At 57.8% G+C, this 461,373-nt stretch carries 408 protein-coding genes, 2 tRNA genes, 2 other RNA genes, 1 pseudogene and 1 riboswitch (2 of these 414 running past the window's edge); of the genes and pseudogenes, 133 read left to right on the top strand and 280 right to left on the bottom strand.

What is annotated here, in order from left to right; all coding sequences use genetic code 11:
• Positions 1 to 625: the 3' portion of a hypothetical protein gene (locus tag NH398_RS02275; RefSeq protein ID WP_159343757.1), read on the top strand. It extends 5 nt beyond the left edge of the window; only the last 625 of its 630 coding nucleotides appear in the window; its start codon lies off the left edge, out of view; its stop codon occupies positions 623 to 625.
• Between the two features lie 35 nt (positions 626 to 660).
• Positions 661 to 1,653: a hypothetical protein gene (locus tag NH398_RS02270; RefSeq protein ID WP_159342382.1), complete on the top strand. Its 993-nt coding sequence runs from the start codon at positions 661 to 663 to the stop codon at positions 1,651 to 1,653.
• A gap of 28 nt (positions 1,654 to 1,681) precedes the next feature.
• Here the strand turns inward: NH398_RS02270 and NH398_RS02265 are convergent, their stop codons facing one another.
• On the bottom strand, positions 1,682 to 2,443 hold the full coding sequence (locus tag NH398_RS02265) for an SDR family oxidoreductase (protein WP_253016245.1): 762 nt from the start codon (positions 2,441 to 2,443) through the stop codon (positions 1,682 to 1,684).
• Between the two features lie 194 nt (positions 2,444 to 2,637).
• On the opposite strand from NH398_RS02265, the gene NH398_RS02260 reads away from it, so the two are divergent.
• The 4 genes from NH398_RS02260 (at position 2,638) to NH398_RS02245 (ending at position 6,237) form a co-directional block, all read left to right on the top strand.
• Complete coding sequence (locus NH398_RS02260) at positions 2,638 to 3,126, top strand: FxsA family protein (RefSeq protein ID WP_253016243.1); 489 nt, start codon at positions 2,638 to 2,640, stop codon at positions 3,124 to 3,126.
• Positions 3,127 to 3,353: 227 nt separating this feature from the next.
• On the top strand, positions 3,354 to 3,647 hold the full coding sequence (locus NH398_RS02255) for a co-chaperone GroES (RefSeq protein WP_253016241.1): 294 nt from the start codon (positions 3,354 to 3,356) through the stop codon (positions 3,645 to 3,647).
• A gap of 56 nt (positions 3,648 to 3,703) precedes the next feature.
• On the top strand, positions 3,704 to 5,356 hold the full coding sequence (gene groL / locus NH398_RS02250; protein WP_253016239.1) for a chaperonin GroEL: 1,653 nt from the start codon (positions 3,704 to 3,706) through the stop codon (positions 5,354 to 5,356).
• 146 nt (positions 5,357 to 5,502) lie between these two features.
• Entirely contained in the window at positions 5,503 to 6,237 is a 735-nt protein-coding gene (locus NH398_RS02245) for an RNA methyltransferase (protein ID WP_253016237.1), read from the top strand.
• 80 nt (positions 6,238 to 6,317) lie between these two features.
• Here the strand turns inward: NH398_RS02245 and NH398_RS02240 are convergent, their stop codons facing one another.
• Positions 6,318 to 7,661: a Na+/H+ antiporter NhaC family protein gene (locus NH398_RS02240; protein ID WP_253016235.1), complete on the bottom strand. Its 1,344-nt coding sequence runs from the start codon at positions 7,659 to 7,661 to the stop codon at positions 6,318 to 6,320.
• A 207-nt stretch (positions 7,662 to 7,868) separates the two neighbouring features.
• Here NH398_RS02240 and NH398_RS02235 point away from each other — a divergent pair, with 207 nt between their 5' ends.
• The 5 genes from NH398_RS02235 to NH398_RS02220 all read left to right on the top strand — a co-directional run bounded on the left by NH398_RS02235 (position 7,869) and on the right by NH398_RS02220 (position 12,719).
• A complete protein-coding gene (locus tag NH398_RS02235; RefSeq protein WP_253016233.1) occupies positions 7,869 to 9,263 on the top strand; it encodes a GntP family permease in 1,395 nt (464 codons plus the stop codon).
• A gap of 62 nt (positions 9,264 to 9,325) precedes the next feature.
• Positions 9,326 to 10,534 (top strand): MFS transporter, encoded by a 1,209-nt coding sequence (locus NH398_RS02230; protein WP_253016231.1) that lies wholly within the window; start codon positions 9,326 to 9,328, stop codon positions 10,532 to 10,534.
• Positions 10,531 to 10,659 (top strand): hypothetical protein, encoded by a 129-nt coding sequence (locus NH398_RS16700; RefSeq protein WP_285263245.1) that lies wholly within the window; start codon positions 10,531 to 10,533, stop codon positions 10,657 to 10,659. Before NH398_RS02230 ends, NH398_RS16700 begins: the two co-directional genes overlap by 4 nt.
• 38 nt (positions 10,660 to 10,697) lie before the next feature.
• Positions 10,698 to 11,147, top strand: coding sequence for an ion channel (locus tag NH398_RS02225; RefSeq protein ID WP_159342389.1), 450 nt, complete (start codon positions 10,698 to 10,700; stop codon positions 11,145 to 11,147).
• Between the two features lie 30 nt (positions 11,148 to 11,177).
• Positions 11,178 to 12,719 (top strand): cation:proton antiporter, encoded by a 1,542-nt coding sequence (locus NH398_RS02220; protein WP_253016229.1) that lies wholly within the window; start codon positions 11,178 to 11,180, stop codon positions 12,717 to 12,719.
• 15 nt (positions 12,720 to 12,734) lie between these two features.
• On the opposite strand, the gene NH398_RS02215 is transcribed toward NH398_RS02220, so the two are convergent.
• From NH398_RS02215 to NH398_RS02205, 3 genes are read right to left on the bottom strand one after another with little or no spacing between them, the layout of a single operon-like run.
• Positions 12,735 to 13,667, bottom strand: coding sequence for a metal ABC transporter permease (locus NH398_RS02215; protein ID WP_290441364.1), 933 nt, complete (start codon positions 13,665 to 13,667; stop codon positions 12,735 to 12,737).
• 9 nt (positions 13,668 to 13,676) lie between these two features.
• Positions 13,677 to 14,501, bottom strand: coding sequence for a metal ABC transporter ATP-binding protein (locus tag NH398_RS02210; RefSeq protein ID WP_253016227.1), 825 nt, complete (start codon positions 14,499 to 14,501; stop codon positions 13,677 to 13,679).
• Positions 14,502 to 14,507: 6 nt separating this feature from the next.
• Complete coding sequence (locus NH398_RS02205) at positions 14,508 to 15,428, bottom strand: metal ABC transporter substrate-binding protein (protein WP_253016225.1); 921 nt, start codon at positions 15,426 to 15,428, stop codon at positions 14,508 to 14,510.
• Between the two features lie 153 nt (positions 15,429 to 15,581).
• On the opposite strand from NH398_RS02205, the gene mntR reads away from it, so the two are divergent.
• Positions 15,582 to 16,061, top strand: a complete 480-nt coding sequence (gene mntR / locus NH398_RS02200) for a manganese-binding transcriptional regulator MntR (RefSeq protein WP_159342394.1) — start codon at positions 15,582 to 15,584, stop codon at positions 16,059 to 16,061.
• A 19-nt stretch (positions 16,062 to 16,080) separates the two neighbouring features.
• On the opposite strand, the gene NH398_RS02195 is transcribed toward mntR, so the two are convergent.
• The 4 genes from NH398_RS02195 to NH398_RS02180 all read right to left on the bottom strand — a co-directional run bounded on the left by NH398_RS02195 (position 16,081) and on the right by NH398_RS02180 (position 18,992).
• Complete coding sequence (locus tag NH398_RS02195; protein WP_253016223.1) at positions 16,081 to 16,758, bottom strand: RES family NAD+ phosphorylase; 678 nt, start codon at positions 16,756 to 16,758, stop codon at positions 16,081 to 16,083.
• Between the two features lie 11 nt (positions 16,759 to 16,769).
• The gene (locus NH398_RS02190; RefSeq protein ID WP_253016222.1) at positions 16,770 to 17,168 is read right to left on the bottom strand and encodes an MbcA/ParS/Xre antitoxin family protein; all 399 of its coding nucleotides are present in this window, start codon (positions 17,166 to 17,168) and stop codon (positions 16,770 to 16,772) included.
• A gap of 92 nt (positions 17,169 to 17,260) precedes the next feature.
• Complete coding sequence (locus NH398_RS02185; RefSeq protein ID WP_253016220.1) at positions 17,261 to 18,043, bottom strand: DUF3750 domain-containing protein; 783 nt, start codon at positions 18,041 to 18,043, stop codon at positions 17,261 to 17,263.
• Between the two features lie 55 nt (positions 18,044 to 18,098).
• The gene (locus NH398_RS02180; RefSeq protein WP_253016209.1) at positions 18,099 to 18,992 is read right to left on the bottom strand and encodes a LysR family transcriptional regulator; all 894 of its coding nucleotides are present in this window, start codon (positions 18,990 to 18,992) and stop codon (positions 18,099 to 18,101) included.
• Between the two features lie 144 nt (positions 18,993 to 19,136).
• Between NH398_RS02180 and NH398_RS02175 the strand changes: the two genes are divergently transcribed.
• Positions 19,137 to 20,318, top strand: coding sequence for an MFS transporter (locus NH398_RS02175; RefSeq protein WP_253016207.1), 1,182 nt, complete (start codon positions 19,137 to 19,139; stop codon positions 20,316 to 20,318).
• A 292-nt stretch (positions 20,319 to 20,610) separates the two neighbouring features.
• Here the strand turns inward: NH398_RS02175 and ffs are convergent.
• From ffs to NH398_RS02160, 3 genes are all read right to left on the bottom strand, one after another.
• An RNA gene (gene ffs / locus NH398_RS02170) (signal recognition particle sRNA small type) lies at positions 20,611 to 20,707 on the bottom strand.
• A 45-nt stretch (positions 20,708 to 20,752) separates the two neighbouring features.
• Positions 20,753 to 20,829: transfer RNA gene (locus NH398_RS02165), tRNA-Met, on the bottom strand.
• A gap of 103 nt (positions 20,830 to 20,932) precedes the next feature.
• Positions 20,933 to 21,865 (bottom strand): choline ABC transporter substrate-binding protein, encoded by a 933-nt coding sequence (locus NH398_RS02160; protein WP_253016205.1) that lies wholly within the window; start codon positions 21,863 to 21,865, stop codon positions 20,933 to 20,935.
• Between the two features lie 194 nt (positions 21,866 to 22,059).
• Between NH398_RS02160 and betI the strand changes: the two genes are divergently transcribed.
• From betI to NH398_RS02105, 11 genes are all read left to right on the top strand, one after another.
• Positions 22,060 to 22,683: a transcriptional regulator BetI gene (gene betI, locus NH398_RS02155; RefSeq protein WP_217352957.1), complete on the top strand. Its 624-nt coding sequence runs from the start codon at positions 22,060 to 22,062 to the stop codon at positions 22,681 to 22,683.
• Positions 22,684 to 22,693: 10 nt separating this feature from the next.
• A complete protein-coding gene (betB, locus tag NH398_RS02150; protein ID WP_159342402.1) occupies positions 22,694 to 24,163 on the top strand; it encodes a betaine-aldehyde dehydrogenase in 1,470 nt (489 codons plus the stop codon).
• A gap of 56 nt (positions 24,164 to 24,219) precedes the next feature.
• Positions 24,220 to 25,896 (top strand): choline dehydrogenase, encoded by a 1,677-nt coding sequence (gene betA, locus NH398_RS02145; RefSeq protein WP_159342403.1) that lies wholly within the window; start codon positions 24,220 to 24,222, stop codon positions 25,894 to 25,896.
• 207 nt (positions 25,897 to 26,103) lie between these two features.
• A complete protein-coding gene (locus tag NH398_RS02140) occupies positions 26,104 to 28,590 on the top strand; it encodes an acyl-CoA dehydrogenase (RefSeq protein WP_253016203.1) in 2,487 nt (828 codons plus the stop codon).
• A 374-nt stretch (positions 28,591 to 28,964) separates the two neighbouring features.
• Positions 28,965 to 30,065 carry an ABC transporter ATP-binding protein gene (locus tag NH398_RS02135; protein WP_253016201.1) on the top strand — a complete coding sequence of 367 codons (1,101 nt, stop codon included), beginning with the start codon at positions 28,965 to 28,967 and terminating at the stop codon, positions 30,063 to 30,065.
• The gene (locus tag NH398_RS02130; protein ID WP_253016199.1) at positions 30,058 to 31,158 is read left to right on the top strand and encodes an ABC transporter ATP-binding protein; all 1,101 of its coding nucleotides are present in this window, start codon (positions 30,058 to 30,060) and stop codon (positions 31,156 to 31,158) included. The genes NH398_RS02135 and NH398_RS02130 overlap by 8 nt, the downstream gene beginning before the upstream one ends.
• Positions 31,151 to 32,038 (top strand): sugar ABC transporter permease, encoded by an 888-nt coding sequence (locus tag NH398_RS02125; protein ID WP_159342407.1) that lies wholly within the window; start codon positions 31,151 to 31,153, stop codon positions 32,036 to 32,038. The genes NH398_RS02130 and NH398_RS02125 overlap by 8 nt, the downstream gene beginning before the upstream one ends.
• A gap of 1 nt (position 32,039) precedes the next feature.
• Entirely contained in the window at positions 32,040 to 32,933 is an 894-nt protein-coding gene (locus NH398_RS02120) for a carbohydrate ABC transporter permease (RefSeq protein ID WP_159342408.1), read from the top strand.
• A gap of 11 nt (positions 32,934 to 32,944) precedes the next feature.
• Positions 32,945 to 33,217, top strand: coding sequence for a DUF2160 domain-containing protein (locus NH398_RS02115; protein ID WP_083023748.1), 273 nt, complete (start codon positions 32,945 to 32,947; stop codon positions 33,215 to 33,217).
• An 82-nt stretch (positions 33,218 to 33,299) separates the two neighbouring features.
• The gene (locus NH398_RS02110; RefSeq protein WP_159342409.1) at positions 33,300 to 35,039 is read left to right on the top strand and encodes an ABC transporter substrate-binding protein; all 1,740 of its coding nucleotides are present in this window, start codon (positions 33,300 to 33,302) and stop codon (positions 35,037 to 35,039) included.
• Between the two features lie 124 nt (positions 35,040 to 35,163).
• Positions 35,164 to 36,813: an FAD-dependent oxidoreductase gene (locus NH398_RS02105; RefSeq protein WP_253016197.1), complete on the top strand. Its 1,650-nt coding sequence runs from the start codon at positions 35,164 to 35,166 to the stop codon at positions 36,811 to 36,813.
• Positions 36,814 to 36,915: 102 nt separating this feature from the next.
• On the opposite strand, the gene NH398_RS02100 is transcribed toward NH398_RS02105, so the two are convergent.
• The 7 genes from NH398_RS02100 to NH398_RS02070 form a co-directional block, all read right to left on the bottom strand.
• The gene (locus NH398_RS02100; protein WP_159342411.1) at positions 36,916 to 37,140 is read right to left on the bottom strand and encodes a hypothetical protein; all 225 of its coding nucleotides are present in this window, start codon (positions 37,138 to 37,140) and stop codon (positions 36,916 to 36,918) included.
• A gap of 604 nt (positions 37,141 to 37,744) precedes the next feature.
• Positions 37,745 to 39,229 carry a glycerol kinase GlpK gene (glpK, locus tag NH398_RS02095; protein ID WP_253016186.1) on the bottom strand — a complete coding sequence of 495 codons (1,485 nt, stop codon included), beginning with the start codon at positions 39,227 to 39,229 and terminating at the stop codon, positions 37,745 to 37,747.
• A 149-nt stretch (positions 39,230 to 39,378) separates the two neighbouring features.
• Positions 39,379 to 40,137, bottom strand: a complete 759-nt coding sequence (locus NH398_RS02090; protein WP_054645152.1) for a DeoR/GlpR family transcriptional regulator — start codon at positions 40,135 to 40,137, stop codon at positions 39,379 to 39,381.
• A 117-nt stretch (positions 40,138 to 40,254) separates the two neighbouring features.
• Positions 40,255 to 42,093, bottom strand: coding sequence for an SLC13 family permease (locus NH398_RS02085; protein WP_253016184.1), 1,839 nt, complete (start codon positions 42,091 to 42,093; stop codon positions 40,255 to 40,257).
• Positions 42,094 to 42,222: 129 nt separating this feature from the next.
• A complete protein-coding gene (locus NH398_RS02080; protein ID WP_253016182.1) occupies positions 42,223 to 43,026 on the bottom strand; it encodes an enoyl-CoA hydratase-related protein in 804 nt (267 codons plus the stop codon).
• Complete coding sequence (locus NH398_RS02075) at positions 43,023 to 45,203, bottom strand: acetate--CoA ligase (RefSeq protein ID WP_253016180.1); 2,181 nt, start codon at positions 45,201 to 45,203, stop codon at positions 43,023 to 43,025. The genes NH398_RS02080 and NH398_RS02075 overlap by 4 nt, the downstream gene beginning before the upstream one ends.
• Positions 45,204 to 45,275: 72 nt before the next feature.
• Entirely contained in the window at positions 45,276 to 46,085 is an 810-nt protein-coding gene (locus NH398_RS02070; RefSeq protein ID WP_253016178.1) for an enoyl-CoA hydratase/isomerase family protein, read from the bottom strand.
• A 187-nt stretch (positions 46,086 to 46,272) separates the two neighbouring features.
• On the opposite strand from NH398_RS02070, the gene NH398_RS02065 reads away from it, so the two are divergent.
• Positions 46,273 to 47,166, top strand: coding sequence for a MurR/RpiR family transcriptional regulator (locus NH398_RS02065; RefSeq protein WP_253016176.1), 894 nt, complete (start codon positions 46,273 to 46,275; stop codon positions 47,164 to 47,166).
• 20 nt (positions 47,167 to 47,186) lie between these two features.
• Here NH398_RS02065 and NH398_RS02060 read toward each other — a convergent pair whose 3' ends face one another.
• On the bottom strand, positions 47,187 to 48,164 hold the full coding sequence (locus tag NH398_RS02060; RefSeq protein ID WP_253016174.1) for an NADPH:quinone reductase: 978 nt from the start codon (positions 48,162 to 48,164) through the stop codon (positions 47,187 to 47,189).
• A gap of 177 nt (positions 48,165 to 48,341) precedes the next feature.
• Between NH398_RS02060 and NH398_RS02055 the strand changes: the two genes are divergently transcribed.
• Positions 48,342 to 49,118, top strand: a complete 777-nt coding sequence (locus tag NH398_RS02055) for a glycerophosphodiester phosphodiesterase family protein (protein ID WP_253016172.1) — start codon at positions 48,342 to 48,344, stop codon at positions 49,116 to 49,118.
• Positions 49,119 to 49,204: 86 nt separating this feature from the next.
• A complete protein-coding gene (nfo, locus tag NH398_RS02050; RefSeq protein WP_253016170.1) occupies positions 49,205 to 50,065 on the top strand; it encodes a deoxyribonuclease IV in 861 nt (286 codons plus the stop codon).
• On the opposite strand, the gene NH398_RS02045 is transcribed toward nfo, so the two are convergent.
• The gene (locus NH398_RS02045) at positions 50,035 to 50,622 is read right to left on the bottom strand and encodes an XRE family transcriptional regulator (RefSeq protein WP_253016168.1); all 588 of its coding nucleotides are present in this window, start codon (positions 50,620 to 50,622) and stop codon (positions 50,035 to 50,037) included. The genes nfo and NH398_RS02045 overlap by 31 nt on opposite strands.
• A 136-nt stretch (positions 50,623 to 50,758) precedes the next feature.
• Here NH398_RS02045 and NH398_RS02040 point away from each other — a divergent pair, with 136 nt between their 5' ends.
• On the top strand, positions 50,759 to 51,964 hold the full coding sequence (locus NH398_RS02040; protein WP_253016166.1) for a benzoate/H(+) symporter BenE family transporter: 1,206 nt from the start codon (positions 50,759 to 50,761) through the stop codon (positions 51,962 to 51,964).
• Between the two features lie 88 nt (positions 51,965 to 52,052).
• On the opposite strand, the gene NH398_RS02035 is transcribed toward NH398_RS02040, so the two are convergent.
• Positions 52,053 to 52,487, bottom strand: a complete 435-nt coding sequence (locus NH398_RS02035) for a hypothetical protein (protein ID WP_159342424.1) — start codon at positions 52,485 to 52,487, stop codon at positions 52,053 to 52,055.
• A gap of 252 nt (positions 52,488 to 52,739) precedes the next feature.
• Between NH398_RS02035 and NH398_RS02030 the strand changes: the two genes are divergently transcribed.
• Positions 52,740 to 54,473, top strand: coding sequence for a proline--tRNA ligase (locus NH398_RS02030; protein WP_253016164.1), 1,734 nt, complete (start codon positions 52,740 to 52,742; stop codon positions 54,471 to 54,473).
• A 9-nt stretch (positions 54,474 to 54,482) separates the two neighbouring features.
• Positions 54,483 to 55,064: a lytic transglycosylase domain-containing protein gene (locus tag NH398_RS02025; protein ID WP_253016162.1), complete on the top strand. Its 582-nt coding sequence runs from the start codon at positions 54,483 to 54,485 to the stop codon at positions 55,062 to 55,064.
• Here NH398_RS02025 and NH398_RS02020 read toward each other — a convergent pair.
• Positions 55,061 to 56,263, bottom strand: a complete 1,203-nt coding sequence (locus tag NH398_RS02020; protein ID WP_253016161.1) for a PqqD family protein — start codon at positions 56,261 to 56,263, stop codon at positions 55,061 to 55,063. The genes NH398_RS02025 and NH398_RS02020 overlap by 4 nt on opposite strands.
• A 33-nt stretch (positions 56,264 to 56,296) precedes the next feature.
• Positions 56,297 to 56,524, bottom strand: a complete 228-nt coding sequence (locus tag NH398_RS02015; protein WP_253016159.1) for a hypothetical protein — start codon at positions 56,522 to 56,524, stop codon at positions 56,297 to 56,299.
• Positions 56,525 to 56,945: 421 nt separating this feature from the next.
• On the opposite strand from NH398_RS02015, the gene NH398_RS02010 reads away from it, so the two are divergent.
• The 4 genes from NH398_RS02010 to NH398_RS01995 are packed head-to-tail and all read left to right on the top strand — an operon-like array spanning position 56,946 to position 61,300.
• Positions 56,946 to 57,557 (top strand): Cupredoxin, encoded by a 612-nt coding sequence (locus NH398_RS02010; RefSeq protein WP_253016158.1) that lies wholly within the window; start codon positions 56,946 to 56,948, stop codon positions 57,555 to 57,557.
• An 11-nt stretch (positions 57,558 to 57,568) separates the two neighbouring features.
• Positions 57,569 to 59,911, top strand: coding sequence for an EAL domain-containing protein (locus NH398_RS02005; RefSeq protein ID WP_253016156.1), 2,343 nt, complete (start codon positions 57,569 to 57,571; stop codon positions 59,909 to 59,911).
• Positions 59,912 to 59,928: 17 nt separating this feature from the next.
• Entirely contained in the window at positions 59,929 to 60,786 is an 858-nt protein-coding gene (locus NH398_RS02000; RefSeq protein ID WP_253016154.1) for a DUF3034 family protein, read from the top strand.
• A gap of 52 nt (positions 60,787 to 60,838) precedes the next feature.
• Complete coding sequence (locus NH398_RS01995; protein ID WP_159342431.1) at positions 60,839 to 61,300, top strand: group 1 truncated hemoglobin; 462 nt, start codon at positions 60,839 to 60,841, stop codon at positions 61,298 to 61,300.
• Here the strand turns inward: NH398_RS01995 and NH398_RS01990 are convergent.
• The 4 genes from NH398_RS01990 to NH398_RS01980 all read right to left on the bottom strand — a co-directional run bounded on the left by NH398_RS01990 (position 61,284) and on the right by NH398_RS01980 (position 64,001).
• Positions 61,284 to 62,417 carry a GGDEF domain-containing protein gene (locus tag NH398_RS01990; protein WP_253016153.1) on the bottom strand — a complete coding sequence of 378 codons (1,134 nt, stop codon included), beginning with the start codon at positions 62,415 to 62,417 and terminating at the stop codon, positions 61,284 to 61,286. The two genes, NH398_RS01995 and NH398_RS01990, sit on opposite strands and share 17 nt — an antisense overlap.
• Positions 62,417 to 62,833 carry a hypothetical protein gene (locus NH398_RS01985; protein ID WP_253016151.1) on the bottom strand — a complete coding sequence of 139 codons (417 nt, stop codon included), beginning with the start codon at positions 62,831 to 62,833 and terminating at the stop codon, positions 62,417 to 62,419. Before NH398_RS01985 ends, NH398_RS01990 begins: the two co-directional genes overlap by 1 nt.
• Before the next feature lie 388 nt (positions 62,834 to 63,221).
• Positions 63,222 to 63,347 carry a cytochrome c oxidase subunit CcoM gene (gene ccoM / locus NH398_RS16695; RefSeq protein ID WP_290441362.1) on the bottom strand — a complete coding sequence of 42 codons (126 nt, stop codon included), beginning with the start codon at positions 63,345 to 63,347 and terminating at the stop codon, positions 63,222 to 63,224.
• A gap of 135 nt (positions 63,348 to 63,482) precedes the next feature.
• Positions 63,483 to 64,001 (bottom strand): peptidylprolyl isomerase, encoded by a 519-nt coding sequence (locus NH398_RS01980; RefSeq protein ID WP_159342432.1) that lies wholly within the window; start codon positions 63,999 to 64,001, stop codon positions 63,483 to 63,485.
• 132 nt (positions 64,002 to 64,133) lie between these two features.
• On the opposite strand from NH398_RS01980, the gene NH398_RS01975 reads away from it, so the two are divergent.
• Entirely contained in the window at positions 64,134 to 65,504 is a 1,371-nt protein-coding gene (locus NH398_RS01975) for an MFS transporter (RefSeq protein ID WP_253016149.1), read from the top strand.
• Between the two features lie 15 nt (positions 65,505 to 65,519).
• Here the strand turns inward: NH398_RS01975 and NH398_RS01970 are convergent, their stop codons facing one another.
• Both NH398_RS01970 and NH398_RS01965 read right to left on the bottom strand, forming a co-directional pair.
• On the bottom strand, positions 65,520 to 67,340 hold the full coding sequence (locus tag NH398_RS01970) for an SEC-C domain-containing protein (RefSeq protein ID WP_159342434.1): 1,821 nt from the start codon (positions 67,338 to 67,340) through the stop codon (positions 65,520 to 65,522).
• A gap of 122 nt (positions 67,341 to 67,462) precedes the next feature.
• Entirely contained in the window at positions 67,463 to 68,710 is a 1,248-nt protein-coding gene (locus NH398_RS01965; protein ID WP_253016147.1) for an AarF/ABC1/UbiB kinase family protein, read from the bottom strand.
• 187 nt (positions 68,711 to 68,897) lie between these two features.
• Here NH398_RS01965 and NH398_RS01960 point away from each other — a divergent pair, with 187 nt between their 5' ends.
• Entirely contained in the window at positions 68,898 to 70,862 is a 1,965-nt protein-coding gene (locus NH398_RS01960) for a DNA topoisomerase III (RefSeq protein WP_253016145.1), read from the top strand.
• Here the strand turns inward: NH398_RS01960 and NH398_RS01955 are convergent.
• The 8 genes from NH398_RS01955 to NH398_RS01920 form a co-directional block, all read right to left on the bottom strand.
• Complete coding sequence (locus NH398_RS01955; protein WP_253016143.1) at positions 70,859 to 71,422, bottom strand: histidine phosphatase family protein; 564 nt, start codon at positions 71,420 to 71,422, stop codon at positions 70,859 to 70,861. The two genes, NH398_RS01960 and NH398_RS01955, sit on opposite strands and share 4 nt — an antisense overlap.
• A gap of 30 nt (positions 71,423 to 71,452) precedes the next feature.
• Positions 71,453 to 71,842, bottom strand: coding sequence for a hypothetical protein (locus NH398_RS01950; protein WP_159342437.1), 390 nt, complete (start codon positions 71,840 to 71,842; stop codon positions 71,453 to 71,455).
• Positions 71,843 to 71,968: 126 nt separating this feature from the next.
• Positions 71,969 to 72,208 (bottom strand): hypothetical protein, encoded by a 240-nt coding sequence (locus NH398_RS01945; RefSeq protein ID WP_253016141.1) that lies wholly within the window; start codon positions 72,206 to 72,208, stop codon positions 71,969 to 71,971.
• 64 nt (positions 72,209 to 72,272) lie between these two features.
• Complete coding sequence (locus NH398_RS01940; protein WP_253016139.1) at positions 72,273 to 73,577, bottom strand: S8 family serine peptidase; 1,305 nt, start codon at positions 73,575 to 73,577, stop codon at positions 72,273 to 72,275.
• A gap of 111 nt (positions 73,578 to 73,688) precedes the next feature.
• Positions 73,689 to 74,477 (bottom strand): type I methionyl aminopeptidase, encoded by a 789-nt coding sequence (gene map, locus NH398_RS01935; RefSeq protein WP_253016137.1) that lies wholly within the window; start codon positions 74,475 to 74,477, stop codon positions 73,689 to 73,691.
• Positions 74,470 to 74,676, bottom strand: coding sequence for a ParD-like family protein (locus tag NH398_RS01930; protein WP_159342440.1), 207 nt, complete (start codon positions 74,674 to 74,676; stop codon positions 74,470 to 74,472). Before NH398_RS01930 ends, map begins: the two co-directional genes overlap by 8 nt.
• An 87-nt stretch (positions 74,677 to 74,763) precedes the next feature.
• On the bottom strand, positions 74,764 to 76,128 hold the full coding sequence (locus NH398_RS01925; protein ID WP_253016135.1) for a CHAD domain-containing protein: 1,365 nt from the start codon (positions 76,126 to 76,128) through the stop codon (positions 74,764 to 74,766).
• A gap of 78 nt (positions 76,129 to 76,206) precedes the next feature.
• Entirely contained in the window at positions 76,207 to 77,004 is a 798-nt protein-coding gene (locus NH398_RS01920) for a M48 family metallopeptidase (protein ID WP_253016133.1), read from the bottom strand.
• A 169-nt stretch (positions 77,005 to 77,173) separates the two neighbouring features.
• Here NH398_RS01920 and NH398_RS01915 point away from each other — a divergent pair, with 169 nt between their 5' ends.
• Positions 77,174 to 77,701, top strand: a complete 528-nt coding sequence (locus NH398_RS01915) for an invasion associated locus B family protein (RefSeq protein WP_253016131.1) — start codon at positions 77,174 to 77,176, stop codon at positions 77,699 to 77,701.
• A gap of 123 nt (positions 77,702 to 77,824) precedes the next feature.
• On the opposite strand, the gene NH398_RS01910 is transcribed toward NH398_RS01915, so the two are convergent.
• Positions 77,825 to 78,616: a 2OG-Fe dioxygenase family protein gene (locus NH398_RS01910; protein ID WP_253016129.1), complete on the bottom strand. Its 792-nt coding sequence runs from the start codon at positions 78,614 to 78,616 to the stop codon at positions 77,825 to 77,827.
• Between the two features lie 345 nt (positions 78,617 to 78,961).
• Between NH398_RS01910 and NH398_RS01905 the strand changes: the two genes are divergently transcribed.
• Positions 78,962 to 80,752 (top strand): GGDEF domain-containing phosphodiesterase, encoded by a 1,791-nt coding sequence (locus NH398_RS01905; protein WP_253016127.1) that lies wholly within the window; start codon positions 78,962 to 78,964, stop codon positions 80,750 to 80,752.
• A gap of 761 nt (positions 80,753 to 81,513) precedes the next feature.
• On the opposite strand, the gene NH398_RS16785 is transcribed toward NH398_RS01905, so the two are convergent.
• The 4 genes from NH398_RS16785 to NH398_RS01890 form a co-directional block, all read right to left on the bottom strand.
• Positions 81,514 to 81,915, bottom strand: coding sequence for a Mov34/MPN/PAD-1 family protein (locus NH398_RS16785; RefSeq protein ID WP_366070033.1), 402 nt, complete (start codon positions 81,913 to 81,915; stop codon positions 81,514 to 81,516).
• 65 nt (positions 81,916 to 81,980) lie between these two features.
• The gene (locus NH398_RS01900; RefSeq protein WP_253016125.1) at positions 81,981 to 83,678 is read right to left on the bottom strand and encodes a ThiF family adenylyltransferase; all 1,698 of its coding nucleotides are present in this window, start codon (positions 83,676 to 83,678) and stop codon (positions 81,981 to 81,983) included.
• Between the two features lie 6 nt (positions 83,679 to 83,684).
• A complete protein-coding gene (locus tag NH398_RS01895) occupies positions 83,685 to 84,839 on the bottom strand; it encodes a cyclic GMP-AMP synthase DncV-like nucleotidyltransferase (protein WP_253016123.1) in 1,155 nt (384 codons plus the stop codon).
• A 1-nt stretch (position 84,840) separates the two neighbouring features.
• Positions 84,841 to 85,872: a CBASS cGAMP-activated phospholipase gene (locus NH398_RS01890; RefSeq protein ID WP_253016121.1), complete on the bottom strand. Its 1,032-nt coding sequence runs from the start codon at positions 85,870 to 85,872 to the stop codon at positions 84,841 to 84,843.
• A 449-nt stretch (positions 85,873 to 86,321) separates the two neighbouring features.
• Between NH398_RS01890 and NH398_RS01885 the strand changes: the two genes are divergently transcribed.
• The gene (locus NH398_RS01885) at positions 86,322 to 87,368 is read left to right on the top strand and encodes a 2-dehydropantoate 2-reductase (RefSeq protein WP_253016119.1); all 1,047 of its coding nucleotides are present in this window, start codon (positions 86,322 to 86,324) and stop codon (positions 87,366 to 87,368) included.
• Here NH398_RS01885 and NH398_RS01880 read toward each other — a convergent pair.
• The 9 genes from NH398_RS01880 to NH398_RS01840 all read right to left on the bottom strand — a co-directional run bounded on the left by NH398_RS01880 (position 87,365) and on the right by NH398_RS01840 (position 96,576).
• Positions 87,365 to 87,991 (bottom strand): glutathione S-transferase family protein, encoded by a 627-nt coding sequence (locus NH398_RS01880; RefSeq protein WP_253016117.1) that lies wholly within the window; start codon positions 87,989 to 87,991, stop codon positions 87,365 to 87,367. The genes NH398_RS01885 and NH398_RS01880 overlap by 4 nt on opposite strands.
• 133 nt (positions 87,992 to 88,124) lie before the next feature.
• Positions 88,125 to 89,021, bottom strand: a complete 897-nt coding sequence (mmsB, locus tag NH398_RS01875) for a 3-hydroxyisobutyrate dehydrogenase (RefSeq protein WP_253016115.1) — start codon at positions 89,019 to 89,021, stop codon at positions 88,125 to 88,127.
• 35 nt (positions 89,022 to 89,056) lie between these two features.
• The gene (locus NH398_RS01870; RefSeq protein WP_253016114.1) at positions 89,057 to 90,172 is read right to left on the bottom strand and encodes an enoyl-CoA hydratase/isomerase family protein; all 1,116 of its coding nucleotides are present in this window, start codon (positions 90,170 to 90,172) and stop codon (positions 89,057 to 89,059) included.
• A 55-nt stretch (positions 90,173 to 90,227) separates the two neighbouring features.
• Positions 90,228 to 91,382, bottom strand: coding sequence for an acyl-CoA dehydrogenase family protein (locus NH398_RS01865; RefSeq protein WP_253016112.1), 1,155 nt, complete (start codon positions 91,380 to 91,382; stop codon positions 90,228 to 90,230).
• Positions 91,383 to 91,625: 243 nt separating this feature from the next.
• Positions 91,626 to 92,627 (bottom strand): branched-chain amino acid ABC transporter permease, encoded by a 1,002-nt coding sequence (locus NH398_RS01860; protein ID WP_253016110.1) that lies wholly within the window; start codon positions 92,625 to 92,627, stop codon positions 91,626 to 91,628.
• Between the two features lie 2 nt (positions 92,628 to 92,629).
• The gene (locus tag NH398_RS01855; RefSeq protein WP_159342457.1) at positions 92,630 to 93,517 is read right to left on the bottom strand and encodes a branched-chain amino acid ABC transporter permease; all 888 of its coding nucleotides are present in this window, start codon (positions 93,515 to 93,517) and stop codon (positions 92,630 to 92,632) included.
• Positions 93,518 to 93,663: 146 nt separating this feature from the next.
• Positions 93,664 to 94,887: an ABC transporter substrate-binding protein gene (locus NH398_RS01850; protein WP_159342458.1), complete on the bottom strand. Its 1,224-nt coding sequence runs from the start codon at positions 94,885 to 94,887 to the stop codon at positions 93,664 to 93,666.
• A gap of 157 nt (positions 94,888 to 95,044) precedes the next feature.
• Positions 95,045 to 95,794 carry an ABC transporter ATP-binding protein gene (locus NH398_RS01845; RefSeq protein WP_253016108.1) on the bottom strand — a complete coding sequence of 250 codons (750 nt, stop codon included), beginning with the start codon at positions 95,792 to 95,794 and terminating at the stop codon, positions 95,045 to 95,047.
• Positions 95,791 to 96,576, bottom strand: coding sequence for an ABC transporter ATP-binding protein (locus NH398_RS01840; RefSeq protein ID WP_253016106.1), 786 nt, complete (start codon positions 96,574 to 96,576; stop codon positions 95,791 to 95,793). Before NH398_RS01840 ends, NH398_RS01845 begins: the two co-directional genes overlap by 4 nt.
• A gap of 311 nt (positions 96,577 to 96,887) precedes the next feature.
• Here NH398_RS01840 and NH398_RS01835 point away from each other — a divergent pair, with 311 nt between their 5' ends.
• The 9 genes from NH398_RS01835 to NH398_RS01795 all read left to right on the top strand — a co-directional run bounded on the left by NH398_RS01835 (position 96,888) and on the right by NH398_RS01795 (position 107,280).
• Positions 96,888 to 97,292, top strand: a complete 405-nt coding sequence (locus NH398_RS01835) for a MerR family DNA-binding transcriptional regulator (protein WP_139527310.1) — start codon at positions 96,888 to 96,890, stop codon at positions 97,290 to 97,292.
• Positions 97,293 to 97,348: 56 nt separating this feature from the next.
• On the top strand, positions 97,349 to 98,518 hold the full coding sequence (locus NH398_RS01830; protein WP_253016104.1) for an isovaleryl-CoA dehydrogenase: 1,170 nt from the start codon (positions 97,349 to 97,351) through the stop codon (positions 98,516 to 98,518).
• Between the two features lie 22 nt (positions 98,519 to 98,540).
• Entirely contained in the window at positions 98,541 to 100,148 is a 1,608-nt protein-coding gene (locus tag NH398_RS01825; protein ID WP_159342462.1) for a carboxyl transferase domain-containing protein, read from the top strand.
• A 12-nt stretch (positions 100,149 to 100,160) separates the two neighbouring features.
• Positions 100,161 to 100,985 (top strand): enoyl-CoA hydratase/isomerase family protein, encoded by an 825-nt coding sequence (locus NH398_RS01820; RefSeq protein WP_253016102.1) that lies wholly within the window; start codon positions 100,161 to 100,163, stop codon positions 100,983 to 100,985.
• Positions 100,982 to 103,021: an acetyl/propionyl/methylcrotonyl-CoA carboxylase subunit alpha gene (locus tag NH398_RS01815; RefSeq protein ID WP_253016100.1), complete on the top strand. Its 2,040-nt coding sequence runs from the start codon at positions 100,982 to 100,984 to the stop codon at positions 103,019 to 103,021. Before NH398_RS01820 ends, NH398_RS01815 begins: the two co-directional genes overlap by 4 nt.
• A 10-nt stretch (positions 103,022 to 103,031) precedes the next feature.
• The gene (locus tag NH398_RS01810) at positions 103,032 to 103,949 is read left to right on the top strand and encodes a hydroxymethylglutaryl-CoA lyase (RefSeq protein ID WP_253016098.1); all 918 of its coding nucleotides are present in this window, start codon (positions 103,032 to 103,034) and stop codon (positions 103,947 to 103,949) included.
• A 75-nt stretch (positions 103,950 to 104,024) separates the two neighbouring features.
• The gene (locus NH398_RS01805) at positions 104,025 to 105,725 is read left to right on the top strand and encodes an AMP-binding protein (protein WP_253016096.1); all 1,701 of its coding nucleotides are present in this window, start codon (positions 104,025 to 104,027) and stop codon (positions 105,723 to 105,725) included.
• A gap of 110 nt (positions 105,726 to 105,835) precedes the next feature.
• Positions 105,836 to 106,666, top strand: a complete 831-nt coding sequence (locus NH398_RS01800; protein ID WP_253016094.1) for a class I SAM-dependent methyltransferase — start codon at positions 105,836 to 105,838, stop codon at positions 106,664 to 106,666.
• 44 nt (positions 106,667 to 106,710) lie between these two features.
• A complete protein-coding gene (locus tag NH398_RS01795; protein ID WP_159342468.1) occupies positions 106,711 to 107,280 on the top strand; it encodes a hypothetical protein in 570 nt (189 codons plus the stop codon).
• Position 107,281: 1 nt separating this feature from the next.
• On the opposite strand, the gene NH398_RS01790 is transcribed toward NH398_RS01795, so the two are convergent.
• Complete coding sequence (locus tag NH398_RS01790; protein ID WP_253016092.1) at positions 107,282 to 109,210, bottom strand: monovalent cation:proton antiporter-2 (CPA2) family protein; 1,929 nt, start codon at positions 109,208 to 109,210, stop codon at positions 107,282 to 107,284.
• A 93-nt stretch (positions 109,211 to 109,303) separates the two neighbouring features.
• On the opposite strand from NH398_RS01790, the gene NH398_RS01785 reads away from it, so the two are divergent.
• Genes NH398_RS01785 through NH398_RS01775 form a run of 3 tightly spaced genes read left to right on the top strand, consistent with a single transcriptional unit; the run spans position 109,304 to position 111,653 of the window.
• Positions 109,304 to 109,570 carry a Trp family transcriptional regulator gene (locus tag NH398_RS01785; protein WP_139527300.1) on the top strand — a complete coding sequence of 89 codons (267 nt, stop codon included), beginning with the start codon at positions 109,304 to 109,306 and terminating at the stop codon, positions 109,568 to 109,570.
• Complete coding sequence (locus NH398_RS01780; protein WP_253016090.1) at positions 109,567 to 110,988, top strand: anthranilate synthase component I family protein; 1,422 nt, start codon at positions 109,567 to 109,569, stop codon at positions 110,986 to 110,988. Before NH398_RS01785 ends, NH398_RS01780 begins: the two co-directional genes overlap by 4 nt.
• Complete coding sequence (locus NH398_RS01775; protein ID WP_253016088.1) at positions 110,985 to 111,653, top strand: aminodeoxychorismate/anthranilate synthase component II; 669 nt, start codon at positions 110,985 to 110,987, stop codon at positions 111,651 to 111,653. The genes NH398_RS01780 and NH398_RS01775 overlap by 4 nt, the downstream gene beginning before the upstream one ends.
• A 41-nt stretch (positions 111,654 to 111,694) precedes the next feature.
• Here NH398_RS01775 and NH398_RS01770 read toward each other — a convergent pair whose 3' ends face one another.
• The 8 genes from NH398_RS01770 to cysM form a co-directional block, all read right to left on the bottom strand.
• A complete protein-coding gene (locus NH398_RS01770; RefSeq protein WP_253016086.1) occupies positions 111,695 to 112,006 on the bottom strand; it encodes a hypothetical protein in 312 nt (103 codons plus the stop codon).
• A gap of 108 nt (positions 112,007 to 112,114) precedes the next feature.
• The gene (gene rluF / locus NH398_RS01765) at positions 112,115 to 113,176 is read right to left on the bottom strand and encodes a 23S rRNA pseudouridine(2604) synthase RluF (protein ID WP_253016084.1); all 1,062 of its coding nucleotides are present in this window, start codon (positions 113,174 to 113,176) and stop codon (positions 112,115 to 112,117) included.
• Between the two features lie 26 nt (positions 113,177 to 113,202).
• Positions 113,203 to 113,748, bottom strand: coding sequence for a DUF924 family protein (locus NH398_RS01760; protein ID WP_253016083.1), 546 nt, complete (start codon positions 113,746 to 113,748; stop codon positions 113,203 to 113,205).
• Positions 113,749 to 113,823: 75 nt separating this feature from the next.
• On the bottom strand, positions 113,824 to 116,472 hold the full coding sequence (gene ppc / locus NH398_RS01755) for a phosphoenolpyruvate carboxylase (RefSeq protein WP_253016081.1): 2,649 nt from the start codon (positions 116,470 to 116,472) through the stop codon (positions 113,824 to 113,826).
• 41 nt (positions 116,473 to 116,513) lie between these two features.
• The gene (gene mazG / locus NH398_RS01750; protein WP_253016079.1) at positions 116,514 to 117,341 is read right to left on the bottom strand and encodes a nucleoside triphosphate pyrophosphohydrolase; all 828 of its coding nucleotides are present in this window, start codon (positions 117,339 to 117,341) and stop codon (positions 116,514 to 116,516) included.
• Positions 117,341 to 119,617, bottom strand: a complete 2,277-nt coding sequence (relA, locus tag NH398_RS01745) for a GTP diphosphokinase (protein ID WP_253016077.1) — start codon at positions 119,615 to 119,617, stop codon at positions 117,341 to 117,343. The genes mazG and relA overlap by 1 nt, the downstream gene beginning before the upstream one ends.
• A gap of 70 nt (positions 119,618 to 119,687) precedes the next feature.
• Positions 119,688 to 121,118, bottom strand: coding sequence for a 23S rRNA (uracil(1939)-C(5))-methyltransferase RlmD (gene rlmD, locus NH398_RS01740; protein ID WP_253016075.1), 1,431 nt, complete (start codon positions 121,116 to 121,118; stop codon positions 119,688 to 119,690).
• Positions 121,119 to 122,015 (bottom strand): cysteine synthase CysM, encoded by an 897-nt coding sequence (gene cysM, locus NH398_RS01735; RefSeq protein WP_253016073.1) that lies wholly within the window; start codon positions 122,013 to 122,015, stop codon positions 121,119 to 121,121. It abuts the gene before it with no gap.
• Positions 122,016 to 122,106: 91 nt separating this feature from the next.
• Here cysM and NH398_RS01730 point away from each other — a divergent pair, with 91 nt between their 5' ends.
• On the top strand, positions 122,107 to 124,812 hold the full coding sequence (locus NH398_RS01730; protein WP_253016071.1) for an ATP-binding protein: 2,706 nt from the start codon (positions 122,107 to 122,109) through the stop codon (positions 124,810 to 124,812).
• Positions 124,813 to 124,819: 7 nt separating this feature from the next.
• Here NH398_RS01730 and acpS read toward each other — a convergent pair whose 3' ends face one another.
• The 12 genes from acpS to rpoE form a co-directional block, all read right to left on the bottom strand.
• Positions 124,820 to 125,197 (bottom strand): holo-ACP synthase, encoded by a 378-nt coding sequence (gene acpS, locus NH398_RS01725; RefSeq protein WP_159343764.1) that lies wholly within the window; start codon positions 125,195 to 125,197, stop codon positions 124,820 to 124,822.
• A gap of 1 nt (position 125,198) precedes the next feature.
• Positions 125,199 to 126,020 carry a pyridoxine 5'-phosphate synthase gene (gene pdxJ / locus NH398_RS01720; RefSeq protein WP_253016069.1) on the bottom strand — a complete coding sequence of 274 codons (822 nt, stop codon included), beginning with the start codon at positions 126,018 to 126,020 and terminating at the stop codon, positions 125,199 to 125,201.
• 59 nt (positions 126,021 to 126,079) lie between these two features.
• Positions 126,080 to 126,775 carry a DNA repair protein RecO gene (gene recO, locus NH398_RS01715; RefSeq protein WP_253016067.1) on the bottom strand — a complete coding sequence of 232 codons (696 nt, stop codon included), beginning with the start codon at positions 126,773 to 126,775 and terminating at the stop codon, positions 126,080 to 126,082.
• Between the two features lie 8 nt (positions 126,776 to 126,783).
• Entirely contained in the window at positions 126,784 to 127,683 is a 900-nt protein-coding gene (gene era / locus NH398_RS01710; protein WP_159342481.1) for a GTPase Era, read from the bottom strand.
• A complete protein-coding gene (rnc, locus tag NH398_RS01705; RefSeq protein WP_044628375.1) occupies positions 127,680 to 128,372 on the bottom strand; it encodes a ribonuclease III in 693 nt (230 codons plus the stop codon). Before rnc ends, era begins: the two co-directional genes overlap by 4 nt.
• A 64-nt stretch (positions 128,373 to 128,436) precedes the next feature.
• Positions 128,437 to 129,240, bottom strand: coding sequence for a signal peptidase I (lepB, locus tag NH398_RS01700; protein ID WP_159342482.1), 804 nt, complete (start codon positions 129,238 to 129,240; stop codon positions 128,437 to 128,439).
• Between the two features lie 15 nt (positions 129,241 to 129,255).
• A complete protein-coding gene (lepA, locus tag NH398_RS01695) occupies positions 129,256 to 131,073 on the bottom strand; it encodes a translation elongation factor 4 (RefSeq protein WP_153843674.1) in 1,818 nt (605 codons plus the stop codon).
• 187 nt (positions 131,074 to 131,260) lie between these two features.
• Positions 131,261 to 132,673: a DegQ family serine endoprotease gene (locus NH398_RS01690; RefSeq protein ID WP_253016065.1), complete on the bottom strand. Its 1,413-nt coding sequence runs from the start codon at positions 132,671 to 132,673 to the stop codon at positions 131,261 to 131,263.
• A gap of 66 nt (positions 132,674 to 132,739) precedes the next feature.
• The gene (locus NH398_RS01685; RefSeq protein WP_253016063.1) at positions 132,740 to 133,195 is read right to left on the bottom strand and encodes a SoxR reducing system RseC family protein; all 456 of its coding nucleotides are present in this window, start codon (positions 133,193 to 133,195) and stop codon (positions 132,740 to 132,742) included.
• Positions 133,196 to 133,197: 2 nt separating this feature from the next.
• Complete coding sequence (locus tag NH398_RS01680; RefSeq protein ID WP_253016061.1) at positions 133,198 to 134,157, bottom strand: MucB/RseB C-terminal domain-containing protein; 960 nt, start codon at positions 134,155 to 134,157, stop codon at positions 133,198 to 133,200.
• Positions 134,158 to 134,209: 52 nt separating this feature from the next.
• Complete coding sequence (locus NH398_RS01675; protein WP_253016059.1) at positions 134,210 to 134,944, bottom strand: sigma-E factor negative regulatory protein; 735 nt, start codon at positions 134,942 to 134,944, stop codon at positions 134,210 to 134,212.
• 240 nt (positions 134,945 to 135,184) lie between these two features.
• On the bottom strand, positions 135,185 to 135,784 hold the full coding sequence (gene rpoE, locus NH398_RS01670; RefSeq protein WP_159342487.1) for an RNA polymerase sigma factor RpoE: 600 nt from the start codon (positions 135,782 to 135,784) through the stop codon (positions 135,185 to 135,187).
• 354 nt (positions 135,785 to 136,138) lie between these two features.
• On the opposite strand from rpoE, the gene NH398_RS01665 reads away from it, so the two are divergent.
• On the top strand, positions 136,139 to 137,215 hold the full coding sequence (locus NH398_RS01665; RefSeq protein ID WP_253016057.1) for a 3-deoxy-7-phosphoheptulonate synthase: 1,077 nt from the start codon (positions 136,139 to 136,141) through the stop codon (positions 137,213 to 137,215).
• Between the two features lie 83 nt (positions 137,216 to 137,298).
• Here the strand turns inward: NH398_RS01665 and dinG are convergent, their stop codons facing one another.
• Both dinG and rhlB read right to left on the bottom strand, forming a co-directional pair.
• Positions 137,299 to 139,428 carry an ATP-dependent DNA helicase DinG gene (gene dinG / locus NH398_RS01660; RefSeq protein ID WP_253016055.1) on the bottom strand — a complete coding sequence of 710 codons (2,130 nt, stop codon included), beginning with the start codon at positions 139,426 to 139,428 and terminating at the stop codon, positions 137,299 to 137,301.
• Positions 139,429 to 139,433: 5 nt separating this feature from the next.
• The gene (rhlB, locus tag NH398_RS01655) at positions 139,434 to 140,708 is read right to left on the bottom strand and encodes an ATP-dependent RNA helicase RhlB (RefSeq protein ID WP_159342490.1); all 1,275 of its coding nucleotides are present in this window, start codon (positions 140,706 to 140,708) and stop codon (positions 139,434 to 139,436) included.
• A gap of 145 nt (positions 140,709 to 140,853) precedes the next feature.
• Between rhlB and NH398_RS01650 the strand changes: the two genes are divergently transcribed.
• Positions 140,854 to 141,102: a hypothetical protein gene (locus NH398_RS01650; protein WP_159342491.1), complete on the top strand. Its 249-nt coding sequence runs from the start codon at positions 140,854 to 140,856 to the stop codon at positions 141,100 to 141,102.
• A complete protein-coding gene (gene xthA / locus NH398_RS01645; RefSeq protein ID WP_253016552.1) occupies positions 141,102 to 141,929 on the top strand; it encodes an exodeoxyribonuclease III in 828 nt (275 codons plus the stop codon). The genes NH398_RS01650 and xthA overlap by 1 nt, the downstream gene beginning before the upstream one ends.
• Before the next feature lie 123 nt (positions 141,930 to 142,052).
• Here the strand turns inward: xthA and NH398_RS01640 are convergent, their stop codons facing one another.
• The 13 genes from NH398_RS01640 to NH398_RS01580 all read right to left on the bottom strand — a co-directional run bounded on the left by NH398_RS01640 (position 142,053) and on the right by NH398_RS01580 (position 153,891).
• Positions 142,053 to 143,210, bottom strand: coding sequence for a hypothetical protein (locus NH398_RS01640; RefSeq protein ID WP_366069913.1), 1,158 nt, complete (start codon positions 143,208 to 143,210; stop codon positions 142,053 to 142,055).
• A 7-nt stretch (positions 143,211 to 143,217) separates the two neighbouring features.
• The gene (locus NH398_RS01635) at positions 143,218 to 143,970 is read right to left on the bottom strand and encodes an energy transducer TonB (protein ID WP_253016053.1); all 753 of its coding nucleotides are present in this window, start codon (positions 143,968 to 143,970) and stop codon (positions 143,218 to 143,220) included.
• Entirely contained in the window at positions 143,967 to 144,374 is a 408-nt protein-coding gene (locus tag NH398_RS01630) for a biopolymer transporter ExbD (RefSeq protein ID WP_253016051.1), read from the bottom strand. Before NH398_RS01630 ends, NH398_RS01635 begins: the two co-directional genes overlap by 4 nt.
• Positions 144,367 to 144,909, bottom strand: a complete 543-nt coding sequence (locus NH398_RS01625; RefSeq protein ID WP_159342494.1) for a MotA/TolQ/ExbB proton channel family protein — start codon at positions 144,907 to 144,909, stop codon at positions 144,367 to 144,369. The genes NH398_RS01630 and NH398_RS01625 overlap by 8 nt, the downstream gene beginning before the upstream one ends.
• Position 144,910: 1 nt before the next feature.
• Positions 144,911 to 146,272: a MotA/TolQ/ExbB proton channel family protein gene (locus NH398_RS01620; protein ID WP_253016049.1), complete on the bottom strand. Its 1,362-nt coding sequence runs from the start codon at positions 146,270 to 146,272 to the stop codon at positions 144,911 to 144,913.
• Complete coding sequence (locus tag NH398_RS01615) at positions 146,269 to 147,000, bottom strand: DUF3450 domain-containing protein (protein ID WP_350338764.1); 732 nt, start codon at positions 146,998 to 147,000, stop codon at positions 146,269 to 146,271. The genes NH398_RS01620 and NH398_RS01615 overlap by 4 nt, the downstream gene beginning before the upstream one ends.
• Before the next feature lie 264 nt (positions 147,001 to 147,264).
• On the bottom strand, positions 147,265 to 148,236 hold the full coding sequence (gene nrdF / locus NH398_RS01610; protein ID WP_159342496.1) for a class 1b ribonucleoside-diphosphate reductase subunit beta: 972 nt from the start codon (positions 148,234 to 148,236) through the stop codon (positions 147,265 to 147,267).
• A 41-nt stretch (positions 148,237 to 148,277) separates the two neighbouring features.
• Positions 148,278 to 150,383, bottom strand: a complete 2,106-nt coding sequence (nrdE, locus tag NH398_RS01605; RefSeq protein WP_159343767.1) for a class 1b ribonucleoside-diphosphate reductase subunit alpha — start codon at positions 150,381 to 150,383, stop codon at positions 148,278 to 148,280.
• A 56-nt stretch (positions 150,384 to 150,439) separates the two neighbouring features.
• Complete coding sequence (nrdI, locus tag NH398_RS01600; protein ID WP_159342497.1) at positions 150,440 to 150,889, bottom strand: class Ib ribonucleoside-diphosphate reductase assembly flavoprotein NrdI; 450 nt, start codon at positions 150,887 to 150,889, stop codon at positions 150,440 to 150,442.
• Positions 150,890 to 150,898: 9 nt separating this feature from the next.
• Positions 150,899 to 151,120, bottom strand: a complete 222-nt coding sequence (gene nrdH, locus NH398_RS01595) for a glutaredoxin-like protein NrdH (RefSeq protein WP_058577666.1) — start codon at positions 151,118 to 151,120, stop codon at positions 150,899 to 150,901.
• 253 nt (positions 151,121 to 151,373) lie between these two features.
• Entirely contained in the window at positions 151,374 to 151,985 is a 612-nt protein-coding gene (locus NH398_RS01590) for a superoxide dismutase (protein WP_159342498.1), read from the bottom strand.
• Between the two features lie 215 nt (positions 151,986 to 152,200).
• On the bottom strand, positions 152,201 to 153,127 hold the full coding sequence (locus NH398_RS01585; protein WP_253016047.1) for an FAD-binding protein: 927 nt from the start codon (positions 153,125 to 153,127) through the stop codon (positions 152,201 to 152,203).
• A gap of 14 nt (positions 153,128 to 153,141) precedes the next feature.
• Positions 153,142 to 153,891, bottom strand: coding sequence for an electron transfer flavoprotein subunit beta/FixA family protein (locus NH398_RS01580; protein ID WP_058577900.1), 750 nt, complete (start codon positions 153,889 to 153,891; stop codon positions 153,142 to 153,144).
• 374 nt (positions 153,892 to 154,265) lie between these two features.
• Here NH398_RS01580 and NH398_RS01575 point away from each other — a divergent pair, with 374 nt between their 5' ends.
• Positions 154,266 to 155,930, top strand: a complete 1,665-nt coding sequence (locus NH398_RS01575; protein ID WP_253016045.1) for an electron transfer flavoprotein-ubiquinone oxidoreductase — start codon at positions 154,266 to 154,268, stop codon at positions 155,928 to 155,930.
• Positions 155,931 to 155,995: 65 nt separating this feature from the next.
• Here NH398_RS01575 and NH398_RS01570 read toward each other — a convergent pair whose 3' ends face one another.
• From NH398_RS01570 to NH398_RS01485, 18 genes are all read right to left on the bottom strand, one after another.
• On the bottom strand, positions 155,996 to 157,504 hold the full coding sequence (locus NH398_RS01570) for a diguanylate cyclase (protein ID WP_253016043.1): 1,509 nt from the start codon (positions 157,502 to 157,504) through the stop codon (positions 155,996 to 155,998).
• A complete protein-coding gene (locus NH398_RS01565; protein WP_253016041.1) occupies positions 157,497 to 157,922 on the bottom strand; it encodes a phosphate ABC transporter substrate-binding protein in 426 nt (141 codons plus the stop codon). The genes NH398_RS01570 and NH398_RS01565 overlap by 8 nt, the downstream gene beginning before the upstream one ends.
• 11 nt (positions 157,923 to 157,933) lie before the next feature.
• Positions 157,934 to 159,103, bottom strand: coding sequence for a porin (locus tag NH398_RS01560; RefSeq protein WP_253016039.1), 1,170 nt, complete (start codon positions 159,101 to 159,103; stop codon positions 157,934 to 157,936).
• A 153-nt stretch (positions 159,104 to 159,256) separates the two neighbouring features.
• Positions 159,257 to 161,467, bottom strand: a complete 2,211-nt coding sequence (locus NH398_RS01555; RefSeq protein WP_253016038.1) for an ATP-dependent helicase — start codon at positions 161,465 to 161,467, stop codon at positions 159,257 to 159,259.
• Complete coding sequence (locus tag NH398_RS01550) at positions 161,464 to 162,024, bottom strand: DUF1285 domain-containing protein (RefSeq protein WP_253016036.1); 561 nt, start codon at positions 162,022 to 162,024, stop codon at positions 161,464 to 161,466. The genes NH398_RS01555 and NH398_RS01550 overlap by 4 nt, the downstream gene beginning before the upstream one ends.
• Positions 162,025 to 162,050: 26 nt before the next feature.
• A complete protein-coding gene (locus tag NH398_RS01545) occupies positions 162,051 to 162,884 on the bottom strand; it encodes a TatD family hydrolase (protein ID WP_253016034.1) in 834 nt (277 codons plus the stop codon).
• A gap of 36 nt (positions 162,885 to 162,920) precedes the next feature.
• Entirely contained in the window at positions 162,921 to 163,256 is a 336-nt protein-coding gene (locus NH398_RS01540) for a PilZ domain-containing protein (protein ID WP_159342507.1), read from the bottom strand.
• Positions 163,257 to 163,279: 23 nt separating this feature from the next.
• Positions 163,280 to 164,263 (bottom strand): DNA polymerase III subunit delta', encoded by a 984-nt coding sequence (locus tag NH398_RS01535; protein ID WP_253016032.1) that lies wholly within the window; start codon positions 164,261 to 164,263, stop codon positions 163,280 to 163,282.
• Positions 164,254 to 164,907, bottom strand: coding sequence for a dTMP kinase (gene tmk / locus NH398_RS01530; protein WP_253016030.1), 654 nt, complete (start codon positions 164,905 to 164,907; stop codon positions 164,254 to 164,256). Before tmk ends, NH398_RS01535 begins: the two co-directional genes overlap by 10 nt.
• Before the next feature lie 49 nt (positions 164,908 to 164,956).
• Positions 164,957 to 165,961, bottom strand: coding sequence for an endolytic transglycosylase MltG (gene mltG / locus NH398_RS01525; RefSeq protein WP_366069908.1), 1,005 nt, complete (start codon positions 165,959 to 165,961; stop codon positions 164,957 to 164,959).
• 18 nt (positions 165,962 to 165,979) lie between these two features.
• Complete coding sequence (gene pabC, locus NH398_RS01520; RefSeq protein ID WP_253016028.1) at positions 165,980 to 166,786, bottom strand: aminodeoxychorismate lyase; 807 nt, start codon at positions 166,784 to 166,786, stop codon at positions 165,980 to 165,982.
• A gap of 6 nt (positions 166,787 to 166,792) precedes the next feature.
• Complete coding sequence (gene fabF, locus NH398_RS01515) at positions 166,793 to 168,031, bottom strand: beta-ketoacyl-ACP synthase II (RefSeq protein WP_253016026.1); 1,239 nt, start codon at positions 168,029 to 168,031, stop codon at positions 166,793 to 166,795.
• 194 nt (positions 168,032 to 168,225) lie between these two features.
• Positions 168,226 to 168,459, bottom strand: a complete 234-nt coding sequence (acpP, locus tag NH398_RS01510; RefSeq protein ID WP_008956801.1) for an acyl carrier protein — start codon at positions 168,457 to 168,459, stop codon at positions 168,226 to 168,228.
• 124 nt (positions 168,460 to 168,583) lie between these two features.
• Positions 168,584 to 169,327 carry a 3-oxoacyl-ACP reductase FabG gene (fabG, locus tag NH398_RS01505; RefSeq protein WP_159342513.1) on the bottom strand — a complete coding sequence of 248 codons (744 nt, stop codon included), beginning with the start codon at positions 169,325 to 169,327 and terminating at the stop codon, positions 168,584 to 168,586.
• A gap of 52 nt (positions 169,328 to 169,379) precedes the next feature.
• Positions 169,380 to 170,339 carry an ACP S-malonyltransferase gene (gene fabD, locus NH398_RS01500; protein ID WP_159342514.1) on the bottom strand — a complete coding sequence of 320 codons (960 nt, stop codon included), beginning with the start codon at positions 170,337 to 170,339 and terminating at the stop codon, positions 169,380 to 169,382.
• A gap of 154 nt (positions 170,340 to 170,493) precedes the next feature.
• The gene (plsX, locus tag NH398_RS01495) at positions 170,494 to 171,507 is read right to left on the bottom strand and encodes a phosphate acyltransferase PlsX (protein WP_253016024.1); all 1,014 of its coding nucleotides are present in this window, start codon (positions 171,505 to 171,507) and stop codon (positions 170,494 to 170,496) included.
• Positions 171,508 to 171,547: 40 nt separating this feature from the next.
• Complete coding sequence (gene rpmF / locus NH398_RS01490; RefSeq protein ID WP_009099300.1) at positions 171,548 to 171,718, bottom strand: 50S ribosomal protein L32; 171 nt, start codon at positions 171,716 to 171,718, stop codon at positions 171,548 to 171,550.
• 36 nt (positions 171,719 to 171,754) lie between these two features.
• Positions 171,755 to 172,303: a YceD family protein gene (locus NH398_RS01485; protein WP_159342516.1), complete on the bottom strand. Its 549-nt coding sequence runs from the start codon at positions 172,301 to 172,303 to the stop codon at positions 171,755 to 171,757.
• Between the two features lie 159 nt (positions 172,304 to 172,462).
• Here NH398_RS01485 and NH398_RS01480 point away from each other — a divergent pair, with 159 nt between their 5' ends.
• Complete coding sequence (locus NH398_RS01480; protein ID WP_253016022.1) at positions 172,463 to 173,065, top strand: nucleoside triphosphate pyrophosphatase; 603 nt, start codon at positions 172,463 to 172,465, stop codon at positions 173,063 to 173,065.
• A 2-nt stretch (positions 173,066 to 173,067) separates the two neighbouring features.
• Here the strand turns inward: NH398_RS01480 and sppA are convergent, their stop codons facing one another.
• Genes sppA through NH398_RS01465 form a run of 3 tightly spaced genes read right to left on the bottom strand, consistent with a single transcriptional unit; the run spans position 173,068 to position 175,839 of the window.
• Entirely contained in the window at positions 173,068 to 174,183 is a 1,116-nt protein-coding gene (sppA, locus tag NH398_RS01475; protein ID WP_253016020.1) for a signal peptide peptidase SppA, read from the bottom strand.
• Positions 174,184 to 174,192: 9 nt separating this feature from the next.
• The gene (locus tag NH398_RS01470; RefSeq protein ID WP_253016018.1) at positions 174,193 to 174,885 is read right to left on the bottom strand and encodes an HAD-IA family hydrolase; all 693 of its coding nucleotides are present in this window, start codon (positions 174,883 to 174,885) and stop codon (positions 174,193 to 174,195) included.
• Positions 174,886 to 174,897: 12 nt separating this feature from the next.
• A complete protein-coding gene (locus NH398_RS01465; RefSeq protein ID WP_159342519.1) occupies positions 174,898 to 175,839 on the bottom strand; it encodes an RluA family pseudouridine synthase in 942 nt (313 codons plus the stop codon).
• 688 nt (positions 175,840 to 176,527) lie between these two features.
• Here NH398_RS01465 and rne point away from each other — a divergent pair.
• A complete protein-coding gene (gene rne / locus NH398_RS01460; protein WP_253016016.1) occupies positions 176,528 to 179,887 on the top strand; it encodes a ribonuclease E in 3,360 nt (1,119 codons plus the stop codon).
• Between the two features lie 60 nt (positions 179,888 to 179,947).
• Here rne and murB read toward each other — a convergent pair whose 3' ends face one another.
• From murB to NH398_RS01425, 7 genes are read right to left on the bottom strand one after another with little or no spacing between them, the layout of a single operon-like run.
• Complete coding sequence (murB, locus tag NH398_RS01455; RefSeq protein ID WP_253016014.1) at positions 179,948 to 180,967, bottom strand: UDP-N-acetylmuramate dehydrogenase; 1,020 nt, start codon at positions 180,965 to 180,967, stop codon at positions 179,948 to 179,950.
• The gene (locus tag NH398_RS01450) at positions 180,957 to 181,424 is read right to left on the bottom strand and encodes a low molecular weight protein-tyrosine-phosphatase (RefSeq protein ID WP_253016012.1); all 468 of its coding nucleotides are present in this window, start codon (positions 181,422 to 181,424) and stop codon (positions 180,957 to 180,959) included. Before NH398_RS01450 ends, murB begins: the two co-directional genes overlap by 11 nt.
• Positions 181,421 to 182,206 carry a 3-deoxy-manno-octulosonate cytidylyltransferase gene (gene kdsB / locus NH398_RS01445; protein WP_253016010.1) on the bottom strand — a complete coding sequence of 262 codons (786 nt, stop codon included), beginning with the start codon at positions 182,204 to 182,206 and terminating at the stop codon, positions 181,421 to 181,423. Before kdsB ends, NH398_RS01450 begins: the two co-directional genes overlap by 4 nt.
• On the bottom strand, positions 182,206 to 182,415 hold the full coding sequence (locus NH398_RS01440) for a Trm112 family protein (RefSeq protein WP_159342523.1): 210 nt from the start codon (positions 182,413 to 182,415) through the stop codon (positions 182,206 to 182,208). The genes kdsB and NH398_RS01440 overlap by 1 nt, the downstream gene beginning before the upstream one ends.
• The gene (gene lpxK, locus NH398_RS01435) at positions 182,408 to 183,424 is read right to left on the bottom strand and encodes a tetraacyldisaccharide 4'-kinase (protein WP_253016008.1); all 1,017 of its coding nucleotides are present in this window, start codon (positions 183,422 to 183,424) and stop codon (positions 182,408 to 182,410) included. The genes NH398_RS01440 and lpxK overlap by 8 nt, the downstream gene beginning before the upstream one ends.
• On the bottom strand, positions 183,421 to 185,157 hold the full coding sequence (gene msbA, locus NH398_RS01430) for a lipid A export permease/ATP-binding protein MsbA (protein ID WP_253016006.1): 1,737 nt from the start codon (positions 185,155 to 185,157) through the stop codon (positions 183,421 to 183,423). The genes lpxK and msbA overlap by 4 nt, the downstream gene beginning before the upstream one ends.
• Before the next feature lie 55 nt (positions 185,158 to 185,212).
• A complete protein-coding gene (locus NH398_RS01425) occupies positions 185,213 to 187,477 on the bottom strand; it encodes a DNA internalization-related competence protein ComEC/Rec2 (protein WP_253016004.1) in 2,265 nt (754 codons plus the stop codon).
• 97 nt (positions 187,478 to 187,574) lie between these two features.
• On the opposite strand from NH398_RS01425, the gene NH398_RS01420 reads away from it, so the two are divergent.
• On the top strand, positions 187,575 to 188,126 hold the full coding sequence (locus NH398_RS01420; RefSeq protein ID WP_159342527.1) for a DUF2062 domain-containing protein: 552 nt from the start codon (positions 187,575 to 187,577) through the stop codon (positions 188,124 to 188,126).
• Between the two features lies 1 nt (position 188,127).
• Here the strand turns inward: NH398_RS01420 and NH398_RS01415 are convergent, their stop codons facing one another.
• Both NH398_RS01415 and NH398_RS01410 read right to left on the bottom strand, forming a co-directional pair.
• Positions 188,128 to 188,829: an ATP-binding cassette domain-containing protein gene (locus NH398_RS01415; RefSeq protein ID WP_253016002.1), complete on the bottom strand. Its 702-nt coding sequence runs from the start codon at positions 188,827 to 188,829 to the stop codon at positions 188,128 to 188,130.
• Positions 188,830 to 188,839: 10 nt separating this feature from the next.
• Positions 188,840 to 190,081: a lipoprotein-releasing ABC transporter permease subunit gene (locus NH398_RS01410; protein ID WP_253016000.1), complete on the bottom strand. Its 1,242-nt coding sequence runs from the start codon at positions 190,079 to 190,081 to the stop codon at positions 188,840 to 188,842.
• A gap of 198 nt (positions 190,082 to 190,279) precedes the next feature.
• Between NH398_RS01410 and NH398_RS01405 the strand changes: the two genes are divergently transcribed.
• Positions 190,280 to 191,350 (top strand): agmatine deiminase family protein, encoded by a 1,071-nt coding sequence (locus NH398_RS01405; protein ID WP_253015998.1) that lies wholly within the window; start codon positions 190,280 to 190,282, stop codon positions 191,348 to 191,350.
• Between the two features lie 10 nt (positions 191,351 to 191,360).
• Entirely contained in the window at positions 191,361 to 192,263 is a 903-nt protein-coding gene (locus tag NH398_RS01400; protein ID WP_159342531.1) for a carbon-nitrogen hydrolase, read from the top strand.
• 84 nt (positions 192,264 to 192,347) lie between these two features.
• Here the strand turns inward: NH398_RS01400 and NH398_RS01395 are convergent, their stop codons facing one another.
• The 3 genes from NH398_RS01395 to secA form a co-directional block, all read right to left on the bottom strand.
• Positions 192,348 to 193,304, bottom strand: a complete 957-nt coding sequence (locus NH398_RS01395) for a Nudix family hydrolase (protein WP_253015997.1) — start codon at positions 193,302 to 193,304, stop codon at positions 192,348 to 192,350.
• A 75-nt stretch (positions 193,305 to 193,379) separates the two neighbouring features.
• Complete coding sequence (argJ, locus tag NH398_RS01390; protein ID WP_253015996.1) at positions 193,380 to 194,609, bottom strand: bifunctional glutamate N-acetyltransferase/amino-acid acetyltransferase ArgJ; 1,230 nt, start codon at positions 194,607 to 194,609, stop codon at positions 193,380 to 193,382.
• A gap of 37 nt (positions 194,610 to 194,646) precedes the next feature.
• Positions 194,647 to 197,370, bottom strand: coding sequence for a preprotein translocase subunit SecA (gene secA, locus NH398_RS01385; RefSeq protein WP_253015995.1), 2,724 nt, complete (start codon positions 197,368 to 197,370; stop codon positions 194,647 to 194,649).
• A gap of 546 nt (positions 197,371 to 197,916) precedes the next feature.
• On the opposite strand from secA, the gene NH398_RS01380 reads away from it, so the two are divergent.
• Positions 197,917 to 198,393 (top strand): DciA family protein, encoded by a 477-nt coding sequence (locus tag NH398_RS01380; protein WP_159342534.1) that lies wholly within the window; start codon positions 197,917 to 197,919, stop codon positions 198,391 to 198,393.
• Between the two features lie 104 nt (positions 198,394 to 198,497).
• Here the strand turns inward: NH398_RS01380 and lpxC are convergent, their stop codons facing one another.
• The 17 genes from lpxC to rsmI form a co-directional block, all read right to left on the bottom strand.
• Positions 198,498 to 199,409, bottom strand: coding sequence for a UDP-3-O-acyl-N-acetylglucosamine deacetylase (gene lpxC, locus NH398_RS01375; RefSeq protein ID WP_159342535.1), 912 nt, complete (start codon positions 199,407 to 199,409; stop codon positions 198,498 to 198,500).
• 156 nt (positions 199,410 to 199,565) lie between these two features.
• Positions 199,566 to 200,750 carry a cell division protein FtsZ gene (ftsZ, locus tag NH398_RS01370; protein ID WP_253015994.1) on the bottom strand — a complete coding sequence of 395 codons (1,185 nt, stop codon included), beginning with the start codon at positions 200,748 to 200,750 and terminating at the stop codon, positions 199,566 to 199,568.
• A gap of 34 nt (positions 200,751 to 200,784) precedes the next feature.
• A complete protein-coding gene (gene ftsA / locus NH398_RS01365; protein ID WP_159342536.1) occupies positions 200,785 to 202,074 on the bottom strand; it encodes a cell division protein FtsA in 1,290 nt (429 codons plus the stop codon).
• A gap of 313 nt (positions 202,075 to 202,387) precedes the next feature.
• Complete coding sequence (locus NH398_RS01360; protein WP_253015993.1) at positions 202,388 to 203,116, bottom strand: cell division protein FtsQ/DivIB; 729 nt, start codon at positions 203,114 to 203,116, stop codon at positions 202,388 to 202,390.
• Positions 203,117 to 203,138: 22 nt separating this feature from the next.
• On the bottom strand, positions 203,139 to 204,077 hold the full coding sequence (locus NH398_RS01355) for a D-alanine--D-alanine ligase (RefSeq protein WP_253015992.1): 939 nt from the start codon (positions 204,075 to 204,077) through the stop codon (positions 203,139 to 203,141).
• A complete protein-coding gene (gene murC, locus NH398_RS01350; protein ID WP_253016546.1) occupies positions 204,074 to 205,486 on the bottom strand; it encodes a UDP-N-acetylmuramate--L-alanine ligase in 1,413 nt (470 codons plus the stop codon). Before murC ends, NH398_RS01355 begins: the two co-directional genes overlap by 4 nt.
• A gap of 53 nt (positions 205,487 to 205,539) precedes the next feature.
• Positions 205,540 to 206,637 carry an undecaprenyldiphospho-muramoylpentapeptide beta-N-acetylglucosaminyltransferase gene (gene murG, locus NH398_RS01345; protein WP_366069897.1) on the bottom strand — a complete coding sequence of 366 codons (1,098 nt, stop codon included), beginning with the start codon at positions 206,635 to 206,637 and terminating at the stop codon, positions 205,540 to 205,542.
• 18 nt (positions 206,638 to 206,655) lie between these two features.
• Positions 206,656 to 207,852 (bottom strand): putative lipid II flippase FtsW, encoded by a 1,197-nt coding sequence (gene ftsW, locus NH398_RS01340; RefSeq protein WP_159342540.1) that lies wholly within the window; start codon positions 207,850 to 207,852, stop codon positions 206,656 to 206,658.
• Positions 207,849 to 209,228, bottom strand: a complete 1,380-nt coding sequence (gene murD, locus NH398_RS01335; RefSeq protein ID WP_253015991.1) for a UDP-N-acetylmuramoyl-L-alanine--D-glutamate ligase — start codon at positions 209,226 to 209,228, stop codon at positions 207,849 to 207,851. Before murD ends, ftsW begins: the two co-directional genes overlap by 4 nt.
• A gap of 54 nt (positions 209,229 to 209,282) precedes the next feature.
• Entirely contained in the window at positions 209,283 to 210,365 is a 1,083-nt protein-coding gene (gene mraY / locus NH398_RS01330) for a phospho-N-acetylmuramoyl-pentapeptide-transferase (RefSeq protein WP_159342542.1), read from the bottom strand.
• Positions 210,366 to 210,374: 9 nt separating this feature from the next.
• Positions 210,375 to 211,733 carry a UDP-N-acetylmuramoyl-tripeptide--D-alanyl-D-alanine ligase gene (murF, locus tag NH398_RS01325; protein ID WP_253015990.1) on the bottom strand — a complete coding sequence of 453 codons (1,359 nt, stop codon included), beginning with the start codon at positions 211,731 to 211,733 and terminating at the stop codon, positions 210,375 to 210,377.
• Positions 211,730 to 213,220, bottom strand: a complete 1,491-nt coding sequence (locus NH398_RS01320; RefSeq protein WP_253015989.1) for a UDP-N-acetylmuramoyl-L-alanyl-D-glutamate--2,6-diaminopimelate ligase — start codon at positions 213,218 to 213,220, stop codon at positions 211,730 to 211,732. The genes murF and NH398_RS01320 overlap by 4 nt, the downstream gene beginning before the upstream one ends.
• A gap of 16 nt (positions 213,221 to 213,236) precedes the next feature.
• Positions 213,237 to 214,943: a penicillin-binding transpeptidase domain-containing protein gene (locus NH398_RS01315; protein WP_253015988.1), complete on the bottom strand. Its 1,707-nt coding sequence runs from the start codon at positions 214,941 to 214,943 to the stop codon at positions 213,237 to 213,239.
• Positions 214,940 to 215,275, bottom strand: coding sequence for a cell division protein FtsL (gene ftsL, locus NH398_RS01310; RefSeq protein ID WP_253015986.1), 336 nt, complete (start codon positions 215,273 to 215,275; stop codon positions 214,940 to 214,942). Before ftsL ends, NH398_RS01315 begins: the two co-directional genes overlap by 4 nt.
• 2 nt (positions 215,276 to 215,277) lie before the next feature.
• Positions 215,278 to 216,231 (bottom strand): 16S rRNA (cytosine(1402)-N(4))-methyltransferase RsmH, encoded by a 954-nt coding sequence (gene rsmH, locus NH398_RS01305; protein WP_253015984.1) that lies wholly within the window; start codon positions 216,229 to 216,231, stop codon positions 215,278 to 215,280.
• Positions 216,232 to 216,283: 52 nt separating this feature from the next.
• Positions 216,284 to 216,643, bottom strand: an RNA gene (gene rnpB, locus NH398_RS01300) — RNase P RNA component class A.
• A gap of 32 nt (positions 216,644 to 216,675) precedes the next feature.
• Positions 216,676 to 217,533 carry a 16S rRNA (cytidine(1402)-2'-O)-methyltransferase gene (gene rsmI / locus NH398_RS01295; protein ID WP_253015982.1) on the bottom strand — a complete coding sequence of 286 codons (858 nt, stop codon included), beginning with the start codon at positions 217,531 to 217,533 and terminating at the stop codon, positions 216,676 to 216,678.
• 112 nt (positions 217,534 to 217,645) lie between these two features.
• On the opposite strand from rsmI, the gene NH398_RS01290 reads away from it, so the two are divergent.
• The 4 genes from NH398_RS01290 to NH398_RS01275 are packed head-to-tail and all read left to right on the top strand — an operon-like array spanning position 217,646 to position 220,748.
• Positions 217,646 to 219,154: a penicillin-binding protein activator gene (locus NH398_RS01290; protein WP_159342549.1), complete on the top strand. Its 1,509-nt coding sequence runs from the start codon at positions 217,646 to 217,648 to the stop codon at positions 219,152 to 219,154.
• Positions 219,141 to 219,515 carry a YraN family protein gene (locus NH398_RS01285; protein ID WP_159342550.1) on the top strand — a complete coding sequence of 125 codons (375 nt, stop codon included), beginning with the start codon at positions 219,141 to 219,143 and terminating at the stop codon, positions 219,513 to 219,515. Before NH398_RS01290 ends, NH398_RS01285 begins: the two co-directional genes overlap by 14 nt.
• A 22-nt stretch (positions 219,516 to 219,537) precedes the next feature.
• The gene (locus tag NH398_RS01280) at positions 219,538 to 220,131 is read left to right on the top strand and encodes a phosphoheptose isomerase (protein ID WP_139527185.1); all 594 of its coding nucleotides are present in this window, start codon (positions 219,538 to 219,540) and stop codon (positions 220,129 to 220,131) included.
• Positions 220,132 to 220,175: 44 nt separating this feature from the next.
• The gene (locus NH398_RS01275; protein WP_253015980.1) at positions 220,176 to 220,748 is read left to right on the top strand and encodes a BON domain-containing protein; all 573 of its coding nucleotides are present in this window, start codon (positions 220,176 to 220,178) and stop codon (positions 220,746 to 220,748) included.
• A 69-nt stretch (positions 220,749 to 220,817) separates the two neighbouring features.
• On the opposite strand, the gene NH398_RS01270 is transcribed toward NH398_RS01275, so the two are convergent.
• The 8 genes from NH398_RS01270 to zapE all read right to left on the bottom strand — a co-directional run bounded on the left by NH398_RS01270 (position 220,818) and on the right by zapE (position 227,175).
• Positions 220,818 to 221,318, bottom strand: a complete 501-nt coding sequence (locus NH398_RS01270) for a ClpXP protease specificity-enhancing factor (RefSeq protein ID WP_253015978.1) — start codon at positions 221,316 to 221,318, stop codon at positions 220,818 to 220,820.
• Between the two features lie 60 nt (positions 221,319 to 221,378).
• Positions 221,379 to 222,005 (bottom strand): stringent starvation protein SspA, encoded by a 627-nt coding sequence (gene sspA, locus NH398_RS01265; protein WP_159342553.1) that lies wholly within the window; start codon positions 222,003 to 222,005, stop codon positions 221,379 to 221,381.
• Between the two features lie 149 nt (positions 222,006 to 222,154).
• Positions 222,155 to 222,922, bottom strand: a complete 768-nt coding sequence (locus NH398_RS01260) for a cytochrome c1 (protein ID WP_159342554.1) — start codon at positions 222,920 to 222,922, stop codon at positions 222,155 to 222,157.
• Entirely contained in the window at positions 222,922 to 224,181 is a 1,260-nt protein-coding gene (locus tag NH398_RS01255; RefSeq protein ID WP_159342555.1) for a cytochrome bc complex cytochrome b subunit, read from the bottom strand. Before NH398_RS01255 ends, NH398_RS01260 begins: the two co-directional genes overlap by 1 nt.
• The gene (gene petA, locus NH398_RS01250) at positions 224,181 to 224,780 is read right to left on the bottom strand and encodes a ubiquinol-cytochrome c reductase iron-sulfur subunit (RefSeq protein WP_159342556.1); all 600 of its coding nucleotides are present in this window, start codon (positions 224,778 to 224,780) and stop codon (positions 224,181 to 224,183) included. The genes NH398_RS01255 and petA overlap by 1 nt, the downstream gene beginning before the upstream one ends.
• A gap of 208 nt (positions 224,781 to 224,988) precedes the next feature.
• Positions 224,989 to 225,378: a 30S ribosomal protein S9 gene (gene rpsI / locus NH398_RS01245; RefSeq protein WP_044629966.1), complete on the bottom strand. Its 390-nt coding sequence runs from the start codon at positions 225,376 to 225,378 to the stop codon at positions 224,989 to 224,991.
• Positions 225,379 to 225,391: 13 nt separating this feature from the next.
• A complete protein-coding gene (gene rplM / locus NH398_RS01240; RefSeq protein WP_159342557.1) occupies positions 225,392 to 225,820 on the bottom strand; it encodes a 50S ribosomal protein L13 in 429 nt (142 codons plus the stop codon).
• Between the two features lie 173 nt (positions 225,821 to 225,993).
• The gene (gene zapE, locus NH398_RS01235) at positions 225,994 to 227,175 is read right to left on the bottom strand and encodes a cell division protein ZapE (RefSeq protein WP_253015976.1); all 1,182 of its coding nucleotides are present in this window, start codon (positions 227,173 to 227,175) and stop codon (positions 225,994 to 225,996) included.
• 217 nt (positions 227,176 to 227,392) lie between these two features.
• Between zapE and NH398_RS01230 the strand changes: the two genes are divergently transcribed.
• Positions 227,393 to 227,830, top strand: a complete 438-nt coding sequence (locus tag NH398_RS01230; RefSeq protein ID WP_159342559.1) for a DUF1043 family protein — start codon at positions 227,393 to 227,395, stop codon at positions 227,828 to 227,830.
• Positions 227,831 to 227,905: 75 nt separating this feature from the next.
• On the opposite strand, the gene NH398_RS01225 is transcribed toward NH398_RS01230, so the two are convergent.
• The gene (locus tag NH398_RS01225) at positions 227,906 to 228,667 is read right to left on the bottom strand and encodes a Nif3-like dinuclear metal center hexameric protein (RefSeq protein ID WP_253015974.1); all 762 of its coding nucleotides are present in this window, start codon (positions 228,665 to 228,667) and stop codon (positions 227,906 to 227,908) included.
• A gap of 140 nt (positions 228,668 to 228,807) precedes the next feature.
• Here NH398_RS01225 and NH398_RS01220 point away from each other — a divergent pair, with 140 nt between their 5' ends.
• Positions 228,808 to 230,073, top strand: coding sequence for a Do family serine endopeptidase (locus tag NH398_RS01220; protein ID WP_253015972.1), 1,266 nt, complete (start codon positions 228,808 to 228,810; stop codon positions 230,071 to 230,073).
• Between the two features lie 30 nt (positions 230,074 to 230,103).
• Here NH398_RS01220 and hisD read toward each other — a convergent pair whose 3' ends face one another.
• From hisD to NH398_RS01175, 9 genes are all read right to left on the bottom strand, one after another.
• Positions 230,104 to 231,420 (bottom strand): histidinol dehydrogenase, encoded by a 1,317-nt coding sequence (gene hisD / locus NH398_RS01215; protein WP_253015970.1) that lies wholly within the window; start codon positions 231,418 to 231,420, stop codon positions 230,104 to 230,106.
• A 13-nt stretch (positions 231,421 to 231,433) separates the two neighbouring features.
• Positions 231,434 to 232,087: an ATP phosphoribosyltransferase gene (hisG, locus tag NH398_RS01210; RefSeq protein WP_159342563.1), complete on the bottom strand. Its 654-nt coding sequence runs from the start codon at positions 232,085 to 232,087 to the stop codon at positions 231,434 to 231,436.
• A 28-nt stretch (positions 232,088 to 232,115) separates the two neighbouring features.
• A complete protein-coding gene (gene murA / locus NH398_RS01205) occupies positions 232,116 to 233,378 on the bottom strand; it encodes a UDP-N-acetylglucosamine 1-carboxyvinyltransferase (protein ID WP_159342564.1) in 1,263 nt (420 codons plus the stop codon).
• Between the two features lie 10 nt (positions 233,379 to 233,388).
• Positions 233,389 to 233,640 (bottom strand): BolA family protein, encoded by a 252-nt coding sequence (locus NH398_RS01200; RefSeq protein WP_044629957.1) that lies wholly within the window; start codon positions 233,638 to 233,640, stop codon positions 233,389 to 233,391.
• 154 nt (positions 233,641 to 233,794) lie between these two features.
• Positions 233,795 to 234,109 (bottom strand): STAS domain-containing protein, encoded by a 315-nt coding sequence (locus tag NH398_RS01195; RefSeq protein ID WP_253015968.1) that lies wholly within the window; start codon positions 234,107 to 234,109, stop codon positions 233,795 to 233,797.
• Positions 234,106 to 234,762, bottom strand: coding sequence for an ABC transporter substrate-binding protein (locus NH398_RS01190; RefSeq protein ID WP_253015966.1), 657 nt, complete (start codon positions 234,760 to 234,762; stop codon positions 234,106 to 234,108). The genes NH398_RS01195 and NH398_RS01190 overlap by 4 nt, the downstream gene beginning before the upstream one ends.
• 33 nt (positions 234,763 to 234,795) lie before the next feature.
• On the bottom strand, positions 234,796 to 235,260 hold the full coding sequence (gene mlaD / locus NH398_RS01185) for an outer membrane lipid asymmetry maintenance protein MlaD (RefSeq protein WP_159342566.1): 465 nt from the start codon (positions 235,258 to 235,260) through the stop codon (positions 234,796 to 234,798).
• A gap of 15 nt (positions 235,261 to 235,275) precedes the next feature.
• Positions 235,276 to 236,076: a lipid asymmetry maintenance ABC transporter permease subunit MlaE gene (gene mlaE, locus NH398_RS01180; RefSeq protein WP_159342567.1), complete on the bottom strand. Its 801-nt coding sequence runs from the start codon at positions 236,074 to 236,076 to the stop codon at positions 235,276 to 235,278.
• Complete coding sequence (locus NH398_RS01175; RefSeq protein ID WP_253015964.1) at positions 236,077 to 236,898, bottom strand: ATP-binding cassette domain-containing protein; 822 nt, start codon at positions 236,896 to 236,898, stop codon at positions 236,077 to 236,079.
• A 271-nt stretch (positions 236,899 to 237,169) separates the two neighbouring features.
• Between NH398_RS01175 and NH398_RS01170 the strand changes: the two genes are divergently transcribed.
• The 10 genes from NH398_RS01170 to NH398_RS01125 all read left to right on the top strand — a co-directional run bounded on the left by NH398_RS01170 (position 237,170) and on the right by NH398_RS01125 (position 244,274).
• Positions 237,170 to 238,156: a KpsF/GutQ family sugar-phosphate isomerase gene (locus NH398_RS01170; RefSeq protein ID WP_159342569.1), complete on the top strand. Its 987-nt coding sequence runs from the start codon at positions 237,170 to 237,172 to the stop codon at positions 238,154 to 238,156.
• 42 nt (positions 238,157 to 238,198) lie between these two features.
• A complete protein-coding gene (locus NH398_RS01165) occupies positions 238,199 to 238,741 on the top strand; it encodes an HAD hydrolase family protein (protein ID WP_159342570.1) in 543 nt (180 codons plus the stop codon).
• The gene (gene lptC, locus NH398_RS01160) at positions 238,741 to 239,325 is read left to right on the top strand and encodes an LPS export ABC transporter periplasmic protein LptC (protein WP_159342571.1); all 585 of its coding nucleotides are present in this window, start codon (positions 238,741 to 238,743) and stop codon (positions 239,323 to 239,325) included. The genes NH398_RS01165 and lptC overlap by 1 nt, the downstream gene beginning before the upstream one ends.
• Positions 239,322 to 239,816, top strand: a complete 495-nt coding sequence (gene lptA / locus NH398_RS01155) for a lipopolysaccharide transport periplasmic protein LptA (protein WP_253015962.1) — start codon at positions 239,322 to 239,324, stop codon at positions 239,814 to 239,816. Before lptC ends, lptA begins: the two co-directional genes overlap by 4 nt.
• 11 nt (positions 239,817 to 239,827) lie before the next feature.
• Entirely contained in the window at positions 239,828 to 240,586 is a 759-nt protein-coding gene (gene lptB, locus NH398_RS01150; RefSeq protein ID WP_159342573.1) for an LPS export ABC transporter ATP-binding protein, read from the top strand.
• A 105-nt stretch (positions 240,587 to 240,691) separates the two neighbouring features.
• Positions 240,692 to 242,107 (top strand): RNA polymerase factor sigma-54, encoded by a 1,416-nt coding sequence (locus NH398_RS01145; protein WP_253015960.1) that lies wholly within the window; start codon positions 240,692 to 240,694, stop codon positions 242,105 to 242,107.
• 97 nt (positions 242,108 to 242,204) lie between these two features.
• Positions 242,205 to 242,513, top strand: a complete 309-nt coding sequence (gene raiA, locus NH398_RS01140; protein WP_027335376.1) for a ribosome-associated translation inhibitor RaiA — start codon at positions 242,205 to 242,207, stop codon at positions 242,511 to 242,513.
• A 4-nt stretch (positions 242,514 to 242,517) separates the two neighbouring features.
• Complete coding sequence (gene ptsN, locus NH398_RS01135) at positions 242,518 to 242,985, top strand: PTS IIA-like nitrogen regulatory protein PtsN (protein ID WP_253015958.1); 468 nt, start codon at positions 242,518 to 242,520, stop codon at positions 242,983 to 242,985.
• 57 nt (positions 242,986 to 243,042) lie between these two features.
• A complete protein-coding gene (rapZ, locus tag NH398_RS01130) occupies positions 243,043 to 243,963 on the top strand; it encodes an RNase adapter RapZ (RefSeq protein ID WP_159342575.1) in 921 nt (306 codons plus the stop codon).
• Positions 243,964 to 244,004: 41 nt separating this feature from the next.
• The gene (locus tag NH398_RS01125; protein WP_159342576.1) at positions 244,005 to 244,274 is read left to right on the top strand and encodes an HPr family phosphocarrier protein; all 270 of its coding nucleotides are present in this window, start codon (positions 244,005 to 244,007) and stop codon (positions 244,272 to 244,274) included.
• 18 nt (positions 244,275 to 244,292) lie between these two features.
• On the opposite strand, the gene pmbA is transcribed toward NH398_RS01125, so the two are convergent.
• Positions 244,293 to 245,633 (bottom strand): metalloprotease PmbA, encoded by a 1,341-nt coding sequence (gene pmbA / locus NH398_RS01120; RefSeq protein WP_159342577.1) that lies wholly within the window; start codon positions 245,631 to 245,633, stop codon positions 244,293 to 244,295.
• 95 nt (positions 245,634 to 245,728) lie between these two features.
• On the opposite strand from pmbA, the gene yjgA reads away from it, so the two are divergent.
• Complete coding sequence (gene yjgA / locus NH398_RS01115; RefSeq protein ID WP_159342578.1) at positions 245,729 to 246,250, top strand: ribosome biogenesis factor YjgA; 522 nt, start codon at positions 245,729 to 245,731, stop codon at positions 246,248 to 246,250.
• A gap of 8 nt (positions 246,251 to 246,258) precedes the next feature.
• On the opposite strand, the gene tldD is transcribed toward yjgA, so the two are convergent.
• Genes tldD through NH398_RS01080 form a run of 7 tightly spaced genes read right to left on the bottom strand, consistent with a single transcriptional unit; the run spans position 246,259 to position 256,166 of the window.
• Entirely contained in the window at positions 246,259 to 247,713 is a 1,455-nt protein-coding gene (tldD, locus tag NH398_RS01110) for a metalloprotease TldD (protein WP_159342579.1), read from the bottom strand.
• Positions 247,710 to 251,558, bottom strand: coding sequence for an AsmA-like C-terminal region-containing protein (locus NH398_RS01105; RefSeq protein WP_366069886.1), 3,849 nt, complete (start codon positions 251,556 to 251,558; stop codon positions 247,710 to 247,712). Before NH398_RS01105 ends, tldD begins: the two co-directional genes overlap by 4 nt.
• Complete coding sequence (gene rng / locus NH398_RS01100; RefSeq protein ID WP_159342580.1) at positions 251,558 to 253,021, bottom strand: ribonuclease G; 1,464 nt, start codon at positions 253,019 to 253,021, stop codon at positions 251,558 to 251,560. Before rng ends, NH398_RS01105 begins: the two co-directional genes overlap by 1 nt.
• 59 nt (positions 253,022 to 253,080) lie before the next feature.
• Complete coding sequence (locus NH398_RS01095; RefSeq protein ID WP_253015956.1) at positions 253,081 to 253,683, bottom strand: Maf family protein; 603 nt, start codon at positions 253,681 to 253,683, stop codon at positions 253,081 to 253,083.
• Positions 253,676 to 254,164 carry a rod shape-determining protein MreD gene (gene mreD, locus NH398_RS01090; protein ID WP_159342582.1) on the bottom strand — a complete coding sequence of 163 codons (489 nt, stop codon included), beginning with the start codon at positions 254,162 to 254,164 and terminating at the stop codon, positions 253,676 to 253,678. The genes NH398_RS01095 and mreD overlap by 8 nt, the downstream gene beginning before the upstream one ends.
• A complete protein-coding gene (gene mreC / locus NH398_RS01085; RefSeq protein WP_253015954.1) occupies positions 254,164 to 255,105 on the bottom strand; it encodes a rod shape-determining protein MreC in 942 nt (313 codons plus the stop codon). Before mreC ends, mreD begins: the two co-directional genes overlap by 1 nt.
• A gap of 23 nt (positions 255,106 to 255,128) precedes the next feature.
• Complete coding sequence (locus NH398_RS01080) at positions 255,129 to 256,166, bottom strand: rod shape-determining protein (RefSeq protein WP_018915723.1); 1,038 nt, start codon at positions 256,164 to 256,166, stop codon at positions 255,129 to 255,131.
• A 229-nt stretch (positions 256,167 to 256,395) separates the two neighbouring features.
• Between NH398_RS01080 and gatC the strand changes: the two genes are divergently transcribed.
• The 3 genes from gatC to gatB are packed head-to-tail and all read left to right on the top strand — an operon-like array spanning position 256,396 to position 259,657.
• Positions 256,396 to 256,683 (top strand): Asp-tRNA(Asn)/Glu-tRNA(Gln) amidotransferase subunit GatC, encoded by a 288-nt coding sequence (gatC, locus tag NH398_RS01075; protein ID WP_054641298.1) that lies wholly within the window; start codon positions 256,396 to 256,398, stop codon positions 256,681 to 256,683.
• A 59-nt stretch (positions 256,684 to 256,742) separates the two neighbouring features.
• Positions 256,743 to 258,203: an Asp-tRNA(Asn)/Glu-tRNA(Gln) amidotransferase subunit GatA gene (gatA, locus tag NH398_RS01070; RefSeq protein WP_159342584.1), complete on the top strand. Its 1,461-nt coding sequence runs from the start codon at positions 256,743 to 256,745 to the stop codon at positions 258,201 to 258,203.
• Positions 258,203 to 259,657, top strand: a complete 1,455-nt coding sequence (gene gatB, locus NH398_RS01065; RefSeq protein WP_159342585.1) for an Asp-tRNA(Asn)/Glu-tRNA(Gln) amidotransferase subunit GatB — start codon at positions 258,203 to 258,205, stop codon at positions 259,655 to 259,657. The genes gatA and gatB overlap by 1 nt, the downstream gene beginning before the upstream one ends.
• 58 nt (positions 259,658 to 259,715) lie before the next feature.
• On the opposite strand, the gene sixA is transcribed toward gatB, so the two are convergent.
• The 4 genes from sixA to NH398_RS01045 all read right to left on the bottom strand — a co-directional run bounded on the left by sixA (position 259,716) and on the right by NH398_RS01045 (position 263,785).
• Positions 259,716 to 260,210: a phosphohistidine phosphatase SixA gene (gene sixA, locus NH398_RS01060; RefSeq protein WP_159343774.1), complete on the bottom strand. Its 495-nt coding sequence runs from the start codon at positions 260,208 to 260,210 to the stop codon at positions 259,716 to 259,718.
• Between the two features lie 4 nt (positions 260,211 to 260,214).
• Positions 260,215 to 261,306, bottom strand: coding sequence for an NAD(P)H-dependent glycerol-3-phosphate dehydrogenase (locus NH398_RS01055; RefSeq protein WP_253015952.1), 1,092 nt, complete (start codon positions 261,304 to 261,306; stop codon positions 260,215 to 260,217).
• 128 nt (positions 261,307 to 261,434) lie between these two features.
• Positions 261,435 to 263,339, bottom strand: a complete 1,905-nt coding sequence (gene htpG, locus NH398_RS01050) for a molecular chaperone HtpG (RefSeq protein WP_159342587.1) — start codon at positions 263,337 to 263,339, stop codon at positions 261,435 to 261,437.
• A 98-nt stretch (positions 263,340 to 263,437) separates the two neighbouring features.
• Entirely contained in the window at positions 263,438 to 263,785 is a 348-nt protein-coding gene (locus NH398_RS01045; RefSeq protein ID WP_253015950.1) for a DUF1232 domain-containing protein, read from the bottom strand.
• Between the two features lie 116 nt (positions 263,786 to 263,901).
• Between NH398_RS01045 and NH398_RS01040 the strand changes: the two genes are divergently transcribed.
• A complete protein-coding gene (locus NH398_RS01040) occupies positions 263,902 to 265,851 on the top strand; it encodes a transglycosylase SLT domain-containing protein (RefSeq protein ID WP_253015948.1) in 1,950 nt (649 codons plus the stop codon).
• Between the two features lie 39 nt (positions 265,852 to 265,890).
• Here the strand turns inward: NH398_RS01040 and NH398_RS01035 are convergent, their stop codons facing one another.
• Entirely contained in the window at positions 265,891 to 266,547 is a 657-nt protein-coding gene (locus NH398_RS01035; RefSeq protein ID WP_253015947.1) for a LysE family translocator, read from the bottom strand.
• A 133-nt stretch (positions 266,548 to 266,680) separates the two neighbouring features.
• Here NH398_RS01035 and NH398_RS01030 point away from each other — a divergent pair, with 133 nt between their 5' ends.
• Positions 266,681 to 266,884, top strand: coding sequence for a cold-shock protein (locus NH398_RS01030; RefSeq protein WP_044630763.1), 204 nt, complete (start codon positions 266,681 to 266,683; stop codon positions 266,882 to 266,884).
• Between the two features lie 62 nt (positions 266,885 to 266,946).
• On the opposite strand, the gene NH398_RS01025 is transcribed toward NH398_RS01030, so the two are convergent.
• The 4 genes from NH398_RS01025 to NH398_RS01010 all read right to left on the bottom strand — a co-directional run bounded on the left by NH398_RS01025 (position 266,947) and on the right by NH398_RS01010 (position 271,963).
• Positions 266,947 to 267,738 carry a hypothetical protein gene (locus NH398_RS01025; RefSeq protein ID WP_253015946.1) on the bottom strand — a complete coding sequence of 264 codons (792 nt, stop codon included), beginning with the start codon at positions 267,736 to 267,738 and terminating at the stop codon, positions 266,947 to 266,949.
• A gap of 30 nt (positions 267,739 to 267,768) precedes the next feature.
• Entirely contained in the window at positions 267,769 to 268,728 is a 960-nt protein-coding gene (gene yegS, locus NH398_RS01020; protein WP_253015945.1) for a lipid kinase YegS, read from the bottom strand.
• Positions 268,729 to 268,768: 40 nt separating this feature from the next.
• Positions 268,769 to 271,399, bottom strand: a complete 2,631-nt coding sequence (gene pepN, locus NH398_RS01015) for an aminopeptidase N (protein WP_253015944.1) — start codon at positions 271,397 to 271,399, stop codon at positions 268,769 to 268,771.
• A 78-nt stretch (positions 271,400 to 271,477) separates the two neighbouring features.
• Positions 271,478 to 271,963 (bottom strand): YajQ family cyclic di-GMP-binding protein, encoded by a 486-nt coding sequence (locus tag NH398_RS01010; protein ID WP_253015943.1) that lies wholly within the window; start codon positions 271,961 to 271,963, stop codon positions 271,478 to 271,480.
• Positions 271,964 to 272,173: 210 nt separating this feature from the next.
• Between NH398_RS01010 and cobO the strand changes: the two genes are divergently transcribed.
• On the top strand, positions 272,174 to 272,773 hold the full coding sequence (gene cobO, locus NH398_RS01005; protein WP_159342592.1) for a cob(I)yrinic acid a,c-diamide adenosyltransferase: 600 nt from the start codon (positions 272,174 to 272,176) through the stop codon (positions 272,771 to 272,773).
• Between the two features lie 52 nt (positions 272,774 to 272,825).
• Here the strand turns inward: cobO and NH398_RS01000 are convergent, their stop codons facing one another.
• From NH398_RS01000 to NH398_RS00950, 11 genes are all read right to left on the bottom strand, one after another.
• Positions 272,826 to 274,121: an adenylosuccinate synthase gene (locus NH398_RS01000; RefSeq protein ID WP_159342593.1), complete on the bottom strand. Its 1,296-nt coding sequence runs from the start codon at positions 274,119 to 274,121 to the stop codon at positions 272,826 to 272,828.
• Positions 274,121 to 275,314: an ATP phosphoribosyltransferase regulatory subunit gene (locus NH398_RS00995; protein WP_159342594.1), complete on the bottom strand. Its 1,194-nt coding sequence runs from the start codon at positions 275,312 to 275,314 to the stop codon at positions 274,121 to 274,123. Before NH398_RS00995 ends, NH398_RS01000 begins: the two co-directional genes overlap by 1 nt.
• Positions 275,315 to 275,501: 187 nt before the next feature.
• Complete coding sequence (gene hflC / locus NH398_RS00990; RefSeq protein ID WP_159342595.1) at positions 275,502 to 276,386, bottom strand: protease modulator HflC; 885 nt, start codon at positions 276,384 to 276,386, stop codon at positions 275,502 to 275,504.
• On the bottom strand, positions 276,387 to 277,661 hold the full coding sequence (gene hflK / locus NH398_RS00985) for an FtsH protease activity modulator HflK (RefSeq protein WP_159342596.1): 1,275 nt from the start codon (positions 277,659 to 277,661) through the stop codon (positions 276,387 to 276,389). It lies immediately after the preceding gene.
• A gap of 136 nt (positions 277,662 to 277,797) precedes the next feature.
• A complete protein-coding gene (gene hflX, locus NH398_RS00980) occupies positions 277,798 to 279,108 on the bottom strand; it encodes a ribosome rescue GTPase HflX (protein ID WP_253015942.1) in 1,311 nt (436 codons plus the stop codon).
• A 36-nt stretch (positions 279,109 to 279,144) separates the two neighbouring features.
• The gene (hfq, locus tag NH398_RS00975; protein ID WP_159342598.1) at positions 279,145 to 279,393 is read right to left on the bottom strand and encodes an RNA chaperone Hfq; all 249 of its coding nucleotides are present in this window, start codon (positions 279,391 to 279,393) and stop codon (positions 279,145 to 279,147) included.
• 151 nt (positions 279,394 to 279,544) lie between these two features.
• Positions 279,545 to 280,483, bottom strand: coding sequence for a tRNA (adenosine(37)-N6)-dimethylallyltransferase MiaA (gene miaA / locus NH398_RS00970; RefSeq protein WP_253015941.1), 939 nt, complete (start codon positions 280,481 to 280,483; stop codon positions 279,545 to 279,547).
• Between the two features lie 33 nt (positions 280,484 to 280,516).
• A complete protein-coding gene (mutL, locus tag NH398_RS00965; protein ID WP_253015940.1) occupies positions 280,517 to 282,433 on the bottom strand; it encodes a DNA mismatch repair endonuclease MutL in 1,917 nt (638 codons plus the stop codon).
• 56 nt (positions 282,434 to 282,489) lie between these two features.
• On the bottom strand, positions 282,490 to 283,911 hold the full coding sequence (locus NH398_RS00960) for an N-acetylmuramoyl-L-alanine amidase (RefSeq protein WP_253016540.1): 1,422 nt from the start codon (positions 283,909 to 283,911) through the stop codon (positions 282,490 to 282,492).
• A gap of 47 nt (positions 283,912 to 283,958) precedes the next feature.
• Complete coding sequence (gene tsaE, locus NH398_RS00955) at positions 283,959 to 284,456, bottom strand: tRNA (adenosine(37)-N6)-threonylcarbamoyltransferase complex ATPase subunit type 1 TsaE (protein ID WP_253015939.1); 498 nt, start codon at positions 284,454 to 284,456, stop codon at positions 283,959 to 283,961.
• Between the two features lie 11 nt (positions 284,457 to 284,467).
• Positions 284,468 to 285,961 (bottom strand): NAD(P)H-hydrate dehydratase, encoded by a 1,494-nt coding sequence (locus NH398_RS00950; protein WP_253015938.1) that lies wholly within the window; start codon positions 285,959 to 285,961, stop codon positions 284,468 to 284,470.
• A 129-nt stretch (positions 285,962 to 286,090) separates the two neighbouring features.
• Here NH398_RS00950 and queG point away from each other — a divergent pair, with 129 nt between their 5' ends.
• The gene (queG, locus tag NH398_RS00945) at positions 286,091 to 287,215 is read left to right on the top strand and encodes a tRNA epoxyqueuosine(34) reductase QueG (RefSeq protein ID WP_253015937.1); all 1,125 of its coding nucleotides are present in this window, start codon (positions 286,091 to 286,093) and stop codon (positions 287,213 to 287,215) included.
• A gap of 3 nt (positions 287,216 to 287,218) precedes the next feature.
• On the opposite strand, the gene orn is transcribed toward queG, so the two are convergent.
• A complete protein-coding gene (gene orn, locus NH398_RS00940) occupies positions 287,219 to 287,803 on the bottom strand; it encodes an oligoribonuclease (RefSeq protein WP_159342603.1) in 585 nt (194 codons plus the stop codon).
• A gap of 146 nt (positions 287,804 to 287,949) precedes the next feature.
• Here orn and rsgA point away from each other — a divergent pair, with 146 nt between their 5' ends.
• From rsgA to asd, 3 genes are all read left to right on the top strand, one after another.
• Positions 287,950 to 288,972: a small ribosomal subunit biogenesis GTPase RsgA gene (gene rsgA / locus NH398_RS00935; protein WP_253015936.1), complete on the top strand. Its 1,023-nt coding sequence runs from the start codon at positions 287,950 to 287,952 to the stop codon at positions 288,970 to 288,972.
• 76 nt (positions 288,973 to 289,048) lie between these two features.
• On the top strand, positions 289,049 to 289,891 hold the full coding sequence (locus NH398_RS00930) for a sulfurtransferase (RefSeq protein WP_253015934.1): 843 nt from the start codon (positions 289,049 to 289,051) through the stop codon (positions 289,889 to 289,891).
• Positions 289,892 to 289,901: 10 nt separating this feature from the next.
• Positions 289,902 to 290,744, top strand: a complete 843-nt coding sequence (gene asd / locus NH398_RS00925; RefSeq protein WP_253015932.1) for an archaetidylserine decarboxylase — start codon at positions 289,902 to 289,904, stop codon at positions 290,742 to 290,744.
• Positions 290,745 to 290,763: 19 nt separating this feature from the next.
• Here asd and epmA read toward each other — a convergent pair whose 3' ends face one another.
• Together epmA and efp are read right to left on the bottom strand one after the other, a co-directional pair.
• The gene (gene epmA / locus NH398_RS00920) at positions 290,764 to 291,744 is read right to left on the bottom strand and encodes an EF-P lysine aminoacylase EpmA (protein WP_253015930.1); all 981 of its coding nucleotides are present in this window, start codon (positions 291,742 to 291,744) and stop codon (positions 290,764 to 290,766) included.
• A gap of 99 nt (positions 291,745 to 291,843) precedes the next feature.
• Positions 291,844 to 292,410 (bottom strand): elongation factor P, encoded by a 567-nt coding sequence (gene efp / locus NH398_RS00915; protein WP_139527117.1) that lies wholly within the window; start codon positions 292,408 to 292,410, stop codon positions 291,844 to 291,846.
• A gap of 128 nt (positions 292,411 to 292,538) precedes the next feature.
• Between efp and epmB the strand changes: the two genes are divergently transcribed.
• From epmB to atzF, 10 genes are all read left to right on the top strand, one after another.
• Positions 292,539 to 293,561, top strand: a complete 1,023-nt coding sequence (epmB, locus tag NH398_RS00910) for an EF-P beta-lysylation protein EpmB (RefSeq protein ID WP_253015928.1) — start codon at positions 292,539 to 292,541, stop codon at positions 293,559 to 293,561.
• 214 nt (positions 293,562 to 293,775) lie between these two features.
• A riboswitch (guanidine-I (ykkC/yxkD leader) is annotated at positions 293,776 to 293,894 on the top strand.
• Positions 293,895 to 293,951: 57 nt separating this feature from the next.
• Entirely contained in the window at positions 293,952 to 295,028 is a 1,077-nt protein-coding gene (locus NH398_RS00905; RefSeq protein ID WP_253015927.1) for a putative urea ABC transporter substrate-binding protein, read from the top strand.
• Positions 295,029 to 295,089: 61 nt separating this feature from the next.
• Entirely contained in the window at positions 295,090 to 295,917 is an 828-nt protein-coding gene (locus NH398_RS00900; protein ID WP_253015925.1) for an ABC transporter permease subunit, read from the top strand.
• Positions 295,914 to 296,708, top strand: coding sequence for an ABC transporter ATP-binding protein (locus tag NH398_RS00895; protein WP_253015923.1), 795 nt, complete (start codon positions 295,914 to 295,916; stop codon positions 296,706 to 296,708). The genes NH398_RS00900 and NH398_RS00895 overlap by 4 nt, the downstream gene beginning before the upstream one ends.
• Positions 296,705 to 297,442 carry an urea amidolyase associated protein UAAP1 gene (locus NH398_RS00890; RefSeq protein WP_253015921.1) on the top strand — a complete coding sequence of 246 codons (738 nt, stop codon included), beginning with the start codon at positions 296,705 to 296,707 and terminating at the stop codon, positions 297,440 to 297,442. The genes NH398_RS00895 and NH398_RS00890 overlap by 4 nt, the downstream gene beginning before the upstream one ends.
• Before the next feature lie 10 nt (positions 297,443 to 297,452).
• Entirely contained in the window at positions 297,453 to 298,091 is a 639-nt protein-coding gene (locus NH398_RS00885; RefSeq protein WP_253015919.1) for an urea amidolyase associated protein UAAP2, read from the top strand.
• A gap of 75 nt (positions 298,092 to 298,166) precedes the next feature.
• The gene (gene uca / locus NH398_RS00880; protein WP_253015917.1) at positions 298,167 to 301,793 is read left to right on the top strand and encodes an urea carboxylase; all 3,627 of its coding nucleotides are present in this window, start codon (positions 298,167 to 298,169) and stop codon (positions 301,791 to 301,793) included.
• Positions 301,790 to 302,854: a 2-oxoglutarate and iron-dependent oxygenase domain-containing protein gene (locus tag NH398_RS00875; protein ID WP_253015915.1), complete on the top strand. Its 1,065-nt coding sequence runs from the start codon at positions 301,790 to 301,792 to the stop codon at positions 302,852 to 302,854. Before uca ends, NH398_RS00875 begins: the two co-directional genes overlap by 4 nt.
• Positions 302,851 to 303,567 (top strand): hypothetical protein, encoded by a 717-nt coding sequence (locus NH398_RS00870; RefSeq protein ID WP_253015914.1) that lies wholly within the window; start codon positions 302,851 to 302,853, stop codon positions 303,565 to 303,567. Before NH398_RS00875 ends, NH398_RS00870 begins: the two co-directional genes overlap by 4 nt.
• Before the next feature lie 14 nt (positions 303,568 to 303,581).
• Positions 303,582 to 305,402 carry an allophanate hydrolase gene (atzF, locus tag NH398_RS00865; protein WP_253015912.1) on the top strand — a complete coding sequence of 607 codons (1,821 nt, stop codon included), beginning with the start codon at positions 303,582 to 303,584 and terminating at the stop codon, positions 305,400 to 305,402.
• Between the two features lie 50 nt (positions 305,403 to 305,452).
• Here atzF and NH398_RS00860 read toward each other — a convergent pair whose 3' ends face one another.
• From NH398_RS00860 to NH398_RS00850, 3 genes are read right to left on the bottom strand one after another with little or no spacing between them, the layout of a single operon-like run.
• A complete protein-coding gene (locus NH398_RS00860; RefSeq protein ID WP_253015910.1) occupies positions 305,453 to 306,610 on the bottom strand; it encodes a hypothetical protein in 1,158 nt (385 codons plus the stop codon).
• Positions 306,611 to 308,317 (bottom strand): 2-isopropylmalate synthase, encoded by a 1,707-nt coding sequence (gene leuA, locus NH398_RS00855; RefSeq protein WP_253015908.1) that lies wholly within the window; start codon positions 308,315 to 308,317, stop codon positions 306,611 to 306,613.
• Between the two features lie 16 nt (positions 308,318 to 308,333).
• The gene (locus NH398_RS00850; protein ID WP_253015906.1) at positions 308,334 to 309,206 is read right to left on the bottom strand and encodes an ion transporter; all 873 of its coding nucleotides are present in this window, start codon (positions 309,204 to 309,206) and stop codon (positions 308,334 to 308,336) included.
• 160 nt (positions 309,207 to 309,366) lie between these two features.
• On the opposite strand from NH398_RS00850, the gene NH398_RS00845 reads away from it, so the two are divergent.
• The 7 genes from NH398_RS00845 (at position 309,367) to NH398_RS00815 (ending at position 316,240) form a co-directional block, all read left to right on the top strand.
• Positions 309,367 to 312,198: a monovalent cation/H+ antiporter subunit A gene (locus NH398_RS00845; protein WP_253015904.1), complete on the top strand. Its 2,832-nt coding sequence runs from the start codon at positions 309,367 to 309,369 to the stop codon at positions 312,196 to 312,198.
• Positions 312,198 to 312,530: a Na+/H+ antiporter subunit C gene (locus tag NH398_RS00840; RefSeq protein WP_253015902.1), complete on the top strand. Its 333-nt coding sequence runs from the start codon at positions 312,198 to 312,200 to the stop codon at positions 312,528 to 312,530. The genes NH398_RS00845 and NH398_RS00840 overlap by 1 nt, the downstream gene beginning before the upstream one ends.
• The gene (locus NH398_RS00835) at positions 312,527 to 314,038 is read left to right on the top strand and encodes a monovalent cation/H+ antiporter subunit D (protein ID WP_253015900.1); all 1,512 of its coding nucleotides are present in this window, start codon (positions 312,527 to 312,529) and stop codon (positions 314,036 to 314,038) included. The genes NH398_RS00840 and NH398_RS00835 overlap by 4 nt, the downstream gene beginning before the upstream one ends.
• Entirely contained in the window at positions 314,035 to 314,532 is a 498-nt protein-coding gene (locus tag NH398_RS00830; protein WP_159342614.1) for a Na+/H+ antiporter subunit E, read from the top strand. Before NH398_RS00835 ends, NH398_RS00830 begins: the two co-directional genes overlap by 4 nt.
• Entirely contained in the window at positions 314,526 to 314,795 is a 270-nt protein-coding gene (locus tag NH398_RS00825; RefSeq protein ID WP_066317677.1) for a K+/H+ antiporter subunit F, read from the top strand. Before NH398_RS00830 ends, NH398_RS00825 begins: the two co-directional genes overlap by 7 nt.
• A 22-nt stretch (positions 314,796 to 314,817) precedes the next feature.
• On the top strand, positions 314,818 to 315,204 hold the full coding sequence (locus NH398_RS00820) for a Na+/H+ antiporter subunit G (RefSeq protein ID WP_159342615.1): 387 nt from the start codon (positions 314,818 to 314,820) through the stop codon (positions 315,202 to 315,204).
• Between the two features lie 184 nt (positions 315,205 to 315,388).
• Positions 315,389 to 316,240: a DUF6694 family lipoprotein gene (locus NH398_RS00815; RefSeq protein WP_366069871.1), complete on the top strand. Its 852-nt coding sequence runs from the start codon at positions 315,389 to 315,391 to the stop codon at positions 316,238 to 316,240.
• A gap of 80 nt (positions 316,241 to 316,320) precedes the next feature.
• On the opposite strand, the gene serB is transcribed toward NH398_RS00815, so the two are convergent.
• From serB to pgi, 5 genes are all read right to left on the bottom strand, one after another.
• Positions 316,321 to 317,238, bottom strand: coding sequence for a phosphoserine phosphatase SerB (gene serB / locus NH398_RS00810; RefSeq protein ID WP_253015898.1), 918 nt, complete (start codon positions 317,236 to 317,238; stop codon positions 316,321 to 316,323).
• 3 nt (positions 317,239 to 317,241) lie between these two features.
• A complete protein-coding gene (gene parC, locus NH398_RS00805; protein ID WP_253015896.1) occupies positions 317,242 to 319,497 on the bottom strand; it encodes a DNA topoisomerase IV subunit A in 2,256 nt (751 codons plus the stop codon).
• Positions 319,498 to 319,572: 75 nt separating this feature from the next.
• A complete protein-coding gene (locus NH398_RS00800) occupies positions 319,573 to 321,540 on the bottom strand; it encodes a methyl-accepting chemotaxis protein (RefSeq protein ID WP_253015894.1) in 1,968 nt (655 codons plus the stop codon).
• Between the two features lie 120 nt (positions 321,541 to 321,660).
• Positions 321,661 to 323,556, bottom strand: coding sequence for a DNA topoisomerase IV subunit B (gene parE, locus NH398_RS00795; protein WP_253015892.1), 1,896 nt, complete (start codon positions 323,554 to 323,556; stop codon positions 321,661 to 321,663).
• A 183-nt stretch (positions 323,557 to 323,739) separates the two neighbouring features.
• On the bottom strand, positions 323,740 to 325,443 hold the full coding sequence (pgi, locus tag NH398_RS00790; RefSeq protein WP_253015890.1) for a glucose-6-phosphate isomerase: 1,704 nt from the start codon (positions 325,441 to 325,443) through the stop codon (positions 323,740 to 323,742).
• A gap of 114 nt (positions 325,444 to 325,557) precedes the next feature.
• On the opposite strand from pgi, the gene cmoA reads away from it, so the two are divergent.
• Both cmoA and cmoB read left to right on the top strand, forming a co-directional pair.
• The gene (gene cmoA, locus NH398_RS00785; RefSeq protein ID WP_253015888.1) at positions 325,558 to 326,301 is read left to right on the top strand and encodes a carboxy-S-adenosyl-L-methionine synthase CmoA; all 744 of its coding nucleotides are present in this window, start codon (positions 325,558 to 325,560) and stop codon (positions 326,299 to 326,301) included.
• A gap of 1 nt (position 326,302) precedes the next feature.
• Complete coding sequence (cmoB, locus tag NH398_RS00780; RefSeq protein WP_253015886.1) at positions 326,303 to 327,313, top strand: tRNA 5-methoxyuridine(34)/uridine 5-oxyacetic acid(34) synthase CmoB; 1,011 nt, start codon at positions 326,303 to 326,305, stop codon at positions 327,311 to 327,313.
• Positions 327,314 to 327,355: 42 nt separating this feature from the next.
• Here cmoB and NH398_RS00775 read toward each other — a convergent pair whose 3' ends face one another.
• The 4 genes from NH398_RS00775 to NH398_RS00760 all read right to left on the bottom strand — a co-directional run bounded on the left by NH398_RS00775 (position 327,356) and on the right by NH398_RS00760 (position 330,775).
• Positions 327,356 to 328,030, bottom strand: coding sequence for a zinc metallopeptidase (locus NH398_RS00775; RefSeq protein ID WP_159342621.1), 675 nt, complete (start codon positions 328,028 to 328,030; stop codon positions 327,356 to 327,358).
• A 73-nt stretch (positions 328,031 to 328,103) separates the two neighbouring features.
• Entirely contained in the window at positions 328,104 to 329,222 is a 1,119-nt protein-coding gene (locus NH398_RS00770; protein WP_253015884.1) for a phosphatase domain-containing protein, read from the bottom strand.
• Positions 329,222 to 329,785: a type 1 glutamine amidotransferase domain-containing protein gene (locus tag NH398_RS00765; protein WP_253015882.1), complete on the bottom strand. Its 564-nt coding sequence runs from the start codon at positions 329,783 to 329,785 to the stop codon at positions 329,222 to 329,224. The genes NH398_RS00770 and NH398_RS00765 overlap by 1 nt, the downstream gene beginning before the upstream one ends.
• A gap of 108 nt (positions 329,786 to 329,893) precedes the next feature.
• Positions 329,894 to 330,775 (bottom strand): helix-turn-helix transcriptional regulator, encoded by an 882-nt coding sequence (locus tag NH398_RS00760; protein ID WP_253015880.1) that lies wholly within the window; start codon positions 330,773 to 330,775, stop codon positions 329,894 to 329,896.
• Between the two features lie 168 nt (positions 330,776 to 330,943).
• Here NH398_RS00760 and NH398_RS00755 point away from each other — a divergent pair, with 168 nt between their 5' ends.
• The 3 genes from NH398_RS00755 to NH398_RS00745 are packed head-to-tail and all read left to right on the top strand — an operon-like array spanning position 330,944 to position 333,234.
• Positions 330,944 to 331,648, top strand: a complete 705-nt coding sequence (locus NH398_RS00755; protein ID WP_253015878.1) for an ABC transporter permease — start codon at positions 330,944 to 330,946, stop codon at positions 331,646 to 331,648.
• The gene (locus tag NH398_RS00750; RefSeq protein WP_253015876.1) at positions 331,645 to 332,379 is read left to right on the top strand and encodes an ATP-binding cassette domain-containing protein; all 735 of its coding nucleotides are present in this window, start codon (positions 331,645 to 331,647) and stop codon (positions 332,377 to 332,379) included. Before NH398_RS00755 ends, NH398_RS00750 begins: the two co-directional genes overlap by 4 nt.
• Positions 332,380 to 332,418: 39 nt before the next feature.
• Positions 332,419 to 333,234: a substrate-binding domain-containing protein gene (locus tag NH398_RS00745; protein WP_253015874.1), complete on the top strand. Its 816-nt coding sequence runs from the start codon at positions 332,419 to 332,421 to the stop codon at positions 333,232 to 333,234.
• Between the two features lie 63 nt (positions 333,235 to 333,297).
• On the opposite strand, the gene NH398_RS00740 is transcribed toward NH398_RS00745, so the two are convergent.
• From NH398_RS00740 to NH398_RS00705, 8 genes are all read right to left on the bottom strand, one after another.
• Positions 333,298 to 334,884, bottom strand: coding sequence for an ABC transporter substrate-binding protein (locus NH398_RS00740; RefSeq protein ID WP_253015872.1), 1,587 nt, complete (start codon positions 334,882 to 334,884; stop codon positions 333,298 to 333,300).
• A 38-nt stretch (positions 334,885 to 334,922) separates the two neighbouring features.
• Entirely contained in the window at positions 334,923 to 335,813 is an 891-nt protein-coding gene (locus NH398_RS00735; protein WP_253015870.1) for a homocysteine S-methyltransferase family protein, read from the bottom strand.
• 89 nt (positions 335,814 to 335,902) lie between these two features.
• Complete coding sequence (gene cysN, locus NH398_RS00730; protein WP_253015868.1) at positions 335,903 to 337,348, bottom strand: sulfate adenylyltransferase subunit CysN; 1,446 nt, start codon at positions 337,346 to 337,348, stop codon at positions 335,903 to 335,905.
• Positions 337,348 to 338,307: a sulfate adenylyltransferase subunit CysD gene (gene cysD / locus NH398_RS00725; RefSeq protein ID WP_253015866.1), complete on the bottom strand. Its 960-nt coding sequence runs from the start codon at positions 338,305 to 338,307 to the stop codon at positions 337,348 to 337,350. Before cysD (NH398_RS00725) ends, cysN (NH398_RS00730) begins: the two co-directional genes overlap by 1 nt.
• Positions 338,308 to 338,497: 190 nt before the next feature.
• Positions 338,498 to 339,232: a phosphodiesterase gene (locus NH398_RS00720; protein WP_253015864.1), complete on the bottom strand. Its 735-nt coding sequence runs from the start codon at positions 339,230 to 339,232 to the stop codon at positions 338,498 to 338,500.
• Between the two features lie 39 nt (positions 339,233 to 339,271).
• Positions 339,272 to 339,718, bottom strand: coding sequence for a DUF1249 domain-containing protein (locus NH398_RS00715; RefSeq protein WP_159342630.1), 447 nt, complete (start codon positions 339,716 to 339,718; stop codon positions 339,272 to 339,274).
• A 9-nt stretch (positions 339,719 to 339,727) separates the two neighbouring features.
• Positions 339,728 to 340,378, bottom strand: a complete 651-nt coding sequence (locus tag NH398_RS00710) for an NUDIX domain-containing protein (RefSeq protein ID WP_253015862.1) — start codon at positions 340,376 to 340,378, stop codon at positions 339,728 to 339,730.
• Positions 340,379 to 340,485: 107 nt separating this feature from the next.
• Entirely contained in the window at positions 340,486 to 341,130 is a 645-nt protein-coding gene (locus NH398_RS00705) for a TRAP transporter TatT component family protein (protein ID WP_159342632.1), read from the bottom strand.
• Between the two features lie 163 nt (positions 341,131 to 341,293).
• Between NH398_RS00705 and greB the strand changes: the two genes are divergently transcribed.
• Positions 341,294 to 341,827 (top strand): transcription elongation factor GreB, encoded by a 534-nt coding sequence (gene greB / locus NH398_RS00700; RefSeq protein ID WP_253015860.1) that lies wholly within the window; start codon positions 341,294 to 341,296, stop codon positions 341,825 to 341,827.
• A gap of 3 nt (positions 341,828 to 341,830) precedes the next feature.
• Here greB and NH398_RS00695 read toward each other — a convergent pair whose 3' ends face one another.
• The 3 genes from NH398_RS00695 to NH398_RS00685 form a co-directional block, all read right to left on the bottom strand.
• Positions 341,831 to 342,820: a class I SAM-dependent methyltransferase gene (locus NH398_RS00695; protein WP_253015858.1), complete on the bottom strand. Its 990-nt coding sequence runs from the start codon at positions 342,818 to 342,820 to the stop codon at positions 341,831 to 341,833.
• Positions 342,817 to 343,635 carry a methyltransferase domain-containing protein gene (locus NH398_RS00690; RefSeq protein WP_253015856.1) on the bottom strand — a complete coding sequence of 273 codons (819 nt, stop codon included), beginning with the start codon at positions 343,633 to 343,635 and terminating at the stop codon, positions 342,817 to 342,819. Before NH398_RS00690 ends, NH398_RS00695 begins: the two co-directional genes overlap by 4 nt.
• Before the next feature lie 135 nt (positions 343,636 to 343,770).
• Complete coding sequence (locus tag NH398_RS00685) at positions 343,771 to 345,444, bottom strand: PAS domain-containing methyl-accepting chemotaxis protein (protein ID WP_159342636.1); 1,674 nt, start codon at positions 345,442 to 345,444, stop codon at positions 343,771 to 343,773.
• A 279-nt stretch (positions 345,445 to 345,723) separates the two neighbouring features.
• Between NH398_RS00685 and NH398_RS00680 the strand changes: the two genes are divergently transcribed.
• The 4 genes from NH398_RS00680 to NH398_RS00665 all read left to right on the top strand — a co-directional run bounded on the left by NH398_RS00680 (position 345,724) and on the right by NH398_RS00665 (position 348,910).
• Positions 345,724 to 346,053: a four-helix bundle copper-binding protein gene (locus tag NH398_RS00680; protein WP_253015854.1), complete on the top strand. Its 330-nt coding sequence runs from the start codon at positions 345,724 to 345,726 to the stop codon at positions 346,051 to 346,053.
• A 260-nt stretch (positions 346,054 to 346,313) separates the two neighbouring features.
• Positions 346,314 to 346,943: a transporter substrate-binding domain-containing protein gene (locus NH398_RS00675; RefSeq protein WP_253015852.1), complete on the top strand. Its 630-nt coding sequence runs from the start codon at positions 346,314 to 346,316 to the stop codon at positions 346,941 to 346,943.
• Positions 346,940 to 347,890, top strand: coding sequence for a cation transporter (locus tag NH398_RS00670; protein ID WP_253015850.1), 951 nt, complete (start codon positions 346,940 to 346,942; stop codon positions 347,888 to 347,890). The genes NH398_RS00675 and NH398_RS00670 overlap by 4 nt, the downstream gene beginning before the upstream one ends.
• Positions 347,891 to 347,899: 9 nt before the next feature.
• Positions 347,900 to 348,910 (top strand): potassium channel family protein, encoded by a 1,011-nt coding sequence (locus tag NH398_RS00665; RefSeq protein ID WP_253015848.1) that lies wholly within the window; start codon positions 347,900 to 347,902, stop codon positions 348,908 to 348,910.
• A gap of 9 nt (positions 348,911 to 348,919) precedes the next feature.
• Here the strand turns inward: NH398_RS00665 and NH398_RS00660 are convergent, their stop codons facing one another.
• On the bottom strand, positions 348,920 to 350,653 hold the full coding sequence (locus NH398_RS00660; protein ID WP_253015846.1) for a GGDEF domain-containing protein: 1,734 nt from the start codon (positions 350,651 to 350,653) through the stop codon (positions 348,920 to 348,922).
• 117 nt (positions 350,654 to 350,770) lie between these two features.
• Positions 350,771 to 350,992, bottom strand: a complete 222-nt coding sequence (locus tag NH398_RS00655; RefSeq protein ID WP_253015844.1) for a DUF333 domain-containing protein — start codon at positions 350,990 to 350,992, stop codon at positions 350,771 to 350,773.
• A gap of 227 nt (positions 350,993 to 351,219) precedes the next feature.
• Here NH398_RS00655 and NH398_RS00650 point away from each other — a divergent pair, with 227 nt between their 5' ends.
• From NH398_RS00650 to NH398_RS00640, 3 genes are all read left to right on the top strand, one after another.
• Entirely contained in the window at positions 351,220 to 354,468 is a 3,249-nt protein-coding gene (locus NH398_RS00650; RefSeq protein WP_253015842.1) for a PAS domain-containing protein, read from the top strand.
• A 123-nt stretch (positions 354,469 to 354,591) separates the two neighbouring features.
• A complete protein-coding gene (locus NH398_RS00645; protein WP_253015840.1) occupies positions 354,592 to 355,080 on the top strand; it encodes a pyridoxamine 5'-phosphate oxidase family protein in 489 nt (162 codons plus the stop codon).
• Positions 355,073 to 355,627, top strand: coding sequence for a CAP domain-containing protein (locus tag NH398_RS00640; RefSeq protein ID WP_253015838.1), 555 nt, complete (start codon positions 355,073 to 355,075; stop codon positions 355,625 to 355,627). The genes NH398_RS00645 and NH398_RS00640 overlap by 8 nt, the downstream gene beginning before the upstream one ends.
• A gap of 464 nt (positions 355,628 to 356,091) precedes the next feature.
• On the opposite strand, the gene NH398_RS00635 is transcribed toward NH398_RS00640, so the two are convergent.
• From NH398_RS00635 to NH398_RS00565, 16 genes and pseudogenes are all read right to left on the bottom strand, one after another.
• Entirely contained in the window at positions 356,092 to 356,553 is a 462-nt protein-coding gene (locus NH398_RS00635) for a hypothetical protein (protein WP_253015836.1), read from the bottom strand.
• 2 nt (positions 356,554 to 356,555) lie between these two features.
• A complete protein-coding gene (locus NH398_RS00630; protein ID WP_253015834.1) occupies positions 356,556 to 356,969 on the bottom strand; it encodes a hypothetical protein in 414 nt (137 codons plus the stop codon).
• A gap of 98 nt (positions 356,970 to 357,067) precedes the next feature.
• On the bottom strand, positions 357,068 to 358,066 hold the full coding sequence (locus NH398_RS00625; protein ID WP_253015833.1) for a DUF4917 family protein: 999 nt from the start codon (positions 358,064 to 358,066) through the stop codon (positions 357,068 to 357,070).
• Between the two features lie 68 nt (positions 358,067 to 358,134).
• Positions 358,135 to 359,046: a hypothetical protein gene (locus tag NH398_RS00620; protein WP_253015831.1), complete on the bottom strand. Its 912-nt coding sequence runs from the start codon at positions 359,044 to 359,046 to the stop codon at positions 358,135 to 358,137.
• Between the two features lie 719 nt (positions 359,047 to 359,765).
• A complete protein-coding gene (locus NH398_RS00615; RefSeq protein WP_253015829.1) occupies positions 359,766 to 360,605 on the bottom strand; it encodes a hypothetical protein in 840 nt (279 codons plus the stop codon).
• Between the two features lie 693 nt (positions 360,606 to 361,298).
• Positions 361,299 to 363,092 (bottom strand): DUF927 domain-containing protein, encoded by a 1,794-nt coding sequence (locus tag NH398_RS00610; RefSeq protein ID WP_253015827.1) that lies wholly within the window; start codon positions 363,090 to 363,092, stop codon positions 361,299 to 361,301.
• Positions 363,089 to 364,081 (bottom strand): toprim domain-containing protein, encoded by a 993-nt coding sequence (locus tag NH398_RS00605; protein ID WP_253015825.1) that lies wholly within the window; start codon positions 364,079 to 364,081, stop codon positions 363,089 to 363,091. Before NH398_RS00605 ends, NH398_RS00610 begins: the two co-directional genes overlap by 4 nt.
• Entirely contained in the window at positions 364,074 to 364,391 is a 318-nt protein-coding gene (locus tag NH398_RS00600) for a hypothetical protein (protein WP_253015823.1), read from the bottom strand. Before NH398_RS00600 ends, NH398_RS00605 begins: the two co-directional genes overlap by 8 nt.
• Positions 364,384 to 364,623: a hypothetical protein gene (locus tag NH398_RS00595; protein WP_253015821.1), complete on the bottom strand. Its 240-nt coding sequence runs from the start codon at positions 364,621 to 364,623 to the stop codon at positions 364,384 to 364,386. The genes NH398_RS00600 and NH398_RS00595 overlap by 8 nt, the downstream gene beginning before the upstream one ends.
• A 453-nt stretch (positions 364,624 to 365,076) precedes the next feature.
• Positions 365,077 to 365,307, bottom strand: a complete 231-nt coding sequence (locus NH398_RS00590) for a hypothetical protein (RefSeq protein WP_253015819.1) — start codon at positions 365,305 to 365,307, stop codon at positions 365,077 to 365,079.
• A complete protein-coding gene (locus NH398_RS00585; RefSeq protein ID WP_253015817.1) occupies positions 365,304 to 365,609 on the bottom strand; it encodes an AlpA family transcriptional regulator in 306 nt (101 codons plus the stop codon). The genes NH398_RS00590 and NH398_RS00585 overlap by 4 nt, the downstream gene beginning before the upstream one ends.
• A 483-nt stretch (positions 365,610 to 366,092) precedes the next feature.
• Positions 366,093 to 366,674 (bottom strand): isochorismatase family protein, encoded by a 582-nt coding sequence (locus NH398_RS00580; RefSeq protein WP_253015807.1) that lies wholly within the window; start codon positions 366,672 to 366,674, stop codon positions 366,093 to 366,095.
• 75 nt (positions 366,675 to 366,749) lie between these two features.
• Positions 366,750 to 366,896, bottom strand: a pseudogene (locus tag NH398_RS16780) (ogr/Delta-like zinc finger family protein); the annotation flags it as partial.
• Positions 366,897 to 368,090: an integrase arm-type DNA-binding domain-containing protein gene (locus NH398_RS00575; protein ID WP_253015805.1), complete on the bottom strand. Its 1,194-nt coding sequence runs from the start codon at positions 368,088 to 368,090 to the stop codon at positions 366,897 to 366,899. It abuts the pseudogene before it with no gap.
• 166 nt (positions 368,091 to 368,256) lie between these two features.
• Positions 368,257 to 368,333: transfer RNA gene (locus NH398_RS00570), tRNA-Arg, on the bottom strand.
• A 69-nt stretch (positions 368,334 to 368,402) separates the two neighbouring features.
• Positions 368,403 to 369,350, bottom strand: a complete 948-nt coding sequence (locus NH398_RS00565; protein ID WP_253015803.1) for an AEC family transporter — start codon at positions 369,348 to 369,350, stop codon at positions 368,403 to 368,405.
• A 130-nt stretch (positions 369,351 to 369,480) separates the two neighbouring features.
• On the opposite strand from NH398_RS00565, the gene NH398_RS00560 reads away from it, so the two are divergent.
• On the top strand, positions 369,481 to 372,558 hold the full coding sequence (locus tag NH398_RS00560) for an EAL domain-containing protein (RefSeq protein ID WP_253015801.1): 3,078 nt from the start codon (positions 369,481 to 369,483) through the stop codon (positions 372,556 to 372,558).
• A gap of 12 nt (positions 372,559 to 372,570) precedes the next feature.
• On the opposite strand, the gene NH398_RS00555 is transcribed toward NH398_RS00560, so the two are convergent.
• Positions 372,571 to 374,586, bottom strand: coding sequence for a diguanylate cyclase (locus NH398_RS00555; protein ID WP_253015800.1), 2,016 nt, complete (start codon positions 374,584 to 374,586; stop codon positions 372,571 to 372,573).
• A 265-nt stretch (positions 374,587 to 374,851) separates the two neighbouring features.
• On the opposite strand from NH398_RS00555, the gene NH398_RS00550 reads away from it, so the two are divergent.
• The 7 genes from NH398_RS00550 to rfaH all read left to right on the top strand — a co-directional run bounded on the left by NH398_RS00550 (position 374,852) and on the right by rfaH (position 389,950).
• Positions 374,852 to 376,870, top strand: a complete 2,019-nt coding sequence (locus NH398_RS00550; protein WP_253015798.1) for a capsular polysaccharide biosynthesis protein — start codon at positions 374,852 to 374,854, stop codon at positions 376,868 to 376,870.
• Position 376,871: 1 nt separating this feature from the next.
• Positions 376,872 to 378,107: a capsular biosynthesis protein gene (locus tag NH398_RS00545; protein ID WP_253015796.1), complete on the top strand. Its 1,236-nt coding sequence runs from the start codon at positions 376,872 to 376,874 to the stop codon at positions 378,105 to 378,107.
• Between the two features lie 92 nt (positions 378,108 to 378,199).
• Positions 378,200 to 378,961, top strand: coding sequence for an SDR family NAD(P)-dependent oxidoreductase (locus NH398_RS00540; RefSeq protein ID WP_253015794.1), 762 nt, complete (start codon positions 378,200 to 378,202; stop codon positions 378,959 to 378,961).
• Position 378,962: 1 nt separating this feature from the next.
• Complete coding sequence (locus NH398_RS00535) at positions 378,963 to 380,582, top strand: LTA synthase family protein (protein ID WP_253015792.1); 1,620 nt, start codon at positions 378,963 to 378,965, stop codon at positions 380,580 to 380,582.
• Positions 380,579 to 387,910 (top strand): type I polyketide synthase, encoded by a 7,332-nt coding sequence (locus NH398_RS00530; RefSeq protein ID WP_253015790.1) that lies wholly within the window; start codon positions 380,579 to 380,581, stop codon positions 387,908 to 387,910. The genes NH398_RS00535 and NH398_RS00530 overlap by 4 nt, the downstream gene beginning before the upstream one ends.
• On the top strand, positions 387,907 to 389,238 hold the full coding sequence (locus NH398_RS00525; protein ID WP_253015788.1) for an aminotransferase class I/II-fold pyridoxal phosphate-dependent enzyme: 1,332 nt from the start codon (positions 387,907 to 387,909) through the stop codon (positions 389,236 to 389,238). Before NH398_RS00530 ends, NH398_RS00525 begins: the two co-directional genes overlap by 4 nt.
• 196 nt (positions 389,239 to 389,434) lie before the next feature.
• Positions 389,435 to 389,950, top strand: a complete 516-nt coding sequence (rfaH, locus tag NH398_RS00520) for a transcription/translation regulatory transformer protein RfaH (protein ID WP_253015786.1) — start codon at positions 389,435 to 389,437, stop codon at positions 389,948 to 389,950.
• Between the two features lie 812 nt (positions 389,951 to 390,762).
• On the opposite strand, the gene NH398_RS00515 is transcribed toward rfaH, so the two are convergent.
• Positions 390,763 to 392,010: a hypothetical protein gene (locus tag NH398_RS00515; protein WP_253015784.1), complete on the bottom strand. Its 1,248-nt coding sequence runs from the start codon at positions 392,008 to 392,010 to the stop codon at positions 390,763 to 390,765.
• The gene (locus tag NH398_RS00510) at positions 392,010 to 392,762 is read right to left on the bottom strand and encodes a glycosyltransferase family 25 protein (protein ID WP_253015782.1); all 753 of its coding nucleotides are present in this window, start codon (positions 392,760 to 392,762) and stop codon (positions 392,010 to 392,012) included. The genes NH398_RS00515 and NH398_RS00510 overlap by 1 nt, the downstream gene beginning before the upstream one ends.
• Before the next feature lie 171 nt (positions 392,763 to 392,933).
• Here NH398_RS00510 and NH398_RS00505 point away from each other — a divergent pair, with 171 nt between their 5' ends.
• Positions 392,934 to 393,443, top strand: coding sequence for a transposase (locus tag NH398_RS00505; protein ID WP_253015780.1), 510 nt, complete (start codon positions 392,934 to 392,936; stop codon positions 393,441 to 393,443).
• 1,813 nt (positions 393,444 to 395,256) lie between these two features.
• On the opposite strand, the gene cysQ is transcribed toward NH398_RS00505, so the two are convergent.
• From cysQ to NH398_RS00485, 4 genes are all read right to left on the bottom strand, one after another.
• Positions 395,257 to 396,024 carry a 3'(2'),5'-bisphosphate nucleotidase CysQ gene (gene cysQ / locus NH398_RS00500; protein WP_253015778.1) on the bottom strand — a complete coding sequence of 256 codons (768 nt, stop codon included), beginning with the start codon at positions 396,022 to 396,024 and terminating at the stop codon, positions 395,257 to 395,259.
• A gap of 116 nt (positions 396,025 to 396,140) precedes the next feature.
• On the bottom strand, positions 396,141 to 398,045 hold the full coding sequence (gene cysN, locus NH398_RS00495; protein WP_253015776.1) for a sulfate adenylyltransferase subunit CysN: 1,905 nt from the start codon (positions 398,043 to 398,045) through the stop codon (positions 396,141 to 396,143).
• On the bottom strand, positions 398,045 to 398,947 hold the full coding sequence (gene cysD / locus NH398_RS00490) for a sulfate adenylyltransferase subunit CysD (RefSeq protein ID WP_054641454.1): 903 nt from the start codon (positions 398,945 to 398,947) through the stop codon (positions 398,045 to 398,047). The genes cysN (NH398_RS00495) and cysD (NH398_RS00490) overlap by 1 nt, the downstream gene beginning before the upstream one ends.
• 82 nt (positions 398,948 to 399,029) lie before the next feature.
• Positions 399,030 to 399,797 carry a helix-turn-helix domain-containing protein gene (locus NH398_RS00485; protein ID WP_253015774.1) on the bottom strand — a complete coding sequence of 256 codons (768 nt, stop codon included), beginning with the start codon at positions 399,795 to 399,797 and terminating at the stop codon, positions 399,030 to 399,032.
• 141 nt (positions 399,798 to 399,938) lie between these two features.
• Between NH398_RS00485 and NH398_RS00480 the strand changes: the two genes are divergently transcribed.
• Positions 399,939 to 401,666, top strand: a complete 1,728-nt coding sequence (locus tag NH398_RS00480) for an SLC13 family permease (protein WP_253015772.1) — start codon at positions 399,939 to 399,941, stop codon at positions 401,664 to 401,666.
• Between the two features lie 73 nt (positions 401,667 to 401,739).
• Here NH398_RS00480 and NH398_RS00475 read toward each other — a convergent pair whose 3' ends face one another.
• The 42 genes from NH398_RS00475 to NH398_RS00270 all read right to left on the bottom strand — a co-directional run bounded on the left by NH398_RS00475 (position 401,740) and on the right by NH398_RS00270 (position 454,234).
• Positions 401,740 to 402,594 (bottom strand): UTP--glucose-1-phosphate uridylyltransferase, encoded by an 855-nt coding sequence (locus tag NH398_RS00475; protein WP_366070030.1) that lies wholly within the window; start codon positions 402,592 to 402,594, stop codon positions 401,740 to 401,742.
• Positions 402,595 to 404,398: 1,804 nt separating this feature from the next.
• Positions 404,399 to 406,042, bottom strand: coding sequence for a phosphoglucomutase (alpha-D-glucose-1,6-bisphosphate-dependent) (gene pgm / locus NH398_RS00470; RefSeq protein ID WP_366069853.1), 1,644 nt, complete (start codon positions 406,040 to 406,042; stop codon positions 404,399 to 404,401).
• 53 nt (positions 406,043 to 406,095) lie between these two features.
• Positions 406,096 to 406,611, bottom strand: a complete 516-nt coding sequence (locus NH398_RS00465) for an NUDIX hydrolase (RefSeq protein ID WP_253015766.1) — start codon at positions 406,609 to 406,611, stop codon at positions 406,096 to 406,098.
• Positions 406,611 to 407,594 (bottom strand): hypothetical protein, encoded by a 984-nt coding sequence (locus NH398_RS00460; RefSeq protein ID WP_253015765.1) that lies wholly within the window; start codon positions 407,592 to 407,594, stop codon positions 406,611 to 406,613. Before NH398_RS00460 ends, NH398_RS00465 begins: the two co-directional genes overlap by 1 nt.
• A gap of 83 nt (positions 407,595 to 407,677) precedes the next feature.
• Complete coding sequence (gene glmM / locus NH398_RS00455; RefSeq protein ID WP_253015763.1) at positions 407,678 to 409,015, bottom strand: phosphoglucosamine mutase; 1,338 nt, start codon at positions 409,013 to 409,015, stop codon at positions 407,678 to 407,680.
• A 45-nt stretch (positions 409,016 to 409,060) separates the two neighbouring features.
• Positions 409,061 to 410,527: a glycosyltransferase family 2 protein gene (locus tag NH398_RS00450; protein ID WP_253015761.1), complete on the bottom strand. Its 1,467-nt coding sequence runs from the start codon at positions 410,525 to 410,527 to the stop codon at positions 409,061 to 409,063.
• Positions 410,528 to 410,555: 28 nt separating this feature from the next.
• Entirely contained in the window at positions 410,556 to 412,250 is a 1,695-nt protein-coding gene (locus tag NH398_RS00445; protein WP_253015759.1) for a hypothetical protein, read from the bottom strand.
• Entirely contained in the window at positions 412,241 to 412,501 is a 261-nt protein-coding gene (locus NH398_RS00440; RefSeq protein ID WP_253015757.1) for a hypothetical protein, read from the bottom strand. The genes NH398_RS00445 and NH398_RS00440 overlap by 10 nt, the downstream gene beginning before the upstream one ends.
• Before the next feature lie 48 nt (positions 412,502 to 412,549).
• The gene (locus NH398_RS00435) at positions 412,550 to 413,806 is read right to left on the bottom strand and encodes a beta-ketoacyl synthase N-terminal-like domain-containing protein (RefSeq protein ID WP_253015755.1); all 1,257 of its coding nucleotides are present in this window, start codon (positions 413,804 to 413,806) and stop codon (positions 412,550 to 412,552) included.
• Positions 413,807 to 413,894: 88 nt separating this feature from the next.
• Entirely contained in the window at positions 413,895 to 415,736 is a 1,842-nt protein-coding gene (gene glmS / locus NH398_RS00430) for a glutamine--fructose-6-phosphate transaminase (isomerizing) (protein ID WP_253015753.1), read from the bottom strand.
• A 99-nt stretch (positions 415,737 to 415,835) separates the two neighbouring features.
• Positions 415,836 to 416,750 (bottom strand): sulfotransferase family 2 domain-containing protein, encoded by a 915-nt coding sequence (locus NH398_RS00425; protein ID WP_253015751.1) that lies wholly within the window; start codon positions 416,748 to 416,750, stop codon positions 415,836 to 415,838.
• A gap of 15 nt (positions 416,751 to 416,765) precedes the next feature.
• Positions 416,766 to 417,467, bottom strand: coding sequence for a sulfotransferase family 2 domain-containing protein (locus NH398_RS00420; protein ID WP_253015749.1), 702 nt, complete (start codon positions 417,465 to 417,467; stop codon positions 416,766 to 416,768).
• 17 nt (positions 417,468 to 417,484) lie between these two features.
• The gene (locus tag NH398_RS00415; protein WP_253015747.1) at positions 417,485 to 418,348 is read right to left on the bottom strand and encodes a GDSL-type esterase/lipase family protein; all 864 of its coding nucleotides are present in this window, start codon (positions 418,346 to 418,348) and stop codon (positions 417,485 to 417,487) included.
• 4 nt (positions 418,349 to 418,352) lie between these two features.
• Positions 418,353 to 419,948, bottom strand: coding sequence for a heparinase II/III family protein (locus NH398_RS00410; RefSeq protein ID WP_253015745.1), 1,596 nt, complete (start codon positions 419,946 to 419,948; stop codon positions 418,353 to 418,355).
• A 7-nt stretch (positions 419,949 to 419,955) separates the two neighbouring features.
• The gene (locus NH398_RS00405; protein WP_253015743.1) at positions 419,956 to 422,097 is read right to left on the bottom strand and encodes a glycosyltransferase; all 2,142 of its coding nucleotides are present in this window, start codon (positions 422,095 to 422,097) and stop codon (positions 419,956 to 419,958) included.
• A 3-nt stretch (positions 422,098 to 422,100) separates the two neighbouring features.
• Entirely contained in the window at positions 422,101 to 425,382 is a 3,282-nt protein-coding gene (locus tag NH398_RS00400; RefSeq protein WP_253015741.1) for a glycosyltransferase, read from the bottom strand.
• A 110-nt stretch (positions 425,383 to 425,492) separates the two neighbouring features.
• Positions 425,493 to 426,773, bottom strand: a complete 1,281-nt coding sequence (gene wecC / locus NH398_RS00395) for a UDP-N-acetyl-D-mannosamine dehydrogenase (protein ID WP_253015739.1) — start codon at positions 426,771 to 426,773, stop codon at positions 425,493 to 425,495.
• 81 nt (positions 426,774 to 426,854) lie between these two features.
• A complete protein-coding gene (gene wecB, locus NH398_RS00390) occupies positions 426,855 to 427,979 on the bottom strand; it encodes a UDP-N-acetylglucosamine 2-epimerase (non-hydrolyzing) (RefSeq protein WP_253015737.1) in 1,125 nt (374 codons plus the stop codon).
• Between the two features lie 20 nt (positions 427,980 to 427,999).
• The gene (locus NH398_RS00385) at positions 428,000 to 428,299 is read right to left on the bottom strand and encodes a hypothetical protein (protein ID WP_253015735.1); all 300 of its coding nucleotides are present in this window, start codon (positions 428,297 to 428,299) and stop codon (positions 428,000 to 428,002) included.
• On the bottom strand, positions 428,296 to 429,366 hold the full coding sequence (locus NH398_RS00380) for a hypothetical protein (RefSeq protein ID WP_253015733.1): 1,071 nt from the start codon (positions 429,364 to 429,366) through the stop codon (positions 428,296 to 428,298). Before NH398_RS00380 ends, NH398_RS00385 begins: the two co-directional genes overlap by 4 nt.
• A 49-nt stretch (positions 429,367 to 429,415) precedes the next feature.
• A complete protein-coding gene (locus NH398_RS00375) occupies positions 429,416 to 430,825 on the bottom strand; it encodes a hypothetical protein (protein WP_253015731.1) in 1,410 nt (469 codons plus the stop codon).
• 45 nt (positions 430,826 to 430,870) lie between these two features.
• Positions 430,871 to 431,995 carry an ABC transporter ATP-binding protein gene (locus NH398_RS00370; protein ID WP_253015729.1) on the bottom strand — a complete coding sequence of 375 codons (1,125 nt, stop codon included), beginning with the start codon at positions 431,993 to 431,995 and terminating at the stop codon, positions 430,871 to 430,873.
• A 195-nt stretch (positions 431,996 to 432,190) separates the two neighbouring features.
• On the bottom strand, positions 432,191 to 433,615 hold the full coding sequence (locus NH398_RS00365) for an MBL fold metallo-hydrolase (RefSeq protein WP_253015727.1): 1,425 nt from the start codon (positions 433,613 to 433,615) through the stop codon (positions 432,191 to 432,193).
• A gap of 980 nt (positions 433,616 to 434,595) precedes the next feature.
• Complete coding sequence (locus tag NH398_RS00360; protein WP_253015725.1) at positions 434,596 to 435,693, bottom strand: chain-length determining protein; 1,098 nt, start codon at positions 435,691 to 435,693, stop codon at positions 434,596 to 434,598.
• Between the two features lie 3 nt (positions 435,694 to 435,696).
• Entirely contained in the window at positions 435,697 to 436,506 is an 810-nt protein-coding gene (locus NH398_RS00355) for an ABC transporter permease (RefSeq protein WP_253015723.1), read from the bottom strand.
• A gap of 230 nt (positions 436,507 to 436,736) precedes the next feature.
• Positions 436,737 to 438,467, bottom strand: a complete 1,731-nt coding sequence (locus NH398_RS00350; protein WP_253015721.1) for a polysaccharide biosynthesis/export family protein — start codon at positions 438,465 to 438,467, stop codon at positions 436,737 to 436,739.
• Positions 438,467 to 438,925, bottom strand: a complete 459-nt coding sequence (locus NH398_RS00345; RefSeq protein ID WP_253015720.1) for a DVU3141 family protein — start codon at positions 438,923 to 438,925, stop codon at positions 438,467 to 438,469. Before NH398_RS00345 ends, NH398_RS00350 begins: the two co-directional genes overlap by 1 nt.
• Positions 438,926 to 439,178: 253 nt before the next feature.
• A complete protein-coding gene (locus tag NH398_RS00340; protein ID WP_253015718.1) occupies positions 439,179 to 440,438 on the bottom strand; it encodes an O-antigen ligase family protein in 1,260 nt (419 codons plus the stop codon).
• 152 nt (positions 440,439 to 440,590) lie between these two features.
• The gene (locus NH398_RS00335) at positions 440,591 to 441,958 is read right to left on the bottom strand and encodes an undecaprenyl-phosphate glucose phosphotransferase (protein WP_167520882.1); all 1,368 of its coding nucleotides are present in this window, start codon (positions 441,956 to 441,958) and stop codon (positions 440,591 to 440,593) included.
• Between the two features lie 54 nt (positions 441,959 to 442,012).
• Positions 442,013 to 443,101: a glycosyltransferase family 4 protein gene (locus NH398_RS00330; protein ID WP_253015716.1), complete on the bottom strand. Its 1,089-nt coding sequence runs from the start codon at positions 443,099 to 443,101 to the stop codon at positions 442,013 to 442,015.
• On the bottom strand, positions 443,098 to 443,604 hold the full coding sequence (locus NH398_RS00325) for a glycosyltransferase (protein ID WP_253015714.1): 507 nt from the start codon (positions 443,602 to 443,604) through the stop codon (positions 443,098 to 443,100). The genes NH398_RS00330 and NH398_RS00325 overlap by 4 nt, the downstream gene beginning before the upstream one ends.
• Positions 443,601 to 444,062, bottom strand: coding sequence for an oligosaccharide biosynthesis protein Alg14 (locus NH398_RS00320; RefSeq protein ID WP_253015712.1), 462 nt, complete (start codon positions 444,060 to 444,062; stop codon positions 443,601 to 443,603). The genes NH398_RS00325 and NH398_RS00320 overlap by 4 nt, the downstream gene beginning before the upstream one ends.
• Entirely contained in the window at positions 444,059 to 445,294 is a 1,236-nt protein-coding gene (locus NH398_RS00315; RefSeq protein WP_253015710.1) for a hypothetical protein, read from the bottom strand. Before NH398_RS00315 ends, NH398_RS00320 begins: the two co-directional genes overlap by 4 nt.
• A 40-nt stretch (positions 445,295 to 445,334) precedes the next feature.
• Positions 445,335 to 446,111, bottom strand: a complete 777-nt coding sequence (locus NH398_RS00310; protein ID WP_253015708.1) for a lipopolysaccharide biosynthesis protein — start codon at positions 446,109 to 446,111, stop codon at positions 445,335 to 445,337.
• A gap of 112 nt (positions 446,112 to 446,223) precedes the next feature.
• A complete protein-coding gene (locus tag NH398_RS00305) occupies positions 446,224 to 447,543 on the bottom strand; it encodes a UDP-glucose/GDP-mannose dehydrogenase family protein (RefSeq protein ID WP_253015706.1) in 1,320 nt (439 codons plus the stop codon).
• A gap of 278 nt (positions 447,544 to 447,821) precedes the next feature.
• Complete coding sequence (locus NH398_RS00300) at positions 447,822 to 448,895, bottom strand: porin (protein WP_253015704.1); 1,074 nt, start codon at positions 448,893 to 448,895, stop codon at positions 447,822 to 447,824.
• 263 nt (positions 448,896 to 449,158) lie between these two features.
• Entirely contained in the window at positions 449,159 to 449,914 is a 756-nt protein-coding gene (locus NH398_RS00295) for a ProQ/FINO family protein (RefSeq protein WP_253015702.1), read from the bottom strand.
• A gap of 20 nt (positions 449,915 to 449,934) precedes the next feature.
• Positions 449,935 to 450,474 (bottom strand): dihydrofolate reductase, encoded by a 540-nt coding sequence (locus tag NH398_RS00290; protein WP_253015700.1) that lies wholly within the window; start codon positions 450,472 to 450,474, stop codon positions 449,935 to 449,937.
• On the bottom strand, positions 450,471 to 451,289 hold the full coding sequence (locus tag NH398_RS00285) for a thymidylate synthase (RefSeq protein WP_253016536.1): 819 nt from the start codon (positions 451,287 to 451,289) through the stop codon (positions 450,471 to 450,473). Before NH398_RS00285 ends, NH398_RS00290 begins: the two co-directional genes overlap by 4 nt.
• Before the next feature lie 149 nt (positions 451,290 to 451,438).
• Complete coding sequence (gene lgt / locus NH398_RS00280; RefSeq protein ID WP_253015698.1) at positions 451,439 to 452,227, bottom strand: prolipoprotein diacylglyceryl transferase; 789 nt, start codon at positions 452,225 to 452,227, stop codon at positions 451,439 to 451,441.
• Positions 452,228 to 452,276: 49 nt separating this feature from the next.
• Positions 452,277 to 453,074: a sulfite exporter TauE/SafE family protein gene (locus NH398_RS00275; protein WP_253015696.1), complete on the bottom strand. Its 798-nt coding sequence runs from the start codon at positions 453,072 to 453,074 to the stop codon at positions 452,277 to 452,279.
• A complete protein-coding gene (locus NH398_RS00270) occupies positions 453,071 to 454,234 on the bottom strand; it encodes a response regulator (RefSeq protein ID WP_366069842.1) in 1,164 nt (387 codons plus the stop codon). Before NH398_RS00270 ends, NH398_RS00275 begins: the two co-directional genes overlap by 4 nt.
• Positions 454,235 to 454,402: 168 nt before the next feature.
• On the opposite strand from NH398_RS00270, the gene NH398_RS00265 reads away from it, so the two are divergent.
• Positions 454,403 to 455,179, top strand: coding sequence for an NRDE family protein (locus NH398_RS00265; RefSeq protein ID WP_253015694.1), 777 nt, complete (start codon positions 454,403 to 454,405; stop codon positions 455,177 to 455,179).
• Here NH398_RS00265 and ptsP read toward each other — a convergent pair.
• A complete protein-coding gene (ptsP, locus tag NH398_RS00260; protein WP_253016532.1) occupies positions 455,176 to 457,437 on the bottom strand; it encodes a phosphoenolpyruvate--protein phosphotransferase in 2,262 nt (753 codons plus the stop codon). The genes NH398_RS00265 and ptsP overlap by 4 nt on opposite strands.
• A gap of 86 nt (positions 457,438 to 457,523) precedes the next feature.
• Entirely contained in the window at positions 457,524 to 458,018 is a 495-nt protein-coding gene (locus tag NH398_RS00255; RefSeq protein ID WP_139527002.1) for an RNA pyrophosphohydrolase, read from the bottom strand.
• Between the two features lie 176 nt (positions 458,019 to 458,194).
• Here NH398_RS00255 and NH398_RS00250 point away from each other — a divergent pair, with 176 nt between their 5' ends.
• A complete protein-coding gene (locus tag NH398_RS00250; protein WP_253015692.1) occupies positions 458,195 to 458,851 on the top strand; it encodes an HAD family hydrolase in 657 nt (218 codons plus the stop codon).
• 91 nt (positions 458,852 to 458,942) lie between these two features.
• Here the strand turns inward: NH398_RS00250 and NH398_RS00245 are convergent, their stop codons facing one another.
• A complete protein-coding gene (locus tag NH398_RS00245; protein ID WP_016913321.1) occupies positions 458,943 to 459,917 on the bottom strand; it encodes a malate dehydrogenase in 975 nt (324 codons plus the stop codon).
• Positions 459,918 to 460,145: 228 nt separating this feature from the next.
• Here NH398_RS00245 and NH398_RS00240 point away from each other — a divergent pair, with 228 nt between their 5' ends.
• Both NH398_RS00240 and NH398_RS00235 read left to right on the top strand, forming a co-directional pair.
• Entirely contained in the window at positions 460,146 to 461,237 is a 1,092-nt protein-coding gene (locus NH398_RS00240; RefSeq protein ID WP_253015690.1) for an efflux RND transporter periplasmic adaptor subunit, read from the top strand.
• Positions 461,221 to 461,373, top strand: partial view of an efflux RND transporter permease subunit gene (locus tag NH398_RS00235; protein ID WP_253015688.1) — the start only. 2,916 nt of this gene lie beyond the right edge of the window; only the first 153 of its 3,069 coding nucleotides appear in the window; the start codon lies at positions 461,221 to 461,223; the stop codon falls past the right edge of the window. The genes NH398_RS00240 and NH398_RS00235 overlap by 17 nt, the downstream gene beginning before the upstream one ends.

The following is a 461,373-nucleotide window of genomic DNA, read 5'->3' as shown; positions in this document are numbered from 1 at the left end:
ATGGCTGAACGACAACGCTCAGGCAATTTCTGCAGTGACAAGCATCTGCACGCTGTTGGTGTGGGTATTTTACGCGCAGCTGCTTTATAACGGTTACGTTCGTCAGCGTCGACCTCGTATTATCGTCAACCGAGGTAAAGGCGTGGGCACTAACGCGCTGTGCTTGATTAGTAATATGAGCAGCGAGGCCATCTATATTCAGCATTTGGTTGCCGTACTGCATACTCATGAAGGTGTGTACGAGCTGGATGTCGTCGAGTACCAGCAGCAAAGTGGCGACGACGATGAGGCATGCTACCGCACTCACCAAGGCCCTTTGGCATCGGGCGACTATTTGCACATTCAATCCTTCGGTTCGATCGTCGATCAGATCGCTCAGCATTGGCAGCTAGATCAAGACGCACTGCATCGCCAAACGCCCGAGCTTGAGATACGAGTGATCGCTATTTATGGCTCGGAGGATATGCCCGTAGGCGCCTCGCGGCGTTTTGCCTTGGACTTGAACGCCAGCCCGCTCCATCAGCTCACTCCGTTAAAAGTCGATACCGAACGCATGAACAGCCGAAAGGATCGCAAGCGAGTGCTGAAGTGGGCAAAAGCCATCGAAATGCATAAAGCACAATAATGCGTGTACATAATTAAAACGTTGGGGACGACCTTATGAAACCAGTCATTGCGTTTATCTGCCTTGGCGCACTTGCCTCCCTGTCGCTTGATATCTATGCCGCCGAGGAAGATAGCGATTTACCGGACTGGGCCGAAGAGCGGGTAGAACCTTTCCGCACCCGCGTTGGCAACTGGGTCGACAACACCTCTCGAAATATTGATGCTTTTTTTGGCGGCGACCAGTCGGCAACGGTCGAAAATAAATCCTACCTTCGATTAGGCCAGGAAATCGATTGGATGGAGGGCGACGGGACCAGCGGTGACATCAGCGTTCGCTATCGAATCGACCTCCCCACTACCGAAGAGCGCCTTAGGCTTGTGGTAGAGAGCGATCCCGAAGAGTCACAGGGCACACTAGCGGAGCAAGGCTCTGGGCGACTCTACAACGATCAACAAGACCGCAGCACTTCGACGTTTGGTCTGGATTGGCTAGAAAGCCGGGACAAACGAGAAAACTGGAGCAACCGGATAGGCGCGGGAATTCGTCTGCGCATGCCGCTCGACCCCTATGTGCGCTTTACCAGTGAACGGTTATGGGACCTTGGCGACGGGCCCTGGCAACTCGAATCGTTCAACCGCGTTTCCTGGTTCAACAATGAGGGCTACTCTGCGCGCACGACCTGGGATGTCGGTCGGCCGCTGTCCGCCAACCGACACCTGCGCTTCATCACCACCGTGCAATGGCGAGAGGAAGAAGACAAGCTGGAGTATAGCGAAGTCGCTCAGCTCAACCAGCGCCTCAACGACCGCAGCGCGCTGCGCTACTCGGCCATCGCCATTGGCGAAAGTGCTTCTAATCCCCGCATGACCAACTACTACTTACAAACTCGCTATCGCCGAGATATCCATAAAGGCATTCTCTTTGGCGATGTGATTCCAGAGCTGCATTTTCAACGCGAGGATAGCTACGATCCTCGCTGGGCAATGACACTGCGTTTGGAAATGTACTTCCAGCGTGACATCCAACGTGACTACTTCCACTTCTAAGTGCCATCATCAGCGATGATAAGCAGCTCTATAGCCGCACCCCCCCGTCACACTCGATGATGCGCGCAGTGAAATAGTCGTTCTCGAAAATGAAACCAACGCTTTGCGCAATGTGGTCCGGCTCGCCCAACTGTTGCAACGGGACGCTCGACGCGATTTTTTCCAACATGTCGGGCCGCATAGAAGCGGTCATATCGGTGTCGATAAAGCCCGGTGCCACCGTGCCAGTACGAATCCCGTAGCGTGCCAACTCTTTGCCCCACGTTACGGTCAGAGCGTGCACTCCGGCCTTTGCTGCGGCGTAGTTGCTTTGCCCCATATTGCCCGCGCGGGAAATGCTGGAAATATTGACGATAACGCCCTCATGCCCCGCCTCGATCATCTGCGTGGCCGCCTCACGGCCGCATAAGAATACGCCCGTTAAGTTGACGTCTAGCACTCTTTGCCACGAGGAGAGCGTCATGCGCTTTTCCACGCGCCCCTCTTTGGCTTTGATCAGTAGGCCATCATCGGTAATACCAGCATTGTTCACGCAGCCGCTAATGGGACCCATGCGCTCGGCGATATCCGCAAACCCACGCTCGACAGAGGCCTCATCGGCCACGTTGACCACGAACGCCTGAGCCGTCACGCCCTCGGCGCCCAAGGCGGACACCGCATCATCCAGAGCCTCAGCACTCCTATCCAGTAACGCCACGTGGGCACCCTGCCTGCCCAGTCGTTGCGCGATGGCAAATCCTAGCCCTCGTGCTCCACCCGTAATGGCAATGACTCTGTTATCCACTCGCATCTTTCTCTCTCCTTATGCAGGTTTATCCGCAACATTGCCGTCAACCAGCTCGCCCAAAACGCTTTTTGCATTGCAGCATAGAAGAGCCCGCTATCAATATCGAGCGTCTAAGGGAGGTAGTGACCTCTCAGAACGGCTTGTTTTTTATATTTCTGTCACCATATTGACCAATTACGCCTGTTTTGGAGTTGGCTATGCCCATTCTTCTCTTTATATCGCTCTTTACGCTACTGGACTTTGTGCTGCTTTTCTCAATCGGCAGCCAGATAGGCTTATTGAGCACCCTGATCTTGGTGTTAGGCACCGGTTTCATTGGCCTTCATCTGATTCGAAAAGAAGGTGTTTCCACCTTTGCCCGCGCCCGACAGCGGATGCAAATGGGCGAAATACCCTCTCAGGAGCTACTGACTGGCGCTGCCCTCATCTTTGGTGGCGCCCTTTTGCTTGCCCCAGGGTTTCTGTCCGATGCGCTGGGTATCGCATGCTTGATTCCCAATGCTCGACAACTGCTCATGAAAGCGCTCACTTGGGTGGGGTTAAAAGGCGCTGCTACCAAGCAGCACACCTATCAACGTGGCGCCTCGGGCTGGGACGCATCCGGTGAGAAGCCTTCGTCAAACGGCCAAGAGGGCCCTATCGAGGGCGAGTTTATTAGTGGTGATGACGATCCGCGCCGCCGCTAGACCCTCCCTTTCATCTCTAGGGTGGCTGGTAATTTTTTTCTTACCCACCCCTTGAAAGGTGTTGGCTAGCCCCCACTTTTGAGTCAGCACACAGGTTCGGCGAAGGCTTCGCTTTCGCCATTGACATGAAGGCATCATGCCTTCGCTTTCCGAGGGCTTGGCCCGCGGAAATCACTTTAAGCTAACTGCCCTTTTAGGGCTTTGACGATACTCAGGAGAACGTGAGCATGAATATCCGTCCTTTGCACGATCGCGTCGTGATCCGTCGCGTGGAAGAAGAGCAGAAAACCGCTGGCGGCATCGTGCTACCGGGTAATGCACAGGAAAAACCCACGCGTGGCGAAATCCTGGCCGTTGGTAATGGCCGCATTCTCGATAACGGCGACGTACGCCCGCTGGACGTGAAAGTTGGCGATACGGTGATTTTCAAAGACGGCTTCGGTGTTGAGAAGCAGAAAATCAACGGCGAAGAAGTTCTGATCATGAGCGAAGCCGATATCCTGGCCGTCGTTGAAGGCTAATTCGCCTCGGCTAATTACTTTCCCATTTTTATTTCAATAGTTAGGAAGTAACGAACATGGCAGCTAAGCAAGTTAAGTTCTCTGATGATGCTCGCAAACGCATGGCGCGTGGTGTTGATATTCTGGCGAATGCCGTAAAAGTCACGCTGGGTCCGAAAGGCCGCAACGTAGTACTGGACAAATCCTTCGGCGCGCCGACCGTCACCAAAGACGGCGTCTCTGTCGCTAAAGAGATCGAACTGAAAGACAAGTTCGAGAACATGGGCGCCCAAATGGTGAAAGAAGTTGCTTCTAAAACTTCCGACGCCGCAGGTGATGGTACCACCACTGCTACCGTTCTGGCTCAAGCCATCGTGGCTGAAGGCCTGAAAGGCGTTACTGCCGGCATGAACCCGATGGATCTGAAGCGCGGTATCGACCAAGCGGTCACGGCGGCGGTAAAAGAGATCCAGGCGATGTCTGTACCCTGCACCGACACCAAATCCATTGCCCAGGTAGGTACTATCTCTGCCAACGGCGACAAGCGCATTGGCGAAATCATCGCCGAAGCGATGGAAAAAGTCGGTAAAGAAGGCGTCATCACCGTTGATGAAGGTCGCGGCTTTGAAGACGAGCTTGAAGTGGTTGAAGGCATGCAGTTCGACCGCGGCTACCTTTCGCCCTACTTCGTCACCAACCAAGACACCATGACCGTCGAGTTGGAAGATCCGTACATCCTGCTCGTCGACAAGAAGATCTCCAACATTCGCGAACTACTGCCGGTGCTGGAAGCCGTTGCCAAGCAAGGCAAGCCGCTGGCCATCATCGCTGAAGATATCGAAGGCGAAGCGCTGGCGACGCTGGTCGTGAACAACATGCGCGGTATCGTGAAAGTTGCGGCTGCCAAAGCACCTGGCTTCGGCGACCGTCGCAAAGCGATGCTGCAGGATATCGCTATCCTGACCAACGGCACCGTGATCTCCGAAGAAGTAGGTCTGACCCTTGAGCAAGCGAACCTGGATCACCTGGGTACCGCCAAGCGTATGACCATGTCCAAAGAGAACACCACCATCATCGATGGCGCAGGTGCAGAGGACGACATCGAAGCACGCGTTAACCAAATCCGCGCGCAGATCGAAGAAACCTCTTCCGACTACGACAAAGAGAAGCTGCAAGAGCGCGTTGCCAAACTGGCAGGCGGTGTTGCCGTTATCCGCGTCGGTGCCGCGACCGAAGTGGAAATGAAAGAGAAAAAAGCCCGTGTTGAAGATGCCCTGCACTCAACTCGCGCTGCTGTAGAAGAAGGCGTTGTACCTGGCGGCGGTACTGCCCTGGTACGCGTCATGGCCAAAGTACAAGGCCTGACCGGTGATAACGAAGACCAGAACCACGGTATCAACATGGCGCTGCGCGCGATGCAGGCACCGCTGCGTCAAATTGTTACCAACGCTGGCGAAGAAGCCGCTGTGGTTATCAACCGCGTGAAAGATGGCGAAGGTAACTTCGGCTACAACGCGCAAACCAGCGAATACGGCGACCTGTTCGAAATGGGCGTACTCGACCCGGCAAAAGTGACCCGCACCGCGCTGCAGTCCGCTGGTTCCGTCGCTGGCCTGATGATCACCACTGAGTGCATGATCGCCGACGACCCGGAAGAGAAAGAAGCCGCACCCGATATGGGTGGCATGGGCGGAATGGGCGGAATGGGTGGAATGGGCGGCATGATGTGATGCACCCATGAGCCTAACGCTCTGACGGTTAACGTCATAAAGAACCCCGCTTCGGCGGGGTTCTTTCTTTTTGCATCACCTTTATAGCGCAACAAAGCGTGCTACCATCATCGCCTTTATTTGGCAGCTTTTAGGTTCAATTTTCCGTGCTTTCCAATATTCGTATCGTCCTGGTGCAAACGTTCCACCCTGGCAATATTGGCGCCACTGCCCGCGCCATGAAAACTATGGGCTTAACGGAGCTTGTACTGGTGAACCCACGCGCATTTCCCGATGAAGAAGCCACTCGCCTAGCCGCCGGTGCCACGGATGTGCTGGAAAACGCTCGCTGCGTGGGCACGCTAGAAGAGGCCGTGCGCGATTGCGTGCAAGTGGTCGGCGCCAGCGCTCGGTTACGCAGCATGCCGCTGCCCCATTTCGACGAGCCTGACGAGATGGCCCAGCAAGTCATCGAAAACGCCAGCCAGGCACCGGTTGCCCTGGTGTTTGGCCGGGAGCGCTCTGGGCTGACCAACGATGAAATTCGCTGCTGTAGCCATCAGGTAAGCATTCCCGCCAACCCGGAGTATGGCATTCTCAACCTGTCGCAAGCGGTGCAGATCCTCGCCTATGAAGTCCACCGCGCCTGGCGCAAGCGCGATGCCAGCGGCTTTAAGTACCAGCGCCCGCTAGAAGCAACACCTCCTAGCCGAGAACAGTTTAGCTATTTCCAGGAGCACCTTGGGCGTTTGATGCAACAGAGCGGCTTCTTAACCCAACCCCACGCCCGCACCGAAGAGCAGTTACAGGCGCTGTTCGCCCGTGCCCAGCCCAGCCGTAAAGAGCTTTCGCTGCTGCGCGGTCTGCTGAGTGCGTTTGAAGCGCACTTGCCTAAGCAGTAGCGTCTTACTCCGCTCAACGCGCTTCCATCAAAAAGGGCAGCTTAGCGCTGCCCTTTCGGTAGGGAAGGTACTAAGGACGCTTAAAGCGACATGGCGGCCAGCCAGCCAAACGCAATCAGCGGAAGGTTATAGTGTAGGAACGTGGGCACCACGCTATCCCACATATGGTCATGCTGACCGTCTACGTTCAAACCTGACGTTGGCCCCAAGGTGGAATCCGACGCCGGCGAGCCAGCATCCCCCAATGCGGCAGCGGTGCCCACCAGTACCACGGTCGCCATGGGAGAGAACCCAAACTGCACGGCCAGCGGTACGAAAATCGCCGCAATAATGGGAATGGTAGAGAACGAAGAGCCAATGCCCAGGGTAATGAACAGGCCAACCAACAGCATCACCAAAGCGGCCAAGCCACGATTATCGCCAAACAGATCGAAAGCACCTGCGACCAGCGATTCGATATCACCGGTGGCTTTCATGACTTCCGCAAAGCCTGCCGCCGAAATCATGATAAAGCCAATCAAGGCCATCATACGCATGCCGCTGGTGAACAAATCATCGGCCTCGCGCCATTTGAAAATGCCACCCAGCGACAGCAAGCCGATACCCACCAAACCGCCAACGATCATCGAGCCGGTGTAGAGTTGAAGGCCCAGCGCGGCCACGATCGCCACGCCTGACATGACCAACCCTAAGAGGTGCGGTTCGACAGGTGTGTGCGCCTGGCCATTGGGCGCGGCCACGTCCTTAGTTGCGTAGCTGCGCTGGCCGCGGTAGCTAAACAGCAGGGCGACCAAAAGGCCGATGGCCATGCCGCCCACCGGAATGGCCATGGCCAGGGGCACCATGCCACGAGAGATCTCCAGTCCTAGCGGCTCTCCGGCACTGTTGAGATTGGCTAACAGAATATCGTTCAAGAAGATCGCCCCGAATCCTACCGGCAGCAGCATATAGGGCGCAGTAAGACCAAAGGTCAGAGCGCAAGCCACGGCGCGGCGGTCGAGTTGCAGACGATTCATCACCGCCAGCAGCGGTGGAATCAGCACGGGAATGAACGCAATATGGACTGGAATGGCATTTTGTGAGGAGATCGCGACCAGCAGTACGGCCACCAGCAGCAGCAACTTCACCCGTGCTTGGTGGGCGGCGGTCGCTTCTTTACCCAACAGAGTGATCAATCGGTTCGCCAGCATGTCCGGCAACCCAGAACGAGAAATGGCCACGGCAAAAGCGCCTAACGTTGCGTACGCCAGCGCCACCTGCGCGCCCCCACCGACGCCCTCGTTGAACGCGCTGAGCGTATCGTCTAAGGAAAGGCCTCCGACCAGCCCCCCTACCAACGCACCGACCACCAGTGCGAAAACGACGGACACGCGAAGAAGTGACAGTGCCACCATGACGAGCACTGCAAGAATTACTGCATTCATGGAAATACCCAGGGTTATTGGAAGGTCATCAACGCCAAAGGTGGCGGATTTTAACAGATGGGGCGCGCTTAATCAGGCGAAAGTGACGCTCTCTTTTGGTTACGACTTTAGTCACAACGCTATTGCTGCTATGCAACATTATGCCTAGTATCCCGGCCTTTGTTTAAACGCACCGCTTACTAAATTAACAAATGCTTAGGAGCCTGTATGGGCATGCTCGCCATTATTATTTCGTTGTCGCTATTGATGCTGCTTGCCTATCGCGGCATTTCGGTCCTCCTCCTTGCGCCGTTGATGGCCGCGTTAGCGGTTTTACTATCAGGCGAGGGTGCTTTTTTACTGCCCATTTACACCGATACCTTCATGGGCGCCCTGGGCAACTATGTCATGCAGTTCTTCCCTCTCTTCTTGCTGGGCGCGCTCTTCGGCCAGTTGATGGCAGACTCAGGCGCCGCCCAGTCGATCTCCAATGGCATCGTAAAGCGGTTGGGTACCCATCACGTGGTACTGACGGTGGTCATGGCCTGCGCGGTACTGACTTACGGCGGCGTCTCGCTGTTCGTCGTGGCCTTTGCCATTTACCCGATCAGCCGTGAACTGTTCCGCCAGGCCAATGTGCCCAAGCGCCTTATCCCCGCCTCCATCGCTTTAGGCTCCTTCACCTTTACCATGACGGCGCTCCCCGGCACGCCGGCCATCCAAAACGCCATTCCCATTCCTTACTTTGGTACCAACAGCTTCGCGGCACCGGGGCTTGGCATCGTCGCTGGGTTGATCATGCTGGGGTTGGGCACTCTGTATCTGCAGTCGCGGGTCAATAAAGCGGCGCTTCACGGCGAAGGCTATGGCACGCATACCGAGCGGGAAACAGACGCCCAGAGTGACACCGGCACTACGCCCAGCATGCCACTGGCAGTCGCGCTGGTTCCGCTGGTCATGGTGATTGGCCTCAACGCTCTCTTCACCTACGGGATATTCCCGGCCATGGATCTGAGCTTCATCAGCGATGCGTTCGACAACGTCACGCCCAGCCGCCAAACAGGGCTTTGGGCCATTCTGATTGCCCTGCTCAGCGCCTCGGCTTGGCTCATCATCACGCGCTGGCGTCACTGGCAAGACTTGAAAACTACCATCAATCAAGGCTGCTTTGGTTCGCTGCTACCGATTTTCAACACGGCCTCGGAAGTAGGCTACGGCGCGGTCATCGCCAGCTTGGCAGGCTTTGCCATCATTCGTGATGCCGTGCTCAATGTGTCTCCGGGCAACCCGCTCATCTCTGAGGCCATGGCAATGAGCGTGCTGGCAGGCATCACCGGCTCCTCCTCAGGCGGCCTCTCCATTGCGCTCCAAACGTTGGGCAGTGAGTATTTGGCCATGGCACAGCAAGCAGGCATCGACCCTGAACTCATGCACCGCGTGGCTACGTTGGCCGCGGGCGGCATGGACACGCTTCCCCACTCGGGTGCCGTGATCACGCTACTGGCTATTTGCGGGCTGACCCACCGCCAGTCGTATGGCAATGTGGCCATGGTCACCATCGTGCTGCCCATCGCCGCGCTGATCAGTGTGATTACGCTCGGCACGCTGTTTGGAAGCTTCTAAAGTCGCCAATGCCATGCGATAGTTGATTAACGCGTTAACCAATCCACCATAAGAGACGTGCCATGGCCCTCCAGAAACACCACACGCTGCTGTTGATCGTGCTCGCCAGCTTGGTTATTTCCACGGCCATGGGACTACGTCATGGGTTCGGGCTGTTTCTCGAACCCATGAGCAGCGATTTCGGCTGGGGGCGCGGCGTCTTTGCGTTTGCACTGGCCGTCCAAAACCTCATTTGGGGGCTGTCTCAACCGTTTACCGGGGCGCTGGCAGATCGGTTTGGCGCGGCTAAAATCATCGTGGTGGGTGGCATCCTCTATGTCCTGGGGCTTTGCTTCATGAGCCTCTCGACCAGCGCGCTCGGCATGACCGTCAGCGCTGGCCTGCTGATTGGCTTCGGCCTATCGGGAACGACGTTCTCGGTGATTCTCGGCGCCGTGGGCCGGGCCGTCCCCCCTGAGAAGCGCAGTATGGCCATGGGGATCGTCAGTGCGGCGGGGTCGTTTGGTCAATTTGCCATGCTGCCCGGCACGCTGGGGTTGATCGAGTGGCTAGGCTGGTCCTCTGCGCTGTTGGCCATGGGAGCCATCGCAGCGCTCATGATACCGCTGGGCGCCATGGTCAAAGACCGGCCAAGCCCCAAGGCGCTGGGCGATCTGAGCCTGCGCGATGCGCTTAACGAAGCGGCGGGGCAAAAAGGGTTTTGGCTACTTTGCCTGGGCTTTTTCGTGTGCGGCTTCCAAGTGGTGTTCATTGCGGTCCACTTGCCAGGCTACCTGTTCGATAACGGCTTAGCCGTCCAAGTCGGCACTACGGTGCTCGCTCTGGTTGGCCTGTTCAACATCGTAGGCACCTACACTGCTGGCTGGATGGGGGGTATCTGGTCGAAACCGCGTCTATTGAGCTGGCTTTACCTCATCCGGGGCGTGATCATCACGGCCTTTATCGTCCTTCCCCTGACGACGACCAGCGCTTATCTCTTCGGGATTGCCATGGGGCTGTTATGGCTCTCCACCGTTCCGCTCACGAACGGTATCGTCGCATCGGTGTTTGGCGTTCGCCATCTCTCCATGCTGGGCGGCATCGTGTTTCTCTTTCATCAGCTAGGCTCGTTCATGGGTGTGTGGTTGGGTGGTTTTTTGTACGACCTCACCGGCCACTACAATACGGTGTGGCAGATTGCCATCGTACTGTCCGTGGTCGCCGCCGCGCTCCACTGGTTCATCAGCGAGAAGCCGCTGCCACGCCCCTCTGCGCCACAGGTGACACCATGACAGTGTCAGCAGCAGGCTGGGCCGTGATCGGCCTACTGGCGTTGGGTGGCTTGGCACTGTTGGCTTGGTGGGGGTGGCATACGCTCGACCCCGCCCTTTTGCTGCTGGGGAGCCGACTGTGCTAAATCACGCGTCATCTCAACGCGCCGGCAATTGATAGCCCATGGCGATTCCCTATCCAGGCCATATAGCCGTCGTCTTGACGACCTTCATTGCCGTCGTGCTCGCCGTGTTACTGCATTACGAGGCGCTGTGGCTCATCTCTCGCCAAATCGAACGCTCCCACCGCCCTCATCGCCAGCGTATTTTGATCATGGCATTCGGCGTGCTGACCACCCACATCGCCGAAATTTGGCTCTTTGGGATAACGGGCTGGTGGCTGTCAGCCATCCATGGTATCGGCGCGTTGAAAGGGTACGAGAGCTTTCAGCTTTTGGATTACATTTTCTTTTCCGCCGTGACGTACACTACCGTCGGCTACGGCGATATCTATGCCGTCGGCCCGGTGCGTTTTCTCTACGGTACGCTGGCGCTGACCGGTTTCGTGCTGATCACCTGGTCGGCGTCCTTTACGTTTATCGAAATGCAAAAACATTGGCGTATACATAAGTAGCTCACTCCCTTCGCTGGTTAAGGACACCGCATGTTCGAAGTGCTGATTTTGTCGTTTGCGTTCGTATTCGGCATTGCCGCCCGTCATCTCAATCTTCCTCCGCTCGTGGGTTTTCTAGCCGCTGGCTTTGCCTTGAACGCCTTTGGCCCTAGCGTTGGTTTACCCGATGAGGCCGGCCCGCTGCTCGAGCACCTCGCTCATTTGGGTGTCTTACTACTGCTCTTCACGATTGGCTTGAAGCTGAATATCAGGAGCCTAGCCGAACCCGTGGTATTGGGTAGCGCCCTGCTGCATCTCGCCTTGACCGCGCTGATTTTCACCGTAGGCTTCTTGGTTCTGCTATCGCTACCGCTGGAGACTGCGTTACTGCTCGCCATCGCGCTATCGTTTTCGAGCACGGTATTGGCCGCTAAAGTCCTGGAGAGCAAACGTGAACTGCGGGCGCTACACGGCCGCATTGCGATTGGCATTTTGATCATTCAGGACTTGGCCGCCCTGGCGGTGTTGAGCATCTACAGCGGTCAGTCGCCTAGTCCCTGGGCCTTGCTGGTGTTTCTCCTTCCACTGCTGCGGCCCGTGCTGTACTGGCTGATGAGCGTTGCGCAACACGATGAAATGCTGGTACTGACCGGCGCCGTGCTGGCCATTGCCGTGGGGGGAATGGGCTTTGAAATGGTAGGGCTGAGTTCGGAGGTAGGGGCTTTGGTGATGGGGCTGCTGCTTGCTCACCACCCTCGGGCCCAAGAGCTCTCGAAAGCGCTGTGGGGGCTCAAGGAAGTGCTGTTGATCAGTTTCTTTCTACAAATTGGGATGGCTGGCCTCCCCGACACCCAAGCACTCCTTTTTGCGCTCGCCCTGGCCGTGGCGCTGCCACTGAAGGGGCTACTCTTTTTTGCCCTGTTGATTGCCTTTCGGTTGCGTGCGAGAAATGCGTTCCTGGGCAGCCTTAGCCTGACCGCTTACAGTGAGTTTGGCCTGATCGTCGCGTCGAGCATCCTTGAGGCGTGGTTGGTACCACTGGCCATTGCCGTCGCGCTTTCTTTCGTGATGGCCGCGCCGCTCAACCGTTTGGCACACAGCCTGTTCGATCGCTGGGAGCGACATCTGACGCGCTTCGAGCGCGGCTCGAGACACCCGGACGAACAGCCCGTCAATTTAGGCGCGGCCACCGTTCTCGTGCTGGGGATGGGACGCACGGGCAGCGCTGCCTACGACTTCTTTCACGATAAGGGTTTGGAGGTCGCCGGTATCGATTCCGACCCCAATAAAACCGACAGCCAACGCCGCGTGTTTTATGGTGATATCGAGGATGTCGGTTTTTGGCACCATCTCGATCTTGATGGCCTGACTGCGGTGACACTGGCCACCCCAGAAATGGAAAGCAAGCTGATTGCCAGCCGAGAACTGCGCAAGGCCGGTTTTACCGGCCAACTGATTGCGGGCATTCACTATCAAGATGAAGCCGAGCCGCTTCGCGATGCCGGCGTCGATCAAACCTACTTATTAATGACCGGCGCGGGTATTGGTATTGCTGAAAAAACCTGGGAGAAACTTCACGGCGATGCAAGCTGATAACGCCAGCGGGGGCTAAGAAGCCCCCACATGGCGATGCCGCCATAGGCGCATCAGCACACCGTGCTTCGGTGAAAACAGCAGCGCCAGGAAGAAACACCCCGTCGCCACCAGGACGATGGTGCCGCCGGAAGCCACGTCAAACGCAAACGACAGCCATAACCCCAATACCGCAGACCCTACCCCCACACCGATGGAGATAAACAGCATTGTTTTGAAGCGGTCGGTCAGCAAGTGGGCCGTGGCGCCCGGCGTAATCAGCATCGCCACGACCAGGATGATACCGACGGTTTCCAGACTAGCGACAATGGTGAGCGTGAGCAGCAGAATCAAGCCGTAATGAATCACGCCGGTGTTGAAGCCCAGTGCCTGCGCCTGAGTCGGATCGAAGGCATAGAGCATGAGCGGGCGATAAGCCAGCCATACCAACAGCAATGCGATCACGCTGGCAGCGAGCGTCAGCATCAGCGCAGACTGCTGAACCCCCAAGACGTTACCGAATAGAATATGCATCAAGTGGGTGCTGGAAGCGATTTTACTGATCAGCACGACGCCCAGCGCAAACGCCCCGGTAAACATGATGCCCATGGCGGCATCGGACTTGATCCGCGTGTGCCGCTCGATCGCCCCAATGCCAAGCGACGTCAGCGCCCCCGTGACGAAGGCTCCGATAAAAAAGGGCAGGCCCAGCAGGTAGGCGATTGCTACGCCAGGCAACACGGCGTGCGAGATCGCATCCCCCAGTAGCGACCAGCGCTTGAGGACGACATAACAAGACAGCATGCCGCAGATGGCCCCCACCATCATCGACGTGAGCAGCGCGCGCTGCATGAACGCGTACTGAAACGCCTCTGAAACGCTATCGGGCATCAGATTCACGGGCACCATCACCGCTGCGATGAGCCCAGCCACCAGGGCACTACTCAAAGAGTCCAACGTTTGTAACATGCAAATTGCCTATTCTTTGCCAGCGAACGCAGGCATGCTGGCACGCCCAACACCCTGAGCAGATGGCTCGATGGCACTCACGGCGAGTTCGGCCAGCTTGCTATCGCTCAGCATCTCGTCGGGCGCACCTTCACCGCGAATGAATCGATTGATCAGCACCACGTGGTCCACGTAGCGACGCGCGCCTGGCATATCGTGCGTCACCATCACGATGGTTCGTCCAGCTTCGCGCTCGCGTTTGAGCACGTCGAGAATGAGCTGTTCGCTGGGTGGGTCGACCCCCGCGAGCGGCTCATCGAGCAGCAGGATACTCGCCTCTTGCGCCAACGCACGCGCCAGCAGCACACGCTTTTTTTGACCGCCCGAGAGGGCGCCGATGGGCCGGTCGGCAAACGCCAGCATGTTGACGTCATATAACGCTTTTTCCACCGCAACACGGTGGCGTGGCGCATGCCAGCGCGCAGGTAGCAGTCTCCGCCACCACGCGTCTTGGCGCATGTGGCCATAGCGGGCGCTCATCACGGTTTCCCATACCGAAATAGGGAAATCCCATTCGATGGCCTCTCGCTGGGCCATGTAAGCAATGCGCCCAGCTTTTCGATGGTGCTCGATGGCTTGACCAAATGCCGTCACGCGGCCGCGCAGAGGCTTCATGCTGCCGGTCAACACGTGAAATAGCGTCGATTTTCCTGCGCCGTTCGGCCCCACGATGGCCGTCCAACGCCCGCGAGGCAACGAGAGGTGAATGTCCTCTAACACGGGCTGACGCTGATAAGCCGCATAAACACCGCTCACTTCGATGGCGCTGGCTGGTTGAGACGGTAATGAGGACATCGTGATTTACTCGGTAGCCAAGTAGCGACGCAGCAACGCAACGTTATGACGCTGCATGGCAAAGTAATCGGCAGCCTCCCCGTCAGGCTCACTCAAAGAGTCGACATATAGCGGTCCGGCAACGGGCAGTCCGGTGTCACGTGCGATACTGGTCACATGGCGGTCAGAAATCGTACTTTCCCAGAAGAGAGCCGCCGGTTGGCGTTCGTTGATTCGGTCGATGACCCACATCAACTGCCGTGGGGAGCCCTCTGTTTCGGCATTGGTACCCCAAATACCATCGTGCTCGAACTGATACGCATCGGCAAAATAGAGAAAGGCCGCTTCACTGGAAAGCAGTACGCGGCGCTCTTCGGGAATGGCTTCGAGCGTTTCTTGAAGTTCGACATGCAGATCATGCAGCTGTGCTTCCAGTGCCGCTGCGCGCTGCTGAATCGCATCGGCTTGATGGGGCAAGCGATCCTCCAACGTGTTGGCGATGGCTTGCACGTAGCTACTGGCAGCCCGAGGATCCATCCACATGTGCGGGTCCACGTCGCCTTCCATCTCACCGGTGACGATCGTTTGCGTCGGGTAACCCGACGCCTCTGCCACAGCGATCATGGGTACGTCGTCATTGACCGTCGCCGATACTTGGCGCATCCACTGCTCTAGCTGATAGCCGTTATAAAAAACCACATCGGCATCTTCGAGCGCAGCAAAATTATCAGGGGTAAGTTCCCACTCGTGCACTTCGGCGTTAACCGGTGTCAGCACCGTGACGTTCGCATCATCACCGGCCACTTTCTTCACCAAGTCGCCAAGAACCGAAAACGTCACGGCAATCTCTATGGGCGGGTTTTGCAACTCATCGGCCTGAGCACTGGTCACAACGCCACACCAGGCGAACGACACGCCCAAGGCTGCTAGCAAGTATGGTTTAGCCACTGGATCTCTCCTCTGTGCTAGGCTCGCGTTACTGATAACTTTAGCTCAACAAAAAAGCATTGTGCAAACAGTTTAGCCTTGGCTAACAATTATCGTGAAAAATGCGCTACCATCGCCAATTAACGTTTCCACTAACTTTGATAACCTTTGCCAATGAGTGATCACCAACAGCGGCGCACCCCACCTCCCTCCGGACACAGCGGTGATGCGCTGCCGCCAGTGGAACAGCACGCCCAGCAATACGAGGCCGTGCGCAACGCCCACGAAACGGAGCTAATCGAAGATTACGTCGAATTGATTGGCGACCTGATTCGTCATCGCGGCGAGGCCCGCGCGGCCGATATTGCTAACCGAATGGCCGTCAGCCAAGCGACGGTGTCGAAAATGATTCGTCGCTTGAACGAGTTAGGTTTGGTGACCAGCAAGCCGTATCGCTCGCTGTTTTTGACCGATGAGGGTCAAAAAATGGCGGAGACGTCCCGTGCGCGTCACGATATCGTGCTGCATTTTTTGCGAGCGCTGGGGGTGGACGACAGCACTGCCCGCATCGATGCAGAAGGGATGGAACACCATGTTAGCGATGAGACGCTCACGATCATGCAGCGCTATACCGACCAGCAGCAAAATAACTGAGCCTCTTTTCCGCACGCCTCTATGGCTGGGTGACACGTAGATGATTCACCTGGGTGATGGCGCCGTTCCAGATCATCTCTAGGTGAGTGGTCTGGATAATGTCCGTCACATGGCGCGGCGTCATGAGCGCCCAGCAGTGCGCCCCGGGTCGGCGCACCGAATGGTAACGAAGGCCGTTCAACGTACGCCGAACGTCTGCACCGAACGGCTGCGACGCCGTATAGTGATCGGGTGCGTAGACGAGATGATCGCTGGGCAGCGTCAGCGCATCGCCTATTGACACCTCCCTGAAGGTGCCTCTCAATCCCCGAAAAACGAACCGCTCATAGCGCAGCTCGGGCACGCGCTGCCAGTACGCTTGCTGATGGTGCTTGACTTCCGTAATCGCGGTTTCCAACGTATCGGCAAGGTACAGCACGCCAAAACTGCCGTCGCTAAAACGTGATCCTTCTGGATTGATATGCGTAAAGGGGGCCACGGCATACGAACAGCCACGAATACCGAAAGGAATCTGCTCGAGCGGCAGCAGCGCCAGGTCACCTACCTCATTCTGCAAACGCGGATTGGTGAGTGATTGAAGTGCATGGAGAGCGGCGAACTCGTCGGGGTCAGCTACATCATCGAACAGATCGATCGGCGGAAACTTACTGTTGACCAATCGATAGCCGATCACATCACGGGCTGGCAGTACGGGCAAATCAGCCGCCTTTACCACTGACCACCCCGCAGGCTATCGATGCGCTTATACGTTTCGTAAAGCGCGGCAAAATCCCCAGTCCCCATGATGGCCATGGGCGTGCGACCATTGAAATAGGGGTTGTGATTGACCATGTTCACAAACCCGTACAGGTTGTCGGGGTTATCGAATACCACACGCAGCGCCGCATGGATGTTCAGCACGTAGCTGATGCGCGCTAGCTGGTCACTATCCAGCTTGATCGCTGCCAGATCGCCGCGCCGAGCTCGAGCGTAGGTACTGTGAGAGACGCGTAGAATCGCTTCCCCCTGCTCTCCCGAGGCTCGCCACTTCTCTAGAATGCGTACCGCTGCTTTGAGGCCCACCGCGGCGGCTGCCTTATTCTGGGCAAACTTTTGCGCTGTTTGCATTGCACTTCCTGACTCAGTATCTACAAACACTATTATAGGATAAAAGTGTCTGAGAATACATTTCCACACGCAATGGGGCTTGCATGGCTAGATCACAGTGCCACCGAGGATGTGTGACCGCCACCCGCCACCTTGGCAGGCATACCCAACCGGCCGATGCCAGGTAATTTGAGGGCGGGGCGCAGGATATCGATGCCGACACTCATACCCAGCAGGTTGAGCTCAATGCCCTCCTCCAGCGCCAGCATGATCCCCACCACACCTCCCAGCGACAGTTGATATCCAGTTCCGCTGGGGGCGGGAGCAACGACACCATTGAAGAGGTAATCCTTACCCACCGCCGTGGTCGGCAGCGCAACCTCAAAGCCCTCGACTTCGCGTATCACCCAGGCAATAAAGCTGTTGCTATTGGGGCCAGGCCAAACTCGGTACAAATCCGCTTGCGGATAGCGCGCCACAGCGTCTTGAATACGAGGTATTAATTCAGCGGCTTCAGCACCTCGATAATCGGCGAGAAGCTCAGGCGGATGCCCAAACCAAGCGCGATCAGGCGTGTCGATGGAAGAAACCACCGTGGGGCGGCGCCAGCTCAACACCTGATGCAGCTGATACTCTCGCGCCCCCTCTGCTTTTGTCGCAATCCAGATATGCACACCAAAGGCTCCGCGCCAGCTATAGGCACGTGCCGCGTATACCTGTACGACGGCGTCTTGGACGCGATCAGGATGGGGCGCCAATCCCGCAGACGAACGGTCGAGATTCGACCAGTGGCCATCGGTAATGACCTGGTTACTGGCCAATATCCACACCGGCCCAGCCAGCAATAAGACCAACAGTGCCATTACGGCAGCCAGCCAACGCAATACGGTTTTCATCGGGGTATCCACATCAAGAGCATACGAGGAACGACGCGCATTAAAGGATTCATCATCAAAGCCTTAATCGAGGTGCCACGAAATCGAGAAACGCACCAATTCTGCCCGAAAGCGCCGTATTACGGTAATAGACCGCTTGAACCATTTCACGGGAGTTCGGGCTGATCATACGATCCATCATCAACCCCACCAGCGCGCCTTTCTCTAAGTCGTGACGAATCATAAACCGCGACATACAAGCGATACCCTCGCCTGCCAAGCACAGCTGCCGCATGACCTCACCGCTCGAGGTTCGCAGGTGCGCTTGAATATTGGGGCCTTCCTGCGGTAGCCCTTCGACCGGCCAGCGATCCAGACTGTCTGCGTTCAGAAACCCAAGTAGCTGGTGGTCTCGCAATGCTGTCGGGCTGATCGGCACACCGTGGCGCTCCAAGTAATGAGGGCTTGCCACTAGGTGCAGCGGCGAGCGCCCCAGCAGGCGAGCGTGAAGCGTGGAGTCCTCTAGCCCACCAATGCGGATCGCGACATCCGTACGCTGCTCCAACAGATTGATGATGCTATCAGAGGCGGATAGCTCGAGCTCGATACCCGGATAATGATCGCGAAATGCGCCAATCAAAGGCACCAGTTGATGCAGTACGAAAGGCGTCGCCGCATCGACTCTAAGCCGCCCACTCGGGCGCACCTGGCTTAATCGCATCGCCTCTTCGGCTTCTTCAAGCGCGCTCAAACCCACCCTGACCCGCTCGATAAAGGCGCGCCCTTCACTGGTGAGGGTCACACTGCGGGTCGTACGGTTCAGTAATGGGATACCCAGCCGCTGCTCCAAACGCTGCACGGCACGGGAGACCTTGGCGACGGGCACATCCATCTGCCGGGCCGCTGCGCTGAAACCACCGCTATCCACGACGGCAACCAGGAGCTGCAGATCTTCGGTGCGGCTCAACATGATGAACTCCTAGCGCACACATTATTGTCGATAACGTAAAAGTGTTTCTATTTTAGTACTGTTTATCGCATAAGGCATCCGGCGCAAACTCCGCAGCGTTACGTCGTTCCCCTTTTTACATCCCTTCTTTACAGGAGATTTGCCATGCCTATTGCACTGTTCGCACTGACCCTCAGTGCCTTTGCTATTGGCACCACCGAATTCGTCATTGTCGGATTGGTGCCTACCATCGCCCAAGACTTGGGCGTTTCGCTGCCTTCGGCAGGACTGTTAGTAAGCCTCTACGCCGCTGGTGTTGCCGTTGGCGCACCGGTGCTGACCGCCCTCACTGGTCGTATGAATCGCAAGCTGGTGCTGCTCGGCCTGATGGCGCTGTTCATCGTCGGTAACTTGCTGGCCTGGCAAGCGCCGGGCTACGGCTCGTTGATTACCGCACGTATTTTGACGGGGCTTGCCCACGGCGTCTTTTTCTCTATCGGCTCGACCATTGCCACCAGCTTGGTCAGCAAAGATAAAGAAGCGAGCGCGATTGCCATCATGTTCACAGGTCTTACCGTGGCGCTCGTGACCGGCGTACCGCTAGGCACGTGGATTGGACAAAACTTCGGTTGGCGCGCCACCTTCTTGGTGGTGTCGTCTCTAGGCCTAATCGCCTTGATCGGCAGCGCCCTCCTCGTCCCCAACAACTTGAAAAAGTCCGCGCCGGCGACCCTCGGCCAACAGCTCAAGGTGCTTACGCATCCTCGCCTACTGCTCGTGTACCTGATCACTATTCTGGGCTATGGCGGCACGTTCACGGCATTCACGTACTTGGCACCCATCCTGCAAGAGGTGAGTGACTTTGGAAATAATGCCGTGAGCTTGATCATGCTGGTCTATGGCGTATCTGTCGCCTTCGGCAACATCTACGGCGGTAAAATGGCGGACCGCATGGGGCCCATACGTGCGCTGACAGTAATCTTTTCGGGCCTCATCGCCATTTTACTGATGCTGACTCTATCAGCGGCACATCCCATCGCCGCCGTGCTGACGGTGCTGATTTGGGGAGCCTTTGCGTTTGGTAACGTACCGGGGCTGCAAGTGTATGTGGTACAGCAAGCCGAGCGCTTCGTCCCTGAAGCTGTCGATATCGCGTCAGGGTTGAACATCGCCGCGTTCAACATTGGGATTGCGCTGGGCTCTGTCATCGGTGGCTACGTCGTCGATGGAATGCAGCTCACCGACACGGCCTGGATGGGGGCGGGTATCGTTGCGCTTGCCCTGGCGCTCACACGGCTTTCCGGCCACTGGGATCGCCAAAGAGAAAGCGCTGTTACTGCACGCTAAGGCCCGTTGAAGACGTCATGAGCCTCCCGCACGACTGATCTTCTATACCCCGTAGCACTAAGCCACTGTCCGGCCGATCTCTTCTCAGCCATCTGCAAGAAGAGGCAGCGCCCGGCAGTGGCTTTTTTCGTGCGCGCAAGACGAAGAAACACGCGCCCTGCCAAGCTGGCTAGCAGAACCAAAAGGAGCTTTAGCGACAAGGAATAGTGTGGATAGCGACCAACAACGCCGACGCAAAGCGAAGAAGTCGACATCTGGAGAGGAGGGAAAAGGTACAACTGAATGGAGGCGGCCCCAAAAGCCACATCCCGGCACACGCAGCCACCACTACCGTTGCTCCCTTCCGGGCCTGGCGGGGTTCGCAGTTTAGCGTTGCGGGAGGACCTAAGGGGCCACCATAATCGTATGCTTTTGAGCCGCATACTGGCGCTGATTGGTGGCTACGCCCTGATTTGAACAGGGGACCCCATCATTATGAGTGATGTGCTCTAACCAGCTGAGCTACGTAGCCTTTTCGACATCAGCGGGTGCAGAGTATGCCTATATTAGCGTCAAAAGGCAAGCCGAAACGGCCTGCCTTTTTTCATCGTGCGATTCACTAAGCGCAAACGGGCTTACAGCGCCGCTTTGACAACAGGCAGTGCCTCTTCACCTTCACGCGTGGTCACGCCTTCTAACCAAGCCTCGAGTACTTCCGGGTGATCATTGAGATACGTACGCGCCGCTTCGCGAGGTTCGACACCCTCGTCCATGATGGCGCTCATCAGCTGGTTTTCCATCTCCAGCGTGAACGTCATGTTGCTCAGCAATTCACCGACGTTCGGGCAGGACTCAACGAAACCAGCACGAGTATTGGTGTAGACCGTCGCACCTCCGAGATTCGGGCCAAAGTAGTCGTCTGCATCAGACAGGTACGCCATCTCAAAATTGGTGTTCATGGGGTGCGGCTCCCAACCCAAGAAAACCATCCACTTTTCATTGGGAACCCGTGCGCTCAACTCGGCCAGCATGCCTGCCTCGCTGGAGTCGATCACCTGCCAATCGCCTAGCCCGTATGCATCATCGTCGATCATTTGCTGAATGAGTTCGTTGCCATCATTGCCCGCTTCGATGCCATGAATGCGCTGCTCGAACCGATCGGCATGTTCGGCCAAATCGTTCACCGAGGTCACCCCAGAGTCGTACACGTATTGCGGCACTGCCAGCGTGTACTTGGCACCTTGGAGGTTGGCCGTTAAGCGTTCGACGTCGCCACGCTCGATGTAGGGATCGCTAATGGACGCCATGGAGGGCATCCAGTTACCCAAGAAGACGTCGAAATCGTCATTGCGCATGCCCGCGTAGGCAATGGGGACCGAGACCGTATCGACACGGGGCTCGTAGCCTAGCGCCTCCAATACTTCGCTGGCCAAGGCGGTCGTAGCCGTGATATCGGTCCAGCCCACCTCGGCGAAGCGCACGCGACTACACTCATCGGCAGCGGCCGTCATCGGCAGGCAAGCGGTCACGAACAGAGCACTCATATGGCGTTTGGTTAGCTGTTTCATTCGTCGTCTTTCCTCGTTATCTGTTTTATTGAAACGCGCTCTACGGCGAGCAATGCAGAGGCGAGAAACTGCTCGACACACTTTTATTGATTGAACGTTCAATAAAAAAATGCCATCATATTCAGGTAACCATGCCTACTCCTGCTTTTCAAGGCGAGGAGCCAATGGGCATTCAACGTCATTAGGAGATAGCTGTGCCTAAGGTGGGAATGGAACCAATACGCCGCCAACAGTTGATCAAGGCTACGATGGCGGCCATTGACGAAGTGGGACTGGCCGAGGCAACGGTCATGCGCATCGCCCGCCATGCGGGTGTCTCTGCCGGCATCATTAGCCACTATTTTGGCGGCAAGGATGGCCTGCTCGAAGCCACCATGCGTCAAATATTGACGGATCTAAGCGATGCCGTCGCGGCACGACGCCATGCGTTGGAAGACGACTCTCCACGCGCTCACATCGGCGCCATCATCGAGGGCAACTTCGACCGCACCCAGGTCACCGGGCCCGCCGCGAAGACCTGGCTTGCCTTCTGGGCCAGCAGCATGCACAAGCCGGTGTTGCAACGTCTTCAATACGTTAACGACCGCCGCTTGTACGCCAATCTCTGCCACCAGTTCCATCGGGTCATGCCGCGCGCCGACGCTCGCAACGCGGCCCGTGGTTTGGCTGCCATGATCGATGGCCTGTGGCTTCGCGGCGCGCTGGCCCCGGAAGGCCTAGATGCCGCAGAAGCGCGCCATCTTGCGCACACCTATCTCGACCAGTTACTGACACATTACGGATGCTTTCAAGATGCATCCACTGCCGAACTTTATTAAGGAGATCAGCATGGCCGCTCAAGACGTACAGCCCCTCTACATCGATGGTCGCCCGGTTGATGCCACCTCCGGCGAAACGTTTACCGTCACCAACCCTTATGATGGCAGCCTGCTGGCCACAATTGGCCAAGCGAGCCAAGCCGATGTCGACAGCGCCGTTCAAGCTGCACAGCGTGGCCAGCGTGAATGGGCCGCGATGACTGGCATGGAGCGCTCGCGCATCCTGCTACGTGCCGTGGCGCTTCTTCGTGAACGCAACGACGAGCTTGCCGAGCTGGAAACCCGCAATACTGGCAAGCCCATCAGCGAAACCGCCAGCGTCGATATCGTGACCGGTGCCGATGCACTGGAGTACTACGCAGGTCTCGCCCCCGCCATTGAGGGCCACCAAATTCCCTTGCGTGACAGCTCGTTCGTTTATACCCGCCGCGAACCGCTGGGCGTGATTGGCGCCATTGGTGCCTGGAACTACCCGATTCAAATCGCCTGCTGGAAAGCGGCTCCGGCGCTGGCAGCGGGGAACGCTATCGTGTTCAAGCCCAGCGAAGTGACGCCGCTGACGGCGATGAAGCTTGCCGAAATTTTCACCGAAGCAGGCCTACCGAACGGCGTGTTCAACGTGGTGCAGGGCGATGGCCGCGTCGGTGCCATGCTGACCGAGCACGAAGGCATTGCCAAAGTCTCGTTCACGGGTGAAGTGGGCACTGGCAAAAAGGTCATGGCCGCTGCCGGTGGTTCCACGCTGAAAGACGTGACGATGGAACTCGGCGGTAAATCTCCGCTGATCGTGTTTGCAGACGCGGACCTTGACCGCGCGGCCGATGCCGCCATGATGGCGAACTTCTACTCCAGCGGCCAAATCTGCACCAACGGCACCCGCGTGTTCGTCGAGCGCAGCGTCAAAGACGCGTTCGAAGCCAAGTTGGTAGAGCGTGTAGCGCGTATTAAAGCGGGCGACCCGATGGACCCAAGCGTCAATTTCGGTCCGCTCGTCAGCTTCGAGCATCAGGAAAAAGTGCTCTCCTACATCGCGCTCGGAAAAGAGCAAGGCGCACGCGTGCTGGCCGGCGGCGACGCGTGGAACAGCGGCGAATGGGCCAAAGGCGCCTGGGCAGCCCCCACCGTATTCACCGACTGCACCGATGAGATGCGCGTTGTCAAAGAAGAGATCTTTGGCCCGGTGATGTCAGTACTCGCCTTTGATGACGAAGACGAAGTGATCCGCCGCGCCAACGACACCAAGTACGGCCTGGCTGCTGGCGTCTTCAGCGAAAGCCTGAACCGCGCGCACCGCGTCATTCATCAGTTGGAAGCAGGCATTTGCTGGGTCAACACCTGGGGCGAATCCCCGTCTGAAATGCCGGTCGGTGGCTATAAAGAGTCCGGTATTGGCCGTGAAAACGGCGTGGAAACGCTGAATCACTACACCCAGACCAAGTCCGTGCAGATCGAGATGGGGCCGTTCGAGTCCGTGTTTTAAAGGCGGAGCACAGCTTTTCGAACACGCCACTCCCCTTTCTTGATGAGAGAACCCCTATGTCTCAAGCAACCGAGTTTGATTACATCGTCATTGGTGCTGGTTCAGCAGGTAACGTGCTGGCCACGCGCCTGACCGAAGATAGCGATGTCAGCGTGCTGCTGTTGGAAGCCGGTGGACCTGACTACCGTTTCGATTTTCGTACCCAAATGCCCGCAGCCCTGGCCTACCCGCTGCAGGGCAAGCGTTATAACTGGGCGTTCGAAACCGATCCCGAACCGCACATGGACAACCGCCGCATGGAGTGTGGCCGAGGCAAGGGCCTCGGCGGCTCCTCGCTGATCAACGGCATGTGTTACATCCGTGGCAACGCGTTGGATTATGACAACTGGGCCAAACAGCCCGGCTTGGCGGAGTGGGACTACTTGAGCTGCCTGCCCTACTTCAAAAAGTGCGAAACCCGCGATATTGGCCCGAACGACTACCACGGTGGTGATGGCCCCGTTAGCGTGACCACGCCCAAAGCGGGCAACAACCCGCTTTATCGCACCTTTATTGAGGCGGGCAAGCAAGCGGGCTATCCGGAAACCGACGACGTCAACGGTTACCAGCAAGAGGGCTTCGGCCCGATGGACCGCTTCGTGACGCCGAAAGGCCGCCGTGCCTCGACCGCTCGCGGCTACCTGGACACAGCCAAACAGCGCAGCAACCTGACCATCGAAACCCACGCCGTCACCGACGTGATCGAATTCGATGGTAAGCGCGCCGTCGGCGTGCGCTACGAGCAAAAAGGCCAGCCCAAACAGGCTCGCGCACGCCGTGAAGTGCTGCTGTGCGGTGGCGCGATTGCCTCGCCACAAATTCTCCAGCGCTCCGGCGTGGGTAACCCAGAGTGGCTGAAAGAGCTAGGCATTCCCGTGGTGCATGAGCTGCCGGGCGTCGGCGAAAACCTGCAAGACCACCTGGAAATGTACATTCAGTACGAGTGCAAGGAGCCGATTTCGCTCTACCCGGCGCTGAAATGGTACAACCAGCCGAAGATTGGGGCCGAGTGGCTGTTTAACGGCACGGGCGTGGGCGCGAGCAATCAGTTCGAATCCTGTGGCTTTATTCGCAGCCGCGATGACGAGGAGTGGCCGAACCTGCAGTACCACTTCCTGCCGATCGCCATTAGCTACAACGGCAAGAGTGCCGTTCAAGCGCATGGCTTCCAGGCCCACGTAGGTTCCATGCGTTCAGAAAGCCGCGGCCGTATTCGTCTCACGTCCAAAGACCCCCACGCGGCACCGAGCATTCTGTTCAACTACATGGCCAAAGAGAAAGATTGGGAAGAGTTTCGCGATGCGATTCGCTTGACTCGCGAGATCATCGCTCAACCCGCGTTTGATCAATACCGAGGCCGGGAAATCGCCCCTGGCCCAGACGTGCAAAGCGACGAAGAGCTCGATAACTTCGTCAAACAGCACGCCGAAACCGCCTACCACCCCTGCGGCAGCTGCCGCATGGGCGAAGGCGAGATGGCCGTCACCGATGCTCAAGGCCGGGTACACGGGCTTGAAGGGCTGCGCGTGGTGGATGCCTCGCTGTTCCCGGTCATTCCTACCGGCAACCTGAACGCGCCTACCATCATGTTGGCGGAGAAAATTGCCGACCGCATTCGAGGTCGCGAGCCCCTGCCGCGTGCCAACGTCGACTACTACGTCGCCAACGGCGCGCCTGCCAAGCAGGTATCATAAGCCGATATCGACACGGGTACGCCAACCCGCTGCGTCAAAACGCCATGGTGCCTCACCATGGCGTTTTTTTATGCCCTAACTGCGCTACATTGAAGATATAAAGCGAACGTATAACGGTGAAATGCTTGCACAAGGCGCAATGACTCTGCGAATATTCAAACATACGTTTAAATACGTTCTTTGATAACCACCCACGGAGATTCCCCCATGCTCACCTTACTCCTCATCGTGCTCGCCGTTGCCGGCTTGCTCGTGGTGATGCGTCGCGAGGCAGGTGCCACACCCGCCCTGGCCCTACTAGGCGTATTGGGCTTAGTCGGCCTAGTGCTAGGTGCCCCAGTCATCGGCACGCTGTTATTGATCGGCGCAGTTGCAGTGGCCGTCGCAGGTCTGCCTGCGCTGCGCCGTAAATGGCTCACTCCGCGCATCTTTGCCATCTTCAAAAAAGTGGCCCCCAAAGTATCGGCGACCGAACGCACCGCGCTGGAAGCCGGCAGCGTGTCTTGGGACGGCGAACTCTTTTCAGGCAAGCCCCAATGGCAATCGCTGCTCGACTTTAAAGATGACGGTTTGAGTGACGAAGAGCAGGCGTTTTTAGACAACCAGTGCGCCAAAGCCGCTGGCATGTGCAACGCTTGGGATATCGCCCGTGAACGCGCCGACCTGCCCCAAGAGCTGTGGGATTACCTGAAAAAAGAGGGCTTCTTCGGGATGATCATTCCGAAGGAGTACGGCGGCTTGGGCTTCTCGGCCAAGGCGCAATCCATGGTGCTGCAAAAGCTCTCCGCCAACGAGACTCTGATGGTCACCGTGGGCGTGCCCAACTCCCTCGGCCCGGGCGAACTGCTGCTGAAGTACGGCACCCAAGCCCAGAAAGACCACTATCTGCCGCGCCTGGCCGATGGCCGCGAGATTCCCTGCTTTGGCCTCACCGGCCCCCGTGCAGGCTCCGATGCGACCTCGCTACCGGATACCGGTGTGGTCTGTAAGCAGGTCATTAATGGCGAAGAAGTCGTGGGCGTGCGCCTGAACTTCGAGAAGCGCTGGATCACCCTGGCGCCCATCGCCACCGTGGTTGGCCTAGCATTCCGTCTCTTCGACCCGGAAAACCTGCTGGGCGAAGAAGAAGATCGTGGCATTACCCTGGCGCTGATTCCCCGCGATACCCAAGGCATGGAGATTGGCCGTCGTCACCACCCAATTGGCAGCCCGTTCATGAACGGCCCAATCAAAGGTAAGGACGTGTTCGTCCCGCTGGAGACCATCATCGGTGGTCCGGATATGATCGGCCAAGGCTGGCGTATGCTGGTCGAGTGTCTATCCATTGGCCGCTGCATTACGCTGCCCTCCGGTGCCACCGGCACCGCGCGCTACGCGCTGGGCTGGAGCGGCGGTTTCACCCGCGTGCGTCGTCAGTTCAACGTGCCGGTGGCCGAGATGGAAGGCGTGCAAGAGCCTTTGGCACGTATGGCATCGCTGGCCTACATTTCGGCGGCCACGGTGTACCAAACCGCTAACCTGATCGACCACGGCGAAAAGCCAGCGGTCCCCTCTGCCATCCTGAAAAGTCAGCTGACCGAGTTCCAGCGCGTGCTGCTGAGCGATGCGATGGACGTTCACGGCGGTAAAGCAGTGACGCTTGGCCCGCGCAACTACCTGGGCATTGGCTATAGTGCCAACCCGGTAGCCATCACCGTGGAAGGCGCGAACATCATGACCCGCAACCTGATGATCTTTGGTCAGGGCGCGATTCGCTGCCACCCTTATGTGCTGGAAGAGCTGGCCGCCAAAGACGCCAACGATGTGAACGCCTTCGATAAAGCCTTCTTCGGCCATGCGGGCTTAATCTTCGGCAACGCGGCGCGCGCCTTCACCTTGGGGCTTGGCCTTGGCAAGCCGAGCGTTCCGTTTAGCGGCCCCGCCGCTGGCTACGCGCAGGATATCGCTCGCCTCTCGGCTGGTTTCGGCCTGTGTGCGGATGCCGCCATGGCCAGCTTAGGCTCTACGCTGAAAAAACGCGAAATGCTCTCGGCGCGCCTAGGCGATGTACTTTCTAATCTCTACCTCGCCTCCATGGTGCTCAAGCAGTGGCATAACGGCAATAAAGTAGAAGGCGAAGAGGCGCTGCTTCATTACAGCCTGCAGTTCCTCCTTCATCGCGCGGAGCAAGCGTTCGTCGAGATCTTCGATAACTTGCCCAACCGTGCGCTGGGTAACGTATTAAAAGTCGTCGTCATGCCCACGGGTCGCCGCTGGCGCAAGCCGCAGGACGACTTGGCCCGTGATATTGCCCAGCGGGTATCCACTCATAGCGCGCTGCGTAGCAAGCTGCTTTCGAACACCTGGGACAAAGATGACGGCGCGGTGAGCAACCCGCTAGCACGCTACAACGCGTTGCTCGGTGATTACGACCGCGCTGAGAACATCTACCGTACGGTGAACAAAGCCTATGCCAAAGGCGAACTACCGCAAACGGCTCTCCACCCTGAAGCACGGGTAGAAGCAGCGCTTGAAAAAGGCTTGATCAATGACGACGAGGCCGCCTTCATGCGCACCTTTGAAGCCGAAGTACTGGAGATGCTGACCGTCGATGACTTCGCTTACGATGCCTTTGCCAATGATAAGTCGACGCTGATCGACCACAACGCAGCACCGGCCAAGGCCTCTTCGCCAACGGAAACCAGCGTCAAGTAGCCTTCTTCCGCCATCTCCCAACCTACCGGCCCTTTCTGGGCCGGTTTTTTTTGCCCTCTTGCCATGTTCTAAAACGAAGCAAACGAACATGCGCACCACCCAGAGCCGATCATGGCGCACCACACCGTTTTGCCAGCCGTTTGAAAAATCGCTTTTTTGCGCTTTTCTACGCCTAAAAGCGAATACAAACGGCCATCAAAAGCGTTGCAAGTTCGCAAATGATCAACTAGCCTTTCGTTAATGAAAATATCGCATGGGTCGGTTGCCTCACAATAAACGGCAAACAAGTACGGCCAACCACCCTCCCTCGCGATCAGCGCACTACACAATTATCGATACCACCTATCAATAACAACGACGCTAGCGAGATCGGCATGTCCTTACATTTGCAAAATATCGACCACGTCGTCGGGGGTCAGTCCCATATCAGTGGGGTGGATCTCGAACTGGAACCCGGTTCCTTTAACGTATTGCTGGGACGAACCTTAGCGGGCAAAACCACGCTCATGCGTCTAATGGCAGGCTTGGAGCAACCCACCCGCGGGCGCATTTTCATGGATGGCAAAGACGTCACCGGCGTATCGGTGCGTAAACGCAACGTGTCGATGGTGTACCAGCAGTTCATCAACTACCCCAGCCTGACGGTGCGCGACAACATTGCTTCGCCGCTGAAGCTGGCCAAAACGCCGCAGCAGGAAATTGATCGCCGCGTGGGCAGCATTGCCGAAATGCTGCATATCGAACATCTCCTCGACCGCTACCCCCAAGAGCTCTCCGGCGGGCAACAGCAGCGTACCGCTATGGGCCGGGCGCTGGTCAAAGATGCCGACCTGATTCTGTTCGACGAGCCGCTGGTGAACCTGGATTACAAACTGCGCGAAGAGCTGCGTGACGAGCTGCGCGAACTCTTCAAAGCGCGCAACTGTATTGCCGTTTACGCCACTACAGAGCCCAACGAAGCGCTGGCATTAGGCGGCAATACGGCGGTACTGCATGAAGGCAAGCTACTGCAGTACGGCCCCACCGAACAGGTATATCGCGAACCCAACGGCCGTCACAGCGCCGAGATGTTCTCCGAACCGCCGATCAACATCGTGCCCGGCAAGCTGACCGAGACGGACATCACCTTTGACCAGTCGCTGCACTTTCCTTGCGATCCTGGCCTCCAGCAGCTTGCCCCCGGCGATTACGACTTCGGCGTGCGCGCCTCGCACATTACCCTCAAACCGCAGTCTGCCGATGATGTAGAGCTGCCGGTTCTGGTCGACGTTGCGGAAATCAGCGGTTCGGAAACGTTTTTGCACGTGCGCCATGAACGTTTCCCGCTGGTGCTGCACTTGGCAGGCATTCACGAGTTCCACGTGAACGATGCGATTAACGTCTATTTCCCGTCGCATCAACTGTACGCCTTCGATAAACAGGGCAGCACCGTGCACATCCCCTCCTCTGCTCAAGGGAGCGTTGCTCATGGCTGAGATTACTTTAAAAGGCTTGGCGCACAGCTATAGCAAAAGCCCTAGCAGCCATAGCGACTACGCGATTCGCCAGATGGATCACGTGTGGCACCAGGGCGGTGCTTATGCACTGCTGGGCCCGTCGGGCTGCGGTAAATCAACCCTGCTAAACATTATTTCTGGCCTGCTGGAACCCTCCGAAGGTGACGTACTGTTCGATGGTCACCGTGTGAACGAGCTGCCGCCGGAGGAGCGCAACATCGCCCAGGTGTTCCAGTTCCCGGTGATCTACGACACCATGACGGTGTACGACAACCTGGCTTTCCCGCTGCGCAACATGAACACCCCCGAGTACAAGGTCGACCCGAAAGTTCGGGAAATTGCCGATATCCTCGACCTCACGCCGCTCCTCTCCCGGAAAGCCAAAAACCTCACCGCCGATGAGAAGCAGAAAGTCTCCATGGGCCGCGGGCTAGTGCGTGACGACGTCTCTGCCATCCTATTTGACGAACCCCTCACGGTGATCGACCCGCAGCTCAAGTGGAAGCTGCGCCGTAAGCTCAAAGAGATCCATGAGCGCTTCAATATCACCATGATCTACGTTACCCACGACCAGCTCGAAGCCTCTACCTTTGCTGACAAAATTGCGGTGATGTACGACGGTCAGGTGGTGCAGTTCGGCACGCCTCGTGAACTGTTCGAAAAACCGGCGCATACCTTCGTGGGGTACTTCATTGGCAGCCCGGGGATGAACTTCATGAGCGTCACCCATCAGGCGGGCAAAGTGATGTTTGGCAAGCTGCCGCTACCCGTGAATGAGGCCGTTAGCCGCAGCGTGGCGGCCGCAGGCTCCAGCAATATCAAGCTTGGCATTCGCCCGGAGTTCATTACGGTCAGCAACTCGCCGGAGCCAAACAGCGTACCGATTGAAGTGGTCAACCTGCAGGACTTGGGGACCTACTCGCTGCTGAGCTTTACCTTGAACGGCCAGTTGTTCAAAGCGCGCCTGCCTGAAGGTCACGCGCCGGTAGGTGACGCTGCCCATGCAGTGTTTTCCGATCAGCACATCGCGCTCTACGTCGATGAATACCTAGTGGAGATCGGCCATGAATAATAAAGTACTCAATAACCGCGCATGGCTGCTGGTACTTCCCATGCTGGTACTGGTGGCTTTTTCGGCCATCATCCCCTTGATGACCGTGGTCAACTACTCGGTTCAGGACGTGCTGGGCCCTAATGCCCGCTTCTTCACCGGTACCGAATGGTTCCACAGCATTCTGAACGACTCTGCGCTGCGCGACGCGTTCGTGCGCCAGATTCTGTTTTCCCTGACCATTCTCGCCATCCAAGTGCCTTTGGGCATTGGCATTGCGCTGATCATGCCCAAACGCGGTTGGCAGGCGTCCGCCGTGCTGATTCTGATTACTCTACCGCTTCTGATCCCATGGAACGTGGTGGGCAGTATTTGGCAAATCTTCACCCGTGGCGATATCGGCCTCATGGGCTACGGTCTGCGCGAGCTAGGGATCAACTACAACATCACCCGTAATGCGGGCGATGCCTGGGCAACGATTATTTTGATGGACGTTTGGCACTGGACACCGCTAGTGGCCATGCTGTGCTACAGCGGCCTGCGTTCGATTCCCGAGGCTTACTACCAAGCCGCGCGTATCGACCGCGCCTCCAAGTGGGCCATCTTCCGCTACATCCAACTGCCCAAACTCACCAACGTACTGGTTATTGCGGTGCTGCTGCGCTTTATGCACTCGTTCATGATTTACGCCGAGCCCTTTGTACTGACCGGCGGCGGCCCGGGTAGCTCCACGACCTTCCTGAGCCAGTCGCTGGCCACCATGGCCATCGGCCAGCAGGATCTGGGGCCCTCTGCCGCGTTCTCGATCATTTACTTCCTGGTCATTTTGCTCGTGAGCTGGGTGTTCTACACCACCATCATGCACATGCAAAAAGATAAGAACCCGCACGGGGGAGCATGATATGTACCGCTTAGATAACGCCCAGCAGGGCGAGAAATACAACACCATTTTTAGCCGGACAACGCCTGCACAGCGCCGCAAACGTAACGCGCGCAGCCGGTTCCGTTCACGGTTTCTGCTGGGGCTCTACCTGTTTTTGATGATTCTGCCCATTTATTGGCTGTTCAACATGTCGCTGCAGACTAACAGTGAGATTCTGGGCTCCATGACGCTATGGCCCAAGAACCTGACGTTCGATAACTACATCGGCATTTTCACTAATTCCAGCTGGTACATGGGCTATGTGAATTCAATGCTGTATGTGGCGCTCAACATGCTGATCACGATTTGCGTGGCGCTGCCTGCTGCCTATGCGTTCAGCCGCTACCGTTTCATTGGCGATAAGCACCTGTTCTTCTGGCTGCTTACCAACTTGATGGCACCGCCTGCGGTATTTCTGCTGCCTTACTTCCAGCTCTACTACTCGGTAGGTTTGTTCGATACCCATATCGCCGTGGCCCTGGCCCACTGTCTGTTCAATATTCCGCTGGCGATCTGGATTCTCGAAGGTTTCATGAGCAGCGTGCCCAAAGAGATCGATGAGACGGCGTATATCGACGGCTACAGCTTTCCGCGCTTCTTTATCAAGATTTTCATTCCTATGATCCGCTCCGGTATCGGCGTCACGCTGTTCTTCCTGTTCATGTTCTCGTGGGTAGAGCTGCTGCTGGCACGTACCCTGACGGCCACCGACGCTCAACCGATCGGCATGATCATGACCCGCACCTCCACTGCCTCAGGCATCGACTGGGGAACGCTGGCGGCCGCCGGTGTGCTGACCATCGTCCCAGGCATCCTGGTGGTGTACTTCGTTCGTAATCATATCGCCAAGGGCTTTGCCCTGGGCCGCACCTGAGGAGCAGCGCCATGACGTGGATGGTATGGACGACGCCGACTGCCATTTTCTTTTCATCCATTGCAGCGATGCTAGCAGGGATGACGCTGTGGGAGATCTTATCCCCCACCATCGAACGCAAGGGGTTTCTACCCATTAGCACCACCCGCGGCGACCGGCTGTTCATCGGCCTACTCTCCGCCGCGTTTATTCACCTGGGGGTGATTGGCTTCACTACGCTATCCATCTGGATAGCACTGGCACTATCAGCGGTATGGCTGCTGGTGTTGATGCGCTGGGGCTAGGCCAACGGCACGCTCAGCGGATGTACGGCGGTATCAAGGACGCTCACGTTATCAAGGAAGAGCACAACAAAACGAGGTCAACATGCGTAATAACAAGTTCAAACTCACTACCCTCGCCGCTAGCCTAATGCTCGCCTCGGGGAGCCTAATGGCAGACGACCACGACGCACGGGCAATTGCAGAGCGTTTGGTGGACGAGCATTTCCAGGACTCGACGCTCAGCCGTGAAGAGCAGATCGAAGAGCTACTGTGGTTCGCCAAGGCTGCCGAACCCTTCCGCGGTATGGATATACAGACCGTGGCCGAGGGCCTGACCACGCACGTGTACGAAAGCGAAGTGCTCGCGCCCGCGTTTAGCGAGCTGACCGGCATCAACCTGACTCATAACATCATTGGCGAAGGTGACGTGGTCGACACCATGCAGAACCAGATGCAGTCGGGCAACAGCATCTACGACGGCTTCGTGAACGACACCGACTCCATCGGCACCCATATTCGCTACGGCACTACCATCAACCTCAGCCAAGCGATGGAAAACGAGTGGGCGGACTACACCCTGCCCACGCTGGATCTGGACGACTTCATCGGCCTGCAGTATGGCACCGGCCCGGATGGCAGCCTTTACCAGCTACCCACCCAGCAATTCGCCAACCTCTACTGGTTCCGTTATGACTGGTTCCAGCGTGAAGACCTGCAAGCCCAGTTCCGTGACATCTACGGCTACGACCTAGGCGTGCCAACCAACTGGACTGCCTATGAAGATATCGCTGAGTTCTTTACCGAGCATGTCGGTGAAATCGATGGTACCAAGGTATACGGGCACATGGACTATGGTCGTCGCGACCCGTCGCTGGGCTGGCGCTTCCATGACTCCTGGCTCTCCATGGCAGGCATGGGCAGCCCTGGCGTACCGTCCGGTAACCCGGTGGATGACTGGGGTATTCGTGTCAACGAAGAGAGCCAGCCGGTCGGCGCAAGCGTAAGTCGCGGTGGCGCCACCAATTCCCCCGCCTCGGTGTTTGCGATGCAGAAAGCCGTGGATTGGCTGCGTGACTTCGCGCCGCCAGAAGCACAGGGCATGACCTTTGGTGAAGCTGGCCCCGTGCCCGCCCAGGGCCATATCGCTCAGCAAATCTTCTGGTATACCGCCTTTACCGCCGACATGACCGATCCATCTGTTGCCGTGACCGACGATGAAGGCAATCCGCTGTGGCGCATGGCGCCTTCTCCCACCGGCCCCTACTGGGAAGAAGGCATGAAAGTGGGTTATCAGGACGTAGGTGCCTGGACCTTCTTCGACTCTACGCCTGAAGACCGCCGCACCGCTGCCTGGCTGTTTGCCCAGTTCACCGTGGCGAAAACCACCTCGCTGGAAAAACTGATGGCTGGCCTAACGCCGATTCGTGAGTCTGACATCTTCTCTGAGCAGATGACCGAAATGGCACCCAAACTGGGCGGTTTGGTGGAGTTCTATCGCAGTCCGAACGAATCCAACTGGACCCCCACCGGTACCAACGTACCGGACTACCCGCGCATGGCACCGCTGTGGTGGCAGAACCTGGCACCGGTCATGAGTGGCGAAGTCACCCCGCAAGAAGGTCTGGATAAGCTGGCGGCCGATATGGACAGCACCATGAACCGTTTGGCCCGCGCCAACGTCTTCGACAGCTACGCCCCGGTGCTGAACGAAGAGCGTGACCCGCAGTACTGGCTTGACCAGGAAGGCGCACCCAAGCCGAAACTGGAGAACGAAATGCCGCAAGGCACGACCGTTCCTTACGATGAAATGATGGAAGCATGGATGGCGGCCGGTACCCGCTAAAACCTGCTGGGCGGGCGCAAGCCCGCCCATTCACCGTGGTGTCATCAGCGGAGGCAGCCATGCCCTCTCCACTGGTCGAGACCGCCACCAACACGGGGCTTTTTCTTAATTAATTGGAACCGCTATGAAACTGCGTAACCGTAATGTCGAGAAATTGCACACTGATGACTTTGACGCACTGATTATCGGTGGCGGCATCAATGGTGCAGCAACCGCCGCCGCCCTGGCGGGCAAAGGTGCCAAAGTGGCCCTGATCGACCGTGGCGACTTTGCTGGCAGTACCAGCATGCACTCCTCGAACCTGGTTTGGGGCGGCATCAAATATATGGAAAGCAAAGACTTTGCGTTGGTACGTAAGCTCTGCAAAAGCCGCAACCATTTAATCAAAAGCTACCCGTCTACCGTTCAAGAAATTCGTTTCCTTACCACGATTACCAAAGGTTTCCGCCACTCTCCGCGCTATTTGTGGGCGGGCACCTGGCTTTATTGGCTGATGGGCAACGGCTTCACCAAGTTACCGCGCTTGCTCTCGCCCAAAAAGATCAAGCAAGAAGAGCCTATTATCGATATCGACGGCGCCGTTGGCGGGTTCGAGTACTCAGATGCTTACCTGCACGATAACGACGCCCGTTTCGTATTTAACTTCGTACGCCATGCCCTCAACTACGGTGCCGTGGCGGCCAACTACGTCGAATCGTTGGGGGCCGAACGCGAAGGCGATACCTGGGTGACCAAAGCCCGCAACGTGATGGATGGCAGTACGTTCACTATTCGCTCCAAAGTATTGATCAATGCAGCTGGCCCCTGGGTCGATCAGCACAATGCGCTCACCGGGCAAAAAACCACCCACCAGCATCTTTACTCCAAAGGTATACACCTGATCGTGCCGCAGTTAACCGACACCAAGCGGGTGCTGGCATTTTTTGCGGATGATGGGCGGCTATTTTTTGTGATTCCAATGGGAAACCGCACCTGCATCGGTACCACCGACACCCATATGGAGCATCCTGAGGTGGATGTCACGGCTGATGATATCGCGTTCGTTTTGGAGAACATCAACAAGCGTCTGACGCTCGACAAACCGCTCACCCAGGAGGACATCATCTCGACGCGCTGCGGCGTGCGTCCTCTGGCAATCAAAGCCGACCAGGGCAGCGACCGAGACTTCCTTCAACTATCCCGTAAACACGTCATCGATACCAACGCCGAGAGTGCCCACATCAGTATTTTCGGCGGCAAGCTCACCGACTGTTTGAACGTCGGCGACGAAATCGCCGACGAGGTGAAGCAGCTTGGCGTGTCGCTCAGCGATCCTAACTTCCACTGGTACGGCGAGCCGCCCGAAGCGGTGAAGCAGCAGTTCATGGATCAAGCCAAGCGCATGAACCTGGATGCGATGACGGCGCCAACCTCCTCGGAGCCCCTCTCCTCACGTCTGTGGCGGCGCTACGCTGAACAGGCCATCCCCATGCTGGAGAAGATCCGCCAGGACCCATCGGAAGCCGACATTTTGATCGAAGGCACCGAGTACATTCGCTGCGAGCTGGAGCATGCGCGGGATCATGAGATGATCACACAGCTTGAAGACTTCTTGCGTCGGCGGGCAAAAGTGTCGCTGGTGGTTCACCACGAGCAGTTACGCCACTCTCCCGGGCTGAAAGAGGCATGTCGCGTGCTTTTTGGCGATGAGGCAGAGGCACGGTTCACCACCTACTTCGAAGAGAACCGTGACACCTCGCGGCCGCCGGAAGAGGCGTTAGGCACCCTTTCCTGATCGTTGACGCCGTTGCCCTACACGTCACCTGCCACCACGTCGCAAACAAAAACCCCGGCGAGATATTACGCCGGGGTATTCGTATCCTTAGGAACGAACGGGTTACTCTTCGTGTTCTACGAGTAGTTGTGAATCGCCTGCCAGCACTTCATCCCAGGCCTCTTCCAGGGTGTAACCCAGTCGACTATCGATGGTATCGATGACTTCAACGGCATGCTGTAGCGACTCACGGTTACTCTTCAGCGCCAACACCAGCTTGGCTAAATCTTGCTTGCTGAAAGAGCTAGCGATACGGTCGGCTTGTTGGCTCAATTCGATGCAGTTCATGGTTAGTCCCTCATGGTATGGTCAGCCGCTGCTCGTTATTGTTAGATATTTCATTAGTGAATAAACAAGCAGCCATCTTAATTAACGACGAATGGTGACGTTGCTACTCATGCTGGGCCGGGTAAGTGCCCAGTTCGGTAACTGCGAAACGGTCACAAGCGTTACAAGACCTTCGCCTTAAGCGCCCTGGTAATGCGGCAGCGCCTCGGTATGTAGCAAGGATGAGAGCGACGTATCGGGATAACAAAACACCGCCCTGATCCATGACTTCACTATGGTTCACGGCTGTCATGCCCACAATGCATCATTGGCAGCAGGTCGGGTTGTAGCTTGACTACATAACGGCCACGAAAGCGTTATCGCTGACGCAGACTTTCAAGAAGGGAGTTAAACGACTGTTTTAACAAGGCCGGCAAAAAACGACCGTAGGAACTAACGAACTTGCCAACGATAAAAAACACCCGTTGATTAAAAACGAATGCAGTTTACTCTTAAATAACGATTCCTCTATACGACCAAGGGCGATAGCTTCGTTATAAAACCGCCATAAAAAAACGCCGCTGTGTGTCAACGGCGTTCATGTTTGCGCTTTACGGTGGCCCTGTTAAGTAGAGCGCACCCGGGATACTGCATCCAACCAGCCCTGGTAGAGCTTTTCACGCGTTGCCTCTTCCATGGAGGGCGTAAAACTGCGCTCGCAGCGCCAGAGTTGTTCGATCTCCTCCAGCGTGTCGTACCAACCGAGCCGCAACCCGGCCAAATAGGCAGCCCCTAGCGCGGTGGTCTCCAGAATCGTCGGCCGATCTACCTGCACGTTGAGCATATCGGCCAAGAACTGCATGACCCAGCTATTCTTCACCATACCGCCATCGACACGCAGGTTGCCCGGTGCGGCTTCCATGTCATCGTTCATACAGTGCTGCAGGTCGCGAGTTTGATAACACACCGCCTGAAGCCCCGCCGCGACGATTTCGGCAATACCTGTATCGCGGGTTAAGCCAAAAATCGCGCCACGGGCCTTAGGGTCCCAGTGGGGCGCACCTAGCCCGGTAAAGGCTGGCACTAGATAAACGCTGTGGCCGCTGCGGGTTTTCTGGGCCAGCGCTTCGGTTTCCGAGGCATCGGCAAACAGGTTCAACCCATCCCGGAGCCATTGCACTGTTGCCCCTGCGACAAAGATGCTGCCCTCCATGGCATAGGTGGGCTTGCCGTTAATGCGGTAGCCAATGGTCGTTAACAGGCGATTACGCGATACCGAGGCCGTTTCCCCAGTGTTCACGATCATGAAGCAGCCGGTACCGTAAGTGCTTTTACCCATGCCGGGTTTGAAGCACGCCTGCCCAACAAGCGCCGCCTGCTGGTCGCCTGCGACACCTGCAATCGGCAGTGGCGCGCCCAGCCAGTGGGCTTCTACGGTGCCAAAATCGTCGCTTGAATCTTTCACCTCGGGGAGCATATTGGCGGGCACGTTAAACAGTCCCAGCAGCTCGTCATCCCAAGTTTGGTGATGAATATTAAACAACGCCGTGCGCGAAGCGTTGGTGGCATCGGTCACGTGTCTTTTACCGTCGGTTAAACGCCACATCAGAAAGCTATCGACGGTACCAAAAGCCAGTTCACCGCGGGCAGCGCGCTCGCGGGCACCCTCGACATTATCGAGAATCCAGGCGAGTTTGGTGGCGGAAAAATAAGGGTCGATCAACAGGCCGGTTTTTGCCTGCACGGCCTCGGTGTGCCCCTCGTCACGTAGCGCCTGACAGCGCTCGGAGGTGCGCCGGTCTTGCCACACAATGGCGTTGTAAAGCGGCTTACCGGTGGCGCGGTCCCACACCACGGTAGTTTCACGCTGGTTGGTAATGCCTACGCCATCCACTTGTTCTGGCGTTATCTTGGCTTTGCTTAACACCTCGCGACAGGTGGCAATCACTGAATCCCAAATGTCTTCAGGATCGTGTTCGATCCACCCATCTTGCGGAAAGTGTTGAGGAAACTCTTGCTGGGCAACTGCCGCTATTTGGCCTTGGCGATCAAACAAAATCGCGCGGGAGCTGGTCGTGCCTTGATCGATGGCGAGAATAAAGGAGGACATATCGCGTTCACTTTGTTGTAGGATCTTTCGATTTTGTCTGTTTTGTTTCGTTTTATTATCATTCAAGGCTACTCCAGGCGTCTGGAATGCTCAAGTATGAAACTCTCCCACCTTAGCCATAGCGCTCCTGAGCGGTGTTGTAGCAGGCGCTAAGCAATGTGCAGTGCGACATCGTGTTGGGTGAGCAGTCGCTGAATCGCCTCGGGGGGCTTACGGTCGGTAAACAGCGCATCCAACTGGGAGATATTGCCCTGACGCACCACCGGGTTACGGTGGAACTTCGAGTAGTCGGCGGCTAGATACACCCGGCGGGAGTTAGCAATGATCGCCTGGGCAACGCGCACCTCTTGGTAATCGAACTCCAGCAGCGAGCCATCCTCGTCGATGCCGCTGATCCCGATGATGCCGTAATCCACTTTGAACTGATTAATGAAGTCGATGGTGGCCTCACCAATGATTCCTCCATCTCGAGAGCGTACCTGCCCGCCCGCGATGATCACGGTGAAGTCCTCTTTATGCTGCAGAATCGCCGCCACGTTCAAGTTATTGGTAATGATCTCCAGCCCTTGATGCTCTAAAAGCGCCTGGGCGATCATCTCGTTACTGGTCCCGATATTAATGAACAGCGATGCGTGGTGAGGAATGTGCTGCGCCAAACAACGGGCAATGCGCTCTTTCTCTTCTAGGTGTAGCGTTTTGCGGGTGCTGTAAGCAGTATTCACCGTGCTTGATTCCACGCCAACGCCGCCATGTACGCGTCTCACGCGGCCTTCGTTGGCCAGCGTATTTAAGTCACGGCGGATGGTTTGCGGCGTCACCGCGAAGTGCTCGGTGAGCTGTTCGATGCTCATATAGCCGTGCTGGCGAACCAGTTCGACGATGGCATCCTGGCGGTACTGTTGGTTCATAAGCCCGGCCTGTTCGATATTTGTTGGTCTATGTGCGTTATAGATTAGCAAAATTTTCGGAATCTAATAGCGCGAACATTCGAACAGGCCGATGTCTGGCGTGGCCTTACAGCTAGGTTATAGCGGCCACACCCACAGAATGGCGGGAATGGCCGCCGCCATGACCACCAGCGATAGCGGCAACCCCAGCTTCCAGTAATCACCAAACCGGTAGCCACCGGGGCCTAACACCAGGGTATTCGACTGATGCCCAATCGGAGTTAAAAACGCACAGGAAGCACTCACGGCCACCACCATCAAGAACGGGTCCAAAGAGGCATCGAAGCCGTTGGCGAGGCTGGCCGCAATGGGCGCCATCAGCAAAGCGGCGGCTGCATTATTGACCACGTTGGAGAGCAGCATGGAGAGCAGAAACAGTCCCACCAAGGAGACGATAATCGGCCACTCCACGCCAAAGCGCAGCAGCGCGTCGGCTATGATATCCGCACCGCCGCTGGTTTCCAGCGCTTCGCCCACGGGCAGCATGGCGGCAAGCAAGACGATCACCGGGCCATCGATGGCTTGATAGCCATCCCTCAACGGCAGTACGCCAATCAGCAGCGACACCAGCGCGGCGGTGCTCATGGCGACGGCAGCGGGTAGCAGATCGAACAGCATCGCGACGATCGCCAAGGCGAAAATACCCACCGACACGGCCAATTTTCGCGGCTGCCCCAGATGCAGCTCACGGTTGGCCAGCGGCAGGCAGCCGAGGGTCGATAAGCTATCGGCGATTTCGTTCTCACTGCCCTGAAGCAGCAACACGTCACCGGTTTGAAAACGAATGTCTCGCAGTCGCTGCTTCAAGCGGCCACCGTCACGGGCCACGGCCACTAAATGCAAGCCAAACTGATGGTTGAGGCGAAGCTGCCGGACGCTGCGATTGATCATCATCGAATCGTTACGCACGACGGCTTCGATGAGCTGTAACCCTTCGGTATCGACCGGCTGACGCTCATCGCCCTTCTCTGCATCCTCACGCTGCTCCTGTCCGTCCTCTGGCTCTTCGGGTTCGGCAATGGCGCTAAGACCCACTTTGTCCTCCAGCAGCTTCAGCTCGTCGGGGCCGGCTTCCAGCAGCAGGATGTCGCCTTCACGAAGCACGCCATGAAACTGGTAGCCCGCTCGACGGTTGTCTTCACGAACCACCGCCAAAACGGGAATGGTTTCCTCGAGCTCATCGCGCAGCTGCTGCAGGGTCAGCCCGTTGGCCTTGGAGTCCTCGGTCACTTTCAACTCGACCAGGTAGTTAGCCGTATCGAACATGTCATCCGCTGCCGCTTGGCTACTGCGCTTGGGCGTCAATCGCCAGCCCACCAGCACGATAAATGCCAAGCCAACGAGTGCCACCACTATGCCCACTGGTGAGAAACTAAACATGCCAAAGTTGTCGCCGGTAATATTGCCCCGGTAAGTGGAAATAATGATGTTAGGCGGCGTCCCGATCAGCGTGGTCAAGCCACCCAGGAGCGACCCAAACGCTAGCGGCATCAACAGCAGCGAAGGAGAGGTATTGTGTTCACGGGCAAGCCGCATGGCCACCGGCAGCAGCAGCGCCAGCGCCCCTACGTTATTCATCACGCCAGACAGCACAACGACCGTACCCACCAGTACGAGCAGTTGCAGCATTAAGCGCTCACCCACTTTGAGTACCTGATTGGCGATGACATCCACCACGCCGGAGCGCTCAAAACCACGGCTTAACACCAGCACCGCTGCCACGGTAATCACCGCAGGATGGCCAAAGCCTGCAAAGGCGTCATCCGCAGGCACCAGCCCAAGCATTACCGAACCTAGCAGGGCCGCCAAGGCGACCAAATCGTAGCGAAACCGACCCCAGATAAAGGCCACCAGCGTAAGACCCAGCACGATAAACACCAGCGTGCTGGGGGTCAGTCCTAAACTTTCCAGAGTCATTCGCGTGCCATCTCCCTATGTTGTCGCTCCTCTTCCCTGACACGGAAAGTATGGAGTGTTCAGCATCACATTAGGCGATGACTATACAGCCGTACAAGCACTGAAAAATAGGAAAAAATAGTGCGCGGGTTAGCGTTTCATTCGTGCCAGTAACCGCTCGACGGCTTCTAGATGTTCCGGTTCGTTATGGCACATGCCTTGGAACACGGCGCACACATCCAGAAACGGCTTTAGCTCCATATCCGGGGCCATTTTCATGAGCCGCTTGGTGAGGCGTGTCGCTTTCGGCGGCTGGGCCGCGATGCGGTTGGCATGGGCCAGTGCGGCTTCCATCAGTTGCTCCGGCTCCACGACTTCCAGCACTACACCGTAGGCAAGCGCTTCATCAGCGCTGATCACCCGGCCTGAGAGGGTTAGCTCAAAGGCACGCTGGTAGCCAATTTGGCGCTGCATAAACCACGCCCCGCCATCGCCGGGGATGATGCCTAAATTAAGAAACGTCTCCCCAAAGCTCGCCTTGCGGGACGCAATACGCAGATCCGCCATATTGGCCAAATCAAACCCAGCACCTATCGCTGCACCATTCACGGCGGCGATGATGGGCACTTCGACTTGATGAAGCGCCAGCGGCATTCGCTGAATACCCGTGCGATAGCGCTCAGCGACTTCGGCTACGTCCCCCGCAAAGTCGCCGCTGCGTTCGGCCATGTCTTTTACATTACCCCCGGCACAGAAAGCGCTCCCCGCACCGGTGATCACCAACACCGAGACGTTCTGGCAACGGTTCACCCATGCGGCGGTAGCGACGATATCATCCACCAGCGCCGTGCCGGTGAGCGCATTGCGCACGTCGTGGCGGTTAAGCGTGAGCGTTGCCACACGGTTTTCCAGCGTTAGGGTAGCGTCGGTTAATTCAGGTAGCGTTTGGCTCATGATTGGCGCTCCACGATGATTCGTGCATCGACGATGGCATAGTTAGCAGCAGAATGGCCTTCCGGATAGGCAATCACCGGGTTCAAGTCTAGCTCGCTAATCTCCGGGTAGGACTCCACCAATTGGGATACCTGCATCAGCAGTGACACCAGCGCCTGCTTATCGACCCCTGCCGCCCCGCGCACTCCCGCCAGCACTTTTTGCGCTTTAATTTGATCGACCATGGACTGCGCGTCGCGCAGGGTCAGCGGCAGCGAGCGGAAGGCCACGTCCTCTAGCACCTCCACAAAGATACCGCCCAAGCCAAACATCAGCACCGGGCCGAAAATCGGGTCGCGCAGCATGCCGATAATCACCTCAACGCCCTTCTCCGCCATTGGCGTGACCAGCACGCCCTCTACCTGGGCGTTCGGATCGTAAGCCTGGGCGTTGGAGTGAATGGCCTGAAAGGCATCGCGCAGGGCGGCGTCACCCACCAGGTTGAGCTTGACCCCGCTCGCGTCGGATTTATGCAGGATATCTTTCGAGACCACCTTCATCGCCAGCGGCCTGCCCTGCGTGCGCTGGAAGATCTCGGCGAGTTCGTCCTCACGACGCACCAGCCACTCCTCGGGCACTACGATGCCGTGCTCCGCCAGCAGTGATTTCGCTTCAAATTCCAGTAAGTCGCGCCCTTCCGCCTCGGCCGCTTTTAGCATGGCCTTGCCTGTTTCCGATGGCGCGGCGGGCGCTATCGTCTCCTGCAATTGTTGGCTGGCCAGATACTCCCCTCGCTCACCTAAGGCAGCAAGCACGCGCACCGCATGCTCAATGGAGGCGTACACCGGCAAACCGGCTTCGTGTAAACGGCGCAGCGCAGGCGGTTTGATGGGGGCGTAGAGGCTGTAAATTACCAGCGGTTTCTCAGAGGCTTGAGCAAGCTCTACCATGCGCTCCGCGCCACGCATCTCGTCCCCCATCAGCGACTCCGCAAAGCGCAGGCTATACCCGCCGAACATGCCGACCAGGAAGACGCTATCGACGCCTTCATCCGCCATCACCAGCTCAATGCAGCGGGCCAGCAGCGAGGGGTTCGCATCCGAGGAGCCCGCCACGTCCACCGGGTTAAGGGTAGATGCCTGAGGCAGTAACACCTCGCGCAGTGCAGAGCGGGTAGCGTCGGAAAGCTCGGCCAACGTCAGGCCCGCCTCCGATAACCGGTCGGCGGCAATGGTGGCTTGGCCGCCGCCGTCAGAAATCACCGCCACGCGCTTACCAGGGGCTTTTTGCAGCCGCCCTAGCCCTTCCGCCACGGGCAGGATTTCATCGGAGTACTGCACCACGCTAACGCCTGCCTGGCGCAACAAATCGACGGTCATTTGGTAGCTACCGGCCAACGCACCGGTATGGGAGCTGGCAGCCTTTTGGCCCTGCTCGGTGGCACCGGATTTATACACCACCACCGGCTTCATGGCGGTCACGTCACGGGCCACTTTCAGAAACTGCTGCCCATCACGGAAGCCTTCCACGTAGAGCGTCGCCACACGGGTATGCTCGTCTTCGCCTAGGTAGCGCAGGTAATCGTTAAAGCCGATATCACTCTGATTGCCCGGGCCAACGTAGGTGCTAAACCCCACCTGCCCATTGTGCTGGGCCTCCAGCGCCAGGGAGAGCAGCATATTGCCGGATTGGGAAATAATACCGATATCGCCCGGTTTGACGTTCTCCAGCGCCAGCAAGTTGATCTGATGGTGCAGGTTAAACATGCCGGAGGTATTCGGGCCGATAATACGCACACCGTGGGCACGGGCGGCCTCCATCATTTGTGCCTCCAATGCCGCACCCGCTTCACCGGTTTCGCCAAACCCGCTGGCCAGAATCACCGCCCCTTTCACACCCCGGTGGCCACACTCGGCAATCAGCGCAGGCACGGTGGCGGCAGGCGTACACAGCAGCGCAAGCTCGGGGTTGCCCGGCATCTCGGCAATAGAGGGCCATGCCTTCACACCTAGAATATGATCGGCTTTTGGGTTGATCGGATAGATGCCCCCCCGGTAGCCGCCGTTGATCAGCCCTACCATGGCTTTATAGCCCCGCTTGGTCGGGTCCGCAGAGGCTCCAACGATGGCAATGCCGGTGGGGGCTAAGATGTCATGCAGCGGGCTGCGGATTGGAAGATGACCTTCGATAGTGTTCATGGCGAAACCTGTTTGACAAAGAAGTGCGCGACGGCTTGATTCAGAACTCGTTTTTAAGGGTTAAGCCCATACTCATTGGCCCTGAAAATTAGGCGGGCGCCGCTCGGCAAAGGCATCGACCCCCTCTTGCCAGTCGTCGGTGGTGGAGCAGGTAAACACCGCATCCAGCTCCTGCTGCAGCTGGCTCTCCATGCTGGTATGGGCGCTGCGGTTGACCAGCGGCTTGAGCATCGCCATGGAGACTGGCGCCTGCTTGGCAAGCCGCTCGGCGAGTGTTTGCGCTTCGGCCATCAGCTGCGCTTGGGGGTAGCTGGCCAGCGCCAAGCCGATCCTGGCGGCTTCTGGCCCATCAATTTTGTCGCCTAAATAGAGCAAGCGCCGGGCTTGGGTAAGCCCCACCAGTTGAGGCAGCAATTTTGAAACACCGCCGCCCACACAAGTGCCAATACTGGTTTCTGGAAAACCAATCTGCGCCTCGTCAGCCATCACGATAAAATCGCAGGAGACCGCCATCTCCGCGCCAGCCCCCAGCGCATAGCCGTTCACAGCTGCTACCACCGGCTTACTGAGTTTGGCGATGGCTTCGCATACGTCGTTGCCCAGCTGCAAATACGCCCGGCGCTGAAACAGGGTGCGCTTAGCGCTGCCGTGGGCCTTCATATCGGCACCGACACAAAACGCGCGCCCTTCACCGGTCAGCACCACCGCCCGGACCTGAGGCGACTGCTGTGCTATTCGCAGCACATCCAGCAGCTCTTGGTAGAGCGCCTCAACAACCGCGTTGAGGCGCTGCGGGCGATTCAGTCGCACGGTCAATATGCGGGCATCCAGAGTGACCAGCAGCGTTTCATAATTGGGCAGCGCAGTAGCGTCAGCAGGCATGGTGCTTTTTCTAACCTCCTCGGATCAGTCGTCAAAACTTAACGAAACGTTTGTTTCTTTATTTTAAATAAAAAGAAACGGATGTGCTTTTTGAACGATAGAGTAGTCGCTGGGACGACGTCAATACATCTGTTGCAAAAACATTTATCATTGGCACAAATGTTTTACTTTCATAAAAGAGGGTGCCATGCCAGACAACGCCACTCACGCCACCAGCCTGGACAGCATTCACCAGCAGCTAGCCGAGAGCTATGCAGCGCTTAGCCCACAGCTCAAGCGCGCCGCCAGCTACGTGCTGGAACATCCTGCAGAGATGGCGTTTCAGTCGATCCGCAAAACGGCTCAGGCGGCATCCGTCACCCCCTCCACCCTGGTCAGGCTAGCCAAGCGGCTTGGGTTCGAGAGCTACGAGCCGTTTCGGGAGGTGTTTCAATCGGCGGTACAGGCAGCGCCGGTGGAGCTATCCGGCCGCGCCAGCCAGCTGAAGCAGCAGCACCGAAACCCAGAAGCGGCGCTGTTTGCGGAGGTAGGCGACGCTGCCTTCGATAATATTGGCAGGCTGTTTACGGCGGATAACCAAACGCGCGTCAAAGAGGCCGCCGCGCGAATCTTAGCCGCGCGGCGAGTCGCCGTGGTCGGGTTTCGCGACACCTTCGCCTGCGCGTACCACTTTGCCTACGTGGGGCGCATTGCGATGCCGGAAGTGACGCTCATTCGCGGCCAGGAGGGAGGCTTGCTCACCGAGTTGGCCCCGTTCAACGAGCAGGATGTGGTGGTAGCGTTTGGCTTTGAACCCTACTGCGCCGAGACGGTGAAGGCGCTGGAGATTACCCGCGCCAACGGCGTGCAGGCGATTGTAATTACCGACACGCTGCGCTCACCGCTGGTGCCGGGGGCCAGCGTGACGTTTACCGTTGCCAACGCTACGCCGCACTTTTTCCCGTCGATATTAGCGGCGATTACGCTCAGCGAAGCGATTTTGGCGGAGTGCGTGGCATTCGGCCCCGACCAGCTGGTCGATAACGTGACAAGCTTTGAGAGCCGAATGCGTCAGTTGGGTGCTTATATCGATATCGAGTAAGTGTCGATATTGAGTAAGCGTTACGGCAGCAGAATCGTGGAGCCGGTGGTTTTACGGCTCTGCAGCGCATCCTGAGCCTTACCGGCGTCTTGCAGCGGGTAGCGGTTGGCCACGTCGATGTGGATTTTGCCGCTCTCGATCATGGCGAAAAACTCTTCGCACATCATTTCCAGGCGCTCACGGGTGTCGGCGTAGCCGTTCAGGCTTGGGCGAGTCACAAACAGCGCGCCTTTTTGGTTCAAAATACCGATATTCACGCCATCCACAGGGCCAGAAGAGTTGCCGAAACTCACCATCAGCGAACGGGGCTTCAAGCAGTCCAGCGACATTTCCCAGGTGTCTTTACCCACCGAGTCATACACCACGTCACACATCTCGCCGTTGGTCAGCTCGCGCACCCGCTCCACCACGTTCTCTTCGGTGTAGTTGATGGTCGCCCATGCACCGTTGGCCATGGCTAGGTCGGCTTTTTCCTGAGAGCTCACCGTACCAATCAGCTTCACGCCCAACGCTTTAGCCCACTGGCAGGCAATGGAGCCAACGCCCCCGGCCGCCGCGTGGAACAGAATGGTCTCACCGCCTTTAAGCTCATAGGTTTGACGCAGCAGATACTGCACCGTTAAGCCTTTCAGCAGGCTGGCGGCAGCGGTGTCGAAATCGATAAAATCCGGCAGTTTGACGACTTTGGACGCAGGCAGCGTATGCAGTTCGGCGTAAGCGCCCAGCGGGCCTTGGGCGTAAGCCACACGGTCACCTACTTTGAGATGCGTGACGCCCTCACCGACGGCATCCACAATACCTGCGCCTTCGGTGCCTAACCCTGTTGGCATGGCGGGCGCGGGGTAAAGTCCCGTGCGGAAGTAGATATCGATAAAGTTTAGCCCCACCGCTTTGTTAGCGATGCGCACTTCACCGGCAGCGGGGGCGGCAGGTTCGACATCGACCCACTCCAATACCTCTGACCCACCGGTGTTAGCAAGCTGGATACGCTTAGACATCAATGACACTCCTGTTGTTAATTATTGGACATACCCTGCGCGCTATCCAACCGCGTTGGGCGTCATTAATCAAGCCATTAGCTCACTAGGCGGACACGTTGCCGTCATGCACCCATGCTAAACTTGGCAACATTGTGCTTCATGACGCTCAATTGGCGACCACTATACGGAGTGGCTATGACCCATCCCGCAATTTCTGTCCCCACGCTCATCGCCCACCGCGGCTACTCCGCTGCCGCGCCCGAAAACACCCTCGCAGCCGTACGCGCCGCCCACCAAGCAGGCGCAACCTGGGTGGAATTGGATGTACAGCTGCTGAAGGATGATACACCGGTCATCTGGCACGATGGCGACGTTCGCCGCTGCTCGGATGGCCGTGGCGAGCTCGCCAACCTGACATGGCAGCAGGCACAGCAGTTAGATGTGGGCAGTTGGTTTGGTGACCGCTTTGCGGGGGAAAAGATGGCCAGCCTGGAGGCCATGCTCGCCCTGCTCAACGAGCTGGAGATGGGCGTTAACCTAGAAATCAAGGTCAACAAAGGGCGTGACCCCATCCGCTTGGTGGACGTGGTACTGCCTGCTGTTCTAGCCGCCCTCCCCCCTGAGCGGCTAGTGATCTCGTCGTTTGACCCCGTAGCCTTAGCCCACTGCCGCCAACATGCCCCCAAAGAGGCCCTGGCGTTAGGGGCGCTGTTTGGCAGTGTGCCCAAAATCTGGCGCGAACAGTGCGAAGCGGTCGAGGCGTTTAGTATTCACCCGCATTGGCCGCGGCTCAAACAGACCCAGGCCGCCGCCATGTGCCGCGACGGTTACCAAATTCTTTGCTATACCGCCAACGACCCCAGCGCATTTGATAGCCGCTGGGCCTGGGGCATTGCCAGCGCCATTACCGATGAACCTGCTGCCTTTAAACGCTACCTAGACAACCGCCAGCGCGCAGGCCAGCCCGCTTAACCTATTTAACCTGTTTACATTCAGGCAATGAGACTGGGGTAGCGTCACTAGGGCAACGTCACTGGGACAACGTAATAAGGAGAACGATGAACTATCTTGGTGCGCACGTTAGCGCGGCGGGCGGCGCGGATCAGGCCGTCCTTCGTGCTGTTGATATCGGTGCAACGGCGTTGGCGCTGTTCACCAAAAACCAGCGTCAGTGGAAGGGGAAACCGCTAACGGACGAGGCCATCGCGGCCTTCAAGCAGGCCTGCAAAACCCATGGCTTTGGCCCTGAGCAGATTCTGCCCCACGATAGCTATCTGATTAACCTGGGTCACCCAGAAGCCGAGGGGCTGGCCAAGTCCCGCGCGGCGTTTTTGGATGAGATGCAGCGCTGCGAGCAGCTAGGGCTAACGCTGCTCAACTTCCATCCCGGCAGCCACCTGAACAAGATCAGCGAAGCCGAGTGCCTGTCGCGCATTGCCGACTCGATCAACGAAGCGCTGGCTGACACCCGGGGCGTGACCGCCGTGATTGAAAACACCGCGGGCCAAGGCACCAACCTCGGCTGGCGTTTTGAGCACTTGGCCGAGATTATCGATCAGGTAGAGGATAAATCCCGGGTGGGCGTGTGTATCGATACCTGCCACGCTTTCGCTGCCGGGTACGACCTCCGCACCCGCGACGCAACACAGGCCACCCTGGATGAGCTTGGCAAGGTCGTCGGTTTTGAGTACTTGCGCGGCATGCACTTGAACGATGCCAAAAGTGCCTTTGCCAGCCGCGTCGATCGCCACCACAGCCTGGGTAAGGGCAATATTGGGCTCGATGCCTTTAGCACCATTATGCGAGACGAGCGCATCCACGGCATTCCAATGATTTTAGAGACCATCGAACCCGAGATATGGGCCGACGAGCTCAACTGGCTGCGCGCTCAAGTGCCGGAGGCCGCGCCGGGTAAGTAGTGAATCACGTCGTGAAAGCGTAATCGCGTCGCGGTGTTATTACGCATGGCGTGGGGCCGGTCAGCAAAAAAGCGCAGCCCCTCACCTGCCCGCAGCGTTTGCCAGCGCTCGTCGATGCGTAGCTCCATCTCTCCTTCCACCACCACGATGTGTTCCACCACCCCGCTAGCATGCGCCGATGATTCACTAATCGCCCCTGGTGCGAGTTCGATCATGAACATCTCGAAACCCAGCAGCGGGTCGTAAGGAAACAGCAGCCGAGCCTGCATACCGGCGCTGTCGTCGCCCCATACCGACTCCCATCCATCCCGGTGCAGTTCCCCTAATGCGGGCTTGTCACTGTCAAACAGAGTCGAAAATGACACCCGAAAGCCGCTGGCAATCTTCCAGAGCGTCGAGACTGTCGGGCTGGACTCGCCCCGTTCGATCTGGCCGAGCATGGCTTTGCTCACCCCGGTTTCACCGGCGGCACGATCCAGGCTCCAGCCACGCTCTTTGCGCAGTTGCCGCACCGTTCCCGCAATATGTTCCGCAATGGTGTGTGGCTCACTGGCCATTGGCTTCTCCTGACTACCGCTTTGAACATTGTGACACAGCCTGCTGCCCCTATTGTGCGCTATAACGCACAGTGGTAACGTGAAAGACGTGCGCTATAACGCACATCTTGCCATCACAGCTTGGGAGAGGCCACCCATGGAAGCGCCATCCACCTGCCACGACTCCGCTGCGCCCAGTCTTTGGCGCGATATTAGTTTGTCTACGATCATTGCGGGCTTCGTCGCCGTGGTGATTGGCTATACCAGCTCAGCGGCAATTATCTTCCAAGCCGCAGCGGCCGCCGGTGCCAGCACGGCGCAAATCAGCTCGTGGCTGTGGGCGCTAGGCATTGGGATGGGCCTGACTTCGCTGGGGCTGTCGCTGCGCTACCGGATGCCGCTATTAACAGCGTGGTCGACACCGGGAGCGGCGTTTCTAGCGACGAGCCTTCCCGGCATTCCTATCGAAGAAGCTATCGGCGCGTTTCTGTTCTCAGCGCTACTGATCACCTTATGCGGGGTCACGGGGCTGTTCGAGCGCTTGATGCGCCACATCCCCAGCGCCATTGCCTCCGCTATGCTGGCCGGTATTCTGCTGCGCTTTGGACTTGAGCTGTTTAACGTGATGGAGCGTCAGTGGCTGCTGCCGCTAGCCATGCTGGCCGCCTGGGTCGCAGGCAGGCGTTTATGGCCAACGCTGGCAGTGCCGGGGGTGCTACTCACCGGCGTGGCGATTGCCCTGTTACAAGGCCACATCAGCACGCAGGGTATTCCGCTCACGCCCACGCTCCCAGTTTTTACCGCCCCCGCGTTCAACCCAATGACGCTGCTGAGTATTGGCGTACCGCTCTTCGTGATTACTATGGCGACTCAAAATCTGCCCGGCGTGGCGGTACTGCGGGCAGCAGGCTACCACCCCAACAGCTCGCCGCTGATCGCCTGGACAGGCGGCGCTACGCTGCTGCTCGCACCGTTTGGTGGTTACGCGCTGAACATGGCTGCCATTAGCGCCGCCGTGTGCATGGGGCCGGATGCTCATCCCAACCCCAAACGGCGCTATACCGCAGGCGTTGCTGCGGGCGTTTTTTATATGGCGATGGGCGTTTTTGGTGCCACGGTGACCGGCCTCTTCAACGCCCTGCCTAGTGTTCTGGTGCTAGCGCTGGCAGGTATTGCCTTGTTGGGCACGCTGAGCGGCGGTTTAGCAGGCGCATTTGAAAAAAGCGAACAGCGCGATGCGGCCATCGTGACGTTTTTGCTGACCGGTTCGGGCATAACGTTGCTGGGGATCGGAGGAGCCTTTTGGGGCTTGGTGGCTGGCTTAGCCGTATTGAAAATCACCACAGCGAAAGCAACATCGTAAAAAACTGTGCGGCAATACATAAAGGCCCCTGGCAGGTTAGCCTGCCAGGGGCCTTTAAGACGTCCGTTCAGATAAAGACGCCAACCCTCTACATCGTGGCCAGCCGCTCTTCATCCAACACGCCGGACATCCGCACCATGGCCAGCGCTTCATCCAAGCTGCCCATCTCCTCGATCACCAGCAACTCGTTCTCCAAGCTCACCGGTTGACCTGCTTTATCCGACAGCAGCTTCTCCAGGGAGGCCACGTCCATAGCGTCGTCTAAGTGGTGAATATCGACCGATGCGCTACTCGCGCTAGGCAGGTAGATAGTGCCATTAGAGAAATCCACGGCGTAGGCAATTACCCCGGGTACGATGAAAAACAGCAAACCCACACCGTTGGCAATCGCCACCACCGGGTCGACATCACCGCTCATTTGCCCCTTCCGCTCGGGGTAAAACATGGTACCGCAACCGCTCAATGCCACAATGGAGACACCTACAACGGCCCCCGTTAACCAACGGCGAACTGCTTGCTGCATGGAGGTTCCCTCAAAATCTTGACGTACCGATAGCCGAAGCGATGTGCGTTGTTGTGGTCAAATCAGCGGCTACCGACTCAAAAGCCGTTCGATTCTAGCACACTTCCCATGCGGCACACCCTCGACAGGTTCGTTAGGATTTTGCCGCCTTACCCGCTTGGCCGTACAATGCCGAATTCAACGCTCGATTAAGCGCTACGTTCGATATAACGATTCCGCATCACCGCTACCAACCAAGGAATGCTCACGCCCATGCGCGCCAGCCAATTATTGATTGCGACATTAAAAGAAACCCCGGCCGACGCTGAAGTCATCAGCCACCAGTTAATGCTGCGCGCCGGTATGATCCGCCGTCTTACCTCGGGCCTGTACACCTGGCTGCCCCTGGGGCTGCGCACCCTGCGCAAAGTCGAAGCCATCGTGCGTGAAGAGATGAACCGCGCCGGTGCCCAAGAAGTCCTGATGCCTGCCGTTCAACCTGCTGACCTGTGGCAGGAGTCTGGCCGCTGGGAACAGTACGGCCCGGAATTGCTGCGTTTGAAGGACCGTCACGAGCGCGATTACTGCGTGGGTCCGACCCATGAAGAAGTCATCACGGACCTGGTGCGCAAAGAGATTGCCAGCTATAAGCAGCTGCCGGTGAACTTCTACCAGATTCAAACCAAATTCCGTGATGAGATTCGCCCGCGCTTTGGCGTGATGCGCTCGCGTGAATTCATCATGAAAGATGCCTACTCCTTCCACCTGGACGAAGCCTCGCTCAAAGAGACGTACCAAGGCATGTACGACGCCTATTCGCGTATTTTCACGCGCCTTGGCCTCGATTTCCGCCCGGTCATTGCCGATAACGGCTCCATTGGCGGCACGGGCTCTCACGAATTCCACGTGCTGGCCGACTCCGGCGAAGACGATATCGTGTTCTCCAACGCGTCTGATTACGCGGCCAACATCGAAAAAGCCGAAGCGCTGCCCGCGCCGCTGGGCAGCAACGTCGAGCGCGCGGCCCCCAGCGAAGAGATGCGTCTGGTCGATACTCCGAATGCCAAAACCATCGCCACGCTGGTAGAGCAATTCAAGCTGCCCATCGAGAAGACCGTCAAAACGTTGATGGTTCACGCGGCAGAAGGCGGCCTCATTGCGCTGCTGGTTCGCGGCGACCATGAACTCAACGAAGTCAAAGCGGAAAACCTGCCTCAGGTAAAAGCCCCGCTGACCATGGCCAGCGAAGAGGAAATTCGTGCCGTCGTCGGTGCTGGCCCGGGCTCGCTGGGCCCGGTCGGTTTAGCGATGCCGATCATCATCGACCGCAGCGTGGCCTTAATGAGCGACTTCGGCGCGGGCGCCAACGTCGATGGCAAGCACTACTTCGGCATCAACTGGGAGCGCGATGCGGCTCTGCCGCAGGTGGCTGACCTGCGTAACGTCGTAGAGGGCGACCCGTCTCCCGATGGCCAAGGCACGCTCTCGATCAAGCGCGGTATCGAAGTCGGCCACGTGTTCCAGCTTGGCAAAAAATACTCCGAAGCGATGAATGCCACCGTCCTGGGCGACAACGGCAAAACCAGCCACCCGTGGATGGGCTGCTACGGCATTGGCGTGACCCGCGTGGTCGCAGCAGCCATTGAACAGAACCACGACGATGCTGGCATTATTTGGCCCAATGCGATTGCGCCGTTCCAGGTCGCGTTAGTACCGATGAACGCGCATAAGTCACAGCGCGTACGTGAAGAGTCCGAGCGCCTCTACCAAACGCTGACCGCTGCGGGCTTAGACGTGCTGCTGGACGACCGTGATACGCGCCCCGGCGTGAAGTTTGCTGACCTGGAACTGATGGGCGTCCCTCACCGTTTGGTGATTGGCGACCGTGGCCTGGACAACGGCGAGCTGGAGTACAAAGGCCGTCGCGATAGCGAAGCCACCATGATTCCTGCCGACAAGATCGTCGACTTCCTGCGTGAACAAGCGGGCCTTGCTAGCGCAGAGTAACCGGCAGGTATGTCACTGAGCACTCCTTGGCGGCGTTTGTCGTCTCGGTACGTGAAGTGGGTGCTGATGGGCAGCCTGATGGTGGCTGCCTACCCCGCGCCAAGTGTAGCGGCGCCTGCCCTACGCCCCACGCTGGAAGCAGCCGACCCACAAACGCCCTACGTTCAGTGGCAATTACAGCAGTGGCGCAGCCGTATGGATGCGCCACTTTCCCGCTTTATCGCCTCGCCTGAACGGCGCCACACTTTACTGACGCGCCTCTACCAAGAAGCGCGGTTCGCCGGGCTACCGCCCGAGCTGGTGCTGGCATTAATTCAGGTCGAGAGCGCCTTTAATGCTGATGCGGTGTCGTCTGCCGGTGCCGTTGGCTTGATGCAGATCATGCCGTTTTGGGTAGAGGAGCTTGGCCTGCCCATGGACGACCTTACGGAACCCAACCGCAACCTGCGCTATGGCTGCACGATTCTAGCCCACTACCTCGCCGTCGAACGGGGAGACTTTACCCGCGCGCTCGCTCGCTACAACGGTAGTCTGGGGAAGACGTGGTACCCGGAGCGAGTGCTCAAGGCGTGGCAAGATCACTGGCGCTAAGCGTTAACGTCTTCAATCAACCCAGCGTGATAGAACTGCGCGAGTAGCTGCGCCACGTCTTGGCGTACCTGCTCAAATTCTGCGCCTGCAAAAAAGCCTGTGAGCGTGTCACTCACGCAGTCAATATCCAGCGGTTCGTGATTCAACAGCGCCCACACGGCCCGGCTGGTGGTATTCAGCCGATGAATCGAGCCGCCCTCCTCGGCAATCACAAATAGCTCGTCACCTAGTGGAAACTCAAACGCTGCCTCACTGGCCTGCCACTGGCGCGCATCCGTTGGCTCAAGGGCAGGTATCACGTCAGGAGTATCGCCACGAGGCTGGCTGGCCAGTGCCAAGCTCTCTAGGGTGCCATTTCCCCAGCATTTCGTGAGCCACCTGGCCGCATCAAAGGCGTCGCAATAGCGCAGCAGAAAACAGGGCAAGCCCTGAAGCAGTGGCAAGAAGCGCTCGATCAGCGCCTGGTCAGATTCGTGCTCGGCAAAATTTTGCTGTAACAGCTGCCATAACCCATCGCCTGGCTGAAGGCGGGTGAGCTGGGGCTCGTTTAGCGATTCATCGCGGTCAATCAGTAATATCGCCCCCAGCGGGCAGCGCTGGCCGTGGCCAGCTAACTGGGTATTGTCCAAACGAAGGTAACCATAGCGGGCGTCCTTAGGGCCAAGGTGCGTTTGTACAAACTGACGAAACTCCAGAGACATCGCGTCAGGAAGCGGTAGCCGCAAGCGAGGTGCCACGCCCAGCGCAATCCCTTCCCCTTGCTTGTTGAGCGCCAGCACATCATCACCAAACACTCGCTGCCCAGCCGCTGCAAAGGCGGCGGTTAAGGTGCTTTTGCCCGCCCGGTATGTATCGGGAAAAATCACCAACTGGCCATTGATTTCCACTGATCCGCAGTGCAAACCCACTAACTCTGGGTGACGATAAAAATATGCCCCGGCAGCATCCGCGATAACGCTACAGGCGGTTCCTACCGCGCTGTCCAGCAGCGCTCCCTCAGGAAGCGCGGGCGCCTCTTGCCAATACCCCTGCGGATGCCGCCACACGCAAATCTCCGGCGATTGGGTTTGCGCGGCGCAAGGCGTCAAGGGCCAGCCTGGCATGGCGGCTGTCAGTACAGGCAGCAACCCTTTGGCATTCACTAACCGAAGGCAAGGCCCAACGCCTTCTAGCGTATAATCTTGATGGTGGCTCGGCATGGCCGCTCCCTTACCAGCGCGGCAGCACACGGCTTAGGCGAATTTCAATGACGCCGTCGCGCTCCCAACGTGAGCGCTGGGGCCGAGAGTAATAACGCTCCGGATAGCCATGGCCATGGCGTGAATGATGCTGATGAGAATGGCGCGCTCTGGAATAATCAGGGCGGGAGTAACGGGGGCGCGAATAGTGCGGCCGGGAATAATGGGGACGCGAATAGCTGGGTCGTGAGCGACTTGGGCGCGAGCGATGGTGATGATCACGCGCTTCGGCTTGGCCCATAGAGAACAACGTCGGTGCAACGTAAAGGGCGGCAGCCCCCAAACCTAAACTTGCCAACACTTGGCGACGAGAACGGCGCTTATTTAACAGCTTTCGGGAATTATCGATCTCTTTACTCATCTCGGCTCTCCTGATCGGTATGGCAAACAGATTAACGAACACTGTTTCTAAAGCTACTCTAGCCCCGCCGACCGGGTGACACCATGCTATCTACTTGACTTCCCCATTGTTTACTCTTTTTCACTTTCTGTGAGTATATCGTTAGTGCGAAAACATGACTTTGCCACATAATAGTTACATGATAAGCCACCCCTGTACTTACTTAGGTAACTTTCCATGCTTACATTGCGTAAAGGCGTGCGTTTAACCCACCCACTAAAGACGCTTGGTTACTTGATAGCTATGACGAGCCTATCTGCCCAAGCCGCCAATGTAAGCGTCACCGACACGGCAGGTACACCGCTGGAAAACGCGGTCATCGAAGTGTATTACGACGCTGCCACGCCGACGGATGCCCAGACGAAAAACATCGTTCAGCGCAATGCGGCCTTCAACCCTCAGGTCACGACGATTCCCACCGGCAGCCACGTGGCATTCCCCAACGAGGACACCACACGCCATCATGTGTTTTCGTTTTCGCCCGCCAAGACATTCGACCTCGAACTCTTTTTGAGCGAAACCCCACCGCCGGTTCACTTCGAGAAAGCCGGCGTCGTGGTGCTGGGTTGTAACATCCATGATCAAATGCAGGCGTTCATCGTGGTCAGCGATGCGCCTTATGCCGCCCTGACCGACAGCGCAGGCAACCTATCTCTGCCAGCGCTTCCCGAAGGCAGCCACCGAATGCGAGTGTGGCATAGCCGGATGGATGACAGCCAAGCCGTCTGGTGGGAAGGCGAGATTAGCGATACCGACAACCTCACCGTGGCGTTGGAGCTAAACGCCATTCCTCCCCAGCCGCCCACGCTGTCGCCGCTTCAACAGCGTTTCCAAAACGCGACGCATAGTCACTAAACGAGATGACCATGCGCTTTCGCACGCGACTCACGATAGTTCTGTTGACGGTTGTGATCATTTCGCAACTGGCAACGGGCGTCGCGTTTTTGCGCGCGACACAAAACGATGCACTGGCGAAAGGCAACCAGCGTTTGGAGGTGGGCGCCCGCGTGTTTCAACAGCTGTTGAGCATTCGTGGCGAGCAGCTGTTGGGTAACGTGGCCATCCTCGCCGACGACTTTGGCTTCAAAAGTGCCGTCGCCACCCAGGATACGGCAACCCTTTATTCGGTGCTGGCCAACCACGGTGACCGCGCCCAGGCCGACATGGTGATGCTCAGCGATTTGAGCGGTAACATTCTGGCCAGCAGCCACCATGAACAGAACAGTGCCATGCCCTTCCCAGGCCTGTTCCAGCGTGCTCAGCAAACCGGTAGCGGTGTCGGCGTGGTGATCGATAATGGCGAACCTTATGAGTTCGTGCTGTTACCGGTGCGCGCACCCAACCTGATTGGATGGGTCGGCATGGGGTTTCTGATCAATGAAAACGTGACCGAAGAGATCAATGCGCTCACCGGGCTGGAAATCAGCATTGTCACCTATAACGCCAGCGGCGATATCAGCTATCTCGCCAGCTCCCACCAAGAGCAGCTCGCCATGAGTTTAATGAGCGATAGTGGCTCTCAGCTGATGGAGGGTGCCTACACCACCAGCAACCAGTTATCGCTGGACGGTGACTACCTCTCTTACGCAACGACGCTCATGGCAAACCAGCGGTATCAATCCTTTGCCCTCATTCAGCTCTCCCGGAATGAGCTGTTGGGTGCATACAGCCAGCTACAGTGGCAGCTACTGAGCATCGTCGCGCTGATGGTACTGCTCACCCTGGCCGTGGCGCTATGGAGTGCACGCAGTATCAGCAGGCCGCTGATTGCGTTAGCGCAGGCCGCGAAGCGTATCGGTCAGGGCGAGCGCATCGATGACATTTCGAGCGGCAGCACGGTGACCGAGACCAATCAACTGGCGACGACGCTGCTCTCCATGCAGGAGGACATTGCCGAGCGGGAGGCCTCGCTGCTCCACCAGTCGCGTCACGATCTGCTGACCAACCTACCCAACCGGGTCAGTGCCTTCGAAGATCTCCAGCGTTTTATCGTATTGGGGAAGCCTTTTACGCTGCTGCGTTTGTCCATCAATGACTTTCGCGACATCAACGACACCTTCGGTTACGAACTCGGCGACCACCTGTTAGTGACCTTGGCCGACCGTTTACAGCGCTTGGGCGCTCCCGTGGAAAAAGCGTACCGCCTGGATGGTGATGAGCTCATGCTGATGATCGACGCGCCCGAGTTACGCGAGCACATGCGCGAAGAGATCATCGCAGAGATCAGCGAGCCGGTGAGTCTGGAAAAATCGCTGATCGTCCCAGCGCTCTCTGCCGGTGAGGTCAACTACCCCGTCCATGGCGATAACGCGCAGCTACTGCTGCGCCGCTCGGATATCGCCCTTGACCAAGCGCGCCGACATCGTCGCCCTCACGAGCGCTACGTCGAGGGTCAAGACGAGCAGCACCTGCGCCAGCTGATGCTGATTCGCGATCTCCAGGAAGCCGTCGACAACGGCGAACTATGGATGGCCTACCAGCCCAAAGTCGATACCATCACGGGAAACGTTTGCCAATTCGAAGCGCTGATGCGCTGGCGCCATCCGACGCTCGGCTTCGTGCCTCCCGACGAATTCATCGGTTTGGCCGAGCGCTCGGGCAATATTGGACTGCTCTCCGACTGGATGCTGGCCCACGTATGTGAGCAGCTTTACCACTGGAAACGCCAGGGGCGGCATCTTTCGGTGGCGATCAACCTCTCCGCAAGCGATGTCATCGATCCTGGCCTGCCGATGCACATCCATGAGTTGTTCGAGAGTTACGGCTTGACGCCCGACCAGCTCGCGCTGGAAGTCACCGAAAGTGCCGTCATGCAGGATGTGAATGCCGCCACCGAAACGCTGATGGCGCTCAGCCAAATGGGACTGAAAATTGCCGTGGATGACTACGGCACCGGCTACTCGTCGCTGGCACAAATTAGACGGCTGCCGGTGGATGAGCTGAAAATCGACAAATCGTTCGTCTTGAAGCTGGATACTCAGCAAGAGGATCTCACCATCGTTCGCTCGACCATCGAAATGGGCCACCACCTTGGGCTCAAGATCGTCGCCGAAGGCGTCGAGAACAGCACCAGTGCGGCGCTATTGAGCCAACTGCACTGCGATTATCTTCAGGGGTACTGGATCTCCAAACCCATGCCAGCGGAGGCCGTTATCGACTGGCTGGACCAATTCAAGACGCTATCACTCTCAGCCGCGGTCACTCACTAATTAAAAAAGGGGACACTATGCGCAACACCGGCTCATCAAAACGGCGCGCGATCGTCGCGGCGACCGCACTTGGCGCGCTACTGGCTGCCACCGCTAGCATGGCGGGCAGCCGTATCCTAGGCACCGGTGCGGTCAGTGCCATCGAGGGAGCCGCGGGGGGCGGCCTTTCTCCTTGGGCCGTGCTGTCCAGCACCGCCAGCGACGACGAAATAGGCGTCACCGCAGCGGCAACGCGGGCGTGGGTCGATGACTACCAGCTCACCGTGACGGGCGCCAACGTCAATCTCCATGACCGTATGGAGTTTTCCATCGCCCGTCAGACCTTCGAGCTATCGACGCTGGGCGGAGAGCTGGAGCAGGACATTTATGGCGCTAAAGTCCGCCTGTTTGGCGATGTGCTCTACCACCCGCTCGGCGTGTGGAGCGCTGGCGTGATGCACAAGCGCTTGGTGGATGGCACCGTACCTACGGCGCTCGGTGCCGATGACGTGAACGGTACCGACGCCTATCTCAGTGTCAGCAAACTACTCTTCAACGCCTTCCTAGGTCGGAACGTGCTGCTCAACGGCACGTTGCGCAATACCTCGGCCAACCAAGGCGGCCTGCTGGGCTTTGGCGGCGACCAGGGCGGCCACGCCTGGATGGCAGAGGGCAGTGTCGGGGTCTTCGTGACGCCGAGTTGGGTCGTGGGTACTGAATATCGTCAAAAGCCGGATAACCTGAGCGTTGCCGACGAAGAGGATTGGCAGAGCGTCTACAGCGCATACTTCTTCAACAAACACGTGTCGCTGACCGGCGCCTGGCTGGATTTGGGCGATATTGCGGGGCTGCCCTCTCAGCGTGGTGGCTACCTCTCCTTACAGGCGGCCTTCTAAACCGCTCTCGCGCTTCACGCGCCACGAAAAAGACGACGAAAAAGGAACCGCCATGAGACTGCATCACTCTTTGCAAAGCATTTCGCGGGGCACGCTAGTGGCCGGGGCACTAGTCGGCGTGTTGGCGCTGGCCGGGTGTGCCCAGCACGCACAGCAGGCCACGCTGTATGAACGTATGGGCGGCCAGCCCACTATCGATGCGGTGGTCGAGAACTTGCTTTACCGCATTGCCGATGACGAGGAGATCGTCAGCTACTTTGCCAACAGCAATATCGATCTGTTCGCTGCTTCGCTAGCAACGCAGCTCTGCGATGTGGCCGACGGCCCCTGTCAGTACGATGGCCCGCCCATGGACCGCGCTCACCAAACCATGGGCATCACCGATGCGCACTTTAACCGCGTGGTGGAGTACCTGGACGCCGCCATGATCGAAGAGAACGTCCCCCTCGCCGCGCGTAACGATATGCTGGGCCGTCTAGCACCGATGTACGACGACGTCATGCGCTTGCAGTGATTTGCCAGCCATCTCGCCCAGCGGTTTTCACTTGATAAAGCGCTTTGTCGGCCGCTGCATAGGCCCCAGCAAAGGAGGTGGCATCGGCCACAAAGCGCGCGCCCCCAATGCTCAAAGTCACATCTTTATTATCAGGATGCGCAGGATGAGGACATTGGGCGGCCTCTAACCCCACCTGCAGCGCCTCACAAAATTGGGTTAGCGCTTGGTCGCTGGGGCATGGCAGCAGCGCCGCGAACTCATCGCCTCCCAGCCGGTAGAGCCGGGCCTCTTCGCCCAGGGCATCCTCCAGCAGCGTCGCCAGTCGGCGGAGCAGGCGATCTCCCTCAGGGTGACCGAGGGCATCGTTGTACTGCTTGAAAAAATCGATATCGACCAGAATCAGCCCCATGGAGCGCCCCGAATACCTCGCCACGTCCTGATAGAGCGCGCTCCGATTACCGATGCCGGTCAGCGGGTCGCGCATGGCCCTGGCCATCCAGGCAAATTTTTCTGCGTTCGCTCGCTCGGTGCGTTTGAGCTGACGTTGGTGCATGACCCAGAACAGCAGGCCAAGGGCAAAAATCAGCACACTGGAGTAGGTCATTACTTGGTTGTGACGGCGAGTGCTGGATGAAAAGTCGTTGATGGCCATACCACGACGGTCGAGCTGATTCATTTCGATACTGGTCAAGCACTGCACCGGTACGAACAGCGCGTGGGCGGCGTCGAAGGGGTCGATTTGCTCGGTGTCGAGCAGGTCGGCGATGTCATCCATGAGCGCTAGACTGGGGGCGGTGCAGGCGTACTTCTGCCGATAGATATCTACGTCGAAGAGCCCATAGGCTAATTCCAACGAGTGGCGGGCATTGCCAACCTCCAACGGCGACGTCGCGACGAGCAGCTCCTCTTGGGCACGCTGCACGTACCCCCGAGCCCGGGTGGCCAACTGCTGCCCCGTCAGGCTGCCGGTCTGGCTAAAGTACGCCTGGATTTCCGGATAGACCCAGCGTGCCTCGTAAACGATCAGCACCATCAGCCCCACGAAGCTCATCAAGCTCAGCGAGAGCCAGGTAAACAGCCTGCCCGATCCCCAGCGAACCGGCGGCTCGGGCGGCTTCTCAGGCTCGGTAGACATCACCACTGCGCCTCGATGCTACGAATCATCCAAATCCAGTCGTTGAAGTCGCGCAAGTTCTCGACATCGCGCCCCGTGTATTCACGCTCGACCAATCGAATCGGCCCCCGCGAGCGCAGGGTCAGCGGCTCACCCTCCTCGATGGTCACCAAATACCAGGTCGGGTCATCCCAGCCCCCCAGGCTTACCTCGTAATCGTCCCAGGCGGTGAAGTGCAGCGTGGGCGGCACCTCGCCAAAATGCTCGATCAAAAAGTCACGAAAGGAGACCCCGCGCATCTCCACGTCGCGGCCTTGAAAGGGGTCGAAAACGGTAAAGCTCGTATCGGCGCGATCGCGCAGATCCCCCAGCGCTACTTTTTGTGTGGAATCACCATTGATCAGGCTAAGCGCCTGGGCACTGGCGCTGAGTGGCACGCCGACAAGCAGTAAAACGACGAGCCCCCTAGCTGCTTTTGAGAGCGCCCCACTGCAACGTAAGGACAAACGAGACAGAACAGCCTTCATCGCGGTCAGCTTCCTAGTTTGGTTTAGTGCACGATAGTGGTCGAGGCACTTTACCAGAGCATGACCGCCAATGCTTTTCAACGCCAATTAACACTCACGCTTCCGTCTTATTTCTCCTCAACCGCCTCTTACCTCTCCTCCTCCATGGCATGACGCGGTATAAACACGAGGCATAAAAAAGCCGGCCCATTGGGCCGGCAACAGGAAGCTTACACCTTGGCGTAAGCCCCCTCCCCTGACGACTGTCACAGCCGATTGGCTAGAGCCGCGTCGCGCTCGCGCTAAGGCATCGTCGGCGTCACGACTTTTTACGTTCGCCTTTGCGCAAATGATCGCGAATCACGAAACCTACCCAACCCACCATAAAAGCGATCACTAAAGCGACAGTGGCCAAGCCGAAAATAACAGCCTCGTCCCAGTACATGATGTTCCCCTCTCGCCGTGATGTATGGGGCCATCGTACTGCGTCCAGAAAAGAGGAAACTGACCTGGATCAAGCTTTACCAATGACCACCATGGCGGCGATCGCGAACTTGATGCAGGTCAGTTTTTTGGGGGCTTAAAGAACTTTGCGGTCTTCTACGCTACGATGCTCGGTGCCTGGGGGCAGCGGGTGGCCTTTGGCAAGCTCGGCACGGGTCGCTTCACGAACGTCCAAAATCGTCACCTGATAGCGCAGCGTGTGGCCTGCCAACGGATGGTTGGTGTCCACGGTGACGTTATCGCCGTCGATGGCGAGCACCGTGACGATCTGCGGGCCAGCCTCACCCTCGGTCTGAAACCGGCTGCCGGGTTCGATCGCCGCACCGCCAAACGAGGCGCGGCTCACCTCTTGCACCAGGTCTTCGTTACGCACGCCATACGCGTCGGCGGGTGCCAGCGTAACGCGCAGCTCGTCGCCTGCCGTTTTACCGGCTAAATCACGCTCCAGGCCCGGCAGAATGTTGTCGTGGCCGTGCAGATACTCCAAAGGTTGTTGACGCGCCTGGGAGTCATCCAACACGCGGGTGCTGCCATCGCTGAGCACATCGCTAAGCACGTAGTGCAAGGTCACTACCTGATGGGCGGTAATCGACATGGAAAACTCCTCTCCGGTAAGCTGTCGGCTTTGTCATGGAACGCTGACCATGAACCCTAGACACAGTCTAACATCGTCGGGTTTTTCAGCGGGCCACGTCACCGATGTTTTCTTTTGGGAGTACGTCCTTACATGCCCACCCCGACTCCCCAGCGCAGTTGGCTGGCGGCGCTTGGTATTTACTGCAAAGCGCCAGTGATCACCATGCTGTTTTTAGGCTTTTCCGCTGGCCTGCCCTTTTTACTGGTGTTTTCCACGCTCTCTGCCTGGCTGCGTAGCGATGGCGTCGACGTTGCCGCTATCGGCTTTTTTGCCTGGATCGGGATGCTCTACTCGATCAAATTCTTCTGGGCACCTGTCGTGGACCGGCTTGCTCTACCGCTACTGACGCGGGCGTTTGGGCAACGACGAGGCTGGATGCTGCTGGCCCAAGGCATGATTGCCGCTGGCCTCATTGGCTTAGCGGGCGTCGACCCCGTGGGTAATTTGGGCTGGGTGGCCGCCTTTGCGCTGCTGGTGGCGTTTGGCTCCGCGACGCAGGATATTGCGATAGACGCTTACCGTATCGAATCCGCCAATGACGATGTCCAGGCGGCCATGGCCTCCACCTATATCATCGGCTATCGCGGCGGGCTGCTGGCGGCGGGTGCCGGTGCGCTGTATGTGGCTTCGGCGGTGTCGTGGCACGCCGCCTACCTCACCATGGCGGCTCTGGTCGGCATTGGCGTGCTCACCGTCTTGATTCGACCGGAGCCCCAACGCGCTTCGCTGACCGTGCAGCTCATCCACGAGCCCAAAGTGCGCGCCTTCATCCGCGCCAGCCGGGGCCAGCCGAAACCGCTGCGGCGTATGGGCGCCTGGGTGATTGGCGCCATCGTGTGCCCGTTTACCGACTTCTTTCGTCGCTTTGGCGTGAAGGCGATGGGCATTTTGCTATTCATTGCCGTGTTTCGCATCAGCGACTTGGCCATGGCCTCCATGGCCAACCCGCTGTATATCGACTTGGGCTTTTCACTGGCGACCATTGCCAACGTCACCAATATATTTGGGATTGCCATGAGCATTGCCGGGGGGATTCTTGGCGGTCTACTGGTGGCCCGTTATGGCATTGGCCCACTGCTGATTTTTGGCGCAGGACTGGTGATGGTCACCAACCTGTTGTTTGCGGTGCTTGCGCTGATTGGCAATCAGGTGCCGATGCTGGTGGTGACGATCATCGGTGATAACCTCGCTAACGGCCTCGCCAGCGCGGTATTCATCGCGTTTTTGTCGAGCTTGACCTCGCGCGCGTATACCGCCACGCAGTACGCGCTGTTTTCGTCACTGATGACGCTGCCAGGGAAATTCCTCAGCGGGTTTGGTGGCATCGTCGTGAGTGCTCAGGGCTATGCCACGTTCTTCGTTGTGGCCACGCTGCTCGGCCTACCCGCCATTGTGCTGGCGATCTGGATCAGCCGCGACAAGCAGCTCGTACCTGCCCCGGTGAACGGGGCAGGCCAATAAGACCGTCAGGGAGGCTCAGCGATGGTTGGCTAGCCACTCCAGCGCCCCAGGAGTCGTGCGCCACTGGTCACGCATCAGCGTGCGGTACTGCCATGCTTCGGCCCGGGAGCCAGGGTCGACCTGCCCATCGGCGTGGGGCATGGAAGGTCTGGGGTTCTCGGCGCAGATCAGCTCCAGCGCATGGCGGTTGTGTGCCATGACATCTTGAATGGCGATTTCCGCCGCTGCCTGCTGGCCTAACCGATAGAGCGCCAGCGTGCGCCCCATTAGAAGCCCTAGCACCAATGAACCATCGTCTTTCTGGGGCTCTTCGGTCAGTGCCAGTGCCTCTTCGTTACGGTGGTCGCGCAGCAACTGGTCCAGCACCAGTTCCCTCAGGCCTAGGCTGTCTTCCTGATCGATCGCCAGCAGCTCTTCGGCCAGCTCGCGTGAGTGCTGGCGGGCACCGCGCTCCATCCCGACGACCAGCGCCAATCCGGTGCGCAGCAGCATGGCGTTATCGGCGTCGTCCCAGCATAGGCTGCCGTCTCCGGCGGCGCGGGCCTGCTCCAACCAGCGAGACAAGCGCAACGCCAGTGGCTCTAGCAGCGTGGGAGCCATCCACGGCAAGCTGCCGAAGCGGCTGGTCAGCGCCAGCGTCAGATCCTGCACAACCTGGGGCGCGTCTAGCCATTCGGGATGCGCACACAGTGCCGACATCCACTCCACCGCATTACCCCAGGGATCATCACGGAAGCCTAGCGCCACGTCTTCGTCCACCATGACCTGAAACTGCTCGTGCCAAGCGGCAAACAGCGTCTCTTCGCGGGCGGTGGTGGTGTAGTGCAGGCGGCCGGACTCGGCATCCTGCTCGATGGCGAGTTTGGGAGCCACGGGCAGCGCTGCCAGCAGCGCTTGTAGCGACACCAGCGGCGTCGCCATGTCTTCTTCGGCACTCAGCAGCTGATCGGCCAGCGTGGCACCGGGGTTATCCGCCAACGCGGCCAGGAATTCGAGCTGATCTTCGTCCAGGTCTCCCTGGCGCACCAATCGGCGGTACCAGAAGTTAGCCCGCTCTTTGGCCTCGGCTTCGTGGCCTTCGTGGAGCAGCAGCATGGCTTCGATGTAGGCCAGCGTCGGAGAGTCGGGCAGCGCCTGCTGGGCTTTGACGAACGCCGCGCGAGCGCTATCCAGATCGTCGTTATCCAGGTGCATCAAACATAGCCGCTCCAGGGCGACGCCGCGCAAAAAGAGCGGCCCTCGCTCCATCACGTCGTCCAGCAAGTCGGCACGCTTGCGAGTAAAGCCACGCTCTTGATAGATATCCAACAGGATCTCGAAGGCGGGTTCGGCCTGCTCCGGCAGGCGCGACCAGTCGCTGCCATCGAACAGCGACTCCAAAATCTGCATTGAGCGGCCCGTCTGGCCGCTTTCAGCGGCGATCAGCCCGGCTTCCAGCAATGCTTGCGCCGGGGCCTGCTGGCTCTCCAGGGCCGCTTTCAGGGTCGCGCCTTTCCATTCGCGCAGCGAGAGCATCCACATCATCTGTTCGGGGATTTCCGTGGGAAAACTCACGCGGTAGCAGCACTGCTTGTACTTGCGTCCAGAATCGCACCAGCACGGCTCGTTGCGGCCGGGCGTCGCCAACGGCTCGCTAGCGAATGCCAGCCGTTCCAACGGCGTTTGCGACCACAGAATGGGCGCTAGCGCTTGTGCGGTCGCCAGATCGCCGTTGAATGCTTCTGCGCCGTCGGCACGTACCCACGTCATGAAATCGGGGTAGTGCTCCTGCTGCCTGATTGCCGAGAGTGCCCCAGAGGCAAATCCCAGCAGTTGATCGACCCATACCGCCAGCATTGCCGTCTCCACTGTCTTCAAGACTATTGATCGGTGAATCCAATTAAAAAGCGCAATAGTCTAGCACGGCTGGCGGTGCTACCGCAGCGGCAATCGGCCGGTAGCGGTTTGCACCGATAGGTTCAATCGGCACGCGCCCACGCCAGCAGCGGCTGGGTACGGCCATGCATGTCCAACCGGGCTTTTAGACGCACCAAATTCCAGTAGTGACCGTTGAGCGCTCGGGAGAGCAGCAGCGTATCAGCCGGGGGCTGCAGGCGGTCCATGGCCGCCCATACTTTGGGGGTGAGTTCCCGCAAGCGGCGGTGAACGCGCACGTCGCTAAAATCCTGCTCGCCGGGGGCAAACAGCGGCGTAATGCACTCGGCGGATTCCCGATACAGCGCCAGCGGCGCCCCTTGGCCCTGGCGGCCGCCCATCTTCATCAGCGCGTCATCCATGGCCATCGGGTCCTGGTCCAGGGTGGCATCCAGTAGCTGCATCATGGCTTTGAGCCGCGCTTCGGGGACGGGAATCACCGCGCCTAGATCGTAAATCACCAAACGGCCCTGCTCGTCACAGGCGAAATTGCCCGCGTGAGGGTCGGCGTGCAGTTCACGGTAGGTAAACAGCTCTTCGGTAATCCAGTCCGCCAGCGCCACCGCCACCTTTTGCCGGGTAGCGTCGTCAGCGCTCTCTAAATCCCGCAGCGGAGTGCCGTCGACAAAGCGCATAGCCAAGACGTGCTGGCCAGAGAGTTCGAACAAGGGCTCGGGAATCACTAACTCTGGGTGATCGTGATAACGCTCGCGGTAGCGGGCCAGCGCTTCGGCTTCGGCGTGGTAATCCAGCTCGTCACGCAGCCCGGCTGCCAGCTCCTCGAACAGCGCATCCAGCCGTGCTTGGGGCACCTTGAACCAGCGCCCCAGCCCCATGATGCGCCTGACTTGCTTGAGATCGCTCTCCAGCACGTCGGCAAGGCCGGGATACTGCACTTTGAGCACCACCGTCTCGCCGTCTAGCGTTACCGCTTTATGAACTTGGCCCATGGAGGCGCTGGCAAAGGGCCGCTCTTCGATCTCACAGAAGTGCTGGTCGATATCACCGTACTGCATCACCAGCGCTTCGCGAATCTTTGGCCAGGGCATGGGCTCGGCCTGACGCTGTAAACGCGCCAGCTCGTTGGCCAGGTCGGGGGGCAGCAAGTCATCCCACTGGGACATGATCTGCGCCAGCTTCATGGCCGGACCTTTCAACTCCGACAAGCCCTCGAAAAGCGCCTCGCCCAACGCCCGCCAATCCGTTTGGCCGCCTAGCCGCGTTTTTAGCAGGGCACCCCCCGTGCGGGCACCCAACCCGAATAAACGTCGTGTTCTACCGCGTTCGCGCATGAACATCACCTCTCAGTGTTTAGTGTCAGCTTACTCAATCCGCTAATTTTATACAAAAACTATACGAACAAATGACGCACGACACCTTTCAAGTACCTGTATCAATTTTCACGCCTCGACGTTCAACCCATTGAGCGGCTTCTGCTACCATGACACTCTTTCAAAGACCGCTGCCAGGGCCTACCGTATGCGCTTGATTATCGCCGAGAAACCCAGCCTCGCCCGTGCCATTGCCGACGCCCTGCCCGGTGGCGGCAAACGCCAGGAAGGCGCGATTGTGTGCGGCGATACCACGGTGACTTGGTGCCTGGGCCACCTGCTGGAGCAAGCTCCACCGGAAGCCTACGACCCCGCCGATAAACAGTGGCGCCTCGACCGGCTGCCCATCGTGCCCGGCACCTGGCAACTCGCCCCGCGCCCTAAAGCCCGTGGCCAGCTCGCGGTGATTCGCAAATTGATCAAACAGGCGACCAGCGTGGTGCACGCTGGCGACCCCGACCGCGAAGGCCAACTGCTGGTGCAAGAGGTGATCGAGCATTTGAAATACCGTGGCCCAGTGCAGCGGCTCTTGATCAGCGACCTCAACCGCCCAGCGGTCAGCCGCGCGCTGGCCAGCCTGCGGTCGAATGCTGAGTTTCAGCCGCTGTTTCAGGCCGCCCAGGCGCGCTCCCGGGCCGATTGGCTATACGGTATCAACCTGACGCGCGCTTGGACGCTCACCGGCCGCCAGGCCGGGCACGATGGCGTGCTCTCGGTGGGCCGGGTACAAACCCCAGTGCTGGGGCTGATTGTCCGGCGAGACAACAGTATCCGTGATTTCAAACCCTACCCGTTCTACCCGCTTTGGGTAGACCTACAGGTAGCGCAGGGGCAACTGCGCGCGTGGTGGGCACCGAAAGCCCATCAACCGCTGGATGAGCAAGGGCGACTGACGGACCGCACGCCCGCCGATGCCCTGGCCGCTCAACTCCCCGGCGTGCACGGCACGCTCACCCAACTAGAACAACAAGAAAAGCGACAAGCGCCACCGCTGCCCTACTCGCTCTCAGCCCTGCAGGTAGACGCCGCCCGCCGCTTTGGGCTTTCTGCGCAGATGGTGCTGGATATTTGCCAGCGGCTATACGAACAGCACAAGCTGATTACCTACCCTCGCTCCGACTGCCGCTACCTGCCCGAAGAGCACCTGGCGCTTGCCCAACGCAGCCTCTCCGGTGCCTGCCAGAATGACGACACGCTACGAGGATGGCTCCACGGGGCCGACTTCACCCTGCGCTCGAAAGCCTGGAACGACAAGCAAGTTGGTGCGCACCACGCCTTGGCACCGACCGGCAAGCCCGCCGATTTCAGCCAGCTTTCCGCCACCGAAGGCCATGTGTTTCAGCTGATCGTGCGCAACGTCATGGCGCAGTTCTACCGCCCGCTGCGCACCTTCGAAGTGAAAGCCGAGTTCACCCTGCTGAACGAAGCCTTCCGCGCGCGCGGCCAAAGCATCCTCAATCCTGGCTGGAAGCCGCTGTTCACCACCCGCGAAGACACCCCGCCGCTGCCACCGCTCACCCAAGGCGAAGCCTGCCAAGCACTCGCCGCAGGCGTGGAGGAAAAAGAGACCCGGCCACCAGAACCGTTCACCGATGCCAGCCTGATCAAAGCGATGATGAACATTGGCCGCTACGTGGAGGACCCAGAGGTGCGCCGCACGCTGCGCGACACCGACGGCCTGGGCACCGAAGCCACCCGGGCAGGCATCATTGAAACCCTGGTGCAGCGCGGCTACCTAGTGCGCCAGCAAAAAGCGCTACGCGCCACCAAACTCGGCTGCGCGCTGATCGCCGCCCTGCCCAGCGCCGTCAGCACACCGGAACGCACCGCCCTTTGGGAGCAACGCCTGCGAGCGATCTCCGAGCAGCAAGACGACCCCAACGCCTTCCAGCACGCGCTGCTGGAAGACTTACGCGCCCTGCTAGGCCAAAGCGACGCGGCTAAATTGCGCCACAGCCTACAAACCGCCCAAGGCGAAGCAGGTGCCCCTGCCAAACGCAGCGGAGCAACTAAGAAAAGCTATACGCGGCGTAAAAGTACGAGCGGTAAGACAACCACGGGGAGCCGCAGCAGCACGGCGGGGAAGCGGCGAACTAAGAAAACAACGGTCTAGGGTATTAACGGTCGATTGACGAAGCCAACGGTCACCTGTTCGCCAATCGAAAGATGCGTCAAACCACAATTATGATGGGCGAAGCGCGTTTTGCTCGGTAGCGCTAAAAAGCTATTCAATAGCTCACGAATCATATGCCCGTGAGTCACCACCAAAATTCGTGGATATTGCTGAGATAACAACAGATCTTTTGCGTGTTCAACGCGTTGCAAGAAAGCCCCCGGCGACTCATCGCTACAAGGCACTGGAACACCACTGGACAACCTCTGGTAGCCAACAGGCATCAGCGGCACCTCACTGGTGAGTACCAGTTGGCCTTCTGCTAGACACGGATGTATCTCAAACGGTAGAGAACTGGCGTCTAAAAAAGGCTGCACTGTCTTCACAGCTCGTGAAAGAGGCGAGCAAAGAATTGCATCAAGCCTCAAGGAAAGCAGCCCGCTAACAATAGCGTGAGCTTGCTCGCATCCCAGTGCCGTTAGCGTGTCATCCATCCCGCTAGAAAGCCGCCCCTCCTGGTTAGATAGCGTTTCCGCGTGACGCAGTAAAAAAATATCCATTTGCATTACGTTGGTCAGAGAGCCAAATCGTTATAGAAACCACCAAACTACCAAAAGCAGCGCGTAAACGATCAGTGACATAAGTGTGACAGGCCCAAGTAAGCGTACTTTTTTGCCTTTAAAGACAGCGCCATCTTCGCCTTCTAAGGCCACTGCGCGACCAGCAAATTGCTTGTATTGCCAACTTGCAGATAATTCGAAGATTGCGAACAGTATTACGATGATGGTGCCGATCATCTGCGCTTGAAACGCCAGCTCTATTGCCTGCACACGGCATTGATCTAACAGTGAATAATGCGCCGTCAGGAGCCCAATAGTAAACGCGGCACAGACGCCCATCATCGCAAATCGAATAGCACCTAAGTGTCGGAGCTGATTCATTAGCTCAGCGTATTGCAAATCGATCGAAAGGGGAGGCATGGCTTAGCCCTTCTGTACTTGGCGAGATGGACGCTGTCCCTATACTGACCTCGCCTCAGTACACAAGCCGCTTTGGTGCATGACCATAGGAAGTTCGGTTGTTTGCTGTAATGATAATGCTACTCCTCACCACGTCTCACTTGCCCCTGGCGGGCCGATATCCATTGGCATATCCGGTGAAATATCTAACACGCCTTGAATCTGTTTTAGACGCTCCGCCGTGGCTTCGTCGGCGGCACCGGTAATGCAGCCGATTTCCTCTAGCACTTCTCGAACCGTCAGGCCTTCCGCGCTAAGGCGGGTGGCGATGTCATGGATGGGCTGATCGCTGGAAATCGTGATCAACCATAGCGCGACCGTTGCCATTGAACGTATCTCCACAGGTCGTGCGATGGGCGTTTGGAAAGAACCGCCCAGCGCGGCGTGATGGTTAAGGGGCTTGTACCAGACCTATGCCCACTTGCGTGTCAGGCAGGGGCAAAGGTTTGGCCGATGCTACTAACTGCTCCCAAAGCTTTCGCCCACGTAGGGAGGCATCCGACTGCGCCCAGAGGGCGGCACAACCCGCCACGTGCGGCGCGGCCATGCTGGTGCCGCTGATCGATTTATGCCTCGTGGGCCGGGGCCACGACGAAAAAACATCTCGGCCAGGGGCGGCAATGTCGATTTTGCCATGATTGGAAAAGTTGGAAGGCGATAAGTTGGGATCTAAGGAAGCCACCGACATCACCGTAGGCGAGTTGGCGGGCGCGCCCGTTTGCATGGCGGCATTCCCCGCTGCGGCAATCACCAGGCAGCCGTTACGCAACGCCGCTGCCCCGGCATGGGTGTAGGCGGCTTGCACCGGGCTTTGGCTCCCTAAAGACATCGAAATCACTTCACAGCGGTTGGCAATCGCCCAGTTCAGACCCGCCAGCACTCCGGCTCCGGTACTGCTGCCTGAATTGGTGAGCACCTTACCCACTAAAATCTGCGCTTCATAAGCAATGCCGTAACGCGGCGTGGTATCACCTGGGCTTTGGGGGCCACAGGCTGTGCCAATGCAGTGGGTGCCGTGCCCGTTCATATCCTGCACGGCCTCTCCTACAAACGAGCGGGTCACGAATTCTCTGTCGGCAAAATCCGGGTGCCCCAGATCCATACCGGTATCCAACACGGCGACTTTAATGCCCGCCCCGCTCCAGCGGCTTTGCGGCACTTTACAACGGCTCAATCCCCACGTGGGCCGAAGCGCCGCTTCAAGCTCTGACGCCCCCTCTTGGGCATCCAGTTCAACGCCTAAATCCCGTGCAATAGTCGTGGCAGCGCGTAAAAAGCCGCGCAAGTACTCGTAATTCTCTGAAAACGCAAAGTACTCCGGTTCGATGATGTCGACGGGGCTATCCGCCGCAAGCGTATTCAACACGCTCATCCCGTGCTGCTCTATGGCATCACCGCCAATCAGCGCCACGCCAATTTCGGGAAACACCATGGCTTCTGCGTCGCCGGCGTCTTCCAGGCTCACCGCTTGGTCAGTGAAATCGCGAGCATCCGCCACGCGAAAGTTCTGGGCCTTGAGCGCCTTGATGCCCGCTTCCACTTGGCCATCGCGGTAGCTAATCAAAAAGCGCCCGGTCTCTAGACAGCTTCCCCCACGTTCCAAGGCGTCCAGCAGTAGCTTTTCGGTGCCACACGAGACCGTGGCACGTGGCGGTTTTGTGGGCGTCGTGCCGCTACCTATCGGTTTTTTCGCCATCATCGACATCCTTTTCTTTGCGCATCAACAAAAAACGGCGGGCTAAGAATCAGTGTCCGCCGTTTCAGCTTAACGCACCTGAGGCGCTTCGCCAGGAAGCGAGGCGTTGGCTCAGTCGTCGAAGGCAGGCATGCGCTCGTCATCGCGCAGCGTGAGCACCTCTACGCCGCTTGCCGTGACGGCCACGGTATGCTCCCACTGCGCCGAGAGCTTCTTATCGCTGGTCACCACGGTCCAGCCGTCGCGTTTGGTTTTGATCTTGGCGTTGCCCATGTTCACCATCGGCTCGATGGTGAACACCATACCCTCTTTCAACGTGAGGCCTTTGCCTGGCTTACCGTAGTGCAGCACCTGAGGCGCTTCATGCATGTCGCGCCCGATGCCGTGGCCGCAGTATTCGCGGACGATGGAGTAACCGTGGCGTTCGGCATGGTGTTGAATGGCATGCCCCACGTCTCCCAGCGTGGCACCGGGTTTCACGGCATGAATGCCTCGCCACATGGCTTCGTAGGTCGTATCGACCAGCCGTTGGGCATTGGGAGTGACCGTGCCCACCAAATAGGTTTTGCTGGCATCGGCGATAAAGCCGTTTTTCTCAAGCGTGATGTCGACGTTGACGATATCGCCTGAGGCCAACCGCTGGGTTTCAGAAGGAATGCCGTGGCACACTACATGGTTCACCGAGGCATTGAGCACGTAGGGGTAACCGTATTGGCCTTTACTTGCCGGGCGCGCCTTTACTACATCGACGATGTAGCGTTCGGCCCAGCGGTTGATATCCATCGTGGAAATACCCGGCTCAATGCGTGCGTCTAAATAGCCAAACACCTGCGCCAGCAGCCGACCCGCTTCACGCAGTAACTGAAGCTCTTCGGTTGTTTTCAGCGTCACCCTATTCACCCATCACCATCCTGATATCCACGTCGGCTTGCTTCATTTGCTCCCGCATGATGTCAGAAAAGGTCAGGCCGGGGTTCGCCTCCGCCAGCATGCCGATTTTGATCCAGTACTCCGCCTGGGCATTGATGGAGCGCACCATCACACCGCTCGCTTTACGCAGCTCTTCATGCAGCTGGTCGTTGATTTTGACGATCCCCATGGCAACCTCGATATATGCTTCGAATACGAAATGTATACGAATCATATATACCCTTAGCACAAGCGGCAAGCCGCCGCGAAGCAGGGTCTAATGGCGCGGGAGCGGTGCCCACGCCAGCACTTTTTGGCGCAGCATCTGCTTTTGGGACGCCAGTGCGGCTTGCCACTCGGCGCACTCCTGGCGCTCTGGTCCGGTGGTTTCAGTGCGTGCACTAAACGCTTCCAGCCAAGCTTGGCGTACGCAAAGATCCTGATAGCGACCCAATACTCGCTGACGGCGTTTCAACTCCTTCAAGAACGATGTAGAGGTCGTCGGGTGCAGGTCGGCCAAATAACGAAGACGCTTCACGTCCTTGCGCAGGTCATGAAACGATGCGTCAGGGTCGTCGATCGAGAGCGCCGCCAGCGCCTTTTGATGCTGCTTCACCCGCTCATCGAGCACTGCTTGAATGCGTTTGGGCGACAGCTTGGCCAGCGCCTGCCTACACGCCTTTGACGCTAGCCAGCGCTGCCACTCCTCAAGGGCCTCGGGGTAGCCCGGCGCATTCAACTGCTGGCACAGCGCCACGTGCTCCGTCCGTTGGCAGCTCTGTAACCACTGGCGCAGGTGCTGCTGGGTCGAGATCGAGAGGGGTACCTCGACGTCATCGAGATCAGCCAGCACCACATCGAGATCGCGCAGGTCGCTGGTGGCGCGGGCGTGCCGCTTGAGCTGCGTTAGCCACGGCTTCCACCCAGACGCCTTCGTGATGGCGCGCACCGATTCCAGCATCGCCCGGCTGCGGCGCAGGCTCACCCGGTATTGATGAAGAAACTCAGGGTCGACACCCGCCATCACGCCGGGTTTCAGCGCCTTCACCCGCTGGTGTTGATACACCAACGCCTCATGCAAGCGGTTTGCAACATCGCCATTGGCTTGGGGCGGCTCGTCGGCACGACGCTGGAACAGCGCGTAGCTGGCGGTATCAGGTGTTAAGCCACCGGTGAGCGTGGCACTGCCCGGCTCTAGCGCGTTCCAAGGGGCATCAGGCAAGGTGAAATGCAGCACGCTGCCAGTGGGTAGCGAGGGAGGCGCGTCGTCGTCGAGCCACTGCGCCAGCTCGACCAAGGCGGGATTATGGCCAATCACCAATACCCGCTCGGTGTCATTGGGCAAGGCTTTGAGCCACGCGAGCAGCGCATCGCCGTCGAAGGTGTAAAGCGCGTCATCCAGCAGCACGTGGCGATCTAATTGACGCTGAAGATGCAGCGATTCGATGGCATCGAAGGTTTGTCGGGTACGTAACGCTGTGCTAACACAAACCTTACCCGCCAACGACTGCCAGCGCTGTAGTACATACGCCATGGCGTGTGCTTGGCGCACGCCACGCTTGCTCAACGGGCGTTGATGGTCGGTCATCTCGCCGCTGGGCTGTTGGGCTTTGGCGTGCCGCATTAACGTGAGGTGCCGCATGGGAGGCCTCCCAAGCTAAAGGTCATGAGCCAAGTTTAGACCAGCCATCGCTTTGCAGGGCAACGGCGCGTTGCTCGCTCAGCACTGCGCCGGCGCCACGCTGCGAAAAGTCTCCGTGGCCTCTTCCAGCGCCCCTTGCAGTGACCGAATGCGCGATTCGTGTGCCGGGTGCGTCGATAAAAACTCCGGAGGCTGGCCATCACTAGCCGCCGCCATGTTCTGCCACAGCGCCACACTCTGCTGGGGGTCGAAGCCCGCGCGGGCCATGATATCCAGGCCCATCAAGTCGGCTTCTTCTTCGTGGGTACGGCTGAACGGCAGGCTGATGCCCAACTGGGCCCCTACGCCCAGCGCCTGCATCAACTGCTGGCTGCCAAACTCGCCCTCCCCCAGAAGCCCCACCATCAGCAGCACGGCTTTAATGCCGAGCTGCTGGGTCAAGCGCTCGTTGCCGTGGTCGGCCAACACGTGGGCGACTTCATGCCCCATCACTGCGGCAAGCTGGGCCGGAGTTTCCGCCACCCGTAGCAGGCCGCTATGCACCCCAATGCGGCCACCCGGCAGCGCGAAGGCATTGGGAGATGGGTCCTCGAACACCACCACCTCCCAACGCTCGGGGAAATCGAGCCCTGGGTAGCTCGCTTGCGCACCCGCCACTACTTTTTGCGCCACGCACTGCACTAGTTGGTTTGCTTGCGCATCGCGGCTGATCGGCTGAGTGTTGCGTAGCTGATTGAAGGTATCTGCGCCCATGTCTGCCATCAGCGGGCCGGGGACCAGGGCCAGTTGGGAGCGCCCGGTGGGCGTTTCACCACAGCCCGCCAGTAACGCCAGCAGCGCAAGCCAGAAAAGGGGGCGTACATATCGCTTTTGCATAAACAAGGGTCGCCTACATCAAGAAACGTAAGCCAGAGTATACGGCGCTTTGAAGGCCTGTCGCGCGTCGCGCTGTGTTTACATTCCGCCTCTATGCTGGATATCAAGCGCACAAGCAGGCATGGTGGTGGTATTGCTTACCATTAACGAACCAACAGGAGATGACGCAATGCCACACCGCTTTACTCAAACCCTGCGCATGATGGGCCTGCTATCGATCTTGGCGTTTTCAACCAGCGCCTTCGGCCAACAGCCGGGCGCCGCGTCCGGCGAGAATGTCACTACCGAGTCGTTTCAAGACTGGGAAGTGCGCTGCCAGGAGGGCCAGGGCCCGACACGCTGTGCAATGGTACAAATGGTTACCCAACCCGGCAGCGATCAGCCCTTGATGCAGGTAGTTCTCGATTACCCGCCGCAAATCGACGGCCCGGTGATGAGCTTCTTCGTCCCGCTGGGCGTGCGCTTGGCCGCGGGCTTGCAACTGGTAGTGGATGACGGCGAGCCCATCCAGTTCCCCTATCAGGTTTGCCAACAGCAAGGCTGCCGTGCCGACGCCCCCATCGAGCCGTCGATGTTGCAGCAGCTGCGCAGTGGCAATACGGCCACCCTCAGCATGATTGGCCCACGCGGTGATCGCATGGACCTGGACATTTCGCTGATCGGCTTCACCGACGCCAGCACGCGCATTGCGCCCTAAGGCAACGTCCGAGCAGCTCGGCGCGCAAGGGTGTTCAGCAGCGCAAGCGCGAGGCACAACCAAGACGCCCCCGGATTCCGGGGGCGTTTGTGTTACTAAAGGCTGGATGTAGTGAGGGGTTTATTAACTCTCGTTGAGGACCGCTTCCGGGAAGTAGCGACGCAGCATCCGGTTCTGGAAATCATCCACGAAACGGCTGTTGATGATGATAATGAACCGCTCGAAAGGTGCCTCGCTGTCGAGCTGCGCGATTCCGTCCACGCTGTGAAAGAGCCGATCATCGCGCAGATGAAGGATATCACCGGGATTGAGCGTGATATCCACCAGGGGCTGCGTGCCAGCCTTGTCTGCGTAAAGATGGTTTTCGGCCCCCGCCACGTTTTCCCGATTGAGGACCAGAATGCTGAGGGCCTTGCAGCCATCGGCATGAATGCCCTGCCCCTGAAGGGGGTCGACGCGGCCTTCTCCGCGAACGCCGGTGATCTGCATCAACATGGGTTCGTGGGCGCCAATATTCCAAAGTTTTGCCCAGGCGCGAACGAAGTCGTTCACATCGGGGCGTGCCAAAAACTCCTCAGTCAGCGGATCGTAATACCGCAGGCGGTCCGCCATGCTCTCCGCATCGTTAAAAGCACCGCCCTGTGCCATGGGGCACTGCCCCATCTCCTCCACGTCTCCCTGATCATTCAAAGCCAGCCACGACATCCGCTTCCAGCGAAGGTTGACGTAGGGGTCACGTGGCAGGTCCGCCACGAACCCCTGCCAAGCAGCCAGATCGATGCGATCCCGAATATCGGTTGTCGCCCAATCGTGATGTTGCAGCGCTTTGGTCACGTCCGGCTTCCAATAATCGGCGAGTGAATCCGCAGGCATGGCGGTGATATCGACACCGTGATTGAAAGTATCGAGTTTCATGTAAGTATTCTCCTGTTAACTGGGCGACATTGCCCGGCGTGGCCGGTGTGAACACCAAAGCCAACAGGATGAAAATGAAAAGAACGGCAGGAATATGTCAAAGAAATGTAGTTAAAGAGAGTGATTTCGTTGAAAAAAGAATCAGGCCAAGGATGCCGTTTTATGTGTAGGTTATCCCCTACGAATGGGTGTAGGATGCTTCATATAAGGTGCCTACTGTTGCCATCACGATGGCGCTTAAACGTATTACCTCTCTAAGTGAATACCATGACGGCCAGCGACTCTCGACAACATAGAGATTCGAAGCACCTGAAGAAACATCGCAGGGCGTTGTCTAGTGCGCTGGTGTCAGAGGCAACAAAGCCCTCTTCAACGGATGGCAGCGCTCCGCAAGAAGCCGACCAAGACGCCGTCGCGTTAGTACGCCGCCAATACCTAGAAAGCGAGCAGCGATTTCGCTCCCTGCTAGAGAGCCTGCCGAAGGTGGCGGTTCAGGGATATGATCGTGATCGCCGAGTGATTTACTGGAATGAAGGAAGCACTCGCCTCTACGGCTACACCGCCGAAGAAGCCCAAGGGCAGTTACTGGAAGACCTGATCATCCCTGCCTTCATGCGTGACGGCGTGATCCAAGCGCATCGTGCCTGGATTGAAAAAGGCGTCGCTATCTCCGCCGGTGAGCTCGAACTCAAGCACAAAACCGGTGAGCCGGTATCGGTCTATTCCCAGCACCTGATGCTCAATGAGCACACCGATTCCCCCTTGCTGTTTTGCGTGGATGTCGACCTTTCCGGCCAAAAGCGTGCCCATCGTGAACTAGAATTCGCCACCCGGTTTGACAGGCTCACCCATCTTCCCAATCGCCAGACTTTCGAGGTCGACCTAGACGGTTTATTGGATTCCTGTCGGCGCTTAGGTCATGGCCTAGCCACTATCTACGTGGACATCGATCACTTCGTCGAGATCAATGATGCCCTGGGTTACGATCAGGGTGATCGCCTGCTCGTTGAGTTGACCCGGCGGCTACGCGAGTGCCAACGCGCCACGGACCTCGTGTCCCGCGTCTCTAGCGATGAATTCGTGCTGGCCTTTCCCTGCGCCCAGCTAGCCACCGATGTGAGGCGAGTCGTTCGTCGTGTCCAGAATGTATTCCGGCAACCTTTCGTTCTCGATGGTCGGGAGCGTCAGGTCACCGCCTGCCTGGGCGTGGCGCTTTTTCCCGAAAATGGCGACTCGTCTCGCGAATTGATCCGTAATGCCGATGTGGCCAAGAACCGCGCCAAACTGGCGGGCCGGGGGACGCTGCGCTTCTTTCAGCAGAAGCTTCATGATGAGCTGGTGCGTCAGCACCACCTCTCGGCGCGACTCGAAGAAGCCTTGGATAACGGCGAATTTTCCCTCCACTACCAGCCACAGGTCTCGGTGGCCAGTGGACGAATAGAGAACCTCGAAGCCTTGATCCGCTGGGAGACGAGCGAAGGCCCGGCGATCTCCCCTGCCGAGTTTATTCCACTGGCCGAGCGTTCTGGCTTGATTCATCGCCTGGGCGACTGGGTCATCGAAGAGGCATGCCGCCAGCAAGCGGAATGGCGCGCCAAGGGATTTCTTCACCACCGCATCGACATCAATATCTCGGGTCGCCAATTGGTGCGCCTCGATGCACTCAAGCGCTTCGAAGATTCACTGCAGCGCCACGGCTTAGGGCCGCGAGATATCGGCATCGAACTGACCGAGAATATCCTGATCGAAGCCGACGAGACCGTCCTGGAGGACCTGCGACGCCTCTATCATCGCGGTATTCGCATTGCCCTCGATGACTTTGGGACCGGCTACTCCTCCCTGAGCTACCTCAAGCACTTTCCCGTCACCGCCTTGAAGATCGACCGCTCCTTCATCCACGACGCGCCCATGCAGCCGAAGGACAGGGCCATCATGGAGGGTGCCATCCTCATCGGCCACCGGCTGGGATTAGAGGTAGTGGCCGAGGGCGTCGAGAACGCCGAACAGTTATCCCTGCTGCGCGATATGCACTGCGACCTCGTCCAAGGATTCTTTTTCTTCCGCCCGATGCCTGCCCAGGAAATCGAACGGCTGTTGAGTGGGTTTGTGGCTGGTCATGAGGGGGTGTCGGGCTGAGGGGTGTTGTGGTTTGGCGTGCATCTCTATTAGTTGCCGTATTTTGGGGAGCTTGTGGGCGACCTCTATTGATTGGTGGGGTTGAACCTGGGGCCATGGCTGGAGGGCTGTTGTCGGCCAGGAGCGGTCTTTTAGCGGTCGCTGATATGACATCCAGTTTAATTCGCTGGCTTCAGAGCAGCCGATCGTGTTGCCGCCACTCATCCTGATACTGGGTGCCCGAGTTCGACAGTTAGAAGCGTAAATAACTGATTTTTTCGGAAAACACGTTTCCAGAATTGGCACTACAACAACCACCAATCGGCGTAGATGGTTGATTTTGTGAAAGAAAAAAAACCTCGTATCGCAACTGCATACCAGCACGATACTGACAGACTCACCAGGATGGTAAGCTGTGCATGAGGTAAAACGTATCACTACAAAGGCCGTTGATTGAATAAAATCAATAGGTTACACGATGAGCTATCGAACTCGGGACGTGGTGTCCTCCTGACAGACGGCTGATGTCTACACTAAAGCATGTGCAGCTCAAAAGGAGAAAACTTCAAAAGCATATACAGACAACGCAATTACAATAACTAGAGATGCCATTATAAAAACATCCATATACTTTCTCATAGCAAATCCATGGGAATGCAGATTAAAGCATTATAAAAATGAATTCGCCTTCCACCTCTTCTCTTAAATCATTCACTTCGCATCTCTTCATGCTTGATTATAAACAAAGCCGCATAGATCACCTGCTCTATGAGCCAAATCCTTTAATTAAAAACCTCAAAACGTACATTTCCACTCGAGTCTAGATAACCTGCACAAAAGTAGAATGACCGAACACCTACTATAACGAAAAAGCAGTAGGGGCTGTGGCCATCAAGAACAACCTTCTTCCACCCTACTATGTCGATGGGTGATGGCTTAGGACTATCTTCTGGGTGAGTATGCCATTCTCCAAGATAGCCGACTTCGCTATTTGAAGCCTGCCAGGCCTCAAGAGCCACCTGATAATGGCTACAATCCCGCCTAATGAACTGAAATCGGGATTGAATATCATGCCCACCAGGTGCCGTGACATCGGCGATATCAAGATAGTCTTTACGTATCCGACCTAAAATCATCCCTCCCGACTCGGGAGTAGATCTTTCCGATTGTCGATATTGAAGCATTAGATCCAAGGTGACTCTTGGAAACAAAACTGCTTTCACTTTGCACTCGGCTTGGGGAAACAATACTAAGTCATCCTGCACGATGGGCACTCATCTTGTTGTTCTAGGTCATGGTCAACGAAACTAACATAATTACGTCCAGATCTCTGGCCACCTCTGAAACGAGGGGTTTCGATACCCTGATACCAGTCGACAGCTGCCTCACAAGCTAAAGAAGCTGCTTGCATAGCGGCTGTCGCCGCGTATGGAATAATGGTTTTGCAACCAACATATCGATAGTTGATAGGCTCATCGCCATGGGGAAATCTCAGCTCCCGCTCACCATCCTCTCTATGAATATACAGACACTCTCTACACGCATAACCAGCAGCACTGTTAACCAAAAGAGATCGCCAAGCCATACCTTCACCTTCTAACCAGGCATAAATGACAGGCGTACCCCCTCCACTACGCAAATGCTCCAAATGCCTATTATTCAACCATCGTGAAAAAGCTTCCAAGCCTGTTGCATCTATGATCAGATCATAACCAAAATGTAGATATTTCTGTGCATCACCGGCAATGCTATTGACGGCTACATGCGGCATTTCACGATTTATTTTTTCTTTAATTGATTCGGCCTTTGAGGTATTAAGGTCTCGCATTCCAAGTGTATGGCGTGTCAAATTACCTGTTTCCAACTCTTCTTTATCAAGGATAGTTATAATTCCGCTGGATGATCCCGCTCCCACCATAGCTAAAGCATCGGAAAGAAAGCTTCCGATTGCACCTCCTCCAATCACCAGGATATTTTGATCAGAAAAGCTAGGATTTCCATTTCTTGAATGTATGGCTTTTTTACTAGCATCTTCTACATAACATCTCTTTATAGGAATTTTAAGAAGAGGATTTTTTGGCTGATAAAGACTATAACCTCCCAATAAATGAAGTTTATCTATGGGTATTTTGACAGCTCCTTTTGAAGCTGAACCCGCCATAAAAGTAGCAACCAATGCATGACTAGGAGTCTTGATGATAATGGCTGGAATTGAGGAGATCCAAAAAACAGGGTCGGCTGTTAATTCCACAAACTCTCGCAATTTATTTGGACTATTGAGCCGAAGCCACTCCAGAAATTCTTGCAAATTTTCTGGCAAAGGTGCCGTGATATTTGTGGGCCAGTCCTGATCAACTGTGATTACAAAAGCATGTCCCACAGCATTACTAAATTCAGCATGGAGAATATTCTTTAATAGCGGATGCTCAGCATCGTAGTCTAGAGGAACCAGCCACAGAGATTGTTTTTTTCTTGTACCAATATATAGCTGATAGTAAAATGATGAAAGATTGTCATATGAATAAATAAGAGACGTATCATTCAACCAGTAAACATGAAACTCGTCCCTGTAATCTTCCAAAAGAGAAGGGTCATTGGCATCTAGTCTCGCAATAAGTTTTGAGGCAGATGTCAAACAAAGTTCTATAGCACTCTCTGGATACAAAGAGTTCAACACTACTGCATCACCTGGAGCTATATAGCATAAACTTCTATTGAAGTTGATGTGGGCATTTCTTGAGTTGTAGTGCCGTTCACCTTCTTGAAGGAAAATGATCGGATACGTTGACAACGTCCAGTCATAAATCACAATCATAACGTTTATCGGATCAATTCCCTGCCGGTCAAGCTGGCCAAAGAAACATCGATGTTCAAGGAATCCAGGAGTTGAGTCTAGTTCAAAACCGCAGCGCATCAAATAGTCTTCTATGGCCAGCTTAACTTTCATGCTTACCTATCCTGAAATAACTTCGTGATTTTGAGGTTGAGGACGTGCTTGAGCAGGTGTTGAGCTAATTTCTGCTGCACCGGGAATCCATGTAATTAGCTCGGGATCTTGTGGTACTCGATGATCCATATAGCTTTGCAAGAGTCGTAAATGGCTAGGTGCATAATCAGGGTTTCGATTCTCTACAGCATGTCTCAATGCCCCATATAGCGAATCAACCCATTGCTTAACTTCCCCTCTTTTCTCTATGGCAACACGATTTAAGTCCTCCTCAGAATGGATAGAGGGTTCAACTACTGCGCCCTGTAATCGATCGCCCAACTGCTCAAGAACATTTAGTAGTGCAAGGTCATCTCTTTCTGGATAGCTAACCCAATCCCATGATGCACAAACCATCAGAAGCACAGACGATGGGCCACCACGGTCAAAGGAGTGATCTCTAGCACCTTTTAAGTAACGACAGATACGGCGTAGCTGCCTTCCATTATCCCGTGAAAAATGCTTGTTGAAATAGTCAGCTACTTTGCGAGGGTCAGACAGCTTCCATCCTTCATCTCGTGTTGCCAAAGCTATATGGTTTAGCTCCGACCACTCTTGCTCGCGGAACGCCTCAAAGGAAGAGTCAAAAGCTCTATTTTGTGCTGACTTAGCAGCAGCGGCTTCCTTAATTTCAAGGAACTCTTTTTTCGGAGCCACATAAAGAGGGACATCAACATGAGCTTGAATGCCATTGTTTAGCTTAAGCCTGACACAGACTGCCTTATTATCGAAGGTCCATCCCTCTGCTTCAGCCAAAGGTGTGAGGCACATTTCAACCATGCCAAAATAGATATCAGCAGCATCTGACGGTGTAGTATCCCCATCACGCCAGTTTTCCATAGGGAGATAGACACCAATGTCCAAATCCATTTCTTGATGTGGTTGGCAAGGAGCATTACATGTCTTATAGGCCCATGACCCTTGCGTAAAAAATCGCGGTGTTACACCGTTGCCTTTACCAAAGTGCTGCTCAGTAGCTTCTCTAAGCCCTTGGCGAAGCGTTGCACGAATTTTTTGCTTGGCCTCCATAAGCTTTTCTACGTCATTTTCGCTAGGATCTAGCTGCTTAAGATAGCACTTTGGTTCTGCTTTTCTATTTAATACTTGGTTATAGTTCGCCACTTTAAGACTCCTGGTTAAAGAAGATCGGTTTTTCAGCTAAATGTTCCTTCCATTTCTTGAACAGGATGTTGTCATCGTGCAGTTTTTCTTGAACAACTGTGCTAGCACTTCCCTGAAGAACCTCTTGAGCATTATGATCAACACTGTCTAAGCTGATTCGTCCAGACTGCTCTTTACTCTGCCGCTTATCCAAGTTTATCAACCTGCTTTCAATAACATGACCAGCCATGAAGTCTTGCATAGCTTCTTGCGCTGTCATCTGCATTAATACAAGATTGACCCCCCATTGTTTCAAGCCTGCTTCTAGCTTCATCTTTGGGTCTATTGTTAAGTGTCCACCCATGGTGCCAACAGAAACGGCATTTATTTTCTCAGGAGTCACACCTAATATGTATACAGCCTCATGAATGGCCGCCAAAAGAGGGGAGTTGGCAATTAGCCCTCCATCGGCGTATCTATTATTATCAAATTTATGTACAGGGAAGTATATCGGTGCCGCAGAAGACGCTAAGACTGCATCTATGACTTTGCGCCTACCGTCTTGTGTGAACCTCGGGTGATGCTGGGTCTTGAAATATTGTGGACCACCTTTACTCAAATTGACAGTCGGTATAATTAACCGATGATGTAGGTCATCGAAGGTGGATGATGACAACAGGTCTTCTCTCGACAAAAGTTTCTTCAATGCATCTGCTCTATACCTTGATGCAAAGAAGCCAGGGGATTTTATTAAACCACCAAGTAGTCTTCTGGCGGCAAAGATGTCCTCACCATGTTCAGTAAACAGGGAGGGAAGCTCGGATGCAGGAAGCTCTTTTGCTACAGCTGATGCCAAGATGCTTCCTACCGAGGTCCCTGCGATCAAGTCGAATTTATTCGCTAGCGGACCACCAGCCACACGCTCAAGCGCTTTCAATATCTCAGCGCTGAAAAGACCTCGATATCCCCCGCCTGAAAGCGACAGGATCCAGAACTCCTTCTCCGGGTCCTTTGGGTTCCACGGTTTATGCTTTTGTGCTTCGACTTGCCCCATAATATGCTAGCCTCCTAGCTAATATGATTCCTGAATACGTGAGCCTGAAGCCGAGACCCGCCCTATCTCACTTCCTGCGTCATTTGTGATCACCGTTACCACCATTTTTGGTGCCGATGATTGCTGACAAGCGCGACATTGACCTTACCCAGTAATCGTGGACATCGGTCTACGAACAGCTGCATAACACGGATCGAGAAGGCCGCGGCCTTTTCCGGCATGGCCACTTTGGGTCTAGAGCTGGCACTTCATCACTTACTGCTTAGTAATAAGCATCGCAATTTTCAACTCACTATCGACTAATAAAATTATCTTAACCTCAAACCTACTAAACTATCCTTACTCCCGTCACTAAAAAATAGTCCCACTACGCCCTTTTCACTCCTTAGCCTCCCCACACCGAACGCGGTAAGCTTGGCGGCACTCACGCTGCTGAAGACGCTTTACCCATGACTACCCACTGGATTCTTGGCCCTGGGGCCATTGGCCGTTTGTTGGCGCACTCCCTAGCCCCGCTTGTTGATGTGGCGGTAATTGGCCGCCGTGCATTGCCATCGCGGCAGGTGCTGACCACGCCGGAAGGCGACGTGCGTGTTCAACATTTAACCTCACTTACCGCTGAGCGATTGGTGGCGGATACGCCTGCACCACCTGCGTTCGTGCATCTCACCACCAAAGCCATGGCCGCCGAGGCGGCGCTGTCGAGTATCGCCAGCGCGCTACCCCCTTCCACCCCGTTGGTGCTTTGGCAGAACGGTTTTTATGCTCAGCCGCGTATTACCCAAACGTGGCCCGGGCCGGTGCTGTGCGCTACCACGACTCAGGGGGCGTACTTAACCGGGGATGATGGCGTGGTACACGCCGGGCGCGGGCCAACGTTTGTGGGGGATTTGGATAACGAGCACACAAGGTTGGCGGAAGCCTTAGCGGCGCTGTTGAGTGAGGCTGGGTTTACTGCTTCGGCGGTGGGCGATATTCGTAGCCGCTTATGGCAGAAGTTAGCGGTGAACGCGGCGATTAACCCGCTGGTGGCGCTGCATGGCGTGCGTAACGGAGAGCTTCGTGGAGATGCCTACTCAGGCCGCGTAGTGGCCGTGGTGAAGGAAGTGACGGCGATTTTAGCGAAGGAAGGCGTTGTACCACCAAACGGTGGCGAGAGTGAAGCCGCCTGGCTGGCGTTGGTGTGGCAAGTGGTGGAGAACACCGCGAACAATAAAGCCTCGATGTTGCAGGATGTGGAGGCCAAGCGGCCTACCGAGCGCGGGGCGATTTTGGGGCCTTTGATTGAGCGCGCTGAGAGGCATGGGTTGGAGTGTGAGGTGTTAAAGGGGTTGGATAGGGAGTTGGCGCAGGTAGAAGCCGGGGTTGAAGACAACAGCCCAGGGGCAGCGCTGCCGCCCGTCGCGGGTGCCTCGCGTGGCTCGTTACGCCGCGCTACGGGGTGTTTGCCCCTCTTCAGCGGCGAAGATACACGATCAGCTCAACATGGGTTTTAGGTAACAGGAATCATCACGACCTTGCGATAGGCGGGGCGTTCGGCGAGCCGTTCTGTCCAGCGCGTTAGATGCAAGCGGGGTTTCCAGGTGAGGCCGCTGTTGATCAGGTTGTAGGTGAACGGGGCGATGGCGATATCGGCAAGGCCGAATTCATCGCCAGAGAACCATTGCTGCTGGCTTAACGCGGCGTCTAGCTGGGCGAAGAGTTTTTCGCAGGTGGCGATGGCGGGGTCTAGCAGTGTGCTATCGCGCTGTTCCGGTGGGGTGCGTACATAGCCCATCAAAATGGTGCGGTGGGCGGGGGTTAGCAAGCAGCTGGACCAATCCATCCACTTTTCCGTTTGCGCCCGTTTGACGGGGCTTTCAATCCATAAATGGTTAGGGGCGTACTGCGCCGCCAAATAGCGGAGGATGGTGTTGGACTCCCACAGCACGCTTTGCGTCGCGTCGTCTTTGAGTAGCGGCACTAGGCCATTGGGGTTCATGGCAAGGTATTCCGGCGTGTCGTTGACGCCGTGCTGCAAACCCGCCATGACCATCTCGAACGGCAGTTGCAGCTCTTCCAGTGCCCAGAGCACTTTCTTGACGTTGGTGGAGTTGTTGCGGCCCCAAAGCGTAACCATGGCAGTCCTTGTTGTTGGTTAGTTTTGTGGCGCGACCAGGGCGGCGTTGCCGCCCTTCGCGGGTGCCTCGCGCTGCTCGTTACCACGCGCTACGCCACCCCCTCACGATTTACCACTTATCACTCACTACTCACTACTCACTCTTATCCTGATACAACTTGAGCAGGCTGGAGAAGTCGAGTTTGCCGTTGCCGCCTGCTTTGTGCAGGGTGAACAGCGAGCGGGCGGCCGAGCCCATGGGCACGGGGGATGCGCTTTGCTGGCTGACATCCATGGCAAGACCGAGGTCTTTAATCATCAAATCCACCTGGAAGCCGCCTTGGTAGCCTTTCGAGGCGGGGGCATTTTCCATTACCCCTGGGTAGGGGTTATAAACGTTCAGCGCCCAGTTGCCGCCAGAGCTTTGCTTCATGATTTCTGACAGCACGGCGGGGTCGAGGCCGTTTTTGACGCCCATGTTGATCGCTTCGCAGGTGCCCGCCATCAGAATCGAGAGCAGCATGTTGTTGCACACCTTGGCGATCTGACCCGCGCCGTGGTCGCCTGCGTGGAAGATGTTTTTACCCATGGCTTGCAGCACCGGCTGCGCCTGGGCGAACTGCGCTTCCGAGCCGCCCACGATGAACGTCAGCGTACCTGCCTGAGCGCCACCTACCCCACCGGAGACCGGCGCATCTACAAAGCCGATACCCTTTTCAGCGCCAGCAGCGGCCACGTGGCGGGCGGTGTCGGCATCGATGGTCGAGCAGTCAATCACCAGCGCGCTGGGTTTGATCACCTCGAAGAGGGGCGCGTCGCCATCCACGTACAGCCCGCGCACGTGCTTGCCTGCAGGAAGCATGGAAATGATGAAGTCGGCGTCGGTGGCGGCCTCCGTGGCAGTAGCCGCCACGTCGCAGCCTTGGGACTTGGCGGTGTCCAGCGCTTGGGCGGAAAGGTCGAAAGCGCGCACGGTAAAACCTGCTTTCGCTAGATTGGCGGCCATGGGGCCGCCCATATTGCCTAAACCAATGAACGCAACGGTCGTCATCTTTTTGTCCTTATTAGCGTGTTGTAGAGAGTGCGTTATGTGAGGTCTGCCAGCGGGTTGGTATCCCAAGGCGAAGCCAGCAGCTCGTCTATGAAAGAGGGGTCGACCGAGGCCACGTCTGGGTAGGTCCAGCTTGGCTGGCCATCTTTATCCACCAGCAGCGCGCGCACCCCTTCGGGGAACTCCCGGTGGCGACAGCACTGCACCGAGAGTGCTAGCTCGAAGCGAAACACGTCCGCCAACGACATATGCTTGGCCCGGGCGAGCTGCTCGTGAATCAGCTTGACCGAGACAGGGCTACCGTGGGCCAGGGTTTTTTGGGCTTTGCTGAACCATTGGTCGTCGGTCTTCACCGCCAGTACGGCCTCGACCATCTGTTCGACGGTGTCGTGGTCCATCAGCTCACGAATCAAGGAAGACGACTTGTAAACCGGCGCTTCCATCTCTGCAAAGACGTTTTGAGAGGCTTGCTCCAGCTCGCGCAACACCCGGTTCACCACGCCGTGGGCGTCCGTATCTTCGCCTTCGCCCCAGCGGGCCGCCAGCAGCTTTTCAGCCAGTTCATTACGGTAGTGGCTGGCAATAGCGCGGTCGGCGAGGCCCAGGTGAACCGCATCCGGCGCGTTGATTTGCCCGCCGGTCATGGCCAAAAACCGCCCCGTGCCGCCGGGCAAACGATTCAGGAACCAGCTTGCGCCCACGTCGGGGTAAAGCCCAATGGTCACTTCCGGCATGGCCAGCCGCGAGGTTTCCGTGACGATGCGGTGGCTGCTACCGCTCAGCAGGCCCATGCCGCCCCCCATAACAATACCGTTGCCCCAGCAGATCACCGGTTTGGGATAGGTGTGTAGCTGATAATCCAGGCGGTATTCGTTCTCGAAGAAGCGCTCGGGAAAATCGGCGGCGCCTTCGCCTTGAATGGCTTTGTAGAGATTGACCACATCGCCACCGGCACAGAAGGCTTTTTCGCCGGCGCTGTCCAGCAGCACGGCCACGACCCGCTCGTCGCTTTGCCACTGGTTCAGGCGCGGCAGGATCTCTTCGATCATCTCCAGGGTGAGCGCGTTGAGCGAGCGCTCGGCGTTCAGGGTGATCTCGCCAATCACATGGCCATCTTGGGTGGTGTGCTCTTCAAACAGTACGCAACTCATTACCTTATCCTTGTATGCTCAGTGCTCGTGTTCAGGCTCAGGGGCACTCGGTCGGCTACAGCTCGGCGGCACCGTCGGCCAGTACGCGGCGTGAAATGATCAGCCGCATGATTTCATTGGTGCCTTCCAGAATACGGTGTACGCGCGTATCGCGCACGTAGCGCTCCATCGGGTACTCCTTGATATAGCCGTTGCCGCCGTAGAGCTGCAGCGCTTCATCGCATACTTTAAAGCCCACATCGGTCGCGAACCGCTTGGCCATGGCGCAGTAAGTGGTGGCATCCGGATGACCCGCATCCAGCTTGGTGGCGGCCATGCGTACCAGTTGGCGGGCGGCCACCAGCTCGGTCACCATATCGGCTAGGCGGAACTGCAGCGCTTGGAACTCGGCCAGGCGCTTGCCGAACTGCTTGCGCTCTAGCATGTACTCGCGGGCTTTATTGAGCGCCTGCTGGGCAGTGCCGATCGAACACGTGGCAATGTTGATACGCCCGCCGTCCAGCCCCTTCATGGCGATTTTAAAGCCGTCGCCTTCGTTACCGAGCAGGTGGTTAGCAGGTACGCGCACGTCTTCAAAGGTGATCATGCGGGTGGGCTGGCTGTTCCAGCCCATCTTGTCCTCTTTACGGCCGTAGCTGATGCCCTCGCTCTTGGCATCCACCGCAAAGGCAGAAACGCCGCCGGGGCCTTCGCCGCCGGTGCGCGCCATCACCACCAGGAAGTCGGTGCTGCCCGCACCGGAAATGAACATCTTGCTGCCGTTGAGCACGTAGTGCTCGCCATCGCGCTTGGCGGTGGTTTTCAACGAGGCGGCATCGGAGCCTGAGTTAGGTTCGGTCAAGCAGTAAGAACCCAACAGCCCGCCCGTCGCCAGTTTTTCGCCCCACTGCGCCACGGCATCCGGCGTGCCGAAATCCGCCAGCATCCAGGTCACCATGTTGTGGATGGTGAGGTACGCGGTAGTGGAAGTGCAGCCCATCGAGAGCTGCTCGAAAATGATGCTGGCATCCAACCGGGAAAGCCCTAAACCACCGACGCTTTCCGGCGCGTAGAGCGAGCAAAAGCCCAACTCCCCTGCTTTACGTATCACATCGACGGGGAAAAAAGACTCCGCGTCCCACTCGGCGGCATGGGGCTCTAGCTCGTTCTGGGCGAACGCCCGGGCCATATCGGAAAAAGCGACCTGGTCTTCACTTAGCTCGAAATTCATGGCGTATCTCCACAGCGCGTGGGTGGCCCGCGTCCGCTGCCAAGGGCAGGCAAGTCACACACGGTTGTTGTCATTATTGGCAATGTTGACGTTTACGTTAACTTATATTTTTCGCCTATCGTGCGCAACCCAATCCTCCACGACCTTTGGCGTAGAAACGGGCTTACGGCCTTATTTCACAAGCAGAAAAAAGGGTGCCCGAAGGCACCCAATCCACGGACAGACGCGGTTAACGGGAGTCGGTCATTTGAAGTTCTTGCGATACATCTTGGACAGCTCGCCAATGATGCCACTACGGAAGCTCAGCACGCACACCACAAAGATGATGCCCAGAATCACGCTTACCCAGTTCCCCAACGGCGACTGCGCCAGCAGGTGCTGCAGGCTGACCACTAGCCCTGCCCCCATCAGCGGGCCGAGCAGCGTGCCGACGCCGCCCAGCAGCGTCATCAAAATCACCTCACCCGACATGTGCCAGTGGGCATCGGTGAGCGAGGCCAATTGAAACACCACGGTCTTGGTGGAACCCGCCAAGCCCGCGAGTGCTGCCGAAAGCACGAACGCCAACAGCTTGTAGGCATCCACGTTGTAGCCCAGCGACACGGCGCGCGGTTCGTTTTCGCGAATGGCCTTCAGCACTTGCCCAAAGGGGGAGTGAACGGCGCGCTGAATCACTGCAAAGCCAAACACGAACACGGCGAAGACGAAGTAGTACATGGCGAGGTTACTGCTCAGATCGATCATTCCGAACAGGTGCCCTCTCGGCACACCGTGCAGGCCATCCTCCCCACCGGTGAACGACGACTGCACGAACACGAAGAACATGAGCTGCGCCAGCGCCAGCGTCACCATGGCGAAGTAGATACCCTGGCGGCGAATGGAGAGCACGCCAAACAGCGCCCCCAGCAGCGTGGCCATGAACGTACCGGCGAGAATACCCAGCTCAGGCGTCAAGCCTGGGTAGCTGGCCAGCAGGTACCCGGTGACATAACCGCCGGTAGCGAGAAACGCCGCGTGGCCGAATGAGAGCAGACCGGCGTACCCCAGCAGCAGGTTGAATGCGCAGGCAAACAGCGCAAAACAGAGAATCTTCATCAAAAAGACCGGGTACGCCACGAAGGGCGCGACCAATCCCATGGCCAACAGCGCGAGATAAAACATATTACGCCGCAGCTTGGCGCGCCGCTGGCGCTCTTGCACCGCTGAAGGGAGCGGCGCGGCCGATGTTGTAGGCGTGGTTGTCATGGTTATGCCTCCTTACCGAACAGCCCAGCGGGGCGTAACATGAGTACCAAAATCATGACCAAAAAGATCACGGTGTTAGAGGCTTCCGGGTAGTACACCTTGGTCAACCCTTCGATAATGCCCATTCCCAAGCCCGTGACGATCGCGCCGAGAATCGAGCCCATACCGCCAATCACCACGACCGCAAACACCACGATCAGCAGGCTGGAGCCCATGGTGGGCGATACCGGGTACAGCGGTGCCGCCAACACGCCCGCAAAGGCGGCAAGCCCGACCCCGAACCCGTAGGTGAGCGTAATCAGCAGCGGTACGTTCACGCCGAATGCCTGCATGAGCTGAGAGTTTTCCGTACCGGCGCGCAGGTAAGCGCCCAACCGCGTGCGCTCGATCATGAACCAGGTGAACAGACACATGGCGAGCGCCGCCACCAGCACCCAAGCACGGTAGGTAGGCAGGAACATGAAGCCCAGGTTCAGGCCGCCCTGTAGAATCTCAGGCGTGGCATAGCGCGCCCCGGAAACGCCGAAGAAGTTGATCAGCGTGCCTTCGAAAATCAGCGCTAACCCGAAGGTCAGCAGCAGTCCGTAGAGATGGTCCAAATGGGCAATGCGACGCAGCAGAAAGCGCTCCATCAGCATGCCAAAACCGCCCACCACCAGCGGGACTAAAATCAGTGCTAGCCAATAGTTGATGCCCAGGTAGCGAAAGCCCAGCAGCGCGGCGAAGGCTCCCAGCATGTACTGCGCCCCGTGGGCAAAGTTGACGATCTTCAGTAGGCCGAAGATGACCGCCAGGCCCAAACTAAGCAGTGCGTAAAAGGCACCGTTCACGAGCCCAAGCGTTAGCTGGCCCATGAACACGGCCATTGGCACGCCGAATATCATCGTCATGGTATGACTCTCCTCGCCGCTAAGCGGGCAGCCCAGCGGGCTGCCCCAGCGCGTTTATAGTGAATAACGCCTTTTCATCACGCCGTTACGGCTTGCTTGGCGGCGAGCCAAGGCGGCCAACGCCCTGGCTCGCGGCGTTTGACCGCTCAGTTCTGAACCAGCGAGCACTGGCTTTCAGAGAGCGGACGATAGGCTTCTGCGGCGGGGATGGTGCTGAGGATCTCGTAGAGGTCCCACTCACCAGTAGACTCTTCCGGGGTTTTTACCTGGGCTAGGTACATGTCGTGAATCATGCGGCCATCTTCACGAATGCTGCCGTTACGAGCAAAGAAATCATTGATCGGCTCTTCGGCCATTTTGGCGCGCACGGTTTCAGGATCATCGGTGCCTGCGGCTTCCACGGCTTTCAGGTAGTGCATGGTGCTGGAGTAGATACCGGCTTGCACCATGGTGGGCATACGGCCGGTCTGTTCGAAGTAACGCTCGGACCACGCGCGCGACTCTTCGTCCATATCCCAGTACCAGCCGGTCGTCAGCAGCAGCCCTTGGGTGGCTTCCAGGCCCAGCGCGTGTACGTCGTTGAGGAAGATCAGCAGGCCCGCGAGCTGCTGGCCGCTTTGGGTCAAGCCAAACTGGCTGGCGGTGGTAATCGCGTTGACCGTGTCGGCACCGGCGTTGGCAAGGCCCACGATTTTCGCGCCGGACCCTTGCGCCTGCAGAATATAGGAGGAGAAGTCGCTGGTGGGGAACGGGTGACGCACGCCACCGACGATTTCACCGCCGTTGGCCTCGACCACGCTGGTCACGTCCGCTTCCAGCGCATGGCCGAAGGCGTAATCGGCAGTGAGTAAGAACCAGCTATCGCCGCCCTGCTCAACGACGGCCTTCGCGGTGCCGTTGGCTAGCGGATAGGTGTCGTACACCCAGTGAATGTGGTTCGGGGTGCAGTGCTCGTTGGTGATGCTGGACGCTGCGGAGCCGGAGACGATGCCCAGGCCGTCGTTTTCTTGCAGCACTTTGGTCACAGCGATAGAGACGGACGATGCTACCAAGCCGCCGACCATATCGACGTTGCGCTGGTCGATCCACTCGCGCACGGTGTTGGCGCCTACGTCAGCGCTATTGCGGTCATCGGCGCTGAACACCACGATGGGTGAGCCGTTGACGCTACCACCAAAATCGGCCACCGCCATCTCCATGGCGGTTTGACCGCCGGGACCAGCCAGGTCGCGGTAGGTACCGGACATATCGGCCAAATAGCCAATACGCACTTCGCCATCGCTGATCTCGGCGTGGGCGGTCGAGATCGCCATGCTAGAGGCAGCGGCAACGGCGATGCTGGCAGCCAGCGTTTTTTTCATGAAGGTCATGTTCGTCTCCTGGCCCTGGGGGCCTTTGTTCTTATGATTCAGACAGTGATGATCCGAGCGGTGTCGGGTCGGACGTTCGGTTAGTGCGTTTGCGAGTGGTGCAAGGCAGTGCGTTTGTTATTGTTCGAGACTTGCAGTTGATGTGGTTGTGCGTGATTTATACCCCCAGCATGCTGTTCAAGTGTTCACGCCGCGAGGGAAGCTGCGCGGCAGTGATCTCTTCGACGATTTGGCCGTGGTCCATCACGAAATGGCGGTCGGCCAGCGGCGCGGCAAAGCGGAAGTTCTGCTCTACCAGCACGATGGTCATGCCCCGCTCTTTGAGCTGGACCAGTACCTCGCCCAGTTTCTGCACGATGACCGGCGCCAGCCCTTCGGTAATCTCATCCAGCAGCAGCAAGCGCGCGCCGGTGCGCAAAATGCGCGCCATGGCCAGCATCTGCTGCTCGCCACCGGAAAGTCGCGTCCCCTGGCTTCGGCGACGCTCGTAGAGGTTCGGGAACATGGCGTAGATTTCGTCCAGACTCATACCGCCGGAGCGTACGGTAGGCGGCAGCAGCAGGTTTTCGTGGACGTCCAGGCTTGCAAAAATGCCGCGCTCCTCCGGGCAGTAGCCAATGCCCAACCGGGGAATATGGTGCGGCTTCATGCGCAGCGTTTCATTGCCATTGATGACGATCGACCCCGTACGCCGCCCCACCATGTTCATGATGGCTTTAAGCGTGGTGCTACGACCTGCACCGTTGCGGCCCAGCAAAGTGACCAGCTCACCTCGCTTCACGTCGAAATTCACGCCGTGGAGAATGTGCGACTCGCCGTAGAAGGCGTGCAAATCCTGCACGCGCAGCATCTCTAAGCTTTGGTTTTCCGGGGCTTCTTGTGGGTCGAGGGCTTCAGCGGTGTTCATGCAGTGGCCTCCTCGGCGGCTTCACTACCCATATAGGCTTCACGTACTAGGGGGTTGCGGGAAACCGTATCGTAATCCCCCTCTGCCAGCACCGCGCCCCGCGCCAATACGGTAATGCGATCACACAGGCGGCTCACTACGCTCAGGTTGTGCTCGACCATCAACACCGTGCGGCCTTGAGAAACCCGCTTGATCAGCGCCACGATGCGGTCCACGTCTTCCGCGCCCATGCCTTGGGTGGGTTCGTCCAACAGCATCATACTGGGGTCTAGCGCTAGCGTGGTGGCGACTTCCAACGCGCGCTTGCGGCCATAGGGCATTTCTACGGTGAGCGTATCGGCGTATTCGCGCAGGCCCACTTCATCGAGCAGCGCCAGTGCGCGGTCGTTAAGGTGATCCAGCGACTTTTCCGATTTCCAGAAATGGAACGACGTGCCCAGCTGTCGCTGAAGGGCCACGCGCACGTTTTCCAACGCGGTCATATGGGCAAACACCGCTGAAATCTGAAACGAGCGCACCAACCCCAGCTGGGCAATCTCGTTGGATTTTCTGCTGGTGATGGATTGGCCGCGATACAGAATGTCGCCCCGCGTCGGGGGCAAAAATTTGGTCAACAGATTGAAAACGGTGGTTTTGCCCGCGCCGTTCGGGCCAATCAGCGCATGGATGTGCCCTTCCTGCACTTGGAGGTTTACGTTGTCTACGGCGGTGAAGCCGCGAAACTCTTTGGTCAGCCCTCGGGTTTCGAGCACTGGCCCTTTAGTCACTTCGTCTGCACGCATGAGGTAGGACGCCTCTTGTTGTTCTTGTACGGTGGGAAGCGAAACTCGTTAGCCAGCAACGCATCCTTACCTGAACGTAAGGTGTAGGTGCAAACTAGCAACCTCCCAGTGGGTATTACAATTACAACTTTGGTCTACGCACCATGCTGGCGCATCAAAAAGCACACCAACATTCATTACTTTTCAATACTTTAACTACATTCAACGCTGACTCCTCCTTTGCAATCGCTACTTTACGTTAACGTAAACTTGTTTTAGCCTCATGGTCAGTGTTCCATAGGGACATTCCCCTATCGACGAGAATAACGAACATGAGCAAAACCTACTCGATCAGTGAGCTGGCCAGTGAGTTCGATGTCACCACGCGTAGCATCCGTTTTTACGAAGACCAAGAGCTCCTACACCCTACCCGGCGGGGTCAGACACGCATCTACAGCAGTAAAGATCGCGTACGGCTGAAGCTAACGCTCCGCGGTAAACGCCTGGGGTTTTCGCTGGCAGAAATTCGCGAGCTGTTCGAACTGTGGGACGAAACCCGCAGCGGCAGTGAAAAGCAGCTTCATCTCATGTTGAGCAAGATCAGCGAGCGTAAAGCGGCGTTAGAGCAGCAGATGAAAGACATCACGATGGTGCAACTAGAGCTTGAAAGCGCAGAGATTCGCTGCCGCCAAGCGTTAGAAGAGTTGAACGAGAAGCACCCGGCCACCTCGAAATAGCCGCTTTCGCCACTTTTTTAAACCACAGACCATGAATAACGACAAGGTGAGTGACCATGTTTTCCCACTATTCAGAACTCAATTTCGGCCTCGACGATGAGCTCAACATGCTGCGCGAGCAGGTCAACGCTTTTGCCGCCAGTGAAATCGCCCCCCGCGCCGCCGAGATCGACCATAACAACGAATTCCCCAGCGATCTGTGGAAGAAATTTGGTGACATGGGTCTGCTAGGCATCACCGTGCCTGACGAGGATGGCGGTAGCGGCATGGGTTACCTGGCTCACTGCATCGCCATGGAAGAGATCTCCCGTGCCAGCGCATCGGTGGGCCTCTCTTACGGCGCGCACTCGAACCTGTGCGTCAACCAGCTCAAGATCAACGCCTCCGCCGAGCAGAAGGCCAAGTACTTGCCCAAGCTGATCAGCGGTGACCATGTAGGCGCGCTGGCGATGTCAGAGCCAGGTGCCGGTTCCGACGTGGTCTCCATGCAGCTGCGCGCGAAAGAGGATGGCGACCACTACGTGCTCAACGGCAATAAGATGTGGATCACCAACGGCCCAGATGCCGATGTGCTGGTGGTGTACGCCAAAACCGACCCGGATGCCGGCTCCAAAGGCATCACCGCCTTCATCATCGAAAAAGGCATGCCCGGCTTCTCTACCGCCCAGAAGCTCGACAAACTGGGCATGCGGGGCTCCAACACCTGCGAGCTGGTTTTTCAGGATTGCCGCGTGCCCGCCGAGAACGTGCTGGGCGAAGTAGGCAAAGGCGTTCGCGTCTTGATGAGCGGCTTGGATTACGAGCGCGCCGTCCTGGCCGCAGGCCCTATCGGCATCATGCAAGCCGCCATGGACATCGTCATTCCTTACATCCATGAGCGTAAGCAGTTCAATCAATCCATCGGTGAGTTCCAGTTGGTGCAGGGCAAAGTGGCGGATATGTACACCACCCTGAATGCCTGCCGCGCCTACCTCTACGCGGTGGCCGGCGCCTGCGACCGGGGCCAAACCTCCCGGAAGGATGCCGCTGGCGTCATTCTTTACTGCGCTGAAAAAGCCACCCAAGTCGCTCTGGATGCGATTCAGCTATTGGGCGGTAACGGGTATATCAATGAGTACCCCACCGGCCGCCTGCTGCGCGACGCCAAACTGTATGAGATTGGTGCCGGCACGAGCGAAATTCGTCGGATGCTGATTGGCCGCGAACTGTTTACCGAAAGTCTTTAACAATAATGACCGGGGCCGGGCTATGAGCACACTCTCGACACAGATCAACCCGCGCAGCGATGCGTTTCAAGCCAACGACGCCGCCATGCGCGGCGAAGTCCGACAACTGCGTGAGCTGACCGCCGCCATCGCTCAGGGAGGCGGCGAAAAAGCCCGCGCTCGCCATGAGAGCCGTGGCAAGCTGTTTGTGCGTGACCGAATCGACCACCTGATCGACGAAGGCTCGCCGTTTTTGGAATTTTCTGCGCTGGCCGCTCACCACGTTTACGACAGCGACGTACCCGCCGCTGGCGTGGTGACCGGCATTGGCCGCGTCTCGGGCGTCGAGTGCGTCATCGTGGCCAACGACGCCACCGTCAAAGGCGGCACCTACTTTCCCCTGACGGTCAAAAAACACCTGCGCGCGCAAGAGATCGCCCGCAAGCACCGCTTGCCGTGTATCTATCTGGTCGATTCTGGCGGTGCCTTTCTGCCCCGCCAGGACGAAGTCTTCCCCGACCGCGACCACTTCGGGCGTATTTTCTACAACCAGGCCACGATGTCTGCTGAAGGCATCCCGCAAATCGCCGTGGTGATGGGCTCCTGTACCGCAGGCGGTGCGTACGTGCCTGCCATGGCGGACGAGTCGATCATCGTCAAAGAACAAGGCACGATTTTCCTGGGCGGGCCGCCGCTGGTGAAAGCCGCCACGGGGGAGAGCATCAGCGCGGAAGACCTGGGCGGTGCGGACGTTCACGCCAAAAAGAGCGGCGTAGCCGACCACTACGCCGAAAACGACGCTCATGCGCTGCAGCTTGCCCGCGCCTGCGTGTCGCGGCTGAACTGGCAAAAGCGTGGCCAGCTGGCCATGCAGCCGCCTAGGCCGCCCAAACTCGACCCGTCTGAGCTTTACGGCATCGTCGGCACCGACCTGAAAAAGCCCTATGACGTGCGCGAAGTGATTGGCCGCATCGTCGATGGTTCCGATTTTGACGAGTTCAAACGCTACTACGGCGACACGCTGGTGACCGGCTTTGCCCATATCCACGGCTACCCGGTGGGGATCGTGGCCAACAACGGCGTGCTGTTTTCAGAGAGCGCGGTAAAAGGTGCGCACTTTATCGAGCTATGCGCCCAGCGCAAAATCCCGCTGGTGTTCCTGCAGAACATCACCGGCTTCATGGTCGGCTCCAAGTACGAGCACGAAGGCATCGCCAAGCACGGTGCCAAGCTCGTCACCGCCGTGGCCTGCGCCAACGTGCCGAAATACACCGTGCTGATTGGCGGCAGCTTCGGCGCGGGTAACTACGGCATGTGTGGCCGCGCTTACGACCCCAACCTGCTGTTTATGTGGCCCAACGCGCGTATTTCGGTGATGGGCGGCGAACAGGCGGCGGGCGTCCTTTCCCAAGTAAAACGCGAGCAGTACGAGCGCGAAGGCCGAGAATGGAGCAAAGAGGACGAAGAAGCCTTCAAAAAGCCCACCCGCGACCAGTACGAGCATCAGGGCCACCCCTACTACGCCAGCGCCCGCCTGTGGGACGACGGCGTGATCGACCCGCTACAAACTCGCGACGTGCTGGGGCTTTCACTGGCCGCTGCGATGAATGCAGAAGTCAAAGAGACACGCTTCGGCGTGTTCCGGATGTAAGGGGCGAACCTCATGGCTTACTCAACACTGGTGATCGAAGCAGGCGTGGCGCGGCTCACCTTGAACCGCCCAGAGGTGCATAACGCCTTTGACGATAGCCTGATTGCCGAACTCCACGCGCACCTGGAAAAGCTGCACGACTTGGCAAGTTCAGGCGACGTTCGGGTGGTGGTGCTCGGCTCCGAAGGCAAAAGCTTCTCCGCAGGTGCTGACTTGAACTGGATGAAGCGCATGGTCGAATACGACCTGGAAGACAACCTCGCCGATTCCCGCAAGCTGTCCGCTCTCATGCACGGCCTGGACACGCTGCCCTGCCCGACCATCTGCCGCGTACAGGGGGCGGCGTTTGGTGGCGCGGTGGGCTTGGCCGCCTGCTGCGATATCGTCGTGGCGTCCGAAAAAGCCAAGTTTTGCCTGTCGGAAGTCAATATTGGTCTGTCGCCTGCGGTGATCAGCCCCTACGTTCAGCGCGCCCTTGGCCAGCGCCAGATGCGCCGCTACGCGCTGAGCGCCGAGGTCATGGACGCGCCTACCGCTCTCGCCCTGGGGTTGGCCCAACACGTGGTGGAACCCGAAGCCCTGGATAGCGCAGTGGATACGATGATCGACACATTGATGAAAGGCTCCCCCCAAGCACAGCGAGCAACGAAAGCCTTGCTTGCCGACGTGGCCCAAGCTCCGGATAGCGACGACACCCGTGAGCACACCTGCCAGGTAATTGCCAAGCTGCGGGCAAGCGAAGAGGGCCAAGAGGGTTTAGCCAGCTTTTTTGACAAGCGTCGTCCCGCCTGGACCTCTCCTGAAGAACACAATAACGCTGCGGAGCCACGCTCATGACGTTTACCCCGACCAAATTCGATACGCTCCTGGTGGCCAACCGCGGCGAAATCGCCTGCCGCGTGATGCGCACCGCCCGCCGCATGGGCTTAAAAACCGTGGCGGTTTACTCCGACGCCGACGCTACTGCCCGCCACGTGCGTGACGCCGACGAGGCCGTGCGCCTCGGCCCCGCCGCCGCTCGGGAAAGCTACTTGAACATTGACGCGGTGATTGAGGCCGCCCAACGCACCGGCACCGGCGCGATTCACCCCGGCTACGGCTTCTTGTCCGAGAACGGCACCTTCGTTAAAGCGCTAGAGCAAGCGGGCATTACCTTTGTTGGCCCACCCGCCTCTGCCATTGCCGCCATGGGCGACAAATCCGCCGCCAAAGCGCGCATGGCGAATGCGGGTGTGCCGCTGGTGCCCGGCTACCACGGCGACGACCAAGACGATGCCCTGTTGCGTTCCGAAGCCGATAAGATCGGCTACCCCGTCATGCTGAAAGCCAGCGCCGGTGGCGGTGGTAAAGGCATGCGCGTCGTCGAGAACGGCGACGGTTTCAAAGCCGCGCTGGACGGCTGCCGCCGGGAGTCTAAAGCCGCGTTTGGCGATGACCGCATGCTGATCGAGAAGTATCTGGTACAGCCCCGCCATGTGGAAGTGCAGGTATTCTGCGACCGCTACGGCAACGGCGTGTACCTGTTCGAGCGGGACTGCAGCGTGCAGCGCCGCCATCAGAAAGTCATCGAAGAAGCCCCTGCCCCGGGCATGACGCCTGAACTGCGCGCCGCCATGGGTGATGCCGCCGTTCGCGCCGCCAAAGAGATCGGCTACGTGGGCGCGGGCACGGTGGAATTTTTGCTAGACGCCGACGGATCGTTCTACTTCATGGAGATGAACACCCGCCTGCAGGTGGAGCATCCCGTGACCGAGATGATTACCGGCCAAGATCTGGTGGAATGGCAGCTAAGAGTCGCCATGGGCGAGCCGCTGCCCTGCCGCCAGGACGAGCTGACCATTACCGGCCACAGTTTCGAAGCGCGCATTTACGCCGAAGACCCTGAGCAGGACTTCCTTCCCGCCACCGGCTTACTCACCCGCTTTGCGCTGGACTTGGAAGGCGCAGGGCTAGGCGCGAACCAAGTACGATTGGATAGCGGCGTAGAGAGCGGCGATACAGTGTCGATGCACTACGACCCGATGCTTGCCAAGCTGATTGTGCATGGCGTTGACCGCGACGCGGCGCTAGCCACCCTCAACCGGGCGCTGGCGGCGCTGGATGTGCAGGGCGTTGTCACCAACCGCGCCTTCTTGCAGCGCTTAGCCAATCACTCTGGCTTTAAGAACGTCGAGCTGGATACCCGCTTTATCGAGCGCAACGAAGCCACTCTGTTTGCTCCGCGTCAGTTTTCTACAGAAGACTATGCCAGCGCCGCGCTGATTGGTTTGCATCAATTGGCCCAGGAGTGCGAAAGCGACTCCCCCTGGGACCGCCACGACGGTTTCCGGCTCAACGCCCCGCACACCATCCGCATTGCGCTGTGCGACCCGGCAAGCGCCCAAGCCCCGGATAGCGACCGCGCGGTCGTGGTGGTCGAAGGCAAACGCGAGCCCCTGGATGCTCAGTGGCAACTCACCATCGACGGCAGCACGCTGAGCGCCAGCCTACAGCCGCTGGAAGGCGACGCCGTTGCCGTCACGCTGAATGGCCACCGCCGCCGCCTACAGGCGTATAGAGATGGTCATGTAGTGGTGATGGCCGAACCCAGCGGTGAAACCCGCCTTTTCTGGCGGCGTATCGACGCCATCGACCACGGCCACCACGAAGCGGAATCTACTCTCACCGCGCCCATGAACGGCACGGTAGTGGCGCTGCTAGTGGAACCGGGTGCTCAGGTTGAAAAAGGCATGCCGCTGATGGTGATGGAAGCCATGAAGATGGAGCACACCATGACCGCCCCCGCCGATGGTAGCGTAGAGACCTTTCACTTCCAGGCAGGCGATACGGTCAGCCAGGGCGCTGTGCTGCTCGACTTTGCCCCCAGCGAATAGGAGCACCACTATGGCACTGCCTACGTCCATCAAGCTATTTGAAATGGCCCCCCGCGACGGGCTGCAAAACGAGCCGGGCACTCTGGTGCCCACAGCCACCAAAATTGAGCTGATCGAGCGGCTGGCGAATGCGGGCATTCGCCATATCGAATCGGCCAGCTTTGTCTCGCCCAAGTGGGTGCCGCAAATGGGCGACGCCGCCGAGGTGATGCGCGGCATTCAGCGCCAGCACGGCGTGGTGTATTCCGCGCTGACACCTAATCTCAAAGGTTTAGAGGGCGCTCTGGAGGCAGGCGTTGAGGAAGTCGCGGTATTCGGTGCGGCATCGGAGGCGTTCTCGCAAAAGAACATCAACTGCTCCATTGCCGAGTCGTTAGCGCGCTTTGAGCCGGTGCTTGCCCGCGCCAAGGAGGCAGGCGTGCGGGTGCGGGGCTACGTCTCCTGCGTGCTGGGCTGCCCTTATGAGGGGGATATCGCTCCCCATAAAGTAGCGGATGTCGCCAAGGCGCTGTATGAGATGGGCTGCTATGAGGTCTCCTTGGGCGACACCATTGGCGTGGGTACGCCGCTGGCCGCTAAGCGAATGATTGAAGCCACTCGCCAACAGGTGCCGATTGAGAAACTCGCCGCTCACTTCCACGACACTTACGGCATGGCGATTGCCAACCTGTACGCCGTGTTGGAAGAAGGCGTGAGCGTGATCGATGCCGCCACGGCAGGCCTGGGTGGCTGCCCCTACGCCAAGGGCGCATCAGGCAATGTGGCTACCGAAGACGTGCTCTATTTACTGGAAGGGCTGGGCATCGATACCGGCATCGACCTGCAGGCAGTGATCGATACCGGCGACTGGATCACTCAACAGCTTGGCCGAAAGCCTAGCTCCAAGGTGGCCCTCGCCAAAGGGTGTGCCAAAAGCAGCACAGCGTAACGCCACCCGAACATCCTAATAATTAAAAATGCGTCATTTCCCGTTCAGATAAGAAAAAGACATCGGAGACTCACCATGGCATCACCTGCAACCTTGCCCAGCTACACCAGCAGCACCGCAGAAAAGCCGCTGTTGGGCATGACCATTGGCGATAAATTCGACCAAATTGCCGCTCAGTACCCGGATAACGACGCACTGATTGCGCTTCACCAGAATATTCACTGGAGCTACCGCGAGCTTCAGCAGGAAGTGAACCGCTGCGCCCGCGCCCTGCTCGCCATTGGTGTACGAAAAGGCGACCGCGTGGGTATTTGGGCTCCCAACTGCAGCGAATGGACGTTGACCCAGTTTGCCACCGCCAAAATTGGCGCAATCCTGGTGAACATCAACCCCTCTTACCGAACCCACGAGCTGGAGTACGCGCTGAACCAATCCGGCGCGCGCTTTTTAGTCACTGCCAACCAGTTCAAAACCTCTGACTACACGGCGATGCTGTTCGAGCTGGCGCCAGAGCTCAACAGCTGTACGGAAGGCCAACTACAATCACAAAAACTGCCGGACCTTGAGTGCATCATTAACCTAAGCGCCGACAAGCACAGCGGCATGTGGCGCTGGGCAGACTTCATCGCCGAAGCCGACAAGGTTAGCCAAACCGACGTAGACGACCTACAGGCCACGCTGCAGTTCGACGACCCGATCAATATCCAGTACACCTCTGGCACCACCGGCTTTCCCAAAGGGGCCACGCTCTCTCACCACAACATTCTCAATAACGGCTTTTTCGTGGCCGAAAGCATGGGCTTTACCAGCGAAGACCGCTTGGTGATTCCCGTACCGCTCTACCACTGCTTTGGCATGGTGATGGGTAACCTGGGCTGCGTGACCCACGGCGCGGCGATGATCTACCCCGATGAAGGCTTCGACCCCGGCAAAGTGCTGAAAGCCGTTCATGAGCAGAAAGCCACCGCGCTTTACGGCGTGCCCACTATGTTTATTGCCGAACTTGAGCACCCTGACTTCGCCAGCACCGATTTTTCGACGCTGCGCACCGGCATTATGGCGGGCTCCATTTGCCCAGCAGAGATCATGAAGCAGGTCATCAACAAGATGAACATGAAGGGCGTGCAAATCGCCTACGGCATGACCGAAACCAGCCCGGTCTCCACGCAAACCGGCGCGAACGACACCATTGAAAAGCGCGTTTCCACCGTGGGCCGCACCCAGCCCCACCTGGAGAGCAAGATCGTCGACCCTGGCAACGGCGGTATTCTACCCCGTGGCGAAATCGGCGAGCTGTGTACCCGTGGCTACAGCGTGATGCTGAAGTACTGGAACAACGACAAAGCCACTGCCGAGGCCATCGACGAAGCGGGCTGGATGCACACCGGCGACTTGGCCACCATGGATGACGAGGGCTATATCCAGATCGTCGGTCGCATCAAAGACATGGTGATTCGCGGCGGCGAGAACGTCTACCCGAAAGAGATCGAAGAGTTCTTGTACGCTCACCCAGCGATCTCCGAAGTACAGGTCACCGGCGTGCCCGACAAAAAGTACGGCGAAGAGCTGATTGCCTGGGTGAAGCTCAACAGCACGGCGGGCGAGATTACCGGCGAAGACCTGCGCGACTACTGCAAAGGCAAAATCACCCACTTCAAGATCCCGCGCTACTTCAAGTTCGTGGATGAGTTCCCGATGACCGTCACCGGCAAAATCCAGAAATTCAAAATGCGCGAAATCTCGATTAAAGAGCTGGGGCTGGAAGACCAAAAGTAAAAGGGATCGAAGCTGTTACAACGGTCAACTGTCGATCAGAACAACCCGTAGCGGAGGCTTTCGCCAGGGTTGTTCTGATCCTGAGATGTTAGCCCCAACCGAGGCTCCCCATGCCCACTTCCCTCGCCCATCACTACCATCAAGCGCTGCGCGACCAGGATATTCTCCACCAACTGCGCACCCACTACCCCGATGGCCCCACGCTGCATCAATTAGCACCGCTCGACCAGCTGCATATCGGTGGCATTGCCGCATCTGCAAGGCTGTTGGGCTTGCTCGACCCCAAATCCCAGCACGCGCTGGATATAGGCGCAGGGCTGGGCGGGCTGATGCGCCAAGGTGCCGCGCAAGGTTTTCATATAACCGGGCTGGATATTACCCACCGCTTTAGCGCGCTTAATCAAGCCATTAGCCGATTGGCGCTAAGCCATCACACTGCTAAAGCCCACCATGGCAAGCTGCGCTGGGTCACGGGCGACGCCTGCGCGCTACCGTTTGCACAGACAAGCTTTGACGCGGTGCTGTTCCAACACAGCCTGATGAATATGCCCGACCCTGCACGTGTACTGGCCGAGTGCCGCCGCGTACTGCGACCTGCCGGCCAGCTGGTGATGCACGAAGTCGTTAGCGGCCCTCACAGCGAGGCGCTGCGATTTCCGGTGCCCTGGGCCGAAGGACCAACGCACTCGCACTTGCTCTCGTTATCCCAGCTGACCCAACGCCTTGAAGCGAGCGGTTTTAACCTTCAGCACTGCGAAGACTGGAGCCACACCGCGCTTGAATGGCGCACGCGCCAGCGGCAAAAAGAGCAGGCACTGCGTACCGCCGTCCTCTCACCTCAGTGGGTATTCGGTGAGCGTTTTATGCAGATGGGAAAAAATTTGCTGGAAAATTTGGCGAATGGCGCAATTCACGTGGTGGAAATCAGCGCTCGTTGCTAGGCTGATAAAGATAACGTCAACGAGAAAGGACAAGAGGAACGCCAATGAACCGCTTGGCAAGCACCCTGCTGTTGAGCCTGTTCGGCACTGCCCTTCCTTTGAGTGCATCCTTTGCCGATGACGGCGCTCCCGTTCTCTCCTATGCCGCTCCCGACAGCGAATGGATGCGCCTTGATAACGGCGTGGTGCTGGAAGGCAGCGACCTCAGCAGCCTAGATAGCTACACCTCCGGCTTTCGTCTTACCGCTGGCTTCAGCCCTTGGCAGCTCCCGCAGTTGGATATTGGCGCTGAAATTGCCTACCGCGAAAGCGAAGAAGTGCCCATCGCTTCCAGCGTCAACCCGATGATTATGGACACCTTGAGCCTTGGCGGTGCCATTGTGGCGGGTATTCGCATGGGCGCGTTTAGCATCTACGCCAAATCAGGCCTGACCGAATGGCGAGGTGACACCGACCAGCCGATTGCCGAGGATAGCGGCACCGCCCTTCTGCAAGGGTTTGGTGCCACCATGACCGTCAATCGATTGATCAGCCGATTAGAGTACGAACGTATTGATGCGCCGTCGCTCAGCCACCTCAATATGCTCAGCGCCTCGCTACATTTGCCGTTTTAAGCTATGAACGCTGCTCTGCGGGGCCTCTGTTAAGTGTCTGCGGCTCGCTCTCTGGAGCGGGAGCCGTCCATACCGGCACTTCCTCTTGTTGCGGTGCCTGCCAGTCTTGATGCATCGCGGTATTCAGCGCTTCTTCCAGCTTCATGAATAGTTCGCCGTAACGCGGGCTGAAGTTGATGCCTTCGTCGATTTCCTTCCAAGCCTCGAACAGCTCGTCGGCATGGGCTTCTTCGTTTTGTACGAACGCCCAGGTCATCTGTTTAGCGCGCATAGGATGAACGCCCATGGCGGTGAGTGCATGGCCACCGAGTTCTAGCGCCGAATGGTAGGTTTCGCTGATCACGTCGTCGGCTCCTGCCTCGCGAAGCTGGTAGCCGTGGCCCCTGTCAAAGGCGCGGGCCAGCACCCACACATTGGGGTAGAACTGTTTAACGTGCTTGACGATACCCACCGCACGCTCACGGTCGTCGATGGCGACCACCAGCAGACGAGCGTGCTCGATACCGGCAGTTTCCAGCAAATCGGAGCGGCTAGCGTCGCCAAAGTAGCTTTTAATGCGAATGTTACGCAGGTTTTCGATCTGCTCAATTTCATGATCCAGCGCAACGATGGGAATGTTATTGGCCCGCAGCAGGCGGCAAATAATCTGCCCAAAACGGCCGACCCCCGCCACGATGACCGGCGCCTGCTCTTCGATGGTATCGGCTTCACGGTCGTCATTCTTGGCAGTTTGGTAGCGCGGCAGCACCAGCTTGTCGTAAGCAATGAACAGCAGCGGTGTAAGGAACATCGACAGCGCCACCACCAGCGAGAGCACCTGGGAGAGTTCCACCGGAATCACGCTGTTCTGCACGCTATAGGTCAGCAGGACGAAGCCAAACTCACCCGCTTGGGCAAGACTTAGGGTGAACAGCCAGCCATTGCTGCCGTGTACCTTGAACAGCAGCGCCAGCACCAGCAAAATGGCCGCTTTCACAACGATAACGGCCAAGCCCAGGCCTAGCACCGTGGCCCACTCCGCCGCTAGCACGTCAAAGTTGATGCCCGCGCCCACGGTGATGAAGAACAACCCCAGCAGCAGCCCCTTGAATGGCTCGATATTGGCCTCGATCTCGTGCTTGAACTCGCTGTTGGCCAGTACAATACCGGCCAGGAAGGCCCCTAAGGCGGGCGATAGGTTCACCAAGCTCATTAACGCGGCAATGCCGATCACCAGCATCAGCGCCGAGGCGGTAAATACTTCCCGTAGGCCGGAGCCAATCACGTAACGGAACAGCAGCGGCCCTAAATAGTAGCCGCCTACAATTACGCTGCCGATGGCGGCCACCACTACCAGCGCGTGTGCCCAGGCAGGCAGATGCGCCACTAGGCTTAGCCCCGCGTGGCCATGGTCGTCACTGGCAGCGCCCATTAATTCCGGCAGTGCCAGTAGCGGGATGAGCGCCAGCATAGGAATAACGGCGATATCTTGAAACAGCAGCACCGAAAAGGCGCTGCGTCCGCCTTCGGTTTTGGAAAGCCCCTTCTCACTCAGGGTTTGCAGCACGATGGCAGTGGATGAGAGCGCAAAAATCAGCCCCACCGCCAGGGCGGTTTGCCAAACGAGCCCTAGCCACCAGGCAATGGCAGCGCCTGCCGCTGCGGTCAGCACCACCTGCAAACCGCCCAGGCCCAGCAGCCGCACCCGCATGGCCCATAAGCCTTTGGGGTCTAGCTCCATGCCCACCAAAAACAACATCATTACCACACCAAATTCAGCAAAGTGCTGAATCGTGGTCGTCTCCTGGCCGACCAGCCCCAGCATGGGGCCAATCACCACACCAGCGACCAAATAACCCAACACCGAACCCAGCCCGAAGCGCTTGGCCAGCGGCACGGCTATCACCGCCGCCACTAAATAGATGAATGCTTGAATAAAATAGCCGGTCATGGGGACTCCTTAACCTCACTGCGACTTGACTTCCTTGAGCAATCCGTTAACGTACTAGTACGCTAGTACATGACCAAATCACTCGGTGGCACGATGTCCTTACACGATACGTTTCAAGCTGACCTGGTGCGCCACCTGCTTGCGATCGACACGCCCGATGCAATGGACGAAGCACTGGCCAGCCTGCTTACGCCAGCAGAGTATCAAGAAATCAGCAAACGCCTACAGATTTTTAAGCTGCTGCGCGAGGGCGTCCCCCACCGCAAAATTGCCGAAACCCTAGGCGTGGGTATTGCGACCGTGTCACGCGGATCACGCGCGCTGACGATGTTAGCCTCTTCACGGAATGAGCACTTATGAGCACCACCGATACGGCCGCTGCGGCAGGCCCCCAGCCGTTCACCCTGCCCCGCAAGCCCCATTACGTTACCCTGGCGGCAGACTGCGACTTCTTTGCCCTGTTTCAAAAAATCGAGCGGCGCTTCGATACCTGCTACATGCTGGAGTCGCTGGGCGAAGATAGCCACATGGCGCGCCACTCGATCATTGGTTTCGACCCCGAGTACACGCTCTATGCCAATGGCAACACGCTAACCATCGAAAGCCGCGACGGCGAGGCCAACCACTACCCCAGCGACAACCCCTACGAGCTGCTGCGCAGCCTGATTCCGCAAAACATTATCTCGCGCAAGTACGCGGGCGGGTTAAGCGGCTACCTGGGCTACGACGCCATGCAGTACTTCGAGCCGTCGCTGACGCTGAAAGCCAGCGACGACTTCGATACGTTCCGCTTTGGGCTGTACAAAGATGGCCTGATCCTCGACAAGATGACCGGGGAAGTCACCTACTTCTACTACGACAATAGCCGTTACGCGTTTCTACAGACGCTGATCGACGCCGACGACGAGCCCGCAGGCGCGCTACACATTACCGCGCTGGGCGACACCATGAGCAAGGCCGAGCACGCCGAAGCGGTCGCCAAGGTGAAGCAGGACATCATCGACGGCAAAGTTTTTCAGTGCGAAGTGGGCTTTAAAAAGCGCTTTCGCATTCAAGGTGACACGCTGGCACTTTACGACCAGCTGCGTACCATCAACCCCTCGCCGCAGATGTACTACGTGAAGTTTGGCGAACAGAAGTTGATTGGTGCCAGCCCCGAGCTGCTGTTCCGCCTGCGCCAGGGCGAGATGGAGACGTTCCCGCTGGCGGGCACCACCCTGCGCGGCCAAACGCCCCAGGAGGATACCCAGCTTGCCCGCGCGCTGCTCAACGACCCCAAAGAGATCGCTGAGCACAATATGATCGTGGACCTGCACCGCAACGATATTGGCCGAGTGGCCCAGTTCGGTACGGTCAAAGTGCGCAGCCTGATGGATATCAAGCGCTTCAGCCACGTTCAGCACATCTCTAGTGAGATCGTCGGCATCATTGCCGAAGGCGAAGACATGTTCACCGCGCTGGCCAGCAACTTCCCGGCGGGCACGCTAACGGGCGCACCTAAAATCGAAGCGATGAAGATCATCGACGATCTGGAAACCGACGGGCGCGGCCCCTACGGCGGCGCTGTGGGCCAGTTCTCTTTCAACGGCGACTGCACCTTTGCGATCCCCATCCGTACGGTCTTCGTCAACGGCGAGCGCGCCTACGTGCAAACCTGTGGCGGCAACGTATACGACAGCAACGCCGAGGATGAGTACGAAGAGATTCGCCGCAAGTTTGCCGGCACCCGCAAGGCCTTGGCCCCCTTTATGGATACGGAAACGGAGAGCCCCGCATGAAGGTGCTGATCATCGATAACTACGACTCCTTCACCTATAACCTCTACCAGTTTATTGGTGAGATTCTGACCACGGAGAAGAATCGCGGCGAGCTGCCCCATTTCGAAATTGTGGTGAAGCGCAACAATCAGATCGACTTTAAAGCCATCGAAGCCATGGCGCCGGATCGCATTATTATCTCGCCTGGCCCCGGCTCACCGGATGACCCACGCTACTTTGGCGTATGCGCCGAAGTAATCGAGAAGCTGGGCAAAACCACGCCACTGCTGGGCGTTTGCCTAGGTATGCAGGGCATCGTGCACGTGTTTGGGGGCAAGGTGGTCAAAGCGCCGCTGCCGATGCACGGTAAAATCAGCCCCATTCATCACAATAACCAATCGGTCTTCAATGGCGTACCCGACCAGCTGGAGGTGATGCGCTACCACTCGCTGATTGCTGATGCGGCGACGCTGCCAGAGTGCCTGGAAGTGACTGCCACGGTGGGTGCACTCACCGCCGACAGCTTTGCCGAGCGCAGCCGCTGGCAGGCAGCGGGTGAGTTTGAGCTGATGGGCGTGAAGCACCGTGATTACCCGATTCACGGCATTCAGTTTCACCCGGAGTCGTTTGCCACGGAGGGCGGCAAAGAGTTGATTGCCAACTTCCTGTTTTCCGACCGTTACTAACGCACCCACTGTACGGGCACCCACCGGTGCCCGTCCTTGTTTTACCGCCCTTTGCCCTCATCGCCCAGCGTAAACGAGGGCGGGTCGCTGGCGGGAAAAGTGTCGTCGGCGGCCTCGTCCAGGTCGCTTTCTGACCACACCGTTTCGGTGTTATCCGCCGTATACGCTATAAAATCCTTTAATAGACACCACTGCCCCTGACTTTTGGCCAACGATTCCGGCTTTATCCAAAAGTGTTGTCCGGTGGGGGTGCGTATTTCGACATGTTGTCGCTCGCTGATACTGACTACCTGCCCAACGAGCAAGCCGTGGTGATCAACGATTTTAGCGTCTTTCAAGGTATCGTCTGCCATCCTAGCGTCCTCTTCGCATTCCTGAACCCTCTTCAACGTAGTGGCTCGATGGGAACGACGGCAAGCCGCTCGGACAACTTTAGCTTTTAGCAAGCCAACGCGGGGCGATTAACGCTTTCCCCGTGCGCGGGGTGACTTGCCACCGGCAGGCTTACCGCTTGGGCGGCCACCCTTCACTGAGCCCTTACCCGCCCCCTTCGCCACCGGATTGCCGCTGGGTTTACCGCCGGGCCTGCCCTTACCTTTCGCAGCCGGTTTGCCAGTGGGCTTTCCTTTGGCACTCGGTTTACCGGGCACGGCCCCTTTGGCCTTGGCGTCTTTACGTGTTTTGTTACCCGCTTTGGCTCCGGGGGAAGCGCGCTTGGACACCGTTTTTTGCTCCTTCGCGCTACTCCTACCGCCGCTGTAGTTGGGCCTGGCGGGCTTTTTCTTCTCCGGCGCGGGCGAGGCGTCCGAGGTTTCGGTGAGCGCGATGATCGTATCGATCTCTTTAGGGGTAAGATCGCGCCAATCCCCCAGCGCCAGCCCTTTCAGCGAGACGTTCATGATGCGGGTGCGTACTAGCTGGGTGACTTCATAGCCAAAGTATTCGCACATACGGCGAATTTGGCGGTTGAGCCCCTGCACTAGCGTGATATTGAACACAAAGGTGGACTCTTTGACCACCTGACACTTCTTGGTCATCTGCCCCAAAATTGGCACGCCGCCCTGCATACCGGCAATAAACTCGTCGGTGATCGGCTTATTCACCGTTACCACGTACTCTTTCTCGTGGTTGTTGTTGGCGCGTAATATCTTGTTGACCAAGTCGCCGTTGTTAGTGAGAAAGATCAGCCCCTGGGAGTCTTTATCCAAGCGGCCAATGGGGAAAATACGCGTGCCGTGCTTCACAAACTCAACGATGTTGTCTTTTTCCGCCGACTCCGTGGTGCTCACGATGCCTACCGGCTTATTCAGCGCGATGAGAACGAGATCCTCCTCTTCCTGCGGCTCGATCTCCTGGCCGTTGACCTTTACTCGATCCCCCGCGACCACCTGATCGCCGGTGGTTGCCCGGCGGCCGTTGATCCACACATTGCCCTGCTCGACGAAGCGGTCCGCCTCCCGGCGGGAGCAGAGGCCGCTTTCGCTGATGTATTTATTGATACGGGTAGATTTTCGTAACGACATAAAACGCCATGTAGCCTAAATAAACGTTAAAAAGAGGAGCCGGGCTGCTTGAGGAATTCGAACTCTTCCGGAGTCGAGGGTCTTCCCAACACCGCATTGCGGTGCGGGTAGCGCCCGAAGCGGTCAATAATCGCCTTGTGGCGTTTCTCGAATTCAAGATTGCTCTCCAGACCCGGCTGATCGAAGAGCCGCATCGCAACGGTATGAATAGCCGCCGACTCGCTGTGCATATAGGGCATATAGAGAAAGCTGCGCTCCACCGCCGACAGCGACTGGTCGGCTCCGCTGGCCACCGCTTCCTGGGCCAGCACTAACGCCAGCGTGTCGTTGGCAAACGCACGGGCATCGTCGCGGTAGATATTACGAGAGAACTGATCCAGCACGATCACTTCCGCCAGCCGCCCGCGAGCCGAACGACGCCACTCGAAACACTCGCACGCTGCGGCACTCATCAGCACATCACTGAATCGCTCGGCAATCTGCCGATCCATCTCAGCGTCTTTTTTGAACCACTGTGCGGGCGTCAGCTCCTGAAACCAGAAGGCCAACACGGCCTGGGCATCTGCCGTCATGTTTTGACTCCAACACTGGACGTAAAGAAAAGCGCCGCCACCCATCGGTAGCGGCGCTGGTGGGCTGTCTTCAGCTTAGCCGGTGTTACGCAGACCGGCCGCAATCCCTGCCATGGTGACCATCAGTGCGCGGGAAAGATCTGGGCTAATCGCCCCATCAGCATCCCGGTTACGCTGCAACAGCTCGGCTTGCAGGCCGTGCAGTGGGTCGATGTAAGGGTTGCGCACGTCAATCGCCTGACGAATCAATGGCGTGTTCTCCAGCAGTTTCTCCTGCTGAAGAATATCTAACACCACGTCTTCCAGCCGCTCAAAGCGCTCACGGAGCTTTTTGCCCAGCGCTTTCAGCGACGGCTCGTCCACCAAGCGATGCTCATAGTAGGCGGCAATCGCCACGTCTGCTTTTGCCAGCAGCATCTCTAACATATCCAGGTAGGTGCCAAAGAACGGCCACTGGGTGCGCATTTCTTGCAGCACTTCGCGGCCGCCGGGCTGCTCCAAGCGGCGGGAGAAGGCTTCGCCGCTGCCAAGCCATGCAGGCAGCATTAGGCGGATCTGCGTCCAGGCGAAAATCCAAGGAATCGCCCGCAGGGTTTCCACGCCGCCATCCTGCCGGCGCTTAGTGGGCCGCGAGCCAAGCGGCAATCGACCCAGCGCCCCTTCCGGCGTCACCGCACGGAAGTAAGGCACAAAGTCGGGATCTTCCCGTACCACGCCTACATAAGCACCGTGGGCGACTTTGGCCAGTTGATCCATCTCTTCGCGCCAGTGGGGTTCCGGTGCGGGCGGTGGCAATAGCGTGGCCTCCAGCACCGCACAGGCGTAGATCTCCATGGAGCGCAGCGCGATATCCGGCTGGCCGAACTTGAAGCGAATCATCTCGCCCTGCTCGGTCACTCGCAGGCTGCCGTTCACGGAGCCCGGCGGCTGAGACAGAATCGCCGCGTGAGCCGGGCCGCCACCACGGCCCACGGTACCGCCGCGACCGTGGAACAGCGTCAGGTCAACGCCATGCTTCTCGCACACGTTCACCAACGCTTCCTGGGCGCGATACTGTGCCCAAGCAGCGGCGAGCTGACCGGCATCTTTGGCGGAATCGGAGTAGCCGATCATTACTTCTTGACGGTCTTTCGCCAGAGCACGATAGCCCGGCAGCGCCAGCAGCTGATCGATCACATCGCCCGCGTGATCCAGGTCGTTGAGGGTTTCGAACAGCGGCGCGATGGGCAGCGTGACCTGTCCACCCACTTCTTTCATCAGCAGCGCCACGGTGAGCACATCAGAGGGCTCGGCGGCCATGGAGATAATGTAAGTACCCAGCGCTTCCGCATGCTCCTGGGCGATCACCTTGAAGGTATCGATGACTTCCCGGGACTCCGCCGAACACTCCCAGCGGCGAGGAATCAGCGGGCGACGGGACTCAAGCTCCGCGAGCAAAAACTCCTGACGCTGGGTTTCGCTCCACTCTTGGTAATGACCTAGCCCCAGGGAGCTGGTGAGTTCTTCCATTACTTGGGCGTGGCGGCTGGCTTCCTGGCGAAGGTCGAGCTTGGTCAGCGTGACGCCGAACACGGCCACTCGGCGCAGGGTATCCAGCAGCGCACCGTTGGCAATGGTATCCAGCCCCACGTCGCACAGCGAGCGGTAGCAGGCCAGCAGCGGCGCGTAGAGCTGGTCGCGGGTTTCCATGATCGGCCCGCCGTCGTAGTTGCGGCCATCCAACTGCGCTTTCGCCCAGTCGCGGGTGGCTTCCATTTTGGTCAGCAGCCGCTTGAGCAGCTCCCGGTAGGGCTCCGCCACATCGCCCACTTCGGCTTTGAGGGCGCTGTTGGCTTTCCACATGGAGAGCTCGGTTTTGAGCTGCTCTAAATCGCGCAGGTAGAGATCCGCTGCCATCCAGCGGCCCAGCAGCAGCACTTCCTGGGTGACTTTGGCGGTGACATTCGGGTTGCCGTCGCGGTCGCCGCCCATCCAGGAGGCGTAGCGAATCGGCGCGGCGTCCAGCGGCAGGCGCTCGCCTGCGGTGTCCAGCAGCAGGTTATCCAAGTCGCGGTGGAAATCCGGCACCGCCTGCCACAGCGAGTTTTCGATCACGGCAAAGCCCCACTTGGCTTCGTCTACCGGCGTGGGACGTTCGTGGCGAATCTCGTCGGTGTGCCACGCTTGACTGATCAGCTCTTCCAAGCGGCCTTGGGCACGGGCGCCGCGCTCGGGGTAATCTTCCGAGCTTTCGATGGCGGTCAAGCACTCATCGATGGCGTCGTACTTCTGAATCAGCGTGCGGCGGATGACTTCGGTGGGATGCGCGGTCAGCACCAGCTCGACGCGCATATTGGCAAGGGTTTCCACCAGTTTGCGCGGTGAATTACCCGCTTGCTGGGCGCGCCCCAGCAGCTCTCCAAGTGCGGGCTGCGAGCCGGGTTTGTAGTCCTCTACCCGACGAAACCGCGCCCGGTAGTGCTGCTCGGCGATGTTAGCCAAATTTAAAAACTGGTTAAAAGCTCGGGTAACGGGCAACAGATCGCGTTCCGGCAGCTGACGCAGGTATTCGATGAGCTGGCGCTGCTGCAGGGAGTCACCTTGGCGACCGCGCTTGGCGTGGGCACGAATGGTTTCAATCTTATCGACAAACGACTGGCCTAAATCATCGGCGATGGTTCGCCCTAGACTGTCGCCCAGAATACGCACGTTATCGCGCAGTGATTCGTGTAGATCATGACTCATTGGCGTGGCCTCCTTGCGGGGTCGCGTTGATGGTTTTGAAATTAGCGTTGTTCTTGGGCTTTCGCGGCTTGCCAGTGGCCTTCCATCTCATCCAGCGAGGCCTCGTTTAACGGACGCTCGGCATCGGCAAGCGCGCGTTCGACATAGCGAAAGCGGCGCTCGAATTTTGCGTTGGTGCTGCGTAGGCACTGCTCGGGGTCGGCGCCTAGCGTGCGGGCTAAATTGGTGACGGCAAACAGCAGGTCGCCTACCTCTTCCTGGGCGTGCTGACGATCCCCCGCCGTCAGCGCCTCTTCGACCTCCTCCAGCTCCTCGCGAATTTTGGCCAGCACGCCTTCGGCATCGGGCCAATCAAAGCCAACCCGGGCGGCGCGTTTGGAGAGCTTCGCGGCGCGGCTTAACGCAGGCAGCGTGCGGGGCACGTCGTCCAGTACCGACGGCGCTTGGGTGGCTCGTTCGGCGCGCTCGTCGGCCTTTAGCGCTTCCCAGCGGCTATTCACCTGCTGGGTTTTGACCTCGTCGGCACTCACGCCGGGCGGGCGGCGGGAAGCCAGCGTGCCGTCTGGGAACACATGGGGATGACGGCGCAGCATTTTGGCGGTCAGCGTATCGACGATATCGTGAAAGTCGAAGCGCTGCTCTTCTGCGCCAAACTGGGCGTAATAGACCACTTGAAACAGCAGGTCGCCCAGCTCGCCGGGCAGCTCCTCAAAAGCGCGACGCTCGATGGCATCGGCTACTTCGTACGCCTCTTCCAGGGTATGGGGCACGATGCTGTCCCAATCCTGTTGGATATCCCACGGGCAGCCCTGCTCTCGGTCGCGCAATACGGACATCAGGCTGAGCAAATCATCCAGGGTATGGCGCATCAGGCCCCTCCTTTGCGGGCACTTTTTTCAGGGTCGGCGTTACGCAGGCGGCGCACTTCGGTCACGTTAGGTAGCTGCTGGATACGTGAGAACAGCCTGCCGAGGGATTCCAGGCCGTCCACCTCCAGGGTAATCCGCAGTCGGGCGATGCCTTCATCGGTATCCGTGAGCGTGTTGACCGCCAACACGTTGACCTTTTCGTTGCCCAGCAGGCCCGTGACATCGCGTAGCAGGCCCGAGCGGTCCCAGGCTTGAATCTCGATGGTCACCGGGTAGCGGGTGTGCGCCCGCTCGCCCCACTCCACTTCGATAATGCGCTGGGGCTCTTCCATGCGCAATTGGAGAATGTTGGTGCAGTCCTGGCGGTGCACGGTCACGCCGCGCCCTTGGGTAATAAAGCCGACAATCGGCTCGCCGGGCACCGGGCGGCAGCAGTTCGCCATGCTGGTTTTCAGGTTGCCCACCCCAAGCACGGTAATGTCGCTTTGGGTGGCCTTGCTGGGCTGGCGCCGAGGCTTGGCCAGCAGGCGATCCAGCTGCTCCTGGTCGTCGGTTTCCCCAAACAGTTGCTGGGCCTGATGCAGCACTTGACCAATGCGCAGGTCCCCGGCACCCAGCGCCGCGTACATATCGTCGGCGTTTTGGTAGTTGACGGCTTTGGCGAGCTTGGGCAAGTCCAGCCCTTCCACATCCAGGCGGCGCATTTCACGCTCGAAAAGCGCTCGGCCTTCGTCCAGGTTCTGGTCGCGGGCCTGATGCTTAAACCACGCCTGAATCTTGGCCCGCGCCCGGGAGGTGCGCACGTAACCCAAACTGGGGTTGAGCCAGTCGCGGCTGGGGCCGCCTTTGGTAGCGGTGAGAATCTCGATCTGCTGGCCGGTTTTCAGCTTATAGGTCAGTGGTACGATGCGACCGTTAACCTTGGCCCCTCGGCAGCGATGGCCAATTTCGGTGTGCACCCGGTAAGCAAAATCGATGGGCGTGGCGATACGCGGCAGGTCGATGACATGCCCATCGGGCGTAAAGACGTAGATACGGTCGGGGGCGACATCGCTGGAGAGGCCTTCGCGTAAATCGCCAAAGCCGCCCACTTCGTCCTGCCACTCCAACACTTGGCGCAGCCAGGCGATTTTTTCTTCATAGCTGCGGCTTTTGGCGTTGGTGTCGTGGCCTTTGTAGCGCCAGTGGGCGCATACCCCAAGCTCGGCTTCATCGTGCATGGAGAAGGTGCGAATCTGAATTTCCAGCACCTTGTTCTCCGGTCCCATCACGGCGGTGTGCAGCGATTGATAGCCGTTCTTTTTGGGATTGGCGATGTAGTCATCAAACTCGTTGGGCACGTGGTGCCAGCGGGAGTGAACGATCCCCAATACGGTGTAGCAGTCGGTCACTTCCGGCACCAGAATACGCACGGCGCGCACATCGTGAACCTGGGAAAAATCGATTCGCTTGCGCTTCATTTTGCGCCAGATGGAGTAGATATGCTTGGCTCGCCCACTCACGTCGTAGCGGTGAATATGCTGAGCTTCCATCAAGCCTTTGAGCGTTTCGACCACGTCGTGAATGTAGCGGTCGCGATCCAAGCGCTTCTCGGCCAACAGTTTGGCGATGGCTTTGTAATCTTCTTCGTGCAAGTAACGGAAAGAGAGGTCTTCCAGCTCCCATTTGATTTGGCCGATGCCGAGGCGGTGCGCCAGCGGCGCGTAGATATCGGCTACTTCTCTGGCCACCTGCAGGCATTTCTCACGAGGAGCGTCTTTGACTTGGCGCAGCGCGCAGGTGCGCTCGGCGATTTTGATCAGCGCGACACGCACGTCGCCGACCATGTTCACCAGCATTTTGCGCAGGTTCTCCTGCTGGTTGTGCTGGCTCATGCCATGGTTAGGTGCCAATGGGTAGCTGATGGCGGCCATTTGCAGCACACCATCAATGAGCTTGGCGACTTCATCTCCAAAGCGCTTGCTGACGCCTTCCAAGCTCAACAGCCCTTCCCGCACGGCGCGGTAGAGCACGGCGGCCTCCAGCGTCGACTGGTCGAGCTTGAGATCGGCGAGAATATCCGCCATCTCGAGGCCCATGCGGAAGCTAGACCCCGGCGACAGCCACACCCGATGGGTGCGGGGCGCTTCTCGCTCTAGCTGCTCGGCCAACTCGCAGGCCTGCATTAAGCGCTCGGGGTCGCGTAGGCGCACATCGTCCTGAAGGCGCGTTAACCATTGTTGTATGTCCACCTTCCCGCTTTCTGTTAGCGGCTGGTCTTCACGCACTTTCACCATGACTATGACTCATCCTTTCTGGGTGGTGGCCTCCACTCCGCCGCCACCAAAACTTGCTGCAAAGGGCAAACTAGCCCGCGTATTCAAACAGCATCAACGTTTCCATGTGGGCAGTGTGCAGAAACATATCTGCCACTGCGACGTGCTTGACGCGATATCCCGCATGCACAAGGTGTGCCGCATCCCGGGCCAGCGTGGCCGGATCGCATGATACATAGGCGATCTTCGCCACTTTTTGGCGCCCAAGCGCTTGGCAGACAGCCTCGGCGCCACTGCGCGGCGGGTCGAGCACTATCGCCTCCGCAGAGTGTTCGCGAAGCAGTGCTTTCACTGTCGCCGCGTCATTGAGATCCGCCTGCTGTGCGCCCACGCTCAGCCGATTCCGCGTTGCGTTGGCTGCGAGGCGCTCGACCATGGTGGCGCTGCCTTCCACGGCATGCACGCGGGCACCGGCAGCGGCTAGTGGCACGCTGAAGTTCCCCATTCCGGCAAACAGATCGAGCAGCTGCATTCCGGGTGCCGGTGATAACCATGCTACCACCTGCGCCACCATCTTTTGATTGACCTCGGCATTTACCTGCAAAAAATCACCGGGAGCAAACTGCAACACCAATTCGTCCGCGGCCTGCGCCGCGCTCACGCCCAACGCGCTCAACGAAAAGCGCTCTTCCAGTGCAGGCGCTGCACCATACCAGTGCAATGAGGGAGACTCCCGCCCCAACCAGGTGCCTAAACGCACTCCTTGTTGGTCTGCAAAGGCTTGCCAGCGCAGCCCATCCTGAGGCTGCTCTTTGAGCTGGCGAACCAGCACCACCGTAGCCTGGGCAGTGGCGAGCAGTTCAATGTGGCCGACGGAACGCGGTGCTTCCAGCTCGGTCAGCAGTTGTTTCAAAGGGGCTATCAGCGACTGGAGCGACGGCACCAACACGTGGCATTGGTCGATGTCCACCAAGCGATGGCTGTTCGCCGCGCGAAACCCAAGCCGCACGGCCCCCTGGCCATCGACCTTGACACCCAAGCGGGCCCGGCGGCGATAGTGTTCGGACTGTCCGCTGATGGTCTCTACTGTCTCTAGTCTCAGGCCTTGACGCGCCATTAGCTCGCTGACGACTTCACGTTTGTGGGCACGCTGCGCATCGAGCGCCAAATGTTGTAAATCGCAGCCGCCACAGTGGCCGAAATGCGCACACGGCGGCTCTACGCGCTGAGGTGAGCGAGTCACTAACGTTTTGACATGCGCCTCATCGAAGCGCTTGCGAGTGACGTGTACGGCCACGTCGACCTGCTCTCCTGGCAGCGCGCGATCGACAAAGACGGTTTTACCCACCGGATGATGTGCCACACCGCGCCCATCGTGAGCGAGACGCTCGATCACCAGCGGCGCGTCGGCATCGGTGACGACAGACGACTTGGCAGGCGCGCCGTTGCCGCTGGGTTGGCGCGCCAACCCAGAATGGCCTGAAGCCGGCCGTGGCGGCCGCCGCTTACCCAACATAGCCATTTATACCTCCGGGGCAAACAAGCCCGTGGAGAGATAGCGATCACCACGGTCACATACAATGAACACGATGACCGCATTTTCGGTTTGCTCTGCGATGCGCAGCGCACCTGCCAAGCTGCCTCCCGACGAAACACCCGCCAAAATGCCCTCCTCACGGGCCAATCGGCGCATGTGCGTTTCGGCTTCTTGCTGGCTAATATCGAGCGTGACATCCACCCGCGGCGCTTCGAAAATGGCCGGCAGATACTCCTGTGGCCAGCGACGAATTCCGGGAATACTGGCACCGTCGGCGGGCTGTAAGCCGACGATTTGAATCGCGCTGTTTTGCTCTTTCAAGTAGCGCGATACGCCCATGATCGTCCCGGTCGTCCCCATAGAACTCACGAAGTGGGTCACCTCTCCGCCCGTTTGCCGCCACACTTCCGGCCCGGTGGTACGGTAGTGCGCCAGCGGGTTATCCGGGTTGGCAAACTGGTTCAGCGGCTTGCCTTCTCCTCGGGCAATCATCGCGTCGGCGATGTCGCGCGCCTCTTCCATTCCACCCTCTTTGCTAGCGGAAATCAGCGTGGCGCCGTAGGCCGCCATGGCTTGCTTGCGCTCAGCAGAGGCGTTTTCTGGCATGATCAACGTCATCTTGTACCCTTTGATGGCCGCCGCCATGGCCAGGGCAATTCCGGTATTTCCCGAGGTTGCTTCGATGAGCGTATCCCCCGGGGCGATCTCACCGCGGGCTTCGGCTTCGCTCAGCATCGACAGTGCCGGGCGGTCTTTGACCGAACCGGCCGGGTTGTTACCTTCCAGTTTGGCCAGCAGCGTATTGTTCTTGCCAGCGCTGATTCGCTTCAGACGAACCAAGGGCGTATTGCCGACCACATCTTCGAGCGTGGGATAATTCATCGAACATTCCTTATCGTAACCGTTATGCTGCATTATATCGGTGCTGCCTGTGAGTGGACAGGCAACCTTTCAGATTCGACGAGCTTCTTTCATGTCATTAAACACGCGCCTGCTGTTCGCTCTGCTTGGTTTTCCCTTACTCGTGTATGCCGTCATGGCGGTGCTGTTGGTGCTTCAGAGTGAGCACACTGGCCGCAACGTGCTCGAAGACCGACTGACCAGCGCTGGCGAACTGCTGGCCCCCAGTCTGGGGAGCGCCATGACCGATGGCGACTTGCCGCGTTTGGAGACACTGGCCCGCCAGCTTTTGGAACATCGTGGCCTGCGGGCGGTGACGCTGTTCGACGAACAGGGCAACCGGCTACTGGTGCTGGGCCGTTCGATGCCGCCTCCGCCGCGCCTGCACGCCCCCGAGGCGACCACTCTCGCCAAAGAGGAGGATGTCTGGCGTCTTCAGGTGCCGCTCACCAGTGAAACAGTGGGCGGCACCAGCCGCTTCACCAACGGCTGGCTGGAAGCAGAGATGGACATCCGCGCGCTGACCCTGGAGCGCTACCGATTGATCGCCAGCTTGAGCCTCGGTGGCATGCTTCTCGGGTTGGTGCTGTTCCTGGTGGCCTTTGCGATCAGCCGCTACGCCAGCCGCCCTATCGAAGAGGCCAATCAGGCCCTCTACCGCTTGTCTCGGGGCGATTACAGCTTGGTCATGTCCAACGCCAAGCCTACCGAGTTCAAGCAGTTAGCCAATCATATCAACCGGTTGGCCGAGCATTTCCAGCAAGCCCAGTGGGATATGCAGAGCCAAATCGAGCAGGCCACCAGCGAGCTGCAGGAGTCGATGGAGACCATCGAAGAGCAAAACATCAAGCTGGATCTGGCCCACCGCAGCGCGCTTCGCGCCAACGCCGTCAAATCCGAGTTCTTGGCCAACATGAGCCATGAAATACGCACGCCGCTCAATGGCATCGTCGGCTTTTGCCGCCTGCTAGGGCGCTCCTCGCTGGATAGCCGCCAAAAAGAGTGGTTAGAGCACGTGCGGCGCGCCTGCGACAACCTGCTGATGCTGGTCAACGATGTCTTGGATTTCTCCAAGCTGGAAGCCGACCGGCTTACGCTGGAAGAAGTGGACGTCGATATCGTCGCCTTGGTGGATGAGATCATTGGCTTAAATGCCCCCGAAGCGCAGCGCAAGCAGCTCCATTTGGTGGCCATGGTATACGACGACGTGCCCACGCCGTTATGTGGCGATCCGCTGCGCATTCATCAGGTGCTGAACAATTTGTTGGGCAATGCGATCAAGTTCACCACCGAAGGTGACGTGATCGTGCGTGTTATGCTGGAAAACCAAGAGGGGCAGCACGTCGTCCTGCACATCAGCGTCAGCGATACGGGCATCGGGCTAAGCGAAGAGCATCAGCAACAGCTCTTTAGCGCTTTTTCCCAGGCAGAGCCCAGCCATTCGCGGCAGTTTGGTGGCAGTGGCCTGGGGCTTACCATTTGTCGTCAGCTCATTCAACGTATGGGTGGCGAGATCACCGTCGACAGCGAACTCGGCAAAGGCTCGACGTTCTCCTTCACTCTGCCGCTGTTAGCTCACCTTGCCGATGAACGCCCCCCCGAGCTGACGCTCGACGGTCCGATCATCCGTCTTCACGAACCGCACCTGCCTACCCGCAACGTGCTCGAACACCTGCTGGAGCGCTGGGGCGCGCGGCCGGTCTCGTTCATCGATGCGGGCAATGAATCACTGCTGATTTTGTGCCTGGCAACAGAGGACTTTAGCGAAGAGCGACGAGGATATTGGCAGTCGGTCATCGAACAGACGCCCTGCCCGGTGCTGGTTCTGGCCAATACCACAAGTTTCGATCTGCCCAGCTGGCCACTGCCTCACGGCGGCGAAATGCTGTGCAAGCCGTTTACCCGAGCACAGCTTGCCACGACCCTGCGACACCTGCTGCAGCCCCAGACGCTCAGCGCTCCTGCCCATAGCTCCGTGGCGAAAGCGTTGCCTGCGCCGCGCTTGACGATTCTGATCGTCGACGACAACGCGCCCAACCGCGAACTGCTCAAAGCCATGTTAGAGAGCGAAACGATACGTATCGTGCTGGCCGATAGCGGCCATGAAGCGCTGGAGTTCGCCAAGCGCGCCACCGCTGACATGGTGCTCATGGATATTCGTATGCCCGGTATGGATGGCATTCAAACGACTCAGGCACTGCGGCGTATCGACAATAGCTGGGCACGCTGTCCCATCATTGCCGTCACGGCTCACGTTTTGAGTAACGAACGCCAGCAGTGGTTGTCCGAGGGACTGGACGACGTCATGGTCAAACCCATCGACGATGTCCAGCTTCAGCAGTTACTCCACCGCTTTTTAGGGGTGGTGCCTCCATCCTCTTCCCAAGAGGAAACGGACTCCGCTCGCCCCATGCACGCCCCTAGCGAGCCTCCCAGCTCGCTACCTGCCGTCGATTTGACGTTGGGGGCTCGCCTGGCGGGTGGCAAGGAATCGCTGGCCAAACAGCAACTGGTGCGGCTTATCGACAGCCTACCCGAAAGCGAACAGCACATTCGCAGCGCTTTCGCAGAAGGCGACTTGACGACGTTACTGGATTGGGTGCACGGCTTGAACGGTGCCAGCCGCTACTGTGGCGCCCCCGAGCTTGCGCTGCTGGTGGAAACTTTGGAAACACGTCTGCGCACCAGTGGACTGCGTCATGTGGAGACACTGCTAGACGAGTTATATACCGCCATGGCGCGGCTCAGCGAGGAGCGCGCCACGTTGGTGGCAGAGTGATGCGACGCTAGCGCTCCAGCACTACAAAGGCGACGGCGTAATCGGCTTCGTCGCTGAGGGTAATATGAGCCGCCGTGGCACCGCTGGCGTCAAATAGACGCTGCGCTTCGCCACTGAGCTTGAGACTAGGCTTACCCAGCGCATCGTTGAGTACCTGTATCTCGCCCCACTGCATGCCCTGACGAAGCCCCAACCCTAACGCTTTCACGAAAGCCTCTTTGGCCGCAAAGCGTTTCGCCAGATAAGCCGTCGCCTGGCCTTTCGACTGCCAAGCACGCTGCTCGTCTGGCCCTAAGATACGCTGTGCAAAGCGGGGGCCGTGACGGGTCACGGCCTGACGAAAACGCTCGACCCGGGCGATGTCCGAGCCAATCCCGACGATCATGTTAGTGACCGCAGCAAGAGTGACCATCACCGTGATCGTGGTCATGGTCGTGCTCGTGAGCATCCAGGGCGGCCATCAAACCCGCTTCCTGCCCCGCAATGATCAAACGCTTCATCTCCTGAACGGCGTCCTTCAATCCGACGAATAGCGCGCGAGCGATGATGGCGTGGCCAATGTTGAGCTCGTTGACGCCGGGTAGCGCGGCAATGGCTTCCACGTTGTGATAATGCAGACCGTGTCCGGCATTGACCACCAGGCCTAACGACACAGCATGCACCGCCGCCGCACTCAGGCGGTCATACTCAGCGTTGGCCTCGGCGCTCCCAGGTTTTGCTTCGGCATAAGCCCCGGTATGCAACTCAATGGTGGGTGCTCCGGCACGTTTGGCGGCGTCGATTTGCGCCTCGTCCGGGTCGATGAACAGCGACACATCGCAGCCCGCAGCCGTAAGACGCTGGCAGGCACTGGCGATCTGTTCGAAGCCCCCGACCACATCCAACCCGCCTTCGGTGGTCAACTCTTCGCGCTTTTCGGGCACTAAACACACGTGCGCTGGGCGCACCTCTTCCGCCAGCGCCAGCATCTCCTCGGTAACGGCCATTTCCAGGTTCATGCGCGTGTTGAGCACTTCCGCCAGCAGTCGAACGTCGCGGGGCTGAATATGGCGACGGTCTTCGCGCAGATGGACGGTAATGCCATCAGCGCCCGCCTCTTCAGCCAGCAGGGCTGCCTGGACCGGGTCGGGGTAGCGCGTGCCGCGGGCTTGGCGCAGCGTGGCAATATGGTCGATGTTAACGCCGAGTAAAATCCGTGGGGGGTGCATGAAGAACTCCAATCTGTGAATGGCAGTAGATGACGATTGCGATCAGTGGTAACGGTAGCTTACGGGCGCTGGCGACGGCGGGCCAAATCCAGCATCAGTTCACGAGAACGTAGCGCAGTAGGCCCCAAATGAGGGGCCAATGCGGCCCGCATGACCGCTTTGAGCGCACTCGCTAAGCCGGGCGGCTGCCAATCACCCTGCTCGATGTAGCGTAAGGTGCGCCCTTCGATACCTTGCTCTGCGGCCATGAACGCGCGGCTATTCGCATCGAAACGGTAGCGCTGATGTGGGTCCAGCGCCCCGCCGTCGGGGGTGCAAAACCGAGGCGTAGCGTCGAGCACGTCCAAAAGCGCCCATTCGTAGCGCCTCAGCGCCAGCCCCCGCTCAGCAGGCACCGGTAGTGCGTCGAGCAGCGCGCTATAGAAGGCGAAGACATCGGTGGCGTTCAGTTCGAGGGGCAGTAAACGGGTAGCAATTTCGTTGGCATATAGGCCGCACAGCAGACCTTCGCCCGCCAGCAGCGCGGTGTGCCCACGGGACTCCATCAACGTGAGACGCTTCAGTTCTCGATCTCCCCGCCAGGACACGAACAGCGGAGTAAACGGCTGCAGCCGCTGGCGAGATTTAGAGCCGGGGCGCTGGCCACCGTGGGCCACCGCCCGGATGCGGCCATGATTGAGCGTCAATAAATCGACCAGCGCGCTGGTTTCACGGTATGCCCGACGGTGCAGCAGAAACGCAGGCTCGGCGGTCATGGTCGCACTCAATCGAGATCGTAACCCAGGCTCTTCAGCGCTCGCTCGTCATCCGACCAGCCACGCTTCACCTTCACCCACAGGTTGAGCATGACTTTGGTGCCCAGCGCACGTTCCATATCTAGACGCGCTTCACGGCCAATGCTCTTGATCCGATCGCCGTTCTCACCGATCAGGATCACCTTCTGCCCCTGGCGCTCCACCAAAATCAGCGCGCTGATATGGGTGACGCGCTCGGTTTCGCGAAACTCTTCGATCTCTACCGTCATCTGATAAGGCAGCTCGTCGCCTAACTGGCGCATGACTTTTTCACGTACCAGCTCAGCCGCCATGAAGCGCAGGCTCTTATCGGTGATTTGGTCTTCCGGGAAGAAGTGAATGCTCTCCGGCAGGTGCTTGGCGACCTCTTCTTCCAGCGTCTCGACTTGGGTACCGTGCTTGGCGGAGATGGGCACCACGGCGGCAAATTCGCGGCGCGCCCCCACATCTGCCAGCCAGGGCAGCAGATCGCCTTTATCCTGAAGGCGGTCGACCTTGTTAACGGCCAAGATGACCGGCGCCTTCACATGCTCCAAGCGTTTCAGGACGGCTTGATCTTCGTCCGTCCAGCGGGTGCGGTCGATGATGAACACGACGCAGTCGACATCGCGAAGCGCTTGCGTCGCCGCTTGGTTCATGAAGCGGTTGATGGCTTTGTTGCGATCCTTGGACATGATGTGCATGCCCGGCGTATCGACGTAGATGAACTGCGTTTCATCGACGGTTTTGATCCCCATCACCTGGTGGCGCGTGGTTTGCGGCCGCCGTGACGTGATCGAGATTTTCTGCCCCAGAATCCGGTTCATGAGGGTTGATTTGCCTACGTTGGGTCGGCCAACGATGGCCACGAATCCGCAGGTTTGGCTCATGATTTGTCTCCAGGGGGTTGTTCGAGGTAGGACAATGCTTCTTCCGCGGCCTGCTGTTCAGCGTGGCGGCGGCTGGGGCCTTTACCAGTGGTATGCTCGCTTAGCAGCTCGATGTAGCACTCCACGGTAAAGGTCTGGGCATGCGCCTCTCCCTTCACAGAGACCACTTCATAGCGCGGCAGCGCCGCTTGGCGCGACTGCAAAAATTCTTGTAAGCGGGTTTTGGGATCTTTCTGGGTATCTTGTAGCGAGATGTTTTCCAGACGCTCGGCGTACCACGCCAGCACACGCTCGCGGACGGCATCCATACCGGCATCCAGATAAATCGCGCCGATCACGGCTTCTACGGCGTCCGCCAGAATCGACTCCCGGCGGTGTCCGCCGCTTTTCATTTCCCCGGACCCAAGCCGTAGGCACTCGCCAAAGGCCATTTCGCGGGCCAGCTCGGCCAGGGTCTGGCCTTTGACCAACCGAGCGCGCAGGCGGGAAAGTTGCCCTTCCCGCGCCTGGGGAAACCGCTGAAACAGCGCTTCGGCGATGACGAAATTGACGATGGAGTCACCTAGAAATTCCAGGCGCTCATTGTTGCGACCACCGTAGCTGCGATGGGTCATGGCCAGTTCCAAAAGCGTTGGGTCGCCAAAGGTATGGCCGATTCGTCGGCAAAAAGCGGTTAAGGAATTACTCACAGTGCTCCTACGTCATTGACGTTAACTAAGATAACCACACTAACGGTTTGTACATTATGCTGGTTCATTCGATACGCCGTACGCTGGTGAAACTGGGAAGACCACCGTCCCAGTGCATCCAAACCGCAAAGGCGCGCCCTACGATATTCTCTTCGGGCACGAAGCCCCAGTAGCGACTGTCGTTGGAGTGGTCGCGGTTATCCCCCATCATGAAGTAATGGCCTTCGGGCACGACCACCTCGCGCATTTGCGGGCCTGGGTCACGGGGATTGTTGTAGATGAAATGGCTGACTTCCCCCAACTGCTCCTCAAGCAGCAGCTGCTGAGGCGACAGCGCGGGCCCTTCTTCGATCAGCGCTTTGGCAATGGGCTCACCATTGACGTAAAGCTGCTTGCCCTCGTAGCGAATGCGGTCGCCGGGCAGACCCACGACGCGTTTGATGAAATTCACCGATGGCTCTTCGGGAAAGCGGAACACCATGACATCGCCTCGCTCTGGATCGTCCACTTCCAAGAAGCGATGATGAACGACCGGCAGACGCAGTCCGTAAGCGAATTTATTCACGAGAATAAAATCGCCCACTTCTAACGTGGGCTTCATGGAGCCGGAAGGAATCTGAAACGGCTCGATGATGAAGCTGCGTACCACCAGCACGACCAGCAAGACAGGAAAGAACGAACGGGAGTAGTCAACGGGCCACGGCTCTTTTAAGAGCTTCTCCCGCGTCGGCGCATCCAAGCCTTCCATGGTGGCTTTTTCCGCCTTGGCCACACGCTCACGGCGCTTTGGCCGAAGCACCAGCACATCCAACAGGTAAATGGCCCCGGAGAGCGCAACGGCGAGTACCAGTAGTAGTGAAAAATCCATGTGGGGTTCGTATCCCTAGTCGTTAACCTTGAGCACAGCAAGGAAGGCATCCTGGGGAATTTCGACACGCCCCACCTGTTTCATCCGTTTCTTACCGGCCTTCTGTTTCTCTAGCAGCTTTTTCTTACGGCTAACGTCGCCGCCGTAACACTTCGCCGTGACGTTTTTACGCAGCGCCTTCACCGTGGAGCGGGCCACGACTTGGCCACCAATCGCCGCCTGGATCGCGACGTCGAACATTTGCCGTGGGATCAGCTCTTTCATCTTTTCCACCAGCAAGCGACCGCGCGAGTGGGCATGGTCACGGTGAATGATGACCGCCAACGCATCGACTTTGTCGCCGTTGATCAAGACATCCAGACGTACCAGCTTCGCGGCTTCGAAACGTTCGAAGTTGTACTCCAGCGAGGCGTAGCCACGAGAGATGGATTTTAAACGGTCAAAGAAGTCCATGACCACTTCGGACATGGGCAGCTCGTAAGTAAGCTGGATCTGATTGCCCAGGAACTGCATGTCGAGCTGAGTACCGCGGCGCTGCTCGCACTCGGCGATGACGTTGCCGACGAATTCCTGCGGCACCAGAATGCTGGCCCGCACGATGGGCTCACGCATCTGCTCCACATCGGCCATGTCGGGCAGTTTGGAGGGGTTGGAGACATACTGAATGTCGCCATTCTTCATGGCCAGCTCGTACACAACCGTCGGCGCCGTGGTGAGCAGGTCCAGATCGTACTCACGCTCCAGACGCTCCTGGATGATCTCCATGTGCAGCGTACCGAGGAAACCCACGCGGAAGCCGAAGCCCAGCGCATCGGAGTTTTCCGGCTCATACTCCAGCGACGCGTCGTTGAGAGCCAGTTTTTCCAGGGCATCGCGGAAGTCTTCGTAATCGTCTGCGCTGACCGGGAACATACCGGCATAAACCTGAGGCTTCACTTTCTGGAAACCGGGGAGACGCGGTACGTCTGGCGTCTTGGTATGGGTAATGGTATCCCCCACCGGCGCGCCGTGAATCTCTTTGATACCGGCGACGATAAAGCCAACCTCACCGGCGCGAAGAATATTGGTCTCTTTGCGCAGCGGTGTGAAGATACCGACTTCGGTGGCGTTCCAGTCGCGACCCGTCGACTTAATACGGATCTTGTCGCCTTTGCGCAGCGTGCCGTCGAACAGGCGCACCAGCGACACGACGCCCAGGTAGTTATCGAACCAGGAGTCGATGATCAGCGCTTGCAGCGGTGCTTCGGGGTCCCCCTTGGGCGGCGGAATGTCACGCACCAGCCGTTCGAGCAGCTCGTTGATGCCGATACCGCTTTTTGCCGACACTTGGCAGGCATCCGTGGCATCCAGGCCGATGATCTCCTCTACCTCCTGAGCAACCCGGTCTGGGTCGGCCTGGGGCAGGTCGATCTTGTTCAGAACGGGCAGCACTTCTAGGCCCTGTTCGATGGCGGTGTAACAGTTAGCCACCGACTGCGCTTCCACCCCTTGTGCCGCATCGACGACAAGCAGCGCCCCTTCACAGGCGTAGAGTGAGCGCGACACTTCGTAGGAGAAGTCGACGTGCCCTGGCGTGTCGATGAAGTTGAGCTGGTAGACCTGGCCATCGGCAGCGGTGTAGTCCAGCGTCACCGACTGCGCTTTGATGGTAATACCCCGCTCACGCTCGATATCCATGGAGTCGAGCACTTGCTCCTTCAGCTCACGTTCTGTCAAACCGCCACAGGTCTGAATCAAACGGTCAGAGAGCGTCGATTTACCGTGGTCGATGTGGGCAATGATGGAGAAATTGCGAATATGCTTGAGCTTTCCGCTGGAAACGTCATGAGACATCGAGTGTGTTCTGCCTTATTGGTACGCAAGCGTAGGTGTTGCGGCGCTGGGCCGAAGGGCGAAAAACGGAAACCGCACCACTGCATTGCCAAAGTTCATCAAAAGATAAGCGCTATTGTAGCGATATGCGCGGGATAGGAACAGCAGTCCGGCGAGAACCGCCGGACTGGAGGGAGTAGCGTAAAGATTATTCGAGGCGAAGCGCGACGAATAGAGAGCGACCATCGCGATACAAACGCACTGGAATCGCCCGATCGTTAGGCAGCGCTTCGACGATACGCATTAGCTCGTCCGCCGATGCGACACTGCGATGGTCGATACTCACCAGGATATCGCCAGCGCGAAGCCCTGCCTGCGCCGCAACGCTGTCCGGCTCGACCTGACGCACTTCAACGCCGCCATTGATCCCCAAACGCTCACGGGTGGCTTGGTCGATTTCTGCAACGGCCACGCCCAAGCGCACTTGATTGTCGCTGCCCGATGCCGAAGCGGACGCTTGCATATCTGGCCAGCTACCCAGCTCGACGGTTTCCGATACCTGCTCGCCATCACGCATCAGCGTGAGTTCGACATCGTCTCCCGGTGCCACGCGACCAATCAGACGGGGCAGCGTGCTGGAGCGATCCACTTCTTCGCCGTTGACTTCGAGGATCACGTCACCTGCTTGCAAACCACCTTGAGCCGCCGGTCCTTCTGGGTCTAAATCGGCAATCAGTGCTCCAATCGCTTCACTCATACCGAACGACTCGGCTAAGTCCTGCGAGACGGGTTGGATCATCACCCCCAGCCAACCGCGATTCACGCGACCATCTTCACGAAGTTGATCAGCCACATCCATGGCGACGTTGATGGGAATGGCGAACGAGAGCCCCATGAAGCCGCCACTACGGGTAAAGATTTGCGAATTGATACCGATGACTTCGCCTTCCAGATTAAACAGCGGGCCACCGGAGTTGCCGGGGTTAATGGCGACATCGGTTTGAATGAACGGCACGTAAGCATCACGCGGCAAGGTGCGGTTGATCGCGCTGACGATCCCTGCCGTCACCGAGTGATCGAACCCAAACGGAGAGCCAATGGCCGCGACCCACGCCCCCACTTTCAACTCGTCGGAATCGCCCAAATTCAGCACCGGCAAGTTATTGGCGTCGATTTTCAGCAGCGCCACATCGGTTTGCGCATCGCTACCAATCAGTTCGGCGGGCAATTCACGACGGTCGTTGAGGCGTACTAGAATTTCATCGGCATCCTGCACCACGTGCGCATTGGTCATCACATAGCCATCGGCACTGATGATGAACCCCGAGCCGAGCGATTGGCGCTCTTGACTACGACCACCGCCGCTACCACTGCCGGGAGGCGTGGGAAAACTATCGCCAAAGAAGTGACGGAATATTTCGGGGATTTCCTGATTGCCAAACCCCTGTAGGGCCGGGCTTCGCTGGACCGTTCGACTCGTGGAAATATTGACGACGCCCGGGGCGGCGTCTTCTACCAGCTCAGTGAAATCGGGCAGCGTTTGCGCATGGGCATGTTGGCCGATCAAGAACATCGCGACCAAGCATATCCATAGTGTCGAGGGGAGAACCAAGCGCTTCATGCAACAGCTCCTAGTCAAGCAGATACGAAACGAAGGGAGTGCAACTCTTAGCGAGCTACGGAACAACTAACTGACCAAGCGCGGCCGGAAGCGTTCCATCCGCCCGCGCATTAGGTATTTAAGGGTCAATACGCTGCACATCAAGGTACCAAAGAACAGCATCACACATAGCCATTCACGCCCTCCAAGCAGCGAGGCCAACCCTGCCGCCAGCATCGCCAGGAACAGCGGCACGGCATAGATCAACAGCGTTAGGTGGCTGACTTGATGCTTGGGCAGCGCAATCGTGACGGTGCTACCTAAGGGATACGCTGCGTGGTGTGAAAGGGGCGAGGGGGAAGGAAGTACGGTGATGCGCTGCTGTTGGCGGCGGGCTAGTAGCCCCATGCCGCAACCACGTCCCTCGGCGCACTGCTGACAAGCATTACCCAGGGAGACATCGACGATCACCCCGGTCTCGGTATGCCCTACCACACTGCCCGTTCTGAATAGCGGCTCGCCTCCAGTGTCAGAGTGTGCCATGGCTAGGGCGCTATACGGACGGATTGCACGATACGCTGCAGCATATCTGGCGGCAGCTCACCAACGCCGACCAGCTGCCAGCGCTGCTCACCCTCGGACACCAACGAAATCGCTGCCGTGGAGACGCCCAATCGGTGCACGCCCTCTTCGAGCATGGGTTGCTCGACAGGGCTGACGAAGAGGCTCACCGCTGCCAAACCATCGCTATAGACCCGTTGATTCGTGACCGCTTGCCCTGGCTCCTGTGGTTGGGCAATGAAGCCCTCGGGGAGCCAATCGACTTGCCATGAGTGAGACGGACGCTCGGTACTCACATCGCCAGCGACATTGCCCTCATAAAGCGAAGGCGACTGAAGCTGGGTAATTTGAAAGGTTTCTAGTACACGCTCTTGATGGTCGCTCATGACATGCTTGAGCAGTAGCCCTGTCGATTTATCGACCCACCATGCGTGCAGATAACGCTGCTGATCGCGAGGGGAAAAACGCAGCTCTACCGCGTCACGTCCAGCGACACGCGCATTGTCTTGGAGGGAAATATCATAATGAGAGGCGACGTGTTCCGCCCAGGCTTGCGAGGCGCTGAGCTCGCCACCCTCTTCGGGGGTAAAACTCGCCATATAGCCTGCAATGGAGCGGCGCTCGATACTGACGGAAGGCCCATCCAAATGCTGTACGACCTGCTGACGCACACCCTCTCGAATGCGATGGGATAGCGCCAGCGTTCTGACACCCAGCGCATCAATGGTGACCGCACGTGCCTGAAAATCATAGCAGTGCCCTGCCACCATGCTACGCGCTAACCATGCCTGGGCAGAGTCGGGCACCGAATCGTCGGCAACGGCCGAACAGGCAGTGGCGGGCTGCGCATCCGCGTTGACCGAGGAGGGAGCCAGGCTTACAACGACCAGCCCCCACGCCAACGCCAGCGGGACTCCCCAAAAGCTTTTTCTAGCAGTCGCCATACCGATCAAACAGCCTCTTACGTCACGATGAGGTTCAAAACGCGTTAGCGAACTACCGCTGACCCAATGGCTCGGTCACCGATGAACGCATCAGTGGCATCCAGCTGTCGCCACTGCCGTTGGCTGCTCCCTGAGCATGCTGCTCTAGGTACGATTGCAACATGCGCAGTTGATCTACATCGATCGCTGTGGCTTGCTGGGCCATCGTGCCTTGCGGTGCCACCGGCGTTGAGAAGCCCGATTCGCTGATATTCATCAAGCCGCCATTGCCCGACTGGCCGTTGATACGAAAAGGCGTCGGCTCGAACATGGGCATTTCAGACGACATCATTGATGCAGGCTGCGAGGCGCCCAAATTGACCGGCTGCACTTGAGCCCCCACGCTGGACTGCGAGGCGACCGTGTTGCTACCTGGCTGAGCAGTGCCGGTCGAGCCGTTACCGCTAAAGAACTGAACGCCGGTAATGACCATCAGCGAAACGGCAGCCGCGACACCAGCACCACGGGCAAAGGAGATGCCACCGGCGCCGGCAGGGGCAGCGACCGTTTCACTCTCCATCACCGGGGCAGGCTCTTCGTTGAGGCGCGCCAGGATGCCTGCCGATAGATCGACACTGACATCGACGCTGCGCTCGCGCTGCATCATGCTGCGTGCCAAATGGTAGCGACGCCATGTCTCTGCCGCATCGGCATCGTCAGGTAGTGATTTCAACACTCGGCGCAATTCAAGCTCATCACTTTCGTTGTCCATCAATGCTGAAAGTGATTCCCGTGTGTTTTGACTCATACTTCACACCCTCACACTGTGTTAGAAGAAGCTCAGCGACCACACGGCTCATGCGTGTTTTAGCCGCAAAACCTCGCAGGCCAAGACCCTGTTACTCAACCATCGCCAGCGCATGGCAAGGGGATGGTTTAACGCGATCATGCTAGACAGCCTCTATGACGCTTCACTTGCCAGACAGTTCACTAAAAACGCAAAAACGTAAATATTTGTGACGCCTAAGCCCGATTCATTGGACGCGGCTCATTCGTCTCGACTGTTGCGAGCCGTGGTGACCAGCGGGCGAATATGCTCATCGACGGCCTCTCGCGCGCGAAAAATGCGCGAGCGAACGGTCCCTACCGGGCACTGCATGACTTGCGCAATATCTTCGTAGGCCAACCCGTCCAACTCGCGTAGCGTAATGGCCGTCCGCAAATCGTCAGGTAGCTTTTCGATCGCTTCGAAGACAGCCGCTTCCAGCTGGTCGCGGGCAATGGACGCCTCGGGTGACTCGGCATCTGCCAAGCGACCGCTTTGATCGACGATTTCCGCATCAACGATATCCAAGTCACTGCCGGGCGGCCGACGACCGCGAGACACCAAGTGGTTCTTGGCCGTATTGATAGCGATGCGGTACATCCAGGTATAGAACGCGCTCTCCGCTCGAAACTTACCCAGTGCCCGATAGGCTTTAATGAAGGCTTCCTGCGCAACGTCCTGCACTTCCGCATGGTCGTGCACGTAACGCCCAATCAAACCGATGATTTTGTGCTGGTACTTCTTCACCAGCAGATCAAAAGCACGTGTGTCACCTTTCTGAGCACGCTCAACCAGCTGTTGGTCCGTTTCACGAGTGCCCATTCACACGCTCCTTTTGCTCGTACGCATCGCGCCGAGCATTGTTTCTTTGTCGCCCTGGTGTTCGGGCCTTCACAGCGAGCAGCATAGCGTCCCTTGGGCATCTGTTAATTTTCATGGAGGACATCGGCAGGCGACCTTGGCCTACCCCTCGGTGGTGGTGCGCAAATGAGCTTGCGCCAATGTCATCTAGTGTTACGCGTTCTTAGCAGCGCATCAAGCGCTTACCCCCTTTCTTAAAAACCCTGAGGCTGACATTTTTCCTTAATGCAAAGTTCCGTAACAATTGATTTTTACCACCGTGACGCGCCATAGTAGTGACCACTTTTCGCCCATCGCGCACGCACAGGTAGCAAGATGTCAGATCAACAGGTTAGTAACCTTAACGTCCTGGCCCAGGATGTTCTTACCACGCCCGACGCACTGAAGAGTGCTATCCCCCTCACGGAAAGCGCCGAGCGCTCGGTAATCGAGGGTCGCCAAACCATTCAAAACATTCTGGATGGCAAAGATCCGCGTTTGCTGGTGGTCGTTGGCCCCTGCTCCATTCACGACGTCGAAGCAGCGCTGGATTATGCGCGCCGCCTGCGTACGCTAGCGGACCAGGTCAGCGACAGTTTGTATATCGTGATGCGCGTCTATTTCGAAAAGCCGCGGACGACCGTGGGCTGGAAAGGGTTGATCAACGACCCGCACCTGAACGACTCTTTCGAAATTGACGAAGGGCTGCACATTGCCCGTAAACTGCTGGTCGACCTGGCGGAAATGGGGCTACCGTTGGCCACCGAGGCGCTTGACCCAATCTCGCCTCAGTACCTGCAAGACTGCATTAGCTGGTCGGCCATTGGCGCTCGCACCACCGAGTCCCAAACGCACCGCGAAATGGCTTCCGGCCTCTCCTGCCCCGTCGGTTTCAAAAACGGCACCGACGGTAGCCTGGACGTAGCGATCAACGCGCTGCAGTCCGTGGCGAACCCGCATAACTTCTTGGGCATCAACCAGGCCGGTCAGGTCGCCATCATCCGCACCCGAGGCAATGCCTACGGTCATGTGGTACTGCGCGGCGGTAACGGCAAGCCTAACTACGACAGCGTGAGTGTCGCACTGGCAGAGAAAGAGCTGAAAAAAGCCAACCTCTCGGCCAACATCATGATCGACTGCTCACACGCCAACTCGAATAAAGACGCCGCCCTGCAGCCGCTGGTACTGGAAAACGTCACCAACCAGATTTTGGAAGGCAATACCTCCATCATCGGCTTGATGGTGGAATCCAACATTGGTTGGGGCAATCAAAAAGTACCGGCCGATTTGAGCCAGCTGCAGTACGGCGTATCGATCACCGACGCCTGCATTGATTGGGATACTACCGTCGAGACGTTCACTCGCATGAACGAAAAGCTCGCGTCCGTTTTGGCCAAGCGCACCGCTCAATAACGCGCACCTGCCATCAAAACGTCCCGCCGGGCTGCCGCTCGCCGGGACGTGTTCGTTTCCCATCCCCTAACGCGATCTATCGACTACGCCTGTATATCCCGCTTGAAAGGCGGCAGTGCATCCAACAATGCCTGACCATAGCGCCGCGTGATCACACGGCGATCCAGCAAGGTAATTACCCCGCGATCACTCTCTTTTCGGATCAAACGGCCACATGCTTGCACGAGCTTGATCGACGCATCCGGCACGCTGATACGCATGAAGGGATTGCCGCCCTGACTCTCGATCCATTCTGCCAGCGTCGCCCCCACCGGATCATCGGGCACGGCAAACGGTAGCCGGGTAATCACCACATGGGTGAGGTAATCCCCCGGCAAATCGATCCCTTCGGCGAAACTTGCCAAGCCAAAAATCACGCTCCCCTTGCCACCATCCACCGCTGCTCTGTGTCGCTCGATGAGCTCTCGTTTGGGCAGTGCGTCTTGGGCCAAGATGCGCTCTTTTGCCGCGGCAGGCAGCGCTTTTTCGACCGCGCGCAGCTGGGCACGAGAGGAAAACAGCACCAGCGCCGCCTCCTCCTCGCCGAGCTGTGACACAAAGCTCACGATCGCACGCTCATGCGCTTCCCGGTCGCTAGGGTCCGTCGCCTCGGCGGGCACTCGTAAGACGGCGTTGGCATAGTCAAACGGGCTGGGCAGCGCCTGATAGCGGTATCGGTTTGCCAATCCGGCGCGCTCTTGCAACCGCTCGAAGCGGCCCAGCGCCGTTAACGTGGCGGAAGTCACCACGGCCCCGTGGCAGCGGCCCCACAAATGCTTGGCAAGCGTGTGCGCGGCCGACACGGGGCTGGCCGAAAACTCGATCTCCGGCTCCCCCGCCACACGGCTAAGGGTTATCCAGCGCGCGCTCGGTGGGGCATTGGGAGCATCCTGCTCGCTGAACGCTTGCCATAAGGCGTGGGCATCCAGTGCGCGGCCGTGAAGGAGTGCCATCAGCGGCAGCCAGGCCTCAGCCTGATCACGGTCCAAACCGGTTTGCTTATCCGGGTCGAGGCTTTCACGCAAGATATCGCTGATACTCTCCAAACTTCTTGAGAGAGTGGCAAACATGACAAGCAGCTGTTGCGCCTGTTCCCGCAACGCCTCAGTCACTTGGCCTTTCTCAAAACGCTGCTGGTGGCTAGCCTCTTCATCGGCAAGGCCGTTTTCCCGTCCAGCAAGCTGATGCCCCATGCTAAACACGTCGCCCAGCGCGGGCTCCAATCCATGCAGCAGTTCGGGCAACCCGGCCAGCAGTCGGGCAATGGTGGGTTGAACCGCCAGCCCCTGGTGCAAATCCGTCAAACTACTTTTCAGAGTTTTCAACCAGCGCAGACAGCCGTGCACGGCAAAGCGGTGGGCAAAGTGCGATAGCGCTTTATCCGGCAGGTGGTGGCCTTCGTCGAAGATAAAGATGCAGTCAGCGGGGTCCGGCAAAATGGCACCGCCACCAAGCGCCAAGTCCGCCAACACGAGATCGTGATTGGCGACGATAACGTCAGCATTCTCCAGCTCTCGACGCGAGCGGAAAAAGGCGCAGGCACCGAAGTGGCCGCAGCGGCGACCGGTGCACTGGCGGTGGTCGACCGTCAGCTGTCGCCAGTGCGCGTCCTCGATCGACACCGGCCAAGTATCGCGGTCGCCTTCCCACTCGCCCTTCCCGTAGGCGTCGGCCATATCGGTCGCCAGGACGTTGAAGTCGCTGCTATCGGCTTGCAACGACTGCTCGAACAGCGACAGCGTTGGGTTGGGCTCACTGCCCTCCAAAGCTTGATCCAGCCTAGCCACGCAAACGTAACGTCCGCGTCCTTTGGCTAGCGCATAGCGAAAAGCCACGCCGCTATGGCTCGCCAGTGAAGGCAAATCTTGGTTGAGCACCTGCTCTTGAAGGGCCACGGTGGCCGTCGACACGATGAGCCGTTTGCCCTGTGCCTTGGCGATGGGCAGCCCCGCAATGAGATACGCCAGTGTTTTGCCCGTGCCGGTACCGGCCTCCAACACGCACACATGACTATCGCTAACGCGCTTTCCTTCGCTATCGCACTCGATGTCCCCCAGCGTTCGGGCGATTTCGGCGATCATCAAGCGCTGCCCGTAACGGGGTGTGAGCTCGAGCTTCTCCACCACGTTACGGTAAGCCTGCTGAATATCGTTTTTTAGCGCGTCATTCAGCATTCGAATTACAGCATACCTTCCGGCGGGTGTTCGCAGGGCAGCTTACCGTTGATATAGCGCTCAATCTCTGGCAAGGAGAACGCGTCCTCTTCGCCCACGAAGCTGATCGACACGCCTTTGGCCCCTGCACGGCCGGTACGACCGATGCGGTGAACATAATCTTCCGGATCTTCGGGCAGCGTGTAGTTGATGACGTGGCTCACATCTTCGATATGAATGCCACGGCCGGCCACGTCGGTGGCTACCAGCACCTGCACCTCTCCTTCGCGGAAGCTTTCCAGCGTCTTGATGCGCTGATTCTGCGGTACATCACCAGACAGCATGGCCGCACTGACCCCGGCTTTTTTCAGCAGGTCGTCGAGTTTGCGCACTAGATCCCGGCGGTTACCGAACACCATGACACGCTCGAAGCTCTCCTGCTCCAGAAGCTTCACCAGCAGCCGCTGTTTGTCGTCGTCGGAAACGAGGTAAACACGCTGATCGATATCTGCCTGATTCTCAACGGTCACCTCGATCTCGACATGCGCCGGATTGAGCGTCCACTGACTCGCCAGATTGAGAATATCGTCCGTGAAGGTGGCCGAGAATAGGAACGTTTGACGCTCCTCTTTCTTTGGCGTGTAACGAATGATGCGCTTCACATCGGGAATGAACCCCATGGAAAGCATTCGATCCGCTTCGTCGAGCACCAGCACTTCGGTTTCGGAGAGGTCGATATCGCGTTTCTGGTGGAAGTCCAGCAGACGCCCTGGCGTCGCGACCAGGATATCGATCTTCTTACCCAGGCTTTCGCGCTGTTTTTGGTAATCCATACCGCCCACGACGCTGGCGACGTTGAGCTGAGTGAAACGCGCAAGTGCCTTGGCGTCTTTCTCGATTTGCAGCGCCAGCTCACGGGTCGGCGCAATGATCAGCGCACGGGGAGCCCCCGGCTTTTGACCATCCGGCGTCGGCTCTTCGAGGAAGTAAGCCATGACAGAGATCAAAAAGGCGGCGGTTTTACCGGTGCCCGTCTGCGCTTTACCGACGATGTCGCCACCTAACAGGGTGTGGCGCAGCGCTTCCGCTTGAATGGGCGTGCAGTACTCGAACCCCTGAGCATGTATCGCGCGCATCAAAGGCAGCGGCAGATCAAAGTCATGGAAGCGCCACTTGCCGGCGACGGCGGGCACCTGAAACTGACGAAGATCCCAGTTCGACTGACGACGACGCGGTTTCCGACGGCGACGTTTAGGCTTGCGGTTCTGGGCCGATGCTGTGGTCTGTTCCGACTCGCTCATAGGCTGTGTATCTGTCCATTGCTGTGGATGTTAGGCATCACGAAGTGCGCATTGTACCAGGGGTTGGCGATAAGAGCGCGCCCTGCTGTCGAAGGAGCACGCTAGCCTGTTAGAATGAGGCATACATTAACCCAAGGAGCGCGACATGACGCGTAAGAAAAAGACTCGTTCATTGGCGGATAAAGTGACGATCCGCACCGGTCGCCGCAAAGATTATAAAAAGTGGCGCCATGAGAACCCTGATCAAGTGACCTCGTCGCGCCGCTTCGTTGCCAAAAAGCAGCAGCAGCGTAAGCTTCAGGCCGTGCGCAAATTGGCGCGCCAGCAAAGCGGCCAAACGATCGCCATCCATCCTGACAAAGGGGGCGATCACTCACCAGGAGAGCCGTCTTGATGCGTTTGGTTTCGTTCAATATCAATGGGATTCGGGCACGACTGCACCAGCTTCAAGCGCTGATCGATACCCAACAGCCCGATGTCATCGGCCTTCAAGAAACCAAAGTACAAGACAGCGAATTCCCCGTGGCCGACGTAGAAGCCATGGGCTATCACGTTTTTTACTATGGCCAAAAAGGCCATTACGGCGTTGCACTGCTGTGCCGTCAACAGCCGCAAGCAGTGTTTTACGGCTTTCCCGATGACGACGACGATGCCCAGCGGCGCATGATTGGCGTCAAGTTGCTCGCGGAAGACGGCGAGCCGGTCACGGTATGGAACGGCTACTTCCCTCAAGGCGAAAGCGTCGATCACCCCACCAAGTTTCCGCACAAAGCGCGCTTTTATCAACAGCTCGCCAACCTGCTCAATACTCAGCACGCTCCCGAAGAGCGACTGGCGGTCATGGGTGATTTCAATATCTCACCTGAAGATCAGGATATCGGCATAGGCGAGGCCAACCGGAAGCGCTGGCTGCGGGAGGGCAAAACCAGCTTCCAGCCCATCGAGCGCGAATGGCTGGAAGGCATCAAAGCGTGGGGGCTGAGCGACAGCTACCGTCTGTGCCACCCGCAAAATGACGAGTGGTTTAGCTGGTTCGACTATCGCTCAAAAGGCTTTGACCGAGAGCCGAAGCGCGGTCTTCGCATCGACTACATCCTAGTTTCAAAGCCCTTGGCCGACTGCGTGACCGATGCGGGTATCGACTATCCGCTGCGGGCCATGGAGCGCCCATCGGACCACGCCCCCACCTGGAGCGACTTTTCAGTCATACTCCGTTCATGACGCTGCAAGCGCCGGAGGCTCACCACCGGCGCCCGCTTTAAGATACGACGATGGCTGTTCAAACCTAGCAAGGTCTTGAGAGCAAGGCAGTCGAGCCACTTAGAGCGACGGCTTAGGCAGACATCATTCAAAGTACGCGAGCCACTGCTCTGCTTGGGCATCCCCTAAATTGGCCGCTTGGGTCAGCGCAGCTTCGGCTTGGCGATCCTCTCCCCACCCATAGGCTAGCTGGCCGTACTGCCGCCAATCGCTTGCTGAATCAGTCAACGTTGCCAACTCTCGCCACGCCTCGAGCGCCTTGTCGACATCCTTGGCCTGTTGCCAAGCCGTGGCGCGCAAGCGAAGCGTGGCTTCATCGCGGGGAAGCGTGCCCGCCCCTAGAGCCGCCTCTAAATGCTCGGCAGCGCGTGCAGGCGTCCCTCCGGCCATATGCAGCTCGATCAGGGTGCGGCGTTCCTCTGGCGTAGAAAACTTACCCAACTGCCAGGCTGCTTCCCAAACGGCGGCGGCCACACCTATCTGGCCTGCCTGCTGGGCAAGTCCGGCGGCTTGGCGCCATGCATCGGGGTCGCTGTCGGCATTCAACCCGTCCAACAGCCAGCTCAGCGCCTGTGCGTTATCCCCTGTGTTTCGGAGCACGACATTGGTGAGCGTTTGCTGGTCAGCGGTCAATTCCCCTTGTTCAAGCAGCGGCGCCAGCCACTCCATGGCCTGCTCCCAGCGCTCCTCTTCTGCCAACAGACGCACGAGCTGCCAAGCCGTGTCCGCGTAGCGATCACTGCCCGACGACTCGGATAGCCACTGTTCATACAGGGTAATGGCCCGATCTCGTTCGCCTGCGGCGCGGCGTAGCGACGCTTCGTCCCGCAGCCAGCGACGCAGCTGGCTATCGGGAACGCTAGGCCGTTGGCGGGCGCTGGCCAGCTCATCGGCAGCAGCAAGAGGATCGCCCTGGCGCACCAGCGCACTGGCGGCTAGCTGATGATAAAGCGCGCTCGCCCATTGATCCGCGCGATTACCGCCCGAAAGCCGCTCTGACTGAGCTCGCGCATGGGTGATGATACGGCTTAGCACATCAGGGTCAGCAGAACCGCTTGGCTGGCTGGCCAACTGGCTCTGAAGCCGATTCAGGTCTTGAATCATGTCACCCGGCAGCGGCTCATTGGCCGTCGCGGTGATACTCAGCGCGCTCAGTAGTATGACGCCCATCCATTGCGGCATCGTACGTTGACGGTGAGCGACAACGATAGGGCTGGTTGACGGATTTTTTCTTCGCAACATGTCACCGCTACCTTAACTGGAACTCAATACGCTGGGTGGCGCGACGTAACTGCTGACTGGGCTCGAACTGCCAGCGCGCAATCGCTTCTCGTGCGGCGTCTTCGAACACCCGGCGAGGCTGGGCATTGGTCACTCGAATGGAGCTTCCATCGACACTTCCATTACGCTGGATGACGAATTCCACCTCCACGAATCCCTCCATACCGCGGCGCTGTGCACGAGGCGGATAAGACGGATTGACGCGACTCGTCGGAGCTACTTGCCCCACACTCACCGGCTCGTTCGAGGGCGCAGGCTCTGCCGCCGGGGCCGCTTCCCGCTGCGCAGTGGCAGGCTCAGGAGACGGGGCCGCCGTTTCCGTAGGTTCGGGGGCGGGTTCCGGCACAGGCTCAGGTGCTGGCTGGGGCTGCGGTGTAGGCTCAGGGCGCACCTCGGTCAGCTCCGGCAGCTCGCTTTCCAACTCGACGGGCTCTACCGGCGCGTCGGGTAGCTCCACGTCTGGCAGCGTAATCGCGCTAGTGGCGACCGGCGCAGGGGCTGGCGTCGGCATGGGCGGTGGCGGGGGAGCGGCTTGTGCAGGCGCCGGGGGGGGTGTCTCCTGTTCGGGCGCCACCTCCGGCGCTTCCACCACCGTCATGGACATCGACATGATGGGCTCGTCCACCTGCTGCTCTGGAGGAGCTACCAGTAGCGCTAGCATCCAGAAGAGCCCGATGGCCAGGGCAATACCGCCTAGCATCGATAACACATGCCGCATCATGGCCCACTCCGACTCGCTGCCACGGCGACCTGCTCGACACCCGCCTGCTGAAGACGGTCCATGACCTCGATCAACACGCCGGTCGTGGACTCTCGGTCGGCCTGAATGACCACCGAACCCTCACCGCTCAGCATTCCAGCCACCTGCTGCCCAACGCGGTGAACGTCCACGGGCTGTCCATCCACCCAAACCGCCCCTTCCGGCGTGACGGCAACCAACACTTGGGCATCGGGGCGCGGGGTGGCGGCCGACGCCTCAGGGCGATCGATCTCCACTCCGCTCTCTTTGATAAAGCTGGTCGTGACGATAAAGAAGATCAGCATGATGAACACCACGTCCAACATCGGCGTCAGGTTCACCTCGTTGCTATCGTCAGCAGCCTCTACGGAACGGCGTCTACGCATCACTCTCCTCCAAGGCACGCGCTAAGCGGTCATGCAGACGCTGGTCTTCGCGGCGAATAACGTGCTCTAAACGGCTAATAAACAGCATACCCACCACCGCAATGGCCATGCCCGTCAGCGTGGGCAGCGTTGCCCGGGCAACGCCATCGGCCATGGCTCGAGCTTGATGGGTATCGCTCATCGAAAGGCTATCGAAAACGGCAATCATGCCCGTGACCGTCCCCAACAACCCGAGTAGTGGGCAAAGCGCCACGAGCAGCTTGATCCACGGCAGCGGCTGGCGCAGCTTGGCCACCAGCGCAGCACTCCATACATGGCGTAGCGTGCGCGCGCTCCAACTGCGGTGGTCGCTGCGCGCCGCCCAGCGGCGCACCAGCTCATGGCGTGATCGCCGCCAGCTAAAGCGGTAATACCACCACCGCTCGATCGCCATGGCGAACACCACCACGGCCACCAGCGCCAGCACTACGAGTACGGCACCACCTGCATCGAGCAGCCGCTCAACGGGCGCCAGCCAAAGGGGTAACGTAGGCATACTAGGTCACCGTGCGAGCATGGGCCGTCGACTGCGCTTCCAAGTGATCTGCCAGCGTGGCGCTTGACTCACCTTCGATCACCTGAGTAATGAAACGACTACGGCTAGACAGCGCCGTTTGGGCAAACAGCAGCGGTACCGCCGTCACCAAACCCAGTACCGTCGTGACCAGCGCCTGACTGATCCCTCCCGCCATTAACTGCGGGTCGCCCGTGCCAAATACCGTGATGGCTTGGAACGTTACGATCATGCCCGTCACGGTGCCCAATAGGCCCAGCAGCGGTGCAATGGCGGCTAGCAGCTTGACGATGGGCTGACCACGCTCGATTTTAGGCAGCTCGGCGAGTACCGCTTCATCCAACCGCGCTTCCAGCGCCTCCGGGGTTTGATGTTTGTCCATCTCCTTGAAGCGCTGTAGAACACGCCCCAGAGGATTATCGGCACTGGGCTGATCCAGGGCTTGTCGCTGACGACGTACGCGTGCGCTAACCAACAACAGATACAGGTACTGCGCCAAAGCGACCAGCAGGCCGATGCCACCTAGCAGGACGACCACGTAACCGACATAGCCACCCTGCTGAAAACGCTCCCACAGCGAAGGCTGTTGAGCCAGTGCCTCCAGCACGCTGCCTTGGGTGGGGTCGATGGCAAACGCACGGCTCTCTCCCTGATGATACGCCGCCAGAAGCTCGCTGACCGCTGACGGGGTACGCGGCATTTCGGCGAGGGCGCCCTTCTCATCTTGCCCTTGCCGCAGCAGCGCAGACTCGGTGAAAGCGGCAAAATCACCCAGTCGAACGACGCTGCGCGGCGCTATGTCGCCGCTGGCATCCGCGACAGGCAATTCCAAGCGCTCGGCACGGCCCGTGTCCATGGTGAGAGCCGCCAAACGATCGACGACAGCCTCAATGTGCGGACGCTCCAACACGTCGACATCGTTTAAACGCGGTGGCAACGCATCGGCTTCAAGCGTGAGCCAGCTATCCCCTCCCAGCTCGTTGCGAAGTTCTTCACTGTGACGCGTTAGATCTGCCAATAGCGCCGTCAATGCCTCGCCCTGCTCATCTTGGCGCTGAGCAAGTGCCTGCGCCTGCTCGTTCTGCTCGTCCTGCTGCGCTTCGAGCGCAGCCTGCTTCGCTTCGGCAGCCGAGTGGGCATCACGCGCCTCTTGCAAAGCGGCCTCTAACGCGTCTTGATCGTCCAAGAAAGATTGAAGACGCGCTTGGTCACGCGCTTGGGCAGCCTCGCGAGCCTCTCTTAACGAGCCGACATCGTCGCTTTGGGCCATGCCAACGTTGCTGCTCAACGCGCTGACCAGCAGCGTGAGGCAGAGCCAAGCCTTGGGGCGAGAAAACAGACTCATGGCTGCGCTCCTTGGTCGTTAGCCGTGATCGAGAGTGGGAGCTGTAGAAGTTCTGGGGTGCGCTGGTCGGCCGCAATCCGCAGTCCGTTACGCACTTGGCGGCGAGCGGCCTCGTCGAGCGCGAGCCACGTCCCCTCTTCTTTATCCCAGACCCCTCCTTCGCGGCCATCGGGCGTCACGTAGTAAAAGCCAATACGGCCAATCCTCAGGTACTCCACTTCCCTGGGGGAAGCACCCGCTATCTCCAAACGGCCACGCCAGCTATCGACCTCGCGCCCATAGGCGAGCTCCGCCCGCCAGGCTTCGATTAGGCTTGCAATACGTTCGGCGCTGCCCGCTTCGGGACTACCCGCTGACGCCACTCGGGCGAGGCGCTCATCGGTCAAAAAAGGCAGGTCTGACTCGATCCAACGGGTGAGCTGTTCGGTCATGTCCTGTTCGATCATGGGCAGCGCTGCGCGGGTATCGCTCAATGTATCCAGCGCTTGATTCAAGCGTTGCTGGCGTTCGGCCTCACTGGCCAAGCGGCTACTGAGCGTGGCGTTAGCAGCTTCCATCTGACGGGTTTCCCGCTCCAGGCGACGCAGCTCCTCAATGGCGGACCGTGTGGCTTCATCCGCACTATCGATTTGCTGTTGCAACTCAGACTGGGCTTGCTGGGCCTCGACACTTTGGGCCGCTTGATCCATCGTCTCATCACTTGCCATGAGCGTACCGCTGACTAGCACGCCCGCTAGGCAACATCCACGCAAGGCAAAGAAAGGCCTGTTCAGCACGTTATGTCTCCGTCACTGCTCAGCGCGCCATCAACCTCGGCGCGCTAAAACTCATTAGGTATAAGAACGATTTGCGTTTAACGCGTGCAGCGCATAGCGTACCACTAATAGAATTAATGACAATATTTATCATTAACATTCACTGACAGTAACTCGAACGGCAGGCATAAAAAACGGGAGCCTTCGGCTCCCGTAGCGGGCATCACAGCACGACCCTCAAAACGCCCAGTCGTCGTCTTCGGTGGCGACGGCTTTACCAATGACATAGGAGGAGCCCGACCCGGAGAAGAAGTCGTGGTTCTCATCCGCGCTGGGAGACAGCGCGGCCATGATCGTTGGGTCGACGTCCGTCACGCTGCTGGGGAACAGCGGCTCAAAGCCCAAGTTCATCAGGGCTTTGTTGGCGTTGTAGTGAAGGAATTTCTTCACGTCTTCCGAGAGCCCCACTTCATCATACAGCGACTCGGTGTAGCGAACTTCGTTGTCGTACAGCTCTAGCAGCAGCTCATAGGCGTAATCTTTGACTTCCTGCTGACGCTCGGGCGTCTCTTCTGCCAGTGCCTGCTGGAACTTGTAGCCCACATAATAGCCGTGTACCGCTTCATCACGAATGATCAAACGAATCAGGTCGGCGGTGTTGGTCAGTTTGGCGTGACTGGACCAGTACATGGGCAGATAGAAGCCCGAGTAGAACAGGAACGACTCCAAGAAGACGCTCGCTACCTTACGCATTAGCGGATCGTCAGAGCGATAGCGATTCAAAATCAGCTCTGACTTCATCTGCAGCGTCGGATTCTCTTCGCTCCAGCGGAAGGCATCGTCTACATCCCGCGTGGCACACAGCGTCGAGAAAATCGAGCTGTAAGAGCGCGCATGCACCGATTCCATGAAAGCGATATTGGTGTATACCGCTTCTTCATGGGGAGTGCGAGCGTCATCCATCAGCACGGGGGCGCCCACGCTGCTTTGGATGGTGTCCAACAGCGTCAAACCGGTAAACACGCGAATGGTGAGCTGTTTTTCCTGCTGTGTCAGCGTGTTCCACGACTGGATGTCGTTGGAGAGCGGTACTTTTTCTGGCAACCAGAAGTTGCTGGTCAGACGGTTCCACACCTCGAGGTCTTTATCGTCCTGAAGGCGGTTCCAGTTGATCGCATTCACTCGCGACAAACGTTGCATTATGGTCATCAGCGTTCTCTCACAAACATCATCTTAAAAGCGTTACCCGATCACAGCGTGCAGGAGACGCAGCCTTCCACCTCGGTGCCTTCCAGGGCACTTTGGCGCAGGCGGATGTAATAAAGCGTCTTAATACCTTTACGCCAAGCGTAAATTTGCGCCTTGTTGATATCCCGCGTGGTGGCCGTATCCGGGAAGAACAGCGTCAACGAGAGGCCTTGGTCCACGTGCTTGGACGCTTCTGCATAGGTATCGATGATTTTTTCAGGGCCGATTTCGTAGGCATCCTGGAAGTAATCGAAGTTCGCCTCGTTCAAGAACGGGGCCGGATAATAAACGCGACCCAGCTTGCCCTCTTTGCGAATTTCGATTTTCGCTGCCACCGGGTGAATGCTCGACGTGGAGTGGTTGATGTACGAGATAGACCCCGTTGGCGGTACAGCTTGCAGGTTACGGTTGTACAGGCCATGCGCCATCACCGAGGCTTTCAGCGTTTGCCAATCGTCTTGCGTGGGCAGTGCAATACCGCTGCGCTCGAAAAGGTGACGGACTTTCTCGGTACGCGGCAGCCACGCCTGGTCGGTGTACTTATCGAAGAACGTACCCGATGCATAGGTGGAGTCTGCGAACCCGGCAAAGGTCTCACCGTGTTCGATGGCCAACTGGTTCGACGCACGAATGGCATGGAACGCAACGCAGTAGAAGTACAGGTTCGTGAAGTCCAACCCTTCTTCTGAGCCGTAATAAATATGCTCGCGAGCCAGGAAGCCGTGCAGGTTCATCTGGCCAAGACCGATGGCGCGCGATTTGGCATTACCCTCGGCGATGGAGGGAACGCTGCGCAGATTACTCATTTCAGACACGGCGGTCAGGCCGCGAATGGCGATCTCGACGCTGGTGCCGATATCACCGGAATCCATCACCTTGGCGATGTTCATCGAGCCGAGGTTACAAGAGATATCTTGCCCTACCTGACGGTAGCCCAAATCGTCGTCGTACTCGGTCGGCGTATTGACCTGCAGAATCTCGGAGCACAGGTTACTCATGTTGATACGGCCCGCAATCGGGTTGGCGCGGTTGACCGTATCTTCGAACATGATGTACGGGTAGCCAGACTCGAACTGCAGCTCGGCCAGGGTTTGGAAGAAGGCGCGAGCATTGATCTTGTGCTTGCGAATGCGCGCGTCGGCCACCATTTCATGGTACTTCTCGGTCACGCTGATGTCGCCAAACGGCACGCCGTAGACGCGCTCGACATCGTAGGGCGAGAAGAGGTACATGTCGTCGTTGCGCTTGGCCAGCTCGAACGTGATATCGGGAATGGTCACGCCCAGCGACAGCGTTTTGATGCGGATTTTCTCGTCCGCGTTTTCACGCTTGGTGTCCAAAAAGCGCAGAATGTCCGGGTGGTGGGCGTTGAGATAGACCGCTCCGGCACCTTGACGCGCACCTAGCTGGTTGGCGTAGGAGAACGCGTCTTCCAGCAGTTTCATGATCGGAATGATGCCCGACGACTGGTTCTCGATACGCTTGATCGGCGCGCCGGATTCGCGAATGTTGCTGAGCAGGAAGGCCACGCCGCCGCCACGCTTGGAGAGCTGCAGCGCGGAGTTGATGGAACGCCCGATGGACTCCATGTTGTCTTCGATACGCAGCAAGAAGCAAGAGACCAACTCGCCCCGCTGGCGCTTACCACAGTTCAGGAAGGTGGGCGTCGCAGGCTGGAAGCGGCCGCTGATGATCTCGTCGACCAGCGACTTGGCCAGCGCTTCATCGCCACGCGCTAGCGTGAGCGCCACCATGCAGACCCGGTCTTCATACCGCTCGAGATAACGTTTGCCGTCGAAGGTTTTGAGCGTGTAGCTGGTGTAGTACTTGAACGCACCCAAGAAGCTCGGGAAGCGGAATTTGTACGCATACGCCTGCTCGAACAGCGCTTTGACAAACGTAAAACTGTACTGCGCCAGCACGTCGGCTTCGTAGTACTGCTCTTCCACTAGGTAGTCCAACTTCTCTTCCAAGGAGTGGAAGAACACGGTGTTCTGATTGACGTGCTGCAAAAAGTACTGGCGCGCCGCTTCGCGGTCTTTATCCAACTGCAGTTCGCCGTTGGCACCGTACAGGTTCAACATCGCATTCAGCGCATGGTAATCCAGCGTGCGCGCCTCGGTGGCTCCCGCAGCAGGGCGTTGATCTGCCGAGTTTTTTGCAGCTACGTTCTTAGAGACTGAGCTTGACGTTTCCAAAACTCTTCTACTCCTTTGCGGACCTTGGCGACATCGTCATCGGTACCAAACAATTCAAAACGATAAAGCAGCGGCACTTGGCACTTTTGGGCAATGATTCGCCCCGCCAAACCGTATGCGTCACCAAAATTAGTATTACCAGCAGCAATGACACCTCGTAAGAGGTGTCGGTTGTGCTCGTCATTTAAAAACCGAATAACCTGCTTTGGCACAGCCCCATTGGCCGAGCCACCTCCGTAGGTGGGGGTAACCAATATGTAGGGCTGCTCAATGCGTAGCGTCGGGGCTTCACGATGTAACGGCAGCCGCTGTGCACTTAAACCAAGCTTTTCAATAAAACGATGGGTGTTGCCTGACTTGGTGGAAAAATAGACCAGCGTACCTGCCTGCTCGGCTTCCACGTCAGCAGCGTGCATGGGTGACGATTACGCCAACGCTTGGATGCGGTCCGGACGGAAGCCCGACCAGTGCTCTTCACCGACGACCACGACAGGCAGCTGGCGGTAACCCAGCGCTTCGACTTCTGCTTGAGCACCCGTTTCGGCGGTAATGTCGATGACGGTGTAATCAAGGCCTTGCTTATCCAGCGCGCGATAGGTGGCAGTACACTGTACACAGGCAGGCTTGCTATAAATTTGGATTTCCATGGCTATTTTCCCTTTTCATAGCGGCAATTTTCAGGTAGTGCGCAGCGCTTGCTCTACCCCTCTAAAAGTCACCACGCATACTATATATAGACCAAGAGAAAATCAATTCAAGCATATATGGTATTTTTTCATCCACAGGTTATTGACAGTTCATGCCCAGCGCTATACCCAGACACAAAAAAACCGCCCCCCTGGTAGGGAGCGGCTTTCCAGCGGTGTCAGTAACTGACACCGCCCTCACAGGTCGTGAGTATTAGGCGATGGCGGCTTGGTAACGACGCTCAACATCTTCCCAATTCACCACGTTGAAGAAAGCATCCACGTAGTCTGGACGCTTGTTCTGGAACTTCAGGTAGTACGCGTGCTCCCAAACGTCCAGACCGAGTACGGGCGTGTTGCCGTGCATCAACGGGCTATCTTGATTGAGGGTATTTTCGACGACCAGCTTTTTCTCAGGCGTGACGGACAACCATGCCCAGCCGCTGCCGAAACGGCCCAGCGCGGCTTTTTTGAAGGCGTCTTTGAACGCATCAAGGCCGCCCAGCTCTGCGTCGATGGCTTTAGCCACGTCGCCATGCGGCTGGCCGCCACCGTTGGGTGACATCATTTGCCAAAACATGGAGTGGTTAGCGTGGCCGCCACCGTTGTTGATAACGGCTTGGCGCTTCTCTTCGGGTACGCGATCCAGGTTCGCCACCAGCTCTTCCACCGGCACGTCTTCTAGACCGGTGCCTTCCAGCGCACCGTTCAGGTTGGTGACGTAGGTGTTGTGGTGGCGAGAGTGGTGAATTTCCATCGTCATCGCGTCGATGTTCGGCTCGAGAGCATCGTAAGCGTACGGCAGTTCAGGAAGGGTATGTGCCATGCTATCTTCTCCTTGAGTGGCTTCTGTTGCGTTCACTACATTAGGTGTGGTCTTACTCCACCCTTTTCAACCACCGCCCCGGCAATTTTTTACCATCGGCGGCAAATCTTTGTCCCAGTACCTTAGTCAACTATTGTCAGTTTATCGAACCCGCCCGCAATAAAAAAGCCGACTTCTGGCGAAGTCGGCTTTTGACAGGCAGCAAGTTCAATGACTTACAGCTTGCTTTCCAGCTCAGGCAGGATCTCGAACAGATCTCCTACCAAGCCATAGTCGGCCACCTGAAAGATCGGTGCTTCGTCGTCTTTGTTGATGGCGACGATCACCTTGGAGTCTTTCATGCCTGCCAAGTGCTGGATCGCACCTGAAATACCCACCGCAATGTAGAGTTCGGGCGCGACGATCTTACCAGTCTGGCCCACCTGCATGTCGTTGGGCACGAAGCCCGCATCGACCGCCGCACGGGAAGCGCCAATGGCCGCGCCCAGCTTGTCGGCAATGCCGTCCAGCAGCTTGAAGTTCTCGCCGTTGCCCATGCCGCGGCCACCGGAGATCACCACCTTGGCACCGCCGAGTTCCGGACGGTCGCTTTGCGCCAGCTCTTGTTTGACGAAGCTGGACTGGGCGTTGTCGGCGACGAAATCCACCGCTTCCGTTGTGGCGCTGCCGCTGGTGCCGACTGCATCAAAGCCGGTGGTACGGATGGTGATGACTTTTAGCGCGTCGTCGCTTTTGACCGTGGCGATGGCGTTACCGGCATAGATCGGGCGCAGGAAGGTATCGGCGCTTTCGACGCCAATCACATCCGACAGCTGGCTAACATCTTTCAGGGCCGCCAGGCGCGGCAGGACGTTTTTACCGGTGGTGGAGGCGCTGGCCAGTACGTGGGTGTAATCACCTGCCAGCTCCACCAGCAGCACGCCCATGGGCTCGGCCAGCTGGTGGGCGTACACGGCGTTGTCCGCCACGCGTACTTTGCTCACGCCGTCGAGTTTTGCAGCGGCGTCTGCCGCCGCCTGGACGCCTTCACCGGCGACCAGCACATCGATATCGCCACCGATGGCCTGGGCCGCCGCCACGACGTGGGCGGTGGCGCTGGCCAACTGACCTTCATGAAGGTCGGCAAGTACCAGAATGCTCATGAGATCAGCTCCTTTTAAAGCACTTTGGCTTCGTTTTTCAGTTTGTCGATCAGCTCGTCGACCGAGGCGACTTTGATACCGCCTTTGCGCTCGGCGGGGGATTCCACTTTGAGCAGCGTGACTTTGGAGGCCACTTCCACGCCGTAGTCAGCGGGGGTTTTGACATCCAGCGGCTTTTTCTTGGCCTTCATGATGTCCGGTAGCTTGGCGTAGCGCGGCTCGTTGAGGCGCAGGTCAGTGGTGACGATGGCCGGGAGTGTCAGCGCGACGGTTTGCAGGCCGCCGTCGATTTCACGGGTCACGTTGACCTTGTCGCCGTCTACCGCCACTTCCGAAGCGAACGTGCCTTGCGGCAGGTTAGTCAGCGCGGCGAGCATCTGGCCGGTCTGGTTGTTGTCGGTGTCGATGGCCTGCTTGCCGAGGATGACGAGGCCGGGCTGCTCTTCGTCCACCACTTTGGCTAGCAGTTTGGCCACCGCCAGCGATTCGGCGCGCTCGTCGGTTTCAATGTGGATAGCGCGGTCGGCACCCAGCGCCAGCGCGGTGCGCAGCTGCTCTTGGGCGGCCTTGGGGCCCACGGTCACGGCCACGACTTCGGTGGCCACGCCCTTCTCTTTCAGGCGCACCGCTTCTTCCACGGCAATTTCGCAGAAGGGGTTCATGGCCATTTTGACGTTGGTAAGGTCCACATCAGAATGGTCCGCTTTGACGCGGATTTTGACGTTGTAGTCGATGACGCGTTTCACCGCGACGAGTACTTTCATAGGTTCCTCGCTTGGCTCGTGATAGAAGCCGTTAACCTGACTAGGCGCCGCCACCTAGTGGCCGCGCTCAAAATTCATGCAAGCGTTTGATAGGCTAGTAAATGAAAAACCCTATCAATTTGCCACAGCCTACCCACCAGCAACAACTTTCTCTTCGTGCGGCCTTGGTCGTAGCCCGCTGGTATCGCTGCTCGTACCGACACTTATAAAGTGTGCTTTTGCCATCGTAGGGGTGACCTGACACGGGTATTATGCCTATCATGGGAGATAACCAGAAGCAAACGACCGTTTTAAATTAAGGCCATCTTTTCATAAGCTAGTGCCCATTCGCTAGCCCGATACAGATGGCACTTATGAGAATAAGGAGAAACCGGGTGGAAAACGTTGAACGCGATGTAATGGACTTTGACGTTGTCATCGTCGGCGCAGGCCCATCAGGGCTTGCCGCCGCTTGCCGCTTGATGCAGCAAGCCAACGAGGCCGAGCAAGAACTCACCGTCTGTGTCGTGGAAAAAGGCTCAGAGGTCGGCGCCCACATTCTCTCTGGGGCCGTCTTTGAACCTCGCTCACTGGCGGAGCTGTTTCCCGACTGGGAAGAGCGTGGTGCGCCTCTCACGACCCCTGCCGTTCGCGACGATGTATACCTGCTCAAAGATGCCGACAAAGCGCAGAAGATTCCCAATGCGCTTGTGCCGAAAAGCATGCACAACACCGGCGGCGATTTGACGCGCTACGTAATCAGTGCGGGCAACCTGTGCCGCTGGCTTGCGGAGCAGGCAGAATCGTTGGGCGTCGAGATTTTCCCAGGATTCGCCGCTCAGGAAGTGATCGTCGAAGAGGGTGTCGTTCGCGGTATTTTGATTGGCGACATGGGCGTCGGTGCCGATGGCACTCCTAAAGATGGCCACATGCCCGGTATGGAGCTGCGTGCCAAGTACACGCTCTTTGCCGAGGGTGCGCGCGGCCACTTGGGCAAGCGGCTGATCAATGACTTCTCTCTGAATGCAGGCCGTGACCCACAGCACTACGGCATCGGCTTGAAAGAACTATGGGATGTGCCCGCCGACAAGCACGAGCCCGGCTTGGTCGTCCACGGCTCTGGTTGGCCGCTGGATAGCAATACCCACGGCGGCTGGTTCCTTTACCATGCAGAGAATCAGCAGGTCGTCGTTGGGCTGATCATGGATCTTGGCTACCAGAACCCGTGGCTATCACCGTTCGATGAATTTCAGCGCATGAAGCACCACCCGGTGCTAAGCCAATACCTGGAAGGTGGTAAACGCGTGGCCTATGGCGCGCGGGCCATTGCCAAAGGCGGGTACAACTGCCTGCCGAAAATGACGTTCCCTGGCGGCCTGCTCATTGGCTGTGATGCGGGTACGCTCAACTTTGCCAAGATCAAAGGCCTACATACCGCCATGAAATCAGGCATGGTCGCAGCCGAGAGCGTCTTCGAGGCCATCCAAGGGGGTGATGAAGGTGGGCAAGAGCTCGCCAGCTTCACCCGCAAATGGGAAGCCAGCTGGGCCTATCAGGAGCTCAAAGAGAGTGCGAGCTTCGGCCCGGCCATTCATAAATACGGCACGGTTGGCGGCGGTGCCTACAACTTCGTGAACCAACTGCTGGGCAATAAACTCCCCAACGTTCATGACACCACCACTGACCATGGGGCACTAAAGCCAGCCGCCGAATTCGAGAAAATCGACTATCCGAAGCCGGACGGCAAGCTATCGTTCGATAAATCCACCTCGGTGTTTTTATCGAATACGAACCACGAAGAGGATCAGCCTTGCCACCTGCGCCTTGCAGACCCCGATCTACCGATTCGTGAGAACTTGCCCAAATACGCCGAGCCCGCACAGCGCTACTGCCCGGCCGGGGTGTATGAAGTCGTCGAAGATGATCAAGGCCAGCCGCGCTTTCAGATCAACTTCCAGAACTGCGTGCACTGCAAGACCTGCGATATCAAAGATCCAGCCCAGAACATTACCTGGGTAGCTCCTGAAGGGGGCGGTGGTCCCAACTACCCCAACATGTAACTGCGTCTCGCCGTTGGCTGCCCAAACGAGGGCAGCCAACGGTGCTCCCTTCTGCATTCGCGCCTTTAGCGCGACGGCTCTTCATGAAAATACGCGGTATTCTTTCCCGCCTGCTTGGCGCGATACATGGCGGAATCGGCACGCTTCATCAGCGTTTGCTCATCGTCTCCATCGTCTGGAAACAGCGCCACTCCAATACTGACCGAAATCAAACACGTCTGTCCCTGCAACGAGAAAGGCTCTTGAATCGCAGCCACCAACTGCTCGGTGACACGCGTCACGGGTTCCCGCTGGGTGATGTGTCTTAGCAGAATGACGAATTCATCGCCTCCCAGTCGGGCGACAACGTCGTGTTCACGCACGGAAGATAGCAGCCGTTTAGCCACCAGCTTGAGCAGCTTATCCCCCGCCTCATGGCCCAACGTATCGTTGACGCTCTTGAAGCGATCTAAGTCCAAGAATAGAAGCGCAAAGCCCCCCTCCGTCCCCCGGTACCGCCCAATCGCGTGATCCACCAAATAGCTAAGATATGCCCGGTTCGGCAACTGGGTCAGCGTATCGTGAAACGCAAGATGTTCGATATAGTGCGCGTGACGCAGCCGCTCATCCGTCACCAGCTGACGCTCGCGGTGAAGCTGGTGGCTAAGCCGCGCCAGAAGTCCGAGGATCATTAGTGCCGCAAGGCTCACGAAGAGCGCGCGCAGCCAGTAGCGACGTTCCATCGGGTAAGCGCGCGCCAACTGCTCCTCCACGGAGATACCGACCACGATGGACAAAGGGAAATGGAACAGTGGGCGTACTAGCGTTAGCCGCTCGACATCCTGCCAACGGGTAATGAAGGGCGTGTCGTCACTACTCATGATTTCATCATACGTCGGTAGCGCCATGGCGATGCTGGAGTACAGCCGAGTACCGCTTCGACCAATGCGGGTGACGTTACTCGCATCCACTAGCGCAAGTAGCCCCTGCTCTCCCAAGGCATTCTCGTTATAACCGCTAACGAAGTAGTCAGCGCCGACGGTTAGCGTCACCCACTCGGTCGCATCACGACCATGGCTCAGCATTCTGGCAAACAGCAGCTGCTGTCGCCCCGCCGACGAAAACGCCTCGACCAGCAGCCCGGGGGCCTCTGGCAGCGCAGGCACACTGTCACGCTGCGTGGCCGGCTCCCAAGCGCCCGTACGCTCTTTGACCCGTCCCTGTCCGTCTACGATGCTGACCGAAAAAATCACCTCAGGGGGCAACAGGTTACGCTCCGCCAGCGTTGCTAAAATGTCTGAGCGCTGCTGACTGGCGACGAAGTCGACGAGCTTCAACGTCGCATCGATCTCCCGCAGCGATCTCAACACCCTGGCTTCGTAGGTGTCCGCCATGTCACCAATCGAGAGTTCGATTTGGCGCTTGATCGCGGCCTGCTCACGGCTGACCAGATAGTGGGTGCTACTCAGAATGACCAGCACGATCAACACCCCGGCCGCGCCAAAGAGCGTCAGCGGCTCAGCTAGCCGATGTCGCCATGAGCGCGCGGCATGTTGCGCGTCCAGGCGCAGTACTGGACCTCGGATGTTATTCAACGGTGACCACCTTCAACCGCTCGTCCAAAAATCGAGCGTCAATGTAGCCGAGCGCGTTGGGATCGCGAACGAGCCGCTCTACCACCGCCTGACTATCCGCAAAGGTTTGTGGCGGTTGACCGCGTCCCGTAAAAATCAGCCTTGCCCAGTGAGCGCGCAACTGGGCCGGTGTTTTTCCAATGTAGCGACGATAAAACTCGCCGCGCTCCCGTGACCGCTCGGATTGGTCGATAGGCGTGACCACCGTTCGCCCCTGGCGCAGCGTTCGGCTCTCCAAGTAAAGGTCTTTGAGCTCTTGCCGCTGAATCCGGGTCAATTCTGCCTCGGCGGATACCACCACGAGCAGATCCGCAACGCCTGTACAAGGAAGTAGAGCGAACAGTAAACAGCAGCACCATCGGGGTAATCGCTTAGCCATCGTCACTCTCCCTAAAACACAAAGTCGAGCGCAAGGCTGAACAAATTCATGTCGCCACCTGGCTGAAAGCTGGGCTGCTGATTGATCAGCCCACCAGGCGATCCAGAACGAAAATCGATATGGTCATACTGTACCGTCAACGCCATTCCGGGTCGAAAATCCCATCGCAAACCAAGAGTGCTGCTGTCCTGAGACAGACTGGACGACAAGAGCGCATTGAGCGTGCCATTGAGCAATACGGCCGCATCGGACAACGGAGGAGGATAAAGCGCCGAGGGCAGGCCGGGCTCGGACCGATTGCTGAGCACGCGGGCTCTGCCCACCCCTGCATAGGGGGTCCATTGCCCAATGCGGTATCCCGCCGTCATGTGGGCGCTTTCGATAGTACCCAACAACGTTGACGATGAGAGCCGCGCCCACTCCCCCTCTACGAACCATGAACCCGGGTCGTAGTTTACGCCGACGCTCAAAATACGCACCGGTTTACCATCCACTTCGTAGCGGTCGGCCAGCGCCTCTCCAGGCGGTCCAAACAGTCGATACACATCAAAAAACTGGGTCAGCTCCTGCGCTCTGACATTGACCTCGCCATAGCTGGCAAAGAGCGTCGTATCGCCCCATCGGGTGTGCTGAGAGACTCCCCACGAGTCAGAAGACTCGATATCCCCCGTTTCATATTCAAGGCTACCGCCACCGTAGCTAAGACGCAGATCGTTAATCGACTCTCCCAGATAGTAGCGATAGCGTAGATCGACGCCATCGAAGTTGGCGACGGGAACCAGACGGTAAATTTCCGCAGGCGGTCTGACCCAAGGCGTCGCAAAACTCACTTTGCGGTATTCGGAGTTCATAAAGCTGCCTTGCACCATTCGCCCAGCACGGAGGCTGAGCGTCGGCGTGGCGTCATACTGCAGATACGCCCACTCGATGTCTGGGGAGAAAGAACCATCGAAGCGCTTTTCGCTGACGACCTGGACGGTCGCGGAGAGTGAAGAGGTGGCGGCTAGCGTCGTTTGAAGTCCCAACCGGCTATCGACTTCAGCACTCCACTCCCCGCTGTAGCCAGCGCCGGAGGACGCCAGTGGGTCGGCGACGAAATCGGCATTGGTCACATCGGAATGCACCACGCCCAGCGTGCCAAACCCATTCAGGGTAACGCTAGGCAGTGAGGTGTCGGCCATGGTAGCGCCGCTGTATACCGCGAAAGAGATGGCGCAAGACCAGACGAACTGCCTTCGCATGCCGATTACCTGTTGGGTAAATAGTTAACTGCAAAGCATTTAATCGGCCAGATTAGGTGAAGTCAAACACCATGTGCGCGCGAAGCGTCAACGTCAGCTCACGGCGCTGTTCGCAGGCTCCATGATTTCGATAGGCGCGCGGCGCGCGATCAAACGTCGCCGCCCCGCCTGGGCAAAACGTACGTCGATGACCGGGTCCGAGGGGTTTCCTTCGACGGCCGCGACTTCGCCCTCGCCAAAGACCGCATGCAGCAGTCGCTGGCCAGGGTAGAAGTGGCTATTGGCTTGGTAGCCGGCAGCGGGTTCTTTCACCTGGGGTGCCGCCAAGGGAATGTCCTCACGCCCTACTTTTGTCAGATAGCGCCCCACCAGACTGGGAGAGTTCACCTCAATGGGCTCGCTAGGCGGCCGCGAGTGCGCGAGGCACTCGGCAATGCGCATACCGTCCTGCCAGGCGCTTTCCGCGATGAAGCGACTCGGCTTATGAGCTCCGCCATCGTGCAGCACGAGCAGTTGCTCCTTGGCACGAGTGATGGCGACATAGAATAGCCGCCGCTCCTCTTCTAGCCGCTCATCGCTGAGGGGATTGTCGCGGCTGTAGTGAGGAAAGTCTTCTTCATTGACGCCCGCCACCGCGACCAAGGGCCACTCCAATCCTTTGGCACCGTGCACCGTGCTGATCAGCACGCCACCTGCCTGATTCTCTACGGGACGCTCGAGCAGTTCGATAAACGCATCGGGATCTTGCACGCTCTGGGCCTGCTCGATCAGCACGTCCAGCAGGCGCACGTCCTCCTCCCCCTTATCGCGTCTCGCCGCGGCGCGCTTCAACGTCTTTTCCGCATCGATAGCTTCGACCACGTGGCTAAGCAGTTTTGCCGGTGGCCAAGCACTCAGCGTTGGCAACTCACACAGCAATTCCCAGCGTTTTTTGAGAGTGCGCCGCTGGAGCGGTTTCAATGAAGCCAGCACGGGTTCTTGGCGCTCCGGCCACTGCTGAGTGCTCGCTAGCTGGTGGGCCAAGCGCTGCAAACGCTCTCTGGCAACGAACGGGGTCGGCTGGGCTAATAGCAGCAGCAGTTGTTCGGGATCGTGTAGCAGTTCAGGACGCCTGGAGAGCTTCAAATAGCCAGCCAGCGCTTGCACCAAAGGCAAGCGAAATACGAAGCGGTCTTCCCGCAATAGCCGAAAGGGAATGCCCGCCTGAAGCAGCGCGAGCTGGAACGGTACCGACAGTGCCCAACTACGCACGAGCAGGCTGGCATCGCTCAATGCCCGCCCCTGGGCCTGCCAATCCACGAGTGCATCAAACAGCAAGCGGCTGCCTTGGCCCACAAAGACACGGGTATTGGGATTTTGGGCGTCCGCCAAACAGAGCTGATCCGGCCGACGCTGATTGGCCATGATGGCGTGATTGGCCGTGAGCGCCAGCGCGTGACCATGACGAAAGGTCATCGACAGGGGATAGTCGGTGGCGTCGCCGAAGGTAGCGGTAAAGTTCTCCAGCATCGTATCGGGACGCGCCCCCCGCCACTCATAAATGCACTGATTGGCATCGCCAACCGCCATGACGTTCGCCGTGGGGCCAGCCAACACGGCAAGCAGCCGCTGCTGAACCGTATTGATGTCTTGATACTCATCGACGATCACATGATCCAAAAACCCTTCGACACGCTGGCGAAGTGAGGCATCGGCTTCCAGGGCCTGCAAGGGGCGGTAGAGCAGATCCGCATAGCTCATCACTCCCTCCGCCTCCAGAAGGCGTTCGGCCTCGACGAAGGCGGCAGGAAAGTAGTCCGTGTCTGGCTCGAACTGAAGCCGCTCGTAGAGCGTCTCAGCGGGCAACATTTCCGCCTTTACCAACCCGCAAAAATGCGCCAGCGCTTCCAACCGGTCGCCCTCTAGCGCAGCGTCGCGGCGCTCCACTTGGTCGGCCAGCACGTTCAAACTGGCCTGACGCAGCAAGCGCTCCATCTGCCACTCGGCGGAGAGTAACCGTCGAGGCGCCAGCGCCCCCCAACGACACAAGCTCTGCGTGAGACGATGTCCTAAAGAGTGAAACGTGCGCACATCAGGCAGCGGCTGCCCCGCAGGCGCCATACTGGCCAAGCGTCGCTGAAAATCCTCTTTTGCGGAGCGGTTGAACATCAGCACCAGCATCCGCTTGGGAGCAACGCCGCTCGACAGCAGATGCAGTACTCGCGCGGCCATGGTCGTGGTCTTACCCGCCCCTGCCACGGCGGCAACACGAGCATGCCCTTCGCCATGGTGAACCACCGCTTGCTGTTCGGCCGTTAGCTTCACGGCGCCTCACTTGGCATGCTATCGCTCCATTGGCCAAGCGGGTGCCAGTGTCCTGCACTGTAGAGCAGGCAAGCCGTGTGCCCTTCGGCGGTTTCGTCGACGCGGGCTTGCTCCACCAAGCGATAGAACACGTTACGATGCAGCCGAGCCGCCAAGCCAAAACGAATGGCACACTCGGGTGCTAACTCGCCGTCGGGTGTCATCGACAGCGATAGGGGGTGATCACCGTCAAGGCGCACCACATCCTCGAACTGGGTCGTCAGCCACCAGGCATCGTCGCGAAAATTGGCCTCGACGATCATTAAAGGGCGATCGTCAACGGTCACTCGCCAGCGCTCCGCAGGAGTCACTAGGCAATACCCGTCCGCATCCCGCCGTAAAAGGCTGGCAAGCAGTTTAGCAATCGCCGGGCGCGCGAAGGGCCTGCCTTCATGCAGCCAAGTGCCATCCGCCTGGATGCGAATGTCTATATCGCCCGATAGCGCGGGCTGCCAAGTGTCGACAGGGGGAATGGTCGCCGAGCCGCCGGATTGCTGAAGTAGCCGATCAATGTTCATTGCCATACTCCCCAAAAGACCGCGCGTTACACTACCAGGCCAGATTGTGCCAGCGCCTCTTTTACATGGGCAGGCGCATCGGGCGCGGCAGCACGGAAAAGATGGTAGAAGTTCACCGTCGTCTGCATGGCGACTTCATCGACGCTGATGCCTCGTTCACGGGCAATGCACTCAGCCACCTCGACGACCCACGCGGGTTCGTTGGGCTTACCGCGGTGGGGAACGGGTGCCAAGTAAGGGCTGTCGGTTTCGATGAGCAGCCGATCCAATGGAAGCTGGCGTGCCAGCGTGCGTAACGACGCGGCGTTGCGAAAGGTGATAATACCGGAGAGCGAAATGTAAAACCCCAGCCGCACGGCTTCTCGGGCCATCTCCAGGCCTTCGGTGAAGCAGTGGATCACACCTCCCACCTGCGGATTGCTATACTCCCGCAGCAGCGCCAACGTATCTTCTTTCGCCTCACGGGTATGGATGATCACCGGTAGCTCTAGTTCGCTCGCGGCCATCAGGTGCCGTTTGAAGCGCTCATGCTGGACGCTTAGCGGTACGCTCTCCTGGTAGTGATAATCCAGCCCGGTTTCGCCAATGGCCACCGCGCCATACTGCTCGGCAGCGTCGACGATCTCGTCGACGCTGGGTTCGTGCGCCGCTTGATACAGCGGATGCAGACCGGCGGAGATCGCAACGTCATGGTGCTCTCTGGCAATGGCGGCGAGCCCAGGCAGCTCCTCCAGCGTCGTCGAAATCGCGAGAAACTGGCTAACGTTCGCTTGACGCGCAGCGTCCAGGGTGGCCGCCACATCGCCACCGTGGGTATGTTCCGATAAACGGTCGAGATGACAGTGAGAGTCGACAAACATGCAGGGCTCTTTGAGTGTAAAGAAAAAAGTGCTGAATTAGAGCGTAAATGAAGGAGGCGCTTTATCGAGCTGGCCCGCCAGCAGCGTCTCGATACGATCGCGAACGGAGTAATCCTGCTGGCTAAAGTGCACGCCAATGCCCGGCATACGCCGACCGCTCACGCCTTCGGGAGATATCCAAATCACCTGCCCTGTCACCGAAAGACGCTCACTCTCCCCTGGCAGGGTCAGCAGCAGCATGACCGACTGCCCAAGGCCGTAGAGTGTTTTCGTCGGTACGAAAATACCTCCACGGTCCAAAAAGGGCATATAGGCGGAAAGCAGCGTCGGCACATCCGGTATCGTCAAAGAGAGCGCTTTTTGGGCAGCCATCACGACCTCGTTACAACAAGTGGTTAGGAGCGCAGCAGCGCAGACCAGCGAACTAGCCACGCTTCCAAAACGAGCTGGGGATTTGGGTTGGCACCTACGGCGAACAGGCGGCGCTGCTCTCGGGCGTAATCCAGCAGCCGGAACCAGTCTTGAACGCGGCCATTTTTGACCGCCTGTCGATAGAGCGGCACCAAATCGGGATTGTGCAACACGCTCTGCTCGCCGGAAAGCCCCAGACGAATCAAGTCCTCAAGCCATGCGATACCGTACCACAAGATGGCATCGATGGCTTGGCGATCCAGCCTCGCGGCTTCCGATACCGGCTCTGCACCGCGTACCAACTGCTCGAAACAGTCGTGAATTTGATGCCGTAGGGCACGCTCATCGGGGGCAGCAAGTTCCACTGCCAAGAGCGGTAACCCGCCGGAGACGCGCCACCAAAAGTGTGCCTCATCATCTCCCAGGTGCTGCGTCAGCCAGCCTTTACATGCCTCGAACGGTACGCTGGCCAGTGGCCACTGCTGACAGCGTGAGCGAATGGTCGGCAGCGTGCGAGACGGCACGTCCGATACCAGGATAAAGAGCGTTTTGTCGCCAGGCTCTTCCAAGCTTTTCAACAGCGCATTGGCAGCGGCAACGTTCATCGCTTCCGCCGGGGAAATGACAATAACGCGATAACCGCCCTGCTGGGCCGTTTGCGACACGAACCGGTTCACATCGCGGATCGGGTCGATACGAATTTGACGCTTCCCCTCTTCCGGCGACACCCGCAACAAGTCAGGGTGATAGCCCGAGGCCAGCATGGCGCAGCTATGGCACTGTCCGCAGGCCTGATCACCTGGCGCTGCACACAGCGTTCTGGCGATCAGCGCCTCCGCCAACTGCTGCTTGCCGACGCCATGGGCACCGCTGATCAGCAGCGCGTGGGGGAGTCGTCCGCTATCGGCCAGACGCACCAACTGCTGCCAGGTCGAATGGTGCCAGGGCAAAACGCCGGTTACCGCCATTGCGCAACCCGCTCTTCCAGCACACGACTCAGCGCTACTTGAACGTCTTGCAGCGGCTGGGCCGCGTCAATGAGTGCAAAACGCTCCGGCGCAGACGCGGCTCTTTCTAGATAAGCGCGGCGCACGGCCATGAAGAACTCTACACGTTCTTGCTCGAACCGATCACGCTGCGTATTGAGATCGCGCAAACGGCCCTCAAGGCGCTCCTTGGCAGCCTCTGGGGACATATCGAGCAGTAGCGTCACATCCGGAGCAAGCCCCCGCTGCACGAACTGCTCCAACTGTGCGATACGCTGTGCATCGATACCACGTCCACCGCCCTGGTAGGCAAAGGTCGCGTCGGTGAAGCGATCACACACCACCCACGCGCCCCGCTCCAGCGCGGGCAGAATTTTCTCCGCTAGGTGCTGTGCACGGGCGGCAAAGACGAGTAGCAGTTCAGCGTCCACGCTCAGTGGCTCAGTGGGCGACGGGTCGAGCAGCAGCTCGCGGATGGCCTCTGCACGTGCCGTACCACCGGGCTCCCGTGTGCGCACCACCTCGATCCCCCGCTCCTTTAGCCACGCTTCGACAAACGCTACATTGGTCGACTTACCGACTCCCTCACCGCCTTCCAGAGTGATGAAGCGCCCACGCTTGCTCATTGCTGCCCCTTACTCAATTGAGACACCATCTATGGTCGATGGCGGCGATTTAACGATTACGAATATAGCGATTGACGGCATTATTATGCTCGCGCAAGGTGCGCGAAAAGTGGTGCGTGCCATCGCCTCGGGAGACGAAATAGAGCGTGTCGCCAGGCAGAGGGTTCACCGCGGCCTCCAGCGCAGCACGCCCCGGCATGGCGATCGGGGTGGGCGGCATACCGTCGATCACGTACGTGTTGTAAGGCGTCGCTTCCCGCAGGTCTGCACGGGTGATTCGGCCATCATACCGCTCCCCCATCCCATAAATGACCGTTGGGTCCGTCTGTAGGCGCATGCCACGCTCCATACGCCGCTTGAAAACGCCGGCAATTTCCCGACGCTCTTCCGGCGCACCGGTTTCCCGTTCGATCAACGAGGCCATAATGAGCGCTTCGTAAGGGGAATCGATCGTGAGATCCTCGTCCCGTTCTGCCCACACCTCCTCCAGAATACGCTCCATCCGCTCCAGCGACTGACGCAAGATGTCCACATCGCTCATGCCCAAGTGATAGCGATAGGTGTCGGGAAAGAACCAACCTTCTGGATACGTACCATCACGGCCCAAGAGCGACATGATCTTTTCATCGCTCATGTCGGCCGTGCGGTGCTCAAGCTTGGGAGCCGTATCGAGCAGGGCGCGCATTTGGCGAAACGTCCAGCCCTCAGGCACAGTCAGCGAGTAGGTCACGACATTGTTACTGCCAAGTAGAGCAATGACCTCCAATCCGCTCATCCCAGGCATGAGACGATACTCACCCACGCGCAGCTGCGGCACTTGCTCTGGGTCGATGCGAGCCAGCAGCCGATACGCCCAGGCATCCTCTAGCACGCCTTGCGAAGCCAAATCACGTACGACCTGATGAAATCCAGCACCTGCAGGTACTTGGTAAAGGGTGGGCTCCTCAAGGGCAATGGGTGCCGCAAGGCGCTGCTGCCAATAGGCATAGCCACCCAGCACGGCGGCCATGGCCAGCACCACCAATACCCCTAAGACGGCAAATAACCGTTTCACGTTGATACCTCGATCATGTTATGGAAACACGCTTGGATAGCCCAGCAGCCGATGCGCTTCGGTTTGTAACGGGTCCACTGCAAAACGCGGCCAGGTTGCCAGCTCGCAACCGTGCGCCTCTCTCAATTCACGCACGGGCCAAACCCCTTGCACTGAATTGCCTACCCAGAGTCGCTCGACGCTGGGTAGGTCGTCGACGGCCAGCGGCGCCTCATGGATGATGCCAGCGTCAAGCAGAGCCGCGCGCAAGGTCCCCGCAACACCGCACTGATCGACGCGCGGGGTATACAGGCGTCCCCGTGACGACCAAAAGAGATTCATGCTGGTGGCTTCCACGACGTTACCTGCTTGGTCGACGAGAAGCCCTTCGGCGACATGGGGCTCGTGCCACTCCTGACGCGCCAGCACGTTCTCCAGACGATTGAGATGCTTGATGCCTGCGAGTAGCGGCTGGTGCCCCAACCGAAGGTGGCATAGACGCACGCACACACCATGCTGCCAACGCGATTGATTGGCCGTAAAGGGCGTACGTCGAGCTAACAGTCGTGGTGCTACCTGATCAGGTAACGCATACCCTCGACCGCCGCTTCCACGGGTCAAGATCAGTTTAAGAACTTCCAGCGCTGCCTCAGGTGGCGATTGCCACGCCTGAGACAGCTGCCGAGCAGACGGCAATGGAATATTCAAACGTTGGCAGCCCTTTGCCAATCGGGCGTGATGATACTCCCACAGCACGGGCTGCCCATCGCGTAGTAAGACGGTTTCGAATAGACCATCGCCATACGCCAGCCCGCGGTCATCGAAGGGCACCTGGGGCATCGGCATCAAGGCTTATACCTTCTTGAACAACAGCGAGCCGTTCGTGCCACCAAAACCAAACGAGTTCGACAGCGTTACATCGATACGCATGTCACGAGCAGTATGGGGGACGTAATCGAGATTGCAGCCCTCTTGGGGGTTGTCCAGGTTGATGGTGGGCGGCGCCACCTGATCGCGAATGGCAAGGATGCTAAAGACGGCTTCGACAGCGCCAGCCGCTCCCAGCAGGTGACCGATCATCGACTTGGTGGAGCTTACGGCCACGTGCTGCGCCGCACTGCCCAGCACTTTCTCGATCGCACGACTCTCCGCCAAATCCCCCGCTGCCGTCGACGTGCCGTGAGCATTGATATAATGCACGGCCGACGGATCGATGGCGGCATCTTTGATGGCATTGCTCATGGAGAGGGCAGCGCCACGACCATCCTCCGGCGGTGCCGTCATGTGATAGGCGTCATCGCTCATACCGAAGCCAGCCAACTCTGCATAGATATGCGCACCGCGTGCTTTCGCATGCTCATACTCTTCCAGTACTAGCACCCCCGCACCATCCGAGAGCACAAAGCCATCTCGGTCCGCATCCCAAGGACGGCTGGCCGCCTGCGGCTCGTCATTACGCGTCGATAGCGCTCGCGCCGCCGAGAAACCGCCCAGGCCAAGCGGTGTGGTAGCCATCTCCGCGCCGCCACAAATCATCACGTCCGCATCGCCGTACGCAATGGTGCGAGCGCTATAACCAATGTTGTGAGTGCCGGTGGTACAAGCAGTCGTAATGGCGATGTTCGGCCCTTTGAAGCCGTGCTGGATCGCCATGTTGCCCGAGATCATGTTGATAATGGAGCCCGGTACGAAGAACGGCGACACGCGACGTGCACCGCCTTTGTTGAGCGCATTGTGGTTATGTTCAATCATTGGCAAACCACCAATGCCTGAACCGATAGCCACACCGATGCGCTCGGCGTTCTCATCGGTGCACTCGATGCCTGAATCCTGAATGGCCTGCGCACCAGCGGCCATGCCGTACTGAATGAACAGATCCATCTTGCGTGCATCTTTGGGATTCAGGTAGGGACTAATATCAAAATTCTTTACCGAACCGCCAAACCGCGTATTGAAGCCACTGGTATCGAAGTGCTCAATCGGCGCAATGCCGCTTTTACCTGCGACGATGTTCGCCCACGACTCATTGACACTATTACCCACTGGGGTCACCAGGCCTAACCCAGTTACCACTACCCTTCTTCGCGCCATCAGCTTTCCTCCAGGCATCCATGGTGACACGACCCATCTGGGTCATTTGCTGCAGAAATTTGGTGACTAGTATAACGGAGTTTGAACGTTATATTCATTGTGAGCGTAAAGCAAAAAAGCCGTCCCCTATCAGGACGGCTTTTTTAATACGGGCGGGCAACACCCCACCCTGGTTCTTTGCGATAACCGCGCCCTTACTGGTGGGCGTTTACGTAGTCGATCGCTTCTTGAACCGTAGTGATTTTTTCAGCTTCTTCATCAGGAATTTCGGTGTCGAATTCCTCTTCCAACGCCATCACCAATTCAACGGTGTCCAGAGAGTCGGCACCCAGGTCTTCAGTGAAAGAAGAGCTGTTCTGGATGTCTTCTTCTTTAACGTTCAGGCGCTCTGCCACTACTTTCTTTACGCGCTCTTCAATAGTACTCATCAACGTACTCCAGTCGTTCACATTAGCCGTTATAGATAACCAGCTATTTGGAAACCGCAAGCCAAAAGCTGCGGGGTAGTTTATAGACGCCCTTAGGTTGACGCAACCGCCAAACCTAAGGCCATCAACGCATATTCATACCGCCATTCACATGCAGCGTTTCACCGGTGATATACCCTGCGGCATCACTCGTCAAAAAGCCCACGGCGGCGGCGATTTCTTCTGGCCCACCCAAGCGTGCCAGAGGAATCTGTTTGAGCAACATTTCATGCTGCGCTTCAGGCAGTGCCTCGGTCATATCGGTAGCGATAAAACCGGGCGCAACGGCGTTGACCGTGATGGCACGAGACGCCACTTCACGCGCCAGTGCGCGACTAAAGCCTTCCATACCGGCCTTGGCCGCCGCGTAGTTCGCCTGCCCCAGGTTCCCCATGGTCGCCACGACAGAGCTGATCGACACGATCCGCCCAAAACGCGCCTTGGTCATTCCCCGTAAACAGGCCTTGCTGACACGATAGACGGATTTGAGGTTGGTATCCATGACGGAATCCCACTCTTCCTCTTTCATCCGCATCAGGAGGTTATCACGGGTAATCCCCGCGTTGTTAACCAAAATCGTTGGCGCACCAAAGCGCTCGCCAATCGTCTTGAGCACCTCATCGATGCTCGCCTGGTCGGTGACGTTCAGGCACATGCCCGCGCCTTCGATGCCGTTGGCTTTCAAATCGGCATCGATGTTCTCGGCGCCAGCGGGGCTGGTGGCCGTTCCAATGACGATGCGTCCCTGGCGACCAAGCTCATGAGCAATGGCGCGACCAATACCGCGGCTCGCTCCCGTCACTAGGGCGACACGTTTTTCTTGCGTCATAACACGTTTCCTTCCACTGAACTAAGCAAGGGTAGCTGATATTCGCCGTTTATCACGCATTACCCGCTAATGTTTCGCGCGCAAGCTCGAGTGCTGCATCCAAACTGTCGGGGTCGTTGACCGCTAACCCCTTGGCACCGCGAACGATACGCTTATTGAGGCCAGTTAGCACCTTGCCCGGACCACACTCAATGAAGACATTAGCACCTTGCTCCGCCATGGCTTCAACGCAGGAGGACCACCGCACGGGTTGGTAGAGCTGCTCGATCAAACGAGTACGAAGCGTGTCGACATCCGCATGGGCTTGGGCGTCGACGTTTTGAATCACCGTGTAACGGGGGGCACGCAGTTCGATCGACTGCATCGCCTCGGCAAGACGCTCGGCTGCCGGGCGCATTAACGCGCAGTGGGAAGGCACCGAGACCGGCAAGGCCAGAGCACGCTTAGCGCCTGCCTCTTGGCAAGCCGTTATCGCGCGCTCGACGGCGGCCTTGCTGCCTGCAATCACGACCTGCCCAGGGGAGTTATAGTTCACGGCGGACACGACATCACCTTGCGCAGCGCTGGCACAGGCGGCCTCTACGGCGGCATCGTCCAAGCCGAGGATGGCGGCCATACCGCCTTGACCGGCGGGCACGGCTTCCTGCATCGCTTCGCCGCGCAGGCGAACGAGTTGCACACCTTCGGCAAACCCCATCACGCCGGCACAGACCATCGCACTGTACTCGCCAAGGCTATGACCTGCCATCACGCTGGGACGGGGGCCTTCCAGCTCTTGCCACACACGCCAGATAGCCACACTGGACGTGAGTAGCGCAGGCTGGGTGCAAGCCGTGGCATTCAGCGCGTCTTCGGGACCTTCCTGGACGACCTTCCACAGGTCATAGCCCAGCGCGTCGGACGCTTCCTCAAATGTCGTTCCCACCACACTGTAGCGCTCGGCCAGCTCTCGCAGCATTCCAAGCTGCTGAGAGCCTTGCCCGGGAAAAATGAGGGCAAGGGGTTGAGACATGTCGTTCACCTTTGCTCTTGTAGGCATTTGCTCAGTTGAGCGATAGGCGTGGTCATCGGCAACGCTGACGAGCAGCGCAAGGCATCTCCTACTGCCGCCGATCACCCGCAAAAGTCATACAACGTCATGTGGCACCTTCTCACTTACCGCGGGCTTACGCCCAACGCTTGGCAAGCTGCATCGGCAGGTCGTGCTCGACCTCTTGCAAGGCTCGCTGAATAGCATAGTAGAACCCATCTGCCCGGGTACCACCATGACTCTTCACCACAATCCGTTTTAGCCCAAGTAGGCTTGCGCCGTTATATCGAACGGGATCAAGCTCTTGCTTGAGCCGTTTCAGCACAGGTTTGGCCAGTACACTTGCCAAGCGCCCGCATAGGCGTGACTCGAACGCCATCTGCACACGCTCTACCAACATACGGGTCAAACCTTCGCTCGCCTTCAACGTCACGTTACCGACAAAGCCATCGCACACCATGACATCAATCTCGCCCTGAAAGATGTCGCCGCCTTCCGCATAGCCTTGATAGGCAAAGGGCAGTGATGATGCCCTCTCCTTAAGCAGGCGATTCGCTTCACGCACCACGACACTGCCTTTGGTCGCCTCGGCACCGACGTTCAACAGCGCCACCCGTGGATGCACGACACCATCCACACAGTGCGCCATAGCGGCTCCCAGCACGGCAAAATCGACGAGCCGAGAAGCAGGAGAATCCACATTGGCCCCTAAGTCCAACAAATAACAGCGTCGACCGCCTCGCGTTGGAATCGCAGTGCTGATAGCGGGCCGTGAAAACCCTGCAATCATGCCTAACTCGCGTCGAGCCAGTGCGACTAGCGCCGCTGTATTACCAGCGCTAACCCCCGCCATGGCACGGCCGTCCGAGACATCTCGCAGCATGTGCGCCATGCTCGTATCGTGACCATGGCGGAGCGCCCAGGCCGCCGAGGCGTGTTGCGATACCACGCTAGGCGCATCGTAGGCGACTAAACGTGACGCTGCCGCAGCCAAAGGCTGCGGCAAGCGCAAAAGCTCAGCGGTAATCCGCTGGCGGGGGCCGAACAGAGCGAGCTCAAGGTCAGGACGTTCGATCACTGCCTTTGCAGAGCCTTCGATAATGGCACGGGGGCCTTGGTCACCCCCCATGACATCAATCGCTAGGCGCATTGCACCCACGCTGTTCCGCCACTCGTTAGGATGTTAAGGATTAAACCTCAACGACCTTACGACCACGGTAGAAACCGTCCGGAGAGACGTGGTGACGCAGGTGAGTCGTACCGGTTTCTTTGTCCTGAGACAGAGTCGGTGCGCTCAGCGCATCGTGGCTACGACGCATACCGCGCTTGGAACGAGTTTTACGGTTCTGTTGAACTGCCATGGGTGTTTACTCCAAGGTATGTAGGGTAAGTGATGCTTACTTTTTGCCTTTCAAAGCGCCACTGCTTTTCAAAGCATTGAGCACCGCGAAAGGGTTCTTGGCTGAAGCGGACTCGTCCGCCGCGCCTTCGGTCTTGCTGACCAGCTGCTCCGCCGAGACATGGCATTCGGTCTCATCGTGATAGACCACTTGAGGCAAGCTGAGAATGAGCTCATCCTCAACCACCGTCAGCAAGTCCAGCTGTTCATTTTCCACCAGCACCGGCTCATGACTGGCAGGCAGCTCGGCGGCCAAGGCTTCGTCGGTAATCATTCCAAGCAGGAAGTCACTAGCAACGTCTTGGCTAAGCGGCACCATACAGCGGCGACAAGGCAGCGCCAGGGTCGCTTGCAAATGGCCACGAATTTCGCGACGGCCTTGGGCATCCACACCAAACTCGAGCACGACATGACAGTCGCCGGTTTGGTCACCTGCTTCTTCAGCAAGGCGGGGCAGCTTATTCAGCGCCACTGAGCCTTCGAGTCGTTCGCGGCGGGCTGCAAGCTTATAAGGCTCAACCCGGCTGGGGAGTTGTGAGGTCAACATAGGCGCGCAATGATAGGCACTCGCCCCCCTGGTGTCAAAGCTCATGGCATAATTCTTCTCGGTTTATCGATGACAATAGCACCATTAGGCATGTCACTACGCTTTCGCTACACTCACTACCGGTGCTTATTGCACCCTTCAGGCCACAAGGAGACGACAGTGCCGCAAACGCAAAACGCCCCCCTCGTGCTCGCTTCTAGCTCCCGCTTTCGCCAAGCGCTACTAGACCGACTGCACTTGCCCTACCAGTGCCATTCACCCGACATCGATGAAACGCCCCTCGATGGCGAGTCTCCCCAGGCATTAGTGCATCGTCTCGCATTGAGCAAAGCCAACGCGGTGGCCGAACGTTTTCCACAGCACTGCATCATAGGCTCCGACCAAATTGCGCTGTTCGAGGGTGACATTCTCGGCAAACCGCACACGGCAGAGCGCGCTCGCGCCAACCTAGCGCGCTTTTCAGGACACAAGGTAACGTTTTTGACGGGCCTCGCTTTGGTCGACACACGCCATCAGCGCCACCACGTGCACATCGAACCGTTCGAGGTCGTGTTCCGCACCTTGAGCGAACAGGAAATCGACCGTTACGTCACACTGGAAAAACCCCTCGATAGCGCTGGCAGCTTTCGCATGGAAGGGCTAGGCATCGCGCTCTTCGAGCGCCTCGAGGGGCGCGACCCCAACGCGCTGATCGGGCTACCGCTCATTGCACTCTGCGACATGCTTCGCCAAGTGGGCATGAACCCCCTTGGCGATGCCTGACGCTACTGAACTTGAAACTTTATTGGCGCATGACGGGTGTGAACACCCAGCACCTCGGCCGCCGCCTGAGTAAAGCGACGCGTTAGACGCTCGAAGGGATCCAAGCGCGGCGTGTAGTTCTCCCAGGACGCCTCGCCCACCTGGGCACGAGCAACCTGCTCCAGGCTCGCCAACTCGTCGACCAACCCTAAGCCCAACGCCTGCTCGCCGCTCCAGATCAGCCCGGAAAAAATATCCGGGCTGTCACTCAAACGCTCCCCTCGCCCTGCTTGCACATCGTCGATGAACTGCTCATGGGTTTGGGTGAGCACGCTTTGCCAGAAGCGCGCCACGCCCTCATCCAACGGCTGAAACGGGTCCAGAAACGCTTTGTTTTCGCCCGCCGTCATGACGCGACGCTCCACTCCCAACTCGGCAATGGCCTCTTGAAAACCGAATCCGGCATAAATGACTCCAATCGACCCTACCAAGCTGGCGGGAGACGCCACGATCTCATCAGCCGCTGCCGCGATGTAATACGCACCGCTGGCACCAATGTCTTCGATCACCGCAATGATCGGCTTATCACCCTGCTCACGCAGGCGCATGATTTCGGTGTAGATACGTTGCGACTGAACAGGGCTCCCCCCCGGGCTGTCGATGTGCAGCACGACGGCGGCGGCACCGGGATTTTCCCACGCTCGGTTCAAACCTTGAATGATGCGCTCCGCATTGGCTGGGGCATCACTGGCGATGACTCCATGGACTTCCACTAGCGCCAAATGCTGCTGGGCGGGCACGGCGGCGGTCGGCTCCGCCAAGAACACGCGATAGAGCGTCGTCGTCATCGAGATCAATACCAGCGAGAGCAGCATGAGCCGGAAGAACAGTTTCCAGCGGCGACTTCGACGCTGTTCGGTCAGCACACCACCGATCCAGCGATCCATCATCTCGAGCTGAGCCAGCCGCTGTCGCTCTCGCAGCGTCTCGGCGTCGTCCCCTTGCGCACCTACCGATGCTGACGCCCCCTCTTGAGCAGGTACTTCGGGCCCTTGCGTCCAGCGATCATGGTCACTCGGCGACGCACGGTCTCCAGGCGCCTGCCCATGACGCTCATCGCGCCGCTGATCATCACTCATCGTTGATTCCTACGTTGCGTTTCTTGAAGTCTTGACCTGCCCATCCTGAGACTCGCCGTAAAGCCACTGGAATAGCGACGGTATGTCGTCAGCCACCCATATGGGCTGACTGGCCGCTAAACGGGCGGGCGTGTGCACCCCGTATGTCACGCCCACTCGATCCATTCCCAAGGCGCGAGCCATCTCCAAATCGTACTCCGTATCCCCCACCATGACCGCCCGTTCTACCGGCACCTGCAGCTCGACCAATATCTCCTGCAGCATTTGTGGGTGCGGCTTCGAGCGAGTTTCATCGGCAGTGCGGCTCGCGTGAAAAAACTGGCCGCTCCCCGTCTCGCGAAAGATGCGATCGAGCCCGCGACGGCTTTTACCCGTCGCGACCGCAAGCCGTTGCTGAGGGCGTTCTCGCAATTTAGCCAAGTGCGCCTCCACTCCGTCGAAAAAGGGCATCGGCGTCGTGTTCCCCTCCACGAAGTGGTGAGAGTAACGCTGGCGCAGCCGCTCGGCCTGCTCCGGAGAAATGCCCGGACACAGTTTAGCGATCGCTTCGGGTAGCCCCAGCCCAATAATGTCTTCGATGGCCTTCACGTCCAACTCGCCCCATTCGGCATCTGCCGCTGCGGCCTGCATGCAGGCAACGATTTTGGGCACGGAATTCATCAGCGTGCCGTCCCAATCGAAGATAATCAGCTCGTAACGCATACCCTTCCCCTCTTATTGACGTGCGCGATTGAGCGTCTCTTCGAGCGCTTCTGGAAGCGGCGCTTTTACCGTCACCGGCCTGCCATTACCGGGCTCTGGAAACGTCAGCGAACGTGCGTGGAGGAATAGACGACCCAACCCTAACTGCTTGGTCAACAAACCGCTGTCACGGGTCGCGTATTTATCGTCGCCTAACAGCGCGTGCCCGGCATGCGCGGCGTGCACACGAATCTGATGGGTGCGCCCGGTCACGGGCTCCGCTTCGATCAGCGTGACTTTCTCGAACGTCTCCACCACCGAGAAGTGAGTACGCGACACCTTGCCATTGGGGTCTACCCGTACGCGTCGCTCACCGTTGCCCGCGTCGAAACGGTCTAACCGAGCGCTTTCGTACGTTTTGCGGGCAGGCCAGCGCCCGGCGACCAGCGCCAAATAGCGCTTGTCCATGCCGTGCTTTTTCAACGCGTCGTTGAGGGTAACCAGCGCATCGCGGGACTTGGCGAGTAGCAAACAGCCAGAGGTATCACGATCGAGACGATGCACTAGCTCCAGGAACGTCAGATCGTCACGCACTTGGCGCAACGCCTCGATCAAACCAATCTTGACACCGCTTCCTCCATGGACGGCCAGCCCGGACGGCTTGTTCAGCACCATCCAATCGGGGCCTTCCATGATCACGCTCCCCACCAGCAGGTCGCGCAGGTTGTCGCTGACCTCTTTTACCGCCTCCTTAGGCGCTAGGCGCAGCGGCGGCACTCGTACCAAGTCGCCAGACTGAAGGCGATAATCGACCTTGACCCGTTTTTTATTGACGCGAACTTCCCCTTTACGAACGATGCGATAAATCAGTGCGCGGGGAGCGCCTTTCAATCGCGTCATCAAAAAATTATCGATTCGCTGACCTGCTTGTTCCGGGGCGATTTCCACCCACTGTACTTCACGCCCTTCGGACATTGCCGCGTACTCCTGGTGACATTCTTTAACGTCAGGCTAAAAACGGCATTCTAACGTAGACCTAGCGGCATTGCGTCAATTGCTGGTGGTTGTCTTTACTGTTATATTCCAAAGCGCTCATCGGCCAACGTGGCCGGGCCGAACGTGGCCCGCTTTTATCACTTATGTATAGCGAAAGATGGCCCACGTTTTGCCTTCGCACCTGCCCGACAAACACGCAGGTCAGAGCGAACCAAGTAGCGATTAGTGTACGCACTGCCTACTGATAACGTATTGAAATGTAGTAACTCTGTCGTTCAACCATCGTTCGACGACAGAGAACGTCAGGCCCTACCAGCAACGGCGGGCCCGTCATTAAATAAACGTTACGCCCCTGCCAACAGCCCCTGTTCGTCACAAGGCGCTGCGACGCTGGGGCGCTAAGATCAACGCTGTGCCGATACCGGCGTTGGCGAATCGATGAATGCCAGGTGTGGGCGGTGTCAGCAGAGCCGGATGGACGTGACAGCCACCGAAACACGTTCTGCCGCCGCCACGTACTCAACGCCCTTTCGGCCGGGTTGGCACGACTGCCTTCCCGGCTTAATGCGTCAGCATAACCATGCGCCGAGCACAAGCACGCAGCACCCAGCGATTCGCCGACGCTCGCTTTCAAAGCACGTCGGCACGCCATGCTACGTGAGACAACATGAAACGGATGCTAATTAACGCGACCCAGCCTGAAGAGCTGCGGGTCGCTCTGGTAGATGGACAGCGCCTGTACGATTTGGATATCGAGTCCGGCGCTAGGGAACAGAAAAAAGCCAATATTTATCGGGGTAAGATCACCCGTGTAGAGCCCTCTCTCGAAGCTGCGTTCGTGGACTTTGGCGCTGAACGCCATGGCTTCCTTCCTTTGAAAGAAATTTCCCGCGAATACTTTATCAAGGACGTGTCTGGTCGCCCTAGCATCAAAGAGGTGCTCAAAGAGGGCCAGGAAGTCATCGTTCAGGTCGATAAAGAAGAGCGCGGCAACAAAGGCGCAGCGCTGACCACCTTCATCAGCCTTGCGGGTCGCTTTTTGGTATTGATGCCTAATAACCCGCGTGCAGGTGGTATTTCACGCCGTATCGAAGGCGATGATCGCAGCCAGCTCAAAGACGCGATGGGTCAGCTCACCGTTCCTGACAAAATGGGGCTGATCGTTCGTACTGCCGGCATCGGCCGCAGTTCCGAAGAGCTGCAGTGGGACCTGGATTACCTCGTGCAGGTGTGGGAATCCATCACGACGGAAGCAGGCAAACGCTCCGCTCCTTTCCTGATCTACCGCGAATCCAACGTCATCATTCGCGCCATGCGTGACTACTTGCGCCAGGATATCGGCGAGGTATTGATCGATAGTCCCGAGATTCACGCCGAAGCGCTGGCGTTCATTCGCCAGGTCATGCCCTCGTACCAGCAGAAGATCAAGCTGTACGCGGATGAAGTCCCCCTCTTCTCCCGCTTCCAGATCGAGTCACAAATCGAAACCGCCTACCAGCGGGAAGTGAAGCTGCCGTCGGGTGGTTCGATCGTGATCGACCACACCGAAGCCCTGGTCTCCATCGACATCAACTCTGCACGCGCCACGCGGGGCAGTGATATCGAGGAAACCGCGCTGCAAACCAACTCTGAGGCCGCCGACGAGATCGCCCGTCAGCTGCGCCTTCGGGATATTGGCGGCTTGGTCGTGATCGACTTCATCGACATGGGGCCTGCACGCAATCAGCGTGAAGTCGAAAACCGCATGCGCGACGCGCTGAAGCTAGACCGCGCACGCGTTCAAATCGGACGCATTTCACGCTTCGGCCTGATGGAAATGTCGCGGCAGCGCCTGCGTCCCTCCTTGGGCGAAACCAGCGGCGTGGTGTGCCCGCGCTGTAACGGTCAGGGCACCATTCGTGACGTGCGCTCGCTATCGCTCTCCATCATGCGCCTGATCGAAGAAGAGGCCATGAAAGAGCGCAGCGCCCAGATTCGCGCCATCCTGCCGGTCCCGGTGGCCACGTATCTGTTGAACGAAAAGCGCAGCGTGCTGGCGGATATCGAGTCGCGTCAAGGCGTTCGGGTCGTCCTGCTTCCCAGCCCTGACATGGACACGCCCCATTACGATGTCCAGCGCCTGCGGGATGATCATTTAGACGAAGATGACAGCCACTCGCTCTCCAGCTTCGAGCTGTCGACCGACACCGACGTCGGCAAAGAGCCAGACCCAAGCTTTGCGCCGCCGGCGCAGCGTGCCGAAGCTGCCGTGAAGAGCGTCGTGCATAACGCCCCGGCGCCTGCATCACTGCAAACCGAAGAAGCGCCTGCTAAAGCCGCTGCCCCAGCGCCCGCCGCCGAACAGCCTAGCGTGCTCGGCCGCTTCATCCGTGGCTTTGCCAAGCTATTGGGCGGTGATGACAGCGCTCACCAGACGGCCAACGAGGCGGAAGCGCCACGTAAGGCATCTGAGCAGCCAAGCCGCCCGCCCCGCAACGAGCGACGCAGCAAACCGGCTCAGGAGCGTAACGACAGCACGCCCAAGCAGGAACAGCGCAGCGATAACGCCAAGAGCGATCAGCGCGGCAACGCGGCGGGGAACACCGGATCACGTAACGAAGATGCCAGCGACAAGCGCAGCGGCCCAAGCCGTACGCGTAATCGCCGCCGCCACCCCCAACAAGACGATAGCAAAGGCCAAGAGAACGCGAAAAACACGCGTCAACAGAGCCCTAAAGAGAGCGTAAAAGAGAGCCCGAAAGAGACCTCCAAGGAGGAGTCTGGTAAACCTCAGGAGCCTCGTCGCGACAAGCCACGGGAGAACAAGCCCAAGCAGGACAAGCAGGAGGAGCGCGCACCTGCAGCGCAGGCCGACGACAGCCAGCAGGATGACGGCAAGCCGAAGCGCACCCGCAACAACCCGCGCAACCGCTCGCGTAAACAGGCGCTCAACCCGCAGGCCGAAGCCGAGCAGTTGAAGCTGCAAGCGGACGCTGCAAAGGCGCCCCAAGCCACTGATGACTCCGCCAGCACAGCCCCCGCGGACGCGGCTCCTAGCGCTGATGCCTCCTCCCAGGCAGCCGAAGCCCCTCAGGCCACGGCCACCGAGGCGCCGACTGACGCCGAGACGATGCAACGCGAACAGGCCGCCCAACCTGCGGAAGCGAGTCCTGAAGTGAGCTCTGGAGAAAGCAGTGGAGAAAGCACTGAAGAGAGCACTACCGCAGAGCGTGCAGCCAACAGTGGCGACAAAGCTCGCAAATCGACGCGCCAGCGCCGTCAATCCAAGCCGGAAGCCGACGCTAAAGACGCAGCGGCACCGGTCACGCCGCAGCCCGAGCCCGCCTCCACGGAAGCGGCTAGCCCTGCGGAGCCTGACGACGTTACTGCAGCGCGCACGCCCACCGCTGATAGGCAGGAACCGCGTGTAGAGGCGTCAGCGACAGAGGCACCCAAAACCGACGCGCCCGATACACGCGTTGCCGAAGCAAGCGATGACCAGGCCCAGCCAGCCGATCATGCCACGGCGCCGCAGGCCACGGATGCGTCTCAAACGCCCGAGACCACCCCGGCAGAGGCCGAGGCAAGCAGCACTGCGCCTGACCAAGCACACGCCGAAGCAGCGGAAAACAACGCACAGGCAGCGCCGGTAGCAGACGTCGACACCCAGTCCAAAGCGGAAACGGCGGAAACGGCGGAAACGGCGGAAACGGCGGAAACGGCGGAGCAGGATAACGTTGACACAGCGCCCTCTGCAAAGCCTGAAGACGCACCGACCCCCGAGGCTACCTCTCCAGCAAGCGAACGAACTGCCGAGAAGACGCCCAGCGATGCCGTCGCCGACGAAGCGACATCCGCGACGCCCCCTGCGACCGAGCAGGAGCCTGCGGCGACGGCTACGACCGACGAGGTGTCTGTGCCAGCGCCTGCTAGCGTTGCCACCGACGAGGAAGCGCCTAAACCGCGCCGTCGTCGCCGTCGTGCCCATAACGATCCGCGTGAGCTGCGCAAGCAGCAGAACGCTCAAGGCCAAAACTCGCAAGAGTAACGGCCAGACACGAAAAACCCCGCTCCGGCGGGGTTTTTTTATGGCAGCAAGAAGCGCGGTTTAAACCACACGAGGCTCCGGCTCTAGCGTCACGGCAAACCGCTCGTGTACGGCGTTTGCCACGCTCTCCGCAAAACGCAGCAGCCCAGGACGGTCGCCTCCCCCAAAGTGCACGAGCACTAGCGCTTGTCGCTCATGCACGCCAAATGCGCCGTCACGATGCCCCTTCAACCCACACTGATCGATCAGCCATCCTGCCGCCAGCTTGGTGTGCTGATGGGCTTGAGGAAAGTGCGGCATCTGCGGATATGCTTGCAGAAGTCGCTGCGCGTGTGCATCACTTACCACTGGATTCTTGAAGAAACTACCCGCATTGGCGAGCACGGCCGGATCCGGCAACTTCTCTTGACGAATGGCGCAGACCGCCTGAGCGACCGCCAGTGGCGTGGGCGAAGCCGATATGCGGGACGCCAAATCGCCATAGCCCAGCACGGGACGTGGGTGCTCGGAAAGCCGAAGAGCCAATTGAGTAATCACCACTCGACCCGCCAGTGCCCGTTTGAAGATACTATCGCGATAGCCGAACTGACAGGCCTTGGCGCTCAACCAGCGCGCCTCCCCCGTAGCCAGCTCGACCACCTGGACACCTTCCAGCACATCGCTCAGCTCGACGCCGTAGGCCCCGATGTTCTGTACCGGCGCCGCACCGCAATCACCTGGAATGAGCGCCAGATTCTCCGTTCCCCAAAGCCCTCTGGCCGCCAAGGCCATGACCAGCGAGTGCCAGTTGACGCCAGCGCCGACGAACGCCACAACGCCCTCTTCCCGGCGCTCCAACCACCAGTGGTTAAGCGCCGGTCGCAGCGCCATGCCCATGAGAGTAGGCGGCAACAGTACGTTGCTGCCACCGCCGAGCAGAGTGATGGGCCACTGCTGGGCATGGGCATGGTGAAGCGCCGCCTGTAGGTTCGATAGCGTGGTGGGCGCGGTATAGTGCTCTACCCGACAGGGTAGGCGCAGCGTATTGGCAGCAGACAAATCCACCCAAGCGGCTGATTGGTTCACAGCGTCAACGACCACGGGTTAGCTCGTCGATCAATCCAGCACTGGCCTGCTCGATCATGTCCAACACCTGCTCGAATCCCTCCTCGCCGCCATAGTAGGGGTCGGGAACATCGGTATTGGGCAACCCGGCATACTCCAACAGCAACCCTGTTTTGGCCTGACTCTCGGCGGGCTGTAACGCCCGAATGGCCGCCAAGTTGTCGCGATCCATGCCCAACACGTAATCGAACGCATGGAAGTCGTTCACCGTTAGCTGTCGAGCACGCAAGTGGCTGATGTCGACGCCACGCCGACGTGCGGCCGCCTGGGCGCGCGGGTCAGGGGCTTTACCCACGTGCCAATCGCCCACGCCGCAGGAGTCGATGTCGATACGTTGAGTGAGCCCTGCCCGCGCCAACGCCTGCTGAAAAACGCCTTCCGCCGTGGGTGAACGGCAGATGTTGCCCAAGCAAACAAACAGTACGCGCGTCATGACTGCCCCTCTTCTACCGCCAATAGTGCTCTGACGCGAGCTAGATCCTCTTCCGTATCCACACCGGCGGGGTTCACCGCGCTGGCCAACGCTACCTGAATCGCGTAGCCATGCTGAAGGGCGCGCAGCTGCTCTAACTGCTCCAACTGCTCCAGCGTGGAGATCGGCAGATCCTGATAGGCTGCCAAAAAGCTTGCCCGATAAGCGTAGATACCGATATGGCGTAGCCATGCGTCGGTGTCCAATAAGTTGGGGGGATGTTTGAAATGCTCCCGATCCCACGGGATCGGCGCACGCGAGAAGTACAGCGCCCGCCCTTGAAGCGAACGCACGACTTTCACCACGTTAGGATTGAAGAGCGTGTCCACATCCGTGATCGGTTCCGCCAAAGTGGCCATCGCGGCATCGGGATCGTCGGCCAAACGGAGCGCCACCTGATCGATGAGCACGGGGGGGATAAGCGGCTCATCTCCCTGGACATTGACTACCAGCGTCTCGTCGCTAAGGCCGAGCGTCTCGGCGACTTCGGCCAACCGGTCTGTGCCTGACGGGTGGTCGTCGCGCGTCATGATGACGTCTGCCCCGTAGGGCAACATGGCCTCACGAATACGCTCGTCGTCGGTGGCAATGACTACGCGGCTTGCCTGGCTTTGGCTGGCCCGCCGCCACACATGCGCCACCATCGGCTCTCCCGTAATGTCCAGCAGCGGTTTACCCGGCAGCCGCGAGGAGCCAAACCGGGCGGGCACTACGGCGATAAACGGCGTCGACGTATCTGCCATCACGCCTCCCCGGTACGGCCAGGTGACGTGGACAGCTTCTCGTCGGCATCCATCTGCCGCGCCTCTTCGGGCAGCATGACAGGAATGCCGTCCTTGATCGGGTAAGCCAACCCGTCGTAATGGCAGCAAAGCTCCTGAGCTTCGCGGTCGTACTTCAGCTTGCCGTTACACAGTGGGCAAACCAGCATTGCCAGCAGTTCCTTATCCATCGGTGCTTCCCCTTTGAGTCAAGTCGGACAGCCTGTCGCGCAGCCAGTCCTCAAATGCACGTGGAAGCTGGGCTTCCACCTCCAGTACCCAGCTATCAGGCGGTGCGAACGCCTGACACTTCACGGCGTCTTTCGCCGTCATGATGATGGGGCGCTTCGATGCAAACCGAAACGTATTGGCATCGAAAGGCTGGTGATCGGCCAACGGATGCATCTCTCCGCTGACACCTAACGTCCGCAGCGTATCGAAAAAGCGCTGTGGATGACCAATGCCCGCCAATCCGTGAACCGGTAACGAGAAAGGCAGCGGTGCCAGAGGGCGCTGCTCTCCGGAGCTCAGGTGGCGCCAGCGCGTGGGTACCAGCGTCATGGGCACGCTGTCGATCTTCAACGGGCGCTGCAAAGCTCCATTGACGATCACCGCATCCACGCTCGCTAGCCTAGCCGCCGATTCCCTCAACGGCCCCGCCGGAAGACAGCGTTGATTACCCAGCCCCCGGGTGCCATCAATCACCACTAATTCAATATCGCGCCCCAGGGCCAAATGCTGCAAGCCATCGTCGCTAATCACTATGTCGCAGCCCTGCTGCACTAGCATAGCGGCCCCCCGAGCGCGCTGTGGATCAGCCACGACCGGCACGCCGGTCTGCTGCGCCAGCATGAGCGGCTCGTCACCACTGTGCTGCGGGTCCGTTGCCGAGGTTACCAGCAAGGGATAGAGCGGCGCTTTGCCTCCATAGCCCCGGGTGACGATACCCGGCGAAAACCCTTGGGCCTGCAGCCAGCGGCTGAGCCATGCCACCAGCGGAGATTTGCCGGTGCCGCCTAGCGTGATGTTGCCGACCACGATCACGGGCACCGGCACTCGCCGTACCGTTTGTTGACCAAGCGCATAGCGCATTGCACGCCGCTTCATAAGATAACGGTATAAATTACCCAGAGGGTAGAGCGGGGTCAGCCAAGCGCTACCGTCATAGGCAGCTTTCAACCAACGCTCGGCCAAGCTCATTCGTTCTCCTGGAACTGCAGTTGATAGAGCGCAGCGTACGCCCCACCTTTTTCCAGCAGCACCTGATGGGTGCCCTGCTCCACGATTCGCCCTTGATCCATCACCAAAATGCGATCGGCGCGCTCAATGGTAGAGAGGCGATGGGCAATCACGAGCGTGGTGCGCCCTTGGCATACATGCTCCAGCGCTTTTTGAATATAGCGCTCGGATTCCGTGTCGAGGGCGGAGGTCGCTTCGTCCAAAATCAAAATCGGGGCGTCTTTGAAGATTGCTCGTGCAATGGCAAGCCGCTGACGCTGCCCGCCTGAGAGCATGACGCCGTTCTCCCCGACTACCGTCGCATACCCTTCAGGCAGCTTTTCGATGAACTCGCTGGCATAGGCAGCTTCGGCCGCTGCCTTGATGGCTGCCGGATCGGGGTTTGTCACCCCATAGGCAATATTGTCGGCAATCGACGCATTAAACAGTGTGACCTGTTGGGAGACCAGCGCAATGTTCTGACGCAGCGGACCTAGGGCGTACTCATCGGCATTTACGCCATCGATCAAGATACGCCCCTCGCTGGGACGGTAGAAACGCGGCAGCAGGCTCACCAGGGTGGACTTACCGCTTCCCGAGCGGCCCACAATGGCAACCAGCTCGCCTGGGGCAACGTCCAGATTCACGTGATGCAACACATTTGGCTGGTCATCCCCATAGCGGAAGCTGACATCCTTGATCATCACATGGCCGGTCAGCTTGCTGGGGAGTCGGGTGCCTTCGTCTCGTTCCGGCGCAAGGTCCAGTAGGCCAAACAGCTCAGACGCCGCTGCAATCCCTTTTTGAATCTCACCGTTGATTTCGGTGAGCTGACGTACCGGTTTGATCATCAGCGCAGCGGCCGTAATGAAGGCAACGAACTCGCCCGGCGTCATGTTTTCCATGAGCGAAGGCGCCATGGCCAGCCACACCAGTAGCGCCATGGATATCGCTACCAGCATCAGCACGACAGGCGAGCTGACCGCGCGCGTCATGGCCTCTTTCATGCTTTGCCGACGATTCTCTTCACTGACCCGCTCGAAGCGCTGCTTCTCGTAAGCCTCTGCGCCATGGGTCCGCACCACGCGATACCCCGACAGTGCCTCCGACGCCACGTGCGTCACATCGCCCATGGAGTGCTGAATGCGCTTGGAAATACGCCGAAACCGCTTGCTCACGTAGCTCACCACACCGGCAATGATCGGGGTAACCCCCAAAAACAGCAGCGTCAGCATCCAATTGGTCCAAAACAGATAGCCAATCAGACCAATCACGAACAGCCCTTCTCGCAGGATGATCGTAACGGCATTGGTCGCGGCTCCCGCCACCTGTTCGACATGATAGGTCACCCGAGACACCAAATGGCCGCTGGAGTGATGGTCGAAGAAGCGCCCCGGTAGGTGCAACAAGTGCGCGAACACGTCACAGCGCAAGGTGTGGATTACATAGCGCCCAACGTATGCCATGAAATAAGTGCTCAAAAACGTTCCCAGACCGCGGGAAGCAAACATGAGCACCACGAACAGCGGCAGAAAAAAACGGAAAGCGGCATCGGGGTTTTGAATCCCATCGATCAGCCGCTTCATCATCTCCGCCAGCGCGGTGCTCGACGCTGCGTAAATCACGAAACCTACCACCGCTAGCGCAAACGCGCGCCAGTGTGGCTTCACGTAACCCAATAACCGCTTATATAACATCCAACCTGAATCAGTCACACGCGCTCCCGGCAGTAGTGTGCAGTGGGGCGATTCTACCTGATGGTGGCCCGCTTCAACACCGCTGATGCCCTCCTGCCAGGGCGCGCATGGGCCGCACCGAGATGGGTTGCCCAGGCGTGAGCAAAAAACGCAGCGCTCCGTCATGGGCGGTACTCCACAAACAGCTCTGCTGCTGCCGAAAACGCCGCACCACGTCGTCGGCAGGATGCCCGAACGCATTGTCTCTCCCTGCACTGAACACTACGTGCTGTGGCGTGGTATGACGGACGAATTGAACGCCCGAACTCGTTGCGCTGCCGTGGTGCCCTGCCACTAAAACGCTGACTGGACCATCGAGCTGCGTGAGAAGCTGGCGCTCCACTTGTCGGCCTACGTCCCCCGTCAGCAGCAGCTGGTGCTCACCGACCTTCACTGCCAAGACGCAGGAGCGATCGTTCGAGGAAAGCGCGTTCTCACCCCTCGGTGGCCACAGAACGCGATAGCGAATGCCATCCATTTGCCAGTGCTGCCCTTGACGACAGGGCCGGCCCGCGACCGGTAACGCCTCACCCTCGGGTGCCCACCACTGCCCCACCTGATGATCGGCCAATAGCGCGTCGACGCCTCCAGCATGGTCAGTATCCGCATGGCTGACGATCACTTGATCAATGACTTGACCGGGAGGCCACAGACTTTGCAGCGGCATGAAGCCACTGCGAAAACGCGGCCCCGTGTCATAGAGAAAACGACGGTTGGCGCTGCGCAGCTCGACCAGTTGGCCTTGCCCCACGTCATGTACGGTCACACGAAGCTGCCCATCGGCCAGCGCCGTCTCTCGGGGCCACCCGGGTAGCGTCGCGACGAGCGCCAGCGACGCGAACCCAAGCCAGCGCGGCATGGCAGGCAATCCCCAGCACAGTGACACCAGCACCAGGCTTCCAGCGAGTGGATAGACCAACGGGGCAGGCGGCTGCCAGAGAGGAGCCGCGTCGACCGCGACACGCAACAGCCAGTGAAAAGCCGCCAACGCCTGCTCAAAGACCCACCAAGGCAGCATTTCAAGGCCGGGCAGCGGCGAGAACAGCCAGCCAAGCAGCGCGCTCGGCACCATGATGGAGCTGACCCAAGGCACGGCTAGCAAATTGATCAAAGGTGCAACGGGGGCCACACGCCCAAACGCCAACAGCACGGCTGCCGCCATCAATGGGGCAAGTAACAGTTGGGAGCGCAACAATGCCCAGCACCAGCCCTTGATACCGCGAGGCCGAGCGCGCCCCTGCCAAATGATGATCAACCACCCCACTGCCAAGAACGATAGCCACAGCCCTGGTCGCCACAAGGCAAGGGGGTCGACGATCAGTACCAGCGCAAGCGCGAGCCACCACGCCTGCCAGGGTCCGGGAGCATGACGACCGCTCAACACCCAAAGGCCTAGTAGCGTCATAATCATCGCACGCATGGCCGGGGGCGCTAATCCTGCCAGTCCGGCATAGGCGACGGCCGCCGCACCGGCTAACCACCAGGGCCACGTCCGCAGCCGCCAATGGGTGGGAGAGCTCAAGCGAGCGCTATAGCGCCCTAGCAACAGCACGAAAGAGGCCACCAACCCCACGTGCAATCCGGAGATCACCACTAGGTGCGTCGTCCCGGTGGCATTCAGCAGTGCCCAGTCCTCCTGGGTAAGCTGCTCGCTATCTCCTAGCGTGAGCGCCGCTAACCAGCGTTGAGTACGGGGTGCAAGTGGACGCTGTGCCAACCACGCTGAGGCCCACGGGCGTAACCGAGGAGCGGCAGCGGCCAGCTTTTGTGGCGCAGGATCCGTACGCACGTAGCCGGTAGCGTGTATCCCTTCGCGCCAAAGCCACTGCTCGTAGTCGAACGCATGAGGATTGAGAAAGCCAGAAGGCGGCCGCAGTCGCAAGATCATCCGCCAGCGCTCGCCTGCTTGGAACGTATGACCGTAGGCACTTACCCGAACGCTGCCTAAGCGCTCGCAGTTGGGTACGTGTGCAGGCGCCGTACAGCGCTCGATGTGCAAGCGCAGCCGCTGTGCCCCGGGCTGTGCTTGTACATCGACAACTTTGGCGTCAACCTCGAGATCTTGCCCGCTCAACCCAACGGGCAACCTGCGTGACCACTCCTGCTGAACGCTTAGCGCCACGACTCCCGCGATGAGCAGCCACGGCAGTGCGCTCGGCCGCGATGCCAGGCTCAGCAGGCCGCCCACGCTCAGCGCCAGCGGCAGTAGCCACGTGCCGCTCTGGGCACCGGTGAATCCTACGACAAGCCCGCCCACCAACGCCGCCAAGGCGGCAGGGATTGCCACCCCCCGTCCCATGCGCCCCTCCCTGGTGCTTCACCATTCCTGTGCACGCCATAGCCGAAGCCCTGCGCTATATGGATAATAGAAACCACTTATCGCAAGAGTACCTGACATGCCGCGCCGTTTCCTGCAGCGCTACATGCCAAAACCCGACACGCTAAAGCGCCAGCGCTCCCTGCGCTTCATGGCACCGCTGATTGCGGACCCGGGTTTATGGCTACTGACTCGACGCAGCGTGGCCAACGCGTTTAGCGTTGGGCTGTTCTGCGCGATGCTGCCCATCCCCTTTCAGATGGTGGTGGCAGCGTTGGGCGCGCGGCTGAGTCGCTGTAATTTGGCACTGTCGGTGGGGTTGGTGTGGGTCACTAACCCGCTCACCATGCCGCTGATTTTTTATGCTAATTATCGCATCGGTACGTTTTTGTTGGACGCCCCTGCACGGGAGGCGCCTTCACGTATCTCGACACGCTGGGTTGCCGAACAGATGCACGACATTCTGCCGCCCTTACTGCTCGGGTCGTTGATCACGGCCATCGTCCTTGCCGCCGTTGCAAACGTCGGCATTCGTCTTATCTGGCGCTGGCACGTCTCTCATAACTGGAAGCGCCGCCGCCTGAAGAGGCGGCGGCGCAGGGCTCGCATCGAATCAGAGTTTGACGACTAAGTCACCCAGCCTGTGCTACCAGGCGTCCTCCATCGAGCTTCATCACGCGATCCTGATGGGCCGCAAGACCCACATCGTGCGTAACGATGACGAAGGCGCAGGCGCTCTCTTTGGCCAGCTCATCCATTAGGCCCAGAATGGTAGCGGCAGTCGTCTGGTCCAGGTTGCCTGTTGGTTCATCCATTAAAACGAGACTAGGATCCGTGACGAGCGCGCGGGCAATCGCGACGCGCTGGCGCTCGCCCCCTGACAGCTCACCCGGCTTGTGGTCGGCACGGGCTTTCATGCCCACCCGCTCCAGTAACTGCATGGCCCGCTGTTCGGCGGCTTTTTTCGACTGACCACGAATGATCAGCGGTAGCGCCGCGTTCTCAACGGCGGTGAACTCCGCTAGCAGATGGTGGAATTGATAGACAAAGCCAATATATTGATTACGAAAGCGGCCTAGCGCCGCTTCGTTCAGCCCTGACAGCGGCTCACCGCCGATCACCACGCTGCCCGCACTGGGTCGATCCAACCCACCCAACAGGTTCAGCAGGGTCGTTTTTCCCGACCCAGAGCTACCCACGATCGCGACGCGCTCACCGGCATGCACGGTGAGTTCGAGCTGGTCCAGTACGGTCAGATCCTGCGGGCCTTCGCTGTAAATGCGAGTCAGCTCACGGCATTCCAGCATGACGGCGTTTGCGTTGGTTGACGTCATCGGAGCATCCTTATTCATAGCGAAGTACATCGGCAGGCTGAACCCGAGCGGCTCGCCATGCAGGGTAAAGCGTCGAGAGGAAGGTCAGGCCGAAGGCAGCCAACACGATGTCACGCACATCGCTCCACTCCAGCCGTGACGGCAGGTCGCTGATGAAGTAAACCCCGGCATCCAGGAACTGAATACCAAAGGCGCTCTCGAACCAGCTAATGAGGTCGGAAATGGTGAGCGCCAACAAAATGCCCACGGCGACCCCAACGGCAATCCCGATCAGCCCGATGGCTAGGCCCTGTACGATGAAAATGCCCATGATCGAGCGCGGCGTGGCACCAATCGTGCGAAGAATGGCGATATCGGCACGCTTGTCCGTGACGACCATGACCAGCGTGGAGACGATATTAAAGGCGGCAACGGCGATGATCACCGTGAGCAGCAGCGCGATCATGCGCTTTTCCATTTGAATCGCCTGGAAAAGATTACCGTGGGAAAAGGTCCAATCCGTGCCGCGATAGCCTGGGCCCAGCTCGTTCACGATGGCCTGGGTTTCACTCCCGGCAATGAACAAGTCATCGAGCTCCAGTCGCAGCCCGCCCACCGCATCGCCCAAGCGAGCCAGCGTTTGCATATCCTCAATATTGGCATACGCAAGACTTGCATCGAGATCGGCACCGACGCTGAAAATACCGCTCACAGTAAATCGCTTGAGCCTGGGGAACACGCCCGCTGGCGTAATGGATGCCTCAGGCACGAGCAGAGTTACGCGGTCACCCACCCCGACGCCTAATCGACGCGCAAGCATCGACCCCAGCACGACGTTCCACTCTCCCGGCACCAGATCGGACAGTTCACCCTCGCGCATGTGCTCACCAATGATGGAAACGCGATCTTCCCAATCCGGGTGAATCCCGTTGACCATCGCCCCTTGGTTTCGGCCACCGGCAGAGAACATGCCCTGTTGCTCCACGTAAGGTGCGGCGCCGATCACTCGCTCGCGCTGCATCAACTGCTCTGCCAGCGACTCCCACTCCACCAACCCTTCCTGGGATTCGATTTTGGTGTGGGGCACCATGCCCAAAATGCGTGTGCGCAGCTCGTGATCGAACCCATTCATCACCGACAGCACCAGAATCAGTACCGCGACGCCCAACATCAAGCCCAACATCGACGTCAGGGAAATGAACGAAATAAAGTGGTTCCGGCGTTTAGCGCGCACATAGCGCAGCCCCACCAGAAAAGGCAAACGATCAAGCATGGCGACATTCCTTAATAATGGGCGTCCATGGTACGGTTTTTTTAGCATGGCTGCATGTGCAAACGCAGCCTTAGAGTCGCGGCTGCGAACACCGTTCCCTTGATGACGGTATCGCTTGCAACTTGTGAGGCAACCCCCTAAATTGCGCCCGTTCCTCTTGCCCGCTGGGTAAGCTTATTCTGACTAGAGAGAGCACCGTTGACGTTGGCTACCAAGACCCACCGCCTACTGCCCGAGTGGCACCCTCAAGATGGCCTGCAGCTCACCTGGCCCCGCCCTGACGGCGACTGGGCACCGATGCTGGCGCGTATCGAGGCCACGCTCGAGCGCATCGTATTGGCCGCCGCGCGCTACCAACGCGTCATCATTAGCGTGCCCGACGAGGCGACTTACCAGCGCCTAACCGCCAGCTTCGAAGCGTACGGCATACCCAAACAGCAGCTGCTGCTCATTGTCGCACCCACCGACGATACCTGGGCGCGGGATCACGGGCCGATCACGGTGTTGGACGAAGATGACCAGCCGTTGCTGCTGGATTACACCTTCACTGGCTGGGGCGGCAAGTTTCCTGCCGAACGGGACAACCAGCTAACGCAGTGGCTGGCGGATGCAGGCGTATGGGCCTGCCCGGTGGCTTCTCGTGACATGGTACTGGAAGGCGGCGCCATCGAAACCGACGGCGAAGGCACACTGCTGACCACCGACGCTTGCTTGCTGAATCCCAACCGCAACCCGTCACTCTCCCGTGCCGATGTCGAAGCGAGATTGGCAGACGACTTTGGTGTCGACCGAGTACTGTGGCTTATGCATGGGCACTTAGAAGGTGACGACACCGACAGTCACGTGGATACGCTGGCACGTTTTTGTAGTCCCACCACCATTGCCTACGTGCGCTGCGATGACCCCACCGATCCCCACTATGCGGCCCTTCAGGCCATGGAGCAGGAACTGAAAGCGTTTCGTCAGCGTAGTGGCGATCCCTACCGGCTCGTTCCGCTTCCCTGGCCCCAGGCCTGCTTTGATCCTGAAGATGGGCATCGCCTACCGGCCACCTATGCCAACTTTTTGATCATTAACGATGCCGTGCTGGTCCCTACCTACGGGGATCCTGCGGATGTCACGGCCCTCCAAGCGCTGGCTACGGCCTTTCCCGAGCATACGCTGATTCCCATCGAGTGCGTCAGCGTGATTCGACAGCACGGCAGCCTGCACTGCTTAACCATGCAGCTACCCAAAGGCACGCTTGTGCCTGCGACCACTCACTCTTAAGGAGGGCAGCATGTCCCAGACACTCAACGTGGCGGTTGTTCAACAAGCCGCATGGCCAGACAAAGCACGCAGCTTAGCCGAAAGCGAAGCAGGCATTCGCACGGCAGCGAGCCAAGGGGCACAGCTCGTGCTATTGCAAGAGCTGCATGCCACCCACTACTTCTGCCAATACGAAGACCCGGCGCTGTTCGATCTTGCTGAACCCCTGGATGGCCCCACCGGCCAGCGGCTAGCAGCACTGGCAAAAGAGTTGGATATCGTGCTGGTAGGCTCGCTGTTCGAGAAACGCGCGGCGGGGCTTTACCACAACACGGCCGTGGTCTACGACCGTGCCCAGGGGCGGGTGGGTCAGTACCGTAAGATGCACATTCCCGACGACCCTGGGTTCTACGAGAAGTTTTACTTCACCCCTGGCGACGCCGACGACACTCGCAAAGAGGGCTTTACCCCAATCGATACGTCCGTGGGGCGGTTAGGGATTTTGGTGTGCTGGGACCAGTGGTATCCAGAAGCTGCGCGCCTGATGGCGCTGGCGGGTGCCGAGCTGCTGCTCTACCCCACCGCCATTGGCTGGGATCCTAACGACGACGACGCCGAAAAGACGCGTCAAAAAGATGCCTGGACGCTGATTCAGCGTGCCCATGGCGTTGCCAACGGACTGCCTGTTCTGGTGGCTAACCGCGTCGGCTTTGAAGCAGACCACTCCGGCGTGGGCGACGGTATCGCGTTTTGGGGCGGTAGCTTTATTTGCGGCCCACAAGGCGAGCTGTTAGCACATGCGGGTGAAGAGACCGAGCAGTTGGTCGTAAGCCTGGATATGGCGCGTAGCGAAAACACCCGCCGCATTTGGCCCTACCTGCGCGACCGTCGGGTCGACGCGTATGGCGACCTGACCCGCCGCTATCGCGACTAAGCCTAGACACTCGCCCTGAAAACTCAAAACGCCTGCCCTGTTACCAGAGCAGGCGTTTTGCTATCGGCGATCAGGTAAAAGCGCTTACTTCCAGAAATCGCGAATCGAGGCAATCCCTTGAGCGCCCACCGCGCGCGCGTGGTTGGCATCGAAGCGGGTCATGCCACCTAGCGCGAACACTGGCATACCGGCACGCTCCACCAGCTGCTGGAAGTCATGCCAGCCCATGGGAGCCACTTCCGGGTGCGACGGCGTCGTACGCAGCGGCGATAGGGTGACGAAATCACACCCTAACACGGCCGCCTGGGAGAGCTGTTTCTGGTCGTGGGTAGAAGCCGACAGCCACTTGTTTTCGGCAATCGGGCGGCGATCTAGCTGCATCAACCGGGCGCTGGTCAGGTGAATGCCATCGGCGTCGACCTGGTCCAGCAGGGTTGGCTCACCGTTGAGCAGCAGTTTCGCGCCGTATTCGCGACACAGCGTGAGGGCGCGTTCGGCACGCGCGACGTACGCCGCATCATCCAAGCTTTTCGCACGCAATTGAACAAGACGGATATTGTCTTCACGCAGTGCGCGCTCCAGCAGCGCTGCGAAACGCTCGTCATCAGGCTCTTCACCGGTGATCAGGTACTCGGTGGGTAGCATGACGGCTCGGAGGATCGGCAGGTTTGCCGCCGGGAACGGATAGTTCACCAGCTCGTTCATCGGCACCCAGCGCACCGCCTGACCTTCACGACCAAATGGCTCACCCGCAAACTCGTGTACCTGCCATACATCAAGCAGGATATGTTTGTCAGGGTATTCATGGTGAACACGAATGAGCGGCTGGGCACGAACGATCTCTACCCCCAACTCTTCATGCAGCTCACGTTTGAGGCCCTCTAGTCCCGTTTCGTAAGGGGCCAGTTTGCCACCAGGAAACTCCCAAAGGCCGCCGTGATCGACGTTGGAAGGTCGGCGCGCGATCAGCACGTGCTTTTGATCGGCGCTGATCATCGCAGCCGCCGCAACATGAACCCGTCGTTTTACCATTACACTCATTACGTCTTATCCACTTTGTGCGCGCCGCCTTGCTTGCACGGCGCTATCTCGCTGCGTTAGCACGTTGCCGCAGCCTTAGCTGCGGTAATCCGCGTTGATGGACACATAGTCATGGGAGAGATCCGAGGTCCACACAGTGGCCGCCTCGTCACCACGTCCCAAATTAATGCGAATTGTGATCTCTTCCTCAGCCATGACGGCACTGCCCGCCGCCTCGGTATAGCTGTTCGCACGGCCACCGTTTTCCACCAAACGCACATCGCCCAAATCGATGACGACACGGCTGACATCGAACGACGCCACCGGCGCGCGCCCCACCGCCGCCAAGATACGTCCCCAGTTGGCGTCGGAAGCGTACAGTGCGGTTTTGACCAGCGGCGAGTGAGCCACGGTGAAGGCGACGTCCAATGCCTCTTGGCGCGTACAGGCCTCGTTCACCTGCAGCGTGATGAACTTGGTCGCCCCCTCGCCATCGCGGATGATCGATTGGGCCAGCTCGGTCATCACCCGCTGCAGGGCATTACGGAAAACGGCGACGTGTTCGTCGCTTTCGATACGCGCTCCAGTGCCCGTTGCCGCCAGCATGCAGGCATCGTTGGTCGAGGTATCGCTATCCACCGTGATGCAGTTGAACGAACGATCCACCGTTTCTCGCAGTAGCGTGGCGAGTAATGGCTGCGCGATGGCCGCATCGGTCATCACGAACCCCAGCATGGTGGCCATGTTGGGCTTGATCATACCCGAGCCTTTGGTAATGCCGTTGATCGTGACCTGCTGGTCGCCAATCGTCACGGTGACCGTGGCCCCTTTCGCGCGGGTGTCGGTGGTGAGAATGCCTTCTCCTGCCTGCTGCCACGCCTGGCTCGAGTCGGCCAGCGTTGCCAACGCGTCAGGCAAGCCTGCCAGCAGACGAGCCATGGGCAGCGGCTCGCCAATCACGCCGGTGGAGAACGGCAGTACCTGGGTGGTGTCCACCCCGGCTTGCTCGGCCACCGCGGCACAGCTGGCATAGGCATCCTGCAGTCCTGCCTCACCCGTTCCCGCATTGGCGTTGCCGGTATTGATGAGCCAGTACCGGGGCGCAAGGCCGCTCTCTGCGCACGCCTCAAGGTGTGACTTGGCCACCACCACGGGAGCGGCACAGAACGCATTGCGCGTGAACACGCCCGCCACGGTGGCCGTCTCGGGCAGTTCGATCACGACCATGTCACGGCGGTCCGGCTTCTTGATGCCCGCCTTTGCAGTCCCTAGACGCACCCCGTCAAGGGGTGGCAATTCCGGAAAGGGAAGATGTCCCACCGCCATGTTTCTCTCCTTTACGCACACTGACGTATGCGCGTGATTAGCTCAATTTGCCGCAGCACTGCTTGTACTTCTTACCGGAGCCACATACGCAGGGGTCGTTGCGGCCCACTTTCGGGTTTTCACGACGCAGCGGACGACCATCGGCGCCGGGGGCGGCTTCGCTCGGCTCGGCATCGGGCGCCTCATGACGGCTAGCAGCCGTCGCCTTCTCACGGGCCAGTTCTTCACGGCGCTTCTGCTCCAGAGCATCGACCTCTTCTGGCTGACGCACCTGAACGTGGCTGAGAATACGCGTGACATCGGCTTTGATGTTGGTCAACAGATGCTGGAACAGCTCGAAGGACTCGCGCTTGTACTCCTGCTTGGGGTTTTTCTGTGCATAGCCACGCAGGTGGATACCGCGACGCAAATGATCCATGGACTGCAGGTGCTCTTTCCAGCGGGTATCCAGCACTTGCAGCATCACCTGTTTCTCGAAGCGACGAATCAGCGCTTCACCAGCGGACTCGATCTTCGCTTGGTAGGCGTCTCGATGCATGGTTTGCAGACGCTCGCGCAACTTCTCTTCACTGAAGCGCTCGTCCTCGTCCGCCCACTTAACGACCGGAGCATCGAGATTGAACTCCGTTTTCAGATGCGCTTCCAGACCAGGCAGATCCCACTGCTCGGCCAGACTTTGAGGGGGCACGTAGTCGCTAATTGCGTCTTCCATTACCTCCTCTCGAATACCCACCACCGCAGCGGAGACGTCATCAGAGGCGAGGATTTCATTACGCTGCTCGTAAATCACGCGGCGCTGATCGTTGGCAACGTCATCGTACTCCAGCAGCTGCTTACGAATATCGAAGTTACGCCCTTCTACTTTCTTCTGCGCGCGCTCGACCGCATTGGAAACCATCTTGTGCTCGATGGCTTCGCCGCGCTCAAGCCCCAGCGCCTGCATCAAGCGCTTCACCCGGTCGGAGCCAAATAGGCGCATGAGGCTGTCTTCCAGCGAGAGGAAGAAGCGTGTAGAGCCTGGATCGCCCTGACGACCGGCACGACCACGGAGCTGGTTATCGATACGGCGGGATTCATGGCGCTCAGAGCCCACCACGTGCAAGCCACCGGCTTCCAGCACCGCATCATGGCGCTTTTGCCACTCGGCTTTGAGCGCATCGATTTGAGCTTGCGAGGGGTTGTGCAGCTTAGCGGCCTCAGCTTCCCAGTTACCGCCTAGCATGATATCGGTACCGCGACCCGCCATGTTGGTAGCGATAGTGATCGCGCCGGGACGGCCAGCCTGGGCAATAATTTCCGCTTCGCTTTGGTGCTGCTTGGCGTTCAAAACGTTAAATTTCAGCCCAGCCTCACGCATTAAGCGCGCTAAATACTCAGACGTTTCAATGGAGGCGGTACCCACCAACACCGGGCGGCCAGCGTCGGTTTCCGCCTTCACGTCTTTGATGATGGCTTCGTACTTCTCTTCCGCACTGAGGTACACCAGATCGTTGAGATCCTTACGCGCCAGCGGGCGGTTGGTGGGAATGACGATGACATCCAGGCCGTAAATCTGACGGAATTCGAACGCTTCGGTATCTGCCGTGCCCGTCATGCCCGACAACTTTTCATACAGACGGAAGTAGTTCTGGAACGTGGTAGACGCCAACGTCTGACTTTCTCGCTGAACCGTTACTCCCTCTTTGGCTTCGACGGCTTGGTGCAACCCCTCGGACCAACGACGGCCCGGCATCGTGCGGCCAGTGTGCTCGTCGACGATCACTACCTGACCTTCGGCGACGATGTAATCCACATCCAGGTGATAGAGATGGCGTGCGCGCAGCGCGGAGTGCATGTGCTGTAACAGGTTGAGGTTTTGCGCGGCGTAGAGCGACTCGCCTTCGCCCAACAGCCCTTCGGCTCGCATGAGCTCTTCGACTTTGTTGTGCCCCTGTTCGGTCAACTCTACCTGCTTCTGCTTCTCGTCGAGCACGAAATCGCCGCTTACCGGCGCGTCCTCATCTTCGGAGACTTCTCCCTGCTCGAGCTGCTGGGCGAGGCAGTTGACGATGCCATAGAGGTCGGTATTTTCATCTACCGCGCCGGAGATGATCAGCGGCGTGCGCGCTTCATCGATCAGGATGGAGTCCACTTCGTCGACAATCGCGTAGTGCAAACCGCGCTGAACTTTGTCTTCCAGCGAGAACGCCATGTTGTCGCGCAGGTAGTCGAAGCCAAACTCGTTGTTGGTGCCGTAGGTAATGTCACACTGGTACGCGTGACGTTTCTCTTCCCCCGTCTGTCCGGCGAAAATAACGCCCACCGTGAGCCCCAGGAATTCATACAGGGGGCGCATCCACTCCGCATCGCGACGGGCAAGGTAGTCGTTCACGGTCACGACATGCACGCCTTTACGGGTCAGCGCGTTCAAATAGACCGCGAGCGTGGCAACCAGCGTTTTACCTTCCCCGGTTTTCATTTCCGCGATTCGACCACGATGCAAGGTCATACCACCGACCATTTGCACGTCAAAGTGGCGCATTCCCATGACTCGCTTGCTGGCTTCACGCACCACGGCAAACGCATCGGGCAGTAGGCTATCCAGCGCTACCCCGTCGTCTAGGCGCTGGCGCAGTTCTGGAGTTTTCGCTTGAAGCTCGGCATCGCTCAGGCCCGCCAGGGTCTCTTCCAGCGCATTGATGCTCTGCACGCTTTTCTGCATGCGCTTGACTTCACGGTCGTTCTTGGAACCGACTACTTTACGTAACAAGTTGTTAATCATGAAATTTCCAAATCATCGTGAGCGCCCCATCCAGGTACGCTCAGGTATCAAGCAAAGAGGGTGATATGAAGCAATGCGTTATCGAGCAGGCGGGCCACGGGGCGTCACGACATCGCGGGCAGCGACGAGCGGGAGCGCGAACGGCAGAAAAGACAAAGGGCGACGGGGGGCCTGGGGCGCTCGCCGCGTTTGACGGTGAAACCAGCGGCGAAGCGCGCGCCGTTTCTTCGCGATCCAGTGAGATTGGGCGCGAAGCATAGCAGGCATCCAAAAGCAGATGCAGACGCCACGGTCGCTACTTCTCAGTGCGTCGGATGGGTGTAGACTAGCGGGTAATAAACAGCTCACCAGTAAGCCAGCCAACCACCAACGCGCTAGGCCATAGCGTCGAGGACGCCTTGGCGAAGCAGATTCGATCTGTAACGTTGATGACATGCTGTGGACTGGCTCCCGAGCGTGTTAGGCTCTGTCTATTGGCGGTCAAACACAGGTGCTGCTCGTAGTTGCCAGTACGACGCCACTCGCGACACCCTAGGAATCAAGTTGATGAGTATAAAGGTTAAGCGTTCTCGCGCACAGCCCATTGCCCAACTGCTGACCAAGTCAGGCGGCGTTGGCCAGCTCATGCGGCAAACACGCTTGATTGATCAAGCGCAGCGCCATCTTCGCGCTCATTTACCCGACGAGATGCGCGAACACATTTTCGTGGGCGGCTTCAGCAGCGGGCGCCTGACTCTCATCAGCGGACAAGCAAGCTGGCTGACGTGGCTACGCTACGAGCAGTCGCGACTATTATCGCTTCTTCATCAGCTCCCTGGCTTTGAAGGAGTAACAGGATTTACCCTCAAAGTACGTCCCGTACGCCCCATCGAATCGCCTAAACGCTTCACGCGAACGCTTTCCGACGACGCAGGCAAAACCTTGGCCGAATGCGCCAAAGACACCGACAGCCCTAGCCTGAGACATGCCTTAGAGCGCTTAGCCTCTCACGCGCGTTCGGAAGATACCAAAACGTCACGCTAGAAGCGCTTACCCAAAACAAACAAAGCACCGCCGAAGCAGTGCTTTGTAGATGGGGGACCCTTTCACGATTTCAACTCGACCCCAACATTTTGTTTTTCGGCAAATTACGCCATCGCCGGTGCCGCATAGGAGATAGGGGCCACGGCCTTCTCTTCTTCGAACGTCACGATCTCGTAAGCATCCGGCTGAGCCATCAGCTCACGGCACAGCTGATTATTCAGAGCATGACCCGACTTCACGCCACGGAATTCGCCAATCAAGCTGTATCCCAGCTGGTACAAATCGCCAATGGCATCTAGTACCTTGTGTTTGACGAACTCGTCTTCGTAGCGCAGACCGCCCTCGTTGACGATACGGTAATCGTCGACCACGATCGCGTTTTCCAGGCTGCCCCCCAAGGCTAAATTGTTGGAGCGCAGGTACTCTAGATCGCGCATGAACCCAAAGGTGCGCGCCCGGGAGACTTCTTTGACAAACGACGTGGTCGAAAAATCGATCAGCGCAGTTTGTTTCTGCTGTTCGAAAACCGGATGGTCGAAATCGATGGCAAACGAAACCTTGAAACCTTGATGGGGCAAAAAGGTGGCTTCTTTATCGCCATCGGTCACGCCAATACGGCGCTTGATGCGAATGAATTTTTTCGCCGCGTCCTGCTCCAGGATACCGGCCGATTGAATCAGAAAAACGAACGGACTAGCGCTACCATCCATGATAGGCACTTCGGGGGCGCTGATATCGACGTAGGCATTGTCGATGCCCAAACCCGCAAAGGCGGACATGAGGTGCTCGACGGTCGCCACTTTGACGCCTTCATGAGAGAGTGCCGTACACAGCGTGGTGTCTTCGACTAGCTCGGCACGGGCAGGTACATGTACCACGGGGTCCAGATCGGTTCTGACAAACACAATGCCGGTGTTGGCCGGCGCCGGACGCAAAGCCATATGGACTTTTTTGCCAGAGTGCAGACCCACTCCAGTGGCGCGAATGACGTTTTGTAATGTGCGTTGTCTGATCATGGGTAGTGGTCAAGCTCTAATGACGGCGGCTTGCAGCGAATTGCCACAGGGTCCGCAGGGGAAGAAAGTTATCAAACAGTGTTCACTTTAACAGCAAACGAGCGTTTTAACCAATAAAACTCTCGTTTGCTGCTGCAATGAACCTGATAGCGAGCGTTAATCCGCCTGACGGCGTAGAAACGCGGGGATATCCAGGTAGTCGTCAGCATCCGCTGCGCGACGTTTCTCAGCGCGCGGTTTTGACGCTGCATCGGGGGCTTCCGCGCGTGCCGTGGCCTGCTGACGCATCACGGTGGGTTGCTGAAGTTTTCGGTAGTCAGAGCCACCGGCCTCTGCCGCTGAACGACGAGCGGGCTCGCGCGCTGCCGCAGCTTTGGCTTTACTGCCATCGAGACCCGCCGCAACGACCGTCACACGCAGCTCATCGGACATTTCCATGTCGATGGACGTACCGACCACGATCGTCGCCTCTTGGGACGCAAACTCCTGAACCGTGGCACCGACATCGTTGAATTCGCCAATCGAGAGGTCGGGGCCTGCAGTGATGTTGACCAAAATGCCGCGCGCGCCGTGTAGATCGATATCTTCCAGCAGCGGGCTGCGAATGGCTTTTTCAGCCGCTTCGCGGGCACGGTTTTCACCCGTGGCTCCGCCGGTGCCCATCATCGCCATGCCCATTTCCGACATAACGGTACGCACATCGGCAAAGTCGACGTTGATGATGCCAGGGCTGGTGATCAGCTCCGCGATACCCTGGACCGCGCCCAGCAGTACATCGTTGGCAGCACTGAAAGCCGTCAGCAGCGTGGCATTCTTCCCAAGCACCGACAGCAGCTTTTCATTAGGAATGGTGATCAACGAATCGACGTGCTCGGAGAGCTCTTTCATGCCCTCTTCAGCAGCGCGCATCCGCTTAGGCCCTTCGAAGGGGAAGGGGCGTGTCACGACCGCTACCGTCAAAATACCCAGCTCTTTGGCTACCTGCGCTACCACGGGCGCACCGCCGGTACCGGTGCCCCCCCCCATGCCAGCGGTAATGAAGACCATGTCGGCACCGCTGAGCAGTTCGGCAATGCGCTCACGATCCTCCATGGCAGCCTGACGGCCCACTTCGGGATTCGCGCCAGCACCAAGGCCTTTGGTGATCTCGCTACCTAGCTGCAGCACCGTCTTTGCCGATACGCGCTTGAGGGCCTGAGCATCGGTATTGGCGCAAATGAATTCGACGCCTTCGATGTTGCTCTCGACCATGTGGTTGACCGCGTTACCGCCACCGCCGCCAACGCCCACTACTTTGATGACCGCACTGCTCGAGGGTGCGTTATCTACCAATTCGAACATAAGCCCCGTCTCCTGAACCGCGCTTGCGGCCCTATCAGAAATTTCCTTTGAACCAGCCTTTGATTCTTGCCAGCGCCGAATGGCCATCCTTGATATCACGCCGGGCTAATTCGTTACGTCCTTTGTGGGCCGCAACGACTCCCCCGTGGCTTTCTAGGCCTTGCCCATGACGCGTTTCCTGCAGTGCATAATGCAGTAAACCAACGCCCGTCGCATAGATAGGATTGCGAACCACATCTGCCAAGCCTCTGACATTTTGCGGGCAGGCAATACGAACCGGCATGTGAAAAATCTCTTCTGCCAATTCGCTTACACCTTCCATGCGCGAGGTGCCGCCGGTGAGCACCACCCCCGCAGCGACCATATCTTCATAGCCGCTGCGACGTAATTCGTCTCTTACCAAGGTAAACAGCTCTTCGTAACGTGGCTCGACCACTTCTGCCAGCGCTTGGCGCGATAGGTCTCTGGCTGGACGGTCACCGACACTGGGAACCTTGATCATCTCATCGCTTGCTGCCAATTGTGTTAACGCGCAAGCGTATTTCACTTTAATCTCTTCGGCGTGCTGAGTCGGCGTGCGCAGCGCCATGGCGATATCGTTGGTAACCTGATCGCCAGCAATGGGAATGACCGCCGTGTGGCGAATCGCTCCCTCGGTAAAGATCGCCATATCGGTGGTGCCACCGCCGATATCGACCATACAAACACCCAGCTCACGCTCGTCCTCAGTCAGCACGGCCATGCTCGACGCCAGCTGTTCGAGAATGATCGCGTCGACATCCAACCCACAGCGGCGCACGCACTTCTCGATATTCTGAACGGCATTGAGGGCCGCCGTCACCAGATGCACTTGGGCTTCCAGCCGCACGCCGGACATCCCCAACGGCTCGCGAATGCCGCCTTGGGCATCGATCGAGAACTCCTGCGGCAGCACGTGCAGCACACGCTGGCCTTCGGAAATCGCACGAGCGCGCGCAGAGTCGATCACTCGGTCGATATCGGAAGGCGTGACTTCACGCTCTTTAATCGCCACGACACCGTCTGAGTTCATCGAGCTAATATGACTGCCGGCCACACCCACGTACACCGAGTGAATATCGCACCCTGCCATCAACTCCGCTTCTTCTACGGCGCGCTGAATCGACTGAACCGTCGATTCGATATTGATGACGACGCCGCGCTTCATGCCGCGCGACGGATGTGAACCGATACCGGCAATTTCAATCCCACCATCATCGGTGGGTTGACCGACTATCGCGACGACCTTGGACGTTCCAATGTCCAGCCCGACAACCATATTGGATGCGTTGGGTGAGCCTGCCATGAGTCGGGGAATCTCCTTGCCGTCATTTTAAATAATACGGAAGATACTTTAATTGCCTTAGCAAAAAGAGCAGCTGCCAAATTGAAATTAGTAACGTTAAACTTGATACGCGATGAACCGTGCTAACCGCTGATAGGATAATAAAAACCCACCCACAGCACCGCTAGGGACATAGTATAGAAACAATAGTCGCAATACGACTAGCCCACGCCCACGATAATTGGCTTGAACGGCAATTTAAACCCCATTGACGGGTTTTTCGGCGTTGGCAACCACTCACCTTTACCTACTTTTTGCACATTGTCATCGACGGTTACTCTGCATTTGTCGATGGTTCACTCTCTTGAAACTCTGTTTCTCCGTGCCAAGCGACCGCGACACCATTAGGGTAGCGCAAATCGATGTAGCGAATATGATCGCTGACATTGGCAAGTTCGCGTTGCCAAGAAGCTGACAGCCTCGCCAATCGCTCGCCGTGCTGACGACGGCCCAACATTACCCAAGCACCGCTGGATAGCTGTAAACGCCAGGCGCCACGCGGCTCCAATCGTAGCTGAGCGAGCGACAGGGATAACCCAGCGAAGTACGGCAGCAAACGCTGATAGTAGGCCAACACTTCTTCACTGCTCCCCCCAGGGCCTGCCAAGTCGGGCAAGCCTTCAGGAACGGCAAGGGGAGCAAAGGCAAACGGCTCCCCTTCGGGGTTCAAGAGAAACTCGTCGTTCCAGCGTGCCACCGGCGTTTGCTCGACGAGTTCAAAGACCAGCGCGTTGGGCCACTCACGGGAGATGCGCACCTCGTTTAGCCACCCAATGGTGAGTGCGCGACGGCGAAGTTCGCCCAAATCAGCCGATAACCAGGTCGCTTCCTGCACCAGCGGCGCTAACTGGGTACGTAAATAGTCGGCGCTGACGTACTCCCACTCACCGCGGATCGACACTCGCTCGATGGGGCGGTCCAGCCATAACCACAGCGCTCGCCCCCCGGCACCCAGCAGTAGCGCCAACAGCACAACGCCTAGCCATGCGTTGCGTTTTTTCATAACACGCCTTTTACCCAGTCCATCATGACGCAACGCTCGGCGCGATCGCCGTCTGCAAAATCCGCATGACCAGGGTGTCGAAGTCGATACCCGCATGGGCAGCCGCTTGCGGAACGAGGCTATGATCGGTCATGCCCGGCACCGTATTCACTTCGATGAGCCAAAACTGCCCTTCTTTGTCCCGCATGACGTCGATGCGTCCCCAGCCCTGACCGCCTACCGCGACAAACGCTTCTTTACAGAGCGCTGCCAAAGACTGCTCCTCCTCATCGGACAAGCCGCAGGGCAAGTGGTATTGGGTGGTATTGGCGATGTATTTGGCTTCATAGTCATAGAAACCGCCCGGCACCTCGACGCGAATGGCGGGCAAGACATCATCTCCCAGCAGCGCCACGGTGTACTCATCACCGACGACGAATCGCTCGGCCATGACATGCGCATCGAACTTGGCCGCTGCCGTATACGCCGATCGCAGCTCCTCTTGGCTTTTGACGATACTGATGCCCAAGGTAGAGCCTTCATGCACCGGTTTGACCATCATTGGCAGGCCGAGCTGCTCAACCACGGCGGCCCAGTCGGCGTGCTCGCTGAGCATGATGCATTCCGGCGTGGGCAAGCCCACGGCCTGCCACACTTGCTTGGTACGCTGCTTGTCCATCCCCAACGCGGAGGCCAGTACGCCGCTGCCGGTATAGGGCAGGCCTAGCAGCTCGAGTGCCCCTTGCAAGGTTCCGTCTTCGCCGCCGCGACCGTGTAGCGCAACGAACACTGCGCTGGGTGCCAAACGCTCGAGTCCAGCGAGGCCACCCTCTTTAGGGTCGTAGCCGATCGCATCCACACCCTGACGATTCAGGGCAGCCAAAATCGCTGCGCCGCTTTTGAGGGACACCTCTCTCTCGGCAGAGGTGCCGCCATACACGACGACGACACGGTCCAAGGAACCGACTTGCCCCCTGTTCATAGCGCCACCTCGTCTAGCGCCAGCTTGGCCTGAGCCAAACGTAGCGAAATACCGCCCACATCCCCAGCGCCCTGAGTAATCAAGATATCACCCGGCCGCAGCACGTTAGTCAGCAAGGCGGGCAGTTCATGCTTGTGCTCGACAAAGAGCGGGTCGACTTCCCCGCGCTGTCGGATGGAGCCTGCCAACGTGCGCCCTTCTGCCCCAGGCAGTACGGCCTCGCCCGCGCTGTAGACATCCAGCAGTACCAGTGTATCCACCTGAGAGAGCACGCGTACGAAATCCTCGTATAGATCCCGAGTGCGGCTATAGCGGTGAGGCTGGTAGAGCATTACCAGACGGCGGTCGGGCCAGCCGGCTCGCACTGCCTGAATCACCATGTCGACTTCACGGGGATGGTGGCCATAGTCGTCCACCAGCATGATCTCGCCGCTCCCCGACGGTGCTGGAAAGTGGCCGTGTACCTGAAAACGGCGCCCCACGCCTGCAAATCCGGTCAGTCCCCGCTGAATCGCCCCATCGCTGACGCCTGCGTCCGTCGCCACCACGATCGCCGCCATGGCGTTGAGCGCATTGTGTCGTCCTGGCATGGCCAAGCGAATAGCCAGCGGCGCGGCATCGCCGGGGCGCAGCGCGGTGAACGAGACCTCTCCCCCCTGCTGCGAAAAGTCGACGATGCGATAGTCGGCATCTTCGTCGAAGCCATAGGTGACGAACTGTCGCTTCACCTGCTCACACAGGCCACGCACGTGGGGGTCGTCGATACACAGCACCGCCAGCCCGTAGAACGGCAGATTGTGCAAGAATTCAATGAACGTGCTTTTTAGCCGCTCGAAGTCACCGCCATAGGTCGCCATGTGGTCGGCATCGATGTTCGTCACGATCGAGACCATGGGCTGCAGGTGCAGGAACGACGCGTCGGATTCATCGGCCTCGGCCACCAGGTAGTCGCCCTCACCCAAGCGGGCGTTGGCACCGGCACTAGTGAGCTTACCCCCAATCACGAACGTCGGATCCAACCCCCCTTCCGCTAGCAGCGTGGCCGTCAAGCTGGTGGTGGTGGTTTTGCCATGGGTGCCCGCCACGGCAATGCCATGGCGAAAGCGCATCAGCTCTGCCAGCATTTCAGCACGACGCACCACCGGCACGCGGTGCTCATGGGCCCAGCGTATTTCAGGGTTGGCATCGTCAATCGCACTGGACACCACGACCACGTCGGCTCCCTGGACATGCGCTTCCGCATGACCGATCGCCACGTTGACACCGCACTGGCGCAGACGCTCTACCACGGCGGACGCTTTCATATCGCTACCGCTGACTTGGTAACCCTGGTTCGCCAATACCTCGGCGATACCGCACATGCCTGCACCACCGATACCCACGAAATGCAGCCGCTGAATACGACGCATGCCGGGGCCGGCAGGGCGTGCGCCCCGCGGCGACAGGTTAGTCACTGAATCGGTCACGCAGTTTCTCCTTGCTTTACCAAACCCAAACAGCCGTCGGCAAGACGCTCGGTGGCATCTAAATGAGCAGCCTGGCGCGCCTTCGACGCCATGGTCGCGAGCCTGTCAGGGTCCAATAATTCATCTAGTAATTGGGTTAAACGCTCAGGCGTCAGCGCGGACTGAACCACACACTGCGCCGCTCCCGCCTTGACCAACACATCGGCATTGACTCGCTGATGGTCATCGACGGCAAAGGGAAAAGGCACCAACAGCGCCGGTTTGGCGGCAGCCGCCAACTCTGCCACCGTTAATGCCCCCGCACGGCATACCACCAAATCCGCCCAGGCATAGGCCGCTGCCATATCATCAATGAACGGGCTGACATCGGCGACGATGCCATGTTCCGTGTAAGCTTGCGCCGTCGCGACATCGCGCTCTTTACCGGCTTGGTGGCGAACGTCAGGACGCCGCTCTGGCGGTAGCGCGGCCAGTGCCGGGGGCAACCGCTCGTTGAGAGCAACCGCTCCCAAGGAGCCACCCACTACCAGCAGCCTGAGCGGCCGCCCCACCAGATCCGACACCTGCTTGGGATGCTCCCCTAGCGCCGCAATCTCATAACGCACGGGGTTACCAATGACGACCGCCCGCTGGCCGAACGCATCGTCGAAGGCGGCGTAGGTACGCGTCGCCAGGCGCGACAGCACTTTGTTGGTCAGACCCGCCACGGCGTTCTGTTCGTGAATCACGAGCGGCACCCGCGACAGCCACGCCGCTAGCCCGCCAGGGCCGCTGGCGAAACCGCCAAGCCCCACGACGACGTCCGGCTTGAAACGCTGAATGATACGCCGCGCCTGCAATACCGCCTTGGAAAGATTCATGGGCGCTTTGCACCAGCCAACGAGCCCTTTACCTCTTAGCCCTTGAATGGCGATGGTGTGCAGCGGAATACCGGCTTTGGGCACCAACTGATTTTCGATACCGCGCGGGCTCCCGAGCCATTCCACGTCGACACCCTTGGCTTGTAACGCATGCGCTAACGAAAGCGCAGGAATGACGTGCCCACCGGTCCCCCCGGCCATGATCAATATCCGTCGACGTGAGTTGGTCGCCACAAACGGCTCCTTGAGTGATTACGATAAACGTGGTTCTCGACGCGCACGATAAGGGGTCGGCGTACGTCGCGGGCGGTGGCGAGTTTCCGCATCGACCCGTAGCAGCAGCCCGATCATCATACCGGTCACCAAGAGGCTAGAACCGCCGTAACTGATGAGTGGCAATGTGAGGCCTTTGGTCGGCAACAGACCAGAGCTCACCGCCATATTGATGAACGCTTGAGCAGCGACGATAAAACCAATCCCATAGCTGACGTAGGCACCGAACAGATGACCTGCCAGCTCTGCCCGACGCCCTACCCACATCGCGCGTACGATGAACAGGGTAAACAGCAGCACCATGGCAATGGCGCCAATCATGCCCAGCTCTTCGGCCACCACGGCAAAAATGAAATCCGTATGCGCTTCCGGTAAATAGTGAAGTTTTTGGACGCTGTTGCCCAACCCCGTGCCGGTGACGTGGCCACGGCCAAACGCAATCAGCGCCTGGGTCAACTGATAGCCAGTGGCAAACTGATCCGCCCAAGGGTCGAGGAAGCTGGTCCAGCGCGCCAAGCGGTAAGGCTCCATCACGACCATCATGACCGCGCCAAACCCTAACACGCCACCGCTGCCAACCAGCAGCGTCAGCGACGCACCGCTCATCATCAGCATGCCAATGACACAAACGGTGTAGACCACCATGCCGCCGAAGTCTGGAGCAAGAAATAGCAGACTCGCAGGCACCGCCAGAACGGCCAGGGGCCGCCACATGGTAAACGCCCGCTGACGCAACTCGTAGGTAAAACGCGACATGAATGCCGCCATGTAGAAGATCAAACCGATTTTCGCCAACTCCGAGACCTGCAAACTCGGTAGCGGTCCCGGCAGTGAAATCCAGCGCTTACTGCCGTTCACTTCCTGACCGATGATCAGCACCACTACCAGCATGAAAATACTGACGAGCAGAATGAGCGCCGCATTCTGGCGCCAAAGCTCCAGAGGCACGCACAGCATGAACAGGCAAGCCGCCATCGCCAAGACCAAAAAAATGCCGTGCTGCCGGGAGTAGTGGTAGCTATTCTCCAGAAGTCCTATCGAGGCAGAGCTGACCATGACCCAGCCCAACCCCGCCAGCGCCACGACGGCCAAGACCAGCCAGATATCACAGGGCAGATGCTGAGTCGTCAAGGCAGCGCGCAAGCGCTGAATACGGCTAACGGACGCATCGCTCATATCGTCAACTCATTACGTTTGCGCGCCACCCACTGACGAAAGACATCGCCACGGGCTTGGTAATTCGCGAATTGATCCAGGCTGGCACAAGCGGGAGACAGCAGCACACAATCACCGGGCTCGGCCATGGCAAAGGCAACTTCCATGGCCTGCGTCAAGTGCTCGACCCGCTCCACGGGCAGTGCCCCTGCCAGCGTTTCCATCAAACGAGGCGCATCGGTGCCAAACATGATCGCCGCACGGGCACACTCAGCAAGTGGAGCCGTTAGGGGCGTAAAGTCAGCGCCCTTGCCCACGCCCCCCGCCAGCAGGATGAGCTTTCCATCGAGAGTGGGACCAATACCGTTGATGGCCGCCAGCGTGGCCCCAACGTTGGTTCCTTTGGAATCATTGACCCAACGGACCCCGTTAATATCGGCGATCCATTCGCTTCGATGGGGCAAACCCGCGAATGCTCGCAGGGCACGACACATGTCCTCGCGACCGAAGCCTAACGCGTTTCCCATCGCCAGTGCAGCCAACGCATTGGCATAATTATGCCGACCCGCCATCTGAAGCTCGTCAGCCGCCAACCAAGGCGTCTGCCCCTGCATCAACCACCAGCGTCCCTGGCGCTCGTCGAGCCCCCAGGACTGGCCGGTGGGTGGTTCACTGCGGAAGTAGTCGACGCGGTCGAGCATCGGCTCTGGCCACGTCTGGGCATCGTCTGCGTTCACCACGGCGTGCGCGGCGCCCAGGAAGATGCGCTGTTTTGCCTGACGGTAACCCGCCAAGTCGCCGTGCCGATCCAGATGGTCGTCGCAAAGATTCAAAAACGCCACCGATGCAGCGCCTAGCCACGGGGTCGTTTCTAGCTGAAAACTGGATAGCTCCAGAATGTAGAGGTCAGCGTCAGGCTGCTGCGCCAACAGATCGAGCGCAGGTGTCCCTAAATTGCCCCCCACCGCGGCCTTGATTCCCGATGCAGCGGCCATCTCGCCGAGCAGCGTGGTGACGGTGGATTTGGCATTCGACCCGGTAATCGCGGCAATGGGTGCCTTGACGGCACGCTTGAACAGGGCAATTTCACCCACGAGCATCGGGTCACCGGTGGCCGGATTGTGACGATCCAGCAATCCCTCCAAACCTGCCGTCCGAGGGTCAACCCCCGGACTGATGACGACCTCGTAAGCCTCGCGCATATCCAGCAGCGTCAAGGCACCACAATGTACGTGGACACCAGGGTGCGCTTGCTGAAAGGCTTCGAGTCCCGGCGGGGTCTCGCGGGTATCCGCCACCATGAACGGCCTACCCAACTGGGTAAGATGACGGCAAATGGCCTGACCAGAAACTCCTAGTCCGACGACCACCGTAAATCCGTTGGGTACCTGCACCATGTGGCTCCTTCTGCCTTGTGCTAAAGGCGGGCTTACCGCCTATCGGGTCTCGACTTATCGCAATTTCAAAGTGGCGAGGCCAAGTAGGACTAGCACCACCGTGATGATCCAGAAGCGTACGATGACCCGAGGTTCTGGCCACCCCTTTAGCTCGTAGTGGTGGTGCAGTGGGGCCATACGGAAGATACGGCGTCCGGTGAGCTTATAGGAGCCCACCTGCAGGATCACGGAGACAGTTTCCAGCACGAAAATACCGCCCATGATGAACAGTACGATCTCTTGACGAACGATGACTGCCACCACGCCAAGCGCCGCGCCCAGCGCCAGGGCACCGACATCCCCCATGAACACTTGGGCGGGATAGGTGTTGAACCACAGAAAGCCAAGACCGGCGCCAGCAATGGTGGCGCAAAAGACCGCCAGCTCACCGGTGCCGTGAATGAAAGGAATATGCAGATAGTTCGCAAACACCGCGTTGCCGCTAGCGTAGGCAAAGACCGACAGCCCCATGGCCACGAGCACGGTCGGCATGATCGCCAAGCCATCCAAGCCATCGGTGAGATTGACGGCATTCGAGCTGCCTACGATCACGAAGTAGCTCAGCACGATATAAAACACGCCCAGCGGAAGCGCGACGTCCTTGAACATGGGAATGAGCAGGCTGGTTTCTGCAGGCGTGGCGGCCGTTACGTAGAGCACCACGGCCGCTCCAATCCCCACGACCGACTGCCAGAAGTATTTCCAACGTGCCGGCAGGCCACGGGGATTCTTCTCGACCACCTTACGGTAATCATCGACCCAGCCAATCGCACCAAATCCGAGCGTCACCAGCAGCACGACCCACACGTAGTGGTTGGTCAAGTCGCCCCAGACCAGTGTACTAATGGCAATTGCCAACAGAATCATGGCCCCGCCCATCGTCGGGGTACCCGCTTTGGAGAGATGCGACTGGGGGCCGTCATCCCGCACTGCTTGCCCAATTTGGCCTTCCACCAACCGGCGAATTACCCACGGGCCCAACCAGAGGCAGAGCATGAGTGCGGTGAGCGCGGCCAAAATAACGCGCAGTGTCAAATAGTTAAAAACTTGAAACGTTGACTGGTATTGGGCTAAGAAATTCGCCAAATGAAGTAACATGAACGGCGTTTACCTTGTGTCATCCGCGCGCAGTGCAGCGATGACCGTTTCCATGCCAGCACTACGCGACCCTTTCACCAGCAGTGTGGTGTGGGGTGGAAGAGTATTAATAACATGACGCACCAGCGTCTCGTGATCGTCAAAATGCTGCCCGCGACCAAAGGCATCCGAGGCCGCCTGGGCTGCCTCGCCGTATGTCAATAGCGCATCGATGCCCAGCGACGCCGCGTAGCGGCCAATCTCGGCATGGAGGGCTTGCGATTCGTCCCCCAACTCCCCCATCGCTCCTAACGCGCACCAGCGCGGCGCTGGAAAGCTGGCCAGGGCATCCAGTGCGGCTTTCACCGCGCCAGGATTGGCATTGTACGTGTCATCCAACAGCGTGGTATGCCGTAACCCAGCGACCACGCTCAGACGCCCGGACAGCGAGGTCAAACCGCTCAACCCGGTTACCACGTCCTGCGGTGACACGCCCAGCGCCAGTGCCGCTGCAGAGGCAGCCAGGGCATTGCTGACGTTATGCCTGCCAATGAGCGGCAGTTGAACGTCGCCGAGAGGCTGACCATGGGCAATAAGCGTGAAAGCATACCGCCCCTGAGAGTCGCAGGAAAGTGCCCGAGCGTGAACGTCCGCATCCTCGTGTAAGCCGTAACTTACACAGCGCCGCGGAGCGGCGCAGGCCGACCAAAAAGCGTAGTAATGATCGTCTCGGTTGATGATGGCCGTGCCACGTGAGTCGAGACCCGATAAAATCTCGCTTTTGGCCTGTGCAATCTGCCCCATGCCACCAAATTCCCCTACGTGTGCACCGGTCACATTCGTCAGGATGGTCACTTGCGGGGCGGTGAGCTGGCTCGTCCAGGCAATTTCGCCAAGATGATTCGCTCCCAACTCGATCACGCCCGCCTGATGCTCTTCGGAGAGACGCAGCAGCGTTAGCGGAGCGCCGATATCGTTGTTGAGATTACCCGTTGTCGCCAGCACCTTCCCTAACGGTGCCAGCAGGGCAGCGGTCATCTCTTTCACCGTGGTCTTGCCGCTGTTACCGGTGACCGCCACGAGCGGCAGGCTAAACCGTCTGCGCCATGCTTTGGCCAATAGCCCTAGCCCCAAGCGGGTATCCGAGCACACCAGTTGCGGCATGGCGCTATCCACACGCCTCTCTACGAGCGCGGCGGAGGCTCCTTGCGCTCTTGCCTGTTCCACGAACGCATGACCATCGAAGCGCGGCCCCTTCAAGGCGATGAACAAGCAGCCCGGAACGATGTTACGCGTATCGGTCACGATGGCTGACACCCGCTGCTCTGCAAGTTCTGGCGGCACAGGGCTCCCCAGCGCGGCAGCCATTTCTGCCAACGTCCACATCACGCGGCTCCTCGCGTAGCAAGCGCGTCGCGCACCTGCTCGTCGTCTTGGAAGGCATGACGTACGCCATCGATCTCTTGATATGCTTCGTGCCCTTTGCCGGCCACGAGAATGACATCCTCTGGCGCGGCCTGATGTACCGCGTGGCGGATGGCTTGGCGGCGGTCACCGACTTCATCGACCGTGGCACGCCCGGTAAAGCCGGTGAGAATCTGTTGGCGAATGTGCGCCGCCGACTCACCGCGCGGATTGTCATCGGTCACCACGACCCGGTCTGCCAGCTGCTCTGCCACGCTGGCCATTTCGGCGCGCTTGCCGGTATCGCGCTCGCCTCCACAGCCAAACAAGCACCATAGCTTACCTTGACTGCCCAAATGGGCACGCAACGCACCCAATGCACTTTGTAGTGCATCTGGGGTATGGGCATAATCCACCACCACACTGGGCGCGTGTTCACCACCGAAGCACGCCATACGCCCCGGCACCGGCGAAAGCGTTGTCGCAGCCTCGAACAGAGCGTCCAACGACTCCCCCAACCCGTACAGCACGGCGATGGCCAGCAGCACATTGTCCAGATTGAAGCGGCCCATGAGTCCTAGCTGCAGCGCTTTCTCACCGTCCGGAGTCGCAATCAACGCCTGCTGCCCGAGAGCATGCGGCTGCCAATCCAACACTCGTAGCGTGACGGCTTCATCACTGCCGGTCGCCAACACGCGCACACGCTGATCACACCCGGCCAGCATCAAGCGGGCCAGGGGGTCGTCACCGTTCACAACGGCCAGGGTCAACTCTGTCCGACGAAAGAGCTTGGCCTTCGCCGCCGCATAAGCGGCCATGCTGCCGTGGTAATCCAAGTGATCCCGAGTCAGGTTGGTAAACACGCCAACGTTCACGTCCACCGCATCCAAGCGCTGCTGATCCAACGCGTGGGAAGAGGCCTCCAGCGCGACCCGTTTGACGCCCTGGCGTGCCAGTTCACCTAGCGTCGATTGCAGCGCCAGCGGTCCTGGTGTCGTCAACCCGCTCTCCGACAGCTTCCCTGGACGTCCCACGCCTAAGGTGCCGATCACACCGGCGGGCGTTCCCAAGCGTTCGCTGAGCTCAGCAACGTAGTGGGTCACCGAGCTCTTACCGTTGGTTCCCGTGACCGCAATGATCTCAAGTCCGCTCGGCACGTCAAATAACGTACGCCCCAGCTCCCCCAGGCGTAGCGACAAATGCGGCAAAAACAGCACGCGCCCGTCCAGGCTCACGTCGCTCTCTTTGGTATGCGCCAGCACCAGGGTAGCCCCACTGGCCAACGCCTGCTCGATATACGCTCGGCCATCACTCTGACTGCCGGGCACGGCAACGAACACATCGCCTGCCTGGAGCTTGCGAGAATCGGTGATCAGATGAAGCTGCCGAGGTAGGTCAGGCAGGGCCGGCAGTTCGGCGCTCGGCCATACGTGGTGCAACGCTTTCCGTAACTGATCTGGGCATATGGTCATGCCATCTCCTTAAACACTATTCGACCTCGTAGTCTGGCGGCACATCCAGCAAGCGCAGAGCGTTACCGGTGACGCTCGAAAACACCGGAGCTGCCACGGCTCCCCCATAAAACTCACCTGCTTTGGGGTGGTCAATCATTACTACCGTCACGATACGCGGGTCCGAAATCGGGGCGATACCGGCAAACACGCTGCGGTAAGCATCGGTGGCGTATCCCTGCTGGCCGGTTTTGCGCACAGTGCCGGTTTTACCGCCTACGCGATACCCTTCTACCCGTGCCCGTCGCCCCCCGGTGTAAGCCCCTACCGATGTCTCCAAGATGTCGAGCAAGTCGTTCGCAACGCTAGGCTCAATGGCGGGAATGCCCTGCGGGGGTTCTGACAACCTTAGCAGCGAAGGAGGGAGGCGCTCACCGTCATTGGCTAACGCTGTGTACGCGCTGGCCAATTGGACAGCGGTGACGGATAGGCCATAGCCATAGGAAAGTGCCGCGCGTTCACTTCGGGACCATTGCACACGGGCGGGTAAATTACCCGTCGATTCGCCCGGAAATCCTGTGCCTGGACTCTGCCCAAGGCCCAGTTGGTTGTACTTTTCCCAAATCGCCGTATCGCTCAACTGCAATGCCAAACGGGACATACCGATGTTGGACGACTTTTCGAGAATCCCCGCGAGGTCCAACTCACCATAATTACGAAAATCGCGGATCGTGAACTCATCCAGACGCATCCACCCCGGCGAGGTGTCGACGACCGCATCACGACCAACGATGCCACTTTCAAGAACGGCCGCCATCGCGAGCGGTTTCATCACCGACCCCGGCTCGAATACATCGACCAGCGCCTGGTTACGCAACCCGCGAGGATCCAACCCGGCCCGATTATTGGGGTTGTAGGAGGGAAAATTGGCCATTGCCAGCACTTCACCGGTGCGTGCATCCATCATCACGAGCACGCCCCCATCGGCTTGATGCTCGGCCACGGCGGCGCGTAACTCACGATAGGCCATGTACTGAATACGCTGGTCGATCGCCAATGTTAGCTCTCCGCCGGGCTGCGCCTCGCGAATGACTCCCAGCTCTCGTACCAGCCGGCCGCGTCGGTCCTTGATGACGCGCCGCTGACCGGGGTGGCCTGCTAGATAAGGCTGATACGCCAACTCCAAACCTTCCTGGCCAACGTCGTCCACATTGGTGACCCCGAGTATTTGAGCCGCGACTTCACCAGCAGGGTAGTAGCGTTTGTACTCACGCTGGGGGTAGACACCTGGCGTGCGCAAATCGAGGATGCGTTGTGCCGCCTCGGGCGTCATCTGCCGCCGCAGGTACATGAACTCACGGCTGCTGTAGCGCGCCACGCGAGATTCGAAATCCTCCAGCGTCATGCCTAACGCCTGGGCCAGCATGACGCGCTGGATGGCGTCCGTCGGCAACTCTTGCGGATTCGCCCACAGCGTCACGACCGGGGTAGAAATGGCTAACGGCTCACCGTTTCGGTCGGTGATCATGCCACGGTGGGCGGGAATGGTTTCATGGCGCAGCGTGCGGGCATCGCCCTGGCTCTGCAAGAAGGGGCGATCGATGACCTGGAGCAGCGTAATTCGCCCAATCAAAATTGCCGATGCCAAGCCAACGGCCAATAAGATAAAGAAAAAGCGCCCACCGGCAAGCGGCGGCGCAATGGGGTATTGGCGGGACTTCCCTCCCCGACCGTCACGCCTCATGGCCGAATCACCTCGACATCATTTACGTCAGGAATACGCATTTCTAGCCGTTCCGTGGCAATTTGCTCAATGCGGGCGGGTGTAGACCACGCCCCCTCCTCCAACAACAGCTGGCCCCACTCGGTCTGCAGCTGGTTTTTCTCCTGCTCCAACCGCTGCAGCTCGGCATACTGCATCCGCGTCATGTGCGTTGTCGTCACTACGGCCAAACCGGTCAGCAAACAAGCCACGAAAAGCACGATCATCGTGATGGGCCACCAACGTAGGCGCAGTTTAAACGGCCACTCTGCCCTCAATGTGGACGCCCAGTGCCCTAACCGCTCCATGTTCATGATTAGCCTCGCTTACGAGCCGCCCGCATGACGGCACTACGCGCGCGGGGGTTAGCATCGACTTCCTCGTCGCTCGGACGACTCCCCTTACCCAACGCCTCCAGACGGCGATTCAACTGATCGTCCCGAATGGGTACGCCGCGGGGTAAGTGAGTATCTCCCCGCACGTGATGACGAATGAACCGCTTCACGCGACGGTCTTCCAAAGAGTGGAAGCTGATCACCACGAGGTGCCCACCTGGTGCCAGCGCCTCTAACGCTGCCTCTAAGGCGGCGTCTAATTGCTCGAGTTCCCCGTTGAGGTAAATTCGTAGCCCCTGGAACGCTTTGGTCGCCGGATGGCGCCCCTTTTCCCACGCCGGGTGGGCAGCCTTCAGCACCTCGGCCAGATCCACCGTATGGGTGAAAGGCTGCTCCACGCGACGCTTCACGACGGCATTCGCCAATCGCTTGGCGTAGCGCTCTTCACCATAGGTTTTGAAGACATTGGCGATATCGGCTTCGCTGGCGCGGGCTAAAAACTCGGCGGCGCTCTCCCCCTGGGTAGGGTCCATGCGCATGTCCAGCGGGCCGTTACGCATGAAGCTGAAACCGCGCTCCGGGTCGTCGAGCTGTGGGGAAGAGACGCCGACGTCTAGCAGCACGCCAGAGAGCTTGCCGTAGAGCCCTTGCTCCTTGGCAAATTCCGCCAAATGGGCGAACTCACGCTGAGTAATGTGGAAACGGGCGTCATCTATCTCAGCCGCGGCAGCAATGGCCTGCGGGTCGCGGTCCATGGCCAACAATCGGCCCTGGTCGCTCAAGCGCGAAAGAATCAATCGGGAGTGACCGCCACGACCAAAGGTACCGTCCAGATAGACTCCTTCAGGGTCATGAACCAGGGCATCTACCGCTCCTTCCAATAAAACGCTGGTATGACGAAAGCGGGCGACCTGATCAGCGTCAGCAGAAGGCATGTTACTCTCACACAAAATTTGGGAAGGCGCGCCGGGCGCGCCTTTCATGGAAATGGGGAGTCGGCCGATAAGCCGGGTTCTGTCGTGGACAGTCATTCCTCTAGGCGCTGCGTCACCACAGCGCTCAAGCAACCTACCCGGACCCAGCGCGGGCCACGCCGTTGGGTCCCTATTTGGTCTTGCTCCGAGTGGGGTTTACCATGCCACGCACTGTTGCCAGGCGCGCGGTGCGCTCTTACCGCACCCTTTCACCCTTACCGGCCCCGAAAGGCTTAGGCGGTCTACTCTCTGCTGCACTTTCCGTCGGCTTACGCCGCCCAGGCGTTACCTGGCACTCTGCCCTATGGAGCCCGGACTTTCCTCCCCTGGCGGCTCTTGCGAACGCGCCAGCGGCGACTGTCTGGCCAACTCCGGCGGCAAGCATACCAGCGCCCTGCGTTCGCCTCAATGCTGACCTTTCATTGCCTGCAACCGGGCGTACCACTCCTGCTTGCGCCCGCCCAACATTCGCGCCGCAACCGAGGCCCCCTGCTTGACGCCAACACCCTCGGCCAGCAAAGCAGCCAGCAACTCGTCAGCGGCGATGGACTGCTCGTCCTCTCGTACCGCCGGGGGCGCCCCAGAAATCATGACCACGAACTCCCCGCGACTCTGGTTGGGGTCCTCCGCGAGCTGATCCCGCAGCGCGGCCGGAGCGCCCTGCAAAAACGTTTCGAAGGTTTTGGTCAGCTCCCGTGCCAGCACCACCGTTCGCTCGGGCATCTGTTCGCAAAGCGCTTCCAGCGTATGGACAATGCGATGGGGCGATTCGTAAAACACCAGCGTTTCTTCACGACTCTGCCACTTCTCCAGCGCTTGTCGGCGGGCACTAGGCTTGGAAGGCAAGAAGCCGCCGAACGTAAAGCGGTCAGTGGGCAGGCCCGCGCCGGACAACGCGGTGACTAGCGCACAGGGGCCGGGTAGCGGCACGATATGCCGCCCTCTGGCGCGCAACTCCCGCACCAAGACAAACCCCGGATCGCATATCAGCGGCGTACCCGCATCGCTGATCAGCGCGATACTCTCGCCCGCTAGCAAGTAGCGATCCAGCGTATCGACCCGCTGGGCTTCGTTGTGTTCATGTAGCGACATCATGGGCGTGTTGACGCCTAAATGAGCGAGCAGGCGCGCGCTGTGACGGGTATCTTCCGCCGCAATGCGCGACACATCGGCTAAAACCCGAGCGGCACGCGGCGTTAAGTCGTCCAAATTCCCAATTGGCGTAGCAACCACGTACAATGTGCCCGGATGTTGGTGTGTCATCGTGACTCCCGATTTGTTAATGGCTTGCCCTGACGGTGCGCTATGCTTGTGGAAAGCCACGCTTACCAGCTGATAGACCGCGACAGCGCAAATGGAAACTAAGGAAGGATACATGAAACAGTCACTTCGTGGCCTGTTGGCCACTGCCTTCATGGCACTGCTCATCACCGGGTGCGCCATGCAGCCTCCCAGCGTGGTTGATCGCGTGCCTGACCAGGACGCAGGGCGCTTGCTCGATCAAGCCGAACAGCAAGCCCCGGAGCAAGCGGCGCGCACGCGCTTGGAAGCGGCCAACATTTTGGCCCGCCAAGGTCAGCGTGAAAACGCCTTCGATGCCGCCAACAGCATCGACGAGGCGCAGCTCAACGACACCGACCGCGTTCGCTGGGCCATGCTGTTTTCCGAACTTGCCCGTGGCTTGAACGACCCGCGCGCGGTACTCCGCGCCACCCAGGTCTTGGACGACGAACTGCCCATGCAAGCCAATCAGCAGCAGACCTTAGCCGAACGGCGTCAGTGGGCTCAGCAGGCCATGAATCAGCAGCCGGATCAGGTGCAGGTCACACTTCCCGAGCTGGATGGCACCGACGTGCGCCGCATCGTCGTTGCGCTGCCGGAGTCTGGCCCGCTGAGCAGCGTGGCCAACACCATTGCCAGCGCCATGCGCCGTCATAACGACATCAGCGATGACGGCGTTCAGTTAAGCTTCATCGACGCCGCACAGTACTCGCTAGACGAACTCTATAGCCGCGCGCAGCAGATGAACGCGCAGCTCATGATTGGGCCGCTGGACAAAGATCAAGTGACCCAGCTCGAACAGCGCGATAGCGTTCCGCTGCCTACGCTAGCCCTCAACTACGGCAGCAGCGCCAACAATCAAGCACAGCGCCTGCTGCAGTATGGCCTGTCTGCGGAAGACGAAGCCCGCCAAGCCGCGCGACGTGCTTATCAAGACGGTCAGCGCCAAATGTCGTTGATGGTGCCCGATAACGATTGGGGCCGCCGAGTTGGTGAAGCCTTCTGGAACGAGTTTCAGCGCCTGGGTGGCGAGGTGACGAATGCCGTGCGCTACAACCCGAGCAGCCCGGTATCGAATGCGGTGCAAACGGCGCTCAACGTCAGCGGCGAACGGGCGCGTCTTGGCAACATCGATGCCCTCTTCCTGCTGGCACTCCCGGATTACGCACGCCAAGTGCCGCCTACGCTGGATTACTACTACGCGCCGGATCTGCCCATTTACGCCACGTCTCACCTGCACGAAGGGCGCCTACAAACGCGCTTGGATCAGGATCTCAATGACGTGATGTTCATGGACATCCCCTGGCAAATCCCGGACGCCGCAGTAGGCGGCGAAGAAGTGCTGCCCTTCTACCCCACGTATCAAGCGCTGCGCGATGAAGCGGATGCCTCCATGTTCCGTCTAATGGCCATGGGCGTGGACGCCTACGAACTCGCTAAACGCATGTCGGACCTTTCTGGACTGAATGGCCTGAGCGGCAGTACCGGCACCCTATCGCTCTCCAACGATGGGCGCATTCATCGCGAACTGCCTTGGGCCAAATTCCAGAACGGCACGCCGTCGCCCATCTTGATTCCTGGCTTACTGGATGACGAGCAGTAGACCACAAACAGCTCGCTCACGAGGCGCAGCCATTGAGCAATTAGCCGCTCAATGGCTGCAGCAGCGTGGTCTTCGGTGGGTGGCCAGCAACCACCATGTCAAAGGCGGCGAACTGGATCTCATCATGTACGACCGGGATACGCTGGTCTTCGTCGAGGTCAAACACCGCGCCACGACGCGCCACGGGCACCCACTCGAAATGGTCAACGCACAAAAGCGTCGCCGCTTGATTCGCGCAGCGTCGCTCTATCTTGCGCGACATGACCTCTCATGCCCCTGTCGCTTTGATATCCTAGCCATTACAGGCAGACCGCCCGCTCTCGAGTTCCATTGGGAGCAAGCGGCTTTCGACGCGTATTAATAATCTTAACTAGGAAGCCCTGATGGACTTTCAATCTCGTATACTCAGCCATTTTAATGCCAGCATCGATACCAAAACCTACGCCAGCGAAGTGCTACCTCCGTTCATCGAGGTCGCCAGTCAAATGATGGTGCAGTGCTTAGTCAACGAAGGAAAAATTCTCGCGTGTGGCAACGGTGGTAGTGCCGGTGACAGCCAGCACTTTTCGTCTGAGTTACTGAATCGTTTCGAGCGCGAGCGCCCCAGTCTCCCTGCCTTGGCTCTGACGACCGATACATCGACACTCACCTCTATTGCGAACGATTACAGCTACAACGAAGTCTTTTCCAAGCAGATCCGCGCACTGGGCCAGCCTGGCGATGTCTTGCTGGCAATCTCCACCAGCGGCAACTCGGCCAACGTCGTTCAAGCCATCCAGGCTGCCCACGACCGTGACATGACCGTGGTGGCCCTCACCGGACGTGACGGTGGCAATATGGCCTCGCTGCTGGGCCAAGATGACTGCGAAATTCGCGTACCTGCCACTTCCACCGCGCGCATCCAAGAGGTGCATTTGCTCGTCATTCACTGTCTTTGTGATTTAATTGACGAACAACTGTTTGGCGGCGCTGACTAATAACGCGCGTTTTGTGAATCCCTACTGATCAAGGAGTCATCCCCATGGCCCTGCGCTTCTCCTCCAAAACCCTACTGGCTGCAACGCTTTGTGGCGCGATCGCCCTCAGCGGCTGTGCCAACAATAGCGCCTCGAATCCGTCCAACTACGGCCAACGCAGCAACGACGTGGAAGCGGTCGATGCCACCATCGAGCGCGAAGTAGAGCGCGCCCTGGCCCGCGCAGACGCCCGCCTTGGCGATGCCCGCATCCGCGCCCACAGCTACAATGGTGCCCTGCTACTCGTCGGACAAGTGCCTAGCGAAGAGCTAAAGAACATGGCTGGTAGCGTGGCTTCCAACCTGCGTGGCGTGGAAAAAGTCCATAACGAACTGACCGTGGCGGCCAATCTACCCGCGACTCAGCGACTGACGGATACGTGGCTCACTACCAATGTGATCAGCCACTTGGCCACCAATGACCGCATCGACTCCTCCAAGCTGAAGGTCACCACGGAAAATGCCAGCGTCTACCTGATGGGCATGGTGACGCGTGAAGAGGCTGACCGCATCGTCAACGCCGCTTCATCGGTAGGAGGCGTTCAGCGAATCGTGAAGGTGTTCGATTACCTCGACTAGCCTCCATGAACGACAAAACCTCGCCAGATATCTGGCGAGGTTTTGTATACAGGCGAGCCACTCAGCGAATTACTTCACGACACGCAACGTAGGCTTCTTCTTGGGCTTGTCATCGCTGGCACCGGCTTCGGAAGAACCGTTGGACGCCGTATCCGACGTTGGCTCCGTCAGAGTCAACTCCGGCTTCGAAGCCTCCGACGCCGCATCTTCCACGTCATCCGACGTCTCATCATGCTCGTCGAAGCCTGCCGCATCCAGCTCAGGCTCATGACCAAACACCATACCCGCCCCATTCTCACGGGCATAAATGGCAATCAGCGCGGGCGTTGGAATCATCACTTGCATGGGCTGACCGCCAAAACGAGCGTTAAAGCCGATCGCCTGATTCTCCATAAACAGGTCGCGCACGGCCGTCGGCGCCACGTTGAGCACGATCTGTCCGTTCTGCACGAATTGCCGTGGCACTTCGACCCCAGGCTGGGTCGCATCCACCACCAAATAGGGGGTCAGCTCGTTGTCTAACAGCCACTCATAAAGGGCTCGGGCGAGATAGGGACGGCTCGATTTCATAAGGCTCCCTCCTCCTAACGTGTATGGCCCCTTGCTCAAGCGCTAAGAGGCCGAATGAATTCAAGCGCGCATCTCTTTTTCACGCTCGTTCAAAGATGCTTTAAACGCTTCACGCTCAAATACCCGCGCCATGTAACCGAGCAGCGGCTTGACCTGCTTTTCGGGCAACTCGATGTTCAGCTCGGGTAAACGCCAAAGGATGGGGGCGAGACAGCAGTCCACCAGCGTAAACTCTTCGCTCATGAAATAAGGCATATCTTCGAAGATGGGCGAGATACCAATCAGGCTTTCGCGTAGCTCCTTACGCGCCTTATCGGCCTCTTTCTTACCGCCTGTACGAATCTGCTCGAGCATCGGGCACCATTCGCGCTCGATACGGTGCATCCAGAGACGGCTTTGCGCACGTGCTACAGGATAAACCGGCAGCAACGGTGGATGAGGAAAACGCTCGTCCAAGTACTCCATCATGACCTTGGACTCGTAAAGCACCAAGTCACGATCCAGCAGCGTCGGAACGCTGTTGTACGGGTTGAGGTCTGCTAGCTCTTCAGGCGGCTGCTCCTCGGCGACATCGACGATGTCGACCGCCACTCCTTTTTCAGCCAGAACAATGCGCACTCGATGACTGAAATGATCATCACTACCTGAGTAAAAGATCATTGACGACCGCTTGGCCACAACACCCATGAAAGCATCCTCGCATCAAAACAATTTTCGATAATAACATGCCAGCACCCTCTTATGGGAAGGTAGCCAGCGATACATAGCAACATGCAGACAAGCAAAAGGCGCACGACTTTCGCCGTGCGCCTGTACGTCCCATCAAATCTGACTGCTTAGTGGACGTCTCGCCAGTACTCACGCTTGAGCAGGTAGGCAATCACACCAAAGATAAAGATGAAGATCAGCACTTTGGGTGCAAGAGCTTGCGCCTGCAGCTTGGAAGGCTCACCGACATAGGCCAGGAAGTTGGTCAAATCGTACACCGCTTCCTCGAACTCGGCAGGCTCCATGGCCCCCGGCTGAGTGACTTGCAGCACGTCACACGACTGATACTTGCCCGACAAAGGATCCGGTTCGTGACCTGCCACCGGCTGATCGGTTTCGGCACAGACCATTTCCTGAACGCCCTGGAGAGGCTCCAGCACGTTAGGCATCGCCACCAGCTCGTAAACCGTGTTGTTCACACCGGTGGGTCGGCTCGGGTCTTTGTAAAAGCCCAGCAGGTAGGAGTAAACCCAGTCAGTACCACGCAGACGCGCTTCCAGCGTCAGATCGGGCGGCGCAGCGCCGAACCAAGACTCAGCATCACCACTGTCCATGGCGATGTGCATCTGGTCGTTGAACGCCAAGTCGGAGGAGAAGATCAGGTTCTCTTCCACCAAGTCCTGCGGAATCCCCAGGTCGTCAGCAGCACGCGCAAAACGCTGGTGCTCCAGCGAGTGACAGCCCATGCAGTAGTTGACGTAGAGCTTCATGCCGTTTTGCAGCGACGCTTGGTCGTGCAGATCAGGCTCCATACTGTGGGGCACGCTCGCGCCACCAGCGGCCATCGCGGTGACCGGCACGATTGCGAAGAGCAGTGCTAATAGTTGCTTTTTCATTAGCCAGTCACCCTTTCCGGAACGGGTTTAGTCTTCTCCAGCTTGGTGTAAATCGGCATCAGCAGGAAGAAGGCGAAGTAAATGGCTGTACACACCTGCGCAAGGATGGTGCGACCTTCCGTAGACGGCAGCACGCCCAATACGCCCAGAATGATGAAGCTAATCGAGAACAGCAGCAGCATGACCTTCGACATCCAGCCTTTGTAGCGCATGGAGCGCACGGGGCTGCGGTCAAGCCACGGCAGCACGAACAGCACAGCGATGGCGGCTCCCATACACACCACGCCGAGGAACTTCGCATCCAGCCCGAACAGCGAGAAAGTAATCGCGCGCAGGATGGCGTAGAACGGCGTGAAGTACCAGACAGGTGCGATATGGTCAGGCGTTTTCAGCGGGTTGGCCGGCTCGAAGTTCGGCTTCTCGATGAAGTACCCACCCCCTTCCGGGAAGTAGAACACCACCACGCAGAACACGAACAGGAAGACCGCGATACCCACCAGATCCTTCACGGTGTAGTACGGATGGAACGCAATGCCATCGAGGGGCTTACCGGTCTCATCTTTCTTCTGCTTGATGTCGATACCGTCAGGGTTGTTAGACCCTACTTCGTGCAGCGCGATGATGTGCAGCACGACCAGCGCCAAAATCACGATCGGCAGTGCGACGACGTGGAGCGCGAAGAAGCGATTCAACGTGATACCCGAGATCAGGAAGTCACCACGCACCCACTGAGCCAGGTCAGGGCCGATGCCCGGAATGGCAGAGAAGAGCGAGATGATGACCTGAGCACCCCAGTAAGACATCTGCCCCCATGGCAGCAGATAGCCCATGAAGGCCTCCGCCATCAGCGCGAGGTAGATCGTCATACCAAAGATCCACACCAGCTCGCGGGGCGCTTTGTAAGAGCCGTACATCAAGCCGCGGAACATGTGCATATAGATCACCACGAAGAAGGCTGACGCCCCCGTGGTATGCATGTAACGGATCAGCCAACCCCACTCCACATCACGCATGATGTATTCAACTGAAGCAAACGCACCTTCAGCTGACGGGTTGAAGCTCATGGTCAACCATACGCCGGTCAAGATTTGGTTGACTAGCACTAGCAGTGCCAATACACCAAAAATATAGAAGAAGTTGAAGTTCTTCGGCGCGTAGTACTTGGTCAGGTGGTCTTGCATCATTTGCGTGGCGGGGAAACGGTCGTCCACCCAACGCATGATGCCGCTTTCGGCCTTTGCCTTATTTGGATTAGCCATTAGGCACTCTCCTCATCTTCGCCGACCACGATGATGTCATCGTTTTCAAAGCGGTAGGGCGGCACTTCAAGGTTAGTCGGCGCAGGAACGTTGCTAAAAACGCGACCGGCTAAGTCAAAGCGAGAGCCGTGGCATGGGCAGAAGAAACCACCCGGCCAGTTATCGACGCCCACCCCTTCCGCATCCGGCTCAGGCCGAAACAGAGGAGAACAGCCCAAGTGAGTACAGATACCGATCAGCACACCGATTTCAGGCCTGATCGAGCGCAGTTCACCCTGGATGTAGGCAGGCTGCTGTGGCACTTCGGAATCCGGATCCGCCAGGCTATCCGCGCCAAGCGCTTCCGTACGCTCGATCATCTCGGGCGTACGGTTAATGATCCAAATCGGGCGACCACGCCATTCGACGGTCATGCGCTGACCCGGCTCAAGCTTGGAAATATCCGCTTGTACCGGGGCGCCTGCCGCCCTTGCCTTGGCACTAGGCTGCCAAGATGCCACAAAGGGGACCGCAACCCCGACAGCGCCCACCGCCCCCACAACGGAGGTGGCGCCTACGAGGAAACGGCGCCGGCCTTTGTTTACGCCGTTATCTGCCATTTCTGGTTTCTCCCATCAGCTTACCCGTTCCGTCGCAAAGGCGTCTTGCGACGACGAATATCAAATACAGTCTATGTTAAAAAAACAAAGCGCTCTGCACAAGAACAACCGCCCCGGACGATGGTGGTACGAGCGTTATAATTTTTTGATATTCCAATAAAAAACGCCCAGGTCTTTGACCTGGGCGTTTTTGCCGCATAGCGTAGAATTAACGCTTGGAGAACTGCGGACGACGACGTGCTTTACGCAGACCGACTTTCTTACGCTCAACTTGACGAGCATCACGGGTAACGTAACCCGCAGCGCGCAGCGTAGGACGCAGATCTTCGTTGTAGTTCATCAGGGCACGCGTAATGCCGTGACGAATGGCGCCAGCCTGTGAAGAGCCGCCGCCGCCTTCAACGGTCACGTACACGTCGAACTGGTTCAGTGTCTCGGTCAGCTCTAGTGGCTGACGAACAACCATGCGACCGGTAACACGACCGAAGTACTGGTCAAGTTCACGGTTGTTGACGGTAATTTTGCCGGAACCCGGCTTCAGGAACACACGAGCGGTGGAAGTCTTGCGGCGCCCGGTACCGTAATACTGCTGTGTCATGGCGAAGATTTCCTCAGATGTTCAGTTCAAGCGGCTGCTGGGCAGCATGCGGATGCTCGGCACCGGCGTACACTTTCAACTTGGTATACATGGCGCGACCCAACGGACCTTTCGGCAGCATGCCTTTGACGGCAGACTCGATGATACGCTCAGGAGCGTGATCGATCATTTTGTCGAATGTCATGGAGCGCAGACCGCCCGGGTAACCTGTGTGGCGATAATAGGTCTTTGCCTTCGCCTTGTTACCGGTTACTTGGACTTTCTCGGCGTTGATGACGACGATGTAGTCACCGGTATCAACGTGAGGGGTAAATTCGGGCTTATGCTTGCCACGCAGGCGGCGAGCAATCTCGGTTGCCAGACGACCGAGCGTTTTGTCCGTAGCGTCGACAATGTACCAGTCGCGCTGGACGGACTGCGGCTTAGCACTGAACGTCTTCATGGATGAAATCACCAGATTAAGTGTGTTGGGTGTCTCACACCGCTAGGCGGTGAAGCACCATCCCTATTTTTTTTGGTTGCGGGCAAATGCCAGCAACGTGTAGCGAGGCGGCATTCTACAGTAAGCATCCGCTCAAGTTAAGGGCTCTATGACTTTTTTTGCGTGCCACCACCCTAAGGCTTGTGCGCCAGCGCCAGATACTCGCGAGACTGCATCTCTTGCAATCGCGACAAGGTCCGCTGAAACTCGAACGTCAGCTTACCGTCGCTGTAAAGCGACTCCACCGGCACTTCCGCCGACATCAGCAGCTTCACGCCGCGATCATAGAATTCGTCCACCATGTTGATGAAACGCCGCGCTTGATCGTCCATCTTGCCATCCATCCGCGGCACATTGGCCACCAGAACGGTATGAAATTCTCGGGCCAGCTCGATATAGTCGTTTTGGCTGCGCGGGCCGTCACACAGTTCGGCAAACTCGAACCACACCACATCTTCATGCAGGCGACGCGTTTTGAGCACCCGGTGATTAACTTCCAGCGGTGCACCCTCCTCCCCAGGCTGACCGGCAATTTCTCGGAAGCTGCGCGCTAGCTCTTTCTCGGCCGCAGCGTCAAGAGGCGCATGGAAAATTTCAGCACGCTCCAGTGCCCGCAGACGATAGTCGATACCCGAATCGACGTTGACCACCTCGCAATGTCGATTTACCAATTCAATGGCAGGCACGAACCGCGCACGCTGCAGCCCATCCTTGTAAAGATCGTCCGGGACGATATTCGACGTCGCCACCAATACCACGCCGCGCTGGAAGAGCGCTTCCAGTAAGTTAGCGAGAATCATGGCGTCGGTAATATCTTTGACGAAAAACTCATCGAAGCAGATAACGCGTGCCTCGGCGGCAAATTTACCCGCGATGAGAGTGAGCGGGTTTTTCTCGCCTTTATAATGAGTTAGCTCATTATGAACCCGCTGCATGAACCGGTGGAAATGGGTGCGCATTTTTTCGGGAAACGGCAGCGCCTCATAAAAGGTATCGACCAAGTAGGTCTTACCACGCCCTACGCCTCCCCAGAAGTAGAGCCCTTTTACTTGGGGCAACGGCGGTTTGGCAGGCGCATGCTTCTTACCCAGCAAACCTGCCATTTTGGCTTTGATTCCTTTGCTGGCCACCACGGCCTTGGGCACCGTCGTTGGCGTCGCCAACAGCTCATCATAGAGCCGCTGGAGATGCTTGACCGCCTGCTCTTGGGCCGGGTCATACTGAAAATCGCTGCGCTTGAGATCGGCTTGATAGCGCTCAAGCGGCGTGGGGCGACGAGTGGAATCGGACGCCTGACGCTCAGACACTGATGGCATGAAGATGGTGCTCCCGCAACACTTGAGCCTGAGTGCGTGCCCGCCGCCTTAAAGCGACAGACAACACGAGCTCAACAAAAATGAGGGCAATTATACGCCGCTTGAACGCTAAGCGCATGAGCGGATTGACCCAACCGACTGAGACGCGCCTATAATGGGGCGGTTTTTAAAGTCACGCCCTGTACACAGCGGCGCGCATTACTTAGGGAGAAGGACTGTGGAAGCAAGCTCGCCATTCACTTTTGCAATCATTGGCTTGGCCGTGGGATTCATCATTGGCCTTGGGTGCTATCGGCTTTTCAGCAAAGGTGCGCGAGACGTCGCTTCGCTCAAGCAGACGCTGCTTGAGCGTGAACACCAAATTGCCGATTTAAAGAAAGGGATGAGCCATCACCTCACCGGCATTCAGCAGCGCCTGGAGAATATTCGCCATGAGGCGGACCAGCTAGAGCAGCAAGTAGAGAGCGAAGCCGCCCAATGGAAACTCACGAGCGTCAAACCGTCCTCTCAGCCGACCGCCACGCCTGACGGCGACCAAAGCGTTGCCATGCCTCGGGACTACGCCGCTGGCAAAAACGGGACGCTATCGGAAGACTTTGGCCTCAAAGAGAACAGAGCCACAGATAACACCGCTGCCCAGCCGCCACGCTACTAAACGCGTGACGCTATCACCGCGTGCCAGGGCCCACCCTGTTGTGGCCCTGGTCAGCAACCTGCTCCCCACCCTCGGCTAGGCCGGATTATCGATATCGACGAAACGGTGTTCAACGCCAAACTCGCTGGCCAGCCATTCGCCCATGGCCTGAACACCGTAACGTTCGGTCGCGTGGTGTCCCGCTGCTAGATAGTGGATGCCCATTTCACGGGCCAAGTGGGTCGTTCGCTCAGAGATCTCGCCCGATATAAACACCTGGGCACCGGCCTCGTAGGCCGCCGTAATCATGTCTTGTGCCCCACCGGTGCACCAGGCAATCCGCTCGATGGCCTCACGGCTTGGCGCCTCGACGACGAGCGGCTCGCGTTCGAGGATAGCGCCAACTTGCTGCGCCAACGCTGACACACTCTGTGGCGTCACCAGCCGTCCCGACCAGAGCAGCCCTTCACCCAACTCTCCGTCTAGACATCCCTCGACTTTCCAACCCAAGCGCTTGGCCAACTGCGCGTTATTCCCCATCTCCGCATGGGCATCTAGCGGCAAATGGTAAGCCAACAGGCTGATATCATTGGCCAACAACGTTTTGATTCGACGCTGCTTCATGCCAGTGATGGGGACAGGCTCGTTCTTCCAGAAATAGCCATGGTGCACGAGCACCATGTCGGCCTGCCATGCCACGGCTTCTTCCAGTAACGCTTGGCAAGCCGTCACTCCTGTCATGACCCGACGCACCTGCTCACGCCCCTCGACCTGAAGGCCGTTGACCGTAAAATCTTTGAATTGAGTGGCGCGTAACTGGTGGTCGCAGGCAGCGACTAACTGATCACGATGATTCACGCTCTCTCCTTCTTGCAATTAAACCAGCCCCCGTGAGGCACAGCGGCATTCGGTGTTACCATAGCGCCATTGTAAGACTCGCTTTACGTTATCGCGAACCTCGCGACCGTTTAGACTGCCACACGCTGAGGAACTTTCGCATGCACCGCTTCGTGCTGCCTTATTTATGGCCCATTTTGACCGGGCTTCTGCTTGCGGCCGTGGTGCTGCTCGCCTTTCCCGAGCAGCTGCCCAACCCATTCCGTCAAACGCCCCCGGTAACGGAGGAGGCTCCCACCGCCTTCGAATCCCCCCCTGCACTGGTCCCAACGACCAGCAGCGAACCCAGTGCAAATCGTCCGGCGCCGGATATCAAACAAGCAGCCCCGCTTTCCCGGCAGCAAGGCCCTGCTAGCTACTCCAACGCCGTCAATCAAGCCGCCCCTGCGGTGGTGAACATCTACTCATCTCGAATCGTCGAGCGCGACCAGCACCCGCTGATGTCCGATCCCTTCTTCAACCAATTTTTCAGCGGTGACGATGCCACGACCCACCAGCGCATGCTGTCGAGCCTGGGGTCTGGCGTCATCGTCAGCAACGACGGCTACGTATTGACCAACCATCATGTGATCAACGGCGCCGACCAAATACAGGTCGCGCTTCGCGACGGGCGTGAAACCCTCGCGGAAGTCATCGGCACCGATCCAGAAAGCGATCTGGCAGTGCTCCGGATCGACCTAGACGACTTACCGGTCATTGAGCTTGCCGACTCAGAAGAGGTCGCGGTGGGCGATGTGGCGCTGGCCATTGGCAACCCCTTTGGCGTTGGCCAAACCGTGACCATGGGTATTATCAGCGCCACCGGGCGCAGCCACCTGGGATTGAATGCTTATGAAGACTTCATTCAGACCGACGCCGCCATTAACCCCGGCAACTCAGGCGGCGCGCTGGTCAACCCAGACGGCGCATTGGTGGGAATCAATACGGCGATCTTCTCTCGCTCCGGCGGCTCCCAGGGGATTGGTTTCGCGATTCCTGCCAATCTCGCGCACAGCATTTTGGACGAGCTGGTCACCCGCGGACGGGTCATTCGAGGGTGGCTGGGCATCGAAGCCCAGGCTCTTTCAAGGGAGCTGGCCGCATCGTTTGGATTACGGACGCCGCAGGGAGTCATCGTCGCAGGCGTCGTGAGCGGCGGCCCTGCCGCCCAGGCAGGCTTGCAGCCAGGTGACGTACTGCTCTCCATCGACGGACAAGTCATCTTGGATGCCCGAGCGACCATGAGCGATATCGCCTCGATCCCGCCCGGTACGTCGCTACCGCTGACGATTGTCCGCGGCGGCGAACGCATGGAAATGACGCTGGAGGTAGGCGAGCGCCCCGTACCGACCAACGCTACGTCAGCCGATCGGCAGAGCGGCTCTTAAGCCGCCCTGCCGGGGCGTTCTTACTGCCTATCAGTCGCGGATACGATACTCCGCCGAGCGCGCATGGGCAGTAAGATACTCCCCGCGCGCCAGCACGGAAGCCACTTTACCCAGCTCGGAGGCGCCCTCTGGAGAGCAATGGATGATGGAAGAGCGTTTTTGAAAATCGTACACACCTAGCGGCGAGGAGAAGCGCGCCGTGCCGGACGTCGGCAGGACATGGTTCGGGCCTGCACAGTAATCCCCCAGCGCTTCCGACGTGTGGCGACCCATGAAGATCGCGCCCGCATGGCGGATATCGTCTAGCCATGCCTCAGGCTCTGCGACCGATAATTCAAGATGCTCTGGCGCAATGCGATTGATCATCTCGATCGCTTCAGCCTGATCGTGACACAGAATCAGCGCGCCGCGGCGTTTCAGCGAGGCGCGGGCAATCTCTTCGCGCTCTAGCGTTGGCAGCAACCGCTCGATGGAAGCCGCCACAGCGTCCAAATGCGCGGCGTCCCAGCTCACTAAAATCGCTTGCGCGTCTTCGTCATGCTCGGCTTGGGAGAAGAGGTCCATAGCGATCCAATCCGGATCGGTTTGCCCATCCGACACCACCATGATTTCGGAAGGCCCGGCAATCATATCGATACCCACCTGACCGAACACGGCTCGCTTGGCCGTGGCGACGTAGATATTGCCTGGGCCCACGATTTTATCGACGCGAGGAACACTTTGCGTGCCGTAGGCCAGCGCAGCGACGGCTTGAGCGCCACCAATGGTGAACACGTAGTCCACGCCCGCCAGATGCGCTGCCGCCAGCACCAGATCATTCAGCACACCATCCGGCGTGGGCACCACCATGACGATTTCACGCACGCCCGCTACGTGGGCAGGAATCGCATTCATCAACACCGAGGACGGATAGGCCGCTTTGCCACCCGGCACATAAATACCGGCCCGATCGAGCGGGGTGACTTTCTGGCCGAGCACCGTCCCGTCAGCCTCTTCGTACTGCCAAGAGGTCGGTTTCTGCCGCTCATGGTAGCGCTTGATGCGCTCGGCGGCCGTGGCCAACGCCTCTCGCTGGGCCTCTGGCAAACCGTCGTACGCTTTTTTCAACTGCTCGGGGGAGAGACACAGTTGATCCATGGACGCGACCGACAGACGGTCAAAGCGGTTCGTGGCGTCGATGACGGCCTGATCACCGCGCTGCTTGACGTCTGCCAAGATCTCTTCAACACGAGCCTGGACCGCTTTATCAGACACGCCCTCCCAATCCAGCAGCGCATCGAGGCGCTGGTGGAAGGCCGCGTCACGGGTCGAGAGGCGGGCAATGGTGGCTGTGGTTGTATCGCTCATGATGAACCTCGTGTCATTCGATAGGCTGCGTCTGACGCTTTTTCACGGCACTTTCCAGGCGCGCTAGCAGCGGCTTGATGCGGTCGTGCTTCATGGTCATGGCCGCTTTATTGACCACCAAACGCGTGCTGATATGGGCGATGAGCTCGCGGGGTTCCATGCCGTTAGCGCGAAGCGTATTGCCAGTGTCGACGATATCGACGATCTCATCGGCCAAGTTCATGAGCGGAGCCAGCTCCATCGCTCCGTAGAGCTTGATGACCTCTGCCTGAATCCCCTGCTCGGCGTAGTAGCGACGCGCGACGTTGACGAACTTGGTGGCCACACGGCGGCGCGCTTTGGCAGGCGGCTGCCCGGTCACGCCTGCCGTCATCAGCTTGCATCGAGCAATGTCCAGATCGAGCGGCTCGTAAAGACCTTCCGCGCCGTGCTCCAACAGCACGTCTTTACCGGCGATACCCACATCTGCCGCGCCTAACTGTACGTAGGTGGGCACGTCGGTGGCGCGAATGATCACCAGCTTGACATCGGGCAAGTTGGTATCGAACAGCAGCTTGCGGCTTTTGCTCAAGTCTTCGGCGGGCGTAATGCCCGCATCTGCCAGCAAGGGCAGCGTTTCATCCAAAATACGCCCTTTGGAAAGGGCCAAAATCAGTTGCTTACTCATGGTCTAAGGCCAGTGTTGTCCGCGTGGCTTAGCCGGGAATACGGCGAATCTTCGCCCCCAGCAGCTGTAATTTTTCCTCGATACACTCGTAGCCACGATCGATATGGTAGATACGATCGACCAGCGTCTCCCCTTCGGCCATCATGGCCGCAATGACCAGCGATGCGGAAGCACGAAGGTCCGTGGCCATGACCGGAGCGCCAGAAAGCTTATCAACGCCCTTGATCAACGCAGCGTTACCCTCTAGTACGATGTTCGCGCCCATACGATTCAGCTCTTGCACGTGCATGAAGCGGTTTTCGAAGATCGTCTCAACGACTCGTGAGTGTCCTTCGGCAACAGCGTTCATGGCGACGAACTGCGCCTGCATGTCAGTGGGGAACGCGGGGTAAGGCGCCGTGCGGATATTGACCGCTTTGGGGCGTTTGCCGTGCATGTCCAGCGAAATCCAATCGTCACCGCTGTCGATATCGGCGCCCGCCTCTTCCAGCTTGGCGAGCACCGCTTCCAAAATATCGGCCCGCGTGCGCTTTACTTTCACTCGCCCACCTGTCATAGCGGCGGCCACCAAGAAGGTGCCCGTCTCGATACGGTCGGGCATGACATCGTGCTCACAGCCGTGCAGTGAGGCGACGCCATCGATGACGATGGTGTCCGTTCCGTGACCACGGATCTTCGCGCCCATCTTGATCAGGCACTCGGCCAGATCGACGACCTCAGGCTCACGGGCGGCGTTTTCGAGAATGGTACGCCCCTCTGCCAACGTTGCAGCCATCAGCAGGTTTTCCGTACCGGTCACGGTCACAGTGTCGAAAAAGATCGTCGCACCTTTCAAGCGACCGTCGACACGGGCACGAATGTAGCCCGACTCGACATGAATCTCCGCCCCCATGGCCTCCAGACCACGCAGGTGAAGGTCCACGGGGCGAGAGCCGATGGCGCAGCCGCCTGGCAGCGAGACATCCGCCTTGCCAAAGTGTGCCAACAGCGGGCCGAGCACCAGAATGGAAGCGCGCATTTTCTTCACGAGCTCGTAGGGTGCATGACACTGGGTCACCTGAGAACCATCCAACTGGATGCTCATCTTCTCGCCCATCACCGGCTCGACGCCCATCCGCCCGAGCAGCTCTAGCGTGGTGGTAATATCCTGCAAATGCGGCAAATTACCGATGACCACCGGACCATCTGCCAATAGGCTGGCACACAAAATGGGAAGCGCCGCATTTTTTGCGCCGCTTGCCCACACTTCGCCATCGACCGAGCCATTGCCCGTAATAATGAGTTTATCCATGGAGCGGCCGTTACTGAGCGTTTTCCGCCGCAGTTTGCCACTGCGTCGGAGTAAACGTTTTGATACTGATAGCGTGCAGTGCGCCCGACGCGATCTCTTCGCTGAGCGCGGCGTAAACGAGCTGCTGACGCTTCACTGGAGAAAGACCTTCAAAGGCTTCACCAACCGCAATCACCTGAAAATTGCAGCCTTCACCCTGGATGTGGAACTCACACCCATCGATGCGGGATTCAAGCAGTGCTTTTACCTCGTTGGGTTGCATGAGACAGGAAACTCCTTTGGGGTCGTTGAAATGGTAAGCAATAGGGAGACATGATAAAGAAAAGCAGCTCACTTGGCGATGCTGAGCCACGCCGCCAATGAAGAGAGCAGCCCGTAGGCTGCTCTTGGGGTTGCGCATATCAGGCAGAGACGTCTCAAGCGGTCAGTGCGTCCAGCTCTGCCAGAGACGCCAACCGCTGCAGTGGCGGCGACAATACGATGGACCGCACCGTGATCTGAAGCGCTTGGCAAGCACGCAGCCACTCGAACAGAACGCTAAGCGCCACGCTGCTTGCTTTGCTGATTTGCGCAAAATCCAAACGCACTGATGAACGCTCGAATTCACGCAGCCACTGAACGCCCCGAGCGGCCACGTCGGCGGCGGCACTCATGACCAAATCGCCCGCGACCAGCAGCGTATCGTCCTGCACGGACAGCGTCACCTCTGAGCGAGAGAGGAGCGATGTCACGCGTCGCCTCCCTGCTCCAGCTCATCGACGCCGATTTCGGGCGCCCAACCGCGGATGACCGCATCGTAGTCACGGTTATTGTCACGCATGGCCTGATCGAACTGGTTGCGGAAGGTCAGCCCCAGATTGATGCCGTTGACGATCACGTTCACCACGCGCCACTGGCCATCAGACAGACGCAGGCTGTAGCTCACCGGATACACTTGACCATTGCTCGCCACGATTTCCATATCCACACTGGCTTGATCGTCATAGCGTTGTCCGCGCTGCTCGCTCAATACGCGCAGCTCATCATAATCAAACGTCACCAAACCACGGGTGTACGTGTCGATGAGCGTTTGACGAAACACGGTGGCAAACTGACTCCGCTGTTCCGGCGTTGCGTTGCGGAAATAGCTCCCCATCACACTGGCACCGATATAGCGAAAATCTGCTACGTCATCGAGACTCTCGTTCACCAGCGCCTTCAGTTCATCCAGGTTGTTGGCGTAATACTCCTTCTTGCCATCGATTTGACTCATGAAGGATTCGATGTTGTCACGAATCATCTCTTCGGGAGATTGGGTTTGCGCCTGAGCCAGCAGCGGTGCCAGCATGAGCAGAGCGGCCAACGCAACGCGCTGAACGAAAGCAGAATAAACGTTGAACATCATCTCGACCTCTTGAATGAAGATAACGGATGGCAGCTAGTTGCTGACCATATTGGATACGAATTGCTGAATAAGTTCTTCCAACACCAGTGCGGACTGGGTATCGCGGATGACGTCACCTTCCTCCAGCACCTCTGGCGCACCGCCAACGCTGAGCCCTATGTACTGCTCTCCCAGCAGGCCGGCCGTCAAAATGGCGGCGGTGGTATCTTGGGAAAGCTGACCCTCCAGCTCACTATCCAGGCTGAGGATGACGCGCGCGTCGTACCACTCCGTATCCAGCTCGATGGCCTCTACCCGGCCTACCGTAACGCCTGCCATGGTGACCCGTGCGCGCGGCTTCAAACCGCCGATGTTGGCAAAGTTGGCCTCCAGGCGAAACGTGTCGGAGGGCGCCGATAGCGTCAAACCGCTGACACGCAGGCCAAGAAACACTAGCCCAACGATGCCGGCCAACATAAAGAGACCAACGCCAAACTCTACGGTTTTGCTGCGTTTCATGAGACTACTCCACCCTTAAAGGCCGCCGAACATGACGGCGGTTAAAACGAAATCCAGCCCGAGCACGGCCAGCGAGGAGTACACCACCGTGCGTGTGGTGGCGCGGGAAATCCCCTCCGAGGTCGGCACTAGGTCATATCCTTGAAACACGGCAATCCAGGTCACGACGAGGGCAAAGACCACGCTTTTGATCATGCCGTTACCGATGTCATCGAAAAACGACACGCTGGCTTGCATGTTGCTCCAGTACGAGCCTTCGAAAACGCCCAGCCACTCGACGCCCACCAAGTAGCCGCCCCAAATACCCACAACGCTAAAACCGACGGTCAGAATGGGCAGCGCGACGAAGCCCGCCCAAAGCCTGGGAGCCACGACACGCCGCAGCGGGTCGACACCAATCATTTCCATACTGGTGAGCTGCTCGGTGGCTTTCATCAAGCCAATTTCGGCGGTCAAGGCAGACCCTGCCCGTCCAGCAAAGAGCAGCGCCGCAACCACTGGGGCAAGTTCACGCAGCAGTGAGAGGGCGACCATTTGGCCAAGTGCCTCCTCGGCACCGAAATCCACCAAAATGGTATACCCCTGCAGCGCCAGCACCATGCCAATGAAAAGCCCCGACACCAACACGATGGCCAGCGACAAGACGCCCACGAAGTGCATTTGGCGTAGCCAAAGCGACCATCCCTCCCGCGACGGCACCCCCACGGCCGACTGCACTAGAAACACCGTGGCGCGTCCTAGCGCTTCGACCACGTCGCACCCTTTGCGCCCCAGGCGGGTCACTCGCGCCGCGTAGTGAGAAAATTTGGACTGCATCTACCCTGCCTTTATTGCTAAATCGTGGCCGAGGATATCCCGATAGAGCGTCTCTGCGGGATAGTGAAACGGTACCGGGCCATCTGGCTCGCCGTGCATGAACTGGCTGACCCGAGGGTCCTGATTCGTCTCCAGCGTGCTTGGGGAGCCGTGGGCCACCACCTGCCCATCGGCGATCAAGTAGAGGTAATCCGCGATACTCAACGTCTCTTTGATATCGTGAGAGACCACCACCGATGTCAGCGACAGCGCCTGATTGAGCCGCTTGATCAACTGCACCAGCACGCCCATGGAAATGGGGTCCTGGCCGACGAACGGCTCGTCGTAAAGAATCAGTTCGGGGTCCAGCGCTACGGCACGCGCTAGCGCTACCCGACGCGCCATCCCTCCAGACAGTTCGGCAGGCGTTAAGTGCTTCGCGCCCCGCAGTCCTACCGCTTGGAGTTTTAGCAGCACCAGGTCGCGAATCATCGCGTCTGGCAAATCCGTATGAACACGTAGCGGAAAGGCCACGTTTTCGAAAACGTCCAGATCCGAAAACAGGGCCCCGCTTTGAAACAGCATGCCCATGCGCTTGCGCAGTGCGAACAGCGCTTTACGTGACAGCCGGTGTACATCCTGTCCATCGACCAAGATCCGACCACGATCGGGCGTCAGCTGGCCACCGATGAGCTTCAAGAGTGTCGTTTTACCCGTACCGCTTGGCCCCATGATGGCCGTTACTTGACCGCGAGGGATGGTCATACTCACACCGCGAAAGATCTCGCTTTCACCGCGAGAAAAGTAGACGTCTTCGACCTGTATGAAGGGAACATCCGTCATATGCTGATTGACCTTCATCGTTGATGCCAGAACGCGTCAGTATAAACCGACAAGTCACGGGGCAGTTTAAAAAACAGTGTTTTCGAAATATTATCGAACATCGTATCTTAACGCTACTCTCAGTAACAGCGGCGCAAATGATGACTACGCCAACCTTTTATGGCGTGTGCATCGCCATGGGGCTGGTGAGTTTGCCGCGCTTTAGCTAAATAGCGCCGCAAGATGTTATTCTTACTCGCTACCTATTCACTCTATGAAAACGAGACATGCCATGGGCCAGCCACTCTCTACACCCAGCCAACTGCGTGAAAGTGCGCTGCGAACGCTGCAAATTGAGCAAGCGGCCATCGGCGGCCTTCAGGCCAAACTGGACGAACAGTTCGATCACGCCTGCCAGCTCATCCTCGCCTGTCAAGGCCGGGTGGTCGTCACCGGCATGGGCAAGTCAGGACACATCGCGGGCAAACTTGCAGCGACGCTGGCGAGTACCGGCACGCCCGCCTTTTTTGTACACCCAGGTGAAGCCAGTCACGGCGACTTGGGCATGATTACCCGTACCGATGTAGTACTCGCGCTCTCCAACTCCGGCGAAACCGCCGAAGTGACGGCGCTCCTACCACTCCTTAAAAGGCTTGGCACCCCGCTGGTCAGCATGACCGGGCGTCCAGGCTCTACCCTTGCCCGCCACGCCGATGCCCATTTAGACAGCGGCGTGGAACGCGAGGCGTGCCCACTGGACCTCGCGCCTACTAGCTCAACCACGGCGGCACTGGCTCTTGGCGACGCCCTGGCCGTTGCCCTACTCGAAGCACGCGGCTTTACCGCCGAGGATTTTGCGCTGTCCCATCCGGGTGGCAGTCTGGGTAAGCGCCTGCTGTTGCGGGTGCGTGACCTAATGCACGATGGCTCAAGGCTTCCCCAGGTCGCTTTGGGAAGCCCGCTGCGCGATGCACTATTGGAGATCACGCGCCAAGGGCTGGGGTTCACTTGCGTCATCGACAGCGAAGGCCGTTTGGCGGGCGTCTATACCGATGGCGACCTGCGGCGCACATTAGATCAATTTCATGACCTGCGCGACGTGCGCGTCGACGATGTCATGACGCGCCCAGGCAAACGTATCGGCCCTGACGTACTGGCTGCCGAGGCCGTTCGTATTATGGAAGATAGCCGGATAACCGCGCTCGCTGTCGTCGACGAGCAGCAGCGCCCCATCGGCGCGCTACATATGCACGATCTGCTAGCCAGCGGTGTGATTTAACTGCGTGATAACGCTTTTCGCCATGGATGTTAAGGAGGCTATATGGCCCTACCCGATGCACTACTCGACCGACTTCGCCGTGTAAAACTCCTCGCGCTAGACGTAGATGGCGTCTTGACGGATGGCCGCCTCTACTTTCAGGCGGACGGCATCGAAATCAAAGCGTTTCACACCCAAGACGGGCATGGTTTGAAACTGCTCAAGCGGGTCGGCATTCACGTGGCACTGATTACCGGACGCGATTCGCCCATGGTCAGCCAGCGCGCGGCGGCGCTCGGCATTAGCCACGTTCACCAAGGCTGCGAAGATAAGCTCACGACGCTTCGCGCGCTTTGCCAACGACTGGATATCACCCTCGAGCAGGTGGCCTACTGCGGTGATGACCTGCCTGACCTCGCTCCCATCAAGCGCTGCGGCGTCGGCATCACGGTCCCCAATGCGCCTGATTACATGCACACCCATGCCGATTGGATCACGGAACGGCTAGGCGGCCACGGCGCGGTACGTGAAATTTGCGATACGCTGCTCACTTCGCAAGGGCACTGGGATGCCGTGCTCGACACGTATCTTCACAGGCACTCGTGATGGGTCTCAGAGTCAGAAAACGGGTGTGGATCACGGCGATGGTCGTGGCCCTGGGCGGACTGCTGGTCTGGCTGGACCCGCGCGGCCCGCAAGAGGGTGAGATCGATCAGGAGGCCCGTGCCCAGGAGCCTGGGCATGTGTTGGAGAACGCCGAAATTACCCTGTTTGGCGAGACAGGCGCTATCCAGCAGTCGCTGGTCACGCCTCGACTGGTCCATACGCCTCAAACGGCCATGACCGATGTCATGTCGCCGCGCGCGACGCTGTTCGACAGCGAACAGCGAGAGTGGCTGGCCACGGCAGACACCGGCACCTTGAATACCGATTCCCAGGCCCTGACGCTAAGAGGGTCTGCCCGGCTACTGGCTCCCGAAGAGGGCTGGCAGCTCGACACGCAGCAATTAAACTACGATGGCGTGACGCGCCATGCCTGGAGCGATACGCCCGTGCTGTTGCAGCAGCCGCCGCAGCGCATGGAAGCCTCCCGCATGGACGTTTGGCTCGATGACAGCCAAGTCCGCCTGACCAATAACGTGCGCGGCGTCCACCCGCCTGCCACTCGTAACCCTGAGGAGTCGCGATGAACGCCTCTCTCCGCACTGCACTCTTTACGTTAACCCTACCCCTCGCCACGGCGGCCATGGCACAAAGCCAAGCCCCCATCGAGGTCGAAGCCGACCGCCTGGACCTCGACCAGCGCGCTGGCACCGCTGTTTACTCAGGCAACGTGGACATTCGCCAGGGCGAGATGCAACTGCGCGGCGAACGCGTCGAAATTCAGCGCAACGACGCAGGCGAGCTGTCACGCGCCATTGCCACGGGTGAGCGCGCCTACCTGCGCAATCAGCTCGAAGATCAAGAAACCCCCATGGAGGGCTGGGCGCGTCGTATCGTTTACCATGTCGCCGAACGCCGTGTCGAGCTGATCGACCAAGCCGAACTGACCCAGCAAGGCGACCGTTTCCAAGGGGGGCGTTTGGAGTACTTCATCGACCAGGAAGTGGTGCAAGCACGCTCCGACGTGAGCGGTAGCGACAACCAGCGCATTCGCATGACTCTTCAGCCCGAACAATAGGGAGCGGCCACGTGGCAGCATCAACCTCTGCAGATTCCGCACCTGTCAAAACGCTCTACGCCCATCACCTAGCGAAGAGCTACAAACGCCGTCGGGTCGTGAAAGATATCAACCTGGAAATCGCTCAGGGTAGCGTCGTCGGCCTGCTGGGGCCCAACGGGGCGGGTAAAACCACGTCGTTTTACATGATCGTTGGACTGGTCAAATCCGATGCCGGTAGCGTCGGTATCGACGACGTCGACCTGACCCATGCGCCCATGCACGAGCGCGCCATGGCCGGGATTGGCTACCTCCCCCAGGAAGCCTCCATTTTCCGCAAGCTCTCGGTGGCCGATAACATCATGGCGATTCTCGAGACGCGCAAAGCGCTGGACCGTAGCGCTCGGGAAGCACGCCTCGAGTCACTGCTCGAAGATTTCCATATTACCCACATTCGCGACAACCTGGGCATGAGCCTCTCAGGGGGCGAGCGCCGCCGAGTGGAGATCGCTCGCTCACTCGCTACCGAGCCCGCATTCATTCTGCTCGACGAGCCGTTTGCCGGGGTCGACCCTATTTCAGTGGGTGAAATCAAAACCATCATCCGCGCACTGAAAAAACGCCACATCGGCGTCTTGATCACTGACCATAACGTGCGCGAAACCCTGGATATTTGTGACATTGCCTACATCGTTGGCGACGGCCATATCATCGCCAGTGGAAACGCCCAGGAGATCCTCAATAACCAGAAGGTTCGTGATGTCTATCTAGGCGCAGACTTCCGCCTCTAAACTCTGGCCTGACCAAACTTTTCTTTTAGTGGCATGCTTATTGCACTTGCACAGAGTCATAACTCGCTCTAGGGTGGAGCTTTCTGATTAACGAGTGGTTCTCAGATGGTCATGAAAGCTTCTCTCCAATTGCGTATCGGCACACAGCTGACCATGACACCTCAGCTGCAGCAGGCCATTGCCCTGCTACAGCTCTCCACGCTGGACCTCCGTCAAGAAATTCAGCAAGCGCTGGACGCTAACCCCATGCTCGAACAAGAGGATGAGTTTGGCGAACAGGCTGTTAGCGAGCCTCAAGAGGCCGAGTGGTCGGACAGCATTCCCAACGAACTCTCCGTAGACAGCGACTGGTCGGACACCTACCAAGACATGGGTAGCTTGGGCGGTAGCAGCGAAGGACCCGACTTCGAGCGCCAAGCCGCAGGCCAAAGCCTTCATGGCCATCTGTTATGGCAATTGGCCATGACCGACTTCTCTCCCCGCGACTATGCCATTGCCGAAAGCCTGATCGATGCACTGGATGCCAACGGCTATCTCACTCAACCGCTCAACGACATCCGCGAAGGCCTCAAGGCGCAAGGCCACGACAGCCTGAGCCAGCGTGAAGTAGAAAACACCCTGTTGCGCTTACAACAGTTCGAGCCCACCGGCGTGTTTGCCCGCGACCTGCGCGAGTGCCTGATGCTTCAGCTGGCCGCGCTGCCTGAAGACACCCCGCTATTGATGCCCGCAAAACGCTTGGTGCGTCAGTTTCTCGAAGCCTTGGGCAAAGACGATTTACGGCTACTCAAGCGCCGCCTGAGCCTGGATGACGAGCAGTTGGACGACGTCATCCGTTTAATTCGCAGCCTTGACCCACGCCCAGGCAGCGCCTACGGCGTGACCGACGACAGCTATATCACGCCCGATTTGGTCGTGCGCCATGACAACGAGGGCTGGCACTTAGAGCTCAACCCGGAGGCGCTGCCGCGCCTGCGTATCCAGCCCGATTACGCCAGTTTGATCAAACGTGCCGACAAGAGCCAAGACAACCAGTTCTTGAAAGAGCACCTCCAAGAAGCTCGCTGGCTGATCAAAAGCCTTTCCAGCCGTAATGACACGCTTCTGCGAGTAGGTCGTGAAATCATCGCCCGCCAGATCGGCTTTCTAGAGCACGGCGAAGAGGCCATGAAACCGCTGATCCTGGCCGACATCGCCGAGGCCGTGGAGATGCACGAGTCCACGATCTCCCGTGTGACGACGCAGAAATTCATACATACGCCACGAGGCGTGTTCGAGTTGAAGTACTTCTTCTCGAGCCAAGTCAGCAGCCACGATGGCGGCGATAGCCACTCCAGCACCGCCATTCGTGCACGGATCAAAAAACTGATACAAGAGGAGCCGTCGGGTAAACCGCTCTCCGATAGTCGCCTGGTGACCCTCCTTGAGGAGGGAGGCATCAGCGTTGCCCGGCGTACGGTAGCGAAATATCGCGAGTCAATGGGTATTCCCTCGTCCAGTGAGCGCCGCCGTTTACGCTAGTTAAACGGTAGGGCATGACAAACTCGACGCAGGGGCTTTGCAATAGCGCAAAAAGGGTTACAATCGAAGTACAGCCCGATGGATAAGGAGCACGTCAATGCAAGTAAACATCACTGGTCATCACGTTGAACTGACTGACGCCTTGCGTGACTACGTTAACGAAAAGCTGGAACGCGTCGAACGCCACTATGACAACATCACCACGGTGCAAGTGACCTTATCTGTCGAGAAAGAACGCCAGCAGGCAGCCTGTACGCTGCATGCCGCCGGTGCCGACCTTCATGCCGAAGCCCTCGATAACGATATGTATGCCGCTATCGATGCGCTCGCAGACAAAATCGATCGTCAACTCGTTAAACACAAGGAAAAAGCACAAGCTCGCGCCCAGGGCGCAGGCGTGCGTTAACTCAATGACGTTGGAAACCATCCTCCCCCCGGAGCGCGTGCTCTACGACGTGCCCGGGGGCAGCAAAAAACGGGTGCTGGAGTTTTTCAGCACCTTCATCGCCCAAAACACACCCAGCCTCGATAGCCAAGAAGTGTTTAGCCGCCTGATTGGACGCGAGCGTCTCGGCAGCACGGGAATTGGCAACGGCGTTGCCATCCCCCACGCACGTAGCCCGCACTGTAGCTCGCCCATCGCTGGCTTTTTGAAACTTGCCGAGCCGGTCGATTTCGATGCCATCGATGGCGACCCCGTCGATCTAGTGTTCGTGTTGCTCGTACCCGAAGAGGCGGACGACACGCATCTCGCTCTGCTTGGGCAAGTCGCGACGATCATGAACGATGCGAATACCCGTCAACAGTTACGCAAAGCCAGCAGTCAAAAAGAGCTATTGACCCTGATGACGGCCAAGATACGCGAACAGGCCGCGTAAGATACTCACACGTCCATCACTGTTTATTTCCTACGCTCATACGCCAAGAGAGACGCTATGCAACTGGTGATCATTAGCGGCCGTTCGGGGTCCGGTAAATCTATCGCCTTACAAGCGCTGGAGGATCTTGGCTATTATGCGATCGATAACTTACCTGCCATGCTGCTGGGCTCGCTGATCGATGAGCTGCGCGCTCAAGGAGAACGCACTCGTATTGCCGTTAGCATCGATGCGCGCAACCTCCCCATCGCGCTGGAGCGTCTGCCAGCGCTGTTGGAAGAGCTACGCCAGCGAGACATTCGTTTTCAGGTGATCTATCTAACCACGGACGCACGCATTCTGCTGGAGCGCTACTCCGCCACTCGTCGTCGCCACCCCCTCACTCGCGACAGCGAAATGACGCTGGAAGAGGCGATCAACAAAGAGGAGGAAACGCTACATGAAATACGCGATCTCGCCGATTTATTGATCGATACGTCTCGGCTCTCCGTGCACGATTTGCGCCGCCGCATTACCGATCAAGTGGCCCACCAGCGCCAGCATCAGCTCACGCTCACCTTTGAGTCCTTCGGCTATAAACGCGGCGTTCCGCTGGATGCGGATTTGGTCTTCGACGTACGCTGTCTGCCCAACCCATACTGGGACCCTACCCTTCGGCAATATACTGGCCGCGATGCCAATATCGTCGCTTTCTTGAGCGGTTACCCGGTAGTGGAAGCCATGGCCAGCGATATTCAGGCTTGGCTGGAGAAGTGGTTACCGGCCTACCAAAACAGCCAACGTAGCTACATGACCGTAGCTATCGGCTGCACGGGCGGCCAGCACCGCTCCGTCTACATGGTGGAGCAGCTCGCCCAGCGGCTCGTTAAGCAGACCGGAGAAGTGCAGTTGAGACATCGCGAACTGGGGCTGCAGTACACGCTGAGCGAAGAGCCCGTGGCGCCAAGCCCCACCACCGCGACCACCCGTACGCCCTAAGCCTTTTTATTCAAAGACCCACTCGGCAAAAAGGAACCAGAGTGCCCGAAAGAACGTTAACCCTTACCAACCAGCGCGGCCTCCATGCCCGCGCGGCCACCAAATTGGTTCAGTGTGGCCAGCAGTTTTCTGCCAGCATCCACGTATACAAGCAGCAGCAAAAAGCCGATGCCGCTAATATCATGTCGCTGCTGATGCTCGCGGCGCCCTGCGGCACCGAGCTCACTGTAGCTGCGGAAGGGGAAGACGCCGAACAAGCGCTCGATGCCATCGAAGCGCTGTTCGACGCGCGGTTTGACGAAGACCAGTAACCGACTCCGCGTCAACGATTAGCTGCCAGCGACGGTCATCGCATCCACAAGCCAACTGCCCGTGTGAATGCTGCCACGGGTATCCGTGTCATCGCCCACAGCGCTTAGTCCTGCAAACATCTTGTTCAGGTTACCGGCGATCGTGAACTCCTCGATTGGGTACTGAACCTCACCGTTTTCGATCCAAAAACCCGCCGCGCCTCGCGAGTAATCACCGGTCACCCCATTCACCCCCTGGCCCATGAGTTCGGTGACCCAGATACCGCGCCCCATCTGTTTCAAGAGCTCGGCACGCGGTGTCAAAGGAGCCAGCAAGCGTAGGTTACGTGCGCCGCCTGCATTGCCTGTCGAGTGCATGCCTAAACGCCGTGCGCTGTAGGCAGAGAGCATGTAGCTGGCGACCTGCCCCTGATCGATGAAACGATTATTGCGGGTTTGCACCCCCTCGGCATCGAATGGCGAACTCGCCGTCGCCCCCACTTCCATGGGTCGCTCTTCCAATCCAAACCACTCGGGAAAAAGCGGTGTCCCCAGGCGGTCGCATAGAAAGGAGGCTTCGCGGTAAAGCGCTCCGCCTGCCAAAGCACCCATAAGATGACCGATCAGGCCGCTGGCCAGCGTCGGGTCGAACAGCACCGGAAAGGTACCGGTCGGCGGTCGACGCGCGCCCAGTCGCCGTAGCGTACGCGCTGCGGCCTCTTGCCCCACGTCTTCGGGCTGGCGTAAATGGAGCGGATTCCGTGCCGCCGTATAGTCATAATCACGCTGCATGCCTTGGTCATCCTGAGCGATCAGCATGCAGGAGAGCGAGTGATTGCTGCCTTTCTGAGTCCCCAGAAAGCCGTGGCTATTGGCATAAACGCGCACGCCCTCGCCACTTGAAAGCGATGCCCCTTCCGACTGATGGATCCCCTCGACGCGGCGACCTGCCTGCTCACAGCGCAGCGCCAAATCGATGGCCTCCTCCGTCGAGAGCGCCCAAGGGTGATGCACTTTTAGATCGGGGAGATCGGTGGCCATTAACGCTGCCTCTGCCAGACCGGCGGCGGGGTCTTCGCCCGTATAGCGGGCAATCGCCAGCGCCTTTTCTACCGTGGCACGAATCGAGGCGCTGCTGGCATCGGTAGAAGACGCACTTCCCTTCCGTTTGCCCACGTAAAGCGTCACCGCAATGCCTTGATCCCGAGATAGTTCAACGGTTTCCACCTCGCCCAAACGAACGCTGACACCCATGCCCTGGTCAACGCTGGCGCCCACTTCAGCGGCATCTGCTCCTAGCTGCTTTGCGAGGGCAAGCGCTTCCTCAGCGCGCTGTGTCAGCAGTGCCTGCTGCGCCGATGCATCAAATGCCTGTGCCATTTGGCCTCCTTTTCGCCTGAATCGCGTTGGCGAATCAATGTTGTGGTCTCAGCCTGATATAATGCTGCAAACGAATCTAATCAGTGAGTTCTTATATGCCCAAGCAACGCCCCGAGCCAATCGACATCGACGAACAGGAAGAGCGTCCCAGTAAATCGCAGCTAAAGCGTGAGATGCATGCTTTGCAGGCGCTAGGCGAAACGCTGATTGCCATGAACCCTGCCGAACGCGCCCGCTTCCCCCTGTCGGACGACATGCTGCGTGCCATCGATGAAACCGCCCGCATCCGCTCGCATGAGGGCCGCCGCCGTCATATGCAGTACGTTGGCAAGCTCATCCGCAAAGAGGATCTAACGGCCATCCAGGGCGTGTTCGATGCCATCGAGCAGGAAAAAGAGCAGCGCGACCATGCGTTTCATCGCCTCGAGAAGTGGCGGGATCGAATGGTCGACGAGGGCGATGACGCCGTCGATCTGTTCATGGCCGATTACCCCAATGCGGACCGACAAGCGCTGCGCCAACTCGTGCGCAACGCCCGCAAAGAGCGCGAGCAGGGCAAGCCGCCCACCAGCTCGCGCAAGCTGTTCAAGCACCTGCGCGAGACACTAGCGCTTTAACAGGCCGCTCAAGAAGACTGCGTGCCGCCGACAGTCAGTTCATCCAGTTTCAGGGTGGGCTGACCCACACCGACCGGCACGCCCTGCCCCTCTTTACCGCACACGCCAATCCCGGTGTCCATCGCCATGTCATGGCCGATCATCGACACCCGCCCCATGGCCTCAGGCCCGTTGCCGATCAGCGTCGCGCCCTTCACCGGTGCGGTGATCTTGCCATCTTCGATCATGTAAGCTTCGCTGGCCGAAAAGACGAACTTGCCCGACGTGATATCCACCTGGCCGCCACCGAAGCTCACCGCGTAGATGCCCCGCTTGACGCTTTTGATGATATCGGCGGGGTCATCCTGTCCGGCCAGCATCACCGTGTTGGTCATACGCGGCATCGGCAGGTGTGCAAACGACTCGCGACGAGCGTTGCCGGTCGGCGCCATCTTCATCAGGCGTGCGTTCAGCTTATCCTGCATGTAACCCGTCAAAATACCGTCTTCGATCAACGGCGTGTACTGACCGGGCGTGCCCTCGTCGTCCACACTGAGCGCACCTCGGCTATCCGGTACCGTCGCATCGTCGACCACCGTGACGCCCTTGGCGGCGACCTGTTGCCCCATCCGGCCAGCAAAGGCCGAGCTGCCTTTGCGGTTGAAATCGCCTTCCAAGCCATGGCCAACGGCTTCGTGTAGCAGAATGCCCGGCCAGCCTGCGCCTAACACGACCGGCATCTGCCCGGCCGGTGCATCGATGGCTTCGAGGTTGACCAGCGCTTGACGCACTGCCTCTTTGGCGTAGCGCTCGGCCACGCCTTCGTCGCGCAGGCGCGCCATGGAGTAGCGACCACCGCCCCCCGCACCACCGCGCTCGCGGCGGCCGTTCTTGGCCGCGATCACACTAACGTTAAAGCGCACCAGGGGGCGAATGTCCGCGGCGAGAGTGCCGTCGCTGGCACGCACCAGCACGACTTCGTAAGTCCCCGACAGGGATGCGCTCACCTGACTGATACTCGGGTCGGCGGCTCGGGCTACTCGGTCGGCCTCTTTCAACATCGCGACCTTCTCTTCGGCCGATAGCCCGGCAAGTGGGTCGATGCCCGCATAGCGCGCGGCGGCACTGACCGGCGTTACTTTCTGGCCGGGCAACTGCTTACCACTGCGAACGATGCCCGCCGCCGTGCGTCCGGTATCCATCAATGCATCGGCAGTGATTTGGTTGGAGTAGGCAAACCCCGTTTTTTCGCCTGCCAGTGAACGTACGCCCACACCGCCGTCGATGTTATAGCTGGCCTCTTTGACTTCACCATCTTCCAGAACCCAACCCTCTTGCCAGGTTCGCTGAAAATAGAGATCGGCATAATCGATACCTGCTCCCATGGCATAGCCCAGGCCCGTATCCAGAGCGTTCAGATCGAGGCCACCTGGGGTAAGCAAAATGGAAACAGCAGACTCTATATCGCTTTTGTGTGCGGTCATTGGGGGCCTTCTAAAGTCACTTGCGGCGAGGTCCAGGGACCTTGCACGCGGTAATAGATAGTGGTTGCTTGATCCAGCGCATCACCGAACAGCTGATCGGCAATGAAGAGCGCGCCGCCGACGATGGGCGCACCGACCGCAATGGCGGCAATGGGTAAACTTTGGCTGACGGGCAGTGTGACGCCGAGACGCTGGTCAAGTTCACGCTGTAAGAGGTTAACACTTCCCGTCAGTGACAGCGTGGTGGCGGGTGCATCAATTTGTAGGGGGCCACGCAACAGTAACTGCCCTTGGGCAACGTCGGCAGTGCCGTGAACACGATCAAAGGCCGTGCCTTGGCCGGTCAAATCAGAGAAGTCGAACCGCAGGCGGCGCAAAATATTATCAAAATTGAGCAGGCCCACTAAGCGCGCTGGCGTCGATTCGAGCGTCACGAAGCGGCCGTCGCGAATATCTGCGCTCATCTCGCCACCAGCGCGGCTCAAATCTACTTGCCAGGGTGCACCGGGCCAAGTGAGGTTGGCAGACAAATCCGTCGTTCGGCTGCGCATAGCCACCGGCTGTTCCAGGCGCTCCAGCGCCGTGCCCACGTCCCCGCCTTGAATAGAGATATCGGCGCGGGTTCGGCTATTCACCGCATTGCCTTCCCATACCAACTCGCCCCGGGCAGAGAGCTGCCCAAGGGTCACCCCCACCGGCGATAGCGAAAAACGGCGATCATCGGTTTGCCAGAAGGCCGTGAGCGGCCCAAAGCGACGATTGCCCACGCTGAGCTCCGCTAGCCGCAACCTGCCGTTGGGTAGGTCCGCCAGTCCGTCGGGAATGGCCACCGGATCGACGTGCTGGGTGTCGACCGCCTCGACCCAAGAGTCAGGCGCGGCTGCACTGGCATCGTGCGGCTTGGAGAGTAACTCGAAAAGCGGATCCAGCACTAGGGAGGAAATGGCGATATCCAGCGGGCGCGCGCTGGCTGGCTGATAATCAATTCGGCCTGTCAACATATCACCGCTGAGCGTCAGCGCCGTTCGCTCTGCACTGAGCGTGCCGGAGGCATCGATCGTACCCAGGCAGGTGTCTCGAAACATCAGACAGTCGGTGTGCAACCGCACGTCGAACGATGGGTGATCGCCCTGGGCGGATGCGCTGTCGGCCGACATCAGCGGTGCAAGTGCCGCCTGCCATGCCATGGGATCCAGCACGTCAAAACCCGCGTCAAAACGCCAGCCGGGGTCTTGGGGCCAGCCGGGGCGCTGAACCGCGCTACCCAGGGCCACATCAGCCGCCAGCTCTCCACTTGCCAGTGTTTGCGCCCTGACCGCAGCCTTATCGGCTAGCTGCATGGCGACTTGCCCAGACGCCAGCTCCGCGCGCAGTCGCAGCGGCCAAGGCTCCTCACTGCGTTTGGCAAAAGGCGCCGGCAGCGCGCTGGTCACACCGATCAAACGGCTCTGCAACGTCACTACGGGGCTGGGCGACAGCGCAATCTCTGCTTGCCACTGGGCGCTACCATCGACGACTTGACGAGCCTGTTCGGCGGGCACCCCGGCCAGCGCCCACAGCGCCGAGGAAGCCACGCGCCCGTCTAGCGTTACACGCTCATCGGCCGTGAACGTCGCTTGCAGATCCCCCCCCTGCCACCGACTGCTCAGCGCGCCGGTCAACGCGTGCTCGGGCCCCACTTGCTGCCAGTGAAGCTCACCATCGATATCCCGCAGTGTGATGGGTAGGGAGACGACATCTATCACCGCGAGTGCTGGCCGCACATTGAGCTCTAACTGAAGTGTCTCAGGAGCGTCTAGTGGAAGTACCAGCGCGATGTCGCCATCGAGCTGCCCCTCTGCCACCAAATCGCCCAGCGGTAGCGGGCCCGTATCGGGCATGGCTTGGAGGAATCTCAACAAGGCATCGCCGTCACTGTTCAGATCTGCCGACAGCGCAAGCGGCTGCTTCTCTTCCATGCGTACCAGGCCGTTCGTGACGTCGACTCCCTGACTCTGGGCACTCGCCACGTCAGCTTGTAGCACCCCGCCTTGCCAGAGCAGGCGCCCTTCGATCTCTTCTAGCGTGGGCCAACCGGGGGCCATTGGCAAACGCCCCTGTTCGACCGCTAGCGCCAGCGTCGCCGAAAGCTGCTCGGATGACGCATTGGGCCCCAGAGGCTGGCTCAGCTTCAGCGAGCCTTGCGGCACGCGACCACCGATACCGTTTGCTAACCAATCACGCAGGGCAGGGTCGAACGCTTTCATCGGCAGCCATTGCGAGAGCGGACGAGTGCGCGCATCCACGTCGGCAAAGGCGATATCGAGGCCAAACTGACCGTTCTGCTGCCCGGTAATCAGGCCAAATCCACCGCTGACCTTGGCACCATCCCAGTCAACGTTCAGTTCGCGGCCGCTGATCATGGTATTAGGACCGTCGTACACCCACTCGACGATGCCCTCCGCATGGCGAAGCTGCATCGGCACGTCAAACAGTTTGGGGAAGTAGAGCGTACTGTCGCCTGCACTGTTGAATGTCACGCGACCACGAAGGTCGCGGGCTTGCACCCAGGCATCCAACGGCCCTCCGCCCGGCGCCTGTTGCCAGGGCAGCACGGCAACGTTGGTGAGCGCCGCATCGACGCCCCAGCGCCCGTCTCGCTGTCCCAGACGCAACCCCTGCACCTGCCCCCGGGGTGAGAGCGTTTGCAGCACCCGCGTCAGGGATTCTGGCAGCACTGCATACTCACGCCACGCCGCTAGAGAGGAGAGTTCGAACGCACTGGTTCGCAACTCCCACTGCCCTGGCTGGTGGGATACATACCAGTGGCGCGGCAGCGCTGGGCCATCGCTGATGCCCTCGGGTTGTGCCCACTCGACGGTCTCGGCATTGCCGCTAAGCCATGCCTCGCCACCGTCACCATCCCGCAGCCACTGCCCCGTCGCCTGGATGTTACGCAGCACGGCGTATTCGACGTCTTTGCGCAACGTCAGCTCGGGAATATCCAGCGCCAGCCGCGCATCCGCCAGCGAGCCTTCTTGCCAGTGCCCCCACAGCTGCACTTGGCCGCCTACCTGCTCGAGAAAAGGCATGCGATCTGGTCGGAACAGCGCCGCTAGCACCACCAGATGGTCGAGCTGCATATCGAGCTGCAGCGTCGCCGAAAAATCACGCAACCCCCGCTGCCCCGGCTGCATCTCTGCGCGCATGGTCATGGCCGGAAGTTCGGCGTCCCTGGCATCGGGGGCATCGACGATCGTCAGCGCCCCTTCTAGCCGAGTGCGGTGTCGGTCGCCGTTGAGCAAAAGCGAAGGGGCGTGAAGCATCACGGTCTGCTCCTGACCGTGCAGAGTGACGCGACTATTGTCGACCCAAACGCGTTGCCGTAAAAGAAGCTCCGCCCAGGCATCCAAGGAGGCAAGATCGACGTCGGGCTCGGGGGTAACGCCGAGAGGCAACTTGGCTGGGGAGGGCCAGCTCCACTCACGATCCGGCTGCTGATAAAGATGAAAGCCAAGCCCAAACATACGCGCATCGCTGAAAATGGGCGCGAACCGACGCAGACTTTCCCACACATCAAGGCGCAGCGAGAGGCGGTCAACTTCCACCAAGGCTTCGTCTGCGGGCGTTTGCGACCGAAGCCCCTCGAGTTCTACATGCAGATCGTTGCGCTCTAACGAGAGCGCAAGCCGATCGATATGCACCGGCACCCCAATACGCGCTTCGAGCAGGGCTTCGAGGCGTGGGGTCAAGGTATCCGCCTGACTAGCCAAAATACGCAGCGCCAGCAGCAGTACGGCCAGCGTCGCCAATACAGCCGCAACGCTGACCAGACCGACGCGAACGAGCGAGCGAGGTGACATCATTACATCAGTACGATGTCGTACTGCTCTTGAGAGTAGTGCTGCTCTACCTGGAAGCGAATCGTTTTATTGATGAAGGTCTCCAGGTCCGCAACGGCCGCAGACTCTTCATCCAGCAGACGATCCACCACCGGCTGAGACGCCAGCACCATATAGGTCTCTGCGCTGTAAGCTCGCTCCTCGCGAAGAATCTCCCGAAAGATTTCATAACAGATGGTTTCTGGGGTTTTGAGCGTACCGCGACCGCTACAGGTAGGACACGCTTCGCAGAGCGTCTGCTCTAGACTTTCCCGGGTACGCTTGCGTGTCAACTGCACCAAGCCAAGCTCGGTGACGCCGGTACATTTGGTCTTCGCATGATCACGCTCCAGCGCCTTTTCCAATACCCGCAGCACCTGGCGCTGGTGCTCTACGTCCACCATATCGATGAAGTCGATAATGATGATACCACCCAAATTACGCAGCCGAAGCTGGCGCGCAATGGCAGTGGCCGCTTCCAAATTCGTCTTGAAGATGGTCTCTTCGAGGTTGCGATGCCCCACATAGCCACCGGTGTTCACATCGATGGTGGTCATGGCCTCGGTGGGGTCGATGACCAAGTACCCTCCCGATTTCAGCTGCACCTTGCGACCTAGCGCTTTCTGGATCTCGTCTTCGACACTATAGAGATCGAAAATCGGCCGCTCACCCGGGTAATACTCGATACGATCCACCGCATCGGGCATGAACTCTTCGGCAAACTCGACCAGCTTGACGAAGTTTTCCCGGGAGTCGATGCGGACTTTCTCAATGTCATCGCGCATCACGTCTCGCAGGGTGCGCATGAACAGCGGCAAGTCATCGTAGATGACACTGGGCGGCGCGGCGGTGATCTTGCGCTCGCTGACCTTCCGCCAGATGCGCAGCAAGAAATACATGTCGCTGGCCAACTCTTCATCGCCCACGCCCTCTGCGGCCGTGCGCACGATGAAACCGCCCGTCACCTCGAGGGTTTGTTCGTCGATGCTCTTATCCAACAGCGTCTTCAAACGCTCGCGCTCGCGTTCATCCTCGATGCGCTGCGACACCCCGTGATGAGGCGAGTCGGGCATATAGACGAGGTAGCGTGAAGGGATCGATAGGTGCGTGGTCAACCGCGCCCCTTTGGTGCCGATGGGGTCTTTGGTGACCTGTACGACCAGCGCCTGGCCTTCATGGAGCAGTTGCCCGATGGTTTGCTGTTCGTCGTTGGGCGTGCCCGGCGGCATGACCTCGTGGGCATGGATAAAGGCTGCGCGCTCCAAGCCAATATCAACAAAGGCAGCCTGCATGCCAGGCAGTACGCGCACCACTTTGCCTTTGTAGATATTGCCTACGATACCGCGCCTGCGAGAGCGCTCGATCAGCGCCTCTTGCAATACGCCGTTTTCTACCAGCGCAACGCGGGTCTCCATGGGCGTTAAATTGATGAGGACTTCACCGCTCATGCAAAATTCCTTATTGGATGTCCTATTCCTTGCCAGCGCAGCGGGCGATGAGTCGGTGGTTACGAGGGATAACGGCCCGCCCAAACGGGAACCCCTTGCTGGCGAAGCAAGCGCGTGGTTTCAAAGAGTGGCAGCCCCACGACGGCGGAATGACTGCCCTGTATGCGTTCGATAAAGATAGCCGCCAGCCCCTGAATGGCATACCCGCCGGCTTTGTCGGCCGGCTCCCCGGTCTGCCAGTAGCACGCGATCTCCTCTGCCGTTAACGCGCGCATGGTGACCTCGGTGGTCACACAGCAAGAGAGTATACCCCGAGGCCCGCTGACCGCTACTGCCGTCAGCACGTGATGGGTACGACCTGACAGTTGGGACAGCATGTTGGCTGCATGCTGCTGATCGACCGGCTTGCCTAAAATTGCCCCGTCGACGACGACGGCCGTGTCCGACCCTAGCACGGGTAGCGTGGTTTTCCCCATTGCAGCCTGAGCTTTGGCCACCGCCAACCGCTCTACGTACGCTGCCGGCGTCTCCCCTTCCCAGGGCGTTTCGTCGATATTACTGGGCATGACGCTGACAGATACGCCAATCGATGCCAACAGCGATTGGCGCCGCGGAGAGGCAGAGGCCAAACAGAGGACGGGAGGCGAGGCTACGTCACGCATTGGCGATTCGCCGTTCGATGGCTTTGAACATCGTAGAGAGCCACGGCCAGAGCAGCGCACTCACCAATGATGGGATCAAGAACGAGAGATGAATCGAAAAGTCGCCGGTCAATGTACGCAGCCACTGCTCGATGAGCTGCACCAACCCTAACAGCACCAGCACCAACACCGACTGCTGAACGAGCGAGTACGCACGAAATCGGGGATAGACCAGTGCTGCCAAAAAGGCCAGCAACGACAAAATGAGCGCGTGTTGGCCAAGCGCGGTGCCTTCGATGAGATCCATCAACAGCCCCAACACGAAGCCATGAAAGACCCCGACTCTATCCGGGGCACGCATGCACCAGTAGATGAGCATCAGCCCAATCCACTCGGGACGGAACACCTGCCATCCATCGGCTAGCGGCATGACCTGCAAACACAAGGCCAACACCAAACTCATCCATACCACCACCAGCGGTACTATCGGCGCACGCGCCATCAGCGCTCCTCCTCTACGAGTGGGGTCGCTGGCTGGCCAAGCCGCTGAGCGGCATGGAGGGCATCGGCTGAAATATCCATGGACTCATCCCAAATAGGCGCATCCAGTTCTTCACGGGGGGGCGGAAAAAGCAGCAAAAAGTGGCGTGACCGCTGGAGCTGGGCCGAAGGTTCGGCCACCACGCGGGCAAACGGCTGGCCGGGGTCGTGGTACACCTCGGTCACACGCGCCACCGGATAGCCCGGCGGAAAACGCCCCGCCAGGCCAGATGTCGTCAGCAGGTCGCCGACGCGGATATCGGCCGTATCCGGCACGTGAAGCACGTTCACACTGCCGTAGCGCCCGGTCCCTTGTACGATGAAACGCAGCCCATTGCGATTGACCTGAACCGGTAAGGCATGGCTGGCATCGGCAAGCAGCAGGATACGGCTGGAGTATGCCGACACGGCCGTCACTTGTCCCACGAGGCCCGATGCATCGATCACGGGCTGCCCCACATAGACACCGTTGCGGTGTCCACGATCGACCACCATTTGGTGGCTAAAGGGATCATTGTCCAGCGACAAGAGCTCCGCCGTAATATAGGGGATGTCGCGACGCTCGGCAGCGCCAAGCAACTGGCGCAGCTCCGTATTTTCGGCAGTCAAGTTCGCCAAGCGCTGACCACGATGAGAGAGCGTCAATAGTTGCTCGCGCAAGCGACGGTTTTCATCCACCAGCGCCTGCTGATCAGAGAGGGCTAGCGCCCCCCAGTTCAGCAGGTCGCTGGGCACGCTAACCACCCACTGAATGGGCGCAACGATCGTGGTCATTTGGGCACGCACATCTTCCATACGTGTAAAGCGGTGGTCGACAAACATCAACGCGCTTGCCGCCAGCACACAGAAGAATAGCCGGTAACCGGGTAGCGGCCCGTGTGAAAACAGCGGTTTAATAGGCAATCCCCCGCGATAAACCGCTGCGATCAGTCGCTCGACAGCAACTCAAAGGTGTGCTGATCGATCATTTCCAGCGCCTTACCGCCCCCACGCGCAACACAGGTCAGCGGATCTTCTGCCACGATCACCGGCAGGCCGGTCTCTTCAGCGATCAGCTTGTCCAGGTCACGCAGCAGCGCGCCGCCGCCGGTCAGTACCAAGCCACGCTCGGCGATATCCGATGCCAGTTCAGGCGGTGACTGTTCGAGAGCACTCTTCACGGCGGCCACGATGGAGCCAAGCGTCTCTTGCAGTGCTTCGAGAATTTCATGGGAGTTCAGCGTGAAGCTGCGCGGAATGCCTTCGGCGAGGTTACGACCACGCACGTCAATCTCGCGCAGCTCGCCACCTGGGTAGGCGCAGCCAATCTCTTCTTTGATACGCTCGGCGGTGGCTTCACCAATCAGGCTGCCGTAGTGACGGCGCACGTACGCGGTGATCGCCTCATCAAAACGGTCACCGCCTACGCGGATCGACTCTGAGTACACGACGCCATTGAGCGAAATGATCGCGATTTCCGTGGTACCACCACCGATGTCTACGACCATCGAGCCCTGTGCCTCTTCCACCGGCAGCCCGGCACCGATCGCGGCCGCCATCGGCTCCTCGATCAGGAAGACTTCGCGGGCACCTGCCCCCTCTGCCGATTCACGGATAGCACGACGCTCGACCTGGGTCGACATGCACGGCACACACACCAAAACGCGAGGGCTGGGCGTGAGGAACGTGCTCTGGTGCACCTTACGGATGAAGTGCTGCAGCATCTGCTCGGTAACGGTGAAGTCGGCAATGACGCCGTCTTTCATCGGGCGAATAGCCGTAATGTTGCCAGGCGTGCGGCCAAGCATACGTTTCGCATCGGCACCGACCGACGCGACGCTACGCATGTTGCCAGACTGGCGGATGGCGACTACGGACGGTTCATCAAGCACGATGCCACGACCGCGTACATAAATCAGTGTGTTGGCCGTACCCAAGTCGATCGATAGATCGCTGGAAAACAGCCCCCTCAAACGTTTGAACATGGATGTTGTTACCTAGTGCAGACCGGGAACCCTGTGCGGATGCAAACGGTATCACCGCAACCCCTTGGCAGCAAGCACGAGTCGTGCCGAACACTGCCCGTCAGGGCCATTATGTGGTACCTTTTGCGGCTATTTTCCACGTCTGCTCCGTCAGACGAATTTAAGATGACCGTATGTATACCGCTTAAAGCGAAATATGTTCCATCACGATTGCGAGGAAACCTCGATCATGGCGCTTGAAGAATCTCATGTGCGCCGGGCCGCACACTTGGCCCGACTCGCCGTTAGCGATGACCAAGCCAGTGGCTTTGTCGACGATCTCAGCCGCATTCTGGACATGGTCGACCAGCTCCAGAGCCTGGACACCGAGGGCGTCGCGCCGCTGTCTCACCCCTTGGATGCGACGCAGCGCCTGCGCGCCGACGAAGTCACGGAAACCAACCAGCGCGACACGTTCCAGCGCTGCGCCCCGGCAGTGGAAAACGGCCTCTATTTGGTCCCGCGTGTGGTCGAGTAACCCACCCACGTCGCTCGTTTCCGCTTATTTTATTCGCCCCTGAACGGAGCTTCCGGGTCATGCATGATAAAACCGTAACGCAGCTTGCCGCCGCCCTCGCCAGCGGCGAACTCTCCAGCCGCGAGCTGACTTCGCACTTTTTACAGCGTATTGAGCGAGCCGACGGCCAGCTCAATAGCTTCATCACCGTCACTGCCGAGCAGGCACTCCGCCACGCCGACGCCGCCGACAAAGCGCGCGCTAGTGGCACAGCGGGCAAACTGACCGGCATCCCACTGGCACTCAAGGACATTTTCTGCACCCAAGGCGTGAAAACCAGCTGTGGCTCCAAGATGCTCGATAATTTCATCGCGCCTTACGATGCCACCGTGGTAGAGAAACTGAGCGCTGCGGGCATCATCAGCCTGGGCAAAACCAATATGGATGAGTTCGCCATGGGCTCTTCCAATGAAAACAGCCACTACGGTGCGGTCAAAAACCCCTGGGACCTGTCTGCAGTGCCTGGCGGCAGCTCCGGCGGCAGCGCAGCAGCCGTGGCCGCGGGCCTTGCACCGGCAGCCATGGGCACCGACACCGGTGGCTCCATCCGCCAACCGGCGGCGTTCTGCGGCATTACCGGCCTGAAGCCCACCTACGGGCGCGTGTCCCGTTACGGCATGATCGCCTATGCCTCCAGTCTCGACCAAGCAGGCCCCATGGCGCGCACCGCTGAAGACTGCGCGCACCTGATGAACGTGATTGCCGGTCACGATGTCCGTGACTCCACCAGCGTCGCCCGTGGCGTGCCGGACTACACCGAGTCTCTGAACGCGCCGCTGTCTGGCCTTAAAATCGGCCTGCCGACAGAGTACTTTGGCGACGGTTTGGACCCCGAGGTCGAGAAAGCCGTTCGTGACGCGGTGAAAGTGTATGAGTCGCTGGGTGCCACGGTGCGCGAAGTCAGCCTGCCGCATACGCACTACGCGATTCCGGCTTACTACGTCATCGCCCCTGCCGAAGCGTCCTCGAACCTGTCACGCTTCGACGGCGTACGTTTTGGTCATCGTTGCGATGCGCCTGCGGACTTGGTCGACCTCTACACCCGTTCGCGGGCAGAAGGGTTTGGTGAAGAGGTGAAACGCCGCATTCTGATCGGCACCCACACGCTATCGGAAGGCTTCTTCGACGCTTATTACACCAAAGCGCAGAAAGTGCGCCGCCTGATTCGTCAAGATTTCCTCGACGCCTTTGAGGATGTCGATGTACTGATGGGCCCGGCTTCCCCGACGCCTGCCTTCGACCTGGGTGCCAAGAAAGACCCGGTCTCCATGTATTTGCAAGACATCTACACCATCGCCGTCAACCTGGCAGGCATCCCTGGCATCAGCGTTCCCGCTGGCTTTGCCGGTGGCCGCCCGGTAGGCCTGCAGATTCTGGGCACCCACTTTGCCGAAGCGCAGCTGCTCAACGTGGCCCACCAGTTCCAACAAGCGACCGACTGGCACCTTCAACTGCCCGCCTTTGCCGAGGAGAACGCCTAATGCAATGGGAAACCGTGATCGGGCTGGAAGTCCACGTTCAGCTCGCAACGCGCTCTAAGATTTTTTCCGGCGCCTCCACCGCGTTTGGCGCCGAGCCGAACACCCAGGCCTGCGCCGTCGACTTGGGCCTGCCGGGGGTTCTGCCGGTGCTCAATGAGCAGGCCGTGGCCATGGCCGTACAGTTTGGTCTCGCCGTGCACGCCGAGATCCCCGAGGTCTCGGTATTCGATCGCAAAAACTACTTCTACCCGGATTTGCCCAAGGGCTATCAAACCAGCCAGATGTACCACCCCATCGTCGGCGCGGGTGAAGTAGAGATCACTCTGGATGACGACACCACCAAGCGGATTCGCATCCACCACGCCCACCTGGAAGAGGACGCCGGCAAGTCGCTGCACGAAGACTTCCACGGCATGACGGGCATCGACCTGAACCGGGCCGGCACGCCGCTGCTGGAGATCGTCTCCGAGCCGGACATGCGCAGCGCCAAAGAAGCCGCCGCCTACCTCAAAGCGATCCACTCCATCGTGACCTACCTGGGCATTTCCGACGGGAACATGGCCGAAGGCTCGATGCGCTGTGACGTCAACGTGTCGGTGCGCCCCAAAGGGCAAGAGGCGTTCGGGACTCGTGCAGAAATTAAAAACGTTAACTCGTTCCGTTTTGTGGAGCGCGCCATTGCGTTCGAAGTCGAACGCCAGATCGAGCTGATCGAAGATGGCGGCCACGTAGTGCAAGAGACTCGTCTATTCGACCCCGAGCGCGACGAAACCCGCAGCATGCGCACCAAGGAAGAAGCCAACGACTACCGCTACTTCCCCTGCCCCGACCTGCTGCCGGTGGTGTTGGATCAAGCCTACCTGGATCACCTGCGTAGCCAACTGCCGGAACTGCCCGCCGATAAACGCGCCCGCTTCCAGAACGAACTGGGCCTATCGGCGTACGACGCCAACGTACTCTCGGCCAGCCGCGAAATGGCGGAATTTTTCGAAGAAGTACATCGCGTCTGCGGCGACGCCAAGCAGGCGGCCAACTGGGTTCAGGGTGAGCTTTCCGGCGCGCTGAACCGGGAAAATCTGAGCATTCAAAACAGTCCGGTATCCGCCCAGCAGCTGGGTGAGCTGATTGGCCGTGTGCTGGACGACACCATCAACGGCAAAGCCGCCAAGCAGGTCTTCCAAGCGCTATGGAACGGCCAGGGCGAGAGCGCAGATGCCGTCATCGAGGCCAAAGGCCTAAAACAGGTGACCGACACCGGCGCGATTGAAGCGATGATCGATCAGGTCATTGCCGAAAGCCCGGCACAGGTCGCGCAGTACCGTGACTCCGAGCCGGAGAAACGCGGCAAGATGATTGGCTACTTCGTGGGCCAAGTGATGAAAGCCTCACGCGGCACCGCCAACCCCCAGCAGGTCAACGGCTTGCTGAAAGAGAAATTGGATGCGCTGCTCTAAATGACACGGCCATCGTCCAACAGCGGCTGCTTCGGCAGCCGCTTTTTTTTGGCTCACACTAGGTGAGCTGACTGGGCTGCGTAAAACGCTTGAGCTGAGCGCAACCTGCCGCCCAAACGTCCGCCTCCAACTCGGCGATGGCTGCAGTGGGAAAACCGACGCCTTGGCTCGGCGCTCCTTCGACCAATAGGCCAGCCAAGTCGCCTACCAACGGCATGTGGCTGACCAGCATGATCGGCGTGTCGAAAGGATGGTTGAGCAGCCACTCGCTCACATCGCCGGGCGGGTCTTCCGGAGTAATGAAGGGCAGCGTATTGAGCGGCGCCCCCAGAGCATCGCTGATGCGCTGGGCGGTTTGCTGTGCTCGCACATAGGGGCTGGCGTAGAGTGTCGGCCGCGCCAGCTCGCCCTGCTCGATACGCGATGCCAGCCAGCGTGCCATCGTCTCCGCCTCGCGTTCGCCGCGCGGCGTGAGTGGGCGGGCGTGATCAGGGAAGCCGGGGGCGGCTTCACCATGCCGCATGATCAGTACGCTATTGAAAGAATCCTGCATGCCGCTATTCATGGCGACCTCCGCTGTCTTGCTGATCCTGATGCGCCTGCTCACGATGCGCCTGCTGAACCGCTTCTCGGGGCAGGATAAACTCCACGTCGCTGCTCTGCTCTCCCAGCATGAGCGTACCCGCCATCTCCTGCGCAGGCACGCCATCGAAAAGCACGCGATTTAAACCTTCCGCCAACGGCATATAAACACCCAGTTCCCGGGCTTTGGCGCAGACCAGCTTGACGGTATTGACCCCCTCGGCCACCTGCCCTAACGCGGCTACCGCCTGCTCTAGCGCAAGCCCCGTGCCCAGCGCATGGCCGACGCGATAGTTGCGCGATAGGTTAGACGAACAGGTCACGATCAGATCGCCAACGCCCGCCAACCCCAAAAAGGTCATGGGATTGGCCCCCTGGGCAACGGCGAAGCGGCTCATCTCGGCCAGGGCACGGGTCATCAGCATACTACGGGTGTTTTCCCCCATCCCCAACGCCGCCGCCATGCCTGCCGCAATGGCATAAATATTCTTTAGCGCACCGCCCAGCTCGACTCCATGGCGATCATTGCTGGCGTAGACCCGGAAGTAGCGGCAACCCAGCACTTTCTGCACCCGCGTGCGCGTCAGCGCATCAGCACTGGCAATCACCGTGGCGGTCAGCTGCTTGTCGGCGATCTCAGAGGCCAGATTAGGGCCGGCGATGACGCCGATATGAGGAAAGCCGGTCTCTTGCTCCAGCACCTGGCTCATCAGTAAAAAGCTATCCTGCTCGATCCCTTTGGTGGTACTGACCAGAATTTGCTCGGGCGTCAGCCAGGGTTTGGCCGCTTGCACCACGGCGCGAAACGCTTTCGACGGGATGGCAATCAGCACTAGTTCAGCGCCCGTCAGCACCGTTTTCAAATCGGTCGATGCCGTTACGGCTGGATTGATCGCATAGTCGGGCAGGTAGCGCCCGTTGCGATGCTCCTGATTGATCTGCGCGACCAGCGCGTCATCGCGCATCCATTGACGCACGTTAGCGCCGTTGTCGGCAGCGATACTGGCCAGCGCGGTGCCAAAACTCCCGCCCCCCAACACCGCGACATTACTTTGCTGCTCTGCCATAGCCATGTCCTGAAGTTCTTCTACGTAATGGTGGGCCTGCTCACCACCCATTTTGATAAGCACGACCTTAACAAAACAAGCGGCCCGCTTGGTAAACCAAGCGGGCCGCCATTGACGAGCTTAAGGCATTAGGCCGTCAACACGCTATTGAGGCGCTTCACGTAGGCCGCCGGGTCGTCCAGATGACCGCCCTCGGCGATGATCGCCTGATCCAGCAAAATATGGGCTAGCTGGCCGAACAGGTCGCCTTGCGCATTTTCCAAACGCGCCACCAGGGCATGGTTGGGGTTGAGCTCAAGAATGGGCTTCACGTCCGGCAATTTCTGACCGGCCGCTTCCATGATACGACGCATCTGATAGCCCATTTCGTGCTCGGGCAGCACCACGCAAGCAGGGGAATCGGTGAGACGATGAGTGATTTTCACCTCTTGAACACCGTCGCTTAGCGCTTCTTTGACGCGCTTCACGAGATCTTCCTTCGCCTTGGCCGTCTCTTCCTGCGCTTTTTTCTCGGCTTCGTCTTCGACATCTCCGAGATCCAGCTCGCCTTTCGCCACATCGGCAAACGACTTACCGTCAAATTCCGTCAAATGGCTCATCAGCCACTCGTCGATGCGGTCAGAGAGCAGCAGCACCTCAATGCCTTTCTTGCGGAAGATCTCCAGATGCGGGCTGTTCTTCGCAGCGTTGAAGCTATCCGCCACCACGTAGTAGATCTTCTTCTGCCCCTCTTTCATACGCTCGACGTAATCGGCCAGCGAGTGCTCTTGCGTGGCGGTATCAGTATGGGTAGAGGCAAAACGCAGAAGGCCGGCGACTTTCTCGCGGTTAGCGAAGTCTTCACCCGGCCCCTCTTTCAGCACGCTGCCAAAGGTGTTCCAGAACGTTTGATACTGCTCGCTATCCTTGGACAGCTTCTTGAGCATGTCCAGCGCGCGCTTGGTGAGCGCCCCTTTGATCTTGTCGACCTTGGGATCTTGCTGCAGCAGCTCCCGGGAGACGTTCAACGACAAATCACGCGTATCCAGCACCCCTTTGATGAAGCGCAGGTAGAGCGGCAGGAACTGCTCGGCATCGTCCATGATGAAGACGCGCTGCACGTAGAGCTTGACGCCACGAGAGCCGTCACGGTCGAACATATCGAACGGCGCACGGCCCGGCACGTAAAGCAGGCTGGTGTACTCGAGCTTGCCCTCGACCTTATTGTGACTCCAGGTGAGCGGGTCGCTGAAGTCGTGGGCAACGTGCTTGTAGAACGCCTTGTATTCGTCGTCGGTGACCTCGCTCTTGGGGCGAGCCCACAGCGCGGTGGCCTCGTTGACGGTTTCCCACGTCGTCACTTCGCTACCTTCGATCTCGTTACCGTCGTCATCCTTGGCGGTTTCGACTTTGGGCATGCGCACCGGCACTTCGATGTGGTCAGAGTACTTGCGAACCAAGCTTTGCAGGCGGTAGTCGTCGGCGAACTCTTTTGCATCGTCTTTCAAATGCAGGGTGATTTCCGTGCCATGAACGTCACGCTCGATATCGGCAACGGTAAACTCGCCTTCGCCTTTGGAGCGCCACTCGACGCCTTCCGATGCGGCCGTGCCCGCTTTACGGGTACGTACGGCCACTTCGTCGGCCACGATGAAACCGGAATAGAAACCAACCCCGAACTGACCGATCAGCTTGGCGTCTTTTTGCTGCTCGCCGGAGAGCTGCTTCAGGAATTCTGCCGTGCCTGAACGCGCAATGGTGCCCAAGTTGGCAATGACGTCTTCGCGGTTCATGCCAATGCCATTATCACGCAGCGTAATGGTGTTGGCGTCGCGGTCGTGCTCGATCTCGATACGCAGCTCGCTGTCGCCCTCGTAGAGCGCGTCGTTGTCGAGCGCGGCGTAGCGTAGCTTGTCGCAGGCGTCTGCGGCGTTGGAAATCAACTCACGCAGGAAAATCTCCCGGTTGGAGTACAGGGAGTGGATCATCAGGTTTAGGAGCTGCTTAACTTCCGTTTGAAAGCCAAGAGTTTCTTCGTGGGTCGCCGTGGTCATGCGCTTAGCCCTCATTGATCACATGTTGCTTAACGCCCCTGCCTATCGGCAGGAGCAGAGAAGATGGTGAGATCAATATGGGGATAAGCGAAGGGATTTCAAGAAGGTGTATGCGAAGAAGCGCCGGCGGCTGTGCTTTCAGACTTCCAGGCGCGGTAGTCGGCCAAGTGCATATCGACGCGGTTCAGTAACCAGCCCACGATCAAGACATCATCGACCACGCCCAGCAGCATCAAGAAGTCGGGAATCAAATCGAACGGCATGACCAGATACGCCAGCGCCAATGCCATGGTGCCAAACGCAGACCAAGGAATCGGCCTGAAGTCGCCCTTCAGCACATCGCGAGTCATCGGCAAAAAGAGTGTTAGCGCGCGGGCAATACGCTTCACCGCCCAAACACGCGTTTTTAGTCGACGAAACAGTCCCCAAGCGGATAATCGTGCCATCGTATCGAATCCTCCAAGTGTCACGATTGTCAGAACACCATCTGTCCGTATAGTTCACTTGTCCGTATAGTTCACAATTGCGCCTTTTACCCCAACAGCGAGCAAGAGGGAGTGCCATGCCGGCTACGCCATTTCGTTCTACCCTTCGCACTCTGTGCGCAGCGGTCATCATCGGCTTGCCCACCGGTGCCTGGGCGGCGTCCGATGAGGCCATGCGCGATGCGCTGAACGCCGCTCGCCAGCAGCAGTGGCAACACATCGATGAGCGCGCCATCGAAGGGCACGTTCTCAGCGGCTACGTGGCGTATCACCGATTACGCAACCAGTTGCCCAACGTGGCCGCCAGCCAAGTACTGCAATTCATCGATCAGTATGCGGACTCCCCCCTATCGGAGTGGATGCGCGGCCAGGCAATTGCCAATTATGGTCATGCGGGACGCTACGGCGATCTACTCACCGTCGCCGATGGCGAGCCCGCCGGAACCGCGCGCCAGTGTTACTACTACACCGCGCTACTCGACCGCGAGCCAGAGCGCTCACGCCAGGCGGGCTTGGCCCTGTGGCGGGTGGGCAGTTCGCAACCGGACGCCTGTGACCCACTGTTCGACCGTTTACGGGCCGATGGCACGATCGATGCGACGGCCATCTGGGAGCGTAAGATGCTGGCCTGGCAAGCGGGCGAAACACGGCTGAGCAACTATTTGGGTGGACTGCTTAGCAACCAGTGGCAAACGGCCCTCGACACGGTGGAGACGGTGAGCAACACTCCCAGCGCCATCACGAGCGCACCCACCTGCCTAGGCCCAGAGTGCAGAGCCACGGCAGCGTTTTACCAGGCCGCCATGCAGCGCCTGACCCGGGACGACACGCCTGCTGCTTTCGCCGCCTGGCAACAGCTCTCGCCTCGCTTGAACCTGACGCCGTCAGAGCGCCAAGTCATCGATGAAGAGCTCGCGTTTTACGCCCTCGTGCGCGAGGTACCTGGCACGCTGGCGTGGGTGGATAGCGTCTTGCCCTCGCTCGACAGCGAGCGTGTGTTGGAGCTACGGGTGCGGCGCGCCCTGGCGGACCGTCAGTGGACCGACGTCATGCACTGGATTGCTGAAATGCCCGAGAGCCAGCAAACGAGCAGCCGCTGGCAGTATTGGCTGGGCCGTGCCAACGAGCAGCTCGGCAATCGCGACGCAGCCGCAGCGCGTTATCAGCAAGCGGCCACTGATCGCAGTTTCTATGGCTTCGCCGCCGCCGATAAAATCGGTCAGCCGTATCGGCTCAACCACGAGCGCCATCACTTCGATGACACTACCCGGGAGCAGACGGCACGGCTACCGGTCGTACAGCGGACCGAGGCATTGCTGCGAATCGGTGAAGAGGGACTGGCGAATAGCGAGTGGCTCTATGCCGTTCAACAGGGCACGCCCCAGCAAGCCCGCGCCCTGGCCGACTACGCCGCCCATCAGCAGTGGTACGCCCGCTTGGTGCAAACCACCATTGCAGGCGAGATGTGGGACACACTGGAGTGGCGCTTCCCCCCCGCCTATCGGGAGAGCTTCATGCAGTGGGGCCAGCAGACCGGTGTGGACCCCTACCTACTCATGGCCATTACGCGTCGTGAAAGCGCTTACAACCCGGTGGCGCTATCGCCTGCCGGAGCACGTGGCTTGATGCAATTGATGCCTGGCACGGCCACACAGGTGAGCCGCCAATTAGGGCTGAACGACCCTGGCCCATACGGCGTGCTGGAACCAGAACTCAACATTCGCCTAGGAAGCACCTATTTGCGCGACAAGCTCAACCGCTACCGGGGCAACCGTCTCGCCGCCACGGCCGCTTATAACGCAGGCCCTGGCCGAGTCGACCAGTGGCTGGGCACCCACAGCATGGAGTCGTTCGACCTTTTCGTGGAGAGCATTCCGTTTCGCGAAACACGCGATTACGTCCAGGCGGTGCTGAGCTATCGCGTCATTTTTGAGAGCTTAGCCAATGGCGGCAGCAGCGAAGGAGTGTCGCTACTCAACGAAACTGAGCAGGCCGTGCGCTACGACCGGGCCCTCGTACAGCGCTAACCCTTACCTACCCGTTTTGCTACCCCCCACAACGCCCGGTTATACCGGGCGTTGTTCTAGGGCGAGTCGCACGCCAAAAACCACCAACACCGCGCCGGTGGCCGCATTCAAGGTTTGCGCAAAGCGTGCGCTGGCCAGCCATTTACTCGCCCCACCGACCATGAGCACGACGCTGATTTGCCAAATATTGGCAATCACGAAGTGCACGCCTGCCAACCAAAGCGACTTGATCAGCGCAGGGTCACTGGGCGCGATGAACTGTGGCAAAAACGCCATGTAGAACACCACGGTTTTGGGGTTCAGCACATTCGACAGTAGCCCCTCTTTGATCGGTTGCCAGAGCGGTACCGACACCGCCTCATTCATTACGCCCTTCACCGGAAGCGGCGTTCCTCGGCGGGCTGCCAATAGGCTCGTGACCCCTAGCCAAATCAAATACGCCGCCCCTGCCAACTTCAGCATGTTGAACGCCCAGGCCGACTGCAACAAAATGAAGGAGATACCCAATGCCGAGACGGTGGCATGAACGAACAAACCACAGCAAATGGCCACGCTCGTCGCAATACCGTCGCGAATGCCGCCCCGTGCGGTATTACGAATCACTAAAAGCGTATCGACGCCGGGACTTATCGAGAGCAGCGTGATCGCCACCACGAAGGGAATGAACTGCGCGTCGATCAGGTTGAGTTCCATCATGAACTTGGCTCGCTGAGTGATAAAGAATCTTAACCACGTCACTGGACGTGCTGATTATTTGCTTCTAAAGTGGATTTGGCAGGTCGGCACTGAGCCTCCTGCTCAATCATTAAGCACGTTAAGGATATGAACGATGGCAACTGGCACTGTCAAGTGGTTCAACGACACCAAAGGTTACGGCTTCATCTCTCCCGATGACGGCGGTGACGATCTCTTTGCCCACTTCTCCGAAATTCAAGCTGAAGGTTTTAAGACCCTGCAAGATGGTCAGAAAGTCAGCTTCGAGGTGACTCAGGGTAAAAAAGGCCTTCAGGCTTCCAACATTCGCGTTGCGTAACTCGCACCGAATGGATAAAGGCCCGCCGATGCGGGCCTTTTTTATTGTTGAGATGTTAGTGCTTAGGACGATGTATCTCTCGTGACGTCCGTAGGACTTTCGGCCTCTTGTTCGTCGCTATCGCCCTCGTCAGAACGCTCTTCCAGGCGCTGATCGTCGCCGAGATCGCGATGTTGTCGCTCGTCCGTTTCCAGCGTCGCGCCATTCAGGGGTTCCTCGTTCTCCAGTGCCTGGAACTGCTCCTCTAAACGCTGCTGGGCTTCTTCGAACTGACGCTCGGTATCTTCGATGAGCGCATCCACATCCCGAGCTTCCAATTCACCTTCTAGTGGGGAGCTCTCGGACAGGTTACTATCGCGCTCCCAGCTTGGCTCGATTGGATCGCTCTCCATGGGGGTCAGCTCAGGAGACTGCTGTTCGATTTCTTGGAACTGCTGCTCCAACTGGCGCTGCGCCTCTTCGAAACGACGTTCGGTCTCAGCGATCACGTCGTCTACGTCTGAACGGGTCGTTTCACCGGGCATCGCGCTGGCTTCGTCCAGAGCTTCATCAGGATCGGCGGCGAGGGTCTCTTCGTCTGCCTGTAAAGCCTCCGATGTCGATGCATTGGCGTCGGACGGCGCGTCGTCTCCGTCATCGGCTTGTTCTGGTGCGTCAGACGCTGGTTGCGCTTCGCTTTCGTCGTCCACCTGCGTGGGGGAAGGCGTTACGCTATCGCCACTCTCATCAGGCTCGCTGGCCTGCTCGGCAGCGTTCTCCTCAGGCAGGACGTTAGCCTCCTCTTGGCTATCGCCACAGGCGCTCAATAAAAGCGCCAAACTGGCCAATAGCGGCATCCATACACGGTACGTCATCGAGTGATGCTCCTTAACGAGTCAAATTCATTAGTGGCGGTCGTGGGCGGAGAGCAGCGTGCAGTCTTCTGGCAGCAGCACTTTCAACGCCAGGGGAACGACTTCCGCGCTAAATCGCTCGTAGCGCTTGGCTTCACCATCCAGCGTCAGCGGCCAGGGTTCATCATCGGGCTGAGTCGTGACGGTCAGTTGGCTAGCGGTAAAGTAGCGCACATAGCGCCCTTCTGCCGGAAACTGCTGAAGCTCGCCGAGCAGCGCTGGTAGTTCCGTCACCGAGTGAAAATCCTTCACCAGCAGCACGTCCAACCGACCATCATCGAGCTTGGCACGGGGAGCCAGGACCTGCCCACCCCCAGACTGCCGCCCGTTGCCCAGCGCCAGCAGCAACAGCGACGCTGCCTGCTCATGGTCGCTCCAGTGCAGCGTGCCGCGATAACTGCGATGTCGCCACGCCTTGAGCGCGCCCATCAACGAGTAGGCTCCGCCTCCCAACATGCGCTTCAACGTCTTGGGCGTGGACGACGTGATTTCCGCGCCGAAACCGCCGGTGGTCATGTTGACGTAATAGCACACCGACTGTTCACCACCAGCCTCTGCCGTCATGCGGATGACATCGATTGGCGCCGGTGATAACTCCAGGGCAGCCGTTAGCGCTTGATCCGGCTCCAAAGGCAGGCCCACCGATGTGGCAAAGTCATTAGCGCTGCCCAGCGGCACGACACCCAGGGCAGGACGATGGTCGTGGGGCAGGCGCATGAGGCCGTTGACCACTTCGTTGACTGTACCATCGCCACCGCAGGCGATGACGCGCGTTGCCCCCAAATCCGGGGCTTGCGCCGCAAACTCGGCGGCATCACCGCCCTCCCACGTCGCCCGCACGATAATGGGCGTCCCTGCCTTGCGCTGCGCCTCGACGGCGTCGCGTAGCGCCGGATTTCCGGCAGACTTACCGTTGATAATCAGTAAATAACACTGCTGTGAATCTGTCACCGGCGACGTCCCTCTCCATGGTTAATTCACTGGCTACACCTTATGCCAGCGCTTTTTCGACGACCTCGTACACATTGGACGATAGCGGCTCTCGTTTGATCCGTTCGAGTTCGGCCCGCATGAGCTGCTGGCGTGTTTCATCGAACCGCTGCCAACGGGTCAAGGGGGTAATCAACCGCGCCGCGATTTCAGGGTTGAGTCGGTTGAGTTCGATCACCGCATTCGCCAGTAGCGCATACCCTTTGCCATCCAGACGGTGGAAGTTGACCCGGTTTTGCGCAAAGGCGCCAATCAAAGCACGCACCTTGTTGGGGTTCTTCATAGAGAACGCGGGGTGTTGCATCAAGTACTCCACGCGCTCCAATACGTCGGGCTGCGGGCGCGATACCTGAATCGTGAACCACTGATCCATCACCAGCGGATCGTGGGCCCAGGTTTCCCCGAAGGCTTTCAAAGCAGGCGTCGACACGTCGTCACGATCACTGTGAACGAGCAGCGTCAGCGCGTGGCGCACATCGGTCATGTTGTGGTCAGCGGCAAACTGCGCTTCACACAGCGCCACGCTCTCTTCGTCTTCGATGGACATCAGATATGAGAGCGCCACGTTTTTGAGACTGCGCTGCGCAATTTGTTCAGGCGTCGGGGCGTAGGGGGCTTCACTACCGTTCGCTTTATAGACGGCAAGAAACTCATCGCGCAGCGCCAGCGCCAGGGATTGGCGCACGAACTCGCGGGCAGCGTGAATGGCATCTACGTCTACGATTGGCTGCTGTTCGGCGATATAGGCTTCCGAAGGCAGTGTCAGCATTTCGGCCAGTACCGCTTTATCGTCCATGGAAGAGGTCAAAAGCGTACGGAACGCGTCGACTACCCGGCCATCCATCACTTTTTCGACGCCGTTACGATGGGCCGCAATCAGATCATCCAATGCCAGCATCGCTAATCGCTGACCCGCATCCCAACGGTTAAAACCATCGCTATCGTGGGTCAACAGAAATGCCAAGTCTTCACGGGAGTACGGGTAGTGCAGCTTCACCGGTGCGGAAAAATCGCGCAGTAGCGACGGCACGGGCGCCTCGGCCACTTCCGTGAAGATGAAGGTCTGCTCATCGTCGGTCAGGTGAATGACCGCGTCTTTCCCGATCTTATTGCCGTCGAGCGTGAGCGTTAAGTCCTGACCGGATTTGGTGCCCACCAAGCCCATGCGTACCGGAATGTGCAGCGGCTGTTTGTCCGGCTGTCCGGGCGTGGCTGGCGTGCGCTGACGTAGCGTCAAATGGTACTCGGCATTGGCATAGTCGTACTCACCGTGGGCATCGATTTCCGGCGTGCCTGCCTGGGAGTACCAGCGCATGAACTGGCTTAAATCGTTGTCCGATACCTCGGCCATGCAGCCCACGAAGTCTTCGATCGTCACGGCCTGCCCGTCAAAGCGCTCGAAATAGAGATCCGAGCCACGGCGGAAGGCCTCCCACCCCAGCAGGTTACGGAGCATGCGCACCACTTCTGCCCCTTTTTCATAGATGGTCAGGGTGTAGAAGTTGGTGATTTCGATGTAGTGATCCGGACGAATCGGATGTGCCGTAGGCCCTGCGTCTTCGGCAAACTGGGCGGTGCGGAAAAACGACACGTCTTGGATACGTTTGACGGGCGCTGAATTGGTATCTGCAGAGAAACACTGATCGCGGAACACCGTGAAGCCCTCTTTTAGCGAGAGCTGGAACCAGTCGCGGCAGGTAACGCGATTCCCCGACCAGTTGTGGAAATACTCGTGGGCAACGATCCCCTCGACGTTTTGAAACGCCGCATCGGTGGCAGTCTTGGGATGCGTTAGCACGGCGGCAGAGTTGAAGATATTTAACCCTTTGTTCTCCATCGCGCCCATGTTGAAATCGTTCACCGCCACGATCATGAACAGGTCCAGATCGTACTCACGGCCATACGTCTCTTCATCCCAGCGCATGGCTCGCTTGAGTGAGGCCATGGCATGGTCGGTTTTGTCGAGATTCTCTTCTTCTACCCAGAGCTGCAGCGTCACATCGCGGCCACTCATGGTCGTGAAGTGGTCTTCGACTTTCTTCAAATCGCCTGCCACCAGCGCAAACAGGTAGCAGGGCTTGGGATGCGGATCTTCCCAGGTCACGAAGTGTCGACCGCCCTCTAGCTGGCCCTGCGCGATTGGGTTGCCGTTGGCAAGCAGTACCGGCTCTTTGTGTGCATCACCGATGACCGTGACCTTGAACGTGGCCATGACATCGGGGCGATCCGGGTAATAGGTGATGCGGCGAAAACCCTCCGCTTCACACTGGGTGCAGTACATGCCGTTCGACTGGTAAAGCCCTTCCAGGGCCGTATTGCTGCTGGGCGATATCGCAACGTCGCTTTCTAGCGTAAAGGTCGCCGGTACGTGGGCAATCGTTAGCGTTTCGTCGGTGAGCTGGTAATCGGTGTCGCTCAATGCCTGCCCATCGATGGCAAGCGCGCGCAGCGATAGGTGCTCGCCATTGAGCACCAGCGGTGCAGCGGCGTCGGCGCTTGGGTGGCGCTGCATGGTCAGGCGTGCTTTCACACGGGTCTCGGTGGGGTCAAGATCAAACGTCAGCTCGGTATGGGTCACGTGGTAGGCGGGCGGCTGGTAGTCGCTTAAATAAACCGGCTGCGGATCAGACATAGTGCGAAACTCCTGTAAGCTTTTCAGTAATCGAGTAGCGCAAACGCTGCGCTACTCAGTGAACATTTCTTATGATCGTCAATCGCGGAAGTTGTCGAACTGCAGCGGCAAGTCGGGCCCCTCTTCACCGCGCAGCAGCGCCATAACGCTCTGCAGGTCATCGCGCTTTTTGCCCGTTACGCGCACTTTTTCACCCTGAATCTGAGCCTGCACCTTCAACTTGCTGGCTTTGATGCGCTTGACCACGTCTTTGGCTTCAGCTTGGTCGAGCCCCTGCTTTAACACCACCTCTTGACGCGCCTTGACGCCCGACAGCACAGCCTCTTTGACATCCATGCAACGCGCATCGATACCGCGAGCAATCAGGCGGTTACGCAATACGTCCAGCATTTGCTTGAGCTGAAAATCCACCTCGGCCTCGAGCTGTACTTTATCGCCTTCCAACGCGAAGCTGGCATCGACGCCTTTGAAGTCGAAGCGTGACTGCACTTCACGATTGGCTTGGTCCACCGCATTGGCGGCTTCGTGCTGGTCGAACTCTGACACAATATCAAATGAAGGCATGACAATGTTCCTGACAAGACATGACCCACCATTCTAGAGCAGCAAGCACCCAACCGGCCAATTCTCTTGGCAAAAGCTGCACATAAACTCTGCAAGGCCGCTGCAGAGCGCCTAAAAAGTTATACAAATACGTTTTAGGGCGATGTTAAATTGTGCATCTCTGGCGTAACCTGCTGACTTACCCCTGACGCCTTTCAACGAGGAGAGACAATGAGTGATCGCGATGCCCGCCATAAAGCGTCCATGGAAAAGCTCAAAGCAAGAGTGGACGAAAAAGTCGCCAACGCCACCGAACAGCGCGGTCTGCTGCTGATCAACACGGGGAACGGCAAAGGCAAAACCACCGCCGCGTGGGGCACTGTCACCCGCGCGCTGGGCTATGGATACAAAGTGGGCGTGGTGCAGTTCATCAAAGGGCTGTGGGAGTGTGGTGAGCGCAATCGGCTAGAAGACGATCCCCATTTGAGCGTCGCCATCATGGCAACCGGCTTTACCTGGGATACCCAAAACCGCGAAGCCGATACCGCAGCCTGCCAGGAGGTTTGGCAAGAGGCGCAACGAATGTTGGCAGATCCAGAAACCTATTTGGTGGTACTAGACGAGATTACCTACATGCTGAAATTTGGCTATCTCGACATCGCCACCGTCAAACAGGCGTTGCTGGATCGACCTCGGGAACAAACGGTCATCATCACTGGACGCAATGCCCACCGCGAGCTGGTCGCCATGGCAGACACGGTGACCGACATGCAGGAGGTCCGCCACGCCTTCAACAACGGGCTTCAAGCTCGACGCGGCATCGATTTCTAGCCACGAAAAAGGGCGGCCAAGCCGCCCTTTGGATATCGCATGAAGGGCTGACTTACCCTTCGAACGGGTTGCGCAGTACGATCGTTTCGACGCGGTCTGGGCCGGTCGAAATGATGTCGATGCTGGTACCCACCTGCTCTTCGAGGAAGCTGATATACGCACGGGCATTGGCGGGCAGGTCTTCCACCTTCTTCGCCCCCAGCGTGGACTCTTTCCAGCCCGGCAGGTCGTGATAGAGAGGCTCTACGGCTTCGTAGCCTTCTGAGTCCACCGGATTATCCAGCACGTCGCCATCTTTGCTGCGGTAGCCAACGCAGACACGGATGTTTTCCAAACCGTCCAGCACGTCCAGTTTGGTCAGGCAGATACCGGAGACAGAGTTGATTTGTACCGCATGACGTAGTGCGACTGCATCGAACCAGCCACAGCGACGCGGACGCCCCGTGGTCGCGCCAAACTCGTGCCCACGTTCGGCCAGATGACGTCCGTGGTCGTCAAACAGCTCGGTGGGGAAAGGGCCAGAGCCCACACGGGTGGTATAGGCTTTGGTAATACCCAGCACGTAGTCCAGGTAGAGCGGACCGACACCAGAACCAGTCGCCGTACCACCCGCGGTGGTGTTCGAACTGGTCACATAGGGGTAGGTACCGTGATCGATATCCAGCAGCGAGCCTTGGGCACCTTCGAACAGAATGTTCTCGCCCGCTTTACGCAGATCGTGCACCATGCTCACCGTATCGCTGACCATGGGGCGCAGCTCTTCGGCCATCTGCATGGCGCTGTCCAGCACTTCCTGGAAATCGACCGCCTGCTCGCCGTGGTAATTCACCAGCACGAAGTTGTGGTAATCGAGCACTTCGCCCAGTTTGGACGCGAAACGCTCACGGTGGAGCATATCCCCCAACCGCAGACCACGACGTGCGACCTTGTCCTCGTACGCCGGGCCAATGCCGCGACCAGTGGTGCCGATCTTGGCCACGCCACGCGCCTTCTCACGGGCTTGGTCGAGACGCACGTGATAAGGCAAGATCAGCGGACACGCTGGCGAGAGACGCAGACGCTCACGTACGGGAACGCCCTTCGCTTCCAGCTCGCGAATCTCTTTGATCAGCGCTTCCGGTGACAGCACCACACCGTTACCAATCACGCAGGTTTTTCCCGGGCGCAATACACCCGAGGGGATCAGGTGAAGAACGGTTTTCTCACCGTCGATGACCAGCGTGTGACCCGCATTGTGACCGCCTTGGAAGCGCACGACGGCAGACGCGGATTCGGTGAGCAGGTCAACGATCTTGCCTTTGCCTTCATCGCCCCATTGGGTACCCAGGACTACGACATTCTTACCCATTATGCACTCGTCTCTTGTGTCAGGGCCGTTGTCTGCCAACGACCATCGATAAACTCAAGACGGCGGTCACAGCTGTGCTCCGCCGGCCCAGTACGCTGCCCAGGCAGCGCTTGAATTACGCGTTCACCCTGCTCACGCAGCGCCACAATGGCAGCGTTAAGCGACTCTTCTTCTTGGGCAGGCGCCCAAATTGCACCCCGGCTGGGTGACGCCAGCGCCAGCGATGCCAGTTGTTTCAGATCCATCGAGAAGCCGGTGGCTGGCCGCGCACGGCCAAACGCACGACCGGTATCATCATAGCGCCCGCCCTTGGCCAGCGCATGGCCGTAACCCGGCACGTAGGCCGCGAACATCATGCCCGTGTGATACTGATAACCACGCAGCTCCGCTAGATCAAAATAGAGCGAGACGTCGAAGCGTGCCAGGACGCCCTTATAAAGCGATTCGAGCTGATCTAGCGCAGCCGTGACAGGTGCAGGCGCCCCGGCAAAACGTTCGCGCGCTTCACTCAGCACGCTAGCATCACCGTGCAACTCGCCCAGTGCCATCAGCATATCCGCCAGCACGGGATCGCTGACACTGGCATTTACCTGCTCGGCCAGCTGCCCCGGTGATTTAAGCGCCAGCGCTTCGAACAGCGCGCGCTCTTGCTCGGCGTTGAGAGCCGCCGCTTCCACGAGACTGCGGTAAATACCGATATGACCCAGCGCCAAGTGGATCTCGTTGGCACCTGCTGCGTGGAGACTGGCCAGCGCCAAATGGATGATTTCACTGTCAGCTTCGAGCCCAGCATGACCAAACAGCTCTACCCCAACCTGCACGGGGCTTCGGCCACCCTGATGCTGATCGGCTTTTGCACGCAGCACGTTGGTGCAGTAACACAGACGCACGGGGCCTTGGCGTTTGAGGGAGTGAGCGTCCATACGTGCGACTTGGGGCGTCACATCGGCAGATGCGCCCATCATGCGGCCCGTCAGTTGGTCGGTCAGCTTGAACGTTTGAAGGTCGAGGTCCGTGCCGGTACCTGTCAGCAAGGAGTCCAGAAACTCCACCGGCGGCGGCATTACCTGGTCGTAGCCCCAGCAATGGTAAAGATCGAGCAGCGCACGGCGCAGCTCTTCCATGCGGCTTGCCTGAGGCGGCAGCACCTCATCCATGCCGTCGGGCAATAGCCAGCGGTCAGCGATGGTCATGTGAACAATCCTGCGAGACGATGAAGGCCCTTTCTAACGACACCACCCACCGCCTTACCGGGCGCTGTGTGGAACGTTCACGAAACGAGGGCCACAAAAAAACCGGGCGACGCCCGGTAGATAAAGTCTATCACGTTTATGCGCGAGGTGAACCCCGCCAAGCGCAGTGCTTGACGGGGTTGGCGCATTACTCGGCGCTGTCGGGAACGGCGCTGCGTAGATAGCGGAAGAAGTCGCTATCCGGCTCGAGCACCAGCAGGTTACCGTCGCCAGCGAAGCTTTCGCGGTAGGCGTTCAGGCTGCGCCAGAAGGCGAAGAACTCCTGATCCTGGCTATAAGCTTCCGAGAAGATCGCAGCCGCTTCGGCATCGCCTTCACCGCGCAGGGTTTCGGCACGCTCGTTCGCTTGGGCCAACAGTACCTGACGGCGGCGATCGGCATTCGCCCGAATCCGCTCGGCCTCTTCCTGACCCTGAGCACGCCACTCACGGGCTTCACGCTCACGCTCTGAGCGCATACGCTCGAAGACTGCTGCCGATACGTCTTCGGGCAGGTCGATACGCTTGATACGAATATCGCGAATCGCCACGCCCAGCTCTTCACGCATCAGCTGGTCCAGCTCTTCGGTGGGTCCGGTCATCAGGTCATCACGGCGCTCGGCGATGATTTCCTGAAGGTTCAAACGACCGAATTCGTTACGCAGACTCTCATCCACTCGCGGCTGAATTAGGCGAATCGCCATCATTTCATCGCCAGCGGTGGCCTCGTAGTAGCGAGTCGGGTTAACGACCTGCCACTTGACGTAAGAGTCGACGATGACCGCCTTTTGCTCAAGGGTCAAATAACGGCTGGTATCCGTATCCAGCGTCAGAAGGCGAACGTCGAATTTGCGAATGGTCTGCGCAATCGGAATTTTCGCATGCAGGCCGGGCTGAATATTCTCTTCGATGACCTCACCAAAGCGCAGTTTCACCGCGCGCTCGGTTTCATCCACGACATACAGACTGTTACTCGCCAGCCACGCCACGGCGGCCAAACCACCTACGATAAGCAGGGATCGATTATTAATCATTTAGCGGCCCTCCCTGCGAATGGGGTTATTGCTCGATGACGACGATGAGGAAGCGTTGCTTTGGCTACCGCGCAGCGACTCCAGCACGCGCGGGTCGATCGCATCGCTGTTGCTGTCGCTACCGTCATCGCTCGTTGAGCGGCTGTCATTACCGCTGTTACCGCGCATCTGATCGAGCGGCAAATACATCAACGGCGCATTTTCACTCACGTCCAAAAGGACTTTTGGCGTTCCACCGAAGACTTCTTCGATGGCATCCAGGTACATACGCTCACGCATGATCTCAGGTGCGTTGCGATACTCGGTCAGTAGCGCGTTGAAGCGGTTGGCTTGACCCTGCGCTTCTGCCACGACCGACTCACGATACCCCTGCCCCTGCTCGACGATACGCTGCGCCTGACCCTGTGCGGCCGGGATGATCGCGTTGGCATACGCCATACCTTCGTTGATCGTCCGCTGACGATCTTCGCGGGCACGAATAACGTCATCGAAAGCATCGATGACGGGCGCAGGCGCCGACGTGGATTCGATGTTGATGGTTTGTAGACGAATACCGGCGCCGTAGGCATCCAGATACGTTTGCAGACGGCTCGCGACGGAGCTACCGAGTATCTCACGACCAGAGGTCAAGATATCGATCATGTCCGTACCACCAACCACGTGACGCAGCGCCGAGTCCAGGGCATTCTCGATGGAGAGCGCTGGATCACGAACGTTCAGCACAAAATCACGCGGATTGGCGACCTGGTACTGGGCAGAAATTTCCACTTCGACGATGTTTTCGTCACGCGTCAGCATGGACTGAGTCTGAGAAACAGAGCGTACGCGCGTCACGTTGACCATGCGCACGTCATCGATGAGCGGCGGATTCCACTGAAGGCCCGGCTCGACGATGCCCTGGTACTCGCCAAAACGCAGCACGACGCCACGCTCCGACTGGTCCACGAGGTAGAAGCCCGAGGCTCCCCAGATGGCCAGCGCCACGATGAGCAGAAGACCGGGCAGTGCAAAAGAGTTACGCGGCTTGCCGCCGCCACTCTTGCCGCTGCCACCGCCGCCGCTCTTCTTGCCGCTGCCACCCAGCATGCCGTTGAGCTTGTCTTGGAACTTTTTCAGCGCCTCATCCAAGTCAGGTGGCCCCTGGTTGTTGCCACCATTATTGCCGCCGTTGTTTCCACCACCATTGTTCCCACCGCGATCACCGCCGTTACCACGTCGGCCGCCACCGCTCCAGGGGTCGTGCTGGTTGCCACCACCGGGCTCATTCCAGGCCATACTTCGTCTCCACTAAGGTGTTCACCTGCACTTTGCCTTGATACTGAATGCAAGGCCGGGTGCTTTTGATATTGTTGCTATATCAATCTTGTACCATACCTTTACAGCCAATGACTACGGGCAGGTACTCGATGGGCTACCATTCGTCAGATTCGCGTAATGCTTCTGGTAAATAGGTATTGGCACGCTCGCCCAGCTGAGCCATCAGCTGATTGAAGTCGCGCCTTGGCAAGCGCACATCCAATACAGAGCGCCCCTGCTCGTCGAAGCTCTCTTCGCGCACGGCATTGAGCTCGTGCAGACCGGCACGCAGCTTTCCCTGCTCTGGGGAAAGAGTAAGCGAAAAACCAATCACGTCGTTGGCGAGTCGCTCGGTGAGGGCTTCATGGAGCAGTTCTAGCCCCTGGCCCTGCTGAGCAGACAGCCAAACCACGTCGGGAACACCGTGGCCGTCGCGCTCGATACGCGGTGCGCTGTCCAGCTTGTCGATCTTGTTCATTACTTTGAGCACCGGCACGTTATCCGCCCCGATCTCTTTCAGCACGTTATCGACCTGCTCGACGTTGAGTTCGCGATCAGGGTCGGCAGCGTCGATCACATGCACGAGCAGCGTGGCTTCTGCCGCCTCTTGCAGCGTTGCCTGGAAAGCCTCGACCAGCTTGTGCGGCAAGTGACGAATGAAGCCGACGGTATCGGCCATGACGACCGGCCCTACGTCTTCGATTTCCAAACGTCGCAGCGTCGGGTCCAGGGTAGCAAAGAGCTGGTCCGCTGCATAAACTTCGGCACTGGTCAGCGCATTGAACAGGGTCGACTTGCCCGCGTTGGTATAGCCCACCAGCGATACGCTGTGGATTTCTGCACGGGCGCGGGCACGCCGGTTCTGCTCCCGCTGGCTGCGCACTTTATCCAAGCGCTTATGAATCGACTTGATACGACCGCGTAGTAAACGACGGTCGGTTTCTAGCTGTGTTTCACCGGGACCGCGTAAGCCGATCCCGCCTTTTTGTCGCTCAAGGTGTGTCCAACCGCGAATGAGGCGCGTAGACATATACTCGAGCTGGGCAAGCTCTACCTGCAGCTTACCTTCGTGCGTTCGTGCCCGCTGCGCAAAAATATCGAGTATCAGACCCGTACGGTCCAATACGCGGCACTTGAGTTCTTGCTCAAGGTTGCGCTGCTGGGAGGGACTCAAACTGTGGTTGAAGATGACCAGTTCAGCGTGATGAGCTGCGAGCATTGCCCGCAGCTCCTCCAGCTTTCCTGACCCGATGAAGGTGCGGGAATCAGGGCGCTGTCGGCTGGCTGTGAGCAATGTCGCGGGCTCTGCGCCAGCAGAGCGCACGAGCTCCAAGAACTCACCCGGGTCTTCACGTGCCTGCTCATCATAGAAATCTACGTGAACAAGTACTGCCGTTTCACCGGCGTCTGGGCGTTCAAAAAACAATCAATACCTCATGGACTCTCTTGCTATCCAGCGGTGTTAGATTTCAGCATCGGGTGCTGAAGGGTCTTGTGCCGGCAAACGCACGTTGCGCGAAGGCACCACCGTGGAAATAGCGTGTTTATAAACCATCTGACTGACGGTATTGCGCAACAAGATGACAAACTGGTCAAACGATTCAATCTGGCCCTGCAGCTTAATGCCGTTTACCAGGAAAATAGAGACCGGAATGCGCTCCTTGCGCAAAATGTTCAGGTACGGGTCTTGAAGGGACTGCCCTTTGGACATGTTGCTCTCCCTAAAACTGTCGTTGGGGTTGGTTATCAAATGGCGTGCCCTACTGGTGCTACGCCGCAATCTTGTTGCCCGAAAGGCCTAGTGTGTCAAACGCGCTAGCCGGCCACTCGAAAACACTTGCTTACGAAATCACTATCTTACGCTAAGCACCGCTTTCACGCACGAATTTCAGAAGCTTATCCAGTGCGTCAGGCTGCTGCGAGTCGATCCATGTCAACGACGGCCAACTTCTCAGCCAGGTCAGCTGACGCTTAGCAAGCTGACGGGTGGCAATGACACCTCGCGACACGAGTTCGTCTCGATCATAAGCGCCGTTTAGATACTCCCATACTTGACGGTAGCCAACGCTCTTCATGGATGGCAAGTCAATATGTAGATCATCACGCTTTTTGAGGGCGGCGACCTCATCTATCAAGCCCTCTGCCAGCATGGATTCAAAACGCAGGGCAATGCGCTGGTGCAGCACCTTACGATCCTGCGGTGCTAGCGCTACTGACAGCACCCGCCATGGAAAGGTTTCCGGTCGCTGCTCCGCCCACAGCTCACTCATGGGGCGACCGCAGGCGTAGAACACTTCCAGCGCACGCATCAGCCGCTGAGGGTCATTCGGATGGATACGCGCCGCAGAGGGCGGGTCGACCTCTGCAAGGGTGCGATGCAGCCCAATCAAGCCCTCCTGCTGCCGCTGGTTCTCCAGAAGCTCACGGATGGCGGCGTCCGCTGCAGGCAAATTGGCCACTCCTTCCACCAAGCGCTTGTAGTAAAGCATCGTGCCGCCCACCAGCAGCGGCACTTGCCCCGCCGCGCTGATTTGACGCATCTCCCGCAGGGCATCTTCGCGAAAGTCGGCCGCTGAGTAGGGGTCGGCGGGATCGCGAATATCGATCAAACGGTGGGGTGCCCGCGCCAGCTCGGCCGCACTGGGCTTGGCGCTACCCACGTCCATGCCTTGATACACCATCGCGGAATCCACGCTGATCAGCTCATGGCCTAGCCGTTCGTGAAGCGCTATCGCGGCATCGGTTTTCCCAGCGGCCGTAGGCCCCATCAAAAATATCGCCCAGGGGCGTGTATCAGCCATCTGCTAGCCGCACTCCGTTGGTTGTCTTCATCGTCACTGGCCGCGCAGAAATAGACGGTCGAGCGCTTTCATGCTCATTTGCGTCCAAGTGGGACGGCCATGATTACACTGGTCGCTACGCTCGGTGCGCTCCATATCTCGCAGCAGTGCATTCATCTCATCCAGCGTTAAGCGTCGATTGGCCCGCACGCTACCATGGCATGCCATGGTAGACAGCAGCTCATGAATGCGCGCCTCGACTTGATGCGTGCGGCCGTAGCGGGACAACTCTTCGAGCATTTCACGCACCAGCGCTTCGGGGTCGGCTTGGGCCAGCAGCGCAGGCAGCTGGCGAACCAGCAGCGTCTCGGGGCCCGCCACATCCAATTCGACCCCCAGCTGGGCAATGGCGTCACGCTCGCTCTCTGCCGTGGCGACTTCGCTACGACTGGCTGCCAGCGAGACGGGCACTAGCAAGGGTTGCGTATCGATTCCTTTTGCTGCCGCCAGCTGGTTTTTCATACGCTCGTAAACGATTCGCTCATGGGCGGCGTGCATATCCACCAGCACGAGCCCCTGGGCGTTCTGCGCCAAAATGTACACGCCATGGAGCTGGCCTAGCGCAAACCCCAGCGGCGGTGCTGACGTGGCGTCATGATCCGGCATGGTCAGGGGGGCTTCGCGTACTTCCGAGGCGACTGGACGTGAGCTTGGCGGGCTTGGTTGCGGCGTTAGCAGCGTCTCTTCGTGATCGGGATGCAGCGCCTGATACCCCTGCATGAAGCGGCGCACCCGCTCAGCGCCGGGGTGCCGCTCGGGCGCTTCCGACAAGGCCATACCCTGCTGCTGCCAGCGGGAAGCCTCTGACGCAGTTGCCACGCTGGAAACGGATTCGCCCTCGCCCGTCGGAGCAGCCTCCTCGTTGGGGTCGCCCTCCTCGGCGGGCTTGGAGGCCGCCAAGCAGTGGTGCAAACTGGAGTACAGGAAGTCATGCACCATGCGCCCATCACGGAAGCGCACTTCATGTTTAGTGGGGTGAACGTTGACATCCACCACGTCTGGATCGAGCTCCAGATAAAGCACGAACACCGGATGGCGTCCGTTATAGAGCACGTCGCGATACGCCTGACGTACCGCATGCGCAACGAGGCGATCACGCACCACGCGGCCATTGACGAAGAAATACTGCTGGTCTGCTTGAGAGCGGGAGTGGGTCGGCAGCCCTACCCAGCCGCTCAGACGCAAGCCGCCTGCCTCACGTTCGATATAGCGGGCGTGTTCAATAAAATTCTTGCCCAACAGCGACGCAATCCGTCGCTCACGGGAGGCGGGCGAATTGCCCTGAGGCAGCTGATGCACCACCTTCTGGTTGTGCTTCAATACCCAGGCAATGTCATAACGCGACAGCGCCTGACGACGAAAAGCCTCTTCTACATGAGCAAATTCGGTCTTTTCGGTGCGTAAGAACTTACGCCGCGCGGGCGTATTGAAGAACAGGTCGCGCACCGAGACACTAGTGCCCCGTGGGTGAGGCGCGGGCGTTACCCGCGCTTCCATACCTCGCCCCTCGGCCACGACGCGCCACCCCTGACGGGGGTCTTCCTCCGCGTTGGACACCAGCTCCAAACGCGATACGGAGCTGATCGAGGCCAACGCTTCGCCGCGAAAGCCCAGCGAACTGACCCCCTCCAGGTCCTCGAGACTGCTGATCTTACTGGTGGCATGACGTGCCAGCGCCAACGGGAGATCCTCCTCGCCGATGCCAATACCGTCATCACGTACCTTGATCAGCCGAGCACCGCCCTGCTCGATCTCCACTTCGATACGCTGACTGCCCGCATCGATGGCGTTCTCGATCAGCTCTTTCGTGACTGACGAGGGGCGCTCGACCACCTCACCTGCCGCAATCTGGTTAGCTAGGCGGGGGTCGAGCACATGGATACGGCCAGACAGCGAGTTCAATTCAGTCAACCAACACCTCAGAAGCTCATCATCTAAGCGGTCTATTAAAAAACGCGCGTCAAAAACTAGGAACTAGGAATACGCAGCACTTGGCCCACCCGGATCACGTCACCATTCAAATCGTTGGCCTGCTTCAACTGATTCACTGGAACACCGTGGCGAACGGCAATCGACGAGAGCGTATCCCCCGATTGGATGCGATATTCGTCGCCAGTGGGGCTACGCTGGTGATCACGCTGCCACGCCAATAGGCTCGCGGGCGGGGGGTTACGCTGAAAATGATCGCGCAACCCGCTGAAAATGGCCGTCGATAGGCCCTGCTGATGCACCGGGTCACGCAGGCGGCGCTCTTCGTCCGGATTGGAGATAAACCCCACCTCAATCAGCAGCGACGGAATATCAGGCGATTTCAGAACCATGAAGCCCGCCTGCTCGACCCGCGACTTATGCAGCCGATTCACTCGACCAAGCTGCTCGAGCACCTGCCCACCGATCGACAGCGAGTCGTTGAGCGTGGCGGTCATGGTGAGGTCCAACAGCACGCCGCGCAGCACTTGGTCTTTATCACGCAGCGATAGGCTGCCATCGACCCCACCGATCAAATCCGAGCGATTCTCGCTATCTGCGAGCCACTGCGCCGTTTCTGACGTCGCCCCACGCTGGGAAAGGGCATACACGGAGCTGCCCTGAGGGCGTGGGCTGGTGAAGGCATCGGCGTGAATCGAGACAAAGAAGTCGGCCTTCTGCTCTCGGGCCAGCTGTGTGCGCTGACGCAGACCCAAGTAGTAGTCGCCATCGCGGATCAGCACGGCTTTAAACCCCCGGGTACGATTGACATCGGAGGCAAGCCGTCTGGCGATCTCCAACACGACGTCCTTTTCGCGGGTGCCTGCAGGGCCAATGGCGCCTGGGTCTTCGCCACCGTGACCGGCATCGATGGCGATGATGATATCCCGCTGCGGATGCGGCTGGGCAGGCTGCACTTCGGTTGGCGGCTGGTCTGGCGCGGCGGGGGGCACCGCAGCGTCGTCTTCAGGCAGCTGAGCCTGAGCCGAGCGCTGCGCCACCATCTCCTGATCACGAATCATCGCTTCGATGGGGTCGATGGGATTTTCCACCGCGCTTTCGCCGGGGTACTCCAGATCGACCACCAGACGATGGCCATACTGATCGTTGGGCGGCAGCGTAAAGTGGCGCGGCTCGATCTCGCGGTTCAGCTCCAGCACCACGCGCAGTCCGTTGCCGTCACGCACGCCTGTGCGCACGGCAGCAATCGCACTTCCCTCCAGCGGTAGGGTCGAGACGTCGGTATTGAGCTGGCTGTCGTCCAGATCGATCACCAGGCGCGACGGATTCTCCAACGAGAACACATTGGCCTGAGTAGCCGCTGTCAGGTCGAAGACCAAACGCGCGTGATCCGGAGCAGCCCAGAGCCGCATACTGTCGACGTTGGCGGCCTGCACGCCAGAGACACCGGTCAACAGCATGGCGCAACCAAACGCGCACTGGCCAAGGAGACGACGGAGGGGTTGTTTCATTTCCATTGAATGACACCACCCTCCTGCGGGTGACCGGTGGTTTGCGAGTTCAGTTGCCCCAAAACGTGCTGACCGAGCGCACTCTCGGCCGTCAACAGCGCCATTCGCCCTGGATCCGCAACGCGGAGCTGGATACGCACATCCGGCGCAGGCAGCCAGCCGTCGCCTCTACTGGGCCACTCGATGAGGCAAAGAGCATCGTCGGCTAGCACATCGCGCCCGCCCATGAATTCCAGCTCTTCCGGGTCTGCCAAACGGTATAAATCCAGATGATAGAGGCGCTGATCACCCAGTTCATAAGGCTCCACCAGGGTATAGGTCGGACTTTTCACGGCGCCTTGATAACCGTACGCCCTCAAAATGCCGCGCGTCAGGGTGGTCTTGCCCGCCCCCAAATCGCCCTCTAAATATACGAGCCCGCGACCGGTTAGCGCTTTGCCCAGCGCCTCGCCGAAGGCAACGTGGGCCTCTTCATCATTCAATTGCACCTGCATGTTGGCCGCCTTCACGGGTTAATGAGCACTCGTGCATAGGATGCCAGATCACTTGCTAACAGGCCACGCTCTCCACCGGCTTTAGCCGCCTCATCACCTGCCAGCGCATGTAGCATGACGCCCAACCAAGCGCTCTGCTCGAGACTGCCAGTTTGAGCCACCAAAGCGCCCAGCATACCGCTTAGTACGTCGCCCATGCCGCCACTGGCCATGCCCGGATTACCATAGGGGCACACGACCAGCCCACTGGGTCCCGCCACCAAGCTGCCTGCACCTTTTAATATCACGACGCCTCCCCGGGCACGCTGTAGTGCGCGGGCGGCCGACGGACGATCCGACTGAACATCGGCCACGGAACAGCCTAGCAATCTGGCCGCCTCGCCAGGATGGGGGGTCAATACCCAGTCGTCGCGACGCAGCGTCGGCCAGCGGCTGGCCAGCAGATTGAGCGCATCGGCGTCCACCACTAGCGGCGTGTCTGCCTGTAGTGCACTTTGTAGCACCGCCTGCCCCCACGCTTCTTGCCCAAGTCCTGGCCCCACCACGAGCACGTCTGCGGTAGAAGGCAGTTCGGCCGCGTCGGCTCCGCTACGCACCGCGCGCGCCATGACTTCCGGGCAACGCACGAGGCTTGCGGTAACGTGTTCTTGAGCAGTGGCGAGGGTGACCTTGCCCGCTCCTAGTCGCGCAGCCGCTTGCGAGGCCAACAGCGCCGCCCCACCAAAGCCCGGCGCGCCTCCCATCACCAAGACGTGCCCCAAGCTTCCCTTGTGGCTAGTACGCGAACGGGGCGGAAAGGCCTCTCCCAGCAGCGTCTCATCCAGGCGCCATGCAGTGGGTGGAATATCGAAGAACGCCTGCGCCTTGACGCCCAACGGGCGAAAATCGATCTCACCGGTGTAGGCCGGTGCTTCCCCAGTGTGCAGGCCAATTTTGTCACCAATGAACGTGACCGTGCAGGCGGCTTCGACCGCCGTGCCTAGCCTCGCCCCGGTATCTGCCGAAATCCCCGACGGAATATCCAGCGCCAGCACGGGCTGAGACGCCGCATTCATGGCGTGGATGGCCTGCTTAGCGCGGCCCTCGACGTCGCCTGACAGCCCGGTGCCTAGCAGGGCATCGACGATGACCTCACCGGCGAGCGTCGTACTGGGCTGCCACTCCTCAAACCCGACCCCCGCTGCCGTTGCCAGTTCGGCAGCCCGGGCAACGTCGCCGGTCAGCGCGTCTAGCGGTGTCAGGGAAAGTCGCTGCACTTTGAGTCCCGACTGCATGGCCAGCGCCGCCAGCACATGACCGTCGCCGCCATTGTTGCCGCTGCCGCACACGACGGTCACGCTGCGCGCTTGAGGCCAGCGCGAGCGAAAGCTGTGCCAGGCGCTGGAGGCCGCCCGCTGCATCAAGGCAAAGCTTTCGATACCACCGGCAATGGTGCGCCGATCCAGCTCGCGCACTTGCGATGCCTTATAGAGAGGACGTAGCGAAGAGGTACTCAACGTAGACACGGTGTCTCCTTGATAGGGTGCTAAATCAACGCTCAGGTGCCGCCCGATCACGCAACGGCGTGCTCGGCATGTCGTGCCAGCGGCTAATGCGTTAGCATAGCGCGCTTAACGCCTCACCGTTGACTGACCATGCCAAGTTCCACCACTTTTTCACCGTCTCACGAACCCATCTCCCGCGAGTCTCTGCATCAGCTTGCCGAGCAGATCAAGCAGTGGGGTCGCGAGCTGGGCTTTCAGCAGGTCGGCATCACCGACACGGACTTAGCGGCTCATGAGGCCCATCTGAACCGCTGGCTGGATAAAGGCTACCACGGCGAGATGGGCTTTATGGCGAAGCACGGCACCAAACGCACGCGACCTGACGAACTGGAACCCGGCACTCGCCGGGTCATCAGCGTGCGCATGGATTATCTGCCCGCCGAAGTAGAGAGTGCCAAGGTGCTGGGCCAACCCAGCCGTGCCTACGTCTCCCGCTACGCGCTGGGCCGGGACTATCATAAGCTGATGCGCAAACGCTTGGCACAGTTGGCAAAGCACATCGAGCAAGCAGTAGGAAAATTTGGTTTCCGCGCCTTCGTCGACTCCGCCCCGGTAATGGAGCGTGCGCTTGCCCAAAAGGCAGGCTTAGGATGGTTCGGTAAAAACGCTATGCTGTTAAACCCCAAAGCGGGCTCGCTGTTCTTTCTGGGAGAGCTGTATACCGACCTCCCGCTGCCCGTCGATGCACCTTTCGAACAGGAGCATTGCGGTAGCTGTAGCGCCTGTCGCACCGCTTGTCCCACCGGGGCCATCGTCGACGACAAGGTCGTCGATTCGCGCAAGTGCATCTCCTATCTCACCATCGAGCTGCACGGCGCGATTCCCGTAGAGTACCGTCGCGCCATGGGCAATCGCGTGTATGGCTGCGACGATTGTCAGCTCGTTTGCCCGTTCACACGCTTCACAAAAATCACCCAAGAAGAGGACTTCTCCCCGCGCCACGACCTTGACCGCGCATCGCTCATTGCGCTGTTTAGCTGGGGCGAAGAGGAGTTTTTGAACAAAACCGCAGGCAGCCCCATTCGCCGCATTGGCTATGAGCGCTGGCTGCGTAACCTTGCCGTTGGGCTGGGCAATGCCCCGTGGAGCGATGACGTCGAGGCCGCATTATGGGCACGCCGAGCTTACCCTAGCGCCCTGGTGCGAGAGCACGTCGCCTGGGCGCTCGACGAGCAGCGCCACAAGCGCGATGCGCGTATCGCGACGCGCACCTAAGGGCTACTCTTCTTCGTCGCTCCCTTCTTCGATACGCAAAAACGTGCGGCGGTAGTGGGCAAGCTCCGCGATCGACTCTTTGATGTCATCCATTGCCAAGTGGGCATTCTGCTTTTTGAAGCCCACCAGCGCACCGGGGTTCCAGCGCTTCGCCAACTCTTTGACGGTCGAGACATCCAAGTTGCGGTAGTGAAAGAACGCCCACAAGTCGGGCATTTCCCGCTCCAAGAAGCGGCGGTCTTGATGAATACTGTTGCCGCACATCGGCGAAGAGCCCGCCACCACGTACTGGCGTAAAAAGTCGAGGGTTTGGCGCTCGGCTTCTTGCGTCTCGATGGTGCTTGCCTTCACCCGCGCCACTAGACCAGATTCACCGTGGGTTTTCTGATTCCAGTCGTCCATTCCGGCCAAGAGGCTATCGGGCTGTTTGACGGCGATCACTGGGCCTTCTGCCACGATATTCAACTGCGCGTCGGTGATGAGTGTCGCCACCTCGATAATGCGCTCTTTGTCCGGTTCAAGACCGGTCATTTCCAAATCAATCCACACCAATAGGTCGCTACGCGGTGCGCCGTTTTGCTCGCTCATTGCATTCATTCCTTGGTCAGGGTCGCCCTTGTATCGGCGCATCAAACAAAAGTGTCGCTTATATTGCGCTAACCCGCACCCCACACAGGACAGTGGACCGTCCAGGTGGGTACAATGCCCTCTATTGTAACGATCATCAGGTGGTCATGAGCAAACGTAAATTAAGCCGTCAGCAGCAGTGGCGAGTCGAGAAGATACAAGCCGAACGCGCCCAGCGTGCCGAAAAACGTGATGCCAAAGATGCCGAAAAGCTCTCTGCAGGCGAATACGGCCCCGAACAGCCAGGGCGAGTGATGGCCCACTTCGGTCGCACCCTGGAGGTGCGCGACGCCGACGGCACGCCCGTGCGCTGCCATCTACGCGCCAATCTGGAGGGCTTGGTGACCGGCGACCGAGTGATCTGGCGGGCGGGACAGGATGGCTCGGGCGTGGTCGTGGCCCGTGAAGAGCGCGACAGCATTTTAAAGCGCCCCGACCCACGCGGCCAGCTCAAGCCGGTAGCCGCCAATATCGACCAGCTGCTGATCGTGTTTGCCGTCGAGCCAGCGCCTCACCCCAACCTGATTGACCGCTATCTGGTAGCCGCTGAAGCTACCGGCATCGCGCCTGTGCTGGTGCTGAATAAAACCGATTTGCTGCCAGACGATGGCGGCGAACTCGGTCAGCTGCTGGAGCGCTATCACCAGCTAGGCTATCCGGTGGTACGCACCACCACGGCCAACCCCGAAGGGCTGGATACGTTGCGCCAGCAGCTCGCGGGCCGCACCTCGGTATTCGTCGGCCAGAGTGGCGTGGGGAAATCATCGCTCATAGACCTGCTGCTGCCCGACGAAACCCTGCGCATTGGCGCGCTATCGGAAGATTCGCGTAAAGGCACGCACACGACGACCACCGCACGGCTCTACGCTATGCGCAGCGACGAAGTCAGCAATGGCGAACTGATCGACTCGCCCGGCATCCGTGAGTTTGGCCTGATCCATCTGGACGAGCAGGAAGTGACCGACGGCTTCATCGAGTTCCACCCCTATTTGGGCCTTTGCCGCTTCCGGGACTGCCGCCACCGCAATGAGCCGGGCTGCGCTTTACTGGACGCCGTCGAGGCAGGCAAGATTCATCCAGAGCGTTTTGCCAGCTATCGACGTATTCTCGATAGCTTGAATCCCCAGTGACAAACCCGCAATGATCGGCGTGACATCGCCGTTACCTCGTTGCGGTTGTCTTATTATCAAGGACAGGGAGCCGGATATGAGCACCGCCAGCCACTCATCAGAACACAATCTATTGCCACTCATCGTCGAGCCGGAACAGCTGCAAGAGCACTTGCAGGCACCTGAACTGCTGATTATCGATGTGCCCGCCAATGGCGACAGCTACCGTCAGGGCCACGTTCCTGGCGCCATTTATCTGGATTTTCGCTACTTGATGCGCGGCGAAGGCCCGGTGCCTAATGACGTACCGTCGGTAGAGTTTCTGTCTCGATTATTCAGCGCGCTGGGCTTGACCCGCGACACACACGTGGTGGCCTACGACGACGAAGGCGGCGGCTGGGCAGCTCGCCTGCTCTGGACGCTGGAGCTGATCGGCCACACCCGCTACTCCTATCTGAATGGCGGCATTCACGCTTGGCGCGACGCCGGTCTGGAAGAGAGCACCGAACTCACCGCGCCACCCCCCAGCGAATACCACGCCGAGATTCTCAACCCCAGTGCCGCCATCACTTGTGATGAGATCAAAGAGAAGCTCGGCAACAAACAGTTTGCCATCTGGGACGCTCGCTCCAAAGCGGAGTACGACGGCGAACGCGGCAACAATAAACACCTGGGACACATCCCCGGTGCGGTGAACATGGATTGGCTAGACGCCATGGATCGCAGCCGCGCGCTGAGAATCCGCGACTACGCAGAGCTCATGACCGAACTCAATGCCCTAGGGCTCACCCCCGACATGGAAATTGCCACCCACTGCCAAAGCCACCACCGCAGCAGCTTTACCTGGTTGGTCGGCAAAGCGCTAGGCTTCACTATGCGCGGCTATGCGGGTTCCTGGGGTGAGTGGGGCAACCGCGACGATACACCCATCGAGAAATGAAGATATTACTGTGACTCTTTCCCAAAAAGCCTTTTCACTACTTCAATACCCACTGCCTCAGCACGCGCTGTCGCGCCTAACGGGTAAGTTCGCCCAGTGCGATAATCCCTGGGTGAAAAACACCCTCATCAAGGCATTCATCAGGCGCTTCAACGTGGACATGAGCCAGGCGCTAGAGCCAGACCCGACGGCCTATCCCACGTTCAACGACTTCTTTACTCGGGCGCTAAAAGCCGATGCGCGCCCACTGGGCGAAGGAGTGTTGAGCCCTGCCGATGGCACGCTCTCACAGTTTGGCCGCCTCACTACGGCGGGCACACTGGTACAGGCCAAGGGACATACGTTTTCCGCTCAAACGCTGTTAGGCGGCGACAAAGCGTTAGCCGATGAGTTTTTGAACGGCAGCTTCGGGACGGTTTATCTCTCGCCAAGGGATTACCACCGTGTGCATATGCCGGTGACCGGTACGCTGAGAGAGATGATCTACGTGCCAGGGCGGCTCTTTTCGGTCAACCAAGCCACCGCCAACTATGTGCCCGGTTTGTTCGCGCGCAACGAGCGCTTGGTCTGTATCTTCGACACCGAACACGGCCCCATGGCGATGGTACTGGTCGGCGCCATGATTGTGGCCGCCATCGAAACCGTCTGGTCTGGGCAGGTAACACCGCTATCGGGCCACCCTCAGCGTATGCGCTTCGGGCAGCCGATCGTGCTGGAGAAAGGTGCAGAGATGGGCCGTTTCAAACTCGGCTCCACCGTCGTGATGTGCTTCGCTAACCCCGTGGCGTTTGGCCATCATGCGCTCGGGGCGACAGTGCAAATGGGGCAGAGCCTCGCTACCCCAACGCCCTAAGGCAGGCTGGCCGCGTTCGTTAGCAGTTAGCCGTCGAAAACGCCAAGACCTCTTCCAGGCGCGCTTTACCCAGCGCTAATTGGATCAAACGATCCAGCCCCAGCGCCACGCCGGAAGAGGCTGGCAGCCCCTGCTCGAGCGCTGCCAGCAGATGAACATCGACATCCACCTCAGGGAGCCCCAACCGGCGACGCTCGGCATTATCGGCGTCGAAACGCTGGCGCTGCTCCTCGGCATCGGTCAGCTCGTCGTAGCCGTTGGCGAGCTCGATGCCGTTCAGATATAGCTCAAAGCGTGACGCCACCCATTCGCCGTCGGCATCCTGATGGCGTCGCGCCAGCGCCGCTTGGCTCGCTGGGTAGTCGACGACCACGCTAAGCTCCTGCTGCCCCAGCGTGGGCTCGATGACCATGCCCATCAGCAGATCCAAACAGGTATCTCGCCCCTCCTCGGCCAGCGCGTGGGCCGACATATTGCCTCGCTGCGCTGCTAGCGTTCGCAACGTGTCCAGCGACGTGGTGAACGGGTCTACCTCCAAGTGGCGATGAAAGAGTTCGCGATAGCGGTAGTGCACTACCGGGCCCGGTGGCTGCGGCAACACGTGCGCCACCAGCGCCGTTGTCTCCTCTATCAACTGCGCCAGCGTGAAACCAGGGCGGTACCACTCCAGCATGGTGAACTCGATATTGTGCCGCGCGCCCACTTCGCCATCACGAAAGCTTTTTGCCAGCTGAAAAATGGGACCGCTGTCCGCCGCCAGCAGTCGCTTCATATGAAACTCAGGCGAGGTTTGCAGCCATAGTTTGCGCTGACCTTTATCGGTGCGGGCAAGCGTCGCTAACGACACCAAATGCACGTCGGTACTGCCTCCTTGGCCGAGCACTGGCGTCTCCACTTCCCATATGTCCCGCGCGGCAAAAAAAGCGCGCACCGTGGCGATCAAGCGGGCGCGCTCGCGCAGGGTGCCCACCGTTGCCGTTGGCTGCCAGTTCAGTGTCATTCCCTTCTCCCTAACGACATAAAGCCACGCAACAGTATCGCGTGGCTTTATGAATGAAATGCTTAAGCGACTGGATCGGTCGCTTTTATCATCGCGCGATTAAGCGCGTGATACGTACTCACCAGAACGGGTGTCGATTTTCAGCACTTCACCCTGGTTGATGAACAGCGGTACGCGAACCACGGCACCCGAAGAGAGCGTGGCAGGCTTGGAGCCGCCCTGCGCCGTGTCGCCCTTCAAACCGGGGTCGGTTTCGACCACTTCCAACTCGATGAAGTTGGGCGGCGTGACCGAGATCGCCTTGTCGTTCCAAAGCGTGAGCGTATACGGCACCTGCTCTTTGAGCCATTTTTCGGTGTCACCGAGAGCCTTTTTCTCTACCGCATACTGCTCGAAAGAGCCGTCGGTCTTCATGAAGTGCCACATATCACCGTCGGTGTAGAGGTACTCCATCTCGAGGTCCATGACGTCAGCGCCTTCCAAGGAGTCACCCGACTTGAACGTGCGCTCACCCACACGACCAGTCATCAGGTTACGCAGCTTGACGCGGTTGAACGCCTGGCCCTTGCCCGGCTTCACCAGCTCGTTCTCGACGATCGAACAAGGATCGCCGTCGAGCATTACTTTTAAACCTGCTTTGAATTCGTTGGTAGAATAGTTCGCCATAATGCCTCTCAATGGTCTGTTTCAATCGTCTATTTCAGTATGGGCCGTGAGACACCCTACTCGCCCATCACGCTGCCAATCGCAGCGTCGTCGCTAAGTGCGCGCATGATAACCCGAAGGAGGGCTTTTTGCAGGAGAACATCATTATCGCTGCTCAGCAGGCCGCTGCCCAGACTCAGAGCGCCTGGCAGCGCCAGCTTTCCCAAGCCGTTCGCGACCCCGCCGTACTCTGCCAACGCCTGGGGTTGAGCCAAGCGTGGCTGGCGGGCGCGCAGGCCGGGCATGGGCTCTTCGAGATTTGCGTCCCTGACGCTTATCTGGCGCGCATTGTACCAAACGACCCCAATGATCCACTGCTACGCCAAATCTTACCAACGGGTGACGAAGCCGCCGCGCCGCCTGGCTACGTGACCGACCCGCTAGAAGAGGCCGACCATCGCCCTGTCAAAGGACTGATCCATAAGTATGCGAATCGTGTACTCCTGATTGCCAGCCCAGCCTGCGCGATCAACTGCCGCTACTGTTTTCGCCGCCACTTTCCTTATCACGAGAACTCCCCTTCACGCGCTCAGTGGCAGGAAGCGCTGGACTACCTGCGTGACGACACCACGATTCACGAGGCGATCCTATCCGGAGGCGACCCCCTTGCCGCCAGCGACCGGCAGTTGGCGTGGCTGGTCAAACAGTTAGAAAGCATTCCTCACCTGAAACGGCTGCGTATTCATACTCGCTTGCCCGTGGTCATTCCCGACCGCGTGGATGAAAGTTTGCTTGGCTGGCTGGGTAGCACCCGCTTACAAAAAGTCGTCGTGCTGCATATCAACCACGCCAACGAGATCGACCAAGCCGTGTTGGATGCCTGCACGCGCTTGAAACAGGCAGGCGTCACGCTGCTAAACCAGAGCGTTCTATTACGGGGCATCAACGACAGCGTCCCCACCCTCGCGGCCCTCTCGGAACGGCTGTTTGAAGCAGGCGTGCTGCCCTACTACCTGCACGTGCTCGACCCGGTCCAGGGCGCCGCGCACTTTGACGTGCCGGACAGTGAGGCGCAAGCGCTCATACAAGCGCTGCTGGAACACCTGCCCGGCTTTCTCATGCCGAGGCTGGTACGCGAAGTGCCAGGCAAGATGAGCAAAACGCCTTTGTAGCGTTACGCTATGGGTTTGTGTGATTGTGGTGCGTCGCGGTAAATCTGCGCACCACGATAAAGCATCGTGCGAGCACTCAACGTATAGAGAAGCATTAAAAACTTGATAACCCTTTAAAATAAAAAACCTTTTTCGATGGCGGCCAATATTTTGCTGTGTAGTTAAGTGTTACACATGGGGTATTGGCTGCCTTCGCTGCCACACAATCGAGTTTCCAATAGATCGCTAGGGTTCCGGCGCCATCAACGATATGCCCCCGATGGACGTGGCTGGTCCGAGAGCGATCGACCTTGCAAGCGCAAGGTTACACGGCGGGATAAAAGCCCGGGAGGATAAGGCACAGTGATGCGCCGATGCCCCTGAGTTTTTTCTTAGCCGCTGGAGGCTCTCATGACCCGTTCCAACCGCTCTGCCCTCAAAAGCCTGTCCCTCGCTCCGCTGACCGCGGCGCTACTAGCATCATCCTTGACGATCACACCTACCCAAGCGCAAGAACGCAGCGACTTCAGCGTCTGCTGGTCGATTTATGCTGGCTGGATGCCCTGGGCCTATGCCGATGTAGAAGGCGTGGTCGATAAGTGGGCCGACGAATACGGCATTAGTATCGATGTCGTGCAGGTGAATGATTATGTGGAATCCATCAATCAGTTCACTTCTGGCAACGTCGATGGGTGTGCCATGACCAACATGGATGCTCTAACGATTCCAGCGGCCAGCGGCGTCGACTCCACCGCACTGATTATCAACGATTACTCCAACGGCAATGATGGCATCGTGCTGAAAGGCAGCGATGACCTAACCGATATTGCGGGCCGTCAGGTCAATCTCGTTCAATTCAGCGTCTCCCACTACTTTCTGGCCCGCGCGCTTGAGAGCGTCGGGTTAACCGAGCGTGATATCGAAACGGTGAATACGTCCGATGCGGATATCGTCGGCCTGTTCGCGAGCGACACCACAGAAGCCGTCGCTGCCTGGAACCCCCAGTTAGGTGCCATCGAGGATATGGCGGATAGCAACGTGGTGTACACCTCGGCTGAGATCCCCGGCGAGATACTCGACATGATGGTCGTGAATACGCAAACCTTGGCGGATAACCCGGCACTGGGTCATGCCCTGGTAGGCGCTTGGTATGAAGTGATGGGACTCATCGAGGCAGATGATGAAAATGCGCTTGGCATCATGGCAGATGCCGCTGGCACTGATATTGACGGCTATCGTCAGCAACTTGCCGCCACCTACCTCTACACCGACCCCGCCGAAGCCATCGCGCTCATGGAAAGCCCGGAGCTACTCGACACCATGCAGCGAGTGGCTGAATTCAGCTTCCAGCACGGCCTACTAGGCGACATGGCACCAAACGCAGAAGTCGTCGGCATCGAGACACCCAGTGGCGTCTTCGGAGACGAGAGCAACGTGCAACTGCGCTTCGACCCCAGCTTTACCCAAGCTTACCTCGACGCTCAGTAACTAGCGCCATGGGAGTAGCCACGGCTGCTCCCTCTGCTTTTATCTTCGATGGACATCCGCCATGAAGCGACTCATTAATCTAGCCCCATCCCGAGGGAGCAGATGGCTGCTGGGACTGTTGCCTTTCCTGTTATTGGTCATGGTTTACCTGAGCCTTTCCAATGCCCGACTGGCCGAGAACCCTAATGATCGGCTACTGCCCACTCCGGCCACCATGGCAAGCTCGTTTTATCATTTGGCCACCGCAGAAAACGTACGCACAGGCCAAATCGTTCTATGGACAGACACTTTCGCCAGCTTGGAGCGAATTCTCATTGGCGTGGCGATCAGCGCTTTCATCGGCCTCGTAGTGGGTATTTTAAACGGCGGCATTCCGCTCATCCGCGCCAAACTCTCACCGCTGGTCACCGTCGCGTCGCTTATCCCTCCGATGGCGATACTTCCGATTCTATTCATCGCCTTTGGCACCGGTGAGGCCGCCAAGATCGCGTTGATCGTGATCGGGGTGACGCCGTTTCTGATTCGCGACCTGCAAGGCCACGCGCTGCGGCTTCCCGATGAACAGCTGATCAAAGCACAAACCCTGGGGGCCAGCTCCTGGCAGGTACTGCTGCGGGTGTTACTGCCTCAACTCACGCCGCGGCTACTGAATGCCACTCGCTTGGCACTCGGCAGCGCCTGGCTGTTTTTAATAGCTGCTGAAGCAATTGCCGCCCAAGAGGGGCTTGGTTACCGCATTTTTCTGGTTCGCCGCTACCTGTCGATGGACGTGATTCTGCCCTACGTGGCGTGGATTACGCTGCTGGCGTTCCTTCTTGACCAGATTCTCGCCTGGACATCGCGCCTTGCCTTTCCCTGGTACCACTCGGGCGAAGGAGACAAATCATGAGCCTACTGTCCGCCAAACGCCTAGAAAAGCACTACGGCCATCACGTCGTACTTGAAAATCTTAATTTCAGCGTCGAGCAAGGAGAATTTGTCACGCTGGTAGGCGCCTCTGGCTGCGGTAAAACCACGTTTTTAAAGATGCTGCTAGGCACCGAAGCCATTTCAAAAGGCAACCTTCTATTAGATGGCAAGCCCATTCCTAACGAACCCGGCCCAGACCGTGGCGTGGTGTTTCAGAAGTATTCCGTCTTCCCACACCTGACCGTGCTGGGCAACGTGATGATGGCCGATGAGCTGCATAGTGCCAAGCTGCTTGGAAAAAGTTTTGGCACTGCCAAACGTAGCGCCATTGAAAAAGCCAAAGCACGTATTGAAGAAGTGGGCCTAAGTCACGCGCTTAATAAGTATCCCCATGAGCTGTCCGGCGGCATGCAGCAACGTCTAGCCATCGCCCAGGCGCTCATGATGCGGCCACGCATGCTGTTGCTGGATGAGCCATTTGGTGCCCTGGACCCCGGCATTCGCCAGGACATGCACGAATTGATCACGCGACTTTGGCAAGAGCAGAAGCTCACCATCTTCATGATCACCCACGACCTAAAAGAGGCCTTTGAGCTGGGCACACGTCTATGGGTATTCGACAAAACCCGCCAAGACCCTCAAGCCCCAGAAGCCTATGGCGCCACCATTACCTACGATCTGCCCATTTCGAGAGACCGTCCAGCGACAGCCTTGACGGAAGCACTTCATCAGGGCGGTTTGAAAACCCACACTCAGGAGACGCTGCTATGACGAGCGCTGCCATGAATAGCGAACCGTACTACACCACCCATTTACCCGGCGGGCACCACTGGTCCCTTCGCCTACGTCGCGGCGCGACGCTAACCCTGACCGCCGAGCAAGCTGACACCAACGTAGGGCTACTCTGCTACAACCCAGAAAACCTGCTGGAGCGCTTAAACCTGCCGGACACCTTGAAGTGCCAGCACACGTTCAAACTGACCCAAGGCCACTGCCTTTACTCGGACATGGGCCGCATCTTTGCCTCGATCACGCATGATGATCTTGGCTGGCACGACAGCGTTGGCGGCAACCTGCTGCCCCAACACCTGCTGGCCAAAGGCTGGCAGCCAGTGAGCTACCAGCAGGCCCACAATGACTGGACGCGCACCGGCTTCGACGCCTTCCTGGTCGAACTCGCCAAGTATGGGCTTGGCCGCCGAGACATGGCTGCCAATCTCAACCTGTTCTCTCGCGTCGAGAGCGATGACGAAGGCAAGCTGCACTATGTCAGCAACCACTGCCAGCCGGGCAACAGCGTCACGCTGCGCTTCGAGATGGATACCCTCGTGTTGTTGCATACCTGCCCTCACCCGCTGGACCCTGCCACTGACTACCCGCGCCGTGGCGTCGATATCGCGTTAGGTACGGCTGAGCCACCGACAGAGAACGATCCTTGCTACCGCTCACGGCCAGAAAACGCCCGTGGCTTTGCCAATAACCGCCTATACCACCTCGGCCTTTAAGGGGAAAACCATGATTATCGAGAGTACCTTACGCCCCGAAAACGCGCTTAGCCGCACTACCGTTAATGCGGGCGATCACTATATTGGCACCGTGAAGCAGGGCCAAACCTTGCGGATTTTAGACCTGGAAGGCAATCAAGCGGCTGACACGCTGTTCTTCAGCGCCGACGACACCGCCGAGCGCTACAGCGCCATGGATACCGTTCGCGAACAGGGAGCGGTCTATCTCACCGCAGGCTCCAAGCTGATCTCCAGCGAAGGCCGCACGATGCTTACCCTCACCGCCGACACCTGCGGCCGCCACGACACCCTAGGCGGCGCCTGCGCCAGCGAAAGCAACACCGTGCGCTACGACCTGGAAAAGCGCCATATGCACTCCTGCCGGGATAACTGGATGCAGGCCATCGCCAACCATCCAGAGTATGGCCTGACCAAGCGGGACATCACCCACAACATCAATTTCTTTATGAACGTGCCGGTCACCGCCGACGGCGGGCTGACGTTTGAAGACGGTATCTCCGCACCGGGCAAGTATGTGGAAATGGTCGCAGAAATGGATGTCATCGTGCTGATATCCAACTGCCCTCAGCTCAACAACCCCTGCAACGGCTACAACCCCACGCCCATCGAGCTACTGATTTGGGGTTAAGTAATTCGCCCTAGGGACGACCCTAGAAGGCCAAACAACCTGCGGGACGACCCGCCTTTGTTTGCAGGCAGTGCCATGTCCATCCATAAAACGTTTAGCAAAGTCCTGATTGCCAATCGCGGCGCGATTGCCGCCCGTATTCTACGCACGCTTAAAGCTTTAGGTGTGGGGAGCGTGGTGGTGTACGCCGATGCCGACCGCGACGCCCCTTATGTGCATCAAGCCGATGAGGCCTACTCACTCGGTGAGGGGGCGGCCAGCGATACCTACCTGAACATCGACAAACTGATCGCTATCGCCCAACAAAGCGGCGCCCAGGCCATCCATCCTGGCTACGGTTTCCTCTCGGAAAACACTCGCTTTATTACCGCCTGCGATGCCGCCGGGCTCGTCTTTCTAGGCCCCACCGCCGAGCAGATACAGCAGTTTGGCCTCAAGCACGAAGCCCGCGCACTCGCCGAAAAGGCAGGCGTACCGCTGGTGCCAGGATCACAGCTGCTGGAGACCCTCGAAGACGCTAAGCAAGCCGCCGAACGAATTGGCTACCCGGTCATGCTGAAATCCACTGCGGGTGGCGGTGGCATCGGCATGCAGGTCTGCCACTCTCACACGGAGCTGGCACGCGCCTTTGAGTCAGTGAAAGGCCTTGGCGAGCGCAACTTTGGCGATGGCGGTGTCTTCCTGGAAGCCTATATCGCACGTGCCCGCCATCTGGAAGTACAGCTGTTTGGCGATGGCCAGGGCAATGTTATCGCCCTCGGTGAACGCGACTGCTCTACCCAGCGCCGCCATCAAAAAGTACTGGAAGAGTGCCCGGCCCCGAATCTCCCCAAAGCCGTGCGCCAATCACTGCACGCCACGGCGGTGCAACTAGGCAAAGCGGTCAACTACCGCAGCGCGGGAACCGTCGAGTTCATTTACGACGCCGAACGTGAAGCTTTCTATTTTCTGGAGGTTAATACTCGCCTACAGGTGGAGCACGGCGTCACCGAGCTGGTCTACGGCGTCGATATCGTCGAATGGATGGTAAAGCTCGGCGCAGGAGAGCTCCCTCGCCTGGAAACACTTGCCCAGACGCTCTCTCCCACTGGTCACGCCGTACAGGCACGTCTGTACGCCGAAGACCCCGCTCACGATTTTCGCCCCAGCGCCGGGCTACTGACGGAAGTCATCTTTCCTGAAGCCAGCGGCCTGCGCATCGACCACGCCATTGAGGCAGGCCTGGAAGTGTCACCGCTATTTGACCCCATGCTAGCCAAAGTGATGGTCCATGCCGAAAGCCGCGAGCAGTCGACGGCACAGCTGGCGGATACGCTGGACAACGCCAGCGTTTATGGCATTGCCACCAACCGTAGCTGGCTTGCCCACGTGCTGCGTGCCGAACGCTTTCAGCAGGCGGATATCGACACCCACTGGCTTACCACCCTGGCGTGGGCACCTCCCGCCATGGAAGTGATCGCCCCTGGCACGCTCACCACAATTCAGGACTTTCCCGGTCGCCAGGGTCACTGGGATGTGGGTGTGCCGCCTTCCGGCCCGTTTGACGACTGGTCGTTTCGCCTTGGCAATCGCCTACTCGACAATCCCACGGATGCCGCTGGCCTAGAAATTACCCTCCAGGGCCCCACGCTTCACTTCCACCGGGCCACCCAGGTCGTGCTAGCAGGCGCCGAGTTGCCCACCTCGCTGGATGGCAACCCCATTAATCACTGGGAAGTCATTGATGTGCCGGCCGGTGCCACGCTTACGTTAGGCAAGGCCACCGCTGGGGCACGCGCTTATCTTCTAGTGCGCGGCGGCATTGAATGCCCTCGCTATCTGGGCTCTCGCAGCACCTTCACTCTAGGCCAGTTTGGCGGCCATGGCGGGCGGGCACTGCGCAGCGGCGATATGCTGGAGCTGCCCACGCTGATGCCTGCGCCCTCACGCACGCTGGATAACGCGCTAGCCCCCTCCATTGGCAACGGTTCCGAAAGCGTGACGGAAATTGCCGTGCTTTATGGCCCTCACGGCGCGCCAGACTTTTTCACTGATAGCGATATCGAACGCTTCTTCGACCACGAGTGGGAAGTGCACTACAACTCCAGCCGCACCGGTGTACGGCTGATTGGCCCACGCCCAGAGTGGGCACGGGCGGATGGCGGTGAAGCAGGACTCCACCCTTCCAACATTCACGATAACGCCTACGCCTTTGGCACTATCGACTTTACCGGCGACATGCCGGTCATTCTTGGACCGGACGGCCCGTCACTGGGTGGCTTTGTCTGCCCGGCTACCGTGGTGCGCGCTGAACGCTGGAAGCTGGGACAACTCACCGCTGGTGACAAGGTCCGCTTTGTCCCGGTAACCCTCACCACCGCCCGCGCCTTAGAAGAGCGACAACTCACTCAACTCGCGTCACTAGCACCTATCCCCAATGTTGCGTTAACCACAGAGCGGGCTAGCCCGATTCTACGAGATGTACCTGCCTCTGAGGCCGGTGAGCGGGTCGTGTACCGCCGTGCCGGAGATGACTTCCTGCTGATCGAATTTGGCCCCATGGAACTGGATATCGCCCTCCGGTTCCGGGTTCACGCCTGGATGCTATGGCTGCGTGAACATCCGCTTGCAGGGCTTCGAGAGCTAACGCCCGGTATACGTTCGCTGCAAGTGCATTTCGAACCGCTGGAGCTGAGCCTTGACGAGCTGTTTGCCCACCTACAAAAAGCCGAGCAGGCGCTGGTAGATGTGGAATCACTGGAAGTGGAGTCCCGGGTCGTGCATCTACCGCTCTCCTGGGATGACCCCGCCTGCCAGGAAGCTATCGACAAGTATCAGCGCAGCGTACGCCCAGATGCTCCCTGGTGCCCCAGTAATTTAGATTTTATTCGTCGCATCAACGCCCTTGAAAGCGAACAGCAAGTGCGCGATATCGTCTTCAACGCCCGTTATCTGGTGATGGGCTTAGGGGATGTGTATTTGGGAGCGCCCGTCGCGACACCCCTCGACCCGCGCCAACGCTTGGTCACCACCAAATACAACCCCGCCCGTACCTGGACGGCGGAAAACTCGGTGGGTATTGGCGGCGCCTACTTATGCGTTTATGGCATGGAAGGCCCCGGCGGCTACCAGTTCGTTGGCCGCACGCTGCAAATGTGGAACCGTTACCGCACCACACAGCACTTCAATAACCCTTGGCTGCTGCGCTTTTTTGATCAACTTCGCTTTTATGAAGTCAGCCACGAAGAGCTACAGCAAATTCGCCGTGACTTTCCCCACGGGCGCTTCGAGCTGCCTATTGAAACGGCCCGCTTCAAACTGGCCGACTACCAAGCCGATATTGATAAAAACGCCGACGCCATCGAGGCATTTCGCACTAAGCGCGAGGCCGCCTTCCAGGCAGAAATGGCAGCCTGGCGCGCCAACGGCCAGTTCACCTTTGAAGACCAAGCACCAGCTAGCGCAGAAGTCGACACTCTGGACGAAGATGAACTGGGTATCGAAAGCCCAGTGACCGGTAGCCTGTGGAAACTGCTGGTTAAGGAGGGGGAGCAGGTAGACGCCGGTCAGCCGGTGGCGCTGGTGGAGTCGATGAAAATGGAGGTAGAGGTCACGGCCCACTGCGCTGGGCGTGTTGCTAGGCTGCCGCTTGCCGAAGGTGCAGCCATTGGACCCGGCCAGCCTCTGGTGGTGCTCACCCAAGAAGAGGAGGCTGACGCATGAATACGCCTGCCGCAGACCAACGCTTAGCAGCCTTTCAGGAGATCCCCATTATCGACATTCATCCCCTGCTGCACGGGGATGAACAGGCACGCCGCGAGGTCGCCGCTGAGCTGGGCCGCGCCGCCCGAGACGTGGGCTTTTTCCAGATGGTGGGCCATGGTATTGGTGGTTCACTGCGCGAAGGCCTGATTCATCAGGCCAAGCGTTTCTTTGCTCAGTCTGAAGCGATCAAAATGGAGCGCTACATCGGCCTCTGCCATCACCATCGCGGCTATGTGCCGCCCGGCGAAGAATCGCCAGACCCAGCCAAGCCCGACATGAAAGAGGCTTTCGACCTCGCTTTCGAGCTACCTAGCGATGACCCGGACGTGCTGGCCGGAATGCCGCTGCTTGGCCCTAACCCCTGGCCTAACCTTGATGGTTTCAAGGAGCCAGTGGCCGCTTATTACGACGCGGCGTACCACGTCGGGCGCGCACTGATGGGCGGCTTTGCTATGGCGCTGGGGCTGGCTCCCCAGCAACTGCTTCAGCACGTCAATAAGCCGCCCAGTCAGCTGCGCCTGATCCATTACCCTTATAATCCTAATGCTGAGGATGCCCAAGGCATCGGCGCCCACACTGACTACGAGTGCTTTACCCTGCTACTGCCTACCGCGCCAGGGCTTGAGGTGATGAATGGGAAAGGCGAGTGGATCGATGTACCTTTCAAGGAGGGCGCGTTGATCGTCAATATTGGCGATATGCTTGAGATCTGGAGTAATGGCGAATTTGTTGCCACCTCCCATCGGGTACGTAAAGTGAAAGAGGAGCGTTACTCGTTCCCCCTGTTCTTCGCCTGTGACTACCACACCGTGGTCGAACCGCTCCCCGAGCTGGTCGCTCGCCACGGACAAGCCCGGTACTCAGCACTAAAAGCAGGCGACCACCTCTTCGCCCAAACCATCCAAACCTTCCGCTACCTGCGCGAGCGCTTGGCGAAGGGTGAAATTGCGCTCCCCGAAGGTGCCCGGGAAGTGGGTAGTCTGGGCCAGCATGGTAAGCATAAGGAAGACCCCTTATGAACGTCGGCTTACCTGCCACACCTCAAGCATTTCGTGGCGTATGGCAGCGCACGCTCTACGATGAGCCCGCTAAAGCACCCTACCAACAGACCGACACCACTACTCAGGTTTATTGGCTTCAGGGCAAGCACTGGCATGCCGACCTGCGCCTGCCTGCAGACTCGCCTGACTTTTCAGGCATCACTGGTTTAGACGACTGCAACCGCCGCCAGCTTGAATGGCTGGCGAGACTCACTGCTTTTGCAGGTATTACCCAAATCGATAGTGAGCTAGGGGTATGCACCTGGCATCGCTATCAGGATCTATGCCCTAGCCTGGAAAAGGATGTAGGGCTACTGCGCTGGATTGACGGCACCATTTTAGAAGAGCGACATCCGCACGATCAGTACGTTGAGCACTGGCAACAGCTTTCCAACGATGCCGTTGAAGACGTAATTCAAGACGCGCAGGGCAATCTGCGCTGGCTGCAAATCGGCGACCACGCTATGGCAATCACACCTCGCCCTGGGGCAGATAGTGCAGACGCACTATTCGCCCCAATCAATAGCTTAACTGACAGCGCTCTTCGCTGGCGCGCCAGCCTATGCTTTGACTACTTAGAGCGTAGCCAAGACGGTTGGCGGGTAGTGCTATCTACCCAGCCGTGGCGGAAGGGAGTGATTTATGACAGTGCAGCAAACCGACTTAATTCTTCTTTAGTGAAACCGATTTAATTAAGGAATTTATTATGACGCTTCCTATTGCACTCGATATTGCCAGCCTGCATGCAGCCTACCGTAGCGGCAAACTCACCCCTTCTGATCTTATCAGTCAGCTGTTGGCAGTGGCCAAAAACCACGGTAAAGAGCCCGCCTGGATTACCCGCTTAAGTCGCGAGCAGTTGGCGCCCTATTTACAGCGCCTAGAAGGTGAGTCACCGGAAACCCTGCCGCTTTACGGCATTCCCTTTGCGCTGAAAGACAACATCGACCTCGCAGGGATACCCACCACTGCGGGCAGCCCGGCCTATGCTTACACGCCCTCGGAAAGCGCCTTTGTAGTGCAGCAGTTGATCGATGCGGGCGCGATTCCCATGGGTAAAACCAATCTGGATCAATTCGCCACCGGGCTGGTAGGCGAGCGGGCGCTGGAAGTTTATGGCACCCCCGCCAATGCCTTCGACCCAACGCTGGTGCCCGGCGGCTCCAGCAGCGGCTCCGCAGTGGTGACAGCCGCCGGCATGGTCAGCTTTGCACTGGGCACCGATACGGCAGGCTCTGGCCGCGTGCCTGCATGCTTTCATAACTTATACGGAGTTAAACCGAGCTTGGGGCTGCTTAGCACCCGGGGCGTGGTACCCGCTTGCGCCACACTGGATACCATTAGCCTGTTTGCGCTGACCGCTGACGATGCCGCAAAGGTGCTGGATATTACCGCAGCCTATGATGCCGAGTGCGCTTGGTCGCGCCAGCATGACTTTGCCGTACACGGCAAACGCTACGGAAAAGCGCCCGCTACGTTTCGCTTTGGAGTGCCACTGGAATCCCAGTGGCAAACCGATGCGGCCTATACCCAAGGCATGCACCATGCAATTGCTGAGCTTGAAGCACTGGGCGGTGAAAAGGTCGAGCTGGACTGTTCGCCGTTACTGGCTGCTGCGCGCTTACTTTATGAAGGCCCCTGGGTGGCCGAACGCTACCATGTTATTCGTGAGCTAATGAAGAGCAACCCGGATGCGGTACACCCGGTGACTTTCCAAATCACCCAGGGTGGGGCAACGCCGCTGGCAGTAGACGCCTTTGATGCGCGCTATAAACTCGCTGAATATAAGCGCCAGGCCGACGCACTCATTAGCCAGGTGGATGTGATGCTCACGCCTACAACGGTGACTCACCCAAGCAAGGCCGAGGTGGCAGCGGACCCTATCGGTGTTAACTCCCGCCTGGGTACCTGGACCAACTTTATGAACCTGCTCGACTATAGCGCCCTGGCGGTGCCAGTGGGATTTAGCGAGCGCGACCTACCGGTAGGCGTCACGCTGTTTGGGCCAGTATTTGCAGACTTAACGCTACTCTCCCTCGTCCGCGCCCTTGAAGCGCGCCTAATGCTACCGCTAGGCGCAACCAGCATTCCACACCCGCCTTTAGAGGAACTACCCGCTCCTGCCCAGGATGGCAGCATGGAGCTGGTGGTGTGCGGTGCGCACTTAAAAGGCCTGCCACTTAACCATCAGCTCACACAGCGGGGTGGCGTATTGGTGAGCACCACCCACAGCGCCCCGCGCTATAAGCTCTTTGCTCTGGCAGGTGGGCCTCCAAAGCGCCCGGCGATGCTTCGCGACGACACCGGCCAAGCCATTGAAGTAGAAGTTTGGCGTTTGCCTATCGAAACCCTGGGCAGCTTTTTAGCGGGCATTCCTGCCCCGCTCGGCTTAGGCCAGGTGGAGCTTGCCGACGGCAGTTGGAAGTGTGGCTTTATCTGCACCGCGGGGGCGCTAAATGAAGGCGGTGAAGCTGAAGACATCACCGAATTTGGCGGCTGGCGGGGGTGGTTGGCAAGTCAATCTTAACGCTGATATACAAGGCCTATGCACATGTAAAACATTGCGTATGGGCTTCTTTACACAAGCTCCTTCGCTTGCTCTTGAGTTCGATTGCCAAGCGAACGATTAGCGGCTTTAAAACATACCCGCATCAGTGGCATCAACAGCCACAAAAGTGGTGTAAGTAGCCAGCGATAAATAAAGCGCGCAATGAACATTACCGGTAATAGCACAATTAACCAGACAAGAAACTGCCCGAGCCACGTTGGCCAGCCTAGCCAGTGAGATAGATGGGTGCCCAGTGCGCTGACCAAGCTGGGATGGCGAATGACCACATAAGCCGTGGCGGCGACCGCTGCAACTTTGGCCATGCGCGGTAGCGTTGCAAAGCGCCCACTCATGGCTACGACCCCTTGACGCACACCCGTGCGAGCGGCCTGCGCCTCGACGCCACCCACACGAGCCGTACGAGCGGCTCTTCCAGCGCGGAGTACCTTCACAGTACTGGCCATTACCAGCAGATCAACACCCGCCCAGCCCAGATCGCTTGCGCCTATTGCCTCGCCACGCCGCCACTGGCTTTCCAGATCACGTAGGCCGCTAGTAAAAAAGTCGCCTACGCCGGAAACCAAGCGTTCGCCCTGCAGCCACGCTACGTTGCCTTCGTCATCCACGACAAACTGGTTGAGCAGCCCATGGCCGTTGCTGTCGAGTAACGCAATCCCCATCTGGCCACGCCGCAAAGGGGTTAGCTCGGCCATGGCCGCCTCTACGTCTGCGTCCCCCAGCTGATCATTATCCGATGGCTCATCGCTCCACCAGCGGCTGACTTGCTGATAGCGCTCCCCTATCCAGTGCTGGGCACGCAGCGTCGTCACGTCGTGGTCGCGGAAGTAGCTGATAGGCAGCACGGCATCCGCTCCGAAGCGCACCAGCACCTGTTGGAATTGGGGCGATAACCCATAATCGAGAAGCGTGCTTCGAGCGATATCACCGTGACGCAACATCGCCAACGCGGCGCTCATCCATAGCGCTTGCTCAGACGCATAGTGAAGAAACAGTGCGTTGATCTCAGCAGACTCTTCTTGAAGCGTGGGCTCAAGAGCGGGCAGTGCCCGCTCTACTTCCAAGCGTACCAACGTCTCTTCAAACGGATCATCGGAGGCCGTCAGCGAGAGCAGCCCCGCCAGGGCCATGGCGACTAATACGATGAACAGCCAAGGCCGTTTGAGCATTTACCCTAACGACTCCGCCGTCACATTGGCCGCCGCAGGCTGCGTCGAATAGTGGCGATTGATCGCACTCAGCACGCCTTTCATGGAGGCGCTAGTGATGCTTTCATCGGTACCTACGCCAAATACGGCTTTGCCATCAATGCGTACTTCCACGTACGCGATCGCTTCGGCATCCGCCCCTTGGCCGCGGGAGTGTTCATGATAGTCAATGATTTCGACCTCTTGGCCGCTCGCCACCAGCGCCTTGATGAACGCGGCCAGCGGGCCGTTGCCTTCACCGGTCAGGGTTTGCCGCTGGCCGCCGTTTTCGACAATGGCCTCTAGCGCGACTTTTGGGCTATCTGGCTCGGAGGAAAGACGGTGATTCACCAGTGCCAGCGGTGACCGCTGCTCTAAATACTCATCGGCAAAGGCTTGGTAGATCATTTGTGAGGTGATCTCTTTACCGGTGCGGTCCGCCACTTCCTGCACCACTTGGCTGAACTCAATGGAGAGCCGGCGGGGCAGCTCGATACCATGCTCCTGCTCTAACAGGTAAGAGATGCCGCCTTTGCCTGACTGGCTGTTCACGCGGATAACCGCTTCGTAGCTGCGACCTACGTCCAGCGGGTCGATGGGTAAGTAGGGAACGTCCCACGGCGCTTCTGGATGGGCGCGACGGTCGGCCATGCCTTTTTTGATGGCATCCTGATGAGAGCCTGAGAACGCAGTAAAGACCAAATCGCCCACATATGGATGGCGCGGGTGAACGGGCAGCTGATTGCAGTACTCGGCTTCGCGCATGATCGGGGTGATATTGGAGAAATCAAGCTGAGGATTCACCCCTTGGGTATACATGTTCATCGCCAGCGTGACGATATCCACGTTGCCAGTACGCTCGCCGTTGCCAAATAGCGTGCCCTCGACGCGGTCGGCTCCTGCCATCAACGTGAGTTCGGCCGCCGCGACGCCAGTGCCGCGGTCGTTGTGCGGATGAACGCTGACGATCAAGGTATCGCGCTTTTTGACATGGCGGCAGAACCACTCGATCTGGTCGGCGTAGTTGTTGGGCGTAGCGACTTCGACCGTGGCGGGCAGGTTGACGATCATTTTGTTGTCGACGCTGGGGCCAAAAGTGTCCATCACCGCTTCGACGATCTCGACCGCGAACTCCATCTCCGTGGTGGTGAATAGCTCAGGAGAGTACTGGAAGGTCCAGTTCGTTTCCGGGTTGGCCGCCATCAAATCGCGAATCTGCGCGGTGGCATCCACGGCAATTTGGATACACTCGGTTTTATCCACGTTGAACACCACCCGGCGGAACATCGGGTCGGTGGCGTTATAAACGTGCACGATGGCGTTCTTGACGCCTTTCAGCGCTTCGAAGGTGCGCTCAATCAGGTGCGGACGCGCTTGGGTCAGCACTTGAATGGTCACGTCTTCGGGAATCTTGTTTTGCTCGATCAGCGAGCGAACGAAATCAAAATCGGTCTGCGATGCAGAGGGAAAGCCCACCTCGATCTCTTTGAATCCGATCTTCAACAGCATGTCGAACAGGCGCTGTTTGCGCTCTTGATCCATCGGGTCAATCAGCGACTGGTTGCCGTCGCGCAGATCCACGCTGCACCAGATGGGCGGCGTGTCGATACGTTGGCTTGGCCACTGTCGATCAGGCAGATCCACGGCCACGAAGGGGCGATACTTCTTGGAGGGGTCGGACAGCATCATAGCGGCGCTCCTATCGTTAATCGGTTGTAGAAGAATCGGAAGGGCGATGAGAGGAAACAGAAGGCCCTTGTCGCTCCGCCAGGGCGGCTTCCATGCGATCGAGCTGTGCTTTCAACGCGTGGACATCGCCACGCAGCGCCTGCAGCTGCGCCGGATCGCCCTCCTCGTCATCGGCATCGAGCTGTGCGCTCTCTTTTTGCATTACGTCCAACACGATGCCAATCATCATGTTAAGAAAAATGAATGCCGTGAGAAAAATGAACGTCAGGTAGTACACCCAGCTCCAGGCATACTCCTCTTGCGTGGCGTACATCACGTCCGTCCAGTCCTCGAACGTCGCGATACGAAACAGCGTCAACATGGCAATGGAGATGTTGCCCCACAAAAACTCATCCACGTTGTGGAAGAGAAAGCTGCCCAACGCCGCGTAGATATAAAAGATGATAAACATGAGCAGCACCACGTAGCCCATGCGGGGAATCGATTTGACCAACGCGCCCAGCAGCATCTGTAGTTCGGGAATCATCGACACCAAGCGCAGCACACGGAAAATTCGCAGCAGCCGCGCTAACAGCACCATCTCCGAGTCATCCATGGGAATCAGGCTGGCGGTGACGATCAAGAAGTCAAAAACGTTCCAGCCCTTCTTAAAAAAGCTGACTAAGTTGCGCTCTGCTGCCATTCTGATCAAAATCTCGACCAGGAAGAACACCGTGACGGCCACATCGAGGTAGAGCAACCACTGCTCGATACGAGTGGTTTCTTCGTAGGTTTTCGCGCCAATGACCAGCGCCGAGATCACGATGATGGAAATGACCAGCCCTTCGAACAGCTTGTTGCTACGCAGCTTTTCAAAGCGGGATTGCCAAGTATTGAAGGGTTCACTCATGGAACAAGGAGTCTCTCAACGGTTAACGTCAACACTTTATACTAAAATCACACACCTTCCATACAAGTGATATCCTGTTGTTTCACTTGATGTATCTTCGCCTCCAGGGCAACCCTCGTTGCTCTGGCGATTTTTTTGATTTTTTGCGCTGGATGACCTCATGACACTGCTGTGGATCGCCTTACTGCCATTACTGGGCGTACTGGTGCCGGCACTGACTGCCCAACGCGGCCGCACTTGGTGCTCGCTCGCCACGGGCATATTGCCAGCAACGGCACTGCTACTCACGCTACTGCAAATTCCTGCTTTGCTGGAGGGCGAGGCGCTGCGTTTTGCGGCCGACTGGATGCCCACCCTCGGCCTGGAGCTTGCGTTTCGTCTCGATGGCCTGTCGCTGCTCTTCAACCTGCTCATTCTGGGCATTGGGCTATTGATCCTATTGTATGCCCATTTTTACTTGGCAAGCGATGAGCCTTTCGGACGTTTTTACGCTTTCCTGATGCTGTTCATGGCATCGATGGTGGGCATTTCCATGTCCGACAACCTCATCCTGCTCTGGCTGTTTTGGGAGCTGACCAGTCTCTCCTCCTTCCTACTGATTGGCTTTTGGTCCTATCGCAGCGATGCCCGCAAAGGCGCGCGCATGGCGCTGACCGTAACCGGCGCAGGGGGGCTAGCGCTTCTTGCAGGCTTACTGCTGCTGGGCGACATGGCCGGTAGCTACCGCATGGATGACGTGCTGGCCAGCGGCGCGACCATCGTGACGGATCCACGCTACCCACTGATGCTGGGGCTTGTGCTGCTGGGCGCGTTCACCAAATCCGCGCAGTTCCCCTTCCAGTTCTGGCTCCCCCACGCCATGGCAGCCCCTACGCCCGTTTCTGCCTACCTGCACTCGGCCACTATGGTAAAAGCGGGTATTTTCTTAATGGCGCGGTTGCACCCCGCCATTGCGGATAGCGCATTGTGGAGCGTGGTCGTGCCGCTGGTAGGTACCATCACGCTGCTTTACGGCGCGTGGTTTGCGCTGTTCAAAACCGACTTGAAAGGCATTCTGGCGTTTTCGACCGTCAGCCATTTGGGGTTGATCACCGTCCTGCTGGGCATTGGCAGCCCCATGGCCGTGTTGGCCGCGCTGTTCCATATCCTGAACCACGCCACCTTCAAAGCAGCGCTGTTCATGAGCGCGGGCATCATCGACCATGAAACCGGCACCCGAGAGCTGAAGCAGCTTGGCGGACTCAGAAAAGCGATGCCGGTCACCGCGCTGCTCACCACCTTGGCCGCCGCCGCCATGGCGGGGGTACCGCTGTTTAACGGTTTCCTCTCGAAAGAGATGTTCTTTACCGAAACGCTCGCTACTCCGGTACTCGGCGGTCTGAGCTGGGTGCTGCCCGCACTGGCAACGCTGGGCGGCATTCTCTCCGTCGCGTACTCGCTGCGGCTGGTTCATGCGGTGTTCTATAAGCCGGCCCGCGAGCAAACGCCTAAATCCCCCCACGAGCCGCCCCACCTGATGCGCTTGCCCGTGGAACTGCTGGTGACGCTCTGCGTGCTGGTGGGGCTATCCCCCGCCTTTTTCGCGACAGGCATTCTAGAGCTAGCCACCCAAGCCGTTTTGGGCGAACCGTTGTCGTTCCACCTCGCCATCTGGCACGGCGTGAATTTGCCGCTGATGATGAGCTTGCTGGCCTTTGCCGCAGGCATTGCCATGTACTGGCGTCATGCCGATCTGCGCCGTTTCGTGCAGCCCTTCGCCAGTGTGGATGCGCGCCGCGTGTTCGAACGGCTGATCATCACCGTGGGTTACCGCGCCGAGCAGATCATTACCAAGCTGGAAGGTAACTCCTTACAGCGCTATATGGGATGGTTACTGGGCGCCGCCCTGCTGATGGGACTGATCGGCCTTGCCGGTATTCAAGAATTGACCGGTAGCAAAGGCAATCAGCCCATCGACGGCGTGGTGCTGCTAGGCGCAGGCATGCTCATTTTTGGTGGGGTTGCCACCGCAGCGACTCACCGCTACCGCTTGATTTCACTGTTGATGCTGTCAGTGGTCGGCCTGTTCGTAGCGCTCACTTTTGCGCGTTTTTCGGCCCCGGATCTCGCCTTGACCCAGCTTTCGGTGGAAGTCGTCACGATGATTCTGCTGATGCTGGCATTGTTCTTCTTGCCGCAAAAAACCCCTACCGAATCGAGCCCGATGCGTAACGTGCGCGATATTCTGCTGGCCGGTGCGCTGGGGCTGGTGGTCGCTAGCTTGAACTACGCGGTGATGACCCGCGAAACGCTCTCGATCTCCAACTTCTTCGTCGAGAACAGCAAACCCGGTGGCGGCGGCTACAACGTGGTCAACGTGATTCTGGTCGACTTCCGTGGCTTCGATACCCTGGGCGAAATTACCGTCCTGGCCATTGCGGGTCTCGCGATCTTCAAGCTGCTCAACCGCTTGCGTCTGTTCATGCCCCACAGCGACGGCGAAGGCCGTGTTTGGTCACCGGATCGCTACCCGGCCATTCTGACCTCCATCTCGATGACGCTGCTGCCACTGGCGCTGCTGGTGTCCGCCTTCATCTTCCTACGCGGTCATAACCAGCCCGGCGGTGGCTTCATTGCCGGTTTGATTACCGCTGTTGCTTTGATTCTGCTGTACATGGCGCGGGGCGTTGAGTGGGCGCAAGAGCGCCTGAATTTCCCCTTCCAGCCGGTCGCCGTGGTGGGTGTGGCCATTGCCACGCTCACCGGCCTAGGCAGCTGGCTGTTGGGTTACCCCTTCCTGACCTCGTCGTTTGGGTATTTCAGCCTGCCGCTGATTGGCACCTTCGAGCTTGCCACGGCCCTGCTGTTTGACTTGGGTGTGTACCTCGCGGTGGTGGGAGCCACGCTGATGATTCTGGCCAACCTGGGTAAGGTGACGACACCGCACCGCCCGGTGACCGACCCGAAAACGTCAGACACCCACGACACGCCGAATGAAAAGGAATCCCACTAATGGAAATGCTCTATGCCATTACCACGGGTATCTTAACCTCTTGCGGCCTTTACCTGACGCTACGGGGACGAACGTTCCCGGTCGTCGTGGGCCTGACACTGCTCTCGTATGCGGTCAACCTGTTCCTGTTCTCCATGGGCGGGCTGACGACGGATGGTGCCGCGCTGGTGAACGAAGACTCACAGTTCGCCGACCCGCTGCCCCAGGCGCTGGTTCTCACCGCTATCGTCATCGGCTTTGCCATGACGGCGTTCGTCGTCATTCTTGCCATGCGGGCGCGCAGCGAAGTGGGTAACGACCACGTGGATGGTAAAAAGGAAGACCGCGAATGATTCAACATCTAATTGTGTTGCCCGTGGTACTACCGCTGGTCGCGGGTATTTTATTGCTCTACCAGCGCCAGGGGCTGGTGCACTACAAGCGCGCTGTGAGCGTTATTGCCACCCTGCTTCTGTTGCTGGTGTCGATTGCCCTGGTGCGCCAAGCCGCCAGCGGTGAGATCACCTATTACGCCCTAGGCGACTGGCAGCCACCGTTTGGCGTCGTGCTGGTGCTCGACCGCCTCTCCGCGCTGATGGTGCTGCTCACGTCCCTTCTAGCCGTGGGCGCCGTGGTGTTTGCCTGCGGTGGAGACGACGAAAAAGGCAGCAACTTCCACGGCCTGTTTCAGTGGCAGTTGCTCGGTATCAACGGTGCGTTTTTGACCGGCGACTTGTTCAACCTGTTCGTCTTTTTCGAAGTGCTGTTGTTGGCCTCCTACGCGCTGCTGTTGCACGGTGGCGGCAAGGCGCGCATTCAGGCCAGCGTGCACTATGTGGTGCTTAACCTGGCAGGTTCGTCGCTATTTTTGATTGCAGTGGGCATTCTGTATGGGGCCACCGGCACGCTCAATATGGCGGATATGGGCGATAAGCTCGCTAGCCTGCCCGCCGAGCGTGAGGGCTTAGTGACCGCAGGTGCGCTGATGCTGCTGGTCGTCTTTGGCCTCAAAGCTGCCATTTTACCGCTCTATTTCTGGCTCCCCCGCGCTTATGCCGCGGCCCCTGCCCCGGTGGCGGCGCTGTTTGCGATCATGACCAAGGTGGGCATCTACGCCATTCTGCGGGTCTATTCGCTGATTTTTGGCGAGCAGGCTGGCGGACTTGTGGCGCTTGAGCAGCCTTGGGTGTGGTGGCTAGCGCTAGCCACCTTGGCCGCTGCTGGCGTGGGCGTGATGGCCGCTCGCGACCTGCGCCTGCTGGTGGCCTACTTGGTGCTGATTTCGGTCGGCACGCTGCTGGCGGGCGTCGGCATGCGCTCCGTAGAGGCCACCTCCGCTCTGCTTTACTATCTCATCCATACCACGCTAGTCACCGGTGGCCTGTTCCTGCTGGCTGAGATGATTGGTCTGCAGCGCGGCAAGCCAGGTACACGCATCGTTAAAGGGCGCCCGCTGGTACAGGGCAACGCCCTGGCGATCACCTTTTTCATCGGTGCGATTGCCGTGGTGGGTATGCCGCCACTGTCAGGTGCGCTGGGTAAAGCGATGGTATTGGTGGCAGCAGAAGGCACGCAGCGCGTGTGGCTGTGGCCACTGCTGCTACTTGCCAGCCTAGCCTCGCTCATCGCACTCTCCCGCGCGGGCTCTACGCTGTTTTGGCGCAGCCACCGGGGTAGCCCAAGCGGTAGTCCGCTATCCCGTTACCAGTGGTTCGGCATGCTCTGGCTACTCAGCGCTGCGCCTTTACTGGTGGCGTTCGCCGGGCCGGTGAGCAGCTATACCCAAGCCACCGGCGAGCAGCTCGCTAACCCGCAACAACTGATCGAAACGCTGCTGCCCGATGCAGGAGAGACGCCATGATTACCCCTCGCAAATGGCTGCCCACCCCGGTGCTGTCGATACTGCTGCTATTGGTATGGCTGCTGCTGGTGCGCAGCTACGCCTTTGGCCAGTTCGTGCTGGGCGGGGCGCTGGCTATTCTGATCCCTTTGTTAACCCACCGTTTTTGGGATGCCCGACCACGCATCAGCAAGCCCATGATGCTGCTTCGCTTTGGCCTGCGGGTGCTGGGCGATATCGTCACCGCCAACTTCGAGGTGGCGTACCTGATCGCCAACCCATGGCGCAAGCTCAAGCCACACTTCATTGAGTATCCGCTGATGCTGGAGGAGCGGTTTACCATCACGCTGCTGGCCAGCACGATCAGCCTGACCCCCGGCACCGTTTCGGCCAACCTGCGGATGGATGGCAAATCCCTGCTGATTCATGCGTTGAACGTGGACGATGAAGAAGCGCTCATTGAGCAAATACGCGAACGCTACGAACGGCCGCTCAAGGAGATCTACGAATGCTGAGTATTGCGCTCTACATCACCTTAGCGCTGGTGGTGATGGCCCTGCTGATGAACCTCTACCGCCTGACGATTGGCCCTGATCTTCCTGATCGGGTTCTGGCGCTGGACACCATGTACGTCAACTCCATCGCGCTGATCGTACTGCTCGGCTTGTGGCTCAACAGCAAGACCTATTTCGAGTCGGCCCTGTTGATCGCCATGCTTGGCTTCATCAGTACGGTGGCCGTATGCAAATACATCCTGCGCGGAGATATTATCGAATGAACATGATCGATGAGGTGGCGTTATGCCCTTTCTAGTTGAAGCGCTAATCTCTTTATTGCTACTGGCAGGCGGGGTCTTCGTATTCATCGGCTCGCTTGGCATGGCGCACCTGCGAGACTTCTACATGCGCCTGCACGGCCCTACCAAAGCCACCACGCTGGGCATTGGCTGCATGTTGATTGCCTCCATGGGCTACTTCTGGAGCGTCGATGGCAAGCCGGATATCCAGGAGCTGCTGATTACGCTGTTCCTGTTTATCACCGCGCCCGTCAGCGCCCACCTGCTGGCCAAAACCGGCTTGCACCTGCAGTTGAAGCACACTCAAAAGACCCAGGGCAAACCAATCGAGTTACGCTCTGAAGAGGTCGGCGACAAACCGGTGCCTCACCCTGACAAAGGGCACGGTTAAACACTGTCAATCACGCTTCAAGCGCTGGCAACCGCCAGCGCTTTTTTATGAGCGACCCACCTAAACCGCTGACCATACAGCGAACGCGCGGGCGAGCGGTATGAAGCGCGCTCAACAGAAAGTAGTGGCGAATGCCACTTTCCGGTAAGCTCTTGCCGATTGATTTTACGAGGTGAGGTACATCATGTGGCGCCTACTCAGGCTATCTGCACTGTCATTATCTGCTCTGGTGCTGGCAGGCTGCTCCGATCCAACCGTCGACACCAGCTCTATGCCCGCTGCGGTGGTCTCGATCGAAGAAGTGCGTGAGTCGCTGCCCACCTACAAGCGCGACGAGTTCGATACCGCGCTCAAGATCATTGCCATGTCATCGTTTAGCGGTATCGATCTTTTCAACCCACAGCGCATGAACGCGGCGGAAATTGCCGAGTCGGCCAATGCCTACATGCATGGGTTGACGGGGGATGAAATCATCGAGCGTGCCGATAACATGCTTCGCGAACGGCGCGCACGTGAGCGCGAGCAGGCACTGCGCACGCTTAACCGGCTAGAAGCCAAACAGGCCAGCGCCAAGCGTGACCAGGAGCGTTTAGCGCAAATTCGTATCGACAGCGCTCGCTACTATCTCAGTACCAGCCCCTACGGCGCACTAGAGCCGGTGATCGAGCTGACGGTCACGAACGGCGGGGACCAGCCCATTTCAGAACTCATGCTGCACGGGCTACTGGAAAGCCCCGACCGGGAAGTCGCCTGGGTGGATGAAACCTTCTACTACGTGATTTCCGGTGGCCTTGCTCCTGGTGAGAGCGACACCTGGAGCCTGGCGCCCAATCGCTTTGGGCCTTGGGGCAACGATCAGATTCCCCGCAATGCCGAACTGTCGCTCACGCTGTTAGGCGTCAACGATGCCGACGGTGAGCCGTTGTGGAATGCGCCCCCGCTGACCGAGAGTGAGACCGCGCGGCTTGAGTCGCTGCGAACCGAGTACGGCGGCATACGCCCCCAAGCCACGGACGACCAAGCCGCTGACAGCTAAGCGACGCGCAGGTGATCTACAAAAACGGCGGTGCTAACCAGCACCGCCGTTTTACGTTGACCCGCGTCGTCTGGCTTAGATTAGGTTAGCTCAGCGTCGCTATAGCCAAGCAGGTACAGCACGCCATCCAACCCCGCGACGGAGATCGCTTGGCGTGCTTCAGCACGCACCAACGGTTTAGCACGGAACGCCACGCCCAATCCCGCCGTTGCGAGCATTTTCAGGTCGTTCGCACCATCGCCGACGGCAACGGTTTGCGCCAGCGGCACGCCTTCGCGCTCGGCAATCTGCGTCAATAGCGCCGCTTTACGCTCGGCATCGACGATGGGTTCCTGAACTGCGCCGGTCACTTTGCCTTGCTCGATGACCAGTTCGTTGGCATGAATTTCGTCAAACCCAAGCCGCTCTTGAAGGTAGCGGGCAAAGTAGGTGAAGCCGCCGGACAGAATCACCGTCCGGTAACCCAAGCGCTTCAAATTCGCCATCAAGCGTTCGACACCTTCCATCAGCGGCAGCTCTGCAGCAATACTGGCCAGCACCGACTCCTCCAGGCCCTCCAGCTTGCTCATACGCTCTCGAAAGCTGGCCTTGAAGTCCAGCTCGCCGCGCATGGCCCGCTCGGTCACGTCTGCCACTTCTTGACCTACGCCATGGCGACGGGCCAACTCGTCGATCACTTCCGCTTGGATCAACGTGGAGTCCATGTCGAAACAGACCAGGCGCGGCGCATCCGTTGGTCGGGGTGATTGCACGACGAGATCCACACCGTGGGTGTCACCCAGCGCCAGCGCCGCTTGGCGCAGTGCCGTCAGCGATTCGGGCGCGCCACTCGCGTGAAGCTCCAGGCAATCCATCGCGCTGCCCTGTACCGTGTCCGCCAGCGTCTGGCGACGCTCCTCCTGTAAACCGAACTGCTCCATGAGCGACGCCACGGCAAGCTCTACCGTCGCCGTCAGGCGCGGCGCCAACAGCGTGACCACCACATTTCCGCGTGCCATCCGTTACTCCCCTGCTTCTAAACGATCTACTTTTTGGAAACCACGCGGCAGCTTGCTGCCCCTTCTGCCACGCTCCCCGCGATAATATGCCAGGTCATCCGCTTTGAGGGTCAGTTTGCGCTTGCCCGCATGAATGATCAGCTCGCTGCCTTCGGCCACCACGGCAATATCCCGCACGAACTCTTCCCGCCGTGCGGCGCGGGGGCCGGGGATATCAAGCATTTTGTTGCCTTTACCTTTGGCCATCTCGGGCAACTGATCCAGAGGAAACAGCAGCAAACGACCTTCATTGGACACCGAGGCTACCCAGAGCCCTTCGCCTTCCGGCACCTCGATGGGGGGCATGACGCGACAGCCTTTGGGCACGCTGAGCACGGCTTTACCCGCTTTGTTCTTGCCGGTAAGGGCTTCGAGCTGAGCCACGAACCCGTAGCCCCCGTCGCTGGCAAGCAGGAAGCGTTTGGTGGGCGGCGCGAGCATCAGACCCGCCATCTGCGCCCCCGCTGCCACGTTCACTCGCCCGGTCACCGGCTCGCCCTGGCCACGGGCACTGGGCAAGTTGTGTGCTGCCAAGGTGTAGGCGCGGCCGGTATCGTCCAGCAGCACCAGCGGCTGATTGGTTTTACCTCGGGCTGCTAAGCGGAAACTATCCCCCGCTTTGTAGGAGAGCCCTTCGGGGTCGATATCGTGGCCTTTGGCAGCACGAATCCAGCCTTTATCGGACAGCACCACGGTAATCGGGTCGGCCCCCAGCAGTTCCACTTCAGAGAGCGCTTTGGCTTCGCTGCGCTCCACCAGCGGCGAACGGCGTTCGTCGCCGTGCTCTTTACCCGCTGCGCGGATCTCTTTCTCGATCAGCGTGGTGAGCTTGGCTTCGCTACCCAGCAGCCCCTGCAGGGTTTTACGCTCTTTTTCCAGCTCATCCTGCTCGCCGCGAATCTTCATCTCTTCCAGCTTGGCAAGATGGCGCAGACGCAGTTCAAGAATGGCTTCGGCCTGGCGCTCGGTCAGGCCAAACGCGCTCATCAGCGCAGGCTTGGGCTCATCCTCTTCGCGGATGATACGGATCACCTCATCGATATTCAGGTAAGCGGTCAGTAGGCCTTCTAGAATATGCAGGCGATCTTCCACTTTGCCTAAACGATGCTCGAGGCGGCGACGCACGGTGGCACGGCGAAACCGCAGCCACTCACCCAGCATATCGGTCAGCGGCATCACCCGTGGGCGGCCATCCAGGCCGATCACGTTCATGTTCACCCGCACGTTCTTTTCCAGATCCGTGGTGGCGAACAGGTGCGCCATCAGCGCTTCGACATCCACACGACTTGAGCGCGGCTCGATGACTAGGCGGGTCGGCTCTTCATGGGTCGACTCATCGCGCAGGTCGGCCACCATAGGCAGCTTTTTCGCCTGCATTTGCGCGGCGATCTGCTCCAACACCTTGGCACCGCTGACCTGATAGGGCACGGCGGTAATGACGATGTTGGCGTCTTCACGTACGTAGCGGGCGCGTAATTTGACCGAGCCTCGGCCAGTCTCATAGAGCTTACGCAGATCCGCTTTCGGCGTGATGATTTCTGCATCCGTCGGGAAATCCGGTGCAGGCACGAACGCCATCAAATCCGTCGTGGTGGCCTCGGGATGACGCAGCAGGTGGCAAGTGGCTTCCACCACTTCCGAGACGTTATGGGGCGGAATATCGGTCGCCATGCCCACCGCAATGCCCGTGCCGCCGTTGAGCAGCACGTGGGGCAACCGCGCGGGCAGTACTACAGGCTCTTGCATGGTGCCATCAAAGTTCGGCGCCCACTCCACGGTGCCCTGGCCCAGCTCGCTGAGCAGCACTTCGGCAAATTTGGAGAGCTTGGCCTCGGTATAGCGCATGGCGGCGAAAGATTTCGGGTCGTCGGGGCTTCCCCAGTTACCCTGGCCATCCACCAGCGGGTAGCGGTAGCTGAACGACTGCGCCATTAGCACCATGGCTTCGTAACAGGCGCTATCCCCGTGGGGGTGGAACTTACCAAGCACGTCACCGACAGTACGTGCCGACTTTTTGTACTTGGCATTGGCATGCAGCGCCAGCTCGCGCATGGCGTAGATGATCCGCCGCTGGACGGGCTTCATGCCATCGCCAATGTTGGGTAAGGCGCGGTCTAGAATGACGTACATCGAGTAGTCGAGGTACGCTTTTTCGGTGTAATCGCGTAGGGACAGACGCTCGACGTCGCCCTCCGCTACTTGAATATCCATGTCGATCATACTCTACCTTGACAACAAAACCGCCCCTGGCGGGGCGGCTAAATAAGCGGACTTGCGGCCACTCAAGAGGGCGCGCTAAGTAAGATGCCTGCTTTCCTGCTCACTGTGCGGCAATGCACGGGAGTGACTCTCGCCCTGCGCACTGCCATGAAACTCATCCAATAGCCCTTTTAGACGCTGCGCTTGCAACGAAAGCTCATTGGCCGCTCCCGCCGCTTGGCTAACCAGCCCGGCATTTTGCTGGGTCACGGTATCCATCTGCGTCACGGCCCGGTTAATCTCATCAATGCCGTTGGTTTGTTCGCTGGAGGCTTGGCTGATCTCGCTGATCCGCGCGGACACCTCCTCGATCGACGAGACGATCTCTTTCATCGCCGCTTCGGCCTCGTCGGCATAGCCACTGCCAGTAGCGATTTGCTCGGACGTGGTCTTGATCAAACCGTTGATATTACGCGCAGAGGCGGCACTTCGGGAGGCCAGTTCGCGTACCTCACTGGCGACCACGGCAAACCCACGCCCGTGTTCGCCGGCGCGAGCCGCCTCGACCGAGGCATTCAGCGCCAAAATGTTGGTCTGGAACGCAATGTTTTCGATCACTTGAACGATAGAAGCCACCTCGACCGAGCTTTCATTGATGCTTTCCATCGATTGCGCCAACCGCGATACCTGCTCACCGCCGCGCTTCACTTTCGCCGCTGACTCCTTCACGCGCTGGTCCGCCTCTTGGGCATTATCCGCATTCCGCTTCACCGTCGCCGCCATCTGCTCCATGGTCGAGGAGGTCTCTTGCAGCGACGCGGCCTGCTGCTCCGTGCGGCTCGACAGTTCGTTATTGCCAGCGGCGATCTCAGACGATTCGCTGGCAATGGCATCCGCCACCCCGCGCACGTCACCGAATAGGCGCTGGAGCTTCTCGGAGTAGCGGTTCACTGCACGGCGCAGTTCACCAATCTCATCGTCGCGGTAAATGGTCAACTCACGCCCGCCATCGTTCTGACCGAGCTGATCAATTTGATGCGTGGTACTGCGAATTTGCGCCAGTAGAATGCGGCCACCCCACCAGCCAAGCCCTAATAGCAGCGCCAACAGCGGCAAAATGAACAGCAGCAAATCACGGGTCAGCGTTTGCGCTAGAGCGGTCACTTGGTCACTAGGTGTCACGAGCCCGAGTGTCCAGCCCGTAGTGGGCATATCGAACAAACGCACTTCAGCCGGGCTTGCCAGCACTCCCGCACTCTCGACGCTGGTTTGCGCTTGCCCTGCCTCCAACGCTTCCACTACCGGCGTTAGCCAAGGTTGGTTGCTAGCAACGCCTGCAAGGCTTTGCATCTCATCCGACGACTGCTCCACGCCGGGGAGATCGATGATGTTACGCTCGCTATCGAGCACGAAGGCGTAGCCTCCCGTGCCTCCGCCGTTCTCTGCCAAGAACGCCGCGACACCGCCTAGCTGCATGTCGATGGTAGCGACACCGGCAAAGGCCTCATTGCTGTAGTACGGTACGCTACAGGTGACCATGGCGACCCCGGTCGCTGGGTCACGGTAAGCCGCCGACCAAACGCACTGCCCTGGCGTGGCATCGCGAGCGCTGCTGTACCACGCTTCCTCGTGATAAGGGGCCGCGCTGGGTGCATTGTAATCGTCCAGAAAGTCCAGCCCGCCCTGGCCGTTACGCGCCCAGAAAAAACTAAATTTATCGACGCCGGGTGCAAACGCGCTTGGCTCTGGCCAAATACCGCCACCGGCGATAGTGCTATTGCCATTGTCGTCCACCACATTGGGCAGCGCTTGTCGGTAGAGGGCGTCATCCAGCGGTAGCGATTCGGCCAGTGCGGCAAGGCTCGAAGTAGTGCCTTCTACTCGCGCTAACTGGCCATTGAGGGCATTGACGATGGCGCCTCCGGTTCGGTCAATCAGCGACTCGCTGGCTTCAATGACCAGCGGCTGTCCCCGCCACGCCATCACCCCGTAAATACCCGCCCCCATCAGTAGCGTGAGCACCACCGCCGATAACGTCAATTGCCGTGAAATTGAGTTAAACAAAGCCCGTCTCCCATACGTGAGCGCTTGACACGCGTTTTCGACTAAATGCCTATGGTTAGACTATCGGCCAGTTGGCGGTAGACTCCAACAACGCACCGTTAACGTTTGCCTGCTTGCGAATTACACCTCGATATCGGCCAAGTTACCGTAATCTTCTAACCACTTTTTACGGTCGCTGGCGCGCTTTTTGGCCAGCAGCATGTCCATCATTTCCAGAGTGCCATCGCCTTCGTCCAGCGTGAGCTGAACGAGACGGCGGGTTTCTACGGCCATGGTGGTTTCGCGCAGCTGTAGCGGGCTCATTTCACCCAGGCCCTTGAAGCGCTGGACGTTGGGCGTGCCCCGCTTTTTCGCTAACTGTTTCAAAATGGCGGCTTTCTCGCTCTCATCCAGGGCGTAATGCACCTCTTTCCCCAGATCGATCCGGTACAGCGGCGGCATGGCAACGAAGACATGCCCTGCATCGACAAGGGCGGGGAAGTGTTTGACAAACAGCGCGCAGAGCAGCGTAGCGATATGCAGACCGTCGGAGTCGGCATCCGCGAGGATGCAGATCTTGTGATAGCGCAGCTTTTCGAGGTCGGCGCTGCCCGGGTCGGCACCAATCGCCACGGCAATATCGTGAACTTCCTGGGAGCCGTAAATATCGTGGGAGTCCACTTCCCAGGTATTGAGGATCTTACCCCGCAGCGGCAGGATGGCCTGGGTGTCGCGGTTACGCGCCTGCTTGGCGCTCCCGCCGGCCGAGTCGCCCTCCACCAGAAACAGCTCGCTCAACGCCGGGTCTTGCCCCGAACAATCCGCCAGCTTGCCGGGCAGCGCCGGACCGGAGGTCACTTTCTTACGCGCGACCTTCTTCGACTTCTTCTGGCGCTGCTGGGCCGCGCTGATCACCAGTTCGGCAAGCTGTTCGGCCTGCTCGACGTGATGGTTCAGCCACAGCGAAAAGGCGTCTTTGACCACGCCTGAGACAAACCCGGCAATGGTGCGCGACGAGAGGCGCTCCTTGGTCTGTCCTGCAAACTGTGGATCGAGCATTTTCACCGAGAGCACGAAAGAGGCGCGCTCCCACAAATCGTCGGCAGTGAGCTTGATGCCGCGGGGCAGCAGGCTGCGGTATTCACAGAACTCCCGCAGAGCGTCTAGCAGGCCGGACCGAAAACCGTTGACGTGGGTGCCACCCTGGGGCGTGGGAATGAGGTTGACGTAACTTTCGAGGAGCGCCTCGCCACCTTCCGGCAGCCACTGAATGGCCCAGTCCACGCCGTGCTCGTCGTCACTGAAGTGGCCTACAAACGGCTCCTTGGGCAGCACCTCATAGCCATCGGTGGCTTCGGCCAGATAGTCGCGCAGGCCATCGGCGTAGGCCCACTCGGTTTTGGTGCCATCCGGCTCGACCAGGGTGACCGAGAGCCCTGGGCAAAGCACCGCTTTGGCGCGCAGCAGGTGCTTCAGTTTGGATAGCGCGAGCTTCGGGCTGTCGAAGTAGCTTTCGTCGGGCCAGAAGCGTACCAGGGTGCCGGTGGCACGTTTGGCGGCTTTGCCGATTTCATGCAGCTCTTCGACCTTTTCGCCGTGCTCGAAGGCAATGGCGTGGCGGGCACCGTCGCGGGTCACTTCGACTTCCAACCGTCGAGACAGCGCATTGACCACCGAGACGCCCACGCCGTGAAGGCCACCCGAGAACCGGTAGCTCGACGAGGAGAACTTACCGCCCGCGTGAAGCTTGGTCAGGATGAGCTCGACCCCGGAGACGCCGTGTTCCGGGTGCAGGTCGATCGGCATGCCGCGGCCGTTATCCTGGACTTCGATGGCTCCGTCGCTGTGAAGCACCACGCTGATGCTCGAAGCATGACCCGCCAGCGCCTCGTCGACACTGTTGTCGATGACCTCTTGGGCGAGGTGATTGGGACGTGAGGTATCGGTATACATACCGGGACGCTTTCGCACCGGCTCGAGGCCTGAGAGAACCTCGATCGAACTCGCGCCGTACTGGGAGGCATCAAACTGGGTCATGTAACGTCGGTTCCTGAAAAAACGTACTGAACAAAAGCGTACAGGCGGCCTGGTTGGGTGCCGTACAAAGGCAGTCACTAGCCCTCTTAACGCGAAAGGCACACCGGAAGAGACCGCGCATAAAGGTACACAGGATAGCGGAAAAGCAAAAAGCTGTATATCCAGCCATATAGATCGAGCTGCCTACGCCTGCTCTGCGGCCCAAAACGCCTCGATGAGACCGCGGCTAGAGGCGTCCATTCGGCCAATGTCGCCCTCTCCATCAATGATGGCCTGGGTATCGGTGGCAATTTGCTTGCCCAGCTCGACGCCCCACTGATCAAAGGGGTTGATGTCCCATATCACTGCCTGTACGAACACCTTGTGCTCGTAGAGCGCAATCAGCGCACCGAGGGTCGCAGGCGTGAGCTTGTCTAGCAGCACGGTGGTCGAGGGCTGGTTGCCACGATAGCGCTTGTGTTCGGGACGCGGGCCATTCTCCTCCAAAGCATCGTCCCCCAGCATCAGTACGCGGGATTGGGCAAAGCAGTTGGCCAGCGCCAGACGATGCTGAGCCTTCAAGTGGCGGCGGGTGTCTGGGTCGTCCACCTCATCGTAGCGCTTCAAGGGCGCGATAAAGTCGCATACCACCGGCTGGGTGCCTTGGTGCAACAGCTGGTAAAAGGCGTGCTGGGCGTTGGGGCCCAACTGGCCCCACAGCACCGGACAGGTGGAGTAGTTCACCGCCTGGCCCTGGCGGGTCACGGACTTGCCGTTGGACTCCATCTCGAGCTGTTCGAGGTAAGCAGCAAAGTACTCAAGCCGCCCGTCATAGGGCAGAATCGAGTGGGCACGAATATCCAAGAAGTTGACGTTCCAAATACCTGCCAACCCTAACAACACCGGCAGATTGTCCTCTAGCGGCGCCTCGCGAAAATGGCGATCCATGGCATGGGCGCCCGCCAGCAGCTCGCGGAAGTTCTCCATGCCGATCACCAGCGCAATCGGCAGGCCAATGGTGCCCCACAGCGAGTAGCGTCCGCCAACCCACTCCCAGAACATCAACTGGTGGTCCGGAGTAATCCCCCAATCGCTCATCTTGTCGGGGCTGGCCGATACACCGATGAAGTGCTGGCGCAGGATGAGCGCCTCGCTAATCGGTTTGGCATGGGGGCTGGCGTCCGGTAGGTCGGCGTGCTGGGTGAGCCGACCAATCAGCCAGTCGCGAGCGGTGTTGGCGTTGGAGAGCGTATCGATGGTGGTGAACGACTTCGACGACAGCACGAATAGCGTGGTTTCGGGGTTGAACCGGCTGAGATAATCCGCCAGTTGGGAACCATCCATCGTGGAGGCAAAATGCACCTCCACCGGGTGAATATCGCTGGAGCGGTAGTCTGCCAGCGCATGAGTAACCATCAGCGGCCCTAAATCCGAGCCGCCCACGCCTAAATTCACCACGTGACGAATAGGCTTGCCGGAGGCCCCGCGCCACTGGCCCGCATGTAGCCGCTGCACCAGGCGCTCCATTTGCGCCAAGCTGTCATGCACGGCCCCGACGATATCTTCGCCTTCCACGTCCAGGCTCGCATCCGCAGGTAGGCGCAAGGCGGTATGCAGCGCCGGGCGGTTCTCACTGACGTTCACCCGCTTACCGCTCAGCAGCGCCTCGATGGCCCCTGGCACGCCCGCCTCTTGAGCCAGCGCCAGCAGGTGCTCCAGCGTATCGTCGTCCCACCGCTGCTTGGAAAGATCGAGAGTGAGCCCCGCCACCTGACGCGTAAAGTGCTGCCAACGGCTGGGGTCTTCCCCAAACAGGTTCTTCAAGTGGACATGTTTAAGCGCTTGCGCATGCTGCTGTAACGTTTGCCAAGCGGGAAGCGTATCGGGAGTTGCTGTTGCTGAAGCCATGTGCCCTCTCCTGTGGCGTCGTTCCGTGAGGCAGGAATCTGAATGGATCAGGCCTGTTCTGCGCTAACAAGGGCGCGTAAACTACGCAACCTCATTAACCATCCTGGCTTGCCCATGAGTGATGCATCTTACCGCGACGCTATCTTTTCAACACCCCTAGACAAGGTGGCTAGGTTCTCTTTCGATGAACAGGTCGTCGCGTGCTTCCCCGATATGATCCGCCGCTCGGTGCCCGGCTACGGCCAAATCCTGGGTATGCTGAGCCTGATTGCCAAACGCCATCTGCGCCACGGTGCCCATGTTTATGATCTGGGCTGCTCGCTGGGCGCATCCGGACTCGCCCTGGCAGGCGCTCTACCCGCCGATGCGTTCCGCTATACCGGTATCGACCTTTCTCCGGCCATGGCGGCCCGGGCGAAGCAGACCTTTCTCGATGAGTGCCCCGAGCACGCCATGCAGGTGGAAGAAGCCGATATTCGTACCTACGAGTATGCGCCTTCGGGGATGATCATTCTCAACTTTACGCTGCAGTTTTTGCCACCGGCCGATCGTGATGCGCTGCTCAAGCGGCTTTACGACACGCTCGAGCCCGGCGGCGTGCTGATCTTGTCGGAAAAGACCGTCGATGCCGACGAGCGTGATAACGCTTGGCGGGTCGAGCGCTACCACGATTTCAAGCGTGCTAACGGCTACAGCGATATGGAGATCAGTCAAAAGCGCACTGCCCTTGAGAACGTACTGATTCCTGACACGCTGGATGCCCTGCACGAGCGTTTGTCGCTGGCGGGTTTTCCCCGCGCCATGACCTGGTTCCAGTACCTGAACTTCACCTCGCTGATCGCCTTTAAGGAGGGTTAAGGTGGCGCTACTCCCCGACGATCATCGCGTGCTGTATCAAGCGTTTTTAGATCAGGCCACTCAAGATGCCACGCTCACGCCCTGGCTTGCCAAACTCCCCGAGCAGCTCGCCAGCGGGCTGGACCGCCAGCGCCACGGCGATCTCTCCGCCTGGGAAAAAGCCGTGGCCAAGCTGCCGCCATTGCCGGAAGAGCGCCGTGTGGATCTAAACAGCGACACGCTAACGGTAGACATCGATCTCACCGACAGCCAGCAGCGCCAGTGCTTCAACCTGCTGCGCAAGCTGGCCCCGTGGCGTAAAGGGCCGTTCAACCTGGGTGGTATCGAGATCGATACCGAGTGGCGCTCCGACTGGAAATGGCAGCGTGTCGCTCCGCATCTTGCACCGTTGAAATACCGCAAAGTGCTGGATGTGGGCGGTGGCAGCGGCTATCACGCCTGGCGGATGGCAGGCGCAGGCGCGGCTTTCGTGTTGGTGATTGACCCTTCGCCACGCTTTTACTGGCAGTTTCAGGCGGTGCGCCACTTTGTCGGCAACGCCGATGACGGCCGCACGCAGTTTCTGCCGGTGGGTATCGAAGATGTGCCCGAGAACCTAGGCTTCTTCGACACGGTGTTCTCCATGGGCGTGCTGTACCACCGCCCCTCGCCGCTCGAGCACCTGCAGCAGCTAAAAGGTGCACTGGCCCCTGGCGGTGAGCTAGTGCTGGAGACGCTGGTAGTGGAAGGCGACGAGCAGACCGTATTCGTACCCGGCGAGCGCTACGCCGCCATGCCCAACGTCTACTTTTTGCCCTCCTCCAAAGCGCTGTGCCACTGGCTAGAGCGCTGCGGCTTTACCAACGTGCGAGTGGTGGATGAAGCGGTGACGACACTCGATGAGCAGCGCTCCACCGAGTGGATGACCTACCAGTCATTGGCGGACTTCCTCGACCCGGATGACCGCAGCCGCACCATAGAAGGCTACCCCGCCCCACGCCGTGCGGTGATTCTGGCGAACAAGCCGGAGTAGTGAGTGATGGCCGCCCAGCACTTTTAGATCAGCACTTTTCAATCAGCGTCTTAAAATCACCAGCCAGCGGCCCAGGTTCATCACGCTGGCCAGTGACGCCGCCACATAGGTAAAGGCACAGGCGGTGAGTACGTGGCGGGCACCGGCCATATCGGCAGGCGGCACGTACTCTTTCAACAGCGGCAACGCACGATTAAAGCTGGCATCGAACTCCACCGGCAGCGTGACGAGATGCACCAGCGCCGCCGTGCCGAAGCTAATCACCGCCATCACGATAATCATCGCAAGCCCGCCGGGTAGCCGCGTCAGCAGGAACAGAAATGGCGCGGCCATCATCAAAATCGCCCCTAGCTTTTCGGCCTTTTGGGCCACCCGTACCAAACGGCTGCGGGCCAGCAGTGGCGCATAACCTTCGTGGTGCTGAATGGCATGACCCACTTCATGGGCGGCAACGGTCACCGCCGTCAGCGAACGGCCATCGTAGTGATCGGGCATTAAGCGTACACAGCGTGCCTCGGGGTCGTAATGGTCGCCCTGCTCGGTGCGCTCTACCCGCACGCCCTCCACACCCATGCGGCGTATCAGGTGTTCGGCCAACTCCGCGCCGGTGCCCGGGTAGTCGTCGCGGCCTCGGGTATGGCGCTTTAATACCCATTTTGCCCATAGGTTGGGCAGCACGAAGATGGCCAGCGCCAGCACGATTAAGAGGATGAGCATCACGACACCGGAACCCGCCAAGTAAGAGAGACATCAACGCTTAGTTTTACCACGAATGGCAGGGGAACACAGCTTAGGCGGGCTCGTGACGATGGGCTTCAACGTCGCGCTGTACAGCCTGCAAGCCGCGCGCTGAAATATCCCCTTGGGCGTGAGCATGCTCGGCAATCAAAATGCTGTCTGCCGCCAAGACCAGCTCACACTCGGTGTGAGCCAATTCATCGCGCAAGCGCTGGATGGCGGCTTCACGCTGTGGGTCGCTATCCACACGGCGAATGTAGATCGCTTTGATCCGATCCGGGTAGGCTTTGACGACCTCCGTGTAGACCTCGGGATCATGCTGACCGCTATCGCCAATCAAAATACACGGCATGTCGTCATACAGCGCCAGCATACGGTCGATGAGCTCACGCTTGTGCGCTTCTGCCCGGCGCGGCCACGGCTTACGCCATGAGATGCCCCACTCCCGCAAAAACAGAATCGGCCCAACCGGGATCCGGTTCATTTGGAAAAAGGCTTCCAACATTTCATAAATGGCCCAGGGGCCACGGGAAACGTAGAGAATCGGTCGTTCGCCCTTTTCGGTCTGTCCACGGTAAAGCGCTTGATAGAGCGACGCGACGCCAGGGAAGGCCGTCCGCCGGTGTGGCTTGCGGACGAACAGTCGATAGAGCATCTTGAGCTTTTCCGCCACGCCGGTGAACATCACCGTATCGTCGATATCGCTGATCACCAGCAGATCCGCTTCGGGAGGCGGAACGTACACCTCGACGCTCGTGCGGATGGGCGGATGCCCCTGGGCGTGTACCAGGATATCGGCTCGATGCCAGGAAACGTCGACCGGCAGCGGCGTCGTGACAGGCAGGTGTGCATCGAAGTAACCGTCTCTGTCGGTGGTCAAGCAGAGCGCGTTATTCCCAATCCGGATATCGACTTTGGCACCGGCAAGTCCGCGACGGAAGACGCGGCGCGCCACGTCGGCGGTATCGCGCAGCATGCCGCGTCTAGGAATGGCGCGGCCGAGCGCCGCTTGGCGGAACACTCGGCCCATGACGAAGATTTCCCGCTGAGAACCGTAGCCGCGATAGGGGTGTACCATCATCCCACTGCGGCCACTGTCCCGCTTCATCGGTTTTGCAATAACGTGGGCAAGCCTTTTGGCAAAGCTTGCCCACTGGTGGTACCACGCCATTAAGCGTGCTGGCCTGAGTGACGCCCTTCCTGCAGCTCTTCCAGCAGTTTGGCGTTGAAAGCATCCAGGTCTTTAGGAGTACGGCTGGTCACGAGGCCGCTATCGACCACCACTGGCTCATCCACCCAATTTACACCGGCATTACGCAGGTCTTGGGCAACGCTTGGCACGGAGGTCATTTTGCGCCCGTCGACCACGCCTGCGTTGATCAAAATCCAGGGGGCATGGCAAATGGCGGCAACCGGCTTGCCCGCTTGGAAGAACGCTTTGACGAAGCTCAAGGCGTCGTCATTTAGGCGGAGCTCATCAGGATTGAACAAGCCGCCTGGGAGTACCAGCGCGTGATAATCCGACTCGTTGACGTCGGCCAAGGCTTTGTCGGCGTTGTAAGTATCGCCCCAGTCAGTTTCGGCCCAGGCGCGAATGCCCTTACCCTCCGGCGACACGATATGCACCTCGACCCCTTCTTTCTGAAGCGCCGCGCGAGGCACGCTCAGCTCGGACTCTTCGAAACCGTCGGTGGCTAAAATAGCAACACGCTTACCGTTCAGTGCTTGATTCATCATGCTCTCCTTTTCGTGATGAGTGTGCGTCTACAACGCCTCTCCCAGTGTGGCGCATCTTATACAATCGTCAAGCGCAGTTACCAAAATCGTCCAGTCGCTAGGCGCTTAAGCGTTGTACAACACACGCCCTAGCTGGCCCACATCGTAACCGCTAAGGGTGCTGGCTCGCTGGGCAAAACGGGGCGTGCGCGCAAAGGCAAAGAGCGCCTGAACGGCGGGCTCGAAATAGCTGCGTCGATGCATGACCATATCGAAGGACTCCTCCACCAGCGGAAGGAATTCCAACTGCTGGCGCTGGGCAGCGGCCTGCATGCCAAGCCCGACATCGGCGTCACCTTGGGCGATGGCCAGGGCCAAATCGTCTTCACTGAGCGCAGGGTGCGCCGCCCATCTCAGCGCTTCGTGCGCGACGCCCGCCTGCTGCAGCAAGCAGTTCATGAGCTGCGCGGCTCCTGCGCCCGGCTGACGATGGGCCAGCACGGCTTTGCGCTTGGCAATGTCGCCCACCGATTGAATGCCCAACGGATTGCCTGGGGCCAAAAGCAGCCCCTGGCGGCGCGTGGCCCAATGCAGCACGATCAGGTCGCGCACTCCGCCCAGGCCCAACGCAGCAGGTTCGTTATAGCGCCCGGAAGCCGCGTCGAGCAGATGGATCCCCGCTAGCATCGCCCTGCCTTCCAGCAAGCGTCGGACGCCATCGCCACTGCCCTGACACAACGAGGCCAAGTCACTCCCGCTCTCGCGCACTGCCCACTCCAGCAGCGGGTCTTGGCTGCCCGCCAATACCGGCGGAGGCGGCTGCCGCTGCGCCTGGTCGCCTTCCAAGTGGCTAAGCACCCACATATCGATATGCTGCCGAGGAAACAGCAGCTTTCCCGTCGCACGGCTGCAGGGGATATGGCCCTGACGCACCAGGTCGTACACCTTGCGCTCTTTCAAACGCAGATAGTCGGCCACCTCAGCGGTGGTCAAATAGTCGTTTGGCATCGCTCACCCTGCATTTATCTGCGTATGGCTGCATATATTTCAGTAGACAATGCATAACATCAAGTAAACGTACACTATGCAGCCTAACGAAAACGCTGAGCTCTCACGATTCTCCCGTGGCCACCGCACTGGCGTGTGCGCGACCCGACGCTTCTACATCAGGTACTTATGTCAGCAAGTGATAACCCTTTTTATACGGCGCTCGCGCTGATTCTGGGCATGGACTCCGATTTGATCGACATCGTGGTGCTCTCTTTGCAGGTGTCGCTGGTCGCCGTGCTGATCGCCAGCGCCTTGGCGTTGCCGGTGGGAGCGGCGCTCGCCCTATGGCGTTTTCCTGGACGTAATGGACTGATCGTCGTACTCAATGCACTGATGGGGCTACCGCCGGTCGTGGCAGGGCTATGTGTCTATTTGCTGCTCTCCCGGGCAGGACCATTAGGCTCGTTTGGGCTGCTGTTCACGCCCAGCGCCATGGTGATTGCTCAAGTCATCCTGGTATTTCCCATTATCGCCGCGCTGACGCGCCAGCAGGTGGAAGCCCTGCACCATGAGTACGCCGAGCAGCTACGTTCGCTAGGGCTGACCCAGCGACGCATGATGCCCACCCTACTGTGGGATGCGCGCTTTGGCCTGCTGACGGTGATTCTGGCGGGCTTTGGCCGGGCCAGCGCCGAAGTGGGCGCGGTGATGATCGTCGGCGGCAATATCGACGGCGTGACTCGGGTGATGACCACCAGCATCGTGCTGGAGACCAGCAAGGGGGACCTTCCCCTGGCGCTCGGGTTGGGCATCGTACTGCTGACGCTGGTCACCCTCATCAATGCGCTGGCCCATGCGGTCAGTGAAGCGGCCAAGAGGCGGTTAGGATGAATGCACCGCTCACCTCCTCTTTCACCTCAATGGCCAATGTGCCAGCCCTGCACTTTCAGCAGGCGAGCTTTACCCATCGTGGTCACGCCTTGTTGGTGCCCACCACCCTCACGCTGTCTGGCTGTCAGCGTACGCTGATCATGGGGCCTAACGGGGCGGGTAAAAGTCTGTTCATGCGTTTGGCTCATGGACTACTCCGCCCTAGCAGCGGCCACGTTAGCTGGGAAGGCGCACCTCCCGTCCAGGCCATGGTGTTTCAGCGGCCGGTGCTGCTGCGTCGCTCGGTCATCGATAACCTGATCTACGCCCTGGCCGTCAAACGCGTGCCTCGCCGGGAGCGCAAAGCACTCGCCTGGCAGGCGCTGGAGAAGTTCGGCTTAGCAGCTCTGGCCAAACGCCCCGCGCGGGTGCTGTCTGGCGGCGAGCAGCAGCGGCTCACCCTGGCACGCGCTTGGCTGTTAACCCCTGCCGTGCTGTTTTTGGATGAACCCACCTCCGCCCTTGACCCCGCCGCCATTAAGGCGGTGGAAGATGCAGTGAACGAGTTTCACCAGAGCGGGACGCGCATCGTCATGACGACCCACGACCTGCATCAGGCGAAGCGGCTCGCCGACGACGTGCTGTTCATGTACGGCGGCCAAGTGCTGGAGCACACCAGCGCCGAGCGATTTTTCGACACCCCGGCCTCCTCGCAGGCCAGGGCGTTTATCCGGGGCGAACTGGTTTGGTGACCCCCACTCAGCGTTGAACAACACCCAAAGGAGCAGACCGTGAAGACAATGACCACGCTTATCACCGCCAGCGTATGCACGACCGCCTTGGCCTGGAGTGCTTCCCTACTCGCGGATGACGACTTCATTACACTCGCCTCCACGACGTCCACCGAGAACTCAGGGCTGTTCGATGCCATTATCCCCACGTTCACCGAGGCCACCGGCATCGACGTGCGCGTGGTGGCCGTCGGCACCGGGCAAGCGTTTGAGATCGGCCGCCGTGGTGATGCTGACAGTCTGCTGGTACACGATACGGCAGGCGAGGAGCAGTTCGTGGCGGACGGTTACGCCACGGAGCGTTTGGACGTCATGTATAACGACTTCGTGATCGTAGGCCCCAGTGACGACCCGGCAGGCATTAGCGACAGCGAGAGCGTCGCCGACGCCTTTGCGCGTATCGCCGAGAGCGGATCACCGTTTGCCTCAAGAGGCGATGACAGCGGCACGAACCGCGCCGAACTGCGGTTGTGGGAAGACGCGGGCGTGACGCCTCAAGGCGAGTGGTACCGCGAGCTGGGCAGTGGCATGGGCCCGACCCTAAACACCGCTGCGGGTATGGACGCCTACACCTTTACCGACCGCGCCACCTGGGTCGCGTTCGATAATCCGCAAAACCTCACGCTGCTGTTCGAAGGTGACGAAGCGCTGTTTAACCAGTACGGCAGCCTGCTGCTCTCGGAAGAGCGTCATCCGCACTTGAAGCACGATTTAGCCGCCCAGTGGCACCAGTGGCTCGTTTCTGAAGAGGGTCAGCAGGCGATTGCTGACTTCGAGGTAGATGGCCAACAGCTGTTTTTCCCTAACGCTGAGTAAGCCGATCGCCAAAGCGCCAGCCCAAATTTGACGGGCTGGCGCTCGGCTCGGGTCACCTTTGGCTCAACTGGCGATCCACATCTTCTCGACCGAGCGAGTCGCTACCTCACCCGGCACGTCAATATAGCCGCGTACGTCAGCACGATTGGCAGAGATCGAATCCATATAGAGCGGTGCCACGGTGCTGCCCTCCTGCTGATACAGCACCTGGATATCGTGGTACATCTGACGCCGTTTGGCCTCGTCCTGCTCACCACGTGCCGCAATGATCAACTGATCGAGCTGCTCGTTGGCCCAGCGCGCTTCGTTCCACGGCGCATTCGATAAATTGACCATGGAAAGGTAGGCATCCGCCGTTGGGCGGCTCGACCAGCCAGAGGCGCAAAACTCGTGCTGACGCCACACTTCCGACCAGTAGCCATCGGCGGGGACGCGATTGACCTCCAGCGGTATTCCGGCACGCTGGGCCGACTGCTGATACAGCTCCGCCGCCGAGACCGCGCCTTCAAAGGTCGCACCGTCTGCGGTGCTTAGCCGAATGGGCCTATCCATGCCGGATTGACGCCAGTGATGGAGCGCTTTGTCCGGATCGAAGGCATGGCTGGGGAGATCAGTGGTGAAGTAAGGATTGCTGGGGAATAGCGGTGAGTCGTTACCCACCTGACCATAGCCTTGCACCAGCAGATTCAATAGTTGCTCTCGGTCGAGGGCGTACTTCATGGCCAAACGGACGTCTTTGTTATTGAAAGGCGCGCGGTCGGCCAAGCCGGGGAACGTTACCTGGAAACTGCCCACGTTACGGTTGATGGTGAGCGATGACGCGCTCTCCAAACGGCTGACGATACTGGGTGTCACCCGATTGACGAAGTGAACCGAGCCGCTCATCAGTGCCGCCACCCGTGCGGTGGCATCGTTGAAGGCGCGGGTTTCGACGCTGTCGACGAAGGCACGATCCGACTTCCAGTAGTTCTCGTTGCGCTTGACCAGGGTACGTACTCCCGGCTCAAAGCTCTCCAGCACGAACGGCCCGGTGCCAATCCCGTCATCGAAATTCGCACCGGCAGGAGTGATGGCAAAGTTCACCTCTCCCAGCAAATATGGCAAGTCCATGTTGGGTGCCGACAACGTCATGACCACTTGATGGTGGCCACGGGCGGTCAGCTCAGTGATCTGCTCCATGTAACCCTTCACGGCCGAAGGCGAATCGTCAGCACGGTGATGGTTGAGCGAGTACACCACATCGTCGGCGGTGAGGGTTTTGCCGTTATGGAAGGTCACGCCTTGTCGCAGGGTAAAGACCCACTGCGTCGCATCGGTCGTCTCCCACGATTCGGCCAACCCGGGTGCCAACGTGCCATCATCGTGGAGTTCGGTCAGGGTATTAAATAGCTGACGCCCCACATGGTACATGTACTGCTCGAAGTAGTAGGCCGGGTCCAAACGATCACTGCTAGAGGCGTTATCGATCGCCAAAATGAGATGCCCACCGCGTTGTGGGGTAGCATCCGTTTGTGCGCTCGCCCAGCGTGGCAACAGTAGTCCGCCCAAGGCGCTGGCAGATACCGATAGCGCAGCGGAGTGTTGCAGAAACTGGCGACGGGTGACGCCAGCCATGCGCCCCGCACCGGGTAAGTTCGTTCCTTTCTTCATGGGGAGATTCATCCTATGCAATCAATAACAACACGCTGCTAGCTACGTACCGCGTCGGCCAGCTTGGCAATGTGCTCAGGGCCAATACCACAGCAGCCGCCGATCATGGTGGCGCCGGCGGCCTGCCAGCGCTGGGCGAAGTCGGCATAGGCATCGGGCCCTAAGTCATCACGCATGTCACTCACACCGGCGTTGGCGGCGATGCGGTTACTCTGAGGGACGAAACTATTGGCGTACACGCCCAAACGCAGCGTGGCCCCTTTCTCCAGCACCACGGTGTGCGCTTGGCGAAGCGCCTCTTCCATCACCTCCGCTTGGCTGCAGTTGAACAGCAGCGCTTCCCCACCGGCTTCCAGCACGGCGTTCACCGCTGCGTCGACCCCCTCACCAGAGCGCAGTACGCAGGGCAGTTCGCCGTTTTCATCGGCGTCTTGCAGGGTGAACGAGAACCAGCGTGGGCGGGTATCGTCACCCAGCGCAACGGCCACAGCCCGGGCCTCCTCCGTGGCGCTCAGCGTCTCTGCCAGCCACACGTCCACGTAGGGAGCTTGACCCTCGATCAGCGTGGCCAGCAGTTCCGGGGCGCGCTGGGCATCGAAGAGCGCCGGCTGATAAGAACCGAACAGCGGCGGCAGCGATCCCGCGACGGTCACCGCATCTCCCGCCACGCTGTCACGCGCTAGCTTTCCCGCCAGCGTCGCCAGTGCCAAGCCGCGCTCGGCAAAGCACGCCTCGCCAATGTGAAAGGGCACGACGGCATAGGCATTGGTGGTAATCACCTCGGCGCCTGCCTGAATGAACGCGCGGTGCGCTTGGGTCACGCACTCGGGGGCTTCCATTAGCGCAAGCGCCGACCACTCCGGTTGGCGAAACGGAGCACCTAAGCGTTTCAACTCACGTCCTAAGCCACCGTCTAACAGGGTTAACATCGACTCTCGCTCCTTGGTGTCTCGATTCAGCATTACCTAAAAATTGACGCCGCAGAGCGGCGTCAACAGGGGTTCAATAAGGGGCGGCGTTAGCGTCCCAGCAGCGACCCGATATCTTTTGCTTCCCAGTGCGGGAAATGCTTGCGCACCAGCGCGTTCAGATCGCGTTCGAAGGCGGCCCAATCGGTAGTGGTGGCCTGCTGGCGCGCATTCGCCACGCCACGAATCATGCCCGCTCCCACCGTCACATTGGTCAGCCGATCGATCACGATAAAGCTACCGGTGCCTGGGCTAGTGCGATAATCGTCGACGGGAATAGCGGCGGTCAACTCTACCTCGCAGCGGGCAATGGCATTGAGCCCCAGCGAATCGGTGGCGTGCTTTTCCAGCGTGTTGACGTCGACCTGATACTCGATGGCGCTGACCTGCCCCGCTAAATCGCGGGTCGCCAGCTTGATATCGTAGAGCTTGCCGGGCGTGAGGGCCTCCTCATGCATCCACACGATGTCGGCGCTAAAGACGTTCGACAGCGGAATCTCGGCATCGGCGCTGACGATCCAATCACCGCGGGAAATGTCGATCTCGTCTTCCAGAGTAACGGTAATCGCTTGGCCGGGGTACGCCGCGTCCAAATCACCGTCGAAAGTGACCACGCGTGCCACGCGAGACGTCTTACCGGAAGGCAGCGCTTTGACCGCCTGGCCGGGACGCAGCACCCCCGCCGAGAGCGTGCCGCAGTAGCCGCGGAAGTCCAGGTTCGGGCGATTGACGTACTGCACAGGCAAACGCAGATCGGTAAGGTTTTGATCGCGGCTGATTTCGACGCTCTCCAGCAGCTCAATCAGCGTTTTGCCTTCGTAGCGCTGACTATCGTCAAAGTACCAGGGCGTTTGCTCGCTGGGGTTGACCACGTTGTCGCCGTTGAGTGCCGACATCGGCACGAAGCGGATATCCGGGGCTTGCAGGTTCTTAGCGAACGCCCGGTACTCCTCGACAATCTCGTTAAAGCGCGCTTCTGAGAAGCCCATCAAATCCATCTTGTTGACCGCAATAACCAAGTGCTGAATGCCCAGCAGGTCGGCAATGAAACTGTGGCGGCGTGTCTGGGTCTGCACACCGTAGCGCGCGTCGATCAGAATAATCGCCAAGCTTGCGGTGGAGGCACCGGTCGCCATGTTACGGGTGTACTGCTCGTGCCCAGGGGTATCGGCAATAATGAACTTGCGCTTTTCGGTAGAGAAGAAGCGGTAAGCCACATCAATGGTAATGCCCTGCTCCCGCTCGGACTGTAGGCCGTCCACCAGCAAAGCAAGATCCACCGCATCCCCAGTGGTGCCGCTGGTTTTAGATGCTTTGGTAATCGCTGCCAACTGATCTTCAAAGATCATTTTGGAGTCGTGAAGCAGCCGCCCGATCAGGGTGGATTTGCCATCGTCGACGCTGCCGCAGGTAATAAAGCGCAGCAGGTCTTTGTTTTCGTGCTCGTGCAGGTATTGCTCGATGTTATCGGCAATTAACGTTGACTGGTGCGCCATTAGAAGTACCCCTCACGCTTTTTCTTCTCCATGGAGCCGGCCTGATCGTGGTCGATGGCACGGCCGCTGCGCTCGCTGGTTTTGGTCAACAGCATTTCTTGGATAATTTCCGGTAGCGTTGCTGCCGTGGATTCCACCGCGCCGGTGAGCGGGTAGCAACCCAGGGTTCTAAAACGCACCCACTTCTCTTCCGGCACCTCACCTGGGGCCAATGGAAGGCGGTCATCGTCTACCATGATCTGCATACCGTCGCGCTCAACCACCGGGCGCTTGGCGGAGTAGTACAGCGGCACAATCGGAATCGACTCAAGGTAGATGTACTGCCAGATATCCAGCTCGGTCCAGTTGGAAAGCGGGAAGACGCGAATCGATTCGCCTTTATTGACCTTGGCGTTATAGACGTTCCAAAGCTCAGGGCGCTGATTTTTGGGATCCCAACGGTGGTACTTGTCGCGGAAGGAGTAGACGCGCTCTTTGGCACGGGAGGCTTCTTCGTCACGACGCGCACCGCCGAAGGCAGCATCAAACCCATACTTATCCAGCGCCTGCTTGAGCGCCTGGGTTTTCATAATGTCAGTGTACTTCGCGCTACCGTGATCAAAGGGGTTGATGTTAGCTGCCCGCCCCTCTTCGTTGGTGTGCACAATCAGCTCCATGCCCGCCTCTTCCGCCATGCGGTTGCGGAACGCGATCATTTCGCGGAACTTCCAGGTGGTATCGATGTGCATCAGCGGGAACGGCGGCGTGCCAGGGTAGAAGGCTTTGCGCGCCAAGTGCAGCATGACCGAGGAGTCTTTACCGATGGAGTACATCATCACCGGGTTACTGAACTCTGCCGCCACTTCTCGGATGATGTGGATCGACTCGGCTTCGAGCTGCTTCAGGTGGGTCAGCCGGGCAGCATCCGGTGCGCTTGGCACCTCTTGCGTTGCCGCCGACGGCGCAGAAAACTGGTTCATTACCTACTCCCTCACAAAACGGTGCTTGCTTGTATCGAGACGGCTTTTCAAGGAAGCCTTTGCAAACATGAACGGCCGTCCAGCGCACAGGGATCGCAAGACGGGCATTTGTGGGTAGGGTAACGCTAGGTCAATAATAACCCAAAAGAATTAATAACTATCTTTTTAGATCTATAACGCCTAAAAAACATCACACGATCACGCGCTCCACCCAGGTCTCCCACGCCTGGCCGTGAAAGTCGACGATGCGGTAACCAGGGCGTGAAGCTTCGTCGATGGCAAATGCCTCAGCCCCTGGCAGAAATTGATCCGACAAGGCGGGGCAACCATAAACGCCAATATCGGTTCCTGCTGCCTGATGATGTTGGGCATAGGCCTGATGCGCGTGGCCAAACAGGATCACTTTTACCTGCGGATACGCGCTCAGGAGCTGCCAAAAAGCATCGCGGTCCTGTAGGCCAATCGCATCCATCCAGGCGGCTCCCACGTCCACCGGCGGGTGGTGCATGGCAATCAGTGTGGGACGGTCGTCGTGTTCGAGGCGCGCCGCCAGCGCGCCCAAGGCGTCGCTTCCTAATTCGCCGTGGGGCTTGCCAACGACCTGAGTATTGAGCAGTAGCAAGCGCCACTGCTCCAAATCCACTTCGTCGAGCAGCGGCTGCTCGGCACTCATCAGCTCTAGCTGATCATGGTTACCCGGTATCCAGAACCACGGGCAGGGCAACGCACAAAGCGCTTCCCGTGCATGGGCATAGGAGGCAGCGGTTTCATCCTGACTGACGTCGCCGGTGAACACGACGACATCGGGCCGCTCTGCGGCGACCGCTTCTAGCACGCGTTGAAACTGCTGCCACGGAATCCCTGCTCGGGAGCGCGCCTGTTTATCTGCATGTAAGTGTGAATCGGTAATTTGGACAAGCCGCATTCACCTAGCTCCCTTGACCTGAATCGTGTACGACGTGAATTAACGCAGCTCGGGCATGTCCACCGCATGACCATGGGCCAGCCCGTGGGCCAACCACTCGCCCAGGAAGCAATTGAGCTGTAGCTTTTCATCCGGTTGATGCATACGGGCATTGGGGTAGCGGTAGCGGCCGCTGAAGTGGCGCTCGCGCTGAAAATCGATCACCTCTGCCATGCGCACATCATGGTAGAGGTGTACGCGCATGCGCGGCCCTTCGATCACGGCATCCAGCGGCCCGCTCTGGGAGACCTCTACCAGCGTGGTATAGGGGGCTTCCTGCAGAATCACCAAGTGCAAGTCACCAAAGTGCTGGTGATCGCTGCGCAGGGCGATATCACGGCGCTGACCGCTCTCCATATCCCCCACTAGGCGCAGCAGACGCAGATAGTTCGCGCTGCATTCGCCCTGTAGGGTCTTCAAATCGGTAACGTAGGCGGCTCTTGCCATGATGACTCCTTACTGGGTTCGCTTGGCGTCAGTCGTCGAAAGGGCGGCGCGTTGAGACGCGGCGCGCAGCGATGCCCGCTGCCCCGCCAGCCAATGCAGCCCAATCAACGACATGGCGTTGTCGAGTCTTCCCTGCTCTAGGAGTTCCCAAGCATGCGTAAACGTGACGATATGCACCCGAATGTCTTCGTGCTCATCGTCGACTCCATACACACCGCCAAGCCCTTGGGTATCCACCAGACCGCAAAACAGCGTCACGCGCTCGTTGCAAGCACCGGGGCTGGGATAGTAGGTGTGCAATTTGGTCAGTTGCCCTACTTGGCAACCGGCCTCTTCCAGCGCTTCGCGGCGGGCAACGTCTTGCAACGACTCGTCTTTGTCCACGAGACCCGCGACGAATTCTAATTTCCACGGGGAGGTGGGGTCATCGATCGCCCCGGCGCGAAACTGCTCGATCAGTACCAGCGCATCACGATGGGGGTCGTAGAGGAGCACACCCACCGCATCGAAGCGGTGATGGACTTCGCGGCGCACGGCATCGCTCCAGCCGCCTTCGAACAGGCGGTGGCGCAGCTCCAGCGCTTCTAAGCGAAAGAATCCTTGATAGAGGGTGTCGCGTTGGATGAGTTCGACATCATCACGACTAAGCGTAGGACCCATACGGCACTCCCGGTGATCACAATCGTCCTATTATCAATGCTGCCCACCGGGAATGCCAATGCGGTGATTAACCGCGTGTCATCAGTGTCGAAAAGATGACGGGTACGTTACAACTGGCTGAGTAGCGCCTCGGCGTCACGGCGCAGCGCTTCATCGGACACTTGACGGTTCTCACGGGCCGTGCCGTTCACCGCACGCTGGGCATGCTCCCGCGCCGCCTGGGTGTTGCCCTCCTCTTTCAAGAACGCCGCGTAGTAGTAGTTCACGTCGATGCCGTCGGGGCGAAGCTCCAACGCGCGCTGGAACATGCGCTCGGCAGTATCGCTATTGCCAAAGCCTAATGGACGGCCCGGCGCGCGGTCGTAGAGAGCCCCCAGCGTCACGTAGGCCGAGCCATTGCCACCGGTGGGGTCGATCTCGATGGCACGCTCCAGCACGTCGCGGGCGTCTCCGGCCGTTCCCAACGCTCCCAACCCACCGCGTTCGCGGGCATAGGAAGCCAGCACGATCCCCTGCCAAATCAACACGTCGGCTTCATTAGGATGCTGGCTGGCGAGCTGTTCGGCTTCACTGGCGAGCGCCTTTAGCGTCTCTTCCCGCTGGTTCGCGGGCATTTGCGTTACCGTATGCTCCCAGCGGTTTTTGAGTGAAAAGATCTCACCCTCGAACGCCGACGCACTCAAGGGGGCCAGCGCCAGCGTGCTGCCCAGGGCGGCGGCGATCAACAAGCGGGAAAAGGGAATAGCGTGCATAGAAACCTCCAGGTTTGTTGTTGTAGCGGCTTACTCAGATAATGTAACGAACGTTTGAATGATTCGCCAGACATTCACGACTTTGTTATAAAACGTCCGCGTAGCGTAAGCTAACCGCCTGGGTAGGAGCGCCCTACCAGGCATTGGAGGAGAAGATTGGCTCATGAAAGGTCGTAACATGACCCGCTGGCGGGACCCGGCGAAGGATCCTCGCCAAGCCCCTAAAAGCAATTTGATTACCGCCGAGGGGGCCGCCCGGCTGCGCGGCATTCTGGATCATCTTTCGCGGGTAAAACGCCCTGAGCTATCCGCGAAGGTGGGCGAAGCCGCCGCCCTTGGCGACCGCAGCGAGAATGCGGATTACACCTACAACAAGAAAGAACTCAACCGAGTCATTGCCCGCATCCGCTATTTAACCAAACGGCTCGATGAGCTGCAGGTGGTGGATCGTCTGCCCGCCAATACCGACAAAATCTTTTTTGGCGCCTACGTGACGCTGGAGGAAGAAGAGGGCGAAGAGTTGCACATTCGCATCGTGGGGCACGACGAGTTGGATACTCAAAAACGCTGGATTAGCATCGATGCCCCCATGGCGAAGGCGCTGCTGGGCAAAGAGGTCGATGACGACGTCACGGTGCTCACGCCCAATGGCGAGACGTTTTACACCGTGACGGCGATTCGCTACGACCATCTCTAACGGCTATTTGGTGGCGCGATACACCCGAAAACGACGATTGTCCGACAGTGTTTCGAACCCGCCCAATGCCCGTTGCAGGCGCTCTGGATACGGCAAAAACGCATTGGCCACCACCATGAGTTGCCCTTTGGCATTGAGATGCTCTGGCGCCTCGTCGATTAGCTTCGTGCTTGGGCCATAGCTGATATCCCGCTCTTGGTGAAATGGCGGGTTACTGACGATCACGTCGAATCGTTTACCCTCCAGCGCCGAGTACACGTCGCTCTCCAGTACCGTGCCGTCCAGCGCATTGTCATGGAGAGTACGGCGGCAGGCTTCGGCGGCGAAGGCGCTGACATCGACAGCCGTGACCGCATGGCCGCGTTTCGCCAGCCAGGCGCTGATAATGCCGTCGCCGCAGCCCATATCCAGCACTGTCAGCGGTTTTTTCGGCAGCGTGTCCTCCAAGGCTTGTAGCAGTAGCTGCGTTCCCTCGTCGACTTTGCCATGGCCAAACACGCCAGGATGGCTCACTAAGCGCATATCTAGGGCATCAAAGGTTTGCCAGGCGCTATCGGGCGCTTCGCTTTTCACCGTGCGGGTGGCAAACAGCGAGCAGCGGCGGGCGTTATCGAGCTTGTCGCAGCTCATGCCCAGCTCGTCCAGCATCTTGGGAACACGTTTGATGCCCCCTTGGTGCTCACCGACGATATCGAGCGGCGTATTGTCAGGCAGCACGTGGCAAAGCCACTCAAGCCACCACTTGCCTAGCTGGTGGGCTTTGGGCCAGAACAGCACCACCTGTCCCTCGGGTAGGTAGTCGAAAGGCTCGAAAGGGCTAACGGCTAGGCGCTCACTGGCCTGCCACTGCTGCCGCAGGGCGACGTTGTCGCTCACCATCGCGGCGGAGTGGGTCAGTAGCCATGTATCTTCCGCGGGCGCGATAGGACATAACCGGGCGGCCTGTCCGTAATAACGTTCAAGCAGTTGGCAGGCAGGCAGTTGGGCACTCATACATTCGCCTCAGGTTTGGTAACGGTATAAAGTAAATAGCGGCCTAAGCGCCAATGGGGGTCTTGCTGGCAGTACTGCTTCTCTAGCGCCAACAGTGTTGCTTGATCGCTTGCCTTCTCTGGGGCCTGGCGCACGTAATCCTGAAAAATACGGATGCCCGCGACGCTCTCGATATGTAAGCCGTTCTGGCCCACCCACTGGCAAATCTCATCATGGGTAACTGGGGAAATTGGCGTTAAGCGCTGGCGCTTGCCCTTGCCTTCTAACTGGTCGCTCAAGGCTTTTTGATAGTTGCCCTTCACCACGTTAGAAAAGCGCAGCGCGTCGCGATTAAACACCATCAGGCTGAGTTGACCACCCGGCGCCAGCAGCGTTGCCAGGGTGTGCAGCGCTTGCTCGGGATGGCCCAGCCACTCCAATACCGCGTGGCAGGTGATCAGCGGCCAGGGGCCAGGGGCTTGGCTCGGCAATGCCTGTAGAGGAGCTTCCACATAGCGAAGCTGCCCCGGTGACCATACCGCAGCGGCTTCCTGCTCTGCGTGCCACGCCTTGGCATGGGCCAGCATATCGTGGGAAGGCTCTGCCATGCTGACAGCGTGACCGCGTGCCGCGAACCAACCGGAGAGCTGCCCCAACCCACCGCCGACATCCAGCACGGGCTGGGCCTTTAAGTGCAGCATTCGCGGCAGCAAATAATCCAGCATCGCGAGGCGCAGCTCGCCTCGGGGGGCTTGGTAGAGAGAGCGGGAAAATTTATCGACCAGACCATCAAAGTAGCGGTCGCCCGCGTCGGTTAATTCGTAGGTGGGGTGCATGCGCTAGCAACCACATCAAAAAGGGGCGCTAGTTTACCCGTTATCGCACTGAAAATCGTACCCCAGCGGCGTATTGAGCACTCACTGTCAAAACGCCTGGAACAACACGCCGCTAGGGGACTTACACAACGCGGGCTAGAACTGCTCCCACTCATCGGCCGACGACTGCTTGGACGGCAGCACTTTGGCGGCGGGCTTATTGAGCCCAAGCGGCTGTGGGCGGCGTAGTGCTGGCAAGGGTTGCACGCCACCTTGGGAGGTTCTGAAGGCATTGACGCTGTTAGTCAGGGCGGCGGCTTCCCCGCTCAGTGTGTCTGCCACGCGGCGGTAGCTCTCCATGTCAGTCGCGCTTGCCTGGGTGGTACTATCGATCTCGGCAATGGCGAGGCCGATCTGAGCCACGCCATCGCTCTGTTCACTCGCGGCCCGACTGATCTCTTCCATCAGGTCGTTCACCCGCTGGCTCGCTTGGCGAATGCGCTGCGTGGCGGCCTGGGTTTCACGCGTGTGAGCAGCACTTTCCAGCACGCTTTGGTTGGTATCCACGATCATGCGCTGGACTTCTTTCGCCGCGTCGGCGGTTTGATTGGAGAGCTTGCGTACCTCCTGAGCGACCACGGCAAAGCCGCGTCCGTGCTCGCCCGCGCGCGCCGCTTCCACCGACGCGTTCAGCGCTAAGATATTGGTTTGAAACGCGATGGCATCGATGGTTTGCACCATATGCTTCATCCGTTCGGACTGTTTGGTCAACGCTTCCATGGCGTGCGCCAATTCATCGGTTAAGCGGGTGGCGGTGCCGACTTCCGCTAGGTTAGTATCTGCGGCTTTGCTCGCCAGCTGCGCATTCGAGGCACTCTGGCGCACGGTGCTGGAGATCTCCTCCATGCTGGCAGCCGTTTCCTGTACCGCCGAGGCTTGTTGCTCCAGGCGATCCGCCATATTGGTGTTATTGTTGAGGATTTGATTGACCACCGGGCCGATGGCTTCCATATTGCGCTGAATATCGCTGGCCGTAGAGAGCAGCGAGCGGCGCATGAGTTGAAGCGCATCCAACGTTTGGCGTAGCGATTGGCGGCGGGTGGAAGGAATCGCCGTATTCAAGTTGCCCGCTGCCAGCTGTAGCGCAATGTCTTTCAGCGAGGCGACCGAACGATTCAAAGAGCCCAAGAGCAGCGCATTCACCGACCAGATCGAGCTTGCCAAGACCAAGGCCAGTACCCCTAGCGTCCACCCCGCCAGAGAGAAGCGTTGGGTAATCCACATACCGACCCCCAATAGCGCCACGCTCGCCAAAGAGGACAGAATGACGCGCGCCTTCACCCCTTCCCACTGAAACGACGGCAGCTTGCCGCGCAGCCCTTTACGCTTGAGTTTGCCTCGCTTCAAATAGTAGGGGCAGCTATTTTCTCGCATTTGACGGTATAGATGATCGAAATAGCGCGCCTTCTCTTCGCCTGCATAAGAGCGCAGCGACGCGTAGCCTTGCAGCTCGCCTTTGTCGATCACGGGCACGACATTGGCATGCACCCAGTAATGGTCGCCATTCTTGCGTCGATTTTTGACGTACCCCTGCCAAGAGAGTCCTTCCCGCAGCGTTGCCCACATATCGCGGTACACCTCGGGCGGCATGTCTGGATGACGAACCACGTTATGGGGTTCGTTCATCAACTCTTCGATGGAGAAACCGCTCACCTCAATAAAGCGCGGGTTGGCATAGGTAATATAGCCATTGATATCCGTGCGTGAGATCAGAAAGTCGTCGGGTTCGATCGGGTAATTCGTTTGTGATACGTAGCCGTTGTTACGCATAGCCCACCCCTTTATAAGAATACCTTTATACGCCAGCCAGCCCCATGGGCGTACTATGGCTCAGGCATTAACAAAAGTAACGGCGGCTCCCCACCCTGTGACATTTATTGACATTCCACACGTGGCTCAGCACCGGCTATACAACGCTTTAAAAACAGCGGGGGCCTTTAAACAACATTAAACATCGCTGACTAGCAAGGCACTTAAACTCACCGTCGGCTAGCCTTACACCTCAACGCCCGGGAAGGGTGTTCTCACTCGTTGACTAAGGAGCTGACGATGAATTTTGGAGCCTTCAAGGAAAAAATCGAAGCCTGCCACATTTGCGCCGCTTATTGCGACAAATGCGCCACGCTGTGCCTGCAAGAGAAGGAGGTACAAGCCATGGCCGAGTGCATTCGTATGGATATTCAGTGTGCACAAATCTGCCGCTTGGCCGCGTCTTACATGGCACAAAATAGCGAATACACCAACGATGTCTGTCAACTTTGCGCTGATATTTGCCAAAAATGCGCCGACGAATGCGCCAAGCACGACGTCGAACACTGCCAAGAGTGCGCCAATGCTTGCCAGCAGTGTGCCAATGCGTGTGCCAACATTGCCGCTTAACGGCAGTCATCTCGATAACCGTACCAAGCCGTGCTCTCGTAGCACGGCGTTAACGCTCTCTATCGTTTTCCCATGGACGCCCCTTAATGTTAGATAATCATGGCAACGTGCTTAATCGCCATTTAAACAGTGAGATTTAAATCGTCGTGAAAAGACGCCTTTCTATATTTAAAAGCACGTTCTCTTACCCGCTATGTGTATGTATCGCCCTCTCTTTAACGTTAATGGGCTGCCGTTATCCTCAAAACGTAGAACGCAACATGAGCGATATCGAGGAGGGGACGCTATTTATCGGTATTACGGAAAACCCTCCTTGGGTAATCGCTACTGCGGCAGGCCCTCAAGGGGTCGACATTGATCTTCTCGACCGTTTTGCAGAAAGCCTCGACGCTACCATCGAGTGGCATTGGGGCAGTGAGAACGAGCTGTTGCAGGCACTCCAACATCACCAGCTCGATATCGTCGCCGGGGGACTCACCAGCAATACCCGCCTCGGTCAGTTAGCGGCCACGACGCGCCCGTATTACACCACGCACCATGTCATCGGCATGGCCAGCCGCGGCACGCAAGCCAACACGCTCGAAAAGACGTCCGTGGCGGGGCAAAAGGTCGCTGTGCCGCGCCTCAATCGCGTCATGCAGCCCATTCGCGCACTGGACGCGACGCCGGTCATTACCTCGCGTTTACATGACGCCCCCGGCTGGGTGGCTGCCCCTCATTGGTGGCTGGACGCCCACGGCTTTCGCCCCACCACTCACCGGCTCGCAAGCGAACACCATGTCATGGCACTGCCCAAAGGGGAAAACGCGCTCATGCTGGCCCTACAACGCCATCTGAACGATAGCCACTCCCTGCATGCGCAGCTACAACGCTTCGAGGCCGCTGAATGAAAATCCGCAAGCCCTACCGCATGCCCCCAGAGAAGCAGCATCAGCTCGATTATCTCATCACGCTTGAGTGGTGGAATTTAGGGTTTCGTGCATCCATCGTGCTAGTACTAGGGCTGGTGTTAGGCAGCAGCCAGGCCATGAAAGCGGCCTGGATCGAAGACATTCTCGCGCTCATTCCACCCGTGGCTTTTTTAGTGGCCATGCACTTTCGCAACCGCCCACCTAACGACACGTTTCCTTACGGCTACCAGCGCGCGACGGTGGTTGCGTTTTTATGCGCCGCCACGGCGCTGAGCTTGATGGGTAGCCTGCTACTGCTGGATTCGATCATGAAGCTGATCAGCCAGGAGCATCCATCGGTCGGTGCCACCACGCTATTCGGCCAAACGTTTTGGATGGGCTGGCTCATGATCGGCGCACTCGTCTACAGCGTGATTCCTCCGATGGTGATTGGCCACCTCCAGACCAAAGCCGCCGTAAAAGTCCATGAGAAAACCGTTTACGTCGACGGAAAAATGAGCAAAGCGGACTGGATGACCGGCTTGGCGGCGATCATTGGCATCATTGGGATTGGTGCCGGTATCTGGTGGGCAGATGCGCTGGCAGCAGCGCTCATCGCTATCGACGTGACCAAGGACGGCGTGGTGAACCTGAAAGAGGCCGTGGGTGATTTATTGGATCGTCGCCCACGGTTTACCTCGAAAGCCCAACCTGAAGCGTTAGCCGAGATACTCGAAACCGAGCTCAAACAGGTCGACTGGGTCGCCGATGCCGCCGTTCGTCTCCGGGAAGAGGGCCACGTATTTAGCGGCGAAGCCTTCATTACTCCCCGCGATTCGCATCGATTAATCGAGCGCATCGCCTCGGCAGAGGCCATGCTGAACCACTATGATTGGCGTATCTATGAGGTGGTGGTTAGCGTGACTCCCTACGACTCATCGACCTAAGGAGCAACAATGATCGGCAATCCCTGGCTCGGCGTGATCGGCATCCTGCTCATTGCCCTCGCCAATTACGATGCCATCAAAACCACCCTGTCTGCCTCCCACTCTGGGCCGATGACCAACCGCTCCATCAGCAGCGTATGGGCCGTGTTACTGGCGATCCATCAGCGTCATCGCTGCCACCGGCTACTGTCAGCCGCAGGCCCCTGGTTGACCGTGGGGTTGATCACCATTTGGCTACTGCTTGCCCTGGCTGGCTGGTGGCTGCTGTTTTGCAGTGCCGAAGACGCCGTGGTGAACGCAACGACGAAAGCCTCCGCCAATGGAATCGAGCGCCTGTACTACGCGGGCTATACGCTGACCACCCTCGGCTACGGCGACTTCGTGCCTGGAAATGATGGCTGGCGGATGACCCCGCCGCTCGCAGCGGCCAACGGCTTCTTTCTCTTTACGCTCACCATTACCTACATGCTGAGCATCATTGCCAACGTGACGGAGAAACGCCATGTCGCGCTCACCATCCATGCGCTGGGAGAAAGCCCTTTAGACATCCTCAGCGCCACCCACGATAAGGGGACGTATACGAGTCTGGGGCAACAGCTTCAGCCCCTCCAGCAGGCCATCAGCCGCTTAGGGCAGCAGCATCTGGCCTACCCTATCTTGCACTATTACCACGACCCAAGAAGCCAAAAATCGCTGCCCGTAGCGCTTGCACGCCTGTACCAAGCGCTATCCATCGCCCAGATCGCCTGTCCTACTATCGGCCACGCAACGCGACAGCAGCTCAATATGGGCATCGTCACGTTAGAGAATTTTCTTGCCACGCTGGATAGCGCCTTCATCGATGCCGTTCCCACGCCCCCCGAGCTTCCCTCCTTAGAGGCGTATCACCGCCTGCCCGGTATCGCGACTTCCCCACACGCGATACGCCAGCAGCTCGCGGAACGACAGCAGCGATTGCTCGCTGCCTATGTGCAGAAAGATGGTTGGGCGTGGCAAACGGTATGGAATGAGCCCCTGTAGCAACGCCGACTACGGTTCGCTGGCAGACGTGACCCCTTCCCATACTTCACACCGGTCCCGCCCGTTGTTCTTGGCTTTGTACAACGCGGTATCCGCCAACCGCAGTAGCCTGGCGGGGTCCATCGTGTGCGTAGGGAACGTCGCCACCCCGCAGGAGAGGGTAATGCGGCCAAGCGGCTGATAAAGATAGCTCAACGTTCGATGGCGCAGCGTTTCCAGCAGCGTTTCAGCGCGGGCTTGCGCTTCCGCCGTATCGGTGCCCGGCAGCAGCGCAACGAACTCCTCGCCGCCTAAGCGGCACACCACGTCCGAGCCACGAAAATGCTGCGTCAACAGCATCGCGACCTCGATCAGCACGGCATCCCCTGCATCGTGGCCAAAGTTGTCGTTCACTTTTTTGAAGTGGTCGATATCGATCATGAGTAACGACAGTAGACGCCCTTTCCGCTGCGCCAAGGCCATCTCCTGATGAAGCAGCGTATCGAAGTGGCGGCGGTTATAGAGCCCCGTCAACGCATCCTGCAGAGAGAGCCCTTTGAGCTGTTCGACTAGGGTATCCAGCTCCGCCGTTCGCGCCGTCACCTGCGCTTCTAGTGTCTGGTTCGCTGCGGCCAGCTGCCGCTGGGTATGGCGGTAGTGCCATAAGGAAATGGCCACGATGGCCAAAGAGAAGCCCAGCGCGCCATAACTCAAAGGCACATCACGCCAAGGGATCAACTCGTGCGCCACCAACATATCCAGCAGCAACAGCGGTGCAAACAGCAAAAAGCTAAAGACGAACAGTCGCTGTTCCAAATTCAAGCGACGAACATGCAATAGCGCCAGCAACAGCATGACGGGCAGCGTCATCAGTAGCAGGACATCGAACACCGGGAACGTCAGCGCCAAACTGACCGCTCCAAACGCCACCAGCCCAATTGACAACACCAAATAGACCAAGTGAAGCTGCCATAACCGGGCCATCCAGCGTTTAGGCGCCCCCTCCAACCAGTGGCTCAGCAGCAGGCCCATGGCAATGGGGAGCGTAAAGTAGCTGGCAGCTCTGAGGATGTCCCAGATAAGCGGGGCATCGGCCAATAGTTGCCGAACAGGCGTCTCTGCCAGCAGCATCAACCCTGACGAGAAGGCAAACAGCGCGATGGCGAAAAATCCCCGGCGCTCGGGGCCGATCATGGCAAAAATCGCCGCCAGGGTCGCTAACAGCAGGCTAAAGGCGCTGACCGCAAGATCCTGCACCGACGCCTGGAGCATTCCCTGTAGCGCATCGATACGGTCCGTGACCTCCACATCGCCCCAAAGACCGATGCTGGTGTAATCCGAGTGAATGCGCAGCGCCAGGGTTTTACCCGCCGCCCCCTCAGGCAATGCCACCAGATGCCACGGCCAGCCGATGAAGCGAGGATTCGCCATATCGCCGTGCTCATAAATCAGCGTGTCATCCAGGTAAACCTGCCCCACCAAATTGATACTGGTAATGTGCAGAACGGGATCACGCCACTCCCCGGCGGGCACGACCGTCTTGAACCATACGGCCTGTTGCCCGTTTCGCCCTGGCGGGTTAGAGGGAAAGGCGATGGGCTGCCATGGCGCCTCGGCGTCCAGGGGCGCATCACCCCAGCGGTACTCCCAATCGGTTAACGGCGCAGGCGCGCTGGCGTGCGCCAACGGTAGGGTCAGCAACAGCAAAAAGGCGGCCATTACCCCTAAGCCGCAAACGCGCCACATGACGTTGAAAATGCCCATCAGATCCCCTACTGACGCTATACCAGCCCACCCTACTTTTTATTCATTCATCTTATACGCTCAAATGTGCGTTGATGGCACGTTTGATGCGTTTGAAACGCTCATCTAGTTATGGCATCAATCGTTCTCTAAATGCTCTGTTCGATATAAATGCCACTCGTTTTCGACACGGCCATCCGGCAGTCGACAGTAACGTCCCGTTCCCAAAGCGCTTTCGCGTGTCATCCGCTCGCCCCCAACGCTTTCGCAATACTCGGCGGCCGCCGTTTGCATATTGACCCCCGACGCACCAGCACAGCCGCCTAGCCCCAATACGATTATCACGACGATATATTTCATTCGTTATGCTCCTCAGCCAGCTTTGTGACAAATACGTCGCGACCGGCGGCGCTCCACAATTTTTCACAGATGAAACGAAGCCTGCATGACGTCTCTCTCTACACCCCTTCGCAATAAGCCATTATGCTGTGGTAAACGCCTAACGGCTCGTTATAAGTTTAGCGATAACGGCGAGTGCTACGTGCGCCTTGCACACTTTCAGTAGGTCACCTGACGATGGTCACGCCATGACAACACCCCAGGGCTCAGACAACCGTGTTGCCCATTCCTCTGAGTGGAATGAGCGCCACTTGCTCAACTACGAGAACGACCCCCGCTTCGACCGTATTACACGCCTCGCACAACGGGTGTTTAGCGTCTCTACCGCGCTCGTTTCATTGATCCATCAAGATCGCCTACTGTTCAAATCGTGCCAGGGCCTGTTAGACGCTAACGAGGCGCCGCTTGAGCGCTCCTTTTGCAGCCACACCATTCTGGAGAGCGACTATCTCATCGTCGAAGATGCCCTAAAAGATGCCCGCTTCATCGACCATCCCATGGTCACGGCCGAACCGTTCATTCGCTTTTATGCCGGGATGCCTCTGCACACGCCCTCGGGCCAACGGGTAGGCACGCTATGCCTGATCGACGACACTCCACGCTCACTGGACCAAGATCAAATCGCCCTGCTGCGTGACATGGGCGCCATGGTAGAAGAGCTGCTCAAAAGCGACATTGGCAACCACGCCTCATGCGCGGCGCTGGCCCAAGCGCTGCAAGAGAGCGAACGCCGCGCACGGCTCGTGATCGAAGGTACTCGCGTCGGCACCTGGCAGTGGAACGTACAGACCGGGGAGACCCTCTTCAACGAGCGCTGGGCGCAGATCGTGGGCTACACCCTCGATGAGCTGCGCCCAACCACGATCGATACATGGCTAGACCTAGCGCACCCCGACGACCTTGCCCACTCCGGGGCGCTGCTCAACGCCCACTTCCGTGGAGAGACAGAGAGCTATAGCTGCAAAGCGCGAATGCGCCACAAACAGGGACACTGGGTATGGGTGCATGATCGTGGCCAAGTTTTCGACTGGACCCCAGATGGCCAGCCGCTGCTGATGTACGGCACGCACACCGACATTACCCACGAAGTCGAGGCGCAGCAGGCCCTTCAAGCCAGCCGAGACGAATTTGCTTCGCTGTTGAGCAACATGCCCGGTGTGACCTACCGCTGCTTGCCGGATGACAACTGGACGATGCTCTACATCAGTGGCCAAATCGACCGCGTCAGCGGCCACTCGGCAGAAGCGCTGATCAATAACGCGAGCCTTAGCTACGCCGACATTATTCACCCCGACGATGCCACGAGCGTCGGTGACGCCATCGAAGCAGCACGCGTTGCCAACGAAGGCTGGCACGTCGAGTACCGCATACGCCACCGTGATGGCCAATGGCGCTGGGTCGAAGAGCGCGGCAACTGGGTGACAGGAAACCCTCTGCACCCTGTCATCATGGAAGGCTTCATCGTCGACATTACCCGCGAACACGATGCGCGCGCCCAGCTTCGCAAACACCACGATGCGCTGCTGCTGCTCAACGATATCGCCTTCAACGCCCTCGACACGCTCGATGATAAAATTCAGTACGCGCTGTACAAGACGCGCCACTACCTCGGCCTGGATCTGGCCATTCTCAGCCAGATCGAGGGCGACGTTTACACCGCCCGTTGGGTAGACGCCACCTCCTCTTTTCCCCTCGATGCCGGAGAGCGCTTCGATTTAGGAAGCACCTGGTGCCACCTGCTCTTTACCGGGCACGGAAAAGAGCTCTTCGTTGCCAACGTACCCAAGAGCGACTTCCACGCCCATCCCTGCTACCAGGCGTTCCCGCTGGGTGCCTATGCCTCACTGGTGATCGACGTGGAGGGGCAGGTGTTCGGAACGCTCAACTTCTCCTCGGCCACCCCAAGAGCCACCGACTTCGACGAGAGCGAAAGGCTCTTCTTGCGCCTGCTGGCACGCTGGCTGGCCGATACGCTGACCAACAGTTTGAGCAACGAACGTATCACCAAGCTGATGGCCCAGCTACCTGGGGTGATTTATCAATACCGGCAGTTTCCAGACGGCCGAGCCACGTTCCCGTTCAGCTCGCCGCAAATTCAAACGCTCTATGGACTAACGCCCAAGCAAGCCGCCCAAGACGCGACCCCGGCGTTCGACCGCCTTCATCCCGACGACCTCGCTCCCGTAGCTGCCACCATTCAGCACTCGGCCAGTACGCTCGACGACTGGCACGCGACCTATCGCGTCAGAAATGCGCAAGCGAGCTACCGCTGGACGGCCGGTCAGGCCCGTCCGGAACGGCTCGCGGATGGCAGCGTGTTATGGCATGGCTACCTGCACGACATCCATGAACAGGAGCAAGCCCGCAAAGCCATGGAGCGCAACGAGAGCCGCCTAAGAGGCCTCTTTGAGTTTGCCCCTATCGGCATTGCCCTCAACGATTTCGAGACCGGACAGTTCATCGACCTCAACGACGCTCTGACCCTGCCCTCCGGCTACACCCGAGAGGAGTTCGTCAACCTCAGTTACTGGGACCTAACCCCACAGGAGTATCAAGCCGTTGAAGAAGAGGCCTTGGTGAGCCTCAAAACCAACGGCCGTTATGGGCCCTTCGAAAAAGAGTACATCCGCAAGGATGGCACCCGCTACCCGGTGCGCTTGCAGGGCATGCTGAGCCACGACCCCGACGGACGCCCAGTGATCTGGTCACTCATCGAAGACATTACCGAGCGTCGCCGGTTGGATAAAATGAAAAACCAATTCATCGCCACCGTGAGCCATGAACTACGTACGCCACTCACATCGATCAATGGGTCACTGGGCCTGATGGCAGGCGGTGCCGTAGGCGTGCTTCCCGCCCCCGCCAATGCGCTTTTGGAAACCGCCCAACGGAACGTACAGCGGCTTGCCACACTGATCAACGATCTGCTGGACATGGAAAAATTGGTGGCGGGCAAAATGCCGATGAACTTGTCAGCGCAGCCGCTCACGCCGCTGGTGGCAGAGGCGGTCGAGTCCATGGCAGGCTATGGAGAGCAGCATGGTGTCCGCATTCACGCCACGGCACCGTGGCCAGACGTGATGGTTAACGTCGATGGCCCACGGTTGATTCAAGCGCTGACCAACTTGATGTCCAACGCCGTGAAATTCACGCCGAAGGGCGAGTCCGTCGACATCTCGGTGGCTTTCCAGAGTGGCAAAGCGGTCATTTCCGTTCGCGATTACGGCCCAGGCGTCGACCCTGCGTTTCAACCTCACCTCTTCAAGCGCTTCTCTCAAGCCGACGGCAGCGATACGCGAAAACTGCCCGGCACCGGCTTGGGCCTTGCCATTACCCGAGAGATTGCCCATCAGCTGGGCGGCGAAGTGAACTATCGAGATGCGCAAGGCGGCGGTGGCGAGTTCTATATCGAGCTACCGGGAGAACCGATTTGCTGATTTTCCTGATGGCAGCTAGGCTAATGACAGGATTTGTACAGCATCCCCCAAATCCCGTTAGCTTTTGCATAAGCATTGACGCTTGGCAAAAGACCGCTAGCCATTCATAAGGAGAGTGACGCCATGTCTAGCCCAGAGCATAAGCAAAAAATCTGGAAGATGATCAAGGATATCAAAGTCGGCATGCTGGTCACGCTGGACCACGACACGCCCCGCGCCCGCCCAATGCATCTGGTACAAGACGAATACGACGGCACGCTCTGGTTCTTTACCCGTCGCAGTGCTGAGAAAGTGCTAGAGACCCAAAGCGACCACGATGTGTGCCTGAGCTTTTCGGATCAAGAAGACGGGGTGTATGTTTCGTTATCCGGCAAAGCCAACGTGATCGACAACCGCGAGCTGATCGACAAATACTGGAACCCCTTTGTGGCTGCCTGGTTCCCGGAAGGCAAAGACGACCCGGATGTCGCCCTGCTGGAAGTGAAAGTAGAAATGGGCGAACACTGGAAAGCCAAAGAGAGCAAAACGTTCCAGCTTTACGAGATTGCCAAAGCCAATCTCAAAAAAGACGCCACGCCCGACTTGGGCGAAAATGAGAAATTCGGTGGATAAGCCACTCACAAAGCGCCCGCTTTTGCGGGCGCTTTTATCTACCGCGCTTACGGTGATGGTTGGGATAGACAGCCCGTTTACATGGGCAGCAAGCGACACAGACGCCACTTCCACCGCCTGCGCCCCTACCGAACAGCAGCAACAGATGCTGGCACGTGTTAACGAGGCCAGAAACCAAGCCCGCCAATGCGGCGAACAATCTTTCAACGCCGCCGGCCCCCTCACCTGGAGCTGCCCGCTCACCGCCGCCGCGCAAGCCCACGCCGACGATATGGCTGCTAAAGACTACTTCAGCCACACCGGCCAAGACGGTAGCGGCGTAGGCGAACGCGCCACCCAACAAAGCTACGCCTGGCGCACCGTCGGCGAAAATATCGCCGCTGGCCACACCACCGCCGACGCGGCTATCGAAAGCTGGATCAACAGCCCCGGCCACTGCCGTAATTTAATGAACGATGATTTTACAGAGATGGGTATGGCCCACGCGGACAATGCCGACACGCGGTTTACGCATTATTGGGTGCAGACGCTGGGGGCGCCGCGGTGACAAGTAGGATTTGTGAAGATAGAGTGTTTGGCGTCCCTGGCAGGAGTCTAAAAAACACATTAAGCGATTGAATTATATGGCCTTAACATGAAATATAAAAAACCAATATACCACACCGTATACCAGCTCCCTCCATCTGCAACCCGCTAACGGCTTATCGTTGGATAGCAACACTAGCGATTCAGTTTGCGGCACAGATGGACTGCTTACGTTCGAGGCTGTATGCAATTTTTAAGCCGTGCAGAAGTTAGTCTCCATCGCGAAGTCTGGAGAATTTTTGCCACGAATATAGCTCAAATATAGCGAGGAAGCGCGATTTTGATCATTTTTGGCCGGACCGAGACTCCCCACGTGTTTTCACACAGTCTCGGCCAGAAGCTGTCTTTTAGCCGTCTCTGATATAACGCTTTGCTCATCGGTACATTAGGAACGCTGCGAGCAATTTATCCGAGTGCAACAATTTGTTATACCTTGACTGCCCGGTGTAGCCTTTTTAGTTCTGAGATTACGTTAGGCATACTTATCGAGGAAATAAAATTGCCACCGTGAGCAATTGAATTACGCTCTTTATAATAAGAGACAACTAAATTATAGTCGCTACTACCTTTTTCTAATAGCAGAGTCAGGCGTTTCTTGAACGGCATATCATCTTTTGCTCCGTCTGGCAAAATATCCCATGCCGCTCGTTGCTTCCATGATATTATAGAGTTTTGCTTACTTTTTATTAGTTGAGAGCTTTCATCCCTTATTCTATACTCAAGTCGAGTGAACATGAAAAGAAAATATGCTTGATCGTTAAGCTCTCGCTTCCTTTTGTACTTTTCCTCTTTTTTTCTCCAACCTCTACTGGCAGCTTCGAACTCAATTATTGCATACTTTTTGTCAATTTCATTGTACTGCCCTTCCAGTTCGTCAAAAATCCCCATAACTAAACCAGCCCTAGAACAAATTCTTTATCGAAAGGTATGCTTTTCTTCCTATTATTAGGTGTGTAAACACGCCAATTTGATGCTTTATCTTTGCCCTCTAAGTCAACCAATATATATGAACCTTCTTTAGTTAATATATCGATTCGTCCATTGGCACCGATCACCCATAATCCTATCGGCTTAAAAGATGCAACTAGAACACCCTTCCGCTTGACCTCTAGAACAGGCAAAGAAACAGGAGACAAATTAAACTCCTGCATTAACTCCTCATACATCTGTACTGTTTTTTCTTCAAAAAATTCAATTTCCGAATTACCAGACAACGAATTCTTTACAAGCGAAAAGACGGCTTCTATACGTTGCCCCCAATCTTTCACTCTATTTTCGATGTATTCTTTGTCTAATTCACTCATTTATAAACCTCATTTTCATTTAGAAAGCATAACGTTCAGCTTTGCGGTAATTTTGGAGTCATGCTGCGGTGTAAAAATTGTCGGACAACAGCGAATTGTTAAGCGACATTGTTCCAGCAGCCTGGGCTATTGCTATGAAAAAAATCTATGTGAACTCGGTCGCCGAGGAATTGCGTCATGACCTGATACACTCTATTGCAATAAGCTTGATCTTGATTATGGACAGAAACTGCAACCCTTTGAATGCCCGAACATGCCAGGCGATCAAGTATATAGAGGTCTTGTTCCCACAACCCCCAGCCATAAATCACAAGATCCGGTGAAAGAGTGGGCAACACTTCTCTATACACTGTATTTAAGTAGCTACTATTCTGAATTGCATTAATTTTTTGCTGTGCCGTGCCCTCGCTAACGAACAAAGGGACATAGCGCTCCGTTTGCCAAGTCTGAAGTATGGATTCCAGCAAGCCATGATAATTCCCAGCGATCTTTAACTCTTCCTCAACTAAATTTCTTGCTAAAACCAAGCTACCATGAGGGTAAAACGCTAGCGTGGATGATATATTGCCCCGTATCGGTTTACGTAATCTTTCCCAATCATCACAAAATACCCCATCAACAAAACAGTCTTTTAGCGAACACCTATCTCGAACATTCTTCCCGTACATGACAGACCAATAAAGTATAAGGTCATAATTCAACGATATCGCCGTATTGAATCTCTTTACGAAGTTATAAATAGCAGGCATCTGAGCTGAGATTTCCTGATACTCAGGATGTATATCCCTTACCGCTTGAATCAAGCTATCTCGCACCCGGACGTAAGCATCATGAGTTCGATTGTCAGGAATGTTCAATGATTGATTAACATTCGATGCCTGCCAAACCAGCCTTAATACAAGCTCAAAATCTTCTGTCCGAAAAAAAGAAAAAAGACTTTGGACATCATCGGTCAATAGCCCATGATTAAATGCGTGATCCACAAGCGATTCGTATCCGAAACGAGCATCAACCGCTCTACTGGCACCATTCCCCAGCAACAACGTACCGCTATAGTTGTTAGCAATATCTTGCCAATTATGAATAGTAAAAGACATTTGAGTTCTCGTATATGGCGTTTAACACTGCATTGCAGCGACTAGTCCGCTGCAATGCAGTGTTAAATTCACTCTGTCAGAATGCTACGTATGATTTTGCTCCATTTTTTATCGTGAACAATCCGCCGGTATTCTATTTCACCATTGATAATTTGATTTTTTGTGAGCCTTGACAATTGCTCCCACTTATCACCAAAAATATAAGTTGCGTTATCCAAATATATGCTTTCCAGAACATATATACCCTTCGAAGCAAAACCATAAATAAAATAACCACTAAAACCCGCCCGACCTGTCGCAAGAAAATCTGGATTATAACTAGTAATAGTTTGCATTCGAGCGTCAACAACACCTTTTTCTGAATCCTTTAGTTTTTTAGTAACTTCTCCAACTAGAGATTTCGCTTTTGCCCAAGGGTATTCTCCCGGGGGCAAGATATCCCAATGCAACTGCTTTACCTTAGTGCTGATAACATTGCCACTTCTAGAGTCTAAGACCTCAAAACTGCTAAAACACTCAAGCATCAAATTAGAAAGATGAATATTCCTAGTTTCATTCTGTTCATTCAATTGCATGCTGTCAGTTGCAATATATTTATTACCGTCCACATCGATTACATGCAGCGTTTCTTCAAATGCGGGTTTGTATTCACGAGGATACATATCTATATACCTTGTCTGAATACCTGAATGCTCTTGTCCATGCCAGTCTTCCCATGTTCGATAATAAGATCTTGCTTGCGGCTCCAATGGTAAATCCTTACGTATAACTTCTTTTCCATGAGCATTTAGGGCAGTGACCTTGCCGACTACCTTTGGGATAAGATAATCACCTGTTTGTGGCTCTTTATCAAACCCGATAGCCGAAAGTAGATCTTCCATATTATCCGAAACCTTGTGGGCTAGCTTTACTTCTTCACAGCCCTGAGATGCTGCCAATAACCTGGTTACTGATCTAATTGATTTTCCCTTGACTTGCATAGGCTCTCCTAATATTTAGCAGTGATTATACGCCCATCTATATAAACTCAATGAACCTGGCCGCGCGTTCATTCAGGTTATACCGCCTATCATTTACCATCTATCCTATTGAGATTAAATTAATCATGAATAGGCGCAATAGCACGTATTATCGTGCCGACTGCGTAACACTTGGTGAACCAGCATGCCGCTTTGAGTCGATAGCAGTTGGTTCGTGATATGCCAATTCTGGCTGCAAAACAGATTGATTCGCAAAAGCCCTCTGATCTTAAATTTAATTATTATTAGCATTATTGACTATTTCCTTACACCTGCGCAACCCGTTTAACTACGACCTTAGACCATCCTGTGCCGGAAGGCTTCGGCACTGCAAGGCCTTTTCGGGAATGCCTTTCTCAGCTATCGGCCAGCCGATGGTACAGCTTTAAAAGCGTTCTCTTCATATCCCCCATGTAAACTGCATAACTCCGCATGAATTCGCATAATTTTCATGCACCCATTTTTCACCAGCCAGCCCAGCAGTGGCGCGGCTTGGAGGCGTTTTCGAGGGTGCATAAAAACCACACCATTTAGCGCGCGGGCGGGGCGGGGTGATGACAACGCGCCGTGGGTCGCGGTCGGCAGGCGGGTACGGGGCGGCAACATGGCCAGGGTGCCAAGCAAACGCCCCGCACAGGGGCGGGGCGTGGGTTTTGAGTGGGTGTTAAGCCTGCGAGTGCTTACGCGCGGTCCAGATCCTCCTGGCTGGGTACATACTCCATTTGCGCCTCCAGCTCTTGCAACCGTCTCTTGAAGCCAATTTGTGATGGGTAGTCACGCACATCGGCTTCACACGCGAGCAATGCCGGTATCTGTAACACCTCTGGCGTGGGTGCTGGCTTGGCTTGGGGCATGACGTCCATCAATAGCTTGCCTAGGGCTGCATATTGGCGGCGCTCGATCTCTTTTCTTGTCCACCTCCGACTATCCTTATCCATCAAGGAGTCGATGCTGCTCCCTGGCTGGCTGGATACATCAATCCCTAGCCCCGCCATGTGATAGTGATCGTTGTAAGTCCCTTCGTGAATGTCGTTGAACAGCCTTGGTAGCTCAGCGCTCAAGGCGGCCATTTCCTCACTGTTGCTCATATCCTTGAGGCACTTCATCAACCGCTTGCGGGATGAAATGCGCGCTAGACGCTCTATAGATGCCTCCAACGGATTACGCGCCATATAGGTCTGCATCTGGAGCCATTCACGTTGCGGCTCAAGCAGATCGATCATTTCCTGGGTGTGCTCGGCCTCGATCTTCCACTGACCTTTTTGCTTGAGCTGGTCACGTACTCCCTTGCTCTGCTCGCCTAGCCCTTGAACAAAGTCCTTTTTCCATGCGTCTTGGGTGTTGTCGATCTGGTGCTGTAGCGCGCTCAACGTTTTGCGCAGCTTAGCCAATCGCCCCACCACGTTTTCGAGCATAGAGCGCCGAGAAAGGTACTTGGCCCTAAACTGCTCGATCTGCGTCTCCAACTTTGACTCCGTCTCATCGCTGGTAACTGCTTCGGGGGCTTTTACGTGTTGCATAGTGTGTGACTCCTGATCTGAGATGTTAGGCGTAGTGAATGTCTGGTCTGTCATGTCGGCCTCACGTTTGGCATGGGTGCACGGGTACGAAAGTGGAGCCAAGGCCCCACAGCTGGGAAAACGGAAGCAAGGCCAAAAACGCCTGCCAGGAAAGGGGGAGGTTGAGCGAACGAGGGGCATTGAGAATGATTACCAGTATTCCCCAGCTATATAGTTCCACTCTGTAGATCGCAAAAATGGTGGCAACAAGGCAACAGAGGCTAACCAACTGATTTAGATAGGCTTTATTGTGGCAACACTGTTGCCACCCATTTTTGAAATGGCAACAAGACACACCAGACCATAGGTATATAAAGATATGTGTTGCCTTTGTTGCCACCTCTCTTATTACTAAGGCAACGCTGTAGGCCGCGTGGTTACTGGCCGTTGCCTTGTTGCCACTGTTGCCATAGAAACTAGGTTCACGCGTATTTAGGTGCTTGGGCCTCTGAGTCGAACACGCTCTTTCCTGGCAGGCGTGAATTTGCCCTCTGTATAATTCCTCTCTCTGACACGCGAAAAAGGCGGCAACAAGGCAACGGCCATAAAGCCCATTACTTTCAATGCGTTGCAGGTTGCCATCTGTAGCCGCTGTTTTTGAGGCGGCAACGGACAGGGGCAAAACGCCTGTTTTCGCCCTTAGCGTTGGGTTTTTCATGCGCTCCTCCGCTCTGTCTCCAGCTTGTCGGGATCGATGACGAAAAAGCGGGTGCTCCCTCCTCCTGGCAGGCGGTAGTTTTTCTGGTTGCGCCCGTTATCCACCTTCGCCAACACGCCGTAGGTTTCCAGGGTGCGTATCACGCGCTCACGGCCATAGCCTGCGGCGGCTTCGGTCAGTGAGGCGCGGTTGAACAGGTAGAAGCGTTTGCCGTTCTCGATCTCGTAATACCCTGCCCGATGCTTAATGCTGGAGTTGGGTAGCTGGGCGGCGATGTCAGAAAAGCGGCTATCGCCGTGCATGGCGATAAAATCCGATAGCGCGCTAAGTATTTGCCGATCTTCCGCGTTACCGTCACCGACCGTTAGCAGCCACTCCTCGAACAGTTGGCGGCAGGCGCTCGCGGCGGAGTCGGACTGCCAGGGCAATAAGCCGTATGTAATCGCTAGCTCGCCCGCTAGACCAATGATGGCGAAACGATCCGCTACCCTGCCCGCCTGGGGGCCTTCGGCGCTGAATCCGTCGCGTACCTCAGCAAACCGCTTAAAAAAGTAGTCGGGGTCGTTCTCCTTAATTAAATGCTCCACAAAGGCGGGGCCTACCCGGCCAAAGTGGTGTGCGGTGGCCGTGGTCAGCTTTCTATGAAAGGTGGCCCCGCCCATACCGTGAACGTCATCGAACGCACGATAAGCGCGGGTGCCTGCGTTCACGTCCACCATGCGCAGTTCTGCCCCGGCGTGGGCAGCATTGCCGGATATGGCCGCGTGTTCAGACAGCGAGCGCTCCCCGCTGGAAAGCGCAAGGACGCGCCAATAGAGCTTGGGCCGCCCTTCCCGTTCGCGGGTCATGGTGCCCTTACCCGTCCCATTGGCGATGGCGTAGGCCATTTCTTGTACCCGCTTGGGGTCGGCGCGCTTGATCTCGTCCAGAATCAGCACCGTGTCGTTACGTGACGATGCCTCAATCTCGATACCGCCCCGCGACATATCCCACGACGCGGCAAAGCGGCTGGGGTCGCCCCATACCGTGGCGGCCAACGCTTGGGCAAGTGACTTACCGCTGGAGGAGTCGCCCACCAGATGCACACCGCCCCCGTTCACCCCCACTTTGGAAAGCAGCGGGCCTGCTAGTGCGCAGCACACGGAGAGGATCAGTACCGGGTTGCCCTGGCAGAAGTAGGCCAGCTCGCTTTTCCAGCCTTCCAGGGTGCCCCGTTCTGAGAACAGGTGAGCGCCTTTGCCGCTGTCCTGAAAACGCACATCTTCACCGCCTAGAATGCGGCTCGGCAGCACAAAGGCCCCGCTACGCTCGTGCCACCCTGGCTTGGTGGTGGTGGCGAGAATGCGCGTTAAGCCGTGGTGGCTAGCGATATAGGCAGGCACGTAGCGGCGTTGGTGGTAGTCCACCTCTAGCCCCTGGCGTAGTAAGGCTTTCAGCACCTCCTCGCCTTTGCCCGCGAGGGCTTCCATGGGCATGACGTACTCGATGGCGTGGCCGCGATGCTTGAAGCGCAGCAAGCGGCCAACGCTGCCGTCGTCGCTGTTGATCGTTTCCGCTTTGACGTACAGCGGCGCGCATAGCCAGAGGTCGAACGGCTGGCCTGCCTCGTCGCTGTTGGTGTGCTTGATGCCGTGATACCACGTGCCCGCCCGGTACTGTTTGCCCTCTACCATGGTGGGGCCTTCGTACACGGCGTAGCTGGGGCGCTCCAAGGTGTCGATCTTGGGCGCGGTCGGCTTGCCTACTAGGGCAAGGTGCGCTTGCTGTTCGCGTGTGGGTTGCTCGCTCATGTAGCGTTCCTTTGCTGGCGATACCAGCGAGCTAGGTCGTTAAAGTCGCTGAGTGTGGTGGGCGCGTCTTGTGGCCATACGGGAAACAGCACCAGGGCACCCACGGCCAGCGCCGCCGCGTTGGCGGCGGTGCGGCCTGGGTTGCCGGGGGTCAGGCGGTCGTCATCCCCGGCAATGACTAAATCCAGTGGGTCGTATCGGTCGCGCAGAATCTCGGCCACGGCGGCGAGGTTGCCCGCGTTCATGGCACACGCCACGGGTTCGCGGGTATGGGCGTGTAGGGTGGCCCCGGTGGCCCACCCTTCGCATACGAATAGCTGGCGGCCTGCCTGCATCTTGCCAAGGGGCGCATAAGCGCCCCGCACCCGGCCACCTTTCAAAAAGCGCTTGTGGCCTTGCTGGTCGATACATTGCAGGTTGACCAACCGTCCATCCGCGTACAGCGGCACCAGAAGTTGGCCTTTCGAGGATTGGCGAAGGTGGTACGGCTCGATTCCCTTCTCTACCAAGTAGGGGTGCGCCGGGTTGGCGGGGCCTGCCGCGTGCCATAGCCGCTGTGCGGCTTGGGCGGCGCGCTCCTGGGTCGCTAGGCGCTCGGCCTCGATCTGCTGGCGACGCTGGCTTTTGGTGGGCACCTCGCAGGGCTTGGGCAGCGGCGCGTTAGACGCGCCTGACCGCTGAAAAATACCGAGCCCAAGCTGCTCGTCGATCAGCCTAGCGGCGTCTACTTGGCGGCAGCCGCGAAGGTAGCTCAGCAAGGAGACGAGATCCCCGCCGTGGGCGTCTTGGTCGGCAAAGTCGTTCCACTTGCCCGACACCAGCGACACACCAAACGAGCCGGGGCAGGCATCGGCGCGGGCCGTGTTGCGGGCCACCCATTCACTTCCCTGGCGCTGCCCATCGGGCAGCCATTCAGCCAGTAGAATTTCAGCGCTGTTCAGCGCGACCGCGGCGACCTGCTGGATTTTTTGAACGGTCGTCTTAGCCATGTTCGCCCCCCTTCCTGGCAGGCAGAACGGGGCGTTGGGAAAGCCTACGTGCGGCGAGTAAGAGATCGAGAGAATCCGCCAGCAAAAGGCGGCACGACATCGCCACATGCGCTAAATCTCGCGCATCCGCACCAGTGCCAGGTGCATCGAGGCTGCTAAGCGTCATCATTAGGTTACTAGCCGCTTCCAAGCGGGTTTCGCACTGGTCGAACAGATCCTCTCGTTTAGCGCGGGGGTCGATCAGCAGGCACTCAGCCTCGGTCAGGCAAAGCGCATCTTCCAGGCGTGGGGTGTGGTTCAAGTTAGGCATGATCCACCCCCTCAACGCATAGGCGTTCTAATTCGATCAGGAGTTGGTCGTGGTCTTGATAAGAAAGGGCATTGAGTGCGCAGGCCATGCGAGCCATGCCTAACAACTGGTGAAGCTGTTCAGGCTTACGGTTCACACGATAAGCGATCAGTTTTGCACCGATCAGCGCGGTAGAGACTTGCGAGGGGGAAAGCTGGGTGTGCGCAGACGCACCTTGGCTGTGGTTGGCCATGGGTAAGACTCCTATTTGAACTCTGGAGCCGCCACGATCCTTCCTACGGGATTGGGTGGCGACCGTACGCGGGGTAGGAAACCGGCCAAATAGGAAACCGGCCACGCCGAAGCGTGCCCACGCACAGCCGCCATAAAGACGCACTACGGGCATAAAAAAAGCGCCTGTAGTGGTAGGGGCGCTGTTGCGCCTATTTGCACTCGGGTTCCTACGCCCGGCTGTAGATTTTGCTACAGCACGGCCATGATAAGCATTCCTGGTTGTTCCTCGCAAGCTTTCGAGGCGGCAAATTGCGCTTAATTTGATAATCTGCATGAGCACCTTTCTTTTGCTTTACGTCGGCTCCATCGCCCCCAGCGTTGGAGCCTTTTTCGTTTTTTGGGCAAAACCTCCCCTTACCCGCTGGGCGTTAGCCCAGCAGCGTTACCGCTGGCGGTTAGGGTTTAGGGGGTTTTAGCAGTCGGTGAGCGTGTGGCTAACGGGTGGGGTTTTGCGGCTAAAGTGCTTTAGGTCATCTTGCGGGCCGCCTAACCATCGAGCGCTAATGTCACCCGTCGAGCCTTGGCGAAACACCTTACGGTTGGGTGATTTCGTGGCATCCAGCATGGCGGCCTCCAGTTGGGCGACATCGTCCGCCGTGAGCTTCAGCGTGGTTCCGTTGATCGTGAATTCAAACTGGCTCATGCGCGCTGCTCCTGCGGTTGGGTAGTCATGCGTAACGGGGTGGAATGGCTGCCTAGCTGCTGGCGTTTGCGCTCCTCCAGACAGTTAGCGATCCAGCTATCGACCTCCTCTTCTAGCCAAGCAACGCTCTTGCCGCCAATGGGCACCGGGGCCGGGAACGTGCCCTGGCGGATGCCTTCATAAATGGCTGAGCGGCTTTTCCCGGTCTTCTGCTCCACGTCCTTGCGGCGCAATAGGCGGTTGCCTAGCTGGATCTTTGTCACCGTTCTGAAAGGCGGTGTTTGGCTGGTGAGTTCAGGCATTGGTAAATGTCCTCGCGGTCTCGTTCCGGGCAAGTGCCCTAGTGGCCCTATGAAGCTTGAAGGTTGTCAGTGAGGCACGCCATCGGTAGCCGTTGTGCCAACATTCCCGCACAACGGCTCACTTGCCGTCAGTGCTTCGAGTGCCATCACAAGGGCCAGCGCTTGGAGTCGAAAGGAGGTTTTAAGGGGGTGCATAGGCTGAATTCCTCGCGTTAGTGGATGGCGTGACGAGCGTTGCGCTCAAGACACCAACAGCTTGACGAGGAACAGGCAGGACGGCCAGAAACGGCTGTTGTAACACTGTATAAATATACAACAAAAAGGCGCTTCACCAGCTATGTGCAGTGAAGCGCCTACGTGAGAAAAACATGGCTATGCTTTGAAGCTAAGTTAATTCAATAGCTTATGAGAAAAAATGGCTACATCTTCGTTGTTGTAAAAATGGCCAACCTTACAACACGCCAACGCCCTAACCACTCCTCGCTAGTGGAAACGGCCTGTCTCTTTACCATTTTTGGCGGTCATGGCGTGCTCGATCGCATGAAGCACCAACGTAGTATCCACCACCGTAGAGTTGCCTTGGTGCAAGTTCGTCATGGCCAGGGTATGGATGGTGTCGGGATGAAGATCAACGCCGTCATAACTGAATTTCTCGAAGGTATAGCAAGCGTCATCGGGCACCCATACCGTGAAACCCAAGTGAGCGGCGCTCCTAACCGTCGCCTCTACCGCCCCTTCACTGGTCGAGCCCACTACCACGAGTTGGCGAATGGATCGTTTCAACAGCCACTCTTCGATATTGGAGCGTAAAAAGGCATCGGCGATGCTTTTATCGAAAATCTCCTCCCCAGCGATAGGCTCTAACCCATGTTTAAAGCGCACACCAGGATGGCCGGGAGAATAGGGAGAGTCTGGATCGCCAGAGAGGTGCCGAACATGGATGATGGGCAGTGAGTTATCACGCCATGCGCTCAGCAGTCGAAAAATGTGGTACTCGGCATCCTCATTATTGCGCTTTCTAAAATAGGGGAAGTGCATATCCCCTTGTTGCTGATCGATAATCATCAATGCACATGCGTCAGGGTTTAAGCTCATCAACCCAAAGTCTTCCGCCACAGTGTCTATTGTCGTCTTTCTAATTTCCTCGTCAGCTTTAAACTTTATGCCGCACTCCTTGTTAGTGCACTCTTTGTATAATTGATAATAACCCTCTGTCATTTTCCGGCTCGATCTAGTCCGGGTCTTCGTTCCGCAAACAGGGCAGTTGATAGGTAGCTTGAGTCGCATTTAAACCTCGGCGCTAATGGTATCTAGGTAGTCCGCCCAAAATTGCATCATCGCGGGGCGCTGATCCGGTGCCATGTGCTCGGCGTGGGTGTAAACGCCCTCGATCCCCGGCAGCTTGTGCGAGAGCTGCGCCTCTATCCATTCCCTTGGGTAGCCCAGCTCTTTTAAGCCTGTGGCCACCACATGACGCGTACCGTGGGGCACATGCCTACCTTCATAGCCCAGCCGCTTTAACGCCATCCCAAAGGCAGCATCCGAGAGTGGCTTGCGTGGGTCGTTTCGACCAGGGAACAGCAATTTGAAGGGGGCCGTCAGTGTGTGCAGGTAGCGCAGCTCTACCAACGCCTGAGTGGGTAACGGCACTTGATGCGCCCTGCCCATCTTCATGCGCTCGGCGGGGATCTTCCAAACAGCGGCCTCAAGGTCGAACTCAGACCACTCTGCCCGGCGCAGCTCTCCAGGCCGAACGGCAGTCATGAGCAACAGTTTTAGACCAATGCGCACCATGGGGCTTTTATCGTAAGCCGCTATATCGCGCACAAGCTGCGGTAGCTCGCTTTGGGGGATATGGTGGAAGCTATTCCGCTTATAGGGCTTGAGCGCCGTTTGAAGGTCGGTAAGGGGGTTGTAGCTGGCCCTGCCCGTGATGATGGCAAAGCGGTAGATGTCTCGGCAAAAGGCGTGTAGGCGGCGGCGCTGCTCGAATTTACCCGCATCCTCTAGGGTGCGAAGGATCTCCAACCACTCCAGCGGCAGAATGCTCTCGATCGGGCGGTCTCCCACCTTCGGGAAAACGTACATTTCAAGCACGCGCCTACTGTCGTTGGCTCGTTTCGAGCTTTCTTTCCAGCGGGGCACCATGGCGGCGTGCCACTCCATCGCTAACACCTTGAACGTGTTCTCAGCGGCGTATTTGAGGGCGCGCTTTTCGTTCTGCTTCTGCTCTACGGGATCGATCCCCTTAGCAATCAGCCGCCTTAAGTCGGTTCGCTTCTCTCGCGCTTCTGCAAGGCTGACTTCGGGGTATTGCCCCAAGCTGATCATGTTGCGCTTGCCGTTGGGTCGCGTGTAGCGCAAGCGCCATCCTCGGCTGCCGTTGGTTGAGATCCTGAGTTCTAATCCCATGCCATCGGAGAGGGTCACAATTTTCGTGCCAGGCTTAGTTGCGTTTATCTGACGGGTAGTTAGCGCCATAGAGGTATACCGAGCATTCTCGAACAGGGGTATATGCCCCACTGTATACCATTTGTATGCCGGATTTGAAAGGAACGCCGAGGAACACTGAGGAGCTAAAAACCTATGTATTTCAGAGTATTACACTCTATTTTTGGCTCTCTCAGGAAGTGTGAGGAAGGCCCGTTGGCGTCCCTGGCAGGAGTCGAACCTGCGACCTGCCGCTTAGGAGGCGGCTGCTCTATCCTACTGAGCTACAGGGACTGACGGGGCGCATAGTATAGCGTTTTGATTCGCCTCGGCCAACCAGGGGCTTGGAAAAGCCATGGTGGGCTATATCCAACCCAGCAAACGCAGAGCGAAGATGCCTAGGGTCACGGTGACGCTGGCCATGAGCGTGGTTATGGCGATGATGTTGGCAGCCAATGCGACGTTGCCATTGATCGCTTTGACCATTACGAAACTGGCGGCCGCCGTGGGGCTGGCAAAGAAAAGAAACAGCAACCCCAACTGGCTGCCTGAGAATCCCATCAGCCAAGCGGCCGCCGTGGAAAGCGCTGGAAGTATCACCATTTTGAGACTGCTGGCACTCAATGCCACGTGGCTACCCTGTCGCATACTCGACACCGAGAGCGTCGCGCCGATGCAAATGAGGGCGAGCGGTAACGTCAGCGAGGCGAAGTAGTTGCCCGACGTCATCACCCAACTGGGTAGCGGGATGGACAACGCGGTGAACGGTAATGCAGCCACCACTGATAGAATCAATGGGTTTTTGATGATGTGGCCCAGCAGGCTGCGCCAGTCGGTCGCTTGGCCAGGTTGGTACGCCGCTAGGGCGATGACGGACAGGGCGTTGTACATCACGATCACCACGCCCAACAGCAAGCTGCCAGCGGACAACCCATAGTTGCCGTACATGCCCGCCGCCAACGCCAACCCCACGATCCCGCAGTTCCCGCGAAACGCCCCTTGTACGTACACGCCCCGATCCTCTCGAGGCACACGCAGATGCGCCCAGCCCCAGCTCAGCAAAAACTGGCCCAGCGTGGCGAAGGCAAAAAAGAGCAGTAACGGCACATCCAGGGCAACGCTCAAGTCAGCGTTGACGAGACTGAGAAAGATCAGCGTTGGTAGCGTGGCTTTGAACACCAGAGACGACGCCGTCGAAATGAACGCGCTATCGATCCAACCCAGGCGTTTCAGAGCGATCCCTATGAACACCATGGCAAAGACAGGTAGTGTGACATCTAGGGTGCGAGTAAAGAGTTCGAGTAGGTCCACGAAAGCGCTCTCAGTCGAATAAGCATCCTCTTATACTCTACCGTTGACTAAGATTTGTCGACTCGCTAGACAGCCACGCCACCATAAGGGAAAGTAAGCAAAAACGCGCACCGTCACTTATAGGTCACTTATGGTTCCGCCAGTCAGCCATGAAAAAGAAGAGCAGCGCCTTCTCACGCTCAAGCGCTATACCTTGGGCGACCTTTCGGCGGATGACCACTTCGACCGTATTACTCAACTGGCGGCGGCCTACTGCGATATGCCCATCGCACTGATCACGCTGGTCGATGACACCCATGTCTGGATCAAGAGCGGCGTAGGCAAACCCGCCGAGAGCATGCTCAGAGAGCGCTCCTTCTGCGGTACCGCGATCGAAGAGCGGACCCTCTATGAAGTGCCAGATGCCCGTGAACACGCGTCCCTGAGAGAGCTTCCGCTGGTGGCCTTGCCGCCGCATATCGTGTTTTATGCTGGCGTGCCCCTGGTGGCCGATAATGGCAGCGTGATCGGTACGCTGTGCGTGATGGACAAGCAGCCGCGCCAGCTCTCGAATAGCCAGAAAGAGCTGCTTCAGCAGCTGGCCAGTAGCACGGTGCTGCAATTCGAACACTACCTGTCTCAGCGGGCTTACCACGCCATCAGTAATGCGGCAATTGGCCTATGGGAGATGGACGTACCCAGCCGTGCCACCCACTGGAACGATGTCGTCAATGAGCTTTACGACGTAGGCAAACGCGATGCTCGCACGTTCGAGCAACGCATGGACGCTTACACGCCTGAAGACCGCCAGCGGCTCATGACCGCCATCGACACGGCCATCGAGCACCGCGTGGCGTTTAACGATACGTTTCAACTGACGACCGTCAGCGGTGAACCGCGCTGGGTCAGAATTACCGGCAACCCGCTGGTGGTGAGTGACCGCGTGGTGCAACTCATCGGTACGATGCTGGACGTCACGCCACGCAAGCAGATCGAAACCCAGCTGTTGCGCCAGCAGGCGTTAGAGCAAGCCATCATGCGCGCGCAAGCGAGCTTCATCGACGGCCAGGGCGATGCCAAGGCGCTCAACCCACTACTGGAAGACCTGCTGGCCCTCACCAGCAGCGAGTATGGCTTCATTGGTGAAGTTCTTTACGACGACACGCAAGCACCCTATCTCGTCGCGCATGCGATCACCGACATCACTTGGGATCAAGCCTCCAAACAGTTTTATGATCAAAATGCCCCCAACGGCATGGTATTCAGCAATCTCGACACCCTGTTTGGTCATGTAATGCGCCATGAGACGGTCGTCATTTCTAACGCGCCCGCTATGGATTCTCGCCGTGGCGGTCTGCCGGCCGGGCATCCGCCACTCAACGCGTTTTTGGGCGTGCCGATTCACTTTAACGGCCACTGCATTGGGATGATCGGCCTCGCCAACCGCCCTAACGGTTATGATGACACCTTGGTGGAGTTCTTGGCACCACTGCTGGGAAGCATCGGGCAGTTTATCAATAACCTTCGCAACCACCGCCAGCAGCGCCAAGACCAGCAGGCCATTGCCCGGCTGTCGATGGTGGCGAAAAACACCAGTAATGGAGTGGTGATCACCGACGCACAGGGCAACATCGAGTGGATCAACGACGGCTTTACGCGGCTCAGCGGCTACACGTTCGACGAAGCCATTGGCAAAAAGCCGGGAAAACTCGTTCAGGGAAGCGCCACCGATAGCGCTACCGTACGCCGCATTGCTCATGCGTTGCGATATCGCCAACGTTTTGAAGAGGAGCTGCTGAACTATCGCAAAGACGGCACGCCCTACTGGGTGCACATCAGCTGCAACCCGTTACCCGCAGGCGAACAGTCCGGTGGGGGCTTCATCGCCATTCAGTCCGACATTACCGACACCAAGCGTCATGAAGAGGCGCTGTATAAAGCCGCCAACATCGATGAGTTGACAGGCCTTCCTAATCAGCGTCTGGCGCGCACGCAATTAGAGGCGCTGACTCGGCAACGCGAGCCTCTGACGGTTTATGTGCTGAATATCGATGATTTCAAACGCCTCAATGATTTGTTTGGCTACGCCGTCGGCAATCGTATTTTGAAGCGTATCGCCGAACGTTTGGCGGCCTTGGTCGCTCCGCTACATCAACAGGGCATTGCCGCGCGGCTTAGCGGCGACGAGTTCGTGGTGGCGGCCCCCAACCAGCAGCTCAGCCCTTCAGCGTTGCACCAAGCCATTCAGGAGCCCATGCAGATACACGGTCATACGTTGAAGCTCACCACGTGTATTGGCATGACATGCTACCCAGAAGACGAAGTAGACTCGGACACGCTTTTTCGCCATGCATACCAAGCGCTGTATCAAGCCAAAACCCACGGTGTATCGCAGTGTGTGCGCTACAGTACCGATGAAGAGCACCTAACTCGGCTACGTCAGCAAGAGCGTACTGCCATTCAACACGGGCTGAGCAACGAGGAGTTCCAACTTTTCTACCAGCCTCAGGTCGATTTGCAGACGAAGGAGGTCGTGGGGGCCGAAGCGCTGATCCGCTGGCAGCACCCCAAGCGGGGACTTTGTGCGCCAGGGGAGTTTCTCCCCCTCATCGAAGGTAGCGAACTGGAGTTTCGGTTAGGCGAATGGGTCATCGAAGCGGCTCTAAAACAGCTTCAACAGTGGGAGCGTGCCGGTATCACGCTTCAAGTCAGTGTGAATATCAGCCCACAACACTTGCTGCATCAGGGCTTCTTACCGCAGTTAGAACAGCTCTTGACACGATATGCCGATGTTCCCACCCAACGATTGGCCATCGAGATTCTAGAATCTGCCACGCTGGATGATATGCAAGCGGCGCTGCACGTACTCGAAAACTGCCAACGGCTGGGCATCGATGTCGCGCTGGATGATTTCGGTACCGGTTACTCGTCGCTGGCTTACTTCCGCCGCCTACCGGTGCAGTTGATCAAGGTCGACCGTGACTTCGTTCGCGATATGCTGGATAGCGAGGATGACCGTGCGATCGTGGAAAGCATCGTCTTCTTGGCGAAGAAGTTTTCACGCCCCGTGCTAGCAGAGGGTGTCGAGACGCTGGAGCACGCCAAAGCGCTGCTGTCATTGGGGTGCTATTTGGCTCAAGGATACGGTATTGCACGCCCCATGCCCGCCGACAAGCTGCCTCAGTGGCTGACCGAGTGGCAACGCGACGGCTTTCTCGATACCTTTTGATCGAAGCGCGCCTTAATCGAAGAGCGCCATGGGATCGAACTGATCCGGCAGCTTCACGATGACCCCATCGCGCCCCTGCCCTTTGGCTTCATAACTGGCGGCATCCGCACGGGAAAGCGCCATTTCGACCGTCTCGTCGTTCTCGTCGAAGGTCGTCACGCCGATACTCAGGGTCACGGTGTACTCTTTACCCTCATGGGTAACGGACACCTCGCTTACCGCCTGACGCAGAGACTCCGCAATACGCTCGGCTTGACTCAACGTGCAGCTAGGCAGCAGCACCCCAAACTCGTCTCCCCCCTGGCGTGCCACGTGGTCACTTCGGCGCACTTCCCACGCCACGATTTGGGCGATCCGGCGAAGCATTTCATCCCCCAAGGCATGACCACCCTCATCGTTGATGGGTTTGAAGTGATCCAAGTCGAACAGCAGCAGCGCAGAGGGGGTGCTGGTCTTCTGGAAGTCGGCAAACGCCTCCTCCAAACGGCGATCGAACCCACGTCGGTTGAGCAGTCCCGTCAGCGGGTCGTGCTCCGCCTCCCAGCGCTGCAACGCCTCCTGTTGGCGGCGCTCGGTGATATCTTTAACGACCCCCACCAAGCCCAACGAATGACCGCCTTTCGAGAGCATGACCACACGGGCGTGAATGTCCAGCCATAGCGTTTCCTGGTCGCTGCGTATGAACCGCAGCTGGCGAACGAAATCGCTGCCGGTTTTCAAGCTGTGCACCCACATGTCCCTGGCACCCTCTCGATCATCAGGGTGAACCTGCTCCATCCATGCTTCCATGGGCGTATCGGGGGGAATGTCCAACATCTCCAAGAGCGACGGGTTCATATAAGTGATCTTGCCGCCAAAGTTGGCAACAAACATCCCTTGGGGCGTGGCACTCAACACGGAATCCAAAAAGGCCTGGCGCTCTTGCAAATGACCGACCAACTGCTGACGCTCGTGCTCGACACGGTTGAACGTCACCGCGACTTGCTGCAACTCTTGCATGCTCGTGGCTAGGTCCAGACTCGCGCGCTGCCCCATCCCCACTTCACCAATTTGCGCTTCGAGATGATCCAATGGCTTGAGAATCCGCGCCAACAGCCACCACAGTAGTGGCATCATGATGAGCGCCAGCGCAAACCAGATACCCAGCAGCTTATAAATGAATCCTGAGAGCGGTAACTGTGCTTGGTCAGCGGGCAAAAACAGGCCAATCACCCAATCCGCCGGCCAAACCTGGGCATACGCTTGCAGGCTCACGTTCCCATCGGCCAGCTCGGTTACTCCCTCCCCCTTCCACCCTGCCAGTGCCAGCTCCAACAGGGGGTTTAGCTGGTCACTGCGGAGATCCGCATTGACCAGATCATTGTCAGGATGATAGAGAATCCTGCCCGATGCCGTGGCAACCGCTGCATACCCCTCCTCGCCTAGGCGAATGGTGCCCAGTCGGTTGAAGAGCCCACTGCTTTCCAGGCTGACGATACCGCCAATGAATCCTGCGAATTTGCCATCCTCATCAATGCGCGGAACGCTAATGAGCACCAGGGGCATACCGCTGGCTCGGCCGACGAACGGCTCACTCACATAGGGACGACGAATGCCACGCACCATCTTGAAATATTCCAACTCGCCGGTTTCCAAGCCCACCCGCCCGGTAACACTCGGCCAGTCACTGACGATGACTCCGTTTTCATCACTAATGACCAACCCCTCGAACCAAGCGAGCAGCGAGTCGTTCTTTTGCAGCTCATAGTTCAGCCACGTGGAATCATCGGACAGCCCTACGGCGCCATTGAGGCGCTCTAAGGCATTGATACGTTGATTGATCTGTTGAGTGATTTCATCAGACAGCAGGTTGGCCTGATAACGTAGGTGGGCGATGTTGGTCTCGTGCACCATGGTTTTACCCACCTGCCACGCCATGCCCAGCACGGCCCCCGCCAAGATGGCCAGAGCACAAGAAAGTCCCAGCAACAGCCGGCTTTTTATAGAACGAAATGTAATCAGTCGATGAATCAGGGGGGCTAGGCGCACCAGAGTTCCCTATTTCGTTAACTTTCCTTAAATTGAGCCCTCAGTTTCAGCCTCAATCATGGTTCGAAAAATAACTTACCAAAAACAAGTGAAAAGTGCGCGTTGATATAAGTCAACTTAGATAATTTTTTTCTAAACTGTTTCATCACGTAACGCAAGCTTCCGAACGATAAGCCAAGAGCGTGCGAATTGATAACCACGCTTATTTCACGTATGTTCGCCGCCTATCCAGCAAACCACCCGACACAACACTTCGGCACACTCCATGGCAAAACGTACGGCGGGTTTTATCTCTAAAGGCATTGGTAGCATCACTGCGCTCGCCGAATTTTTGAGAGAGTTTGACGACGTTACCCGGATTCGTCCGTTCAGCCCCCCACCGAGTGCCGTCATTGGCTGGGGACTCAAGCCTACCAGCCGCCAGGCCAGACGCTACGCTCAGCGACACCACCTTCCTTATGTGGCGCTAGAAGATGGCTTTTTGCGCTCATTGGGGCTCGGCGTTGCGGGTTATCAACCCCACAGTATGATCGTGGATTACAGCGGCATTTATTACGATGCCTCCCGGCCCAGTGATTTAGAGCAGTGGCTTTCCGCCAACGAGTTCTCTACCGAAGAAGTATTACGGGCCGAGCACTGCATGGCGCTATTAAGGCGCTACCGCTTATCGAAATACAACCACGCTCCAGATCGCCCTTTGGCCGTTAACGACGCGACCGTCCTCGTCGTAGACCAAACGGCTGGTGACGCCTCCATCGAGTATGGCAACGCCAGCGCCGCCAGCTTTTCAGACATGCTGGACCAAGCGCTGGCCCGCCACCCCCATGGGAAGATACTGGTCAAAATCCATCCCGACGTGATCGCGGGGAAAAAACGTGGCCATCTCACGAGTGCCCTTCACCACCCTCGCTGCCAAGTGCTCAGCGAAGACATCAACCCCTGGGCGCTGTTTGATCAGGTGGACGATGTCTATGTGGTTACCAGCCAGCTTGGCTTCGAAGCATTGATGGCGGGCAAGCGTGTCCACTGCTTTGGTTTACCGTTTTATGCGGGTTGGGGCCTCACCCAGGATCGACTGCACTGCCCCCGTCGCCAGCGCTCTCGCACGCTCGCTGAAGTCTTTGCAGCCGCCTATTTACGTTACTGCCGCTACGTTAACCCCTATACGCGCCAGCCATCCACGCTGGAAGAGACGATTCACCTCATTGCTGACCAAAAACGCCAGCAAGAGCGACTTAGAGGCACCTGGCTGGCCTGCGGTTTCTCTTCATGGAAACGCCGCTTCATCGGCGATTTTCTAGGGCCAGCAGCTCACGTTCGCTATCAAAAGGCACTTCCCCAGCACGCCGTCGACTCTCAACGGTTGTTGGTGTGGTCAAGCCGTATCGACGACGCCTTTAAAACACGGCACCGCGAACTCCTTCCGCACATATGGCGCATGGAAGACGGCTTTATTCGTTCGGTTGGGCTGGGTGTCGATCTCACTCAGCCGCTCTCACTCGTCGTGGATCGCTCCGGCATTTATTACGATCCCAGCCAGCCAAGCGAACTCGAAACGCTGCTCAACGAGAGCGCCTTCAGCGATGATTTACTCGCCAGAGCGGCCGAGTTGCGCCAACGCCTCGTTGCTTTGAAGCTCTCGAAATACAATGTGCCAGGAGCGTCTGACGTCGTCCTTCCCGACAACCAAACGATCATTCTGGTACCCGGCCAAGTAGAGAGCGATGCCTCTATCGCCACCGGCTCACCAGACATCAGCACCAATAGCGCGCTACTCAAAGTCGTTCGAGAAGCCGAGCCCAACGCTTTCATCATCTACAAAGCGCATCCGGATGTGATGAGCGGCGCGCGCGTTGGCAAACTCGATACCGACGCTAAACGTCTGTATGATTTGGACGCCAGTCACATCGATATCACCGCGCTGTTAGAGCGCGTAGACGCCGTGCATACCATGAGTTCTCTGACCGGCTTCGAGGCGCTGCTTCGACATCGCCGAGTCACTACCTACGGTTTGCCGTTTTATGCGGGCTGGGGATTGACGCATGATGCCATGCACTGCCCGAGGCGTAACCGAACACTCACCTTGGATGCCTTGGTTGCTGGCACGCTATTGCTGTATCCAAGTTACGTCGACCCCGCCTCTGGCCAGCTCTGTAATGCCGAGACCGTCGTCAGCCTATTGGAGCGGGCAAAGTTACAACAATCGAGTGCACAAAAACCTCACCTTACATGGAAGCAGCGCCTTTATCGCTGCTATCGTAACTTATTGATTGGAAGCCATTGAGTTGAAGCAAAAGCGCGCATTCTTATTCCTACAAGGCGTTTGCTCGCCCTTTTATCAGCGCTTGGCTCGTCGCCTGACCGACGACGGCCACCGCGTCGTGAAAGTTCACTTCAACGCGGGAGACATTGCGTACTGGCAGCGCACCCATAGTCATCACCATCTCTTTCGCGGCCCCTTGAGCGAACTGCCTGCTTACATGACGTCTCTGTGGCAACGTTATGGCATTACCGATCAAATCGTTTTTGGCGACCGTCGCCCCATTCATCGTCCTGCAGTCGATCAAGCGCCTGCTGCTGGCATTCGTACCCACGTGTTCGAGGAGGGCTATTTTCGCCCTTTTTGGATAACGCTGGAGCGCGAAGGCGTCAATGGACACTCGCTACTGCCTCGCGATCCCCAATGGTTTTTCGAAACGGGTAAGGCACTTCCCGAACTGCCTCCTCCCGTGCGCTTTCGGTCATCCTTCAAAATTCGCGCGCTGCATGATGTCGCTTACCACCTAGCCGGGCTCGCCAACCCGCTGGTGGCGCCTCACTATCGCAATCATGCTCCCATTACTGCGCCGGTGGAGTATGCCGGCTATATCAGGCGTTTTACGCTGCTCAAACAGTGGAAAAAACGCGATGCAGTGCGTATCAAAACGCTGATCGAAAGTGGCAAGCCCTATTTCATGCTGCCCCTTCAGCTCAATACCGATGCGCAAATTCGTGATCACTCCCCCTACGCCAATATGGAAGAGGTCATGGAGCACGTGATGGGATCGTTTGCCGAACATGCACCCAGCGATGCCATGTTATGTATCAAGAATCATCCGTTAGATATGGGGCTGGTGAATTATCCGCAAATCATCAATCGGCTCTCAGACGTTTATGGCCTAAATGGGCGCATCGTGTATTTGGAGTCAGGCGATCTCAATGCACTCATTAAACATGCGGTCGGTACGGTGACCGTCAACAGCACCGTGGGTATCGTATCGCTGGAAGCATCGTGCCCTACCTTTGCGCTAAGCGATCCGATCTACAACTTGGCAGGCCTCACTTACGAAGGCTCGCTCGAAACGTTTTGGCATCAGCCACCGCCACCCAGCGCAGCGCTATTTGGCTATTTTCGGAACACCGTCATGCACGCGGTTCAGGTCAACGGCGGTTTTTACTGCCAGCCGAGTATTGATCTCGCCGTCAATAATGCCGCCCACATCCTGGAAGCCTGCCCATCACCGCTGGAGAAGCTGCTGTGAGTGTTGACGCCTCGACAGACGCCACAACCGATTCCACCACTGACTCCACAACTGATTCCACAATCCTGGAACAGACAAAACGTTCACGCTGCGTGCTAATCACCGGCGCGACGGGGGCCATCGGCGGAGCGCTCGCCAAGGAGTATGCCTCCCCACAGACGCATCTCATTCTCCATGGCCGTAACACCGCGGCACTGGAACAGGTGGCCAGCGCCTGCCAAGAGAAAGGTGCGCAAGTGACGCTCTCCTCCATCAACCTCACCGATGAGAATGCACTTGCACAGTGGCTGACGACGCTCAGCGCCGAGCAGCTGCCGGATATCGTCATCGCTAACGCGGGCAAGAACACACATCCCGAGCAGTTGGGTGAGCTCGAGCCCTGGACAGACGTTCAAGCCCTGCTGGATATCAACCTCACCACCCCCATTGCCATGGCGCACCACTTGGTGCCTGCTATGCGCGAACGAGGTAGTGGACAGCTGGTCTTTATTAGCTCACTGGCTGGTTGGCATGGGCTACCCAGCACGCCCACGTACAGCGCCAGCAAAGCAGGCATTAAGGCGTATGGCGAAGCCTTGCGGGGCTTGCTAGCCCCCTGCGGTATCGGGGTGACGGTAATCATGCCCGGCTACGTTACCTCCCCCATGTGCAACGCCATGCCCGGCCCTAAACCCTGGGAGTGGCCGCCAGAGCGCGCTGCAAAAGTGATTGCTCGCGGTATCAATGCCAACCGTGCACGGGTTAGCTTTCCCTTTCCGTTGAATTTTGGCACTTGGTGGCTGGCCGTCTTGCCAGCGGGCGTGTCGCAGTGGCTCATCAAACGGCTGGGTTTTGATCATGTAGGGGGCCAGTAAGATGCTCTCCAGCCTATTAGTGTCGCTTAGCCTGCCGTTATTGGTGGGGCTATTGGGCAGCTTAGCGTTTGAAGCGCTGCTATCTCCAAGGCCTACTCCCCTCTGGAAGCGCTCCATCGCCGCGAACACCATCCACTTAGGCAGCTGGTTACTGCTGTTTGGGATGTTCACGCTGCTACTTCAGCGCCCCTGGTTTGCCGTGGTCTTTGTGCTTTCACTACAACTGGTAGTGATTCAATCGAGCAATACCAAGTCCAAAACGCTCAACGAGCCGTTTATTTGCCACGACTTTGAGTACTTTTGGGACGCCATTCTGCACCCACGCCTTTATGTTCCCTTTTTTGGCATTGGCCTCGCCATCGCTGCCAGCAGCGCGGGGGCCATCGCCATTGGCAGCTTCCTCTATTTGGAATCATCGCTGATTAGCCAATGGGGCGCTGGGCTCTTTTTGCAAAGCACCGTATTACTCATTGGGCTGGGCGCACTGCTGCTGGGGATTGGGTTACGCTCACTGGCAGCCGTTTCCCTCCAACCCGTGGACGACCTTCACCGTGTTGGGCTACATACTAGCCTTTGGGCCTACGGTGTAGCATTAATGCGTTCGTCACCACCTGATCCCTCGACATCGCCCTACACCGCTGCCAGCCAGCAGGCGGCGGCCGCCCCCCAGGACAGCGCCACGCTACCCAATGTGGTTTTGGTTCAGAGCGAATCATTTTTCGATCCGCGCCCCTGGTGCCCAGAGGTCGCCCCTTCGCTACTACAACACTTCGATATCACCTTTACCGAGGCCGTCGAAAAGGGTGAGTTGAGCGTACCTGCTTGGGGCGCCAATACCGTACGCACCGAGTGCGCGGTGCTCACAGGCCTGACACCCAACGATTGGGGCCCACGGCAATTCAACCCCTACCGCACGCTAAGCCGCCACCCGCTGCCCAGCGTGGCGAGCGCTTTTCGCGCGCAGGGTTACCGCACTATTTGCGTGCACCCTTACCCCGCTACCTTTTACATGCGCGATAAGGTCATTCCGCAGCTAGGCTTTGATACCTTTATCGATATCAGCGCGTTTAGCAGCAGCGATAAGCACGGGCAGTACATTGGCGACCGAGCGGTGGCACGAAAGGTTGGACGCCTGCTGAAAGATGACGATAATAGGCCGCTATTTATTTTTGTGATCACCATGGAAAACCACGGCCCGCTGCATCTGGAAGCGCCCCAACAGGCACGTTTGGCCGATACGCTGCCGAACGCCGCGTGGCCGCTTCCAGGCCATCTGCGGGAGCTCGCCGTTTACTTGCACCATTTAGGTGAAGCTGATCAAATGCTGGCAAGCGTTAAAACAGCGCTAAACGAGAGCACGAGGCCTGGAATACTGGGCTGGTATGGCGACCACGTCCCTATACTGCCCGATGCGTATGGGTACTTCATGCCCCCTACGGGCAGCACCCCATACATGATATGGTCAACGCAACCAACACCGCCTGACCAAATGCCTGCCGAGCAATCGCCGCAGGGAATAGCAGCCAACGAACTTGGCGTCCGGCTATTTAAACAAGTGTTTGGACGCGATATAAGTAACGATGTGATCAAGGCAGAACCAGAACCTCAGGAGCAAGAATGACTAAACGTGTGGCCATCATCGGCGCCGCCCATCGTTTCCCCGGCACCACCCCTGAAACGTTCTGGCAAGACCTGCAAGCCGAAAAAGACCTCGTCACCCAAGTGGCCCCAGATCGCTGGAGCCATGATGCCTTTTGGCACCCTGATAAACGCCACCCTGGCACCAGCGTTACCTTTGCTGCGGGTAGCCTGGGCGATATCAGCGGGTTCGACGCAGAGTTTTTCGGTATTTCCCCACGCGAAGCGGCCAATATGGATCCGCAGCAGCGCATGCTGCTGGAGCTCGCCTGGGAAACCATGGAAAGCGCCGGCATTGTGCCCAGCACTCTGCGTGGCAGCCAGTGCGGCGTTTTCCTGGGCGTCGCCAGTCTTGACTACTCTTACCGTTTAGCCGATGACATGTCGGCTATTGATGCTTCGACCGCCACGGGCAACACCTCGAGCATCGCCTCCAACCGCCTTTCTTATGTGTTTGACTTGCATGGCCCCAGCATGTCGCTGGACACCGCGTGCTCATCCTCCATGGTGGCGTTTCACCAGGCTTGCCAATCCATTCGCAGCGGTGAAACGACCATGGCACTGGCGGGCGGTATCAGCCTGCACTTGCACCCCTACGGCTTTATCATTTTCTCTAAAGCCAGCATGCTCTCGCCCACCGGTCGCTGCCAAGTGTTCGATGAAGCGGGCAACGGCTACGTGCGCTCGGAAGGCGCTGGGATATTCCTGCTCAAAGACTACGACCTAGCCGTTGCCGACGGCGATAACATTCTGGCCGTGGTCGCAGGTTCAGCGGTGAATACCGATGGTCATAAATCGGGTCTGACGGTACCGAACCCCAGCGCCCAAACTGATCTTATGCGCCGCGCCTATGAACAAGCCGGTATCTCCCCCGATGAGATCGACTATTTAGAAGCACACGGCACCGGCACCGCCGTTGGCGACCCGATTGAAACCCGCGCCATTGGCGAGGCGATTGGCAAACATCGTCAAACGCCGCTGCTGATCGGCTCGGTGAAGAGTAACGTTGGCCACCTGGAAACCGCCTCAGGCGTCGCCGGGCTTGCGAAAGCACTGTACAGCCTGCAGCACCGTGAAGTCCCCGCGACCATCGGCATTCGTAAGCTGAACCCTCGCATCAAGTTCGATGAGTGGAACTTGAGTGTTGTCACTAAAGCCCAGCCGCTAAAACCCGAAGGCCGCTTGGTGATTGGCATTAACTCGTTTGGCTTTGGTGGTGCTAACGCCCACGTGATTTTGGAAAGCGCACCGGAAAAAACCGCAGCGCCTCGCCAAACACCGGATGCCCCGCTGCCCATTCGTTTAAGCGCCCGCAGCGAAGCAGCGCTAACGGAAAACGCCCTTGCCCTGTCTAAGCACCTTCAGGAAGCTGGCCAAGGGTTTTACGATATCTCCCATACGCTGTTCCATCACCGAGAGCAGCACAGCCACGGCGCACTCTGCTTCGCCAGCAGTGCAGAAGAAGCAGCCACGGCACTGCGCCAGTTTGCCGAAGGCGAAGCCAGCCAGGTCATGACGCTGGAGCGCCTCGCCAACGCCAGGGGCCCGGTGTTCGTTTATGACGGTAACGGTTGCCAGTGGGAAACCATGGGCCACGACCTACTGGATACCGACGCCGACTTCACTGCTGCCATTGACCGCGTCGATGCCCTGTTCCAGCGCTACGGCAGCTTTTCACTGCGTGACGAATTAGCAGGCCGTAACCAGCTAGAAGGTGAAGAGAGCCGCTTCGTACGCACCGAAATCGCCCAGCCTGCGCTATTTGCTCTGCAAGTGGCGCTCACCGAGTGGTTAAAAGCCCAAGGCATTACCCCTGCTGCCGTATTTGGTCACAGCGTGGGCGAAGTTGCCGCCGCTTGGGCCTCCGGCGCGCTCAGCCTGGAAGATGCGGTCAAAGTCATCTATTACCGCAGCGATTTCCAAGGCAAAACCCGTGGCTTGGGTGAGATGACCGCAGTGGCGATGAGCGCTGAAGAGATCGCCCCTTGGCTTGCCAAACCAGCATTTGGCCGCGTAAGCTTGGCGGGTATAAATAGCCCTAAAGGCATTACCCTAGCAGGCGACCGCGGCCAGCTTAGCGAGCTGGAAGCCGCACTGAGCGCCGAGGGCACCTTTGCCAAGCGGCTGCCGCTGGATTACGCCTTCCACAGCCCCGCCATGGATAGCATCCAGTCAGGCGTGGTTGATGCTCTTGCGGACATCAAGCCCCAAGCCACAGAGATCCCCTATTTCTCTACGGTGACAGGCGCGCTCAGTGAAGGCACGAAACTGGACGCCCACTACTGGTGGCTCAATATTCGCGAGCCAGTGCTGTTCGATAGCGCCGCCACCACATTGATTGAGCAAGGCTACAACGTCTTCGTCGAAGTCGGCGCGCACCCGATTTTGCGCCGCTACCTAAATGAATCGCTGCGCCAGCAAGAGCGCAGCGGCCTAGTGTTCGGCACCATTGAGCGCCACAAGCCTGGGTTAGACGGCTTGAACCGCACGCTCAGCCAGCTGCTACTCAGCGGATTAAGCGTCAACAGCCAGCGCTTCTTCCCGGTAGAGGGCCAGCGCGTCCTGCTGCCCCGCTACTCATGGCAGCGCACTCACCTATGGGTTCAAGGCACCAACGACGGCCAAGGCCTGCTATCACGCTATTACCAACACCCACTGCTGGGTTACCCATTAGCGCAGCAAGAGCACACCTGGGAAAGCCAGCTAGACACCAAGCGGCAGCCCTGGCTTGCCGACCACGTGGTAGGTGAAGGCGCGGTCTTCCCCGGCGCCGGGTTTGTAGAACTCGCGCTTGCCGCCGCGCTGCAGCAGAAAGAGACGCCAGTTCTGGATATCGAAGAGCTGGAAATTCGCGCCCCGCTGCTGCTGGACGGCCCTAACGGCCGCACCATGCGCCTTACCCTAGACCCCGATGATGGTTGCCTGGAGATTCTCTCCCGCGAGCCCGCCACGGGAAGCGAGTGGCAGCTTAATGCCGTGGCGCGCCGCATGCGCGAAAGCCGTGGCTTCCTGCTCAATCGCCAAGCGCCAGCGCTGCCTCAGCGAGACGCCGACTACACCCTGGATGAGCACCTGCACATGGCCGAACGTATCGGCCTGCACTATGGCCCTGCGTTCCAAGCCATTCAACGCGGCTGGATTGAGAGCGATAGCGTCATTGGTGAAATCAAACTCTCCGAGGCGGTGGCTGAACAGTTAGATACGCTGCATGTGCATCCCGGCATTCTGGATAGCGCCTTCCAGATGTTTATTCCGCTGCTGGCACAGCACAGTGAATTTGCCGCCCAGCTCGCCTTTGTACCGGTGCGCGTGGGTCGCATTCAGGTTAATGCCGAGGCAGGCGCGCCAGTGCTGGCCCGTGCGGTGATGGGCAAACGTGCCCCGCACTCCTTCACGGCCGATTTTGAGTTATTTGATGCCCAAGGCCGCGCCGTCGCCGTGCTAAGCCAGACACGCTTCAAGGCCATCCGCCTGAACCGTGCGCATCACCAGCATTTCAGCTATCTGGATGTGGAGCTTACTCCTGCCCCGTTGCAAGCCGCTGCGCTGCCGCTGCCTGCGGACGCCTTGACGCGCTTGATGGGGTTAAGCGATGCCTATATCGCCAGCACCGACCAGCGCTATGCGCAAGAAGTCGCGCCGCTGCTGGATAGCCTGAGCGAAGCCTTTGCACAACAGGGCACCAGCCCCGTTCAAGATGACGAAGCGTCATTGGCACCAGAAACCATTTGGCAGCTACTGGTACAAGATTACCCCGACTACTTCGCGCCCATTCACGCTGTGGGCCGTTTGGGCCTGCACCGTGAACCGCTGCTCAACGGCAGCGATACGCTGGAAAGCCTGGGCATTACTTCCGAGCACTTGGCTGGCATCAACCGGGTACTGATCGGTGAAAATGGCTGGCAAGTACTGGCGCGTGAGCTAGGCGCGCTGATGGACGCCTCGCTGGCCACCCTACCGGATGGACAACGTCTCAATCTGCTGGAAGCAGGCCCCTGTGCGCCCGCGCTAGGCCAGCGCCTGCTAGAGCAGCTTGCCCACGGCGAGCCAGGGGTGAGCGACCGCTATCGCTACCGCGCGCTCACCACCAGCGACACGGCGCGCCACCAAGCGGAACAGCTGCAAGAGCGCTACCCGCTAATGGATATTCAGCCGTTAGACGAAGCGCTACCGGCATTGGCAGCCGCACAAAAAGCGCAGCTTGCCTTTGTAAGTGCGGATGTCACCCAGCCTGAGCGCACACGCCAGCTGATCGACGCCCTGCCCGCTCAACTGGCCCCAGGCGCGCAGATCATGGTGATTGGTCTTCATCCAAGCCGCTGGCTGGACGATCTGCTGGCAACGCCGGGCATTGATCAAGCCGCGCTGGAACAAAGCACACTCATCGAGTGGTTGAGCAGCCAGGGACTGAGCGTCTCCGCGCCTATCGAGTTAGAAGAGAGCGGCGCTTACCTGCTGCACGCGCAACAAACAGAGCGCAACGATGCCAACGTTCAGGCATCCAGCACCCAAACGCTGCTAGTGGCCGAAGCTCAGCAAGAAGCGCTCGCGGCAGCGTTGGCCGAACAGTTAAATAGTCATGCAGGCCACAGCGTATGGCTTCGCATCAGCGATGCAGCGCCGCAAACGCTACTCAACGAAGCGCTTGCCGACATGCCCGAAACACCTGCGGCACTGAACGTGCTTGACCTGCGTGAACTGGGTAGCACGGCCACGACAGCCCAAACCCAACGCTGCTTTGGCGCACAGCAGTGGTCATTGGCGCTAGAAGCCAGCGGCCTGGAAGCTCAAGGCAGTGCCGTGACGCTATGGCTAGCGACTCAAGGCTATCAACGCGCCGATGACGCCGCACTCTGGGGCTTTGGCCGCTCTCTGGCCAACGAAGCCGTGGGCCACAGCGTCACCCTCATTGACCTGCCGGATACTCTCAGCGCCGCCGCGTTAGCCATCGCGGCAGCCTCTATCGCTGAACCGGATAGCGAAAACGAGCTGGTGATTACCCAGGAAGGCACCCGCTTCGCCACGCGCCTACGCACGCTGCCCGCGCCGCATCCGCAAACCGCCGACAGCGAAGCGCCACGCCAAGCCATGACGCTGGGCTTTACCCTGCCCGGCCAACTGCGCCAGCTACAGTGGCGGCCGCGCCAGCTTCCGGAGCTAGGCGCGGATGACGTCGAAGTGCGCGTCAAAGCAACCGGCCTCAACTTCCGCGATGTAATGTACACCCTGGGCCTGCTCTCAGATGAAGCCATCGAAAACGGCTTTGCAGGTCCAACGCTGGGGCTTGAGTTCTCTGGCGAAGTCGTCGCCGTGGGCAGTAACGTGCACCACCTAACACCCGGCCAAGGCGTCGTGGGCTTTGGCCCCGCCAGCTTCAGCGACCGCTTGGTGGCTAGCCAGCACGCCGTGGCTCCGCTGCCCGACGGCGTCAGCTACGCCGCTGCAGCCACCATTCCGACCACGTTCTTTACCGTGTACTACGCGCTGAAGCATCTGGCGCGCCTAGAACCCGGCGAAAAAGTGCTGATTCACGGCGCAGCAGGCGGTGTAGGTATTGCCGCGCTACAAATCGCCCAGTGGATGGGGGCTGAGATTTACGCCACGGTGGGGTCGGAAGAGAAGCGCGACTTCCTACGCCTGATGGGCGAAGAGCGCCTTTACGACTCCCGCTCGCTTACCTTCGCGGAAGAGATCCTCGAAGATACCCAGGGTGAAGGCGTCGATATCGTCCTTAACTCCCTGGCCGGTGAAGCCATCAACCAGAACCTGCGCGCTCTGCGCCCGTTCGGTCGTTTCCTGGAGCTAGGCAAGCGCGACTTCTATGAAAACACCCATATCGGCCTGCGCCCGTTCCGCAACAACCTGAGCTACTTCGGGATCGATTCCGACCAGCTCATGAAGGTGCAGCCCGCCCTCACCCAGCGTCTGTTCGGCGAAATGATGGCGCTGTTCAACGACGGCACACTCAGCCCGCTTCCGTTTACCGCCTTTAGCCACAGCCAAGTCATCGATGCCTTCCGCTACATGCAGCAGGCGCGCCAGATCGGCAAGGTGGTGGTGACTTACGAACAGCCCATTGCCCCGCCACGCCAAGAGCAGCTAGGCACCGCCCGCATGGCATTACCCAGCGATGCCAGTTACTTGGTGACCGGCGGCCTGGGCGGATTTGGTCTGAAAACTGCGCAATGGCTGGTAGATAAAGGCGCGCGGGAGCTGATTCTCCTCAGCCGCAGCGGCCCGGCCAGCGATGAAGCCCAGGCGGCCGTGGCAGCCTTCGAAGCCCAAGGCGTGAAAGTGCTGGCAGCGGCTTGCGACATTACCAACCGCGATGCGCTGGCCAAGGTTTTGGAACGTGCGAAAAGTGAGCTAAGCCCGCTGCGTGGCATCGTGCATGCCGCCACGGTGATCGACGACGGTCTGATTCGCAACCTGGATGCCGAGCGCATTCAAAAAGTGCTCTCACCGAAGATCGACGGCGCCAAACACCTGGAAGCGCTGACAGCCAACGAAGCCCTCGACTTCTTCGTGCTCTATTCATCGGCGACCACGCTGTTTGGTAACCCAGGCCAAGCCAACTATGTGGCCGCTAACCATTGGCTCGAAGCATTTGCGGCTCGCCGCCGTTCGCAAGGCCTACCAGCTACCTGCGTACGCTGGGGCGCGATTGACGACGTTGGTTTCTTGGCGCGTAACACCCGCACCCGTGACGCACTACAAGAGCGCCTGGGCGGATCGGCGCTGCGCTCCGACGATGCACTCAATGTGCTCGAGCAAATGCTGCTGACGCCCGGGCCAAGCCTGGGCGTACTGGAACTGGAGTGGGGAGCCCTTGCGCGCTTCCTGCCCACCTCGAGCGCACCGCGCTTCGATGAGATTGCCCGCGCCAGCGACGACGACGGTAGCCTGGATAGCGATGACGATATCAGCGCGCTGCTGGCGGACCTCTCGCCAGAAGAGCTGCACAGCACGATTACCGAACTACTGCGCGCCGAGCTTGCCAGCATTCTGCTGATCGACGAAGAGAAGATCGACGTGAACCGCTCGGTTTATGACATGGGCTTCGACTCGCTCATGGGGGTCGAGCTGATGACCGCGATCGAGAACCGTCTAGGCGTTCAGGTACCGGTGATGGTGCTCAGCGAAGCGTCTACGCTCGATAAGCTCGCGGGCGTGCTGATTCAAAAACTGCACCAGCACGATGAGGATGTTGAAGAGTCGCCACAAGATGCGTTAGCCTCTCTGGCCGCCCGCCACGGTGCGGATGGCCTTAACAGTGAGCCAGCATCATCCCCTGCGACCGAGACACCATGACCGCCAAGCGTTCTGAGTTAAAACGCCAACTTCTGGAGCAAGCGCGCAAGCGCCCCACCGCCAGAGCCGCCAGTCCCTCTGCCCCCAGCGCCCAAGGCGCGGGGGCAGCCCGTTCTATTCCTGAGCGCTTTACACGCTTTGATGCCCACCCGGGCTATCAACAGCTCATGCTGCTGCGCGAAGGCGCTAAACAGCTTGGCCTGAAAGTGCCCTTCTTCAAGGTACACGACGGCCTTGCCGGGGCGACCAGCGTGATGGATGGCCGCACCTGCATTAACTTCGCCAGCTACAACTACCTGGGCTACTCCGGAGATCCGCGTGTCGTTCAAGCCGCCAGTGATGCAGCCGCCCACTATGGCACCTCTGTCTCAGCCAGCCGTGTGGTCTCAGGGGAGCGCCCTATTCATGGTGAGCTAGAGCGTGCCATTGCCAAGGCCTACGCCGTTGAAGACGCCGTAGCGTTCGTCAGCGGCCACGCAACCAATGTGTCTACCCTTGGCTACCTGCTCGGCCCAAAAGATCTCATTCTGCACGACGAGTACATTCACAACAGCTCGTTAGTGGGCGCACAGCTCTCTGGTGCCAAGCGCATGTCGTTTAGCCACAACGACCCGGACGCCCTGGAAGCGCTGCTCACCCAGCACCGCCACCAGTTCGAGCGTGTGTTGATAGTGATCGAGGGGCTCTACAGCATGGACGGCGACATCCCCGATCTGCCGCGCTTTATCGCCCTCAAACAGCGCCATCAAGCCTGGCTAATGGTCGATGAAGCCCACTCTTTCGGCGTGATGGGAGAAACCGGCCTGGGCCTGCGGGAACACTTTGCGATTGACCCCACCGATGTCGATATCTGGATGGGCACCATGAGCAAGACGCTTTCCGGCTGCGGCGGCTACATTGCTGGCAACACCGCGCTGGTGGAAACGTTGCGCTACTTCGCACCGGGCTTTCTGTACAGCGTCGGCATGCCCGCCCAAGTAGCCGCCCCCTCGCTCAAAGTGCTGGAGCTAATGCCCCAGGAACCCGAGCGCGTCGCCAAACTGCAGGAAATCTCCCGCTACTTCCTAGAGCAAGCCCAAGCCCGTGGCATGGACACAGGCCACAGCATCGGTTCCGCCGTAGTGCCCATTATCGTCGGCAGCTCGCCCCTGGCCGCGCACCTCTCCAACGCGCTGCTGGAGCAAGACATCAACGTTCAGCCCATCCTGTACCCCGCCGTACCGGAAAAAAGCGCCCGCCTGCGCTTTTTCCTCTCTTGCGAACATACCCAAGCACACATCGACGAGACGTTGGACGTGCTTGAAAAGTTGATGGCCAAAGGGATGTGAGTGGTGAGTGGTGAGTGGTGAGTGGTGAGTGGTGAGTGGTGAGTGGTGAGTGGTGAGTGGTGAGTGGCAACACCGTAGCGCGGCGTGACGAATCTTGCGAGGCACGAGCAAATGAGGCACCCGCGAGGGCGGCGATAGCCGCCTGGAAGGTGGCACGTTAACCTAGGGAGCCACCGGGCAATAGGAAAGGTAGTCAATGGTAGTAGAAACAACCGAGACCAGCACTGCCCACTGGTACGTCATTCAGTGCAAAGGGAGTGAATCCTTTCGCGCGGCGGAGCATCTTTCGAACCAAGGTTACGAGGTGTTTCATCCAGTGTTGGATGTAAAACGCAAACGCCAAGGGAAGCTCACCACCGTCACTGAGCCGCTGTTCCCCTACTACCTGTTTATTCGATTAGACCAGGTCGTCAGCAACTGGCGTCCCATTCGCTCTACCCGGGGCGTACTGCGCCTACTCACCTTCGGCAACACTCCCATCGCCGTGCCCGACGCGCTTGTAGAGACCTTACGCGCCCAACCCCACCGCCAAGAAGGTAGCCACAGCTACTTCACTGCCGGAGAAAAAGTCACCATCACCGACGGCCCCTTCAAAGACCTAGAAGCCATCTTCACCCGCTGTAAGGGTGAAGAGCGCGCCATCGTGTTGCTGAACGTCCTCCAACGGCCTCAGCAGGTAGAGCTACCGGTTGAAAGCTTGGAAAAGCGGTGAAGAGCGAATAGCCACACGAAACGAATGTTGTGCCCCACAATGTGGCACCCCGTAGCGCGGCGTAACGAATCTTGCGAGGCACGAGCAAATGAGGCACCCGCGGAGGCGGCGATAGCCGCCTGGATATGGCCACCGTGCAGCATCACACCTCAGTGCCAACTTCGGCACTCCTAACGGAGTGCTTCGCGGGTGCGCTATCGCTTACACCGCGCTACAGGTGCCCACTTAAGTGCACTGGAGCCACGTAGCGCGGCGTAACGAATGAGCGAGAGCAACGAGCGAAAGAGGCACCCGCGGAGGCGGCGATCAGCCGCCTGGATAGGGCCACCGTGCAGCATCACACCTCAGTGCCAACTTCGGCACTCCTAACGGAGTGCTTCGCGGGTGCGCTATCGCTTACACCGCGCTACGGGTGCCCACTTAAGTGCAATGGAGCCACGTAGCGCGGCGTAACGAAAGAGCGAGAGCAACGAGCGAAAGAGGCACCCGCGGGGGCGGCGCTAGCCGCCTGGATAGGGCCACCGTGCAGCATCACACCTCGGTGCCAACTTCGGCACTCCTAACGGAGTGCTTCGCGGGTGCGCTATCGCTTACACCGCGCTACAGGTGCCCGCTTAAGTGCCTGGAGCCACGTAGCGCGGCGTAACGAAAGAGCGAGAGCAACGAGCGAAAGAGGCACCCGCGGGGGCGGCGCTAGCCGCCTGATTTAACCACCGTGAATCATCATCGCCCCCTTGGCACCGCTTACGCTGCGCTTCGGGGACCCTCACCTTGATGGAAGCCCCCGACACGGTGCTACGAACTCTGAAAGGCTAGCGGATGGTCGCAAAATAGCGCTGCACCATCCTCCGATACCAAAACAGCCGTAAGATGTTGATCACACCAAGTACAAAAGGCACCGCGTAAATAATAAATACCCACTCCTGGGCTTGCGGCATTAAGCGCACGATGCCAAACACCAGCAATACGAATAAAAAAACCACCATATTGAAGGCAAGTGAAAGGCGCTCATAGCCACAAAAATTAATCAGCACCGATTCAATAACACCCAACTGCCCAGTAGCGACGTTAAACGCAAAAGCCGCAACAAAAAACAGCACCAACCAAGTATCGTTCACCGCACCAGACATATAAAAATACACGATAATCGTCAGCGACAGCGCAGGAACCAAAGCGGCTACCAAGGTATAGATTTTTTTACGAAGCGGCACCACGACCGAACGCGCATAATCACGCGCCATGACCATTCTAGAAAGCGCAGCGGCACGATTGTTGATCAACCCTCTCGGTAAAGCCGACATGGCACTGAAGACCGCCGCACACAGCGATGCCACAATGGCGACATCGTTTCCACCGAGCGCGATAAACAGCGAGGGCAAAATGAAACCGACGCCACTACTCGCCGCGTTGGAAAAACCAACCACCAAACTCGACACTAAATCGCTGGGCGCGATGAACAGCGTGTCATCAGAGACACGCGTGTTGCCCTCTTTGAAAACCAATACACCCACAAACATGACGAAGGCCAACGCGTATGAGATCGATAATACGTTCAACAACTGATCTGCATGGAGCGGCCCTTCAATAAAGAACATCAGCAGCATCATGGCGATAAACAGGCACCCAATGACGCCATCGTAAAAAAACAGCCCCCAAAATTGGCGCTTAAAGACTAAATAATTACGAAAAACCTGATATACCGACGTCATCAGGATCAGTGTAAACACGTCTAGCCAATGCGGGACAGGAACGGCCAGAGACGCCACCAGTAACGCAAAGGCCGACACTCCCCCGCCTACCACCACACACGATGCCCCGTACCGCAGCAGTATCGCCAAGCGCTCATCCTCGGCCATACGCTTCATCAAAATAGTGGAAAACCCCACCCCCGACACCATGACAAAAAAGGCTGCCAAGGTGTACTGAGTGGAAAAAAACACCACGCTGTCAGGGACTAAAAAGAAACCAGCCACACCCAGTACAAAAATACGAAAACCACCAGGCGTGGCCGCCGTCATAAAGGGCAGCAGTCTTTCTAATGAACGACGAAAGGGCATCATCAATCGTCCTTCCTAGATTGAAGGTGGCGGAGGCATCCTCGCAGTACGCGCGCCATGAAAAAGATCTTACGACGCGAAGGTGTTTGGCGGTCTCCCTCTAACGAACTTTCGATATTGATGAAATCTTCCCACACCAATAACGGCCTCACTTCCTGTACCTTAACGCCCTTACTTTCAAAGTGCGGCCAGTCATCCAACACACAGCGAATCGTGGTAGAAGCCTCTAACAATCTAGTTGCCCCAGCAGGTGTCACAACGTACCCCACCGCACCAGAGGGCCACGTTTTGAAGCCGCGCCCGAGCTTAAAGGCCCCTATTGGACTCCAACGCTTTAAGGGTTCAAGAAAGTGATACAGCGTTTTCCGGCGGTGATCTTTTTTAGAGTGGCCTAACAAAACAACATCGAACGGGGCATTCGTGTCTGACAAACGATCTAAAAATGCTGGGAGTTCTCGTTCGATAAGCGCATCGTCCTCAAAAATGACGCAAGGCTTCCCGGCATCCACCACTTGCTGCCAGATTCTTCGATGGCTTACAAAGCAGCTCACCTCGCCTTTCGTGAGCATCCGGCCATATCGCCCTTGAATCGCATCGCTATCGATGGGCAGATCGGCATGCTCGCTTTTCTCCAGGACCGTGGCATCAATGTACTGAAACGACATACCCAACTGAGACATTTGGCGCTCGATAGAGGCAATCCTTGTTTCGTCTCTCATGGTCAACACATAAACGCCAAACTGCTCAATGCTCACACGTCTGCTCCTTGGATCAATAAGGCTCCCATCATATGAGGGAATGTCATGCCATATTGTCCCTTACCCTACGCCAGCATGGCTACTCAGCATTGGCAGCGTGGCTGTAAAGATGCATCGTCTTCTCATCGACGGTAGGCTATTGGCATCAATCACTGCAAGGAAGCAGCCATGGCGACCTACCGACGCGCCCATATCCCAGGCGGCACCTACTTTTTCACCGTGGTGACTTATGGTCGTAAACCGCTGTTATCGGAACGTTTAAATATAGATACACTTGGCCGAGCATTTCGTCGAGTGCGTGACGAACAACCGTTTCAAATGGATGCCTTTGTTCTCCTTCCCGACCACCTGCACTGTATTTGGACACTCCCCGAAGGAGATGCGGATTACTCTTCCCGATGGAGAGACGTCAAAAAATATGCGTCTCAAGAATTTTTGTTTCCCCCCGGCAGCCAACATGCCTGGCAGCGCGGTTTTTGGGAACACGTAATTCGCGACGAAAACGACTGGCAACGCCACATGGATTACATCCACTACAACCCGGTGAAGCACGGCTGGGCGCAATCCCCCCGCGAATGGCAATGGTCCAGCTTTCACCAATGCGTTAAAAAAGGATGGTACGCGCCAGACTGGGGCACGCAAGACATACCCGAAGTGGTCGACATGAACTGGGAGTAATCCTCCGCCTTCCTGGCTATCGCATGCGCGATAATGGTGCCCCACTCGAGCGCCGTAATGCCACGTAGCGCGGCGTAACGAATGAGCGAGAGCAACGAGCAAATGAGGCACCCGCGAAGGCGGCGGGCAGCCGCCTGGGTTAGGCCACCGTGAATGATCACAACTCAGTGCCAAGATCGGCACTCCTAGCGGAGTGCTTCGCGGGTGCGCTCCGCTTACACCGCGCTACGGGTTCTCACCTCAAGTGCCGTGATACTTATCGACACTGGGCAACTGCACATACCCGTAGCGCGGCGTAACGAATCTTGCGAGGCACGAGCAAATGAGGCACCCGCGAAGGCGGCGGGCAGCCGCCTGGGTTAGGCCGCCGTGAATGATCACAACTCAGTGCCAAGATTGGCACTCCTAGCGGAGTGCTTCGCGGGTGCGCTCCGCTTACGCCGTGCTACGGGTTCTCACCTCAAGTGCCGTGACACCTATCAACATGGAGCAATTGCACATACCCGTAGCGCGGCGTAACGAATCTTGCGAGGCACGAGCAAATGAAGCACCCGCCAGGGCGGCGATAGCCGCCTGGATGATGCCAACGCAAATCATCACACCACAGTGCCACCATCGGCACTCCTGGCGGAGTGCTTCGCGGGTGCGCTCCGCTTACACCGCGCTACGGGTTCTCACCTCAAGTGCCGCGATACCTATCAACACAGAGCAACTGCACATACTCGTATCGCGGCGTAACGAATGAGCGAGAGCAACGAGCGAATGAGGCACCCGCGAAGGCGGCGGGCAGCCGCCTGATCAAGCCACCGTGAATCATCAAACCTCGGTGCCACCCTCGGCACTCCTAACGGAGTGCTTCGCGGGTGCGCTCCGCTTACACCGCGCTACGGGTGCTCACCTCAAGTGCCGTAAAACCTATCAAAACGGTGCAACTGCACATACCCGTAGCGCGGCGTAACGAATGAGCGAGAGCAACGAGCGAATGAGGCACCCGCGAAGGCGGCGGGCAGCCGCCTGATCAAGCCACCGTGAATCATCAAACCTCGGTGCCACCCTCGGCACTCCTAACGGAGTGCTTCGCAGGTGCGCTCCGCTTACACCGCGCTACGGGTGCCCACCTCAAGTGCCGTAAAACCTATCAAAACGGTGCAACTGCACATACCCGTAGCGCGGCGTAACGAATGAGCGAGAGCAACGAGCGAATGAGGCACCCGCGAAGGCGGCGAGTAGCCTCCTGATCCAGCCACCGTGAATCATCACGTCACAGTGTCACCATCGGCACTCCTAGCGGAGTGCTTCGCGGGTGCGCTCCGCTTACACCGCGCTACGGGTGCTCACCTCAAGTGCCGTAAAACCTATCAAAACGGTGCAACTGCACATACCCGTAGCGCGGCGTAACGAATGAGCGAGAGCAACGAGCGAATGAGGCACCCACGAAGGCGGCGAGTAGCCGCCTGATCCAGCCACCGTGAATCATCACGTCACAGTGTCACCATCGGCACTCCTAGCGGAGTGCTTCGCGGGTGCGCTCCGCTTACACCGCGCTACGGGTTCTCACCTCAAGTGCCGTGATACCTATCGACACTGGGCAACTGCACATACCCGTAGCGCGGCGTAACGAATGAGCGAGAGCAACGAGCAAATGAGGCACCCGCGAAGGCGGCGGGCAGCCGCCTGATCAAGCCACCGTGAATCATCACACCACCGTGCCACCTTCGGCACTCCTAGCGGAGTGCTTCGCGGGTGCGCTATCGCTTACACCGCGCTACGGGTGCCTACCTCAAGTGCGGTGGCACCTATCAATACGGGTAATTTAGTGGCCCCACACCACAAAGTAGGGGTTTAGCTTTTCAGCGGGGTTGGCATAGCTGAGCGGTTCGCCTTCCAAGGTCTCGACGCGTCCGCCTGCATAGCGCACGACCGCATGAGCGGCGCCAGTGTCCCAAAGGCAGGTGGGGCCTAAGCGTGGGTACGCATCGGCTTTGCCTTCGGCAATCAGGCAAAGCTTGAGTGAGCTACCCATGGGGAGCATTTCGTGTTCGCCTAATTTATCCAGCCACGCCGCTAAATCTGGGCTGGGGTGAGAGCGACTGCCTACAACGCGCCAGGTTGCGCCTTCAGCAGGCTGTCCAGCCACTTGAATGGCATGACGTTGGCCGTCTTTCTCCACCTTAAACGCACCTACGCCTTCAGCCGCCACGTAAGCCGTCCCCAACGCTGGGGCAGTGACCACACCGAGCACGGGTACGCCGTTTTCGATCAGCGCAATGTTGACGGTGAACTCACCGTTACGCTTGATGAACTCTTTGGTGCCATCCAAGGGGTCGACCAGCCAATAACGTCCATCGGCATTCACGCCCGCAAACCCTTCCATGTCCTCTTCGGAGAGAATCGGCAGGCGAACCGGCAGCGACTGAAGGCCCCGCACGATGACGTGATGAGCCGCTTGATCCGCCTCGGTCAGTGGGCTTTTATCCTCTTTCTCTTCGACGCTGAAGTCACGGGCATAGACCTTCATGATGGCATCGCCCGCCTCGCGTGCAATGCGCTCTACCGCCTCCAGCAGTGTTTGATCGATCATCGTATCCATCCTTTACATTCGACAAAAAACCGCCAACAACCCAGGGATGCTAAGTCGTTGGCGGTATGACGACAGAGACTGACTCCAACCCCTATCGCGACGTCAACTGCGCGTCGTTAGCTGATCAAGCCACGCTCACGTAGCGCCTCGATCACCGCATCGGCAGCTTCCTCAGCGTTCATCTCGGCCGTTTTCAGGTGAACGTCAGGTGCTTGAGGTGCTTCATAGGCGGAATCGATCCCCGTAAAGTTCTTCAATTCGCCACGGCGCGCCTTTTTGTAGAGGCCTTTTGGATCACGCGCTTCCACCACGTCCAACGGCGCATCGACATAAATCTCAATGAATTCACCCTCTTCCAACAGATCACGGGCCAACTGCCGCTCGCTGCGGAACGGTGAAATGAACGCCGACATGACGATCAGGCCCGCATCGACCATCAGCTTGGCGGTTTCCGCCACCCGGCGCACGTTCTCGACCCGGTCGGCATCGGTGAACCCCAGGTCACGGTTCAAGCCATGGCGGACGTTATCGCCATCCAGCAAATAAGTATGCTGGCCGTTACCAAACAGCTTCTTTTCCACCAAGTTGGCAATGGTCGACTTACCCGCGCCAGACAACCCTGTGAACCATAGCACCGCAGGCTTTTGACCTTTGGCTAGCGCGCGTGCTTGCTTGTCGATATCCACGTGCTGCATATGAATGTTCTGGCTGCGGCGTAGCGCAAAGTGCAGCATGCCAGCGCCGACCGTATTGTTCGTCATACGGTCAATGAGGATGAAACCACCGGTATCCTGGTTCTCTTTATACGCATCAAACGCGACGGCGCGGTTCAAGCTAATCGTACACACGCCAATCCCATTTAAGTCCAGCTGCTTACCCGCCGTGTGCTCAAGCGTATTGACGTTTACCTGATACTTGATATCGGTCACGGTAGCGGTGACCGTTTGCGTACCCAGTTTCATCAAGTAAGGACGGCCCGGCAGCAGCGGCGCCTCATGCATCCATACCAGCGTGGTTTCGAACTGGTCGGCCGTGTGTGCCGGCTGGTCGACGCCAGAAATGATGTCCCCACGGGAAATATCGATCTCGTCATCGAGCAGCAGCGTGATGGATTGCCCGGCGACCGCTTCCTCCAAATCGCCATCGAACGTATAGATGCGCGAGACGGTGCTGGTTTTACCTGAGGGCTGTACACGAATAGGATCACCAGGACGAACGACGCCGCTGGCGATCATACCGGTAAAACCCCGGAAATCGAGATTCGGGCGGTTGACCCACTGCACGGGCATTCGGAACGGTGAACGCTGCAGGCGCTCGTCGTCTACCTCGACGGTCTCCAGGTAGCCCATCAGCGTGGTGCCGTGATACCACGGCATCTTCGCGCTGTGCTCGATGACGTTATCGCCCTTCAATGCCGACATCGGAATGAAGGTGATGTTTTCAAGCCCCAACTGCTTGGCGAACGCGCGGTACTCCTCGACGATTTGGTCGTAACGCGCTTTCGAGTAATCCACCAAATCCATTTTATTGATGGCGACGATAATGTGTCGCATACCCATCAACGACATCAAAAAGCTGTGGCGGCGGGTTTGGGTCAGAATGCCGTGGCGAGCATCCACCATCAGAATCGCCGCATCGGCCGTAGACGCCCCGGTCACCATGTTGCGGGTGTACTGCTCGTGCCCTGGCGTATCCGCGACGATGAATTTGCGTTTCTCGGTGGAGAAGAAGCGGTACGCCACATCGATGGTAATACCCTGTTCGCGCTCAGCGGCCAGACCATCGACCAACAGTGCAAAGTCCATCTCACCGCCTTGCGTTCCGTACTTCTTGGAATCGGCTTCGATGGCAGCCAGCTGGTCTTCGAACAGCAGCTTGGATTCGAACAGCAAACGGCCAATCAGGGTACTTTTGCCATCGTCCACGCTTCCACAAGTGATGAAGCGCAACAAACCTTTATGCTCGTGGGACTTCAGGTAGCCCTCGATATCTTCAGCAATCAGATCGGATGAGTGCGACATTAGAAGTACCCCTCTTGCTTCTTCTTCTCCATGGACGCCGCGCTGTCATGGTCGATCACACGGCCCTGGCGCTCGGATGTTTTGGTCAACAGCATCTCTTGAATGATCGCGGGTAGCGTGTCGGCTTCCGACTCCACGGCACCGGTCAGCGGGTAGCAGCCTAAGGTACGGAAACGTACCTTCCGCATCATGGGCACTTCACCCGGCTCCAACGGCATGCGGTCATCATCAACCATGATCAGCGCGCCATCACGCTCCACCACCGGACGCTCGGCAGCGTAATAAAGCGGAACGATGGGAATGTTCTGCAGGTGGATGTACTGCCAAATATCCAGCTCGGTCCAGTTCGAGAGCGGGAAGACACGAATGGACTCTTTAGGGTGCTTGCGCGTGTTGTAGAGCTTCCACAGTTCCGGCCGCTGATTTTTCGGATCCCAGCGGTGCTGCGCGGTGCGAAAAGAGAACACACGTTCTTTGGCACGGGACTTCTCTTCATCGCGCCGTGCCCCGCCAAACGCTGCATCGAAGCCGTACTTGTCCAACGCTTGCTTCAAACCTTCGGTTTTCATCACATCGGTATGAATGGCTGAACCGTGAGTGAAGGGGTTGATGTCTTTCTCCACCCCTTCCGGATTGATATGCACGATCAATTCCATGCCGATTTCTTCGGCCATCTTGTCGCGGAACTCGTACATCGCCTGGAATTTCCAGCGGGTATCGACGTGCAGCAGCGGGAAAGGAGGCGGCGAGGGGGCAAAGGCCTTACGCGCCAAATGCAGCATCACCGCTGAATCCTTACCGACGGAGTAGAGCATCACCGGGTTTTCGGTCTCGGCGACCACTTCGCGCATGATCTGGATGCTTTCCGCTTCCAGCCGCTGTAAATGGGTGAGTGATGTCATCATCTTTCCCAACGTTGTGTGAAAAAACCGTTTTCAAGTGGCCGCTCGCGGCACTGCCTTAAAAACCTATGGATAAAAAGCCTTAGCGGTGTTCCAAACCGATATCTGCCGGTACCGCCACGACCGTTAACGTCGTTTGGCGGTCGAGCCACTCGGTGAGCGTTTGGCTCGCCGAGAACAGCGCGCCGTGAAATACCACGGCGGCAGGCCGAGGCAGCGATGCCCATACCGCCTGATAATCGAACGCGGCCGGCGGACGCTCGTAACAGCGCATGTAGAGCTTTCCGCGTGCCCCGTGCAGGTACACTTGATAGAGCGCCCGCTGCGCATGCGCCACACGTCGTACGCCGCCCTGCCAGCGCTGCTCGGCGCCCGGGTAGAGAGAGAACGTCGGGGCGACCGTTTTCTCGAACCACCGCCCTGCACGGGTGCGCTTTTTAGCTAGCGCATTCAGCTCCCAGGGGGCATGCTGCAACCCTTCGGTTTCCCACCAGTGCTCGATGGCACGCTGGGTGAGCTTTAGCCCTAAACGCCCATTCACCAAGTCCGCCAGCGCGGCGCTACTCCAGCCCGGCATGCCTTGAGGTGGTGCACCATAAAGCGCCTCCCAAAGTACGGTCTGCGCGGCAGCGCCCAACGTATTGCCCTGCCCCTTCGTCCGCCCACGCGGCTTCACGGGTACGGCGGCCCATCCCCCTTCGCGAAAGGCCTTCCACGCCGCCGAAACCGTCGGCGCAGACAACCCTGTGCGTTGGCTGGCCACCGCTACCGTATGGCCATCCAAACGTAGCCGAACGGCTTTTTTACGCCGCTCATTAAGAGCTTCAGGCGACAAATGTTTAGCGCTCAATTAATGCCATAACCTTATGTTTTAAATATAAAAAAATAAGAAAACTTATCGCGATTCATGGCAATGATTAGACACCATCATAAAAGCCTGCGTAAAATCCAGCAAGCACGCGGTTGGCTTCACGATTGCTAAGGACTCCACATGACCCCCTGGGCCGTACTGTTATCCATTACCTTATTATTAGTTTTATTGATTAGCGGAAAGGTCAAACCTGCCATCGCGTTTGTGTCACTGGCCGCTGGTTACTTGCTGGTGGGATTCATCGATACGAGCACGCTACTCGTACAGTACACCAATCCAGCACTGGCTACGTTGCTGTTGCTCTTGCTGGTATCGCTGGCGCTGGAGCGCTCGCCACTGCTCGACTGGCTGTCTAAGCATTTACTCAAGGGCCACCCAAAATTGGCGACAGCGCGGCTGATGGGCAGCACTGCCGTGCTATCGGCTTTTTTGAATAACACTGCCGTCGTTGCCGCCTTTCTAGGGGCCATTACGCGCCAGCAAGGCATTGCCCCTTCACGGCTACTGATCCCACTTTCTTACGCGTCGATTCTTGGCGGCATTACGACGCTGGTGGGCACCTCGACGAACCTCGTGGTGAACTCTTTTCATCTGAACGCCAGCGGCAGCGAACTGGGCATGTTTCAGTTTAGCCTGGTGGGCATCCCGGTTGCCTTGATCACCCTAGCCGTTCTGCTATGGCGTGCCAACGCGCTCCCCCACCACCGCCCGGAAGACACGGAAGAGAAACTTTCGTATTTCTTGGCCGCCGATGTGGAAACTGAATCCCCCATGATTGGCAAAAGCATCGAGCAGAACGGGCTACGCAGCTTGGATGGCCTCTACCTATTGGAAATAGAGCGTCAAGGCAGGCTGATCAGCCCCGTGGCCCCCGATGAACAGCTACAGGCTGACGACACGCTGGTGTTCACCGGTGAAGTCAGTAAAGTGCAGGCACTGCAACGCTTTCCTGGCCTCAACCTGTTTGGGCACCAAGCAGACAACTTGCTCGCCACCAATCTGGTCGAAGTGGTGATCTCACATGAGTCGGAATTAGCGGGTAAGACACTTCAAGGCGTCGATTTTCGCAGTATGTTTAGCGCAGGTGTGGTGGGTATTCGTCGCGGAGACAAACGCTTAGAGGGGCAATTAGGTAAAATCCCTCTTCGGGTAGGCGACTGCTTATTATTGGCCGTCAGCGCGGATTTTCGTCAGCATCGCAACTTAGACCGAAACTTCCATCTGCTAAGCGGCAGCTTTACGCGACCACAACTCAACCGCAAGGAGAGCCTGATCACCTTGGGTGGTTTTGCGGCCGTCATTTCTTTGGCGGCGGCTAACTGGCTGCCGCTGTTTCACGGTTTACTGATTCTGCTAGGCGCGCTACTACTGCTGAAAGTGATCAGCATGGCCGAACTGCGCAGGCGTTTTCCTTTCGAGCTATGGCTCATCATTGGCTCTGCCCTGGCCATCGCCCAGGCACTGGAAAATTCCGGAGCGGCGGCATTGCTCGCCGATGGCATGCAGACCATATTCAGCGGTTATGGCATTTATGCCGCCTTTATCGGCTGCTATTTATTGACGTTACTGCTCACGGAAACGGTTACCAACAACGCCGCCGCTGCGCTGGCCTTTCCCATTGCCTGGAGCACGGCACACGCGTTTGGGGCGGATCCACTACCCTTTGTCATGGCCGTTGCCTACGGTGCGAGTGCTTGCTTCCTGATTCCGTTTGGCTACCAAACACATTTGATGGTGTATTCACCGGGGCGCTACAAAATCACCGACTTCCTTAAGATCGGTTTACCCGTTAGCCTCACTTACTCGGCAGCGGTGCTGCTAATTACGCCGCTCGTCTTTCCGTTTTGAGTGGTGGCTGGATTCTTATAAAAAAAGCCGCTGCAGCGAGAGCTGAGCGGCTTTTGTGATGCTTGGAGATGCGTTATACGTCGTAGCCCGCTTCACGGGCGAGCGTGGTGTTGGCTTGCAGCCAACCTTCGATGTGCCCGCAATCGAAGGTGCGGCCATGCATGCGAAACGCCTGCACGGTTTGCCCTTCCTGCATCAAGCGATCGATGGCATCGGTTAGCTGAATTTCGTTGCCCGCGCCCGGCGGCTGGTCGCGTAGCAGCTCCATGATGCGGTACGGCAGCACATAACGGCCAATCACCGAAAGCCGTGACGGCGCGTCTTCCGGTTGGGGCTTTTCCACCACCCCGCGCATGGTGGCGCTCTCCCCCGCTGCTGGCTCGTCGCAGTCCACAATACCGTAACGATAAACGTCTTCTTGCGGCACCGCTTCTACCATGATTTGCGACGCATCGGAGGCTTCCCAGCGCTCGACCATGCTGCCCAAATCACACGCGCTACTGCCTACCTGCGGCTTTACCAGCACGTCCGGCAGGATCACCGCGAACGGCTCGTCTTTGTCTAACAGGTGAGAAGCACAGTAAATGGCATGGCCTAGCCCTTTCGCATTGGGCTGACGAACGCTGGTCACTTTCAGCTTTTTAGGGGAAATGGCCGAAAGCGTTTCCAACAGCGCATTTTTACCCTTGCTGGCCAGGGAGTGTTCGAGTTCGAAGTGGGCATCGAAGTGGTCTTCAATCGCCGACTTGCCCGCACGCGTGACCAAAATGATTTCGTTGATGCCCGCGGCCAGCGCTTCTTCCACTACGTGTTGAATCAACGGGCGATCCACCACCGGCACCATCTCTTTAGGAATCGCCTTGCTGATCGGCAGCAGGCGGGTGCCAAAACCCGCCACCGGAATAATCGCTTTGCGTACTTGAGTCATCATTAACGTCCTTTTACGAAACGTGCTTTCCAGCGTGAAGTATCCACCATCGAACCACGCTAAACGGCATGCAATAGATATGCCGATCAATATAGCAGGAACGCAACTTCCGACGCGAGCCTGGGAACCACCACCGGCACTCCTGGCGGAGTGCTTCGCGGGTGCGCTCCGCTTACGCCGCGCTACAAGTGCCTGCCTTGCATATTGTGGAGACGCAGGACACGTTATGCTCCATTTTGGCACCCCGTAGCGCGGCGTAACGAATCTTGCGAGGCACGAGCAAATGAGGCACCCGCGAAGGCGGCGGGTAGCCGCCTGGATAAAGCCGCCGTGAATGATCATACCTGGGTGCCACCATCGGCACTCCTGGCGGAGTGCTTCGCGGGTGCGCTCCGCTTACGCCGCGCTACAAGTGCCTGCCTTGCATATTGTGGAGACACAGGACACGTTATGCTCCATTTTGGCACCCCGTAGCGCGGCGTAACGAATCTTGCGAGGCACGAGCAAATGAGGCACCCGCGAAGGCGGCGAGTAGCCGCCTGGATCAAACCGCCGTGAATGATCATACCTGGGTACCACCATCGGCACTCCTGGCGGAGTGCTTCGCGGGTGCGCTTCGCTTACGCCGCGCTACGGGGGCCCACCTCAAGTGCCGTGAAACCATCAACACGGGGCAACGCACATACCCGTAGCGCGGCGTAACGAATCTTGCGAGGCACGAGCAAATGAGGCACCCGCGAAGGCGGCGAGTAGCCGCCTGGATGAAGCCACCGTGAATGATCATACCTCGGTGCCACCATCAGCACTCCTGGCGGAGTGCTTCGCGGGTGCGCTCCGCTTACGCCGCGCTACAGGTTCCTACCTAGAGTGCCGCGAACCATTAGAGCGGAGTGCTTGCCCCGTAGCGCGGCGTAACGAATAAGCGAGAGCAACGAGCGAATGAGGCACCCGCGAGGGCGGCGATAGCCGCCTGAACAAGCCACTGTGAATCATCACATCACAGTGCCACCACCGGCACTCCTAGCGGAGTGCTTCGCGGGTGCGCTACGCTTACGCCGCGCTACGAGTGCCTACCTAGAGTGCTGCGAACCACTAGAGCGGAGTGCTTGCCCCGTAGCGCGGCGTAACGAATAAGCGAGAGCAACGAGCGAATGAGGCACCCGCGAAGGCGGCGAGTAGCCGCCTGGATGAAGCCGCCGTGAATGATCACACCTGGGTGCCAAGATCGGCACTCCTGGCGGAGTGCTTCGCGGGTGCGCTTCGCTTACGCCGCGCTACGGGTGCCTGCCTTGCATATTGTGGAGACGCAGGACACGTTATGCTCCATTTTGGCACCACGTAGCGCGGCGTAACGAATGAGCGAGAGCAACGAGCAAATGAGGCACCCGCGAAGGCGGCGGGTAGCCGCCTGGATCAAGCCACCGTGAATGATCATACCTGGGTGCCACCATCGGCACTCCTACCGGAGTGCTTCGCGGGTGCGCTACGCTTACGCCGCGCTACGGGGGCCCACCTCAAGTGCCGTGAAACCATCAACACGGGGCAACGCACATACCCGTAGCGCGGCGTAACGAATCTTGCGAGGCACGAGCAAATGAGGCACCCGCGAAGGCGGCGGGTAGCCGCCTGGATGAAGCCGCCGTGAATGATCACAACTCAGTGCCAAGATCGGCACTCCTGGCGGAGTGCTTCGCGGGTGCGCTCCGCTTACGCCGCGCTACGGGTGCCTGCCTTGCATATTGTGGAGCCACGTAACGTGTGAGGTGCCCACTTTGATTTGCTTACGCCGCGCTACGTGAATTCCTTACCCTTTCAATACGCCTGATAAAAGCGCGGTGGCGCTTTCGATCAACTCATCCAAATGCTGCGGGCCTTTGAAGCTTTCCGCGTACACTTTGTAGAGCGATTCCGTGCCGCTGGGGCGTGCGGCGAACCAGCCGTTTTCGGTGGTGACTTTCAAACCACCAATGGCGGCTTGGTTACCCGGCGCTTTGACCAATACGGCAGTGATGGGGTCTCCAGCCAAGGTGGTGTCGGTGATGCTATCGGCGGTGAGGTTTTTAAATGCGGCTTTCTGTTCAGCGGTGCAAGCGGTATCTACTCGCTTATAGAACGGTTCGCCAAAGCGTTCGGTAAGGGTTTGGTAATACTCGCTGGGCGTTTTGCCGGTAACGGCCATCATCTCAGCGGCTAGCAGGCATAGCGCGATGCCGTCTTTATCGGTGGACCACGCCTCGCCTGCTTGGGTGAGCAGGCTTGCGCCAGCGCTCTCCTCGCCGCCAAAGGCGAGCCAGCCTTCGTGCAGGCCATCCACGAACCATTTGAAACCGACCGGCACTTCAAACAGCTCACGGTTGTGCGAGGCCACAACGCGGTCGATCATGGAAGAAGAGACCAGCGTTTTACCGATTTTCAGCGAATCGCTCCACTGAGGGCGATGGCTAATCAGGTAATCCACACACACCGCCAAGAAGTGGTTCGGGTTCATCAACCCGTTGGCATCTACAATGCCGTGGCGGTCGGCGTCCGGGTCGTTGCCAAAGGCGATATCGAAGCGGTCTTTAATCTTCAGCAGGTTCGCCATGGCATCCGCGCTGGAGCAATCCATGCGGATCTTGCCGTCGTGATCGGGCGGCATAAAGCGGAAGCTGGCATCAATGGCGGTATTCACAACTTCCAGGTTTAGGCCGAAATGCTCACCAACCGCCTGCCACACGGGCAGCGCCGTGCCGCCCATGGGATCTACGCCCAGCGTTAAGTTGGCTTTTTGAATCGCCGCCATATCCACCACGCTGCCCAACTGCGCTACATAATGCGCGGTGTAGTCATACTCCTGGGCGTGGGCAAGCGCTTCTTCCAGCGGTACCAGAGTGATATCGCTTAGCTGACGAAGTAGGTACGCATTGGCGCGCAGCTCGATCCACTGGGTCGCTTCGGTATCTGCGGGGCCGCCGTGGTGGAGGTTGTACTTAATACCGCCATCTTCTGGCGGGTTATGGGATGGCGTAATAATCAAACCATCTGCTTTCGCGGCGGGCATTGCGTGGCGCTGCTGCGCGTTATGCTGCAAAATCGCGTGGCTGATCAAAGGCGTGGCCGTGTAGCCATGGCCCTTTTCGATCATCACCGGCACTTTATTGGCGGCCAGCACTCGCAGCGCGCACTCCCAGGCGGGGCGTGAAAGGGTATGGGTATCCAAGCCTAGAAACAGCGGGCCTTGGTAATCTTCTTCTTGGCGGTAATCCACTACTGCCTGGGTGATGGCAATAATGTGCGCTTCGTTGAACGTGCGCTCGGTAGCGCGGCCACGGTGGCCCGAGGTGCCAAAGGCCACGCGTTCGCTAGCAATGCTGGCATCCGGTATCTGATCAAAAAATGCCGCTACGATGGCTTCCATTTGCGTCTCCTTGCTAGATTCGCCACGCGCACCGCGACTCCCGCCGCGCACAATATAACCATGACGATAATAGTAATAAGCAAAATACTAAGGCTAACATACCCTTAGCGTAAAACTGCCCAGTAAAAACTCAACGCTGCCAGTGTAAAACTGTCCTCTAACTTGCCCTGTGCTAACTGAAGTGGCAACCGTTCCAGCGGTATTTTAACAATGCGTTCAGCTTCCTGATCCCGCATGTGCGTCTGGCTATCCACCGGTAGCTCAGCCAAATAGATATCGATACAAGAAGTCAGTATGGCCGTATTTGGGCGCATTTTACCCAGCCAGGTAAGTTGCGCAGGCTCTGCGGCCAACCCGGTTTCCTCACGCAGCTCGCGCAATGCACACTGTTGAGATGTTTCGTGAGCCTCGCCGTATCCACGTGGAATTTCCCAGGTGGCTACCCCTTGCTGAGCTGGCCTACGCATCTCTAAGAACCACACCGTATCACCCACCAGCGGCAGTACCGCCGCCCCGGCATGCGCCCCAGGCTCATGCACGTAGTGGAAGGCACCTTTACGCATCACGCGAAACCAGGGGTTCTGATATTCAATATGCTCATCTGAGGAGTGGGTAGGCACTATTTCAACTCCACGCCCATAAAGCGCGTTAGCTTAGGGTAAAGGCCGAACCAGTTGCGCCGCTCACACCAGGAAACCCCGTGCGCCTTGGCTTTCTCTTCCGCGTACTCCAAGGCTTTGTCGGCCAGAATGCTCGCCAGTTCTTCGCTGCCTAAGGTAGAGATAAAGCTAAACAGATCATAGCCTGCTTTCAGCGTGGCCAACTCTTCCCGTCGGCTACCAATCGAAATCCCCGTATCCAACAGCCACAGCGGCAAACGCGAAAGCACCTGGATGCGATCCATCACGAAGGCCTCCCCTTCACCCACGAACAGGCCGTTGTAACTTGCATCCACGACTTCCAAACGGAACTGATCACGCTGAAGAGCGGGTATCTCCAACGTGCCAAGCGCTGAATACCAATCAGAACGCGACCTCAGCGGCTTGCCGCTTTGTTCAACAAGCGCCAGCGTTTGTTGGTGAACGCTGCGCTGCTGTTCCGCCTCTACAGCAACCTCAGTGGTGGAAGTAGCAGCCCCTGCTAACCGCAAGCGTATTTGCTCGCTCAATGCCCCAGGTTTCTTCTCAAGCGACACAATAGAGGGCTGATAGCAGGTTAAAACATCGCTGGCTTTTTCTAACTGCTTTTTGAGCTGGGTAGCCTGCGCAGCAGTCAGCTCCCCCTTACGCACGCCACCCAACTGAGACACCACATAGTTGGCATCTAAGTGTTCAAAATAGTCGACCAGGGAAAAGCCATTCTCCAGGCCGAAGCCGCGAATCATCAGTTTGCTTTCATTATGCTCATCGCGCTTGAACCAACGCTGAACATGCTTGGATGCCAGTAGCGAAATAATCGCTGGGTTATCGATCAGTAAATTAGGCGAAAGCACCACGCCATCAGCAAACAGCACGCCCGCCATAAAACGAGCGCGCACTTCATCTGGGCTTAACTGGCGCACAGAGTCGCAATTAGCCAGAAACAGCTTCTCTTTTAGAATCATTGACCTGTTACCTAGCCACAAAAAAGTGCCACAAAAAAGCCAGCCGGAAGGCTGGCTGGCTTTTGTACATACTCACGGCCGGATTATGCCAGCGATGCGGCGATTTTCTCCGCGCAAGACGTCGCCTGCTCGGCATCCACTGCCTCAACCATCACACGAATCAGCGGCTCAGTGCCGGATTTACGCAACAGCACACGGCCACTATCACCAAGCTCCGTTTCTACGTTGGCGACCGCCGCTTTCACCTGCTCGCTTTCTAGCGGGTCGATGCCTTCTACGGCGGTGTAGCGAACGTTAATCAACGTTTGCGGTAGCTTGTGCATGCCCTGCTTCGCCACAAACAGCGTTGCCTCTTGCTGCAATAAGCAGGTGAGTACGCGCAGTGAGGCAATGATGGCATCGCCCGTGGAGGCGTGGTCTAGGCTCAATAAGTGACCAGACCCCTCGCCGCCCAAGCGCCAACCGGTGGCCTTGAGTTGCTCCATCACGTAGCGGTCGCCTACTTTGGCACGCTTAAAGGGCACATCCATGGCTGCCAGCGCTTGCTCCAGGCCCAGGTTGCTCATTTGCGTACCCACAACACCACCGGTATAACCCGATGCTTTAGCATCTTTCGCCAGCAGGAACAGCAGCTCATCGCCATCTACCACCGCACCGGTGTGATCCACCATCATCAGGCGGTCGGCATCGCCATCCAGCGCAATCCCCAGGTCGGCTTCATGCTGCAGCACGGCCGCCCGTAGGCTTTCCATCGCAGTGGCACCGCAGCCCGCATTGATGTTCACGCCGTTGGGCTGGTCGTGAATACTCACCACATTGGCCCCCAGCTCGCGGTATACCGCCGGGGCAACTTTATAGGCAGCGCCGTTGGCGCTATCCACCACCACTTTCAGGCCGCTTAAGCTCAAGTTGCCGGGCAGGTTTGCTTTACAGTATTCGATATAACGCCCAGCGGCATCGTCTACTCGGCGGGCTTTACCCAACAGCTCCGAACTCACACACGTCATGCCGCCTTCAATGGCGGTATGCAGCAAGCGCTCGATCTCTTGCTCTTGTGCGTCTGAGAGTTTGAAACCGCCCTGACCAAAAATCTTAATGCCGTTATCGTGAAACGGGTTATGAGAAGCACTAATCACCACCCCGGCATCCGCACGGAAGGTGGAGGTTAAATACGCCACCGCCGGGGTAGGAAGCGGCCCAGCCAATGCCACGTTCACACCTGCCGCTGAAAAGCCCGCCTCTAACGCCGACTCCAGCATATAGCCACTGGCACGGGTATCTTTACCGATGATGACCTCTTTTATACCTTCTGCGCCCAGCACCTGCCCTGCGGCCCAGCCCAACTTCATGGCAAAATCAGGGGTCATGGGGAATTCACCCACTAACCCGCGAACCCCATCGGTACCAAAATACTTTCGCATTCTCCAAACCCACCAAACGTATTATGTTAATGGCTGGCGAGCGCCTTAACGCGCTTCACCTAGCAATGTGTTGATATCCGCCTCAGGCACCGCAATTGCATCGGGTGCCGAAAACGCGCGCTGACCGCTTATCGGTGCCAAGCAGAGTGGCTCACCGTTACGTAACTGTTGAAGGTGCCACTCGCTCCAGCTTTCCCAGTAGGCCAGCCGTGCTGGGGAGACCGCATTTTCTCGATGTCCGGTATCTTTAGCGGTCATCAATGAATCGTCTCGGTGCGCGCCAAACGCAAGCGGTTCAATCAAGCGTTTTACGGCACTCTTACCAAAATACAGCTTCATGCGTGCCAAGAATTCACTGTCTGCCCCGGTACGCACCAGGTCCCAACTGCCCATGCGCTCAATCACCGCACGACGAAACAGTGGCGAAGACGGGTTCAAGCGCGTAAACGGTGCTGCCTGGCGTACAAAAAACTTCCCTTCATCACTTAAGCGAACCCACTGAGACGTGGTCGCCATGATGGCCGGGTGTTTTAGCATGGGAGCCAGTTGGCGGCTAATTTTTTCAGGGTGCGACCAGTCATCTGAATCATGGCAGGTAATGAACTCGCCATGCGCCTGCTGGTAGCCGTAGGTTTTAGCAACGTACGTTCCCGCGTTTTTCGGCAACTGATAACACCGAACCCGCGGATCTTTTTTAGCGCACTCCAAGAGCTGCTCAAAGGTGTTATCAAGGCTAGCGTCGTCCACCACAATGATTTCGAGATGACGGTGCTGCTGAGCCAATAACGAATCAATTGCACGAACGGCACGCTCTCCCGAGCAGTACGTCGTCATCAGTACACTGACCAACGGCCCTTGGCTGGCAGGCGCGCTTTCATCATCCGCGTGGGCGGGCTTATCCAACGCTGCAAGATTCATGACACCCAACGGGGCGTGCTCATCAACGGGCCTAACAGCGGTGAGCCCATGGCGGGCCAAAAATTGATTGATGAAGTCGCACTGCTGAAGCGCCGTGGTGGCAGTGAGGTTACTTTCCACCAGTAGCGCTTCAGGATTGGGGGTTTTAGCCGCCTGCTGGTAAGCCTGTAGCCTCTGCTTAGCTAAGGGATAATCTCCCAACCGCATGGCTAAGCCTACGGGTAGAAAAGACGAAGCAGGTAGCACCGCTTCATGGCAGAGCTGTTCCGCCAAGGGGGGCGAAAAGGCAGCGATGGCTTGAATGAACGCAGGCACACGGGCACCTAGTTGGCCGCTTTTCAACAGTGAACGCGCCACTGCCTCGGCTTGCTGTGCTTCTCCCAGTGCCGTTAACGAGGCCGCTCTAGCGAACTGAGCATTGACGTTATCTGGGAAGGCAGGCTGGTTCACCACTGTTTGGTACATTCCCAAGCGATAGTAAGACCACACCCCCGCCGCTGATTGCGCGAACGATGAACCACCCGCCGCCAAGGCCAGCGCGTGCTGCCCCACCCACTGGCGCAGCCGTGCTTTTCCTGCCTTAAACACCTGCATCCTTACTCCTGCATTACCACCTACCTGACTAGCTTACGGGCTGATCAGGTAATGAAAAATCAAAGGTGAGCGCATGGCCGTTAGCTTCCTGCGACTGCCCCAACGGTACACCCGCAGAGTGTTCCAACTGCTTCACCTGACGCTTTAAGCGGTCATTCTCTTCCAGCAACTGGCTCAGCTGCTCGGCCATTTCACCACGCTCTACTACATAATGCTCCACTAGCGCCTGTAAACGTGCTTCCATTGAGTAGGCAGCATTGGCTTTATCTACTGTCCCCAATAACGTCTGTAAGAAGCTGCCATTCAGCAGAGCAGGAATTATAACCGCATGAATAGCAACATCCTTAACAGCATGAGCCGAGACCTGTGGCAACCCGGAAAGGTAATCCACATGGACTAAATCTTTAACGCAGTACTCACCAGCATAAAGATCGATCTGCCCTTTAAATTCGCTACTCTCAAGAATCGGCTTAATATCAAACCGCTTGTCAGGAACCAGTTGGTTGACTTTGCGGATCTGTGGGCGATTGCGATAATCTGCATGCCGTTCAAAAAAATCAAGGCCTACATGGCATACGGGCGTGTAGGCCAGTATGTAGCAAGCATCCAGCGCTACGCCATAGTGCAATGCCGCAGTCCCGCCTGCAGAGTGCCCCATAGTAATAACCCGCTTTGCACCATAGCGTTTTGCAATCTCTCTAAGCTTTTCAACCGAAGATTCAAAACTCCCCCCTAGCCCTGAAATACCGTTCAGATAGTAGGAGTCTTCTTTATCAACCAAATTCACTAGCGCTATGCCGTAACCAGCAAAGAATCTATCCAGCAGAGTCAATGGAATAGCAAACCGCCGCGCCACCCCCGAAAAGATAATGACCAGACAGTCGGCGGGTGCCAACGGGGAGCAAGTCAACGCTTGAGTAGGAGAAAAAGCGGGAGTCAGAGGGCGTAATGGTGGGTTAAGCTTTTTTTCAAATGCTATTGCTTGCTGTAAACCTTCCACGTTATAAGCTTGGCACAGAGTATCAATGGAAGAGCGTAATGCCTGATCGCGACTAATACCCTGCCCAATACTGTGTGCCAACAAAAATTCAACAATATCTTTGTTTAAAGCACCTTGGCGATGTGCCTCATAAGCCAATACCAGCGCCTCATCCAGGCACTGTAATTCCACCAAAGCATCCACCCAAACCTGTAACACAAAACCTTCATGCTTACGCTGTTTGGCATAACGCTCACTGCATAAATTCACAATATCCTGAAATTCACCTTCAAGTTGAAGCTTATTCAGCAACAAGCGTAATCCTGGGCGAAACTCTGGCCAACGTTGCACAAATACTTTTAAAAGTCTTACAACTTCCGTGTTGGTGATATAGTGGGAGTATAGCTTTAGATCCCAAAGCAGAGCCTCTTCAGAGGCATCTTCCGCGAGAAGCATCTGAGGAGTAACAGGGGTACCCTGCTGCTCTAAATCTGAACCATATAGATAATATAACTCTTTATAGAGCAACTGAATTTTGTGATCTATTGGCCAGTGCTGAGCTGCTTGCCGGGCCGCATGTAGCGCCCCGGTAAAGTTTTGGGCAATCTGGCATTGCCTTATTAAGTTGAGTGCTACCTGCGTAGCTTGGCAAATGTCGCTAGAAGCAACTGCCTGCCATAAATCATCAGCTTTTTTAAAATCAGATTGGAGATACGCTTCCTCAAGCTGAAACGTTATTGACATATCTCTTTATCCACATAGTCAACTACGTGTGCAAAAGTCTCTAACTGATCTTGATCCTCATCTGATACGTTAATCTTACAAGCATCTTCTAGCAGCAGAAAAAACTCTACCTTATCTACGCTATCCAAAATATCACTAAGCATAAAGCCCGGATTCTGGATAATGTTTTTCCTGATACGTTCAGTACCTGACATACCCTTCTGTTCCAGCAATGTGATCAGGGCGTCCAGCACTATTTGTTTTGTATTCATAAACTAAACTCCCAGGCCCAATAAGACCCAATTAAAAGTATAATCTGACTACTCATCCCTGCTTACAATCAAGCTGACATGAGTACCGCCAAAACCAAAAGCATTTACCAGCGCAGTATTATGGGAGTGTTCTCGGGGTAGTTTACTGGCTAATAGGTTAGGCAGCGTCTTATCCTGATTAAAGTTCAGCGTTGGCAGTACAAGCTGATGGCACAAGCTTTCCATCGTCAAAATAGTGCTGATCAGCGCCGCTGCCCCCATTGAGTGCCCTAACTGCGATTTATTGGCAGTTACTGGGCAAACGGAAAGGTGGTCACCAAAGACGTTATTAAGCGCACTAATTTCGGCCTGATCCCCCTGCCAAGTCCCAGTTGCATGAGTGCTAATGGCACCTATATCAGAGGCTTGGTATCCGCCGTGAGCTATTGCCGCACGCATACACGCTTCTACCTGTGCCTGATCCAGCGCTGTCTGGCTGGTAGCACTGGAGTTCATCGCCCCACCCTGCAGCCAACCTTTTATTGGCAAGGCATGGTTTTGTGCCTGTTGAGAGGTAGTTAACCAGAGCGCACTTACCCCTTCCCCCATTACCAGACCACAGCGATCTGCTGACAACGGTCGGCAAAGGGTAGTCGGATCCACAGATTCTGCCTCTTGTGGGGCAGATATTGCCGCTGCTTTTAACCAAGCAAAACCAGCAGCATTCGATGCCTGCAAAGGAAGTTCAAAGCCGCATACCAATGCCGCATCAATGGCACCTGCCTGTAAAAGCTGACCTGCAACAAGTAATGCCTGTCCGCTGGAGGCACAGGCACCTCCTACATTGAATTGAGGGCCAGTAAAGCCCCAGTCGGCCGCCACCATGGCCAAGGGCAAATTTTGGCAACGTGTAAGCAGTCCGGTCATTAACGGCTGTTGCCGACCTGACATCGCTTCATGCGTAATGGTCGATGTCAGTGCTGTACCACCAATCACTGCCACACGAGCCGGATCCAGCCCCGAAGCCAAAGGATTAACACGCTCCAACAAACGGCGACAAACTTGCCGCAATGCCTGTGCAGTAGGGTCTGGGGTACGCTGCAACACCGCAGCAGAACCAGCCAAGGTTTCGAAACTGGCCGGTATCTGCCCGGCAACCCGTACTTTATCAGTACCAGATAGCAACGACTGATCAGGAGCATAACGTGTCAATGGCCCAATACCGGACTTTCCAGCACTCGCAGCTTGCCACGTTTCCTGCAACGTCAGGCCAAGTGCGGTTGCACACTCATAGTCAATAACAGCCAAGGGGGCAAAACGGATCATTAACTTTTCCCTGTGGTGCCCGCACAATATCACTGCCAGTTGTGGCGTTTTTCAACTTAGTTGTCCAAACGGCTGTATTCAAACCGCCTCACTCCACCGTCACACTCTTCGCCAAATTACGCGGCTTATCAACATCGGTGCCTTTTACCAACGCCACATGATAAGAGAGCAGCTGAAGCGCTACCACGTGTAACACCGGTGAAAGCAACCCGTAGTGCTCAGGCATCAACAGTACGTTCACACCGTCAGACGACTTCACCGCACTGCCACCATCGGCAAATACATAAAGTTGCCCGCCACGGGCACTTACTTCCTGCATGTTGGCTTTCAGCTTCTCCAACATTTCATCGTTGGGCGCTACCACCACCACCGGCATTTCGGAATCGACCAGAGCCAGCGGGCCATGTTTCAGCTCACCCGCCGGGTAGGCTTCCGCATGAATGTAAGAGATCTCTTTGAGCTTCAGCGCGCCTTCCAAAGCAATGGGGTAATGCCGACCACGGCCCAAAAACAGCGCATGGTGCTTATTGGCAAAATGCTGAGACCACGCTTCGATGCTGGACTCTAACGCCAGCACTTTATCAACAGCAATGGGCAAGTGACGAAGCTCGTCTAAATACGCTTTTTCAGCGTCATCACTCAAGCGCTGGTTCGCTTTGGCAAGCAGCAGAGTGAGTAAGAACAGCGCACTAAGCTGAGTGGTAAACGCTTTGGTAGATGCCACACCAATTTCCGGGCCAGCGCGGGTAATAAAGCGCAGCGCGGTTTCACGCACAATGGCAGATTCCGGAACGTTACAGATCGCCAGGGTGAAGGTATGCCCCTGTACCTTAGCGTGGTGTAGCGCCGCCAGGGTATCCGCGGTTTCACCGGACTGAGAAATCACCACGACCAACTGCTTTGGGTTAGGCACACTATGGCGATAGCGGTACTCGCTGGCAATTTCTACGTTGCAAGGAATGCCCGCCACTTGCTCAATCCAGTACTTCGCCGTCATGCCTGCGTAGCTAGAGGTACCACACGCTAGAATCAGAACAGATTCCACCTGCTGGAAAATCTCAGCGGCTTCCGCACCAAAAATACCGGGCTGCAACTGCCCTGCCCCGCTAATCATTTCCAGCGTGTTGCTAAGCGCCTGCGGCTGCTCGAAGATTTCCTTCTGCATGTAGTGGTTGTAATCGCCCAACTCGACCGCGTTGGCGTTCAAACTAGACGTGACAATGGCGCGTTCAACCATCTGGCCAATACCATCGACCACTACCACCGCATCGCGGCTTAAACGGGCTACATCGCCGTTTTCCAGGTACATCATGCGCTTGGTAACAGAGAGCAGCGCAGAGGCATCAGATGCGGCATAGTAGCCATCTTCTGCAACGCCAAGCATCAGCGGAGAGCCTTCACGGGCAACCACCAAGCAATCCGGCTCTTCCTCACTAATGACGGCTAACGCAAACGCCCCCTTCAGGTGGGCAACGGCACACTGCACGGCAGAAAATAGGTTTTCGGCAGGTTCACCAATTTGGCCCTTAAAACAGGCTTGAATCAGGTGGGCAATGGTTTCTGTGTCGGTATCCGAGGTGAACACATACCCCAGGCCTTGAAGCTGCTCACGGAGAGACTCGTAGTTTTCGATGATGCCGTTATGCACCACCGCCAAGCCAGAGGAGATGTGCGGGTGAGCATTGCGCTCGGCGGGAACGCCATGAGTAGCCCAGCGTGTGTGAGCGATACCCACATGCCCGTTAATACCCGCTTCCGCCACTTTGCTGGCTAGCTCCGCCACACGCCCTTTGGCACGGGCGCGCTGCAACCCATTATTGAGTACCGCCAAGCCTGCCGAATCGTAGCCGCGATACTCCAGAGTGGATAACCCTGCAAGTAGAAAATCGGTGCTTTCCTTTGCGCTTATCGCGCCAACAATACCACACATAATATTTCCAATTGATAATCAATACGAAAAGGCTTCACTGAGCGAAAAAAACCACCAGAGCCGAGCGCGTAAGCATAAATAAAATATTTATTTTAAACCTTAGACTCCGTTCTTAGTATTCTCAGGAATAGAAAAATCTAAGCTTGCGGAAAATGCATCAGAAAGAGAAGAGACTGACGCTTTTAATTCAAAGCTAAGATCAGTCGCAGGTAATTCATTCAGAGTAATAGAAGCCTTCAGGTTCCCTTCCACTTCTTCAATCATCTGATAGTCATCCGCATAAATTTCACGCAACAAAACCTCTGTAGCTGGCGTCAAGACCTGATTCAAAGCTGGTAATGCACGATCACGGAGATATTTTTTTCTAAAATAAATAGCAGGGCAGTCAGAGTCAGCAAAAGATAATGCGATACTGCCCTTAGTTGTACTGTTTGAAGGCTCTTTAAAAACACTATTACATAAATTTTTGGGAAGAATACCCTGCATTTCTTGGTAAACATTATTTATGTGAATAGCTTTCGTATAGGTAATAGGCAAAAGATGCCACGTTTGAGGATAAAGATGACCATCAACGTCTTGCCAACGCTCTCCTTGTAGCAAAGCCACATATTCATTTACAAACTCATCGAATGTAAGTAATGCCGGATCACGCCCTATCACTTGCTCAAGCTTCCCTAATATATCAACAGCCCCATCTTTCTGTATAAGCTTATTTTTATATACAGAAAATACACGTTCCACTGGATCTCGATATACAAAAATCTTGGTCGCGTATAAACTATCAATTTTATCAGGATCTGAACTTTCTACCTGAACGTGCTTAGCCATACAGGATATGCTTGGAACTTCTCCATGACATAAATCAGGATGTAAATGTTTAAAGAGAAGCTTGAAAGAAGTAGAAGCATTTTTCCTAATATAACTATACAAAAAAGAAAACCCTTCTCCTTCAAACTTTAAATCAGGGGAAAACTTCCCCTTACTGATATGCTGGAGATTATTTTTATATTTCAAGGATACACCCTATATTCAATAATCATAGCCAAAAGTTTTGAAATCCTTTTTGTATCTTAAAGATACCAAAGACCTCAATTCATCAGTCCAATACTCAGACACTCTTTGACTAGAGTTTGTCTTTGAAGGCGATAAATTCTTAGAACCAAAATCAGGAACAGGAAGTTTAGGATAAATATTATTCCAAACACACCTCATATCTTCAGAAAAAGACTCTTGCTTCCCTATAAAATTATAATTTACATATTCATACATCACATCAGTATACTGCACTCTCCAATGATTATTTTGTTCAAAATCTGACTGTAAGCAAATAGCTTTAACAAATTCATCAAAGGAGAAATCGTAGCCAATTTCTTTATTAAGATAACGTATAAGCTCTCTGTATGGAGCTGATTGTTTAGGTACAATCCGATCTAAGTAGCAAGAAAGCAGCCGAGAATATGGATTTCTTACAAAAGTAAAATTGAAGCTATCCTTACCAGACATTACCCCTGCCAAGATTTTTTCTGGCAACTGAAAAGGGGATAACAGTGGAGAAGCTCTACGATCATGTACATTATCATATTTTAGCTTTGTACCTTTTGACTCAGCTCCATACAGAAAATGTTTAACTGTACTATTAGCAGCCTTACCCACAGAATGGAAAAAATACTTATTCTTCAAAGAAATATAAGCATGGCTATTAAAATCAAAATCAGGCTTACCAACGTCCATAAAAAACCTCATTAAAATCAATACAACAAGCCTAACAACTTAAGCTCATCAATTAAAATATTCCCGACCAAAATACTTGCATCAGATGTTAAGTGCAAATCGTCATAGAAAAAGTCGGCCTTTTCAGAAACAGCGCCTTCTAAATCAATAAAGTCTATTAAATTATTAGCGCAATAATTTTTGCAAATTTTATTGACATTAGACCTAGACTTAGACTTACGGTTATATTTTTCGATATTAGCGCCAACTTTTAGAAGCCATTCATCATTTTCATCTTTTACAAACCTATGTGGCGTTGAAGCAAAGACAAATGGAATATCATAAATGCACAATATGGAGTGAATTACCTTTAGCATCTTATGCATCGACTTTAAAGAAACTTGGCCAGAGTAGTCACTCAAGAGCACTTTTTCTTTGCCTAATGGAACAAGCGGAGATAATCTTTGATCAATATTCCAATAGCCATCATCTAATTGTATTACACGCTGATCATTAGTTGGCATGAAAAAAACCACTAGACTTGGCTCTACGGGCACAACTTTGTTCAGCAAAACATTTGCGACATGCAGACTGGTGGCGCCTGAATAACCACCATTTAGAACGTTCAGGCTTGAATTATACCCCTCGATTACTGCATTTATTCTTTTTTCTTCATCCACGAAAACGGACTCGACAAAAGAATCTCCAAGCAGTACGATTTTTTTTGACCTAGAACTTCTATTTATTACCTTTGAGTTAATAATAAAACCATTTTCATCTGTATTCAATGCATACCTTTTGTTAACCAAACTTTTTGTGGCTTTTAGCAACTGCTCTTCAGAAGGCTGTTTATGTGTCGAAACAGAACTTCCCCACTCTTTTAAACGTATGACTCTATTCATCCAATCACTCTCGCCTTAGATTAATATCTACTTTATTTTTCCCTTTAGAAGAAGACAAAAGCAAACGAATTCCATCAACCTTCTCCGAGTATTTTTTAGAAATTATGCAGCTAGAAGCAATATTATCGTTAAAAGATTGAAATATACTCGCACTATTCATCAAAGGAAAAAACATATCGCATCGCAAATTATTAAAGTCTAATCTAGCAAAGTCCCTCTTCAAAACCTTGAGTGACGCAGATTCCCCAAAGCAGAAATTTGAATAAATCTGTTCCGCTTCCGACTCATCGTAAATCACAAGAGAGCCATTATCTAAACAGGAAAAATCTACTATTCTCGTTATTTTTTCACCATGAGACCAGCTTTCGCCATAGATTTTTTTATTAGTCTTATCGAGAGAAAGAAGAGGGCTTTTTGAAAGTTTAGACATATCTCGCTCAGGCTTTCCTTTGACAAATGGAACACAATGCGCCAAAGGTGACCTTAAAAAGATCCTAGCCTGATCTTTTTCATTATGTGAAAATAAGCCATTATCAGACAGAACCACATTTCCATTACACCAAAGATAAACCATCAAGTCATCATCATGTCTATGATAGTTCGAATCATGCACGCATTTAACCAATAAAAAATACTCGCCTATTTTCTTACTATTACCCTTACATACAAAATAGCCGGACGAAGTATAGTCATATACAAGACACTCATCCTCTTGTATAGCTGAGTACAAGCCTATATCTTCATCTTGAGTATCGCCTATTGTAGGCAAAAAGCCGCTTGGAAGCGTTAGCACCTCTAAAAATTTCTGGGCTCTCTCAATATATCTGTTTGCCAAATCTGAAACGCTTTGCTCATTTAGCAATGAAAAATCTTTTAAAAGCTTCAACCTGCCCAGCATCATTTTCTGATATCCAGGGCTATTTTCTTTGTGTACACCTTCTTCAGTAAAAGCTACTTTAACTTCACTTATCAATCTTTCTCGATTTTTTACTCTGTATTTCTCAAAGGAGTCACAATCAAAAAAGAGACTAATAGTCAGCACAATCATCGCTTGATCAAAGCCATGATTAGTATACCGCGTATAGTGTTTATCGTCTTGGATCCAATCCAAGTGCTCATATATTAAACTACTAATACAATCTAGATCTTTAGGCTCCCACAAAGAAGAATCCACAGAACAGCAAAAGACAAACCAATTAGCAATATTCCGCACCCGAAATGCAGCAGCATGATCATGCCAAGATAGCGGTGAAGCTTTATTATTTTTTGCTTTTTCGACCCACTGATAGATAGCATCCATGCAAATTTTGAAATATTTCTTACGCTCAGACTCAGTTTGAAAAAAATAACTATTCGAATACCAATTCAAAAAAGGAAGTGCTTGCAACTGCCACCACCAATTACGGTCTCGCTCAAGACATTGCCAATCAAAAGACTGAACATCTAGGGCACTATCACTAAAACTTCTTGCCTCAAATTTTTTTTCATCGAATAGCTTCTTTAATTTACGAGCATCCTCTTTGCTATTAGCAGCTATCTTTTTCTTTATGTAAAAAAAAGCATTCGAAGAGATATTGCTCTGTATATCGCATCTTTTCATAAGAAAACTATTCGCTCTTAATAATTCTCAGCCAATTATTCAAGATATCCATTGAAAACAAGCTATGAATATTATCTTTCAGTACCTTTCTATCTCGATCAAACTCTATCACTATTTTTTTGGCATCTTTTACAGTTTCAACAACATTAGAATCACCCCATATACATTTAGCACCGTCCCAGTTCCATACAAGTGGGATTGAACCAGTCAATATACCCTCCCCAACCGCCATGTGAAATGATTCATGATCTGAAGGCGATAGAATAAATCCAACCATCGTCAACCACTCATTTACATCATCACCGGGAGGGTCAAAAATCACCTTGTAACGTAACTTAGGGTGCTCATTGATTCGTTTAAAAACTTGCTCGTAAAAAGCCAGTTCATCCTCTCGATTTAGCAGCCACCCATAATCAAGAGGGTGTTTCCCCTTAACGCGCAAACAATAGCGATCATCCTCATCTAACAGAGCCTCAAGAAGATCTATCGCACGATCTAAGCGTTTACTTTTAGGAGCGACTCCAATCATACCTAAGGTAAATCGCGCTTCTCCTGTCTTCTTTTTAGGGGTAAATTTTGTATCGTCTAAGTAATTTGGTATGACTGACGTTTTTTCAGCAGGAAAGCCCTTAAAAATCTCTAGCGCTTGACGACGTGTGTGTTCACTAACAAAACTAACATGATCAACATTCTGCCAGTCAGCTTCTGCCATATAGGGTAAACGGGCTTCCTGTGCATGGAAACGTGCCACTAAACGCTGATTTGGCTTTTTATTATAGGAATACCATTTAAGGTTCCCTAAACACCATTCGCAGAAGATCACATCGGCTTGCTCCAGTAGCTGAAGGCTCTGGGCTTCATCGTGCTTGTTGTGTCCATCCCACTGATCAATAAGGAATTCAAACTGACCGGTAGCTTCAAGCTTTTTCTGCAGCAAGTTGAAAAACTTGAGATCATGCCCCGCTACAAGCACATGTGTTTTAGCCTTTGGTTCAGGTGCTTTAGGGGTCTCAGCCAGCCACTGCCGAATCTCTTTTACTCGGCTGGAGAAGGTGTGGTGTTCAGCCAATCGTTTCAAGGCATCTGCCGCTTGCTGAGCTATTTTAGGTTCACTCAGTGCACGCATAAGCTGGCGTTTAAAATCAGATTCGCTATTGGCGAATAAAGGGTAGTCTTCCCCCAGTAACTGTTCGTGGAGCGAGTTGCGGTTGAGAATGGCGGCGCAACCAGCCCCACCGTACTCCAGAATCTTGGTAGAGTACTCCACGGTGTCATTCATACTCTCATCGCGCCAGGAAAGTCCAACGCGAGCCTGCTGAAGTTGCTCCTGAACGACCTCACGAGATTGTGCACCCCACCATGCCAAACCCTGAGTGCTCGTCAAAGCATGCTGCATGCGCTCGGCATAATTCGGCTGATCCGACTCGTTGTGGATCTTGTCGCCAATCATCACCAACTCACTGCTAGGTAGCTCGCGGTGTATGGCAGGCCAGGACTGAGCCATCTCAAGAGTCTTCCAGTCGCTTTTAAACTTACCAGCGTAAATCGCCTTCATAGGTCGTTCGCTGATTGGTGCCAAGAACTCGGGTAAGTCAGGAATAACAGGGTTGTAAATACGCAGCTTGCCGATATCCAGATCGGGCACTAGGGCCTGCCATAAGGCCTGGAAACCCTCGGTCTGGCAAAGCAAACGCTGACAACCCTTGGCAATACGCTGAAACACCAGCCGCTGATCTGGGGCATAGTCGCTCAGCGACTGAGGAATATCGGTCAGGTACATCCAGCTCTTGGCCAGCACGTCCGGCGCGTCCAATAGCTGGTTTGCGATCTCCAGCCCCCTCACGATAATGACGTCATAAGGCTTGGCGCGGTCAAGGCGGATGGCCAGCTCACCCATCATAGCCGGAGTAAGGCGAGCAAAGCCCTGGCCCTGCCAGTACTGGCGGTCACTGCCATCCAAAAGTGACACATTGCCATCGGCCTTGAGCATGCCATAGAGCTCATCCCGAGCTGGAGTGCTTCTGGCTAAGAACTCGACCTTAGCGTCGCCGGTGGCGGCGGTAGCCAGAGCGATGGTCTGAGCCCAGATAGAAGAACCATCGATGTAATTGAGGTCAGGGTTGCCGCAAATCAGTACACGCTTGGTCATATTTTATCCTCTCATCGCTTGTTGAGCCGAACCGGCAATCTGGAACTGATCGCTGTCAACTAAGTAGAGATCCGAGCGTGTGATATGCTCCTCTGGACGTGCTGTGATGGGCTGCTTGAGAAACTCAGTCGTTCGCATCAATAAACCGCTCAAACAGGCCTCTCCTTCATATGCGAAGCAGTCTTGACCTAATGCTTTGGCCCAACCGCAGGCCCCGGGCTCGTAGAGGCTAGCGTTCACCAGATCACGCAGATAATGCTCACCGTAGTTGTTCAAGGGGCTGAGCCATCCAGCCAATGGAGTATCCGAATGCTCTTCGGCTAGCCAAAGGATTTGCTGCTCTCTTTGAAGTAGAATGATATTTTTCGAGAGTGAACCTGCCAACTGAGTGAGTTCCTGTGTACAGATAATACCTAGTTGGAAGCTGCGGTAACTCTGCTTTAAAGCAAAGGAGTTCAGTGCTTCCAGTTCCGGTTGAGAGTGAGCCTCGGCAATCAGGGCGATAGAAGGATCAGTGGCCATCCGAGTTTCGATTCCCAGACGGTCAAATATATCGTTAAGACGGTGGGCATAGGTGTGCTTGGCAAATACTTCTCGAATGCCAGCCAGACTGCGGCGTCGCCATTCGTTGTTGTCCGTCATTAGTGTTTGCAGCGCGTCATCGGCCTCTTCCTGACTATGCACCAGCCAGACCGCATCGCTTTCAAACAAATTCTCGATGCCCTTAGCATAAGTGCTAACCACGGGAGTACCACAAGCCATCAGCTCGAAGACCCTACGTGAGAACATGGTAGGTGAATCGGTCACGGAATTGACATTGAGAAACACCCGATAGCGGCTGTACTCGTCACAGAGCTCCTTATAGGGCAGACTGCCTTTGATGCCTGCTTGGTACTCCTCTGGGAAGGGGAAGATACCTGTGCCGTAGTTACGGTCATAGATATCCAGCCCATGATGGTTAGCTGCTTGCAGCAGCCAGCGCATCGCCTCTCCGCGCTCCGCGTGGCGGTTACCATACCAACTGCCTGCAAAACAGGCCCTGGGCTTGCGACCCGCCAGAGGTGCTGGCTTGTGCAAGGCTGGTTGGGCAGCAAAAGGCAAGGCATGTACGTTGGGGTTGCCGGTCTTGGCTTGGTAAGAGTCCTTCATGTTGGCGTCTGTGGTAAAGATATGATCTACCAGCTTGGCGCTACACATAAATTTCTGGTGATGAACTGGGTCTTCCTTGTTCCAAAACAGGGTAGGGATCCCCTTCTCCCGCGCATACTGGCAGATATGGGCAATTTCATGACCGGGCCTGTTGGCGTAGTCCGCTACTCTGTACTGCCAACTACCATAGTTGCCCTTCCAGGCGCTCTCGATAAAGAAGAACTCGGGGTTATATTTCTCGGCTAAAGCATACCAGTTATCTGGGCGAGGCTGTATTAGGTTGACGTCCTGCTCAAAACAGCCGGTGGTGAACTCATCCATGATGCCAATCACATAAGGCTTGCCGTTGGGCGGCTGCTCCGGCCAACCTAGTATGCTGATCTCGGAGGCCCTAGCACTAGGGGGCACGAACTGCATAGGCTGAGATTTGTCAGCTTTCGGCTTGACGCGCAGCTCCCGCAGGAAAACTTGCTCGTCATCTTTTTTGTTGAAGCCACAAATGCCGATACGGATCTCACTTACGCCTTCCGGCACAGTGAAGCTGTGCAGTTCCTGGATCTGATTTTGAGTGCAGGGCAAGTACTTGAAAAAGGCTTTAAGATGGCCAGATTTCGCCATCTTACCGCAAGATTTATCAACCGGGTTGCCCTGAGCATCAAAGGCGTTGACCAACAAAACCGCTTTGCGATTTTGCGCCCCCTTAATATTACGATACTCTGAAGCAGCTTCGATGATAAGCGACTGACCCGCTTTGACTGACACGGAATACCAGAGTGGGTCTTTTCGAGGTAGCTCAATGATTTCCGGGTGGCTAAACGTACCAAAACTTGACTTGGTTGGTACCAATTTTGCCTGCGCCTTAGCTGCACTCTTCTGCCTTAGAGCCTTTTCCTCACCATTCAGTAAACGTACCATCGGCTTAGTATGCGACGAGAATAGTAGATTCGTACTGGGCTTAGGCGCTGGCAACTTCAGCGAGCGCTCAAGAGCCGTAGCTAGGCTTTTAGCATTCCCGGCCTCGAAGCTCACTACGCTATCGTATTTACTAGCGTACTCTGATAAAGGTGCCACGTTAGATACTACTAAACGCTTGCCGTAGGTCAGAGCCTCAGCGGCTTTCATTGGCGGTACAATATTACAAACTTTCAAAAGTTTGCGAGGAATAACGACTGTATCTATGAGCGCGTAATAACGTGCGACTTGTTCATGGGGAATGCGCCCTACATTAACCAACCAGGGCTTATCTGACACAGCACTTTTATATTCAGCCGTGTGAGATACAATGAGGCCATCTCCAACTAGTAACAGCTTGAGACTTTGCCCCTGCTGCACCAGTGCCTCACAGGCCGCAATCAGAGTATCCAAACCCTCATAAACACTGTGGCTACCAATGTAGCCCACTACCTTGTCACCTTCCTGAATTCCTAACTGCTTCTTAAGCGCAGGATCGGCAGGCGCAATATTTGGTAGCTCGCTCACGCCATTGGGTACTAGCTGAATGCTTTCGCGCTTGACGCCACGCTTCACCAGCTCTTCTTGCATAGGAGCATTTAACGTGAAAGTAGTTATCCCCTGCTTTGCCACAAACGTATCGCGCTCTGCTTCAATTTGGCAGGTTTTGCTACTTTCAAAGGCGGGATCTTGTGCAGCGCGTGATAGCTCCCAAAAACCACGTACTTCATTATAAAACGGCAAACCTAGGCGCTTAGCCGCCACCCAGGCGGGTAAGCCTACTATCCAATTAGAGGCAGCTAGCACCACTTCTGGACGGTAAACGCTGAACAGCGTCATGAATTGCTGAACGCTCGCTTCTAAGTGCTCGCGCTCGTTGGTCGGCGTAACATCATTAGGCCAGCGACTATGAATATAACGCACCCCCTGAAGGGTCACTTCAGGAGGGGTAGGTTGGCTATTTTGCTGTAACTCCCACGGTCTACCCGGCCGAACAAAACAGAGAGTTTCAAAGCCATGATGATTAAGGGCTTTAGCCACACCTTGTGTGCGAATCGCATAGCCGTTGCTCGCATAACTTTGACCATGACTAACCACATAAGCCACACGGCCTTTGATAGGCATTGAAAGTGCATGGCTGGTTTGATTCGCTAAATGTGTCGCGTGTTGAAGAAGCTCGTCCATGGATTTCCGTGAGAGATGAATGGTGAATGGTAATTGGTGAGTGGCTGCTTGGGCTGCGGAACGCCTTGCCTTATCACTCACCTGGTTTAGCGACAGTTATGGGTGGATATTTAACCTAGCAGGCCCACAGCGTCGATGACGGTTTCCTTACCGCTCACGGCCTTCTTATGAACAATAAACGGCTTGTGTTTCACTAACACACATACCACATCGGCTTCTGCCATGGCTTCATCGAAGGTCGCCAGTGTTACGTTATCGCCTTCCAGACCTTTAGGCAGTGTTTCAATATTGGGTTCCACCACTTGTAATTTGCAGCCCAGCTTGCCAATTTCTTTGGCAATCCCCAGGGCGGGGCTTTCACGCAGGTCATCAATATCCGGTTTAAAGGCAACTCCCAAGCAAGCCACGGTCAAATCGCTACGCTTGGCATCCGGGTGCTGCTGGTGGTAGTACTCCAGCGCTTCTTTCACACGGCCTAGCACCCACTGCGGTTTGGCATCGTTCACTTCGCGCGCTGCGCGAATGATTTTGGCCTGTTCTGGGCAGGCATCTACGATGAACCAAGGGTCTACAGCGATACAGTGACCGCCTACGCCCGCACCGGGGGTCAAGATATTCACTCGTGGGTGACGGTTTGCTAAAGCAATCAGTTCCCACACATTGATATCTAGCTCGTGGCAGATGGTGGAAAGCTCATTTGCGAAAGCAATATTGACATCCCGAAAGCTATTTTCGGTTAGCTTGGCCATCTCGGCAGTGCGAGCAGTGGTAGCAACACACTCACCTTCCACCACGATTTGATAGAGCGCGCATGCGGCTTCGGCGCATTTCGGGGTCATACCACCAATCACGCGGTCGTTCTCAACCAGCTCGCGAATTACATGGCCCGGTAATACACGCTCAGGGCAGTGGGCAATACGAATATCGGATGCTTCACCGTGGGTTTGCGGGAAGGTTAGATCTGGCCGTGCTTCTGCCAGCCACTCTGCCATCTGCTCGGTGGCACCTACGGGGCTAGTGGATTCTAGAACCACCAAGTTGCCCGGCTGTAATACCGCTGCCACGGATTTGGCTGCTGCTTCTATATAACTTAAATCTGCTTTGTGGTTCTGGCCGTTTTCATCTGTATGGAACGGTGTGGGTACGGCTACCAAAAAGGCATCAGCGGGTTCAGGGGTGGTGGTTGCACGCAGGTAACCCTGCTTCACCGCAGCGTTCACCACAATATCTAGCTCAGGCTCTACAATATGAATATCGCCCTTGTTAATGGTATCTACGGCGTGCTGGTTGACATCAACACCAATCACTTTCTTCTTCCGTGAAGCAAATACCGCTGCAGTCGGCAGACCAATGTAGCCCAGGCCAATCATAGAGATGGTTTCAAATTTCATGTGTTTATCCGTGAGTAGTGGATGTTGAATATTAAATGGTGAGTCGTGAATAGTTAGTGACGAGTATTTGATGCTCGCCTATTACTGTTTCCACTCACTTAACACGTTGCGAATACGTTCGCAGGCGGTGCCATCGCCGTAGGGGTTATGGGCATAACTCATGGCGTTGTAGGCTGCTTCATCTGTTAGCAGGCGGGTCAGCTCTTCAGTAATAGTAGAGACATCGGTGCCTACCAGCTTTACGGTACCAGCGGAAACCGCTTCTGGGCGCTCAGTGGTATCGCGCATTACCAGCACGGGCTTACCTAAAGATGGCGCCTCTTCTTGAATACCACCGGAATCCGTCAGAATGATGTGGGCGCGATTCATCAAGTAAACGAACGGCAGGTAGTCTTGAGGTTCGATAAGATGGACGTTATCAATACCTGCCAATAACCGGTTCACTGGCTCGCGTACATTCGGGTTCAAGTGAACCGGGTAGAGAATCTGCGTATCAGGGTGAGCTTTGGCGGTCTCTGCCAATGCTTGGCAAATACGCTCAAAACCGCCGCCAAAGCTTTCGCGGCGGTGTCCAGTGACCAGTATCAAGCGCTTGCCAGCCTGCAACATGGGAAAGCGTGCAGCCTGCTCTTGAGCCAATGCCTGGTTGGTATCCAGCTTATGGGCAACATCCAACAATGCATCAATCACTGTATTGCCTGTTACGTGAATATCCGCTGGTGCGATGCCTTCGTTCAACAGGTTTTGTTGAGAGGTTTCGGTAGGTGCAAAGTGCAGTTTTGCCAATGCCCCAGTGAGTTTACGGTTCCCCTCTTCCGGCCAAGGCGAGTATAGGTTACCTGTACGCAGCCCTGCTTCTACGTGACCCACGGGGATTTGCTGGTAGTACGCCGCCAGGGTGGTGGCAAAGGTGGTCGCGGTGTCGCCATGCACCAGCACGATATCAGGCTTAAACTCTTCAAAAACACCCTTGAGACCTTGCAGAATCCCGCAGGTGACATCGTTGAGGTCTTGGCCCGGTTTCATGATATTCAGGTCAAAATTGGGTACTAGCTCGAATAAAGACAACACCTGATCCAACATTTCTCGGTGCTGTGCCGTCACGCATACTTTAGCGTCAAAACGCTCATCGGCGTCTAATTGAAGCGCCAGCGGTGCCATTTTAATCGCTTCGGGACGGGTGCCAAATACGGTCAATACTTTCATTCTGTTACCTTAGCTGTTAATCAACGCTCTAATCGTTGGTACTCAAGTTCTTGGCAGCGCTGGTAGTAGTGCTCAAGAAGTTGCTGAGTTTCCTGTAGCTGACGCTGTGCCTGATCCGCTTGTCCTGTCATGCTCTCAGGCATCGCGGTTAGCTGTTTTGAACCGCTGCCAGCGTATTTATCACACAGGTAGAGATTGGCTTTAAATAAGTGCGCGCCATACTGCTTAGCGGCTTTTTGGTAAAACATTTTAGCGGTTGCGTAATCACCTTTGCGAAACGCTTGCATAGCCCGCTTAATCACAAGTGGCTCTACGCTCATAGGTTGTCCTTTTCCTTAGATAATTCTTGTGCATTAGACTCTTTAAACATTTTTGTTACATGCTGCCCTAATGCATTAGCAGCTTGCCGACGTTGCTCGCTCTGCACCATAAAGCCTTCAGACACCTGAATTGCCAACTGATTAAGTGAACTCTTTATTTCCTCAAATTGGCTAGACTGCTCTCGAATACGGGCTATTTCTTTATTAGCGCTTTCTAACGAAGCCTCTAAAGACACTATTTTCTTCTCGTATTCTATGGCTTGATGCTTACGATTTTTAAACCAAGTTTGTGTATTTTCGAGTTTCTCTTTGACGTCTTCTAATTCAATTTTAGTTTTAGATAATGCAGCTTTGGCTGCAACAGCTTCACATTCAAACCGCTTCACACATAACCATTGTTCAATGTGGGGGTGCCGTTCACATTCACGGCTGAGTATTTGAAATCCAGCTTGCTTCAAAGCAAGCTCCCACGCGGCTGCGGTAATAGATTTAGGTAGCGCTTCATGTGTGCTTATACGTACCCCAAGTACATCTACATTTTGAAACTCGGCAGCATAGGTAGTTAACAGGCTCGCATCACAAAAATAGTCGATAAAGAGCCATTGCCCTGAACTTTGCCAGTGCATTTTTGCCCACTCAGCCATCGTGACTGGCTCACAGGGCTGGCTCTCCTTTTCATTGATATTCGGCCACAAGTGCGTAAGTGTTTTAGGTGCCAGAAAGCCGCTTTCAGAAGAGTTACTTGCTATATAAAACGCATCAGCTTTGTTAAACCCGGCATCCATGACCACATTGTGTAACTGCCACTCCGGCTGCACAGCCTGCCATTTAGCGCTTAAATGTTGAAACTGTTGCTGGCTAGCTTCAACCAAGCTTACCTTCTCAATAGCATGCCCTTGTGCCCATATGAGCACTCCATCCTGGCCACCGCCCGCTCCTAACAGGGTTAATTGTGACAGTGGCTGGATACCGTGAAGAGCGCTTAGCCATTGCACAGGCGTAAGCGAATTTTGGCCATGCGCTGGCTGTGAAGGAGGAGTTTGAATGGAGTTAGACGCAACCGACATAGAGTGCTCGCTATGGTGTTGATGTTATTTGCAAGATTGCGGGGGATGATTAGCGTTGGCGTTCTTTGCGGAAAGCCTTAGTTTCTCGGCTTAATGCCATCGGTAGCTTCAGCCATCCCACAGGGGAGCCTGCGTTATCCATAATCGCTTGTCCCAAGCGATAAGAAAGGTGCCGCTTCACCTGCTCTGCTTTATGAGCATCTGCATACTGAGAGATAGGCGGTAGCTTTTCCCCTTTGCGGGCCTTCACATCTTTCTGATAAGCAGCATATTCGCGCTTTAGGGCCAGGGGTAGACAGACAAAGTCTTTTACACTGTGACTATTCACCACCACTGCGCCTAACCGGTAGGTGAGTTGGCGCTTGACACGCTGTTCAGCACCGTAATAAGGCCCGCTTTCTGAAACTACTGTGCCTTTTTTTCTAGCTTGGCTATACAGCTTTTCTAACTCTTCCTGAACTACGTGCAACTGCTCTAGCAGCATGCTGTTTTCTTGCTGTAGCTCAGTAGTATCCACAGCCGCAACGGTTGGAGTAGGCGGTGTTTTTTTCAACTCCTCGTTTTCACGCTTTAAAGTAGCGTTCTTAGCGCTTTCTTTTTCCAGTGCCTGCTGCAATTTGGTTAGCGTATTCAGTAGTGCAACGCGCTGCTGCCTAAAGTGTTTCCAAGCATCTTCACTTGCAATGCCACCGTTAACTTCACCTGGCTGAGTGGCACTCGCCTGTAACTCTTCAAAGAGGGAGAGTGCTGGGTGCTTTTCAACCACTTGCTCGCTTAGAAAGCGTTCTAATGGCTCTGCTTCTAAGTATGCGGTCTCTGTCTGCTCACCGCCTTCCAGAGAGTTCAGGACAGCCGTTAATGGGCTGGCCTTAGTGGTTGCCACTAAACCTTCTGTTGGCTTAGCTGAAAGCCCAGGTAGCGCTTTGAGTACCTCTTGAGGCTGGCTAAGGAGCTGCTGAGTGTGAACCAGAAAGCTTCTTTCAGGGTGACGAAGGTAAAAGGCTAACAATGCACCATGATAGGCCGCCCAGTTATTGAGCACCTCAGTTGGGGATATGCTTTCTTTGCGATCTAGTGCATTTTGCAACGCAATGGCAGGATGCTGGTACACCAACAGAAAAGCTGTTTGATCATCTACCTCATGCCACATATTCAGTAAGGGAAGTGTGTTAGATGAGGCCCAGCCCCATACGCCCTTCTGTTGCATATTACCTAGCAGAAAATCCAGAGCTAGGCCTTGCCATACACTACTGGGCGTTAACTGGCTTAACTCGGCCTCGGTTTGCACCTGTTCGATGTTAACGGCGTTATGGGCTTTAAAAAGTGAGGCTTCAATATCGTGAACGCTCATGCCTTCCCTTCTGGAAGGGGCTGCCTCTCCCATACCATAGTGTTTCAACAGTGCTTCTACGTCCGTGTACCCCGAAGATGGATGGCCGACAATAGCAATTCTATTCACTGACTCACTTCTCCTGCTTTATATGTTAATAGTATTAAAAGGCGCTTAATCCAAGCCATCCATCGCTTCTAATGCAGTTTCTGCTTGCTCTTTTTGTAGATGAGCGTTTTTGAGTGCTTTTTCAATAGTCGCTTTACGCGGTGCTTTCCAATTTTCAGTTTCCGCTTTTTCGAGCAATTGAGTAAACGCATTGATGCTTAGCTGCGCTTGACCAATTTGCATTTTGGCACTTTGACGAGCCCCAATAGATGTTTGATTCAGAATCTCTCTAAGCTCAGTCACCTGCTCGTTTGCTTCTAACCGTAGATGATTGAGTAATTGCACTTCTTCTTTAGGCCACTTTTCATGCTTTGCCTGTTGAAGACGCTGTCCAATACCATTCATATACTGGCGGGCTTGCTTAAGTTTTTTTTGCAGTTCCTGAACCTGGGCTTTATTAAAGGTTGCCGGATCGCCATCTAACGTGTGCGTGGACTCATCCTCCCCACTAACACCAGCCTGCTTTTGCTCATCCACATCGGTGTGGTACGCCAAAATGGCCTCGTTGATATCGTCGTACCAATAGGCCTGACCATCCTTTATGTAGATACCTACTTGGCAAAGGTCTCGCAGAATACCCTCGCCGTGCGACACCATAATGAGTGACGCTTTGCCCACTTTCTCTTTAAAAAGCGCTTGTGCTTTGGCTTTGAAAGAGCGGTCGCCTACGGCGGTGGCTTCATCTGAAATGTACACGTCAAAATCAAACGAGAGTGATAAGCCAAACGAAAGGCGCGAGCGCATACCTGATGAATAGGTACGTACGGGTTCATCGAAGGCTTCGCCGATTTCCGCGAAATCCTGAACGAATTCGATAACGCGGTTGACTTCTTCTGGCCCACACCCTTGAGCACGTGCAACAAATTTGGCGTTTTGGCGGCCAGTCATGTTGTTTTGCATGCCGCCGGCTAGCCCCACTGGCCATGAAACGCGGCTGTGGCGTATCACCTCGCCTCTATCTGGGGTGTCCATACCTGCAATAAGGCGCAGCAGTGTTGATTTACCGGCACCGTTGCGGCCAATCAGGCCTACACTCACCCCGGTGGGTATGGTGAGGTTGATGTCTTTGAGCACCCAGTCGCTACCATGGTGGTTGTGGTAGCGCTTGTAGAGATTCTTTATTTCGATCATTGGGTATTTGGTTGCCGATGGTGTTCTGTGGTGGCGCTTCAGCCTTCGATGGCGTGATCGGGGCGGCTATCGCCGCCTCGCGGGTGCCTCTTTCGCTCGTTGCTCTCGCTCTTTCGTTACGCCGCGCTACGGGGTGGTTGCCGCCATTTGAGGTGTTGCCACGATTGATGGTTATGTCGCGAAACAGGGTTGGTGCTACTCACCATTCACTAGTTTCACCACCTTTCCTTTACGGGTGTACATCGCTTCCAGCTCACGTTTGAGCGTGCTGCGCGCGGTTTGTTCGCCGTGTACTAAATGGATGGTATGGGGCCAGCGGCGCATGCGCTTGACGAAGTTGAGCAGCCCCTTTTGGTCGGCGTGGGCGGAGTAGCCGCTGATGGAGGTGACGCCTGCTTTGATATCAATTCGCTGGCCGTCTATTTCTACCCAACCGCCTTGGGGGCCGTACTGCTGTATGGCACGGCCTGGGGTGCCTGCGCCTTGGTAGCCTACGAATAGTACTTGGTGACGCTCATCGCCTAGCATGGCTTTTAGGTAGTTCATGATGCGCCCACCTGCACACATGCCGCTGGCGGCGATCACCACGGCGGGGCGGCCTGTGTTGGCTAAATACGCTACCGTTTGCTCGTGGGCTTCGTGGCTTTCTACGGTGTAGAGGTTATCAAAGTTGAGCGGGTGACGGCCGCTGCGTAGGCGGCGTTGGGCTTCTTTGTCCCAGTAGGGTTTTAGCTGGCGGTATACCTGGGTAAAACGGGCGGCCAGCGGTGAATCGACAATGATTTCTAGCGCTTGCCACTGGCTTTTGGGTAAGCCGCGTTTGGCGTTGCGCTCGGCTTCATAAATGATGCCTTCCAGCTCGTAGAGTAGCTCTTGGGTGCGGCCTATGCTGAATGCGGGCACCATGACCGTGCCGCCGTTAGTGAGTGCTTGCTCGATGGCATGTTTCAGCGTGGCGCGGCGCTGGCGGCGGTCGGGGTGTTGTCGGTCGCCGTAGGTGCTTTCGAGTATTAGCTGTTCACAGCCGTAGGGGGATTTAGGTGCGGGGAGTAGCGGTGCGTAGGGGGCGCCTAAATCGCCGCTGAATATGACCCGTTCCTTTTCACCATTGAGGTACTGGTGGGCGACTTCTACGTAGCTGGAACCCAGAATGTGGCCTGCCCGCTTGAGCTTTACTCGTGTGGTGATGTGGCTTTCGCCGGTTTTTTCTACCACGGTGTGCCATTTGCCGTAGGGCACGCTGACGATTTGGCTTTCTAGCTGTTGCTGGAAACGCTCAATGAGTTGGGCGTTGCGGGTGAAGCCGATTTTTAGGGCGTCTTCAATCACCAGGGGCAACAGTTTGGCCGAGGGAATGGAGCAGATGATTGGCCCTTTGAACCCGGCAGCCAGTAGGTAAGGTAGGCGGCCTACGTGATCAATGTGTACGTGGGTGATGACCAGCGCTTTGACGGTGCTGATATCGAATTCGATTTGTAGCTGATCGAAGGCGTCTTCTTTTGCGTCTTCGCCTTGGAATAGCCCGCAGTCGATCAGCAGTGAGTGTTCGCTATCGAGGGTGAGCTGGTGGCAGCTTCCAGTGACGCCTTTGGCTCCGCCGTGGTGGGTGATGTTAAGCATTGAATTCCTTTTCGTGCTTTCTCTTAGCGGTATGGCATTTTGGCGTTTGGTGGCGTGATCGGGGCGGCTAACGCCGCCCTTCGCGGGTGCCTCTTTCGCTCGTTGCTCTCGCTCTTTCGTTACGCCGCGCTACGGGGTCCCTGCCACGCTTCTAAGTATGCTATCTATTCGTAGCGCGGTGTAAGCGGAGCGCACCCGCGAAGCACCTCGCTAGGTGTGCCGAATATGCCAACGAGGTTTGATTCACCACCGTGGCTCAATCGGGGCGGCTAGTGCCGCCTTCGCGGGTGCCTCTTTCGCTCGTTGCTCTCGCTCTTTCGTTACGCCGCGCTACGGGGTTCCTGCCGCGCTTCTATGTGTGCTGTGTATTCGTAGCGCGGTGTAAGGGGAGCGCACCCGCGAAGCACCCCGCTAGGGGTGTAGATTATGCCAACGAGGTTTGATGAATCACTGTGGCTCAATCGGGGCGGCTAGCGCCACCCTTCGCGGGTGCCTCTTTCGCTCGTTGCTCTCGCTCTTTCGTTACGCCGCGCTACGGGGTTCCTGCTGCGCTTCTATGTGTGCTGTGTATTCGTAGCGCGGTGTAAGCGGAGCGCGCCCGTTAAGCACTCTGTTAGGGGTGCCGAATATGCCAACGAGATTTGATGAATCACCGTGGCTCAATCGGGGCGGCTAGCGCCGCCCTCCGCGGGTGCCTCTTTCGCTCGTTGCTCTCGCTCTTTCGTTACGCCGCGCTACGGGGTTCTTGCCGCGCTTCTAAGTATGCTATTTATTCGTAGCGCGGTGTAAGCGGAGCGCACCCGCGAAGCACCCTGTTAGGGGTGACGAATATGCCAACGAGGTTTGATGAATCACCGTGGCTCAATCGGGGCGGCTGGTGCCGCCCTCCGCGGGTGCCTCTTTCGCTCGTTGCTCTCGCTCTTTCGTTACGCCGCGCTACGGGGTGGCGGCATCATTCGCCATTCGCCATTCCAAACATCTTAATCGCGGTGGTCTTTGACGATCATGATGAGCATGCTGAGGATAAACGCTAGGAAGATGGTGATGATGGCGAAGACGCTGCTGTTGTAGAGACGGTTGGGCTCTGTTGGGTATTCCGGCATGAGCGGGCTTTGTAGCACGCTGACCTGCTTGAGCTGGCGGGCGGCTTCTAAGCGGGTGTTTTCAAGTGCGGCCAGGGCGCTGGAGTAAGTTTCCTGGGCGAACTGGGCTTGTAGCTCTAGGGTTTCGTACTCGGCAGAGACGCGGTTGAGCGAGTTGCCGGTGGCTTGGGCCAAGCGGTCACGCTGTTCTACGATTTGGTCGCGTAAGGCTTCAATGCTGCGCTCTACTTCGCGTAGCTCGGCCGATTGTGAGCTTTGGAAGCTAGCCAGGGCGTTGCGCTGGGCTTGCAAACGGGCTAGGTCGCCTTCTAGCGTTGCCACGACTTGGTTGATGCTTTCTACCGTGGCGGTGGGCGATACCAAGCCGTACTCATTTTGGAATGCGAGCAGTTCGGCGCGGGTTTCTTCAAAGCGCTCTTCTAAACGCACCATTTGCCGCTCTAAGAAGCGCACTTGTTCATCGGCTAAGCGGTGGCCCATTTCGTTCATGTGGTTTTCGCCAGCTTCCAGCAGCAGAGATGCCATATCGTGGGCGAATTCCGGCGTGTAGCCTTGAACGTAAATATTCAATACACCTGCATACTCATCTAGCTCTACCTCTACCCGACGCAGGTAGTATTCATGTAGGTCTTCGATGGGTACGTTAGGGTCGCGGAGCTTGGCGAAGAAATCGCCGTGTTCGCTGTAGTGTTGGCGAATACCGAGCTGTTCATCCAGCAGGCGCAGCATATCTACCGAGAGTAAGTGTTCACGCAGTAGCAGCAAATCAGCGGTATTGCCCGCCCCGCCCCCCATTAACGATGAAAGGCTAAATTCTGGCGTGGCGACCTGGGGGCTTTCTAATACTACAGTGGCACGGGAGACATAGCGTTCCTCAGCCACTAAAAACCAATAAAAGCTAACCAGTAGGATAGCGATTAAGGCCAACGCCCAGTGCGGCGACTGCTTGATAAAACGGGTAACGGATAGCTGCATGGGTTATTTAGCCTTTAACCTATTAACAAAACGAAGGTGCATTACTAGCCCTAATGCATTCAGGGTTAGCGTTACCAGCCAGAAATACGTCATGCTGGTGCCGTGGATTGTTTTGTAGTTTTCAAAAAAACCTAAACGTAATGTTTCTAATGCGTGTGGAATAGGGTTTAGCATCAAGTATTCCAACAGCCAGTGTGGCAATTGGTTAAGCGGAAACATCACCCCAGATATAATAAGCAGCGGTAGGGATAGCATTCGAACAATCCTGCCAATTTCAGGAATCATTGTCGCTAGCACCGATGTAACCAATCCAAGGCCTATCCCAAGGCTCCACAGCGATAACCAGGCACCTGTTGCACGAATGGCGTTATCTGGGTACATATCCAACCCCAGCATTAAGCCACCCACAATAAACAGGAAAAAAATAAACGTGCGAATCATCCCTTCTAGGAAATTGCGCACTAGTACAGGATCGACTGGCTGCACCTGACGATAGGCAAATAGTGCGCTATTGGCATCGATAGCTCCCATTCCGCGAAGCATGCCCTCACGCACTAAAAAAAAACCCATCATCCCTGCAATCATCCAGGGAATAAAATCAGCATTAGCAATCAGTTTATCGCCACGCACAAAACTTCGAATGCCCACCATGATGGCAATGAACGCCGCTGGCTCAAAAATCATCCAGAACCAGCCCATGCGGTCACTCATGGTGCGGGAAATGGCTTCCCGCATGAACATGGCGTACCACACGCTGCGGGTGACTTGCCAAGGGGTGCGCGCCCCTTTCGGGGCGCTGTGTGTGTTATTCATGATGCCGTTTCTTTTGAAAAGAGCGTGATGAAATCAGTTGGATGGCGTTATTGCACTGGTCAGTGATATCGCATTTAGCGGCGGCGTTAGGGCGGCTGGCGCCGCCCTTCGGGCCGGGCCGCCGCTGCGGTGCCTCTTTCGCTCGTTGCTCTCGCTCAGTCGTTACGCCGCGCTACGAGATACTGCCTTCACTACTCACCACTTACTATTCACTATTTATCAACCACCCATCACAGATCCACTGCCACGCGGGTGGCTACGGCCACTTGGTAGAGGATTTGCGTAAGCGTGGCGGCTAGCTGCAGGTTGTGGGTGGGCGCTTCTGGCATCACGAGGATTTCATCACCTGCGCGTAGCGGGGTGTTGCGGGCGTTTTCCACCGCGCCGTTTTGGCGAACCAGCAGGATGTGGTCGTCGTCGGCGCGCTGGGTAAAGCCACCTGCGCTTTCAATGTAGTCGATCACGCTCATGCCGGGGCGATACACCGCTGCTTGCGGTACCAGTACTTCCCCGCTAATCAGGATGGAATCGCTGATTTCAGGAATGGTGATCACATCGCCATCTTGCAGGCGAACATCGGCAATGCGGTCGTTGTAGGCCACTACCAACCGGCCGCTAGGCTCTAGCTCGCGGGCGCGCTGAACGAAGTTTTGGATCAGCTCAGCTTCTTGAGCACGAATTTGCGCTTCTTCGTTGGTGCCAGATTCTGCGCTTAGGTAGGTGGTTTCCAGGCGGCGCAGGCTATCTTCCATGGATTGCTGTTGCTGCTGTTTCACACTTTCACGCTGTAGCGAAATGCTTTCCACGGCGGTCATGTTTTCCGGCACGGGAATGGCATCCAGCAGTTCGCTTAGGCGCGCATCGCGGGGTAGTGCAAAGCGTGACGGGCCGTAGTAGCTACCCTCTACTTCTACCACGATGGTTTCACTGCGCTGGTCGGCGCTAAACACCACTTCATCGCCGCTGCGAATGGTTTGAGTGTAGAACTCGTTCAGTGGGAAATACTGGGCCATGGGGCCATCGGAACGGTTGCCACGCAGCAGTACATGGGAGACGCCACTTCTTAGGCGGGCAAGCTCTACCAGTTCCGCACCGCTTAGCTGGTTGCCAATAAGCTCGTAGCGGTGTTCACGGTGAACATCGCCTACTACGGCAATGGCCGGGCCGCGCTCTTCTACCACAATGGTGTCGCCATCCTGGAACTGCGGGCGGGCAATGCTGCCATTGATCAGGAAGTCGTAGAGATCCACCGTGGCGACGGTTTGGTCGTTGCGAATCACGCGGATTTGGCGATAGCTGCCCAGGTCTTGATCAATACCGCCTGCCTGGTCCAGGAAGTAGAGCACGGAGTCGTTGGGGGTGCCTGCGTAGCGGCCGGGGTTTTCCACGTAGCCGGTGACGAACACGGCCACAGGCTGCACGCCCTGTACGTTGGTGTAGACCTGTACGTTTTCGGGGTACACCGAGGTAATCGCGCCGCGCACGCGGCTATCAACCTGCTGGCTGTTTTGGCCTTCTACATTGAGCGGGCCTGAGCCGGGAATAAAGATATTGCCCTGGGCATCCACCGGCAGCACGCGATCAAACTCGAACGCGCCCCAGGCACGCACAGTGATCTGGTCGCCGGGTTTTACTTGGTAGTCGGCATTTAGGCCATCGCCCATCGCCCCGCGAAAGCCGCCGGTAAACAGGTTGGCACCAAAGGGCGGCAACGCATCGGGGTTTTGCTGGGGCTGGTTTGCTACCGGGCCGTAGGTACCGCTACGCCAATCGGCGCGGGGGGTGTCGTTCACTTGCTCGACGGGCTGCTGGCTGGCTTGGTCTTCCGGCAGAATGGTATTGGGCAAGCTAATGCTTTGTGCCCAGGTTGCGCTGCTGGCGGCAGTGCCCAACAAGGCTAGGGATAACACCGCTACCGGGCGCGTGAGAGAAAGCCGTTTCATTACGCGTTGTAAACTCATTAATAGCGCCCTTGAGAGGTCCCTTGAGACATAGAGGATGGCGTTGTCAACGACATCGCCCCTTGCTGGCTTTCTGGCAGCAGCATGCGCTGGTTCACCCAGCCGTTAGGCGTTGCACAGGTAAGCGCTGTACGGGCGGCACCGCTGCCCTGCTCGATGACGCGCAGCTTACGGCACTCTCTACCGCTAGCGGCCAAATAGGGCGCATCTGCCACAATTTCGACGTTATCGCCCCAGGGACTTTGTACTAGGTTAAGTACGGCACCGGCAGGCGCTTGAGCGAGAAAGCCGTTGAGATTTTCATCTTGCAGCGGCTTGGCAGAGTCGCTGCCTAGCACGTACTGCACCTGCTGCTGGTTGCCGCTGGGGTACGTGGCGCAGCCGCTAACCACGGCAACGCTTAACGCTGCCAACAGCATGCGAGCTGGCCGCGCTATAAAAAATGGGGAGTTTGACATAGTGATTTCCAATAAAAAGGCACGCTACCGCCCAGGGATTGTAACGGGCGCATTCCCTTGCCCTACGCTGTGCGGATGAAATGTAATGAACCTGCGCTATTAAAAAGCACCCGGCATTGTAAGGGATTAACTGCTAAGGCTCTACGTTGACAAGGCTTGTACAGATAATTAATTCTATTTAGCCGTCAAGCAATCAACGGCTTACATAAAAAAATCGGCCCTATGGCCGATTTTTCATCTATCGATAAAACGATTAGTTAATGGTATCCGCCGGTTGGGCCGAGTAAATTCCCCAAAGCACCGTTAGCATGAAGGCATACATCATCACGCCGCTATTGTGCTCCAAGAACACTTGAGTCAAACCAAAGTCCATGAACGTCACGGGAAGCAACACTCCCGCAGTGGCTACGGCTCGCGTGGCTAGGTCGTTAGCCTGCAAGTGGCGTGCAAAGAGACGCATGGGCACGAGATAAAGCGCCAGCAGTACGGCCAGCCCCACTCCCCCCCGCTTGGCGAACGCATCGATGAACTCGTTATGGGCATGCCCATACTGGGCGGCTTCAGCGCTGATGACCCCCGCCTCGCCGAAGTCGGCCATTGCTTGGGCGTAACCATTGCTCCCCCATCCGGTGAGGGGTTTTTCTTGAATGAGCTGGGAAGCACCGCGCCACATTTCGAACCGTGAGCCTACCGAGGTCGAGCGGTTTTCGCCGGAAACGTACAGTGCCACATCGCTAAAGGCTTGATGAACACGCTCTTGCACACCGATTTGCGGTACGGCATACACCGTTACCCCACCTAACATGACAGCCGCTAACGCGGCCGCCTTCAGTTTGGTCGAAAGCTGGGTACCATAAGCCCGGTAGAGCACCAGTAGTACGATAGGAAACCCTACCCAACCGCCACGGCTGCCTGAGAAGAGCGAGCCCAATACACCCCCTGCCGCCCCCGCTAGGAGCAGCGCTACCCAGATACCGCGATGGCGCTGAATGACGGCCCATCCCAAGCCCGCCATGCACAACACGCCTAGCAGCATGCTGAGATTGCCAAACTGGATGACATGGGTATGACCCTGGGCGCGCCCAACGCCTTCGACGAGCTTTTGCCAGCCACCCCAAGCACCCGCACTGATGCCACCCAGCGCTATGCCACTCCATAAATAGGCGAGCTTAGGTGGGTACCGCAGCACCCATAGCAGGGCGGGAATGGCCAGGATGAAACGGCTGGGCTTATCGAACCCTCGGCTGCCTTGGCCATCCCACCAGGCCTCCAGCATGCTGACCAACGCGTAGGCCACCAGCGCGGCGATGACCCAAAAATCGTGCTTGGTCAGCGCTGGCAGGCGACGGGTGATAAGTAGCCCGCAACCAGCCAGAAAGAGAATGACTGCGCCGATGGAGTAGCCACTAGGAAGGATGAGGCAGACGGCCGTCAGTAGAAAAACCGCCATACTCGAGAGCTGACTGGGCAGCTCGGCGGTTTTGTTCGTGGCAGCGTGGGAAGGGTACGTCATTGAAATGCGGGTCCTGGCAACAGTGAAGCACGTTAGTCAGGCAAGCGCCTGAAAAGTGCCATACTATCACACCCCTGACACACCCCACTCACGTGCTGATTCGCTACCACGAACGCGGATTCGTTTCATTTTCAACGACGTTGCAACTCCGTCTAATAAGCGTTTTTGTTAATGAAACCTTTGAAGACGGTGAGCACGATGATTTTCAAATCCAGCCAAAGCGACCAGTTGTCGATGTACCACAGATCGTACTCGACCCGCCGCTGCATCTTTTGCAGCGTATCGGTTTCTCCGCGCAGACCGTTGACCTGGGCCCAGCCGGTAATACCTGGCTTCACCTTATGACGGCGCATGTAAGACTCCACCAGTTCTTTGTACTGCTCGTTATGGGCCAGTGCGTGTGGACGTGGTCCGACGATAGACATGCGCCCTTGCAGCACGTTGTAAAACTGGGGCAGCTCATCCAGTGAAGTGCGCCTTAAAAAGGCACCGATCGGCGTGATGCGACTGTCGTTCTTTTTGGCTTGGGTCACTTGGCCGGCCTCTTCTTGGTGAACACGCATCGAGCGAAATTTATACACCTTGAAGCGACGCCCGTTGGAGCCCTCGCGGTGCTGTTTGAAGAGTATCGGTCCTGGTGAGGTGAGCTTGATAGCCAGCGCAATGCCCAGACACACCGGCAAAATCATGATCGAGATGAGCGTACCAATGATGATGTCTTCACTACGTTTGACAAAGCGCGACATACCGCTCATGGGCGACACGCTCAGGTCGATCGCGTAATGCCCGGCCACTTCGCTCATACGGTGGTTGAGCAGATGCATTTCTTCGAACGCTGGGATAAAACGCACTTCGGCGGTGTGGTTACGAAGCGCAAAAAACAGCGACCGTACGACGTGCCCCATCTCGAAGGGCACACAAATCCATACTTCGCGGGCATTCGAACGGCTGATGCGCCGGACGATGCGCTCGATGCACTCCTCGTTGACCTGTTCTTTGATACGCTCGACGCCAGCAATGGTATGCCCTTCCCAAGCGGCACTACGAATGCCCTCCGCTACGCCCAATACGTTGGTAGCCGGGCCTATCAGGAAGACCGGGCGCCGTGCACCGCCTCTCAGACGCACGTGCTGTAAGGCAAGCTGTACCAGTAACCGCGCGCCGCCTGCGACGAGAAACGAAACTGCGAGCGTCAAACCGATCCAGAGCCGAGAGTAACGGTTGGCAGCGTGAGCAAAGTAGATGAGTGACGCAGCCGTGATGCCGACAGCCACCCATACCAGCAGCAGTTTGCCTAACATCTGCCCGACGGGCGTAATACGCCAACGACGATAGCTACCGGACATGCTATTGATCACCAGCACCAGTAAACCGATGCAAATAAGCGCGAGCACGTAGCGCTCGTGCAGGTGAAATGAGCCAAACCGCATCCAGTGCGCTAACCAGCCACCCGCAAAAATTGCCAGTACATCAAAAAAGGGGAACACCACCTGAGGCGGGAAACGTTCTGAAAACGTCATGGTTTTTGGCTTACCCATTGCAGCCACCCGTTTCGCATCCATTCATCAACATGTTCATTCGCTTTGCTGCCGACTCAAAATATCGTTCACTCCTTGAGTGAACACCTGCTGGTCGCTAAATCGATGGCGTACGTTTTTGGCCTGCGCGCTCAACGCTGCCCGCTCGGCTGCGGACAGCGTATGGAATGTTCCAATGGCCGCGACCAAACCATCGACGCCACCTTCATAAAAGTACCCGTTCTTGCCCTCTTGAAGATACTCCTGGGCGGCGTGCAACTGCGCGCTGGCAATGACCGGGATACCACAGGCCAAGGCCTCGACAGCTACCAACCCAAAGCTCTCTCGTAACGAAGGAAATACGAAGACGGAAAAATCGGACAGCACCTCCGGCAACTGCTCTCTAGGTAATGCGCCTTTGAACGTGGTGATATCGGCTACGCCGAGCTGCCGCGCCAACTGCGCTAGGGCTGCTCGCTGAGAGCCATCTCCCACTAGCACCAAACGCTTGTTAGGGATGTCCAGCTTAGCGAAGGCTTCCAGCAGCGTTTGGCAGTTCTTACCTGGCTCTAAGCGAGATACACAGCCCACGATAAAGGCATCATCGGGGGCTGGTTCGTAGGCGCGCAGCGGAGCTGCAAATAGCTCGCCGACGCTGTCTGGATAGACTTTGATGATGCGCGCCAATGGCACCTTCAACTGCGCATGGATTTCATGCCGAAAATGCTCCGAAGGCGCAACGCACAGGTCGACGCTACTTTTTAGCCGATCGAACAGCCCACGAAACACGCTAGAACCGGCAATCTGCGCCAGATCCGTCCCGTGGAAACGCAGCACTAGATAAAAGTGCTTGGGTTTCATTAGGGCCAGTAGGTAAAGCAGCGGCAAAAAATAGACCGGATAGTGAACCTCTAGCAGCGTCCCTGCTGGCTTGTTGCGTAGCGAAAGCGCGCAGCGTATCAGTAAGTCGGTATACAGCCTGATTTTGCTGAGCTTACTGGTGGGCTTTTCGCGGATGGCCACCCGCTCTACGTTTTCGCTGCCCAACGCTTGCCGCCACGCCTGCTCGGTCGATTTGACGAAGGTGCCATAATGCGGGGCCGCGTGGGTGGGGTACAGGTTCGTCCATAACAATAGACGCTTCATGAGGCGCGCCCTTTCAATCCAAGATGCTCGGCAATACGCCGACCTAGCGCGTTGTCTTGGCTTGTTCGTTCGAGTGGTTCGGCACCAACAGGCGCGTGGACCAAGGCATCCAACGCATTGAAAAGAGCCTGCTTATCCTCACAAAACGCCAGTGACGGGTATTGGCCGGCAAATGCCTGAGCCGTATCGCGCTGGTGGTCGTTACGATGCTCGCCTAACGCGTATTGACGGGGCATAAACACGCCACGTTTGCCGTGGTCGAGGCAGGACAGAATACTACCCATCCCAGCGTGCGAGACGATGCCCTGCGCTTGGCAAAACCAATGATAGTACTCATCGCTCGAGAGCGTTTTGAAAAGCTGCATGTCAGGGTAAACAAAACGGCTATCTTCGCCTACTTGCGCAACGACTTTGCCTGAGTAGCCGCGCTGGTCGCGCCACTCTGCGAAGTGTTTCAGCAAGCGGTCGAAAGGTAGCTGGGTGCCGACGGTAATGAAGATCATAGGACTTTCCCCCAGTAGCGCACGCGCTTGTCCTTGGCCGCCAGATGTTCCCATTGGGTTAGGCAAACATCGCAAAAAAAGCGCGCTATCTTGCCTGAAAAAGAGAGCTGCTGATAATTGGCCATGCTGTCGACCCAAATGACCTGCTTACCCATCACTTTCGCTAGAAAGCAGAGCAGCAGGCCTGGCAGTGCTCCAGTGGAGATCACCACATCTGGCTTGGCCGCTCTCAACACTCTGACGGATTGCCACAGCGCCGAGCACAGCGCCTTGATGCCGCTACCCCGGTGTATGTTTGGGCAACAATGCGCCGGGGTATCCTCCACGACGAGTCCGGGCTCCGTACTGGCAAAACTAAACGCCACGTTATGTTGCTCGGCTTCTTGCGCAAGCTGGGCGTACAGCCGCTTGAGCTGTATGAAATGGCCTCCAAAAGAGCCTACTAACAGAATGTTCACGCTTCCTCCTTGAAGGTCGGCAGCCGGGTTTTGAGTTGATAGAGGTAGCCGATCAGTAGCGCTGTTGCGCTTGAGGCAATACCTGAATTGACGACGTGTCCCGCCGCAAGACTCACCCCAATGACCGTGATGATGAGCAGCCAAAAGCTCATGCCGTACCTTGGCTGGCGCTTGAGTAGCTGTGTAGCCCAGACGGCCCCTAGCAGCCAAGGCAGGTAAAAGAGTACGCCACCTATGACGCCAAAGCTGATGAAGACATCGATCAGATCTATCTCTACCAGAGAGCCCCGCACGGCCAGCAGGTGATCGACGCCTACACCAAACAGCACATCCCAAAACCCAAAGGGTACGACGACCAGCTCGACGGCTTCACCTAAAAACGAGAGTCTTCCGCTCAGCAAAGCTCCCCAAAAGCCGCCATGCAGCTTGTAGAGAAAAAGCATTCGATCCAACAGCCCGGCGGCTTGAATGAATTGGTAGCCGAAGGCGATGACTGCCGCGCCACCCACCAACGTGATCAAGTACACGGTGGGGATGCGCCTTACTTTGAAGTAGCCATTGTGGATCAGTGCGAATACGAACACCATGCAGATCCCCAGCATGGCTACTTTGGTGGCTTTCATCAGGAAAAACAGCAGGAATAGACCAAACACCAACGCCAGGCTTCCAGCGCCACGCGTTTCGGCCAAGCGAAACAGCACGATACTGGCCGACGCGAGCATCAAATAGCTCATTTCATTGCCTGCGATGATGAAACCTTTTCCACCGATCCCCCCGGCATACTGCGATTCGCCAACGCCTAACACGCCCAACGAGACGTTCACAGACATGACGATGAAGTAAAACAGCATCAGTCCTGCCAGTTTTTGCAGGCTCCAAAAACCCTCTGACTGCTTGGCCTCGCCTACCAAATAGAACAGCAGTGCTAAGGTCAGCAACCCCCGCACCGCCCAAGTAACGCTTTCTATCGCGTGCCCATAGTTCATTACCTGATAGAACAAACACAGGACCATTAGCGCTGCGTAAAGCAGTAGATATAAAAACTGCTTCACGTGATAGATCATCAGCACGACCAATAGCACAACGAACCCCAGCGTTTTGTATGGCGCGGAGATGCTGGGCAGCGATACGCTTTGGTAATAGAGATAGCCGTTGAGTGTATCGACCAACGGCCATGCCATGAGAAAACATAGCAACAGCAAGTCGATACACCGTTTTAGTTTCATATCCATCGCTGGCTCCGGCGGCAATGAGTGCGTTAACGCCCTCTCATTACTGGGCGCGCCGATAAGCAGCTGCCACTTGCGTGACGAATACGCTGAAGACGGCGGCTAAAGGTGCCAATAGCAGTGCCACGAGCACACCGAATGCCAGAATAAAAGTTTTGCCGATCCCCACCGGTTCGAGACTTTGCACGGCGAGTTGGGTGGAGTCACCAGGATTGATGCTCTCGATACGACGTTCGAGTTGCAGCGTTTTCTCGAAGAAAGAGGCTTCCAGCTCGCGTGCGCTTTCGCTGCTGGAGGCCCGAGCAGCCTCTAGTGCTTGCGAGTACGCTTGCTGTTGGGCCTCGAGCCCCGCCATTAATTCTTCTACCAGTTGCTGCTGATCTTGCTTGATGGCGTTTACCAGCCCTTCGTGAAACTGTTCGATCATGGGCTGGTGAAGCTCTTCCGATTCGCTGAGAATACGTAGCAACAACGTATTACTGGGGTTCGTCACATCGATATCGAATGGAATTCCTTCTACGCTTTCATCTTCCAGTAGTTGCCTACGTTGCTGCTCGATGAAGACGTTTTCTAATTTGGCGATGACTTCTTCAGGCGTTTCGAGCCCTTCTCGCTCGCCATCCAACGTTTCATAAGACGCCACCGCGTACATGGTGGCAAAGCCATATTTGACCGGTTTTAACCAAAGAGCAGCCAGCGTCAGCAGCATGACACACGCTATGCAGGCCAGCATGATCTTCCACTGTTTCAGCAGAAGCACGACGAACCCTACCAGCGTCATGTCTTCTGGCGTGGTCGCCCCACTTACCTGTGAGTCCATTCCTTCCCCCCTCATTCCTACTCTCCATTCATCGCATCAATATGATTACAGCCGGTCTTTTGCGTTTTATTGCCGAGCATTCCCATCAGGCACTCGGCTTTATTATCTTGGGTTAGCGTCCCACGCCGTAATACGTAATGCCTCTTTTCGACATACGCTTTGGATCGAACAAGTTGCGACCGTCGACGATCACCGGTTGAGATAGCGTTGCTTTGATCAACTCAAAATCTGGCGCTTTGAAAGATTGCCAGTCGGTCACGATCACTAGAACATCAGCATTTTTTAGCGCGCCTTCTTTCGTTCCACACAGGGTTAAATCATCACGATGGCCATAAATCCGCTGCGCTTCTTCCATGGCTTCAGGATCGTACGCCTGTACTTTAGCGCCCGCCTGCCATAAAGATTCCATGACTACACGGCTGGGCGCTTCACGCATATCATCGGTATTCGGTTTGAATGCAAGCCCCCACAACGCCACTACTTTGCCTTCCAGTGCGCCGTCGAAGTGGCGATGAATTTTTTCAAACAGAGTGTTTTTTTGCAGTTGGTTACGTTCTTCGACCGCTTTTAGCACTTTGGCATCGAAGGCGATACTTTCAGCCGTGCGTATCAGCGCCTGCACGTCTTTTGGAAAACAGGAGCCTCCGTAGCCCGCGCCAGGATATATAAAGTGGTAGCCAATACGAGGGTCGCTGCCAATACCTTGGCGCACCATTTCAATGTCGGCGTCCAAGCGCTCGGCAAGATTCGCCATCTCGTTCATGAAGCTGATCTTCGTAGCCAGCATGCAGTTAGCCGCGTACTTCGTTAGCTCGGCGCTACGCACGTCCATGGTGATGATTTTGTCATGGTTACGGTTAAACGGTGCGTAGAGCTCACGCATGATATCGATGGTTGCATCGTTCGTAGTGCCAATGATGATACGGTCAGGCTTCTTGCAATCGGCTACCGCACTTCCTTCTTTCAAAAACTCAGGGTTGGATACCACGTCGAACGACAGATTTGTTTGCCGTTTGGCTAACACTTCTTCTACCACGGCAGTCACTTTATCCGCCGTGCCGACGGGCACCGTGGACTTGTTGACGATGACCACCGGTTTTTCAATATGCGTCGCGATGGTCTCGGCTACCTTCAGAACGTATTTCAAATCGGCGCTGCCATCTTCGTCTGGTGGCGTGCCAACCGCGATGAACTGTACCTCTCCGTGCTTGACGCCTTCTTCAGCCTGGGTGGTAAACGTCAGCCTACCTGCTGCGTAGTTCTCTTTGACGAGGGCTTCGAGCCCTGGCTCATAAATAGGAATGACACCCTGCTCTAAACGCGCGACTTTTTCAGCATCGACATCGACACACACGACGTTGTGACCCACATCCGCCAGAACGGCACCTTGCACCAGCCCTACATAGCCTGTTCCAAACACGGTTACGTTCATACTTTCCCTATCAACTCACATAGTTCGTTAATGAACACAGCCGGACGCGGTGTTTTCAAACATCGGCTGGCAGCGATAAACGTTGGCTATCATACCGTTTATCAGCAACGCTGTAATGCTATGCCAACTTTTGTGATGGTACAGCTTGATTGTCAGGCACAGACATCTCGCCAGCGAGATGAATTTTCTAGTTTTTAAGCATAAAAAACCGGCCCCATGAGGGGCCGGTTCATTATCTACTACAGGAGTTACAACTTTAAGCTTGGTTTAACCAAGGCTTAGAAGTGGTAACGAGCACCTGTCAGGTAGTACAGGTCATCGCCGTCAGCATTGATTTCAGAGTTAGTGCCATCCAGTGTTACGTTGATGGACTGCTGATCAGGCTGCTGCAGCTCTAGGAATACGTCAAAGTTGCTGGAAACTTTGTAGTAAGAACCCAGGGCCCAAGAAGTACGGCTGTCAGCACCTTGGCCATCCGGATCTACGTCGTAGATGTCACCAGTGAAGGCCCAGGGACCAGTGGTGTAAGTAGCACCCAGACCAACTTTGTCGAAACCACCGCCAACTTCATCGCTGTGTTCACGACCTTCGTAGCCCAGACGTACAGAGAACTGATCGTTCACGTCGTAAGAACCGATCAGGCCGCCCAGCAGTTCGCCGTTGCCGCCGCCGTTACCAGAGTTGTTCGGGTCAACGCGACGTACGTCTTCAACGAAGCCCAGACCTACAGTGAACGGACCTTGCTGGTAACGAACACCACCTTGCGGTGCAATGACGGTACCTTCAGCATTCGGGGCAGACTCGCCACGTACGCTGTAGTGTTTCAGCTGCAGGAATGCAGTGAAGCCTTGCAGGTCAGGCGTGTAGTAACCGATGGAGTCACCACGTGACTGTTTGCGGTGGCCAGCAAACTCCAGACCACGGTCGATGTACACGTCGAACGGCAGAGTTACGAACTGGTTGTAGAAGCTGTCAAAGTTACCAGCTTGGAACGTACCGTACTGCTTGCTCTGCAGACCGATGTAGCTCTGGCGAATTTCGTTGAAGCCACCGTCGGTGTCGTTCTCGTCACCAGTGAAGCGCCACTCCAGACGACCGAAAGCGGTCAGGTCGGAAGTTACTTCCTGGCTCATGCGGAAGCCCAGACGAGAATAAACGTCTACGAACTCTTCGCCGTTGTCTTGGAAGTTGCCGTTGGAGTCATACTCCGGGCCGCCACCAGCAACGCCCATGGCGATACGGCCATAAACGTCCAGTTTGGTGCCGTCTTGGTCATAAACGGTCGCTGCTTGAGCGGCAGCGGAGGCGCCCAGGGCACCAACAATAGCAGTCGCTAAAAGTGTCTTTTTCATGATGTAGGTTCCTTAACTAGCTTACTGTTTCGATCGTTATTACTGGCCTTCAAAGAAGCCAGTAAGTGGCTTGCGGGCCATGCTCTTTTTCTCATCCACCGGTTTTTCCCGGTGGTATGCGACATGTCCTCAACAAAGCCTTGTTATAGTCCAATGCTCGCAGGTCAAACTCTATACCGGGATTCCAGGGAACGCAATAGAAAAAAACAGTGTTTTTTTACGATTTGTGTTTTTTTATGGAACCCACAACACGGCCTCGGGTCTCAGCGACCTTCGAATTTTTGCTGCAAGCCTTTTAGTTTCTCTTCCATGCTAAGCGGCTTTTTCTGCTCGATTTTTTCGGACGCTACTGGTTTTGAAGCAGGCTGTTGGTCGTGTCGATGTGGCTTTTCAGCCCTGGCCTTCGTTTTATTAGCGCTGCTTTTTGCAGGGGTGGCCGAGCGGTCAGACGCATTTTTCGTGGGCGACTCGTGTCGACGCTCACTGGCATGTTGCGCAGCTTCTTTATCCACTTTACCCGCAGGCTGACCGTCTAAATCGACACGTTCGGCCCCTTCGCGCATGGATTTGATATAGCGCGGTAAATTGACGTAGTTGGCCAGCGCGCGGCGAATCAACTTGCCAGACCAAGGTTCGCGTTCGGCCAAATCTTGGTGAATGCCTACCTTCAAGGGCTTGGTATGCCCTTTAAAGAAAGCATTCGGGTAGCGCTGATACCACTGTTTCAGCAGCGCTTGCGGCGAAGGTGGTGTGGTGGGCGTGTCAGGCGCATCTGGCTCTGCCGAGCTGGTAGCGCTCGGCGCTGGCTCAGGCAGTGATTGGGAAGCATGACTATCCGCTGCCGAGCGCTCTGTTTCAGCGGCGAGCATAGGGGCAGGCGTTTCTGGAGCGTGAGCCGTCAGTGCCGCGAGTTGTTGCTTTAACTGCTGATTCTCCTCGCGCAGCGCAGTGAGTTCGACATTTTTTTGTTCGAGCCGTGTTTCTAACGTTTCTAATAGATGCAGTACGCTGGCGGCCATAACCCCCTCCTTTGACCTGATCAGTCGCTGACGCGCTCGTACACAACGAAGTCGTAGTTCGGCTGCCCTTCCGCTGGCTGGCCGGGTACACGCTGGACTTCTCGCCACTCGTCCATGGAAAACTCGGGGAAGTGGGCGTCGCCCTCGACCTCGATATCGACTTCCGTGATGTAGAGACGTTGTGCAAACGGTAAAGCTTGACGATAAATCTCGCCGCCACCCATGACCATGACTTCTTCCGCCGCCTCGATGGTCGCCTGCTGATCGGCCAGCGCTAACGCAGCGGGCAGTTCGTGGCATACGCGCGTGCCTTCGGCGCTAAAATGGGTATCCCGAGTGACCACGATATTGAGTCGGTTAGGCAGCGGCTTACCGATGGAAGCATAGGTTTTGCGCCCCATAACCAGCGGCTTGGCCTGTGTCATGCGTTTGAAAAACTTCAAATCTTCGGGCAAGTACCAGGGTAGCTTGCCATCGACGCCGATGACGCGATTCTTGGCCATGGCGACGATCATCGCGACGGGCACCAGCGATTCATAAGCGGTGGCTTGCTGACTCATACGGCTACCTTTGCTTTGATATGCGGATGTGACTCATAGCCTTCGATCTGAATATCATCGAAAGTGAAGTCGAAGAGGTTTTTGATATCGGGATTGAGCGCCAGCGTAGGTGGCGCCATGGGCGTACGGCTGAGCTGCTCTTGAGCCTGTACGAGATGGTTGCTGTACAGGTGCGCATCCCCTAGCGTGTGCACGAATTCGCCCGGTTTTAGCCCTGTGACCTGGGCCACCATGCTAAGAAGCAGCGCGTAACTGGCGATATTGAAGGGCACGCCCAAGAAGATATCGGCACTGCGCTGGTATAGCTGGCACGAGAGCCGACCGTTGGCGACGTAGAACTGAAACAGGCAGTGGCACGGCGGTAGCTTCATTTCATCGACTTGGCCAGGGTTCCATGCGGATACGATCAACCGACGCGACTGCGGATTCGTGCGAATCTGTTCGAGCACATTGGTAATTTGATCGACACTGCCGCCGTTGGGATTTGGCCAACTGCGCCACTGGTAGCCATACACGGGCCCCAGATTGCCGTTTTCGTCGGCCCACTCGTCCCAAATACGCACACCGTTCTCTTTGAGGTACCCAATGTTGGTATCCCCTTTCAGAAACCACAAAAGCTCGTGGATGATGGAGCGCAAATGCAGCTTTTTCGTCGTCAGCAGCGGGAAGCCGCGTGAGAGGTCAAAGCGCATTTGATGCCCAAACACCGAGCGCGTCCCCGTACCGGTGCGGTCGCCACGGTCAACGCCCTGCTCCAGCACGGTACGCATCAGATCTAGGTAAGGCTGTTCAAGCGCAGGTAACGTTGATGTCATGGCAGGCGTGGGCGTTGTTGCAGTCACAGAAATTCCAGATTAACAGCGAATGTGGGGCTGTATTCTAGGCCGCTCGCCGCTGATTGGCTACCAACGAGAGCGCGCCCCCACCATTCACCATTCACCATTTACCATTTACCAATTACCAATTACCACTTCGCATCCACAGGCTGATGACGCGACCACGCCATGAACACCACTCCTAATGCAATCATGGGTAACGTAAGCAGCATGCCCATGGTGACCCAGCCGAAGGCGATGAAGCCGATATGGGCATCAGGCATACGAACGAACTCGACCAAGAAGCGGAACACACCGTACCCCAGCAGGAAGAGGCCGGAGATGAAGCCACGCGAGCGCGGCTTGGCGGAAACCCACCAGAGAATGGCGAATAGCACCACCCCCTCTAACAGCGCCTCATAGAGGGCCGAGGGATGTCGTGGTTCTGGCCCCATACCCGGAAAGGGCATACCCCAGGGTAGCGAGGTGATGCGCCCGGGTAGCTCATGGTTGATGAAGTTACCGATACGTCCCGCCCCCAGGCCAATGGGCACGAGCGGCGCGATAAAATCGGTCAGCGCGATGAATGCCAACTGTTTGCGACGTGCGAAGAGCCACGCAGCCAGCAGTACGCCCATCAAGCCACCGTGGAAACTCATGCCACCGTCCCAAACGCGGAAGATCCAGAGCGGGTCGGCCAGCCACTGCTCTAAGCCGTAGAACAGGGCATACCCTAAGCGCCCACCGGCGACCACGCCAATGGCACAGTAGAAAAGCAGATCGCCGATATCGTCTTTGGTCAGCCCAAGCCGTGGGGCGCGTTTGCACCCTAGCCACCAAGCGGCCACGAAGCCGACGACGTACATGAGGCCGTACCAATGTACCTGCAACGGGCCGAGGGAAATCGCGACAGGATCTATCGTTGGGTAGTTGATCATTCACTTTCTCTATTCGAATAAAAGAAATGCCGCCACTTGCCACAGCGGGTTACGCCAGTATGAAGCGTAACCCCACCACGGCGAGCAGCGCAGCAAAGCAGTAACGAAGCACATGGGCGGGCAGCACGTGCGCCAAACGCACGCCGAAGCGGGCGAAGGGCACACTGGTGACGACGATGCCAATGAACGCAGGCCACATCACGAACCCGGTAGCCCAGGGCGGCAATAAAGGGTTGCCCCAACCCACCACGACGAACGTGACGGCCCCCACCGCCGCTATTGGTAAGCCACAGGCGGCAGAGGTTCCCACCGCTTGTGTCATGGTGGCACCACAGCGTGAAAGCCAGGGCACGGTCATCGCGCCACCGCCGATACCAAATAGCGCAGAAATGGCTCCCACCACACCTCCCGCCACGGTCATGGCGACCTTGCCAGGGGCCAATGTGCCCGGCTTGGGCGTCAGCCCCATGAGCATTTTGGTGGCGAGCAGGAGCACGAACACGCCGAATAAGGTGCCTAGCACGGTGCCCGACAAATTACCGGCGATGAAGACGCCCGCAATGGCCCCCAACATCAACCCGGGTAGCAGCGCTAAAAACCACGCACGATGTACGCTGCCTTTACGGAAGTGGCCTAGCGCAGAGGACGCCCCCGTCACGACAATGGTGGCCAGCGAGGTGCCCACTGCTAGGTGCATGGTGATCTCGGGGGAAATGCCCTGTAAGCCGAAAGCAAATACCAAGACGGGCACAATGATGATGCCCCCACCCACACCGAACAAACCGGCCATGGTGCCCGCCGCGGCACCTAGCAATAAGTAACTGGCCAAAATGGCTGCAAAGGTCATTCGTTGGGCTTCTCCAGGGCGTTAGGCAGCCATTTTTTGATCATGCCGTGCAGGGTATCGGGCTGATAAGGTTTGGCGAGGATATCGTCGAGCCCTGCGTTCGCACAGGTGTCTTTGCCCGCGTTATCGGCATTGGCCGTCAGGGCGATCATGACGCTGCGATTGGAGGAGTGCTGCGCTTCGTACTGTCGCCAGCGGCGGGTGGTTTCCAACCCATCCAGGGTGGGCATGAAGATATCCATGAACACCAAGTCATAGAAAGCCGACTGCTGACGCTCCAGTGCCTGCTCGCCGCTACTGACTCCCTCTACCTGAAGCCCTTGCGACTCCAGCATTTGCCGCGCCAGCATCAGGTTCACGGGGCCATCATCGACCACCAACACCCGCGGACTTTGCTCATCGGAAATGGGTAGGTCGTAGGTATTGGCCTCGTTCACGCTCTGTTGCACGAAATTCGCCAACAGCGAGCGAATATCCGCCAGCCGCTCGCGAACGTGGGTGACGTTCTGTCGACAGGCATCGGACGCCTCGTCGGTCAGCATGGTGCCCAGATGATCGAACAGGCTGTCGGCTTCACGCTGCATGAGCGTCAGGTAGCCAGACTTTAGACGCGACTCCTCTCGGGCGCGCTCTCTTCCCGCCATGAGGTGCTTTAGCTGCTTTTGCTGGTGGTGCAAGTCTTCCAAGAGGGCCTGATCGGACTTGGGCTGTTCAGTGGCTTCCCCAGCCACGTGGCCATTTTTCTCTAACGCGCTCACCAAGCTCGCCAATTGATCGTTGGCGCGAGTCAGCCGTTTGAGCGGGCGCTCGTGGCTCTCTTCGTTCAACAACAGCGGGGCATGGGGCATCATCCCCTGTTGAAGCGTATCGATATGGCGCTCCAGCTCGTTGAGACCTTGCACGAACAGCGCGTCTTTAAACTTGGCGCGCGCTTTGATTAACATTAAAAACGCGCCGACGTTGAGGCAGCTACCCAATAGCAGCGTCAGCGTGAGCCACAGCGTGGTGGTCCATGACGCTTGACCCGGTGACATCAGCCAAATCACGGCCCCCACCGACACGCACAGCAACACCAATGCGGCTTGAACAAGAAGCAGGGGCCATAACACCGGCCAAATGACGGCATTCCAGAAGTGCTCTCGCTGATAGCGTTGCATCATTCTCGACTTCCTAGTTGGCAGAAGGCAGCATGCCCCTTACGTGTAGGTGGTTCACGTGGATGACCCGCGTTTCACTGCTAAGTGTACGTCGACACCGCACCCCTGTCATGCCACGCGCTCCCACCACTTCAACCAGGCGGCACGACGACTGCCGATCAAGGGCTATGTATGTGTTTAATGACCTTTCATTGGGCGCCCGGTAGCGCGACTCCGCTCCGCTTAGCAGGCAATCGCGATGAGTTTCATGCGCGCGCCACGGCTCCGCTAAGCGCTTGGCAGGACCTCCCTCTATGCGGAGGCCGCGATTTGGAGGCGGGGGGTACGTGGCTGGCAGCCAATCGGCGTGGCGTGATAGCAGCGCTCACCAACGTCCGCGACACGCGCTTGAAGACGCCCGACAGCGCTCCCAGCCGGGGCGAATTAGTTGCGGGCGTGCTCACCGCCGACGATCCGGCAGAGTGGCTCAAGGCGCTGGCTGGTCACCATGCCGAGCGCTACGCAGGCTTCAATTTACTGGTCGCCACGACCCGCCACTGCTGGCACCTGCACCGAGGTTACGGGGGCGTATTGCTGTCGCAAGTTGCCCCTGGGGTTCATGGGCTTTCGAATGCTAGCTTGAACACGCCATGGCCCAAGCTCGAGGCCGTGCGGCAGGCGCTTGCAGGGAACGAGGCGCGTCACTGGCGGCGTCACACCGGTCACGCACTACACGATCCTGCGTTGGCCGAGCCAGCTCTCTTACCGGATACCGGCGTTGGGCTCGCACTCGAACACCAGCTGTCGGCGGCGTTCATCGTGGGCGCGCAGTATGGTACGCGCGCCACCACATGGCTGACGCTGAACGCCCTGGGCAATGCCACTCTCACCGAGCAGCGCTTTGGGCCGCTCGGCCGCTTTCTGGGCGATACCACATTGACGGCCTTGAACGAGCGAGCCGTGCCCTAATCCCGAGGAGGCAACAGATGCGACAGCTGCCACTCATCCAGTCGTTTATTCAGATGCTCGTGGACTCGGGCAGGCGTATCAAGCTGCATGATCTCTTTCAGCAGCGTTTGCGCATCCGTCAGGGAGACCCGACGAATTGCGGCACGCACTTTTGGCAGGCTGGGGGCGTTCATGGAGAGGCTGGTGAAGCCCATGGCCATCAAGAGCAGTGCGCCCGCCGGGTCACCCGCTAACTCACCACACAGCGATATGGGTTTGTCGAGCCGTTTGGCATCTTGGGCGAGTTCTTGCAGCGCCCCCAGCAGCGCTGGGTGAAGCGCATCGTACAAGCTGGAGACGCGGGGGTTGTTACGGTCGACCGCCAGCAGGTACTGCGTTAAATCGTTACTCCCCACCGAGAAGAAATCGACACGCTTGGCCAGCGCGTCCATCTGGTAGATGGTGGCCGGGACCTCGATCATCACGCCCACTTTGGGGCGCTCGACGCTAATGCCCTCCTCGCCTAACTCCAAGATGGCGCGGTCGAGTAGACGAATGGCTTCATCCACTTCCTCGACGTTGGTGATCATGGGGAACAGGACATAGAGATTGCCCAAATCGTGCGAGGCTTTGAGCATGGCGCGTAGCTGCACCATCAATACTTCGGGGTGATCCAGGGTCACCCGCATGCCCCGCCAGCCCAGAAACGGGTTGGCTTCCTCGATGGGAAAGTAGGGCAAGTCTTTGTCGCCACCGATATCCAGCGTACGCATCACGACCGGCAGAGGCGCAAAGCCCTCCAACTGCTCGCGGTACATACGCATTTGCTCTTTCTCACCGGGGAAGCGCTCGGTGATCATGAACGGCACTTCGGTGCGGTAGAGCCCTACTCCGCCAATCCGGCTCTTGAGCAGTGCAGAGGCGTCCACTGCCAAACCGGTGTTCACCATCAGCGGCATCTCATGGCCGTCGGGGGTTTTGCTGGGGAGGTCTTGCTCGTGCTCCAGTACTTCGCTGAGCACTTTCTCTTCGGCAATCAAGCTGGCGTAGCGGGTTTGCAGCTCGGCAGCGGGGCGAACGAACAAGCGCCCCCGATGCCCATCGAGCACCACGGGCGCGCCATTAAGACGCGGCAGCGGCAAATCGACCATGCCCAATACGGTGGGAATGCCCATGGCACGGGCCACGATCGCCACGTGAGACGTACTAGAGCCGCGAACTGAGACGAGGCCTTTGAGCTTGTCGCGAGGTACTTCCCCCAGCATGGCCACACTGATTTCATCACCGACCAGGATGGCATTATCCGGATAGGTTTCAGGCGTGGAGGGCGTATCCTCCTGCAGGTGCGCCAGCACGCGGCGGCCCAGGTCGCGGATATCTGCCGCCCGCTCGCGAAGGTAGTCGTCATCGACGCGTTCAAGATACTGCACATGGCGGCGGACGACATCGGCGAGCGCCCCCGGCGCCCACTGCCCTTCACGAATACGCTTCTCTACCTCTTCGGAGAGCGCGGCTTCGCCCAGCATTTGCTGGTATACGTCAAACAGCGCCAGCTCCTGGGATGAGATCCGGTTGACCAAACGCTCCGCTGCCGCACGAATTTCATCGCGGGTTTTGCCGATGGCCTCTTTTAGGCGGGCAATTTCGTACTCTTGATCGCTGGGAATCAGGTCAGGAACGCTGTTGAGGTCGGCAGGCGGTGTGATCACCACGGCTTCGCCCATGGCCATACCGGGTGACGCCGCGACGCCTTTGAACATGGCTTGCCCGCCGGGCAGCGCCGGGCGCGACAGGTTGCCCGTAGCTAACGCATGTGCCAGCACACCCGCCAGTTGGGCGGCCATGGTCACCAAAAAGGCTTCGTCTTCATCGTCGTAGCGACGCTTTTCCGCCTGCTGCACCACCAGCACGCCGAGCATGTGGCGCTGGTGGATGATGGGCACGCCTAGAAAGCTGGAGTAGCGCTCTTCACCGGTGGCTTCGAAGTAGCGGAAATGGGAGTGCGATTGGGCATCTTCCAGGTTGAGCGGTTCGCTTCGCTTGGCAACCAGGCCCACCAAACCCTCGCCCAAAGGAAGTACCACACGCCCAACCGCTTGGGTACGCAGGCCGATGGTTTCCATGAGCACGAGCGACTCCAGCTCTTTATCGTAGAGATAAAAGGAGCACACATCGGTCTGCATGGCTTTGCGTATGCGGCGAACCATGGTCGACAGCGCGGCGTCGAGGTTTCGTGCGCCATTCACTTCTTGAATAACGCGTCGCAGCACCTCAAGCATGGACGTTTTACTATTCACTATTATCTGCCTCGCTGAGGGATTGTCCGGCTGGCTACCACTGCACTTACCCTGCAGTGATACGCGCGTTATCCTTCGTCATCTTGTGCCAAGCGCTGCACGCGCGGAGAAAGCTCCCTGAGTGCGCGCCGATAAACCTCGCGTTTGAACGGCACTACTTGCCCAAGCGGGTACCAGTAGCTCACCCATCGCCAACCGTCGAATTCCGGCTTGGGCGTGGCCGTCATACAGATCCGGTTTTCTTGGCAACGAATTTTGAGTAAAAACCACTTCTGCTTCTGGCCGATACAGACCGGCCTTGAGTGGGTACGAATCATGCGTCGTGGCAGACGGTAGCGCAGCCAGCCCCGGGTGCAGGCGACAATATCAACATCGTCGGCGGTTAGGCCGATCTCTTCGTGAAGTTCACGAAAAAGCGCTTGTTGTGGAGTCTCGCTTGCTTTGATGCCTCCCTGGGGAAACTGCCACGCATTTTGCCCTACACGACGCGCCCAAAGCAGCTGCCCCTGGCTATTGGCAATGATGATGCCAACATTGGGGCGAAAGCCGTCAGCGTCGATCACGGACATCACCTTCATAAATTTTCAGTTGTCCCCATTTTTCCACAAGGGAGACAACCGTATCAATACAATATAACGCTAAGTGGTTAAACCTAGGTGACTCTGCGATAATCCGGCGCTTTGTGTCCCACGACCAACGTCCACTATTCACCACCAACCGTAACCATAAGGGGAGCGCCGTGAGTCTGGCCATTTTCGATTTGGACAATACGCTGCTATCCATCGACAGCGACCATGCCTGGGGTGAGTTCTTGCTGGAACAGGGGGCGGTGGACCCCGTCGCGTATCGCGAAGCCAACGAACGTTTCATGGCCGATTACAATGCGGGCACGCTGGACATGGCGGCGTTTTTGGAAATGGCGCTCAAGCCGTTGGCCGATAACAGCCCCGAACAGCTAGCGGCGTGGCACCAGCAGTTCATGGCCAGCAAGATCGAGCCGCACATTCTACCCAAAGCCGAAGAGCTGCTGGCTCGGCACCGTACCAAAGGCGATACGCTGCTGATCATTACCGCCACCAACCGTTTCATCACCGGCCCCATCGCCGAGCGCCTGGGCGTGGATGACCTGATCGCCGTAGAACCCGAAATGATCGACGGCCGCTATACCGGACGTGTCGATGGCGTGCCCAGCTACCGCGAAGGCAAAGTCACTCGTTTACAAGCGTGGCTGGAAGCTCAAGATCTCACGATGGACGGCGCGTGGTTCTACAGCGACTCCCACAACGACCTCCCGCTGTTGGAAAAAGTCGAGCACCCCGTCGCCGTCGATCCCGACGACACCCTACGCCAAGTGGCTGAAGAGCGAAACTGGCGGATTATGAGCCTGCGGGATTAATTGATTAATGAGGCTAACAAAAAAACCCCGCAAGACATCTTGCGGGGTTTTGCGTGACTAACCGCTTGTTAAAAGCGCTTAGCAGGCGCGCTTAGCCAAGCAGATGCTCGACGGCAGCACGCTCTTCGCGCAGTTCTTTCTCGGTGGCTTGCATCTTCTCTTTGCTGAACGCATCCAGCTCGAAACCTTGTACGATTTCGTATTTGCCACCCTGGCAACGAACCGGGTAGGAGTAGATGATGCCTTCGGCGATGCCGTAGCTGCCGTCGGAAGGAATCGCCATGCTGACGATGCCGTCGCAACCCAGCGCCCAATCGCGCATGTGGTCGATGGCAGAAGACGCAGCAGAAGCGGCAGAGGACGCACCGCGCGCTTTGATGATGGCGGCACCGCGCTGCTGTACGGTCGGGATGAAGTCGTTTTCGTACCAGTCACGCTCGACCAGATCGAAAGCGGCTTTGCCGTCGACTTTGCACTGGGCCAGATCCGGGTACTGGGTGGCACTGTGGTTGCCCCAGATGATCATGTTTTCCACGTCCGTGACGTGCTTGCCAGTTTTCTGAGCCAGCTGCGTCAGCGCGCGGTTGTGGTCCAGACGCGTCATGGCAGTGAACTGGCCTGCGTCCAGATCCGGCGCGTTGCAAGAAGCAATCAGCGCGTTGGTGTTGGCCGGGTTACCGACGACCAGCACTTTGACGTCACGGCTGGCGTGGTCGTTCAGCGCTTTGCCTTGTACAGAGAAGATCGCGGCGTTGGCTTCCAGCAGATCCTTACGCTCCATACCCGGGCCACGCGGACGCGCACCTACCAGCAGGGCGAAATCGGCATCTTTGAAGGCAACGTTCGGGTCGTCGGTGGCAACGATGTCTTGTACCAGCGGGAACGCACAGTCGTTGACTTCCATCACGACGCCGTTCAGCGCGTCCATCGCTTGAGGAATTTCGAGAAGCTGGAGAATGACGGGCTGATCCGGCCCCAGCATGTCGCCAGCGGCAATACGGAAAATAAGAGAGTAGCTGATCTGGCCGGCACCGCCGGTAATCGCAATACGTACTGGATCTTTCATCATTGCTCCTTGATGGTTCGCCTAATGGAGGTTCGCCTGGTAAAGAATAGCGCCATGATGGTATGCCCAGACGCTCAAAAACTCAATCAGACATGAGACGACTACCCATTCGCGCGCGGGCTTGGTACTCGCTGAAAACGGCCAGTTACGCTATGGTGTGACGGGCTGCGGCACCTTCCTTACCGCGCTCTTTATCTTTTGTCATCCTATTTGGAACCGTGACTTCCCATGCGACGAATTCCCCCCTCATACGCGCTGGCAAGCCTTCTGGTGCTGGCGTTAGTGGTATGGCTGGCCGTTGGCGATTTTCAGCAGTTTCAATCGTCACCTCCTGAAAGTGCAGCAGAGGAAGCCGAGCCCCTTCCCCGCGTCGAGGTAAACACTCAGCAGAGCATGCCCTATATTCCCCAGCAGGTGCTGCAGGGCCAGCTGACCGCCGAGCGCGAAACGGTGCTGCGTGCCAATGTCGGGGGGTATGTAGCAGAGAAGCCGATTGAGCAAGGAGAAAGCGTGCGCCAGGGCGAAACGCTACTCGTGCTGGATAATGATGCCCTGCCCGAGCGCTTGCAACAGGCCAGAGACGAGCTAGCGCTGGCCGAAGCCGAGTACGCTGGCGCCCAGAACTTGCGCCGTCGCGAGCTAATTTCACAACCGGAACTGCTGCGCTTACAGAGTGCGCTCAGCGGCAGCGCGGCCCAAGTAGCTCAGCTCGAGAAGCAACTACAAGACACTCGCCCCACGGCCCCGTTCGAGGGCGTATTAGACCGCGTACAGGTGGAGCTTGGCGATCTGCTCCAGCCTGGCGAAGAGTGGGCGCGCTTGATCGATGACCGCCGCTTGACCGGCACCGCCTGGGTGTCTCAGCAGCAGGTAGGCGAATTGGCCGTTGGCTTGCCCGTGACGGCGCGCTTGCTCAACGGCGGCTCGCTCACCGGCGAAGTCAGCTACATCAGCAGCCGAGCAGAAGAAGCTACCCGCTCCTTCTATATCGAAGTAGCGCTCGATAACCCCGAGCGCCTGCGCCTGGCGGGCGGCAGCGCCGAGTTCACCATTACTTTGCCGCCTCGTCAGGTCCACACGCTCTCCCCTGCGCTGTTTAGCCTGGATGATCGGGGCCAGCTAGCCATCAAGCACTTGGATGACGAGGATCGTGTGGTGCAAACCGCCGTCGAGCTGGTGAGCGCCGACACCGAGCGCGCCTACGTCAGTGGACTCCCCAACCCGGTCACCCTCATTACGTTAGGGGCTGGTTTGGTGAGCCCCGGCGACGCGGTAACGCCGGTGCCTGCCCAGGAAGGTGGACATGCGACAGCTGATTAATGCCGCCCTCACCCATACGCGTACTACGCTGCTGCTGCTGGTAGGGCTTCTGCTGGCGGGCACTGCTGCATGGCAGATGATTCCCAAGGAGGCGAACCCGGACGTGACGATTCCGATCATCTACGTCTCCCTCGCC

The sequence above is a fragment of the Halomonas sp. CnH100-B genome, from assembly GCF_024124605.1.
Lineage (GTDB): Bacteria > Pseudomonadota > Gammaproteobacteria > Pseudomonadales > Halomonadaceae > Vreelandella.
This window is presented reverse-complemented; position numbering and strand designations above follow the sequence as displayed.

Coding starts and splice junctions, on each gene's coding strand:
- NH398_RS00675 (WP_253015852.1), top strand. CDS start 346,314: ATGAGCGATATCGAGGAGGGGACGCTATTTATCGGTATTACGGAAAAC.
- pmbA (WP_159342577.1), bottom strand. CDS start 245,633: ATGGCACAGGCATTTGATGCATCGGCGCAGCAGGCACTGCTGACACAG.
- NH398_RS01040 (WP_253015948.1), top strand. CDS start 263,902: ATGCCGGCTACGCCATTTCGTTCTACCCTTCGCACTCTGTGCGCAGCG.
- NH398_RS01010 (WP_253015943.1), bottom strand. CDS start 271,963: ATGCCTTCATTTGATATTGTGTCAGAGTTCGACCAGCACGAAGCCGCC.
- NH398_RS01315 (WP_253015988.1), bottom strand. CDS start 214,943: ATGAGGCGTGACGGTCGGGGAGGGAAGTCCCGCCAATACCCCATTGCG.
- NH398_RS02160 (WP_253016205.1), bottom strand. CDS start 21,865: ATGAAACAGCTAACCAAACGCCATATGAGTGCTCTGTTCGTGACCGCT.
- groL (WP_253016239.1), top strand. CDS start 3,704: ATGGCAGCTAAGCAAGTTAAGTTCTCTGATGATGCTCGCAAACGCATG.
- leuA (WP_253015908.1), bottom strand. CDS start 308,317: ATGATGCTGTCCGACCCCTCCAAGAAGTATCGCCCCTTCGTGGCCGTG.
- NH398_RS02055 (WP_253016172.1), top strand. CDS start 48,342: ATGACCCATCCCGCAATTTCTGTCCCCACGCTCATCGCCCACCGCGGC.
- NH398_RS01420 (WP_159342527.1), top strand. CDS start 187,575: ATGCCGCGCCGTTTCCTGCAGCGCTACATGCCAAAACCCGACACGCTA.
- NH398_RS01425 (WP_253016004.1), bottom strand. CDS start 187,477: ATGGGACGGGGGGTGGCAATCCCTGCCGCCTTGGCGGCGTTGGTGGGC.
- NH398_RS02075 (WP_253016180.1), bottom strand. CDS start 45,203: ATGAACACTATCGAAGGTCATCTTCCAATCCGCAGCCCGCTGCATGAC.
- NH398_RS00400 (WP_253015741.1), bottom strand. CDS start 425,382: ATGGACGAGCTTCTTCAACACGCGACACATTTAGCGAATCAAACCAGC.
- NH398_RS02140 (WP_253016203.1), top strand. CDS start 26,104: ATGCTCACCTTACTCCTCATCGTGCTCGCCGTTGCCGGCTTGCTCGTG.
- pepN (WP_253015944.1), bottom strand. CDS start 271,399: ATGTCTGATCCGCAGCCGGTTTATTTAAGCGACTACCAGCCGCCCGCC.
- ftsW (WP_159342540.1), bottom strand. CDS start 207,852: ATGAGCGATGCGTCCGTTAGCCGTATTCAGCGCTTGCGCGCTGCCTTG.
- NH398_RS00890 (WP_253015921.1), top strand. CDS start 296,705: ATGACGAGCGCTGCCATGAATAGCGAACCGTACTACACCACCCATTTA.
- NH398_RS01810 (WP_253016098.1), top strand. CDS start 103,032: ATGGCACTGCCTACGTCCATCAAGCTATTTGAAATGGCCCCCCGCGAC.
- NH398_RS01910 (WP_253016129.1), bottom strand. CDS start 78,616: ATGAAACTCGATACTTTCAATCACGGTGTCGATATCACCGCCATGCCT.
- NH398_RS01395 (WP_253015997.1), bottom strand. CDS start 193,304: ATGAGTGTAATGGTAAAACGACGGGTTCATGTTGCGGCGGCTGCGATG.
- NH398_RS00775 (WP_159342621.1), bottom strand. CDS start 328,030: ATGCTCATCCTCTTAATCGTGCTGGCGCTGGCCATCTTCGTGCTGCCC.
- NH398_RS01830 (WP_253016104.1), top strand. CDS start 97,349: ATGTTTTCCCACTATTCAGAACTCAATTTCGGCCTCGACGATGAGCTC.
- NH398_RS01400 (WP_159342531.1), top strand. CDS start 191,361: ATGTCCCAGACACTCAACGTGGCGGTTGTTCAACAAGCCGCATGGCCA.
- pgi (WP_253015890.1), bottom strand. CDS start 325,443: ATGGCTTCAGCAACAGCAACTCCCGATACGCTTCCCGCTTGGCAAACG.
- NH398_RS02175 (WP_253016207.1), top strand. CDS start 19,137: ATGCCTATTGCACTGTTCGCACTGACCCTCAGTGCCTTTGCTATTGGC.
- nrdI (WP_159342497.1), bottom strand. CDS start 150,889: ATGCACGCTGCTGACGTGGAAGCCGAGCAGGCAGGTACGCTGGTCTAT.
- era (WP_159342481.1), bottom strand. CDS start 127,683: ATGAGCCAAACCTGCGGATTCGTGGCCATCGTTGGCCGACCCAACGTA.
- hisD (WP_253015970.1), bottom strand. CDS start 231,420: ATGAGCGATACAACCACAGCCACCATTGCCCGCCTCTCGACCCGTGAC.
- NH398_RS01650 (WP_159342491.1), top strand. CDS start 140,854: ATGACGCGTAAGAAAAAGACTCGTTCATTGGCGGATAAAGTGACGATC.
- rsmH (WP_253015984.1), bottom strand. CDS start 216,231: ATGCCTTCTGCTGACGCTGATCAGGTCGCCCGCTTTCGTCATACCAGC.
- NH398_RS02255 (WP_253016241.1), top strand. CDS start 3,354: ATGAATATCCGTCCTTTGCACGATCGCGTCGTGATCCGTCGCGTGGAA.
- NH398_RS01915 (WP_253016131.1), top strand. CDS start 77,174: ATGCCACACCGCTTTACTCAAACCCTGCGCATGATGGGCCTGCTATCG.
- NH398_RS01680 (WP_253016061.1), bottom strand. CDS start 134,157: ATGGCGACTGCTAGAAAAAGCTTTTGGGGAGTCCCGCTGGCGTTGGCG.
- NH398_RS00830 (WP_159342614.1), top strand. CDS start 314,035: ATGATTACCCCTCGCAAATGGCTGCCCACCCCGGTGCTGTCGATACTG.
- NH398_RS01320 (WP_253015989.1), bottom strand. CDS start 213,220: ATGACCATATGCCCAGATCAGTTACGGAAAGCGTTGCACCACGTATGG.
- NH398_RS00755 (WP_253015878.1), top strand. CDS start 330,944: ATGTCAGCAAGTGATAACCCTTTTTATACGGCGCTCGCGCTGATTCTG.
- fabG (WP_159342513.1), bottom strand. CDS start 169,327: ATGACGCAAGAAAAACGTGTCGCCCTAGTGACGGGAGCGAGCCGCGGT.
- NH398_RS01975 (WP_253016149.1), top strand. CDS start 64,134: ATGCCCACCCCGACTCCCCAGCGCAGTTGGCTGGCGGCGCTTGGTATT.
- NH398_RS00625 (WP_253015833.1), bottom strand. CDS start 358,066: ATGTCTTTTACTATTCATAATTGGCAAGATATTGCTAACAACTATAGC.
- NH398_RS01835 (WP_139527310.1), top strand. CDS start 96,888: ATGAGCAAAACCTACTCGATCAGTGAGCTGGCCAGTGAGTTCGATGTC.
- NH398_RS01200 (WP_044629957.1), bottom strand. CDS start 233,640: ATGCAACCCAACGAGGTAAAAGCACTGCTTGAATCCCGCATCGATGGG.
- NH398_RS01535 (WP_253016032.1), bottom strand. CDS start 164,263: ATGGCGGTAACCGGCGTTTTGCCCTGGCACCATTCGACCTGGCAGCAG.
- NH398_RS01095 (WP_253015956.1), bottom strand. CDS start 253,683: ATGCGTGACGTAGCCTCGCCTCCCGTCCTCTGTTTGGCCTCTGCCTCT.
- NH398_RS01860 (WP_253016110.1), bottom strand. CDS start 92,627: ATGACAACCACGCCTACAACATCGGCCGCGCCGCTCCCTTCAGCGGTG.
- lepA (WP_153843674.1), bottom strand. CDS start 131,073: ATGTCTCATGACGTTTCCAGCGGAAAGCTCAAGCATATTCGCAATTTC.
- gatC (WP_054641298.1), top strand. CDS start 256,396: ATGGCGCTTGAAGAATCTCATGTGCGCCGGGCCGCACACTTGGCCCGA.
- NH398_RS00580 (WP_253015807.1), bottom strand. CDS start 366,674: ATGATTATCGATCAGCAACAAGGGGATATGCACTTCCCCTATTTTAGA.
- NH398_RS00530 (WP_253015790.1), top strand. CDS start 380,579: ATGACTAAACGTGTGGCCATCATCGGCGCCGCCCATCGTTTCCCCGGC.
- greB (WP_253015860.1), top strand. CDS start 341,294: ATGAAAGGTCGTAACATGACCCGCTGGCGGGACCCGGCGAAGGATCCT.
- mreD (WP_159342582.1), bottom strand. CDS start 254,164: ATGGCGCGTGCGCCGATAGTACCGCTGGTGGTGGTATGGATGAGTTTG.
- NH398_RS01220 (WP_253015972.1), top strand. CDS start 228,808: ATGCACCGCTTCGTGCTGCCTTATTTATGGCCCATTTTGACCGGGCTT.
- NH398_RS01540 (WP_159342507.1), bottom strand. CDS start 163,256: ATGGCTGCCCAAAAAGCGCTCTCTTTGACGATACCGGATGTGCCGACG.
- cysN (WP_253015776.1), bottom strand. CDS start 398,045: ATGTCGCACTCATCCGATCTGATTGCTGAAGATATCGAGGGCTACCTG.
- cysM (WP_253016073.1), bottom strand. CDS start 122,015: ATGAATTATCCCACGCTCGAAGATGTGGTCGGCAATACGCCCTTGGTT.
- NH398_RS00960 (WP_253016540.1), bottom strand. CDS start 283,911: ATGCTGTTGACCGGTGTCTCTGGCGTGCAGGCCGCCAACGTCGACAGT.
- NH398_RS00355 (WP_253015723.1), bottom strand. CDS start 436,506: ATGAATAACACACACAGCGCCCCGAAAGGGGCGCGCACCCCTTGGCAA.
- NH398_RS01815 (WP_253016100.1), top strand. CDS start 100,982: ATGACGTTTACCCCGACCAAATTCGATACGCTCCTGGTGGCCAACCGC.
- NH398_RS00620 (WP_253015831.1), bottom strand. CDS start 359,046: ATGCAAGTCAAGGGAAAATCAATTAGATCAGTAACCAGGTTATTGGCA.
- NH398_RS02025 (WP_253016162.1), top strand. CDS start 54,483: ATGTCACTGAGCACTCCTTGGCGGCGTTTGTCGTCTCGGTACGTGAAG.
- NH398_RS01780 (WP_253016090.1), top strand. CDS start 109,567: ATGAGCACCACCGATACGGCCGCTGCGGCAGGCCCCCAGCCGTTCACC.
- NH398_RS02020 (WP_253016161.1), bottom strand. CDS start 56,263: ATGCCGAGCCACCATCAAGATTATACGCTAGAAGGCGTTGGGCCTTGC.
- NH398_RS01630 (WP_253016051.1), bottom strand. CDS start 144,374: ATGCGTAGACGCCGTTCCGTAGAGGCTGCTGACGATAGCAACGAGGTG.
- NH398_RS01450 (WP_253016012.1), bottom strand. CDS start 181,424: ATGACGCGCGTACTGTTTGTTTGCTTGGGCAACATCTGCCGTTCACCC.
- nfo (WP_253016170.1), top strand. CDS start 49,205: ATGAACTATCTTGGTGCGCACGTTAGCGCGGCGGGCGGCGCGGATCAG.
- lpxC (WP_159342535.1), bottom strand. CDS start 199,409: ATGATCAGACAACGCACATTACAAAACGTCATTCGCGCCACTGGAGTG.
- NH398_RS00420 (WP_253015749.1), bottom strand. CDS start 417,467: ATGGACGTTGGTAAGCCTGATTTTGATTTTAATAGCCATGCTTATATT.
- NH398_RS01290 (WP_159342549.1), top strand. CDS start 217,646: ATGAAACAGTCACTTCGTGGCCTGTTGGCCACTGCCTTCATGGCACTG.
- NH398_RS01030 (WP_044630763.1), top strand. CDS start 266,681: ATGGCAACTGGCACTGTCAAGTGGTTCAACGACACCAAAGGTTACGGC.
- NH398_RS01845 (WP_253016108.1), bottom strand. CDS start 95,794: ATGAACACCGCTGAAGCCCTCGACCCACAAGAAGCCCCGGAAAACCAA.
- rapZ (WP_159342575.1), top strand. CDS start 243,043: ATGCAACTGGTGATCATTAGCGGCCGTTCGGGGTCCGGTAAATCTATC.
- zapE (WP_253015976.1), bottom strand. CDS start 227,175: ATGCCATCAGTGTCTGAGCGTCAGGCGTCCGATTCCACTCGTCGCCCC.
- nrdH (WP_058577666.1), bottom strand. CDS start 151,120: ATGGAAATCCAAATTTATAGCAAGCCTGCCTGTGTACAGTGTACTGCC.
- NH398_RS01870 (WP_253016114.1), bottom strand. CDS start 90,172: ATGAGTTGCGTACTGTTTGAAGAGCACACCACCCAAGATGGCCATGTG.
- NH398_RS01485 (WP_159342516.1), bottom strand. CDS start 172,303: ATGTTGACCTCACAACTCCCCAGCCGGGTTGAGCCTTATAAGCTTGCA.
- miaA (WP_253015941.1), bottom strand. CDS start 280,483: ATGGCTGATACACGCCCCTGGGCGATATTTTTGATGGGGCCTACGGCC.
- NH398_RS00310 (WP_253015708.1), bottom strand. CDS start 446,111: ATGGACTCACAGGTAAGTGGGGCGACCACGCCAGAAGACATGACGCTG.
- NH398_RS01920 (WP_253016133.1), bottom strand. CDS start 77,004: ATGCAAAAGCGATATGTACGCCCCCTTTTCTGGCTTGCGCTGCTGGCG.
- NH398_RS01635 (WP_253016053.1), bottom strand. CDS start 143,970: ATGATGCGGCATGTGTTATCGATGCTAGGCGGTATTGCCCTGGCCATC.
- rsgA (WP_253015936.1), top strand. CDS start 287,950: ATGAGCAAACGTAAATTAAGCCGTCAGCAGCAGTGGCGAGTCGAGAAG.
- NH398_RS01620 (WP_253016049.1), bottom strand. CDS start 146,272: ATGAGTCTGTTTTCTCGCCCCAAGGCTTGGCTCTGCCTCACGCTGCTG.
- NH398_RS02115 (WP_083023748.1), top strand. CDS start 32,945: ATGACGTGGATGGTATGGACGACGCCGACTGCCATTTTCTTTTCATCC.
- NH398_RS01760 (WP_253016083.1), bottom strand. CDS start 113,748: ATGACGGCAGATGCCCAGGCCGTGTTGGCCTTCTGGTTTCAGGAGCTG.
- NH398_RS00655 (WP_253015844.1), bottom strand. CDS start 350,992: ATGAAATATATCGTCGTGATAATCGTATTGGGGCTAGGCGGCTGTGCT.
- NH398_RS01280 (WP_139527185.1), top strand. CDS start 219,538: ATGGACTTTCAATCTCGTATACTCAGCCATTTTAATGCCAGCATCGAT.
- rpoE (WP_159342487.1), bottom strand. CDS start 135,784: ATGGGCACTCGTGAAACGGACCAACAGCTGGTTGAGCGTGCTCAGAAA.
- hfq (WP_159342598.1), bottom strand. CDS start 279,393: ATGTCCAAAGGGCAGTCCCTTCAAGACCCGTACCTGAACATTTTGCGC.
- NH398_RS02080 (WP_253016182.1), bottom strand. CDS start 43,026: ATGAGCCAAACGCTACCTGAATTAACCGACGCTACCCTAACGCTGGAA.
- NH398_RS00450 (WP_253015761.1), bottom strand. CDS start 410,527: ATGCAGGTGTTTAAGGCAGGAAAAGCACGGCTGCGCCAGTGGGTGGGG.
- NH398_RS02230 (WP_253016231.1), top strand. CDS start 9,326: ATGGCCCTCCAGAAACACCACACGCTGCTGTTGATCGTGCTCGCCAGC.
- NH398_RS02135 (WP_253016201.1), top strand. CDS start 28,965: ATGTCCTTACATTTGCAAAATATCGACCACGTCGTCGGGGGTCAGTCC.
- NH398_RS00345 (WP_253015720.1), bottom strand. CDS start 438,925: ATGTCAAACTCCCCATTTTTTATAGCGCGGCCAGCTCGCATGCTGTTG.
- NH398_RS02090 (WP_054645152.1), bottom strand. CDS start 40,137: ATGAACCAACAGTACCGCCAGGATGCCATCGTCGAACTGGTTCGCCAG.
- NH398_RS00575 (WP_253015805.1), bottom strand. CDS start 368,090: ATGGCGCTAACTACCCGTCAGATAAACGCAACTAAGCCTGGCACGAAA.
- NH398_RS00330 (WP_253015716.1), bottom strand. CDS start 443,101: ATGAAGCGTCTATTGTTATGGACGAACCTGTACCCCACCCACGCGGCC.
- NH398_RS00705 (WP_159342632.1), bottom strand. CDS start 341,130: ATGCACGCTATTCCCTTTTCCCGCTTGTTGATCGCCGCCGCCCTGGGC.
- NH398_RS01790 (WP_253016092.1), bottom strand. CDS start 109,210: ATGACCGGCTATTTTATTCAAGCATTCATCTATTTAGTGGCGGCGGTG.
- NH398_RS00380 (WP_253015733.1), bottom strand. CDS start 429,366: ATGTCGGTTGCGTCTAACTCCATTCAAACTCCTCCTTCACAGCCAGCG.
- NH398_RS00600 (WP_253015823.1), bottom strand. CDS start 364,391: ATGCCTAACTTGAACCACACCCCACGCCTGGAAGATGCGCTTTGCCTG.
- cobO (WP_159342592.1), top strand. CDS start 272,174: ATGAGTGATCGCGATGCCCGCCATAAAGCGTCCATGGAAAAGCTCAAA.
- NH398_RS00850 (WP_253015906.1), bottom strand. CDS start 309,206: ATGAGTGAACCCTTCAATACTTGGCAATCCCGCTTTGAAAAGCTGCGT.
- NH398_RS01360 (WP_253015993.1), bottom strand. CDS start 203,116: ATGAAAAAACGCAACGCATGGCTAGGCGTTGTGCTGTTGGCGCTACTG.
- NH398_RS01955 (WP_253016143.1), bottom strand. CDS start 71,422: ATGGATATTTTTTTACTGCGTCACGCGGAAACGCTATCTAACCAGGAG.
- NH398_RS02210 (WP_253016227.1), bottom strand. CDS start 14,501: ATGTCCTCATTACCGTCTCAACCAGCCAGCGCCATCGAAGTGAGCGGT.
- rplM (WP_159342557.1), bottom strand. CDS start 225,820: ATGAAGACGTTCAGTGCTAAGCCGCAGTCCGTCCAGCGCGACTGGTAC.
- rpmF (WP_009099300.1), bottom strand. CDS start 171,718: ATGGCAGTTCAACAGAACCGTAAAACTCGTTCCAAGCGCGGTATGCGT.
- NH398_RS16700 (WP_285263245.1), top strand. CDS start 10,531: ATGACAGTGTCAGCAGCAGGCTGGGCCGTGATCGGCCTACTGGCGTTG.
- NH398_RS01855 (WP_159342457.1), bottom strand. CDS start 93,517: ATGACGATGATATTCGGCGTGCCAATGGCCGTGTTCATGGGCCAGCTA.
- NH398_RS02110 (WP_159342409.1), top strand. CDS start 33,300: ATGCGTAATAACAAGTTCAAACTCACTACCCTCGCCGCTAGCCTAATG.
- tmk (WP_253016030.1), bottom strand. CDS start 164,907: ATGAGCAAGCGTGGGCGCTTCATCACTCTGGAAGGCGGTGAGGGAGTC.
- gatB (WP_159342585.1), top strand. CDS start 258,203: ATGCAATGGGAAACCGTGATCGGGCTGGAAGTCCACGTTCAGCTCGCA.
- sixA (WP_159343774.1), bottom strand. CDS start 260,210: ATGCAGGATTCTTTCAATAGCGTACTGATCATGCGGCATGGTGAAGCC.
- NH398_RS00505 (WP_253015780.1), top strand. CDS start 392,934: ATGGCGACCTACCGACGCGCCCATATCCCAGGCGGCACCTACTTTTTC.
- NH398_RS00415 (WP_253015747.1), bottom strand. CDS start 418,348: ATGAATAGAGTCATACGTTTAAAAGAGTGGGGAAGTTCTGTTTCGACA.
- ftsL (WP_253015986.1), bottom strand. CDS start 215,275: ATGAACATGGAGCGGTTAGGGCACTGGGCGTCCACATTGAGGGCAGAG.
- tsaE (WP_253015939.1), bottom strand. CDS start 284,456: ATGCAGGTGCAATTGAATGATGAAGAGGCCCACGTTGCCTTCGGCGAG.
- rhlB (WP_159342490.1), bottom strand. CDS start 140,708: ATGAGCGAGTCGGAACAGACCACAGCATCGGCCCAGAACCGCAAGCCT.
- NH398_RS01145 (WP_253015960.1), top strand. CDS start 240,692: ATGGTCATGAAAGCTTCTCTCCAATTGCGTATCGGCACACAGCTGACC.
- NH398_RS01045 (WP_253015950.1), bottom strand. CDS start 263,785: ATGGCACGATTATCCGCTTGGGGACTGTTTCGTCGACTAAAAACGCGT.
- NH398_RS01285 (WP_159342550.1), top strand. CDS start 219,141: ATGACGAGCAGTAGACCACAAACAGCTCGCTCACGAGGCGCAGCCATT.
- NH398_RS00740 (WP_253015872.1), bottom strand. CDS start 334,884: ATGAAGAAAGGAACGAACTTACCCGGTGCGGGGCGCATGGCTGGCGTC.
- NH398_RS00615 (WP_253015829.1), bottom strand. CDS start 360,605: ATGCAACACGTAAAAGCCCCCGAAGCAGTTACCAGCGATGAGACGGAG.
- NH398_RS00590 (WP_253015819.1), bottom strand. CDS start 365,307: ATGAGCCAGTTTGAATTCACGATCAACGGAACCACGCTGAAGCTCACG.
- NH398_RS00840 (WP_253015902.1), top strand. CDS start 312,198: ATGGAAATGCTCTATGCCATTACCACGGGTATCTTAACCTCTTGCGGC.
- NH398_RS00895 (WP_253015923.1), top strand. CDS start 295,914: ATGAGCCTACTGTCCGCCAAACGCCTAGAAAAGCACTACGGCCATCAC.
- rluF (WP_253016084.1), bottom strand. CDS start 113,176: ATGTCGTTACGAAAATCTACCCGTATCAATAAATACATCAGCGAAAGC.
- NH398_RS01270 (WP_253015978.1), bottom strand. CDS start 221,318: ATGAAATCGAGCCGTCCCTATCTCGCCCGAGCCCTTTATGAGTGGCTG.
- NH398_RS00670 (WP_253015850.1), top strand. CDS start 346,940: ATGAAAATCCGCAAGCCCTACCGCATGCCCCCAGAGAAGCAGCATCAG.
- NH398_RS00720 (WP_253015864.1), bottom strand. CDS start 339,232: ATGCGGCTTGTCCAAATTACCGATTCACACTTACATGCAGATAAACAG.
- NH398_RS02225 (WP_159342389.1), top strand. CDS start 10,698: ATGGCGATTCCCTATCCAGGCCATATAGCCGTCGTCTTGACGACCTTC.
- NH398_RS02215 (WP_290441364.1), bottom strand. CDS start 13,667: ATGTTACAAACGTTGGACTCTTTGAGTAGTGCCCTGGTGGCTGGGCTC.
- murC (WP_253016546.1), bottom strand. CDS start 205,486: ATGCGTCGTATTCAGCGGCTGCATTTCGTGGGTATCGGTGGTGCAGGC.
- NH398_RS00630 (WP_253015834.1), bottom strand. CDS start 356,969: ATGAGTGAATTAGACAAAGAATACATCGAAAATAGAGTGAAAGATTGG.
- NH398_RS02120 (WP_159342408.1), top strand. CDS start 32,040: ATGTACCGCTTAGATAACGCCCAGCAGGGCGAGAAATACAACACCATT.
- NH398_RS01890 (WP_253016121.1), bottom strand. CDS start 85,872: ATGGGGCAAGTCGAAGCACAAAAGCATAAACCGTGGAACCCAAAGGAC.
- NH398_RS01275 (WP_253015980.1), top strand. CDS start 220,176: ATGGCCCTGCGCTTCTCCTCCAAAACCCTACTGGCTGCAACGCTTTGT.
- NH398_RS00270 (WP_366069842.1), bottom strand. CDS start 454,234: ATGATGCAACGCTATCAGCGAGAGCACTTCTGGAATGCCGTCATTTGG.
- glmM (WP_253015763.1), bottom strand. CDS start 409,015: ATGCGAAAGTATTTTGGTACCGATGGGGTTCGCGGGTTAGTGGGTGAA.
- NH398_RS00535 (WP_253015792.1), top strand. CDS start 378,963: ATGCTCTCCAGCCTATTAGTGTCGCTTAGCCTGCCGTTATTGGTGGGG.
- NH398_RS00680 (WP_253015854.1), top strand. CDS start 345,724: ATGAATTTTGGAGCCTTCAAGGAAAAAATCGAAGCCTGCCACATTTGC.
- NH398_RS00660 (WP_253015846.1), bottom strand. CDS start 350,653: ATGGGCATTTTCAACGTCATGTGGCGCGTTTGCGGCTTAGGGGTAATG.
- NH398_RS00360 (WP_253015725.1), bottom strand. CDS start 435,693: ATGCAGCTATCCGTTACCCGTTTTATCAAGCAGTCGCCGCACTGGGCG.
- NH398_RS00550 (WP_253015798.1), top strand. CDS start 374,852: ATGGCAAAACGTACGGCGGGTTTTATCTCTAAAGGCATTGGTAGCATC.
- NH398_RS01840 (WP_253016106.1), bottom strand. CDS start 96,576: ATGCGTGCAGACGAAGTGACTAAAGGGCCAGTGCTCGAAACCCGAGGG.
- NH398_RS00595 (WP_253015821.1), bottom strand. CDS start 364,623: ATGGCCAACCACAGCCAAGGTGCGTCTGCGCACACCCAGCTTTCCCCC.
- NH398_RS02000 (WP_253016154.1), top strand. CDS start 59,929: ATGCGCAACACCGGCTCATCAAAACGGCGCGCGATCGTCGCGGCGACC.
- NH398_RS00845 (WP_253015904.1), top strand. CDS start 309,367: ATGACACTGCTGTGGATCGCCTTACTGCCATTACTGGGCGTACTGGTG.
- NH398_RS01950 (WP_159342437.1), bottom strand. CDS start 71,842: ATGCCTCCCCTTTCGATCGATTTGCAATACGCTGAGCTAATGAATCAG.
- hflK (WP_159342596.1), bottom strand. CDS start 277,661: ATGGCCTGGAATGAGCCCGGTGGTGGCAACCAGCACGACCCCTGGAGC.
- NH398_RS00815 (WP_366069871.1), top strand. CDS start 315,389: ATGTGGCGCCTACTCAGGCTATCTGCACTGTCATTATCTGCTCTGGTG.
- NH398_RS00885 (WP_253015919.1), top strand. CDS start 297,453: ATGATTATCGAGAGTACCTTACGCCCCGAAAACGCGCTTAGCCGCACT.
- xthA (WP_253016552.1), top strand. CDS start 141,102: ATGCGTTTGGTTTCGTTCAATATCAATGGGATTCGGGCACGACTGCAC.
- NH398_RS00325 (WP_253015714.1), bottom strand. CDS start 443,604: ATGATCTTCATTACCGTCGGCACCCAGCTACCTTTCGACCGCTTGCTG.
- murD (WP_253015991.1), bottom strand. CDS start 209,228: ATGGTGCAGGTACCCAACGGATTTACGGTGGTCGTCGGACTAGGAGTT.
- NH398_RS00770 (WP_253015884.1), bottom strand. CDS start 329,222: ATGGCGTGGTACCACCAGTGGGCAAGCTTTGCCAAAAGGCTTGCCCAC.
- NH398_RS02270 (WP_159342382.1), top strand. CDS start 661: ATGAAACCAGTCATTGCGTTTATCTGCCTTGGCGCACTTGCCTCCCTG.
- NH398_RS00480 (WP_253015772.1), top strand. CDS start 399,939: ATGACCCCCTGGGCCGTACTGTTATCCATTACCTTATTATTAGTTTTA.
- NH398_RS00685 (WP_159342636.1), bottom strand. CDS start 345,444: ATGCGTAACAACGGCTACGTATCACAAACGAATTACCCGATCGAACCC.
- NH398_RS02265 (WP_253016245.1), bottom strand. CDS start 2,443: ATGCGAGTGGATAACAGAGTCATTGCCATTACGGGTGGAGCACGAGGG.
- plsX (WP_253016024.1), bottom strand. CDS start 171,507: ATGCGCCTAGCGATTGATGTCATGGGGGGTGACCAAGGCCCCCGTGCC.
- relA (WP_253016077.1), bottom strand. CDS start 119,617: ATGGTGAAAGTGCGTGAAGACCAGCCGCTAACAGAAAGCGGGAAGGTG.
- fabF (WP_253016026.1), bottom strand. CDS start 168,031: ATGGCGCGAAGAAGGGTAGTGGTAACTGGGTTAGGCCTGGTGACCCCA.
- NH398_RS02035 (WP_159342424.1), bottom strand. CDS start 52,487: ATGCAGCAAGCAGTTCGCCGTTGGTTAACGGGGGCCGTTGTAGGTGTC.
- NH398_RS00410 (WP_253015745.1), bottom strand. CDS start 419,948: ATGAAAAGATGCGATATACAGAGCAATATCTCTTCGAATGCTTTTTTT.
- NH398_RS00240 (WP_253015690.1), top strand. CDS start 460,146: ATGCGACGAATTCCCCCCTCATACGCGCTGGCAAGCCTTCTGGTGCTG.
- NH398_RS01665 (WP_253016057.1), top strand. CDS start 136,139: ATGTCAGATCAACAGGTTAGTAACCTTAACGTCCTGGCCCAGGATGTT.
- lptC (WP_159342571.1), top strand. CDS start 238,741: ATGGGTCTCAGAGTCAGAAAACGGGTGTGGATCACGGCGATGGTCGTG.
- kdsB (WP_253016010.1), bottom strand. CDS start 182,206: ATGGCAGATACGTCGACGCCGTTTATCGCCGTAGTGCCCGCCCGGTTT.
- NH398_RS01190 (WP_253015966.1), bottom strand. CDS start 234,762: ATGATGTTCAACGTTTATTCTGCTTTCGTTCAGCGCGTTGCGTTGGCC.
- NH398_RS01255 (WP_159342555.1), bottom strand. CDS start 224,181: ATGGCTAATCCAAATAAGGCAAAGGCCGAAAGCGGCATCATGCGTTGG.
- cysD (WP_054641454.1), bottom strand. CDS start 398,947: ATGACATCACTCACCCATTTACAGCGGCTGGAAGCGGAAAGCATCCAG.
- NH398_RS00290 (WP_253015700.1), bottom strand. CDS start 450,474: ATGAGTCAGCAAGCCACCGCTTATGAATCGCTGGTGCCCGTCGCGATG.
- serB (WP_253015898.1), bottom strand. CDS start 317,238: ATGGCACGCGGAAATGTGGTGGTCACGCTGTTGGCGCCGCGCCTGACG.
- NH398_RS02130 (WP_253016199.1), top strand. CDS start 30,058: ATGGCTGAGATTACTTTAAAAGGCTTGGCGCACAGCTATAGCAAAAGC.
- NH398_RS16785 (WP_366070033.1), bottom strand. CDS start 81,915: ATGCTTCAATATCGACAATCGGAAAGATCTACTCCCGAGTCGGGAGGG.
- NH398_RS00245 (WP_016913321.1), bottom strand. CDS start 459,917: ATGAAAGATCCAGTACGTATTGCGATTACCGGCGGTGCCGGCCAGATC.
- ppc (WP_253016081.1), bottom strand. CDS start 116,472: ATGAGTCATGATCTACACGAATCACTGCGCGATAACGTGCGTATTCTG.
- NH398_RS01470 (WP_253016018.1), bottom strand. CDS start 174,885: ATGCGTTACGAGCTGATTATCTTCGATTGGGACGGCACGCTGATGAAT.
- NH398_RS02240 (WP_253016235.1), bottom strand. CDS start 7,661: ATGAATGCAGTAATTCTTGCAGTGCTCGTCATGGTGGCACTGTCACTT.
- NH398_RS01625 (WP_159342494.1), bottom strand. CDS start 144,909: ATGCCTACGTTACCCCTTTGGCTGGCGCCCGTTGAGCGGCTGCTCGAT.
- queG (WP_253015937.1), top strand. CDS start 286,091: ATGCCAAGTTCCACCACTTTTTCACCGTCTCACGAACCCATCTCCCGC.
- NH398_RS01960 (WP_253016145.1), top strand. CDS start 68,898: ATGCGCTTGATTATCGCCGAGAAACCCAGCCTCGCCCGTGCCATTGCC.
- NH398_RS00610 (WP_253015827.1), bottom strand. CDS start 363,092: ATGAGCGAGCAACCCACACGCGAACAGCAAGCGCACCTTGCCCTAGTA.
- NH398_RS01730 (WP_253016071.1), top strand. CDS start 122,107: ATGTCATTAAACACGCGCCTGCTGTTCGCTCTGCTTGGTTTTCCCTTA.
- NH398_RS02220 (WP_253016229.1), top strand. CDS start 11,178: ATGTTCGAAGTGCTGATTTTGTCGTTTGCGTTCGTATTCGGCATTGCC.
- NH398_RS02030 (WP_253016164.1), top strand. CDS start 52,740: ATGCGCGCCAGCCAATTATTGATTGCGACATTAAAAGAAACCCCGGCC.
- NH398_RS00695 (WP_253015858.1), bottom strand. CDS start 342,820: ATGAGTGCCCAACTGCCTGCCTGCCAACTGCTTGAACGTTATTACGGA.
- NH398_RS01035 (WP_253015947.1), bottom strand. CDS start 266,547: ATGATGGAACTCAACCTGATCGACGCGCAGTTCATTCCCTTCGTGGTG.
- NH398_RS01970 (WP_159342434.1), bottom strand. CDS start 67,340: ATGCTGGCGGTATGGGTCGATCAACTGCTGGGATTTGCCTCTGGGGCA.
- NH398_RS01550 (WP_253016036.1), bottom strand. CDS start 162,024: ATGAACATTGATCGGCTACTTCAGCAATCCGGCGGCTCGGCGACCATT.
- NH398_RS00265 (WP_253015694.1), top strand. CDS start 454,403: ATGTGTTTAATGACCTTTCATTGGGCGCCCGGTAGCGCGACTCCGCTC.
- NH398_RS02045 (WP_253016168.1), bottom strand. CDS start 50,622: ATGGCCAGTGAGCCACACACCATTGCGGAACATATTGCGGGAACGGTG.
- NH398_RS00525 (WP_253015788.1), top strand. CDS start 387,907: ATGACCGCCAAGCGTTCTGAGTTAAAACGCCAACTTCTGGAGCAAGCG.
- recO (WP_253016067.1), bottom strand. CDS start 126,775: ATGACCGCCGAGCCTGCGTTTCTGCTGCACCGTCGGGCATACCGTGAA.
- NH398_RS00905 (WP_253015927.1), top strand. CDS start 293,952: ATGACCCGTTCCAACCGCTCTGCCCTCAAAAGCCTGTCCCTCGCTCCG.
- NH398_RS00825 (WP_066317677.1), top strand. CDS start 314,526: ATGCTGAGTATTGCGCTCTACATCACCTTAGCGCTGGTGGTGATGGCC.
- wecC (WP_253015739.1), bottom strand. CDS start 426,773: ATGAAATTTGAAACCATCTCTATGATTGGCCTGGGCTACATTGGTCTG.
- NH398_RS01880 (WP_253016117.1), bottom strand. CDS start 87,991: ATGGTTACGCTTTGGGGCCGCAACAACTCCACCAACGTCAAGAAAGTG.
- orn (WP_159342603.1), bottom strand. CDS start 287,803: ATGAGCGAGCAAAACGGCGCACCGCGTAGCGACCTATTGGTGTGGATT.
- NH398_RS01865 (WP_253016112.1), bottom strand. CDS start 91,382: ATGAATTTCGAGCTAAGTGAAGACCAGGTCGCTTTTTCCGATATGGCC.
- sppA (WP_253016020.1), bottom strand. CDS start 174,183: ATGAGTGATGATCAGCGGCGCGATGAGCGTCATGGGCAGGCGCCTGGA.
- lgt (WP_253015698.1), bottom strand. CDS start 452,227: ATGATCAACTACCCAACGATAGATCCTGTCGCGATTTCCCTCGGCCCG.
- cysD (WP_253015866.1), bottom strand. CDS start 338,307: ATGAACCAGTTTTCTGCGCCGTCGGCGGCAACGCAAGAGGTGCCAAGC.
- NH398_RS00370 (WP_253015729.1), bottom strand. CDS start 431,995: ATGATCGAAATAAAGAATCTCTACAAGCGCTACCACAACCACCATGGT.
- NH398_RS00645 (WP_253015840.1), top strand. CDS start 354,592: ATGTCTAGCCCAGAGCATAAGCAAAAAATCTGGAAGATGATCAAGGAT.
- NH398_RS02065 (WP_253016176.1), top strand. CDS start 46,273: ATGCCAGACAACGCCACTCACGCCACCAGCCTGGACAGCATTCACCAG.
- uca (WP_253015917.1), top strand. CDS start 298,167: ATGTCCATCCATAAAACGTTTAGCAAAGTCCTGATTGCCAATCGCGGC.
- betA (WP_159342403.1), top strand. CDS start 24,220: ATGTCTCAAGCAACCGAGTTTGATTACATCGTCATTGGTGCTGGTTCA.
- NH398_RS01560 (WP_253016039.1), bottom strand. CDS start 159,103: ATGGCCGACACCTCACTGCCTAGCGTTACCCTGAATGGGTTTGGCACG.
- NH398_RS02085 (WP_253016184.1), bottom strand. CDS start 42,093: ATGACTCTGGAAAGTTTAGGACTGACCCCCAGCACGCTGGTGTTTATC.
- NH398_RS00635 (WP_253015836.1), bottom strand. CDS start 356,553: ATGGGGATTTTTGACGAACTGGAAGGGCAGTACAATGAAATTGACAAA.
- ptsP (WP_253016532.1), bottom strand. CDS start 457,437: ATGCTTGAGGTGCTGCGACGCGTTATTCAAGAAGTGAATGGCGCACGA.
- NH398_RS01000 (WP_159342593.1), bottom strand. CDS start 274,121: ATGGGTAAGAATGTCGTAGTCCTGGGTACCCAATGGGGCGATGAAGGC.
- NH398_RS01940 (WP_253016139.1), bottom strand. CDS start 73,577: ATGGCGAAAAAACCGATAGGTAGCGGCACGACGCCCACAAAACCGCCA.
- NH398_RS01640 (WP_366069913.1), bottom strand. CDS start 143,210: ATGTTGCGAAGAAAAAATCCGTCAACCAGCCCTATCGTTGTCGCTCAC.
- NH398_RS02070 (WP_253016178.1), bottom strand. CDS start 46,085: ATGCCTGCTGACGCTACTGCGCTGCCCAATTATGAAACGCTGCTGGTC.
- NH398_RS01355 (WP_253015992.1), bottom strand. CDS start 204,077: ATGAACAGGGGGCAAGTCGGTTCCTTGGACCGTGTCGTCGTCGTGTAT.
- NH398_RS00445 (WP_253015759.1), bottom strand. CDS start 412,250: ATGTCAATAACGTTTCAGCTTGAGGAAGCGTATCTCCAATCTGATTTT.
- lptA (WP_253015962.1), top strand. CDS start 239,322: ATGAACGCCTCTCTCCGCACTGCACTCTTTACGTTAACCCTACCCCTC.
- NH398_RS00385 (WP_253015735.1), bottom strand. CDS start 428,299: ATGAGCGTAGAGCCACTTGTGATTAAGCGGGCTATGCAAGCGTTTCGC.
- ftsA (WP_159342536.1), bottom strand. CDS start 202,074: ATGGCAGGCTCACCCAACGCATCCAATATGGTTGTCGGGCTGGACATT.
- murA (WP_159342564.1), bottom strand. CDS start 233,378: ATGGATAAACTCATTATTACGGGCAATGGCTCGGTCGATGGCGAAGTG.
- NH398_RS00515 (WP_253015784.1), bottom strand. CDS start 392,010: ATGATGCCCTTTCGTCGTTCATTAGAAAGACTGCTGCCCTTTATGACG.
- dinG (WP_253016055.1), bottom strand. CDS start 139,428: ATGCTGAATGACGCGCTAAAAAACGATATTCAGCAGGCTTACCGTAAC.
- NH398_RS02040 (WP_253016166.1), top strand. CDS start 50,759: ATGGAAGCGCCATCCACCTGCCACGACTCCGCTGCGCCCAGTCTTTGG.
- NH398_RS00665 (WP_253015848.1), top strand. CDS start 347,900: ATGATCGGCAATCCCTGGCTCGGCGTGATCGGCATCCTGCTCATTGCC.
- NH398_RS01685 (WP_253016063.1), bottom strand. CDS start 133,195: ATGGCACACTCTGACACTGGAGGCGAGCCGCTATTCAGAACGGGCAGT.
- NH398_RS01885 (WP_253016119.1), top strand. CDS start 86,322: ATGACTACCCACTGGATTCTTGGCCCTGGGGCCATTGGCCGTTTGTTG.
- NH398_RS01820 (WP_253016102.1), top strand. CDS start 100,161: ATGGCTTACTCAACACTGGTGATCGAAGCAGGCGTGGCGCGGCTCACC.
- rng (WP_159342580.1), bottom strand. CDS start 253,021: ATGAGCGGTGAAGTCCTCATCAATTTAACGCCCATGGAGACCCGCGTT.
- NH398_RS01995 (WP_159342431.1), top strand. CDS start 60,839: ATGAGACTGCATCACTCTTTGCAAAGCATTTCGCGGGGCACGCTAGTG.
- NH398_RS00405 (WP_253015743.1), bottom strand. CDS start 422,097: ATGACCAAGCGTGTACTGATTTGCGGCAACCCTGACCTCAATTACATC.
- hflC (WP_159342595.1), bottom strand. CDS start 276,386: ATGATTAATAATCGATCCCTGCTTATCGTAGGTGGTTTGGCCGCCGTG.
- acpS (WP_159343764.1), bottom strand. CDS start 125,197: ATGATCGTCGGGATTGGCTCGGACATCGCCCGGGTCGAGCGTTTTCGT.
- NH398_RS00340 (WP_253015718.1), bottom strand. CDS start 440,438: ATGACGTACCCTTCCCACGCTGCCACGAACAAAACCGCCGAGCTGCCC.
- NH398_RS00440 (WP_253015757.1), bottom strand. CDS start 412,501: ATGAATACAAAACAAATAGTGCTGGACGCCCTGATCACATTGCTGGAA.
- rfaH (WP_253015786.1), top strand. CDS start 389,435: ATGGTAGTAGAAACAACCGAGACCAGCACTGCCCACTGGTACGTCATT.
- NH398_RS00285 (WP_253016536.1), bottom strand. CDS start 451,289: ATGACATCAACGTTACCTGCGCTTGAACAGCCTTACCTAGATCTGATG.
- NH398_RS01990 (WP_253016153.1), bottom strand. CDS start 62,417: ATGTCTACCGAGCCTGAGAAGCCGCCCGAGCCGCCGGTTCGCTGGGGA.
- wecB (WP_253015737.1), bottom strand. CDS start 427,979: ATGAAAGTATTGACCGTATTTGGCACCCGTCCCGAAGCGATTAAAATG.
- htpG (WP_159342587.1), bottom strand. CDS start 263,339: ATGACCACGGCGACCCACGAAGAAACTCTTGGCTTTCAAACGGAAGTT.
- NH398_RS02180 (WP_253016209.1), bottom strand. CDS start 18,992: ATGTTGAGCCGCACCGAAGATCTGCAGCTCCTGGTTGCCGTCGTGGAT.
- NH398_RS01465 (WP_159342519.1), bottom strand. CDS start 175,839: ATGTCCGAAGGGCGTGAAGTACAGTGGGTGGAAATCGCCCCGGAACAA.
- NH398_RS00650 (WP_253015842.1), top strand. CDS start 351,220: ATGACAACACCCCAGGGCTCAGACAACCGTGTTGCCCATTCCTCTGAG.
- pabC (WP_253016028.1), bottom strand. CDS start 166,786: ATGCCGATGCCCCAGGTGCCCTTCGATGACCGCGGGCTGGCGTATGGC.
- lepB (WP_159342482.1), bottom strand. CDS start 129,240: ATGGATTTTTCACTACTACTGGTACTCGCCGTTGCGCTCTCCGGGGCC.
- NH398_RS00995 (WP_159342594.1), bottom strand. CDS start 275,314: ATGACCATCGCTGACCGCTGGCTATTGCCCGACGGCATGGATGAGGTG.
- rlmD (WP_253016075.1), bottom strand. CDS start 121,118: ATGGCTATGTTGGGTAAGCGGCGGCCGCCACGGCCGGCTTCAGGCCAT.
- pdxJ (WP_253016069.1), bottom strand. CDS start 126,020: ATGCACCCCCCACGGATTTTACTCGGCGTTAACATCGACCATATTGCC.
- NH398_RS00760 (WP_253015880.1), bottom strand. CDS start 330,775: ATGCCAAACGACTATTTGACCACCGCTGAGGTGGCCGACTATCTGCGT.
- NH398_RS00870 (WP_253015914.1), top strand. CDS start 302,851: ATGAACGTCGGCTTACCTGCCACACCTCAAGCATTTCGTGGCGTATGG.
- NH398_RS00930 (WP_253015934.1), top strand. CDS start 289,049: ATGAGCACCGCCAGCCACTCATCAGAACACAATCTATTGCCACTCATC.
- cmoA (WP_253015888.1), top strand. CDS start 325,558: ATGAGTGATGCATCTTACCGCGACGCTATCTTTTCAACACCCCTAGAC.
- NH398_RS01170 (WP_159342569.1), top strand. CDS start 237,170: ATGGGCCAGCCACTCTCTACACCCAGCCAACTGCGTGAAAGTGCGCTG.
- NH398_RS00710 (WP_253015862.1), bottom strand. CDS start 340,378: ATGGGTCCTACGCTTAGTCGTGATGATGTCGAACTCATCCAACGCGAC.
- NH398_RS00275 (WP_253015696.1), bottom strand. CDS start 453,074: ATGACCTTTGCAGCCATTTTGGCCAGTTACTTATTGCTAGGTGCCGCG.
- NH398_RS00435 (WP_253015755.1), bottom strand. CDS start 413,806: ATGATCCGTTTTGCCCCCTTGGCTGTTATTGACTATGAGTGTGCAACC.
- cysN (WP_253015868.1), bottom strand. CDS start 337,348: ATGGCGCACCAGTCAACGTTAATTGCCGATAACATCGAGCAATACCTG.
- parC (WP_253015896.1), bottom strand. CDS start 319,497: ATGATCGACATGGATATTCAAGTAGCGGAGGGCGACGTCGAGCGTCTG.
- NH398_RS00860 (WP_253015910.1), bottom strand. CDS start 306,610: ATGCTCAAACGGCCTTGGCTGTTCATCGTATTAGTCGCCATGGCCCTG.
- NH398_RS01795 (WP_159342468.1), top strand. CDS start 106,711: ATGAACCGCTTGGCAAGCACCCTGCTGTTGAGCCTGTTCGGCACTGCC.
- rsmI (WP_253015982.1), bottom strand. CDS start 217,533: ATGACACACCAACATCCGGGCACATTGTACGTGGTTGCTACGCCAATT.
- raiA (WP_027335376.1), top strand. CDS start 242,205: ATGCAAGTAAACATCACTGGTCATCACGTTGAACTGACTGACGCCTTG.
- glmS (WP_253015753.1), bottom strand. CDS start 415,736: ATGTGTGGTATTGTTGGCGCGATAAGCGCAAAGGAAAGCACCGATTTT.
- NH398_RS01025 (WP_253015946.1), bottom strand. CDS start 267,738: ATGACGTACCGTGTATGGATGCCGCTATTGGCCAGTTTGGCGCTTTTA.
- NH398_RS00835 (WP_253015900.1), top strand. CDS start 312,527: ATGATTCAACATCTAATTGTGTTGCCCGTGGTACTACCGCTGGTCGCG.
- NH398_RS00305 (WP_253015706.1), bottom strand. CDS start 447,543: ATGAACGTAACCGTGTTTGGAACAGGCTATGTAGGGCTGGTGCAAGGT.
- NH398_RS02005 (WP_253016156.1), top strand. CDS start 57,569: ATGCGCTTTCGCACGCGACTCACGATAGTTCTGTTGACGGTTGTGATC.
- epmA (WP_253015930.1), bottom strand. CDS start 291,744: ATGACACTGAACTGGCAGCCAACGGCAACGGTGGGCACCCTGCGCGAG.
- mlaE (WP_159342567.1), bottom strand. CDS start 236,076: ATGCAGTCCAAATTTTCTCACTACGCGGCGCGAGTGACCCGCCTGGGG.
- NH398_RS01675 (WP_253016059.1), bottom strand. CDS start 134,944: ATGAGTCAAAACACACGGGAATCACTTTCAGCATTGATGGACAACGAA.
- NH398_RS02105 (WP_253016197.1), top strand. CDS start 35,164: ATGAAACTGCGTAACCGTAATGTCGAGAAATTGCACACTGATGACTTT.
- NH398_RS00900 (WP_253015925.1), top strand. CDS start 295,090: ATGAAGCGACTCATTAATCTAGCCCCATCCCGAGGGAGCAGATGGCTG.
- tldD (WP_159342579.1), bottom strand. CDS start 247,713: ATGACCGCACACAAAAGCGATATAGAGTCTGCTGTTTCCATTTTGCTT.
- NH398_RS01260 (WP_159342554.1), bottom strand. CDS start 222,922: ATGAAAAAGCAACTATTAGCACTGCTCTTCGCAATCGTGCCGGTCACC.
- NH398_RS01800 (WP_253016094.1), top strand. CDS start 105,836: ATGCCCACTTCCCTCGCCCATCACTACCATCAAGCGCTGCGCGACCAG.
- mazG (WP_253016079.1), bottom strand. CDS start 117,341: ATGCGCCATACCCTGGATGATTTGCTCAGCCTGATGTCCGTATTGCGC.
- NH398_RS02060 (WP_253016174.1), bottom strand. CDS start 48,164: ATGTCTAAGCGTATCCAGCTTGCTAACACCGGTGGGTCAGAGGTATTG.
- NH398_RS01930 (WP_159342440.1), bottom strand. CDS start 74,676: ATGGGGATCGTCAAAATCAACGACCAGCTGCATGAAGAGCTGCGTAAA.
- NH398_RS01580 (WP_058577900.1), bottom strand. CDS start 153,891: ATGAAAGTACTCGTCGCGGTGAAACGCGTCATCGACTACAACGTCAAA.
- lpxK (WP_253016008.1), bottom strand. CDS start 183,424: ATGAGCTTGGCCGAGCGTTGGTTGAAAGCTGCCTATGACGGTAGCGCT.
- NH398_RS01545 (WP_253016034.1), bottom strand. CDS start 162,884: ATGTTTGTCGACTCTCACTGTCATCTCGACCGTTTATCGGAACATACC.
- NH398_RS01565 (WP_253016041.1), bottom strand. CDS start 157,922: ATGGCTAAGCGATTACCCCGATGGTGCTGCTGTTTACTGTTCGCTCTA.
- NH398_RS01775 (WP_253016088.1), top strand. CDS start 110,985: ATGAAGGTGCTGATCATCGATAACTACGACTCCTTCACCTATAACCTC.
- NH398_RS00750 (WP_253015876.1), top strand. CDS start 331,645: ATGAATGCACCGCTCACCTCCTCTTTCACCTCAATGGCCAATGTGCCA.
- mntR (WP_159342394.1), top strand. CDS start 15,582: ATGAGTGATCACCAACAGCGGCGCACCCCACCTCCCTCCGGACACAGC.
- NH398_RS00735 (WP_253015870.1), bottom strand. CDS start 335,813: ATGTTAACCCTGTTAGACGGTGGCTTAGGACGTGAGTTGAAACGCTTA.
- NH398_RS01690 (WP_253016065.1), bottom strand. CDS start 132,673: ATGAAGCGCTTGGTTCTCCCCTCGACACTATGGATATGCTTGGTCGCG.
- NH398_RS01080 (WP_018915723.1), bottom strand. CDS start 256,166: ATGTTCAAACGTTTGAGGGGGCTGTTTTCCAGCGATCTATCGATCGAC.
- nrdF (WP_159342496.1), bottom strand. CDS start 148,236: ATGACCATAATGCAACGTTTGTCGCGAGTGAATGCGATCAACTGGAAC.
- ftsZ (WP_253015994.1), bottom strand. CDS start 200,750: ATGTTCGAATTGGTAGATAACGCACCCTCGAGCAGTGCGGTCATCAAA.
- NH398_RS00350 (WP_253015721.1), bottom strand. CDS start 438,467: ATGAGTTTACAACGCGTAATGAAACGGCTTTCTCTCACGCGCCCGGTA.
- NH398_RS01415 (WP_253016002.1), bottom strand. CDS start 188,829: ATGACGTCAACCAACGCAAACGCCGTCATGCTGGAATGCCGTGAGCTG.
- NH398_RS01980 (WP_159342432.1), bottom strand. CDS start 64,001: ATGTCGATTACCGCCCATCAGGTAGTGACCTTGCACTACGTGCTTAGC.
- NH398_RS02125 (WP_159342407.1), top strand. CDS start 31,151: ATGAATAATAAAGTACTCAATAACCGCGCATGGCTGCTGGTACTTCCC.
- NH398_RS01165 (WP_159342570.1), top strand. CDS start 238,199: ATGGCCCTACCCGATGCACTACTCGACCGACTTCGCCGTGTAAAACTC.
- petA (WP_159342556.1), bottom strand. CDS start 224,780: ATGGCAGATAACGGCGTAAACAAAGGCCGGCGCCGTTTCCTCGTAGGC.
- NH398_RS01850 (WP_159342458.1), bottom strand. CDS start 94,887: ATGACCTTCATGAAAAAAACGCTGGCTGCCAGCATCGCCGTTGCCGCT.
- NH398_RS01410 (WP_253016000.1), bottom strand. CDS start 190,081: ATGCTTGATCGTTTGCCTTTTCTGGTGGGGCTGCGCTATGTGCGCGCT.
- betB (WP_159342402.1), top strand. CDS start 22,694: ATGGCCGCTCAAGACGTACAGCCCCTCTACATCGATGGTCGCCCGGTT.
- NH398_RS01900 (WP_253016125.1), bottom strand. CDS start 83,678: ATGAAAGTTAAGCTGGCCATAGAAGACTATTTGATGCGCTGCGGTTTT.
- NH398_RS00300 (WP_253015704.1), bottom strand. CDS start 448,895: ATGAAAAAGACACTTTTAGCGACTGCTATTGTTGGTGCCCTGGGCGCC.
- yjgA (WP_159342578.1), top strand. CDS start 245,729: ATGCCCAAGCAACGCCCCGAGCCAATCGACATCGACGAACAGGAAGAG.
- NH398_RS01945 (WP_253016141.1), bottom strand. CDS start 72,208: ATGGCAACGGTCGCGCTATGGTTGATCACGATTTCCAGCGATCAGCCC.
- NH398_RS01925 (WP_253016135.1), bottom strand. CDS start 76,128: ATGCGGCACCTCACGTTAATGCGGCACGCCAAAGCCCAACAGCCCAGC.
- efp (WP_139527117.1), bottom strand. CDS start 292,410: ATGGCGAACTATTCTACCAACGAATTCAAAGCAGGTTTAAAAGTAATG.
- NH398_RS01175 (WP_253015964.1), bottom strand. CDS start 236,898: ATGACGGATGTTCCCTTCATACAGGTCGAAGACGTCTACTTTTCTCGC.
- rpsI (WP_044629966.1), bottom strand. CDS start 225,378: ATGACACAGCAGTATTACGGTACCGGGCGCCGCAAGACTTCCACCGCT.
- NH398_RS02260 (WP_253016243.1), top strand. CDS start 2,638: ATGCCCATTCTTCTCTTTATATCGCTCTTTACGCTACTGGACTTTGTG.
- acpP (WP_008956801.1), bottom strand. CDS start 168,459: ATGAGTACTATTGAAGAGCGCGTAAAGAAAGTAGTGGCAGAGCGCCTG.
- NH398_RS01805 (WP_253016096.1), top strand. CDS start 104,025: ATGGCATCACCTGCAACCTTGCCCAGCTACACCAGCAGCACCGCAGAA.
- NH398_RS00315 (WP_253015710.1), bottom strand. CDS start 445,294: ATGGATATGAAACTAAAACGGTGTATCGACTTGCTGTTGCTATGTTTT.
- rne (WP_253016016.1), top strand. CDS start 176,528: ATGAAACGGATGCTAATTAACGCGACCCAGCCTGAAGAGCTGCGGGTC.
- NH398_RS00875 (WP_253015915.1), top strand. CDS start 301,790: ATGAATACGCCTGCCGCAGACCAACGCTTAGCAGCCTTTCAGGAGATC.
- NH398_RS00365 (WP_253015727.1), bottom strand. CDS start 433,615: ATGCTTAACATCACCCACCACGGCGGAGCCAAAGGCGTCACTGGAAGC.
- NH398_RS01440 (WP_159342523.1), bottom strand. CDS start 182,415: ATGGATAAGGAACTGCTGGCAATGCTGGTTTGCCCACTGTGTAACGGC.
- NH398_RS02100 (WP_159342411.1), bottom strand. CDS start 37,140: ATGAACTGCATCGAATTGAGCCAACAAGCCGACCGTATCGCTAGCTCT.
- glpK (WP_253016186.1), bottom strand. CDS start 39,229: ATGTCCTCCTTTATTCTCGCCATCGATCAAGGCACGACCAGCTCCCGC.
- fabD (WP_159342514.1), bottom strand. CDS start 170,339: ATGTCTCAACCCCTTGCCCTCATTTTTCCCGGGCAAGGCTCTCAGCAG.
- NH398_RS02010 (WP_253016158.1), top strand. CDS start 56,946: ATGACGAGCCTATCTGCCCAAGCCGCCAATGTAAGCGTCACCGACACG.
- mraY (WP_159342542.1), bottom strand. CDS start 210,365: ATGTTACTTCATTTGGCGAATTTCTTAGCCCAATACCAGTCAACGTTT.
- NH398_RS00295 (WP_253015702.1), bottom strand. CDS start 449,914: ATGGCCGCCAGCGTACTGCATCTATTAGAAACGTTAGAAACACGGCTC.
- NH398_RS02235 (WP_253016233.1), top strand. CDS start 7,869: ATGGGCATGCTCGCCATTATTATTTCGTTGTCGCTATTGATGCTGCTT.
- sspA (WP_159342553.1), bottom strand. CDS start 222,005: ATGGGTGTTGTGGCCAAGCGGTCGTCAATGATCTTTTACTCAGGTAGT.
- cysQ (WP_253015778.1), bottom strand. CDS start 396,024: ATGATCGATCAAACACTGCTGGAGGCGGTAGAGCGCATTGCACGCGAG.
- NH398_RS02185 (WP_253016220.1), bottom strand. CDS start 18,043: ATGAAAACCGTATTGCGTTGGCTGGCTGCCGTAATGGCACTGTTGGTC.
- NH398_RS01770 (WP_253016086.1), bottom strand. CDS start 112,006: ATGGCAGACGATACCTTGAAAGACGCTAAAATCGTTGATCACCACGGC.
- atzF (WP_253015912.1), top strand. CDS start 303,582: ATGACGCTTCCTATTGCACTCGATATTGCCAGCCTGCATGCAGCCTAC.
- secA (WP_253015995.1), bottom strand. CDS start 197,370: ATGATTAACAACTTGTTACGTAAAGTAGTCGGTTCCAAGAACGACCGT.
- NH398_RS01380 (WP_159342534.1), top strand. CDS start 197,917: ATGAGTATAAAGGTTAAGCGTTCTCGCGCACAGCCCATTGCCCAACTG.
- NH398_RS01585 (WP_253016047.1), bottom strand. CDS start 153,127: ATGAGCATTCTGGTACTTGCCGACCTTCATGAAGGTCAGTTGGCCAGC.
- NH398_RS01055 (WP_253015952.1), bottom strand. CDS start 261,306: ATGGCAGAGCAGCAAAGTAATGTCGCGGTGTTGGGGGGCGGGAGTTTT.
- NH398_RS00605 (WP_253015825.1), bottom strand. CDS start 364,081: ATGGCTAAGACGACCGTTCAAAAAATCCAGCAGGTCGCCGCGGTCGCG.
- NH398_RS00690 (WP_253015856.1), bottom strand. CDS start 343,635: ATGCACCCCACCTACGAATTAACCGACGCGGGCGACCGCTACTTTGAT.
- mlaD (WP_159342566.1), bottom strand. CDS start 235,260: ATGAAACGCAGCAAAACCGTAGAGTTTGGCGTTGGTCTCTTTATGTTG.
- NH398_RS01105 (WP_366069886.1), bottom strand. CDS start 251,558: ATGATGTCACCTCGCTCGCTCGTTCGCGTCGGTCTGGTCAGCGTTGCG.
- parE (WP_253015892.1), bottom strand. CDS start 323,556: ATGACCCAGTTTGATGCCTCCCAGTACGGCGCGAGTTCGATCGAGGTT.
- NH398_RS00765 (WP_253015882.1), bottom strand. CDS start 329,785: ATGAATCAAGCACTGAACGGTAAGCGTGTTGCTATTTTAGCCACCGAC.
- ptsN (WP_253015958.1), top strand. CDS start 242,518: ATGACGTTGGAAACCATCCTCCCCCCGGAGCGCGTGCTCTACGACGTG.
- NH398_RS00335 (WP_167520882.1), bottom strand. CDS start 441,958: ATGACGTTTTCAGAACGTTTCCCGCCTCAGGTGGTGTTCCCCTTTTTT.
- NH398_RS01965 (WP_253016147.1), bottom strand. CDS start 68,710: ATGCGCGAACGCGGTAGAACACGACGTTTATTCGGGTTGGGTGCCCGC.
- NH398_RS00820 (WP_159342615.1), top strand. CDS start 314,818: ATGCCCTTTCTAGTTGAAGCGCTAATCTCTTTATTGCTACTGGCAGGC.
- gatA (WP_159342584.1), top strand. CDS start 256,743: ATGCATGATAAAACCGTAACGCAGCTTGCCGCCGCCCTCGCCAGCGGC.
- NH398_RS00585 (WP_253015817.1), bottom strand. CDS start 365,609: ATGCCTGAACTCACCAGCCAAACACCGCCTTTCAGAACGGTGACAAAG.
- NH398_RS00460 (WP_253015765.1), bottom strand. CDS start 407,594: ATGATTCTAAAAGAGAAGCTGTTTCTGGCTAATTGCGACTCTGTGCGC.
- argJ (WP_253015996.1), bottom strand. CDS start 194,609: ATGGCGGTGGGACATCTTCCCTTTCCGGAATTGCCACCCCTTGACGGG.
- NH398_RS01825 (WP_159342462.1), top strand. CDS start 98,541: ATGAGCACACTCTCGACACAGATCAACCCGCGCAGCGATGCGTTTCAA.
- mmsB (WP_253016115.1), bottom strand. CDS start 89,021: ATGACGACCGTTGCGTTCATTGGTTTAGGCAATATGGGCGGCCCCATG.
- ccoM (WP_290441362.1), bottom strand. CDS start 63,347: ATGTACTGGGACGAGGCTGTTATTTTCGGCTTGGCCACTGTCGCTTTA.
- NH398_RS00715 (WP_159342630.1), bottom strand. CDS start 339,718: ATGGCAAGAGCCGCCTACGTTACCGATTTGAAGACCCTACAGGGCGAA.
- NH398_RS01590 (WP_159342498.1), bottom strand. CDS start 151,985: ATGGCACATACCCTTCCTGAACTGCCGTACGCTTACGATGCTCTCGAG.
- NH398_RS00475 (WP_366070030.1), bottom strand. CDS start 402,594: ATGACTCAAGTACGCAAAGCGATTATTCCGGTGGCGGGTTTTGGCACC.
- NH398_RS02190 (WP_253016222.1), bottom strand. CDS start 17,168: ATGCAAACAGCGCAAAAGTTTGCCCAGAATAAGGCAGCCGCCGCGGTG.
- NH398_RS00560 (WP_253015801.1), top strand. CDS start 369,481: ATGGTTCCGCCAGTCAGCCATGAAAAAGAAGAGCAGCGCCTTCTCACG.
- hisG (WP_159342563.1), bottom strand. CDS start 232,087: ATGAGTAAGCAACTGATTTTGGCCCTTTCCAAAGGGCGTATTTTGGAT.
- NH398_RS01785 (WP_139527300.1), top strand. CDS start 109,304: ATGTCCTTACACGATACGTTTCAAGCTGACCTGGTGCGCCACCTGCTT.